The sequence below is a fragment of the Maritimibacter sp. genome (genome assembly GCF_016774595.1).
In the GTDB taxonomy this organism is placed as follows: Bacteria; Pseudomonadota; Alphaproteobacteria; order Rhodobacterales; family Rhodobacteraceae; genus Maritimibacter; species Maritimibacter alkaliphilus.
Genome location: NZ_JACBWT010000001.1, coordinates 555,749 through 1,010,124, shown reverse-complemented (window position 1 = coordinate 1,010,124; position 454,376 = coordinate 555,749). Strand labels below are relative to the sequence as shown.

General features: G+C 63.8%; 439 protein-coding genes, 4 tRNA genes, 8 pseudogenes and 1 riboswitch (2 of these 452 running past the window's edge). Of the genes and pseudogenes, 250 read left to right on the top strand and 201 right to left on the bottom strand.

Annotation, left to right across the window (positions count from 1 at the left end):
* Positions 1-468 carry the 3' portion of a formate/nitrite transporter family protein gene (locus HOY44_RS05050; RefSeq protein WP_287433433.1) on the top strand. 393 nt of this gene lie to the left of the window's left edge, so the window shows 468 of its 861 coding nt (coding positions 394-861); its start codon lies off the left edge, out of view; its stop codon occupies positions 466-468.
* Here the strand turns inward: HOY44_RS05050 and HOY44_RS05045 are convergent.
* The 3 genes from HOY44_RS05045 to HOY44_RS05035 all read right to left on the bottom strand — a co-directional run bounded on the left by HOY44_RS05045 (position 465) and on the right by HOY44_RS05035 (position 2,113).
* Positions 465-1,085 (bottom strand): hypothetical protein, encoded by a 621-nt coding sequence (locus HOY44_RS05045; protein WP_287433432.1) that lies wholly within the window; start codon positions 1,083-1,085, stop codon positions 465-467. The genes HOY44_RS05050 and HOY44_RS05045 overlap by 4 nt on opposite strands.
* A 60-nt stretch (positions 1,086-1,145) precedes the next feature.
* A complete protein-coding gene (locus tag HOY44_RS05040; protein ID WP_287433430.1) occupies positions 1,146-1,793 on the bottom strand; it encodes a glutathione S-transferase family protein in 648 nt (215 codons plus the stop codon).
* Positions 1,794-1,906: 113 nt separating this feature from the next.
* Positions 1,907-2,113: a SlyX family protein gene (locus HOY44_RS05035; protein ID WP_287433427.1), complete on the bottom strand. Its 207-nt coding sequence runs from the start codon at positions 2,111-2,113 to the stop codon at positions 1,907-1,909.
* Positions 2,114-2,192: 79 nt separating this feature from the next.
* Here HOY44_RS05035 and HOY44_RS05030 point away from each other — a divergent pair, with 79 nt between their 5' ends.
* The 10 genes from HOY44_RS05030 to HOY44_RS04985 all read left to right on the top strand — a co-directional run bounded on the left by HOY44_RS05030 (position 2,193) and on the right by HOY44_RS04985 (position 14,676).
* The gene (locus HOY44_RS05030; protein ID WP_138421632.1) at positions 2,193-2,510 is read left to right on the top strand and encodes a hypothetical protein; all 318 of its coding nucleotides are present in this window, start codon (positions 2,193-2,195) and stop codon (positions 2,508-2,510) included.
* Between the two features lie 63 nt (positions 2,511-2,573).
* The gene (hisS, locus tag HOY44_RS05025; protein ID WP_287433425.1) at positions 2,574-4,091 is read left to right on the top strand and encodes a histidine--tRNA ligase; all 1,518 of its coding nucleotides are present in this window, start codon (positions 2,574-2,576) and stop codon (positions 4,089-4,091) included.
* A complete protein-coding gene (locus tag HOY44_RS05020) occupies positions 4,084-5,178 on the top strand; it encodes an ATP phosphoribosyltransferase regulatory subunit (protein WP_287433424.1) in 1,095 nt (364 codons plus the stop codon). The genes hisS and HOY44_RS05020 overlap by 8 nt, the downstream gene beginning before the upstream one ends.
* Complete coding sequence (hisG, locus tag HOY44_RS05015; RefSeq protein ID WP_287433423.1) at positions 5,175-5,873, top strand: ATP phosphoribosyltransferase; 699 nt, start codon at positions 5,175-5,177, stop codon at positions 5,871-5,873. Before HOY44_RS05020 ends, hisG begins: the two co-directional genes overlap by 4 nt.
* A 59-nt stretch (positions 5,874-5,932) precedes the next feature.
* Positions 5,933-8,116, top strand: a complete 2,184-nt coding sequence (locus tag HOY44_RS05010) for a PBP1A family penicillin-binding protein (RefSeq protein WP_287433422.1) — start codon at positions 5,933-5,935, stop codon at positions 8,114-8,116.
* 99 nt (positions 8,117-8,215) lie between these two features.
* A complete protein-coding gene (locus tag HOY44_RS05005) occupies positions 8,216-9,631 on the top strand; it encodes a YcjX family GTP-binding protein (protein ID WP_287433421.1) in 1,416 nt (471 codons plus the stop codon).
* Positions 9,632-9,672: 41 nt separating this feature from the next.
* Entirely contained in the window at positions 9,673-10,068 is a 396-nt protein-coding gene (locus HOY44_RS05000; RefSeq protein ID WP_148912560.1) for a GNAT family N-acetyltransferase, read from the top strand.
* The gene (locus tag HOY44_RS04995; protein WP_287433419.1) at positions 10,065-11,066 is read left to right on the top strand and encodes a YcjF family protein; all 1,002 of its coding nucleotides are present in this window, start codon (positions 10,065-10,067) and stop codon (positions 11,064-11,066) included. The genes HOY44_RS05000 and HOY44_RS04995 overlap by 4 nt, the downstream gene beginning before the upstream one ends.
* A gap of 170 nt (positions 11,067-11,236) precedes the next feature.
* Positions 11,237-14,227, top strand: coding sequence for an isoleucine--tRNA ligase (gene ileS / locus HOY44_RS04990; protein ID WP_287433417.1), 2,991 nt, complete (start codon positions 11,237-11,239; stop codon positions 14,225-14,227).
* Positions 14,224-14,676 (top strand): methylated-DNA--[protein]-cysteine S-methyltransferase, encoded by a 453-nt coding sequence (locus HOY44_RS04985; RefSeq protein ID WP_287433416.1) that lies wholly within the window; start codon positions 14,224-14,226, stop codon positions 14,674-14,676. Before ileS ends, HOY44_RS04985 begins: the two co-directional genes overlap by 4 nt.
* Here the strand turns inward: HOY44_RS04985 and HOY44_RS04980 are convergent.
* The 5 genes from HOY44_RS04980 to fsa all read right to left on the bottom strand — a co-directional run bounded on the left by HOY44_RS04980 (position 14,673) and on the right by fsa (position 18,320).
* Complete coding sequence (locus HOY44_RS04980) at positions 14,673-15,380, bottom strand: CDP-alcohol phosphatidyltransferase family protein (RefSeq protein ID WP_287433415.1); 708 nt, start codon at positions 15,378-15,380, stop codon at positions 14,673-14,675. The two genes, HOY44_RS04985 and HOY44_RS04980, sit on opposite strands and share 4 nt — an antisense overlap.
* A 48-nt stretch (positions 15,381-15,428) precedes the next feature.
* Positions 15,429-15,758 (bottom strand): hypothetical protein, encoded by a 330-nt coding sequence (locus HOY44_RS04975; protein WP_040885225.1) that lies wholly within the window; start codon positions 15,756-15,758, stop codon positions 15,429-15,431.
* 52 nt (positions 15,759-15,810) lie between these two features.
* Entirely contained in the window at positions 15,811-16,752 is a 942-nt protein-coding gene (locus HOY44_RS04970; protein WP_287433414.1) for a tyrosine recombinase XerC, read from the bottom strand.
* 71 nt (positions 16,753-16,823) lie between these two features.
* Complete coding sequence (locus HOY44_RS04965) at positions 16,824-17,531, bottom strand: DUF484 family protein (RefSeq protein WP_287433413.1); 708 nt, start codon at positions 17,529-17,531, stop codon at positions 16,824-16,826.
* A 135-nt stretch (positions 17,532-17,666) separates the two neighbouring features.
* Positions 17,667-18,320 carry a fructose-6-phosphate aldolase gene (gene fsa / locus HOY44_RS04960; protein WP_008334499.1) on the bottom strand — a complete coding sequence of 218 codons (654 nt, stop codon included), beginning with the start codon at positions 18,318-18,320 and terminating at the stop codon, positions 17,667-17,669.
* A 113-nt stretch (positions 18,321-18,433) separates the two neighbouring features.
* On the opposite strand from fsa, the gene HOY44_RS04955 reads away from it, so the two are divergent.
* Positions 18,434-20,623: a primosomal protein N' gene (locus tag HOY44_RS04955; protein WP_287433411.1), complete on the top strand. Its 2,190-nt coding sequence runs from the start codon at positions 18,434-18,436 to the stop codon at positions 20,621-20,623.
* A gap of 126 nt (positions 20,624-20,749) precedes the next feature.
* On the opposite strand, the gene HOY44_RS04950 is transcribed toward HOY44_RS04955, so the two are convergent.
* Positions 20,750-21,814, bottom strand: coding sequence for a YeeE/YedE family protein (locus tag HOY44_RS04950; RefSeq protein WP_287433409.1), 1,065 nt, complete (start codon positions 21,812-21,814; stop codon positions 20,750-20,752).
* Positions 21,815-22,000: 186 nt separating this feature from the next.
* On the opposite strand from HOY44_RS04950, the gene HOY44_RS04945 reads away from it, so the two are divergent.
* Complete coding sequence (locus HOY44_RS04945) at positions 22,001-23,236, top strand: MFS transporter (protein WP_287433407.1); 1,236 nt, start codon at positions 22,001-22,003, stop codon at positions 23,234-23,236.
* Positions 23,237-23,270: 34 nt separating this feature from the next.
* The gene (gene msrA, locus HOY44_RS04940; RefSeq protein WP_008334522.1) at positions 23,271-23,918 is read left to right on the top strand and encodes a peptide-methionine (S)-S-oxide reductase MsrA; all 648 of its coding nucleotides are present in this window, start codon (positions 23,271-23,273) and stop codon (positions 23,916-23,918) included.
* A 79-nt stretch (positions 23,919-23,997) separates the two neighbouring features.
* On the opposite strand, the gene HOY44_RS04935 is transcribed toward msrA, so the two are convergent.
* The gene (locus HOY44_RS04935; RefSeq protein ID WP_008334524.1) at positions 23,998-24,435 is read right to left on the bottom strand and encodes a DUF1489 family protein; all 438 of its coding nucleotides are present in this window, start codon (positions 24,433-24,435) and stop codon (positions 23,998-24,000) included.
* 139 nt (positions 24,436-24,574) lie between these two features.
* Between HOY44_RS04935 and HOY44_RS04930 the strand changes: the two genes are divergently transcribed.
* From HOY44_RS04930 to HOY44_RS04895, 8 genes and pseudogenes are all read left to right on the top strand, one after another.
* The gene (locus HOY44_RS04930) at positions 24,575-26,854 is read left to right on the top strand and encodes an adenosylcobalamin-dependent ribonucleoside-diphosphate reductase (protein WP_287433403.1); all 2,280 of its coding nucleotides are present in this window, start codon (positions 24,575-24,577) and stop codon (positions 26,852-26,854) included.
* A gap of 85 nt (positions 26,855-26,939) precedes the next feature.
* Positions 26,940-28,274, top strand: a complete 1,335-nt coding sequence (gene proS, locus HOY44_RS04925; protein WP_287433402.1) for a proline--tRNA ligase — start codon at positions 26,940-26,942, stop codon at positions 28,272-28,274.
* Positions 28,271-28,759: an HXXEE domain-containing protein gene (locus tag HOY44_RS04920; protein WP_287433400.1), complete on the top strand. Its 489-nt coding sequence runs from the start codon at positions 28,271-28,273 to the stop codon at positions 28,757-28,759. The genes proS and HOY44_RS04920 overlap by 4 nt, the downstream gene beginning before the upstream one ends.
* Positions 28,760-28,814: 55 nt before the next feature.
* The gene (locus tag HOY44_RS04915) at positions 28,815-29,309 is read left to right on the top strand and encodes a DUF2937 family protein (protein ID WP_040885229.1); all 495 of its coding nucleotides are present in this window, start codon (positions 28,815-28,817) and stop codon (positions 29,307-29,309) included.
* Between the two features lie 11 nt (positions 29,310-29,320).
* On the top strand, positions 29,321-29,710 hold the full coding sequence (locus HOY44_RS04910; RefSeq protein ID WP_287433398.1) for a hypothetical protein: 390 nt from the start codon (positions 29,321-29,323) through the stop codon (positions 29,708-29,710).
* 72 nt (positions 29,711-29,782) lie between these two features.
* Complete coding sequence (locus HOY44_RS04905) at positions 29,783-31,030, top strand: lipoprotein-releasing ABC transporter permease subunit (RefSeq protein WP_287434725.1); 1,248 nt, start codon at positions 29,783-29,785, stop codon at positions 31,028-31,030.
* A pseudogene (locus HOY44_RS04900) lies at positions 31,023-31,553 on the top strand (ABC transporter ATP-binding protein); the annotation flags it as partial. The gene HOY44_RS04905 and the pseudogene HOY44_RS04900, both read left to right, overlap by 8 nt.
* Before the next feature lie 224 nt (positions 31,554-31,777).
* Positions 31,778-32,251 carry a L,D-transpeptidase gene (locus tag HOY44_RS04895; RefSeq protein ID WP_287433396.1) on the top strand — a complete coding sequence of 158 codons (474 nt, stop codon included), beginning with the start codon at positions 31,778-31,780 and terminating at the stop codon, positions 32,249-32,251.
* A gap of 155 nt (positions 32,252-32,406) precedes the next feature.
* Here HOY44_RS04895 and HOY44_RS04890 read toward each other — a convergent pair whose 3' ends face one another.
* From HOY44_RS04890 to HOY44_RS04865, 6 genes are all read right to left on the bottom strand, one after another.
* On the bottom strand, positions 32,407-32,850 hold the full coding sequence (locus HOY44_RS04890; protein WP_008334539.1) for a DMT family transporter: 444 nt from the start codon (positions 32,848-32,850) through the stop codon (positions 32,407-32,409).
* Positions 32,847-33,251: a PaaI family thioesterase gene (locus HOY44_RS04885; protein WP_287433391.1), complete on the bottom strand. Its 405-nt coding sequence runs from the start codon at positions 33,249-33,251 to the stop codon at positions 32,847-32,849. Before HOY44_RS04885 ends, HOY44_RS04890 begins: the two co-directional genes overlap by 4 nt.
* Before the next feature lie 39 nt (positions 33,252-33,290).
* On the bottom strand, positions 33,291-33,890 hold the full coding sequence (locus HOY44_RS04880) for a PAS domain-containing protein (protein WP_287433389.1): 600 nt from the start codon (positions 33,888-33,890) through the stop codon (positions 33,291-33,293).
* 75 nt (positions 33,891-33,965) lie between these two features.
* The gene (locus HOY44_RS04875) at positions 33,966-36,539 is read right to left on the bottom strand and encodes an HWE histidine kinase domain-containing protein (protein WP_287433387.1); all 2,574 of its coding nucleotides are present in this window, start codon (positions 36,537-36,539) and stop codon (positions 33,966-33,968) included.
* Complete coding sequence (locus HOY44_RS04870) at positions 36,536-37,114, bottom strand: heme oxygenase-like domain-containing protein (RefSeq protein WP_287433385.1); 579 nt, start codon at positions 37,112-37,114, stop codon at positions 36,536-36,538. The genes HOY44_RS04875 and HOY44_RS04870 overlap by 4 nt, the downstream gene beginning before the upstream one ends.
* Before the next feature lie 82 nt (positions 37,115-37,196).
* Entirely contained in the window at positions 37,197-37,805 is a 609-nt protein-coding gene (locus HOY44_RS04865; RefSeq protein WP_287433383.1) for an exopolysaccharide biosynthesis protein, read from the bottom strand.
* 105 nt (positions 37,806-37,910) lie between these two features.
* On the opposite strand from HOY44_RS04865, the gene HOY44_RS04860 reads away from it, so the two are divergent.
* Complete coding sequence (locus HOY44_RS04860) at positions 37,911-38,432, top strand: pyridoxamine 5'-phosphate oxidase family protein (protein WP_008334554.1); 522 nt, start codon at positions 37,911-37,913, stop codon at positions 38,430-38,432.
* 30 nt (positions 38,433-38,462) lie between these two features.
* On the opposite strand, the gene HOY44_RS04855 is transcribed toward HOY44_RS04860, so the two are convergent.
* The gene (locus tag HOY44_RS04855; protein WP_287433381.1) at positions 38,463-39,032 is read right to left on the bottom strand and encodes a hypothetical protein; all 570 of its coding nucleotides are present in this window, start codon (positions 39,030-39,032) and stop codon (positions 38,463-38,465) included.
* An 89-nt stretch (positions 39,033-39,121) separates the two neighbouring features.
* Positions 39,122-39,517, bottom strand: coding sequence for a hypothetical protein (locus HOY44_RS04850; RefSeq protein WP_287433379.1), 396 nt, complete (start codon positions 39,515-39,517; stop codon positions 39,122-39,124).
* 114 nt (positions 39,518-39,631) lie between these two features.
* Here HOY44_RS04850 and HOY44_RS04845 point away from each other — a divergent pair, with 114 nt between their 5' ends.
* Positions 39,632-40,027, top strand: a complete 396-nt coding sequence (locus tag HOY44_RS04845; RefSeq protein WP_287433378.1) for a c-type cytochrome — start codon at positions 39,632-39,634, stop codon at positions 40,025-40,027.
* A gap of 46 nt (positions 40,028-40,073) precedes the next feature.
* Here the strand turns inward: HOY44_RS04845 and HOY44_RS04840 are convergent, their stop codons facing one another.
* From HOY44_RS04840 to HOY44_RS04810, 7 genes are all read right to left on the bottom strand, one after another.
* Entirely contained in the window at positions 40,074-40,370 is a 297-nt protein-coding gene (locus tag HOY44_RS04840) for a hypothetical protein (RefSeq protein WP_287433377.1), read from the bottom strand.
* 347 nt (positions 40,371-40,717) lie between these two features.
* On the bottom strand, positions 40,718-41,404 hold the full coding sequence (locus HOY44_RS04835) for an HNH endonuclease (protein ID WP_287433375.1): 687 nt from the start codon (positions 41,402-41,404) through the stop codon (positions 40,718-40,720).
* A 12-nt stretch (positions 41,405-41,416) separates the two neighbouring features.
* On the bottom strand, positions 41,417-43,369 hold the full coding sequence (gene parE, locus HOY44_RS04830; protein WP_287433374.1) for a DNA topoisomerase IV subunit B: 1,953 nt from the start codon (positions 43,367-43,369) through the stop codon (positions 41,417-41,419).
* A 535-nt stretch (positions 43,370-43,904) separates the two neighbouring features.
* Entirely contained in the window at positions 43,905-44,678 is a 774-nt protein-coding gene (truA, locus tag HOY44_RS04825) for a tRNA pseudouridine(38-40) synthase TruA (RefSeq protein ID WP_287433373.1), read from the bottom strand.
* Positions 44,678-45,754, bottom strand: a complete 1,077-nt coding sequence (locus HOY44_RS04820) for a 5-(carboxyamino)imidazole ribonucleotide synthase (protein WP_287433372.1) — start codon at positions 45,752-45,754, stop codon at positions 44,678-44,680. The genes truA and HOY44_RS04820 overlap by 1 nt, the downstream gene beginning before the upstream one ends.
* Complete coding sequence (gene purE / locus HOY44_RS04815) at positions 45,747-46,235, bottom strand: 5-(carboxyamino)imidazole ribonucleotide mutase (protein WP_138421600.1); 489 nt, start codon at positions 46,233-46,235, stop codon at positions 45,747-45,749. Before purE ends, HOY44_RS04820 begins: the two co-directional genes overlap by 8 nt.
* 43 nt (positions 46,236-46,278) lie before the next feature.
* Positions 46,279-46,497, bottom strand: coding sequence for a YdcH family protein (locus HOY44_RS04810; protein WP_040885238.1), 219 nt, complete (start codon positions 46,495-46,497; stop codon positions 46,279-46,281).
* A gap of 189 nt (positions 46,498-46,686) precedes the next feature.
* Between HOY44_RS04810 and HOY44_RS04805 the strand changes: the two genes are divergently transcribed.
* The gene (locus HOY44_RS04805; RefSeq protein WP_008334565.1) at positions 46,687-47,100 is read left to right on the top strand and encodes an Hsp20 family protein; all 414 of its coding nucleotides are present in this window, start codon (positions 46,687-46,689) and stop codon (positions 47,098-47,100) included.
* A 62-nt stretch (positions 47,101-47,162) separates the two neighbouring features.
* Positions 47,163-47,390, top strand: coding sequence for a DUF1150 family protein (locus HOY44_RS04800; RefSeq protein WP_008334566.1), 228 nt, complete (start codon positions 47,163-47,165; stop codon positions 47,388-47,390).
* Between the two features lie 64 nt (positions 47,391-47,454).
* On the opposite strand, the gene HOY44_RS04795 is transcribed toward HOY44_RS04800, so the two are convergent.
* Positions 47,455-48,078 carry a hypothetical protein gene (locus HOY44_RS04795; RefSeq protein WP_287433370.1) on the bottom strand — a complete coding sequence of 208 codons (624 nt, stop codon included), beginning with the start codon at positions 48,076-48,078 and terminating at the stop codon, positions 47,455-47,457.
* Between the two features lie 124 nt (positions 48,079-48,202).
* Between HOY44_RS04795 and HOY44_RS04790 the strand changes: the two genes are divergently transcribed.
* Complete coding sequence (locus HOY44_RS04790) at positions 48,203-48,787, top strand: rhodanese-like domain-containing protein (RefSeq protein ID WP_287433369.1); 585 nt, start codon at positions 48,203-48,205, stop codon at positions 48,785-48,787.
* A gap of 125 nt (positions 48,788-48,912) precedes the next feature.
* On the opposite strand, the gene HOY44_RS04785 is transcribed toward HOY44_RS04790, so the two are convergent.
* Both HOY44_RS04785 and HOY44_RS04780 read right to left on the bottom strand, forming a co-directional pair.
* The gene (locus HOY44_RS04785) at positions 48,913-50,991 is read right to left on the bottom strand and encodes a bifunctional sulfate adenylyltransferase/adenylylsulfate kinase (RefSeq protein WP_008334577.1); all 2,079 of its coding nucleotides are present in this window, start codon (positions 50,989-50,991) and stop codon (positions 48,913-48,915) included.
* 124 nt (positions 50,992-51,115) lie between these two features.
* A complete protein-coding gene (locus HOY44_RS04780; protein ID WP_287433367.1) occupies positions 51,116-52,204 on the bottom strand; it encodes a 2OG-Fe(II) oxygenase in 1,089 nt (362 codons plus the stop codon).
* A gap of 184 nt (positions 52,205-52,388) precedes the next feature.
* Here HOY44_RS04780 and HOY44_RS04775 point away from each other — a divergent pair, with 184 nt between their 5' ends.
* Together HOY44_RS04775 and yidI are read left to right on the top strand one after the other, a co-directional pair.
* Positions 52,389-52,952, top strand: coding sequence for a fasciclin domain-containing protein (locus HOY44_RS04775; protein ID WP_008334579.1), 564 nt, complete (start codon positions 52,389-52,391; stop codon positions 52,950-52,952).
* A gap of 140 nt (positions 52,953-53,092) precedes the next feature.
* A complete protein-coding gene (gene yidI, locus HOY44_RS04770) occupies positions 53,093-53,581 on the top strand; it encodes an inner membrane protein YidI (protein ID WP_287433365.1) in 489 nt (162 codons plus the stop codon).
* 87 nt (positions 53,582-53,668) lie between these two features.
* On the opposite strand, the gene trxB is transcribed toward yidI, so the two are convergent.
* On the bottom strand, positions 53,669-54,655 hold the full coding sequence (gene trxB / locus HOY44_RS04765) for a thioredoxin-disulfide reductase (protein WP_138421593.1): 987 nt from the start codon (positions 54,653-54,655) through the stop codon (positions 53,669-53,671).
* 181 nt (positions 54,656-54,836) lie between these two features.
* Here trxB and HOY44_RS04760 point away from each other — a divergent pair, with 181 nt between their 5' ends.
* From HOY44_RS04760 to HOY44_RS04745, 4 genes are all read left to right on the top strand, one after another.
* Positions 54,837-55,337, top strand: a complete 501-nt coding sequence (locus HOY44_RS04760; RefSeq protein ID WP_008334582.1) for an Lrp/AsnC family transcriptional regulator — start codon at positions 54,837-54,839, stop codon at positions 55,335-55,337.
* 97 nt (positions 55,338-55,434) lie between these two features.
* A complete protein-coding gene (locus HOY44_RS04755; protein ID WP_287433363.1) occupies positions 55,435-55,998 on the top strand; it encodes a CAP domain-containing protein in 564 nt (187 codons plus the stop codon).
* 264 nt (positions 55,999-56,262) lie between these two features.
* Entirely contained in the window at positions 56,263-56,979 is a 717-nt protein-coding gene (locus HOY44_RS04750; RefSeq protein WP_008334588.1) for a L,D-transpeptidase, read from the top strand.
* A 96-nt stretch (positions 56,980-57,075) separates the two neighbouring features.
* On the top strand, positions 57,076-57,918 hold the full coding sequence (locus tag HOY44_RS04745) for a glycoside hydrolase family 25 protein (protein ID WP_040885242.1): 843 nt from the start codon (positions 57,076-57,078) through the stop codon (positions 57,916-57,918).
* Between the two features lie 458 nt (positions 57,919-58,376).
* Here HOY44_RS04745 and pgeF read toward each other — a convergent pair whose 3' ends face one another.
* From pgeF to lgt, 3 genes are read right to left on the bottom strand one after another with little or no spacing between them, the layout of a single operon-like run.
* Positions 58,377-59,135 (bottom strand): peptidoglycan editing factor PgeF, encoded by a 759-nt coding sequence (pgeF, locus tag HOY44_RS04740; RefSeq protein ID WP_287433361.1) that lies wholly within the window; start codon positions 59,133-59,135, stop codon positions 58,377-58,379.
* Positions 59,132-60,190: a class I SAM-dependent methyltransferase gene (locus HOY44_RS04735; RefSeq protein WP_287433360.1), complete on the bottom strand. Its 1,059-nt coding sequence runs from the start codon at positions 60,188-60,190 to the stop codon at positions 59,132-59,134. Before HOY44_RS04735 ends, pgeF begins: the two co-directional genes overlap by 4 nt.
* Complete coding sequence (lgt, locus tag HOY44_RS04730) at positions 60,187-61,077, bottom strand: prolipoprotein diacylglyceryl transferase (protein ID WP_287433359.1); 891 nt, start codon at positions 61,075-61,077, stop codon at positions 60,187-60,189. The genes HOY44_RS04735 and lgt overlap by 4 nt, the downstream gene beginning before the upstream one ends.
* Positions 61,078-61,214: 137 nt before the next feature.
* Between lgt and HOY44_RS04725 the strand changes: the two genes are divergently transcribed.
* Both HOY44_RS04725 and HOY44_RS04720 read left to right on the top strand, forming a co-directional pair.
* On the top strand, positions 61,215-61,481 hold the full coding sequence (locus HOY44_RS04725; protein WP_040885244.1) for an accessory factor UbiK family protein: 267 nt from the start codon (positions 61,215-61,217) through the stop codon (positions 61,479-61,481).
* A 125-nt stretch (positions 61,482-61,606) separates the two neighbouring features.
* On the top strand, positions 61,607-61,948 hold the full coding sequence (locus HOY44_RS04720) for a CAP domain-containing protein (protein ID WP_287433356.1): 342 nt from the start codon (positions 61,607-61,609) through the stop codon (positions 61,946-61,948).
* A gap of 83 nt (positions 61,949-62,031) precedes the next feature.
* On the opposite strand, the gene HOY44_RS04715 is transcribed toward HOY44_RS04720, so the two are convergent.
* Positions 62,032-62,838: an SseB family protein gene (locus HOY44_RS04715; RefSeq protein ID WP_287433353.1), complete on the bottom strand. Its 807-nt coding sequence runs from the start codon at positions 62,836-62,838 to the stop codon at positions 62,032-62,034.
* Positions 62,835-63,428 (bottom strand): uracil-DNA glycosylase family protein, encoded by a 594-nt coding sequence (locus HOY44_RS04710; RefSeq protein WP_287433352.1) that lies wholly within the window; start codon positions 63,426-63,428, stop codon positions 62,835-62,837. Before HOY44_RS04710 ends, HOY44_RS04715 begins: the two co-directional genes overlap by 4 nt.
* Positions 63,429-63,618: 190 nt before the next feature.
* Here HOY44_RS04710 and HOY44_RS04705 point away from each other — a divergent pair, with 190 nt between their 5' ends.
* The 6 genes from HOY44_RS04705 to HOY44_RS04680 all read left to right on the top strand — a co-directional run bounded on the left by HOY44_RS04705 (position 63,619) and on the right by HOY44_RS04680 (position 70,293).
* Positions 63,619-64,695 (top strand): Hint domain-containing protein, encoded by a 1,077-nt coding sequence (locus tag HOY44_RS04705; RefSeq protein WP_287433351.1) that lies wholly within the window; start codon positions 63,619-63,621, stop codon positions 64,693-64,695.
* A gap of 75 nt (positions 64,696-64,770) precedes the next feature.
* The gene (locus HOY44_RS04700; RefSeq protein ID WP_287433350.1) at positions 64,771-66,069 is read left to right on the top strand and encodes a Na+/H+ antiporter NhaA; all 1,299 of its coding nucleotides are present in this window, start codon (positions 64,771-64,773) and stop codon (positions 66,067-66,069) included.
* Positions 66,070-66,264: 195 nt separating this feature from the next.
* On the top strand, positions 66,265-66,924 hold the full coding sequence (locus HOY44_RS04695) for an ABC transporter ATP-binding protein (protein WP_008334614.1): 660 nt from the start codon (positions 66,265-66,267) through the stop codon (positions 66,922-66,924).
* Positions 66,902-68,701: a KpsE/RkpR family capsule polysaccharide export protein gene (locus HOY44_RS04690; protein ID WP_287433348.1), complete on the top strand. Its 1,800-nt coding sequence runs from the start codon at positions 66,902-66,904 to the stop codon at positions 68,699-68,701. Before HOY44_RS04695 ends, HOY44_RS04690 begins: the two co-directional genes overlap by 23 nt.
* Before the next feature lie 139 nt (positions 68,702-68,840).
* Entirely contained in the window at positions 68,841-70,154 is a 1,314-nt protein-coding gene (locus HOY44_RS04685) for a mechanosensitive ion channel domain-containing protein (RefSeq protein ID WP_287433346.1), read from the top strand.
* A gap of 64 nt (positions 70,155-70,218) precedes the next feature.
* Positions 70,219-70,293 (top strand) — tRNA-Gln (locus tag HOY44_RS04680).
* 389 nt (positions 70,294-70,682) lie between these two features.
* On the opposite strand, the gene HOY44_RS04675 is transcribed toward HOY44_RS04680, so the two are convergent.
* From HOY44_RS04675 to HOY44_RS04665, 3 genes are all read right to left on the bottom strand, one after another.
* Positions 70,683-71,030, bottom strand: coding sequence for a hypothetical protein (locus HOY44_RS04675; RefSeq protein WP_287433345.1), 348 nt, complete (start codon positions 71,028-71,030; stop codon positions 70,683-70,685).
* 179 nt (positions 71,031-71,209) lie between these two features.
* Positions 71,210-71,455, bottom strand: a complete 246-nt coding sequence (locus HOY44_RS04670; protein ID WP_287433343.1) for a hypothetical protein — start codon at positions 71,453-71,455, stop codon at positions 71,210-71,212.
* Positions 71,452-71,865 carry a helix-turn-helix domain-containing protein gene (locus HOY44_RS04665; RefSeq protein ID WP_287433341.1) on the bottom strand — a complete coding sequence of 138 codons (414 nt, stop codon included), beginning with the start codon at positions 71,863-71,865 and terminating at the stop codon, positions 71,452-71,454. Before HOY44_RS04665 ends, HOY44_RS04670 begins: the two co-directional genes overlap by 4 nt.
* 128 nt (positions 71,866-71,993) lie before the next feature.
* On the opposite strand from HOY44_RS04665, the gene HOY44_RS04660 reads away from it, so the two are divergent.
* The 4 genes from HOY44_RS04660 to HOY44_RS04645 all read left to right on the top strand — a co-directional run bounded on the left by HOY44_RS04660 (position 71,994) and on the right by HOY44_RS04645 (position 73,757).
* On the top strand, positions 71,994-72,281 hold the full coding sequence (locus HOY44_RS04660) for a ParB/Srx family N-terminal domain-containing protein (RefSeq protein ID WP_287433339.1): 288 nt from the start codon (positions 71,994-71,996) through the stop codon (positions 72,279-72,281).
* 46 nt (positions 72,282-72,327) lie between these two features.
* A complete protein-coding gene (locus HOY44_RS04655; RefSeq protein ID WP_287433336.1) occupies positions 72,328-72,819 on the top strand; it encodes a hypothetical protein in 492 nt (163 codons plus the stop codon).
* Entirely contained in the window at positions 72,774-73,130 is a 357-nt protein-coding gene (locus HOY44_RS04650; protein WP_287433334.1) for a DNA methyltransferase, read from the top strand. The genes HOY44_RS04655 and HOY44_RS04650 overlap by 46 nt, the downstream gene beginning before the upstream one ends.
* A gap of 216 nt (positions 73,131-73,346) precedes the next feature.
* Positions 73,347-73,757, top strand: a complete 411-nt coding sequence (locus HOY44_RS04645; RefSeq protein ID WP_287433333.1) for a hypothetical protein — start codon at positions 73,347-73,349, stop codon at positions 73,755-73,757.
* A gap of 243 nt (positions 73,758-74,000) precedes the next feature.
* On the opposite strand, the gene HOY44_RS04640 is transcribed toward HOY44_RS04645, so the two are convergent.
* The 6 genes from HOY44_RS04640 to HOY44_RS04615 all read right to left on the bottom strand — a co-directional run bounded on the left by HOY44_RS04640 (position 74,001) and on the right by HOY44_RS04615 (position 76,985).
* Positions 74,001-74,225, bottom strand: a complete 225-nt coding sequence (locus HOY44_RS04640; RefSeq protein WP_287433332.1) for a hypothetical protein — start codon at positions 74,223-74,225, stop codon at positions 74,001-74,003.
* 13 nt (positions 74,226-74,238) lie between these two features.
* Entirely contained in the window at positions 74,239-75,168 is a 930-nt protein-coding gene (locus HOY44_RS04635) for a recombinase family protein (RefSeq protein WP_287433329.1), read from the bottom strand.
* Positions 75,165-75,560 carry a recombinase family protein gene (locus HOY44_RS04630; RefSeq protein ID WP_287434724.1) on the bottom strand — a complete coding sequence of 132 codons (396 nt, stop codon included), beginning with the start codon at positions 75,558-75,560 and terminating at the stop codon, positions 75,165-75,167. The genes HOY44_RS04635 and HOY44_RS04630 overlap by 4 nt, the downstream gene beginning before the upstream one ends.
* 50 nt (positions 75,561-75,610) lie before the next feature.
* Positions 75,611-75,802 (bottom strand): DUF2924 domain-containing protein, encoded by a 192-nt coding sequence (locus HOY44_RS04625; RefSeq protein ID WP_287434723.1) that lies wholly within the window; start codon positions 75,800-75,802, stop codon positions 75,611-75,613.
* 266 nt (positions 75,803-76,068) lie between these two features.
* The gene (locus HOY44_RS04620; RefSeq protein WP_287433327.1) at positions 76,069-76,299 is read right to left on the bottom strand and encodes a DUF3489 domain-containing protein; all 231 of its coding nucleotides are present in this window, start codon (positions 76,297-76,299) and stop codon (positions 76,069-76,071) included.
* Between the two features lie 215 nt (positions 76,300-76,514).
* Positions 76,515-76,985 carry an Lrp/AsnC family transcriptional regulator gene (locus HOY44_RS04615; protein ID WP_287433326.1) on the bottom strand — a complete coding sequence of 157 codons (471 nt, stop codon included), beginning with the start codon at positions 76,983-76,985 and terminating at the stop codon, positions 76,515-76,517.
* Between the two features lie 140 nt (positions 76,986-77,125).
* On the opposite strand from HOY44_RS04615, the gene HOY44_RS04610 reads away from it, so the two are divergent.
* On the top strand, positions 77,126-78,160 hold the full coding sequence (locus HOY44_RS04610; protein ID WP_287433324.1) for a zinc-dependent alcohol dehydrogenase family protein: 1,035 nt from the start codon (positions 77,126-77,128) through the stop codon (positions 78,158-78,160).
* Between the two features lie 321 nt (positions 78,161-78,481).
* Here HOY44_RS04610 and HOY44_RS04605 read toward each other — a convergent pair whose 3' ends face one another.
* Positions 78,482-79,270 carry a 2-keto-4-pentenoate hydratase gene (locus tag HOY44_RS04605; protein ID WP_287433322.1) on the bottom strand — a complete coding sequence of 263 codons (789 nt, stop codon included), beginning with the start codon at positions 79,268-79,270 and terminating at the stop codon, positions 78,482-78,484.
* A 154-nt stretch (positions 79,271-79,424) separates the two neighbouring features.
* Between HOY44_RS04605 and HOY44_RS04600 the strand changes: the two genes are divergently transcribed.
* The 5 genes from HOY44_RS04600 to HOY44_RS04580 all read left to right on the top strand — a co-directional run bounded on the left by HOY44_RS04600 (position 79,425) and on the right by HOY44_RS04580 (position 85,905).
* Positions 79,425-80,291 (top strand): alpha/beta fold hydrolase, encoded by an 867-nt coding sequence (locus tag HOY44_RS04600; RefSeq protein ID WP_287433319.1) that lies wholly within the window; start codon positions 79,425-79,427, stop codon positions 80,289-80,291.
* Entirely contained in the window at positions 80,284-80,697 is a 414-nt protein-coding gene (locus HOY44_RS04595; protein WP_287433318.1) for a RidA family protein, read from the top strand. Before HOY44_RS04600 ends, HOY44_RS04595 begins: the two co-directional genes overlap by 8 nt.
* Before the next feature lie 106 nt (positions 80,698-80,803).
* Positions 80,804-82,891, top strand: coding sequence for a hydantoinase/oxoprolinase family protein (locus HOY44_RS04590; RefSeq protein ID WP_287433316.1), 2,088 nt, complete (start codon positions 80,804-80,806; stop codon positions 82,889-82,891).
* 15 nt (positions 82,892-82,906) lie between these two features.
* Entirely contained in the window at positions 82,907-85,114 is a 2,208-nt protein-coding gene (locus HOY44_RS04585; protein WP_287433315.1) for a hydantoinase B/oxoprolinase family protein, read from the top strand.
* Between the two features lie 11 nt (positions 85,115-85,125).
* Positions 85,126-85,905, top strand: a complete 780-nt coding sequence (locus HOY44_RS04580; protein WP_287433313.1) for a dienelactone hydrolase family protein — start codon at positions 85,126-85,128, stop codon at positions 85,903-85,905.
* Position 85,906: 1 nt separating this feature from the next.
* Here the strand turns inward: HOY44_RS04580 and HOY44_RS04575 are convergent, their stop codons facing one another.
* Together HOY44_RS04575 and HOY44_RS04570 are read right to left on the bottom strand one after the other, a co-directional pair.
* Positions 85,907-86,659: a GntR family transcriptional regulator gene (locus HOY44_RS04575; protein WP_287433311.1), complete on the bottom strand. Its 753-nt coding sequence runs from the start codon at positions 86,657-86,659 to the stop codon at positions 85,907-85,909.
* The gene (locus HOY44_RS04570; RefSeq protein WP_287433310.1) at positions 86,656-87,378 is read right to left on the bottom strand and encodes a GntR family transcriptional regulator; all 723 of its coding nucleotides are present in this window, start codon (positions 87,376-87,378) and stop codon (positions 86,656-86,658) included. Before HOY44_RS04570 ends, HOY44_RS04575 begins: the two co-directional genes overlap by 4 nt.
* Before the next feature lie 236 nt (positions 87,379-87,614).
* On the opposite strand from HOY44_RS04570, the gene HOY44_RS04565 reads away from it, so the two are divergent.
* The 3 genes from HOY44_RS04565 to HOY44_RS04555 all read left to right on the top strand — a co-directional run bounded on the left by HOY44_RS04565 (position 87,615) and on the right by HOY44_RS04555 (position 89,474).
* The gene (locus tag HOY44_RS04565) at positions 87,615-88,430 is read left to right on the top strand and encodes a DODA-type extradiol aromatic ring-opening family dioxygenase (RefSeq protein WP_287433309.1); all 816 of its coding nucleotides are present in this window, start codon (positions 87,615-87,617) and stop codon (positions 88,428-88,430) included.
* Entirely contained in the window at positions 88,427-88,690 is a 264-nt protein-coding gene (locus tag HOY44_RS04560; RefSeq protein WP_287433308.1) for a hypothetical protein, read from the top strand. The genes HOY44_RS04565 and HOY44_RS04560 overlap by 4 nt, the downstream gene beginning before the upstream one ends.
* Before the next feature lie 73 nt (positions 88,691-88,763).
* Positions 88,764-89,474 carry a class II aldolase/adducin family protein gene (locus tag HOY44_RS04555; RefSeq protein ID WP_287433307.1) on the top strand — a complete coding sequence of 237 codons (711 nt, stop codon included), beginning with the start codon at positions 88,764-88,766 and terminating at the stop codon, positions 89,472-89,474.
* Here HOY44_RS04555 and HOY44_RS04550 read toward each other — a convergent pair whose 3' ends face one another.
* The 3 genes from HOY44_RS04550 to dctP (HOY44_RS04540) are packed head-to-tail and all read right to left on the bottom strand — an operon-like array spanning position 89,475 to position 92,324.
* On the bottom strand, positions 89,475-90,773 hold the full coding sequence (locus HOY44_RS04550; RefSeq protein WP_287433306.1) for a TRAP transporter large permease: 1,299 nt from the start codon (positions 90,771-90,773) through the stop codon (positions 89,475-89,477).
* Between the two features lie 12 nt (positions 90,774-90,785).
* The gene (locus tag HOY44_RS04545; RefSeq protein ID WP_287433305.1) at positions 90,786-91,256 is read right to left on the bottom strand and encodes a TRAP transporter small permease; all 471 of its coding nucleotides are present in this window, start codon (positions 91,254-91,256) and stop codon (positions 90,786-90,788) included.
* A gap of 24 nt (positions 91,257-91,280) precedes the next feature.
* Positions 91,281-92,324: a TRAP transporter substrate-binding protein DctP gene (dctP, locus tag HOY44_RS04540; RefSeq protein WP_287433303.1), complete on the bottom strand. Its 1,044-nt coding sequence runs from the start codon at positions 92,322-92,324 to the stop codon at positions 91,281-91,283.
* 191 nt (positions 92,325-92,515) lie between these two features.
* Here dctP (HOY44_RS04540) and HOY44_RS04535 point away from each other — a divergent pair, with 191 nt between their 5' ends.
* Both HOY44_RS04535 and dmpG read left to right on the top strand, forming a co-directional pair.
* Positions 92,516-93,454, top strand: coding sequence for an acetaldehyde dehydrogenase (acetylating) (locus HOY44_RS04535; protein ID WP_287433302.1), 939 nt, complete (start codon positions 92,516-92,518; stop codon positions 93,452-93,454).
* Entirely contained in the window at positions 93,451-94,455 is a 1,005-nt protein-coding gene (gene dmpG, locus HOY44_RS04530; RefSeq protein WP_287433301.1) for a 4-hydroxy-2-oxovalerate aldolase, read from the top strand. Before HOY44_RS04535 ends, dmpG begins: the two co-directional genes overlap by 4 nt.
* Positions 94,456-94,660: 205 nt before the next feature.
* Here the strand turns inward: dmpG and HOY44_RS04525 are convergent, their stop codons facing one another.
* Together HOY44_RS04525 and HOY44_RS04520 are read right to left on the bottom strand one after the other, a co-directional pair.
* A complete protein-coding gene (locus HOY44_RS04525; protein ID WP_287433300.1) occupies positions 94,661-95,920 on the bottom strand; it encodes a glycerate kinase type-2 family protein in 1,260 nt (419 codons plus the stop codon).
* Positions 95,921-95,930: 10 nt separating this feature from the next.
* Positions 95,931-97,079, bottom strand: a complete 1,149-nt coding sequence (locus HOY44_RS04520; RefSeq protein WP_287433298.1) for a tartrate dehydrogenase — start codon at positions 97,077-97,079, stop codon at positions 95,931-95,933.
* A 118-nt stretch (positions 97,080-97,197) separates the two neighbouring features.
* Between HOY44_RS04520 and HOY44_RS04515 the strand changes: the two genes are divergently transcribed.
* The 3 genes from HOY44_RS04515 to HOY44_RS04505 all read left to right on the top strand — a co-directional run bounded on the left by HOY44_RS04515 (position 97,198) and on the right by HOY44_RS04505 (position 101,521).
* Positions 97,198-98,112 carry a LysR family transcriptional regulator gene (locus tag HOY44_RS04515; protein WP_287433296.1) on the top strand — a complete coding sequence of 305 codons (915 nt, stop codon included), beginning with the start codon at positions 97,198-97,200 and terminating at the stop codon, positions 98,110-98,112.
* Positions 98,113-98,276: 164 nt separating this feature from the next.
* Complete coding sequence (locus HOY44_RS04510; RefSeq protein WP_287433294.1) at positions 98,277-99,251, top strand: TAXI family TRAP transporter solute-binding subunit; 975 nt, start codon at positions 98,277-98,279, stop codon at positions 99,249-99,251.
* A gap of 77 nt (positions 99,252-99,328) precedes the next feature.
* Positions 99,329-101,521 carry a TRAP transporter permease gene (locus HOY44_RS04505; protein WP_287433293.1) on the top strand — a complete coding sequence of 731 codons (2,193 nt, stop codon included), beginning with the start codon at positions 99,329-99,331 and terminating at the stop codon, positions 101,519-101,521.
* A 45-nt stretch (positions 101,522-101,566) separates the two neighbouring features.
* Here HOY44_RS04505 and HOY44_RS04500 read toward each other — a convergent pair whose 3' ends face one another.
* A complete protein-coding gene (locus HOY44_RS04500) occupies positions 101,567-102,487 on the bottom strand; it encodes a LysR family transcriptional regulator (protein ID WP_287433291.1) in 921 nt (306 codons plus the stop codon).
* 237 nt (positions 102,488-102,724) lie between these two features.
* Between HOY44_RS04500 and HOY44_RS04495 the strand changes: the two genes are divergently transcribed.
* Complete coding sequence (locus HOY44_RS04495) at positions 102,725-103,486, top strand: alpha/beta fold hydrolase (RefSeq protein WP_287433289.1); 762 nt, start codon at positions 102,725-102,727, stop codon at positions 103,484-103,486.
* 66 nt (positions 103,487-103,552) lie between these two features.
* Here the strand turns inward: HOY44_RS04495 and HOY44_RS04490 are convergent, their stop codons facing one another.
* From HOY44_RS04490 to dctP (HOY44_RS04480), 3 genes are read right to left on the bottom strand one after another with little or no spacing between them, the layout of a single operon-like run.
* Positions 103,553-104,830: a TRAP transporter large permease gene (locus HOY44_RS04490; RefSeq protein ID WP_287433287.1), complete on the bottom strand. Its 1,278-nt coding sequence runs from the start codon at positions 104,828-104,830 to the stop codon at positions 103,553-103,555.
* 6 nt (positions 104,831-104,836) lie between these two features.
* Positions 104,837-105,343 (bottom strand): TRAP transporter small permease, encoded by a 507-nt coding sequence (locus HOY44_RS04485; RefSeq protein ID WP_287433285.1) that lies wholly within the window; start codon positions 105,341-105,343, stop codon positions 104,837-104,839.
* Positions 105,340-106,353, bottom strand: a complete 1,014-nt coding sequence (gene dctP / locus HOY44_RS04480; RefSeq protein ID WP_287433283.1) for a TRAP transporter substrate-binding protein DctP — start codon at positions 106,351-106,353, stop codon at positions 105,340-105,342. The genes HOY44_RS04485 and dctP (HOY44_RS04480) overlap by 4 nt, the downstream gene beginning before the upstream one ends.
* 133 nt (positions 106,354-106,486) lie before the next feature.
* Here dctP (HOY44_RS04480) and HOY44_RS04475 point away from each other — a divergent pair, with 133 nt between their 5' ends.
* Together HOY44_RS04475 and HOY44_RS04470 are read left to right on the top strand one after the other, a co-directional pair.
* Positions 106,487-106,990 carry a DUF3237 domain-containing protein gene (locus HOY44_RS04475; protein ID WP_287433281.1) on the top strand — a complete coding sequence of 168 codons (504 nt, stop codon included), beginning with the start codon at positions 106,487-106,489 and terminating at the stop codon, positions 106,988-106,990.
* Positions 106,991-107,144: 154 nt separating this feature from the next.
* Positions 107,145-107,845 (top strand): annotated as a pseudogene (locus HOY44_RS04470) (DDE-type integrase/transposase/recombinase).
* Between the two features lie 583 nt (positions 107,846-108,428).
* Here the strand turns inward: HOY44_RS04470 and HOY44_RS04465 are convergent.
* From HOY44_RS04465 to HOY44_RS04445, 5 genes are read right to left on the bottom strand one after another with little or no spacing between them, the layout of a single operon-like run.
* Complete coding sequence (locus HOY44_RS04465; protein WP_287433279.1) at positions 108,429-109,184, bottom strand: SDR family NAD(P)-dependent oxidoreductase; 756 nt, start codon at positions 109,182-109,184, stop codon at positions 108,429-108,431.
* Positions 109,181-110,044 (bottom strand): TIM barrel protein, encoded by an 864-nt coding sequence (locus HOY44_RS04460; protein ID WP_287433278.1) that lies wholly within the window; start codon positions 110,042-110,044, stop codon positions 109,181-109,183. Before HOY44_RS04460 ends, HOY44_RS04465 begins: the two co-directional genes overlap by 4 nt.
* Positions 110,041-111,192 (bottom strand): alpha-hydroxy acid oxidase, encoded by a 1,152-nt coding sequence (locus HOY44_RS04455; protein WP_287433277.1) that lies wholly within the window; start codon positions 111,190-111,192, stop codon positions 110,041-110,043. Before HOY44_RS04455 ends, HOY44_RS04460 begins: the two co-directional genes overlap by 4 nt.
* Positions 111,192-112,169 (bottom strand): 2-hydroxyacid dehydrogenase, encoded by a 978-nt coding sequence (locus HOY44_RS04450; RefSeq protein WP_287433275.1) that lies wholly within the window; start codon positions 112,167-112,169, stop codon positions 111,192-111,194. Before HOY44_RS04450 ends, HOY44_RS04455 begins: the two co-directional genes overlap by 1 nt.
* Positions 112,166-113,482, bottom strand: coding sequence for a Rieske 2Fe-2S domain-containing protein (locus HOY44_RS04445; protein WP_287433274.1), 1,317 nt, complete (start codon positions 113,480-113,482; stop codon positions 112,166-112,168). Before HOY44_RS04445 ends, HOY44_RS04450 begins: the two co-directional genes overlap by 4 nt.
* A gap of 206 nt (positions 113,483-113,688) precedes the next feature.
* On the opposite strand from HOY44_RS04445, the gene HOY44_RS04440 reads away from it, so the two are divergent.
* The 5 genes from HOY44_RS04440 (at position 113,689) to HOY44_RS04420 (ending at position 118,011) form a co-directional block, all read left to right on the top strand.
* Positions 113,689-114,978: a Rieske 2Fe-2S domain-containing protein gene (locus tag HOY44_RS04440; RefSeq protein ID WP_008334637.1), complete on the top strand. Its 1,290-nt coding sequence runs from the start codon at positions 113,689-113,691 to the stop codon at positions 114,976-114,978.
* Positions 114,979-115,041: 63 nt separating this feature from the next.
* A complete protein-coding gene (locus HOY44_RS04435) occupies positions 115,042-116,034 on the top strand; it encodes a PDR/VanB family oxidoreductase (RefSeq protein WP_287433272.1) in 993 nt (330 codons plus the stop codon).
* Between the two features lie 16 nt (positions 116,035-116,050).
* Entirely contained in the window at positions 116,051-116,848 is a 798-nt protein-coding gene (locus tag HOY44_RS04430; protein WP_287433271.1) for an SDR family NAD(P)-dependent oxidoreductase, read from the top strand.
* Positions 116,845-117,771, top strand: a complete 927-nt coding sequence (locus HOY44_RS04425; protein WP_287433270.1) for an alpha/beta hydrolase — start codon at positions 116,845-116,847, stop codon at positions 117,769-117,771. Before HOY44_RS04430 ends, HOY44_RS04425 begins: the two co-directional genes overlap by 4 nt.
* A gap of 15 nt (positions 117,772-117,786) precedes the next feature.
* Positions 117,787-118,011: a hypothetical protein gene (locus HOY44_RS04420; protein ID WP_008334642.1), complete on the top strand. Its 225-nt coding sequence runs from the start codon at positions 117,787-117,789 to the stop codon at positions 118,009-118,011.
* Positions 118,012-118,015: 4 nt separating this feature from the next.
* On the opposite strand, the gene HOY44_RS04415 is transcribed toward HOY44_RS04420, so the two are convergent.
* Entirely contained in the window at positions 118,016-118,771 is a 756-nt protein-coding gene (locus HOY44_RS04415) for a MarR family winged helix-turn-helix transcriptional regulator (RefSeq protein WP_287433267.1), read from the bottom strand.
* A 217-nt stretch (positions 118,772-118,988) separates the two neighbouring features.
* Here HOY44_RS04415 and HOY44_RS04410 point away from each other — a divergent pair, with 217 nt between their 5' ends.
* From HOY44_RS04410 to HOY44_RS04390, 5 genes are all read left to right on the top strand, one after another.
* Positions 118,989-120,086, top strand: coding sequence for an ABC transporter substrate-binding protein (locus HOY44_RS04410; RefSeq protein WP_287433266.1), 1,098 nt, complete (start codon positions 118,989-118,991; stop codon positions 120,084-120,086).
* A 90-nt stretch (positions 120,087-120,176) separates the two neighbouring features.
* Entirely contained in the window at positions 120,177-121,055 is an 879-nt protein-coding gene (locus tag HOY44_RS04405) for a branched-chain amino acid ABC transporter permease (protein ID WP_287433265.1), read from the top strand.
* Entirely contained in the window at positions 121,055-122,074 is a 1,020-nt protein-coding gene (locus tag HOY44_RS04400) for a branched-chain amino acid ABC transporter permease (protein ID WP_287433264.1), read from the top strand. Before HOY44_RS04405 ends, HOY44_RS04400 begins: the two co-directional genes overlap by 1 nt.
* Positions 122,071-122,835, top strand: a complete 765-nt coding sequence (locus tag HOY44_RS04395; protein ID WP_287433263.1) for an ABC transporter ATP-binding protein — start codon at positions 122,071-122,073, stop codon at positions 122,833-122,835. Before HOY44_RS04400 ends, HOY44_RS04395 begins: the two co-directional genes overlap by 4 nt.
* A complete protein-coding gene (locus HOY44_RS04390) occupies positions 122,828-123,523 on the top strand; it encodes an ABC transporter ATP-binding protein (RefSeq protein WP_008334651.1) in 696 nt (231 codons plus the stop codon). Before HOY44_RS04395 ends, HOY44_RS04390 begins: the two co-directional genes overlap by 8 nt.
* On the opposite strand, the gene HOY44_RS04385 is transcribed toward HOY44_RS04390, so the two are convergent.
* Positions 123,520-123,987 carry an Lrp/AsnC family transcriptional regulator gene (locus tag HOY44_RS04385; RefSeq protein WP_040885847.1) on the bottom strand — a complete coding sequence of 156 codons (468 nt, stop codon included), beginning with the start codon at positions 123,985-123,987 and terminating at the stop codon, positions 123,520-123,522. The two genes, HOY44_RS04390 and HOY44_RS04385, sit on opposite strands and share 4 nt — an antisense overlap.
* Positions 123,988-124,121: 134 nt before the next feature.
* Here HOY44_RS04385 and HOY44_RS04380 point away from each other — a divergent pair, with 134 nt between their 5' ends.
* The 5 genes from HOY44_RS04380 to lpdA are packed head-to-tail and all read left to right on the top strand — an operon-like array spanning position 124,122 to position 129,223.
* Positions 124,122-124,361 carry a hypothetical protein gene (locus HOY44_RS04380; RefSeq protein WP_287433260.1) on the top strand — a complete coding sequence of 80 codons (240 nt, stop codon included), beginning with the start codon at positions 124,122-124,124 and terminating at the stop codon, positions 124,359-124,361.
* Positions 124,358-125,584 carry a 3-methyl-2-oxobutanoate dehydrogenase (2-methylpropanoyl-transferring) subunit alpha gene (locus tag HOY44_RS04375; protein WP_287433258.1) on the top strand — a complete coding sequence of 409 codons (1,227 nt, stop codon included), beginning with the start codon at positions 124,358-124,360 and terminating at the stop codon, positions 125,582-125,584. The genes HOY44_RS04380 and HOY44_RS04375 overlap by 4 nt, the downstream gene beginning before the upstream one ends.
* A gap of 1 nt (position 125,585) precedes the next feature.
* Positions 125,586-126,599 (top strand): alpha-ketoacid dehydrogenase subunit beta, encoded by a 1,014-nt coding sequence (locus HOY44_RS04370; RefSeq protein WP_287433257.1) that lies wholly within the window; start codon positions 125,586-125,588, stop codon positions 126,597-126,599.
* Between the two features lies 1 nt (position 126,600).
* Positions 126,601-127,845: a dihydrolipoamide acetyltransferase family protein gene (locus tag HOY44_RS04365; RefSeq protein ID WP_287433256.1), complete on the top strand. Its 1,245-nt coding sequence runs from the start codon at positions 126,601-126,603 to the stop codon at positions 127,843-127,845.
* A 1-nt stretch (position 127,846) separates the two neighbouring features.
* The gene (gene lpdA / locus HOY44_RS04360; protein ID WP_287433255.1) at positions 127,847-129,223 is read left to right on the top strand and encodes a dihydrolipoyl dehydrogenase; all 1,377 of its coding nucleotides are present in this window, start codon (positions 127,847-127,849) and stop codon (positions 129,221-129,223) included.
* A 69-nt stretch (positions 129,224-129,292) separates the two neighbouring features.
* Here the strand turns inward: lpdA and HOY44_RS04355 are convergent, their stop codons facing one another.
* From HOY44_RS04355 to HOY44_RS04335, 5 genes are all read right to left on the bottom strand, one after another.
* Positions 129,293-130,627 carry a Rieske 2Fe-2S domain-containing protein gene (locus tag HOY44_RS04355; RefSeq protein WP_287433254.1) on the bottom strand — a complete coding sequence of 445 codons (1,335 nt, stop codon included), beginning with the start codon at positions 130,625-130,627 and terminating at the stop codon, positions 129,293-129,295.
* Positions 130,628-131,039: 412 nt separating this feature from the next.
* The gene (locus HOY44_RS04350; protein ID WP_287433252.1) at positions 131,040-131,585 is read right to left on the bottom strand and encodes a hypothetical protein; all 546 of its coding nucleotides are present in this window, start codon (positions 131,583-131,585) and stop codon (positions 131,040-131,042) included.
* A 41-nt stretch (positions 131,586-131,626) separates the two neighbouring features.
* Positions 131,627-133,612, bottom strand: coding sequence for a glycosyltransferase (locus tag HOY44_RS04345; RefSeq protein WP_287433250.1), 1,986 nt, complete (start codon positions 133,610-133,612; stop codon positions 131,627-131,629).
* A gap of 8 nt (positions 133,613-133,620) precedes the next feature.
* Positions 133,621-134,781, bottom strand: a complete 1,161-nt coding sequence (locus tag HOY44_RS04340) for an HlyD family secretion protein (RefSeq protein ID WP_287433249.1) — start codon at positions 134,779-134,781, stop codon at positions 133,621-133,623.
* Between the two features lie 103 nt (positions 134,782-134,884).
* Entirely contained in the window at positions 134,885-135,913 is a 1,029-nt protein-coding gene (locus HOY44_RS04335; protein ID WP_287433248.1) for a family 8 glycosyl hydrolase, read from the bottom strand.
* Positions 135,914-136,060: 147 nt separating this feature from the next.
* Between HOY44_RS04335 and HOY44_RS04330 the strand changes: the two genes are divergently transcribed.
* The 3 genes from HOY44_RS04330 to HOY44_RS04320 all read left to right on the top strand — a co-directional run bounded on the left by HOY44_RS04330 (position 136,061) and on the right by HOY44_RS04320 (position 139,339).
* Complete coding sequence (locus HOY44_RS04330; RefSeq protein WP_287433247.1) at positions 136,061-137,131, top strand: cache domain-containing protein; 1,071 nt, start codon at positions 136,061-136,063, stop codon at positions 137,129-137,131.
* 150 nt (positions 137,132-137,281) lie between these two features.
* Complete coding sequence (locus HOY44_RS04325; RefSeq protein ID WP_287433246.1) at positions 137,282-138,178, top strand: MBL fold metallo-hydrolase; 897 nt, start codon at positions 137,282-137,284, stop codon at positions 138,176-138,178.
* 138 nt (positions 138,179-138,316) lie between these two features.
* The gene (locus tag HOY44_RS04320) at positions 138,317-139,339 is read left to right on the top strand and encodes a TRAP transporter substrate-binding protein (RefSeq protein WP_287433244.1); all 1,023 of its coding nucleotides are present in this window, start codon (positions 138,317-138,319) and stop codon (positions 139,337-139,339) included.
* Between the two features lie 266 nt (positions 139,340-139,605).
* Here HOY44_RS04320 and HOY44_RS04315 read toward each other — a convergent pair whose 3' ends face one another.
* Entirely contained in the window at positions 139,606-141,534 is a 1,929-nt protein-coding gene (locus tag HOY44_RS04315; RefSeq protein WP_287433242.1) for a TRAP transporter large permease, read from the bottom strand.
* Positions 141,535-141,652: 118 nt separating this feature from the next.
* Positions 141,653-142,582 carry a VOC family protein gene (locus tag HOY44_RS04310; RefSeq protein WP_287433240.1) on the bottom strand — a complete coding sequence of 310 codons (930 nt, stop codon included), beginning with the start codon at positions 142,580-142,582 and terminating at the stop codon, positions 141,653-141,655.
* Between the two features lie 112 nt (positions 142,583-142,694).
* Here HOY44_RS04310 and HOY44_RS04305 point away from each other — a divergent pair, with 112 nt between their 5' ends.
* Both HOY44_RS04305 and HOY44_RS04300 read left to right on the top strand, forming a co-directional pair.
* On the top strand, positions 142,695-143,627 hold the full coding sequence (locus HOY44_RS04305) for a LysR family transcriptional regulator (RefSeq protein WP_138421574.1): 933 nt from the start codon (positions 142,695-142,697) through the stop codon (positions 143,625-143,627).
* Positions 143,628-143,693: 66 nt separating this feature from the next.
* The gene (locus tag HOY44_RS04300) at positions 143,694-144,821 is read left to right on the top strand and encodes an FAD-dependent oxidoreductase (RefSeq protein WP_287433237.1); all 1,128 of its coding nucleotides are present in this window, start codon (positions 143,694-143,696) and stop codon (positions 144,819-144,821) included.
* 45 nt (positions 144,822-144,866) lie between these two features.
* Here the strand turns inward: HOY44_RS04300 and HOY44_RS04295 are convergent, their stop codons facing one another.
* Genes HOY44_RS04295 through HOY44_RS04285 form a run of 3 tightly spaced genes read right to left on the bottom strand, consistent with a single transcriptional unit; the run spans position 144,867 to position 146,923 of the window.
* On the bottom strand, positions 144,867-145,331 hold the full coding sequence (locus HOY44_RS04295; protein WP_287433235.1) for a DUF3237 domain-containing protein: 465 nt from the start codon (positions 145,329-145,331) through the stop codon (positions 144,867-144,869).
* On the bottom strand, positions 145,328-146,260 hold the full coding sequence (locus HOY44_RS04290; RefSeq protein WP_287433233.1) for an alpha/beta hydrolase: 933 nt from the start codon (positions 146,258-146,260) through the stop codon (positions 145,328-145,330). The genes HOY44_RS04295 and HOY44_RS04290 overlap by 4 nt, the downstream gene beginning before the upstream one ends.
* Positions 146,261-146,263: 3 nt before the next feature.
* Positions 146,264-146,923 carry a TetR/AcrR family transcriptional regulator gene (locus HOY44_RS04285; protein ID WP_254655614.1) on the bottom strand — a complete coding sequence of 220 codons (660 nt, stop codon included), beginning with the start codon at positions 146,921-146,923 and terminating at the stop codon, positions 146,264-146,266.
* Positions 146,924-147,064: 141 nt separating this feature from the next.
* On the opposite strand from HOY44_RS04285, the gene HOY44_RS04280 reads away from it, so the two are divergent.
* The 5 genes from HOY44_RS04280 to HOY44_RS04260 all read left to right on the top strand — a co-directional run bounded on the left by HOY44_RS04280 (position 147,065) and on the right by HOY44_RS04260 (position 152,698).
* Positions 147,065-147,940: a shikimate dehydrogenase gene (locus HOY44_RS04280; protein WP_287433231.1), complete on the top strand. Its 876-nt coding sequence runs from the start codon at positions 147,065-147,067 to the stop codon at positions 147,938-147,940.
* Between the two features lie 21 nt (positions 147,941-147,961).
* Positions 147,962-148,936 carry a TRAP transporter substrate-binding protein DctP gene (dctP, locus tag HOY44_RS04275; protein ID WP_138421571.1) on the top strand — a complete coding sequence of 325 codons (975 nt, stop codon included), beginning with the start codon at positions 147,962-147,964 and terminating at the stop codon, positions 148,934-148,936.
* Between the two features lie 65 nt (positions 148,937-149,001).
* A complete protein-coding gene (locus HOY44_RS04270) occupies positions 149,002-149,523 on the top strand; it encodes a TRAP transporter small permease (RefSeq protein ID WP_008334700.1) in 522 nt (173 codons plus the stop codon).
* Positions 149,516-150,811 (top strand): TRAP transporter large permease, encoded by a 1,296-nt coding sequence (locus HOY44_RS04265; RefSeq protein WP_287433230.1) that lies wholly within the window; start codon positions 149,516-149,518, stop codon positions 150,809-150,811. Before HOY44_RS04270 ends, HOY44_RS04265 begins: the two co-directional genes overlap by 8 nt.
* Positions 150,812-150,814: 3 nt before the next feature.
* Positions 150,815-152,698, top strand: coding sequence for a bifunctional sugar phosphate isomerase/epimerase/4-hydroxyphenylpyruvate dioxygenase family protein (locus tag HOY44_RS04260; protein ID WP_287433229.1), 1,884 nt, complete (start codon positions 150,815-150,817; stop codon positions 152,696-152,698).
* Positions 152,699-152,701: 3 nt separating this feature from the next.
* Here HOY44_RS04260 and HOY44_RS04255 read toward each other — a convergent pair whose 3' ends face one another.
* Positions 152,702-153,124: a Fur family transcriptional regulator gene (locus HOY44_RS04255; RefSeq protein ID WP_287433227.1), complete on the bottom strand. Its 423-nt coding sequence runs from the start codon at positions 153,122-153,124 to the stop codon at positions 152,702-152,704.
* Positions 153,125-153,298: 174 nt separating this feature from the next.
* Here HOY44_RS04255 and HOY44_RS04250 point away from each other — a divergent pair, with 174 nt between their 5' ends.
* The 4 genes from HOY44_RS04250 to HOY44_RS04235 are packed head-to-tail and all read left to right on the top strand — an operon-like array spanning position 153,299 to position 156,793.
* Positions 153,299-154,204, top strand: coding sequence for a metal ABC transporter substrate-binding protein (locus HOY44_RS04250; protein WP_502710681.1), 906 nt, complete (start codon positions 153,299-153,301; stop codon positions 154,202-154,204).
* Positions 154,205-154,215: 11 nt separating this feature from the next.
* Entirely contained in the window at positions 154,216-155,109 is an 894-nt protein-coding gene (locus HOY44_RS04245) for a manganese/iron ABC transporter ATP-binding protein (protein WP_050771997.1), read from the top strand.
* Positions 155,106-155,966, top strand: a complete 861-nt coding sequence (locus tag HOY44_RS04240; RefSeq protein WP_287433226.1) for a metal ABC transporter permease — start codon at positions 155,106-155,108, stop codon at positions 155,964-155,966. Before HOY44_RS04245 ends, HOY44_RS04240 begins: the two co-directional genes overlap by 4 nt.
* The gene (locus tag HOY44_RS04235; protein ID WP_287433225.1) at positions 155,966-156,793 is read left to right on the top strand and encodes a metal ABC transporter permease; all 828 of its coding nucleotides are present in this window, start codon (positions 155,966-155,968) and stop codon (positions 156,791-156,793) included. Before HOY44_RS04240 ends, HOY44_RS04235 begins: the two co-directional genes overlap by 1 nt.
* Before the next feature lie 11 nt (positions 156,794-156,804).
* Here the strand turns inward: HOY44_RS04235 and HOY44_RS04230 are convergent, their stop codons facing one another.
* On the bottom strand, positions 156,805-158,556 hold the full coding sequence (locus tag HOY44_RS04230) for an alpha/beta hydrolase (RefSeq protein WP_287433224.1): 1,752 nt from the start codon (positions 158,554-158,556) through the stop codon (positions 156,805-156,807).
* Between the two features lie 164 nt (positions 158,557-158,720).
* On the opposite strand from HOY44_RS04230, the gene HOY44_RS04225 reads away from it, so the two are divergent.
* From HOY44_RS04225 to HOY44_RS04210, 4 genes are all read left to right on the top strand, one after another.
* A complete protein-coding gene (locus tag HOY44_RS04225) occupies positions 158,721-160,859 on the top strand; it encodes a caspase family protein (protein ID WP_287433222.1) in 2,139 nt (712 codons plus the stop codon).
* A 20-nt stretch (positions 160,860-160,879) separates the two neighbouring features.
* On the top strand, positions 160,880-161,902 hold the full coding sequence (locus HOY44_RS04220) for a S1 family serine peptidase (RefSeq protein WP_287433221.1): 1,023 nt from the start codon (positions 160,880-160,882) through the stop codon (positions 161,900-161,902).
* A complete protein-coding gene (locus tag HOY44_RS04215) occupies positions 161,889-165,299 on the top strand; it encodes a CHAT domain-containing tetratricopeptide repeat protein (protein ID WP_287433220.1) in 3,411 nt (1,136 codons plus the stop codon). Before HOY44_RS04220 ends, HOY44_RS04215 begins: the two co-directional genes overlap by 14 nt.
* Before the next feature lie 761 nt (positions 165,300-166,060).
* Positions 166,061-166,903, top strand: coding sequence for a ParB/RepB/Spo0J family partition protein (locus HOY44_RS04210; protein WP_287433219.1), 843 nt, complete (start codon positions 166,061-166,063; stop codon positions 166,901-166,903).
* 361 nt (positions 166,904-167,264) lie between these two features.
* Here HOY44_RS04210 and HOY44_RS04205 read toward each other — a convergent pair whose 3' ends face one another.
* Positions 167,265-168,227 carry a hypothetical protein gene (locus HOY44_RS04205; protein ID WP_287433218.1) on the bottom strand — a complete coding sequence of 321 codons (963 nt, stop codon included), beginning with the start codon at positions 168,225-168,227 and terminating at the stop codon, positions 167,265-167,267.
* A gap of 188 nt (positions 168,228-168,415) precedes the next feature.
* Here HOY44_RS04205 and HOY44_RS04200 point away from each other — a divergent pair, with 188 nt between their 5' ends.
* From HOY44_RS04200 to HOY44_RS04190, 3 genes are all read left to right on the top strand, one after another.
* Positions 168,416-168,961 (top strand): recombinase family protein, encoded by a 546-nt coding sequence (locus HOY44_RS04200; protein WP_287433216.1) that lies wholly within the window; start codon positions 168,416-168,418, stop codon positions 168,959-168,961.
* A 71-nt stretch (positions 168,962-169,032) separates the two neighbouring features.
* Positions 169,033-169,785 (top strand): hypothetical protein, encoded by a 753-nt coding sequence (locus HOY44_RS04195; RefSeq protein ID WP_287433215.1) that lies wholly within the window; start codon positions 169,033-169,035, stop codon positions 169,783-169,785.
* A complete protein-coding gene (locus HOY44_RS04190) occupies positions 169,782-170,555 on the top strand; it encodes a pentapeptide repeat-containing protein (RefSeq protein WP_287433214.1) in 774 nt (257 codons plus the stop codon). Before HOY44_RS04195 ends, HOY44_RS04190 begins: the two co-directional genes overlap by 4 nt.
* 124 nt (positions 170,556-170,679) lie before the next feature.
* Here the strand turns inward: HOY44_RS04190 and HOY44_RS04185 are convergent, their stop codons facing one another.
* Positions 170,680-172,134 (bottom strand): tyrosine-type recombinase/integrase, encoded by a 1,455-nt coding sequence (locus tag HOY44_RS04185; RefSeq protein ID WP_287433213.1) that lies wholly within the window; start codon positions 172,132-172,134, stop codon positions 170,680-170,682.
* Between the two features lie 290 nt (positions 172,135-172,424).
* On the opposite strand from HOY44_RS04185, the gene HOY44_RS04180 reads away from it, so the two are divergent.
* The 5 genes from HOY44_RS04180 (at position 172,425) to HOY44_RS04160 (ending at position 178,515) form a co-directional block, all read left to right on the top strand.
* Positions 172,425-172,997: a thermonuclease family protein gene (locus tag HOY44_RS04180; RefSeq protein ID WP_287433211.1), complete on the top strand. Its 573-nt coding sequence runs from the start codon at positions 172,425-172,427 to the stop codon at positions 172,995-172,997.
* A gap of 180 nt (positions 172,998-173,177) precedes the next feature.
* Positions 173,178-174,473: an antiviral reverse transcriptase Drt3a gene (gene drt3a / locus HOY44_RS04175; protein WP_287433210.1), complete on the top strand. Its 1,296-nt coding sequence runs from the start codon at positions 173,178-173,180 to the stop codon at positions 174,471-174,473.
* Positions 174,466-176,424 (top strand): antiviral reverse transcriptase Drt3b, encoded by a 1,959-nt coding sequence (drt3b, locus tag HOY44_RS04170; protein WP_287433209.1) that lies wholly within the window; start codon positions 174,466-174,468, stop codon positions 176,422-176,424. The genes drt3a and drt3b overlap by 8 nt, the downstream gene beginning before the upstream one ends.
* A 923-nt stretch (positions 176,425-177,347) precedes the next feature.
* Positions 177,348-177,518, top strand: a complete 171-nt coding sequence (locus HOY44_RS04165) for a hypothetical protein (protein WP_287433207.1) — start codon at positions 177,348-177,350, stop codon at positions 177,516-177,518.
* Positions 177,505-178,515 carry a tyrosine-type recombinase/integrase gene (locus HOY44_RS04160; protein WP_287433206.1) on the top strand — a complete coding sequence of 337 codons (1,011 nt, stop codon included), beginning with the start codon at positions 177,505-177,507 and terminating at the stop codon, positions 178,513-178,515. The genes HOY44_RS04165 and HOY44_RS04160 overlap by 14 nt, the downstream gene beginning before the upstream one ends.
* Positions 178,516-178,576: 61 nt before the next feature.
* Here HOY44_RS04160 and HOY44_RS04155 read toward each other — a convergent pair.
* Positions 178,577-178,650 (bottom strand) — tRNA-Cys (locus tag HOY44_RS04155).
* A gap of 156 nt (positions 178,651-178,806) precedes the next feature.
* Here HOY44_RS04155 and HOY44_RS04150 point away from each other — a divergent pair.
* The 3 genes from HOY44_RS04150 to HOY44_RS04140 all read left to right on the top strand — a co-directional run bounded on the left by HOY44_RS04150 (position 178,807) and on the right by HOY44_RS04140 (position 182,046).
* Complete coding sequence (locus HOY44_RS04150) at positions 178,807-179,460, top strand: protein-L-isoaspartate O-methyltransferase family protein (RefSeq protein ID WP_287433204.1); 654 nt, start codon at positions 178,807-178,809, stop codon at positions 179,458-179,460.
* Positions 179,461-179,490: 30 nt separating this feature from the next.
* The gene (locus HOY44_RS04145) at positions 179,491-180,951 is read left to right on the top strand and encodes a TolC family outer membrane protein (protein ID WP_008334719.1); all 1,461 of its coding nucleotides are present in this window, start codon (positions 179,491-179,493) and stop codon (positions 180,949-180,951) included.
* A 111-nt stretch (positions 180,952-181,062) separates the two neighbouring features.
* The gene (locus tag HOY44_RS04140; RefSeq protein WP_287433202.1) at positions 181,063-182,046 is read left to right on the top strand and encodes a hypothetical protein; all 984 of its coding nucleotides are present in this window, start codon (positions 181,063-181,065) and stop codon (positions 182,044-182,046) included.
* A gap of 26 nt (positions 182,047-182,072) precedes the next feature.
* On the opposite strand, the gene HOY44_RS04135 is transcribed toward HOY44_RS04140, so the two are convergent.
* Complete coding sequence (locus HOY44_RS04135) at positions 182,073-183,521, bottom strand: cobyric acid synthase (RefSeq protein WP_287433200.1); 1,449 nt, start codon at positions 183,519-183,521, stop codon at positions 182,073-182,075.
* An 83-nt stretch (positions 183,522-183,604) separates the two neighbouring features.
* Between HOY44_RS04135 and HOY44_RS04130 the strand changes: the two genes are divergently transcribed.
* Both HOY44_RS04130 and HOY44_RS04125 read left to right on the top strand, forming a co-directional pair.
* Positions 183,605-184,459 carry an arsenate reductase/protein-tyrosine-phosphatase family protein gene (locus tag HOY44_RS04130; RefSeq protein ID WP_287433198.1) on the top strand — a complete coding sequence of 285 codons (855 nt, stop codon included), beginning with the start codon at positions 183,605-183,607 and terminating at the stop codon, positions 184,457-184,459.
* Positions 184,456-185,133: an aquaporin gene (locus HOY44_RS04125; protein WP_287433197.1), complete on the top strand. Its 678-nt coding sequence runs from the start codon at positions 184,456-184,458 to the stop codon at positions 185,131-185,133. The genes HOY44_RS04130 and HOY44_RS04125 overlap by 4 nt, the downstream gene beginning before the upstream one ends.
* Positions 185,134-185,192: 59 nt before the next feature.
* On the opposite strand, the gene HOY44_RS04120 is transcribed toward HOY44_RS04125, so the two are convergent.
* Positions 185,193-185,513, bottom strand: a complete 321-nt coding sequence (locus HOY44_RS04120) for a DUF6280 family protein (protein ID WP_008334725.1) — start codon at positions 185,511-185,513, stop codon at positions 185,193-185,195.
* A 218-nt stretch (positions 185,514-185,731) separates the two neighbouring features.
* Between HOY44_RS04120 and efp the strand changes: the two genes are divergently transcribed.
* A complete protein-coding gene (gene efp / locus HOY44_RS04115; protein ID WP_008334727.1) occupies positions 185,732-186,295 on the top strand; it encodes an elongation factor P in 564 nt (187 codons plus the stop codon).
* A 56-nt stretch (positions 186,296-186,351) separates the two neighbouring features.
* On the opposite strand, the gene HOY44_RS04110 is transcribed toward efp, so the two are convergent.
* Together HOY44_RS04110 and ygfZ are read right to left on the bottom strand one after the other, a co-directional pair.
* Positions 186,352-187,158 (bottom strand): fructosamine kinase family protein, encoded by an 807-nt coding sequence (locus tag HOY44_RS04110; RefSeq protein WP_287433196.1) that lies wholly within the window; start codon positions 187,156-187,158, stop codon positions 186,352-186,354.
* Complete coding sequence (gene ygfZ / locus HOY44_RS04105) at positions 187,146-187,895, bottom strand: CAF17-like 4Fe-4S cluster assembly/insertion protein YgfZ (RefSeq protein ID WP_287433195.1); 750 nt, start codon at positions 187,893-187,895, stop codon at positions 187,146-187,148. Before ygfZ ends, HOY44_RS04110 begins: the two co-directional genes overlap by 13 nt.
* Positions 187,896-187,956: 61 nt before the next feature.
* On the opposite strand from ygfZ, the gene HOY44_RS04100 reads away from it, so the two are divergent.
* A complete protein-coding gene (locus HOY44_RS04100) occupies positions 187,957-188,631 on the top strand; it encodes a glycosyltransferase (protein WP_287433194.1) in 675 nt (224 codons plus the stop codon).
* Positions 188,632-188,683: 52 nt separating this feature from the next.
* A complete protein-coding gene (locus HOY44_RS04095) occupies positions 188,684-189,877 on the top strand; it encodes a pyridoxal-phosphate-dependent aminotransferase family protein (protein ID WP_287433193.1) in 1,194 nt (397 codons plus the stop codon).
* 2 nt (positions 189,878-189,879) lie between these two features.
* On the opposite strand, the gene HOY44_RS04090 is transcribed toward HOY44_RS04095, so the two are convergent.
* The gene (locus tag HOY44_RS04090) at positions 189,880-190,278 is read right to left on the bottom strand and encodes a hypothetical protein (RefSeq protein ID WP_008334740.1); all 399 of its coding nucleotides are present in this window, start codon (positions 190,276-190,278) and stop codon (positions 189,880-189,882) included.
* On the bottom strand, positions 190,275-191,306 hold the full coding sequence (locus HOY44_RS04085; RefSeq protein WP_287433190.1) for an alkane 1-monooxygenase: 1,032 nt from the start codon (positions 191,304-191,306) through the stop codon (positions 190,275-190,277). The genes HOY44_RS04090 and HOY44_RS04085 overlap by 4 nt, the downstream gene beginning before the upstream one ends.
* 116 nt (positions 191,307-191,422) lie before the next feature.
* Between HOY44_RS04085 and HOY44_RS04080 the strand changes: the two genes are divergently transcribed.
* Complete coding sequence (locus HOY44_RS04080) at positions 191,423-192,049, top strand: lysoplasmalogenase family protein (protein WP_171042846.1); 627 nt, start codon at positions 191,423-191,425, stop codon at positions 192,047-192,049.
* 53 nt (positions 192,050-192,102) lie between these two features.
* On the top strand, positions 192,103-193,464 hold the full coding sequence (gene ftsY, locus HOY44_RS04075; RefSeq protein WP_287433188.1) for a signal recognition particle-docking protein FtsY: 1,362 nt from the start codon (positions 192,103-192,105) through the stop codon (positions 193,462-193,464).
* A gap of 3 nt (positions 193,465-193,467) precedes the next feature.
* On the opposite strand, the gene HOY44_RS04070 is transcribed toward ftsY, so the two are convergent.
* Positions 193,468-193,986, bottom strand: a complete 519-nt coding sequence (locus HOY44_RS04070) for a hypothetical protein (RefSeq protein ID WP_287433187.1) — start codon at positions 193,984-193,986, stop codon at positions 193,468-193,470.
* A 286-nt stretch (positions 193,987-194,272) separates the two neighbouring features.
* Here HOY44_RS04070 and HOY44_RS04065 point away from each other — a divergent pair, with 286 nt between their 5' ends.
* From HOY44_RS04065 to HOY44_RS04055, 3 genes are read left to right on the top strand one after another with little or no spacing between them, the layout of a single operon-like run.
* Positions 194,273-194,815: a hypothetical protein gene (locus HOY44_RS04065; protein WP_287433186.1), complete on the top strand. Its 543-nt coding sequence runs from the start codon at positions 194,273-194,275 to the stop codon at positions 194,813-194,815.
* Between the two features lie 9 nt (positions 194,816-194,824).
* Complete coding sequence (locus HOY44_RS04060) at positions 194,825-195,727, top strand: EamA family transporter (protein WP_287433185.1); 903 nt, start codon at positions 194,825-194,827, stop codon at positions 195,725-195,727.
* 42 nt (positions 195,728-195,769) lie between these two features.
* Positions 195,770-196,411 carry an inner membrane-spanning protein YciB gene (locus HOY44_RS04055; protein WP_287433184.1) on the top strand — a complete coding sequence of 214 codons (642 nt, stop codon included), beginning with the start codon at positions 195,770-195,772 and terminating at the stop codon, positions 196,409-196,411.
* 17 nt (positions 196,412-196,428) lie between these two features.
* Here the strand turns inward: HOY44_RS04055 and HOY44_RS04050 are convergent, their stop codons facing one another.
* The 3 genes from HOY44_RS04050 to HOY44_RS04040 are packed head-to-tail and all read right to left on the bottom strand — an operon-like array spanning position 196,429 to position 199,129.
* Positions 196,429-197,556: a hypothetical protein gene (locus HOY44_RS04050; protein WP_287433183.1), complete on the bottom strand. Its 1,128-nt coding sequence runs from the start codon at positions 197,554-197,556 to the stop codon at positions 196,429-196,431.
* Positions 197,553-198,254 (bottom strand): glutathione S-transferase N-terminal domain-containing protein, encoded by a 702-nt coding sequence (locus tag HOY44_RS04045; protein ID WP_287433182.1) that lies wholly within the window; start codon positions 198,252-198,254, stop codon positions 197,553-197,555. Before HOY44_RS04045 ends, HOY44_RS04050 begins: the two co-directional genes overlap by 4 nt.
* A gap of 20 nt (positions 198,255-198,274) precedes the next feature.
* A complete protein-coding gene (locus HOY44_RS04040) occupies positions 198,275-199,129 on the bottom strand; it encodes an alpha/beta hydrolase (protein ID WP_287433181.1) in 855 nt (284 codons plus the stop codon).
* A gap of 123 nt (positions 199,130-199,252) precedes the next feature.
* Positions 199,253-199,331: riboswitch (SAM riboswitch) on the top strand.
* A 42-nt stretch (positions 199,332-199,373) separates the two neighbouring features.
* Between HOY44_RS04040 and HOY44_RS04035 the strand changes: the two genes are divergently transcribed.
* The 3 genes from HOY44_RS04035 (at position 199,374) to HOY44_RS04025 (ending at position 202,727) form a co-directional block, all read left to right on the top strand.
* Complete coding sequence (locus HOY44_RS04035) at positions 199,374-200,552, top strand: aminotransferase class I/II-fold pyridoxal phosphate-dependent enzyme (protein WP_287433179.1); 1,179 nt, start codon at positions 199,374-199,376, stop codon at positions 200,550-200,552.
* Between the two features lie 81 nt (positions 200,553-200,633).
* Positions 200,634-201,737, top strand: coding sequence for a GTP cyclohydrolase FolE2 (gene folE2, locus HOY44_RS04030; protein ID WP_008334763.1), 1,104 nt, complete (start codon positions 200,634-200,636; stop codon positions 201,735-201,737).
* A 24-nt stretch (positions 201,738-201,761) separates the two neighbouring features.
* The gene (locus HOY44_RS04025) at positions 201,762-202,727 is read left to right on the top strand and encodes an NAD(P)-dependent alcohol dehydrogenase (protein ID WP_287433177.1); all 966 of its coding nucleotides are present in this window, start codon (positions 201,762-201,764) and stop codon (positions 202,725-202,727) included.
* Positions 202,728-202,729: 2 nt separating this feature from the next.
* On the opposite strand, the gene HOY44_RS04020 is transcribed toward HOY44_RS04025, so the two are convergent.
* Entirely contained in the window at positions 202,730-204,331 is a 1,602-nt protein-coding gene (locus HOY44_RS04020; RefSeq protein WP_287433175.1) for an FMN-binding glutamate synthase family protein, read from the bottom strand.
* Positions 204,332-204,488: 157 nt separating this feature from the next.
* Here HOY44_RS04020 and HOY44_RS04015 point away from each other — a divergent pair, with 157 nt between their 5' ends.
* The gene (locus HOY44_RS04015) at positions 204,489-205,937 is read left to right on the top strand and encodes a TrkH family potassium uptake protein (RefSeq protein ID WP_008334767.1); all 1,449 of its coding nucleotides are present in this window, start codon (positions 204,489-204,491) and stop codon (positions 205,935-205,937) included.
* Positions 205,937-207,043, top strand: coding sequence for a cystathionine gamma-lyase (locus HOY44_RS04010; protein WP_287433173.1), 1,107 nt, complete (start codon positions 205,937-205,939; stop codon positions 207,041-207,043). Before HOY44_RS04015 ends, HOY44_RS04010 begins: the two co-directional genes overlap by 1 nt.
* Before the next feature lie 53 nt (positions 207,044-207,096).
* Here the strand turns inward: HOY44_RS04010 and HOY44_RS04005 are convergent, their stop codons facing one another.
* Positions 207,097-208,851: a trypsin-like peptidase domain-containing protein gene (locus HOY44_RS04005; RefSeq protein WP_287433172.1), complete on the bottom strand. Its 1,755-nt coding sequence runs from the start codon at positions 208,849-208,851 to the stop codon at positions 207,097-207,099.
* Positions 208,852-208,998: 147 nt separating this feature from the next.
* Between HOY44_RS04005 and HOY44_RS04000 the strand changes: the two genes are divergently transcribed.
* From HOY44_RS04000 to glmM, 10 genes are all read left to right on the top strand, one after another.
* Positions 208,999-209,937, top strand: a complete 939-nt coding sequence (locus HOY44_RS04000) for a glycine--tRNA ligase subunit alpha (RefSeq protein ID WP_008334770.1) — start codon at positions 208,999-209,001, stop codon at positions 209,935-209,937.
* Positions 209,934-210,425 carry a DUF6446 family protein gene (locus HOY44_RS03995; protein ID WP_138421537.1) on the top strand — a complete coding sequence of 164 codons (492 nt, stop codon included), beginning with the start codon at positions 209,934-209,936 and terminating at the stop codon, positions 210,423-210,425. The genes HOY44_RS04000 and HOY44_RS03995 overlap by 4 nt, the downstream gene beginning before the upstream one ends.
* Positions 210,426-210,482: 57 nt before the next feature.
* Entirely contained in the window at positions 210,483-211,358 is an 876-nt protein-coding gene (locus tag HOY44_RS03990; protein WP_287433170.1) for a DUF1206 domain-containing protein, read from the top strand.
* A 106-nt stretch (positions 211,359-211,464) separates the two neighbouring features.
* Positions 211,465-213,693: a glycine--tRNA ligase subunit beta gene (gene glyS / locus HOY44_RS03985; protein ID WP_287433169.1), complete on the top strand. Its 2,229-nt coding sequence runs from the start codon at positions 211,465-211,467 to the stop codon at positions 213,691-213,693.
* A gap of 84 nt (positions 213,694-213,777) precedes the next feature.
* Entirely contained in the window at positions 213,778-216,345 is a 2,568-nt protein-coding gene (ppdK, locus tag HOY44_RS03980; RefSeq protein ID WP_008334776.1) for a pyruvate, phosphate dikinase, read from the top strand.
* 178 nt (positions 216,346-216,523) lie between these two features.
* Positions 216,524-217,171 (top strand): cell wall hydrolase, encoded by a 648-nt coding sequence (locus HOY44_RS03975; RefSeq protein ID WP_138421534.1) that lies wholly within the window; start codon positions 216,524-216,526, stop codon positions 217,169-217,171.
* A 153-nt stretch (positions 217,172-217,324) separates the two neighbouring features.
* Positions 217,325-217,969: a cell wall hydrolase gene (locus tag HOY44_RS03970; protein ID WP_235888914.1), complete on the top strand. Its 645-nt coding sequence runs from the start codon at positions 217,325-217,327 to the stop codon at positions 217,967-217,969.
* A gap of 57 nt (positions 217,970-218,026) precedes the next feature.
* Positions 218,027-218,947: a dihydroneopterin aldolase gene (locus HOY44_RS03965; RefSeq protein ID WP_287433167.1), complete on the top strand. Its 921-nt coding sequence runs from the start codon at positions 218,027-218,029 to the stop codon at positions 218,945-218,947.
* Positions 218,944-219,909, top strand: coding sequence for a dihydropteroate synthase (gene folP, locus HOY44_RS03960; RefSeq protein WP_287433166.1), 966 nt, complete (start codon positions 218,944-218,946; stop codon positions 219,907-219,909). Before HOY44_RS03965 ends, folP begins: the two co-directional genes overlap by 4 nt.
* 2 nt (positions 219,910-219,911) lie before the next feature.
* Positions 219,912-221,258: a phosphoglucosamine mutase gene (glmM, locus tag HOY44_RS03955; protein ID WP_287433165.1), complete on the top strand. Its 1,347-nt coding sequence runs from the start codon at positions 219,912-219,914 to the stop codon at positions 221,256-221,258.
* Here glmM and HOY44_RS03950 read toward each other — a convergent pair.
* From HOY44_RS03950 to HOY44_RS03940, 3 genes are all read right to left on the bottom strand, one after another.
* Entirely contained in the window at positions 221,255-222,178 is a 924-nt protein-coding gene (locus tag HOY44_RS03950; protein ID WP_008334785.1) for a DMT family transporter, read from the bottom strand. The two genes, glmM and HOY44_RS03950, sit on opposite strands and share 4 nt — an antisense overlap.
* Before the next feature lie 95 nt (positions 222,179-222,273).
* Positions 222,274-223,296 (bottom strand): ketol-acid reductoisomerase, encoded by a 1,023-nt coding sequence (ilvC, locus tag HOY44_RS03945; protein WP_040885859.1) that lies wholly within the window; start codon positions 223,294-223,296, stop codon positions 222,274-222,276.
* A gap of 153 nt (positions 223,297-223,449) precedes the next feature.
* Positions 223,450-224,586: a Hint domain-containing protein gene (locus HOY44_RS03940; RefSeq protein WP_287433164.1), complete on the bottom strand. Its 1,137-nt coding sequence runs from the start codon at positions 224,584-224,586 to the stop codon at positions 223,450-223,452.
* Between the two features lie 187 nt (positions 224,587-224,773).
* Here HOY44_RS03940 and HOY44_RS03935 point away from each other — a divergent pair, with 187 nt between their 5' ends.
* Together HOY44_RS03935 and HOY44_RS03930 are read left to right on the top strand one after the other, a co-directional pair.
* Positions 224,774-225,232: an Lrp/AsnC family transcriptional regulator gene (locus tag HOY44_RS03935; RefSeq protein WP_040885260.1), complete on the top strand. Its 459-nt coding sequence runs from the start codon at positions 224,774-224,776 to the stop codon at positions 225,230-225,232.
* A complete protein-coding gene (locus HOY44_RS03930; RefSeq protein WP_008334793.1) occupies positions 225,229-225,684 on the top strand; it encodes an Lrp/AsnC family transcriptional regulator in 456 nt (151 codons plus the stop codon). The genes HOY44_RS03935 and HOY44_RS03930 overlap by 4 nt, the downstream gene beginning before the upstream one ends.
* Positions 225,685-225,691: 7 nt before the next feature.
* Here HOY44_RS03930 and HOY44_RS03925 read toward each other — a convergent pair whose 3' ends face one another.
* A complete protein-coding gene (locus HOY44_RS03925; RefSeq protein ID WP_287433161.1) occupies positions 225,692-226,708 on the bottom strand; it encodes a DUF2125 domain-containing protein in 1,017 nt (338 codons plus the stop codon).
* Between the two features lie 59 nt (positions 226,709-226,767).
* On the opposite strand from HOY44_RS03925, the gene HOY44_RS03920 reads away from it, so the two are divergent.
* The 3 genes from HOY44_RS03920 (at position 226,768) to HOY44_RS03910 (ending at position 230,403) form a co-directional block, all read left to right on the top strand.
* A complete protein-coding gene (locus HOY44_RS03920; RefSeq protein WP_138421528.1) occupies positions 226,768-227,301 on the top strand; it encodes a gamma-glutamylcyclotransferase in 534 nt (177 codons plus the stop codon).
* An 81-nt stretch (positions 227,302-227,382) separates the two neighbouring features.
* Entirely contained in the window at positions 227,383-228,549 is a 1,167-nt protein-coding gene (locus HOY44_RS03915) for a biopolymer transporter ExbB (protein WP_138421527.1), read from the top strand.
* Positions 228,550-230,403 (top strand): peptidoglycan -binding protein, encoded by a 1,854-nt coding sequence (locus tag HOY44_RS03910; protein WP_287433160.1) that lies wholly within the window; start codon positions 228,550-228,552, stop codon positions 230,401-230,403.
* Between the two features lie 3 nt (positions 230,404-230,406).
* Here the strand turns inward: HOY44_RS03910 and HOY44_RS03905 are convergent, their stop codons facing one another.
* The 4 genes from HOY44_RS03905 to gloB all read right to left on the bottom strand — a co-directional run bounded on the left by HOY44_RS03905 (position 230,407) and on the right by gloB (position 235,375).
* Entirely contained in the window at positions 230,407-231,387 is a 981-nt protein-coding gene (locus HOY44_RS03905) for a M23 family metallopeptidase (protein WP_287433158.1), read from the bottom strand.
* A gap of 30 nt (positions 231,388-231,417) precedes the next feature.
* A complete protein-coding gene (locus tag HOY44_RS03900; protein ID WP_287433157.1) occupies positions 231,418-232,011 on the bottom strand; it encodes a 2-hydroxychromene-2-carboxylate isomerase in 594 nt (197 codons plus the stop codon).
* 118 nt (positions 232,012-232,129) lie between these two features.
* Positions 232,130-234,454, bottom strand: coding sequence for an ATP-dependent Clp protease ATP-binding subunit ClpA (gene clpA, locus HOY44_RS03895; RefSeq protein WP_040885264.1), 2,325 nt, complete (start codon positions 234,452-234,454; stop codon positions 232,130-232,132).
* A gap of 153 nt (positions 234,455-234,607) precedes the next feature.
* Complete coding sequence (gene gloB / locus HOY44_RS03890; protein ID WP_287433155.1) at positions 234,608-235,375, bottom strand: hydroxyacylglutathione hydrolase; 768 nt, start codon at positions 235,373-235,375, stop codon at positions 234,608-234,610.
* A gap of 89 nt (positions 235,376-235,464) precedes the next feature.
* Here gloB and HOY44_RS03885 point away from each other — a divergent pair, with 89 nt between their 5' ends.
* The 6 genes from HOY44_RS03885 to HOY44_RS03860 all read left to right on the top strand — a co-directional run bounded on the left by HOY44_RS03885 (position 235,465) and on the right by HOY44_RS03860 (position 241,399).
* Positions 235,465-236,247, top strand: coding sequence for a class I SAM-dependent methyltransferase (locus tag HOY44_RS03885; RefSeq protein ID WP_008334808.1), 783 nt, complete (start codon positions 235,465-235,467; stop codon positions 236,245-236,247).
* Positions 236,248-236,478: 231 nt separating this feature from the next.
* Complete coding sequence (locus tag HOY44_RS03880; protein WP_287433152.1) at positions 236,479-237,039, top strand: F0F1 ATP synthase subunit delta; 561 nt, start codon at positions 236,479-236,481, stop codon at positions 237,037-237,039.
* A 4-nt stretch (positions 237,040-237,043) separates the two neighbouring features.
* Positions 237,044-238,585 carry a F0F1 ATP synthase subunit alpha gene (atpA, locus tag HOY44_RS03875; protein WP_008334813.1) on the top strand — a complete coding sequence of 514 codons (1,542 nt, stop codon included), beginning with the start codon at positions 237,044-237,046 and terminating at the stop codon, positions 238,583-238,585.
* Between the two features lie 28 nt (positions 238,586-238,613).
* Positions 238,614-239,492 (top strand): F0F1 ATP synthase subunit gamma, encoded by an 879-nt coding sequence (locus HOY44_RS03870; RefSeq protein WP_287433150.1) that lies wholly within the window; start codon positions 238,614-238,616, stop codon positions 239,490-239,492.
* Positions 239,493-239,512: 20 nt separating this feature from the next.
* Positions 239,513-240,937: a F0F1 ATP synthase subunit beta gene (atpD, locus tag HOY44_RS03865; RefSeq protein ID WP_008334816.1), complete on the top strand. Its 1,425-nt coding sequence runs from the start codon at positions 239,513-239,515 to the stop codon at positions 240,935-240,937.
* Between the two features lie 51 nt (positions 240,938-240,988).
* Complete coding sequence (locus tag HOY44_RS03860) at positions 240,989-241,399, top strand: F0F1 ATP synthase subunit epsilon (protein ID WP_138421521.1); 411 nt, start codon at positions 240,989-240,991, stop codon at positions 241,397-241,399.
* Positions 241,400-241,480: 81 nt separating this feature from the next.
* On the opposite strand, the gene HOY44_RS03855 is transcribed toward HOY44_RS03860, so the two are convergent.
* On the bottom strand, positions 241,481-242,029 hold the full coding sequence (locus HOY44_RS03855) for a hypothetical protein (RefSeq protein WP_287433149.1): 549 nt from the start codon (positions 242,027-242,029) through the stop codon (positions 241,481-241,483).
* Between the two features lie 78 nt (positions 242,030-242,107).
* The gene (locus tag HOY44_RS03850; RefSeq protein WP_287433147.1) at positions 242,108-242,815 is read right to left on the bottom strand and encodes a DUF1194 domain-containing protein; all 708 of its coding nucleotides are present in this window, start codon (positions 242,813-242,815) and stop codon (positions 242,108-242,110) included.
* Between the two features lie 126 nt (positions 242,816-242,941).
* On the opposite strand from HOY44_RS03850, the gene HOY44_RS03845 reads away from it, so the two are divergent.
* The 3 genes from HOY44_RS03845 (at position 242,942) to HOY44_RS03835 (ending at position 245,012) form a co-directional block, all read left to right on the top strand.
* Entirely contained in the window at positions 242,942-243,310 is a 369-nt protein-coding gene (locus tag HOY44_RS03845) for a hypothetical protein (protein WP_287433146.1), read from the top strand.
* 67 nt (positions 243,311-243,377) lie between these two features.
* Entirely contained in the window at positions 243,378-244,598 is a 1,221-nt protein-coding gene (locus tag HOY44_RS03840; protein WP_287433144.1) for an MFS transporter, read from the top strand.
* 63 nt (positions 244,599-244,661) lie between these two features.
* The gene (locus HOY44_RS03835; RefSeq protein WP_040885266.1) at positions 244,662-245,012 is read left to right on the top strand and encodes an H-type lectin domain-containing protein; all 351 of its coding nucleotides are present in this window, start codon (positions 244,662-244,664) and stop codon (positions 245,010-245,012) included.
* Positions 245,013-245,032: 20 nt separating this feature from the next.
* Here HOY44_RS03835 and HOY44_RS03830 read toward each other — a convergent pair whose 3' ends face one another.
* On the bottom strand, positions 245,033-246,046 hold the full coding sequence (locus tag HOY44_RS03830) for a ribose-phosphate pyrophosphokinase (protein ID WP_008334827.1): 1,014 nt from the start codon (positions 246,044-246,046) through the stop codon (positions 245,033-245,035).
* A gap of 107 nt (positions 246,047-246,153) precedes the next feature.
* On the opposite strand from HOY44_RS03830, the gene HOY44_RS03825 reads away from it, so the two are divergent.
* Both HOY44_RS03825 and HOY44_RS03820 read left to right on the top strand, forming a co-directional pair.
* On the top strand, positions 246,154-246,753 hold the full coding sequence (locus HOY44_RS03825) for a 2-hydroxychromene-2-carboxylate isomerase (RefSeq protein WP_287433143.1): 600 nt from the start codon (positions 246,154-246,156) through the stop codon (positions 246,751-246,753).
* Complete coding sequence (locus HOY44_RS03820; protein ID WP_287433142.1) at positions 246,753-247,571, top strand: alpha/beta fold hydrolase; 819 nt, start codon at positions 246,753-246,755, stop codon at positions 247,569-247,571. The genes HOY44_RS03825 and HOY44_RS03820 overlap by 1 nt, the downstream gene beginning before the upstream one ends.
* Here the strand turns inward: HOY44_RS03820 and HOY44_RS03815 are convergent.
* Positions 247,568-248,617: a threonine aldolase family protein gene (locus tag HOY44_RS03815; RefSeq protein WP_287433141.1), complete on the bottom strand. Its 1,050-nt coding sequence runs from the start codon at positions 248,615-248,617 to the stop codon at positions 247,568-247,570. The two genes, HOY44_RS03820 and HOY44_RS03815, sit on opposite strands and share 4 nt — an antisense overlap.
* Positions 248,617-249,069, bottom strand: a complete 453-nt coding sequence (locus tag HOY44_RS03810; protein ID WP_287433139.1) for a YcgN family cysteine cluster protein — start codon at positions 249,067-249,069, stop codon at positions 248,617-248,619. The genes HOY44_RS03815 and HOY44_RS03810 overlap by 1 nt, the downstream gene beginning before the upstream one ends.
* Before the next feature lie 142 nt (positions 249,070-249,211).
* On the opposite strand from HOY44_RS03810, the gene HOY44_RS03805 reads away from it, so the two are divergent.
* Positions 249,212-250,408 (top strand): EAL domain-containing protein, encoded by a 1,197-nt coding sequence (locus tag HOY44_RS03805; protein WP_287433137.1) that lies wholly within the window; start codon positions 249,212-249,214, stop codon positions 250,406-250,408.
* Between the two features lie 130 nt (positions 250,409-250,538).
* Here the strand turns inward: HOY44_RS03805 and HOY44_RS03800 are convergent, their stop codons facing one another.
* Together HOY44_RS03800 and hpaR are read right to left on the bottom strand one after the other, a co-directional pair.
* Positions 250,539-251,099, bottom strand: a complete 561-nt coding sequence (locus tag HOY44_RS03800; RefSeq protein WP_287434721.1) for a sugar transferase — start codon at positions 251,097-251,099, stop codon at positions 250,539-250,541.
* A 371-nt stretch (positions 251,100-251,470) separates the two neighbouring features.
* Positions 251,471-251,944, bottom strand: a complete 474-nt coding sequence (hpaR, locus tag HOY44_RS03795) for a homoprotocatechuate degradation operon regulator HpaR (protein ID WP_008334841.1) — start codon at positions 251,942-251,944, stop codon at positions 251,471-251,473.
* A 122-nt stretch (positions 251,945-252,066) separates the two neighbouring features.
* Between hpaR and HOY44_RS03790 the strand changes: the two genes are divergently transcribed.
* The 7 genes from HOY44_RS03790 to HOY44_RS03760 are packed head-to-tail and all read left to right on the top strand — an operon-like array spanning position 252,067 to position 258,294.
* Positions 252,067-252,453 (top strand): 5-carboxymethyl-2-hydroxymuconate Delta-isomerase, encoded by a 387-nt coding sequence (locus tag HOY44_RS03790; RefSeq protein WP_287433136.1) that lies wholly within the window; start codon positions 252,067-252,069, stop codon positions 252,451-252,453.
* An 11-nt stretch (positions 252,454-252,464) separates the two neighbouring features.
* Positions 252,465-253,976 carry a 5-carboxymethyl-2-hydroxymuconate semialdehyde dehydrogenase gene (gene hpaE / locus HOY44_RS03785; protein ID WP_287433135.1) on the top strand — a complete coding sequence of 504 codons (1,512 nt, stop codon included), beginning with the start codon at positions 252,465-252,467 and terminating at the stop codon, positions 253,974-253,976.
* Between the two features lie 35 nt (positions 253,977-254,011).
* Positions 254,012-254,866: a 3,4-dihydroxyphenylacetate 2,3-dioxygenase gene (hpaD, locus tag HOY44_RS03780; RefSeq protein WP_287433134.1), complete on the top strand. Its 855-nt coding sequence runs from the start codon at positions 254,012-254,014 to the stop codon at positions 254,864-254,866.
* A 9-nt stretch (positions 254,867-254,875) separates the two neighbouring features.
* Positions 254,876-255,856 carry a 3,4-dihydroxyphenylacetate 2,3-dioxygenase gene (hpaD, locus tag HOY44_RS03775; RefSeq protein WP_287433132.1) on the top strand — a complete coding sequence of 327 codons (981 nt, stop codon included), beginning with the start codon at positions 254,876-254,878 and terminating at the stop codon, positions 255,854-255,856.
* 10 nt (positions 255,857-255,866) lie between these two features.
* On the top strand, positions 255,867-256,724 hold the full coding sequence (locus HOY44_RS03770) for a fumarylacetoacetate hydrolase family protein (RefSeq protein WP_287433130.1): 858 nt from the start codon (positions 255,867-255,869) through the stop codon (positions 256,722-256,724).
* Positions 256,721-257,524: a 2-oxo-hept-4-ene-1,7-dioate hydratase gene (gene hpaH / locus HOY44_RS03765; RefSeq protein ID WP_287433128.1), complete on the top strand. Its 804-nt coding sequence runs from the start codon at positions 256,721-256,723 to the stop codon at positions 257,522-257,524. The genes HOY44_RS03770 and hpaH overlap by 4 nt, the downstream gene beginning before the upstream one ends.
* A gap of 11 nt (positions 257,525-257,535) precedes the next feature.
* Positions 257,536-258,294 (top strand): aldolase/citrate lyase family protein, encoded by a 759-nt coding sequence (locus tag HOY44_RS03760; RefSeq protein WP_287433126.1) that lies wholly within the window; start codon positions 257,536-257,538, stop codon positions 258,292-258,294.
* A 1-nt stretch (position 258,295) separates the two neighbouring features.
* Here HOY44_RS03760 and HOY44_RS03755 read toward each other — a convergent pair whose 3' ends face one another.
* Complete coding sequence (locus tag HOY44_RS03755) at positions 258,296-259,138, bottom strand: SMP-30/gluconolactonase/LRE family protein (protein ID WP_287433124.1); 843 nt, start codon at positions 259,136-259,138, stop codon at positions 258,296-258,298.
* A 104-nt stretch (positions 259,139-259,242) separates the two neighbouring features.
* Here HOY44_RS03755 and HOY44_RS03750 point away from each other — a divergent pair, with 104 nt between their 5' ends.
* On the top strand, positions 259,243-259,728 hold the full coding sequence (locus HOY44_RS03750; RefSeq protein ID WP_040885271.1) for an RrF2 family transcriptional regulator: 486 nt from the start codon (positions 259,243-259,245) through the stop codon (positions 259,726-259,728).
* 65 nt (positions 259,729-259,793) lie between these two features.
* Here HOY44_RS03750 and HOY44_RS03745 read toward each other — a convergent pair whose 3' ends face one another.
* The gene (locus tag HOY44_RS03745; protein WP_287433121.1) at positions 259,794-260,939 is read right to left on the bottom strand and encodes a S1C family serine protease; all 1,146 of its coding nucleotides are present in this window, start codon (positions 260,937-260,939) and stop codon (positions 259,794-259,796) included.
* A gap of 206 nt (positions 260,940-261,145) precedes the next feature.
* On the opposite strand from HOY44_RS03745, the gene HOY44_RS03740 reads away from it, so the two are divergent.
* On the top strand, positions 261,146-261,817 hold the full coding sequence (locus tag HOY44_RS03740; protein ID WP_008334857.1) for a winged helix-turn-helix domain-containing protein: 672 nt from the start codon (positions 261,146-261,148) through the stop codon (positions 261,815-261,817).
* Positions 261,807-263,150 (top strand): sensor histidine kinase, encoded by a 1,344-nt coding sequence (locus HOY44_RS03735; RefSeq protein WP_287433119.1) that lies wholly within the window; start codon positions 261,807-261,809, stop codon positions 263,148-263,150. Before HOY44_RS03740 ends, HOY44_RS03735 begins: the two co-directional genes overlap by 11 nt.
* Before the next feature lie 159 nt (positions 263,151-263,309).
* On the opposite strand, the gene HOY44_RS03730 is transcribed toward HOY44_RS03735, so the two are convergent.
* Genes HOY44_RS03730 through HOY44_RS03720 form a run of 3 tightly spaced genes read right to left on the bottom strand, consistent with a single transcriptional unit; the run spans position 263,310 to position 268,093 of the window.
* Positions 263,310-266,438, bottom strand: coding sequence for an efflux RND transporter permease subunit (locus HOY44_RS03730; RefSeq protein ID WP_008334862.1), 3,129 nt, complete (start codon positions 266,436-266,438; stop codon positions 263,310-263,312).
* A 6-nt stretch (positions 266,439-266,444) separates the two neighbouring features.
* On the bottom strand, positions 266,445-267,662 hold the full coding sequence (locus HOY44_RS03725) for an efflux RND transporter periplasmic adaptor subunit (RefSeq protein ID WP_287433117.1): 1,218 nt from the start codon (positions 267,660-267,662) through the stop codon (positions 266,445-266,447).
* A gap of 11 nt (positions 267,663-267,673) precedes the next feature.
* Entirely contained in the window at positions 267,674-268,093 is a 420-nt protein-coding gene (locus HOY44_RS03720; RefSeq protein ID WP_287433116.1) for a GbsR/MarR family transcriptional regulator, read from the bottom strand.
* 289 nt (positions 268,094-268,382) lie between these two features.
* Here HOY44_RS03720 and ilvD point away from each other — a divergent pair, with 289 nt between their 5' ends.
* The 3 genes from ilvD to HOY44_RS03705 all read left to right on the top strand — a co-directional run bounded on the left by ilvD (position 268,383) and on the right by HOY44_RS03705 (position 274,215).
* Entirely contained in the window at positions 268,383-270,224 is a 1,842-nt protein-coding gene (gene ilvD / locus HOY44_RS03715) for a dihydroxy-acid dehydratase (RefSeq protein ID WP_287433115.1), read from the top strand.
* Between the two features lie 200 nt (positions 270,225-270,424).
* On the top strand, positions 270,425-272,206 hold the full coding sequence (locus HOY44_RS03710; protein ID WP_287433114.1) for an ABC transporter transmembrane domain-containing protein: 1,782 nt from the start codon (positions 270,425-270,427) through the stop codon (positions 272,204-272,206).
* 110 nt (positions 272,207-272,316) lie between these two features.
* Complete coding sequence (locus HOY44_RS03705; RefSeq protein WP_287433112.1) at positions 272,317-274,215, top strand: acyl-CoA synthetase; 1,899 nt, start codon at positions 272,317-272,319, stop codon at positions 274,213-274,215.
* A gap of 61 nt (positions 274,216-274,276) precedes the next feature.
* On the opposite strand, the gene HOY44_RS03700 is transcribed toward HOY44_RS03705, so the two are convergent.
* The 3 genes from HOY44_RS03700 to HOY44_RS03690 form a co-directional block, all read right to left on the bottom strand.
* A complete protein-coding gene (locus tag HOY44_RS03700; RefSeq protein WP_287433111.1) occupies positions 274,277-274,927 on the bottom strand; it encodes a HupA family protein in 651 nt (216 codons plus the stop codon).
* Between the two features lie 255 nt (positions 274,928-275,182).
* Positions 275,183-275,770 carry an acyl-homoserine-lactone synthase gene (locus HOY44_RS03695; RefSeq protein WP_287433109.1) on the bottom strand — a complete coding sequence of 196 codons (588 nt, stop codon included), beginning with the start codon at positions 275,768-275,770 and terminating at the stop codon, positions 275,183-275,185.
* An 82-nt stretch (positions 275,771-275,852) separates the two neighbouring features.
* On the bottom strand, positions 275,853-276,464 hold the full coding sequence (locus HOY44_RS03690) for an autoinducer binding domain-containing protein (RefSeq protein ID WP_008334892.1): 612 nt from the start codon (positions 276,462-276,464) through the stop codon (positions 275,853-275,855).
* Between the two features lie 271 nt (positions 276,465-276,735).
* On the opposite strand from HOY44_RS03690, the gene HOY44_RS03685 reads away from it, so the two are divergent.
* Entirely contained in the window at positions 276,736-281,901 is a 5,166-nt protein-coding gene (locus tag HOY44_RS03685) for a hypothetical protein (protein ID WP_287433106.1), read from the top strand.
* Positions 281,902-281,949: 48 nt separating this feature from the next.
* Here the strand turns inward: HOY44_RS03685 and HOY44_RS03680 are convergent.
* Positions 281,950-282,024: transfer RNA gene (locus tag HOY44_RS03680), tRNA-Thr, on the bottom strand.
* Positions 282,025-282,110: 86 nt separating this feature from the next.
* Here HOY44_RS03680 and HOY44_RS03675 point away from each other — a divergent pair.
* The 15 genes from HOY44_RS03675 to HOY44_RS03605 all read left to right on the top strand — a co-directional run bounded on the left by HOY44_RS03675 (position 282,111) and on the right by HOY44_RS03605 (position 291,189).
* Entirely contained in the window at positions 282,111-282,260 is a 150-nt protein-coding gene (locus HOY44_RS03675) for a hypothetical protein (protein WP_008334894.1), read from the top strand.
* 9 nt (positions 282,261-282,269) lie between these two features.
* Positions 282,270-283,535 (top strand): UDP-N-acetylglucosamine 1-carboxyvinyltransferase, encoded by a 1,266-nt coding sequence (gene murA, locus HOY44_RS03670; protein ID WP_287433103.1) that lies wholly within the window; start codon positions 282,270-282,272, stop codon positions 283,533-283,535.
* Positions 283,532-284,011, top strand: coding sequence for a DUF2948 family protein (locus HOY44_RS03665; RefSeq protein WP_008334896.1), 480 nt, complete (start codon positions 283,532-283,534; stop codon positions 284,009-284,011). Before murA ends, HOY44_RS03665 begins: the two co-directional genes overlap by 4 nt.
* Positions 284,012-284,015: 4 nt before the next feature.
* Complete coding sequence (gene hisD / locus HOY44_RS03660; protein ID WP_287433100.1) at positions 284,016-285,320, top strand: histidinol dehydrogenase; 1,305 nt, start codon at positions 284,016-284,018, stop codon at positions 285,318-285,320.
* A gap of 72 nt (positions 285,321-285,392) precedes the next feature.
* Positions 285,393-285,869 carry a UPF0262 family protein gene (locus tag HOY44_RS03655; protein WP_040885274.1) on the top strand — a complete coding sequence of 159 codons (477 nt, stop codon included), beginning with the start codon at positions 285,393-285,395 and terminating at the stop codon, positions 285,867-285,869.
* A 6-nt stretch (positions 285,870-285,875) separates the two neighbouring features.
* Positions 285,876-286,334, top strand: a complete 459-nt coding sequence (locus tag HOY44_RS03650; protein WP_138421491.1) for an arsenate-mycothiol transferase ArsC — start codon at positions 285,876-285,878, stop codon at positions 286,332-286,334.
* 1 nt (position 286,335) lies between these two features.
* On the top strand, positions 286,336-286,779 hold the full coding sequence (locus HOY44_RS03645; RefSeq protein ID WP_287433097.1) for a nuclear transport factor 2 family protein: 444 nt from the start codon (positions 286,336-286,338) through the stop codon (positions 286,777-286,779).
* Positions 286,776-287,174: a nuclear transport factor 2 family protein gene (locus HOY44_RS03640; protein ID WP_008334905.1), complete on the top strand. Its 399-nt coding sequence runs from the start codon at positions 286,776-286,778 to the stop codon at positions 287,172-287,174. The genes HOY44_RS03645 and HOY44_RS03640 overlap by 4 nt, the downstream gene beginning before the upstream one ends.
* Positions 287,174-287,761 carry a GNAT family N-acetyltransferase gene (locus HOY44_RS03635; RefSeq protein WP_287433094.1) on the top strand — a complete coding sequence of 196 codons (588 nt, stop codon included), beginning with the start codon at positions 287,174-287,176 and terminating at the stop codon, positions 287,759-287,761. Before HOY44_RS03640 ends, HOY44_RS03635 begins: the two co-directional genes overlap by 1 nt.
* A gap of 24 nt (positions 287,762-287,785) precedes the next feature.
* Positions 287,786-288,664, top strand: coding sequence for a carbon-nitrogen hydrolase family protein (locus HOY44_RS03630; protein ID WP_353806595.1), 879 nt, complete (start codon positions 287,786-287,788; stop codon positions 288,662-288,664).
* Positions 288,665-288,742: 78 nt separating this feature from the next.
* Positions 288,743-288,961 carry a translation initiation factor IF-1 gene (gene infA, locus HOY44_RS03625; RefSeq protein WP_007205486.1) on the top strand — a complete coding sequence of 73 codons (219 nt, stop codon included), beginning with the start codon at positions 288,743-288,745 and terminating at the stop codon, positions 288,959-288,961.
* Positions 288,945-289,541: a Maf family protein gene (locus tag HOY44_RS03620; RefSeq protein WP_287434719.1), complete on the top strand. Its 597-nt coding sequence runs from the start codon at positions 288,945-288,947 to the stop codon at positions 289,539-289,541. The genes infA and HOY44_RS03620 overlap by 17 nt, the downstream gene beginning before the upstream one ends.
* The gene (locus tag HOY44_RS03615; RefSeq protein WP_008334913.1) at positions 289,538-290,563 is read left to right on the top strand and encodes a ribonuclease E/G; all 1,026 of its coding nucleotides are present in this window, start codon (positions 289,538-289,540) and stop codon (positions 290,561-290,563) included. Before HOY44_RS03620 ends, HOY44_RS03615 begins: the two co-directional genes overlap by 4 nt.
* Positions 290,564-290,646: 83 nt before the next feature.
* Positions 290,647-290,841, top strand: coding sequence for a DNA gyrase inhibitor YacG (locus HOY44_RS03610; protein WP_008334914.1), 195 nt, complete (start codon positions 290,647-290,649; stop codon positions 290,839-290,841).
* Between the two features lie 273 nt (positions 290,842-291,114).
* A tRNA-Phe gene (locus tag HOY44_RS03605) sits at positions 291,115-291,189 on the top strand.
* A gap of 298 nt (positions 291,190-291,487) precedes the next feature.
* On the opposite strand, the gene HOY44_RS03600 is transcribed toward HOY44_RS03605, so the two are convergent.
* From HOY44_RS03600 to HOY44_RS03590, 3 genes are all read right to left on the bottom strand, one after another.
* Positions 291,488-292,445 (bottom strand): IS5 family transposase gene (locus HOY44_RS03600; protein ID WP_287433090.1). Its coding sequence is split into 2 segments (ribosomal slippage): positions 291,488-292,105 and positions 292,107-292,445, totalling 957 coding nucleotides; the frame shifts between segments, so codons are not numbered across the junction.
* Positions 292,446-292,692: 247 nt separating this feature from the next.
* Positions 292,693-294,756, bottom strand: a complete 2,064-nt coding sequence (locus HOY44_RS03595) for a Hint domain-containing protein (RefSeq protein WP_287433089.1) — start codon at positions 294,754-294,756, stop codon at positions 292,693-292,695.
* 1,261 nt (positions 294,757-296,017) lie between these two features.
* Complete coding sequence (locus HOY44_RS03590; protein ID WP_138421485.1) at positions 296,018-296,377, bottom strand: hypothetical protein; 360 nt, start codon at positions 296,375-296,377, stop codon at positions 296,018-296,020.
* Between the two features lie 373 nt (positions 296,378-296,750).
* On the opposite strand from HOY44_RS03590, the gene HOY44_RS03585 reads away from it, so the two are divergent.
* From HOY44_RS03585 to HOY44_RS22610, 9 genes and pseudogenes are all read left to right on the top strand, one after another.
* On the top strand, positions 296,751-296,873 hold the full coding sequence (locus HOY44_RS03585; protein ID WP_268920894.1) for a hypothetical protein: 123 nt from the start codon (positions 296,751-296,753) through the stop codon (positions 296,871-296,873).
* Between the two features lie 1,429 nt (positions 296,874-298,302).
* Positions 298,303-298,977, top strand: a complete 675-nt coding sequence (locus tag HOY44_RS03580) for a phosphatidylserine decarboxylase (protein WP_287433086.1) — start codon at positions 298,303-298,305, stop codon at positions 298,975-298,977.
* Between the two features lie 10 nt (positions 298,978-298,987).
* Positions 298,988-299,723: pseudogene (gene pssA / locus HOY44_RS03575) on the top strand (CDP-diacylglycerol--serine O-phosphatidyltransferase).
* Positions 299,724-299,743: 20 nt separating this feature from the next.
* A pseudogene (locus HOY44_RS22710) lies at positions 299,744-300,357 on the top strand (class I SAM-dependent methyltransferase).
* Positions 300,358-300,755: 398 nt separating this feature from the next.
* Positions 300,756-302,301 (top strand): annotated as a pseudogene (gene istA / locus HOY44_RS03565) (IS21 family transposase); the annotation flags it as partial.
* Between the two features lie 6 nt (positions 302,302-302,307).
* Complete coding sequence (locus HOY44_RS22705) at positions 302,308-302,496, top strand: ATP-binding protein (protein WP_287434757.1); 189 nt, start codon at positions 302,308-302,310, stop codon at positions 302,494-302,496.
* A pseudogene (locus HOY44_RS22620) lies at positions 302,412-303,400 on the top strand (ATP-binding protein). Before HOY44_RS22705 ends, HOY44_RS22620 begins: the two are co-directional and overlap by 85 nt.
* A 142-nt stretch (positions 303,401-303,542) precedes the next feature.
* On the top strand, positions 303,543-303,746 hold the full coding sequence (locus HOY44_RS22615) for an AMP-binding enzyme (protein ID WP_353806592.1): 204 nt from the start codon (positions 303,543-303,545) through the stop codon (positions 303,744-303,746).
* 145 nt (positions 303,747-303,891) lie between these two features.
* The gene (locus tag HOY44_RS22610) at positions 303,892-304,293 is read left to right on the top strand and encodes a winged helix-turn-helix domain-containing protein (RefSeq protein WP_353806634.1); all 402 of its coding nucleotides are present in this window, start codon (positions 303,892-303,894) and stop codon (positions 304,291-304,293) included.
* Between the two features lie 57 nt (positions 304,294-304,350).
* Here HOY44_RS22610 and HOY44_RS03550 read toward each other — a convergent pair whose 3' ends face one another.
* The 6 genes and pseudogenes from HOY44_RS03550 to HOY44_RS03525 form a co-directional block, all read right to left on the bottom strand.
* Positions 304,351-304,644 (bottom strand): hypothetical protein, encoded by a 294-nt coding sequence (locus HOY44_RS03550; RefSeq protein WP_287433085.1) that lies wholly within the window; start codon positions 304,642-304,644, stop codon positions 304,351-304,353.
* A gap of 202 nt (positions 304,645-304,846) precedes the next feature.
* Positions 304,847-305,020 carry a hypothetical protein gene (locus tag HOY44_RS03545; protein WP_287433084.1) on the bottom strand — a complete coding sequence of 58 codons (174 nt, stop codon included), beginning with the start codon at positions 305,018-305,020 and terminating at the stop codon, positions 304,847-304,849.
* A complete protein-coding gene (locus HOY44_RS03540) occupies positions 304,992-306,209 on the bottom strand; it encodes a hypothetical protein (RefSeq protein ID WP_287433082.1) in 1,218 nt (405 codons plus the stop codon). The genes HOY44_RS03545 and HOY44_RS03540 overlap by 29 nt, the downstream gene beginning before the upstream one ends.
* Before the next feature lie 96 nt (positions 306,210-306,305).
* The gene (locus HOY44_RS03535; protein ID WP_287433081.1) at positions 306,306-306,509 is read right to left on the bottom strand and encodes a hypothetical protein; all 204 of its coding nucleotides are present in this window, start codon (positions 306,507-306,509) and stop codon (positions 306,306-306,308) included.
* A 209-nt stretch (positions 306,510-306,718) separates the two neighbouring features.
* Positions 306,719-307,715: pseudogene (locus tag HOY44_RS03530) on the bottom strand (IS110 family RNA-guided transposase); the annotation flags it as partial.
* A gap of 33 nt (positions 307,716-307,748) precedes the next feature.
* Complete coding sequence (locus HOY44_RS03525) at positions 307,749-307,955, bottom strand: hypothetical protein (protein WP_287434756.1); 207 nt, start codon at positions 307,953-307,955, stop codon at positions 307,749-307,751.
* Between HOY44_RS03525 and istA (HOY44_RS03520) the strand changes: the two are divergent.
* The 8 genes and pseudogenes from istA (HOY44_RS03520) (at position 307,894) to HOY44_RS03490 (ending at position 314,615) form a co-directional block, all read left to right on the top strand.
* A pseudogene (istA, locus tag HOY44_RS03520) lies at positions 307,894-309,444 on the top strand (IS21 family transposase). The gene HOY44_RS03525 and the pseudogene istA (HOY44_RS03520) sit on opposite strands and share 62 nt — an antisense overlap.
* Positions 309,404-309,790, top strand: a complete 387-nt coding sequence (locus HOY44_RS22700; protein ID WP_502710680.1) for an ATP-binding protein — start codon at positions 309,404-309,406, stop codon at positions 309,788-309,790. Before istA (HOY44_RS03520) ends, HOY44_RS22700 begins: the two are co-directional and overlap by 41 nt.
* Positions 309,791-309,956: 166 nt before the next feature.
* A complete protein-coding gene (locus HOY44_RS22695) occupies positions 309,957-310,232 on the top strand; it encodes an ATP-binding protein (RefSeq protein WP_502710691.1) in 276 nt (91 codons plus the stop codon).
* 5 nt (positions 310,233-310,237) lie between these two features.
* Positions 310,238-311,065, top strand: coding sequence for a M20/M25/M40 family metallo-hydrolase (locus tag HOY44_RS03510; RefSeq protein WP_287433080.1), 828 nt, complete (start codon positions 310,238-310,240; stop codon positions 311,063-311,065).
* 951 nt (positions 311,066-312,016) lie between these two features.
* Positions 312,017-312,994 (top strand): hypothetical protein, encoded by a 978-nt coding sequence (locus HOY44_RS03505; protein ID WP_287433079.1) that lies wholly within the window; start codon positions 312,017-312,019, stop codon positions 312,992-312,994.
* A gap of 152 nt (positions 312,995-313,146) precedes the next feature.
* Positions 313,147-313,485 (top strand): hypothetical protein, encoded by a 339-nt coding sequence (locus HOY44_RS03500; protein WP_287433078.1) that lies wholly within the window; start codon positions 313,147-313,149, stop codon positions 313,483-313,485.
* Positions 313,486-313,595: 110 nt separating this feature from the next.
* On the top strand, positions 313,596-314,063 hold the full coding sequence (locus tag HOY44_RS03495; protein WP_287433077.1) for a hypothetical protein: 468 nt from the start codon (positions 313,596-313,598) through the stop codon (positions 314,061-314,063).
* Between the two features lie 39 nt (positions 314,064-314,102).
* Positions 314,103-314,615, top strand: coding sequence for a hypothetical protein (locus HOY44_RS03490; protein ID WP_287433075.1), 513 nt, complete (start codon positions 314,103-314,105; stop codon positions 314,613-314,615).
* Between the two features lie 643 nt (positions 314,616-315,258).
* Here HOY44_RS03490 and HOY44_RS03485 read toward each other — a convergent pair.
* The gene (locus HOY44_RS03485) at positions 315,259-315,684 is read right to left on the bottom strand and encodes a hypothetical protein (protein WP_287433073.1); all 426 of its coding nucleotides are present in this window, start codon (positions 315,682-315,684) and stop codon (positions 315,259-315,261) included.
* 632 nt (positions 315,685-316,316) lie between these two features.
* Between HOY44_RS03485 and HOY44_RS03480 the strand changes: the two genes are divergently transcribed.
* Positions 316,317-316,583: a hypothetical protein gene (locus tag HOY44_RS03480; RefSeq protein WP_287433071.1), complete on the top strand. Its 267-nt coding sequence runs from the start codon at positions 316,317-316,319 to the stop codon at positions 316,581-316,583.
* Positions 316,584-316,856: 273 nt separating this feature from the next.
* Here the strand turns inward: HOY44_RS03480 and HOY44_RS03475 are convergent, their stop codons facing one another.
* On the bottom strand, positions 316,857-317,609 hold the full coding sequence (locus tag HOY44_RS03475) for a hypothetical protein (protein ID WP_287433070.1): 753 nt from the start codon (positions 317,607-317,609) through the stop codon (positions 316,857-316,859).
* A gap of 233 nt (positions 317,610-317,842) precedes the next feature.
* Here HOY44_RS03475 and HOY44_RS03470 point away from each other — a divergent pair, with 233 nt between their 5' ends.
* Positions 317,843-318,700 (top strand): tyrosine-type recombinase/integrase, encoded by an 858-nt coding sequence (locus HOY44_RS03470; RefSeq protein WP_287433069.1) that lies wholly within the window; start codon positions 317,843-317,845, stop codon positions 318,698-318,700.
* A 284-nt stretch (positions 318,701-318,984) separates the two neighbouring features.
* Here the strand turns inward: HOY44_RS03470 and HOY44_RS03465 are convergent, their stop codons facing one another.
* Together HOY44_RS03465 and HOY44_RS03460 are read right to left on the bottom strand one after the other, a co-directional pair.
* Positions 318,985-320,280: an NAD(P)/FAD-dependent oxidoreductase gene (locus HOY44_RS03465; RefSeq protein ID WP_287433068.1), complete on the bottom strand. Its 1,296-nt coding sequence runs from the start codon at positions 320,278-320,280 to the stop codon at positions 318,985-318,987.
* Between the two features lie 348 nt (positions 320,281-320,628).
* Positions 320,629-320,979, bottom strand: a complete 351-nt coding sequence (locus tag HOY44_RS03460) for a hypothetical protein (protein ID WP_287433067.1) — start codon at positions 320,977-320,979, stop codon at positions 320,629-320,631.
* A gap of 255 nt (positions 320,980-321,234) precedes the next feature.
* Between HOY44_RS03460 and HOY44_RS03455 the strand changes: the two genes are divergently transcribed.
* The 3 genes from HOY44_RS03455 (at position 321,235) to HOY44_RS03445 (ending at position 327,158) form a co-directional block, all read left to right on the top strand.
* Positions 321,235-323,781 carry a bifunctional glycosyltransferase/CDP-glycerol:glycerophosphate glycerophosphotransferase gene (locus tag HOY44_RS03455; protein WP_287433064.1) on the top strand — a complete coding sequence of 849 codons (2,547 nt, stop codon included), beginning with the start codon at positions 321,235-321,237 and terminating at the stop codon, positions 323,779-323,781.
* A gap of 93 nt (positions 323,782-323,874) precedes the next feature.
* On the top strand, positions 323,875-324,498 hold the full coding sequence (locus tag HOY44_RS03450; RefSeq protein ID WP_287433062.1) for a sulfotransferase family 2 domain-containing protein: 624 nt from the start codon (positions 323,875-323,877) through the stop codon (positions 324,496-324,498).
* 1,319 nt (positions 324,499-325,817) lie between these two features.
* Positions 325,818-327,158, top strand: coding sequence for a hypothetical protein (locus tag HOY44_RS03445; RefSeq protein ID WP_287433061.1), 1,341 nt, complete (start codon positions 325,818-325,820; stop codon positions 327,156-327,158).
* Positions 327,159-327,443: 285 nt separating this feature from the next.
* Here HOY44_RS03445 and HOY44_RS03440 read toward each other — a convergent pair whose 3' ends face one another.
* Entirely contained in the window at positions 327,444-327,869 is a 426-nt protein-coding gene (locus HOY44_RS03440; protein ID WP_287433060.1) for a hypothetical protein, read from the bottom strand.
* Between the two features lie 627 nt (positions 327,870-328,496).
* On the opposite strand from HOY44_RS03440, the gene HOY44_RS03435 reads away from it, so the two are divergent.
* Positions 328,497-328,763, top strand: a complete 267-nt coding sequence (locus HOY44_RS03435) for a hypothetical protein (protein ID WP_287433058.1) — start codon at positions 328,497-328,499, stop codon at positions 328,761-328,763.
* Between the two features lie 259 nt (positions 328,764-329,022).
* On the opposite strand, the gene HOY44_RS03430 is transcribed toward HOY44_RS03435, so the two are convergent.
* Positions 329,023-329,790: a hypothetical protein gene (locus HOY44_RS03430; RefSeq protein ID WP_287433057.1), complete on the bottom strand. Its 768-nt coding sequence runs from the start codon at positions 329,788-329,790 to the stop codon at positions 329,023-329,025.
* 233 nt (positions 329,791-330,023) lie between these two features.
* On the opposite strand from HOY44_RS03430, the gene HOY44_RS03425 reads away from it, so the two are divergent.
* The 9 genes from HOY44_RS03425 to metH all read left to right on the top strand — a co-directional run bounded on the left by HOY44_RS03425 (position 330,024) and on the right by metH (position 340,793).
* On the top strand, positions 330,024-330,881 hold the full coding sequence (locus tag HOY44_RS03425; protein WP_287433055.1) for a tyrosine-type recombinase/integrase: 858 nt from the start codon (positions 330,024-330,026) through the stop codon (positions 330,879-330,881).
* 353 nt (positions 330,882-331,234) lie between these two features.
* Complete coding sequence (locus HOY44_RS03420; RefSeq protein ID WP_171042934.1) at positions 331,235-331,519, top strand: acyl carrier protein; 285 nt, start codon at positions 331,235-331,237, stop codon at positions 331,517-331,519.
* 34 nt (positions 331,520-331,553) lie between these two features.
* Entirely contained in the window at positions 331,554-332,663 is a 1,110-nt protein-coding gene (locus tag HOY44_RS03415; RefSeq protein ID WP_287433052.1) for a beta-ketoacyl synthase N-terminal-like domain-containing protein, read from the top strand.
* Positions 332,660-333,916: a beta-ketoacyl synthase N-terminal-like domain-containing protein gene (locus HOY44_RS03410; protein ID WP_287433050.1), complete on the top strand. Its 1,257-nt coding sequence runs from the start codon at positions 332,660-332,662 to the stop codon at positions 333,914-333,916. Before HOY44_RS03415 ends, HOY44_RS03410 begins: the two co-directional genes overlap by 4 nt.
* A 70-nt stretch (positions 333,917-333,986) precedes the next feature.
* Positions 333,987-335,069: a type III polyketide synthase gene (locus HOY44_RS03405; protein WP_287433049.1), complete on the top strand. Its 1,083-nt coding sequence runs from the start codon at positions 333,987-333,989 to the stop codon at positions 335,067-335,069.
* The gene (locus HOY44_RS03400) at positions 335,066-335,797 is read left to right on the top strand and encodes a methyltransferase domain-containing protein (RefSeq protein ID WP_287433047.1); all 732 of its coding nucleotides are present in this window, start codon (positions 335,066-335,068) and stop codon (positions 335,795-335,797) included. The genes HOY44_RS03405 and HOY44_RS03400 overlap by 4 nt, the downstream gene beginning before the upstream one ends.
* A gap of 8 nt (positions 335,798-335,805) precedes the next feature.
* The gene (locus tag HOY44_RS03395) at positions 335,806-336,885 is read left to right on the top strand and encodes an NAD(P)/FAD-dependent oxidoreductase (protein ID WP_287433045.1); all 1,080 of its coding nucleotides are present in this window, start codon (positions 335,806-335,808) and stop codon (positions 336,883-336,885) included.
* A 148-nt stretch (positions 336,886-337,033) separates the two neighbouring features.
* Entirely contained in the window at positions 337,034-338,083 is a 1,050-nt protein-coding gene (locus HOY44_RS03390) for a homocysteine S-methyltransferase family protein (RefSeq protein WP_287433043.1), read from the top strand.
* The gene (metH, locus tag HOY44_RS03385) at positions 338,076-340,793 is read left to right on the top strand and encodes a methionine synthase (RefSeq protein ID WP_287433041.1); all 2,718 of its coding nucleotides are present in this window, start codon (positions 338,076-338,078) and stop codon (positions 340,791-340,793) included. The genes HOY44_RS03390 and metH overlap by 8 nt, the downstream gene beginning before the upstream one ends.
* A gap of 16 nt (positions 340,794-340,809) precedes the next feature.
* Here metH and HOY44_RS03380 read toward each other — a convergent pair whose 3' ends face one another.
* The 10 genes from HOY44_RS03380 to HOY44_RS03335 all read right to left on the bottom strand — a co-directional run bounded on the left by HOY44_RS03380 (position 340,810) and on the right by HOY44_RS03335 (position 355,140).
* Complete coding sequence (locus tag HOY44_RS03380; RefSeq protein WP_287433040.1) at positions 340,810-342,303, bottom strand: hypothetical protein; 1,494 nt, start codon at positions 342,301-342,303, stop codon at positions 340,810-340,812.
* A 102-nt stretch (positions 342,304-342,405) separates the two neighbouring features.
* A complete protein-coding gene (locus HOY44_RS03375; protein WP_287433038.1) occupies positions 342,406-343,470 on the bottom strand; it encodes a capsular polysaccharide export protein, LipB/KpsS family in 1,065 nt (354 codons plus the stop codon).
* Positions 343,471-343,478: 8 nt separating this feature from the next.
* The gene (locus HOY44_RS03370; protein ID WP_287433036.1) at positions 343,479-347,246 is read right to left on the bottom strand and encodes a capsular polysaccharide export protein, LipB/KpsS family; all 3,768 of its coding nucleotides are present in this window, start codon (positions 347,244-347,246) and stop codon (positions 343,479-343,481) included.
* 2 nt (positions 347,247-347,248) lie between these two features.
* A complete protein-coding gene (locus tag HOY44_RS03365; protein ID WP_287433034.1) occupies positions 347,249-348,469 on the bottom strand; it encodes a glycosyltransferase in 1,221 nt (406 codons plus the stop codon).
* Positions 348,470-348,514: 45 nt separating this feature from the next.
* A complete protein-coding gene (gene kdsA / locus HOY44_RS03360; RefSeq protein ID WP_287433033.1) occupies positions 348,515-349,345 on the bottom strand; it encodes a 3-deoxy-8-phosphooctulonate synthase in 831 nt (276 codons plus the stop codon).
* Complete coding sequence (locus HOY44_RS03355) at positions 349,342-350,142, bottom strand: 3-deoxy-manno-octulosonate cytidylyltransferase (RefSeq protein WP_287433031.1); 801 nt, start codon at positions 350,140-350,142, stop codon at positions 349,342-349,344. Before HOY44_RS03355 ends, kdsA begins: the two co-directional genes overlap by 4 nt.
* Complete coding sequence (locus HOY44_RS03350) at positions 350,139-351,092, bottom strand: KpsF/GutQ family sugar-phosphate isomerase (protein ID WP_287433029.1); 954 nt, start codon at positions 351,090-351,092, stop codon at positions 350,139-350,141. Before HOY44_RS03350 ends, HOY44_RS03355 begins: the two co-directional genes overlap by 4 nt.
* A gap of 111 nt (positions 351,093-351,203) precedes the next feature.
* Positions 351,204-353,402, bottom strand: a complete 2,199-nt coding sequence (locus HOY44_RS03345; RefSeq protein WP_287433027.1) for an ATP-binding protein — start codon at positions 353,400-353,402, stop codon at positions 351,204-351,206.
* Entirely contained in the window at positions 353,399-353,848 is a 450-nt protein-coding gene (locus tag HOY44_RS03340; protein ID WP_040885296.1) for a response regulator, read from the bottom strand. Before HOY44_RS03340 ends, HOY44_RS03345 begins: the two co-directional genes overlap by 4 nt.
* 131 nt (positions 353,849-353,979) lie before the next feature.
* A complete protein-coding gene (locus tag HOY44_RS03335) occupies positions 353,980-355,140 on the bottom strand; it encodes an alpha/beta hydrolase family protein (protein ID WP_287433025.1) in 1,161 nt (386 codons plus the stop codon).
* 174 nt (positions 355,141-355,314) lie between these two features.
* Here HOY44_RS03335 and HOY44_RS03330 point away from each other — a divergent pair, with 174 nt between their 5' ends.
* Genes HOY44_RS03330 through HOY44_RS03315 form a run of 4 tightly spaced genes read left to right on the top strand, consistent with a single transcriptional unit; the run spans position 355,315 to position 358,174 of the window.
* Positions 355,315-356,250 (top strand): VOC family protein, encoded by a 936-nt coding sequence (locus HOY44_RS03330; RefSeq protein WP_008334947.1) that lies wholly within the window; start codon positions 355,315-355,317, stop codon positions 356,248-356,250.
* Entirely contained in the window at positions 356,234-356,647 is a 414-nt protein-coding gene (locus HOY44_RS03325; protein WP_287433023.1) for a Rieske (2Fe-2S) protein, read from the top strand. The genes HOY44_RS03330 and HOY44_RS03325 overlap by 17 nt, the downstream gene beginning before the upstream one ends.
* 14 nt (positions 356,648-356,661) lie before the next feature.
* Positions 356,662-357,435 (top strand): cyclase family protein, encoded by a 774-nt coding sequence (locus HOY44_RS03320; protein WP_287433022.1) that lies wholly within the window; start codon positions 356,662-356,664, stop codon positions 357,433-357,435.
* Positions 357,428-358,174, top strand: coding sequence for an SDR family NAD(P)-dependent oxidoreductase (locus tag HOY44_RS03315; protein ID WP_287433021.1), 747 nt, complete (start codon positions 357,428-357,430; stop codon positions 358,172-358,174). Before HOY44_RS03320 ends, HOY44_RS03315 begins: the two co-directional genes overlap by 8 nt.
* Positions 358,175-358,219: 45 nt before the next feature.
* Here the strand turns inward: HOY44_RS03315 and HOY44_RS03310 are convergent, their stop codons facing one another.
* Positions 358,220-358,987, bottom strand: coding sequence for an SDR family NAD(P)-dependent oxidoreductase (locus HOY44_RS03310; protein ID WP_287433020.1), 768 nt, complete (start codon positions 358,985-358,987; stop codon positions 358,220-358,222).
* A 93-nt stretch (positions 358,988-359,080) separates the two neighbouring features.
* Between HOY44_RS03310 and HOY44_RS03305 the strand changes: the two genes are divergently transcribed.
* Entirely contained in the window at positions 359,081-360,013 is a 933-nt protein-coding gene (locus HOY44_RS03305; RefSeq protein ID WP_287433018.1) for a LysR family transcriptional regulator, read from the top strand.
* 71 nt (positions 360,014-360,084) lie between these two features.
* Positions 360,085-361,221 carry an FAD-dependent monooxygenase gene (locus tag HOY44_RS03300; RefSeq protein WP_287433016.1) on the top strand — a complete coding sequence of 379 codons (1,137 nt, stop codon included), beginning with the start codon at positions 360,085-360,087 and terminating at the stop codon, positions 361,219-361,221.
* Positions 361,222-361,271: 50 nt separating this feature from the next.
* Here the strand turns inward: HOY44_RS03300 and HOY44_RS03295 are convergent, their stop codons facing one another.
* From HOY44_RS03295 to HOY44_RS03280, 4 genes are all read right to left on the bottom strand, one after another.
* Positions 361,272-361,811, bottom strand: coding sequence for a TetR family transcriptional regulator (locus tag HOY44_RS03295; RefSeq protein WP_161600708.1), 540 nt, complete (start codon positions 361,809-361,811; stop codon positions 361,272-361,274).
* Positions 361,812-361,896: 85 nt separating this feature from the next.
* Entirely contained in the window at positions 361,897-363,576 is a 1,680-nt protein-coding gene (locus HOY44_RS03290) for an FAD-dependent oxidoreductase (protein WP_287433015.1), read from the bottom strand.
* 141 nt (positions 363,577-363,717) lie between these two features.
* Complete coding sequence (locus tag HOY44_RS03285) at positions 363,718-364,683, bottom strand: fumarylacetoacetate hydrolase family protein (RefSeq protein WP_008334967.1); 966 nt, start codon at positions 364,681-364,683, stop codon at positions 363,718-363,720.
* A 33-nt stretch (positions 364,684-364,716) separates the two neighbouring features.
* The gene (locus HOY44_RS03280; protein WP_287433014.1) at positions 364,717-365,631 is read right to left on the bottom strand and encodes an SDR family oxidoreductase; all 915 of its coding nucleotides are present in this window, start codon (positions 365,629-365,631) and stop codon (positions 364,717-364,719) included.
* 171 nt (positions 365,632-365,802) lie between these two features.
* Between HOY44_RS03280 and HOY44_RS03275 the strand changes: the two genes are divergently transcribed.
* Positions 365,803-366,819, top strand: a complete 1,017-nt coding sequence (locus HOY44_RS03275) for an SMP-30/gluconolactonase/LRE family protein (protein WP_287433013.1) — start codon at positions 365,803-365,805, stop codon at positions 366,817-366,819.
* 38 nt (positions 366,820-366,857) lie between these two features.
* Positions 366,858-367,724, top strand: a complete 867-nt coding sequence (locus HOY44_RS03270) for a DMT family transporter (RefSeq protein WP_287433012.1) — start codon at positions 366,858-366,860, stop codon at positions 367,722-367,724.
* Positions 367,725-367,799: 75 nt separating this feature from the next.
* On the opposite strand, the gene HOY44_RS03265 is transcribed toward HOY44_RS03270, so the two are convergent.
* From HOY44_RS03265 to HOY44_RS03245, 5 genes are read right to left on the bottom strand one after another with little or no spacing between them, the layout of a single operon-like run.
* The gene (locus HOY44_RS03265; protein WP_287433011.1) at positions 367,800-369,485 is read right to left on the bottom strand and encodes a sulfatase-like hydrolase/transferase; all 1,686 of its coding nucleotides are present in this window, start codon (positions 369,483-369,485) and stop codon (positions 367,800-367,802) included.
* A 30-nt stretch (positions 369,486-369,515) separates the two neighbouring features.
* Positions 369,516-370,292, bottom strand: a complete 777-nt coding sequence (locus HOY44_RS03260; protein ID WP_008334984.1) for an ABC transporter permease — start codon at positions 370,290-370,292, stop codon at positions 369,516-369,518.
* A complete protein-coding gene (locus HOY44_RS03255) occupies positions 370,292-371,062 on the bottom strand; it encodes an ABC transporter permease (protein WP_287433010.1) in 771 nt (256 codons plus the stop codon). The genes HOY44_RS03260 and HOY44_RS03255 overlap by 1 nt, the downstream gene beginning before the upstream one ends.
* 22 nt (positions 371,063-371,084) lie before the next feature.
* Positions 371,085-372,056 carry an ABC transporter substrate-binding protein gene (locus tag HOY44_RS03250; RefSeq protein WP_287433009.1) on the bottom strand — a complete coding sequence of 324 codons (972 nt, stop codon included), beginning with the start codon at positions 372,054-372,056 and terminating at the stop codon, positions 371,085-371,087.
* 52 nt (positions 372,057-372,108) lie between these two features.
* Positions 372,109-372,909 (bottom strand): ABC transporter ATP-binding protein, encoded by an 801-nt coding sequence (locus HOY44_RS03245; protein WP_287433007.1) that lies wholly within the window; start codon positions 372,907-372,909, stop codon positions 372,109-372,111.
* A gap of 149 nt (positions 372,910-373,058) precedes the next feature.
* Here HOY44_RS03245 and HOY44_RS03240 point away from each other — a divergent pair, with 149 nt between their 5' ends.
* Positions 373,059-373,712, top strand: coding sequence for a TetR/AcrR family transcriptional regulator (locus tag HOY44_RS03240; RefSeq protein WP_287433005.1), 654 nt, complete (start codon positions 373,059-373,061; stop codon positions 373,710-373,712).
* A 1-nt stretch (position 373,713) separates the two neighbouring features.
* Here HOY44_RS03240 and HOY44_RS03235 read toward each other — a convergent pair whose 3' ends face one another.
* The 4 genes from HOY44_RS03235 to HOY44_RS03220 are packed head-to-tail and all read right to left on the bottom strand — an operon-like array spanning position 373,714 to position 376,462.
* Positions 373,714-374,184, bottom strand: a complete 471-nt coding sequence (locus HOY44_RS03235; protein ID WP_008334989.1) for a winged helix-turn-helix transcriptional regulator — start codon at positions 374,182-374,184, stop codon at positions 373,714-373,716.
* A gap of 42 nt (positions 374,185-374,226) precedes the next feature.
* Entirely contained in the window at positions 374,227-374,652 is a 426-nt protein-coding gene (locus HOY44_RS03230; RefSeq protein ID WP_287433004.1) for a nuclear transport factor 2 family protein, read from the bottom strand.
* Positions 374,649-374,885, bottom strand: coding sequence for a hypothetical protein (locus HOY44_RS03225; RefSeq protein ID WP_287433003.1), 237 nt, complete (start codon positions 374,883-374,885; stop codon positions 374,649-374,651). Before HOY44_RS03225 ends, HOY44_RS03230 begins: the two co-directional genes overlap by 4 nt.
* On the bottom strand, positions 374,882-376,462 hold the full coding sequence (locus HOY44_RS03220) for a phytoene desaturase family protein (protein ID WP_287433002.1): 1,581 nt from the start codon (positions 376,460-376,462) through the stop codon (positions 374,882-374,884). The genes HOY44_RS03225 and HOY44_RS03220 overlap by 4 nt, the downstream gene beginning before the upstream one ends.
* 137 nt (positions 376,463-376,599) lie before the next feature.
* Here HOY44_RS03220 and HOY44_RS03215 point away from each other — a divergent pair, with 137 nt between their 5' ends.
* The 3 genes from HOY44_RS03215 (at position 376,600) to HOY44_RS03205 (ending at position 378,563) form a co-directional block, all read left to right on the top strand.
* Positions 376,600-377,211: a cupin domain-containing protein gene (locus tag HOY44_RS03215; protein ID WP_287433001.1), complete on the top strand. Its 612-nt coding sequence runs from the start codon at positions 376,600-376,602 to the stop codon at positions 377,209-377,211.
* Positions 377,204-377,692, top strand: a complete 489-nt coding sequence (locus HOY44_RS03210) for a VOC family protein (RefSeq protein ID WP_287433000.1) — start codon at positions 377,204-377,206, stop codon at positions 377,690-377,692. Before HOY44_RS03215 ends, HOY44_RS03210 begins: the two co-directional genes overlap by 8 nt.
* 70 nt (positions 377,693-377,762) lie before the next feature.
* A complete protein-coding gene (locus tag HOY44_RS03205; protein ID WP_287432998.1) occupies positions 377,763-378,563 on the top strand; it encodes an SDR family NAD(P)-dependent oxidoreductase in 801 nt (266 codons plus the stop codon).
* On the opposite strand, the gene HOY44_RS03200 is transcribed toward HOY44_RS03205, so the two are convergent.
* Entirely contained in the window at positions 378,564-379,001 is a 438-nt protein-coding gene (locus tag HOY44_RS03200) for a hypothetical protein (protein ID WP_287432997.1), read from the bottom strand.
* A 147-nt stretch (positions 379,002-379,148) separates the two neighbouring features.
* Between HOY44_RS03200 and selD the strand changes: the two genes are divergently transcribed.
* From selD to HOY44_RS03185, 3 genes are read left to right on the top strand one after another with little or no spacing between them, the layout of a single operon-like run.
* Positions 379,149-381,335, top strand: a complete 2,187-nt coding sequence (gene selD / locus HOY44_RS03195; RefSeq protein ID WP_287432994.1) for a selenide, water dikinase SelD — start codon at positions 379,149-379,151, stop codon at positions 381,333-381,335.
* Between the two features lie 56 nt (positions 381,336-381,391).
* Positions 381,392-382,207 (top strand): MBL fold metallo-hydrolase, encoded by an 816-nt coding sequence (locus HOY44_RS03190; protein WP_287432991.1) that lies wholly within the window; start codon positions 381,392-381,394, stop codon positions 382,205-382,207.
* A gap of 36 nt (positions 382,208-382,243) precedes the next feature.
* A complete protein-coding gene (locus HOY44_RS03185; RefSeq protein ID WP_287432988.1) occupies positions 382,244-383,665 on the top strand; it encodes an FAD-binding oxidoreductase in 1,422 nt (473 codons plus the stop codon).
* Positions 383,666-383,878: 213 nt separating this feature from the next.
* Here the strand turns inward: HOY44_RS03185 and HOY44_RS03180 are convergent, their stop codons facing one another.
* From HOY44_RS03180 to HOY44_RS03165, 4 genes are read right to left on the bottom strand one after another with little or no spacing between them, the layout of a single operon-like run.
* Positions 383,879-384,418 (bottom strand): adenine phosphoribosyltransferase, encoded by a 540-nt coding sequence (locus tag HOY44_RS03180; protein WP_171042938.1) that lies wholly within the window; start codon positions 384,416-384,418, stop codon positions 383,879-383,881.
* Complete coding sequence (locus HOY44_RS03175; RefSeq protein ID WP_287432986.1) at positions 384,415-384,744, bottom strand: 5'-methylthioadenosine phosphorylase; 330 nt, start codon at positions 384,742-384,744, stop codon at positions 384,415-384,417. The genes HOY44_RS03180 and HOY44_RS03175 overlap by 4 nt, the downstream gene beginning before the upstream one ends.
* A gap of 18 nt (positions 384,745-384,762) precedes the next feature.
* Complete coding sequence (locus tag HOY44_RS03170; protein WP_138422638.1) at positions 384,763-385,431, bottom strand: DUF2927 domain-containing protein; 669 nt, start codon at positions 385,429-385,431, stop codon at positions 384,763-384,765.
* Positions 385,428-386,297, bottom strand: a complete 870-nt coding sequence (locus tag HOY44_RS03165) for an S-methyl-5'-thioadenosine phosphorylase (protein ID WP_287432984.1) — start codon at positions 386,295-386,297, stop codon at positions 385,428-385,430. The genes HOY44_RS03170 and HOY44_RS03165 overlap by 4 nt, the downstream gene beginning before the upstream one ends.
* 102 nt (positions 386,298-386,399) lie before the next feature.
* On the opposite strand from HOY44_RS03165, the gene HOY44_RS03160 reads away from it, so the two are divergent.
* Both HOY44_RS03160 and HOY44_RS03155 read left to right on the top strand, forming a co-directional pair.
* Positions 386,400-387,002 (top strand): hypothetical protein, encoded by a 603-nt coding sequence (locus HOY44_RS03160; protein WP_287432980.1) that lies wholly within the window; start codon positions 386,400-386,402, stop codon positions 387,000-387,002.
* 92 nt (positions 387,003-387,094) lie between these two features.
* The gene (locus HOY44_RS03155) at positions 387,095-388,723 is read left to right on the top strand and encodes a SulP family inorganic anion transporter (protein ID WP_287432979.1); all 1,629 of its coding nucleotides are present in this window, start codon (positions 387,095-387,097) and stop codon (positions 388,721-388,723) included.
* 154 nt (positions 388,724-388,877) lie between these two features.
* On the opposite strand, the gene HOY44_RS03150 is transcribed toward HOY44_RS03155, so the two are convergent.
* Together HOY44_RS03150 and HOY44_RS03145 are read right to left on the bottom strand one after the other, a co-directional pair.
* Positions 388,878-389,249, bottom strand: a complete 372-nt coding sequence (locus HOY44_RS03150; protein ID WP_287432977.1) for a DUF4260 domain-containing protein — start codon at positions 389,247-389,249, stop codon at positions 388,878-388,880.
* A 91-nt stretch (positions 389,250-389,340) separates the two neighbouring features.
* A complete protein-coding gene (locus HOY44_RS03145) occupies positions 389,341-389,946 on the bottom strand; it encodes a flavin reductase family protein (protein WP_008335012.1) in 606 nt (201 codons plus the stop codon).
* A gap of 158 nt (positions 389,947-390,104) precedes the next feature.
* Here HOY44_RS03145 and HOY44_RS03140 point away from each other — a divergent pair, with 158 nt between their 5' ends.
* On the top strand, positions 390,105-390,596 hold the full coding sequence (locus HOY44_RS03140; RefSeq protein WP_287434718.1) for a GNAT family N-acetyltransferase: 492 nt from the start codon (positions 390,105-390,107) through the stop codon (positions 390,594-390,596).
* 73 nt (positions 390,597-390,669) lie between these two features.
* Here HOY44_RS03140 and ptsP read toward each other — a convergent pair whose 3' ends face one another.
* The 11 genes from ptsP to HOY44_RS03085 all read right to left on the bottom strand — a co-directional run bounded on the left by ptsP (position 390,670) and on the right by HOY44_RS03085 (position 404,397).
* Positions 390,670-392,931 carry a phosphoenolpyruvate--protein phosphotransferase gene (ptsP, locus tag HOY44_RS03135; RefSeq protein WP_138422644.1) on the bottom strand — a complete coding sequence of 754 codons (2,262 nt, stop codon included), beginning with the start codon at positions 392,929-392,931 and terminating at the stop codon, positions 390,670-390,672.
* Positions 392,932-393,246: 315 nt separating this feature from the next.
* Positions 393,247-394,482 (bottom strand): aspartate kinase, encoded by a 1,236-nt coding sequence (locus tag HOY44_RS03130; RefSeq protein WP_287432974.1) that lies wholly within the window; start codon positions 394,480-394,482, stop codon positions 393,247-393,249.
* Between the two features lie 69 nt (positions 394,483-394,551).
* Positions 394,552-397,527, bottom strand: coding sequence for a calcium-binding protein (locus HOY44_RS03125; RefSeq protein ID WP_287432971.1), 2,976 nt, complete (start codon positions 397,525-397,527; stop codon positions 394,552-394,554).
* Positions 397,528-397,748: 221 nt separating this feature from the next.
* Positions 397,749-398,570 carry a glycosyltransferase gene (locus tag HOY44_RS03120; protein ID WP_287432968.1) on the bottom strand — a complete coding sequence of 274 codons (822 nt, stop codon included), beginning with the start codon at positions 398,568-398,570 and terminating at the stop codon, positions 397,749-397,751.
* A 39-nt stretch (positions 398,571-398,609) separates the two neighbouring features.
* The gene (locus tag HOY44_RS03115; RefSeq protein ID WP_138422647.1) at positions 398,610-399,029 is read right to left on the bottom strand and encodes a DUF1178 family protein; all 420 of its coding nucleotides are present in this window, start codon (positions 399,027-399,029) and stop codon (positions 398,610-398,612) included.
* 64 nt (positions 399,030-399,093) lie between these two features.
* Positions 399,094-399,561: an NUDIX hydrolase gene (locus tag HOY44_RS03110; RefSeq protein WP_008335021.1), complete on the bottom strand. Its 468-nt coding sequence runs from the start codon at positions 399,559-399,561 to the stop codon at positions 399,094-399,096.
* A 69-nt stretch (positions 399,562-399,630) separates the two neighbouring features.
* Positions 399,631-401,349 carry a methionine--tRNA ligase gene (gene metG / locus HOY44_RS03105; RefSeq protein WP_287432965.1) on the bottom strand — a complete coding sequence of 573 codons (1,719 nt, stop codon included), beginning with the start codon at positions 401,347-401,349 and terminating at the stop codon, positions 399,631-399,633.
* Positions 401,350-401,409: 60 nt separating this feature from the next.
* The gene (locus HOY44_RS03100; RefSeq protein WP_287432964.1) at positions 401,410-402,306 is read right to left on the bottom strand and encodes an EamA family transporter; all 897 of its coding nucleotides are present in this window, start codon (positions 402,304-402,306) and stop codon (positions 401,410-401,412) included.
* Entirely contained in the window at positions 402,303-402,749 is a 447-nt protein-coding gene (locus HOY44_RS03095; RefSeq protein ID WP_287432961.1) for a lipocalin, read from the bottom strand. The genes HOY44_RS03100 and HOY44_RS03095 overlap by 4 nt, the downstream gene beginning before the upstream one ends.
* Positions 402,750-402,770: 21 nt before the next feature.
* Positions 402,771-403,307 (bottom strand): lipocalin family protein, encoded by a 537-nt coding sequence (locus tag HOY44_RS03090; RefSeq protein WP_287432960.1) that lies wholly within the window; start codon positions 403,305-403,307, stop codon positions 402,771-402,773.
* Positions 403,308-403,362: 55 nt separating this feature from the next.
* The gene (locus HOY44_RS03085; protein ID WP_287432958.1) at positions 403,363-404,397 is read right to left on the bottom strand and encodes an aldo/keto reductase; all 1,035 of its coding nucleotides are present in this window, start codon (positions 404,395-404,397) and stop codon (positions 403,363-403,365) included.
* A gap of 115 nt (positions 404,398-404,512) precedes the next feature.
* On the opposite strand from HOY44_RS03085, the gene HOY44_RS03080 reads away from it, so the two are divergent.
* Complete coding sequence (locus tag HOY44_RS03080) at positions 404,513-405,127, top strand: ImuA family protein (RefSeq protein WP_287432956.1); 615 nt, start codon at positions 404,513-404,515, stop codon at positions 405,125-405,127.
* 57 nt (positions 405,128-405,184) lie between these two features.
* On the top strand, positions 405,185-407,584 hold the full coding sequence (locus HOY44_RS03075) for a methyl-accepting chemotaxis protein (RefSeq protein ID WP_287432955.1): 2,400 nt from the start codon (positions 405,185-405,187) through the stop codon (positions 407,582-407,584).
* A 61-nt stretch (positions 407,585-407,645) separates the two neighbouring features.
* Here HOY44_RS03075 and HOY44_RS03070 read toward each other — a convergent pair whose 3' ends face one another.
* The 8 genes from HOY44_RS03070 to HOY44_RS03035 all read right to left on the bottom strand — a co-directional run bounded on the left by HOY44_RS03070 (position 407,646) and on the right by HOY44_RS03035 (position 415,331).
* A complete protein-coding gene (locus tag HOY44_RS03070; protein ID WP_287432952.1) occupies positions 407,646-409,832 on the bottom strand; it encodes a 3-hydroxyacyl-CoA dehydrogenase NAD-binding domain-containing protein in 2,187 nt (728 codons plus the stop codon).
* Positions 409,833-409,845: 13 nt separating this feature from the next.
* Complete coding sequence (locus tag HOY44_RS03065; RefSeq protein ID WP_138422656.1) at positions 409,846-411,057, bottom strand: acetyl-CoA C-acetyltransferase; 1,212 nt, start codon at positions 411,055-411,057, stop codon at positions 409,846-409,848.
* A gap of 25 nt (positions 411,058-411,082) precedes the next feature.
* Positions 411,083-411,718, bottom strand: coding sequence for a glutathione S-transferase family protein (locus HOY44_RS03060; protein WP_138422657.1), 636 nt, complete (start codon positions 411,716-411,718; stop codon positions 411,083-411,085).
* Positions 411,719-411,833: 115 nt separating this feature from the next.
* Positions 411,834-412,340 (bottom strand): hypothetical protein, encoded by a 507-nt coding sequence (locus HOY44_RS03055; RefSeq protein ID WP_138422658.1) that lies wholly within the window; start codon positions 412,338-412,340, stop codon positions 411,834-411,836.
* Positions 412,341-412,349: 9 nt separating this feature from the next.
* Positions 412,350-412,562 (bottom strand): hypothetical protein, encoded by a 213-nt coding sequence (locus HOY44_RS03050; protein ID WP_008335039.1) that lies wholly within the window; start codon positions 412,560-412,562, stop codon positions 412,350-412,352.
* A 25-nt stretch (positions 412,563-412,587) separates the two neighbouring features.
* Entirely contained in the window at positions 412,588-414,366 is a 1,779-nt protein-coding gene (locus tag HOY44_RS03045; protein ID WP_287432949.1) for an acyl-CoA dehydrogenase C-terminal domain-containing protein, read from the bottom strand.
* Positions 414,367-414,418: 52 nt separating this feature from the next.
* A complete protein-coding gene (locus HOY44_RS03040) occupies positions 414,419-414,817 on the bottom strand; it encodes a MerR family transcriptional regulator (RefSeq protein WP_040885885.1) in 399 nt (132 codons plus the stop codon).
* 121 nt (positions 414,818-414,938) lie between these two features.
* Positions 414,939-415,331, bottom strand: a complete 393-nt coding sequence (locus HOY44_RS03035; RefSeq protein ID WP_138422660.1) for a MerR family transcriptional regulator — start codon at positions 415,329-415,331, stop codon at positions 414,939-414,941.
* Between the two features lie 186 nt (positions 415,332-415,517).
* Between HOY44_RS03035 and HOY44_RS03030 the strand changes: the two genes are divergently transcribed.
* From HOY44_RS03030 to HOY44_RS03020, 3 genes are read left to right on the top strand one after another with little or no spacing between them, the layout of a single operon-like run.
* Entirely contained in the window at positions 415,518-415,976 is a 459-nt protein-coding gene (locus HOY44_RS03030) for a PaaI family thioesterase (RefSeq protein ID WP_008335046.1), read from the top strand.
* Positions 415,973-416,476 (top strand): PaaI family thioesterase, encoded by a 504-nt coding sequence (locus HOY44_RS03025; protein ID WP_008335048.1) that lies wholly within the window; start codon positions 415,973-415,975, stop codon positions 416,474-416,476. Before HOY44_RS03030 ends, HOY44_RS03025 begins: the two co-directional genes overlap by 4 nt.
* Positions 416,469-417,785 (top strand): MATE family efflux transporter, encoded by a 1,317-nt coding sequence (locus HOY44_RS03020; RefSeq protein WP_287432948.1) that lies wholly within the window; start codon positions 416,469-416,471, stop codon positions 417,783-417,785. The genes HOY44_RS03025 and HOY44_RS03020 overlap by 8 nt, the downstream gene beginning before the upstream one ends.
* Before the next feature lie 92 nt (positions 417,786-417,877).
* Here HOY44_RS03020 and arsC read toward each other — a convergent pair whose 3' ends face one another.
* Genes arsC through HOY44_RS03005 form a run of 3 tightly spaced genes read right to left on the bottom strand, consistent with a single transcriptional unit; the run spans position 417,878 to position 419,621 of the window.
* Positions 417,878-418,225: an arsenate reductase (glutaredoxin) gene (gene arsC / locus HOY44_RS03015; protein ID WP_287432947.1), complete on the bottom strand. Its 348-nt coding sequence runs from the start codon at positions 418,223-418,225 to the stop codon at positions 417,878-417,880.
* Entirely contained in the window at positions 418,222-419,286 is a 1,065-nt protein-coding gene (locus HOY44_RS03010) for a quinone-dependent dihydroorotate dehydrogenase (RefSeq protein ID WP_287432946.1), read from the bottom strand. The genes arsC and HOY44_RS03010 overlap by 4 nt, the downstream gene beginning before the upstream one ends.
* Positions 419,283-419,621, bottom strand: coding sequence for a DUF952 domain-containing protein (locus HOY44_RS03005; RefSeq protein WP_008335061.1), 339 nt, complete (start codon positions 419,619-419,621; stop codon positions 419,283-419,285). Before HOY44_RS03005 ends, HOY44_RS03010 begins: the two co-directional genes overlap by 4 nt.
* A 206-nt stretch (positions 419,622-419,827) precedes the next feature.
* Here HOY44_RS03005 and HOY44_RS03000 point away from each other — a divergent pair, with 206 nt between their 5' ends.
* From HOY44_RS03000 to HOY44_RS02990, 3 genes are all read left to right on the top strand, one after another.
* Positions 419,828-421,396: a bifunctional metallophosphatase/5'-nucleotidase gene (locus HOY44_RS03000; RefSeq protein ID WP_008335062.1), complete on the top strand. Its 1,569-nt coding sequence runs from the start codon at positions 419,828-419,830 to the stop codon at positions 421,394-421,396.
* Between the two features lie 95 nt (positions 421,397-421,491).
* On the top strand, positions 421,492-421,800 hold the full coding sequence (locus HOY44_RS02995; protein ID WP_008335063.1) for a DnaJ family domain-containing protein: 309 nt from the start codon (positions 421,492-421,494) through the stop codon (positions 421,798-421,800).
* 15 nt (positions 421,801-421,815) lie between these two features.
* On the top strand, positions 421,816-422,457 hold the full coding sequence (locus HOY44_RS02990) for an SOS response-associated peptidase (RefSeq protein ID WP_138422666.1): 642 nt from the start codon (positions 421,816-421,818) through the stop codon (positions 422,455-422,457).
* A gap of 152 nt (positions 422,458-422,609) precedes the next feature.
* Here the strand turns inward: HOY44_RS02990 and HOY44_RS02985 are convergent, their stop codons facing one another.
* The 6 genes from HOY44_RS02985 to HOY44_RS02960 form a co-directional block, all read right to left on the bottom strand.
* A complete protein-coding gene (locus HOY44_RS02985; protein ID WP_287432944.1) occupies positions 422,610-423,920 on the bottom strand; it encodes an NAD(P)/FAD-dependent oxidoreductase in 1,311 nt (436 codons plus the stop codon).
* Complete coding sequence (locus HOY44_RS02980; RefSeq protein ID WP_138422668.1) at positions 423,917-425,272, bottom strand: glutamine synthetase family protein; 1,356 nt, start codon at positions 425,270-425,272, stop codon at positions 423,917-423,919. The genes HOY44_RS02985 and HOY44_RS02980 overlap by 4 nt, the downstream gene beginning before the upstream one ends.
* Positions 425,272-426,081 (bottom strand): ABC transporter permease, encoded by an 810-nt coding sequence (locus tag HOY44_RS02975; RefSeq protein WP_008335070.1) that lies wholly within the window; start codon positions 426,079-426,081, stop codon positions 425,272-425,274. Before HOY44_RS02975 ends, HOY44_RS02980 begins: the two co-directional genes overlap by 1 nt.
* A complete protein-coding gene (locus HOY44_RS02970) occupies positions 426,078-426,968 on the bottom strand; it encodes an ABC transporter permease subunit (protein WP_287432943.1) in 891 nt (296 codons plus the stop codon). The genes HOY44_RS02975 and HOY44_RS02970 overlap by 4 nt, the downstream gene beginning before the upstream one ends.
* Positions 426,965-428,116, bottom strand: a complete 1,152-nt coding sequence (locus HOY44_RS02965; protein ID WP_287432942.1) for an ABC transporter ATP-binding protein — start codon at positions 428,114-428,116, stop codon at positions 426,965-426,967. Before HOY44_RS02965 ends, HOY44_RS02970 begins: the two co-directional genes overlap by 4 nt.
* Positions 428,117-428,179: 63 nt before the next feature.
* On the bottom strand, positions 428,180-429,265 hold the full coding sequence (locus tag HOY44_RS02960; RefSeq protein ID WP_287432940.1) for a polyamine ABC transporter substrate-binding protein: 1,086 nt from the start codon (positions 429,263-429,265) through the stop codon (positions 428,180-428,182).
* 165 nt (positions 429,266-429,430) lie between these two features.
* Here HOY44_RS02960 and HOY44_RS02955 point away from each other — a divergent pair, with 165 nt between their 5' ends.
* From HOY44_RS02955 to HOY44_RS02945, 3 genes are all read left to right on the top strand, one after another.
* Positions 429,431-430,087: a GntR family transcriptional regulator gene (locus tag HOY44_RS02955; RefSeq protein WP_138423286.1), complete on the top strand. Its 657-nt coding sequence runs from the start codon at positions 429,431-429,433 to the stop codon at positions 430,085-430,087.
* Positions 430,088-430,174: 87 nt separating this feature from the next.
* Complete coding sequence (locus tag HOY44_RS02950) at positions 430,175-431,572, top strand: aspartate aminotransferase family protein (protein WP_287432939.1); 1,398 nt, start codon at positions 430,175-430,177, stop codon at positions 431,570-431,572.
* A 109-nt stretch (positions 431,573-431,681) separates the two neighbouring features.
* Positions 431,682-432,989 carry an NAD(P)/FAD-dependent oxidoreductase gene (locus HOY44_RS02945; protein ID WP_287432938.1) on the top strand — a complete coding sequence of 436 codons (1,308 nt, stop codon included), beginning with the start codon at positions 431,682-431,684 and terminating at the stop codon, positions 432,987-432,989.
* 15 nt (positions 432,990-433,004) lie between these two features.
* On the opposite strand, the gene HOY44_RS02940 is transcribed toward HOY44_RS02945, so the two are convergent.
* Positions 433,005-433,853 (bottom strand): helix-turn-helix domain-containing protein, encoded by an 849-nt coding sequence (locus HOY44_RS02940; RefSeq protein ID WP_287432937.1) that lies wholly within the window; start codon positions 433,851-433,853, stop codon positions 433,005-433,007.
* Positions 433,854-433,942: 89 nt separating this feature from the next.
* Here HOY44_RS02940 and pobA point away from each other — a divergent pair, with 89 nt between their 5' ends.
* The 4 genes from pobA to HOY44_RS02920 all read left to right on the top strand — a co-directional run bounded on the left by pobA (position 433,943) and on the right by HOY44_RS02920 (position 436,500).
* Complete coding sequence (gene pobA / locus HOY44_RS02935) at positions 433,943-435,124, top strand: 4-hydroxybenzoate 3-monooxygenase (RefSeq protein ID WP_287432936.1); 1,182 nt, start codon at positions 433,943-433,945, stop codon at positions 435,122-435,124.
* 161 nt (positions 435,125-435,285) lie between these two features.
* Positions 435,286-435,693, top strand: a complete 408-nt coding sequence (locus HOY44_RS02930) for a universal stress protein (protein WP_008335089.1) — start codon at positions 435,286-435,288, stop codon at positions 435,691-435,693.
* Between the two features lie 92 nt (positions 435,694-435,785).
* On the top strand, positions 435,786-436,130 hold the full coding sequence (locus tag HOY44_RS02925; protein WP_287432933.1) for a TFIIB-type zinc ribbon-containing protein: 345 nt from the start codon (positions 435,786-435,788) through the stop codon (positions 436,128-436,130).
* Positions 436,131-436,182: 52 nt separating this feature from the next.
* Entirely contained in the window at positions 436,183-436,500 is a 318-nt protein-coding gene (locus HOY44_RS02920) for an antibiotic biosynthesis monooxygenase family protein (RefSeq protein WP_008335093.1), read from the top strand.
* Between the two features lie 16 nt (positions 436,501-436,516).
* Here HOY44_RS02920 and HOY44_RS02915 read toward each other — a convergent pair whose 3' ends face one another.
* Positions 436,517-437,287 carry a hypothetical protein gene (locus HOY44_RS02915; RefSeq protein WP_148912616.1) on the bottom strand — a complete coding sequence of 257 codons (771 nt, stop codon included), beginning with the start codon at positions 437,285-437,287 and terminating at the stop codon, positions 436,517-436,519.
* Between HOY44_RS02915 and HOY44_RS02910 the strand changes: the two genes are divergently transcribed.
* Positions 437,258-437,497, top strand: a complete 240-nt coding sequence (locus HOY44_RS02910; protein ID WP_287432929.1) for a hypothetical protein — start codon at positions 437,258-437,260, stop codon at positions 437,495-437,497. The two genes, HOY44_RS02915 and HOY44_RS02910, sit on opposite strands and share 30 nt — an antisense overlap.
* A gap of 102 nt (positions 437,498-437,599) precedes the next feature.
* Here HOY44_RS02910 and HOY44_RS02905 read toward each other — a convergent pair whose 3' ends face one another.
* The 4 genes from HOY44_RS02905 to HOY44_RS02890 form a co-directional block, all read right to left on the bottom strand.
* Complete coding sequence (locus HOY44_RS02905; protein ID WP_287432927.1) at positions 437,600-438,079, bottom strand: YdcF family protein; 480 nt, start codon at positions 438,077-438,079, stop codon at positions 437,600-437,602.
* Complete coding sequence (locus HOY44_RS02900) at positions 438,076-438,450, bottom strand: hypothetical protein (protein ID WP_138422677.1); 375 nt, start codon at positions 438,448-438,450, stop codon at positions 438,076-438,078. The genes HOY44_RS02905 and HOY44_RS02900 overlap by 4 nt, the downstream gene beginning before the upstream one ends.
* 8 nt (positions 438,451-438,458) lie before the next feature.
* Positions 438,459-438,956, bottom strand: coding sequence for a HugZ family pyridoxamine 5'-phosphate oxidase (locus tag HOY44_RS02895; protein ID WP_287432925.1), 498 nt, complete (start codon positions 438,954-438,956; stop codon positions 438,459-438,461).
* 116 nt (positions 438,957-439,072) lie between these two features.
* Entirely contained in the window at positions 439,073-439,405 is a 333-nt protein-coding gene (locus HOY44_RS02890) for a hypothetical protein (protein WP_040885329.1), read from the bottom strand.
* Between the two features lie 180 nt (positions 439,406-439,585).
* Between HOY44_RS02890 and HOY44_RS02885 the strand changes: the two genes are divergently transcribed.
* The gene (locus HOY44_RS02885) at positions 439,586-439,873 is read left to right on the top strand and encodes a hypothetical protein (RefSeq protein ID WP_008335107.1); all 288 of its coding nucleotides are present in this window, start codon (positions 439,586-439,588) and stop codon (positions 439,871-439,873) included.
* Between the two features lie 67 nt (positions 439,874-439,940).
* On the opposite strand, the gene HOY44_RS02880 is transcribed toward HOY44_RS02885, so the two are convergent.
* The 4 genes from HOY44_RS02880 to uvrB all read right to left on the bottom strand — a co-directional run bounded on the left by HOY44_RS02880 (position 439,941) and on the right by uvrB (position 444,127).
* Positions 439,941-440,282: a hypothetical protein gene (locus HOY44_RS02880; RefSeq protein WP_287432923.1), complete on the bottom strand. Its 342-nt coding sequence runs from the start codon at positions 440,280-440,282 to the stop codon at positions 439,941-439,943.
* A gap of 180 nt (positions 440,283-440,462) precedes the next feature.
* On the bottom strand, positions 440,463-440,810 hold the full coding sequence (copM, locus tag HOY44_RS02875) for a CopM family metallochaperone (RefSeq protein ID WP_287432921.1): 348 nt from the start codon (positions 440,808-440,810) through the stop codon (positions 440,463-440,465).
* Between the two features lie 435 nt (positions 440,811-441,245).
* On the bottom strand, positions 441,246-441,932 hold the full coding sequence (locus HOY44_RS02870) for a hypothetical protein (RefSeq protein ID WP_287432920.1): 687 nt from the start codon (positions 441,930-441,932) through the stop codon (positions 441,246-441,248).
* A gap of 26 nt (positions 441,933-441,958) precedes the next feature.
* Entirely contained in the window at positions 441,959-444,127 is a 2,169-nt protein-coding gene (gene uvrB, locus HOY44_RS02865; protein ID WP_287432918.1) for an excinuclease ABC subunit UvrB, read from the bottom strand.
* Positions 444,128-444,346: 219 nt separating this feature from the next.
* Between uvrB and HOY44_RS02860 the strand changes: the two genes are divergently transcribed.
* The 4 genes from HOY44_RS02860 (at position 444,347) to HOY44_RS02845 (ending at position 447,524) form a co-directional block, all read left to right on the top strand.
* A complete protein-coding gene (locus tag HOY44_RS02860) occupies positions 444,347-444,859 on the top strand; it encodes a toxin-activating lysine-acyltransferase (RefSeq protein WP_138422683.1) in 513 nt (170 codons plus the stop codon).
* Entirely contained in the window at positions 444,859-445,803 is a 945-nt protein-coding gene (locus HOY44_RS02855) for a Hint domain-containing protein (protein ID WP_287432916.1), read from the top strand. Before HOY44_RS02860 ends, HOY44_RS02855 begins: the two co-directional genes overlap by 1 nt.
* A gap of 418 nt (positions 445,804-446,221) precedes the next feature.
* Positions 446,222-446,533, top strand: a complete 312-nt coding sequence (locus HOY44_RS02850; RefSeq protein ID WP_008335118.1) for an ETC complex I subunit — start codon at positions 446,222-446,224, stop codon at positions 446,531-446,533.
* 67 nt (positions 446,534-446,600) lie between these two features.
* A complete protein-coding gene (locus HOY44_RS02845; protein ID WP_287432913.1) occupies positions 446,601-447,524 on the top strand; it encodes an MYG1 family protein in 924 nt (307 codons plus the stop codon).
* Here the strand turns inward: HOY44_RS02845 and HOY44_RS02840 are convergent.
* Entirely contained in the window at positions 447,521-448,279 is a 759-nt protein-coding gene (locus HOY44_RS02840; protein ID WP_287432911.1) for an alpha/beta fold hydrolase, read from the bottom strand. The two genes, HOY44_RS02845 and HOY44_RS02840, sit on opposite strands and share 4 nt — an antisense overlap.
* Before the next feature lie 70 nt (positions 448,280-448,349).
* Between HOY44_RS02840 and HOY44_RS02835 the strand changes: the two genes are divergently transcribed.
* Positions 448,350-448,712: a hypothetical protein gene (locus tag HOY44_RS02835; RefSeq protein ID WP_287432909.1), complete on the top strand. Its 363-nt coding sequence runs from the start codon at positions 448,350-448,352 to the stop codon at positions 448,710-448,712.
* 130 nt (positions 448,713-448,842) lie between these two features.
* Here HOY44_RS02835 and glyA read toward each other — a convergent pair whose 3' ends face one another.
* Positions 448,843-450,135, bottom strand: coding sequence for a serine hydroxymethyltransferase (gene glyA / locus HOY44_RS02830; RefSeq protein ID WP_287432908.1), 1,293 nt, complete (start codon positions 450,133-450,135; stop codon positions 448,843-448,845).
* Positions 450,136-450,315: 180 nt separating this feature from the next.
* Between glyA and HOY44_RS02825 the strand changes: the two genes are divergently transcribed.
* The gene (locus HOY44_RS02825) at positions 450,316-451,077 is read left to right on the top strand and encodes an NAD kinase (RefSeq protein WP_138422689.1); all 762 of its coding nucleotides are present in this window, start codon (positions 450,316-450,318) and stop codon (positions 451,075-451,077) included.
* Positions 451,078-451,080: 3 nt separating this feature from the next.
* Here HOY44_RS02825 and HOY44_RS02820 read toward each other — a convergent pair whose 3' ends face one another.
* Both HOY44_RS02820 and HOY44_RS02815 read right to left on the bottom strand, forming a co-directional pair.
* Positions 451,081-452,472, bottom strand: a complete 1,392-nt coding sequence (locus HOY44_RS02820) for a sigma-54-dependent transcriptional regulator (RefSeq protein ID WP_287432906.1) — start codon at positions 452,470-452,472, stop codon at positions 451,081-451,083.
* A gap of 194 nt (positions 452,473-452,666) precedes the next feature.
* Positions 452,667-454,376, bottom strand: the 3' portion of a protein-coding gene (locus HOY44_RS02815; protein WP_287432904.1) for a propionyl-CoA synthetase. The gene runs 183 nt beyond the window's last position; 1,710 of the gene's 1,893 nt are visible here — the last part of the coding sequence; its start codon lies beyond the right edge, outside the window; it ends in the stop codon at positions 452,667-452,669.

Genomic DNA, 454,376 nt, shown 5'->3' with positions numbered 1-454,376 from the left:
CGCACGGCGGCGCTTTGGGCGATCGTCCTGATCGCCAACGTGATCGGCGCCTTCGTCGTGGCGTTGTTTTATGCCTACGGCGGCGCGCTGGGCGACGACCTTATGGCCGCCATGTTCGAACTGTCGCTGCACGCCGTCGGTTTCGAGCCGGGCGAGGCCTTTGCACGCGGCATTCCCGCCGGTGTCCTGATCGCCGCGATCGTCTGGATGCTGCCGCAGGTCAAGGATGCGGCGGTCGCGATCATCGTGATCTTCACCTGGCTCATCGCGGCAGGCGATTTCACGCATATCGTCGCCGGATCGGTCGAAATGGCGCTGCTGATGGTGGTGGGCGACCTCAGCCTTACGGACGGCGTGTTCGACTTTTTCCTGCCGGTGCTCGCGGGCAACGTGATCGGCGGCACGGCGATTTTCACCATGTTGATCTACGGTCAGACCCGGCGGGACCGGGAACGGCGTCTGGGTTAACGGCGCAGTTCCACGATGCGGCGCGCCACGCCTTCGCCGCCGTTCAGGGTGCCGACGGTGATGCCGTAGATCAGACGCTGGGACAGGACGACGAAGTAGAGGTCGAAGTCCACCTCGCCCTCGGGCCCGGTGTAGCTGCCGCCGCCCTGAAGCTGGGGCAGGGTGCCGATGTCGCACCCGGCTTCGGCGGAGATCTGGTCGTTTTGGGCCACATCCTCGGGGTCGAGCGGGCTGCCCTCGGGGAGATCGAAGTTGAGGCCGTCGCGCCAGGCCCGCAGTTCGACCTCGCCCTCGAACACCGGGCCGCCGCTGATGAAGAGTGCGTCGTTCACCATCGACAGGGTCGTCGGTTCCGCCGCGCCCTGATCGGGCAAAGGCACGGTGCGGCCCGACATGGTGGCCACGCCCACGCCCATGAAGGTCTGGTAGGTGCCGAGAATTTCGGGGGCGTCGCCCGCCAGGATTGCGTCGGCGGTGAGCGTGCAGCCGATGCTGGGCGAGGCGTCCGGCGCGGGCAAATCCGTGGCCTCGACCCCGTCCGAGGTGTCCTGTGCCAGCGCCATGGACGCGGCGAGACAGAATGCGGTGGCGGCGGGGGCGAGTGCGTATCGGGACATGAAATCTCCTGTCTGAATTACAAGAAACCTAGACGCCCCGCGCCCCCAGGTGAAGCCGCGTCAGGCCGCGAGCCCGCTTTTCTCGGGCGTGGCGAGCCCGTCGGCGCGAAGTGCGCGCTGCACGGCAGGGCGGGCGATCATGCGCTGGTGGTGGTCGCGGATGTTGTTCGGCATCTCGATCCCGTGTTGGTGACACCAGCGGGTCATGTAGAAAAGCGCTCCCTCGGCCACGGTGAAATCGCCCAGAAGCCAGTCCTTGTCGCCCAGCGTCTCGGACAGGTTGTCGAGGCCGATCTTAACCTGATCGCGGCCATGCGCCCGAAGCGCCTCCTGCGCGGACGGGTCGTGGGGGTGGAACTTCATCGGCGCGAAAATGAAGGTGAAGCCGCGCATGTGGATCGACGACACCATGTAATCCATGATCTCGATGACACGAAGCTGGCCCTCGAAATCGGCGGGCAGCATCCGGGCCTCGGGATAGGTGTGGCCGATCCAGAGCGCGATGGCCGGAAACTCGGTCACGAGCGAGCCGTCTTCGCGCAGGATCGCGGGGACTTTGCCCTTGGGGTTCGCCGCGCGGTAGTCGGGCGAGAACTGTTCGCGGTTGGCAAGGTCGATGATCCGGTTCTCGAAGTCAGCCCCCGCCTCTTCGAGCAGGACATGGATGCCGATGGAACAGGCGCCGATGCCGTTGAAGAACGTAATCATGGTATCCTCCCTGAGACTGGCGCGAGCCTAGGGCAGGATACCTGTGTGTGACAGTCGGATTTTCGCGTCCTTGCGCTTTGCGCCACGATGGTCGGCGCTGGGTCGAGCCCGTCCTACCAGTGCGGGGGTTTCTGGTCGGCCAGCGGGACGCTTCCGCCCGCCTCGAGCTCCTGCTCCGCCGCGCGTTCCATCAGCATGTGCAGACGGCGGGTGAGCGTGTCGAGCAGCTTGTCCTGCCGTGCGATCACCTCGGACAGATCGTCCACGGTGCGGGTGAGGTAGGCCACCTGTTCTTCGAGATCGGTAATGCGGTCGGTCATGTCCGTCTCCTTTTGATCGGTGTCATAGCGGGGGTGCCCGCCAAGCGCGACACTTACCTTCGTGAAATGGGAGGTAAGAATGAAACGCATCTTCGCAACCTTGGCCGCCCTGCTGATCGCCAGCGCGGCGCAGGCCTATGACGGCGAGCTTTACGTGACCTGTCACCTCGACCCGGCAGGCGACAACTGGGTCGCGTTAAAGGCCGCGCCGAACATCAATTCGCAGAGGCTGATGAAGCTGGGGCCCGAGACGTTCCTCGTCACCACCGATCCCTATCCGCAGGGCAAGTGGCGGCAGGTGATCGTGCAGCGGTCGATGCAAAGCTGGGATTATTCCGGCCCCGTCGGCTGGGTCTATACCGATTACATCTGTTACGTGGACCTGAGCGGGGGCTGAGCGCCGCTTGCCCCGTGGCCGGAACCGGGATATTCCGCCCGCGAACGATGGACGGGACCGATCATGGCCAAGCAAAAGAAACAGCCCCGGCCCAAGGCGGAAACGCCGAAGGGCTTTCGCGATTATTTCGGCGCGGACGTGGAAGAGCGTCGGCATATGCTGGACGCGATTGCGGGCGTGTATCATCGCTATGGCTTCGATGCGCTGGAGTCCTCGGGCGTCGAGACGGTCGAGGCGCTGGGCAAGTTCCTGCCCGACGTGGATCGCCCGAACGAGGGCGTGTTCGCCTGGCAGGACGAGGACGAGACGTGGATGGCGCTGCGTTACGACCTGACCGCGCCGTTGGCCCGCGTCTATGCCCAGCACCGCAACGACCTGCCGACCCCCTATCGCCGCTATGCGATGGGGCCGGTCTGGCGCAACGAGAAGCCGGGACCGGGGCGGTATCGGCAGTTTTATCAGTGCGATGCGGACACGGTCGGCACGGCCAGCATGGCGGCGGATGCGGAAATCTGCGCGATGCTGTCGGACGCGCTGGAGGAGGTCGGTATTCCGCGTGGCGATTACGTGGTGCGGATCAACAACCGGAAGGTGCTGAACGGGGTCCTTCAAATTGCGCTCGGCTATGACGAAAACGACGTAGATGCTCAACTTGGCGCAGCATACGATGCGGCGAACAAGCGTGACGCAGTCCTCCGCACCATCGACAAGTTCGACAAGGTCGGCGAGGCCGGGGTGCGCGAGTTACTCGGTAAAGGGCGACTGGATGCATCGGGCGCTTACATCGACGGTGTCGGGCTGACAAAAGAGCAGGCCGAGCCGGTGATCCGGTTCCTGACCTCAAAAGGGGCCGATAACGCCACGACGCTCGCCAACTTAGCGGATGCGGTGGGAGACACCATCATCGGTCAGGCAGGCGTTGCCGAGCTTCGCGAAATCGCTGACCTGCTCGCCGCCCAAGGCTACGGTTCGGACCGCATTATCATCGACCCCTCGGTCGTGCGCGGTCTTGGCTACTACACCGGCCCGGTGTTCGAGGCGGAGCTGACGTTCGAGATCCTCGACGACAAGGGCCGCCCGCGTCAGTTCGGGTCGGTCGCAGGTGGGGGCCGCTACGACGACCTCGTGGCGCGGTTCACCGGGCAGACCGTGCCCGCCGTTGGCGTCTCCATCGGGGTCGACCGTCTGCTGGCCGCCCTGCGGGAAAAGGGTCGGGTGGGCGGCACCGCGCAAGGGCCGGTGGTTGTCACTGTGATGGATCGCGACCGTATGGCCGACTATCAGACGATGGTCGCGGACCTGCGCAACGCAGGCATCCGGGCCGAGGTCTATCTGGGCAACCCCAAGAATTTCGGCAACCAGATGAAATACGCCGACAAGCGCAACTCACCCATCGCCATCATCGAAGGCGGGGACGAGAAAGAGCGGGGCGTCGTTCAGCTCAAGGACCTGATCCTCGGCGCGAAGATCGCTGAAAACGCGACGTTGGAAGAGTGGAAGGAACGCCCGTCCCAGATCGAAGTTTCGCGGGCCGATCTGGTGGTGGAAGTTCGAAAAATGCTGGACAGCCAGAATGCCTGACACGCTCGCAAAGGCGCAGGTCCGGGCCGAGGCCGCGCGGCTTCTGGCCCTGTTCGAGGGGCAGGGCGCGCAGGTCGTGGAGACGCCGATCCTGCAACCTGCCGAGACGCTGCTCGACCTGTATGGCGAGGATATTCGTGCGCGCGCCTATGTCACCTCGGACCCGATGATGGGCGAGGCGATGCTGCGCCCCGACTTCACCGTGCCCGTGGTTCAGATGCACATGGCCGAAGGGGCCGAGCCTGCGCGCTATACCTATGCCGGGGAAGTGTTCCGCAAGCAGGAGGACGATCCGCACCGCGCGCCGGAATACATGCAGGTCGGCTACGAGGTGTTCGACCGGGCCAATCCTGCGGCGTCCGACGCCGAGGTGTTCAGCGTGTTTTCCGACATCCTCGCGCCGCAGGGTCTGCGGGCGGCAACGGGCGATCTGGGTATCCTGCTGGCGGCGGTGCGCGGCCTGACGACCACCGAGCGGCGGCGCAACGCGCTGCTCAGGCACCTGTGGCGACCGCGCCGGTTCCGTGCGCTGCTCGACCGGTTTTCGGGGCGCGCGCAGAACCCCGAGGGGCGCAAGGCGCTGGCCGCTGGCGATCCGTTCGAGGGGATGGACGCGCCTGTCATCGGCCTGCGGTCGCGCGACGAGATCGAGGAACGCATCACGGCCTTGCGGGAGGATATGACGACCCCGCCGATCCCCGAGTCCGAGGTCGCGCTGCTCAACGACCTGCTGTCGATGCGCGAGACGATGACGAACGTGTGCGAGAACCTGCGCGATCTGGCGGTGGACATGCCGTCGATCATGGGCGCGGTCGAACGGTTCAGCGCGCGGTGCAAGGCGCTGGAGGCACGCGGTGTCGATGTCGAAAACCTCGACTTCGAGGGGTCGTTCGGGCGCACCACGCTGGAATATTACGACGGCTTCGTCTTCGGTTTCTACGCCGCCAGCCGCCCGGACCTGCCGCCCGTCGCCACGGGCGGGCGTTACGATGCGTTGACGCGGGTGCTGGGGCGCGGGTCCGAGATTCCGGCGGTCGGCGGCGTGATCCGCCCCGAACTGCTGCTGGCGGCGGGAGGTGCGGCATGACCATCAAGCTTGGCGTGCCGTCCAAGGGCCGGCTCATGGAAAAGACCTTCGACTGGTTCGCGGATCGCGGCGTGACGCTGGCGCGCACCGGGTCGGAACGGGAATATGCGGGCGCGGTCATGGGGATCGATGGGATCGAACTGGTCCTGCTCTCAGCCGGGGAAATCCCGCGCGAACTGGCGGCGGGCCGTATCCACCTCGGCGTCACCGGGTCGGACCTCGTGCGCGAAAAGCTGGGGCTGTGGGAAGAAAAGGTGGGCGAGCTTGCGCCGATGGGGTTCGGTCACGCCGACCTTATCATCGCCGTGCCGAAGGCTTGGGTCGACGTGACCACGCTTGACGATCTCGACGCGGTGGCGGCGGCGTTCCGGCGTCGTCACGGTTTCCGCCTGCGCATCGCGACCAAGTATCACCGCCTCATCCGCGACTATCTGCGCGACAACGGGGTGGCCGATTACCAGTTGGTCGACAGTCAGGGCGCGACCGAGGGCACGGTGAAGAACGAGACCGCCGAGGCGATTGCCGACATCACCTCGACCGGGGAAACCCTGCGCGCGAACCATCTCAAGGTACTCTCCGGCGGCCCGGTGCACCGCTCGCAGGCGACGCTGTTCAAAAGCCGCATGGCCGAGTGGTCCAAGGACGACCGCCGCATCCTGACCGACCTCAAGGACCGTCTCGGGCTCGAAGACTGACGCAGGCGCCGGAACCGACGGACTGAGCCTGCGTTCTTCCCTTGAACGAGGGAGAGCGCATGTCCGATCACCATAACACCGCTGCGAACTGGGCCCGTGAACTTGGCCGGCGAACGGGGCGCGTCTTTCGCGGCGGACCCGGCCCCGCGACCGACGACGGCGACGAAAGGCGCGAACGGCCGGGGCGTCGCCCGTCGCGCAGGAAACGCATCGCAATCGGGGCGGGGACGCTTGCGCTTTGCGCGCTGCTGGTCGGAGGCGCTTTCGTTTTCACGCTTTCCGATCTCGACCGCTACGAGGTGAACACCGAGACCGTCCTTCAATTCGAGGATTCCAAAGGCGGCCCGCTCATGCTGCGCGGCGAAGTTCCGTCGGCCTATGTCACGCTGGACGAGATGCCCGTGCATCTCGCCGAAGCCGTGGTCGCGATCGAGGATCGCCGGTTCTTTTCCCACGGTGGTATCGACCCCCGGTCGGTCGGGCGGGCGGTCATGGCCAATGCCTCGGCCGGTGAAATCGTCGAAGGGGGCAGCACGATTTCGCAACAGCTTATCAAGATCAGCTATCTCGAACCCGAGCGGACGTGGCGGCGCAAGTTTCACGAGGCGCTGCTCACGCTGTCGCTGGAACGCCGCTATTCCAAGGAAGACATCCTCGAACGCTACATGAACGCGGTGTACTTGGGCAGCGGTGCGCGCGGGATGGGGGGCGCGTCGAAGGTCTATTTCGGCAAGCCCGTCTCCGAGCTGTCCCTCGCCGAAAGCGCGGCCCTCGCCGCGACGATCCAGCTGCCCTCCGCCGTGAACCTTTATTCCGATCCCGAGGCGCTCAAATCCCGCGCGGTCCAGACCATCCGCAACATGCGCGCGGACGGCAAGATCGACGCGACCGAGGCGAATGCGGCGGTTGCGGAATTGACGGTCATGCAACCGACGCAAGCGAAAGGCAGCTACGGCGGGTGGTTCGCCGATGTCGTGGCGGCCCAGACCGAAACGCTGGCCGACAGGTTCGACCAGCCGGGCAGCGTGCGCACGACATTGGACCCGGACATGCAGGCGCAGGCCGAGGCCGCGGTGAACAAGGTGCTTGCCGGCACGCCGCATCAGGCCGCGCTCGTCGCGCTGGACCCGGAGGGGCGCGTGGTCGCGATGGTCGGCGGGCGCGACTATGCCGACAGCCAGTTCAACCGGGCGACGCAGGCGCAGCGTCAGCCGGGATCGACCTTCAAGACCTTCGTTTACATGACGGCGCTGGCTGAGGGCATGTCGCCCGACGACGTGATCGAAGATGCGCCCGTCGAGATCGATGGCTACACGCCCGACAATTTCGATGGCCGCTATCATGGCCGCGTCACGCTCACGACCGCTTTCGCGAATTCCTTCAACGCGGCGGCCGTGAACCTTGGTCAGGCCGTGGGGCTCGACAACGTCGCCGCGACGGCGCGCGCGCTGGGACTGGACGCCGAGGTCTCCGCCACGCCGTCGCTCGCGCTTGGGGCGTCCGAAGTCACCTTGCTCGACCTCACCGAAGCCTATGCCGGGATCGCCACCGGGCGGATGCCGTTCAAGTCGCATTTCGTCGAGGGCATCACCGCCGGGCAGACGGGCGAGTATTTTCCGTTCGACTGGCAAGATCCGGCGCCGAGCGCGATGAGCGAAAAGCTGGACCCGGTGCGCGAACAGATCGCGGGCATGTTGCGCGCGACCGTGACGGACGGGACGGGTAAGGCCGTCGCGGGTGTGCCGGGGGCGGTGGGCAAGACCGGCACCAGCCAGAATTTCCGCGATGCGTGGTTCGTGGGCTGGGGCAACGGTCATGTGGTCGGCGTCTGGGTCGGCAATGACGACAACAGCCCGATGGAGGGCGTGACGGGCGGCAGCCTTCCGGCACAGATCTGGGCCGCGTTCCTCGAGGGTGCCGGGGGCGACGCGCAGACGGGGCCGGTGGCCCAAGACCCGGCCCCCGAAGTCGTCGCGCGCGAGGGCCAGCCGCAAGACGTGGCCCCGGCGGCGAATACCGATGCCCTGCGCGACGTCATCGCCGGGATCACGCGGACGGGCGAGATCGACGGGCAGGCGCTGGAACGCGCGGTGCGGGGCCTGTTGAATCAGGGCGGCGCGGCGACGGCGCAGGCCGGATCGTGCAACGTCGCCTCGTGCGACCGCGCCTATCGGTCTTTCCGCGCCTCGGACTGCACCTATCAGCCCTATGGTGGCGGGCCGCGCAAGCTTTGCACCCGGTAAGCAGCGCTCGGGCGGCGCTTCGGGCGGGCGGGTTGTCCGATGCCACTGGCGAGCCCGCTGTCCAGCCCCTATGTTCTTGGAAACGAAAGGGGTTCGGCGTTGATTTTCAACGATATCGCGGATGGCATCGTCCGGCAGGTCGAGGCGGTGGGAAACGGCGTGAACGAGGCGCTGTTCGAACCCGTGATCCGGCTGGGCGTCACCGGGTTGTCGCGTGCGGGCAAAACCGTGTTCATCACCTCGCTCGTCGCGAACTTGATGAACCGCGAGAGGATGCCGGGCTTTCTGCCGGCCGCCGAGGGGCGCGTCCTGACCGCCTTTCTCCAGCCGCAGCCGCATGACGACGTGCCGCGCTTCGACTATGAAAGCCACCTGTCGGCCATGACCGGGCCGGACCCGCACTGGCCGCAATCGACGCGGGCGGTGAGCGAGTTGCGCTTGTCCTTCCGCGTCAAACCCGGCGGGCTTCTGTCCGGGCTGCGATCGCCCCGCACCGTGCATCTGGATATCGTGGATTACCCCGGTGAATGGCTGCTCGATCTGGCGCTTCTCGACATGGACTATGCCACGTGGTCCGAGGACGCGCTGAAACGGGCCGAGCCGCGCAAGATGGGGGGCGATTTCCTTGCCTCTGCCCACGCCGCCGATCCGGCGGGCGAATATGACGAGGCGACGGCCAAGACCTTGTCGTCGGATTTCGCCGCCTACCTGCGCGACGCGCGCGAGGCCGGGTTTTCTGACTGCACGCCGGGGCGGTTCCTGCTGCCCGGCGAGATGGCGGGGTCGCCCGCGCTAACGTTCGCGCCGCTCCCGACGCCCACGCGCGCGCCGCGGGGGTCGCTCCACCGCGAGTTCGAGCGTCGGTTCGAGGCTTATAAATCCAAGGTGGTGAAGCCCTTCTTCCGCGATCATTTTTCCCGCATCGACCGCCAGATCGTGCTGGTCGACGTGCTGGGCGCGATCCACGCGGGGCCTGCGGCGCTGGAAGACCTGCGACGGGCGATGGCGGAAATTCTGTCGGCCTTCCGGCCTGGTCGCAACGCGTGGCTCACCTCGCTTTTGACAGGGCGGCGGGTCGAGAAGATCCTGTTCGCGGCGACCAAGGCCGACCATTTGCACCACACGCAGCACCCGCGCCTGACCGCCGTGATGTCGGCGCTGATGCGCGAGGCCAAGGATCGCGCGGATTTCGCCGGGGCAAGCACGGCGGCCATGTCCATCGCGGCGCTGCGGACGACGACCGAAGAGACGCTGGACCATCAGGGTCGCAAGCTCGACTGCGTGCGCGGCACGCTTCTGGACACCGGAAAACGCGCGGCGTTCTATCCCGGCGATCTGCCCGAAGATCCGGCACGGCTGCTCAAGCCCGCGCGCGACGGGGCCAAGGCGTGGCTCGACGAGGATTACGGGATCATGCGGTTCGCGCCCGCCGAAATCACGTTGAAACCGGGCGAGGGTCCGCCGCATATCCGGCTCGACCGCGCCGCCGAATTCCTGCTGGGGGATCGGCTGTGAGAGCGGTGCGCATAACCCGCGCCCGGCCATGGGAGACGCCCGTGCTGGCGCGCATCCTGTGGGATTTCGGGGGCGAGGCCGCGTGGCTGCCCCGTGTGCGCACCCGGACCGAAGAGGCGCGGCTCATTCGCCGGATGGTGCGCCGCGGATGGGTCCATGTCGCCCGCCGTGGCGCGCGCGTCGTCGGGTTCATCGCCGCGGGCGAGGGCGAGATTCACGCGCTCTACCTGCTGCCCGAAGCACGGGGGCAGGGGATCGGACAGGCGCTGATCGCCCATGCGCAGGCGCGTTCGCCCCGTCTGGGCCTTTGGGCCCATGCCGCCAACCATCCCGCGCGCCGCTTTTACGCCGCCGCCGGGTTCCGGCCTGTGTCGGTGGGCGCATCGAATGACGAGCGGCTCACGGAAATCCGATTTGAGTGGGAGGGTGCGGCATGAGCAAAGGCCCGGTTCTGATCGACCTCGAAGAAGGCGCGCCCGCCAAGGAAACGCCCGCCACCGCACCACCCGTGCCCGACCCGGAGCCGGACCTGCCACAGCCCCGCGCAATGGAAATGGCGGCCCGGATCGCCGCGCGCAGACCCTCGCGGCTGTCGCGCTGGTTCTGGTCGCTGGCCCTGTCGCTTGTGGCGTTCGCCGCATCCGTCGCGGCTTGGGAATTCGTGACGACGCTGCTCGAACGCAACCCGGTGCTGGGTCTGATCGCCACGGTGCTGACGGTCGCCTTCGTCGTGGTCCTGCTTATCATCGCGTTGCGGGAGCTGGCGGCCTTTGCCCGCCTGCGGCGCGTCGACGACATCCACGCGGCGGCGGATGCGGCGCTGACCCATGCCGATCTGGCCGAGGCGAAGGGCGTCATCGAACGGCTGCGTCGTCTCTTCCGTGGGCGCGAGGATCTGCGCTGGGGTCTGGATCGTCTGGCCGAACGTGAGGGCGACGTCTTCGATGCGGACGGGCTGATCCATCTGGCCGAGGCCGAGTTGCTCGGGCCATTGGACGAATTGGCCAAACGCGAGGTCGAGGCAGCGGCGCGGCAAGTCGCCACGGTGACGGCCATCGTCCCGCTCGCTCTGGCGGATGTTGTCACGGCGTTGACCTCGAACATCCGAATGATCCGGCGGATCGCGGAGATTTACGGGGGCCGCGCGGGTGCACTTGGTGCGTGGCGGCTGACGCGGGCGGTGATGACACATCTGGTTGCCACAGGGGCCGTCGCGGTGGGCGATGACCTGATCCAATCGGTCGTGGGCGGCACGGCGCTCTCGCGCATTTCGCGCCGCTTCGGCGAGGGCGTCGTGAACGGCGCGCTGACCGCGCGTGTGGGCGTGGCCGCGATGGAGGTGTGCAGGCCCCTCCCGTTTTCGCGTGAGAAGAAGCCCTCGGTCACCCGGTTGGTGCAACGGGCGCTGACGGGGCTGTTCGGCTCGAAAAGCTGACAGTTGCGGACCGTCGCCAAGGGGCGCTATACCCCCGCCCATGATGCACATGGCGATCATCATTCGAATTAGCGGCCCGGCTCTCACCTGAGACGCCGGGACAAGGCGTATGGACCCCGCGCCGCCCTTCCCCTACACACACCGCGACCAGAATTCGAAGGACACACCCGATGTGCGCCGACACGCCTGACTACAAAGATACCCTGAATCTGCCCGAGACGGATTTTCCGATGCGTGCGGGCCTGCCGAACCGCGAACCCGGCTGGCTGGACCGCTGGGAAAAGATCGGCGTTTACGACCGCCTGCGCGAGAAACAGGGGCGCCCGCCTTTCACGCTGCACGATGGGCCGCCCTATGCCAACGGTCACCTGCACATCGGTCACGCGCTGAATAAGATCCTCAAGGACATGATCGTGCGCAGCCAGCAGATGCTGGGCCATGACGCGCGGTACGTGCCGGGCTGGGATTGTCACGGCCTTCCGATCGAATGGAAGATCGAAGAGCAGTACCGCAAGAAGGGCAAGAACAAGGACGAAGTGCCGGTCATCGACTTCCGTCAGGAATGCCGCCGATTTGCCGAAGGCTGGATCGACATCCAGCGTGAGGAGTTCAAGCGTCTCGGCGTGACCGGCAACTGGGCCGATCCGTACTTGACGATGGATTACCACGCCGAGGCCGTGATCGCGGAAGAGTTCATGAAGTTTCTCATGAACGGTACGCTCTATCAGGGCTCGAAGCCCGTGATGTGGAGCCCGGTGGAAAAGACCGCGCTGGCCGAGGCCGAGGTCGAATACCACGACAAGGAAAGCTTCACGATCTGGGTGAAATTCAAGGTCACCGACTTCAATGTGAAGGACGAGGATCGCATGTCCGAGGAAGAGACCTCGGAGATGCGCGAGGCCGTGGCGCAGACGCTGGCCGAAACGCGCGAGAAATTCCTCGGCGCAAACGTTGTGATCTGGACGACGACGCCTTGGACCATCCCGTCGAACAAGGCGGTCGTGTTCGGGGCCGACTATCAATATGGCCTCTACGAAGTCACCGACACGCCCGAAGAATGCTGGGCGAGCGTGGGCGAACGCTTTATCCTTGCCGACAAGCTGGCAGCGCAGACCTTTGCGCGCGCCCGTCTGGAGGAAGGACAGTGGAAGCGCGTCTCCGATGTGACCGCGCATCAACTGGCCGCCATGACACTGGCCCACCCGCTTGCCGGGGCCGAAGGGTCGAACGGCGAATGGGACCAGCCGCGCGATTTCCGGGCCGCCGATTTCGTGACGGACGAGGAAGGCACCGGGTTCGTCCATTGTGCGCCCTCGCACGGGATGGAGGAATACGAGCTTTATCGTGACCTCGGGATGCTCGATCAGGTCATCACCTACAACGTGATGGACGACGGCGGCTTCCGCGCCGATCTGCCGTTCTTCGGCGGCAAATACATCCTGAACCGCAAGGGCGGGGAGGGCGATGCCAACAAGACCGTCATCGACAAGCTGGTCGAGGTCGGCGGGCTCTTGGCACGTGGCAAGATCAAGCACAGCTATCCGCACAGCTGGCGCTCGAAGGCTCCGGTGATCTATCGCAACACCTCGCAGTGGTTCGCCGCCGTCGATGCCAAGCTTGACGACGGGATGGGGCAGTATGGCGACACGATCCGTTCGCGCGCGCTAACCTCGATCGACGAGCTCGTGAAGTGGACGCCGCAGACCGGGCGCAACCGGCTCTATTCGATGATCGAAAGCCGCCCCGACTGGGTGCTGTCGCGCCAACGCGCCTGGGGTGTGCCGCTGACCTGCTTCACCAAGAAGGGTGCGCTGCCGACCGATCCCGACTTCCTGCTGCGCGATGAAACCGTGAACGCGCGGGTCGTGGCCGAGTTCGAGGCGAAGGGCGCGGACGTCTGGTATGAGGACGGGTTCAAGGAGCGCGTGCTCGGCAATGTCGTGAACCCGGACGACTACGAACAGGTGTTCGACGTGCTCGACGTGTGGTTCGACTCTGGTTCGACCCATGCCTTCGTGCTGCGCGACCGCCCGGACGGGTCCGAGGACGGGATCGCGGATCTGTATCTCGAAGGCACGGACCAGCACCGTGGCTGGTTCCATTCGTCGCTGCTTCAGGCCTGCGGGACCAAGGGCCGCGCACCCTATCGCGGGGTGCTGACGCATGGCTTCACGCTCGACGAGAAGGGCATGAAGATGTCCAAGTCGCTGGGCAACACCATCGCGCCCGAGGATGTGACCAAACAGTATGGCGCGGACATCCTGCGACTGTGGGTGGCGCAGTCGGATTACACCGCCGACCTGCGGATCGGGCAGGAGATTCTGAAAGGGACCGCCGACAGCTATCGCCGCCTGCGCAACACGATGCGTTTCATCCTCGGCAACCTCGCGGGCTTCTCGGACGACGAGAAGGTCGATGTGGCGGACATGCCGGAGCTGGAACGCTGGGTGTTGCACCGGATCGCGGAACTTGACGAAATCGTACGTCAGGGGTTTGCCGACTACGATTTCCAGGGGCTTTTCCAGCAGGTTTTCAACTTCGCGACCGTGGACCTGTCGTCGGTGTATTTCGACATCCGCAAGGATGCGCTCTACTGCGACGCGGACGATAGCACGCGCCGCCGCGCCGCGCGCACCGTGCTCGACATCCTGTTCCATCGTCTGACCACGTGGCTCGCGCCGATCCTGGTCTTCACGATGGAAGAGGTCTGGCTGGAGCGGTTCCCGGGCGACGAAAGCTCGGTCCACCTCGTCGATATTCCCGAGACGCCAGCGGCGTGGAGGGACGAGGCGCTCGCGGCCAAGTGGGCCGGTATCCGCAAGGTGCGCCGGGTCGTGACCGCCGCGCTCGAAGTGCAGCGCCGGGACAAGGTGATCGGGGCGTCACTCGAAGCGGCACCCGTTGTGCATGTCGAGGACGCCGAGGTCGCCAAGGCGCTGGGCACCGTGCATTTCGCCGACATCTGCATCACCTCGGGCGTGTCGGTGACGACTGACCCCGCGCCTGCCGAAGCCTTCCGCCTGCCGGATGCGCCGGGCGTGGCTGTGGTGTTCGAGACGGCGGATGGCGAGAAATGCCAACGCTGCTGGAAGATCCTGCCGGACGTGGGCACCCATTCGCATGACGGCGTCTGTGGGCGCTGCGACGAGGCGCTGGGGTGACCATCCGCGTCGAGAGCCCGGTCGGCCCGCTTTACGTGAGCGAGGGCGACGGGGCGATCACGCAGGTATCCTGGCGCACGGCGGAACTGGGGGAAGAAACCCCGGTTCTAGCCGAGGCGCGGGTGCAGTTAGGCGAATACTTCGATGGAAAGCGGCAGGCGTTCGACCTGCCGCTTTTCGTTTCAGGCTCGGACTTTCAGCTTCAGGTCTGCGCGGCGATGTCCGCGATTCCGTTCGGGGAAACCCGCACCTATGGCGACATCGCCCGCGACCTTGGGGTGCCCGCGCAGGCGGTGGGGCAGGCCTGCGGCGGCAATCCGATCCCGGTCATCATCCCGTGCCACAGGGTTCTTGGCGCCAATTCGCTTGGCGGTTTTTCCGGGGAAGGCGGGGTCGAAACCAAGGTCGCGCTTTTGCGGCATGAGGGTGCCGCGGGGCTGCTGATCTAGGCGGTTCCCGCGGCGCTGCGCTGCGGGATGATCTGCTGCGCGATACCGGCGAACAGCAGGTAGACGCTGGTGATAACGATGCCCCAATGCGCCCATAGGCCGGGGGCGAAATCGAACCAAGCCGCCCAGCCTGCGAAGCCGGTCCACGCGATCGCGATGGGAAGCGACAGCTTGCGCCAGCGCACGGTGCGGGCCGGGTGGATGAATTTGAGCGGCGTGAACATCGCGATGGCGAGCGCCACGACCAGAACCAGCGTGATCCAGAAATTCGGCTCGGTCGCGAACAGCACCACGACCACCATGTTCCAGCAGCCCGGGAAGCCCGCGAAGGAGTTGTCCTTGGTCTTCATCCGGCTGTCGGCGAAGTAGAGCGCCGAGGCGTAGGTGATGAGGATGATCGCGATCCACCCCGTCCAGCCGGGGAGGATGCCGGACTTGAACAGCGCGTAGGCCGGGATGAACACGTATGTCAGATAGTCGATGATAAGGTCCATCAAGACCCCGTCGATCTGCTTGGCGTATCGCTTCACGTCATAGCGCCGCGCCAGCGGGCCGTCGATTCCGTCGACGATGAAGGCGACGACGAGCCAGACATACATCAGGCCCCATTCCTCTTCGACGGCGGCAAGCATGGCCAGCATCGCGCAGATGGCGCCGATTGCGGTGAAGAGGTGGACGGCAATCGCCTTTAACTCGCGGGTCATGCCCGACTTGATGGACGATCAACGAAGGCAGGACAAGCCCCGACTGGGTCAGCGCAGTTCACGCATGGTCGCATAAAGCTGATGGATGCCATCGACGGTCGGAGGGATCGGCTGTTGGCTGACCGCAGGGGGCGGGGGTAGCGGTGCGCCGTTCAGCGGCTGAAGCTCGGCCGTCCCTGCGCGGCCTTGCACCGATGCGCCCGGTCCGGAGGCGCTGGTGACCGGACCGCCCGCGTCGGGCGCGGCCCCGCGTGCCGTTTTTTCCATCGCATCAGTGAAATTGCCCGCCTTGCCCTCGGCGGCGATGGTGGTGATGGCGTTCAGGGCCTTGCCGGCCAACATGAGGGGCACGGCGGCCCCGGCTGCTGCTGCAAACATGGCTCGTCCTTTCTGGTCAAGCGAATCTGCCGACCAGCATGGCGCCAAGCTTTCAAGATTTTCCTAACGCGCGCGGATGGGCGCGGTCATAGACCTCCATCAGCCGTTGGGTGTCGACCGCCGTATAGGCCTGCGTGGTGGACAGTGAGGCATGGCCGAGCAGCTCCTGTATCGCCCTGAGGTCGCCGCCCGCGTTCAGAAGATGCGTCGCGAAGCTGTGGCGCATCGCGTGCGGCGTGGCGGTCGCGGGCAGGCCCAGTTGCAGGCGCGCGCTTTCCATCGCCTTCTGCACCGTGCGCGGACCCAGCGCCTTGCCGCGTGCGCCATAGAACAGGGGCGTGCCGTCGGTCACCGGGTAGGGGCAGAGGCGGACGTAACTTGCGACCGCATCGCGCGCGGCGGGCAGGACTGGAACCAGCCGCTCTTTCCCGCCCTTGCCGACGATGCGCAGAACGTCGGGCAGGGGGTGGGCGCGTCCCGTCAGGCCCAATGCCTCGGAGATCCGCAATCCGCACCCGTAGAGCAGCGTGACGACGGCGGCGTCGCGGGCCCCGATCCAGCCGTCGCGGGCCTGAATGGCCGTGGTCGCGATGACCTCTTCCGCGGCCTCCTGCGACACGGGGCGGGGCAGTTTGGCGGTAAACTTGGGCGCGCGGGTCGACAGGACGGTCGAGGCATCGAACCCGTCACGGTCCGACAGCCAGCGGTAAAAGCCCTTGACCGCCGACAGGGCGCGGGCGAGCGACCGGGCCGACAGGCCGCCGGCGCGTTCCGATGCCATCCAGGCGCGCATGTCGGAGATCGTGACGCTGGCGAGCGCGGTTCGCCCGTGCGAGGTGCCGTGGTGGGCCGACAGGAACGCAAGGAAACTGACCACATCCTTGCGATAGGCTTCGATCGTATTGGCCGCCGCCCCGTCGAGCGCGCGCAGATGGTCGAGCCAACCGGACAGCGCATCGCGTGCGCCATCGGATATGACGATCCCGTCAGGCATTCAGTTTTGCGATCTCTTCACGCGTGAAATCGGCAGGTTCCACGCGATGCTTGGCCAATTCAAACCTCGGCTCACGCCAGCCAGCGGCGCATCGTGCGTTCGAACACGCCGCCGAAATAGGTCAGAAGGTCGGTACCCTGACCCGGCTTGAACTGGTGCGGGTCTTCTGCGCCCATGACCAGCATACCGGGCAGACGGCCTTCGCCGATGTCGAGCCGGATCAGCGCCTCGGACCGAATCCAGTAGCCGGAGTCGCCGAACAGCTTCTTGTCCTGCTCCTGCACCTGTCGCAGCGTGACCGACGGTCCGCCGTGTTCACGCGGGCGCCCGATGTAGTCGTCCGAGAAGCCGCGCGGGGCGGTGACGAGCACGTCGCCCACCTTCTTCAGCGCAGGGTCCGCTTCGGTCATTTCGGTTTCAAGAACCAGCCGCAGGCAATCGACGCGCAGAACATCCGCGATATCCGTGCCAAGCTCGTGCAGGAGCGTTTCGAAGTCGTCCTGTTCGAGAATGCGCAGGGTCGCCCGGTGGATGATGTTCATCCCCGCGAGGTTTTCATAGGCCGCCGCGATCACCGAGCGGTGCGTGTCCTCAAGGCGGTCGAGGCGGCTTTCCAGCCGTTCCATCGCGATCCCGCGCAGATCGACGATATTCGCGCCCATGGCACGTTCGTTCGCCGCGATCAGGGCGCGCATCATGTCGTGATCTTCGAGGATGACCTCTGGCTGGGTCAGAAGCTGCTCGCGCACGTCTTCGGTAATGGGAGCGTTGCTCGTCATTCGCCTGTCCTAACTGCCGTTTTTTCGTTTCTTGACAGTGAGTCTAGCAGGTCGCGAATCGGATTTCTGCAACTTTTTTACGAAAAACGGGACCATGAGGCCCCGTTTCATCAGTTTTGTGACATTCGACCCGGTTCAGAGGATCTTGATGCCCGCCGCCTTGATGTCGGCGAGGAAGGCGTCGAGCCCCTTGTCGGTCAGCGGATGGTTCGCCATCGCCTTGATGACGCCCGGCGGTGCGGTCATCACGTCGGCACCGATCAACGCGGCGTCCTTCACGTGGTTGACGGTGCGGATCGAGGCGGCGAGGATTTGCGTCTCGTAGCCGTAGTTGTCATAGATCGTGCGGATTTCGGAGATCAGTTCCATGCCGTCCATGTTGATGTCGTCCAGCCGCCCGATGAAGGGCGAGATGAAGGTCGCGCCCGCCTTGGCGGCCAGAAGCGCCTGGTTGGCCGAGAAGCACAGCGTGACGTTCACCATGTGGCCGTCGTCGGTCAGCGCCTTGCAGGCTTTGAGCCCGTCGAGCGTGAGCGGCACCTTGACCGCGATGTTGCCCGCGATCTCGACAAGCTTGCGGCCCTCGGCGATCATCTGGTTCGCATCGGTCGCGGTCACCTCGGCCGAGACGGGGCCATCCACGATCTCGCAGATTTCTTTCGTCACCTCGAGGATGTCGCGCCCCGACTTCTTGATGAGCGAGGGGTTGGTGGTCACCCCGTCGAGCAGGCCGAGATCGTTGAGTTCCCGGATGGCATCGACGTCGGCGGTATCGGCAAAGAATTTCATGGCAGCGTCCCTGGGTCGGATGGTCGAAAATGTTAGCGGTGTCATACAGGAGGTGATCCGCCGCAGAAAGCCCCCCTTTGCCGATTTGCGAGGGTTCGCCGGGATCGTCCGACATGGCTGAGTTTTTCGACGAAGGGGGCCGGGTTTCGGTCCTGACCACTCAGGGCATCGACCGGCTGCTCACCTACCGCGCGCCCGAAGGCGGCTGCTGGGAGGGCGCCTTCGTCGAAGTGCCCCTTGGTCCGCGCATGGTCATGGGCGTGGTCTGGGGTCCGGGCGAGCAGGGGTTCGACGCCTCGAAACTGCGCGCCGTCATCCGGGTGCTCGACGTGCCGCCGATGCGTGCGGAGATGGCCGAGTTCCTCACCCGTGTCGGGGATTACACGCTCACGCCGATGAATTTCATGCTGCGGCTGGCGACCCGCGCGCCCGGCCTCACCAATCCGCCGTCGATGCGCAAGATCTATCGCTTGGGCCACAATGAACCGGACCGCAAGACCGAGGCGCGCGAGCGTGTGCTGGAGGTGTTGGAATCGCAGGCGCATTCGGCCTTCACGCTCAAGGAACTGGCAGAAGAGGCGGGCGTCACCTCTTCCGTCGTCAAGGGGCTGGTGAAACTCGGCGCGGTCGAGGAAGAGGAAAGCCCACGCGATCTGCCGTTCCCCCATCTCGACTACACCGCGCCGGGCAAGGCGCTGACCGGGGATCAGGCGGCGGCTGCCGGTGCGCTGCGCGACGGCGTGCGATCCGGCACATTCGGCGCGACGCTTCTGCGCGGCGTCACCGGATCGGGCAAGACCGAGGTCTATCTGGAAGCGGTGGCCGAATGTCTGGCGCAGGGCCGTCAGGCGCTCGTCCTCCTGCCGGAGATCGCCCTGACCTCGGAATTCCTGAAACGGGTCGAGGAACGCTTCGGCGCGAAACCCGCCGAATGGCATTCCGGCGTGACCATGACCGAACGGCGCCGCGTCTGGCGCATGGTGGCCGAAGGCGGCGCGCAGATGGTGATCGGCGCGCGCTCGGCCCTGTTCCTGCCGTTTCGCGACATCGGCCTGATCGTCGTGGATGAGGAGCACGACAATTCCTACAAGCAGGAGGATGGCGTGCTCTATTCGGCGCGCGATATGTCGGTGCTGCGCGGGTCCATCAACGGCGCACAGGTGGTGCTGGCCTCGGCCACCCCATCGCTCGAGACATGGGCCAACGCGCAGGCCGGGAAATACAATCGCCTCGATCTGACCAGCCGGTTCGGCCCCGCCGTTCTGCCGGAAATGCGCACCATCGACATGCGGCAGGAGGATCTTCCGGGCAATCGCTGGATCTCGCCCACGCTCGCAACCGCCGTGCGTGGCCGGATCGACGAGGGCGAGCAGGCGCTGATCTTCCTCAATCGCCGTGGCTATGCGCCGGTCACGGTCTGCCGCGCCTGCGGCCACCAGATCGGCTGCGACCACTGCGACGCGCGCATGGTCGAACACCGCTTCCTCAAGCGTCTCGTCTGTCACCAATGCGGCGAGACGAAACCGATGCCGGAGGCCTGCCCGTCCTGCGAGGCCGAGGGCAAACTCGCCCCCGTCGGGCCGGGGGTGGAGCGGATGGCCGAAGAAGTGGCCGAGACCTTCCCGGATGCGCGGGTCGCCGTGCTGTCCTCGGACCTCTTCGCCAGCGCCCGCGCGCTCAAGGCGCAGATCGAGCTGATCGCGGCGGGCGGGGCCGACATCATCATCGGCACGCAGATCGTGGCCAAGGGGCACAACTTCCCCAAGCTCACACTCGTCGGCGTGATCGACGCGGACCTCGGCCTGCAAGGCTCGGATCTGCGCGCCGCCGAGCGCACGTTTCAATTGATCCGGCAGGTCGCGGGCCGGGCCGGGCGCGGCGATGTCTCCGGCCTCGCGCTGCTTCAGACGTTCCAGCCCGAACACCCGGTGATCCGCGCGATCCTGTCGGGCGATGAGGAAGGGTTCTGGAAAGCCGAAGCCTCGGAACGACAGGCGGCGGGCGTGCCCCCGTATGGGCGTCTGGCGGGCATCGTCATTTCCGCCCCAGACCTCGACGCGGCCATGAACCTGGGCACCGCGCTCGCCCGGGCCGACGGTCCCATCGTCCAGATCGGCGCGCAGGTCTTCGGGCCGGCCCCCGCACCCATCGCCCGCATCCGGGGCCGCCATCGCGTTCGCCTGCTCGTAAAGGCGCCCAAGACCGCCCCCCTGCAAACGGCATTGCGAAAGTGGCTGGCAAGCGTCGACCTCAGGGGCGACATCCGCCTCTCCGTCGATATCGACCCGCAAAGCTTCTACTGAACCGCGTTCCTCTTCTCTGTTTCCGGAAACCTCGGGGGTGTGGGGGCAGCGCCCCCACTTGAAGCAGGGGTTTGGGGGCAGCGCCCCCACGCGGGTCGACTTGCGCCCTGCGCAAGTCGAAACCTCTCACGCGGGCTGGCCCACCGGCCCGCGTTGATCGACGAGGAAATCCGTCGCCATCGCCCCGATCCACATGGAAAAGAGCGCGAGCCATGCGGTGCCGACGAAGATCGACCCGCCGGACACGCCCGCCCCGATCGCGCAGCCGCCCGCCAGCATCCCGCCGAAGCCCATCAGCGCGGCGCCCGCGAAGGCGCGGCGCATGTTCTGTTCGTTCTCGAACCCTTGAAACCGGAACTCGCGCTTGATCCAGCTTGCCACGAACGCGCCGATCACCACACCGGGGACAAGGCCGATGTCGAATTCCAGCGCCGGGTTCGGCTCAAGAAAGAACATGAGCGTATTGGCCGAAGGGCCGGTGAACGTGGCCGAGGTGACCGTGACCGGATCGAACGCCACCTGACTGAGCGAAAAGGTCAGCACCCATCCCAAAGCGACGGCGAAGCCGACGCCGGAGGCGAAGACGAGGCGCGCAGCGCCGATCTGGTTGCGCCGTGCCACGACCAGCGCGAGCACCGCGAGCGCGAGGCCAAGGGCGACGCCCGACCAGTCCGGCAGGCGGAGCGCGTGCAGCAGGTTCACGTTGGTCCCGCCTTCGGTCATCCAGACACGCGCAAGGCGGTCGCGCAGCGGGGCGAGCCAGCCGTGCAGCGACATCTGCGCCACCACGGCGAAGATCAGGCCGGACACGACCGAGCGCAGGTTGCCCGTGGCCGCCAGCACCAGAAGCCGCCCCGAACAACCACGGGCCAGCACCATGCCGACCCCGAACATCAGACCGCCGATGATCGCACCGGACCATGACCCGGTGACGGCCATCATCCGGGCGTCCTCGACCCGCATCCATCCCAGAAGCGACGCGCCCTGAACCCAGGCCAGCGCGGTCGAAAAGGTCAAGAGCCACACCGCGACCGACGGCCCCATCCGGCGCCGCGCGAATTCGACCGTCGCGGCGCGCAGGCAAAAACGCGAGCGTTGGGCCGCCACGCCGAAGACGATCCCGGTGACGAAGCCGAACAGCGCCCCGGTCTGGGTCTCTCCAATCCAGTCTATGAGCGGAACGATATCCATCGCGCGTCCTCCTGTTCGCGCTGTCTTGTGTCACGATCCCGCCCGGCGAGCCTTGATTTGGATCAGACGCATTCGCGGCACTGCATACGTCTCCTGTGCGCGGATGGCTCGGATCAGCGTCGCACTGTGCGGGTCCGAACAGGGATCGGGTCTCGCCAGAGCCTATGTGCGGCCCTATTGAGGGACATGCGATTTCACAAAGTCACTCTCGAAGAAGCCAGGAGCCTGCCGATCTGGCGCCAGCCCATCGCGCTTCTGGTGGTGACGGCGGCGGCGATGCCGATCGCCTTCGCGACGTGGAACGCGCTTCTCAACAACTTCGTCATCGAGGTCGCGGGCTTCACCGGGGTCGAGATCGGCTGGCTGCATTCGGTCCGCGAAATCCCCGGCTTCCTCGCCATCGGGGTCATCGCGCTCATCATGTTCGTTCGGGAGCAGGTTCTGGGCCTCATCGCGCTGTTGCTGCTGGGCGCGGCGACGGCGGTGACCGCATGGTTCCCGTCCTTGGGCGGCATCCTCACCATCACGATGCTCTCGTCGATCGGGTTCCACTACTACGAAACCGTGAATCAGTCGCTTCAACTGCAATGGATTCCGCGCGAGCGCGCGCCGCAGGTGCTGGGCTGGCTGGTGGCCGTGGCCTCTGCCGCGTCGCTCGCTTCCTACGGGTTGCTGGTGCTGACGTGGAAGGCGTTCGATCTGAGTTACAACTTCGTCTATCTCGCGGCGGGCGGGATCGCGACGCTCATGGCGATCGGTGCGCTCATCGTCTTTCCGCAATTCGAAAGCCCCGAGCCGCAGCTCAAGACCTTCGTGCTGCGCCGGCGCTACTGGCTTTACTACGCCCTACAGGCCATGTCGGGTGGGCGCCGCCAGATCTTCGTCGTGTTCGCGGCCTTCATGATGGTCGAGCGGTTCGGCTTCGAGGTGCACGAAGTCACGGCGCTGTTCATCATCAACTTCGTCGCCAACATGCTCTTCGCGCCGCTCATGGGTCGGGCCGTGGCGCGGTGGGGCGAGCGGCGGGCGCTCATGTTCGAATACGGGGGGCTGATCCTCGTCTTTCTCGCCTATGGCGGCATCTATTACTTCGGCTGGGGCGTGATGCTGGCGGGTGCGCTTTACGTCATCGACCATTTGTTCTTCTCACTGGCTTTCGCGATGAAGACCTATTTCCAGAAGATCGCGGATGTGCCCGATATCGCGCCGACGGCTGCCGTGGCGTTCACCATCAACCATATCGCGGCGGTGTTCCTTCCGGCGCTTCTGGGGTATCTCTGGGTGCAGTCGCCGGGTGCGGTGTTCGGGCTGGCGGCGGGCATGGCGGCGGCCTCGCTGATGCTGGCGATGCTGATCCCGCGACACCCGGAAAAGGGTCACGAGACCGTGTTGACCGGCACCGCGATCTCGCCCGCCGAGTGATCCGGGCCTATATTGCCGGGCAAAGGAGGACGCGATGTTTGGATTTTTCAAAGACCCCGAGATGGTGACGGCGGCGGATGCACTGCCGGGCCGCGACCATGCGATCCCCACGGCGGACGAGCACGCGGTGTTCGGTCGGCCTCTGACGATGGACGTGCCCGAGGGCATGGAGGTCGCGATTTTCGCGATGGGTTGCTACTGGGGCGTCGAGCGCAAGTTCTGGCAGGTGCCGGGCGTCTGGCTGACCATGGTCGGCAATGCGGGCGGCCACACGCCGAACCCGACCTATGAAGAGGTCTGCACGGGCCGCACTGGGCACGCCGAAGCGGTGCGCGTGGTCTATGACCCCAAACAGGTCAGCTACGAGGAGCTGCTTCAGGTGTTTTGGGAGGGTCACGACCCGACCCAGGGGATGCGTCAGGGCAACGACCGGGGCACGCAGTATCGTTCGGCGATCTACGCCGTGAACGACGCGCAACTCGCCGCGGCCAAGGCCAGCCGCGAACGGTTCCAGCCGCGCCTGTCCAAGGCGGGCTACGGCAAGATCACCACGGATATCGAGATGGCCGGACCGTTCTACTGGGCCGAGGACTATCACCAGCAATACTTGCACAAGCACCCGAACGGCTACTGCGGGCTGGGCGGCACCGGGGTCACCTGTCCGGTGGGCACCGACGCCTGAGCCGGGGCTGATACCTGAAACGACAAAGGCCGCGCGGGTTCTGGCGCGGCCTTTTTCATTCGTTCGCGGCGTGCCGGACTTACAGAATCCCGATCTCGGCCAGCGCGGTTTCCAGCTCTCGCGGCAGTTCGCTTTCACCTTGGCGACCTTTCGGCAGATCGCGCGGCGCGTCCTCGGGCTTGAGGTAACGCCAGCCCTGAAACGGACGCCGGGGCGCGGCGTGGGTGCGCACGACCTCACGGTCCAGCACCAGACCGCAGCGGCGGATGCCGTCCTCGCGCACGACCTCGTCCAGCCGCACGACCCGCTGGCGGGCGAGAATCACGCCCTTGAAGACCCAGTAAAGCGAGCCGCCGTTCAGCAGTTCCTCCTCGCGTTTCGGCCACATGCGGGTGACATGGCGCGGCTCGTAATCCGGGTCGCCCCCGGCGCGCATCTTTTGCCACGCGGTCAAATCTTCGACAGCTTCCGCGCCGACGCAGAGTTTCACCAGATTGATATGGCTCACCGTGTTCACCTCTTGTTCATCCCCCAAAATCTAGTGGTTGGGGATGACTCGCACCCATCATTAGCGTAATACTAGGTCTCCCCCGCTGACTGATTCAACCGGGGGCCGCCGCCCAATCGACCAAACCGACGTTCAAAAGGACGTGCTCATGACCCGTTTTGCCGCCCCAATCGCCGAACAGATCTGGGATATGAAATACCGTCTGAAGCAGGCGGACGGCACGCCGATCGACGAAACGATCGAAGGGACGTGGCACCGGATCGCGGATGCGCTGGCGGTGGGTGAGCCTGAGCAGGCGGATGAGTTCTATGCGGCGCTTGAGGATTTCAAATTCCTGCCCGCTGGCCGGATCACCGCGGGCGCAGGCACCGCGCGCAACGTGACGCTGTTCAACTGCTTCGTTATGGGCACCATCCCCGACAGCATGGGCGGCATCTTCGACATGCTGAAAGAGGCCGCGCTGACGATGCAGCAGGGCGGCGGGATCGGCTACGATTTCTCGACGATCCGGCCCAAGGGGGCAGGGGTCAAAGGCGTGGCCGCCGATGCCTCGGGCCCGCTCAGCTTCATGGACGTGTGGGACGCGATGTGCCGCACGATCATGTCCGCCGGCAGCCGCCGGGGCGCGATGATGGCGACGATGCGCTGCGACCACCCGGATATCGAGGATTTCATCGCCGCCAAATCCGACGCGGCCCGCCTGCGCATGTTCAATATGTCCGTGCTCGTGACCGACCCGTTCATGGAAGCGGTCAAATCCGGCGGCGCGTGGGATCTGACCTTCGACGGCACGACCTATCGCACCGTCGAGGCGCGCGATCTGTGGAACAAGATCATGCAGGCGACCTATGACTATGCCGAGCCGGGCGTGATCTTCATCGACCGCATCAACCAGATGAACAACCTGGCCTATTGCGAAACGATCGCGGCCACCAACCCCTGCGGCGAGCAGCCCCTGCCGCCCTACGGTGCCTGTCTGCTCGGGTCGATCAACCTTGCCCGACTGGTGGAGCACCCGTTCGAGGAGGCCGCGACGCTCGACTACGATGCGTTGAGCGACCTCGTTACCACCGCCGTTCGGATGATGGACAACGTGGTGGATGCCTCCCGCTTCCCGCTGGAGCAGCAGGCGCGTGAGGCCGAGGCCAAGCGCCGGATCGGGCTGGGCGTCACCGGGCTGGCCGATGCGCTGCTGATGCTCGGGCTGCGCTATGGCTCGGACGAGGCTGCCGAGCAGACCGAAGTCTGGATGAAAGCCATCGCCCGTGCCGCTTACCTCGCCAGTGTCGAGCTTGCGAAAGAGAAGGGGCCGTTCCCGCTGTTCGATGCCGAGGCCTATCTGGCCTCCGGCTCGCTTAAGCACATGGATGACGACGTGCGTGAGGCGATCCGCGAACACGGCATCCGCAACGCGCTGCTCACGTCGATCGCGCCGACCGGGACGATCAGCCTTTACGCGGGCAACGTGTCGTCGGGGATCGAGCCGGTGTTCGCCTATGCCTACACGCGAAAGGTGCTCCAGAAAGACGGGAGCCGGACCGAAGAAGAGGTCGTGGATTACGCCGTGCAGATGTGGCGCGACAAGTTCGGCGACGCTGACCTGCCGGATTACTTCGTGAACGCCCAGACGCTGGCCCCGATGGATCACGTCAAAATGCAGGCGGCGGCGCAGAAATGGGTCGATTCGTCGATCTCGAAGACGATCAACTGCCCCGAGGACATCAGCTTTGAGGGGTTCAAGGACGTCTACATGGAAGCGTGGGAGACGGGTTGCAAAGGCTGCACCACCTACCGCCCGAACAATGTGACGGGGTCGGTTCTGTCGGTGAGCGAAGAAACGTCGACCGCCCCCGAAATCGTCGCCACCACCGACGCCAAGCCGCGCCAGCCGCATGGTGACGTGGTCTATATTTCCGAGCCGCTGGACCGGCCGCAGGAACTGGACGGCTCGACCTACAAGCTCAAGTGGCCGGACAGCGAACACGCGATCTACATCACGATCAACGATCTGATCGTGGGCGGGCATCGGCGCCCGTTCGAGGTGTTCATCAACTCCAAGAACATGGAGCATTTCGCCTGGACCGTGGCGCTCACCCGCATGATCTCGGCGGTGTTCCGGCGCGGGGGCGACGTGACCTTTGTGGTCGAGGAACTGAAAGCGGTGTTCGACCCGCGCGGCGGCGCGTGGATGCAGGGCAAGTATATCCCCTCGATCCTCGCGGCCATCGGCGGCGTGATCGAGAAGCACATGATCGCCACCGGTTTCCTTGCCGGCGAAGGCATGGGGCTGAAGTCCGACCCGCAGGCCGACGTGGTCAACATCGGTCATCGCCCCGGCCCGGCCTGCCCGTCCTGCGGCCAGTACACCATGCAGATGATCGAGGGCTGCATGACCTGTTCGTCCTGCGGTCATTCCAAGTGCGGCTAAGCGCGGCGCGTTCAACGTAACGACCGCACTTGTCGCCTTGGGGGCGGCGCGATAGGGATGCGCCACGATATCACGTGAGGTTTCCATGCGCCTGTCCCGCTACTTCCTGCCCGTTCTCAAGGAGACGCCGTCCGAGGCGCAGATCGCCAGTCACCGCCTGATGTTGCGGGCCGGGATGATCAAGCAGCAGGCGGCGGGGATCTATTCGTGGCTTCCGCTGGGCTACAAGGTGCTCAAAAACATCGAGCGGATCGTGCATGAAGAGCAGCAGCGCGCGGGTCACATCCCGATCCTGATGCCGACGCTGCAATCGGCTGATCTGTGGCGCGAATCCGGGCGCTACGACGATTACGGGCAGGAGATGCTGCGCATCACCGACCGCCACGGGCGCGACATGCTCTATGGTCCGACGAACGAAGAGATGGTGACGGATATCTTCCGCGCCCATGTCGGCAGCTACAAGGATCTGCCGCTCACGCTTTACCACATCCAGTGGAAATTCCGGGACGAGATCCGCCCGCGGTTCGGCGTGATGCGGGGCCGCGAGTTCTTCATGAAGGACGGCTACACCTTCGACCTGACCCGCGAAGATGCGCTGCATGCCTATAACCGCCACCTCGTTAGCTACCTGCGCACCTATGAGCGCATGGGGCTTCAGGCGATCCCGATGCGGGCCGATGGCGGGCCGATCGGCGGCGACTACACCCACGAATTCCTCGTGCTGGCCGAAACCGGCGAATCCGAGGTGTTCTATGACAGCGAGATCACCGATCTGAAATTCGGCGACCGCGAAATCGACTATGACAGCGTCGAGGCCTGTCAGGCTGTGCTGGAAGAGTTCACCTCGCGCTACGCCCGCACGGACGAAACCCATGACGAGGCGCTGTTCAACGAAATCCCCGAAGAGCGCCGCCGCGTGGCGCGCGGGATCGAGGTCGGCCAGATCTTCTACTTCGGCACCAAGTATTCCGAGGCCATGGGGGCCACGGTGCAGGACAGCGACGGCAACAAGGTTCCGGTCGAGATGGGGTCGCACGGGATCGGCGTCAGCCGCCTTGTCGGGGCCCTGATCGAAGCGAACCACGACGACAAGGGCATCATCTGGCCCGAGGGCGTGACGCCGTTCCACTGCGGGATCGTCAACCTCAAGCAGGGCGATGACGAGGCCGACGCGGCCTGTGAGGCGCTTTACAAGGCGCTGACCGCCGCCGGGCTCGAGCCGCTTTACGACGACCGCAACGAACGCGCAGGCGGCAAGTTCGCGACGATGGACCTGATCGGTCTGCCGTGGCGCATCACGGTTGGGCCGCGCGGGCTCAAGAACGGTGTGGTCGAGCTGACGTCGCGCCGCACGGGCGAGAGCGAGGAACTGGCGCCGGAGGCCGCCGTCGCCAAGGTGCGCGAGATCTACGGGGTGTGATTTCGCGGCGCGAGGTCACCGAGCCGCAAGGGCTGTTTCATCCCTGCCGGGCTTACAGCTACGCGGCCATCGCGTTCATGCTCCATTCGATCGAAGAGCTGGAAGGGCTGGCGGCGTGGGTGGCGGCGCGGAACCTGCCGGTGGTCATCACCGCACCGCAACTGTCGCAGGCGATCACGTGGCTCGCCATCGCGGTTTTGGGTATCCTGATCGTCGGGCGGACGGTGACGAACCGCCCGGTCCAGATCATCGTCGCGGGCGTCGTCGGCGCGCTTCTGGCGAACGTGGTCAGCCACGTGGGCCTCAGCCTCGCGACCTGGACCTATATGCCGGGAACGGCCACCGCGCTGGCGCTGGTTCTGCCCTCTTGTCTTTGGCTTTACCGGCACATGGCCTTGGCTGACCCGGCGCGGCTGGTGGCCGCGGGCATCGGGGTGCTTGCCATGGCGCCGGTCACGTGGGTCGCGCTGGCGCTTGCCGCGTGACTTGACCGACGCCGCGCCAACGCCCAGACTCGCGCCCAAAAAAGGAGTGGAGCAGATGCGTATTCTGGCCCTTGCAGGCGGCATTGTCGGCGCGCTTGGCCTGTCGCAGTTTCCCGAGTTCTCGCAGCAGTATGTCCAGCGCCTGTCGGGCGCCGTGGATGAGTTGCGCGCGGTGACCGTCGTGTTCGACGGGGCGGCCAGTGCGGCCGGCCTGACACGTGAAGAGGCGTTGCGCGAAATGCAGTCGGGCAATTCCGGCCTCGTCGCCAGTGTGGGGTCGGGGATCGGCGAGCGGATCGCGCGGTATGAGCGGCTCAACGCCGATTACGAGGCGCTGGCACCCGCCACGCCGGTCGCGCGGCTGGCGAACGTCTGGCGTTTCCGTGATGAGGAACTTGTGGAGCGGACGTGGGAGCATTATCAACCCGCCGTGCCGGTCACCGTGGATGGCGCCATCACGGCGGGGATCGGGTTCGTCGCCGGATGGGCGGTGGTCGGCGGTCTGATCGCGCTTCTGCTCAGACCCTTCCGCCGCCGCCGCTACGCCTGAAAGGAATTGCCATGCCCATGCAGATGCGCTTCGCGCTGATTTCCGCGGGACTTTTGTTCGTCATGCCGCTGCTCGCGGGCATCCTGAAAGCCAGCGTGTTCTGGTGCCTCGCGATCTACGCGGTCTTCATCCTGAACGCGGCCATCGGGGCCAAGCGGGTCGGGCGCGAAGGCGGGCTGAAATCGATGCAGACGATTCTCATCACGCAGGGCGTGATGATCCTGATCTTCTATCTCATTGGCCGGTTCATCAACCTGATCGCCATGTCGGGCGACCGGGTGGACCTGACGCCGCTGCATTACGGGATCTTCGCCGTGATCGCGCTGGCGGCCATCGGGGCCGGCATGATCGCGTCGAAAAAGCCCGCGACTCCCGCCGAAACGGACACCAGCGACGCCTGAGGGCGCGCCGGTTACAGATCAGAAAGCCCGACCGTGGCCAACCGCACAGCCCCGTTTTCCCGTTTCGAATGGATGATCGCCTGGCGCTACCTGCGCGCGCGCCGGGCCGAAGGGGGCGTGTCCACGATGACGTGGATATCGCTGATCGGCATCACGCTCGCCGTGGCCGCGCTTATCATCACCCTGGCCGTGCGCACCGGGTTCCGGGCCGAATTCGTCGACACGATCCTCGGCGCGAACGCCCATGTCACGGTCTATACGGCGGGCGAGGTCACTGCGCAGGGCAACCTCGACCGGACGCTCAAGGATTATGACGCATGGGCCGACCGGATTGCCGGGGTCGAAGGCGTCACCCGGGCCGCGCCTCTGGTCAAGGGTCAGGTCATGGCCAACAACCAGGACCGTAACATCGGGGTTCAGATCTTCGGCATCCGCGCCGATGACCTGAAGACCATCCCCGGTATCGTGAACAACGAGACCTCGACCGGGAATATCGACGATTTTCAGGACGGGGTCGCCATCGGCCTTGGCGTCGCGCGGGAACTTGGGCTGGGGCTGGGCGACAAGATCCGCCTGATTTCCCCCAACGGGGTCAAGACGGCGTTCGGCACCAGCCCGCGCGTCAATGTCTACGACGTGAAGTATATCTTTTCCGCCGGCCGCTACGACATCGACGCCACCCGCGTCTACCTGCCCTTCCAAGAGGCGCAGTCCTATTTCAACAAGGAAGGATCGGCGGACGAGATCGAGGTCATGGTCGAGGACCCGGAAGAGATCAACCGCTATGTCGGTGCGGTGCTGGCGGCGGCTGGCGACGGTTCGCTCGTCTGGACGTGGGAGGACAGCGCGGGGTCGTTCCTGCGCGCGCTCGAGATCGAGGACAACGTGATGTTCATCATCCTGTCGGTGCTCGTGCTGATCGCGTCGATGAACATCGTCTCGGGCCTCATCATGCTGGTCAAGAACAAGGGGCGTGACATCGGCATCCTGCGGACTATCGGGTTGACCGAAGGGTCGGTCCTGCGCGTCTTTTTCCTGTGCGGGTCGGTCACGGGCATCGCGGGAACCGTGTTCGGCGTCATCCTCGGCTGCCTGTTCGCGATCTATATCGACCCGATCTTCGCCTTCGTGAACTACCTGTCGGGCGGCGGGGTCTGGGATCCGTCGATCCGGGGCATCTATGCGCTGCCCGCCAAGCTGCAACTGGGCGACGTGCTGTCGGCCGTGGGCATGTCGCTGGGCCTGAGCTTCATCGTCACGATCTTTCCGGCCCGCCGCGCCGCCCGGATGAACCCGGTGGAGGCGCTGCGCTATGAGTGATGTGCTGACGCTGGAAAGGATCGAAAAGGTCTACAACGCGGGCGAACCGGGCGAGGTCTCGGTGCTGAAAGGTGCGGATATTGCAATCGCACCCGGTGAGGTCGTGGCCCTCGTCGCGCCCTCGGGCGCCGGGAAATCCACGCTCCTGCACATCGCCGGTCTGCTCGACACGCCATCGGCGGGCCGCGTCGCCATCGGGGGCGAGGACGTGACCGATCTGGGCGACCGCCGCCGCACCGCGCTGCGCCGCTCGAAGATCGGGTTCATCTACCAGTTCCATCACCTGCTGCCGGAGTTCACGGCGGCCGAGAACATCATCCTGCCGCAGCTTGCGAACGGGGCCGCGCAGGGCACCGCGAAGGCGCGGGCGGCGATGCTGCTCGACCGTGTGGGCGTCGCGCACCGTGCCAGCCATCGCCCCGCCGAACTGTCGGGCGGCGAGCAACAGCGCGTGGCGTTCTGCCGGGCGCTGGCGAATGCGCCGGAGCTTCTGCTGGCCGACGAGCCGACCGGGAACCTCGACCCCGAAACCTCGGACCGGGTGTTCGGGGCGCTCATGGATCTAGTCCGTGAAACCGGGCTGTCGGCCCTGATCGCGACGCACAATCACGACCTCGCCGCGCGGATGGACCGGATCGTGCACCTTGATGGTGGGATGGTCACACCCAAGACGTGATACGACACATACCTCTTGCCGAATCGAGGTGACCCCCCAATCATTGAGTCGTATTTAGGGGGATACACCATATGTTGCGTAAACGACTTTCCATGCTCGCGCCGATCCTGGCCGCGACGATATTTTCCACGACCACGGCGCCTGCCAGCGCGGAAGAGGTCTTTTCATCATCCAACCGAGCGAACCAGCGGATCGTGGTGCGCGTCGACGTGTCGGAGCAGCGGATGACCGTGATTCAGGGCGGTCAAAGGCTTTACGACTGGGATGTGTCGACGGCGCGCGTGGGGAAATACACGCCGCGCGGCACGTTCCAGCCGCAGTTCTTTTCGCCCAATCACCGCTCGTCGAAATACGGCGGCGCGCCGATGCCGTGGTCGGTGTTCTACGACGGCGACTATGCGATCCACGGCACCGATGCGATCAGCCGGCTCGGCGCACCGGCCTCGGCCGGGTGCGTGCGACTGCATCCGGACAATGCCAAGCTCCTCTACGCGATGATCTTCGAGGCCGGGAAGGCAGAGACCTTCATCGTCGTTCAGGACTAGGTCCGGTTCGAAAACTGTGCGGGCTTGCGCCCGCGCAGGTCTTGCGCCGTCCCGCCTTCGGCGGGTCGTCGCGATGGGGGGAGGCCAGCCTCCCCCGTCTCGCCCTTTGGGGCGAGACTCCCCCTCCGAGGTATTTGAAGACCGAAGAAGCCGGATCAGGCTTTCTGAGTGAGCCAGACCCCGACCGCCATGAGGGCGATGCCCGCCGCCCGGGTCAGGCTGATCGGCGAAATGCGCGCGCCGAAGAGGCCGAACTGGTCGATCAGGGCGGCCGAGACGAGTTGCCCCAGCAGAACGAAGAACACCGCGTTGCCGACGCCGAAGCGGGGCGCGACGAAGGTGATCGAGAGCACGTAGAAGGCCACGAAGAACCCGCCGGTGAGCAGCACTTTCGGCGCATCCCCGAGCCGCGCGATGGCCGAGGGGCCGGTGAGGAGCGCGGCGATCAGGCCGATGGTGAAGGCGAGGCCGAAGGTCACGATGCCGGTGGCGAAGGGATTGCCGATCTTCTGACCCAGCTGCGAATTGATCGCGGCGAAGACGGGGATGCCGATCCCGGCGATCAGCATGGTCAGGGCGTAGCCGGTCGTGCCGTTCATGGGACCATGTAGGTTGCGGTGGCCGTGGCCACGGGTTTGTCGGAGGGTTCCGCGATCATCGTCGCATCGGCGAAGAGCACGGCCTTTCCGGCCCGCACCACGCGGGCGTGGCAGGCGACCCGCTCGCCCGCGCCGGGCCGGAGGAACACCGTGTCGAGGTTGGTGGTCGCCACAGGTTTGAATTCGCCGTAGTGGCCGATGGCGGCGAAGACCATCGCGGTGTCGGCCAGCGTCGCCAGTGCCTGACCCGAAACGATCCCGCCGACGCGGGCGATGTGGTCCGTTACGGGGATGGACAGGGTCGCGCCGTCCGGCCCGATCGCGTCGATGCGCATGTCGAGCGCGCTGACCCAGGGGGCGAACATGTCTGCGAGGATTTTTTGGGCGGTTTCAGGCGTCATGGCGGCCACAATGTCCGTAACACTCGCGCCGATCAAGCCTCAACCTGCGTGGGGTTCGCTGTCACGGTCCATGAGGCCGCGCAGATCGTCGATCGCCGCGCTCGCGCGGTCCGCCGCGCCCCCGAGGTCTTCGGCGATCTGGGCGGTCATGTCCTTATCCAGCCCGCGTTTCATGAGTCGGGCGGAGGAGGCCGAGACGTTGGCGAGGTTGGCGAAGGCGTGCAGCGCGCTGGGCAGGGCCATCACGATGTCACGGTCGCGTGCGCCCGCGTCGGAGGTGAGGGCGAGGACGGTTCTGACGCCGCTGCCCTCGGCCATCAGGGGCAGGGTGCGCACGGCGCGCGGTTCGTCCTCTCCGGCCAACTGCCCGGTGAAGGTCGCGACGGCCCCGTCGAGCGCCTGTTCCAGCGCGGCGCGCGCCTCGGGCGCCGTGTTCTGCGCCCAAAGGGCCGACCAGGATGCGCCGCAGATGTCTTCGGCCTGCTTTCCGATCAGGGCGGCGCCCCGGCGGTTCACGGCGACCACTTCGCCCGCCTCGTCGACGAGTTTGGCGCAGATGCCGGCCGCGTCTGCAAGAAGGTCAATCAGCGCGTGAAGCACCGATGCGTCGATCGCATTGGATTTGAAGACGAGATCCAACTTGTCCTCCTTGGGCAATAAGTCGGAGCCTCAGTATCGTTTGAGGTGACTAATGACAAGCTTGACGCGAAGATATCAGCGCGACATCGCCTTGGCAAAAGCACTGCGCAGGCTTTCGTTCGAGAAGGGTTTCTGAACGACGGGGCAGGGTGGATAGCTTTCGATCAGTTCCGGGGTCTCGCCATAGCCCGTGGACAGCACGAAGGGCACGCCGAGTTCGGCCAGCCGTTTGGCCACCGGCACGGATTGTTCGTCACCGAGATTCACGTCGAGCAGCGCGAAGTCGAGCTTGTGGCTTTCGACGATATCGAGCGCCTCTTTCACCGAGGCGGCGATCTTGACGGTCTTCGCCCCGAATTCTTCGAGGATGCCCTGCGCGTCCATCGCGATGATGAGCGTGTCTTCGACGATCAGGCCGACCCCCTGAAGCGTGAGTTTCTGCGCGGCCTTCGACGGGGGCGGCGGCGCGACGGGCGCGTGGTCTTCTTCCTGCACCCCGGCTATGTGGCCCTTGGGAATGTGGAAATGCGCTTCGACGCCGGAAATCTTGTAGTCGATCCGCGCTTCGCCCTTAAGCTCGTGCGGGATGGACAGCTCGATGATGGTGGAGCCGAAGCCCCGGCGGCTCGGCGCCTTGACCGGGGGGCCGCCCGCCTCGCGCCAGTCGATCGAGATTCCGCCCTTGGCATCTTCGGTGATCTGGATCGTGACCGTGCCGGACTGATCGCAGAGCGCGCCGTATTTCATGGAATTCGTCGCCATCTCGTGAACCACCAGCGCGACGTTCGTGAAGGCGGTGGGCGACAGGAGCGCATCGGGGCCGTTCACGATCACGCGTTGCGACTTGGCCTCGGCATAGGCCTCGAATTCGCAGCGGATCAGTTCCTTCAGCGGCGCCGGCTCCCACCGGTCGCGGGTGAGCTGGTCGTGGGCGCGGGCGAGGGATTGGATGCGGCCGTCGAGGCGGCTGGTGAAATCCGCGACGCTGCCGGTGTCGGACTTGGTCTGAGACACCAGCCCCTGCATCAGGTTGAGGATGTTGCGCACGCGGTGATTGAGTTCGGAAATCAGAAGCTGCTGTTGCTCCTGAGCGCGCTTGCGTTCCTCGGCGGTGGCGTCCGTCACCTTTAGGAAAATCTCGAGCAGCACGACGCGAAGCTGGTCGGCGGCATGTTCGGCGTGATCGGTCCAGGCTTCGGACTTGCCTTCGACATCCTGTTGCCAGGTCTCGAAGCTCTTGCGCGGGGTCAGACGGGTGCCGTTGGGGCCGACCTCGACCGCCTTGGTCGGGTCGCCGGCCCAGTTCACCTTTTCCGTCACCGGCCGGCGGCACAGGACGAGGTAGTCGCGGGGAAAGCGCGATACGGGAATGGCGAGGATGCCCGCAGCCCGGTCGACGAAGGAAGCAGCGGCGGGCAGGATACGCGACAGGTCTTCGGTGGAGAAGATGCCGGGGGTCGGCGCATCGTCCAGCAACTTGGCGATATGCTCGAATTCCTCGGCGGTGGGGGTCGTCCCCGTCGCACTGAATTTGCCGTCGTGATAGAGCACCATGCCGTCGTGCGGGATCACGCGCTGGATGTCGGGCGAGAGCGAGAACAGGCTTTCGTCAAGCGCCAGACCATCGGCCATATGCGCCATGATCCGGGTCTGAAGCCGCGCGGTATCGTCCTGCGCGCGCGACCGGATGCGGGCCTGATATTGACCCAGCTCGAACGAAAAGAGATGCGCGAACAGTTCGACCGCCGTGCGCCGTTCATAGTCGATGTAGCGCGGCGAATTGTGGTGGCAGGCGAACAGCCCCCAAAGCTCGCCGTCCTTCATGATCGACACCGACATCGAGGCTTCGATGCCCATGTTGTGCAGGTATTCGATATGGATGGGCGATACCGCACGGGTCACGGCGAGGGACAGGTCGATCGGCTTGCCTTCGGCATCCACACCGGGACGGATGACCGATCCGGGGTCTTCGACATCCGCGATCAGGCGCAGGAGCGCGCGTTTGTATAGCGCACGGGCCTGAACGGGGATGTCCGAGGCCGGGAAATTGAGACCCAGATAGCGTGTTTCGCCATCGGACCGGCACTCGCCGATCACACGGCCCGAGTGGTCCGGCTGGAATTCGTAGACCATGACGCTGTCGAACCCGGCGATCTCGGCAAGGCCACGGGCGGCGTCGTCGGCCAGTTGCGCGAGATCCTTGGTCGTGTCGATGTTCTGGATGAGGGGATAGACCTCGCTCATCACGTCGCTGCCGCGTTCGGCGGCCTTGGGTTCGAATTCGAGGATCAGATACTGGTCGCTCTGGTGCAGCGACAGGTCGAACAGTCGTCCGTTGTTCTTGAGTTCGACGCCGAAAAGGCGGACCGCCGTCTGGGTGATGTCGCCCCGCGTCATGGCGGTGCGGAGGCGGGCGATGGCGCTGGCGTCGACGATCTCGTCGATGTTCTGGCCGATCACCTCGCCGTCGTCGTGGTCGAGGATCGTGCCAAGGTTTTCCGAGGCGTGCTGGATGACCCAATCAGGCGACAGTGCCACGAGCGCGCCGTAGGACTGGACGCGACCGAGCAGGTGGATCGGCTCACGGTCGCAGTTGGTCAGGTCGACGGGCGTGCCGGGATCGATGTGGCGGATGGTGGGTTCGTTCACGTTGCCGCCTTTGCGAAGGTAAGCCTGCCCGCTTGCGCATAAAGCGCATAGCCTGCCCGGGTGTCGTCGATCAAGCGTCTTGCGGCGTCGCTGACAGGGTCCACATCGCCCAGCTTGGCGCAGACTGCCACCCATTGGCTCCGCCGGTCGGTCGGCTGGAAGAACCGGGGGAGAGGCGCGATACCGGCCCGCGTCGCGCGCACGCGCATCGCATCCACGCCCATCTGCGAGCCGAGCACGAGATAGGCACCGGCCAGTCCCGACAGCGGGCGCGTCGGCTGCACCACGGGGGCGCGCTGGTTCAGATCCGCACAGTCTTGGGCGAGGCGGTCGATCAGGTCGGGCAGGATCACGGCGATCTCGGGCGCGTCGGATCGCGCGGTGGCGTCGCGGATGGCCGACAGGGCGGCATGCTGGGCCGCAAGGAACGGCGCCATGTAGGCCGCCGGATCGTCCATGAACGGGGCGAAGAGCCGCTCGGAAGCGTCATGGTCCTCGCGCGTCATCTCGCGCAGGGTCACCCGGAACGAGCGACGGGACGGTGCCTCGGCCGCTACCTTAGTAAGACTGTTCATATCAGGTAGATGTATCCCAAATCCACGACTTCCCCAAGACCAAGCCGCAAGAAATGTTATTGTTCCATCCCAAAATCAAAAATTAGGCGAGCAGGTATTGGCCGAGTGCGAAAGCGCCCACGATCGTCGACAGTCCGAGCAACACCAAAAGCCCGTCCCGCGTCACCATCGCGACCGCCATGACGGCCACCGCGAAGCCGAGAAGGGACGATGTGAAGGGCACAAGCTCCAGCACCGGCATCATGGCTCCGGCCAGCAGGCAGATGATCTGCGGCACGATCAGCAGAGGTGGCTCGACCAACATGCAAACCCGTTGCCGGGTCACCCGGTCGAGAAACAGCGCGGGCGGGCACAGCCAGTCGAGCGCCTTGCGGATACGCTCACGTGGCGCGTGGCGCCGCATGATCCAGTCGGGCAGCCAGACGTGATCGCGCCGGGCGATCATCTGGAACGCGATCAGCGCGATCGAAATGCCGCAGATCGAGGACAGGCCGGGGATACCGCTCGCCGGACTCGCCACGATCATCGCGGGCAGCATCAGAAGCGGTGCGAAGGACGCGCGCCCCATCGCTTCGACCACATCGCGCACCGACACCTCGTCCCCGTCCAGCGAAAAGCGCGCCCGGTTGAGGATTCCGGCGACGCTTTCGGGCCGGGTTGTGGGGGTCATGTTCGTGTCTGCGGTCGTCATAGATGCCTGCCTTGTCCGGGGAGTTAACGCCGCCCGCCCGGAACGGTTCCCCCTTGCGGAACCGGAACGACGGCGCGGCGTTGGGACATCGAAAGGAGACATTCGATGTCAGAACTCAAGAAAGCCAAGACCGATCCGACCGACGTTTTCTGGGGCACCGCCGAGGACACGCGCTTTGGAATGCTGGGTCTCAAGGGCAAGGATCAGCACCTTCAGCCCATGACGCATTTCGTGGATCGCGACACCAATTCGCTGTGGTTCATGACCAGCCGCGACACCGACCTCGCAAAGGCCGCGGGCGAAGGCTGGCAGACCAAGATGAGCGGTGACGGCACCGAAGCGTGGTTCATCCTCGTGTCCAAGGGGCAGGACGTGCAGATCTGCTGCAAGGGGCGGCTGCACTATTCCGACGAGATGGAGAAGCACAAGGAACTGTGGAACCCGGTCGCGGGCGCATGGTTCGATGGGCCCGAAGATCCGAAGCTCGCCGTATATCGGCTGGAACTGGAAGAGGCCGCGATCTGGGCCTCGACCGATTCTAGCTTCGTCTTCGCTTGGGAAATCGCCAAGGCGCACGCCAAGGACGAAGACCCGGACGTGGGCACACATACCGTCATCAACTTCTGAAGACGCGCCCGCGCGCGCAGGGCCGATCCGTTATTGAAACGGGTCGGCCTTTTTCGAGTTTCCACCGCCCTCGAAGGGGTCGGACCGCGATCCGACCGCATCGAGGTAGCTTTCGGTGCAGGACATGACCTCGTTCATCGCCATATTCGTGCCGCGCAGGGAAAAGTCGCCCAGCTCGGTGCCGCGATAGGTCCAGACCATGTGGTTCGACCGTTGGAACTCCCGCACGAAATTCCCGGCGCTGTCCGAGGTGGCGGGGAACAGGTTGTAAAGCCCGCGCCGTCCGTCGACATCGGTGCCGTACATGGTGATGTCCCAGGGCGGGCGGCGGTCGAAGCGGACGACTAGCTTATAGGCTTCGTCCACCGCTATGGAATCCCAATGATGGTTCAAGATCGCGACGCGCAGGCCAAGGTCGCTGGTCGAGGTGTCGAGACCGAAGAAAACGAAACTGTCGTTGTCGTATTCCGCGATGGCCGCGCAGGCGCCGTAAGCCTCGTAAAAGTTGACGTCCCACCAGCCGATCGTTTTCCACGTGATGACGTCTTGGGCGGCGGCCGGCGTGGCGACGACGGCAAAGGCGAGGGCAATGGCGCGCATCTGTAGCTCCCGATGGACAAGCGTTTCCATCAGGTTAGCAAGAGTTCGCCGAATCGCCAAACCCGCTGAACGCGGGTCTGGCCGGTGCGTCAGTTGAGCAGGTTCGACACGATGCCGATCGCCTCGACTACAGTCTGCGTGTCGCGGATGATGCTGTAGATCTGGTCGCCCTGACGAACGTAGATCTGGTTCGAGGGAAGCGCGGGCAGGCCATAGGTCGTGGGCTGTTCGATGATCGTATAGTTCCGGATCACCGTCACGTTTTCCTCGCGGATGATCGTGATGTCATCGTCGTCATGGCGCTCGCGCTCATAGACGACATCGCCGCCGTTGCGGCAGCTTTCGATCTTCTTGCAGTGACCCGGCGGGATCTTCCCGACGCCCCATCCGGTGCCGTTGTTGTGGTTGTTCGGTTTCGCCGCGAGCGGGGCGGCCATCGCGACGGCGCAGACGGCGGCGAGTGCGGATTTGGTGAGTGTGGACATGCTGTCCTCCTTTTCCTTTTCGTCTGTTTAACGCAAGGTGGGGCCGAAGGGTTCAGCGGGTGTCCGCGTATGGCGAGGGACCGCCGATGAACCGGGACGGACGGGAGAAGCGACATGAAACCAATGCTTTGGCTGGTCCCCGTGGCGATGTTCGTCGCGGGGTGCGAGATGGATGGGACGGCGGATGGAGCGAAATCCGGCGCCCAGCTTTACGGCGAATACTGTGCGGCCTGTCACGGCCCGTCGGGCTCCGGGGGGGTGGACGTGGGCGGCAAGACGACGCCCGACCTGACCATGCTCGCCAAGAACAACGGCGGCACCTTCCCGATGACCTACGTGATGTCGACCATCGACGGCTATGCCCGCGACGACACGCACGGGCCGATGCCGCGCTTCGGTGACCTGATCGACAGCCCGGTGGTCAACTGGGTCGATGAAGAGGGCACACCGACCCCCACGCCGCAGGCGCTGATCCGGCTGGCGGAATACGTCGAAGGGCTGCAAGACTGAGCCGATCTCGGGCGCGCGCTGTGCGGCGTGAGTTGTCGTTGTCTCGTCACTGGGTGACGACGGTCCCCTTGGGCGTCAGGACCGAGGCATTGGCCCGCGCCATGCGGTAGATGTGATCGTTGAACTGCACATACATCTCATGCGCCGAAAGCGGCGGCAGACCATGCGCGGCGGGGTTCGCGATGATGCGGTAATCCTGCTGCGCGACACCCAGCGCCACCTCGGTCGGCTCAGTGGGCCGGTCGGTCGTGTCCTGCGCGGTGGCGGGGATGCCCACGAGAAAGCCCGCACCGGACAGGGCGAGGCTGAGGGCAATGGCGGAGACGGCGATTGTATTGGTCATAGCTGTTGTCCTGTTGGCAGCGTTTGATGTGCCAACGTCTCGAGGACGGTGAGCGGTTCCATGCCGAGGGGGAAACAATCGGGTGTTGGGTTTGGGCAACGGTGGGGGCGACGTGCACGACGTGACAGCCTTCAGTGGCGCCAGTGGTGACGCTTCGCCCTTGCCACCCCGTCACTTGTCGGCATGCCGACAAGTGAGCGCCCGAACCTCCTCAAAGAGGCGGGCGCAGAGAACTTGCCGTACTCTGTGGAAATTTCTAGCGTGATAGTTGCTGTGGCAGTTCACACAGTTGAAATCAAAGTAGCCGACATGAACATTCGGTTTGTGGGCGCCAGCGCTTCCCCTAGTTATACTAGCTTGAACGCTCTCCAGCGTTCCTTAAAATCTCTTAGGGCTGGTCCAGACTTAGGCAAGCGAACTATCGCCTCCATTCGGTCGTCTTCACTAACCTCCTCAGAGAAGTGCACCTTTCCGGTGGATGGACAAATTGCCATCATGTCAGCATCGAAAAGGCGATGAAGATCTGCCCGTAAGAGAAGGGAGTTAGCTATTAGATTGGACCCGTGCATTGAAACAGGCACAACGTGCGCGGCTTCAAGTGAGCGCATAGTCGTGCAAGAAGATACTGCGCACTCGCCACCGTAGAGTTTCAGGACTTTTCTGCGAAATTCAGCTTGATCCCGCCTCGAAATTCTTTCGATCCGTTCGATGCGTTGCTGTTCAATCTCCGTGTCGCGTTTGATTTTTTCCGGTGTCACGATATTTCTAGAGGGCTTGATGTATACGACATCGATCCCTTTTTTCGATCTTCCGGTAATGTATGCCGCGACATTCACTGATTGAAAGTCGTCAATAGGACCGCGCTGAAAATCTGTCTCAATCGCCCGTCTGGCGGCGTCCTTCATTGGAAAAAGCTTTCCCTCAAACGATAGCCAATAAGAAGTATTGTAGGCTTTCCGAAGTTCAATCTCGCCCAAGGAGGCTTTCTTCAGTATTTTTCTCAACGTCTTTGATCGAAATGCATCTTTCTGCACAGAATTACCCTCCTAAACATCCAACTCCTCCACAAACCTAGCGTTCTCCTGAATATACTGGAACCGTAGCTCCGGCTTCTTGCCCATCAGGCGTTCCACCAGATCGCCGGTTTCGCCGGGTTCGTCCTCGTCGATGGTCACGCGGATGAGTTTCCGGGTGTTCGGGTCCATCGTCGTCTCTTTCAGATCCTTCGCGTCCATCTCGCCCAGACCCTTGAACCGCTGGACGTCGATCTTGCCCTTGCCGCCCAGACCCTTGGCCATCCATTCGTCCTTCTCGGCGTCGTCGGCCACGTAAAGCCGCTTGGCGCCTTGCGTGAGACGGTAAAGCGGCGGGCAGGCGAGATACAGGTGGCCGTGGTCGATCAGCGGGCGCATCTGGCTGAAGAAGAACGTCATCAGCAGCGCCGCGATATGCGCGCCGTCCACGTCGGCGTCGGTCATGATGATGACCTTGTCATAGCGCAGGTCGTCGACGCGGAACTTGGTGCCCATCCCGACGCCGAGCGCCTGACACAGGTCGTTAATCTCCTGGTTCTGGCCCAGCTTGCTCGACGCCGCGCCGAGCACGTTCAGGATCTTGCCCCGAAGCGGCAGGAGGGCCTGTGTCTTGCGGTCCCGGCCCATCTTGGCCGAGCCGCCCGCGCTGTCGCCCTCGACAAGGAAAATCTCGGTGCCTTCGCGGTTGGTGGCCGAACAATCGACCAGCTTGCCGGGCAGGCGCAGTTTCTTGGTGGCCGATTTGCGCTGCGTCTCTTTTTCCTGCCGCCGCCGCAGCCGTTCCTCGGCCCGAAGCACGAGAAAGTCGAGGATCGCGCCCGCAGATTTCGTGTCGGCGGCAAGCCAGTTGTCGAAGTGGTCGCGCACCGCGCCCTCGACCATCTTGGCGGCAGCCTCGGTGGACAGCCGGTCCTTGGTCTGACCGACGAAGGCCGGGTCGGCGATGAAGGTCGAAACCAGCGCGCAGCCGCCCGTGAGCAGGTCGTCGCGGTTGATCTGGGCGGCCTTCTTGTTGCCGACCAGTTCGCCGTAGGCCTTGATCCCCTTGAGGATCGCGGCCCAGAACCCCGCGACGTGGGTGCCGCCCTCGGGCGTCGGCACGGTGTTACAGTAGGACTGGATGAAGCCGTCGCGCGCGGGCGTCCAGTTGATCGCCCATTCGACATAGCCCGGTTCGCCGAACTTCTCGCGGAATTCGACCTTGCCCGCGAACCCGGTGTCGGAATAGGTCGAGGCGGTTCCCAACACCTCTTTCAGATAGTCCTTGAGACCGCCGGGGAAGTGGAACGTCGCCTCGGTCGGCGTCTCGCCGTCGTCGATGGCCGATTTCCAGCGAATCTCGACGCCGGAATAGAGATAGGCTTTGGAGCGGGCGAGGGTGAAGAGCCGCTTGGGCTTGAACCGATGCGAGCCGAAGATCTGGTCGTCGGCATGGAAGGTGACCGAGGTGCCGCGCCGGTTGGGCGCCGCGCCGACCTTTTCCACGGGGCCAAGGGGCAGCCCGCGCGAAAAGCGTTGCTCGAACAGCTCCTTGTTCTTGGCGACCTGCACCACGAGGCTGTCGGACAGCGCGTTCACCACCGACGAGCCGACGCCGTGCAGACCGCCGGAGGTCTGGTAGGCCTTGCCGGAGAATTTGCCGCCCGCGTGGAGCGTGCAGAGGATGACCTCGAGCGCGGATTTGTCGGGGAACTTGGGGTGCGGGTCGATCGGGATGCCGCGCCCGTTGTCGGTGACGGTGACGGAATAGTCCCCATGCAGCTCCACCTCGATCCGGGTGGCGTGGCCCGCCACGGCCTCGTCCATAGAGTTGTCGAGGATTTCCGCGACCATATGGTGCAGCGCCCGTTCGTCCGTGCCGCCGATATACATGCCGGGGCGCTGACGGACGGGTTCGAGCCCTTCGAGCACCTCGATGGATGAGGCGTCGTAGTCGTCGGACGGATTGGTGAGGAGATCGCTCATGTGCCGCTGCTCTTTTTGTCGGTTTGTTGCCGGGCATTATGGCAGGGGTGCGGGCCGGAAAAAAGCGGGAAGCGTGATTCGGGTTTGGGTGCCGAATGGTCCGGTTTTCCGTAGTAAGGTTAGCCATACCTGAACACTCCATTTCGGCAGGCGTGGATTGTCGCCGGTTCGCGGATAACGGCGATGCAAATAAGGATAATTTGGGGCAAACTTGCGCGTTTTCGTTGACCGGAGGGGGGCGAAAATGGCACAACACAGGTGTCGCGACGGCTGGCTTGGGGGCTGGCTCGGCCCGAAGCGAACGCAGCCTGGTCAGGGGTGCGTGCACATGGTCAGCGACGTTTCCGCGTCAAACGATCCGATCCAGCGTCCCCAGGACGCAAGCCGGCCTTTGGTCAGGAACCGGCACCGGAAAAGGTCGTGCGGAATGACAAGTCTGGTGATTTGGGCAATTTGGCGGTCAGGGGTGTCCGCCGGGGGAGCCCAAGGGGGGAAAGACCGGGGTAGGGGTACCCCGGTCTTTCTTTTTGTAAAATCAGGTATTTGAGAAGGGGTCGACCGGGTATCCGACCCGCGCGAGGTACAGCCCGTCCGGCGGGCAGACCGGGCCGCAGGCGGCGCGGTCGCGTGCCTCGAGCGCAGCGGTCACGTCATCCGGCGACCACGATCCGGCACCGACCCGTTCCAGCGTCCCCACGAAGCTGCGGACCTGATTGTGCAGGAAGCTGCGGGCGCGGACGTGGAAGCGGTATTCGGTTCCGCCCGGGTAGGGCAGGGTTTCCACCCGCAATTCGTCCAATGTCTTCACCGGGCTGTCGGCTTGACACATGGTCGAGCGAAACGTGGTGAAATCATGGCGGCCGATCAGGCGGTCGGCCCCCGCCTGCATCGCGTCCGCGTCAAGCGCCTGCACCACGCGCCACGCGTTGCCCCGGTCGTGAACCAAAGGTGCACGGCGCGAAATCAGGCGGAACAGATACTGCCGTTCGATGGCCGAAAACCGGGCGTGAAACCCGTCATCCACGAGCGCGCAATCGACGATGGCGACGGGGTCGGGTTTCAGGTGGTAATTCAACGCCTCGGTCAGGCGAAACGGTGTCCAGTCCTTTTGCAGGTCGCAGGTCGCGACCTGTCCCAGCGCATGAACCCCGGCATCGGTGCGGCCCGCGGCGGCGATGGAGGGCACGTCGGCCTCCAGCTTGCCAAGCGCGGCCTCGACCGCTCCTTGGACGGACGGTTGATCCTTTTGCCGCTGCCAGCCGGAAAAGGGCCGCCCGTCGTATTCGATCTTGAGCGCGTAGCGCGGCATCAGCCTGCGGGACCGGTGACCCGGTTCACGTGGCCCATCTTGCGGCCCGCCTTGACCTCGGACTTGCCGTAGAGGTGGATCGCATTGGCGCTGTCCTGCGCAAGGTCCGGCACCCTGGACACGTCGTCACCGATCAGGTTCGTCATGACCACGTTCGTATGATGCGTCCCATCGCCCAGCGGCCAGCCCGCCACGGCGCGGATGTGCTGTTCGAACTGGTCGATGGCGCAGCCGTTCTGGGTCCAGTGCCCCGAGTTGTGGACGCGCGGGGCGATCTCGTTCACGACGAGGCCCTGCTTGGTCACGAAGAGCTCCACCCCCATGACACCCACGTAGTCGAGTTTTTCGAGGATGCGGGCGGCCATGCCTTGCGCCTCGTGCATCGCCTGCACGGACAGGCGCGAGGGCACGGTGGTCGTGTCGAGGATACCGTCCTTGTGCACGTTCTCACCCGGCGTGAAGCTGGCGAAATCGCCGTTCAGCCCGCGCGCGCCGATCACCGAAACCTCGTAGTCGAATTTCACGAAACCTTCTAGGATCGCGGGCGCGCCGTTCATGTCGGCGAAGGCCTGTGCGATGTCTTCCGGCCCCTTGAGCCGCGCCTGTCCCCTGCCGTCATAGCCGAAGCGACGGGTCTTGAGGATCGCGGGCGTGCCGATCTCGGCCACCGCCTCGGTCAGGTCGATCTCGTCATCGACGGCCGCATAGGGCGCGACGGCGAGGCCGAGGTCCGCAAGGAAAGCCTTTTCCGTAAGGCGGTCCTGCGACACGCGCAGCGCGGTGCGCCCCGGACGGACCGGCGTGATCGCTTCGACGATGTCGAGCGCCGAGGTCGGGATGTTCTCGAATTCGTAGGTGATGACGTCGGCGGCTTGCGCGAACGCTTTCAGCGCGGCTTCATCGTCATAGTCGGCTTTGTGGTGGTAATTGGCCACATGACTGGCCGGACAATCGCCACCCGGTTCGAAAATGACGGTCTTGAAGCCAAGGCGCGACGCGGCGACGGACAGCATACGGCCAAGCTGGCCACCACCGAGAATACCGATGGTCGCGCCGGGGGCGAGGGGATCACTCATCTTGCGGCTCGTCGGGGATGGAAGCGGACAGGGCCGCGCGCCATGCGTCGAGGCGCTGGCCGAGCGCGGCATCGGAGGTGGCGAGGATTCCGGCGGCCATCAGCCCTGCATTGGCGGCTCCCGCCGCGCCGATGGCCATGGTCGCGACCGGGTAGCCCTTGGGCATCTGCACGATGGAATAAAGGCTGTCGACACCGGACAACGCCTTGGTCTGGACCGGAACGCCGATCACCGGAACGCGGGTCTTCGACGCCATCATGCCGGGCAGGTGGGCTGCACCGCCTGCGCCCGCGATGATGACGGACAGGCCCCGTTCGACGGCGGACTTTCCATAGTCCCAAAGGCGGTCGGGGGTGCGGTGCGCCGAGACGATCTTTTTTTCATAGGCGATGCCCAGTTCGTCCAGAATGTCGGCGGCGAGTTTCATGGTGGGCCAGTCCGACTGGCTGCCCATGATGATTCCCACTTTCACGTCGGTCATACGGCTCTCCCTCAGGAATGGCCGTTATAGACCCTTCAGGGCCTCATGCAATGATGTCGGGGAGGAGGACGTCTTCGATCCGGGCGATCTTGTCCTTCAGCAGCAGTTTCTGCTTCTTGAGACGCCGGATGGTGAGCACGTCGGCCCGCCCCTCGGCCTCCAGCGCCGTGATCGCCTCGTCCAGATCGCGATGTTCGCGGCGCATGACCTCAAGCTCGACACGAAGCACGTCCTCATGCTTCATCTCGTAGGAATTGCTCATGGGTTTCGAGTCGTCCTTCATCGCGCGACCAATTTAACCCCTCGGTGGGTTTTCTCAAAGCTTTTCGCGCGGCTTCGCCTTTGGGCGCCAAGGTCTTGCGCCGATATGCCCCGCCACCCATATTGGAAGCGTGGGTTGCCGCTTCGGGGCCCACGACGTGCACATCGCTTTCAAGGCAAAGGACGTGTGATGACGAAGATGACGCTGGGGGCCCACCCGTATTTTCTGGGCTTCGATCAGCTCGAACGCATGATCGAACAGGCCGCCAAGAGCGGCACGGAAGGCTACCCTCCTTTCAACATCGAACAGGTGAGCGAATTCGCTTACCGCATCACACTCGCCGTGGCGGGGTTCTCGGAGGACGATCTGGCGATCACCATCGAGGACCGCAAGCTGGTCGTGCGGGGGCGTCAGCCGAAACCGGACGACAGCCGCGTGTTCCTGCACCGGGGCATTGCCGGGCGACAGTTCATGAAAAGCTTCGTGCTGGCCGATGGTGTGGATGTGGTCGGTGCGCGGACCGAGAACGGGCTGCTGCATGTCGATCTCGAGCGGTCGGAGCCCGATCCGGTGGTGCAGACCATCCAGATCACGAAAGGCTGAGGGATCATTTCCCTGCCGCGACGCGTTGGGGACGAAACGCCCCCACAGGAAAGGAGTGCGTCATGGATACGAAATTCGAGCAACTGAGCGAGACGCCCGAGACCATCGTCTACGTGCGGGAGGTGCTGGTGGCCGACCTGCCGTCCGATATTCAGGACCAGGTGGAAGGGGCCGAGAAGCTTTATGCCGTGCACTCGTCCGAGGGCGAACGCCTTGCCTTGGTGGGGGACCGCAATCTGGCCTTTACGCTGGCGCGGCAAAACGACCTCTCGCCGGTAGCGGTGCACTGAACCAAGCGCAGGGGCCGATCGGGGCCTCTGTCCTCTGGCCGAGGGCTTCGGCCGTTTCCCAACATCACAGGTCGGGCCAAGTCCCTGCGAGCCGCGCCGCCGCGCGGTTTGCGCCGTCACGGTCCGGGCGTGATTGAAGCGCACCGGGATCGGCGAGGGGAGCCATCTTGCGTCGCGCGGCAGGGACGGCTGTGATTGTCGGAAGATGCGCCGAAATCCACACATCATCCGCAACCCAAGCGTCCGGCGTTGGGTCCGGGACGGCGCGCGCCAACGTTGACGGGATCAGCGCGCCCGCGAACCCTTGCAGGACCGTTCCACGATAGCCGATGCGACGGGCATCCCACGTCGAGGCGGCGAGAGCGCCGAAAGTGGTGGCGCGGGTGGCGAGGAACGTCGCGGCCCAGTCGGGCGCATAAAGCCAGTCGTCGTCGCAGATCAGGATATCCCCGTTAAACTGCTTCGCTGCGGGAAGCAGCTTGCCGATCGGGCCCATGTCCGTCTCGGTCTCGATCAGTGTGACGCCGAAAGGGATGGCGGGCAGGGGTGCAGGGTCGAACCGCGCCCAGTGTCTGGGAATCGTCAGGAAAACCGTGGCCGGGGCCGCCGTCTGGCCGACCAGCGCGGCGAGCACGCGGGGGAGCGTGGCAAAGCGCGGCGGAATGGTCGTCAGCGAGATCGCGTACATGGGGCGAACAGACCCGAAATCACGCGCCGCCGCAACGCGCCGCTCCCGTCGCGCGATTTATATTCCATTTCATGAATATTGCGTGCTAGCGTGGCTCTGAACGGTTTTGGAACGGGAGGGTATCATGCGGGTTCTGACAGTGGCATTTCTGGTGGCGGCATCGACGGCGGGGGCGGACCCGGTGGGGATCACGCCCGACATGATGAGCGTCACGGTGGATACGGCATCCGGCCCCGTCGAGATCATGCGCGAACAGGACAACGACGCGGTGATCGAAGGCGACTTCGCCCGCATCGCGCGCCCCTGCCCGAACTTCTGCATTCAACCCATGGTTCCCGCGCCCGGCGTGACGCCGGTCGGGGAGTTGGAAATGCTCGGGTTCCTGACCGACCCGAACGTGGTGGTGATCGACGGCCGCGTGCGCCCCGACTTCGAGACCGGCGCGATCCCCGGCGCGGTCAATGTCCCCTACACCGAAGCCGCCGACCGTCTGGGCGAGTTGGGCTGCGAGCCGGATTTCGACGGCTGGATCTGCGACGGCGAGGGGGTGAAGTCGGCCGCTTTGTACTGCAACGGCCCGTGGTGCGGCCAATCCCCGACGGCGGCGCGGCGCATGATCGAAGCGGGATTCCCGGCGGAAAAACTGTTCTACTATCGCGGCGGGATGCAGATGTGGCGGATGCTGGGGCTGACGGTGACGGGGGAGTGAGGAGGATAACGCCCTGAGCGGACATCCAATCCAAGTGCGGGGAACGTCCGCCCTCAGCCAATCCCGAACAAAAAACCGGGACCCTTCGGCCCCGGTTTCCATTCTTCCCTAACTCACCGCAGAGCTTACTGCCCCGCGATCAGACCCATGCTTTCGAGCTTCAGGATCACCTGATGCGCGCAGTTGTCGACGTCGACGTTCTCGGTCTCGACGCTAAGCTCGGGGTTCTGCGGTACGTCGTAGGGGTCGGAGATGCCGGTGAACTCCTTGATCTTGCCTTCACGCGCAAGCTTGTAGAGGCCTTTGCGGTCGCGGCGTTCGCATTCCTCGATGCTGGTGGCCACGTGGACTTCGACGAAGGCGCCGTATTGCTCGATCTCTTCGCGGACGTGGCGGCGGGTGGCTGCGTAGGGCGCGATGGGGGCGCAGATGGCGATGCCGCCGTTCTTGGTGATCTCGCTCGCCACGTAGCCGATGCGCTTGATGTTCAGGTCGCGGTGCTCTTTCGAGAAACCAAGCTCCGACGACAGGTTCTTGCGCACGATGTCACCGTCGAGCAGCGTCACGGGGCGGCCGCCCATCTCCATCAACTTGACCATGAGCGCGTTGGCGATGGTCGATTTGCCGGAGCCGGAGAAGCCCGTGAAGAACACGGTGAAACCCTGCTGCGAGCGCGGCGGTTTGGTACGGCGCAGTTCGCGGACCACTTCGGGGAACGAGAACCACTCGGGGATTTCCAGACCCTCTTGCAGGCGGCGGCGCAGTTCGGTGCCGGAGATGTTGAGGATGGTGACGTTGTCCTTGTCCTCGATCTCGTCGTTCGGCTCGTACTGGGCGCGTTCCTGCACGTAGACCATGTGTTTGAAGTCGACCATCTCGATGCCGATTTCGTCCTGGTATTCGCGGAACAGGTCCTGCGCGTCGTAGGGGCCGTAGAAATCTTCGCCGGCCGAGTTCTTGCCGGGGCCGGCGTGGTCGCGGCCGACGATGAAGTGGGTGCAGCCGTGGTTGGCGCGGATCAGGCCGTGCCAGACGGCTTCACGCGGGCCGGCCATGCGCATGGCGAGGTTCAGAAGCGACATGGTGGTCGTCGACTGCGGGTATTTGTCGAGCACGGCCTCATAGCAGCGCACGCGGGTGAAGTGGTCGACGTCGCCCGGTTTGGTCATGCCCACGACCGGGTGGATCAGCAGGTTGGCCTGCGCTTCCTTGGCGGCGCGGAAGGTCAGTTCCTGGTGCGCACGGTGGAGCGGGTTGCGGGTCTGGAACGCGACGACCCGGCGCCAGCCCATCTTGCGGAAGAAGGCGCGCATTTCATTGGGCGTGTCGCGGCGGGCGCGGAAGTCGTAGTGGACGGGCTGCTGGATGCCGGTGACGGGGCCACCGAGATAGACTTTGCCGGCCTTGTTGTGCAGGTAGTTGACCGCCGGGTGCGCGTCGTCATCGGCGCCGAACACCTTTTCGGCCTCGCGCGATTTGTTCGGCACCCAGTTGTCGGTGACGGTCATGGTGGCGAGGATCACGCCTTCCTGATCGCGCAGCGCGATGTCCTGCCCTTCGGTGAGGTTGGCGGCGAAGTCCTCGGACACGTCGAGCGTGATCGGGATCGGCCAGAGCGTGCCGTCGGCGGTGCGCATGTTTTCGACGACGCCGTTGTAATCCTCTTCGGACAGGAAGCCCTTGAGCGGGTTGAAGCCCCCGTTCATCAGAAGTTCGAGGTCGCAGATCTGGCGCGGCGTCAAGTCCCAGGACACGAGGTCGGCGGCTTCGACCTTCAGCTTCTGGGCACTTTCGTAGGATACGTAGAGTTCCGGGATCGGGGCGAGGTTATTCAGCATCAGAGTACTCCTGTATTTAATGGGGGTCGGGCCGGCGGGCGTGCCGGTGAGTTCGGCGTGAAGTGCGGCGTATTCGGTGTATTTGCGCGCGAGAAACGGGTCGATGAGGCGGGCTTTGGTGGCCGCGCCACGGGTGGTGAGGGCATAGACGAAACGCTGGCGCCGATCCGGCCCCTTGCGATCGGTGATCTTCACCAGCCCCGCCTCGGTCGCCGCGCGAAGCTGGGCGTTGAGCGAGCCGAGCGAAATGCCGAGCGCCGCCGCCGTCTCACGCTGCGAGGCTTCCGGTGCCGCGTCGAGTTGACGGAGCAGCAGGAAAAGCTGGTCGTCCTCGGGCAGGTCGGGAAGGGCAGGGGCGGCGGTCATGGCGTGTCGGGTTCAAAGTGTGTTCACGCGTGAACGCATAGGAGATTTTGCAGGTGCAGAAAAGAGGAAATGCGGCGCTAACGTCCCGAATTTCGGGTGTGGCGTGGGACGTTGTTTTGGTCTGTCAACCCTGCGCCTCGCCCACGAGACCAGCGTTCTGGTTCCGTATCGCCCCCGCGGCGTCGTCGTAGAGGAACGGAAGGAACGCATAGCGGCTGCCGCGCGTCACCGTGGAGACGGCGTGAAGGAGCGAACATGAAAACACCACCGCACCGCCCGGCGGGGCCTTGAAGCTTTGCGGGCCGTATTCGGGAAAGCTCACTTCGCCGCCCTCGAAGTCGTCGTTCAGGTTGATCGAGACGGCGAACCGGCGATGCGCCGTGCCGGAGGTGGTGTTGTCGCGGTGCGGGTTGAAATGCCCGCCTTCCTCGGCGCCGTAGCAGGAGACGATGTAACGCTCCATCCGCGTGACGTGGAACTGATGCACCTTGGCGATCTCGGGCGCGACGCGGTTGACGATGCGGTTCTGGATCGTGCCGATCAAAGCCTCGTCCGTCAGGGTGATGTCGCGCCGGACTTTGTGGCTGGCGTCCTGTTTATAGACGGTGCGCCCGTTTTCCTGCGTCATGAAGCCCGAGCTTTCGCCGCCGGTTTCGTCGAACAACTCGATCAGCCGCGTGCACAACTCCGGCTCGAACACGCGGGGCAGGTAAAGGACGGGGGCCTGCAAGGGGATGCCCGCGAAGCGGTCGGGCGGAGGTTGCTGGGCGAGCAGGTCGAGCGCGGCCTCGTGTCCCGCGCCGTCCGGTCCGAACCGAAGCGAGGCGATCACGCGCAGGGTCGGGTCGATCAAGACCCAGAGGCCGCGTTTGTCGCCGTTGTCGTTGGCGGCGCCGTAAAGGCGGCTGATCGCGAGGTCGAAGTCCCAGAACTGCCGATAGCCCGGAAAGCGGTGGGATACGCGGCCCTCCGCCTCGTCCGCCGGGGAGGTGCTGACGCCAAAGAAGCTGGCGAAGCGGTCGTCGAACAGGTCGGGGCGATCATGGGCGGCCGCCAGCGCGGCGCGGGCGACCGGGTGTGCCGCGTCGTGAAAGAAACACAGCACCAGATAGCGGCCTGCGGAGGTATCGAAGGTGAAGCGCGGGTTGCGGGTCGAGCGGGCTTTGAAGAACGGGGCGGGGTGCCCCGGCCCCGGCGACATGAATTCGGTCACTCAAATGTCCTCGCACTGCCTGCGGATGATCTTGGCGCAACGCGCGGGTCTGTCAATTGCGATGCGCGGGGCCGGACTGCGGCAGGGTCGCTCACGACAGCGTGATGAAACCGCCGCAACTCTTCGCCGTCGGATGCGTGGCTACAGGCATCGAAACCGAAACAGACCAACTGGAGGAAAACAGATGTTCAAGACAACCGTTGCCGCCGCCGCGCTCGCCGCCATGACCGTTCCGGCGCTTGCCGCAAGCCACGAAGAAGGCGGAAACCCGATGGTGGGTGGCGCTGAAATGTTCGCCGACAAGAACATCGTCGAGAACGCGATGAACTCGGCCGACCACACCACGCTCGTCGCTGCCGTGCAGGCCGCCGGACTGGTGGAGACGCTTCAGGGCGAAGGCCCGTTCACCGTGTTCGCACCGACCAACGCCGCGTTCGAAGCGCTGCCGGAAGGCACGGTCGAAGACCTGCTGAAGCCGGAAAACAAGGAGCAGCTTACGAAAGTGCTGACCTGTCATGTCGTCGCGGCCGACGCGATGTCGGACGCCATCAAGGGCATGATCGACGACGACGGTGGCGAGCACCCGGTGCCGACCGTGGGCGGTTGCACGCTGCAAGCCACCTATGACGGCGACGAAATCATGATCGAAGACGAGAACGGCAACGTCGCCAACGTCACGATCGCGGATGTCGACCAGTCGAACGGCGTGATCCACGTGATCGACAAGGTGCTTCTGCCCGCCATGTAAGCCGCGCAGCCCACACTCACGGCTTAACGGAAGGTCGCCCGGATTATTCGGTCCGGGCGGCCTTTTTCGTTGGTGACGCCGTAACGGCGCCGGGCCGAGGGGGCCAAATTTTCGCCACGCTTTGTGACTATGCGTTCACCATGACACAGGTTTCGCATCTTCCCGACGCCTTCGGCCCCGCTCCGCTGAGGACCTGGGGGTTCTGGGCGATCGTCACCGGCGCGCTTGCCGTCATGGTCGTGTGTTTCTACATCTACGGCCCGACGCTGGAACCGCAGCCCTCCGCAGCACAGCAGATCGGCGAAATCGCGGGAGAGATGAAGCGGGCCGCGTGGCGCGCCTTCCTCGGGATGGAGGCGGAAGCGGCTGCACCTGCGCCGGAGCCTTCGCTTTTCATGCGCTACCTGCCGTTCGCCGGCCCTGCGCTTGGGCTTGTCGCGGTCGTGCTCTCGGCGGTCTCTCTTATCCGGCGGGAGGACCGCAAACTTGCCGGATATGGTGTCGCGCTGGGGGGCGGGGCCGTGCTGTTTCAGGTGTTCTGGTGGTTCGCCGCGCTGATCGTCTGCGCGATCCTGTTCGTGAAAATCATCGAGAATCTCGACGGCTTCTTCAGCCTGCCGTGGGAGTGACGGGGGCCTGACCGCCGCCGCCCGTGACGAAAAACGCCCCCGCAGAGGATGCGAGGGCGTTCGTGATGTCGTGTCTTTCGCTGGGCGTCAGACCGGAGCTTTTTCCGCTTCGACCGCAGCGGCGGGTTCGGCCTCTTCATGCTCGGCGAGGAATTTCTCGGCGTCGAGCGCGGCCATGCAGCCCATGCCCGCGCTGGTCACGGCCTGCCGGTAGATGTGATCTGTCAGGTCGCCCGCGGCGAACACGCCGGGGATCGAGGTGCGGGTGGTTCCCGGCTCGACCTTTACGTAGCCGCCGTTGTGCAGCTCGAGCTGGTCTTTCACCAGCTCGGAGGCAGGCGCGTGGCCGATGGCGATGAACACCCCCTTGGCGTCCAGTTCGGTCACCGCGTCGGTCTTGACGTTGCGGACCTTCACGCCTTCGACGCCCAGCGGCATGTCGGTGCCCGTGACCTCTTCGAGCACGTGGTCCCACATCACCTCGATCTTCGGGTTCTTTTCCAGACGGTCGATCAGGATCTTCTCGGCCCGGAATTCGCCACGGCGATGGATGACGGTGACCTTGGAGGCGAAGTTCGTCAGGAACAGCGCCTCTTCCACGGCGGTATTGCCGCCGCCGACCACGATAATCTCCTGCCCGCGGTAGAAGAATCCGTCGCAGGTGGCGCAGGCGGAGACGCCGAAGCCCTTGAACTTCTCTTCCGTTTCGAGCCCCAGCCATTTCGCGCGTGCGCCGGTGGCGAGGATCACCGCCTCGGCCTCGTAGGTCGCACCGCTGTCGGCCTTGGCCACGAAGGGCCGCTTGGACAGGTCGAGGTCGGTGATGATGTCGGTGATGACCTCGGTCCCCATCGCCTTGGCGTGGGCTTCCATGTTGACCATGAGCTCGGGGCCCTGAATCTCGGTGAAGCCCGGATAGTTCTCGACCTCGGTCGTGGTGGTCAGCTGGCCGCCCGGCTCCATCCCCTGCACGAGGATCGGTTTCAGCATGGCGCGTGCGGCGTAGATTGCGGCGGTGTAGCCCGCCGGGCCCGATCCGATGATAAGGACGCGGGTGTGATGAGTGCCGGACATGACGAATCCCTTCGAATTTCTCGTTTCCCAGCATATAGGGGGAGGGGCATGGTGCCGAAACCCCTTGCGACACCTTGCCGGATCGGCGCGCGGGCCCGACAGGATATTGCGCAAGTGCGAAATATTATTGCGTAGCCGGGGCCGTAGCGGTAAGGTTCGCGAAACCGCAGGGGAACGGCACATGGCGCATTCAAAACTCGACCCGATCGACCGGATGATCCTGGCCGAGTTGCAGGCCGACGGACGCATGACCAACGTCGAACTGGCCAAACGCGTCGGGATCTCGGCGCCGCCCTGCCTGCGCCGTGTGCGCACGCTGGAGGAGGCGGGCTACATCAAGGGCTATCACGCCGACGTCGACAGCCGCGCGCTGGGCTTCGAGGTGCAGGTGTTCGCGATGGTCGGACTTGTCAGTCAGGCCGAAGCGGACCTGTCCCGGTTCGAGCAACGCTGCCGCGACTGGCCGCTTGTGCGCGAATGCCACATGCTGAACGGCGAGGTGGATTTCATCCTGAAATGCGTGGCACCGGACCTGTCGACCTTCCAGAGCTTCCTGACCGAGCAACTGACGGCGGCCGAGAACGTGGCGAGCGTAAAGACCTCGCTGGTGATCCGCGACGCCAAGGACGAACCGGGCGTGCCCTTCGACGTGCTGGAAGCGCGGATGACGGCGCAGGCGTAAAAGCCACAGGCGGCGATTTGTCCGCAGCTTGCGGCTTGTGAGATTGAACGGTCCGGTTAAGGTCATCTGCGGGACGAAGCGCAGAGGGGAACCTGCCTTGAAGAAACTTGTTCGCAATCTGGCCTGCGTCGGTGCCGTCGCGGCGCTTTCGGGGTGTCTGGGCACGACGCCGGGCATCGTCACGACGGTCGGGCAGACGACGACCAATCCGAATGCACCGGACTGGACTCTCAACAGTTACCTGCCCGATCCGGCGGCGAACACGACGACGCAATCGAACCCGATCGCGGACGGGTCGTTTCAGACGCTGTTCAACGGGGTGCGCACCTCCGCCGGCGTGCAAACGCTGGCTTGGAACAACCTGCTCGACAACGCCGCGCAGTCCTATGCGGGCTATCTGAACGCGACCGATCAATTGAGCCATACGGCGGGGAACTCGACGCTTGCGTCGCGGGTGAATGCGACGGGTTACGCGTGGCGCGAACTGGGTGAAAATCTGGGTGAGGGCTACACGAGCGAAGGCGCGGTGATGACGGCGTGGCAAAACTCACCGGGACACAATGCGAACCTCATCAACCCGAATTTCGAAGAGTTCGCACTGGGTGTCTCCGGCACCGGGGGCGACACGGTCTGGGTGCTGGTCCTCGCCGATCCGCTGTAACGCGGGCCGCGCGTCAGTAGGCTGATCCAAGGGCGATGAGGATGGACGGGTCGGGTTCACGGCTGGCCCATCCCGCCCGCGCGCTCCCTCAGATGTGATCGCGGCGCGTTGCCTCACGAACACGGATTCGGGCGTCGAGGCGAGATTCTTTGGCCATTGCCATTGAATTTCTTAGGCTATTCCCCGTTAACTGGCACGCGGAGAACAGTTTTTTTTCGCGCGAGTCGCTCTGTCAGGCGGCGGGCTTATCCGGGGGATGTTGAATTGATTGGCAAGCGTATCGTGAAACTTGTGGCCGGGCTTGCGCTGGCCGGGGTCCTCGCGGCCTGTGAAACCGTGCCCACGGAAACCGCCGTCACCTCGAACGGCGAGGTGCTTCCGTTCGTGTCGCCGCGCACGCTGTCGATGTATCGCGAATTCGACGACGGCCAGTTCGTCGTGCCCGCCGTGCCGCGCCAATACCTGTCGGAAGAGGTCGCGCGGCAATACGTGCCGTATTACTCGCCTTATGCCGAGGGCACGATCGTGGTTGATCCGTATGCCTTCAAGCTTTACCTGATTTCGGGCCCGAACGAGGCGATGCGCTATAGCGTGGGTGTCGGCAAGGCGGGCTTCGGGCTGACCGGCGAGGCGCGGGTCAACCACCAGAAGGATTGGCCCTACTGGACGCCGACCGCCAACATGCTGCGGCGCGAGCCCGAAAAATACGGTCCTGTGCGCGGCGGTATGGAGGGCGGCCTCGACAACCCGCTGGGCGCACGGGCGCTTTACCTCTATCGCGGCGGGCGCGACACGCTTTATCGCATTCACGGCACGCCCTACCCGTGGACCGTGGGCGGACAGGAATCGGGTGGGTGCATCCGCATGTTCCATCAGGATGCCATTCACCTTGCCGCCAATGTCGAGAACGGCACGCGGGTCGTCATCCTGAGCCAGAGCCAGACCGGCATGTACACGGTGGCCGAGGACGTGGCCTCCTGACAGCGGATCGCCGCCGGACCCCACGCGAACGTGCGTGCGTGATGGTGGGACTCTGTGTATGATCTGCCGCAAAACATAATGCGAGCAGGCAACCCTATGACACGACCCATCCGGCGGCGCGCCGCCGTCACCCTTTCCCTGTGCGCCGTTCTCGTCCTGGCGGCCTGCGGGTCATCCTCGACACGCGGGCGCATGGCGAACCCGAGGCCGCTTTTACCCGAAAACTATCAGGCTGCGGGCATCCCGTCGCAATTCGGCGACACCGACCCGATCGACTGGACCGAGCACGACATCCGGCCCTCGGCCTATCCGGTGCACGGGATCGACGCCTCGCGGTATCAGGGCGACATCGATTTCGCGACGGCACGGGCGAACGGGGTGAACTTCGCCTGGCTGAAGGTGACGGAGGGGGGCGATCACCTCGACCCCGGATACGAGATCAACGCGCCGCGCGCGCGGGCGGCGGGCGTGCCTGTGGGCGGGTATCACTTCTACTACTTCTGCCGGACCCCGGCAGAGCAGGCCCGGTGGTTCATCAAGAACGTCCCGCGTGTGGCGGGTGACCTCCCCCCGATGCTGGACATGGAGTGGAACCACCAGTCGCGGACCTGCAACCGTCGCCCGGACGCCGAGACCGTGCGCGACGAGATCCGTCAATACGCGGCCATCGTGACGAGCCATTACGGCACGCCCCCTGTGATCTACGTGACGCCCGATTTCTATGCCGAGAACGAGTTGGGCAAGCTTGCCGGATACGAGTTCTGGCTACGCTCGGTCGCGGCGCATCCGTCGGAGCGGTATCCCGACGAACGCTGGACGTTCTGGCAATACTCCGGGACCGGGGTCGCCAAGGGCGTGAAGGGGAACGTGGACCTCAATGCCTTTGCGGGCAGCGTGGAAAGCTGGGTCGGCTGGCTGACGGGGCGGCGTCAGCAGTAGGCGCGTGGCGGGGTTTGATGGTGCGATTCAAGATACTAGAATCCTAGTATTCTAGTATCTTTGCCGGGGCATATTCGGATTTTAAATCAGCGAGTTGCAGCGAATTTCCGCCCGTTTGCCCGGCAAGAAACGAAAAAAGCCGCCCCATGCTGGGGCGGCTCTTTCATCGATATCGACCGCGTCAGGCCGCTTTGGCCCGCAGGCGCACCTGCTTGCGGTTGCCGCGATGGAACGGGAGATCGATCTTCTCCGTCTTGGCGGTTTCGACAATCGACTTAATCCAGCGTTGCTTCGACATATTCGGCCTCTCGTCTCTCGCGGGGTCGGCGCCCCGGCGTGTTTCGTTTCGTTGAGACCATGAAGCGCCTGAAATTGGGCGAGTCTGGGGCAGGTTCGGGGAAAGATACGGCCCGTTTGGGGGCCATTTTGGAAACAATCGCGCCAGATTGTTTCGACTGTCAGAGACGGATCGCGGAAATCAGGCGGCCGTAGTCGGCCTCGTTCCGGTGAACCGACCGGCGGTAGGAATAGAACCGGGCCGGGTCGGCATAGGTGCAATGCCGGGTCCATTCGGCGTGGCCCACGCCGGCTTCGCGCAAGCGGTGGAGGCCGAAGGCGGGCAGGTCGAACTGCACGCGGTCGCCCGCGCCGCCCGCGAAGAAGCGGCCGTTTTCCGGGTCTTCGTCCATGAAACGCTCCATGAACTCCGGCCCGACCTCGTAATTCGGCTGGCTGATGGTGGGGCCGATGACGGCATGGATGTTCTCGCGTCTGGCCCCTAGCGCGACCATCGCATCGACGGTCGCCTCCAGCACGCCTTCGATCGCGCCGCGCCATCCGGCATGGGCGGCCCCCACGACGCCAGCCTCGCGATCCGCGAACAGCACCGGCTCGCAATCGGCGGTGAGCACCGTCAGCACGATGCCGGGGGTGTTCGTCACCAGCCCGTCCGCCTTGGGCCTGTCGCCGGTCTGCGGTTCCGTCACGGTCACGACGTCGGGGGAGTGGACCTGATGAACGCCCGCGATGTCCACGGGCTCCGCCCCCATGGCCGCCGCCATGCGCGCGCGGTTCATCGCCACGGCGTCGGCCTGATCGTCGGACCCGCCGCCGCAGTTCAGCCCGGCATAGACGCCCGACGACGCGCCGCCCTTGCGGGTGAAGAACCCGTGGCGGATACCGTCCAATGCGCTTGCGGTGATGATTTCGAGGTTCATGTCTCGAGCCCCGGCAACATGGCTGCCCCTTCCGGCACGAATGCGAGTGTCTTGAACAGGGTTCCCATTTCATCGGGGTGCGTCAAGCGGCGATGCGCGGCGACGTGGCGGGTGAGCGGTTCTCGCTCCAGCCGGGCGGCAAGGGCTTGGGCGCGCGCCGTGATGCCGAGCCGTTCCAGAAAGACCCCCTGTAGGGTGAGGCGGGAATGGGTGAGGCGGGGGGCGGCCAGCGCCAGTGCCTCGAAATCCACATGCGCGGTCAGGTCCGCCGCGCCGGGATTGGCGAGCGGATCGGCGGCCTCGTGCTTGGCGACGGCCTGAAGCGTGTCGCCGAGCGAATGCCAGTCGCCGTAGTCGATGACGAGGGCGGCACCGCCTTTCGCGGCGATACGCCGGTCGATTTCCGCCATGACGGCATCGGCTGCGGGGCGCAGTTCGACGAGGTCGCCCGGTTGTGCGTCGGTCCACCGGTCGAGTGGTGCATGGGCGGTCGGACCGCCGAGGCCGAAGGTGAGGGCACCGTCTTTCAGCCCCACCTGCCGCTCGCGCCAGTCGTCCGCGTCGCGCTGGAACTGGCGCACGGGCAGGGCGTCGAAGAATTCGTTGGCGACGACGAAAAGGGGGCCGTCCGGGACGTCCTCCACTCTGTCCGCCCAAGCGAGGCCATAGCCCGTGAGCGTCGCCTGCTGGCGTTCGCGCAGACGGGGCGAGGCTTCGACCAGCACGATCCGCGCGGCGTCGTGAAACCCCGGCACGCCCCGCGTGGCGCGCAGGATGTCGGCCATGAGGGTGCCGCGACCGGGGCCAAGCTCGGCCAGAACGAAGGGGGTGGGCGATCCCTGATCCATCCAGCCTTGTGCCAGACACAGCCCGACCAGCTCCCCGAACATCTGCGAAATCTCGGGCGCCGTGGTGAAATCGCCCGCGGTGCCGAAAGGGTCGCGCGTCGTGTAATAGCCGTGGTCGGGATCGAGCAAGCATTCGGCCATGAAATCGGCCACGCTCATCGGCCCGGTGCCTTCGATCCGGGCGCGGAGTTTGTCGGCGAGGCTCACGTCCGGCTGCGGCGAGCCGCCCAGATCAGGGTGGCGATGCCGACGAGGATCATGGGGGTGGACAGAAGCTGGCCCATCGTGATGCCGAAGGACGGCGAACCGATGACGTAACCCATCGGATTGTCCAGCGTGATGAACTGTGCATCCGCCTGCCGGAAGAATTCGACGATGAACCGGGCAAGGCCGTAGCCCAGAAAGAACAGACCTGCGAGCATGGCGGGGCGTTTCAGCCAGCCGCGTTTGAAGGCTAGGTACAAAAGAACCGTGCCAAGGATCACGCCTTCGAGAAGCGCCTCGTAAAGCTGCGAGGGATGGCGGGCGCAGACCTCGCCCGCCGTGGCGCAGGCCTGTGCGGCGGGGCCGGGGAAGACCACGCCCCAAGGCGCATCGGTCGGGCGGCCCCAAAGCTCGCCGTTGACGAAATTCGCGATCCGCACGAGGGCGAGGGCCGGAGGCGTGGCGATCGCCAGAAGATCGGCGACGGAGGCGGTGACCAGACCATGCTTGCGCGAAAACAGGATCACGCCGACGACCACACCAAGAAACCCGCCGTGGAACGCCATGCCGCCCTGCCAGATCTTGAAGATGTCGAGCGGGTTCTGGAGGTAGTATCCGGGTTGGTAGAACAGCACGAACCCAAGCCGTCCGCCAAGGATGATGCCCGCCACCATCCACGTCACGAGCTCTTCGAGCTGGGCGCGCGTCATGGCGGGGTTTTCGTCACGCCACAGCGGCGGGCGCGAGATCGCCATGCGGATGATCCACCACCCGATCCCGATGCCGACGATATAGCCCAGCGCATACCAGCGAATCGCGAAATGCAGTCCGAACAGGTCGAATGCGAACGCCTCTGGCGACAGGTTCGGAAATTGGATTGCAGCCCACATGGCCGTTTGGTGCGCTGGTCGCGCGGCAGTGTCAACCTGTCACGCTCTGTTGAGAATCGCGGCCATCTTGCCCATATAGTGAACAAGCACCGGCCCAAGGGCGTTCATTCATGAGGGCCGGGCAACAGGAGATCGAAATGCAGACGCGAAACAAGGTGCTGGACGACCTGTCTCAGCTCATGACCAATGCAATGGGCGTGGCGCAGGGGGCGCGGACCGAAGCCGAGACGGCGATGAAAAGCTGGATGGACCGCTGGCTCGCCGACCGCGATTTCGTGACGCGCGAAGAATTCGACGCGGTGCGCGCGATGGCGCAGAAGGCCCGCGAGGAGAACGAAGCCCTCAAGGCCCGCATCGAAGCGATGGAAGCGGGGGCTGCAAAAAAGCCCGCGGCGAAAGAGTGATGCCTTACGTCACGGCCCTGGTTGCGGCCGTGGCGATCAGTCTTTCGGCAACGGTCGCTTCTGCCTGTAACCTTCCCCCCAATGCGGCAAGCCTTATGGCCGACGCCGGGTCGCAGATGAATTCTGTGCGATCCGCTAACGGGCGCGCGACCCTGAGACGGGATGCGCGGCTGGACCGCGCGGCCCAGCGCCACGCCTGCTGGATGTCCACGAACGGCACGTTTTCGCATCAGGGCGGCGGCAACTCGAGCCCGAGCGACCGGATCGCCGCGACCGGGTATCCCGCGCGCATGACCTCCGAGAATATCGCGCAGGGCCAGTCGTCCGGGTCCGAACTCATGTCGGACTGGATGATGTCGCAGGGCCACCGCGAGAACATCTTGCGCCGCGCCGCACAGGATTACGGCGTCGGTGTCGCGCTTCTGAGCGGGCGCGTGGTCTGGGTCATGCTTTACGCCGCGCAATAGCCGGAGTTTCACGAAACCCGCTTTCCTGAGGCATACCCCTTGGCTTTGAATGCCGTGGCTTGGCTTTTTTCGATCCCGAGCGTCTATTTCAGGATCGGGGGCTTCGACGGGTCGGACCCCGGAGCTTTGCGCTCCACGGGTTCGGGCGCTTCGGGTTCCGGCATGTCGAAGCGCAGGCCGACGCGGGCCAGCCGTTCCGCGACGGGATCGCTTGCATCGAAGAACGCGACGTCCAGCCGCTGATCGGCCCCGGAAAACGTCATCGCCTCCTGCGCGGCGCGGGCCAGCGGTTCATGTGCATCCGGGTCGGCGTCGATGAACGCGAGAACCAGCCCCTGACTGTCATCGTCATACACCGCGCGGGCGAGCGTCGCGTGGTCGCAGAACCGGCCCGCCGTCGCAAGCTTGCCCTGTAGCCCGGTGATGAGCCGGTCGGTCAGACCCGTGGGCGGTTCGAGCGCGCGGACCTGGCTTTCCACCTCTTCCGGCGCGGGGCCAAGCGTCTGGGCGAGCCAGTCGACGGCGGCGGCCGGGATCAGGATGGAGGAGGGGGCGGCGCCGAGGTTGACGCCCAGACCGATGCCAGACCCCGCGATCATCGCCGCGACGACGCGGCCGGGCAGGGCGGCATAGGGCGCCGGTCCTTCCGAGAACGTGGACAGCCGATCTTCCCGGTCGAACACCAGCACGTAGCGGTCGGGCGGCTCGCCCTCGGCCGCTTCCAGTTCGAAAATCTCCGGGTTCACCGAGTCGCCCCGCGATTCTTCCTTGAGCAGCAGGAACAGTTCGTCATCCGCCAGACGCTCGTAAAACCCGAGCCGGGCGGCATCGTCATCGAGGTCGGCCTGCATCGCCGCATGCGCGATATCGAGCGGTGTCTCTTCGGTCATGGGTTCAACGCCTCCGCCACACGGGTTCTGAGGACCGGCAGAAGATCGGCCTCGAACCACGGGTTTTTCCTGAGCCACCCGGTATTGCGCCAAGACGGATGAGGCAAGGGCAGTATGTCCGGCAGATGGTCGCGCCAGCCGCGCACCGTGTCGGTCAGGCTGGCGCGCGTGCCAAGATAGCGGCGCTGGGCGTAGGCCCCGACAAGCAGCGTCAGGGTCGGTACGAGCGTGGCGTCGACCGCGTCGTGCCATGTTTCGGCGCAGACCCTGGGTGGTGGAAGGTCCGACCCGCGCGCGTCGTAGCCGGGAAAGCAGAATGCCATCGGCGTGATCGCGATGCGTGCGCGGTCATAGAAGGTGTCGCGGTCCACGCCCATCCAGTCGCGCAGCCGGTCGCCGGACGGGTCATTGAACGGAATCCCGCTTTCGTGAACCCGCAGTCCCGGCGCCTGTCCGATCACGCGCAGGCGCGCGGACGGGTCGAACCACGCCACGGGGCGCGGTTCGTGCCCGGTCGCCGTCGCGCGAAATGCGGCGGCGCAAATGCGGCATTTCCTGATCTGATCCGCGAGGGGGTCGGTGCCTTGCATAACAGGAGGTTAAGCGTGACGGGCCGCGTCAACAATACGCCAGACACGCACAGAACTTTTCACGAATTGTCCACCGTCGTGCCCCAATTCGGTCCCTAAGGGCAGGTTATCCATAGTGCGTGCCGTCCCGACGGGGTCGGAATTCGTACGAGTCTTTGGGATCGGTTTACCCCCAGGATTTGAGGGCAAAATGGCAACGAGCAGGCTGAGCGCCTATTACATCGGCACCTATGCCGATCTGGACCTCGCAGAGGGCGACACGGTTGCAAAGACCGCCGGTCGGCTCGTGGGGTTTCGGCTCGGCGATGCCCAGCACCCGGCGCATTCCCGCGAAAACACGTTGATCCTGACCGATTGCGGCGAGGATCGCGCGGACACCCTGACCTGGGGTGGACGCAGCGCCGACATGCTGGCTTCGCTCCACGTCTCGGTGAAGCTGACCTATACGGATCGCAAGACCGATACGACATGGATGATCGTGTTGCAGGACGATGCGGGGCGCGTGTTCCTGACACCGTTCGCGGACGGGTCCGAGTTCTCCGAAGCCTTCGTCGAGAAGCCGATCCAGACCATCGAGATCGAGACGATCACGGGCGAACATTACCGCGCGGCGGTCAAGAAGCTGGCCGATCAGGGTTACGTCTGTTTCGGCTCGGACACGCGGATCGAAACGCCTGACGGACTGCGCAAGGTCGTGCGCCTGAAGCCCGGCGATCTCGTGAACACGGTCGACCACGGCCCGCAGCCGATCCGCTGGGTCGCGATGCGCCGTTTGGGGCTGCTTGAACTGCGCGCCAATCCGGCGATCCGCCCGATCCGGGTCAAGAAGGGCGCGCTGGGCCACGGCTTGCCGGAGCGCGACGTGCTGCTTTCGCCGCAACACCGGGTTCTGGTGCGCTCGCGCCTTGCCATGCGGATGTTCGGGACGACCGAGGTGCTGGTGGCGGTGAAATCGCTTCTGGGCCTGCCCGGTTTCGAGGTGGCCGAGGATGTGGGCGGCGTCATCTACGTCCACCTGCTGTTCGACGATCACGAGGTCATCATGGCCGATGGGGCACCGATGGAGAGCCTGTTTCTGGGGACCGGCGCACGGGAAGCGGTCGGGCAGGAGGCGCTGGAGGAAATCCGCGCGATCATGCCCGAACTGGTCGATATGATGGTCGCCGGGAACGGCAGCCCGGCCCGCCCGCTGACCGACAGCGACCGGGCCGCCGAGATGGGGCAGATCCACCGGCAAAGCGACGTCGCGCTGATCGCGGGGTTCTGAGGCGACACCGGGCGGCATTGAGCCTGACCTGACGTTTCGCTACACGGGCTGAAACCCTGTGGAGACGTCGCGCGCATGTATCGGGTCTGGAACTTCATCGCCAATTACTCGGTCCTGCTCGTCGGCGGCGCGTTGATCGCGCTCGTCTGGGCGAACCTCGACACCGAAAGTTACCGCCATTTCATCCACTATCCGCTGTGGTTCAACGGCTGGATCGGTCTCGACCTGCATGCATGGGACGCGGCCTTCGGGCCCGAAGCGGGTCGGTTCGAAACCGGCGATGTCGAGAGCGTGCTGACCGTTCAGACGCTCGTGAACGATTTGCTCATGGCGTTTTTCTTCGCTTTCGCGGGCAAGGAGGTGTGGGAGGCGCTGATCCTGAAACGCGGTGCCCTGCGGGGGCGCAAGGCCGCCACGCCTCTGATCGCGACCCTTGGCGGGATGCTTGGACCGATCGTCGTCTTTCTCTCGCTCGCCACGCTCATGGGGTCCGACATCTATGACGCGGTGGCCCGTGGCTGGGCGGTTCCGACCGCTTCGGACATCGCGTTTTCCTATGTCGTCGGGCGGGTCGTGTTCGGGGCCGGGCACCCGGCGCTCAGGTTCCTGCTGCTTCTGGCCATCGCCGACGATGCGGGCGGGCTCGTCATCCTCGCGCTGTTCTACCCGCCGGGCGATTTCGCGCCGGAATGGCTTGCCGTGTCGCTGTTCGCTTCGGTCTTCGTCTATCTGGCCTTCAACCTCATCCCGCGCCGGATGGATCGGGGCGACCAGACGCGGGCGCGGTCGACATGGGTGCGCCTGAACCTCAAATGGTATCCCTACGCCATTGCCGGGATCGTCAGTCTGCTCGCCTTCACGCAGTCGGGTCTTCACCCCGCGCTCGGGCTGCTGCCCGTCATTCCGGCCATTCCCCATGCCGACCGGGCCTTCGGTATCTTCGCCGAGGCCGAGACGCATCTGCACGACATCCTGAACCAGATCGAACATGCGCTACAGATCCCGGTCGAGTTGATCCTGTTCCTGTTTGGGCTGGTGAACGCCGGGGTGGCGTTTGCGGCTTTGGCCGAGCCGACATGGCTGGTTCTGGGCGGGCTGGTCATCGGCAAGCCCGTCGGCATCTTCCTGTTCGGGCTTGTCGCGGCGCGGCTCTTGCGGCTCGGCTTGCCCGAAGGGATGCGCGTGGCCGATCTTTTCATCGTCGGTATCGTCGCCGCGATGGGGTTCACGGTGGCGCTGTTCTTCGCGGCCGCCGCCTTCGACCCCGGTCCCGTGCAGGACGCGGCCAAGATCGGCGCCTTCTTCAGTCTGGGGGCCGCGATCCTTGCCATTGCACTGGGTAAATTGTTGCGGGTCCAGAAACGCCGGGCCTGAATCGGGCGCGTCGTGTACGATCCGGACCAAAGATCACCGGGTATTGTGCCGTTTTCCGGCCCAATTCCGAGACAAAGCGTTGTATTGAAGGCGTTTGATCCGACATAATGACGCCAGATTGGCCTAATATAGCGTATCCTTAACGCGGCCCGGACTACACCGGGCCCTGGGGCAGCAGCAGTCACCGGGGTTCGAATGATCGAATTCGACAATGTATCCAAGTCCTTCTGGACCGGAAAACAGCGCAAGGTCATCCTCGACCATGCGTCGTTCCGGGTGGAGCTTGGCAACTCGCTGGGGATTCTCGCGCCCAACGGCACCGGGAAGACGACGATCATTCAGATGATGGCGGGGCTGGAGAAGCCGGACGAGGGCGAAGTGCGCCGCACCAGCCGGGTGTCGTTCCCGCTCGGGTTCATGGGCGGCGTTGTGCCCAAGCTGTCGGCCAAGGAGAACGCACGCTACATCGCGCGGCTCTATGGGCTGGACCCCGACTATATCGAGGCGTTCACGCGCTGGCTGTGCGGGCTTGAGGAATATTACGACTTTCCGCTCGGCACTTATTCGTCGGGCATGAAGGCCCGGTTCACGTTTTCGCTGCTTCTGGCGCTCGAGTTCGACATCTACCTGATCGACGAGGGGATGCCGCAGACGACGGATGCCGAGTTCAACCGCAAGGCGGGGGACGTGCTCAGGCAACGCCTGGAGAATTCGACCGTCGTGGTGGTGAGCCATCAGGCGCAGACACTTGAGAAATTCTGCCGCTCGGCAGCGGTGCTGCACAATGGGCAGCTTTTTATGTTCGATACCTTGGAAGAGGCGAAGCAACTGTATGACTACTCCACCCAAGGCTAAGAAATTCCGCATCCGCCGCCCCGGATCGGACGCCCCGCGTGAGGCGTCCCCCGAAGCCCAGCCGACCGCGCAGGGCGCGCAGCAAGCGCCGCGCGCACAGGCGCAGACGCTTCGCCCCGCCGGCCAGCAACCGCAGCGCCCGGCCACGCCGCAGGGTCAGCGCCCGCCGCAGGGCGGACAGCCGCAGCCGCGCCAACCGCGCCAGTTGAACGCGATGGAAGAGGCCGCGCTGTCACCGCAGGAGGATGGCTTCGGCGGCGCGCCCTTCCCAGGTTCCGCCGCAGCCGACCGGGGTGGACAGGCCGCGCCGACGCCATCGCGGCGCGAACCGCCCGAGGTCGAAATCGGACGCATCAAGCAAGAGGGCCTGACGGGCCGGCAACTGCGCATGGCGCGCCGCGTCGCCCAGAAACACGGGCTTCCGGCGACGTCGGACTATGACGCCGTGCGCCTGTTGCGCAAAGCCGGGATCGACCCGTTCCAGACCGCGAACATGCTGCAACTCGTCTCGTCGGAAGAGGGCGGGGCCAAGCCGCAGCCGCCCGAGGGCGGGGCGCGGGTGCAGCTTCCGCAGACGATCCAGCCGCAGCAGCAGCAATTGCCCTCGACGCAGGTGATGGATGCCGCCGATCGTGCGAAATCCATTCAGGAAATGCAGAACCAGATCGTGCGGCGGCGGCGCAAGAAACTCCTGCTGCTGGCCACGCGACTGGCCGCGCTGGTGCTTTTGCCGACGCTCATCGCGGGCTGGTATTTCTATGTCGTGGCGACGCCCATGTATGCCACCAAATCGGAATTCGTGATCCAGAAGGCCGAAAGCGGCGGCACGGCGATGTCGAGCCTGTTCGCAGGCTCCGGTCTGGCGACGTCGCAGGATTCGATCACGGTCCAGAGCTACCTGTCGTCGCGCGACGCTATGCTGCGGCTGGACGAGGAACTGGGATTCAAGGCTCATTTCTCGAACCCCGAGATCGACCCGATCCAGCGGCTCGACGCGGATGCCTCGAACGAGGAAGCCTACAAGACCTATACGCGCAACGTGAAGATCGGCTTCGATCCGACCGAGGGCATCGTGAAGATGGAAGTGATCGCGGCCGATCCGGCGTTCTCGCGCCAGATGTCCGAGGCGCTGATCCGCTATGCCGAACAACGGGTCGACAACCTGACGAGCCGTCTGCGCGACGACCAGATGGCGGGCGCGCGCGAAAGCTATGAAGAGGCCGAACAGGCGATGCTCGACGCGCAGGCCGAGGTTCTGCGACTTCAGGAAAGTATGGGCATTTTCGATGCCACCTCCGACGCGACCTCGATCATGGGTCAGGTGAACACCTTCGAGACGCAGTTGCAGCAGAAGCGGCTTCAGCTTCAGCAGCTTCTGGACAACCCGCGCCCCAACCAGGCACGGGTCGAAGGCGTTCGGGGCGATATCGCGCGGCTGGAACAACTCGTCGCCGACCTGCGGGCGCGGCTGACGGAAGACGGTCAGCAGGGCGGCGACAGCCTTGCCTCGGTGTCCGGTCAGTTGACCATCGCGCAAACGAACCTTCAGACGCGGACCGCGCTGATGCAACAGGCGCTGCAACAGCTCGAAACCGCCCGGATCGAAGCGAACAAACAGACGCGCTATTTGGAAATGGGCGTGCATCCCGTGGCCCCGGACCGCGCGACCTATCCGCGTGCGTTCGAGAACACGTTGCTTGCCTTCCTCGTCTTCGCGGGCATCTACCTGATGATCTCGATCACCGCGGCAATCCTGCGCGAACAGGTCACGAGCTGACCTGACAGGTAGACCGGGTATGGAACGGGCGCCACCGGGCGCCCGCTTTCCGTTCCGGGTGGGGGCAAAGCCCCGGTTTCGGGGGTTCCCAAAAGTCGATGCCGCCGGATACTCTGGGAAAAAATTCCCGGGGACGGACATGATATTTCTAAGACTTCTGGCGCTTATCCTGTGCCTCGCCACGCCCGTGCTCGCACAAGAGGGCACGATCACCTCGGGCAACGGCACGAACGCCGAACAGGGTCAGGCCGACGCGGCCATGGCCACGCGCATCCGGGACATCCTGCACGAACTCGACGGCTACGAGGACGTCACAGTGACCGTCAAATCCGGCATCGTCACGCTCCGCGGCACGACGCTCGACCTCGCCCAGTCCGAGGCGCTCGTCGGGCTCATCGGTCGGGTCGAAGGGGTCGTGGCGATCGAGAACGAGGTGACGATCTCGACCGACGTCAGGCGGCGGCTGATGCCGATGGTCGAACGTTTTCAGCTGAGGTTCTGGCAGGGCATCGCGTTCCTGCCGCTCGTCGGGATCGCGCTCTTCGCTTTCGGGATCGTGGTCTGGATCGGGTTCTTCATTGCGCGGCGCAAACAGCCGTGGGACCGGATCGCCCCGAATGCCTTCATCGCCGACATCCTGCGCGCCGTCATACGGATCGCCGCGATCATCGCCGCGATCGTGGTGGCGCTGGACATTCTGGGGGCCACCGCGCTCCTGTCCACGATCCTCGGCGCGGCAGGGATCATCGGTCTGGCCATCGGTTTCGCGGTCCGTGACACGGTCGAGAACTTCATCGCCTCGGTGCTTCTGTCCGTGCGCCAGCCTTTCGCGCCCAACGATGCGGTGAAGATCGACGGGCATGAGGGCAAGGTGATCCGACTGACCTCCCGCGCCACGATCATCCTGTCGTTCGACGGCAACCACATCCGCATCCCGAACGCGACGGTCTTCAAGTCGACGGTCATCAACTACACCCGCAATCCCGAACGCCGCTTCGACTTCGACATCGGGGTGGGCTACGGCACCGATCTCGCGGAGGCAAAGCTGCTGGCCGAAGAGACGGTGAAGGGTTTGCCCTTCGTTCTGACCACGCCGTCGGTCTCGTCCTGGACGACCGAACTCGGCGGATCGGACGTGGGCATGAAGGTGACAGGCTGGATCGATCAGCGCGAAACCGGGCTTCTCGCGGCGCGGTCCGAGGCGATCCGTCAGGTTCTGATCGCCTTCGAGGAAGCGGGAATCGAGATGCCGGAACCGACCTATCGCCTGCTGATGAACGAGGCCGGCACTGAGGAAGTGGCCCCCGCGCCAGCCAAGCCGAATGTCGCCGAAGTCAGCCACGACGTGATGAACGTCGAGGCCACGACGGAACACGAACTCGAGGATATCGTTGACGCCGAGCGCGATACCGAGCGGCAGGATCTCCTTCGTCAGGACGCAACCAAGGAATGAACCGACAGCCCGGATTTTTTGGCTTGCAGCCCACCAGCCGTTTGAGTAGGAACACGCGCACCGTTGGGGTGTAGCCAAGTGGTAAGGCAGCGGTTTTTGGTACCGTGTATCGTAGGTTCGAATCCTACCACCCCAGCCACGCTACTCAGTCTCATTCCCCCAGTGACGCCTTGCGCCGATTTCCCGCGATATTTCGGGTGTTTGGCTGCGCGCTGCCCTATCTGAGACGCACCTGTCCGACCATTCCCGTCCCAATTCCCGCCGGTGTCTCTGTTCGTCCTTTTCGCGGGTTCGGTTTTGGCTGGATTTGGCTGTTAACAGGGAATTAACAGGGAATTCTCCGTTTCTGGCCCTGATTTCGGGCGATTCCGCGGGTTCTCGGCTTGGATTGGCGCGTGTTTTCAGGGTCTTGCGGGCAGTTCCTGTTCTTTCACGAACAGGGAATTCCAATCCGGCGATCAGGAATGCGCTTGGTGGAAACAGGGAACGATGCTGGGTAAACAGGGAACCGGGTGCTCGTCCACCGGTTCAGCGGAAGCCAGGCGCACCCAGCTCGGGCAAACCGCCATCGTCCTCTTCGTCGGCATCGGGGAGGTCCGCCCAAAGCAGGGTCACCGCATGACCGTCCCGACCGACGCGGGTCTGTTCGAACATCTCGATCTCCGGGCGACGCGTCCAGGCTGCCGCGTGGGTCTCCCGGAACGTCGTAATGCCCCGGTCCCCTTTCGAGACCACTTTGAACGCCTGGCTGATCTTTGGCAGGGGATCGTTCTTATTGAGCGCGAGGTACGGGAACGCGTCTCCTCGAATGGAATAGCGCACCCGGCCCTCGTGGGACCAGATCGCGGCAAGGGGTTCGTCCCGGCGCTCGACCATGCGACGGATGCAGGCCTCGCGGCTGAGGTCGAGGCGCGGCGCAAGTGCTGAGCGTCTTGCAGGTCCGGGTCGCGAGAGGTGCCGGTCGAACATGGCGGGCGGGGCCAGGGCTCGATCGCGAACCGGTTGGCCTCGGCCTCCTGACGCAGCTCCTGCGACCTTCGCGGGTCTCGCGCATGTCACGGGCGTGCAGCGAAAGCCGGTCTCGCTTGAGACCTCGTGGCGCTCGAGCAAGAAATGCCCGAGTTCATGAGCGATCGTGAAACGGGCGCGTTGGTGTCCATAGCGGCAGTTTGCAGGATCACGCCGTCGCTGCGGACCCGGTCCGTCGGGAGCATGCCCTCGAACCCGTCGAAACTGTCGATCCGGACATCGGAGATGTCGAGACCGAGCGCGATCTCGACGATCGGAACTGCCGTGGTCACCGGGCCCAGCTGCGCGTGCAGACGTGCCGCCAATCGCTCAGGCGCGTGGATTTCCGCGAGGTCGATCCGGTCGAGCGCCAAGGCTCAGAACCTTCGAGGACCTGGCCTTCATCGACGCGATCAGTTCTTCGACGATCGCCCGGTCCCGCTGAGAGGCTCTCCAGGTCGCGGTGCATCCGGCCGACCTTGATGTCTTCGGGCGCGGGCTCCGGCGCCGTGCCGGTCAGGACGTCGATGCTCACGCCATAATGGCTAGCCAGTTTGCGCACGAGCTCGAAGGACGGATTGCGGCTGCGGCCTTTCTCCAGCTCCCAGACATGGGCTTTGGAGACGCCGACGGCGTCCGCGACCTGCTGCAATGACTGGTTCGAGGACTGACGCAGTCTCATGAGACGTTCCCCGATCTCCATGGCTCCTCCGTTCACCGTGTCTGACGGTGGTATACGCCAGATTGACCGTAGTGCAAATGTAAGATATATCGAACGATACGGGCAGGCAGAGCCGATTCTGTCGAATGAGCAGTCAACGGAGGTCAAGAATGACCCGAGACAAGATCGAATACGTCGCCCTGGGCGATCTCACGCCATGGGCGCGCAATGCGCGCACCCATTCAAGGAAGCAGGTGCGCCAGATCGCGGCCTCCATCGAGACCTTCGGGTTCACCAACCCGGTTCTGATCGACGAGCGACGCACGATCCTTGCAGGCCATGGCCGGGTCGCGGCCGCACAGCTTCTCGGGCTGGGCGAAGTGCCGTGCCTACGGCTGGATCACATGGTGAGGCGGAAAAGCGCGCCTATGTACTGGCGGATAACAAGCTGGCGCTGAATGCGGGCTGGGACGAGGATCTTCTGGCGGCGGAGCTGGGGGCCTGATGGAGGTGGAGCTCGACTTCGACATGGATGTGACGGGGTTCTCGATCCCGGAGATCGATGGGATCCTGGAGGCCGTGGCACCACAGGAGCCGGACGATCCGGTGGACGAGGTGATCCCGGAGGAAGCGTCGCGGCAGGTGCATCCCGGCGATGTCTGGCAGCTTGGGCGCCATCGCCTGATGTGCGGCGATGCGCTGGACCCGGTGGTGGTCGGGGACCTGATGGCGGGTGAGGTCGCGCGGATGGTGTTCTCGGACCCGCCCTACAACGTGCCGATCGACGGGCACGTGGGCAACTCCGGCAAGGTGCAGCATCGGGAGTTCGCGATGGCGTCGGGCGAGATGAGTTCAGAGGCCTTCACCGGATTCCTGACGACCGCGCTTGGCAACATGGCGGACCACGCGGTGGAGGGTCGATCCACTTCCTGTGCATGGACTGGCGCCACATGGGCGAGATGCTGGCCGCGGGAGAGGCGATCTATGACGAGCTGAAGAACCTTATCGTCTGGGCCAAGGACAACGGGGGCATGGGGACGTTCTACCGCTCACGTCACGAGCTGATCTTCGCGTTCAAGAAAGGCACGGCGCCCCACGTGAACACGTTCGAGCTGGGACAGCACGGGCGGTACCGTACAAATGTCTGGCAATACCGCGGCGTGAACACTTTGCGCGCCGGCCGGATGGAAGAGCTGGCCCTGCATCCGACCGTGAAGCCCGTCCAGATGATCGCGGACGCGATCCGCGATGTCTCCGGGCGGGGCGAGATCGTGCTCGACCTGTTCGGCGGATCGGGCTCCACCTGATCGCGGCGCAAAGACCGGGCGGCAGGGCTACCTGTGCGAAGCTCGACCCGATCTATTGCGACCGGATCGTGCCCGTTGGGAAGCCTATGCCAAGGATGAAGCAGAGCAGGTGGTCTGCGGTTGGTCTGCGCCTGCGGCACGGCTGGAGGCCGCGGAATGATCAGGGCAAGCAGAAACTTCCGGCGGTTCGGCCGGGCGCGTCATACGAGGTGGGTTATGGCAAGCCGCCGGTGGCCTCGCGTTTTGCGAAGGGACAGTCCGGCAGCAGAAGGGCCGACCCGCAGGGCGAAGTCGAAGCGGCCGGCCCTGAACGAGGAGCGTCTCAAGGACATCATTCTGGATGAGGCTTACCGCGACATCACCGTCCGCGACGGGGCCGCAGTTAACAGTTCCGATGGCGCAGGCGATCGTGCGTGCGATGGCGGTCAACGCGGCAAAGGGCAGCACTGGGCCCAACGCCTGTTCGCCGAGATGCTTGCGGCAACAGAACGGCAGAACAAAGCCCTGGCGGATGAATGGCTCGAGACGGCCATCACCTACAAGGTCGAATGGGACCAGGAACTGGCCCGCCGTGAGCAGCTCGGGATCACGGATTTACCGCGCCCTTGCCGCATCCGGATCAGGTGAAGATCGACATGGAGACGGGCGCGCCTGGATCGACGGGCCCGCCACGAAGGAACAGGTGGCGCAACTGGAGGTCTTGTGGGCGCGACGTGAGGATTGGCTGCGGGAGGTGGAGGGTCTCGAGCGGTTGCTTGAAACAGAGGGTGACGAAGCCGTGCGAGCTGCCATCGAGAAGGACCTCAGACGAACGCAGAAGACTCTTGCGATCATGGATCGGTTGCTGGGCTGAGACGCGCGCGAATCGCATCAGACCCCAAGGGCGCGTTCCTGCGCCTGCCAGTCGAGCAGGAGCGGCAGGCGCACCAGTTTGGTGAGGGTACAGTCCGGGGGCTGTGTGCCGTCGAGAATGGCGGTCTGGATCTTCGGAGAGAGGAAGGCAAGCTTGGCACGTGTGCGCAGGAAGGCCTCCGAGCATCCCTCGGCCCTCGCGATCTCCGCGAGGGACGTGCCAACGGCAACGCGCGCGTCCATCCGTGGGCGCGGATCAACATGGCCTGCAAATGCCGATCTGGGTCCGATTGCGCCTCGCCCACCACGATCTTCGTCTCAACACCGCGCCGTCGGATCTGAAGCGGCGCGGACAGAGTACCCAACGCCGGATCGAGATCATCGGCGGTAATGCCAGCCTCGCTGACAGCGCCGTGAGGTCGAGGGTGATCCGGATCTCGCTGCGCGTCAGATAGCCGTGGTCGTCCAGGGCCGCCGCAACCTGACCACGGGTGCCTTCGAGACCCTGCTGCAAGCTGGCGATGGCTCTCCCGATCTCGTCGGCCATGGCGGAATCAGGCCGGGCAAGCAGCCGATGCTCCTGCGTGCCCGTTCCAGGTGCGCGATCAGCAGGGCCAGGACGCGCGCCTCGAGCGCGGCGGCCGGCAGGCGCCAGCCGGTCGGGTCCGCGCCCCGAGACCAGGCGGTTGGAGACATAGTAGCGCAGACGACGACCGGCCTTGGTCGTGTGGGTCGGCGTAAGCCGGTCGCCGGTCTCGTCGCGCAGCTTGCCCGTGAGCCAGGCCGGCGACGGGGACGTGGTCTCATTGGTGTCCGAATGACCGCCTCGCGTGCGGGAGCGGCCGGAGCGTGTCTGCAATAGGGTTTGAACGCGCTCCCAGAGCGCGTCGTCGATGAGGGCGTCGTGCTGCCCGGGCCAGACCTTGTCCTTGTGCCGGATCCGGCCGCAGTAAAGCGGATTGCGCAAGATGTGATAGATCTGCCCGCGCGAAAGCGGCCTTGCCGCCTGTGACCACGTCTTTGGTGCTCTTGCGTTCCTTGGACCGAAGACCTTCACGCCTCGCGGCGTCTTCGACCCGGCGCAGGCAACCGTGGTCGGAATAGAGTTCAAAGAGACGGCGGACCGTTCGGGATTCCTCGGGATTGACCCTGAGTACGCGCGTGGCACCGTCAGGAGGTCGATCATACCCAAGAGGCACGTTGCCCCCATCCAGAGCCCCTTCTTTTCGAGGCTGCTATCTTGTCGCGGATGCGCATCTCGGCCGTGACCTCGCGTTCGAACTGGGCAAAGGACAGGAGCACATTGAGGGTCAGCCGTCCCATCGACGACGATGTGTTGAAGGCCTGCGTCACGGACACGAAGGAGCAGCCGGCGGCCTCGAGCCGGTCGACCAGCCTCGCGAAATCTGCCAGCGACCGGGTCAGGCGGTCGATCTTGTAGACGACCACCATGTCGATCGGCCGGCGTCGATCTCGCCCAAGAGCCGCTGCAGGGCAGGGCGCTCGAGTGTGCCCCGGAGATCCCGCCGTCGTCGTAGCGGGCAGCCTCTTCCAGCCCTCGTGCCGCTGGCTGGCGATATAGGCCGCGCAGGCCTCGTGCTGGGCATCGAGCGAGTTGAAGTCCTGATCTAGCCCTCGTCCGAGGACTTCCGGGTGTAGATGGCACAGCGGATCGTAGTCCTGGTCATGACCGGCCTTTCCCGTGAGGCCGAAGAACCTCGGCCCGGACCAGTGTGCCCGGTGATCTCCCGCGCGATGACCGAGAGCGACCGCCAGGTTTTGCCGTTCCAGAAAAAGCCCTCCTCGGTTACATCGACCACATGGGTGACGCCGTTCCATTCCGCAAGAGCCGCCCACCGGGTTTGAGGCCGGGCGTGGTTGCCTTGCGCTTAGCCTCTCCCGAACGTGCGTTCAACCTGACCAGTACATGTTTTGGCAGGCCACCCATCTGTCGCGCCTGAACTTCGAAGGCGAGAAACGGCGGAGGAAGTTCTGGCTCATCCCTTGGGGACAGGGGATTGGAAAACCTCCGACCAGACCGCGACAAGCGCGGCCCGGTCCATGGTCTCCAGTTCCTCTACGCGGATCATTCGGTTGCCGCGGGCGACGCCGTGATCCGGTAGCGCGCGCGCCCCTTGCCGTCGCTCGGGGTGGAGCGTTCAACGGTGTGGCCCGCCTTGCGAAAGCGGCTCAGCGCCGCCCGCGCCGAATGCGCCTGCCACCCGGTCGCCTTGCAGATCGCGTCCAGCGTCGCACCGTCCGCCCGCTCCAGCATCGCGCGGACCTTGTCCTTCTTCGTCTGTTTGGGTTTTGCCATGGTGTTCTCCTCTGGTTGCCGGGCCGGTCCAATGCCGCCCCCGGTACCGAGGCGCGCCCGGGGAGCGGCCGGGCGTGGGGGCAGTGACGCTCTGTTCGCGTGGGTAGTCCAGTGGGAAACAGAGGGGGATTAGCTAAGAGCCGAAGCGGGCGGAGGGCAGCCGTTCGCTGCGGTCTGGGCGAGCGACAGTTTCGGCCGCCGGGAGTTGCTCGACGTCACCCGTCACGCACAGGCAGTTTGCTTGAAGCCTTCATCTCTTTGAGCGACAGGTTGGAGCGAATACTTGTCACGCCAGGCAAGCGTCGCAGCGTGCTGTCAACGAAGGCGCTGTAGTCGTCCAGATCGCGGGCGACCACGATCAACAGGAAATCGTCCGCGCCAGTAGTGTTGTGGCAGGCGAGGATGTTGGGGGTCACCTCGATAATGCGTTGGAACTCGGCTGTGGCCGTCTGATCGTGCTCCGAGCAGCTCAGTTGAACGAATGCCATGACCCCGAGCCCCAGCTTTCGCCGATTGAGCTGGGCTTGGTAGCCCTCGATGATGCCTGCCTCTTCCAGCTTCTTGAGCCGCCGCCAACATGGCGTTTCACTCATGTTCAGGTGCTCAGCCAGCTTGGCGTTGGTCATGCGCCCGTCGCTTTGAAGCAGTTCGAGAATCTGAGCGTTGACCGTGTCGATGCTTGACATTGGAAGAGTCCTCTCATCATCTTTTGCAACGTAGGGGTTTCTGCCCCAAGTAATCGCCAAGAGGGGCAGAATAGCAAGGTAATTTCCTCTCCATTTGGTAGCTTGGTCTCGAACAGATCTCACAATCGAAAGATCCTGCCATGAAAGCTGTCCTCTTCGAGAAATTCCAAGAAGTCCCGAAAGTCGTGACTGTCGCGGACCCAACACCCGAGCCGCATGGTGTGGTGCTCAAGGTCGAGGCCACCGGCGTCTGCCGCAGCGATTGGCACGGCTGGATGGGGCACGACAGCGACATCGACCTGCCGCACATCCCCGGCCATGAACTGGCCGGCGTCGTCGAGGCCGTCGGCAAGGATGTGAAGAACTTGAAGGTCGGCGATAGGGTCACCGTGCCGTTCATTTGCGGCTGCGGATCATGCAGCGAATGCCATGCCGGTCATCAACAAGTGTGCCCGCATCAGGAACAACCCGGTTTCACCCATTGGGGCAGCTTTGCAGAATATGTGCCGATCCATCAGGCAGACCTGAACGTCGTTGCCTTGCCCGAGACCATGGATTTTGCCACAGCCGCAAGTCTGGGATGTCGGTTCGCCACGTCGTTTCGCGCGGTGATCGACCAAGGCAAGGTGGGCGCGGGTCAATGGGTTGCCGTGCATGGCTGTGGCGGCGTCGGCCTGTCGGCGGTGATGATCGCCAGTGCGGCAGGGGCGAATGTGATCGGGGTAGACCTTGATCCTGGAAAACTGGCGCTGGCCAAAGACCTTGGCGCGGTCGCGGCCATTGATGGCAAGGGCGATGTGGTCGAAGCGATCAAGGAGATCACCAAAGGCGGTGCGCATGTCTCGCTCGACGCGCTTGGGCATCCGGCGACGATGACCAACTCGATTCTTTGCCTGCGGCCAAGGGGCAAGCATATTCAGGTCGGCCTCATGCTCGGCGATCACGCGACCCCTGCGGTGCCGATGGCCAAGATTGTCGGCCAAGAGATCGAGCTGCTCGGCTCTCATGGTATGCAGGCGCATCGGTATGATGCGATGCTGGATATGGTCAAGAACGGCAAGGTCGACCCCGCGCGGCTGGTCGGCGACAAGATCAGCCTGGAGCAAGCGCCTGAGGCCCTGATGAACATGGACAAGTTCCAGTCCATCGGCGCAATCGTGATCACGAGCTTCTGAGCCATTGACAGGATGGCATTCATCGGCGGCGGCAACCGCGCCGCCGGGTTGGGGCAAGGCTGATCCTGTTGTGCAGACTGCTATCGAACCTCAAAGCTGCCATTCGTCGTGAGGGTGAGCAATGGCAGCTTTGGGCCGAAACTGACCTGCAACTGAACTCCAGAACGCTCGGCAATACAGTGCTTGGGAAATCGCTCGTGGTGTTTGGCCGCAAGGTTGTTTGATTTCGGAGAGTTGGTTACTTGGCCTTTTGCGGATCAGTGCAACTGTAGCCGACCGTGCAACGCCGGGGGCTCTCCGATCAATGGAAGAACGATCCTATCAACGGAATTGGCAGGATACTTCACCCAAACCCTCGATCCTTGCGATGATTTGTTGTTGCTCCTTGACAGGTACCATCGAGCCAAGAGCACCTGTGAGAACGATTTGTCCAGCACGGATGGGCATGCCAAGATCATAAAGCGTTGCCGCCAGCCACGCGGCAGCGATGATTGGACTCCCCATACAATCGCTTCCCGTTCCGGACGAAACCACAGCACCATTCAGATCCATTTCCATGGAAAGTGCGGAGAAATCGACATGCTTTGCGTTACGCAAACGTGGCCCTATCACGTGGCCGCCATAAGACGCGTTGTCGGCGATGGTATCGGCAAGCGAAATATCCCAATTTGCAATTCGGCTGTCAACAATCTCCAAGGCTGGTGCAGCCCAATCGAGTGCATCGAGGATGTCGTCCACACTGGGGTTCGCGTGGTCCATATCGCGCGAGAGCGCCAAGGCGACCTCCGCTTCGATCCTAGGTTGCAGAAATTGCTCTACAGGGATCTCGCTCCCGTTTGAAAACCCGGTGTCTGCAAAGAGGGTGCCATAATCCGGTTGGTCGACACCGAGTTGCGCTTGTACTGCAAGAGAGGTGAGGCCGATTTTGCGGCCGACAACGACACGTCCGCTCTCGGCGGCTGCTGCCTCGGTCCTTTGCTGAACCGCGTAGGCCGCGTCCGTGTCATCGCGTCCGATTAGCTCCCGCACCGGCGCGCAGGGGGCCTTGTCTCTGCCAGCCGCGGCCAGTCTTCGCGTGGCTTCGGCAATACGATCTGTCGGTTCGCTCATGTCCCACTCTCCTGTCGTGAACTCCCGCAGGTGTAGCAAAAAGATAAAAAGTATGAAAGTATGTATTTAATGTTGATAAGCCCGATTGTTGTGGCTATCGAAAAAAGGGCGGGCCGGATTCGGCGCGCCGCAAACAGGACCTGAGGGAGGACAAATGGCGACGCAGGACATCAGATCGCGCTGGGTATCCATCGACGGAGCGCTCACGCACTACACGGAAACGGGGTCGGCTGGACCCAACATCCTCGCCATTCACGGCGGCGGTCATGGTTCGTCGGGCCATGCGGGTATGGGCGCGCTGATGCGCGAACTGAGCTCGGATTTTCAGGTCTACGCACCCGACAGCATCGGCGGCTATGGCCTGACTGATCCCAACGTCCCGACGCCGCGAGGACTCTTGGATCGTGGCCCTCATGCGCTGGCCTTCGCGGACGCGATCGGGCTTGAGAAATTCACAGTCGTCGGCAACTCGCAAGGCGCCTTCGCGGGCGTGAAGTTGGCGCTGGAGCACCCGGGCCGGGTCGAGGGGATCGTGATGATCGGTTCGCTAACCATCGCGCAGTCGATGGGTGTGGATCAGGCACCGACCCCACCCTTGAAGGCGCTCATGGCCTATGACGGGACCGAACAGGCGATGCGGGCGATGCTCGAGGGTCTTGTGAAGAAGAAGGAAAAGATCACCGACGAACTGATCGCGGGCCGTCAGGAAAGCGCGACCCGCCCCGGCGGGATGGAGGCGATGGACAAGTTCCTCGCAGCGACCGGTGCGCTCAAGAAAGACCCGATCCTGTCGCTTCAGATGGACCTGCGAGAGTCGCTCCCGGTCCTGACCAAGCACATCCCGTCAATCTTCATCTGGGGCGCCGAAGACCCATTCTCGCTGCCCGAAACGGGCCGCGCAATCGAGCCACTGCTGCCGGATGTGCCGTTCCACTGGATCGAGGATGCGGGCCATCAGGTTCAGACCGACCAGCCGGAAGAAGTCGCCCGCGTGATCCGGGCGTTCGTGCTGAATGGCTGAGGCAGGCGCACTCGACCGCGCGTCCATGCCGCTGGGTGAGGGCGCGCCGGAGCGGATGAAGGGGATGGTTTCCGGTGTCCGCGCCGGGGGCTTTCTGTTTCTCTCGGCGATTCGTGGGCGGCGCGCCGAGGGCGGCATGTCCGACGATCCGCTCGAACAGGCGCGCCAGTGTTTCGCCAACCTCGAAGCCGTGCTCGGTGCCTCGGGCGCGACGCTTGCCCATGTGGTGAAGGTGACGCTCTACCTGCACGACCTCGAAAAGCGGGGTGCGTTCCATGAGGCGTGGATGGAGGTCTATCCGACCGATCCGCCCGCCCGGATCGCGGTCTGCGTGGCCGATGCCAACGCGGCCCCCGGCGGCCGCGCGCATTTCGCACTCGACGTGGTGGCGCTGGCGCCAAACTGAACGAACTCGAACGCCCCCGAAAGGGGCCGATGACAGATCAACCTGAATGCCCGGCGTTGCCGGGTCCCACCGGTGGCGCGCGCCACCGATCAAGAGAGTTGTACCCATGACCTATTACGTCGGCACGGATATCGGCGGGACTTTCACCGACTTCGTGCTTCTCGATGACACCGGAAAGGTGACGACGATTAAAGTGCCCACCACTCCGGACGACCGGACGCGAGGAGTGCTGGATGCCTTCAACGTCGCCGCCGAGCAGCTTGGCATCACCCGCGAGGCGCTGATTTCGGATCTCGCCCATTTCGCCCACGGCACAACGGCGGCGACGAATGCTTTCATCGAACGCAAGGGCGCGCGTACTGCGATCCTTACCACGGCAGGTTTCGCGGATACGCTTCGGGTGCAGCGCTGCATGGCAAGCTGGACCGGTCTGATGGACCACGAGATTGCGCATTACTCGATGCGCTCGCTGCCCGACCCCATCGTGTCGCGGGTCGATACCTACGAGATCGACGAGCGGATCGACTTTCAGGGAAAGGTCATTGTCGAACTCGACGAAAGCGCGGCCCGCGCGACGATCCAGCAGATGATCGACGACGGGGTGGAGGCCGTGGCGATCGCGCTCCTCTGGTCGTTCCGCAACCCGGCGCACGAAGCGCGTCTGGCTGAGATGATCGCCGAGATGGCGCCGGGCATCTTCGTCACGAAATCCTCGGCCCTCGTGCCGATCCTCGGGGAATACGAGCGCAGCTCGACGACCGCGATCAACTCCTACCTCGGGCCTGTGATCCACCGCTATATCGGGTCGCTCGACGCCTCGGTCCGCTCGATGGGCTTCGAGGGGTCGACCGCGATAATGGAATCCGGGGGCGGCGTGCTCCCCGCCGAAGAGGCCGCCGTGCAGGCGTCGAAACTCCTGACCTCGGGTCCGGCGGGTGGTGTGCTCGCCAGCCAGAAGCTGGGTGAACAGCTGGGCATCGACAACCTCATCACCGCCGACATGGGCGGGACGAGCTTTGACGTGGGGCTGGTGGTCAAGGGCCAGCCGGTGCTCGAAAACCTGCGCGAGGTGGGCCGCTTCCACGTCGCACTCCCCGCCATCAAGGTTACGGCCATCGGCGCAGGCGGCGGGTCCATCGCGCGCATCCATGCCGGGCAACTGACGGTCGGCCCCGAAAGTGCGGGCGCGGTGCCGGGGCCTGCCTGCTACATGCGTGGCGGCGTCGAGCCGACGATCACCGATGCCGACGTTGTGCTGGGGATCGTTGACCCGGAATTCTTTCTGGGTGGCACGATGGCGCTCGACGTCGACCTCGCCCGCAAGGCGGTGCAGGACTATATCGCGACCCCGCTCGGGCTTGGGCTGGAAGAGGCCGCCGCCGGGATTAAGGAGGTCGCCAACAACCAGATGGCCGACCTCTTGCGTAGCGTGACCACCCGCGTGGGCTATGACCCCCGTGATTTCACGCTGGTCGCTTACGGCGGTGCGGGTCCGACCCATGCGCACCAGTATGCCGAGGCCGCCGGGATCGGTCGCATCGTCATCCCGCGCACGGCGTCGGTGCATTCGGCTTTCGGCACCGTCAGCGCCGATCCGCGCCGGTCCTTTTCGCTCGCTTTCGGTCAGCATGCGCCAGCTCGCTTCAAGAAGGCGTCGGATCACGTGTCGGCCGAGGCGTTGTCCAACGTCTTCGCGGGCCTCGACAAACAGTGTCAGGACGCGCTCGGCGCCGATGTGCAGATCAAGCGCATGGTCGGGATGCGCTTCCGCCAGCAGGTCCACCAGATCGAGGTCGAGATGCCAGTGCGCGAGCTTACGCCCGAGGACATCGACGCCGCCGTGGATCGGTTCGAGACGCAGTACGAGAACATCTATGGTCGCGGCACGGCACTGCGCAATTCGGGTGTCGAATTCATCTCGGTCCGGGTCGAGGGCATCCGCCCGCTGTCGATCCCGGCGATGACAGCGGACGCGGGCGGGCAGGGCGAAGCCGCTCCGGTCGCCACCCGTCGCGTCTATTTCTACCGCGAGGGCTTTCACAACCTGCCGGTCTATCGCTGGACCGACCTTTCCGTCGGCAGCCGGATCGAGGGCCCGGCCATCGTCGAACGTCCTGACACCACCATCGTCATCGGTCTCACCCAACGCGCCGAGATCGAGCCTTTCGGCAACATGATCATCGAGCGGGTCTGAGGCAGGAGAGAACACATGAACATGGAACTGAAAATGTCGACCGTTTATGAATACGACCGCATCGACGTGGACCCCGTCACGTTTCAGGTGATCCACCATCGTCTGAACTCAATCATCGACGAACAGGGCGCGACGCTCTCGGCGATCTCGGGCTCGCCGTTGGTGAACGAGGCGACCGACTACAACACCGGCATCTTCCGCGCGAACGGTGAACTGGTGGCGATGGGCAAGACCGTGCTGCTTCACGCGGCCTCGGTCGCCACGATGGTCAAGCACATCATCGCAGATTGCGAGGACGAGCCAGGCATCGCGCCGGGCGATATGTTTCTGGTCAACAACCCCTACAAAGGGTCGCTCCACGCCCCCGACATGGGCTTGGTCGCGCCGGTGTTCCACGGGGAGCAAAGGATCGGCTGGGTCGGCGTATGCTGTCACCAGCTCGACGTGGGTGGCATGGCGCCGGGCGGTTCGTTCCCCGAAGCGGTGGACGTGCGCCAGGAAGGCGTGCTGATCCCGCCGCTCAAGGTGGTCGAGAACGGGGCGTTCCGCCACGACATCATCGAAATGATTACCGGCATGTCGCGCCTGCCAGCGAACATGAATCTCGATTTCCGGGGGATGCTGGCGGCCAACACCGTGGCACTGCGTCGGATTGAGGAAACCGTCGCGCAATACGGCGTCGACACGGTTCTGTCGGTCATGGACGACAGCATCGACAAGACCGAGGCCGAGGTGCGCAAGCGTCTGCGTGAGATGCCGGATGGCGTGTTCCGCTCCCAGACCTTCCTCGACCATGACGGGGCGTCCAACCGGCTCTACCGGATCAAGGTTGAGATGACCAAAAAGGGCGACACGCTCACGTTCGACTTCACCGGCTCCGACGATCAATCCCCGCGCTTCATCAATTGCACCGAGGGTGGATTGTCGGCGGGCGTGCGTGCTTCGGTGCTGCCGATCCTTGCGCACGACCTGCCGTGGAACGAGGGCGTGTTCCGGCCCGTGGAGATCGAAAGCCGCGAAGGCTCGGTCGTCTCGGCCCGGTTCCCGGCACCTGTCAGCCAAGGCCCGCTCGGCGCGATGTGGCTGGTGGAAACCGTGGCGACCAACGCGCTGTCCAAACTCGTGTCCACCACCGAGGGATATATGGCCGAAGCGCAGGCTTCGCCCAACGGCGGGCCGGATCACTTGGGTCTGCATGGTCTGAACCAGCATGGCGAGTTCTTCCACTCGTCGATCCTCGACATGATCTATGTCGGCGGCGGTGCTTATGCCCATCGCGACGGTTTGAGCCCGCAGGGCCACCGACACATGCCCGCCGTCCGACTTCAGAACGTGGAGTCGAACGAACAGGTAGCGCCGATCCTCTACCTCTATCGCCAAATGGTGCCCGATACCGGCGGCGCGGGCCGCAATCGCGGGGGCACCAGCCTCGGCACCGGATACGTGCTGCACGGGGTCGATCACATGGAGCTTCGCATGGCCTGCCACGGCTACGAGTCTCCGACCGCGTTCGGCATTTTCGGGGGCTTCCCCGGTGCCTGCAATATGCGCAGCTTCCGCCGTGGGGCGAGCGCGGATGGCATCATCGGAAACGGTGTGATCCCAAGAGAGACGGCCGATCTGGACGGCGAAGTCCTCACGCTTCCCGCCAAGATGACTAAGCCAGAGGAGTTCACCTCGGCCGACATCTACGAGATGAGCCCGAGCGCCGGGGCCGGATGGGGCGATCCGCTCGACCGGGATGCGGCGTTGGTGGCGGCGGATGTGCGCGACGGCGAAGTGTCGATCGGCGCGGCCAAGACGATCTACGGGGTCGAACTCAAAGATGGTGTCCTCGACGAGGCAGCGACGGAAAAGGCCCGCGCGGCGATCCGGGAAACGCGGAGCTCTTGGCCGCTCGCAAAGGCTTTGACCGACGCGCCCGACCCGGATGGTAGCTGGGATCTCCTCGCCCCGGTGGGTGACATGGCGAGCATCTCGCGCACGGGCGGCAAGGCCTATTTCCGCTGCGGTTGCGGCTCGGCCATCGCGCCGGCGTCCGAGAACTGGAAGGATTACGCCAAGCGCGGGTCCGCCGACTCAGGGGATCTGGGGCCGCGCATCAAGCTGCATGCCGACCTCGACGCGGCGCTTTATGCCTGCCCGTCCTGCGGCCGCATCCATGCGGTGGAGTTCGGGATGAAAGGCGAAGCGCCGCTCTGGGATATCGAGCTGGCAATCTGAGGAGGACGATCATGGCAAACCTTCCGCTTCCGCCGCTCTGGCGCAAGACGATCACCGCCGGATGGGTGGAGTTCCCGTCCGGCAGCGACACCATCCGTGGCTACCTTGCCGCGCCGCGCGCGCCGGGCAAGCATCCGGCGATCGTGATGGTCCACGAAAACCTCGGCGTCACCGCGCACCGGCAGGAGATGACTGAACGGCTCGCCGAACGCGGCTATGTGGTGCTGACGGTGGATCTGTTTTCCCGCGAGGGCGGGCAGCCGCCGCAGGATTTCAAAGACCCCGAAGAGCGTCGGTCCAAAGCGTTCATCGCGGCGCGCGACGAGCAGTCGATCCCGGATTGTGACGCCGGGCTCGACTACCTTCTCACCCGCAACGACGTGGACCCGGATCGTCTGGGAACGGTCGGCTACTGCATGGGCGGCGGCACGATGCTGGCGTGGGTCTTTGGGCGCACGGAGCGGCTCAAGGTCGCTGTCGGATATTACCCGAACATCATCGTGTTCCCGGAATACCGCCCCGATGACAAACCGCTCAACCGTATCCCCGACGCACACAAACTGACTTGTCCGCTACAGGTCCAGTTCGGCGAACAGGACACCGCGGTCCCGCAGGATGATCAGGCGGCGCTTAAGGCCGAGGCCGAGGCGTGGGGGCTGGACATCGACTTCGTCAGTCACCCGGATGCGGGCCACGCGTTTCAGGACCCGGCGATCCCGTCATACATCAAGACGGCGGCGGATCGGAGTTGGGAGATGGGGATCGATTTCCTCGACGCTCACCTGAAATAACTCAGGCGAGGTCGCGCTCGACCCGGACGAAATCGCCACGTAGAATGCCCTCGCCCTGATAGACGATCTCGCCTTGGGCATTCAACCCGGCGCGGCGCACGACTACGGTGGGGGCATTCAGCGGAATGTCGATGAGATAGGCGGTTTCGGCGTCGGCGGCGTCGATCCGCACCGACTGGTCGATGTGCGCGAGGTAAGGATCGAGGATGTCAAACAGGGGTTGTTTGGCAAAGGCCTCGGCCCCGACAGCCTCGGCGATCCGCTGATCGATATAGGATGTGCCGACGAGGTAAGGCACGCCGTTCTGGCTCAGCACCCTCCGCAGGACATGGTAAGCGTCGACCAGTTTGCCATCGGTGAAGTCGGACAGGTCCGGTTCCCACAGCGGCTTTTCGATCTCGGCCCACTCGGCCTCGACCTGCTCCGACTGGAGAACCATGTCGGGCCAGTTGTCGGCCACGGGAAGCCAGAGCCGTCCCTTGGGTTTGGCGAGCACCATCGTGCCGCGCCCGCGCACGCCCTGAATGATGCCTTCCTCTTCGAGAAACGACATTGCCTGACGCACCGTGGCGCGTGAGACGCCCAGATCGTCTGCCAGCGTCTGAAGCGGTGGGATGTTCTCTCCCACCGGCCAGATGCCGCTTTCGATGTTGCCGCGAAACAGCATCACGAGCTTCACGTAGATCGGCGTGGCGTCCGCGAAGGCGAATGCCGAGGTCATATCGTTCGTGCCGGAGGTGTCGGTCTTGCTCATCCCGTCACTCTCGTCGTGTCGAAGCTTTCGACGAAGTTCACGACATCGCCGCGCATCAGCCAGCCCGCGTCCAGTACAACCGCGCCGTCCGGGTCCGTCAGGCTGTGCGCCACGAGCGCGACTGCGGCGTTCACGGGGATGCCGAGGGTTTGCGAGCTGCGGGTGTCGGCGGTGCCGATAGTCGTCGTCTGGCGTAGCACATGCGCGCCAAGATCGGGCCGGGACAGCTGCGCCATGGGCGAGGGGGCGCTGGCGAATACCGCCGGGTCGAAGCGCAGCGTTTCGACCATCACCGGGGTTTCGCCGCGCAGATAAACGCTGCTTGTCGCCGTCAGCCCGTCCGGGTCCGCGTCGGGCAGGGGGCCGCTATCGGCGGGGTCGAGCGGCGCGGCCGTCATGCCGTCCAGAAACCCGGCAAGGTCGGCGCGGGTCCGCGGCATCGTCATCGGGTCCAGCGTTTCGGGACGTTTCAGGACGATCGTTCCCAGTCGCCGCTTGCGCTGCACCAGACCTTCGCGTTCCAGAAACGCCAGCGCCTGTCGCACGGTGCCAGTGGCCACGCCAAAGTGCTGTGCCAGCGTGTCGATGCTGTCCAGCCGCTCGCCCACGGGCCAGTACCCTTGCGAAATCTGACGCCGGAACAGGGTCACGAGCTGGAGGTAGATGGGCGAGTCGCTCTGGTCGAAATCGACGATGGGCGTTCGGACGATCTTCTCCATACAGTTCGGTGACTCGCGTTGGGTCCGTGGCCGGTTCCGAAGGCTCTCGCACAGGTCGAAACCGGGGTTTTTGCTGCTCTCAGCGTTTCACAGGCCGATACCTGCCGCAAGCACGATGCGCAAGGAATCATTAAAAAGGCTAAAAGTATGAATGAATGATTGTAATGCCCGGATGGGCGGCTTAGACTTGGCCGAAACAAGGCATGGCCCGCAGCAGCCGGGCAGAGGAGGACCGCATGAGCGAGATCGTCTGGAGCGCCGCCATGGCCCACACGGCGGCCATGATGCGATTGCCCGAGGACACCGACCCGTCACAGGCCGAGCGGGTGTTCGGCGCGTTCGACAGGCTCAGCCGGACGCTTAAGTCATCGGGCGCAGAGGTGCTGGTGATGGTCGGCACCGACCACATGATGACCTTCTCCTACGAAACCGTCCCCGCCTTTGCCATCGGCACCGGCGAGGCGTTTCCGTCATGGGGCGAGGCTGGGACGGAGAAGACGAGTTACGAGGCGGTCGAGGGCTTGGGCGAAGACGTGGTCGCGCGGCTGCTGGAGCGTGATTTCGACGTGGCGGGCGTGGCCGAGATGCGGCTGGATCACGCGTTCAACTGCCCGCTCAACTTTCTGTTCAAACACGTGCGCCTGCCCGTGCTGCCGGTCTATGTGAACTGCACGATCCCGCCCTTGCCGCGACATCAGCGGTGCCTTGCGTTCGGCGAGGCGCTGGGGGCCGTGCTGCGTGAGCAGGGGCTGGCGGGCAAGGTCGGCGTGGTCGGCACCGGGGGCCTCAGCCACTGGATCGGCCTGCCGCAAACCGGGCTGATCAACGAGGAGTTCGACCGCGATTTCCTTGCCGGGCTGGAGGCGGGGGATTTCGCCGGGCTGGCCGCGCTCGACAGCGACACGGTGATCGAGAGCGCGGGCAACGGCGCGGGTGAGATCCGCAACTGGCTCGTCGCGGCGGCCGCCAGCGGCAAATCGCGGTCGCACACGCTGACCTATGAGCCGGTGTCGGCTTGGAAGACGGGGATCGGCGCGGTGGAGTTCACATGAGCAAGAGACGCAGGGGACTTGAGCGCTTTCTCTACCAGTTCGACAAGGACGAGGGGCTGCGCCAACGCTATGCCGACGACCCGGACGCGGTCGGGGCCGAGATGAACATGGCGGCGGAAGAGATCGAGGCGCTGAAGGCCGACGACCTCGCCACCGTTTACGAATGGGGTCTGCACCCGCTTCTGATCCGGAACTACTCCGGCTTTCGGCGGCTGGACTACTACGGGATGTTGCGTGAGCGCGGGCACAAGCCTGCGTGAGGATGCCGCCGTTTGGCATCGGGCAGGGGGTCGGCGCATGTCGGCCCCCTGCATTTGTCTGGGAGGATAGAATATGACACTCGACGAGCTGATCGCGGACCTCGTGACCGCAAACCACATTCTGGCGCATGAGGGCGTGCTGGACGCCTTTGGGCATGTGAGCATTCGCCACCCTGACGACCCCGCGCTTTTTCTTCTGTCGCAGTCACGCAGCCCCGAGCTCGTGTCGCGCGACGACATCATGACCTTCACGCACGATGGCGGCGTGGTGGGCGAGGACGACCGAAAACCCTATCTCGAACGTTTCATCCACGGCTCGATCTATGCTGAGCGGCCCGACGTCCTTGCCGTGGTCCACAGCCATGCCCGCGAGATCCTGCCTTTTGCCGTGACCCGCGAACCTCTGCGCCCCGTGACCCATCTGGGGGCCATCGTGGGGGCCGAGGTGCCGGTCTGGGATATCCGCGATGCCTTTGGTCCCGCCACGAACATGCTGGTCTCGAATGGCGATCAGGGTGACAACCTCGCCCGCGCGCTGGGCTTGCGGGACGGGATCCTGATGCGCGGTCACGGCTCGGTCGTCGTTGGCCGCGACGTGCGCGAGGCGACGCTCAAGGCGATCTATCTGGGGGTCAACGCGCAAGTGCTGGCCGAAGCGCGGCGCATCGGCGAGCCGGTGTTCCTGAGCGAGGAAGAGCAGCGCCTGTCGAAGGACGTGAACCTTGCGCCGAACCCGATGACCCGTGCGTGGCAATACTACGCCGACCGGGCCGGGCGCGCCTGATCAGTTCAGAACACCCGGCAGGTAGAGCGCGAGCCCCGGTACGAGGATCATCAGAACGATCCGCGCGATGTCGGCGACATAGTAGGGTGCGACCCCGATGAAGATGCGGGTGATCGGAATGTCCGGGTTCATCGACTTCATGATGTAAAGGTTCAGCCCCACGGGCGGCGTGATGAGGCTGAACTCCACCACCATCACGAGCAGGATGCCCCACCAGATCGGATCGAAGCCGAGCGCCACGATCACCGGCGTGAACACCGGCACGGTCAGAAAGATCATCGCGAAGCCGTCGATGAACATGCCGAGCACCACGTAGATCGCCAGAATGCAGAGCAGCGCCTCGACCGGCGAGAGGTTGAGCGACGTGACGAACTCGACCGCCATGCGGGGCAGGCCCGAAAAGTTGACGAACTGGTTCAGGGTCAGCGCGCCCGCGATCATGATGAAGATCATAGCCGACAGTTTGGCGGCCTCGACCAGCGCGTCGAAAAAGATGCGGGTGGTCATCCGGCGGCGCAGGAGCGCGATGAGGAAAGCGCAGAAGGCTCCGATGCCCGCGGCCTCGGTCGTGGTGAAAAGGCCGATGAAGATGCCGCCGATGATGAACAGGAAGAGCGCGCCGACGGCCCAGACCTTGGACAGCGAGACGAGCTTTTCTTGCATGGAGAAGCGTTCGCCGCGCGGCCCCCAATCGGGCCGCAGCGTAGCGACCACAAAAGCCACCGCGATATATGCCAGCGCGGACAGGATGCCGGGGATTAGACCGGCCATGAAAAGGTCCGCGATGCTGGTCTCGGTCAGCAGTCCATAGACGATCAGCGCGCCGGAGGGCGGGATCAAGATGCCCAGCGTGCCGCCCGCTGCAATTGTGCCGGCTGCGAAGCCCATGTCATATTTGAACCGTCTGAGTGCGGGCATCGCGACCTTGGACATTGTGGCGGCCGAGGCAGCGGTCGATCCCGACATGGCTGCAAAGCCCGCGCAGGCCGCGACCGCGCCGATGGCCACACCGCCGCGCAGATGGCCCAGCCATTTGTAGCAGGCGTCGAACAGGTCGTCGGCGAGCCCCGCGCGGGCGACAAAGACACCCATCAGGATAAAGAGCGGCAGGACCGACAGCTGAAAGTCGGTGACGACCTCGAGCAACTGCTGCTCGGCGATCAGGAGCCCCGCGTCGAAGCCGCGCGGATGGATCATCGCGATCCCTACGATTCCGGCCGCCATCAAGATGAAGCCGAGCGGGATACGCGTCAGAATGGCTGCGGCAAGAAGGCCGACAGCGACCAGTGCAATCATCATCTGTTCGTGGTCCTAGTGGTCGGTGTCCGAGGCCGGTTCGGGCCGGAATACGGTGCGAAGCGCGAAAAGGATCGCGGCGGCGGAGAGGATCGTCAGGCCGAGGATGATCCAGCCAAGCGGAACAGGGACAGTCTCGCCCATCTGGCCGCGCGCAAGGTGGCTGCTGGCCTGTTTCCAGAGCAGCCATGTGATGAGAACCGTGCCGCCCAGCGTGAAAAGCGCGGTGACGTGCCGCTCCACTTTGGCGATCCGGGGGAAGATTTCTGGCAGGATACCGACGGCGATATGCGTCCGGTCACGGGTGACGAGGCCGTAGCCTGCGAGGATCAAGAGGGCGAGAAGATATGAAATACCCTCCATCGCCGCGTGGATTGGGGCGGACATCGCATAGCGTGCGACGACATCGGCAGTCGTCAGAAGGGTGAGGGACACCAAGGCGACGGCGGAAATCACGGCGATGATCCGGTAAAGCGTCGTCAACATGGTGCCCCCCTTTGCAAGCTGCGATCAGTTGGTCGCAGCGTCAGCTGCAAGTTCCATCTGTTCGCGGTAGTAGTCCAGAACCTCCTGCGGGTTCTCGATACCGGCGCCCTTAGCGGTCTCGATCCAGCCCGCCTCGAAGCCTGCAAGGCGTTCTTCGATCGCCGCGACCAGTTCGGGCGAAGCGTCCAGTGTTTCGACACCGATCATGCCGAGCGCGCTTTCTTCGTCCCCGTCCTGCACCTTGCCGTATTTTGACGGAAGGTCGTCGGCGAGGGTCTGAATCGCTTCCTGATGCTCGGGCGACAGGCGGTCCCAGCTGTCCTGGTTCATGACCATGGCAAAGCTGATCGACCCAAGACCGCCGGGGATGTGGGTGTAGTACTGTACATAGTCCCCGGTCTGCGACGAGCGCGCGGTCGAGGGCGTGTACATCATGCCGTCCACGGTGCCTTTCGACGCGAACTCAAACAGCTTGGGGAACGGCGCGGGGACGGCGGTGGCACCGAGCGCATCGGCAGCGGCGGCAAGCGGGCCGGGCGTGGTCCAAATCTTCAGACCTGCGTAATCCTCTATCGTCTCGATCGGGCGCACGTTGTTCATGATCTGGCGACCGGCGAAGACGGTGAATGCCAAGACTTTGACCCCATCGTATTCGCCCGACTCGGCGAAATACTTGTCATATGTGCGGTTAAGCGCGACCGAAGCAGCCTCGGCCGAGAGCGTATTGAATGGCAATTCGGCCAGCCTCTGTAGCTTGAACTGCTGCGGCATAACGTAAGCCGCCTGATTCACCACATCGACGATGCCGTTCGTGACCAACTCCCAGTTGCCGTTCACCGGCGCCATCGAGGTGGCAGGGATCGTGACCGTCACTTCGCCGTTCGTGGCTGCTTCGATATCGGCCGCGAATTGTTCGAACAGCACTTTCGTGACTGGCGAGGGCGGCGGGGCGTAGTTGTTGAAAATCAGCTCGGCGGCGGTGGCCGTCTGGGCCGCGAATCCTGCTGCAACGGCGAATGCGGTGGCCGTCGCGGCCCCCCGAAAACCTTTCGCAAGTCTTGTGAACATTGGAACTCCTCCTGTCTTGCGATGCTGCATGTCCTCCCTGCATCGCGCAATCAGGTAACGGCGCAAATGGATAAATGTCAATAAGTATGAAAATATGTATTTAATCTTGCGAGGCAGCCGGCGCCGCGCATAGTGTGGCGCCACACAGGGGTGGTTCGCGACCGTTCGCGACGCACATCACGGAGGACGATATGGCCAAACGAAAATGCGCGATCATCGGGTCGGGCAACATCGGCACGGACCTGATGATCAAGATCATGCGCAACGCCGCATACCTCGACATCGTCGCGATGGTGGGTATCGATCCCGCGTCGGACGGGCTGGCGCGGGCCAATCGGCTGGGGGTTGCGGCCATCGATACCGGGATCGACGGGTTGCGGGCGTTCGAGGGCTACGACAAGATCGACGTGGTGTTCGACGCGACATCGGCCCCGGCCCATGCGGCCCATGCTAAGGCGCTCGCGGCGGACGGGAAAAAGGTCATCGACATGACCCCTGCCGCCGTCGGCCCCTTCACCATCCCCGTCATCAACGGCGCCGAGACGATGGATGCGCTGAACGTCAACATGGTCACCTGCGGCGGTCAGGCGACGATTCCCATAGTTCATGCGGTGCGGCAGGCCACGGACGAGGTCATGTGGGCCGAAATCGTCGCATCGATCGCGTCCAAGTCGGCAGGGCCGGGGACGCGGGCCAATATCGACGAATTCACCGAGACGACCTCGCAAGCGATCCGGGATTTGGGCGGGGCCACACGCGGGAAGGCGATCATCATTCTGAACCCCGCCGAGCCGCCGGTCATGATGCGCGACACGGTCATCTGCCTGTCGCGTGGCGGCACGCCAGAAGCCATCGAAGCGTCGGTCGAGGCGATGGTGGCGCGGGTGCAAAGCTATGTGCCGGGTTACCGCCTGAAGCAAAAGGTCCAGTTCGAGGTGATTGGTGACAACCATCCGGTCAACGTGCCGGGGCAGGGGGCGACCAGCGGGCTGAAGACCACGGTGATGCTCGAGGTCGAAGGGGCGGCGCATTACCTGCCTGCTTACGCGGGCAATCTCGACATTATGACATCGGCGGCGCTCGCCACGGCAGAAGATTGGGCGGCCCGGCAGGAGGAGGTTCACGCATGAGCGATCTTTACATTCAGGACGTCACCCTGCGCGACGGGATGCACGCGATCCGGCATCGGTATTCGCTGGATCAGACCCGCGACATCGCCCGCGCCTTGGACCGGGCGGGAGTGAACGCCATCGAGATCACGCATGGCGATGGGCTGTCGGGCGCGTCCTTCAACTACGGCTTCGGCGCGCAAGACGATATGGAGTGGATCGCGGCGGTGGCCGAGGTCTGCGACCGAGCCGTGGTTACGGTCCTGCTCTTGCCCGGCATCGGGACGGTCGAGGATCTGCGCCGGGCCTTTGAGGCCGGGGCGCGCTCGGTCCGTGTCGCGACCCATTGTTCGGAAGCCGACGTGTCACGCCAGCATATCGCGGCGGCACGTGAAATGGGCATGGACGTCGCCGGTTTCCTGATGATGGCGCATATGCTGCCCATAAACGAACTAGTCGCGCAGGCGAAGCTTATGGAAAGCTATGGCGCCGCCTGCGTCTATGTCACCGATTCCGCAGGCGCGCTGCTGCCCGAGGACTATGCCGAACGCGCAGGTGCGCTGCGGCAGGCGTTGCGGCCCGAGACCGAAGTGGGCGTGCATACCCACCACAACCTAACCTTCGGCGTGGCCAATGCAATTGCCGGGATCAAGGCAGGAGCGCGACGTGTCGATGCCTCGCTCGCGGGCATGGGCGCGGGCGCGGGCAACGCGCCGCTCGAGGCGCTCATCGCGGTGCTGGACAAGATGGGATACGACCACGGCTGCGATCTGTTCGCGCTGATGGATGCCGCAGACGACCTCGTGCGCCCGTTGCAGGACAGGCCAGTGCGGGTTGACCGCGAAAGCCTGTCGCTGGGCTACGCCGGGGTCTATTCCAGTTTCTTGCGACATGCCGAGGTGGCGTCGAAAATCCACGGTGTCGATGCGCGTGAGATTCTCGTTGAGGTGGGTAAGCGCGGGATTATCGGCGGTCAGGAGGACATGATTGTCGACGTCGCGCTTGATCTAGCGCGTCGCTAAGTGGCCTCGACGGTGCAGTTGAAAGAACTGGTTTGCAAGAAGCTCAGCGCAAATCTCGCGTCGTCGGATTCCAATGTCGAAACCTGTCAGGTTTTTGGGGTCGCCCGAACTCGCCAAGTTGTTCACATTAAGCCATCTTCTTTTGTGAGCGCGTCTGAGGCGTCGCGGGACACCACTATTCCACGGGTTGCTGTTGCTCCATCCGCTAATCGGTAATGAGGATCACGCGAAAATCGTTTACATTGGTAAGCGTCGGGCCGGTTTTGATCAGCGCTCCGATCGCATCGAACGCTGAATAGCTGTCGTGCGCCGCGAGTGCAGCAGTTGGGTCTATGCCAGCTCGTCGCATGTCCCTAAGTGTATCCGGGCTGATGATGGCCCCTGCGGCATCCTCACTCCCATCAATTCCATCGGTGTCGCCTGCGATTGCGTAGATGCCCTTCGCACCGTCCAGTTCAAGCGCCAAGGACAACAGGAATTCGGTGTTGCGGCCCCCGCGCCCCGGTGTCCCGGCCCCTATGGTCACCGTCGTTTCGCCGCCGGAGATGAGCGCCGCAGGCGGGCGGCTGGGCACGCCGTGCGCGGCGACGGATCGCGCCACGCCCGCCATCACGCGGCCAAGCTCCCGCGCCTCGCCTTCAAGGGCGTCGCCCAGAAGGACCGGATGCACGTTCGACAGGTCCGCCGTTGCGGCCGCTGCGTCCAAGGCCATTTGCGGCGTTGCGATCAGGCGGACATCCGCGGGGCCTGTGTCACGTTCAACGTCCGGCGCAGCGAGTAGGCTTAGAAAACCCTCCGGCAGGCCGTCGCCCAGAGCGGCGGCAAGAGTGGACAGATCCTCGGACGCAGACGGATCAGGTATTGTGGGACCCGATGCGATTGCGGCGGGATCGTCGCCCGGCACGTCCGAGATTGCCAAGGTCACGACCCGCGCGGGCGCTGCTGCGCGGGCCAGCCCGCCGCCCTTGATGACTGACATCCGGCGGCGGATCTTGTTCATGTCGTCGATGGCCAGACCGGACCGCAACAGGCGCCGGTTGATGGCGACTTCGTCCTCGAAGGTCAGCGGCGGCTGCGGACAGGGCAGCAATGCCGACCCCCCGCCTGAGATCAGCGCAAGGACGAGGTCGCCTTGCCTAGCCCCCGACGCAAGCTCCATCAGGGTGTTGGCAGTGGCCAGACCCGCACGATCCGGTACGGGATGCGCGGCCTCCAGCACGGATATGCGGCTGGTCGGCGCGCCGTGGCCGTAGGGCACCACGACCGCGCCCGTCATGTCCACGTCCGGCCAGGCCGCTTCGACCGCCCGCGCCATGGCCGCCGACGCTTTGCCCGCACCCACGACGATGATGCGCCCTTCTGGTTTCTCGGGCAGATAAGGGGTGAGGACGTCCCGTGGATCGGCGGCCGAGATGGCAGCCCGGAACATCGTCAGGAGCAGGTCCTGAGCGTTCGCGCGTGTCATGATGGGCGGCTTAGATGTTGTCGCCGCGGATCGCTTCGCATACGGCGTCGGTCACCTCTTGCGTCGTGGCGCTTCCGCCCACGTCCGGTGTCAGAACCCCGTCAGCGCAGACCTTTTCGACCGCGCGCATCAGGCGCGTCGCCGCGTCCGCTTCGCCCAGATGCTCCAGCATCTGGCTGGCGGTCCAGAAGGTCGCGACCGGGTTGGCGATCCCTTTGCCGGTGATGTCGAAGGCCGAGCCGTGGATCGGCTCGAACATCGAGGGAAAGCGCCGTTCGGGGTCGATATTGCCTGTCGGTGCCACCCCCAGCGAACCCGCCAGCGCCCCGGCAAGGTCCGACAGGATGTCGGCGTGCAGATTGGTGGCGACGATAGTGTCCAGCGACTTCGGGTCCTTGACCATGCGCACGGTCATGGCGTCGACCAGCATCTTGTCCCATGTGACATCAGGGAAATCCTGCGACACTTCGGCTGCGATTTCGTCCCACATGACCATGCCGTGCCGCTGCGCGTTGGACTTGGTCACGACGGTCAGGAACTTGCGCGGACGCGACTGCGCGAGCGCGAAGGCGTAGCGCATGATCCGCTCGACGCCGGTCCGCGTGAAGATGGACACCTCGGTCGCCACCTCTTCGGGCATCCCACGGTGCGCCCGCCCCCCGACGCCCGAATATTCGCCTTCGGAATTCTCACGCACGATGACCCAGTCCAGATCGCCGGGTCCGACGCCCGCGAGGGGCGAGGAAATGCCGGGAAGGATCTTGGTCGGGCGCACGTTGGCGTATTGGTCGAACCCCTGACAGATCGGCAGACGCAAGCCCCAGAGCGTGACGTGATCCGGCACGTCCGGCGCGCCGACGGCCCCGAAGAAGATCGCGTCGAAATCTTTCAACTGGTCGCGTCCGTCTTCGGGCATCAGGGCGCCCAGCTTTTTGTAGCGTTCCGACGACCAGTCAAACTCGGTCACGTCGATGGTGAAACCGCCATCGCGCCGCGCAAGGGCTTCGAGAGCCTGCAAACCAGCTGCGATCACCTCGGGCCCGATCCCGTCTGCGGGAATGGCTGCAATCTTGTAGGTCTTGTTGGCCGAGGTATCGCGCGTCGCCTCGCCCGCCTGCCCGGATGTGCCATCGGCCGGCGCTCTGTAGACCTTCGACATGTTCGTCCTCCCGACGGTTATTTTACGTTCGCTTTGCCCAAAGGTCTAAAGAAGGATCAGGGCACTTCTCAATTCGCAGCCGATTATATACAAAACTCGTATAATTCTGAGGTGCGACATGGATACCGACCAACTCAAGTGCTTTCTGGCGGCGGCCGACACGCTGCATTTCGGCCGTGCCGCGCGCGCGCTCGACATGCTCCCGGCCTCATTGGGTCGGCAGATCAAGACCCTTGAGGCGCGGCTGGATACGCCCCTTTTCCATCGCACGACGCGGGCCGTGTCCCTGACCGAAGCAGGCCAGACGATACTCGAGGACGCCCGCCACCTTGTCGCCCTGTCGGACGCGTTCGAGGAAAAGGCGCGCGCGGTTCGGCTGACCGCCGGGCATCCCTTGCGCGTCGGCGTCATCGACAGCGCCGCCGCCGGTCTGATGCCCCAGCTTCTGGCCCATCTCAGGGCCGAAGCGCCCGAGATCGAGGTGCAGCTGATCGAGCAGAAAACGATGCACCTGCTGCCCAAGCTTCTGAGCGGTAGCCTCGACCTTGCGATTTGCCGCCCGCCCGATGTGCGCGACCCGAAGATCGTCTTTCGCACCCTGTTTTTCGAAACGGCGGTCGTGGCCCTGCCGGAAACCCACCCCTTGGCCGCGCGGTCCGAGATTCGCATCGAAGACCTTGACGATCAGGACCTGATCGTGCCGGACCGCCGCTCGCGCCCCCATTCGCATGACCTGACCATCAAGCTGTTCATGGATGCCGGGCTGACGGCGCGTATTGCCCAAATGGCCGAGGAAAAGCACACGATCGTCAACCTTGTCGCCTCGGGCGCCGGGCTGGCAATTGTTCCGCGCTGGACCGAGCGGCTGCGTGTGGCTGGTGTCGTCTTCGTGCCGCTGCTCACGCGCGAGGGCGTCACCCGTTCGAAACTGGTCCTGGCTGCGGCCTGGCCGCAGGGGGCGCGGGACCCACGGCGCGATCAGGTGCTCGACGTGCTGGAGCGGCACCTAGACGAGATCGAAGCCTCGGCCTGAGGGAGCCTGGTCAGGCGCCTCCGGCGGCGCGGATTAAATTATATCAATCTTGAATATAATCGCACGCGCATTGAGCGAAACCCGCTGCGCTGCTCAAGTTTGAACGTCACTTTCCTGCTGGCTTGGAGAGGCCCGCAGGAAGGCTAACGGAGGAGGAAAGCCCGATGAAAATGAATGTAATTCTCGCCGCCGGTGCGCTTGCCGTCAGCGCTGTTGCCGCCACGGCTCAGGACCGTGACAGCTGGCCATCGTCGATCACCATCGGCACCGGGTCGCAGGGCGGCACGTACTTTGGCTATGGTTCGGGCTTCGGCGCGATGATCACCGAAGCGCTCGGTGTGAATGCAGGTGCCGAAATCACTGGCGGCCCTGTCCAGAACGTGACGCTTGTCGAAACCGGCGAGCACCAGCTTGGTTTCGTCACGCTCGGACCGGCGGACGAAGCGCGCAAGGGCGAAAGCCCCCTCATGCCGGGCGTACCGCATGAAAACGTGCGCGCCCTATTCCCGATGTACCAGACCCCACTGCAAGCCGCCGTGCTGGCCAGCTCCGATATCGAAAGCTTTCAGGACATGGCCGGCAAACGCGTGGGCGTCGGCCCGGCGGGCGGCACCTCGGCCACCTACTGGACCCGCTTTTTCGAGAACGCCGAAGGCTATGACGGCGTGAAAATCTCGAACGCCGGTGGGTCGGACACCGCCGGGCAGCTGAAAGACGGCCTGATCGACGCCTTCGTCTATGCCGCCGGTCTGCCGACGGGCGCCTATGCCCAGCTTGCGGTCGAAAACGACGTGCGTTTCATCTCGATGGATCAGGACACGCTCGACGCGATGATGGAGATTGTGCCTGCCATGGCGCCGTTCACCATCCCGGCCAACACCTATGAGGATCAGCCGGACGACCTGCAGACCGTGTCGCTGTGGAACTTCGCCATCGCGCATCAGGACATGCCGGACAGCCTTGCCTATGAAATCACCGCGCTGGCCATGGAAAACCATGACCGTATGGTGACCAACCACGCGGCGGCCAAGGAAACGCTGGCCGAAAACGTACTGAAAAATCAGGTGATCCCGTTCCATCCGGGTGCCGTGAAGTGGTTCGAGGAAAACGGGCATCAGATTCCCGACAACCTTAAGTAACTCACCCACTTCTGCGGCACGGCTGGCCCTTGCGCTGGCCGTGCCTGCACCTGAACTCTCTTGAGAAGTAGGTTTCCATGACCCAGCAGCCCAGCAACGCCGCGTCGGGCGCGACCGATCTGTCCGAGATCGAAAGGGAAACGGCCCGCGCGAATGTCGATACCGATCCGATTTCGGCAAACCAACGCGACTTCGCGGGTCTTCGCGGCCACGTCATCGCGTGGCTCGCCGTCGGATATTCGGTCTTTCACCTGATGGTGATGAACGTCTATCCGCTGGAAACCTGGAGCTATCGGCTCAGCCATGTCGGCGGCGGCCTGATCCTTGGGTTCCTCCTGTTCTCGGCGCACAGCTATCATGGGGATCGCCATGGCGGGCGGCCGCTGTGGGCCAAAGGTGCGGTCGCTGTCGGCGGCGCGGGCATCCTTTACGGCCTGCTTTGTGTGGTCGCCATCTGGATCAACGGACGCGTGTTTGGCGAGGCTTTGCCCCCCGCCTGGGCCATGAGCACCTTCGGCATCCCGCTTGCGGGCGGCTCCGCGCTGGTGATCGCCGCCGCCTGGTTCGCGCCCGGGCCCAAACGGCAGGTCTATGACCTGGGCGACACGCTGCTGGCGCTGGCCGCACTGGCCGCGACCGCCTATCTCATCTTCTTCGCCCGCCAGCTTCAGCTGCGCGCGGGGATGCCCATGGCCCTGCCGGGCGATATGTGGGCCGCCGTCACGGGCGTTCTTCTGATCATCGAACTGACACGGCGTCTTGCGGGCCTTGCCCTCGTGATCATTGCGGGCGTCTTCGTGGCTTACGCCTTTCTCGGGCCGTGGCTGCCGGGGATATTCGAACATCGCGGCTATGATCCGAAACGCTTTTTTTCGTACATCTTCACGGACAACGGCGTGTTGTCCGCGCCCACCGCGATCTCATCCACCTACATCATCCTCTTCGTCATCTTCGCGGCGTTCCTGCAAACCACGCGGGTCGGAGAGTATTTCGTCAATCTCGCCTTCGCGGCCGCGGGCCACCGGCGCGGCGGCCCTGCGAAAGTGGCGATCTTCGCCTCGGGCCTCATGGGCATGATCAACGGCACCTCGGCGGGCAATGTCGTGGCGACCGGGTCGCTCACCATACCGATGATGAAGAAGGTGGGGTACAAGCCGCAGACCTCGGCCTCGGTCGAAGCGGCCGCCTCGACCGGCGGGCAGATCATGCCGCCGATCATGGGGGCCGGCGCCTTCATCATGGCCGAGATCACGGGCATCGCCTACATGGACATCGTCTATGCCGCGATCATCCCCGCGATCATCTACTTCGTGTCGGTCTATTTCATGGTCGACATGGCGGCCCAGAAGGCCAACATAAAAGGGCTCCCGCGCGAGCTGTTGCCCAAACTCGACGTTCTCATCAAGCAGATCTACCTGTTCAGCCCGATCGTGGTGCTGATCGGGGCGCTGTTCATGGGGTATTCGGTGATCCGCTGCGGCACGCTGGCCATGGCGACGGCGGCGGTCGTGTCCTGGCTCACGCCGCACGCGATGGGGCCGAAACAGCTTTTCAATGCGCTCGACAGTGGCGCCCGGATGGTGCTGCAACTGGTCGCGGTCTGCGCGACGGCGGGGATCATCGTGGGGGTCATCGCGCTGACCGGGATCGGGTCGCGGTTTTCGACGGTGCTGCTGACGCTTGCCGATCAGAGCCAGATCCTCGCCCTGTTCTTCGCGATGGTGGTGTCGATCATTCTGGGCATGGGGATGCCGACGACGGCGGCCTATGCGGTGGCCGCCAGCGTGATCGCGCCGGGGGTCATCAACCTTGGGGTCGAGCCGCTGACCGCGCACCTGTTCATCTTCTACTTCGCGGTGATGTCTGCGATCACGCCGCCCGTCGCGCTTGCCGCCTATGCCGGGTCCGCGCTCGCCGGGTCCGATCCGATCCGTACCAGCGTCGAAAGCTTCAAGATCGGTTTGGCCGCCTTCGTCGTGCCGTACATGTTCTTCTTCTCGCCCGCGATGCTTCTGAACGGAAGCTGGCTTGCCATCGCCCATGTGGCCGTGACCGCCGTGCTCGGAGTGTATCTGCTATCGGCCGCCGTGCAAGGATGGTTCTTCGGTCACGCCGGCTGGGCCGCGCGCCTCGCGCTGCTGGTGGCGGGCCTTGCCATGATCTTCGCCGGATGGACGACCGACTTTATTGGCCTCGCAATCGCCGCCGCGCTTGTTGTGGTGCAGAAAAAGGTAGGTTCCACTGCCGAAGTCGTGCAGGACGCGGATTGAGCGGTGCGCCGGGGGTCCCGACCTTCCGAGGATCCCCGGCTGCGCTCATAGCTTTCCAGCAGAAAACGCGCGGATATGTGCAGCGAATGTCTCAGCGGCCGGACCCGCGCGGTTTGGCTGATAAAGATAACCTAACGGTTCCAGTTCGCTCGAGATATCGACTTTCAGTTCCAAGACACGCCCATGATCAAACCAAGGCATCGCGACGCTTCGCGGTAGGATTGCGAGATATTTTCCGGTCTCAAGCATTCCCAGTGTCAAACGGGGCACGTGCGCGATGATCTGGCATCTGGTCTCATTGGGCCAGCCATTTTCTTGGGCCAAGCCTTCGAATGTGCGTCGCGCAATCGACCCTACCCGGTTCATGAGCCATTTCTGCTGACCGAGTTCATCCCAGCTTATCTGCGAGGCCTTCGCCAATGGGTGTTGCGCCCCGCAAGCAACAATCAGGGCATCATCAATGCATTTCTGGAAGGCCCACCCTTTCGGAGCGATGTTCGGCTCGCGCGTGCAAATCAGATCAGTCGCTGCCTCAATGATACCCGCTAAAGGCGCTGACGCCCCCGCTTCCGTAATCATGACCTCAATATCCGGATACCGCGTCGCAAAACTGTCGAGGGCACCATGGATCATGCCTCCCATCGCCGCTGCACTCGCCGAAACGCGCACGATGCCAGCCTGATGTTGCAATCGGTTGGATACAGCCGATGAACCGTCGGCCACCGCGTCGATAATACGCTGTGCGATCGGCAGCAGGTCTTTGGTCGCCTCGGTCGGCTCGACCCCGCGTGCGTGGCGGAAAAACAGGTCAATCTCCAGCAAACGTTCAAGCTCGGCCACCATCTGAGACACGGCGGGCTGAGTCATATGGAGCGCATCTGCGGCCCGACGCATACTCCCGATTTCTGCCAGCGTGACCAAGACTTGCATGTGCCTGACCTTGGCCTTCATTAGCAGACGGGACATGAGCGTGTCCGCACTAGGCAGGGGCATGGTATACGATCCTCTTATCGCCTTATGCGTAGCGTTATTATCTGGCTATTGCAAAGCTGGATAAAGTCGGAGCGAACATCACCGGGCGACTGGGTTTCGGTTGCCCCGAGAGAAGGTTTCGTTTTGGCGATTGAACTACAGCAACCGGCTTCCGTGAGACTCGAGTCTGGTGTGACCTTGACCTACATCCGAGCGGGCAGGGGAAACGTTGTGCTCTTCATCCACGGCGCGATGGGGGACTATCGCTCTTGGGCGCCGCAGTGGGAGGCTTTCACTGCGAAGTTCGATTGTATCGTCTACAGCCGACGCTACAGCTTTCCCAACCCGAACATACTGAAAACGCGGGATCACAATGCTCTGGTCGATGCCGAAGATGTCGAGCAACTCATGGACGCGCTTGGGGTGCAGAAGGCCGTGCTGGTCGGCAGTTCTTACGGTGGCTTCACGGCACTCGCCGCGGCGCTTCGGATGCCGGAGCGGGTTCAGGCCGTCGTTTCGGTCGAAGCGCCCATGATGCGATATGCCCTAAGTTCGGACAGCGGACGCGAGATCGCTCGCGCCTTTCTCGACCGATCTGCCCGTCCGGCGCGGGAAGCGTTCGAGCAAGGTGACGACGAGCAAGGCTTGCGCATTCTGACCGGTGGGATCGTCGGCAAAGCGCCGAAAGATGTGCCTGACGAAGTTATGGAGCGACGGATGCAAAACCTGCAAGCGGCGCGGTCGCTTGCTCTTTCTGATGACGAGTTCCCGTTGTTGGCACCGGACGCGCTTGCCGCGCTGAAGATGCCTGTTCTTTTGATGTCAGGGGCGGAGACCGCGCCTGTCCACGCGGCGATTTTTGCCGAGGTAAACAAGGCGATGCCGCAGGCCCGGGTGCGTCTTGTCGAAGGAAGCGGTCACTCGGTTTCGCAACAAAACCCCAAAGTCTTCAACCAGGTGGTCGAACAGTTCTTGCTCGACCACGGTCTCTGACTCGGCCGCCTTCCACATAGTGGGCCAAGCTATGACTTCGGGGCGGTGAAGATTCACCGCCCCTTTTTATCCAAGCACCATATTGGGCAGCCATGTCGAGATTGCCGGGATAAACGTCACCAACATCAGAAGCACCAGCATTATCAGGAAGAACGGGATTGTTCCGCGTAGGACCTCACCCACCGGCCGCCCCGTCACATTGGACATGACGAACATGTTTAGGCCAATCGGCGGCGACAATAGCGCGAGTTCGATGTTGATAACCATCACCACCGCAAAATGCGTCATGTCGATCCCCATTTCGCGCACGACCACCGAGACAACGGGCAACACGATCAGGATGATTGCGACCCCTTCGAGGAACATTCCAAGGATCAGCAGGCAGACGTTCATGATGAGCAGGAACTGCCACGGCTTCAGATCGCTTTCCACGATGTTGCGAGCCAATTCCTGAGGTACGCCCGATTTGATGATCCACGCCGAAACAAGCGTCGCACCCATGATAATCAGAATGATCACCGAAGTTCGGTCAATCGCTTCGGTCAGCATCGCGGGAATCTCACGCAGCTTCGCGGTGCGGTAGAAAAAGAGCACCCCGATCAGCGCAATAAGGGCACCCAGTACGGCCGCTTCGGTCAGGGTCACGAAACCTCCATAGATTCCGCCCAGAACAACGACAGGGATCATAAAGGCAGGAATGGCGCGCAGGTTCGTGCGCAGCATGGACTGCCCTTCTTCGAGGCGTTCGGACCCGCCGCCCACGCGCTTGGCGATCACTAGGATGTAAAGCGCGAAAAGGCTTGCCTGCATCAAGCCGGGTATGACGCCGCCAAGGAAAAGGCGCGGAATGCTCTCTTCCGCGATCAGGCCAATCAAGATCATCGGCAGCGACGGCGGGATCAAGATGCCCAAGGTCCCAGCGGCTGCGGTCAAGCCCATGGCGAACGTGGGTTTGTAGCCCCGTTCGATCATCAGTGGCACCAAGAGTGTACCCATAGCCATCGTCGTAGCCGCGGACGATCCGGTAATTGCAGCAAAGATGGCTGTTGCGACGACGCCGGAGATCGCAAGACCGCCCGGCAACCAACCGATCCATGACAACGAAGCATCGAAGAGCACCTTTGCCAACCCGCCACCGCGCATCAGGACGGCGGCGAGGATGAAGAACGGAACCGAAATCAGAACCGGCGAATTCAGGTGGTCCAGCACATGCTGTCCCAGCCCCGCCAGCGTCCGCCCTTCGGACAATAGCAGGACCGAACTCACGCCCATTAGGACGATGTAGATCGGAATGCCGATAGCGAGCAGCGCCAGAACGATGCCGAGACCCAGAATGATTGTCATGTCGTCTTAGTCCGATAACCCGTGGGGATGCGGCGCGGCCTGGCCCTGTAGAACAAGCGCGATGCGGCTCACGATGAAAATAAAGTGGATCGCGAAACTCGCGGGCAAGGCGAGGTAGAATATCCAGAACGGCAGGCGCAAGGCGCTTTCGGTGCGTTCATCCCACATCATGCCATCCTGCACGACGATCACACCGGAATATACGAAGAGACCAGAGACCCCGAGAGCCGCCAGAAGCGCCGCGATCTGCGCCGCCCGTCTTCCACGCGGCCCAAGCCACATCAACAGGAAATCGACGCGAATGTGCTCGCCTCGTTTTTCGATCCGGGCGACCCCCAGAAGGATCGCCCAGACCAGGAGGAATACGGAAACCTCGAAAACCCATTGGGGTTGTAATGTGGGGGCCGCATATCGCGCAAAGACGCTGAACGTCAGAAGCGCAAAGCAAGTAGCCAGCGCTGCCGCCGCGATCCATCCGATCAATCGGTCGAGAGCCCCCACAAAGCGGATCACTTGGCGGCCTCTTCAGCCAGGGACATGACCTCGTCCGAGATCTCGAGCTTATCGACCAGACCCGCCTGAATGGGCATCATGGCGTCGCGTGCGGTCGCCGAGGCCTCGTCAGAAGCGTCCGAGATCGTCACACCCCATTCGGTAAGCTTCGCGCGATACTCGCCATCTTGTTCAATCGCCATCTCGCGCTGTTTTGCGACCGTCGCATTCCAGACCTCACTGAAGGTCGCTTGCTGGTCTTTGTCCAGACTATCCCAATAGGACCGGCTCACGATGGGGATCAGATAACCAACGATACCCTGATCCCAGAACCCGTGGGTTACGCCCACGTCCGTCAGCTTCTGCTGAACGACGGATTCAATCGAAGCCATGGTCGCGTCGACCGTGCCCTGTTGCAGAGCCAAAGGCATATCGGACCCCGGCATCACCACCGGCACGCCACCCATAGCCTCGACGCGCGCAGCGGCTGCCGCACCACCGGGAATGCGCACCTGCATACCTTTGAACTCTTCGTGGTTTGTAAGCGGCTTAGCCGTCGACCAATACATAACCCGCCCCAGAAGTGGCCAATTGCCCGGCACGACAACCCCCATTTTGTCGGAAAGAAGCTCGTTCAGTTTGTCCCCTAGCGGGCCGTCGAGCATGTCGTTTCGCGTGGTCTCGGACAGCCCGTTGAGCATTGGCAGATCGAGCACGTTGATGTTGGCCTCGATCCGGCTCAGGTAGGGCGATGGCACGATGGCCATCCCAACATCACCACGCGCAACAGCCTTGCCCACATCGCGAGCGTTGTAGAGCTGGCTCGAGTCAAAGATCTTGGCCGTCAACTCTCCGCCGGTCGCCTCGGCGAGAGCTTCGGCGAACCAGACCATCGTCATGGTTTGCGCATGTTGCGGCGGCGTTGCCGTCGAAATCACCAGTTCATCCGCAGCCTGTGATGTCGTAGCCATCATCGACATGGCAAGCGCCGCGATGCCGCCTTTCAGAGCGGTCCGCACAGTCATAGACATTTTAATCCTCCCATACGCGGGTCCTATCCCGCTTGACCAAACGCTACGCCCCCGATCTATAATCGAAAAATAAAACACCCCGCTGAACGATAAGAAATCCGTATCAGTTGCGCATGGGCTTCGAGAGGAATGAATGACAGATCAGGACCTAATGTCGACGTTTCCCCCGATGCCCCCGCAGGCCGGTTTGGTCTGGACCGCTATCGTCGATGTTGGCGATCCCGTAGACCTTGGCCCGGCGCGGGGCGGTCAGCGTTTCATGGTCCCGATCAGTGGCGGGCGATTTTACGAGGGACTCGAGGGGGAGGGACTATCCGGAACTGTGCTGGCCGGCGGCGCAGATCGCCAGTTTCTTCGCGCGGACGGGGTCAAAGAACTCGAAGCGATTTATGAAATGAAGACGTATGACGGTACGTTCATCACCATTGAGAACCGCGTGGTTGTCGATACCATGCGCGAGCCCGATCATTATGCGATGTCGACCATTACCGCAAAAGTCAGAGACGGTCCATTCGGATGGCTCAACCGTCGCGTACTCGTCGGAACCCTGCAAACAGCGCGCCCGGATCGAAACGCCGTGATCATACGAGCTTGGATTATGAAAGACGTTTTCGAAGGTTTGACCCAAGCAGACTAGTGTTGAATACGACGTTCCTAATCTCACCATTCACTGTCTATCCGGACGGGTGGGTTTCTCGGGGTAGTCACGTTGGCTGTCTTGCAGTCAATACGGTCTTGTCAGAGCAACTTGGCTTGAGGCGAGGGAAGTACACTAGCTCAAGTCCGAACATATCCAAGTCGAGCCCACCCGTTACTATAATACGTCGGCCGAGATCATCCGTTTTGGCGGTGATGCTGTATGTTCGTTTCCCGCTCAAGCTGCGCAAAGTTGAAGACCTGCTCCTCGAGCGCGGGATCGACATGAGCCACGAGACGGCCAGATACTTGTGGCATCCGTTCAGACCAATAGTCGCGGCCGAACTTCGTAGGTGCCTGAATGAGGAAATGCGCTCCAGTTTCTGCCTTAGGCACCTCAACGAGATGTTCGTGAAGAAAAACGGTGAGCGGCACTACCTCTAACGCGCCGTGGATACGAGGGAGAGGGCCTGGAGGGTTTTTTACCACGACCTGCGACCGGAAGGCGGACTTTAGGTTTCAAAAGTAAACGATGCTCAAGCATGGCGCCTCGGAGACAATTTCGACCGAAAAGCTCCAGTCATACGATGCCATTCTGAAAATAATCCGAGCTGATGCGCGGCAGGAAACAGGTCGCTGGGTGGGCAAACGCGCAGCGAATTCGCACCTGCCGTTCCGAAGGCGAGAACGTGCCATGCTCCGGTTCCGTCGCATGCGAAGTCTCCAGAAGTTCGCCTCCGTTCATGCTTCTGTCTCAAACCACTTCAACGAGGAACGCAGCCTCTCAAGCCGCCCGGTTTTCAAGGCCAACCGCGCCGCCGCTCTGGCCGAGTGGCGCGTTCTCTGCGCGGAATAAGGGACAGCGCATCTGGCCTGGCTGAGACTGGTTTGAATTAGTCTGCCAGCACAGCCACGCTTTCCTGCATTGCGAGCCTCTACGCGCTATCTCTGGTATTCCTATGATTTCGCTCTGTGGGACTGCCGGTGAGACGGACTGTCTTTCCGATCAAGGCTACCCAATCACCAATGGCGCCGACCGAGGAATTTGCCTCTAGGCAAATCGAGAGTTTGGCGAGCGGTCATCGAACGCCCAAATCAGTCCCTGCCGGTGCCTTCTGACATCGCAAGAGATCTTCCGGCTCGTGCAAATTCTTGATGTCGTTTGCCCGCTTTCGCACCGAGACGTCGGTGACTTGCGATGAAAGTGGAAGTGTGGAGCGATCAAAATGACTGGGAAGACTTGGCGCCTCGTCGAAGTGTTGGCGACGTTGGACCGAGAAAGTAGTAAGAGCTAAATCCTCCGACTGCGCCGTGGCGGTCTGTCAAGCGTCCAAGACGGACAAATCGTACATGTGGCGACGAACAATGCGCCTGAAATTTTCTCTCAAGTTTTTCCCGAAGTCAGCGCACATCTTGATGCGAGACCGCTGGCGATGCGCCTAGTGGTAAACCGATCCCCCGTCTGCCGCGATCACCTGCCCGGTGACAAACGAAGCGTCGTCACTGGCGAGAAACAAGCCCACGCGAGACACGTCTTCCGGTTGGGCGTCGCGTTTAAGAGCGCGGGTGTCGCGGGCGATGCCTCGATAAACACCGTCGAAAGCGGTGTTTTCGAGGTTGCTCTGCGTCAACGTGTAGCCCGGTGATACCGCGTTCACGGTGATGTCGTCGGCGCCGAATTCGTTCGCGAGGGATCGGGTCATAGTGATCACCGCGCCTTTTGACGCGGTATAAGCGCAGAGGTTTGGCGCGCCTTTGAAAGCGGTCCCCGAGACGACGTTGACGATCCGGCCATAACGCCGCGCCCGCATGTGCGGTGAAACTGCCTGACAGCACAAAAGAACGCTCAGCGTGTTCACGTCGATCATGCGGCGGAATTCCTCGGCCGAGACCTCTTCGAAAGGCTTCAGCACCATGCCCCGCGAAATCGCGGCGTTGTTGATCAGGATATCGACCTGACCAAAGGTTTCGATCGTGCGGGCGACCATGGCATCGACTGCGGCCTTGTCCGAGACGTCGGTCGTGGTGGCGATGGCGTTCGCGCCAACGGCACGGGCCGCCTCGGCCCCGGCGTCCGCATCCAGAATGTCGGCGGAGACGATGTTCGCACCGCACGCTGCCAAACGGGTCGCCATGTCGAGGCCCAGCCCGGTGCCTGCGCCGGTCACGATGGCGGTTTTTCCTTCGAAGCTCATGATCCTGTCCTTTTGGCTTGCGTCAGTTCGGCGTCGATGGCGTGGAGCCAGTCGATGCCGGCTCGTTCGCTTTGGGCGGACGCGTCCGCCCAGAGGTGTTCGAGTTCCACGAGACCCGCGAACCGCTGCGAGGCGAGCGCGTCCAGGACCGGGCGGATGCGGGGATCCGCCCCCGGCTCGCACCGCCCCGGCTGCCCGGCGATCTGGACTGGGCCGATGATGTCCGCGTCGCGGGTGAGCGGGGTCATGAGGTCGCCATCCGTCGCGATCAGGTGTCCGGTGTCGTAGATCAGGCGCACGGCGGGGTGGCCGATCCGGCGAACCACGCGGGCGGCCTGCGCAAAGCTTGTGAACAGCTGACCGGGGATCGCTGCCGGGTCCACAACCTCGACATTCAGCGTCAGACCAGCGGCCGCCGCGCGATCTGCGAGGGTCGAAAGGCGTGCGGCGAATGCGCCCTCCGCCGCGTCCTGACCAAGCGCGGTCGTCCCGGCGGGCACGATGGCAAGGTCACGCGCCCCGATCCGGGCCGCGTCGGCGAAGGCCTGATCGCAGGCGGCCTGCAAGGCGCGTTCACCGGACGTGTCGCCCGGAAACCAAAGCGGCCGGCGCAGGTCAGATAACCCGCCAATGCCAAGCGTTCCTGCGGCAAGGTCGGATGCGGTCAGTGCCTCGGCAATACGCGCCTTGTCCACCTCGGGCCGGGACGAAAACCAAGGGTCTTGAATTCCCGCGAACCCTTCGGCAGCGGCAAAGGCGATCTGGTCGACCGGGTCGCGCGACGGTGCGGCGTGGGCAAAAAGCGGCGTGTCAAAGCCCCGAAACCCAAGGTGCGGGGCATAGCGCAGGGCAAAACTCATCGTGTCGTACCCGTCAGGTGGCTGGGGGTGAGCGCGGCAATGTCGCGTTCGCCCAGCAGCATCATCGCATTCGTCATTTCGTCCCGCAGAAGTTCGATCGCTTTGTCCACGCCCGCCTCGCCCGCAGCGGCAAGGCCATAGGCCCAAGCCCGGCCGATCAGCACGCTGGATGCGCCAAGCGCACGCGCTTTGAGGATATCGGTGCCGCGCCGAACTCCGCTGTCGAGCATCACCTCAATGTCGCTACCCGCCGCCGCGACCATGTCGGGCAATGTAGCGACGGCGGAAAGCGATCCGTCCAACTGTCTACCGCCGTGGTTCGAGACTGAGATGCCCTGCACTCCGATCCGGCGCGCGGCCTCGACATCATCGGGGTGCAACAGCCCTTTGACGATCATCGGCCCGTCCCATGCTGCCCGCACACGCGCCACGTCCTCCCACGTTGCTGAGGGATCGAAGAGCGACGAGACGTGTTTGGCGATGCTCACGAACCCGTCCGCGTGAGGGTTGCCCTCGAAATTGCCGAATCGGAACCGGGTGCGGGTCGACCGGGCGAGGAACGGCAGGCGCAGGGCGGTGTCGGCGAGCGTTGTCAGACGCGGGCGTATGGGAACGGTGAAGGCGTTGCGCACATCGCGTTCGCGCCGCCCCGCCACGGGTAGGTCGAGCGTCAGTACCAGCACCCGGTAGCCCGCATCCTGTGCGCGGCGCACAAGCCCCATCATCCAGTCACGATCCTTGAGGAAATAGAGCTGGAACCAGTTCTCACCCTCGGGCACGGCGCGCGCGACATCTTCGATGGACGCGATGGAGTTGGTGGACAGGCAAGCCGGAATGCCCGCCCGCGCGGCAGCACGGGCCGCCAGAACCTCGCCCTCTGGCCAGCACAGCCCGGCAAAGCCGATGGGGCTAAGCGCAATGGGAAGTGCGGCGGGCCGGCCCGCCATCGTTGCCGACAGGTCGATCGTGGACACGTCACGACCAACACGCGGGCGAAACCCATAACGGTCGAAATCCGCGCGGTTGTGACGGGCGGTCGTCTCGTCGCCCGCCGCACCGTCGACGAAGTCGAACAGCGCGCGGGGCAGGGCGCACCGGGCGCGGCTGCGCAGGTCGTCGATGTTCGACACGGTGGACAGATCGGGCATCAGGCTGGCTCCGGCACAAGGTTTGGCGGCGTCTCGCCGCGCGCGAGGGCCCTGAACCCGTCACGCAGGATCGCGCCCATCCGCACCCGCGCCTCGACGGTCGAGCTTCCGATATGCGGCAGGAGAAACGCGTTTGGCAAATCCAGATAGCGCGCATCGTAGTTCGGCTCGCCCGCCATCACGTCCAGCCCGGCCCCTGCGATCTGCCCGCTGGACAGCGCCGCAATCAGCGCCGCATCGTTCACCACGGTCCCCCGCGCGACGTTCACGATATAGCTGCCGGGGCGCATGGCGGCGAGGATCCGCGCGTTCACCGCGCCCCCGGTCGCGGCATTGGCCGGACAGGCGATGACCAGCACGTCGCAAGTCTCCGCAAGTCCCTGAAGCGTCGGGTGATAGACCGCGCCGCATTCTTCCTCCGGCTTCAGCCGCGACCGGTTGTGATAGGCGATACTCATGCCCATGCCCGACAGGCGCGCGGCGATCTCTTGCCCGATCCGGCCCATGCCGAAGATCCCCGCCTTGCGACCCGCAAGCTCGTGGCCCAGAAGCTGACCGGGCGTCCACCCGGTCCATGCGCCCGACCGCACGAGTGAGATGCTCTCCGTCGCCCGCCGCATCGCGCCAAGCGTAAGGAAGACCGCGATTTCAGCGACCGAGGCCGACAGCACGTCAGGCGTCGACAAAAGCGCGAACCCGCGCTCGGCAAGGGCGGCGCGGTCGATGTGGTCGGTCCCGACCGAATAGGTGCCGACCGCCGCCAGTCCCGACGGGAGCCGGGCGACAGCCGCGCCGTCCAAAGGCGTCTCGACCGACAGGATCAGCCCATCCGCCGCGTCTTTGGCCGTCACCTCGGGCAGCGGCTTGGCGGTCAGTTCCAGCCCTTCGGCCAGCGCCGCCACCACCGGGTCCGGCAGCGTGCAGCACATAAGGACGCGCGGGCGATCCAGCCCGCGCGCCGGTTCGCTTCTGGTCATTCCGCAGGCACGCCCGGCTTGCGGTTCGGCTGCGCTTTCTTGTGACCGGGAACAAGGCTCTGCCACGGCTCGCCTGCGTCCACCACGCCCGATGTGCCGACGATTCCGCCGTAATCCACGGACGATCCCAGCCCCGTCGGTTCGCGCCCTTCGTCCACCTGTTTCGCGATGGTCAGAAGCGTGCGGTAGAGCCGCTGGATACCGATGTCCGCTGACGACAACCGCTCGCCCGAACGGTCCCGTATGGGGCCGCTCGATACGACGACCGCGACATCCTCTTCGATCAGACCCGGCAGGCCCGAAAACGTCTTGCCCGCCCGCATCGCTGCGCGGTCCTGCCCGAAACGGTTGTGATGCCCTGCCGTCGCAGGGGTGCCGAAGGTGCGGCGCGAAATGCCGTAACTGTCCAGATGGTGATCGGTCAGCCCCACGAATTCGAGCTGCTGAGAGCGCAGCGGTTCCTCGCCAATCGCCTTTTCGGTGTCCCAGAACACATGAATGAACAGCGACGTCGTGTCGTTGACCGGGACCATCAGCGTCGCAATATCGCCGTTCGGATTCAGCACGGTAAAGGGCGCTACGAAGGACGTGATCCGCACGTTGTGGCTGCCGCCTTCGTCGCCTTTGCGCAGGGCCGCATAATGAAACCCGAACTCGGTGTCCTCGGCGGCGAGCTCCGGCGCCAGATCGTCGGCCATCTTGCCGACCTTGGCGGCGTAGTCGATCTGCACATCGCCCGCACGCGACAACCCGTCAGAGTGCAGGAACCCAAGGTGGGTGGTGTCGAGAAGCCCTTCGGTCACCTGCACATAATTGCAATCCTCGAAGTGGATCGTGGTCAGGAGGTGCGAGGCAGGCAGGTCCATCCACGGATACCGCTTGAACGCAGGCTTGTCCTCGGGCGCGCCCATATAGATCCAGACGATCCCGCCCGCTGCGACCGCAGGATAAGACTTGATCTTAAACCGCGTCTTGAACTCGGGGTCTTTCACGTTGGGGGTGTCGAGCACCGTGCCGTCATGCGCGAACTTCCAGCCGTGGTAGATGCAGCGCAGACCGCAGTCTTCGTTCCGGCCCAAGGACAGCGACGCGCCCCGGTGGCAGCAGAACTCGTTCAGAATACCGATGTTGCCGTCCGTGTCGCGAAAGGCCACCAGCTTTTCGCCCATGATCTCGATTCGCACCGGGTCTCCGTCACACTCGCTCACCTCTGATTCGAGCAGCGCGGGCACCCAATAGCGCCGCAGCGCCCGGCCCATCGGCGTGTCGGCCCCGGTCAAACACATCCGCATATTGTCGTCGTGTGAAAGCATGATTTCCTCCCGTTTGCTCATTATCTTCCATGGAAGATAATAGGGATGTCAAGCGCGCAGAACGCGCGGATCGCTTTGGCTAGCATCCCGACACAGCGACGGCAGGGGGAGTTGACGAGGCTTCCCGATGGTGTTTATCTTCCATGGAAGATGAAAAGCCGCGGCGACCGGAAACGGGCGACTGTGGACCAGGAGGAGGAACTGGAATGCTGTCCCACGAGGAAAACGAAGCCCTTTGCCGTGTCGGTCGCGGCACGCCTATGGGCAAGGTCATGCGCCGTTACTGGCACCCCATCGCGTTGTCCGAGGAACTGCCGGAACCGGATTGCAAACCGATCCGTGCGGAGCTTTTGGGCGAAAAGCTCGTCGTGTTCCGGGACAGTGAAGGCAAGGTCGGCGTGCTTCAGGAAAGCTGTATGCACCGGGGAGCCTCTCTGGCGCTTGGCCGTGTCGAGGATGGCGGCGTGCGTTGCCTCTATCACGGCTGGAAATTCGCGGTGGATGGCACGATCCTCGACACCCCGAACAACCCCGACCCGCGTGTGAAGCAGCGGCTCAAGCAGCCCTGTTTCCCGGTGCGCGAAGAGGGCGGGCTGATCTGGACCGTGGTGGGCGCGAAGAAGGGCGAAGAGCCGCCGTTCCGCCGCTATTCCTTCATGGACGCGCCGGCGGAGCATCGTCTGGCCCTGCGCATCAACGTGAAATGCAACTACCTGCAACTGTGGGAAGGCGGGGCCGATAGTTCCCACGTCGGGATTCTGCACGCCGAAAGTGCTTCGCCGGGTTGGCTGAATGACGAGCCGACGCGCGACAGCCGGGCGTCGAACCCCGCGAACCTTGCCGTGGTCGACAATGCGCCGACGTTCGAGATCGAGAACACCGACTACGGGTTTCACTACGCCGCCATGCGCCGCGCGCCGAATGCGCAGGGCGAGCCGGAGGTGGTGAACGTTCGTGTCGTGCCGCTTATCATGCCCACGGGCCGGATCATCCCCGCGCCGAACTCGTTCCTGACGGTGTTCGAGACGCCCGACAACGATGGCCAGACCTCGACCTTCATCGTGCAGCACGGCTATTCCAAGCCGGACCGCGAAGAGATGCTGGAGCTGCTCGGCATGGACGATCCGGCGGTCTACGATCCCGAGACCCATAACCTTACCGTCGACTGGGGTATGGGGCTTGGGCAAAAGCGCGATCAGATGGACGAACACTGGAGCGGCATGAAGGGCGTCGAACACGAAGACGCCGCGATGGCCCTGTCCATGGGTCAGATCTTCGACCGCACGCAGGAACATCTTGTGGCAGCCGACGGGGCCGTCGTGCGCCTGCGCCGCTGCCTTCTGGATAGCATCAAGGCGGTCGAAGAGGGCGAAGAACCCTTGGGCGCGACGATGGAGGATCTCACGCAGGTGAGCGTGACGTCCGACGCGCCGCTCGACCGGCCATGGCAGGCCGTGGGCCATCATTACGAAATTCCGCCGCAAGCCGCCGAATAAGGCCGCGCCCGGCTGCAAGCGTGGCCGGGCGTTCGACCTATCTTTCTTCAAAAGGAGCCTGCGATGATGATGCAGCCCTCGCTCCCCGGTCAGGACATGACCCTGCCGGTCGTTGTCCGTTCGATGACCCTTCTGGCACGTGACACGCTCGCGGTCGAATTCACGCCGCAGGATGGTGTGACGCTCCCGCCGTTCGACGCAGGCGCGCATGTCGATCTTTTCTTGCCCAACGGCATCCGCCGGTCCTATTCGCTGTGCAATGCGCCGGGTGACACCGGGCGATATGTCGTCGGCGTGAAAAAGGCGGACCCGAGCCGCGGTGCCTCGTCCTATATCCACGACACGCTGCGCGTGGGGCAGGTGATGAAAGTCTCGGCCCCCAAGAACAACTTCCCGCTCGACGAGTCGGCGGCGAAGTCCGTGCTGATCGCGGGCGGGATCGGGATCACCCCGATGATGTCGATGATCGACCGGATGGAGGCGACGGGCGCCGACTGGACGCTCTACTATTCCTGCCGCACCCGCGCGGATGCGGCGTTCCTTGACCGGCTCGACCTGTTGGACAAGGCGCGCTGCGTGAACCTGAATTTCGACGGCGAGCCGGGCGGCGCAATGCTGAATCTGGCCGAGATCATCGGGGCGGAACAGGGCGACGGCGCTCATTTCTATGCCTGCGGTCCCGCGCCGATGCTGGATGCGTTCGAAGCCGCTACTGCGGGCTTGCCAGAGGGTCACGCGCACCTCGAACGTTTCGGGGGCGAGCCGCTTCCCGTTTCGGACGATGCGCTTGAGACGTTCGAGGTGGAATGCGTGCAAAGCGGGCTGAACCTCACGATCACGCCCGAGACGACCATTTTGGACGCGCTTCTCGACAACGGGATCGACATTCCGTTCTCCTGCATGGACGGTGTCTGCGGATCGTGCCGCGTCGGCGTGGTCGAGGGCACGCCGGACCACCGCGACATGGTGCTGTCGGATGGGGAACTGGCCGCAAACAAGGTGATGATGGTCTGCTGTTCGGGCAGCCGCAGCCCGAAACTGGTGCTGGATATCTGAGGGAGGAGCAGGCGCAATGACGCTTGAGAACGTGCCGGGCATCTCCGGCAAAGCATTCGTGGTGCTGGGCGCCGGGCAGGGGATTGGCCGCGCAACGGTGGAGGCCCTGTCGGCAGCCGGTGCGCGCGTCGCCTGCGTGGACCGCGACGAAGGACTGGCTCAGGCTGTCGCGGGTGCGGTCGGCGGCCTTGCCCTGTCGGGCGACGTGACCCGGCGCGGCGACATGGAGCGGATGTTTCAGGACGCCGCCGACTGGGCGGATGGGTGCCTTGGCGGGGTCGTGGACATCGTGGGGATCGCAGACGTTCGGGCGATTGCCGACATGGATGACGAGGGCTGGAACGAGCAGTTCGACCTCACGCTCCGCCATGCCTTCCTGACCGTCCAGATCGCCCCCCGCTTCATGCCGGAGGGCGGCGCGCTCGCCTTTGTGAGTTCGATGTCCAGCACGCGGGCGGTCGAGAACCAGACCGTCTACGGCGCGTCCAAAGCCGCGCTCAACCAGTTCGTCGCGGGGGCGGCTTGCGAGCTGGGGCCCAAGGGCATCCGCGTGAACGCCGTGTCGCCCGGTTTCGTGCGCACCCCGCGTCTCGTCGCAGCACTTGGCGATGACTTCTGGGCCGAGCTCAATTGCTATATCCCCGTGGGCCGCCCGTGCGAGCCTGCCGACATCGCCGGGCCGCTCATGTTCCTGTGCTCGGACCTTGCCGCCTGCATCTCGGGGCAGACGCTGACCGTGGACGGCGGCACCAGCACGCAGGCCCACATGCCCAAGATCCCGCTAAAGCGAAAAGCCACGGGGGCGACGGCATGAGCGCGCCGACCGATCCCGCCTTCGCGCCGATCCTCGGCCATAGCCGGGGTAAATCCGTGCTCGCCGACGGGGCGCTTCCCGATGTGCGCCAGATGATGGAAGACCGCGCCAAATCCCGGCCCGGCCCGGAAATTGCGACCGTGCGCGATGCGGTCGTGCCCGGCCCGGCGGGCGACATTCCGGTGCGGCTTTACGTGCCCGAGCAGGCGCGCGGCGTCGTTCTTGCCTATCACGGTGGCGGCTGGATCACGGGCAGCCGCGACAGCTTTGACCCGGTCTGCCGCTTCATGGCGGCGGAATCCGGCGCGGCGGTCGTGTCGGTCGACTACCGGCTCGCGCCCGAGCATGTGTTCCCCGCAGCGGTCGACGACGCCTTCGCTGCGCTCGTCGCTGTGGATCGGGACCGCGCGGGCCTTGGCCTGCCGGACGGCCCCATCGTGGTGATGGGCGAATCCGCAGGTGCCAACCTTGCCCTCGTCGTGTCGCTGATGGCGCGGGATGCACGCGGCCCCGAGATTGCCAAGCAGGTGCTGGCCTATCCGGCGGTGGACGCGAGCGTCGAGCGCCCCTCGATGGACCTGTTCGCCGAGAACCACCTTCAGACCCGCCGCGACGTGAACCACGCGCTGGGCACCTATGCGCTGAACCACGGTGTTGATCCGTCCGACTGGCGTCTGTCGCCGCTCAAGGCCGAGACGTTCACGGGCCTGCCGCCGGTCTTTCTGGTCTCGGCGGAATGCGACGCGATCCGCGACGATTCCGAAGCGTTGACCCATCGCCTCATGGCCGAAGGTGTCGGCGTGGTCCACGCGCGATACGCCGGCATGATCCACACCTTCGTCCAGATGCGCCCGGCGGTCGAAGCGGCCATCGTCGCGCAGCGCCAGATGGCCGACGAAGTGCGCCGCGCCGTGCAAGCGTAACGAGAAGGGTATCCCGTGATCAGTTTCAACGACATCATCGACAAGGCCTGCCCGGCAGCGGTGCAGGCCGAACGCCAAGGGAACCTGCCGACGCGGATGTTTGTTCATCCCGTGATATTCGACGGCATTTCGGAAATCCGGCGCGACGAAATCGCGAACGGGTTTCCTCTGATCCTGCTCGGCATGTTTCTGGAGGTCGACCCGGACCTTCCCCGTGATGGCTTCCGCTTCGAACGCTAGGCGATCAGTCCGCTGCGTTCTCTACCGGGGGGAGGCCTTCGACGTTCTCGAAATAGGCGAGAAGCTTGTAAAGGAAATCCATCCCGTGAGCGAGCTCGTCCGCGCTCATGCTGTCAACAACCCGTCCGAACGCGGTGTCCGGCGAACAGATCAGCTCGATCGCCTCGTCCGCGACACGCCGCCCCTCGTCAGTAAGGTAAATGATCCGGCCGCGTTTATAGGCGGGGTCGATCTTGCGTGAGACAAGTTTGCTGCGGATCAGACGATCGACCTGCTTGGTCACGGCGCCCGATGTTATGAACAACGACTGGAACAGATCCGTCGGGCGCATTGCGCCGTCCGGGCCATTGCGACGAAGCGCCAGAAGGATGCGCAGGTCGCTTGGCCCGATCGAATACCCGGCCTGGCTGAGATCGCGAAACGCTGCCTCCATCGACGTGTCGATCTGTTTGATCGCCGCCGCCACGATGAACGGGTCGAGGTTAAGGTCAGGGCGCTCCCGGCGCCACGCTTGGGTCATGTCATTCAATGTTCGTGCCAATCCCGCTTTATCCCCTCCGCGACTGCATTCGTGCAGTCCTCCCCTTGATTTCACGGGATCATAGTGTCCCGCGGACGCCCGAACAACGCCTCTCCCTGCTCGAGCGGTTCCTCCGCCAATCACCTTCGTTCCGCTTGCCGGGACAACGGCGCTGCTTTGCGGATGCAGCATCATCATCCATGGAAGATATTCAAGAATCTTCTTGACGTGAAAGCGCAATCGTTTCACCTTCCATGGAAGGTCAGATGAGTTGGTTATTGGTCGGACACCGTTAAGACCGATCCGGGAGTGAGGAAAAACTGGCCTGACGACGATGCGTGACCGTGCTCCAGAGAGCCACGGCAAAAGCGCGAACAGGGAGGAAATCATGGTAACTCAACGAAATCGTCTTGGGACGATAACGGTCGTGGCTGGCCTTATGGTCAGTACAACAGCGATGGCTGATACGCTGAAGGTCGGGGTCGTCGGGCCAATGACCGGGCCTCTTGCGGTGATGGGCGAACAGTGGCGCCAAGGTATCGAGACGTTCATGGAACTGAACGGCGACAAAGCTGGCGACACCACCATCGAGGTGGTCTACCGCGACACGACGGGCAACCCGGCGAACGCCAAACAGATGGCGCAGGAGCTGATCGTGCGCGAACGCGTGCAGGCTTTGGTTGGCTTCGGCATCTCGCCCTCTGCCGCGGCGGCGGCTCCGGTAATCAACGAAGTGCAGATCCCGACGTTCCTGCCGCACGTCGCATCGCCCGCGCTGATGGATGCTTCGCCCTATTTCGTGCGTCTCGGTCAGAACATCGCCACCAACGCCGAAGTCGCCGCCAAATGGGCGCGCGAGAACGGGATGGAAAGCGCCTATGTCGCCGTGGCCGATTACGCCCCCGGTCATGACGTTGCCAACGCGTTCAAACCGGCGTTCGAGGGCGCGGGCGGCACCGTCACCGGGTCCGACAATATCCCGCTGTCCACCGTCGATTTCTCGCCCTTTGCCGAACGGATCGCCGAGGCGCAGCCGGACATGGTTCAGCTGTTTATCCCGCCCGGGGCGCAGGCCGTCTCGATGGTCAAGGCGATGGCCGCGCGCGGTCTTATGGAAGACACGCTCATCATGGGGCAGGGCGAGGCCGAGGATAGCGACATCCACCTCTTCGATGGCACCATCAAGAACTTCCATTCCGCGATTTACTACTCGGAATCGCTCGACAACCCCGAGAACGAGGCCTTCGTCGGCGGGCTTCAGGCCAAGTTCGGCGAAGACGTGCTGCCCAGCACCTTCACGCTCGGCGCTTATGACTCCATGGCGCTAATCTATGCGCTGGCCACGGAAATGGGTGCCGACTTCAACGGCGACGCGGTGATGGCGAAACTCGCCGGGTATTCGTGGGCCAGCCCGCGTGGCAAGATCACGCTCGACGCCGAAAGCCGCGAGCCGATCCAGGATTTCGTGATCCGCCGGGTCGAAGACGTGGACGGCCAGCTGCGCAACGTCGTGGTCGATACGATTCCGCAGGTTCACCCGATCTCGGGAAGCTGAACGCCCTCGTCATAACTTCGTCCGCGGGGCATCATCGGATGTGCCGCGGACCTTCGCTTTGACGGTCCGCACGAAACGGGGAGCACCTTAATGGCCAGCGCCGCCTCATCACTCACATTCATCTTGCTCTATGGCGTGTCCTACGGACTTGTCCTGTTCATCATCTCCATCGGCCTCGTCATCACGATGGGCCTGATGCGGGTCATGAACCTCGCCCACGGCGCCTTCGCGGCCATCGGCGGCTATATCGCGGTGGGGGTGATGACCAACTTCGGGATACCCTTTCCGCTCGCCGTAGTGGCCGCCGTCGCCGGTGTCGTCGCCCTGTCGGTGGTGCTGGAGCGTCTGGTCTTCGTGAACCTTTACGGCGCGCCAGAGCTCGATCAGGTGCTGATGACCATCGGGATCAACTTCATCGTCATCGGCGGTCTGACCATCTTTTTCGGGCCGAACGTCTACCCGATCAGCCTGCCGGACTACCTGACCGGCAACGTCGACCTCGGCATCCGCAACTTCGAGATCTACCGGCTGTTCGTCATCGCAATGGGGCTGATCGTCGTCGTCGGCCTTTGGATCATGTTCGAAAAAACTTCGTTCGGGGCCAAGCTGCGCGCCGCCGTGGACAACCCGTCGATGACCCGCGTGATTGGGATCAACGTGAACCGCGTGTTCATCATCGCCTTCGGGATCGGGAGCGGTTTGGCCGCCCTCGGCGGGGCCATCGGCGCGGGGATGCTGCCGCTCGAACCCTATTACCCAATGAAATACCTCGTCCTCGTGCTGGTCGTCGTGGCGCTGTCGGGCTTTGGCAACATGCGCGCCTCGCTTGCCGTCGCGGTGCTGGTCGGGATCGTCGACACCGCAGGCCGCTTCCTCGTGCCCAGCTTCGGTGGGTTCATCATCTACATCGTCCTCGTCGTGCTCATGGTGTTGCGCCCCGAGGGTCTGTTCACGAAGAGGGCCGCCTGATGGACATGCCGAACGCACGCTTCCTCAATCGTCACCGCTTCTCGCTGTGGGAACTAGTGCCGCTGATCGTGGCCATAGGGTGCTACTACCTCTTTCCCGGCTACCTCACGCTCGGCGCAGCGGTGCTGGTGATGGCGATCTTCGCGGTCTCGCTCGACCTCGTGATCGGATACGCGGGCATCGTCACGCTCGGCCATTCCGTGTTCTTCGGGGTGGGGGCGTATGGGGCCGCGAAACTGTCCATCGCCGGGATCGATACGCCGATTACGGCCGCCCTGATCGCCGGGGGCATGGCAGCGGTGCTCGCCGTCCTGACCGGGCCGTTCGTCCTGCGCCTCAAACACCTGCCGCTCATCATGGTCACGGTCGCCATCGCCGCCATTGTGCATGAGGCCGCGAACAAGATGTCGTGGCTGACGGGCGGCCATGACGGCCTGCCGAACCTGACGTTCGAGCCGGTGCTGGGCCTGTTCAAATGGTCGATCTGGGGCACCACAAGCTATCTCTACGTCCTCGCCTGGCTGGTCCTTCTCGTGATCATCTCGCGCATCGTCGTCTCGTCGTCCTTCGGCATGGCGTTGCAGGGTATCCGCCAGAACGAACTGAGGATGCGGGTCATGGGCGCGCCCGTGCTGAAGCAACAGGTGATCATCTACACCTACAGCGCCTTTCTGGCCGGGATCGCTGGTGCGCTTTATGCCCAGACCAACAATTTCGTCTCGCTTGAGACGCTGACGGTGGACCTTGGCGTCTTTGCGCTGGCGATGATCGTGCTCGGCGGCCTCGGGCGCATCTACGGCGCAATTATCGGGGCGGCGGTCTACATGATCGTGCAATACCTCGCCCAGCAATGGGATCCGTATTTCTGGATGCTGGCCATCGGGGTGCTTCTGGTGCTCGTCGTCCGCTTCGGCAAAGGCGGCCTCTTGGGCATCGCCGAGAAGGCATGGCTGCGGGTGCGCCCCGCACGCCCGGCCTTCACCCCCGCCAAACGCGAAAAACTGGAGCCGGGCGAATGACCTACATGCTCGAAGCACGCGACCTGCACAAATACTTCGGCGCGCTTCACGTCACCAACGGCGTGAACCTGAAACTGGCCCCCGGCGCGCGTCACGCGCTGATCGGCCCGAACGGCGCGGGCAAGACGACACTCGTCGGGCAGTTGTCCGGCGTGATCGCACCCACGTCCGGTCAGGTGTTCATCGGGGGGGAGGACGTCACGCGCCTTGCGCCCGCCAAACGCACCCGTATGGGTCTGGTGCGCACCTTTCAGATCTCGAACCTATTCACTGACATGACGGTGCTCGAGAACGTCTACCTAGCCGTCAGCCAGAACCGGCGCATGGGGGTGAACCCGTTCCGCGCGGCAGGCCGCGACAAGGACAGCATCGACCGCGCCATGGACCTGATCCGCAAGGTCCGGCTGGAGCCGCACGCGGATCGGCTGGTTTCGGAACTCGCCTACGGCCAACAGCGCCTGATCGAGATCGCCATCGCGCTTGCCCTCGATCCGAAAATCCTGCTGCTGGACGAACCGGCGGCGGGTATTCCGACCGGCGAACTCGACCTGCTCCTTCGGGTGATCGAAGAGCTCGACCCGTCCCTCGCCCTTCTCATCATCGAACACGATATGGAGCTTGTGCGCCGGGTCGCGACCGATGTGACTGTCCTTGTCCACGGCACAGTCCTGATCGACGGCCCATTGCGTGAGGTCATGTCCTCGGACGAGGTCAAACGCGTCTATCTTGGCGGCGGCGAAGTGGAGGCTCAGAATGCTTGAAGTGCGCAACCTGACCGGGGGTTGGGGTCCGACCGTCGTGGTCCAGGATCTGTCCCTCGACCTCGCCAAGGGTGAAACGCTCGCCATAATCGGGCGCAACGGGGTCGGCAAATCGACCCTGCTCGAACTTCTCAGCGGCCGCGCGCGGCGGCTCAGCGGATCGGTCCGTCTGGGCGACACCGACCTTGCCGCAGCCAAACTGCACCGCCGCGTGGCTCACGGGATCGGACATGTGCCGCAAGAACGGGAAGTGTTCAAAAGCCTGACGGTGGACGAGCACCTGCTGATTTCGCGGCGCCCCGGCGTCTGGACCCGCGACAAGGTGCTCGACCTCTTTCCCGGCCTCGCCGCGCGGATCGGAAGCCTTGGCGGGCAACTCTCCGGCGGTGAACAGCAGATGCTTGCCATCGCACGGGCGCTGGTCGGCAACCCGCAAGTGCTGCTCATGGACGAGCCGTCCGAGGGGCTTGCCCCCGTCGTCATCGAACAACTCGTGGGAGCCATGCGCGCGCTGACGGTGGACAAGTCGCTGGGCATTCTGCTGGTCGAACAACGAATCGACATCGCCCGCGATCTGGCCGACCGTTTCGTCGTCATGGACCGGGGCGCGATCGTGCACCGGGGCCAGATCGAGGAACTCGACCGCACCGAAAATCTCGCCGAACTCGTGGGTCTGACCGACGCCTAGTCCGGCACGAAGGCCTGCTGGCTTTTCAGACGGCGGAGCACAAAGCTCGACCGGGAATGGCGTATGCCTTTGACCTTGTAGAGCTTCGAGCGCAGGAACTCCTCATACCCCCGCGTGCCGTCCACCGCGACCTTGATCATGTAATCGTAGTCGCCCGTGGTCAGGTATACCTCGAGCACCTCGGGAATGTCCGCCAGCGCCTGCCCGAAGTCCTCGAGCGTTTCATCGTCGTGACGGTCAAGCGTGACCTCGACGATGGCCAGTTCGCGCAGGCCGAGCAGCTCCATATCGACCCGTGCGCCGTAGCCGTCGATGAACCCGTCCGCCTCCAGCCGCCGCACTCGCTGCCAGCACGGGCTTGCCGACAATCCGACCCGGTCGGCCAGTTCCGCCGTGGTCAGGCGCCCGTTCTCAAGCAGGTGGCGCAGGATTGCGCGGTCTTTGGTGTCTAGCTCGCGAGGCATCAGTTTCATCCGTGGAAGATATGATTCTGTCGGAATGGGTCATGACAGAAAAATCATTTTCATATGGCCATAAATAGCAGAAGATCAAAAGCCTTTTTTGTTCTTCTGAGGATAACGTTGCCGTAGGAGGAGTCATGCGCAGACACATCTATTTCACGACGACCGAAGGTTACGCCGGCCTGATCCGCCCACTCGACCACGCACGGCGCATGGGGTTCGACCTGATCTCCGTCGCGGCCCACCAACACGGCGAAGGCCTGGACGTGACCCTGACACTCGCGGGCCTGACCGATGGGGCGGTGGCGACGCTCGCCGCCCGGATCGACGGCGGCCTTGGCTGCGCGATCACCGCGCCGTCCGAGGTGGCCGCATGACCCATCCGCTCCGCCTCCACGTCCCCGAGCCGACCTTGCGCCCCGGCGACAGTCCCGACTTTTCCGGCGTGCCGATCCCCAAGGCAGGCAGCGTGCGCCGCCCTCCGGTCGATGCCGACCCCGAGGATATCCGCGACCTCGCCTTCACCATCATCCGCGTCATGGACCGCAAGGGGCAGGCGGTCGGTGACTGGGCCCCTGACATCGACGACGACGAACTGCGCACGGGCCTGCGCCACATGATGCTGCTGCGGGAATACGACGCCCGCATGCTCATGGCGCAGCGGCAGGGCAAGACCAGTTTCTACATGCAGCACTTGGGCGAAGAGGCGATTTCCTGTGGCTTCCGGCGCGAGCTTCAGCCGGGCGACATGAACTTTCCGACGTACCGTCAGGCGGGCCTCCTGATCGCGGACGACTACCCCATGTTGCTCATGATGAATCAGGTCTACTCGAACGAGGGCGACACGGTGCACGGGCGGCAATTGCCGGTGTTCTATTCGTCCAAGGATCACGGGTTCTTCTCGATCTCGGGCAACCTCGCCACGCAGTATCCGCAGGCCGTGGGCTGGGCGATGGCCTCGGCTATCAAGGGCGCGACGAACATAGCGGCGGCATGGATCGGGGACGGCTCGACCGCTGAGAACGACTTTCACGCCGGGCTTGTCTTTGCTTCGACCTACCAGGCGCCCGTGGTTCTGAACATCGTAAACAACCAGTGGGCCATCTCGACCTTCCAAGGCATCGCGCGGGGCGGCTCCGGCACCTTTGCCGCGCGGGGCCACGGGTTCGGCATCCCGGCGCTTCGCGTCGATGGAAACGACTACCTCGCCGTGCGCGCAGTGGCCCGATGGGCGGCGGAACGCGCACGGGCGAACCTTGGCCCTACCCTGATCGAATACGTCACCTACCGCGTTGCCGGGCATTCGACCTCGGACGATCCCTCCGCCTACCGCCCCAAGGAAGAAGGCAGCGCATGGCCGCTGGGCGACCCGATCCTGCGCCTGCGCGACCACCTGATCGCACGTGGCGCATGGAACGAAGAGCGCCACACCCAGGCCGCGGCTGAGATAAGGGCCGAAGTCATTGCGACCCAGAAAGAGGCCGAGGCCATCGGCACGCTCACCTCGGGCCGCCTGCCGTCGCCCGCGCATATGTTCGAGGACGTGTTCGAGACGCCGACATCACACCTTGTCCGCCAGCGTCACGAGATGGGGGTCTGACATGGCGCACATGACCATGATCGAGGCGATCCGCGACGCCCACGACATCGCCATGGGCCGCGACGAGCGCGTCGTCGTCTTTGGCGAGGACGTCGGGTTCTTCGGCGGCGTCTTTCGCTGCACGGCAGGGCTGCAAAAGAAATACGGTGCCACCCGGTGCTTCGACACGCCGATCAGCGAGCTTGGCATCGTCGGCACCGCCATCGGCATGGCGGCGAACGACATCCGGCCCGTGGTCGAGATACAGTTCGCGGACTACATGTATCCGGCTTACGACCAACTCGTGTCGGAAGCGGCGCGTCTGCGCTACCGCTCGGCGGGCGAGTTCACGTGTCCCATCGTCGTGCGTATGCCCACGGGCGGTGGCATCTTCGGCGCGCAGACCCATAGCCAAAGCCCCGAGGCGCTGTTCACTCATGTCGCGGGCCTGAAAACCGTGGTGCCGTCCACGCCTGCGGATGCAAAGGGCCTGCTCCTCGCCGCCATCGAAGACCCGGACCCGGTGATCTTTCTTGAGCCGAAACGCATCTACAACGGCCCTTTCGACGGCCACCACGACCGCCCTCTGGTCGGCTGGAAAAAGCACGAACTTGGCGACGTGCCGGAGGGTCATGCGCCCGTGCCATTGAGTAAGGCCGCGCTCCGGGCCGAGGGCGATGACCTGACGATCGTGACCTACGGCACCATGGTCCACGTCGCCTTGGGCGTCGTGACTGACGCGGGGCTTTCGGCGGATGTCATCGACCTGCGCACGCTCGTCCCGCTCGACATCGACGCCGTTGTCGCTTCGGTTAAACGCACGGGCCGCTGCCTTGTGCTGCACGAGGCGACGCTCACCAGCGGGTTCGGCGCAGAGCTCGCCGCGCAGGTGCAGGAGGCGTGCTTTTACCATCTGGAAGCGCCGGTCAAACGCGTCGCGGGCTGGGACACCCCCTATCCGCACGCCGGTGAATGGGACTACTTCCCCGGCCCCGAGCGACTACTGCGCAACATCGAAGCTCTGCTGGAGGCCTGAGATGGGAGAACACATCGTCAAACTGCCGGACATCGGCGAAGGCGTGACCGAGGCGGAACTGACGGAATGGTCCGTGGCCGTGGGCGACATGGTGCAGGAGGACGACGTGCTCGCCGTCGTCATGACCGACAAAGCCGCCGTCGAAATCCCCGCGCCGGTGTCTGGAACCGTCGCACGGCTTGGTTGCGAAGTCGGGGACACGCTTGCGGTGGGGTCGGCTCTGGTTGCATTGACGACGGATGGCGGCGCGGTTGCCGAACAAAAGTCCGAACCTGAGGGCGAACGTAAGTCCGAACAAAGGTCCGCTTCCGTGCCTGAAACCGGTAAGGCGGAGCCGCCGACGAAACCGGCGAACGCCGAACAAAAGTCCGCGCCGAAACCAAAGCCGCGCAGTTCCGGCACACGGCCCGCCGCCGCGCCGTGGGTCCGGCAACGCGCCCGCGACATGGGGATTGCGCTGGGCGATGTCACGGGCACTGGTCCGGGGGGCCGCATCCTCTACGACGATCTCGAAGACCACCTTGCCGCGCCCCATCCCAAGACCCGGCGAAAGACCGGGACGACCGACCTCAAGGTCACGGGGCTGCGCCGCGTCATCGCAGTCCGGATGCAGACCGCCAAGTCCGAGGCGCCGCATTTCTCGATCATCGAAGAGGTCGACGTCACCGAGCTTGAAGCCACCCGAAAGGCGCTGAATGACACTGGGCGCGGCAAGCTGACCGTCATTCCCTTCGTGGCTCTCGCCATCGTCAAAGCGGTGGGCGAACAGCCTGGCCTCAACGCGCACTTCCTGCCTGCCGAGGGGATCATCCGCCAGCATGAGGCGGTGCACATAGGTGTCGCGACCCAAACGGACCGTGGCCTCATGGTCCCCGTCCTGCATCATGCCGAGGCGATGACGCCGTGGGACATAGCCGACCGTTTGCGCGACGTGAGCGGGGCCGCGCGGGACGGCACCATTGCCAAGAGCGATCTGGAAGGATCGACCATCACCATCTCGTCGCTCGGGTCCCTCGGCGCGATTGCGACGACGCCGATCCTGAACCTGCCCGAGGTCACGGTGATCGGCGTGAACAAGATGGCCGTGCGCCCGATCTGGGACGGGCGGGATTTCCGCCCGCGCACGATAATGAACCTGTCCGGCTCATTCGATCATAGGGTAGTCGACGGCTGGGATGCTGCGGTGTTCATCGCCCGGCTCAAGCAACTTCTCGAAACCCCCGCGCTTTTGTTCATCGGAGACTGACATGGCCGATAAGACTTGCGATTTCCTCGTGATCGGCGGCGGGCCGGGTGGCTACGTCGCCGCGATCCGCGCCGGGCAGCTGGGCCTCAAGACCGTGCTTGTCGAGAAAGAGGCGGTCGGCGGCACCTGTCTGAACGTCGGCTGCATCCCGTCCAAGGCGCTGATCCACGCGGCCGAGAAATTTCACGACGCGGTGTCTTTTGCAGGCGAAAACGCGCTCGGGATCCGGGCCGCAGCGCCCAGCATCGACTACGCCCGGACGGTGGGTTGGAAAGACGGCGTCGTCGCCACCCTGACGGGCGGTGTGCGGGGCCTGCTCAAACGCGCGAAGGTCGAGGTGGTGAGCGGCGCCGCGCAGTTCATCGACGGCAAGACGGTTCAGGTCGGCGCGGGCGACCGGATCACGGCCAAGATCATCGTCATCGCCACCGGATCGACGCCCGTGGAGCTTACGACCTTGCCCTTCGGCGGCGATGTGCTGTCCTCCACCGGGGCGCTTGCGCTGACGCATGTGCCGCCCACACTCGCCGTGGTCGGCGGCGGATACATCGGGCTGGAGATCGGAACCGCCTTCGCCAAACTCGGCGCGCGTGTCACGGTGGTCGAGGCGGGGCCATCCCTCCTCCCCCAATACGATGCCGAATTGGTGAAACCTGTTGCCAAACGGCTCGAAGCGCTGGGGGTGACGGTCCACCTGAACGCCCGCGCCACGGGTCATGAAGCCGGCTGCCTGTGGATCGAGGGGCCGGACGGCCCGGCGCAGATCGACGCGGACAAGGTGCTCGTAGCCGTTGGCCGCAAGCCCTACACGGCCGGTCTTAGGCTGGAGCGGCTATTGCTGCCCACCCAACGCGGGTTCATCCCTGTCAACGACCGCTGCGAGACGCCGATGCGCGGCGTCTTTGCCATCGGTGACGTGACCCCCGGCCCGATGCTCGCCCACCGCGCCATGGCCGAGGGTGAGATGGTCGCTGAGATCGCCGCTGGCCACGCCCGCGTCTGGGACAAACAAGCGATGCCCGCCACCTGCTTCACCGACCCGGAGATCGTGACGGTCGGCCTGTCACCGCAAGAGGCGAAAGACCAGTTCGGCGCGGCAAAGATCGGTCGCTTTCCGTTCACGGCCAACGGGCGCGCGTTGGCCACCGAAGGAACCGAAGGGATGGTCCGCGTTGTGGCTCGTGCTCAGGACAACCGCATTGTGGGCATTCAGGCCGTGGGACAGGGGATATCGGAACTTTCCTCGGCCTTTTCCATTGCGCTGGACATGGGCGCAAGGCTTGAGGACGTGGCCGCCATCGTCCAGTCGCACCCGACCCGGTCCGAAGGCTTCACCGAGGCCGCGATGCAGGCCTTGGGTCGCGCGGTTCATATCTGACACGCGCATCCCTGATGCAAAAAAAGGCCGGCGAACCTGTCGCTGGCCTTTCCGTTTTTTTGACCGTCACTAGTGAACCTGTTCCGGCGTCCCGCGTCCCAGCTTTACCGAGCGATACCGCCGCGTGATCGTGTGCGACGGGACAAGCTGCCGCCAATCTTCGTCCTCCGGGACCGTACCATTGCGCCCGATGATCTTGGTCTGGTCAGCATGAACCCCCTGCGGCTCCTGATCGTTCTCGACCGCCTGCGCCGCCGAAATGAGCGAGCGATACAGCCGTGAGACCGCCATATCGACGGGGGCGAGGATTTCCTTGGACCGATCCTTGATCGCGCCGGGCGAGATGTTCACCGCGCTGTCTTCCTGCGTGAAGCTGTGGAAACCCGAAAAAGATCCCGCCTGAATGCGCGAACGGTCCTGCTTGTAGCGGTTTCGCAGCGACGGGCGGTCGTCGTCGTTGAACGTCTCGTAGGTCATGTTGTAGTTCGCCAGCGCCTCGGGATCGAGCCCGACGTGCTTGAGCATGTTGGACTTCAGCGGGTCTTTCCCCATTTCGCGCTCGGCATGCCACCAGACGTGGAAGTGGATGCACTGCTCGTCGTTGATCGGGACCACGCACATAAAGAGGTCTTCGTTCGGGTTGGCGATAAAGCAGGGCAGCGAGAAGGCGGTGACCCGCACGTGTACCTCGCCCTTGCCCGACACGTTTTCGCCCCGGCGAAGCGCCGCGTAATGGAAGCCGAAATCGGTGTCGTCCACTTCGATGGTGGGGGCCGCGTCGAACGTCATTTCGGCAGCGGCGGAGAAGTTCAGGTTCTCAAGCTGGCCGGAGGCGACAAGGCCATCGGCGTGCAGGATGTTCAGGTGTGAGCTGTCCACCAGCGCCTCAAGCGCCTGCACGTAGTTGCAGTGGTTCAGTGCATAGGCGTTGTTGCGGTGGTCGTCGTCCGCATCGAACCACGGGAAATGCGGGAATTCGGGTTGAAGGAGCTTCGGCCCGAGGTAAGACCACACAAGCCCGCCTGCTTCGCGCACCGGAAACGCCTCGGCCTTGAACCGGTTCTTGAAGTCGGGGTCGTTCACGTTCGGAGTTTCCAGAACGGTGCCGTCGGGCGCGAATTTCCAGCCATGATACAGGCAGCGAATGCCGTCACCCTCGCAGCGACCGATAGCAAGTGAGGACCGGCGGTGCGGGCAGAACTGGTCGAGCACGCCAAGCTGGCCGTCGGCATTTCGCCAGACCACGAGTTTCTGGCCGAGGATTTCAAGCGGGAAAGGCGGGCTGTCCGGGGTCGGGATGTCGGACGTCTGGCAGATCGGTATCCAGTAGCGCCGGAATGCCTCGCCCATAGGGGTGCCGGGACCGACCCGGCACATCATTTCATTCTGTTCATGTGAAAGCATTGGTGATCCTCCCTTATCTTCCATGGAAGATAAAGTTGATGCCGATGTGCGTCAACATAGGATGTAGGCCTTGACTGTGGGCTTGTTCAAAAGGGGGAAGTGTCTTGGCGAGCGTGCAGGCAAGCTCAAGCCAAGTATCCAACCGATGCTTCCAGATACGCGGAGGAGGTATCTGCTTTGCGCGAACCCGCCCTGGCGCAGACGCGTTTGATTTCGTCTACCACCCCAGCCACGCTTTCCGTCGAGTTTCGAAAGATGTGTGTCCCCTGCCAGTCGTCAGGCCGGTCCTGCACCCGCGTCAGGCCTTCTTTGTCACCTGGGTTGTCGCGTTGCGTCCGGTCCTTCACAGTGGCCCCGCGCATGCAGGCCGCCAGAAATGGTCGTCGTCGCCGCCCGTGTTCACGCCGCCGCGCTAGAACGTGTTGAGCGAGACCCCGGCGAACACTTCGCGTGATTGAAACCGGTAGCCGAGGCGCAGCCGGGTCGCGTTGTTGGGCAGGCCGTAGGTCGCAGCGATGGATTGGTCGAAATACCCGTCGTCGTCGCCCTGGACCGTGAACTCGAAATCGATGTCGGGCTCGTTGAACCCCACGGTCAGCAAGCCGAAGTATCCCGTGTCGATGGACGTGAACTCACCCAAAAGAAAGACGTGTCCGAACGTCGTGGGGCGGTAGTGTTCGGCGATGACGCGAACGCCGAATTTCGGGGTCGCGAGTCCTTCGTATTGAAAGGCGGGACCGATCCGAAACGTGACGGGGGCCGCTTCGCCAAGGACGAATTTGTAGGTGAGCGAGGCGTTCAGATCCGCCCCACCCGTGTATCCACTGAGACTCATCGCATAGGACAGGTTTCCGCGCTCGACGGACAGCACACCCGTCGTCGTGCTCCGCGACGCGTCGAGTTGCGCGAACAGGCCATCCGACAAAGCGGCAGAGGGCAACAGGGCGAACGCTGACATCAGGGACACGCGAAGGACTGCGCGGAGAGGGGCGCGGTTCATCAACCCCGTCCTTTCGTATTCGAACTGAAGGTAAAGCGCCGGGCGACGTCGCGCAGCATGGCGCTCATCCTGACGTTGGAGATCCCGGGCGTGTTGTCCTCGGTGTAGAAGCGCAGGAGGAGCGCGGCGCGCTGGGTGTCGTCAGGCAGAAGTTGCAGGCGCACGCCGTCGCGCGACTTGGCGCTGACGTAGGTGGCGACCGCCCCGACGTTTTCCAGTTCGATCGTGCCGCGCGTGCCGATCTCGAACTGGCGCCCGCGCAGCCGGGCATGGTCGAGCGTCAGGTTCGTCATCCAGAGGTCCATCTGTTCGCCCCCGAACGAAACGCGGACCTGTTCCGGCGCATCGGCGACATGGCGTTCACGGCGCGGCAGTTCCACACAGGCGACCAGCGTCACGGAGAGGACCACCAAGTTGTAGAGCGTCCAGAAAAGGATGACCCATTTGCCGTCGCCCGCATCGAAAAAGGCGAACCGGTCGAACAGCACGCCCAGCACGAGGCCGCCCAAGGTGATGGCCAGCAACAGGGCGAAGGGCACCATCATACGCCACTGAACGACGATCTTGCTGCGATCCCCGCCCTTGGCCGTGACGCTGAACGGATGTCCGTAGGGCTTGATAAGACCCGTAATGGCCGAGCGCGCGATGGGATAGGCGCCGATCAACTGGCTCACGTCGTTCAGAACCGGGACGACATGCCCGCGCGACAGAAGGTTCAGGGTCAGCAGAATCCACAGGTAATACGCCCCGAAATAGGACACCACGTCGGCAAGCTGGGCATTCACAACGGTGATGTTTCCATACCAGTAGAGCAGGGGAAACACGAGCGCGGCGAGGCGGAAGGTGAATGTCGTGAGCCAGTAGAACACCGAGTCGAGGACGCTCCAGCGATCGCGAAGGCGCAGGTTGTTCGTCGCGAAGGGGCCGAGCGACCCGCGCGCGATCTGCATGAGGCCCAGACACCAGCGGGCGCGCTGCGTGACGTATTCCTTCAGACCTTCGGGGGCCAGCCCTTCGGTCAGCGCCTCGTTGAGATAGACCGTTTTCCAGCCCCCATTCTGAAGCGCGAGGGTCAGCATGAAATCTTCGGTGATGCTCTCGGTCGGGAAGCCTCCGATGTCCTGCAAGGCCGGGAAGCGGATCACGGACGAGGTGCCGCAGCAAAAGGCGATCCCCCATGCGTCGCGCGACGGCTGCATGTGGTCGAAGAAGAACCGCTGCTCGTCCGGGTAGGACCGGCTGACGCCGAGGTTGTGCTGGATCGGGTCGGCGTTGAAAAAGTGCTGGGGTGTCTGGACGAGGCCGACATCGGGGTCGTGGAACAGGGCGAGCGAGCGGCGCAGGAACCCGCGATGCGGCACGAAATCGGCATCCAGAACGGCGACGAAATCAGGGGGCGTGTCCCGTTCGGCCAGTCGCGCGAGGGCATGGTTGATGTTGCCGGCCTTGGAATCCTTGTTGTCGGGTCGGCGCAGGTATCCGACCTCGGCGCTGGCGCAATAGTCGCGCAGCCAGTCGCGGCGCCCGTCGTCCAGCACGATCACTTCCTTGTTCGGGTGCTTGAGCGCCTTGGCCCCGATGATCGACCGTTCGAGGACGTCGAGTTCCTCGTTGTAGGTCGCGATCAGGAGCACGACGGACGGGTCCGGGCGTGGCGCCCACCAGTTCGCGTTTTCCGTCGCCTCGTCGGAGCGGGACTTGACCCGCATCATGATGACGAAGGCGCTGAGTGACCCGATCAGGGCGAGCAGCTCCAGCAACAGGAGCGCCCAGCTTGCCGCCCAGTCGAGCGTGAAGCCAAAGGGCGCAACGGTTTCGGTCGCCCGCCAATAGATGTAGCGCAGCGCAAGAACCATCGCGATCGAAAGCATCACGACGCGATGGCTGGTCTTCGATTTGTCGAAGACGAAAGGGATCACCACCGCGATCCCCAGAATGAGGGCCAGTTGGTTGAAGCTCGACCCGAGTTCGCTGGGATAGATCATCGACGGGCCTAGTTCAGCAGCCGGCGCAGCGGGTCCAGGGGCCGGTCCTGAAAGAACACGCGGCCGGTCCGCCCGATGGCGCAGCCGCCCGACATGTCGGCACCGCGCAGATCGGGCACGATGAGCGTCACGTCGTAGCGTTCCAGATGTTCCTTGCTGGGTTTGACGGCCATGTCGTCGTAGACGGTCGCGGCCCCGGCCCCGGCGAGCCGCGAGATCGTGCCCTCCAGCGCCGTATCCGCGCCGGAGAACCGGAAAATGGCCGGGTCGCCCGTGCGCAGGCGGTTGTAGACGATCTCGGACACGCTGAGCGACACCACCGCCGCCGAACAATCGGCGACTTTCATGATCGTGTCGCCGCGCTGCACGTTGATTCCGTCACCCACCATTCGTTCCCAGATGATCCCGTCGACCGGCGAGGCGATGTCGCCGCCCGTCAGCCGGATCATGCGCACACGCTCGCGGGCGATGCGGTCGTCGATGGAGGTCGCGATGGCTTGCGCCTCCGCCAGTTCCGCCTCGATCCGTGCGAGTTGATGGTGCGCCGTGCCGGACCAGTAGGCGTAATTCCAGGCCGCTCCCGCCGTGTCGTCGAGAAACAGATCCGTGCGGGCGGTGTCGAGTTGAAGCGCCTCGAGCGACGAGAACGCTTCGGAGGCTTGTGCCGAATCGTCCCCGGCGTTGTCGTCCACATTGCTCGCGTTGCGGGCGGTGTTTTCCAGATCCAGATCCTCGAGCTTTTCGGGATCGGTCAGATCGGGAAGCGGGTCGACCGGGTCTTCGGTCTGGTATGCAAGCTCGCGCGTTCTGGCCGCCGCATAGGCATCACGCATTTCGGCAAGCCAGACGCTGTGATCTTCCAGCACGGCCTTTTCCGCCTTGAGGCGTTCGACATGGGACAGCGCCAGATCGTGTTCGAGGATGAGGTCGTCAAGCCGGACACCATCGGCGCGCACGTCGCTGATGCTGAACAAGACCGTGTCGGTCGAGACCTGCATCCCGACGGTCCGCGACGGCATTTCGATGTCCCCGGCGACGGGTGCGCGCACCGTGACGATCGGTGCGTTGACGAAGGCGTTGGAACTGGCACCGGTGACGTGTTCAGCGACGAGGACGTAGAGCGCCCCGATGATGACGATGGACCCGATGACGAGGCGAAGATACCGCACGATGTGCCTCCTGCAAGCGCCCACAGCTTCCGAGCTGTGAAGTTGTTTTTTCCATTAACCTTAACACATCAAGACATTGTCGAAAGTATGGAAACACATGCGCTCAACAAAGGCCGCTCTCGCGGCGTGCCACGTGGGCCATAAGGCCGAGCGTGGCGGGATAGTACGGCTCGCCCGCATCTTCGGCGGGGTCGTTCGGGCCGCATCGGATCAGGTCCGCGACGGCGCGGTAGCCCGGATAGGTGCTGCGTTCGAGAACCTCGCCCTGCGGCGTCAACACGACAGGCACGCGCGCCTCGTCCGTCCATATCTCTTGCTTTTGGGTCCGGGCGGGGTGTGCCGCATTGCCGGACCAGTGAAGATAAAGGGCCACCCGGATCGCATCGTAGCCGTGGTTCGCGCCGTAGCCCTCGGCAGGTCTGAACCCATCCGGCGTGACCAGAACCCAATCCGGGACGAGCCCCGTTGCGGCGAGTTCGGCAAGGATCGTCTCGCCGTGATCGGCGGCACGGATCAGGGCCTCGCGTTCCGTGTAGAGGCCCAGTTCCCGCAAGGCGCGCGGCATGATGTAGGACGGGTTGAACAGGACGCGGTCGGGTTCGCTCATGGCCTCCGCACCGGGGGTCAGGATTGGCTCGTCCGGCGCGCGCGGGTCAGGTTCGAGGCAAAGCGCGGCAAGGGCGTTGGAGATGGCTTCGACCGTGCCGCGTCTGTCCCCCCAGCCTGAAAACACCTCGGCCCGCATCAGCGCCCATGCGCGGAACAGGTCGCCGTCGGTCGCGGTATGCCAGTCTTTCCCGGCCAGTTCGTCATCACGATTTCCCTTGGGCGACCAGCGCCACGCCATCAGGGCATCGTCGCGGATCAGCAGGTGCTCGCGGGTCCAGCTTTCGATGGCGTCGAACGCCTCGCGGTCCCCGAAGGCCTGTGCGAGCAGCAGCCCATAGCCCTGACCCTCGGAATGGCTCACCCCGTTCTGAAGGTGGTCGATCACCCGCCCGTTCCCGGCCAGAAACCGGGACTTCCACACGTCCCAGGCGGCGCGTTCATCGGCGCGAACGGGCGTGAGGAAGGCCATGGGCAACGCACAGCCGGTCAGCGTGGCGATGAGCCTTCGGCGGGTCAGTTTCATGGGCAAGGGTGGCTCCGGGCAAGAGGGGCCTGAGCCGGGAACCGACCGTCAGATACGCGACCCCTGCGAGGCGAGAGTCCAAGTCTTGCCTTATTCCTGCCAAAGGTATCTGGCAGATCATGGTTAATATTCCTGCGAGTAACGACCATGTCCCACACCGATCACGATTCGAACCATCCCCGCATCATAAGCACCCTGTTCGCAAGCGCTGGGATCGCATTTCTTCTCGCCATCGTCGTCTTCATCTTGCCGTTCCAGCGGAAGGTCGAGGATGTGGCGATCCGCGCGCAGGGCGATGTGGCACGACATTCGGCACAATCCATCCAGCTCGCGGTCTCGGCGCTGGTGGAACGGGAATGGGACAGTCTCGTCGGTTTCAGCGCCTATGTCGATCTCGATGACCATGACGGAATGCGCGTGCTTACGGACGCGGCGGCCATGGCATCGGAGGGCATCACATGGGCCGCTGTCGTGGGGCTGGACGGCACCGTCATGGCCTCGACGCTGGGCAAGGATCAGGGCGCGGATGTTTCGACCGCACCGTGGTTCAATCAGGGGCTTCGCGGTGACACCGTGCAGACGGCCTCCTCCGGCGAAGGCAGCCGGATTTTCCTGTCCCGGCCGGTTCGGGACGATTACGGACAGGCGATCGGTCTGGCGGTCTACCAGCTTCAGGGTGCGTGGCTCGACCGGGTGGTTCAGAGCGCAGCCGCGCGTCTGGAAGTGGACGTGATGGTGCTCGACACCAATTCAGAGCCGCTGTTCGCCTATGGCGACTGGACCAAAGCGGGGCCGTCCGCGTTGATCCGGTCGCGCGCCGAACTGGGAACCGAGTTTGAAGTCATCGTTTCTTCCCATGACGACGCACCGACCGTGTCCGGGGTGTTCCCCAACGTGATCGAGGGCAGCATGCCGCCGTTCGGATGGTCGCTGGTGGTTCAGGTTCCGGTAACGACGGGCGCGACCGCCATGGGGTCCGCGATGTCCTCGCTGATCTGGACGCTGGCCGGGCTGTTCGCCGCAATCGGTGTTCTGGCCATCGTGTTCGCCTATCGCTACCTGCAACCGCTGGCAAATCTCGCGCGGGAGGCCGCGCAGATTGCGAATGGTGAATCGATTTTCCCCTCGGAAGCGACCCGCACCTATGAGGCCGAGCAGCTGTCAAACGCTCTGGCGCGGTTTCAGGCGCGGATGCACCGCGAGCAGGGGGCCGGGTGACCGGCCCCTTCAACGGCTGAGGTCCACGCGGCCACCCGATATCCCGATCAAGGCATTCGCGCGATGAATGCGTGCGATTGTTCATCGGAATTTTCCGAATGCGTCACCCCCTGATACCGTCGCGCGACGACGCGCAGACGGAGGCACGCTTTGGATCACTCGACCACATTCGTCACCTTGGGCACCGCCGGAGGGCCGATCCTGCAACCCGGCCGGTCGCAGCCTGCGCACCTGTTGAAGGCCGGGGATCAGGCGATCCTCATCGACTGCGGCGAGGGTGCGCTGGGCCAGTTGACGCGGGCCGAGGTGCCGTTTCGCGACATCCACACCGTCGTGCTGTCGCATCACCATTTCGATCACATCGGCAGCCTGTTCGCTTTGCTCGGTCTGAACATGATGACCCAGCGCAACCAGCCGCTCCGCATCTTCGGCCCGACCGGAACCGCAAGGATCGTGGCCGGGCTGACCGATGCCTGCGACGTGCCCAACGAGATCGGATTTGGCGTTCCGGGGCAGACGCTCCCTCATGCGCGCGATTTCGTCGAGGTGCGGGAGATCAATCCGGGCGACACCGTCGAGATCGGCGAGGTGACGCTGACCTGCTGTGAGAACACGCATTATCGCGGTGAGGCGGACCATGGCAGCGGGTGGTATCTGTCGCTGTCGCTTCGGTTCGACACGCCCGACCGCTCGGTCGTGTTCACCGGTGACACCGGGCCGTGCAAGGCGGTGGAAGGACTCGCGCAGGGCGTCGACCTGCTGGTGGGCGAACTCATGGATGTGGACCTGACGATGACGCGCGTGCGCGAGGCGAACCCCCAGATGCCCGAGGCGCGTATCCAGATGATCGGCGCGCACCTCGCAGACCACCATCTGAGCCCCGAACAATTGGGCGACATGGCCCGCCGCGCGGGCGCGAAAGAGCTTGTCGCCGTGCATTTTTCGCCGGGGATGATGACGCCGGCGCGCGCGCCGGAATACCTTGCGCGGATCGAGGCGGTCTTCGACGGCCCCGTGCATTTGAGCGAAGATCTGGGACGGTATTGAAAGCCGCGAGATCACCCGGTGCATTCAGCGGATCAATTGATGTCATTCATCCAATTCAATTTTCAAACCCATGGGGCGGTGCCTACACTCACGTAAGCCCGCGACGTCTCCGGGTTTGATATCCATAGGGAGGATACCATGGGAAAACGACTTCTGGCCGGCGCGCTTGCCGCCGCCACGGCGCTGACGCCGCTTGCGAGCTTTGCCGAAACGCTGGTCTTCGGGACCGGCAACGTACCGATGCACCCGATCAACAAACTTATCATGGAGCCTTGGGCGGCCGCGGTGAACGCCGACGGGGGCGACGCCGTTCAGGTCGATCCGCGACATGGCCCGGCGCTGGTCAGCCCGAACAACTATGTCGACCGGGTCATGGACGACGTGGTGCAGATGGCCTGGGGGATGCTCGCCTTCGATCCGGGTCGCTTCCCGCGTTCGCTCGTCGCCACCACGCCGTTCATCGACGGCTCGGCGGAAGCCATCGCGATGGGGTTCTGCGAACTTTACGAAGCGGGCACGATCGGTGACGAGCTGGCCGATTACCACCCGCTGTTCTTCGTGCCGTTTCCGCAGACCAAGGTGCACCTGAACGGTTCGCCCGCGACCTCGTTCAAGGATCTGGCGGGCAAGAAGATCGCGACAGGTTCGCCCGTGGCGGCCGCCATCGTGTCGGCCAATGGCGGCACACCGCTGTCGATCATCCTGCCTGAGCAGTATCAGGCGCTTCAGCGCGGCAACGCGGATGGCACTTTCATGAGCTACACGGCATTTCCGGGCTTCAAGTTGAACGAGGTGACGACCGACCACCTCGACGCGCCGCTGGGCGGGGCGATCGGGATGGTGTTCATGCTCCAGTCGAAATACGACGCGTTGTCCGACGAGGCGAAAGCCGTGCTCGATGCGCATTCCGGCTGCGACGTGACGCGCGAGATGGGCAAGATCGTGGATCAGTGGGAAGCGGATTCGAAGGGCTTCGTGCAGGCTCAGGGCGACCACACGTTCAATACGCTTCCCGATGCCGAGTTCGAGGCGATCAAGACCAACCTGTTTCCGGTCATCGTCAAGGGCTTCGCCGAGCGTGTGCCGGGCGGCGAAGAGCTGGTCGACGAATGGAAAGCCGCCGTGATCGAGGCGCAGGAACAGATCGACAGCGGGTCGTAATACGCCTGAACGAATTGGAAGGCGAAACGCCGGTCGGGGGTGCCCCGGCCGGCGTTTTTGCTGTTATGATGGGATCGGGGCTATGGTTTTTGTGTTTTTATTTCAGTAGCTTAGCGCCAAAGTCCCTCTCCAGTATCCTAGTATCCTAGTATCCTAGTATCCTAGTATCCTAGTATCCTAGTATCCTAGTATTCTAGTATCCTAGAATTCTGGAGGACGCGTTCTCCGGCCCGCCACAGCCTGGAACCCGCGCCTAACACCACACGCTAGTTCATCGTCGAAGGCAGCCAGAGCGACAGGGCCGGGAAAGCGATGATGAGGATGATCTTGACGATGTCCGCGATGATGAAGGGAAAGACGCCTTTCATCACCGTGGTCAGGCTGATCCTGGGGTCGATGTTCTTGATGATGAACAGGTTCATTCCGAACGGCGGCGTAATCATCCCGATCTCGACCACCACCAGCATGAGCACGCCCCAGAACAGCATGTCGTATCCGAGGTGCAGGATGATCGGCGTCACCACCGGAAGGGTGATGATCATCACGCCGAAGCTGTCCATCACCGAGCCGAGCGCAAGATAGATCAGCACGAGGATCGCGAGGACGATCACCGGCTTCGCGTCGATCCCCGAGACCCAGGCGGCGACGAGGTCGGGCGCCTGGCTGAGATTGACGAAGAAGGCGAACATCAGACCGCCGAAGATCAGCGCATAGATCATGGCGACGGTCGTCGTCGTTTCCGAAAACACGCGCAGAAGGGTGGTCCGGTTCAGCCGTCCGCGCAGGATCGCGAGCGCAAAGGCGCAGACCGCCCCGACAGCGGCGCTTTCCGTCACGGTGAATAGGCCCGAGTAAAGCCCGCCGATCACGATGGCGAACATGCCGACCACAGGGCCAGCACCGACAAAGGCGGCACGGATTTCCGAGAATGGCACGCGGGCGGCGGCGGGCGCCGTGTCTTTCGAGAACGTGACGGTCGCGAAGACCGCGCAGAAATAAAGCACGATGGCCAGCGCCGCGGGGATCATCGCCGCGACGAACAGCGCGCCGATGCTTTCCTCGGTCAGAAGGGCGAACAGGATGATGACTCCCGACGGCGGCACCAGCGCCCCGAGCGTGCCGCCTGCCGCGACCGTGGCGGTGGCAAGCGTGGGCGCGTATTTCAGCTTCTGCATTTCCGGGAGCGCCATGCGCCCGAAGGTGGCCGAAGTCACGACCGAATTGCCGGACACGGCACCAAACCCGGCACAGGCCGCGATGGTGGCATAGGCAAGGCCGCCTCTGAGCGGGCCGAGGATCGCGTTCCCCAGCCGAAACAGGTCGTGCGACACCCCGGCGGCGACCGAGAAGGCCCCCATGATGAGAAAGAGGGGCAGGGTCGCCACCTGATCGTTGCGCAGGAAATCGGCGGAATCGCCGCCGAAGGTGTTCACCGCCGCGTTGGGGCCAAGCACCGCCAGCGCGCCCACGACGCCGATCACGGCGGTGACCGAGGCGAGAGGGATCTGAAGAAACACCCCCAGCCACAACAGCGCGAAGGCGGCGAGCACGGCAAGGCCCGGACTGGCGTACATGAAGTTCGTGACGCCATCCATGTCGGTCACCATCCAGTAGAGGATGCCCAGACAGATCACCGCGAACAGGGCGGCGAGCACCACGACGATCCCGCTCGATCCCGCGTCCTTGGGTGTCGCCACGGCGGCCCGCGTGTCGTTGACGACGTGAAGCAGTTGCACGGCGGACGACGCCCACATCGAAAGCGAGATGACGAAGTAAGCGGGGGCGAGCGGCACTTCGAGCAGCGCGGTGGCGCGGGCCTGCGTGTGATAGCGCAGACCAAGGCCCCAGATGCTCCACGCCAGCATGACGAAAAAGGCCAGCAGCACGACGGACCCGACGACGTTCAGCCATGCCGTCATCCGGGCGCCGGTCAGCGGGGCGAGCAGGTCGATCTTGAGGTTCACCCGGTTCGCGGCGCCCGCCGGAAATGTCGCGGCGACGGCGACGGCGAAGACCAGCGACATCACTTCGTTCAACGCGAAGACCGAATGGCCGAACAACCATTTGCCCAGCACGTCGGCGACGACGACGCCCGCCCCCAGCAGGATGCCGGCGATGGCGACGACGGCGATCCCGCCCGTGATGTTCCGCATCCAGCGGTCCGCCGCGCGCGGGGTGTCCAAGATGTCCTGCATGTCCTCTCCTCCCATGTCCGGCCCTAGACGCGGAGCGGTTCCCGAGGGGGGGCCGCATACCGGTGCCGGACACCTGATCGACCGGCCCCGTCACGATGCGCGCGACGGGCCTTCGCGCTTACGACTTGCCCGGCGGGGGGCCACCCGGCGACCACTTTTCGACGTTCTCGAACAAGAACATCTGCGAGGCCTCCGCGCTCATCGGCGTTTCACGCATGACCCAATCGCCATCGTGCAGGTCCATGTCCGCATCGTATTCGATGTTCACGCGCAGCGGTGAGCTGAAATACCAGAACCAGTTGGAGCCGAATTTGTGGCGCCCCGGTCCCCAGAAGGACTCGTAGCCCTTCTTGATCATGCGCGACCCGGCCAGCATCAGATCGGTCGGCCCGGACATATGGAAGGCGAGATGTTCGATGCCCTGCATGTATTCGGGCGTCTGGACCATGAACAGCACATGGTGATCGAGGTTCGCCTGCGGGCGCAGGAACGGCCCGGTGTTCGTGAACTTGTCGGTGATGACGAAGCCCAGCCGGTCGATGTAGAAATTCGCCATCCTGTCCATGTCGGGAACGAAGTAGACGATATGGCTCAGGGTGCGGGGGGCGGCCGTGGCCGCTTCGTCGGCGCCGACATGGTTCGGGGCGCGCCCGGGTTTGGCGCCGGGGGCGTTTATCATCTCGGCGGGCATGTCCAGCGTGACGCGGCGCGTGATGCGGAAGGCGATCTGAAACCCTGCGTCGTCCTTGCAGGACAGCGTGCCATCGGCGGCCTTTGCGACGTCGCGATCTTTCGACAGCTCGGTCTCGATCGCGTCGAGCGTGGCCTGATCCTCGACCCCCCAGATCGTCTGGCGCAGCCAGGAATTGGTGGGCAGGGGGGCAGGCAGGTCGGGGTCGTCGGTGGCGCACAGGCGGATCGCCGTCTTGTCGAGCGCCTCAAAGCGGCCGTCTCCGGCCGCGGTCAGCCCGAAGTCCGTCAGAAAGGCTTCGCAGGCGTCACGGTTGTCGACGCCAAAGACCAGTTCGTCCGGCCCGATGATGCGCATGTCGGTGTCCTCCTTGCAGCTTCAGGGACCGTATGGGACTTCCAATCATTCGGAAAATGGATATTTTTCATGTTATCCATTGATTCTGAAAATGCACCGAAGAGGGTTCTGCATGCGGTTCAAGAAGCTCGATCTCAACCTGCTGGTGGCGCTGGATCACATGCTGGAGCACCGCTCGGTCACCGAGGCGGCGGGGCGGATGTTCATGTCGCAATCCGCGATGTCCAACGCGCTGACCCGGCTTCGCACCTATTTCGACGATCCGCTGCTGGTTCAGGTGGGCCGCCGGATGGAGCTGACCCCGCGCGCCGAAGCCTTGCGGCCCGCGATCCGCGACGTTCTCGTGCGCGTAGAGGCCGCGATCGACCGGGGTCCGCAGTTCGAGCCGGACCAATCGGACCGCACCTTCAACCTGCTGTTGTCCGACTACAGCCTGAGAGTGCTGATGCCGACCATGTTCCGGCTCGCCGATGACCAGAATGCGACCGTGCGGTTCAATCTTCGGGCGCAGGAAATAGCGCCCTACAACCAGATCGAACGGGGTGAGGTCGATCTCTTGATCGCGCCGGAGCCTTTCGTGTCGCCCGACCATCCCTCGACGCTTCTGTATGAGGATCGTTATGTCGTGGTCGCATGGGCCAAGGGTAAATACGGCACCGGCCCGATGGACAGCCGCGCCTATGAGGCCGCGGGGCATGTGGTGATGGTGCCGCCGCAGCAGGCCCAGACCGTCGATGGGCGTCTGATTGCGGGGGGCGGGCTTACACGACGCGTCGAGGCTACGACCTTTTCGTTCGCCTCGCTGCCTTACCTCATCACCGGAACCAATCGGATCGCGACGGTCCACGGACGGCTCGCGGCCCTGATGAAGAATGAGGCCGACCTCGTGTCCTACCCGCTGCCGGTCGAAGCGCCGCCGCTGCGCCAGATGATCCAATGGCACATGCTGCGCGATGGCGACCCCGGCCTGTCATGGCTGCGCGATCTGGCGCTGGCCTCGGCCGCGACCCTCGACGGCATTGATGCGATGGATGCATTGAATTAAACCTGTCAATTTTCTAAATACCTCAACCCTGCCTACGGTTCACCCCGAACAGGGAGGAAACGGGTCATGAAGGTAGACAAGGCACTCGTCGTCGGCGGCGGGATCGGCGGGCTGTGCACCGGCATCGCGCTGCGGCAGAAAGGCATCGAGGTCGAGATCATCGAGCGCGACCCGGAATGGACGGTCTATGGCGTCGGGATCATTCAGCAGATGAATTCGATCCGCGCCATGCACCAGCTTCAGGTGCTCGACGACTACCTCTCGCGCGCCTGGGGGTTCGACCGGACGACCCTGTTCGTCGGGCCGCAGGGGCACAAGGAAGCCGAGTTCGACGCGCCGCGTCTGGCGGGGCCCGACTATCCGTCGAACGCCGGAATCCTGCGCCGTGACCTGCAAAAGGTGCTGGCCGACAAGGTGGCCGAGGTCGGTGCGACCGTGCGCCTTGGGATCACGGTGGCCGCGATGGCGGATGACGGCGACGGGGTCGACGTGACCTTTTCCGACGGCGGCACGGCGCGATACGACATCGTCGTCGGGGCCGACGGCGTGTTCTCGTCCACCCGCCGCATGATCCTGCCGGACGCGCCGCAGCCGCGCTACACGGGGCAATGGGTCTGGCGTTACAACCTGCGCCGCCCGCCCGAGGTCGAGGGCATCCACGTCTTCGCCGGTCCCTGCAACGCCGGGCTGACCCCGTTGAACGAAGACCTGATGTATATGTTTCTTCTGTCGGAGGAGCCTGAGGGGTTCAAACTTCCCGTCAAAGGCTCCGCCGCCGCGATGCGCGACCGGGCCTTGCGCAGCATGGCCCCGCCCCAGATCGCCGCATACCTCGACCAGATCACCGAGGACGCCGAGGTGGTGGCCCGGCCGCTCGAGGTCATCTTGCTGGAGGACGATTGGCACAAGGGCCGCGTCGTCCTCATTGGCGATGCCGTTCACGCGGCGACACCGCATCTGGCGCAGGGTGCGGGCATGGCGATCGAGGATGCTTTGGTACTGGCCGACGAACTGGGCAAGCACGACACCCCGGACGAGGTGTTCACGGCCTTCCGCACGCGCCGGATGCCGCGTGTGGCCCATGTCGCCAAGACATCGATCCTGATCGGCGACGCCCAGATGGGCAAGGTGCCGCCCGTCGATGTGGGGGCGCTGAACGGTCAGACGATGGGTATGATGGCCCAGCCGATCTGACCGCTCACCCGGCCTATGGGGCCAAGCGCGAAAGGATCGGCGCACTCAGGTGACGATGTAGACGTCGATCCGGATGGTGCGGCCCATCGGGGCGAGTGAGCAGATGAAAAGCCGTTCGGTCAGCCAGCGGTGCGGGCCGGATGGCGCGTCGAACACCGGGGCGGCCCGCATGTAGAACTCCGACGGATCGACGGCCTCGCCCGACCGGAGCCGTGTGCGCACGTCGTCGGATGAGACGCGCAGCCCCTTGTTCACCACGTAGATCGGCGTTCCGTCCTCGGCTTCGATCGTATACCGCGCCTCGATCCGGCTGGTGCCGTCCGGCGCGATCACCGGCCAATCCGACCCGCCCGGCAGGACGCGCCCGGTGAGCCGGGGGCCAAAGACTCGGCCTCCGGTGATCGGGATGTGGAGCCGCTCGCCATCGGGCGACGTTCCTGCCGAAAGCGGCGCGTCGATCTCGGCCTCGATGGTGAAGGCGAGGTCGAGACCAGGCGTTACGGGTTTCATCGGGCGGCGAGCCAGTCGGTCATCTTGCGCAGCTTGGCCTGCGCGTCGTCGCAATATTCCATCGACCGCAGGTAGCCGTGAATCAATCCGTCGCCCTTGTCGAGCACGACGGGAACCCCGGCGGCCTTGAGCTTTTCGGCGTAGATCACGCCACTGTCGTAAAGCGGATCGTTCTCGGCCACGGCGACGAAGGCGGGGGCGCAGCCGGAATGATCGTCGGCCACGTAGGGCGCGCAACGCGGATCGTCGCGCAGCATGTGCTCGTTCTCTTCGCCCCCCACGAACATCCGGTTGTTCGCTGCCATCCCCTTGGTCTGAAGCAGCGGCGCATTGGCGTTGGCGATCATCGACGGGCGTTCGAGGTCGAACTCGGTGACGGGATAGATCAAGAGTTGGGCGATGAACGGAAACTCGTCCTTCATGGCGAGCGCCGTGGCCGCGGCCAGATTTCCCCCCGCGCTATCGCCGCCGACGGCGATGCGATCCGGGTCGATCCCCAGCAGGTCGGCGTTCGCGCGGCACCACCGCGCCACGTCGCACATCTGGAGGAACGCGGTCGGGAACGGGTGGTCGGGCAGAAGGTAGTAATCCACCGATACGACCGTCTGCTTGTTCCACGACGCGATCCGCGAGGTGATGTCGGCATGGGTTTCGGGCGAGCCCTGAACGAACCCGCCGCCATGGGCGTAGATCAGGCAATCCTGCGTGCCGCCCGAGGTGTGACGATAGACACGCACGCGCACAGGGCCCGCCGCGCTTTCGATATGATGCTCGGTCGCATCATCCACGTCCTCGGGTTTGGGCAATGCCATGTTCGCGGCCACGCCTTCGAAATGCGCCTTGCGTTCGGGCAGGGTCGCGCCGGGCTTGAGCGAGGCCCATTCGGACGTCCATTTCGCCATGAAGGCGTCGATTTGGGGATTAAGCATGTTTCACCTTTTCAGAACGTCGCCAAGAACCATCGACACGGCACGCTCGCGCAACCTGTCCTGTCCTTCGCGGGTGTAGAGGGATTTGCCGAACAGCGACGAAAACGTCGGCTTGTTCGACACGTTGAAAACGGAGAGCGCCGAGATCTGCCAGTGCAGTTCGGTCGCATCGAGTCCTTCGCGGAAATCGCCGGACGCCTCGCCACGGGCGATGAGCGTTTCCAGCCGCGCGATGGCTTTCTTGTTCAGCCCGCGGATCACGGTCGAGGCGTTCAGGTAATCCGCGTGGTGGACGTTCTCGATCATCACCATACGGATGAAATCGGTGTTCTTGCGGTGATGGTCGAAGGTGAACGACACGAGCCGTTCAAGCGCCTCGACCGGGGGCAGAACGTCCAGATCCAGCTTTTCCTCGCCCTGTCGGACCTTGGAATAGGCTGCTTCGAGGGCGCGCATGTAAAGCGTCTCTTTGTCCTCGAAGTAGTAGTAGATCATCCGCTTCGAGGTGCTCGTGCGGGCCGAGATATCGTCGATCTTGGCGCCGGAAAGACCGTTCTGCGCGAACTCGGCCATCGCCGCTTCGATGATGTCACGCTTGACCCGCTCCGGGTCCTGCTTCCAGCCAGACTTTGGTTTCGTATTTTTTTCCAATGACTTGGCCAATTTTCTCCTCCCCGTTTCAGACAGGGTTAGCACGTCAATAATTAAACCCCAAGTTAAAAGTGATTGACAGATTTAAACCGCGATTCCATTTTGGCGCCATACCCGGACGACTCGTTCGCCGGGCGAGGGAGGATGACTGGAATGAAGCTTGGCTCGGCCGAGACAGCGCAAGACGCGCCGGATGCGACTGCACGCAAGGTGCAGGTCGGTCTGATCGGTCGCGGTATCCAGCTATCGCGCACACCGGCCATGCACGTCGCTGAAGGCAAGGCGCTGGGCCTCGACTACGCCTACGACCTGATCGACCCGGACGCGATGGAAAGCGCGCCCGACCTGAGCGCCTTGATCGACCGCGCCGAGGCGGACGGATTCGCCGGTCTGAACGTGACCTTTCCCTATAAGCGCGAAGTGATGGCGCTGCTTGACGAGCTGTCACCCGCCGCGACCAAGGTGGGGGCCGTGAACACCGTCGTGTTCCGGGACGGCAAGCGGCGCGGTCACAACACCGATTTCTGGGGCTTTGCCGAAAGCCTGCGCCGGGGTCTGCCGGATGCGCCGAAGGAGGCGGTTCTGCTTCTGGGCGCGGGCGGTGCCGGCGGCGCGGTGGCCCATGCCCTGCGCGATGTGGGTGTCGGAACCCTGTTCATCTACGACGCGAACACCGAGGCCGCCGCCGCGCTTGCGGATGCGGTCGAGGGCCGCGCGATCACCGATCTCGCCGCTGCGGCGGCCGGGTCCGACGGCATCGTGAACGCCACCCCGATGGGCATGGCGAAACTGCCCGGCATGGCGATCCCGGCCGATCTGATCGAGCCGCGCCACTGGGTCGCCGATATCGTTTATTTCCCGCGTGAGACCGAGCTTCTGGCCACGGCGCGCGCGCGGGGGTGCCGGGTGCTCGACGGCTCCGGCATGGCCGTGTTTCAGGCCGTGCGCGCCTTTGAACTGTTTTCGGGGCTGGTCCCCGATCCCAACCGGATGCGGGCCACGTTCGAGGCCTTCACCGACCCAAACTGAACGCGAAAGGGAGGATTACCAATGCGTTTCACTACCACCATCTCGGCTCTGGCCATCTGTGCGGCCGGTGCTGCGTCCGCGCAGGACGTTGTCGAACTCACCTATTCGGATACCGTGCCGGAAACCGATCCGCGCTCGGCCATCCTGAAGGCCGAGTTCGGCGATTGCCTTGGCGACGGCTTCAACTTCCAGCCCTACCACGGCGCGACCCTGTTCCAGCAGGGCACCGAGCTGACCGCCATGCAGCGCGGCAACCTCGACATGGGCAACCTCGCCATTTTCGACTTCTACAACCAGGTCCCCTCGACCAGCGTTCTGGGCACCCCGTTCCTGTTCCGTGACTACGAGCACATGCGCGCCGTCTACGACAGCGACGTTCTGGCCGATCTGGAAGCCGAAATCGAGGAAAAGGCCGGGGTCAAGATCCTCGCCTATCCCTACATCGGCGCCCGTCATCTGGGCTACAAAGGCGACAAGGAATACATGACGCCCGCCGATCTCGAAGGCATGAAGCTGCGGATGCCGGGCGGCGAAGGCTGGCAGTTCGTCGGTCAGGCCATGGGCGCGACCCCGGTCCCCGTCGCCTTCACCGAGGTCTACACCGCGCTTCAGTCCGGTGCGATCGACGGTCAGGACAACGGCTTCCCGGCGACCGCGTCGATGAAGTTCCACGAGGTCATCAACTACATCGGCACCACGTCGCACCTGATCGCGGCGAACGAGTTCACCATCTCGCTCGACAAGTGGAATTCGATGAACGAAGAGCAGCAGGCGAAGGTGCAGGAATGCGCCGACAACTTCGAAGCCGCGCTCGACGCCTCGACGCTGGAGCTTGAAGAAAGCAAGCGCGCCGAGATCGAAGCCGCCGGCGTGACCGTCTACGCCCCCGACAACGCCGCCTTCCAAGAGCACGTGCTGGGCGTCTATGCCGACAGCAAGTACTCGGCCGATTGGCCCGAAGGGCTGGTCGAGGCCATTCAGGCCGTCGGTCAGTAAGCACGCCAAGCGCGATACGGGCAGGCGGGGGAAACCTCGCCTGCCTTCACGAGCCGGAGGGGCATATGGAACAGGCGAAGACCATCTGGAACTGGCTGGGCAGGCGGGCCGAGAACATTCTCGCGCTGCTCCTGTTTTCCATGTTCGTCACCTTCATCCTACAGATCGTATTTCGGTACTTCCTGAGCCTTCCGGTGGGCTGGACCGTGGAATGGGTGACGATCGCGTGGCTCTGGGGCATCCTCTTCGGTTTCGCCTTCGTGGTCCGCGAGACCGATATCATCCGGCTCGACATCGTCTATTCCGTCATGCCGCGCGGCATCCGCCGGGGCATGGACGTGGTGGTGGGTCTGACCATCGCCGCGATCTTTCTCTACACGCTGCCCGCGTCGTGGGATTACATCGACTTCATGATGCGCGAGCGCACGGCCTATATCCGCGTGCCGTTCTTCTGGGTCTTCATCATCTACATTCCCTTCGCGATTTCGGTCGCCGTGCGCGGCCTGATGACCGCGTGGGCGGGCATTCGCGGCACCGGGCCGACCTTCGACACCGAAACGAGCGCGGAGACGCACGACTATGATTGATCCCTTCACGCTCGCGCTGATCCTGATCGTGGGGCTGACGCTCATGGGGGCGTCGGTCGGACTTGCCATGATCGCGGGCAGCTTCGTCTACCTGATCTTCAAGGGCTTCGATCCGTCGATCGCGTCCGAAACGCTGCTTCAGGGCCTGTTCAACAACTACACGCTGCTGGCGATCCCGCTCTTTATCCTTGCCGCCGACATCATGAACATCGGCTCGCTGGCCGACCGTCTGCTCAGGTTCGCGCAGGCGCTGGTGGGCCGGTTCCGGGGCGGGCTGGGGCACGTCAACGTGGTTTCGTCGCTGATCTTCTCCGGCATGTCCGGGTCCGCTGTCGCGGATGCGGTCGGCATGGGCAAGATCATCATCAATCTGATGACCCGCGACGGGAAATACTCGAAAAGCTATGCCGCCGCGATCACCGCGGCCACCGCGACCGTCGGCCCGATCATTCCGCCGTCGATCCCGATGGTGCTCTATGCCATCGTGTCGGACCAATCGGTCGGCTTCCTGTTCGCCGCCGGAATGCTGCCCGGTCTGCTCATGGCCCTGATGATGGGCGTGATGAACTACATCATGGCCCGCCGCCACGATTTCCCGGTGGACGAAGTGGTGCCGATGCGCGACCTGCCCGGCATCACGTGGAAGGCGCTTCCGTCCCTGATGCTGCCCGTGATCCTTCTGGGCGGCATCTACGGCGGCATCATGACGCCCACCGAAGCCGCCGCCGTGGCCGCGTTCTACGCGCTGCTCGTCTCGGCGCTGTTCTACCGCTCGGTGTCGTTCAAAGACTTCTATCAAGCGCTTCTGGGGTCGGCCCGGTCGACCGCGAGCGTCGGGGTGCTGGTCGCCGGTGCGATCACGTTCAACTACGTCATCACGCGCGAAAACCTTCCCGTTTCGATCAGCGAATTCCTGGGCCAGTACGAACTCAGCCGCTTTTGGTTCCTGATCGTCATCAACCTGCTGTTCCTCGCCCTCGGCATGGTGCTGGAAGGGGGCGCGATCCTGCTGATCATCGTCCCGATCCTGATCCCGTCCGTGCGGGCCATGGGCATCGACCTTGTCCACTTCGGCGTGATCGTCGTGGTGAACGCGATGATCGGGCTGATTACGCCACCTTACGGATTGTTGCTGTTCATCACCGCGAACATCACGCAGCAGCCGGTGGGGCGGATCATCCGTGACGTCTGGCCGTTCATCATCGCGCTGCTCGTGGCGCTGATGGTCATCACCTTCGTGCCGGACTTCGTGCTCTTCCTGCCGCGGCTTCTGGGATACCAAGGGTAAGCCATGAAAACCTCCATCGCGACCGTCTCGATCTCTGGCTCATTGACGGACAAGCTGGAGGCCATCGCGGCGGCGGGCTACGACGGGATCGAAATCTTCGAACAGGATTTCATCGCCTTCGACGGTTCGCCCCGCGACGTGGGCCGGATGGTGCGCGACCACGGGCTTGAGATCACACTGTTTCAGCCGTTCCGCGACTTTGAGGGCCTGCCGGAACCCTACCGCTCCAAAGCCTTCGACCGGGCCGAGCGCAAGTTCGACCTAATGGGCGAGCTTGGCACAGATCTGGTGCTCTATTGCTCCTCCTGCCATCCCAAGGCGCTGGGCGGGATCGACCGGGCGGCGGACGATTTCGCTGAATTGGGCGAACGGGCGGCCAAGCGCGGGATGCGGGTCGGGTATGAGGCGCTGGCTTGGGGCAAGCATGTCAGCGACCATCGCGACGCATGGGAAATCGTGCGCCGGGCGGATCACCCGAACATCGGCCTGATCCTCGACAGCTTTCACACGCTGGGTCGGGGGATCGACCCCGAGACGATCCGGCGTATCCCCGGTGACAAGATCTTCTTCATTCAACTGGCCGATGCGCCCAAGATCGACATGGACCTGCTTTATTGGTCGCGCCACTTCCGCAACATGCCGGGCGAAGGCGATCTGCCGGTCAAAGCGTTCATGCAGGCGGTCATGGCGGCCGGATATGACGGGCCGATCAGTCTGGAGATTTTCAACGATCAGTTCCGGGGAAGCTCCACGCGGCAGGTGGCGCAGGACGGATACCGCTCGCTCGTCGCGTTGATGGATGACGTGCGCCGGGCCGAGCCGTCGCTGGACGTCGACCTGCCTCGCATTCCGGCCCGTGTGCCCAGCCATGGTGTCAGCTTCATCGAATTCGCGACGCGCGGGGACGAGGCCGACAAGCTCGAGGCGCTTCTGGCGACATTGGGTTTCGCTCCGTCCGGCACCCACCGCAACAAGGCGGTCAGCCTGTGGAGCCAAGGCGGCGTGCGCATCGTGCTGAACAAGGAGACCGAGGGGCACGCCGCGACCGCGTTCAACGCGCGCGGCACGACCGTCTGCGATATCGGGTTGCGCGTGGCCGATGCCCAAGCCGTCGTCGACCGGGCCGGGGCGCTTGGGATCGCGCCGTTTTCGCAACCCATCGGGCCGGGCGAGATGGACATTCCGGCCATTCGCGGCCTGTCCGGTTCGGTGCTGCATTTCATCGACGAAGGCACCGGGCTTGAACACGTCTGGCAGGTCGAATTCGGGCAGAGCGAGACACCGGCGGGCGCGGGGATCACGGGCATCGACCACATCGCGCAGACCATGAGTTACGAGGACATGCTGTCGTGGACGCTGTTCTATACCTCGGTCTTCGACATGCGGAAATCGGCCATGGTCGACGTGTTCGACCCGGACGGGCTGGTGCGCAGTCAGGTGGTCGAAAGCCCGGACGGGGCGCTCAAGATCACGCTCAACGGGGCCGACAGTCACCGCACGCTGGCGGGGCGCTTCCTGTCCGAAACCTTCGGGGCCTCGGTTCAGCACGTGGCGCTCGCGACCGACGACATCTTCTCGACGCTCACCGACATGACGGCGCGGGGGTTCGAGCCGTTACCGATGCCGCAGAACTATTATGACGACCTCGCGGCCCGCTTCGATATCGCGCCGGACCTCTTGGCGCGGATGCAGGCGTTGAACGTCCTTTACGATCACGACGAAAAAGGCGCGTTCTTCCAGTGCTATTCCAAGGCTTTCGCAGGCGGATTGTTCTTCGAGATCCTGCAACGCGATCCGGGTTACACCGGCTTCGGCGCGCCCAATGCCCCGTTCCGCATCGCCGCCCAGAAACGGCAGGTGCGGGGGCGCGGGATGCCTGCCCGTTAGCGGCTAGTCCTTGATCCGGCGGACATAGAGTTCAAGCTTGTGGCTCACGATTTCGAACCCGTGCTTGCGCGCGATGTCTTCCTGTAGCCGTTCGATCTCGTCCGAGACGAATTCGATCACGTCGCCGGTGTCCACGTCGATGAAATGGTCGTGGTGATCGGTGGGAGCAGGTTCGAACCGGGTGCGCCCATCCTCGAACGTATGGCGTTCGATCAGGCCGTGCTCGGCCAGCGTGTTCATGGTGCGATAGACGGTGGCGATGTTCACGCCCGGCTCGATCGCGCTGACCTTGCGATGCAGTTCCTCGACATCCGGGTGATCGGTCGCGCCTTCGAGCACTTCCAGAATCACACGGCGTTGCCCGGTGATCCTGAGGCCGCTTCTTCGTGAGCGTTCTAGGAGTGTGTCGTCCTGCGAACCGGTCATGTCTCGGTCATATACGTCTGGGGCGGGGCCGCCCATGGCAAAATGATCTCGGGTCACCTTGTTGCAAATGATTTGCACTTGCAAGACGCTTGAGAATCTGTATCCCTAGTTGCAATTCATTCGCAACTGGTGGCGCGCTGGCCGCGCACAGGACAGCGACGGAAAGGATAGAGGATGAGAACGCGGATAATCGCTTTGGTGGCGGGTGTCGCGGCAGGCGCCCTGATGGGCTCGGTCGCCACGGCTGACGAACACCGGATGAAGGTGGTGACCACCTTCACCGTGCTGGCCGACATGGCCGAGAACGTGGCGGGGGAGGCGGCCGAGGTGGTGTCTGTCACCAAGCCCGGCGCCGAGATTCACGGGTATGAGCCGACCCCCCGCGACCTTGTCGGCGCGCAGGACGCCGATCTGATCCTGTGGAACGGGATGAATCTGGAGCTCTGGTTCGAGCAGTTCCTGCGCAATCTGGGCGATGTGCCATCGGTGACGCTGACGGACGGGATCGAGCCGATCCCGATTGCGGAGGGCGCATATGAGGGCAAGCCGAACCCCCATGCCTGGATGGGGCTCGACAATGCGATCGTCTATATCGACAACATCGCCGCCGCCTTCGCGCAACATGATCCGGACAACGCCGCGACATATGAGGCCAATGCGGCCGCCTACAAGGACGAACTCCGCGCCACACTCGAACCACTGCGCGAAACGGTCGCCGAGATTCCCGAAGACCAACGCTGGCTCGTCACCTGCGAAGGGGCGTTCAGCTACCTCGCCCGCGATTTCGGTCTGCGTGAGCTGTATCTCTGGCCGATGAACGCCGACCAGAACGGCACGCCCCAGCAGGTGCGCAAGGTGATCGACGGGGTGCGCGACAATGACATTCCGGTGGTCTTCTGCGAAAGCACGGTGAACACGTCGCCCGCCGAACAGGTCGCGCGCGAAACCGGCGCGGCCTATGGCGGCGTGCTGTACGTGGACAGCCTGTCCGAGCCGGACGGCCCGGTGCCGACCTACCTCGACCTTCTGCGCGTCACCGCCGAAACGGTCGTCAAAGGCCTTGCATCCAACGGGGGCTGAGGCGCGTATTCATGCAGGCAGACAAGGCAGCGGGAGTGATGAACGTGGAAGCGCAGACCGCAGGCATAACCGCGCGTGACGTCACCGTGACCTACCGCAACGGTCACACCGCGTTGCGCCATGCGAGTTTCGCGATTCCGCGCGGCACGGTGACGGCGCTCGTCGGTGTGAACGGTGCGGGCAAGTCCACGCTTTTCAAGGCGATCATGGGGTTCGTGCCGGTCGCGGGCGGCGAGATCGAGCTTCTGGGCATGTCAGTCCGCGAGGCCCTGAAGCGGAACCTCGTGGCCTATGTGCCCCAGTCGGAAGAGGTCGATTGGTCCTTTCCCGTGCTGGTCGAGGATGTGGTGATGATGGGTCGCTATGGCCACATGGGGTTTCTGCGCCGCCCATCGAAAGCAGACCACGCCGCCGTCGCCGCCGCGCTCGACCGGGTGAACATGGGCGACTTTCGGCACCGCCAGATCGGGGAGCTGTCCGGCGGGCAAAAAAAGCGCGTCTTCCTGGCCCGCGCGCTGGCGCAGGACGGGCAAGTGATCCTGCTCGACGAACCATTCACGGGCGTGGATGTGAAAACCGAGGAACAGATCATCGCCCTGTTGCGGGAGTTGCGCGACGAGGGCCGGGTGATGCTGGTCTCGACCCACAACCTCGGCACCGTGCCGGAGTTCTGTGATCGCACGGTTCTGGTCAAGGGCACGGTCCTGAACCACGGCCTGACCGAGACGACCTTCACGCGCGCGAACCTCGAAGCCGCGTTCGGCGGCGTGCTTCGCCATTTCACGCTGGGCGGCACCGACCTGCATGACGACGAGGATGCGCGCCATATCTCGATCCTGACCGACGATGAGCGCCCCTTCGTCCAATACGGCGACGAGACGCGGGTGACGGAGCGCAAGGAATGAGCGTGCTCTTCGAGCCTTTCACCTACGGCTACATGACCAACGCGATGTGGGTCTCGGCGCTCGTCGGTGCGGTCTGTGCGTTTCTGTCGTCCTACCTGATGCTCAAAGGCTGGTCCCTGATCGGCGACGCGCTGTCGCATTCTGTCGTGCCGGGAGTTGCGGGGGCCTATCTGCTCGGCCTGCCGTTCGCGCTGGGGGCGTTTCTGTCGGGCGGGTTGGCGGCGGCGGCGATGCTGTTTCTGTCGGATCGTTCCGGGCTGAAGGTCGATGTCATCATCGGGATCATCTTCACCTCGTTCTTCGGGCTGGGGCTTTTCATGGCTTCGGTGAACCCGATGGCCGTGTCGCTTCAGACGATCACCATGGGCAACATCCTCGCCATCTCGCCGGACGACACGCTGCAACTGGCGATCATCGGCTTCGTCTCGCTCGCCGTTCTGATCGCCAAGTGGAAAGACCTGATGGTGGTGTTCTTCGATGAAAGCCACGCGCGGTCGATCGGGCTGCGCCCCGGTCTGCTCAAGGCCGTGTTCTTCATGCTCCTCTCGGCCAGCGTGGTGGCCGCGATGCAGACGGTCGGCGCGTTCCTCGTCATCGCGATGGTGGTGACGCCGGGGGCGACCGCGTATCTGCTCTGCGACCGGTTCCCACGGCTCATCCTGACCTCGGTGGCCATCGGCGCGGTGACGAGTTTCGTCGGTGCCTATGCGAGTTATTTCCTCGACGGCGCGACGGGCGGCATCATCGTCGTGCTGCAAACCGTGATTTTCCTCGTCACCTTCCTCGTCGCACCGAAACATGGGCTTCTCGCGGCCAGACGCAAGGCGCGGGCGGCACTGGACGGGGAGGCGGCCTGATGGACATGCTGCTCATGCCGTTTCAGTTCCCGTTCATGCAGAACGCGTTTCTGATTTCCGCGATCGTCGCCGTGCCGACCGCGCTTCTGTCCTGCTTCCTCGTGCTCAAGGGCTGGGCGCTGATGGGCGATGCGATCAGCCATGCGGTCCTGCCGGGGATCGTGCTCGCCTATGTGCTGGGCCTGCCCCTGATCCTCGGCGCCTTCGCGGCCGGCATGGTGACGGCGGCGGCGACCGGGTATCTGTCCGAGAACAGCCGGGTGAAGCAGGATACCGTGATGGGTGTCGTCTTTTCCGGCATGTTCGGGCTGGGGCTGGTGATCTACGTATCGCTCAACACCAACGTCCACCTCGACCACATCCTGTTCGGCAACATGCTGGGCGTCGGTGCCGAGGATCTCTGGACGGCAGGAGGGATCGCGGCGGTCGTGGTCGTGGCACTGCTGATGAAATGGCGTGACCTCATGCTTCATGCTTTCGATCCGGCACAAGCGCAGGCCTCGGGTCTGCCGGTGGGGCTGCTTCATTACGGTCTGCTCACGATCCTGTCGCTGACCATCGTCGCGACCCTGTCGGCCACCGGGCTGATCCTTGCCGTGGGTCTGCTGATCGCACCGGGGGCGACGGCGTTTCTGCTGGTACGCAGGTTGGGCGCGATGCTCTGGGTGGCCGTGGTCGTCTGCCTGATCTCAACGCTGGGCGGCACCTACGCGAGTTTCTTTCTCGACAGTGCACCCGCGCCGACGATCATCCTGATCCTCACCGCTTTCTTCGTCGCGGCCTTCGTGCGCCGAACCATTCTGGTGCGCCGGGCCACGCTGGCCTGACACCGCGCCGCCTAGTGCGCCATCAGGCGTTCCAGCACGGGGGTCAGGCTGTCGAGCAGCAGCGGGTCGCGCACGGTCTGGGTCAGGATCTTCTCGGCGGCGTCCAGACTGGTGACGCGGGCCTTTTGCAGATGCGTCATGATCTCGACCAGCGTGGTGTCGTCGCAGGCGCCCGCCTGATAATGCCAAAGCGTGAGCGTCCCGGCCTGTGCGGCACGCGGGGCCAGCCCGCAGCGTTGCGACGGGTCCGCGTTGCGCCAGAACAGCGTGACCAGATCGGCCAGCGCGGAACTGTCGCTTGCGAAATAGGTATGGGCCAGCATGTCGTCGCCAAGGTCCGACATATCCACGCTGTCTAGGTTCGGGTCGGCAAGCAGCAGGTCTCCGGCCTGACCCGCACGCGGTGCGCTGCCATGCAGGCGGCGGGACGTGGCGAGGGCGAAGTCCCGGTCCGAGGCATAGAGCGTCAGCCGTTCGGCCACCGGGCGGATCGTCGGCAACATGCCCGAAAACAGACCGGCATCCACGTCGGGCGCGGCGAAGACCACTTGAGAAAAGACCGGATCGTCGCCCTGTTCGATGTCGTTGCGCAACGCCATCAACTCCAGCGCATCGGTCAGCGCCCGGTTGCCCATGCTGTGCGCGACGATGTGGATCGTGCCTGCGCCGGACCGGGCGACGAGCTCGTCGAGGAAGTGGGTCAACCGCCGGGCCGACACCCGAACAGACGCCTCGTCCGCGGCATAGGCGAAGGCGCTGCCGCGCGAGGGCCATGAGTAAAGCACCGGGACACCCGGAAAGTTCATGTCATGGGCCATCTGCGCGGTGCGGCGGGCGGCCTTGGCGAACGGCACGTTGAAGCCGTGCACGAATACGAACAGGTCGTCGGCGGCCCGATCCTCAAGCCGCGTTCGCATCGTGTCGTAGAAGTCGCCGGGTTCGACCGGCACGACGCTGTGAAGCACGACATGCTTCGCCGGGTTCGGCCCGAACTCCAGCCGCCAGATGCTCGGCGCTTCGACGAGCGCGGGGGTGTGGTCCGGCGGAATGCTCACCATGGCGATGCCGAGTTCCAGCGCGTCCCCCCGCATGCCGGAATAGAAGGTCGAAGGCTGGCTTTCGTCCCCGCGCGCGCGGTCCGTCGCGTAGAAGACTTCGACCTCGTGAAAGCCGCCGTCACCTTCGCTACGGGTGGACCCGAAGCCAGAGGCCGGGGCTGAGGCGGCGAAGTCTGCGGAGGCCGCATAGCTTTCGGTGGCTGCCTCGTCGCCCGCCAGCCGGGCCAGATCGGCCAGACGCGCGAAGGTGGCGGACAGGATATCGCCCGACCGCCCGGAATCGCGCTGTTCGTCAAGGATGCCTTGAACCATCTCAAGCGCGGCGGCGGGATTGCCCGCCTGCACGAACAGCGTCGCCGCGGTGTCGTAAAGCGCGACCGGGTCTTCCTCCAGCACCTGACGTTCGCGCGCGGCAAGGGCGCCGAGCTGGGCAAAGAACCGCGCGGCTTCTTCGATCCGTCCGGCTTCGACGAGCAGTTCGGCCTTGAGCATTCCGAGGTCGAAGGTGATGCGCGGATCGGCCAGACCCGCCCCGGCAAGCGCCGCATCCACGCGGGCGAGCGCCTCGTCGATCGGCAGCGTCGAAAGGTCGGCGAGTTCGAGTTGCAGCCGCGCAAACGCACGCTCGGTCTGGGCGTTTGCCGGTCGCGGTGCGCTGGTCATCAGGATCGCGACAATCAGAAACGAAAAGCGCAGAAACGACATGATGAATCCCGGTTGCCGAACGTCGGGACATGCTATCGGCTGGTCCGTTTCTGTAAAGCCGTCGAATTGGGTCGTTTGGGAAATGGGCGAAATGGGCGTAGGCTCGGTTCGATAATTTCTCGAATCACAATTGCGCCAAAGTTTCTTTCGGTGGGGGAAGACCCGTGAAAACCGTCGCGCTCGTCATTGCGATCCTGATCGCGGCCCTGTGGCCGAGGTCGAGCCGTGCCGAGGTATCCGCCATTCTGGTGGGGGTTGCCGACTACACCATCGAATCCGGGATCAGAGATCTGAAGGGTCCGCCGAACGACGTGCGGCTTCTGGCGGATGCGCTGACCGGGCGCGGTGTCACCGACATCACGCTCCTCGCCGATCATCTGGAGGGCGGGACGCGACCGACCCGGACCGCGATCCTGTCGGCATTGGCAGAAAAGGCCGCGACCGTCGGCGCAGGCGATTTCGTCTTCATCCATCTCAGCGGCCACGGCACGCGGCAGACCGACCGGGACGGCGACGAAACCGATGGGTTGGACGAGGTATTTCTGCCTGCCGATGCGGGCCGGGCTGCCGAGGGCACGGGACTGATCGAGAATGCCATTCTGGATGACGAGATCGGGGCCGCCGTCGATGCGATCCGGGCCACCGGCGCGAATGTCTGGCTTGTCATGGATAGCTGCAATTCGGGCACCGGCCTGCGGGGTGTCGGCTCGAACGTCGCCACCCGATTTGTCGATCCCGCTTCGCTCGGCGCCTCGACCGAACGCGGCGCCCGGCGCGAAGATCGCGACGATGCGGGCAGCGCCGACCTGCCCGGTGGGATCATCGCGTTCTATGCCGCGCAAAGCTCCGAGCCCGCGCGCGAAGTCGATATGGGCGGCGAAGATCGGGGGGAGGACTGGTTCGGCGTCTTTACCTCACGCCTCGCCGCGCATCTGGTGGGCGAGGCGACCTACACCTTCCGACAGCTGTTCCAGGCGGTTCTGTCCGACATGAACGACCAGAGCGTGCCAGGCGCGGCCCGCCTGCAAACCCCGCTTTGGGAGGGCGATCTGATCGACGCGACCCTGTTCGGCGATGCGACCACGATCGGGGTGCGGCGCTTCCCCGTCGACGGCGAGTTGATCGGGGCCGGGCTGGTGCACGGGATGACGGATGGCACGCTCGTCGGATTGGTCGACGCGGCCAATGCCTCGTCCGGGGATTTCACGGGCCTCGCCCAGCTTGAAGCCGTGGGGGCGACCGACGCGCTCCTTCGACCCGTCGCACCGGATTGCGTGCCGATGGAGGCGGAGTTGTGCGACCTTGCCGGGGAATTGCCGGAAACCGCCCGCTTTGCCGAGATTCTGGCGCGCCCGGTGGACCTTCGTGTCGGCTTCGCGCCGCCGGTCGATCTGGCTTCGGGCGAGTCGCTTGCACCCGACCACCCTGTCGTCCTGGCCCTGAGTGATGCGATGGGCGATCCGGCCTTTGCCCTCAGCCTGTCGAGCGAAGCCTATGAGGTCGAGACCGTGTGGGACGGCACGGCGCTGTGGTTCGGTCCGCGCGCCACCGTCGGCGGCTTTCCGATCGGCCTGCGCTGGGCACCGGATGACGGGCCGCTCGGCCCGATCGTCACGCGCATCGCCAAGGCCGAAACCGCCGCACGGCTGTTCGGATCGCTTGCCGGGGCGGCGTCGATCCTGAACCCGAGCCCGGTCGAGGTGAAGACCGAGGTTCTCGCGGTCAACGCCGCCGATCTGCAACCGGCGGATGCCGGTGTGTCACCGCAGACGGAATGCCGGGCCGCCATCGGGCGCGCCAATGCCACGCCCGTGCCGCTCGCGCCTCACGCCGAACTCAAGCAATGCGACGGGCTGACGGTCTCGGCGCGTGGCGTCGTCGGCGGGGCGCGGGACGTGAACCGCATCCACATCGATTCACACTATTGCATCAACGCCCGCTATGCCCGGATCGAGGATGCGACGGCGGCGCAAAGGGTGGGCGAGGGGATGTTCCTGTGCTCGGACTGCCCGGGCGGCTACGGCGCCGGGGAGGAGCGCATGTTCGTCATTGTGTCCGAAGCGATGGCGAATGCGGAACCCCTGAACCTCGAAGGCCTGATCGAAAACTGCGGGTCTGCCGATGCCGCGACGCGCGGCGGTCCGCAAGTGACGGCGGTGAACGACTTTCTTTCGGGCCTGTCGTCGGGCCGCGTCACCCGTGGCGCCATGTCGGCGGCAGGCGTGGCGGACGTCTGGGTCGAAAGCTGGCGCTGGACGGTCGTGCCCAAACCGGTGGCTTTTCTGGAACTGGAATCGAATTGACCCTTTAGGAGGACGGACCCTTGAAACGACTTCTGATCCTTGCACTCGGCGCCGCGACGCTGGGTGCCCCGGCCCTGTCGCAGGGCCTTGACGGGGGCGAGCGCGCCCGGAGCGTCGACAGTATGCGCGACTATATCCTCGCCCGGCGGGCCGAAGCGGGCGAACCCGGCGATACGCGCATCGTCGGCGGACGCCCGGCGGACGAGGGCGAATGGCCCGCCGCCGTGTCGCTGCACGACACCGCCACGCTCGACGAAACCGGCGGCGACTTCTTCCTGTCCGAACTCTGCGGCGGCACGATCATCACGCAGGACTGGATTCTGACGGCGGCGCATTGCCTCGTGGACGAGGACGGTCAGGTGAAACCGGCGGATGCGCTCGTGGTCCGCTCGGCCTCGAACTCGATCTACGACGGCAACGTGAACCTCGCCGCCGAATTCGTCGTGCACGAGGACTACGATCCCTGGACGCTGGACAACGACATCGCGCTCATCCGGCTCGCACAGCCGATCTATGGCGGGGCCGGAACGGATACGATTCCGCTCATCCCGCAGGGGGCCGTGATCCCGAACGCGCCCGCGATGGTCGTGGGCTGGGGGATGCTCGACGACGGCACCTTTCCCCCGGTCCTGATGGAGACAGACATCAACGTGGTTCCGAACGCCACCTGCGATACCGGCATGGCCGAAGAGGCCCGCAAGCAGGTGGGCGGGGTGCTGCTCGACCTCGGCGACATCAACAACATCCCGATGGATGCGCTGGAACAGGCGTTCCAGATCCTCGCCAACAACATCGGGCCGGCCTTGTCGCAGAACATGATCTGCGCGGGCATTCCATCCGGTGCACGCAGTTCATGCAGCGGCGACAGTGGCGGCCCGCTGATGATGCAGGCGACCGATGGAACATGGGTGCAGGTCGGCATCGTCAGCTGGGGGCGCGAGGCGCTGGATGCCGAACATCGGTGCGCCCATCCGAACCTCTATGCCGTCTACACCCGCCTGTCGAACTACTTCGATTGGATCGCGGGGCATGTCGAAGGCTAGGTCGGCACTGGCCGTCGCGCTCGCGCTTCTTCTCGCGCTTCCCGCGGCGGCTCAGGACCTCGACGCCTTGAACGCGCAGGCCATCGCGGCCTATGGCGCGGGCGATGCCGAAACGGCCCTGTCCGTGACCGAGGACGCCGTGGCGGCGCCACCGGACGTGGCCGAGGCCAATCCCACGGCCTATCTTCTCGCGCTCAACAACCTGACCTTTCTGGTCATGGGGCAGGGCGACGCCCCAAGGGCCGATGACCTGAGCGCGCGGGCCGTGGCCTTCGGCGAGGCGCATGAGATCGACGACCCGGGGGTGCTGGGCACCGCTTTTCTTCAACGCGCACAAGTGCTGGGCCGGAGCGACGGCGCCGGACCCGCGACCGAGATGCTGCGCCGGATGATGCAGGTCACGCGTGACACGCCCGCGCATGGTTTCGCGGCCAGCGCGGCCGGCGATCTTGCCTTCGACCTTGGACGGTATGTCGAGATGCTCGGCTACTACCGCGAGATGGTGGCGGTGACCGGGGTCTGGACCAGCGCGCATGGCATCGACGTGTTCTACGACCGGCAGTTGGCGCTGGAAGCCGAGGGCGACATCGCGGCGGTCGCCGCGCTGATCGACACGCGCATCCTGCTCGTCGAAACCGCACAACCCCAACTTGCCGAGGAGTTCGCCCACAGTGCCCTCTGGACCAAGTTCTACATGCACTACGAGGCCGAGAATTTCGGCGAAGCGGCGGATGCCCTGACTTTCTGGGCGGGCGTCGGCACGATGACCGAGGACGAGCGCGAAAGCCTGACCGAGATCGCTGCGAATATTCTTGAGCGCACGCGACGCGGTGAACATGCGGAACGCAGCGCGGTTCAGCTTGGCTATGCCGAACTCGCGGTCGCGCTGGCGCGCATCGTCCATCCCGCGAACGATCCCCGCATCGGTGTCGCGCTTCGGGAACGGGCGGATGCCGAAAGCCGCCTTGGCCTTTATGCCCGTGCGGCGGCGACCTTGCAGGAGGCTTTGGCTTATCCCGAAGGCGGACGCGCCGCGATGGGTGAGCGGACCTTGTTGCTGGAAGACCTCGCCAACAACGCCTGGCAGATCGGGGCCTATGACCAATCGCGCGCGCTCTATGAACAGGCCGAAGTGTCCTACAACGCGGACCTTGCCGCCGGGATGGCGCCGTTCGCGCCCTTCGACCGTTCGGTGCTGGCCACCAACCGGGCGAAACTTGCGCTCGAAACCGGAGACATCGAGGCGGCCGCGGCGCTGAGGGGGGAGGCGGACGCGCTGCTGGGTGAGGCCCGTGCGGCGGGTCTTGGCGACGCGCAAGACCTGCGGCAACAGGTCGAGATCGCCGAGATCGACGCCTATCTCGCCGCCGCGACCGGGCGGGATGGCGTCGCGGCGACCCTGCGCTGGGTCGAGTTGGTGCGCCGCGGCTACCCCGATGTCCATGCAGATCGGGCGCAGAAACTTCACAACGCCGCCGATCAACTGATGGTTCTGGGGCGTTCCGACATCGCGCTCGACCTTCTGGCCGAGGCTCAGGTCATCGCCGCTCAGGCGCTGCCGCCGACCGCACCGTTGGCTGCCGAAATCGCCTTCCGGCAGGCGGTCGATGCCGTCATGCGGGGGGATCGTGACGCGGCCCGGACGTTCGCTGCCCGCACCGTCGCCGCCTACCGCGCGCCGGAGAACCGCGACGAGTTGGGGGCGAACCGCTGGACCTTCGACATCTACGCCTGGCTTCTGCTCGATCGAGATGCCCCGCCCCCTGAAGACATCGACGCGGCATTGGCGGCCGTTCAATGGACGCAGGTCAACCGCGCCGCCGAAGCCGTGGACCAGATGAACGCGCGCATGATGATCGACGACCCGGCACAGGCCGTTACGATCCGGGCGCGGCAGGATGTGGTCGAGGCTCTGACCCGCTCACGCTCGGCCCTGACGACCGCCTATGCGCGCGGTGAAGACCCGGCCACGCATCTCGAACGGCAGGCCGCGCTGTCGGACGCGCTATCGCGGACCGAGGCCGCGCTGGCCGATGCCGGGCTGGCCCTCACCGGGCAGGCCCCGATCACGCCGCTGACGGTCGCTGATATTCAGGCTTTGCTGACACCCGGCGAAGTCCTCGTCACCTTCCTGCTTCCGGGCCTGAAACCCGACGCGGTGCCGGGGCTTGGCCCAAGCTCGAACAAGGTGATCGCGATCGCGCGGGACGAGGTGCGGATCGCCCCCGTCGCCGAAGCGGGGCGCGGCAGCCTTGTCGCGCGAATCGCCGCCTTTCGATGCGAAATGGCGGTCAGCGACGGCGCATGTGGCGTAACGACAGGCAGCGCCACGATGCGCGGCGCCATGCTGTCGCTGGACGAAAATGCAGAGCCGGCGACCCCCGCCTTCGATTGGAACGTCGCTTACGGACTTTACGCCGATCTCTTCGGTGGGGTCCAAGACGTCCTGAACGCGGCCGATCACCTTATCATCGCGCCGCCCGGCGACCTGCTGAACCTGCCCTTCTCCGCGCTGGTCCGCGCGCCGGGGCCGCATGACCTCGCCTCCGCGCCATGGCTTGTTCGCGAGCATGCGATCTCGGTCCTGCCGTCGATTCCCGCCCTTTCGACGCTTCGGGCGCCGCATGAGGATCAGACCGAGGGCTTTCTGGGAATCGGTGACCCCATCGTCGGCGCGGATACGAGCATTGACTGCGCCGAAGTCGGTCTGGGGCTGCTGCGCGGCGGACAATCGTCGAATAGGGCGGTTCTGGGGTTCGACGCAGGCGGTCTGCGCCTTGCGGACCCGCAAGCCCTGCGCGCCTATGCCCGCCTGCCGGACACGCGCTGCGAGCTTGAGGCGATGCAGGATGCTTTCGGCAAGGGCGACCTGATCCTCGGACCCGCCGCCACCGAGACGAAGCTGAAGCGCCTCGACCGTGAAGGCGCGCTCGCCCGCTACGGCGTGGTCGCCTTCGCGACCCACGGCCTGATCTCCGGTGAGGCCGGAACGATTGCACCCGGCCTCCTTCTGACCCCGCCCGATGCACCGGGCGTGACGGACGACGGCCTTCTCACATCCGCGGAAATCGCGACGCTCGACCTGAACGCGCGTCTCGTGATCCTGTCGGCCTGCAACACGGCCGCGGGCGAAAACCCGGGGCAGGAGGGCCTGTCGGGCCTCGCCGGCAGTTTCTTCCACGCCGGCGCCCGCGCGCTGATGGTGACCCACTGGTCCGTCTTCAGCGACGCCTCCGCCCGCGTCGGATCCGGCATCGCCACCCGGATCGCAGCCAAGCCCGACCTGTCCAACGCCGAAGCCCTGCGCGAAACCGTGCTCGACATGTTGGACGGCGCGCAAACGGATTTCGAACGCCACCCCGCGTATTGGGCGCCGTTCGCGATCATCGGCGGGTAAGGGGGTCGTCGCGAGCGCCGCATCTGGGGGCAGGGCGCAGACGATCATGCGTCGCGCTTCGCTTGCGGGGATTGTGAGGACTGGCCACTCAAGGCGGTCTGGAGCGGGGGACCGGGCAGTTTGTGGGGAGGTATTGGAGGCGAGTACCGGATACGACGCCGGTTAACCTAAGTACCTGACTTTGAGTGATTTTACGCGCTGGTGTTGTCCATTCAATGTGTCGTCCTCAGTGGACCACAGGGTAACCCCAAGGTGGCAGCCGGAGCAAGATCGCAGAGAACCGGGGTGGGGCGGGTCTTCAGCTATGGCATTACCCGCCACCATTAGAAGAAAGCCGTCGCCTATCTCTCCGAAGTGTCAAACCCAGTCGCTGATGTCCCACAGGAGAAGCATCACCATGCGAAGTTGGTCTCCTGCGTCGTGTAGCAGCGCCATAGGCCTGCCGTACTGGCAACGGCCCTGCCTTGACCCTTAGGACACCTGATGCGACGACCACGGGTCCAACTGGGCTGACAATTTCCATCATCGTGGTGGTGCGAAGTTGTAGGGAAAACGGAAAGGAGCGAACCAGTGGAAGCCGAACTATAGAAGCGCACTGTCCGCTGACCCATGTGAGCATTGGAACTCAGGCCGCCGATGTGAAACCCTTGGGCCAACCGGATAGAGGGCAGCAAGGGTATACCACATCAGGGTGGTCCATTGGCATAGGCCCTCACACTACTACCAACGACCTTCAAGACGCTTAGGGGGCAAAGAAAAGCATGAAAAATCAATCCGATATGAGCGTCGTGAGGAGGAGTGTTTCGCTTAATTCTATTGAACAAAACACAGACGTTTTTCAGTTTCGACACTTCGACCTTGATGAACACCATGTAGACATGCTGATCGGCGCTCTCAGGCGGGGACAAGAGCTCGACGCATTGGTCCTATGGAAAGGCGGGGAGCGAGGCAACTTAACCGTCGTTGACGGCCACCACCGGCTTGAAGCCTACAGGCGGTACGGCAAGCATCGGAAGGTCCGGGCGCGTATTCACAGTTGTTCGCTGAACAGAGCTCGTCTGCTGGCGCTTAAGGACAACAATAAGACGCGCTTGGCAATGACCACTGCGGAACGGATGGATGCGGCTTGGCAACTCGTTTGCGTCGGCGAGACAGCTTACAGCAAAAGCGAGATTGTCGAGGCGACTGGCGTGGGTGACGGTTCGGTTGGCAGGATGCGACGGGACCGGAAACAACTTCTGAGACTAGACCCAGAGGCAGCACTTCCCAAGCACAGGTGGCAAGTCAAAGACCTCCTCGCGGGAAAGGAGAGGCGCGACTACACCGACGACGAGATCGACGAAATGATCGCCGCAAAGACAGCCAAACTCGACGAAGAGATCGGGAAGGCGCTGGGCTTTATGGCCGAGAACCAGATTGAGGCGGCGGCGGCCGTGGTGGCTAAGCGGCTGGGGAGGCAGGGCCTTAGCTTTCTCATCGAAGAACATGCCGACATCGCCGAAAACATCCTTGATCCGTATGGGGTCGAGCGCGACAGGTTCGAGAACGGCGACGAATGGAACCAAGAAGAAACCGACGTTGACGATGACTTCCTGTCGCGCTGACTTGCGACACCGATAAAGCGCCTGAGAGCCTCTTACAGGACCGACAAAGCGCAAGATCACCCACCGTGTCGCAACAGTGGGCGGAGGGCTCTCACAGGGCAGCACAGAGCCACACGGCCCCCATCAGCCGAACCTCGCTACTGTCCTCCCGTGAGGGCCGGGCAGCCACACCATCCGGCCTATTTTCGCCGCAGATTTCTCAGCGGGCGTACGTACTATTGCTTGGCGGCTTCGTTCCCCCATGGGGCTGCAACTGCATGTCCACGGAGATGTCATCATCCGAGGGGGGCAATTGGCTTTTTGGCTTACACCGTACGCTCAAGACTAAATATGGCGGTGAGAAGCAGGCGGACCATTTTGGCTATTGGCCGAGCATCCACCGGAACAACCTCATACTCTTGAAGGTTTGCTGGTGCTCAGCTGCAGCCCTATGTGCTTCGTTCTCGTCTTGGTTTGGGGTGTGTGCTCGCACCTGCTCAATCAGTCGGTGTAGTCGGGCTTTGCTCTTGGCTATTCCCACAACGTCGTTGGGTATCGCGGCTACGGCAGACGGTCTTTCCGAGGCGGTCAGTGCCTCCAACCGGTTACATATAACGGTTGCGGAACGGTCTGAGTTCTCAGCGAAGGACCGCTCGATCTCATGCACGATAGTTGCGTCGCGGGTGGGATTGCCCGTCAATTCGAACATCCTGTCGAGTAGCCTGAGATCAGCAAGGGCTGTTGCACTGGAATGTCCCGAATGGGCAAGAGGGACCAACATTGCCTCTGTCCACCTTTGGATGAGTTGGGCATGTTTCAAGTCGTCGGTGAAGGCGTCGTCGAATATAATGTAAACGGGACATCGTGGGACGACTTCGGAAATCTGAGTGTCGTAATGCGATATGTTCTGTGCACAGTCTTGCCACCTTCTTTCGAATGGCACCAAGCTTTGCCGGATGCAGTATTGCGGCGAGACAGCCACCACTGCATCTACGGCCAAGCGCTCGGCCAAGCGGATGGCGGCATGCGCACCCATACTTCCGCCCAGCGCGGTGACTTGATCATAACGCCTGCTGATCGCATTGGCAGCTTCGAGTGCCTCAGGAAGCTCAACTGAGTTGAACCAGTGGTTCTTCTTTGAGATGAAGAAGAGACCGGACAAGCCCAAGCGGTCAACTGTTCCGGACCATCCATCAACTTTGGCGCCGCCGTCCCTTTCGAAACTCGTAAAGGTGATGGCAAGACGTTGGCCGCCTTCGTGAAAATCCAATGCGATGTCGTTGCCATCGAATACTCGCAACACCAACCTGCTTGCTCCCTTTGGATCAGTGATTTGATACTCCAACGATCTACTGAGATGCAAACTATCCGAAGTAGCGTGCCGGGTCGAATGGTGATCGGAGGTTCCTTTTGGGTATACCCTTAGGGAGCATTTCCACGGTACAGAAATAGTGTTCCATTAGGGTTGTATTCGGAATTATGGGGCGATAGGTGGGGAGGGTCTAAGACCCAAAAGGAACACAGGAGCAACCCATGTCCACCTACGGCTACGCCCGCGTTTCCACGAGCGACCAAGACCTGACCGCCCAGCGCGAAGCGTTGTTGGCTGCGGGCTGCGACAAGGTCCGAGAGGAGAAGGTGAGTGGGACAAGCCGGAAGGGGCGGATCGAACTGCGGACATTGCTCGACTTCGTCCAAGAGGGAGACACCCTTGTAGTGACCCGGCTGGACCGTCTGGCGCGTTCGATGGATGACCTGTCCGCGATTGCGCGAGAGCTGCAAGAACGCGGCGTCGCGCTGAGAGCGACGGAGCAACCCGTGGACACTGGATCCGCTGCGGGCAAGGCCTTCTTCCAGATGCTCGGTGTCTTCGCGGAGTTTGAGACGAACCTACGACGCGAGCGTCAGATGGAAGGGATCGCCAAGGCGAAAGAGAACGGCGTCTACAAGGGCCGCAAGCCTACCATCGACGTGGATGAGGTTAGGCGGCTACACGCTGAAGAGGGCAAAGGTGCGACCGAAATAGCGAGGACGCTCGGCATCGCACGGACTTCAGTGTACCGGATCTTGGCCAGCTAGTGCATGCCACCCACAGTTGATCATTGGCCCAAGGTCCGACACTCTCAGCTGGGTTGGTAGGAGGCCGTCTCTTGGAACCGAAATTTTTGCATGCCCCTTTGAACCCACTGCCCGAATTGACGGAACTGCAGCTGCGGATTTCAAGTGCGGGCGAGACATACGAGCTGATGTGCCAGCTTGTGTTCGCGGACACGACCATTGGATTGGGTGGAAGCGAGTATCGAGTGGGCTTCTCGCAAGCGCGACTTCAGTTGGACTTGGAAGGTTGTGAACGGGTCTTGGGTTCCGACTACGGCAGTGAACGACTACCACAGCTCGACGAAACTGGCTCCGGTAGTAGCCAGCAATCCATCGGCTTCGAAGGTGGGATCGGGGCGTCGCCGGAAGCAGTTACGGCGAATGTCACTGCTAGGGCGGGGCGGAGTGGAAAACAGGAACACTCGAAGGAGCTGAAGCGAACCCACTTGCCAGTCGTGGCCCTGCCCAATGGATCATGGAGGATAAGGGCGTTGTCTGCCGGATGTGCCCGTAATGACTTGCTGTCCGGGACTGCGATCGCGGGAGAGCGCCTTTGTTCCTTGGAGCGGTCACAGGGCGGGAACCGCATCGCTGTCATTGGCGAGCTCCAAGTGGCTGGCCGCCACGTGGTGGTGCAGCCCGTAGGAGGAGAGCGGATCGGAAAAAAGCTGAAGCTGTGGGGCAACAAAGAAGCGGTGATCGCGAAGGTCCTCGAGAAGGCTATGCGGCGGGAAGCTTCGCAATCCGGTGAGGGCCACAGCATGAGCACCGTGGTGGTTTCGAAGTGCGAGGTGTCAGAGCAATGACGCGGCTACTAGAAGACATCCTGACGGACCAAGAACGGGAAGCGATCGAAGCCCTTCAAGCGGCCCAAGTTGTCCGGTTCGACCTTCTTGTTGCTATGTCCGGTCTCGACCCAGCTAAAGACTTCCGTCACACTAACTTGCGTGGTCTCAATTTCTGCGGTGCGGACCTGCGGGGCTATGACTTCACCGGCGCGGACTTGCGCGATACCGCTGTCAGCCTAAGCACCCTAATCGACGAAACGACGATCCTCCAAGATGCCGACATCCGCTGGGTCAGGGAGGAAGACCTCCAGATCGTCACTCTGATGCAGTCAGTGCAATCGGCGCGAACGAGCGCGGAACGTCGACATCAACTCGTGCGCATTGAGGAAAACTTCGGCCGCAGCGAACATGTGCTCCAATTCGTGGTGAATGCAGCGAATGACCAAAAGGACATTGATGCCTTCATCGACTATGTCGCGTTCCTCCCGGAAAACGCTCCTCAGCGTATCGTTGGACAGATGGCCGATCTCGGCGCGAGACTACTGCGTCGAGAAGGGAATAGGGCAAGAGCCCGGACAAGGCGGTCTTCAACCCAAGGCTTCACTGTGGCTCGCGTTGTGGAGCGCCTAGAAGAGACGCCTCGGACCGACACCCTTGCCAATGCTTGGCTGCGTGAGCTAGCGCTCCTCAACGATGCGAGTGACACGGGACGTGAGCTTAGAGGGTTTGCCGTCGGCCTCGACCTCGGAGACCTTGCAAATGCGCTAGACCAGCTCGTACGTCGCTAGCTGTGTCCTACCAAGCTTTTGCTTGGAAACTCGGCACTTGGGCGCTTCGACCGGAAGCGGTCTCGGCCCTCTGGACGACAAGCCTTAGCCTGACAATTTGCAGGCGCACCAGTGAGAATGATAGCTAGAAGCCGATCAGATAGTCTGAACGCTCTAGCTCCTGCCAGATTTGTTCCTGAGCCTCCTCAAGCTGCTCCTTCAGCAAGCCATGGTCGTACACGGAGTTCGAGGTCTTGGGACCCGCCCAGCCTCCTAAGTCGTTGACGTCGGGCTCGGCCACTCCAGCGCGGCGAGCTGCGGTTCTCCATGTGTGCCGGGTGGAGTGCAGTGTTACTCGGCCCTCACTCTCTTCGCCCAAGATCTTCCGCCTGAAGTCAATGAACCAGCGCGTGACAGCGCCACAGGTGCCTGTGGAGGGCTTGATGGGCCATTCGGGGAATACCCTACCCGTTTGGCCATGAGCACTCAGGCGAGCGCCCATAAGGGCTCTGGCGTCGCCAACAAGGGGCACGAAGCGGGCCGCGTTCGACGACTTGCCTTCGCGGATGTAGAGCCCTGATGCGTCAGGTTCGACGTCGGCCACCTCAAGCAACACCAGTTCGTTGATCCGAGCTCCGGTTGCGAGTGCGAGGCGGAATGCGTCCCCTTCACGGGTACCTCGCGGCTTAGGTGCCAGCAGCGCTTGTACCTCTGACGCCGTGAATGCTTCGCGCACGCCTTCATCCCGTTTCCTGTCGCGAGGGATGGAGCAACCGAAGTCCCACGGGTTCGACCTGTACTTGGCGGACGTGAGTTCACGGTCAGAGATGGCCCAGTCCCATAGCTTCCGGAGCATGGTGACGTACTTCTCGGCGGTGCGAGCTGCCATCGGCTCCTTGGTCTTCTTGGAAGTGATTGAGGGCAAGTAGTCCTGACGAAACGACCGTGCGAGCTTCGGGGTCACATCCTCTAGGCAAGCCGCATCTTCTGTGTCCACGAGGAAGTCGCGCAGGTGACTGACCGCGATCTCGACTTCCTTCACGGTCGCACGTTTCAGTGGCTTGAAGCCGAAGGGGTTATCGGGGCTCCGCTCCCGGATGTACTGCGGCACCGCTTCTGACAAGGGGAAGCCGCTGCCCTGTGCCACCCTCGCGAAGCGGCGGAGGGTCTTGGTGGGCGGCGCGTCCCGTCCTTCCTCTTCCTTCTCAAGGCGTCCTGAAAGGGTCAGGGCAAGGATCTCGGCCTCATGGCCGGTAGGGTCGGCTTCTCTCGCTGCGGCGATTTCTTCGCGCCATGCGAGGGCGGACTGCATGGTGAAGCCGTCTGCCGCTTCGGCACCCATCTCAAGCGCCCGTATCTCCCCAAGGATGACATCACGGCGCTGTCGCGCTGTGGGGCGGTGGCGGGTGTTCAGCCCCTTCTTGATCTCGTTTCCGAATGGCTTGCCGGTCCAAGGGTTTTCCCTGCCCCTCAGTTTTTCCGGGGTCACCATGCGGAAGACATAGCCGCTTCCGTCCCCTCTCGCTTGCTTGAGGTAGCGCATTTCACCCGTGTCCTTCCCTTCGATGTGGTCCAAGTTGGACAACTTCTTAGTGGACAACAGGCGGTTTTCCTCAATGTTTTCAGGGTGATAGGGGTATTGGAGGCGAGTACCGGAATCGAACCGGTGTACACGGATTTGCAAGAGTAGGCTTGTCTTTGAATTCATTAGATTTCGTGTTTAGAGAACTGCCGAATAAAGCATGAACGTAGCGTGAATGTTTAGACGGATACCTGCGTGAATGTCACAATTCGAACCACACCTTTTGGGTGTGGGCTGAACCATCCTTTACAGGCTCCCGTTGAGTCGTCATCGTTTGGAATCATGAAAGAAATTTTGAGACCAAACGCATGTTGACCCGTGTTCTTCGACTCCTGTTTTCATCAAGCTCGGAGAGCAAAACCACAAAGCAGTACCACAGGACCGAAGAGTTCGTTCGATTTGACCCCAATCGAAGCACTCGTCCTGCCCGGCCTAGGCCAGTGCCGCGCACTACAACTCCGGCCAAGCATCCGCCAGTGGTTGATCGCAATCTCGAGACGACTATCACTGGCAAATGTTACGTGATCGATGGTGATACGATCCAAATCGGCAAAGTCAGATTGCGCCTCGCGGGCATTGATGCACCGGAACTGGATCACCCTTGGGGTCAGAAGGCAAAATGGGAATTGGTCCGCCTCTGCAAGGGAGCAGTGATAACCGCTGAGCTTGAGCAAGACATTTCCTACGACCGACTGGTCGCAACCTGCTACTTGCCTGACGGCCGGGATCTAAGCGCGGAAATGGTAAGGTTGGGCTTTGCGCTCGATTGGCCAAAATTCTCAAAAGGCAAGTACTCACACCTAGAGCCAGAAGGAGCGAGGAAGAAGCATTGGAAAGCAGCTGCCCGTCAGCGAGGACATATGCACGTATTCCACAAATAGTGACAGACACCTTACTAAAGCCGACGTCAAGGAGGCAAATCGGATGCAGCGTTGAAGCAAGTCAAAGCGTACACCTAAAAAGATCGATTGATAGCCAGCACTTTTGGAGGCGTAAATCTGATTGTAGCTTTCGCAGTCAAGAGTTGCTAACCATGAATCAGCCCTTGCGGATTAATTTCAATGTATTCACATCCATTCTCTAAGAACTCGTTAAAGAACGCCACAAGAGCAGGCGACTCCCAACGCTACGACGTTGACTTAGAGACCGATTTTGATACCATCATAGAAGAAGCGGCGCAGAAAATAGTCGATGACTCTCTAGATTTTGGGCATAAGCGAATTTCTGTTCAAGGGGGACGCCAACTTTTTTTACTGGACGACTATATTACCGTTCTGTCGCTTCGAGCGGCCGCCGCGGCTGTTGCAAAATTAAATCGAATTCGGCCGACAAGCAGAGATAGCATTGTTCAAGGTACGCTGGAGGCGCTATTTGATGCCACACCATCCCATGTAATCAGATGTGACTTTTCTTCCTTTTATGAGAATATCGACGTAGGTCAGGTAATAGAAGATATCTATGCGGACACGCGAACCCATCCATACCTTAGGCGAATCTTAGACGGCCTTGAGAAAAACAATATTCTTGAATCTGCAACTCCCGGAATCCCGCGTGGCCTTGGCTTAAGCGCGACGCTCTCCGAGCTCCGTCTAAAGGAATTCGATGAATCCATTCGCAAACTACCGAACGTATATAGATACTTCAGATTTGCTGATGATTTTGTTGTTTTCACAATCGGCGATCCAGATAGTACTATTAAGCATATACAGGGTTTGTGTGGTGAAGATTTGAAGCTAAACAAGCAAAAAACAAGAGTTCATCCGATTCCGACATTGAAGGATACTGACAAAAGCCCTTGTGCGGAACTACCTACAAAAATCGATTTCTTGGGTTACAAGTTTCTCGTGTCGCAGGGCATTCGTGGTCAAAACTCACGTGCAGTGCGTGTTACAATTTCGGACAGCAAGATCAAAAAGCGCAAAACTCGGACGATCCTTGCGTTAAAAGACTTTGTAAAGTCGGGAGACGGCGAGCTGCTGCTTATGCGACTGCGCTTACTAAGCAGTAATATGTCGATCCGTCGCTCAGGGCAGACTAGTGGCTCTCGAAAGTCTCGGGTCCAGACGGGCATTTTTTACAATTATCGCGCGTGTGGAAACTACGGCTGTTTGCGGGGGCGCCCAATCCTGCATTCGGACCAAGCAGTACCTGAATTGAATCAGTTGGATGGTTTTCTTCACTCCCTTTTGTGGCGACCAAATAGTGAATTCTTTCACGATATTCAGACGAAGCTAACCGCAGGACAAAAAGACCGGCTTCGGAAGTTATCCTTCAAACAGGGTTTCCACAAGAAAATGACGATACGATTGTCGCGCCGTGAGGCCTCCATGGCGAGAAAGGTTTGGCGACATGCTTAACTTTGAAAAGCTAAAAAGGCGTGCTGTTCTCACAGAAACCCTTCCGTACGAGGTCCCCACGGTGTTCTCTAATGAGTTCATGTTTGCGTCGGAACTGGTGGTCAATACGCTCCCGGACGAACTAAGGCGCTTGCTGACGGACTCAGACTACCGGAGACCTTTGAGAATAGACGCCTACACTATTCCTTTCAACTTCACCGCCCGCAAAGGATCGAACTCCCAAAACACCCTGAGCATTGTCCATCCATTGAAGCAATGTGATTTCGCGGATTTTGTGTACGAGTATTCGGCCACACTGCTTGAACAATGTAACAAGAGCCCTGCATCGCTAAGGGCACCCGCTGAGGTAGTGCCTTTCCTTTCTGAGAGGGAAGCTGAACTTTTGTCAAAGTCGCAGGACGATTTCATTAGTCAGGCCCCGCAGGACGGCATGTCGGGCGTCGATTATGCTGCATCGTTTTTCTCTTTGAGGAAGTACACCTTGCTTGATGGATTCTATAAGTCTAATGAGATAATGCGGCTGGAAACAAAGTTCCCCTATCTACGTACCATCGACGTTTCCAAGTGTTTTTTTAATATATACTCCCATTCCGTGACGTGGGCCGTTAAAGAGAAAGCTTTCTCCAAGAGTCACTCGTCGAAGTACTCATTTGAAGGGCGCTTCGACCAGATCATGCAGAAAGCCAACTATAACGAAACGAATGGAATCCCAGTTGGGCCCGAGTTCTCACGGGTTTTTGCGGAAGTGATCTTTCAGCGGATTGATTTAAACATAATCGAAAAGATGAAACCGCTTGTCTTTGGGAAAGACTTCACAATCCGGCGGTACGTTGACGACTTCTTCCTGTTTGCGTTGAACCCCGAGACGATAGATAGCCTCACAAAGTGCGTTGAGGCCTGCCTTGAAGAATACAAGCTTTATCCCAACACGCGGAAACAATCTGACTTTTTCAGGCCATTCGTGACCAACATTACTCGAGCCAAGAAGGGTGTGGAAAACAGTTGCGGAGCTCTGATTGAAATCAGCGCACGCAGCCTGACTAGAAACCGCGATACCCTTGATGATAGCAGGGAGGCGGACGTCGCAAGAAAGACTATCAAAGAGACTTCAAAGGCATATCGTGCAACCCTCGAAGAAATTAGGCATGTGATTGCCGAGACAAAATCTACTTTTAGTGAAGTTAGCAGCCCAATTTATAGCAAGATTATTGAAAGTTTGCTAATCCTCTCAAAGATGACGCCGAGTGAGGCGCAAGGGTACTCGGAAGATATTTCAACTCGCCTAAGAGGGCTTCTTCGCATACTTTTCTATAGTCTCGCGTCGGATTTTCGTGTTGCTCCAATATTCCGTTGTCAGAAGGCGGTAGGCTTGGCCCGGCAAGTTGCCGGGCGCATAGGTGAGGAAGGCTCGCAGGTGCTTGACGCTTTGATCATCTTTGAGTTATCAGAGCTGTTTACCAACTACGCTTCTAACGAAGAAGCTGGATGCGTGCCGATTGAAGTCTGCAACATCGTGGTATTGGCTTCACTCGTTGATGCGAACCTTTTTGCAAAGCAGCCGCCGGTTCAGGAATTTTTGAGAAGTGCCGCACAAAAGACGGAGTTTTCATATTTTTCCTTTTTGTGCATTCTTTTTTTGGTTGGTAAAGCGGAGGGTGACTTTTCAGCTATCAAGGGTCATATTGCAAAGAGTGTGCGCAAGCGTCTGTTGGCGGAAAAAAATGAACTGCGCCGTTCATCGGAAGTCTATCTATTATTTTCTGATTTTGTTAGCTGCCCCCACCTAGACGAGGCTCTCAGAGCACAGGTGATCAACGAGATGTTGGGGGTCGCGGTGGCACCTGTAGAGGTGGCCACAATAGCTCCGCATTTTGCCTTTGTGGATTGGACCGGGAACAAAGCACCGTACATCCTGCACCGTAAGCGCTTGCAGCCAGTCTACTCGTTCTGATACGGTCCATTCGGGCGGTTGCTCGAGAGCGCGATCTGCTGGCGGGTAGTTTCTTCGAGGCCTCCGTTTCAGATTTGCTTACACTTTCGTCTCTCCAAGGCCTTCGTGCGAATGGAGATTCGTTTGCTGGTCCACACACAACCGAGCGCGCCCAACTTTTCCTCTCTACAAAAGCCGAGCCTTTGGTGTCTGCCCTGCCATCGTGAGTCCCTGTATGTGACTATTGTAGCGACCTTCCGTTGTCGCCCTATCGTGTTTTTAAGCGCGATCAACATACAGGACTCGGGTGCGTTGTTCGCGTTGTCGGCAATCGACCGCCCGTAATCAGATAGCTAGAACCAACGGAGAGCCGTTTAGACGGCGCCCTAGAGGCCCGTCAGCGGCTCCGAGGTGGGGCTAGTGCCGCTGCGGATGAGAAGGCCGTTTAACGGCGCGTTCTGCGCGTCCTGAGATTGGCAGTTGCCAACGGCTTTCGAAAGCGACTCTCAGAACTCTGCTCGTCACAGCTCCGGCCCTCCGTAGATTCCATCTATCGGAGGAGGGCCGGTGCGTCCTCCCCCCTTGTTCCTCTATGCATTTAGTGACACAGCGGCGAAGTCATCCGGGACAGCTGTCGGGCGAAAATCGCGTCAAGGATTTTGTGCGATCAGTGCGCACTTTACGGAAATTGGTGTTGCGTTGGGGCAACTGCAGGTTTGCCGAAAGTTCCTATATATTTACTCTATGCATTTAGTGACACAGCGCCAAGCGTTCAGCGACAGCGCGCGGGGTGCAATTCTGGCAATTCGTTTTGGAGTTCTTGCCGCAGATTCAGCCCCCTTCTAGATTCTCCCCCAGACGATGTTTGCATGAACATTCTCGTTCATTCGCCACTAGGCGCGCGAACTACGGCAAGGGAAAGGATCTGGAGGCTGATACGGCAAATGGCAACGACAATCGCACAGAAAGCACTTGGCTTGCTGGCCGCGTTTGAGCGGGCCGGACGGGAAGTTAGCCAAGTCACCTTCGACGGCAAACGCATTGAGCTTGTGCTCTCGAAACGCGCGGAGCAGGACGAATTTGAGAGGATAGACATGCGTCATGACAAAACGTGAGCTTCCGAAGCACATCTACCGCCAGCGGAACGGATTGTACTTCCAGCGTCGGGGTTGGAAGACGCGAAAGATCAAGTCCGAATTTGGGACGCCTGAGTTCTGGACCGAGTACGCCAGCCTCATCGCTGGAATGACTGGAGCGCCAAAGGCGTCACATAGGTCCTTCACCGCTCTGGTGAAGGACTACCACAAATCCCCCAGGTACAAACGTCTCAAGCCGCGCACGGCGTTGGACTATGACAAGTACCTGAACTTCTTCCTTTCGATCATGGCAGATGCCAACCCCGCCAATATGCAACGCAAAGACGTCATTCGGATGCGCGATGCCAACGCAGACAAACCGTACTTCGCGAACTATTCGCTTCGAGTTCTGCGTGTGCTCATGGAGCACTGTGTCGATCTGGGCTGGCGTGAGACGAACCCTGCCAAGGGGGTGCCAGAGATCAAAACCGAGAGGGCAGGGCGTGAGCCGTGGCCCCGTGAGCTACTCGACGCTTTCCGCGAGGCGTGTCCGCTTGGGACGCGCGAACGGCTCGTGATGGAGCTTTGCGTCTGCACGGGCCAGCGGATCGGCGATGTGCTCGAAATGCGCTGGTCTGACATTCAGGACGGCGCGTTCGTCGTGAAGCAGAACAAAACCGGTAAGGAACTCTGGGTTCCGATCCTGCCCGAACTGCAAACTGCGCTGGATGCGGCCAGCCGTCATTCGGTGTTCATCCTCACGAATGACCGGGGCACAAACCGCTGGTCCTATCGCGGCGCGTCCCACGCCGTGATGACCGTTCGTAAGCAAATCGGCGCGACCGAGTACGACATTCATAGCTGGCGCTACAACGCGGCCTGCGAGCTTCTTGAGGCTGGATGTGAGGACGATCTGATCGCCTCCGTGACGGGCCAAAGCCCGGCGATGGTGCTGCACTACACCAAGAAGGTGCGGCAGCGCGTTAGGGCGCTCCAAGCGCAGAAGATGCGAACAGAACAAAAACAGAATGTTTAGACAAATGTTTAGACGGGCTTCCCCGCTTTCGCGGGAAATCGTCTAAGTCATTGAAAAGAAATGGAGGCGAGTACCGGAATCGAACCGGTGTACACGGATTTGCAATCCGCTGCGTCACCACTCCGCCAACTCGCCGAAGGGTGCGGGGGAGATAGCCCAAGGGGCGGCGTGGTGCAAGGGGGTAACGGGAGGGGAACGCGCGGGCTGCCGAAGGGTCGCGCACCGTTGCGGCCCCCGGGGTTCTGTGGCAAGACCTTGGCCAAGCCAAAGCGCCACACAGGACGGGATCCCATGAGCGATTTTCAGACCCGCCGGACGATGATGGTGGATACGCAAGTCCGCCCCTCCGACGTCACCAAATATCCGATCATCGACGCCATGCTGACCGTCCCCCGCGAGGACTTCGTGCCGGACGACCAGCGCGAGGCGGCCTATACCGAAACCCAGATCGAACTGGCGCCCGGGCGTGTGATGCTCGAGCCGCGCAGTTTCGCGAAAATCCTCGATGCCCTGTCGATCCAGCCCACCGAGCTCGTCCTGACGGTCGGGTCCGGGCTGGGCTACGGTGCCGCGGTTCTGGCGCGGCTTGCCGATTTCGTCGTCGCGGTCGAAGAGGATGACGGGCTGGCGGGCGAGGCGGAGGGCCGTCTGGCCTCGGACGGTGTCGACAATGTCGCCGTCATTAAGGCGCCTCTGGTCGATGGCGCGGCCAAACACGGTCCCTACGACGTCATTCTGATCGAAGGTGCGGTGGAAACACTTCCCGCGACGTTAACCGATCAACTGCGTGAAAATGGTCGCATCGCCGCACTTTTTACCGAGGGCAACCTTGGAATCGTGAAGGTGGGGTACAAGATTGACGGAGCCGTGAACTGGCGGTTCGCCTTCAACGCCTCCGCGCCGGTCCTGCCGGGGTTCACCAAAACCAAGGATTTCGCGCTCTGACGCGATGACCAGAACAGGGACGGGCACCGGATGACACAGAAGCTGACGCTGAAGCAACGGGTGGCGGGGTCGCTCGCGGCCATGACGGTTGCCTTGTCGCCGCTGGCCGCAGGGGCCGAAACGCTGTCGGACGCGATGGTTTCGGCCTACAAGACCTCGGGCCTGCTGACACAGCAGCGTGCGCTTCTGCGCGCCGAGGACGAAAACGTCGCGGTCGCCGTGTCCGCGTTGCGCCCGGTCATCTCCTATTCCGCCCAGACCAACCTCGGGTATAGCGATCCCGATCTGCGGCGCACGTCGCCCACCGGCCTCCCGTCCGAGACGTGGAGCGGCACGCTGGCCCTGTCGGCGCAGCTTCTGCTGTTCGATTTCGGCGCGACCGACAAGCGGATCGAGATCGCGCGTGAAAACGTCATGATGGCGCGCGAGGCGCTTGTCGGGGTCGAGCAGAACGTACTGCTGAACGCCGTGACCGCGTATCTCAACGTGCTGTCCGCCAACGAATCCGTGGCGCTTCAGGCCAACTCGGTGCGTCTCATCACGCAGGAATTGCGCGCGGCGCGGGACCGGTTCGAAGTTGGTGAGATCACCCAGACCGACGTTTCGCTGGCCGAAGCCCGCCTTGCGGCCGCGCGGGCGGCGGAGGCCTCGGCGCAAGGCAACCTGATGGTCGCGCGTGAGGCTTACAAGGCCGCGACGGGGCATTACCCCGGTCGCCTGTCGCCCCCGCCGGCACCGCCCAGCATCCCGTCGACGGTCGAGGCCGCCAAGGCGCAGGCGCGCGGGCGTCATCCGGATATCCTCGCCTCGCAGCGGGCGGTGAGCATTTCGGACATGTCGGTGGAACTTTCCAAACTCAGCACGATGCCGACGCTTACCGCGAACGTGACGGCGCAGACCGGCGTCAGCACGACGACGACCTATGCCCCCGCACCTGTGGGAACGACGACATCGAACCGCAATTCGGCTGGTGTGTCCGGCGGCCTCACGCTGTCCGGCCCGATCTATTCCGGGGGTCGCCTGTCCGCCCTCTATCGGCAGGCGCTGGCACAGGCCGAAGCATCGCGGGCCGCCTTGCTCGTGACCGTGCAGGGCATCGAACAGACGGTCGGCAACGCCTGGGCGCAACTGTCGATCGCGAGCGCGAGCCTTCAGGCCACCGACCGTCAGATCCGGGCGAGCCGGGTGGCCCTACGGGGCGCGCGGGAAGAGGCGACGCTGGGCGCGCGCACGACGCTCGACGTGCTGAACGCCGAGCAAGAATTGCTCGACGCGCTTGCGAGCCAGATTCAGGCCCGCTCCGACCAGTATGCCGCAATCTACAACCTGCTTGCTGCCATGGGCCTCCTGACTGCCGAGCATCTGCGGCTGGGGATCGCCACCTATGACCCGTCGGCTTACTACAACGCCGTGCAGGACGCGCCATTGCGCGTGGTCAGCCCGCAGGGCGAAAAACTCGAGCACATTCTGGAAGCTCTGGGAAAACGCTGAGTTTTTAAGGGTTTCCTAACTGAAGCATGGGTTAATGCCGTCCAGCGGATTGCCCGAAGGGCGTCGGGTGGGTATTCTTGGGGCCGAGGCTGATCGAGGCAGAACGAATCCATGTCGGAACCGGTAACCAACGCTGAAATCGAAGACGTGCTGTCCGCAGTGCGCCGACTCGTGTCGGAAAGCGGTGCGCCGCGGCGTGAGGAACGTCGCCGTGAACCGGTCGGAAAACTCGTGCTTACACCGGCTTTCCGCGTCGATACGGTGGCCGATCCCGTCGTGACGAACAAGGCGGACCCGGCGGCTATGACCGACGCACAAGGGCACGATACCGCCGAGGCCGACACGTCGCAGCCTGCGGAAAAACCGATGGCTTCGGTCGAATCGCTCGTCCAGCGTGCCGTGTCCGCCGCACCCGAGCCGGTGGACCAGGACACGGATGAGGACTGGGACGAGCCGGAAGTGGCTTTGTCGTCCGATGAAAGCGAGTCGGTCGAGGACGATGTGCCCGAGGCCGGCTTCGTCGAGGTGAACGATGAGGACGAACTCGTCTCGTCGCTCGAAGACCGGATCGCGGAACTGGAATCCGTGGTGACCGACAGCACGACGCAGGATTGGGAACCCGATGGCTCGGAAGAGCAGGACGGACCTGCGACCGTGATCTTCCGTCACGCAGGGGCCGCCGCAGGACCGCGTTTCGACGAACCGGACCAGGCTGAGCCTGTGGACGAGAAGCCGGTGGTCGATCTGCCGGACCCCGACCCGATGGGCGTTGCCGAGGCCGCCGAGATCGACGTGCAGGAGTGGGAGGATGTCGTCGACACGCCCACGGCCTATGCGGTGCCCGATATCGACGAGGACGAAGACGATTACGATGCGCCCTATGCGGCGGAACCAGAGCAGGTCATGGGCGACTATGAGATCGGCGAAAACACCGCCGACGACATGGTGATCGACGAGGACATGCTGCGCGAAATCGTCGGACGGCTGGTTCGCGAGGAACTGCAAGGCACGATGGGCGAGCGCATCACGCGCAATCTGCGCCGCATGGTCCGCCGTGAAATCGCACGCGCCATTGCGCTCAAGGATTTCGACTGAACGACGTCAGTCTTTCGAAGTAAGGATCAACGTGCCAGCGCGAAAAGGGCGCTGACGTCGAGATGCGTTTCGAGGTGATCGGCCAGCGCATCCAACGTCGCGTCCACCGCTGCGCCGTAGGACATATCCGATGTCGGCGCCCCGAGCCTCGCCAGAAAAACCCGGCGAAACGCGTCTGAATCGAACATTCCATGCAGGTATGACCCGCGAACCCGGCCCGTCGCATCGGCGGCGCCCTCGGCTTTTCCAGACACGGTCAGCCAGCCGCGCGACGTGTCGGGCCCCTCGGTCTTGCCCAGATGGATTTCGTAGCCCGTCAGACCGATCCCGCTTTCGCGGTCGACCGCCTCGGTGAGCGCAAGGCGTTTTTCCGGCTCCAGTGTCGTGACCACGTCGAGGTGCCCCAGCCCCTCGACCTCCCCCGGCGGACCTTCGAGCCCGTCTGTGTCCACGATCCGCCGCCCAAGCATCTGATACCCGCCGCAGAGGCCCAGAACGTGACCGCCGCGCCGGATGTGGGCGGCAAGGTCGATGTCCCACCCCTGCGCCCGGAAATGGGCAAGGTCCGCGATCGTGGATTTCGAGCCGGGGATCAGGACGAGGTCGGCATCACCGGGCAGCGGCGTTCCCGCCGCTATGATCTCGACCGAGACTCCCGGTTCGGCCGCCAACGGGTCCAGATCGTCGAAATTCGCTATGCGGTTCAGGCGCGGCACAACGACCTTGAAGGTGCCGCCGGGGCGGGGGGAGGCGAGGTCCATGATATCCTCGGCAGGCAGACGCCACGCCTCGGCGAACCACGGCACGACGCCCAGCGACGGCCATGCCGTGTGCCGCGTGATCTCGACCAGCCCATCGTCGAACAGCGTCGGGTCACCGCGGAACTTGTTGATGAGGAACGCGACGATCCGGTCGCGGTCGGACGCGGGCAGGACGACATGGGTGCCGACCAGTTGCGCGATCACGCCGCCCCGGTCGATGTCGCCCGCCAGCACGACGGGCACGTTGGCGGCTTCGGCAAAGCCCATGTTGGCGATGTCGCCCGCCCGCAGGTTCACCTCCGCCGGGCTGCCCGCCCCCTCGACCAGAACGAGATCCACATCGGCGCGCAGACGCTGAAAGCTGTCCAGCACGCGGGGCATCAGGTCGCCCTTCATCCGCCCGTAATCGCGCGCCTTGATGGTGGCAAGACGCTGTCCCTGCACGATCACCTGCGCCCCGGTGTCGGTCTCGGGCTTGAGGAGCACGGGGTTCATGTCGACCACCGGATCGCGGCGCGCGGCCCTTGCCTGCAAGGCCTGCGCCCGCCCGATCTCCCCCCCGTCGACGGTGACGGCGGCGTTGTTCGACATGTTCTGCGGCTTGAAGGGCGCGACCGACATGCCGCGCCGGACCGCGGCGCGTGCCAGACCCGCGACGAGCATCGACTTGCCCACGTTCGAACCCGCGCCCTGTATCATGATCGCCTTTGCCATACCCCCGGTTAGCGCGTCCTCAGCGCAAGGGAAAGCGTGTAGAATCGCTTGACAGGAATCAAAATATCGGGAAATCCAGAAATATGGATACAAACCGCGCCACAACCGCCTTTGCCGCCCTGTCGCAGCCGCTTCGCCTCGACGCGTTCCGCCTTATCGTCGCGGCAGGTCCACAAGGCCTGCTTGCCGGTGAGATCGCCGAAGCGATGGGGTCCAAGCAGAACACCATGTCCACCAACCTCGCCCAGTTGCGCGAGGCGGGGCTGTTGGTGTCGCGCCGCGAGGGGCGGGGGGTGCGCTATGCCGCCGACCTCGTGGCGGTTCGGGGGCTCGCCGGGTTCCTGCTGGATGAGTGCTGCGGGGGGCAGCCGGAGCTGTGTGCGCCGGGCCGACCGGGCGAGCTGGGTCGAATGGAGGGCTATGCCATGACCGACAAGAAGAACGTGCTGTTTTTGTGCCACGGCAATTCGGCGCGCTCGCTGATCGCCGAGACGATCCTGAACGCCGAGGCGGGGGACCGGTTCCGCGCCTTTTCCGCCGGGGCCGAGCCGAAATCCGGCCCCCATCCCTACACCATCGACCTGCTCAAGACGCTTGGTCACGACGTGTCCGGCCTGCGCTCGAAAAGCTGGGACGAGTTCGGGTTGGCCGAGGCGCCGGAAATGGATTTCGTGTTCACCGTCTGCGACAAGGCGGCGGGGGCCACCTGCCCGGTGTGGCCCGGCCAGCCGATGAGCGCGCATTGGGGTGTGCCGGACCCGGTCGGGGCACAGGGCAACGAAGCCGAAAAGCGCTTGGCCTTCTCCGACGCATACCGGATGCTGCGCAACCGCATTCTGGCCTTCACCGCCCTGCCGCTCGCCGCACTGGACAGCCTGTCGCTCAAGCGCGAACTCGACGATATCGGAGGCATGGGCGCCGAGGAGCGCGCCACGTGACGCCCGATGTGCCACGCAAGCTTGTGGCCGAGGCGTTAGGAACCGCGCTTCTGGTCGCGACCGTGGTCGGCTCGGGGATTATGGCTGACGCGTTGAGCCCGGATGACGCGGTCGCGCTGATCGGGAACACGCTGGCGACCGGCGCGATCCTCGTCGTGCTCATCACCGTCCTCGGCCCTGTGTCCGGCGCGCATTTCAACCCGGCGGTCACGCTGGCCTTTCTGGTGCGCGGCGGGATCGAACCAAAGCTTGCCGGGGCCTATGTCGCGGTCCAGATCGCGGGCGGGATCGTCGGGACGCTTCTGGCCCATGCGATGTTCGATCTGGACCTCGTACAGGTGGCGACACAGGTGCGCGCAGGCCCGCCGCAATGGCTGGCCGAGGTCGTGGCGACCTTCGGGCTTCTCATGGCGATCCTCGGCGGGCTCAGGGCCCGGCCCGATGCCGTCCCCGCGCTGGTCGGACTTTACATATCGGCGGGCTACTGGTTCACGGCGTCGACATCTTTCGCCAACCCCGCCGTCGCGATTGCACGCAGTCTGACCGATACCTTCGCGGGTATCCGCCCGGTCGATCTGCCGGGTTTCGTGGTGGCCCAATGCGCGGGCAGCCTGATCGCGGTGGTCCTTGTCGGATGGCTCTTGGCGGACCGGCCCCGCGCGAACGCCGTGTGACAAACAGAAAAGCGCGCCCCCCAGGGACGCGCTTTTCTCGTAGCCGGTGATCGTTCGGATCAGGCGGCTTCGGCAGCTTCCGCAGCGTGGCGACGCTCACTCTCTTCACGCGAGAGGGCGACCGAGGTGCGCACACCTTTACCCACGAATTCCATCAGTCCCGAGACGACGCGTTCGTTCGGGTCGATGCCGGCGCAGGACAACACTTCGCGCCCATCGCGCGAGCGGGCCCAGCGGGCGATCTGCTCAGGACCATTGCCGTATTTCTTGTCATCCGCGATCGCGTCATCGAGCGCGGCAAGAACCACCGCCGCAAACAGTTTGCGGGCCCGGTTCCCTTGTTCATGATTGAAGGCAGTACCGTCGACGTTGTCGAGCATTCCCAGTCCTTTTGTTGTTCTTGTCTTGCACTTGCTGGCGTGCTGGCCAATATGCGGTTTTGTATCCGATTCGATATGGACCTCAGCGCATGGCTGCCATGCGTATAGCGCATACCTTGCCATGAGGACACACTAATTCTAGTCGGCTTGCAGGCAGCCAGTCCCCCGGATATAGGTGCCGCCAAATCTTCGTCAACCTTTTGCCACGGTTTCGCCACATGCCCAAAATCAACGGAAACGAAATTCGTCCCGGTAACGTGCTGGAGCACAACGACGGTCTCTGGGCCGCCGTGAAAGTCGATCATGTGAAGCCCGGCAAGGGCGGCGCCTTCGCTCAGGTCGAACTTCGCAACCTTCGTAACGGGTCAAAGCTTAACGAACGGTTCCGCTCCGCCGACAAGGTCGAGCGCGTGCGTCTCGAGCAGAAAGACATGCAATTCCTGTATGAATCCGACGGGATGCTGACCTTCATGGACACCGAGACCTTCGATCAGGTCGAGCTTCCGGCCGAGATCCTCGGCGACCGTCGCCCCTTCCTTCAGGACGGCATGACCATCGTGGTCGAGTTCCACGATACCGAGGCGTTGAACGCGACCCTGCCGCAGAAAGTGACCTGCACCATCGAAGAGACCGAGCCGGTCGTCAAAGGTCAGACCGCCGCCAACAGCTTCAAGCCCGCGCTGCTCGACAATGGCGTGCGCATCACCGTGCCGCCCTTCGTCGGTCAGGGTGAAGCGATCATCGTGAACACTGAAACCATGGAATATTCCGAGCGCGCCTGACGCGACGGAATGCGCGGAATTGAGCGGCCCCGGCGCTCTCCGGGGCCGTTTTGCGTTCAGACGCCCAGTTCTTTCAGCAGCCTGTCGACCATGCCGCGATAACTGGCGCCGAACAGTCTGAGGTGCACGAGAGCCGGCCAGAGCGTGTAGACCGCGCGCCGCGTTTCCCATCCCGGTTCGAGCGGTCCATAGGCCTCGTCGAAGCCGCGACCGGGGCTTCCGAACAGGTGAAGCATGGCAAGGTCGACCTCGCGGTCGCCGTAATAGCACGCCGGGTCGATGAAATGGACGCCGCCCTCGGGTCCGCAAAGCAGGTTGCCGGTCCACAGGTCGCCATGCAGCAGGGCAGGGCGCGGCGCGGCTGGCAGAAGGTGCGGAAGACGTTCGGCCAGATTTGCCAATCGTGGCGCGACCCCGCCGGGCAGATAGGGCGCATGGGCAAGCAAGCGGCGCGAGGCCCAGAAATCGGGCCAGTCCGTCGTTTCGGCGTTCGAAATTTCGACGTTCCCGAAAGCGTAGTCCTCATTCCAGCCATAGTTCGTGCCGGTCGCGCCATGCATAATGGCAAGCGCCTCGCCCGCCTTCGCCCAGGCGGTCGGCTGGGGTGCGCCTTCGTCCAGTGCTTCGATCAACAGAATGTTTCGCGCGACCCCGACCACATCGGGCACGGGCGCGCCGGTTTCGGCCATCGCGGTGAGCATCCGCGCCTCGCGATCCACCAGCGGGCCGGACTTGGCGACGACGCGTCCGCCGCCCTGTAGCGTGACGAGGGTGACCGCCGACAGATCGCCGCCATGAAGGGGGCGGCGGGCCGCAATGCGGTCGCCGGTCAGGTCGAGGATCGCGTGGTCTAGCGCGTCCATGTGACGGTCGCGTCACCGGCGGTCATCGGCTTCTCGGCCCGGTCGAACCGCAGATAGGCGATGGCACGGTCGCCCGCGCAGGTGTGGAGCACACCCGCCGGCTTCCCGTCGTCGGTCGTGATCTCGGTCCCCGGTTCGGCCTCGCCGTCGACCGCCACGGTCACGAACCCTTTGCGCAGTTCCGTCTTGTGCTTCATGCGCGCTGTGACTTCCTGCCCGACGAAACAGCCTTTCTTGAAATCCACGCCGTTCAGCCGGTCGAAACCGGCTTCCAGAATGAAGGTGTCCGGCGTCAGCTCCGTGCCGGAGGCGGGCACGTTCAACTCGACCCGCAACGCCTCCCAGTCCATTGTGGGGGCGTCGCCGGGCGTGTCGGAATAAAGCCGCCAGCCAAGCGCCGCGTGGCGCGGATCGGGAAAGGCACCCTCGGGCATATCCTTGCGCCCGCGCAGCGCGAAAAGCTCGGTCGGCTCGATCTGCACATCGGCGCGCAGCTTGTACATTGTCAGCCGCTGGCCCAGCGTTTGGGCAAGGTCGCTGTCCACGTCGATGAGCAGCGCGTCGCCCACATCGACCATGAAGAAGTCGGCGATATACTTGCCCTGCGGCGTCTGAAGCGCGGCATAGGCAATGCCGCCGGGTTTGACGTTGTTGGTGACGAGATTGTCCAGAAATTTCACGCGGTCGGCGCCGGTGATCCTGAAAATCGTCCGGTTTTCATGGGTTTCCCCGGTCATCGCTTTCCCCTGTCGGTGTTGCGGTTAATATAGGCGCTCCACCGTCAGGCGAAAGGCCCCGATGCGCGCGCGACTTTCCATCGTGATCCCGACCTTGAACGCGGAAGCCACGCTGCCCGCCGTTCTGATCGCGCTCATGGAGGGGGTCGAGGCGAGTCTCGTGCGCGAGTTGATCGTGACCGATGGCGGGTCGCAGGATGCGACACGCGCGATCGCCGAGGAGGTCGGGGCGATCTGGATCGCGGGGGATGCGGGGCGCGGCGGGCAACTCGAACGCGGTTGCGCCAAGGCGGGCGGCGACTGGATGCTGGTGCTGCACGCCGACAGCGTTCCGGGGCCGGGCTGGGTCGAAGCGGTCGAGCGCGGCATGCTGCGCGGCGGGCCCGGGTATTTCCGCCTGCGCTTCGCCGCACGGGGCCTCGCCCCACGCCTGACCGCCGGTTGGGCCAACCTGCGCTCCGCCCTTTTCGGGCTTTCCTTCGGGGATCAGGGATTGCTCGTCTCCCGGGCCGCCTACATGGAGGCGGGCGGCTATCCCGATGTCCCGCTGATGGAGGACATGGCGCTTGTGCGCGCTCTGCCACGCCCACGCCCGCTGGATGCATGGGTCGAAACGAGTTGGACGCGCTACCGGGGCCGCTGGCTGGCCCAAGGCAGCCGAAACCTGATCCGTCAGGCGCGTTTCCTCGCAGGGGCCGATCCGGCCAAACTCGCCCGCGGCTACCGGACCGATTGACCTTGCCCGATGCCGGGGCTACCGATTTGGCCTCGGAAAACCGGAGCCTCCCATGAACCTGTCATTCGGCCGCGATTACCTTGCCATCCCCGGCCCCTCGGTGTCCCCCGAGCGGGTGCTGAACGCGATGCACACCTCGGCCCCCAATATCTACGAGGGCGCCTTGGTCGACATGGTGGCCGACATGGTGCCGGACCTGAAGGCGGTCGCGCGGACCCAAGGCCATGTCGCGATCTATATCGCGAACGGGCACGGCGCATGGGAAGCGGCCGCGATGAACCTTCTCGCCCCCGGCGACATGGCGCTGGTGCTCGACACCGGGCGGTTCGCGGGCATCTGGGGCACGGTCTGCGAGAGGCTGGGCGTCAAAACGCAACTCATCGACTTCGGCAAGAAATCCGCCGTCATCCCGGAGCGGGTCGAGGCCGCGCTTCGCGCCGATACCGAACACAGGATCAAGGCCGTGCTGACGGTGCAGACCGATACCGCCACCGGCGTGCGCAACGATATCCCCCTCCTGCGCGAAGCGATCGACGCGGCCGAGCATCCCGCGCTTCTCATGGTTGATTGCATCGCCTCGCTCGCCTGCGACGTCTACGAGATGGATGCCTGGGGCGTCGATGTGACGGTGGCCGCCAGCCAGAAAGGGCTGATGACGCCCCCCGGTCTGGGTTTCGTGTTTCTGAACGACAAGGCGCGGGCGGCGCAGAACCCGAATGTCAGTTATTATTGGGACTGGGCCCCGCGGATCGAGCCGGAGCGGTTTTACCAGTTCTTCGGGGGCACCGCGCCCACGCATCACCTGCTGGGCCTGCGCGCCGCGCTCGACCTGATCGCGGAAGAGGGCGGGATCGAAGCGGTCTGGAAACGCCACGCCGTGCTCGCCCGCACGGCATGGGCCGCGTTCGAGGCTTGGGGACAAGGCGGACCGATGGAGATCAACGTGGCCGACCCCGCCATGCGCTCCCACGCGGTGACGGCGTTGAGCCTTGGCGCCCATGACGGCAGCCGCCTGCGCCGTTGGGTGCAGGACAACGGCGGCGTGACGCTGGGCATCGGGCTTGGCATGTCGGCGCCGGGCGATCCGAACGGCGACGGGTTTTTCCGGCTCGGCCACATGGGCCACATCAACGCTCACATGATGCTGGGCGCGCTGGGCGTGATCGAATCCGGGCTCAAGGCGCTTTCCATCCCGCATGGCGAAGGCGCCTTGTCCGCCGCCGCGCAGGTGATCGCCGGGGCCTGAGGTCAGACGCCGACTTCGGGGCCGAGGCACAGAAGCGGTTCTTCGCTTTCCCCGGTTTCGTAAAGCTCCTCGTATTCCGGGTTGTTCTCGAACCGGGCGACCAGTGTCGAGCCACGCAGGAAGAACGACCAGCACTGCGGCTCGGGGTTGTCCTCGTAGATGAAGCAGATGTTGCCGTCGTCGGGATACCAGTGCCCCGACTTGCAGCGCCCGTCGAGGAAGGACCAGCGCACGGTTCGGCCCGGCAGGTAATCTTCGCCGCCGTAGTTCTGCCCGTCGAAGCCGTACATCAGCGTCTTGCCGGTCACATATTCCTCGAACTGCTGCGGGGTGAGGCGTTCGCTTTCCGCGGCGACGGCTGTCAGCGGCAGGCAGAAGGCGAGCAGGGCGGCGCGGATCATGCGGGGCGTCCTTTGTATCGGGCGAGCACCGGGTTCATCACCCGACGCCAGAGTTTCGGAAACAGCGCGAGCGCGGCCATCGCGGGCAACGTCGACGGCAGGGTGGGCGCATCGTCATGGGCGGCCAGTGCCGGGTAGGGCCGCGACGGGTGCGCATGGTGGTCGGAGTGGCGCGGCGCGTTCAGCATCAGGTGGCGCGAGAACCAGTGCCCGGCGTTCCAGCTGTGCTGCGGGCCGACTGGCTCCAACTTGCCGTTTTCGCGGTTGGTGCGCGTCAACCCGTAGTGCTGGACGTAGTCGGACAGAAGAAGCTGGGTGGTCGCATACCACGACAGGAGGAGATGCGCGCCCAGCCCGGCCCAGCCCCAGACGATCGCCGAGGCCGCGACGAAGGCCAAGGCCCCGGCGCAATAGGTGACATAGGGGTTGAACCCGCCCGTGCCCCGTCGCGCGAGGTCGGCCTTTTCCGCGCGATACCCTTCGATGAAACTCCCCAGCCACGCGCGGCGCGAAAACGAATAGAACCCCTCGTTCTCGCGCGCCGAGTTCGGGTCTTGCCGTGACGCGGCATACCGATGGTGCACCTTGGTATGCGCCGAGGTGTGGTGCCCGAACAAAAGCGAGATATAGACCCATTTCCCAAGCTCGAAGAGCGGGCGCCGGGTCCGGTGGATCAACTCATGCGCGTTCGAATTGGACACCTGCCCGAAGAACAGCCCTGCGGCCGCGAATAGCGCGAACCAATTCGCCGGATGCAGCCCACCGGTCGCCAAAGCCCGGATGACCAGTGCCAGCAGCACGAAATGCAGAATGGCGAGCATAGCCGACAGCCCGTCGGCGGCGGGCAATTCGCGGGTCGGGTCGGCGGGCGGGTCCATCGCCCGGATCAACTGATCCATGCCGAAGGTGAAAAGCGTCATGTAAAGGAACGCGGCCCAGACCCATGCCCCGCCCGCGACCGCGCCGACCGCGATCAGCACGACCGGGGTCAGGGTGGCGAAGGCATAGGCACGGACCGGATGGTTCATGCCCAAATGATACCGCCCGTGCCGCGCTGCGGAAAGAGCCTGTTGGGACTGCGGCAAATGAAACCTTGACCTGTGGCGGCCTCTCGCCATTCTGCCGCGCGGGGGAAGGAGACGTCATGATCGCACCTCTGCTCGTCTGGACCGGCATCCTCGCAGCACTGGTCTATCTGCCGATGACCGAGGACGAGCCGAATTGGCCACGCACCGTGGTCAAGGCTCTGCCGCTCATATTCTTCGCCTATGCGGCGTGGCAGGCCGGGAACACCGCCTTCCTCGTCGCGGGGCTGTTCCTGTCGGCGCTGGGCGACATGGCGCTGTCGCGGACCGGGCGTCAGACGTTCCTGTTCGGTCTCGCCGCTTTCGCATTGGCGCACCTGCTTTACGTGTTTCACTTTCTGGTGCTGTCGCAGTCGCCGCTGTGGGAGGCCTTCGTGCTGAACACGCCGATGGCGGTGTTTCTCGTGGCCTACGCTCTAGCGGCAGAGGTGTGGCTCATCCCCTACACGATGGAACTCAGGTGGCCGGTGCGCGCCTATGTCGTGCTCATCACGCTCATGGGCCTTGCCGCGCTGACCATGCCGATGGGGACCGCCTTTCTGGGGGCCGCGTTCTTCATCGCCTCCGACACGCTGCTGGCCTTCCAACTCTTCCGGCTGGACGAGGACAATCCGCTGACGGGCCGGATCGGTTGGGCGATCTGGATCGCCTACATCGCGGGGCAGGCGATGATCCTGTCGGCCTGAGGCTTCCATATCGGGGAAATCGCGATTAGGTGAAAACGAACTGCGGAGGCGTCATGTCGTTTTTTTCTAAACTCAAGGACCGGTTGACCAAATCCTCGTCCAAGCTGGAACAGGGGCTGGAGGCGATCGTCGAGGATGGCGGGGTCGAGGAAGAGGCCGTTTCGGCCCAGCCCGAACCGACGCCGACACCCGGTCCGACACCAGCGCCCGGGCCGGGGCCGGATGCGGAACCGGAGCCTGCGCCCGAGCCGACCCCGGAACCGGAAAACGTGCCCCAGCCCGATCCGGTGACCCAGCCGACCGAGCCGACGCCGGATACGCCGCCCACCGAGATTCCCACCCCGAACAGCGACCCGGTGCCCGACGCGCCGACCACACCGCCGCCGGGGCCGTCCGAGATCCCGCAAACGCCCGACGTAATGCCGGACCCGACGCCGATGGAAACGCCGCAACCGGCGGACCCGAAGCCGGACCTCACGCCGATGGAAATTCCCACGCAAAGCCCGGACACGGGCGAGACGCGGGGCGAAAAGCCGGGGTTCTTCGGACGCCTCATGGGGCGCGGCGCGGCCAAGACGACCGTGGTGCGCCGGGTGCTGGACGACGACATGCTCGAAAGCCTCGAGGAACTCATGATCGCCTCGGACATGGGCGTGGACACGGCCTTGCGCGTATCGGCCAACATCGCGGAGGGGCGTCTGGGCCGGAAGGTTTCCGTCGAGGAGATCAAGGAAATCCTCGCCAGCGAAATCGCGCGGGTGATGGAGCCTGTGGCCAAGCCGCTGCCGCTTTATCCGAACCGCCCGCAGGTCGTGCTGGTCGTCGGCGTCAACGGTGCGGGCAAGACCACGACCATCGGCAAGCTCGCCTCGCAGTTCCGCGCGGCGGGCAAGTCGGTGGTGATCGCGGCGGGCGACACGTTCCGCGCCGCTGCCGTCGAGCAGCTTCAGGTCTGGGGAGAACGCGCGGGCGTGCCGGTGCTGACCGCGCCCGAAGGGTCCGATCCCGCCTCGCTCGCCTTCGACGCGCTGACCAAGGCGCGGGCCGATGGTGCCGACCTGTTGATGATCGACACGGCGGGGCGGCTTCAGAACCGCGAAGACCTGATGGCGGAACTGGCCAAGATCGTCCGGGTCATCAAGAAGATCGACGACAGTGCGCCGCACAACACGCTTCTCGTGCTGGATGCCACCACCGGGCAGAACGCCCTGAGCCAGGTGCAGACCTTCCAGAAACTCGCCGATGTCTCCGGGCTGGTCATGACCAAACTCGACGGGACGGCGAAGGGCGGCGTGCTGGTGGCGCTGGCCGACAAGTTCGGCCTGCCGATCCATGCGATCGGCGTGGGCGAGCAGATCGACGATCTGGCACCCTTCGACCCCGACGATTTCGCCAAGGCGCTGACCGGGCTCTGACCCTTACGCGTTTTGGGCCGCGAGGTCATGCACCTCCTGCCGCAGGGCCCGCCTGGTTTCCGGGTCGAGCTTCATTTTGCGGGCGAGCCAGTCGACCGCCTTGTCCCTGTTCACAGTGCCATAGAACTCACGCTCGTCCTTCAACCCGTTGAGCTGTGAATAGATGACGAACAGACGGTGCAGCATCAGCATGGCGAGGTTCGGCACCACCACGGCGACAAGCCCCTCTTTCGGAACGTCCTCAAAGCTGCGCCGCTCCATCGCGACCCGCGCGGCATCGCTGGTGCCGGCCTTCACGAACCGCAGGTTTCCCCCGTCGATGATAGCGGGAAGGCCCACGTCCATGTCCGGCTCTTCGCCGTTCAGAATGCGTTTCCAAGGGTCGAGCATGTCACGATTGGAATAGGGGTCCGTGACGAGGATATGGATGACCTTGGCGGATTTGAGCAGCCTGAGTTTGTGTATCGTTCGGCTCCTGACGGAAATGACGGGGCGGACGGTCGAACCGGCACGCCGTGACAATAATACTCCCAGTATACATGGGCGCCCGATCACGCTGAATGTTTATCTTGCGTAAGTCTTTTGAATCCGAAGGGCCGAATCGCCGCGCGTTTCCCGGCGTGACCATAGGACCGAGCGGGCGTCGGCGGCGTGGATCGGCGCGGGATTTCCCTTGTTAACCGCTTTTCCCGGCGACGCAAAAAAAACCGGGACTTCTGCCCAATTGTTTTCAAATTCGACGGCTATGTGCGATATTGTCATCATCACAAGTCAGGTTTTCCTGACCACAACGAGCAGATTTCAGGGCATGGCCCGACGCAGAGCAACAGAACCCACGCTCCTTCTGAAAGGAACCCGCACCGCGATGTCCTTCGTCGCCGAGGCGCGGCGGCTTGCGATTTCCGATCCCTATCCCGAGGACGGGCAGGCGGGGTATTCGGTCATGGCCGACGTGCTGGCGCGGGCCGTGCTGTTTGCGAACTGGGAGGTGGTGGGCGCGGCCGCGCTGATCCGGGCGGGCGATACCGTGCGCGTGGCCGAGGCGGGGCTGATCGGGGCGTTTCGCACCGACGAATACATGCGCCGGCTGACCTGGCGGATGCTGGCGGACGCCGCTCACGAACTCGCCGATACGGTCGAGATACAGGATGCCTGGCGCGAGGCGCTGGATATCGCGCCCTTCATCAACCGCCGCCGCGTGAACCGGGCCGAGGACAAGGCGGCGCGCCCCATGCCGATCGGGCGGCTGACCATTCCCATGGATGCCGCGATGGCCGCACGTCTGGCCGACAGCGAGCGGCAGGGCAGGGGCCGCGGAATCCCTCGTGCACCTCGGGGAATGTCGCTGTAATCAGCGCGGATGAGCGAATGGATTCGCGGTCTCGAAGGCACCGAGGCCGGACATACGGCGGCCCTCGCGCTCGCGATACTCGCGGCCCTGCTTCACGCCCTTTTCGGTGCGCTCCAGAAGGGGCGGCATGATCCGTGGCTGTCGCGTGGGGCGATAGATGCCTCCTACGGCCTGATGGCCGCGCCGTTCGCGCTTTTCGTCGTGCCGTGGCCCGATCCCTCGCTGATCCCGCTTTTCGCGCTGATCATGGTGATCCACATCCTCTACAAGATCGCGCAGGGCGTGACCTATACGCTGGGAAGCTACACCGTGGTCTATCCGGTCGTGCGTGGCACCGGCCCGCTGTTCACCGTGATCGGGGCGGGTATCCTGTTCGGCGAGCATTTCACGGCAATTCAGTGGTTGGGCGTCGCGCTCCTCGTCTCAGCGATCTACGGCCTCGCGCTATACAACCTGAAGCACTGGCAGGTGGGGCGCGACAAGCTCAAGCCCGCGCTGGCCATGGCGGTGGTCACCGGGTTGTTCGTGGCGCTTTACACGACCGTCGATGCCTATGGCATCCGCGCCACCCCCGATCCGTTCACCTTTCTGGCGTGGTTCTTCATGCTCGACGGCATCACCTTCGCCATCGTCGCCGCGATCCGCTATGCGCGCATGTCCGACCGCCCCGCGCCCGGCCCTCTCGCGCTGCGGGGGCTGACCGGCGGGGTGGTCGCCTATTTCTCGTTCGGGTCCATCATGCTCGCCACCCGGCTCGACGATGTGGGCGAGGCGGCGGTGCTGCGCGAAACATCGACCGTATTCGCGGCCCTGATCGGCTGGCTGGTCTTGAAAGAGAGCACGGGGCCACGACGGGTCACACTCATGGGTTTGATCGCGCTGGGGGCTGTAATCGTCGAAATGGGGGGTTAAATAGGCGGTGATCCATCCGAGGCACGAGGGCGCGAACCAACCATGGCCGACACGACCGACACCAACACCCAGGACACGGCTGAGAAAAAGGTGAACCCCTGGCTCAGGGCCGCGCTCGAATACGGGCCGATCATCGCGTTCTTCGTGGGCTACATGCTCGTGCGCGACATGAGCTTCACCGTGGGCGGGCGCGAATATCAGGGCTTCCTTGCCGTCACCGCCGGGTTCATCCCGTTACAGGCGATCTGCACCTTCCTGCTGTGGCGTGTGACCGGCAAGATCTCGGCCATCCAGATCGCGACCGTGGTGCTGGTCGCGGTGATGGGCGGTATCTCGATCTGGCTCAACGACGAGCGGTTCATCAAGATGAAGCCGACGATCCTGTATGTCTTCTTCTTCCTCATCTTGATGTTCGGCATCCTGCGCGGGCAGGGCTACATCAAGATGATAATGGATCACACGGTCCCGATGAGCGACGAGGGCTGGATGATCATCACCAAGCGCCTCGCCATGTTCTTCGCGGTGCTTGCGGTGTTGAACGAGGTGGTGTGGCGCACGATGTCGACCGATATGTGGGTCAACTTCAAGACCTTCGGCCTGCCGCTCGCGATCTTCGTCTTCTTCATGACCCAGTCCGGCGTGTTCCAGAAATACGGCACGGACGAGGATAAGGCGGACGCCTGACCGGGCGCTGAAGCGGGCTAACCGCCAGACGTTTCTTTCGAGCGCCAAAGCGCCTTGATGCGTGCAGCGAAACTGCGCTCCGTGCGTGCGCGTTCTTGCGGCTCCGGCGCCAGTTGAGCGAGGTAGAGCGCGGCCAGTTTGCGGCCCGGACCTGCCCCTTGTGGCAGGGTCAGACCGGCTTTGGCGACCAATCCGTCCAATCGCACAACCGTTTCAGGGGCAAGCTCTCGCATGATTGGGTCGAGGGGCGCGGCGGTCATGTCGGGCCGGAACGGCGCAACGTCGGGTCGATAGTCGATACCCGTGTTGGTCGCGAGCCAGTCGAGTTCCGCGTCCAGCCTGTCCGGGTCGATGCAGGCCACGGGCGTCGCGAAACGCGGGCCGTCGATGGTCTGTCTCAACAGGCGCAGGAACCCTTTGCGCGCCTCGGCAAGGCGCGGACGGCCGGTCGAGACGGGCATGGCATCGTTGAAGATCCACAAAAGCCGTGTCACCTCGGCATTGAGGCTTTCGTTGCGCCGTTTTTCTTTGAAAGCATCGGGCGCGATGCGGCACTGCGCGGCGAAGTCCTGCACGGGAGAGCCGCCCGCCAGCGCCTCGGGTCGAAAGTCGCGCAAGGTGATCCGCTCGCGCGGCAGGCGGTCGAGCCATGGCTCCAGCCGTTTTCGATACTGGAACGGGTCGAAGTCGCGGGGCAGGCGGTCGAAGAGTTTCAACCGTTGTTGCAGCGCCGATCCGTAAAGCCCGATGGGTTCACGCACATAGGCAAAGACCTCCAGGCTGCGCCCCGACGCCTCGATCCGGTCCGCGAGCGCGTGGAGTTTGTCGGGCAGCGCGTTCGATATGACCTCGGCGGAGAGAACCAGCGTGGGCGTGCGCCGTCCGAGTTCCGTGTCGAATGCCGCATCCCAACGGGCGCGCCGTGCCTCGACCTGCATCGGCGAATGCCCCCGGTTCAGGTGCTGGCGCATCCGGGCGGGGTCGTCGGACAGGAGCGTCGCGAGCGGCAGGTTGTGAAACAGGTTCTCACCGAACCGCATCACCCGCACCTCGCCCGTGTCCACGCCCGACAGCGACGCCTGTATCGACGACGAGCCGGTCTTGGGCAGGCCGATGTGCAGGATGACGCGTTTCGGGGGCGTCACCGCTTGAACAACACCTTCTGCGCGTCCTTGTCGTCTTGAAGTTTCGACCGTTTCTCGGCGCCCACGACCATCCCTGCCTTGACCGCCTCACGCGCCCCCACCGTGTCCAGCCAGCGGGCGAGGTTGGGTTTGTCGTCCAGCGTCTGCTCCTGACGCTCCCACAGAGACGCCCAGCCATAACAGGCCATGTCGGCGATGGAGTAGAAGTCGCCGCCCAGATACTCGGCTTCGGCCAACCGCCGGTCCATCACGCCATAGAGCCGCCCGGTTTCGGCCCGGTAGCGATCCTTGGCGTAGGGCAGGTCGTTGGGCGGGTCCATCGCGGGGGCATAGGTCAGGAAATGGTGCGCCTGTCCCGCCATCGGGCCAAGGCCGCCCATCTGCCACATGAGCCACTGGTCCACGGCGATGCGGTCGCGCTCGGTCGGGCCGCAGAATTGCCCGGTCTTGCGGGCGAGGTATTGTAGGATCGCGCCGCTTTCGAAAATCGAAACGGGCGCGCCGTCCGGCCCGTCCGGGTCCACGATGGCGGGCATCCGATTGTTGGGCGCGATCTTCAGAAAGTCCGGCTCGAACTGCTCGCCCTTGCCGATGTTCACGTAGTGCACGTCGTAGCGCAGGCCCATTTCTTCGAGCGCAATGGTGATCTTCCAGCCGTTCGGGGTGGGCCAGTAGTGGAGTTCGATGGGTTTGGTCATGTGAGCCTCCTTGTCGGGGGTCAGGATGACGTATTCCAAGCGAAGGGCAAGAGGTGGGCGCGGGAGTGGGTCGGTTCGCCGAGCCACGCAAACGGCAGGTCGCCGCGGATCACGGCGGCGTAGAGCGGGAACAGGCCGGGGCGCAGGTAAAGGCTCCAATGGCAGATTTTTCGTGAGGGCGCGCCGATGCGGTAGCCAAAACGGGCCAGCCGCGCGCGCGTCGCAGGGGTGTCCACGGGCAGGTCGGTCCAGCCTGCGAGACCGGGAAGCCCCGCACCCAGAGCGCGACCGCGAAAGCCCATGACGGCCTCCAGCATCAGGTCGAAGACCGCGTTCTCGCCGCTCGTGACGTTCAGCACATCCGCCAGCCGCCCTGCGGGCGAAGCCATTGCGGCCCGCGCGCGCGACCGCAGCTCGGCCCCCGCGATCAGCACCAGCCGACCGATCCGACCGGCCGGGGCATGGGCGGTGGCCGACAGCGCGACGCGGGCGCCGAGCGAATGGCCGAGCATGTGAACGGGGCGGTCGAGCGTGGCGATCAGCCCTGCGAGCGCGCGCCCCGCGTCTCCCGCGCTGCGATAGGCCTGCCAGATCGACCCGATGGCGTTCCAGCCGAACGCGATGACCAGCCCTTCGGCCCGGCCTCCGATGCCCAGATGCCGGGGCCACGAAATGACCTTCCAGTTCCGGCGCGGGGCCCGTTCGGCAAGGATCGTCCGATGCGGGCAATGCCCCCCTGTGCCGGGGGCGTATTTGTAGCCGTGGATCAGGATCACGATGGGGGCGTTCGGTGGCAGATCGGCCAGCGCCCGGGACAGCGCGGCGTGGTCGTACTCCAGCCCGTTCTGTCCGGCGTTGACGATGACCTGCACCATGGACCCATGCCCGGTTGCCTCATTCCGCCCCAGAATGCTGCACCTGCGTATAGGCCCCATGACCCGCGCGTAACGGTGCTGTAAAACATCGGCCACCTTGACCTGACGCGGGTCTGGGGCTATCGCGATTGCCGTGGCGATTTGTCTTCCGGATTGCGGGCCACGTTAATCACTCCGCTAAAGAGGTCTGGGACGATGAACGCCCCCGGCTTTCCGGTTGGGCGTTTTTTGTTGGAGAGGCGACATGGACAAGTATTCGAAACGCACCCGCGCCGTGCACGGCGGCATCCGGCGCAGCCAGTATGGCGAGTTGTCCGAGGCCATGTTCATGACGCAGGCCTTTTCCTACCCCTCCGCCGAAGCCGCCGAAGCGCGGTTCGTCGAGGCCGGAGATGACGAGTTCATCTACGCCCGCTACGGCAACCCGACCAACCGCATGTTCGAAGACCGCCTCGCCCAGATGGAAGGGACCGAGGATGCCTTCGCCTGCACCTCGGGCATGGCGGCGGTGAACGGCGCGCTGATGGCGCTGACCAAGGCGGGCGACCATGTGGTGTCGAGCCGCGCCTTGTTCGGGTCGTGCCTATACGTGATCGAAGAGGTGCTGGGGCGGTTCGGGGTGGAAATCACGCTGGTCGACGGCACCGACAACGCGGCGTGGGAAGCGGCGATCCGCCCGGACACGCGGCTGGTGTTCCTTGAATCGATCTCGAACCCGACGTTGGAGGTCATCGACCTGAAACACGTCATCGACGTGGCGCACAGGAACGACGCGCTCGTCATCGTGGACAACGCGATGATTACGCCGGTCTTTTCCTATGCGGCGGATCTGGGCGCTGACCTGATCGTCTATTCCACGACCAAGCACGTGGACGGGCAGGGCCGGATGCTCGGCGGTGCGATCTGCGGCTCGAAAGAGCTGATCCGTGGCCCGATCGAAACGTACATGAAGCACACCGGGGGGGCGATCAATCCGTTCGCGGCGTGGACGCACCTCAAGGCGCTCGAAACCATCGACCTGCGCGTGCGCGCACAGTCCGACACGGCTTTGTTCATCGCGAACGCTCTGGCCGACCATCCGAAAATCAGCCGGATGAGCTATCCGTTGCACCCGTCGCATCCGCAATACGACATCGCCAAGGCACAGGCGCCGTCGGGTGGCACGGTGCTGGCGTTCGAGGTGAAAGGGGGCAAGGACGGGGCGTTCAGGTTCCAGAACGCCTTGGAATTCATCATCATTTCCAACAACTTCGCGGATGCCAAGTCGATCGCCACGCACCCGGCGACGACCACGCACCAGCGGCTGCCGCAGGACCAGAAGGATGCGCTGGGCATCACCGACGGGCTGATCCGGTTTTCCTGCGGGCTGGAAGACCCCAAGGACATCCTGTCGGATATCGAACAAGCCCTGTCGGTGATCTGACGCGACACGGCAGACGTAAACTGGTAAATCCCTGAAGCGGACCCCACATATGGGGCCGCGGACAGTCCGGGAGGGCCTGCCATGAACCATATTCCGTCCAAGGTGCTTGCCGCGCCGGAACTCGACGATGCCAAGGCTGCGCTGGAGACGTTGCGCGACTGGGCGCGCGGGGCGACACCGGAAGAGGTGGCCGCACTGGACCCCGCAATTTCTCGGCTTCTGCCCGGTGGCGAGGTGTCGAACTACCCGGCGCTGTCGCGCACCTACGATCCAGACTTCGAGGCGGATGCGGATTACAAGGCGACGCTCCCCGATCTTCAGAACGGTCCTGCCTCGCTCATCCAAGGCGAGCGTCAGGACATTCAGCATGTCGGGATTTCGAACTTCCGCCTGCCGCTGCGCTACCGCACCCGCGACAACGGCGATCTTCAGCTCGAAACCTCGGTCACCGGCACGGTGAGCCTCGAAGCCGAAAAGAAGGGCATCAATATGAGCCGCATCATGCGCTCGTTCTATGCTCATGCTGAAAAGACGTTCTCGTTCGAGGTGATCGAAGCCGCTCTGGACGACTACAAGACCGATCTGGAAAGCCTCGACGCGCGGATCGAAATGTCGTTTTCCTTCCCGATGAAGGTGAAAAGCCTGCGGTCGGGGCTTGAAGGCTATCAATATTACAACATCGCGCTTGAACTGGTCGAGACCAAGGGCGTGCGCCGCCACTTCATGCACCTCGACTATGTCTATTCGTCGACCTGCCCCTGCTCGCTGGAACTGAGCGAGCACGCGCGCCAGACGCGCGGCCAGCTTGCCACGCCGCATTCACAGCGGTCGGTCGCGCGGGTCTCGGTCGAGGTCGCGCCGGGCCAGTGCTGCCTGTGGTTCGAAGACCTGATCGAGCTGTGCCGTGCTGCCGTGCCGACCGAAACGCAGGTGATGGTGAAACGCGAAGACGAACAGGCGTTCGCGGAACTGAACGCCGCGAACCCGATCTTCGTGGAAGACGCCGCGCGGCTTTTCACCGAACAGCTCAAGGCTGACGACCGGATCGGGGACTTCCGCGTGGTCGCGAGCCATCAGGAAAGCCTGCATAGCCATGATGCCGTGTCGATCCTGACCGAGGGCGAGACGTTCCGCGCCCAATCGCTCGACCCGCGCCTCTTCTCAACCCTGATCCATCAGGGCTAAGGTCTGTCCCGGGGGAACCGGGACATGAAAGCAGCATTCGCGCCGAAATACGGACCATCGGACGTGGTGGAGATCCGGGACATGCCACGCCCTGTCGCGGGGGCGGGCGAAGTTCTGGTGGAAATCCACGCGACAACTGTGACGCGGACCGACCGCGAAACCCTTCGCGGCCACCCGTGGTTCGCGCGCCTCGTCACCGGGCTGACCGGCCCGAAACACCCGGTGCTGGGCATAGACTTCGCGGGCGTCGTCGTCGAGGTCGGCCCCGGCACCTGCCGTTTCGCCATCGGCGATCGCGTCTTCGGCCTCTCGCCATCGCGGTATGGATGCCACGCCGAATGGGTGGCCGTGCCCGAAGACGGCGCGATTGGCCACATCCCCGACAAGCTCGCGTTTCACGAGGCGGTGGTGGGCGAGGGCGCGTGGTACGCGCACAGCAACCTCGAAGCCTTCGGGCTGACCCCCGGGCAGGACGTGATGATCTACGGCGCGTCAGGGGCCATCGGCACGGCAGCGGTCCAACTCGCCAAGGCGCGCGGTGCGCATGTGACGGCGGTGGTCGGCACGCGCCACACGGACCTTGCGGCTGCGCTCGGGGCCGATCTGGTCGTGAACTACATGACCGAAGATTTCACGGCCCGGCCCGAACGCTACGACCTTGTCTTCGACGCCGTGGGCAAGACGACCTATCCGGCCTGTCGCAAGCTGCTGAAGCCCCATGGCGCATATTACGCCTCGGACCTCGGCCCCTGGGGGCAGACGGTCTGGCTGTCGCTGTGGTCGGCCATCACTCGCTCGCGCCGCGTGGTCATCGGGATGCCGCGCGACCCGCGCGAGGTCATCGGGTTTCTGGGCGACATGCTGGCGGACGGGCGGTATCGCGCGGTCATCGACAGCCACTATGACCTCGACGACATTTCGGCGGCCTACGCCCATGTCGCCACCGAGCAAAAGACCGGGATCGTGGTCATAGACGTGAAGCCGCGCTGACCTCAGACGGCGGCGGCGAAACTGTCGGCGCGGGCCATGTCCCAGAATTTGGCGAAGGCGGGATGGGTCACGTTGTGGTCGAGCAATTCCCCCGGCTCGACCCAGTCGTATTGCGAGCGGGCCGAGCGCACCTCGCGCGCGTTGATGCGGATCATCAGGTGGTCGGGCTTCAGGTCTTTGGGATGCGTCAGGCCCGAGGCCCCGATCGTCTCGGCCAGCGCCTTCAGCGTGTTTTCGTGGAACTGATAGACGCGCGCGGCCTTGTCGTTCACGTCCAGCGCCCGGTAGCGGCCCGGATCCTGCGACGTGACGCCTGTGGGGCATTTCCCGGTGTGACAGGTCTGGGCCTGAATGCAGCCCAATGAGAACATATAGCCGCGCCCCATGTTGCAGGTGTCGGCCCCGAGGGCGAAGACCCGCGCCATGTCGAAGGCCGAGATGAGTTTGGCGGAACAGACCAGCCGGATCTTGTCGCGCAGGCCGAGGCCGACGAGCACGTTCTGCACCAACATCAACCCCTCGCGCAGCGGCGCGCCGATGTGATCGGCGAACTCGGCGGGTGCGGCTCCGGTCCCGCCTTCCGAACCGTCGATTGTGATGAAATCCGGGTGCTCGCCGGTTTCGACCATCGCCTTGCAGATCGCGAACACTTCCCACGGGTGGCCGACGCACATCTTGATACCCACGGGCTTGCCGCCGGACAGGTCGCGCAGCTTCGCGATGAATCCCATCATCTCGACCGGGGTGGAAAAGGCCGAGTGCGCGGGCGGGCTCAGGCAATCGACCCCGATGGGAATGCCGCGCGCCTCGGCGATGTCGGCGGTGACCTTGGCGCCCGGAAGGATGCCGCCGTGACCCGGTTTGGCCCCCTGCGACAGCTTGATTTCGATCATCTTCACCTGATCGGCGGTGGCACGGGCCGCGAAGGCATCGGGCGAGAAACGCCCAGCTTCGTCCCGGCATCCGAAATAGCCCGACCCGATCTGCCAGACGAGGTCGCCGCCATGTTTGGTATGGAACCGGCTGATCGAGCCTTCGCCGGTGGTCTGGGCGAATTTCCCGCGTTTGGCGCCGATGTTCAGCGCCTCGACTGCATTGGGCGACAGCGCCCCGAACGACATGCCGGAAATGTTCAGTACGCTCGCGGAATAGGGTTTGTCGCACTGCCCCTCGCCGAAGGTCACGCGAAAGTCGTGGTCGGTGAGATGCCGCGCCATGAGCGAATGGTTGATCCACTCGTGCCCGACCTGATGCTGGTCGCGCAGCGATCCGAACGGGCGCAGCCCTTCGAGCCCCTTGGACCGCCGATAGACGAGCGCGCGCTGTTCGCGCGAAAACGGCACCTCTTCGTGATCGCTTTCCAGAAAATACTGCCGGATTTCGGGCCGGATCGATTCCAGCAGGAACCGGATGCGTGCCAAGACCGGATAGTTCTTGAGCACCGCGCGCTTGCGCTGGACAAGGTCGTAGGTGCCGACCGCCGCCCCCACGGCGCCGAGCGCGGCGATGACGCCGCCCCAGAACGGCATGGCGAAGGCCAGCGCGATACCCGACGGGATGGCGAGGACGAGAAGCGCGTAGGGCAGATAGCGGATGTTGGACATGACAGGCCTCCATTGCCTCGTCCCCCAGCCCGGACGCGACACGTTCCTCCCCTGTCCGAGATGAGCGTCGCAGGGGGTGCGACAACTTGTCAAGCATCCCGCGCACGGGGGTTCGCTCTCGCTTGACAGTCCCCGCGGGCAAGGCCAGTGCTTTCATATGTTCGATCTGCGCCCCGTGGTCTACGTCATTGGTTTGGTCGTCGCCGTGCTCGGGGTGACGATGCTGCTGCCGATGATGGTCGATCTGTTCTTCGGTCGCCCGGATTGGACGGTGTTCCTGCAATCCGCGATCATCACGGTGACGTTCGGCGCGGCCATGTCCATCGCGACGGCGAACGGTGTGGGCGGGGGGCTGTCCGTTCAACAGACCTTCCTGCTGACCACGCTGATCTGGGTGGCGCTCCCGCTGTTCGGTGCGCTCCCCTTCATCTTCGGCGAGATTCAGGCGCGCCCGGTCGACGCGATATTCGAGGCGATGTCGGGCCTCACCACCACCGGATCGACGGTGTTTTCGGGGCTCGACGCGATGCCCGAGGGGCTGCTCGTCTGGCGCTCGATGCTGCAATGGTTCGGCGGCATCGGGATCATCGTCGTCGCGATGGTGTTCCTGCCGGAACTGCGCGTGGGCGGGATGCAGATCTTCCGTTCGGAGGCCTTCGACACGATGGGCAAGGTGCTGCCGCGTGCGGCCGAAATCGCGGGGCGGATCACGTGGATCTACCTTGCCCTGACGATCCTGAACGTGCTCGCCTACCTGCTTGTCGGTATGACGCCCTTCGACGCGATCAACCACGCCTTCACCACCATGTCGACCGGAGGGTTCTCGACCCATGACGCCAGTTTCGGCGTCTATCAGGGCGCGCCGGAATACGTCGCGGCCGTCTTCATGATCCTCGCCTCGCTGCCGTTCGTGCGCTACATCCAGCTTGTCGCGGGCACGGCCCAGCCGCTGTTTCGCGACAGCCAGATCCGCGCTTATCTGGGCACGATCCTTGTCATCACGCTGGTCATGACGATCTACCGGCTCGTGGCCAATGGCGACCATTTCGAACATGGCTTTCGCGAGGGCGTGTTCAACGTGACTTCGATCATGTCCGGCACCGGCTATGCCAGCGTCGACTACCAGCTCTGGGGCACGTTCCCCATCGTCGCTTTTTTCTTTCTGGGCCTGATCGGGGGCTGCGCGGGGTCGACCGCCTGTTCGGTCAAGATCTTCCGCTACCAGATCCTGATCGCGGCGATCCGCGCCCGGATCATGCAGATCCTCGCGCCCCACGGTGTGTTCACACCCCGGTTCGAGGGCCGGCCGATCTCCGAGGCGGTGCTGTCGTCGGTCATGGCGTTCTTCGTCATGTTCGTCGTCTCGCTCGGCATTCTCGCGGTGCTTCTCAGCATGACCGGGTTGGACATGGTGACCTCGCTCTCCGGGGCCGCGACGGCAATCGCGAACATCGGGCCGGGTCTGGGCGATACCATCGGGCCGTCCGGCAATTTCGCGACACTGAACGACACGGCCAAGTGGCTCCTGACCGCCGCGATGCTGGTCGGGCGGCTTGAGCTTCTGTCGGTCTACGTTCTGTTCACCATGCGTTTCTGGAGGGGCTGATGTCCGACGAAAAGCGCGCCGCGCGCTTGCAACACCTGCGTGCCGAAGGGCTGGCCAAGGGCGATCCGCTCGCCCTGCCGCTCACGATGGCGTCCATGTTCAACCTGCCGGGAAACCCCGAGCCGGGGGTGGCGGGCTATGGCCGGATGGACAACCCGGTCTGGGACGCGGTGGAAGAGGCATTGGCATTGATCGAAGACGCGCCGGTCCGCGTGTTCCCCTCGGGCATGGCGGCGATCTCGGCGGCGCTGTTCGCGGTCTTGAAGGCGGGCGACCGGATACTGGTGCCGTCAGACGGCTATTACACGACGCGGCTTCTGGCCGACCGTTACCTTGCCAAGCTGGGAGTCGAGGTCGTCGAACGCCCGACCGTCGCCTTTTCCGAAGGCGGTTATGACGGCTTCGCCCTCGTGTTCCTCGAAACCCCCTCCAACCCCGGTCTGGACGTGATCGACCTTGCCGGGGCCTGTGCGGCCATTCGTGCGGCGGGCGGGGTGAGCGTGGTCGACAACACGACCATGACCCCGTTCGGACAGCGCCCGCTGGACCTTGGCGCCGACGTGGTCGTCGCCTCCGACACCAAGGCGCCCGGCGGGCATTCCGATGTGCTCATGGGGCATGTGGCGACCCGCGATGCGGCGCTGCTCGACGAGGTGACGCAGTGGCGCAAGCTGTCGGGCGCGATCCCCGGCCCGTTCGAGGCATGGCTTCTGCATCGGTCGCTGGAGACCCTGGAAGTCCGGTTCGACAGGATGTGCGCGAACGCTCAGGTGATCGCCGAACGGCTGGCGGATCATCCGGCGGTCGGGCAGGTGCGGTTTCCGGGCCTTGCAGGTGATCCGCCCCATGCCGTCGCGGCGAAACAGATGACGCGGTTCGGGTTTCTGATCGGTCTGACGCTCAAGGACGAGGCGGCGGCGGAAGCCTTTATCAACGGCTGTGCGATGCTCGCGCCGACCACGTCGTTCGGGGGCACCCATTCGACGGCCGAACGGCGCGCGCGCTGGGGGGATGACGTGGCACCGGGGTTCGTGCGCCTGTCGGTCGGGATCGAACCCGTGGACCCGCTCTGGCAGGCCCTCGACACCGCGCTTACGGCGCTCTGATACGAAAAACGCGCCCCCGAGGGCGCGTTTTCCTGTTCAAACGGCGGCGCGCCTCACTCCCAGCAGCTGACCAGCACCGACATATCGGCGGCCTTCACCGCAAGCGCGTGGGGCGACAGGGACGACGCCGGGATCACAGGTTCCGTGACCACGCCGTTCGCCTCGAGGAACGCGGCCAGCGCCGGGGCCTTGGTGGCGAAGGACACTTCGTCGGGGAACTGGCGGCTTCCGTCGCTGTCGGATTTCAGCATACCCAGCACCATCCCGGCATTGTCCACGATCGGACCGCCCGCATCGCCATCCTGCGCTTCGAGGTCGAGCCGATAGACATTGTCTTCGCCGTCCAGCCCCTTGATGTCCGCCAACTGGCCGAAGGTGAGCGTGGCCGAGGACAGCCGCCCGCCGAACGAATAGCCCGCGACCGCGAGGTCCGACTTGATGCGCGGCTCGCCCGAGGACAGGGAAGCGACCGCAAGCGGGGCAAGCGCCTGTTCCGGCTTCACGATGGCCGCGCCGAGCGCCTCGTCCGTGGCGACGACGCTGGCCGGGTAGCTTTCGTCCAGCGTAATCTGGGAACATCCGGCGACCGCTTCGGTGGTGGTCAGCACGGTGCCGTCGCCCGCCACGTAGAACCCGGTGCGCGCCCGGTCGGCCCGGCGGATTTCCAGACCGGACACAAGGTCCACGCTCTGCATGGCCTCGTCCAGCCCGGCGTTGTCGTCGAGCACGGTCGGCCCGGTGGACGCGAACCCGTCCTTCATCGCCGACAGCGCGATGTTGCGGCGCTTTTCGTCGCCTGTGGGCCAGATCAGCATGTAGCCCTTGACCGCCCCATCCACGACCTCGGCATAGGTGTAGCTGACGATGTCGCGGTTCGATCCCGTGATCTCGAAGCTGTTCTCGCCGCGCGAGCGTTCGCCCTGCGTCGGCACGACTTCGAGCGATTGGAGGATGTCGTAAAGCCCGTAAAGCGTCGACTGTCCGCCGGATTGCGAAATCAGCACGACGCGCACGCCCTGGTCGCCCTCGTAATGGGCGAAGGGGGCCTCGTAACGGTCGAAGTCGACCATGGCCGTCGGCATGATAAGTTCGATGCCCGCGTCCTGATCCATGACCGAGGCGAGCGCGAGGCTGTCGAACACGGCGTTGTAGTCGCCGATCAGCTCGTCGCGCTGTCGGGTCGTCAGGATGCCGGTCGCCTCGTATCCCTTGGCCTCCTGCCAGGCCGCCATCGCGCCGCGCGTGCCGGGGCCGAATGCGCCGTCGATGCCGGAGGTGTAGAAGCCCTCGAACTGAAGGGCGATCTGAAGCGCCTCGCGCGCTTCGCGGTCAAGCTGGGCTTCCGACTGGCGCGCTTCCTGCGGGGTTTCCTCGGGGACGATCGGCTCCGGTTCAGGCTCCGGCTCGGCCACGATCACCGGCGCTTCCGCCTGCGTTTCCGTGACCGCGGGCGTATCGTTTGCCTCGGTCCGGCTGTTCGCGCCGACGGGCCAGAACTGCTGACCGAAGGCCGCGCCGTCCGACACATAGGCATCGCCCGGCACCGCGCCGCTGCGGATCAGATCGACCAGCACAGCGGCAGCCTCGGTCTCGGAATAGGGACCGAGCGCGGTGGCATACCAACCGGAGGCACCGAGGCGGAAACCCACCACGTCGTCGAGCTCCGCATCATAAAGCCGCGTGGCATTCTGCGCTTCGGTGAGGGTCGTGTTCGCCTCGACCTGAACCCAGAAGGTATCCTGAGCGAAAGCAGACGTGCTTCCCATGAGTCCCGCAAATAGTGTGATCGCCCCGGTGAGCCGCTTCATATGTCCTCTTTGCCCCTTCGGGGCCCCTGCAAATTTCATTCGGATCAGTAACACATGACCCATCCGGCGAGGTCAATATCGGCCCGGTCGATTGACCCTGACCTGTGGCAGTCCTATTGAGACGCGGACATCGCGCGAGGTGACGAAATGGCCGAATTCACGAAACCGAAGAGCTTTCAGGAAATCATCCTGCGGCTTCAGACCTATTGGGCGTCCAAGGGCTGCGCGATCCTGCAACCTTACGACATGGAGGTCGGCGCGGGCACGTTCCACCCGGCCACGACGCTGCGCGCGCTGGGGTCGAACGCATGGGCCGCGGCCTATGTCCAGCCGTCGCGCCGCCCGACCGACGGGCGCTATGGCGAGAACCCGAACCGGCTTCAGCATTACTATCAATATCAGGTGCTTATCAAACCGTCGCCGCCCGATTTGCAGGCGCTTTACCTCGGCTCGCTCGAAGCCATCGGGATCGACATGGCGCTCCATGACATCCGCTTCGTCGAGGACGACTGGGAAAGCCCGACGCTGGGCGCCTGGGGTCTGGGGTGGGAGGTCTGGTGCGACGGCATGGAAGTCAGCCAGTTCACCTATTTCCAGCAGGTCGGCGGGCACGACTGCCGCCCGGTCTCGGGCGAGCTGACCTATGGCCTCGAACGCCTCGCCATGTACGTGCTCGGCATCGATCACGTTATGGAGATGCCGTTCAACGACCCGCAGTCGCCCATCCCCCTGAGCTACGGCGACGTGTTCCGGCAGACGGAGGAGGAATACTCCCGCCACAACTTCGACGCGGCGGATACCGAAAAACTGCTGCGCCATTTCGAGGATGCGGAACGCGAGTGCCAGTCGATCCTGTCGCACGAAGCCGAAGACCCCAAGACCGGCAAGCGCATCGTCATGGCGCATCCGGCCTATGACCAGTGCATCAAGGCCTCCCACATCTTCAACCTGCTCGACGCGCGGGGCGTGATCTCGGTCACGGAACGGCAGGCCTATATCGGCCGCGTCCGCGCGCTCGCCAAACTCTGTGCCGACGCCTTCGTGCAGACCGAGGCGGGCGGGTTCAGCGCGGAGAGCGCGGCGTGAGCGGAAAACTTGTTGCGGGGTTCATCGTCGTGGTCACACTCATCTTCGGGATCGTCCTCTACTACACGCAGGTCTATGCCTATTACGACCGGGTGAACGCGGAAGAGGTGAGCTTCACGATGGTCAACATCTCGACCGGTCTGGCCGAGCCGATCATCGCGGATGACATCGAGGCCATCGACGGCTCGTCCAGCCCGATCCGGTTCCGCGCCTGTTTCACCGCCGGCATGTCCAGCCCGACGATGCAGGAGACCTACGTGGCCTATCCCGAGCCGACGCCGCTCAACGCGCCCGGCTGGTTCGATTGCTTCGACGCGCAGGAAATCGGCACCGATCTGGAGGACGGTCAGGCGGTGGCGTTTCTCAGCGAAAAGAACATCCACGACGGCGTGGATCGCGTGATCGCGGTCTACCCCGACGGGCGCGCTTTCGCGTGGCATCAGCTCAACGAGAAATTCAACGACGAGGGCAGCGAGCCGATCCAGTGATCGGAACTTAACGCCGGGGCAGGGGATTGGGGTAGCATCCTCAATCGGAGCTGCCCCATGTCCACCACCCTCGATCTCGACCAACCGCCCGGCTGGGTCGTGCCGCTGATGCGGTTCGGTTATGCCGCGCGCGGCGTCACCTATGTCATCCTCGGTGTCCTCACCTTCCTCGCAGCCTGGACGGGTGGCGAAGCCGAAGGCACCTCGTCCGCTCTCGCGAGCCTGCGCGACCAGCCGTGGGGCGTGCCGCTCCTCTGGGTCGTGGCGGCGGGTCTGCTGGGCTATGCCATTTGGCGCTTCGTCGCCGCGTGGTGGGATCTCGAACTTCACGGCACCGGGGCCAAGGGCCTGATCGCGCGTGCGGGTCTGTGCATCACCGGCGCGATTCACGCGGGCCTCGCCGTGTCGGCGGCCCGTCAGGCCATCGGGTCGAGCGGCGGGGAAAGCGACAGCGTGAAAACCCTCGCCTCGTGGGTGCTGCAACAGGAGCCGTGGGGCAAATGGGTGCTCATCGCCATCGGCGCGGCCACGGTCGGGGCCGGGATCTACTACGGCTACAAGGGGTTCAAGGAGAAATACAAACGCCACATGCGCCAGTCGCCGCGCTCGCAGGCATTGGACCCGGCGATCAAGTTCGGACTTGTGGCGCACGGCGTCGTCATCGCGATCATCGGCTTTTTCCTGATCGGCGCGGGCTGGACGGCGGACCCGTCGCAGGCCGGCGGGCTAGGTCAGGCGTTCGAAGCCGTGCGCGCGCAGCCTTTCGGGCGCATCCTGCTGGGCGCGCTGGCCATCGGCCTTGTCGGTTTCGCGATCTACTGCTTTGCCGAGGCCCGCTACCGGATCGTGCCGCGCTGCGCGAGCCCGGACACCAAGACGCTCGCCGGCCGCTTCGACACCACGTTCGAACGCGCCATCGCGCGGGTAAGCTGACCCAAGGGGACGTCCCGGGGCCCGCTGCCTCTGGACGTCCCATCCCCCCTTCGGTAACACGGCCCGGACCCCGCCTGATGGCGCCAACAGACCGTGGAAGACCGAAATGGCCGATCTCCTGATCGAACTCTTTTCCGAGGAAATTCCAGCACGGATGCAAGGCCGCGCTGCCGAGGATCTCAAGAAACTCGTGACCGACGGTGTGGTCGAGGCGGGTCTGACCTATGGCGGGGCGGCGGCATTTGCCACGCCGCGCCGTCTGTGCCTGACGCTCACCGACCTGCCCGCCATGTCGCCCGACACGCAGGAAGAGCGCAAAGGGCCGCGCACCGACGCGCCCGAAAAGGCGCTGGAGGGGTTTTTGCGTTCGACAGGCCTGACCAAGGATCAGCTTGAAGCGCGCGACGAGAAGAAGGGGCAGGTCTGGTACGCCGTGATCGCGAAACAGGGCCGCCCGGCAGCCGACATCGTGGCCGAGGTTCTGGAAAAGACCATCCGCAACTTCCCGTGGCCCAAGTCGATGCGCTGGGGGGCGGGGAGCCTGAAATGGGTGCGTCCGCTGCATTCGATCCTGTGCATCCTGTCGGACGAGGGCGGGGCCGAGGTCGTGCCGCTTGACATCGACGGGATCGCGGCGGGCGACACCACGCAGGGCCACCGCTTCATGGCGCCGGGGCCGTTCAAGGTGTCGTCCTTCGACGACTATCAGGCCAAGCTGAAAAAGGCCTGCGTCGTGCTCGACCCGGCCGAGCGGGCCGAGACGATCTGGCATGACGCCGAACAGGCCGCGTTCGCGGCGGGGTTCGAGCTGGTCGAGGACAAGGGGCTGTTGGCGGAAGTGGCCGGACTGGTCGAATGGCCCGTGGTCCTCATGGGGGACATCGGCGCTGACTTCATCGACCTGCCGCCCGAGGTGCTCCAGACCTCGATGAAAGAGCACCAGAAATTCTTCTCGGTGAAGAACCCCAAGACGGGCCGGATCGAGAAATTCGTGACCGTCGCCAACCGTGAAACCGCCGATGATGGCGCGACGATCCTTGCGGGCAACCAAAAGGTGCTGGCCGCGCGTCTGTCGGACGCCAAGTTCTTTTGGGAAAACGACCTGCGCACGGTGGCCCAACACGGCATGACCTCGATGTCCGAAAGCCTGACCAACGTGACCTTCCACCGCGAGTTGGGAAGCCAGTCCGAGCGGATCGACCGGATCGCCGCTTTGGCCCGGCGGATCGCGCCGATGGTGGGCGCGGAACCGGACGAGGCGGTGCTGGCGGCGAAGGTGGCGAAAGCCGACCTCGCATCGGAAATGGTCTACGAATTCCCCGAATTGCAGGGGATCATGGGGCGGTATTACGCGAAACGTGCGGGCCTGTCCGATGCCGTGGCCGACGCCTGCCGCGACCACTACTCGCCCCTCGGCCCGTCAGACGACGTGCCGACCGCGCCGGTTTCGGTCGCCGTGGCGCTGGCAGACAAACTGGACACGCTCACGGGCTTCTGGGCCATCGACGAAAAGCCCACCGGGTCGAAAGACCCCTATGCGCTGCGGCGGGCCGCGCTAGGCGTGATCCGGCTTGTGCTGGCGAACGACCTGCGCCTGAATCTGGACCCCGTCTTCGACATGCAGCTTCTGCGCCTCAAGGGCGCGCGCGAAGCGGCCCTGCCGAACGATGGCGTCGCTATGATGATCGACGAGATCGCCGACCATGGCGTATTCGCCGCCGCGCTGGAAACCGTACTGGACGCGTTCAAGGATCGCGACGGGGCCGAGGCACTGGCCGGGCTCAAGACGGCCGTGCCGGACCTGTCCGACGACCTTCTGGCTTTCTTCCACGACCGGCTCAAGGTCCACTTGCGCGACGAAGGTATCCGCCACGACGTGATCGACGCCTGCCTGAACATGCCGGGCAACGATGACCTGACGCTGCTGGTCAAACGCGCCCGCGCGCTCGCCGCCTTCCTTGCGACCGAGGATGGGGCGAACCTGACACAGGGCTTCAAACGTGCTAACAACATCCTCACGCAGGCCGAGGAAAAGGACGGGGTGGAGTATTCGTTCGGGGCCGATGTGAAATTCGCGGAAGCGGCCGAGGAAAAGGCGCTGTTCGCCGCGCTCGACTCAGCCGCCGGACCGCTCAAGACGGCGATGGAGGCCGAGGATTTCGCAGGTGCAATGTCGGTCATGGCGGACCTGCGCGCCCCGATCGACGCATTTTTCGAAGCCGTTCAGATCAACACGGAAAATCAGATCGTTCGGCGCAACCGTTTGAATTTGCTGGCACGCATTCGCGATATATGCATGAGTGTTGCAGATTTGACGCGGATCGAGGGTACGTAAAAACCCGTAGGTCATTAGGACGATATTGTAAGTGGACGTGCTAGGACTATGTTGGAGCCATCAGGAGATGCTGCAGTGCAGAATATGGTGCTCAACAAGGGCTTTGTCGAAATCACGCCGACCGCTTCGATCGACGTGAACCGGCATGGCGGCCGTGCCAAATGCCTGCAACGCCTGATCCGTCTTGAAATGCCGGTGCCGACGACCGTCGCGCTGGATTTCGCCACCGTCCACGACATATCGCAGGGCACGCTGCCCGACATCGGCATGATGCTCGCCTCGTTCGGCGACGCACCGCTTCTGTCCGTGCGCCCCTCGTCGGAAGACCCGGATTGGGGCGGACCGTCCGCGATCCTGAACATCGGGATGAACGACGCGACCTACGAGCGGCTGATCGGCACGCATGGAGAGGTTGCGGCGACCGCGCTTTATCTGCGCTTCATCCGTTCCTACGCCATCCACGTCGCCCGGCTCGACCCGGACGAGTTCGAGATCAAGGCCCCGATGGACCCCGCCGCGATCAAGCGCGCGCAGGCGATCTACGAAGAAGAAACCGACGAACCGTTTCCGCAGGACACGGCGACACAGCTTTCCAACGTCCTGCGCTCGATGGCGCGGGCGTGGGAGGGGACGACGGCCCGCCTGTTGCGTGAGGCGCGCGGCGCGCCGGCGGATGCGGGGCTCGGTCTGGTGGTGCAGGCCATGGCCATCGGCTTTGGCCGCAATATGTCCGGCTCCGGCGTGATCCAGTTCGTCAACGGCCAGACCGGCGAGCGGCAGTTGCGCGGGCGCTATCTGTGCCAGAGCCAAGGTCGTGACGCGCTGGGCGACCCGGATGCGCGGGCGATCATGTATCTGGCCCGCGACGACCGGGGGCGGTCGATCGAGGACGAGCTGCCGCAGGTGTTCGAAGACCTCAAGCGGTATGGCGACCTGTGCCGCAACCGCCTGCGCGAAGAAATGCAGATCGAGTTCACGCTGGAGAACGAGCGTCTCTATATCCTCGACGCGGTCCGCGTGCAGCGCACGTCGCGCGCCAACCTGCACATCGCCGTGCAACTCGCACAAGACGCGATCATCTCGGAGAACGAGGCGGTGATGCGCGTGCCCCCGCGTTCGCTGACCGAGCTTCTGCACAGCCAAGTCGACCCGGACGGTCCGCGTGACGCCTTTGCCTCCGGGATCGCGGCCAGTCCGGGTGCCGCCACCGGCAAGGTGGTGTTCTCGTCGCGGGCCGCGCAGGCCAGCGCGGCGCAGGACGAACCCTGTATCCTCGTTCGGCGCGAAACCACGCCGGAGGACATTCGCGGGATGCACGCTGCCGAGGCGGTGCTGACCGAACGGGGCGGCATCACCTCCCACGCGGCCGTGATCGCCCGTGGTCTCGGCTTACCTTGCGTCGTGGGCGCATCGAACATGAAGCTCGATGCCAAGAAGCGTGAGATCGTGGCCGCCGATGGCCGGGTGATCCGCGAAGGCGACATCATCACCATCGACGGCTCGGCGGGCGAGGCGCTTATCGGCACCGCCCGGATGCTCGAACCCGAACTGGGTGAAGCGTTCCAGACCCTTCTCGCCTGGGCCGACAACGCGCGCGACATCGGTGTGCGCGCCAATGCCGACACGCCGGCGGATGCCGCCAAGGCGCGGATGTTCGAGGCCGAGGGGATCGGGCTTGCCCGGACCGAACATATGTTCTTCGATCACGACCGCCTGCTCGCCATGCGCGAAATGATCTTTGCCGACACGGCCGAGGATCGGCGCACCGCGCTGGAACGGATCGAGCCGATGCAGCGCGCCGATTTCCGCGAGTTGTTCAAGATCATGTCCGGCCTTCCGGTCACCATCCGGCTGTTCGACCCGCCGCTGCACGAATTCCTGCCGCAGGGCCGCGAGGGCATGCGCGAACTGGCCGATGCGTTGGACATTCCGGTGTCCGACGTGACGCGCCGGGTCGAAGCGTTGAGCGAGTTCAACCCGATGCTCGGGATGCGGGGCGTGCGCCTTGGCATCACCGTGCCGGAAATCTACGACATGCAGGCCCGCGCGATCTTCGAGGCCACGATCGAGGCCACCGACGAAGGCGGCGCACCCGTGGTGCCGGAAATCATGATCCCGCTGGTCTCTGCCAAGCGCGAAGTGGAACTGGTCAAGGCCCGCGTCGATGCCGTGGCCGCCGCCGTGCGTATCGAGCGGGGGGTGGATTTCACCTATCGTCTCGGCGTCATGGTGGAAACGCCGCGCGCCGCCCTCAGGGCGAGTGAGATTGCCCAGCACGCCGCGTTCCTGTCCTTCGGCACCAACGACCTGACACAGATGACCTATGGCCTGTCGCGCGACGATGCGGGCCGGTTCATGGGCCGCTACGTGCAGCAACAGGTCTATCCCGAAGACCCGTTCCACATGCTCGACGTGGAAGGGGTGGGGGAGTTGCTTCAGATGGGGGCCGAGCGTGGCCGGTCGGCCAACCCCGATGTGACGCTCGCGATCTGCGGCGAACATGGCGGCAACCCGGAATCCATCGCGTTCTGCCGCAAGGCGGGGTTCGATTACGTCTCGTGTTCGCCCTTCCGGGTGCCCGTCGCGCGACTGGCTGCCGCGCATCTCGCCATCCTCGACCGTGGGGTGGGGCGCGCGCGCGTGACCCGCTGATTTCACTTGGCAATCCCGAACTTGTCCACACCTTGTGGATAATTCCCGCGCAATGCCAATATGTTGCGTGACAAAGCGAATGTTTCCAAAAACTGGACCGACGGCGGAATTTGGCGTATGACCACCCCCGATAATGAGCGGAAACAAACTCCGCCGAATGGGGGAAGGGGGACGTCTGATGTTACGCAATCTGATCTTCGCCATGTGCGCCGCACTGGCCTGTGCACCGACCGCGCGGGCCGAGGCCGTGTTCAACCCGGCCGAAGCCCTGAACGCTCTGGTCGGTCAGGAACGTGCGAGTTTCGAAACCCTCTCGCCCTCCCGCATCGAGGAAATCACGCGCCTAGCGCCGCAGCGGTCGCTGTTTCCGCGCCGCAAGCCCGCCGCACCCGCCGCGCAGCCCGATGAGGTCTGGCTTTCCAAACAGCCCGTCGCGACCGGCGGCGAACAATGGCGCTGCTTCACCGAGGCGCTCTATTTCGAAGCGCGCGGCGAAACGCACAAAGGGCTTTTCGCCGTGGCCGAGGTCATCCTCAATCGTGTCGACAGCGCGGCCTTTCCCAACGACCTGTGTGGGGTCATCTCGCAGGGAACCGGGCGCAAGCACGCCTGCCAGTTCTCGTTCACCTGTGACGGCTACCCCGAAACGATCACTAACCGCGCCGCGTGGGACCGGGTCGGCAAGGTCGCGCGGGTGATGATGGACGGCGCGCCGCGCACGCTGACCAACGGGGCCACCTATTACCACACAATCCGCGTGTCGCCCGGATGGGCCCGGCGGCTTGCGCACACGGCGCAGATCGGCGTGCACAAGTTCTACCGCTAGGCGAAAAAGCCGATCCGCGCGGTGCCCGATCGGCGGAGATATGACGCTTCCGGCCTGAACTTTCCCTCAAAGTGGACTCGCGGCCGCTTCTTTTTTACGGCGTCCCGGATTTGACAACCCGCCGATTCGGCAGGGACAACCTGGGACTGACACATGAGGACTATCATCTGCGCCGCCTTCGCGGTGTTCTGTGCTGCGTCTTCGGCCAACGCCGGGATGGACATGCAATCGCTTTCGCCGCTTATGCAAACCGAACGCACCGGGGGCCTGTCGCGGGTCGCGTTGGAACCCGGCGAGCCTGCCGACCACTCTCTGCTCGCGCCCTCCCGGTCGATCCGCCCCAAGGACCGGCCCAAGGCGCTCAAGCAACTTGATGTGATCTTTTCGTCCAAAGGCGGCGCGCCGGAGGAGGAAGACCCCGAGTGGTATTGCCTGACCGAGGCGATCTACTTCGAGGCCCGCGGCGAGTCCTTTCAGGGTCAGGTCGCCGTGGCCGAGGTCATCCTGAACCGTGTCGACAATGATCGCTGGCCGGATACGATCTGCGGCGTGGTCAATCAGGGCACCGGCGAACGCTATCGGTGCCAGTTCTCCTATACCTGTGACGGCCTGCCCGACACGGTGACCGATCAGCGGGCTTGGGATCGGGCAGGGCATTATGCGGCGGCGATGATGAAGGACGGGCCGCGCATCCTGACCAACGGCGCGACCTTTTATCACGCGACCTACGTCGACCCCTACTGGGCGCAGGAATTCGCCATCACGGCGAACATCGGGACGCATCGGTTCTACCGCTGAGTTTCGGCTTTCCATTCGGACCCCCTTGGGGCATTTTCCGCCGCCAAGGAGACGTGCATGAGTTCTGAAACCCGTCTTGCCTTCGAGCACCCCGAGGCCCGCTCCGAAGCGCACGGTCAACCGGCCGCGCCGCCGGACCGGATTTCTCTGCGCGATCACGTGGTCGAGGCCGAAATCGGTGCGTTTCAGCAGGAACGGGGCACGACCCAACGCCTGCGCTTCAACATCGTGGTCGAGGTCGCGGCGCCCGAAGGGCCGGTGGCGGACGATGTGGACAAGATCCTGTCCTACGACACGATCACGGAATCCATCGCCTTCGAACTGGCCGCCGAACGCCTGAACCTGCTGGAAACGCTCGCCGAACGCGTGGCGGACCGCATCCTTGCGGCCCCACAGGCGCAGCGCACCTTCGTGAGGATCGAGAAGCTCGACCGTGGCCCCGGCGCCCTTGGGGTCGAGATCGTCAGGACGCGCGGGCAAAGCGCGCCGGTCGCCATGTCCGGCGCCGAGATGCCGCATCCCGTCGTGGTTCACCTGTCCAACACGGCCATCGCCGCCCCCGAACTGATCGGTCTGCTCGACACGCTCGAAGCGTGGAAGGCTCCGGCGATCCTGACCGTGGGCTATGCGGACCAGCCCGTGCCGGTTGCCAATCGCGACCTGCCGCAACGGCGGATCGACCTTCTGTCGCTCGAAATCAACGCGTGGCTCCTTGCCGCGCGCGACCGCCGCTGTGTCGTCGTGGGCACGCGCACCGAACTGGACTGGGCGATGAAACACGGCCAGATCTGCGTCTGGGCGCCGTCCAAGATCGTGCTGGATGCGGTCGATGGACACGATGCCGACGTGACCGACCCGCTGGCCCTGACCGCGTGGTTCGCACATCAGATGCAGGCCCAGGAAATCCTTTCGGTCGGGGGCGCTTTGCCCGAGACCGACATTCCCGCCCGCGCGCTCGGCATCGGTGAGGCGCCTTGAGCCGTTCGGAGCCCATCGCGCGCCGGGGTTCGCGCCCCGACACCGCGCTTCCCCTCGCCGGGCTTCGGGGGGCTTGGTTCGATGAGGTTCTGGGGCCTGACGATGCCGACGTTCGTGCCCGGCTGTCGGCGCCGCGCCCCGATCTTTGCGGCCTGACCCTCGACCGGCCCCGCGTCATGGGCATTCTGAACGTCACCCCCGACAGCTTCTCGGACGGCGGCGACCATGCCGGATTCGACGCGGCGGTCAAACGCGGGATCGCGATGGCGGACGAGGCCGACATCATCGACATCGGTGGAGAATCCACGCGCCCCGGCGCGGAAGAGGTGGCGGTGGACGAAGAGATCCGCCGCACGGCCCCGGTGATCGAAGCCCTGCGCGCGGCGGGGGTGACCACGCCCATCTCGATCGACACGCGCAAGGCGCGGGTGGCCGAAGCCGCGCTGGACGCAGGCGCGAACATCGTCAACGACGTGTCGGCCTTCGAATTCGATCCCGAACTCGCCGATCTGACCGCCGAACGCGACGTGCCGGTCTGCCTCATGCATGCCAAGGGCCTGCCCGACACGATGCAGGACAACCCGAGCTACGAGGATGTCGTGGGCGAGGTGATGGATCACCTCGAACGGCGCATCGGCTTTGCGGTGGACCGGGGTGTGAAGCGCGACCGGATCATCACCGATCCCGGCATCGGCTTTGGCAAGACGCTCGAGCACAACCTCGAACTTCTGCGTCACCTGACGCTTCTGCACGACTTCGGCCTGCCGGTGCTGCTGGGCGTGTCGCGCAAGCGGTTCATCGGCACCATCGGCCATGCGCCCGAGGCGAAGGATCGGCTGGGCGGCTCGCTTGCCATCGCGCTTCACGGTGCGGCGCAGGGGATGCATATCATCCGGGTGCATGACACGCGGGAAACGACACAGGCGCTGGCCCTCATGGCCGCGCTGGATGGAGAAGTCTGAGCATGGCGGAAAAACTCTTCGGCACCGACGGGGTGCGGGGGCTGGCCAACAGCCACCCCATGACCGCCGAAATGGCGCTGAAACTCGGCGCTGCGGCGGGGCGGTTCTTTCGCTCGGACGGCAAGAACGACCACCGGGTCGTGATCGGGAAGGACACGCGCCTGTCGGGTTACATGCTGGAGAACGCGCTGACCGCGGGTCTGACCTCGACGGGGATGAACGTGCTCCTCCTCGGGCCGGTGCCGACCCCCGCCGTGGGGCACCTGACCCATTCCATGCGCGCCGATCTGGGCATCATGATCTCGGCCAGCCATAACCATTTCACCGATAACGGGATCAAGTTCTTCGGCCCGGACGGCTTCAAACTGTCGGACGAGGCCGAAGCCGATATCGAACGGATGGTCGACGAAGGTGTGGAACTGGCGCATCCCGAAAACATCGGCCGTGCCCGGCGGATCGACGAAGGTCGGCATCGCTACGTCGAATTTATCAAGACGACCTTTCCGTCGGATCACCGTCTGGACGGGCTGAAGGTGGTGATCGACTGCGCCAACGGGGCCGCCTACCGCGCCGCGCCCGAGGCGTTGTGGGAGCTTGGGGCCGAGGTGATCGAGGTCGGGGTGAAGCCGAACGGCACCAACATCAACCTCGAATGCGGCTCGACCGACACCCGCACCGCCGTAAAGGCCGTGCTGGATCATGGCGCGGACGTGGGCATCTGCCTCGACGGGGATGCGGACCGCGTGATGATTATTGACGAGACCGGGCGCGTGGCCGACGGCGATCAGATCATGGCGCTGATGGCGGGGCGGTTTGCGGAAAAAGGTGCCCTGCGGGGTGGGGCGCTTGTCGCGACCGTGATGTCGAACCTCGGACTTGAGCGGTATCTTGGCGGCAAGGGCCTGCGGCTCGAGCGCACCAAGGTCGGCGACCGCTACGTGGTCGAGCGGATGCGCGAAGGGGGCTTCAATCTGGGCGGTGAGCAGTCGGGTCATATCGTGATGACCGACTACGCGACGACGGGCGACGGCCTGCTGGCCGGGCTTCAGTTTCTTGCCGCTATGGTCGAGACGGGGCAGCGCGCCTCGGACCTCACGCAGGTCTTTGACACCGTGCCGCAATTGTTGAAAAACGTGCGGTATCAGGCGGGTCAGACGCCGCTGGACGATGAAAATGTTCGCAAAGTGATTGCCGCGAGTGAGCAGGATCTGACTGGCAAGGGCCGCCTGCTGATCCGCAAATCGGGAACCGAGCCCCTGATCCGCGTCATGGCGGAATGCGAGGATGAGACGTTCCTCACACAGGTCGTGGACCGGATCGTGGCCGAGGTCGAACGCGCGACCGCCTAGGCCCGCAGGCGCTGGGCCACGCGCACCAACCCCTCCCACTGGCTGATCGCCATGCCGCTGAGGATTGCGACGAGGGCGAGCAGCATGGTGGGCGGGAGCGCCTCGTTCAACAGCGCCGCCCCGAGCGCGACCGAGACGAGCGGGACGATGTAGTTCACCAAGCTGAGGAACGTCGGGCCAGCCGACCGGATCAACACCGTGCGTAGAAAGTTCGCCGCCGCCGTCGGGATCAGACCCAGCACCGCCAGCGCGATGAAGGTGGTCCGGTCCGGCATCGGTGGTGGCCCGTCCAAGGCGAAGGCGACCGGCACCGTGCCCACCGCACCGACGATCATAATCATCGCGGACAGGCCCAGCGGGTCGATCGGCGGCAGACGCCGCATATAGATCGAGCCGACGCCGTAACACACCGCCGTTCCGAACACCGCAAGACCGCCCCAGAGCGCCATGGGGTCGCTTTGCGCGGTCAGTGTCTCGCCCCCGATCAGGATGACTACCCCGGCGAACCCGATCAGGAACCCGATGGTCGAGCGCAGCCGCATCCGCTCGCCGGGGACCATGAAATGCGCCATCGGCAGCACGATGAAGATCATCGACGCCATGGTGACGCCCGCGAAGGCCGATGTGACGTATTGCTGGCCCCATGGCAGAAGCAGGAACGGAAAGGTCGCGGACAACAGGCAGACAAAGATCAGCAGGCCCCAGTCACCGCGCGTTGGTTTGCTTTCGAACAGGCGAAAGCCGTTTGCGGCCCAGACCGCGAGCATCAGGATCGCGGCGAAGACGACGCGCGCGGCCGAGACCCAGCCGGGGCCGACGCCCCGAAGCGCGATCTCGACGATCAGGAAGGTCGATCCCCAGACGACCGCAAGCGTGGTGAACATGGCCCAGCTGGCCGGTGTGATGCGCGGTGTCGTCATGCGGTCCTCCGAAAGACGAAAAGACCCCGGCGCAGGGCCGGGGTCAATCAATCCATCGCATTGGCAATACGGCGAAATTCGCCGTTGCCGCCGGATCAGTTTTTCTCTTTGTCGACCATCTTGCCGGCCGAAATCCACGGCATCATGCCGCGCAGCTTGGCGCCGGTTTCTTCGATCTGGTGCTCGTCGTTCAGACGACGGGTGCCTTTGAAGAACGGCTGGCCGACGGCGTTTTCCTGCATGAAGTCACGCACGAACTTGCCGGTCTGAATGTCGGTCAGGATCTCTTTCATCGCCTTCTTGGTCTGCTCGTAGGGCAGAACGCGCGGGCCGGAGACATACTCGCCGTATTCGGCGGTGTTCGAGATCGAGTAGTTCATGTTGGCGATGCCGCCTTCGTAGATCAGGTCCACGATCAGCTTCACTTCGTGCAGACACTCGAAATAGGCCATCTCGGGCGCGTAACCGGCTTCGGTCAGGGTTTCGAAGCCCATGCGGATCAGTTCGACGAGACCGCCGCAGAGCACGGCCTGTTCACCGAAGAGGTCGGTTTCGCACTCTTCACGGAAGTTGGTTTCGATGATGCCCGAGCGGCCGCCACCGATGGCCGAGCAATAGGACAGGCCGATTTCCAGCGCCTTGCCGGTCGCGTCTTGGTGGACCGCGACGAGGCAGGGCACGCCGCCGCCCTTGACGTATTCACCGCGCACCGTGTGGCCCGGACCCTTGGGGGCCATCATGATGACGTCGACGCCCGGCTTCGGCTCGATCAGGCCGAAGTGCACGTTCAGACCGTGCGCAAAGGCGATGGCAGCGCCTTCTTTCAGGTTGTCGTGGACGTATTTCTTGTAGGTCTCGGCCTGAAGTTCGTCGGGCATGGTGAACATGATGACGTCGCACCAGGCGGCGGCTTCGGCGATGCCCATGACCTTGAGCCCTTCGCCTTCGGCTTTCTTGGCGGACGGCGAGCCTTCGCGCAGGGCGACGACCACGTTCTTGGCGCCGCTGTCGCGCAGGTTCAGCGCATGGGCGTGACCTTGCGAGCCGTAGCCGAGGATCGCGACCTTCTTGTCTTTGATGATGTTCACGTCGCAGTCGCGATCGTAGTAAACGCGCAGGCTCATGGCATGCTCCTTCAGTTATCGTTCGGCGGGCATACTAGAAGGAGATGCGTGTTTGTTCGTGCGAAATCGCGACATTTGAAGTCAAATGTCGATAGATCATTCGCATTTCAGCGATGATGTGAAAGATCAATGCGTCGGGTCCGCGCCTCAGGCCGCGGCGCTCTGGGTGCGACTCGCCGTTTGGCCGTTGCGCGCCAGATGCAGCAGTGCCCGCGCTTCCGAGACCGACAGGGCGGGGCGGTTGAGGCGCATTCGGGCCAGTTCCGTCTCGTTGACCAGCCCGCGAAGTTCCGCGCGCGCCTCGTCGCCAAGGGCCTCCAGCGCCATGGTTCCGGTGAACAGGCTCTCGCTGGCCAGCCCTTCCGAGAACACCATTTCATGCCGGGCAAACAGCAGGTGAACGTAATGCGCCGTGCGGGTCGGGGCCAGAACGATGGAGCGGTCGTCGACCAGCGACTTCGCGGGCACCAGCACGTCGGTATGGCCGTAGTAGAACTCCGCCACGGCGGCGCGGATCAGGATGCGGTGGTTCGGTGACACGCAAAGCGCGCGCCGATTGCCCAACGCCCCGGCCTTCAGCCGGACGGGTGCAAGCGGCCCGTCGCCGGGCACGGTGCTGTGCCCGACCCAACGCAAGGGTTGAAGCCCGTGGTCGAGCGTATGGACGAGATCGCCGGGGCGCAGCCGTTCCACCGGCTTCGTGCCCGAGGCGACGTCGATCCGGGTGCCTGCCAGAAAGCAGGGCACGGCGATGTCGAGAATTTCGACCGGATCGACCCCGCCCGATGCGTCGAACGTCGACTCGCCCCGCACATAGGAAAGCGTCGTTCCGGCGGGCGGCGGGCTTCCCACGAACGCCACGCCGACCACGGTGGTGGTGTAGCCAACGGTGATCGACACGCCGATCATGTTGTAGGCGTTGCCCTGATCGTCAAAAAGCGAGACCTGAAACTCGTTCTCGACAAAGGTCGCGCCCTGCCAGCGGACATCGGTCGCCGAAGGCGTAAAGGTCGTGCCCCCGATGGTGACGGGCTGGGTCAGCAACTGGTCCGTCACGGTGTTGCCGGAATAGGGATTGTCTTCGATGATACCGTCGGAATCCTCGAACGTCACCGCGACCGGGCTGCCCGAGAACGTGAACGCCAGATCGTTCGGGTTTTCCCAACTGAAGGAATTGCCGTGTTGCGCGGAATTCAGAAGGTCTGAATTCCGGGTCGGACTTCCATCGGCGTGCGTGATGGACACGTCCGCCGTCGCATAGACGTAAATCGTCTGCTCTGCCATGCTCTGCCTGCAATGTTCGCGGTCTGCGCCGCTTCTGCTCAACTAACCAGAACGTTAACAGGTTTTCGGGCGCACGGCTAGCATGGAGCGGCTCTCAGTTTCCGCCTTTGGACCGCCATACACGTTGACCCGATTTGCTTAGAATGCGATGGGGTCATGCGCGAAATCTGCACTTTGCGAGGAATTCATGCGTATCGACGATACGGACCGCCGCCTGCTGCGCCGCCTGCTGGCCGATCCCGAGCTGAGTTCGGGTGCGCTGGCCGATCTTGCCGGCGTCACCCCGGCGACCGCATCCCGGCGGATCGACAAGATGACGCGCGAGGGTGTGATCCGTGGGCAGTTCGCCGTGATCGACTGGTCGGCGCTTGGCTATGACGTGCAGGTCTCGCTCCGCTTCACCATCGACAAGACAAATCCGCGCGCCTTCGACGAGTTTCTGGCGGCGGCGCGCGAGGTGCCGGAGGTGACCGAGATCCAGACCTTCCTCGGCAAGGTCGACGTGCGCCTGCACGTCATCGCGCGCGACATGGGGCATTATCAGCAAATTTACCGGGACCGCATCCTGACGCTCCCACATATCGCCGAGATCGAGGCGCTGATGCAGGTGGCCTCGATCGCCGAACGCGGGGCATTGCCGCTATGACCGAGATCGACGACACCGACCGCGCCTTTCTGCGTGCGCTCAGCGCCGACGCGACTCTGTCGGCGGGCGAGTTGGGGCGGCGGTTCGGGCTGTCGCAACCTGCGGCGTGGCGGCGGGTCAAGCGGCTTTCCGACGCGGGCATTCTGGCCGGGCGCCGCGTCGAGATCGACCACGAGGCGCTGGGGTTCGGCGTGACGGTCTTTCTGGGCGTGAAACTCGCCGCGAAAGGCCGGGTGAGCCTTGAAGATTTCGAGCGCGCGGTGGCCGCGATCCCCGAGGTGCAACTCGTCCATCACGTCCTTGGGCTATACGACTATCGCTTGCGGATCGTGGCCCGCGACCTGTCGGATTTCGAGCGTATCCTGCGCCGCCGCATCATGACGCTGCCGGGCGTGGGCGAGGTCGAGGCGAACGTGCTTTTGTCCGAAGAACGCCGCCCGGGTCCGATCTGACGCCAGATCAGGGCAGTCGGATCACCGGGGCCGCGCCGATGGGGATCGGCCCGAGAAACGCGCGGCCGTTCTCGAACTTGAGGGTGGCGTCCAGCGTTTCCGGGTCGCTCGACATCCGCGCCAGCATTTCGCCCGCGCGGGTCAGCGCGCCCACCAGCATGTCCGGGATCGCGCCTGCCGACTGGGCGATGGTGACCATGTCGCGCCAGTTCTCGGCTTTCACGTCCACCTCGCCATCCGCCACGCCGTTAGCCCCGACGACCAGAACCCCGGTGGCGTCCAGCGTCAGCGCGCCCCAATCCACGGTGACCCGCGTCAGTTCGATCTCGCGCGGCTGGGGGCGGGCGCGTTCGATGGCGAAACGGTCCCATGCGTTGTCGAACCGGATGGTCGCCCGCAGATGCGCCCGTTCGATCGTGTCCGACACCGCGCCGGAATCGCGGGCCGCTGCGATCAGCGACGGGTCCAGCCGGATGCCCGAGGCGGTGACATCGACATCGTAGACATGGCCCTGCCGCCCCGGCGTTTCCCGCATCGAAAGCTGCGCCGCGTCGATTTCCGTCGTCCCGCGCTGCGCCGACACGATATCCGCCGCAGCCAGTTCCAGAATGCTTTCGGTGATCGGCAGCTCGACCGAAGGGGTCAGGCTGGCCGAGGCGCGGAACGTCTCGGCGGTGATGCTGATGCGGTCGTCGCGCGTCGCGAACACCTGCTCGCCGGGGAAAACCGCGATCACGCGGGTCGGGGCATAGCTCAGCGACAGCGATTGGAACATCGGCGCCGACCACGCGATGCCCGTCTCGGGATCGGCAAGATTCAGGTCGGTGATCGTCGTGTCGAAGCGGCTGGGAAACCCGGCGGTGTCGAGCGAGGCATAATCGGCCGTCCACCCCTCGGCCCGGCGATCCTCGAACCAGCCTGCCAACACGCGCTCCGTGGCGCGTGAGCCGATGACCCAATAACCGCCCCATCCCACGAAGACGAGCACGATCAGGCTGATGATGATCTGGGGTGCCTTGCGCATGACGACCTCTCTGATACCGTCCCCCCTTCTAGCCAGCGCATGTGACAAGGGGAAGCGGGATGGAGGACGACCTGTGGGTCTTCGGCTACGGATCGCTGTTGTGGAATCAGGGTTTTGTGCATGTGGAGCAGGTGCTTGCGACGCTGTCGGGCTACCACCGGTCGTTCTGCATGCGCTCGATCCACCATCGCGGCACGGATGAGAACCCGGGGCTGGTGCTGGCGCTCGACGCGCAGGAGGGGGCAAGCTGCCGGGGCGTCGCCTACCGTGTCGATCCCGACCACCACGAACCCACCATGGCCTATCTGCGCGAGCGCGAGTTGATCTCGTCGGCTTATCTTGAGCGTGTCCTGCCGCTCGACCTTGCCGACGGGCGGCGGGTTCAGGCGGTCGCCTACATCATCGACCCGGAGCATGTGCAGTATTGCCATCTCGACCTCGACGAACAGGCCCGGATCATCGCGCAGGCGGTCGGGGGCAGGGGGCCGAACACGGAATACCTGTACAACACCGCAGGCCATCTGACCGAAGTGGGGATCGAAGACCCGGACCTGACGTGGCTCGCCCGCGAAGTGCGCCGGATCACGGCCTGACCCCCCATTCGTTCCTTGGCATGACGCCCAGCAAAGACTAACCTTTCCGCAAAACAACACATCCGGAAGGAGCTTGTCCGCATGGACCAGCCGGATCACGGGGCCGAGCCGAAGTTTACCCGCCCGTTGCGTCAGATCCTGACGATGCTCATCGTTCTGGGCCTCGTCGGCGTCGGCGTGTTTTTCGCCCTGCCGCAGGTGCTGCCGGTCTTTCTGGCGAACCTTTACCTGAACGCCTTCATCGGGCTGGTGTTCGTGATCGGTCTCGTCGCCTGTTTCTGGCAGGTGGTTCAGATCGCCAATTCGGTCGGCTGGATCAAACGCTTCGCGTCGGGCGAGCAGGACGGCAAGGGTGCGCCCCGGCTGCTCGCGCCGCTGGCGGCCCTGCTGCGCACACGGCGCGACCGGATGCAGATTGGCGCCTCGTCGGCGCGCTCGATCCTCGACAGTGTCGCGACCCGGATCGACGAAGAACGCGACATCACGCGCTACATCACCAACCTCCTGATCTTCCTCGGCCTGTTGGGGACGTTCTTCGGCCTCGCCACCACGGTTCCCGCGGTCGTCGAAACCATCCGTTCGCTCGCACCCGCCGATGGCGAAGCCGGGGTCGAGGTGTTCGACCGGCTCATGACCGGGCTCGAGGCGCAGCTTGGCGGCATGGGCACCGCGTTCTCGTCCTCGCTTCTGGGGCTCGCCGGTTCGCTGGTCGTCGGCCTGCTGGAACTCTTCGCGAGCCATGGTCAGAACCGCTTTTACCGCGAGCTCGAAGAATGGATGTCCTCGATCACCAAGGTCGGGTTCAGCCCCGGTGACGACGGGCAGGGCGAGGCGGGGATGGCCGCATACCTCACCTATATGGCCGAGCAGATCGAAGCCTTGCGTCAGGCCGTCGCCACCGCCGAGGACGGGCGCGCCACCACGGATGCGCGGTTGTGGCAACTGGTCGACGGGGTCGATCGGCTTGCCCGCAACATGGGCGAACAGCCCGATCTCGTGCCCTATTTCGAAAGCATCGCCGATGGTCAGGCCCGGATGGTGGACGCGATCGAAACGCAGAGCATGGCTTCGCCCACGCAAGCCGCCGAGACCGAGGATGCCGAGGCCCGGATGCGTCTGCGCTCCATCGACGTGCAGCTTCTGCGCATCCTCGAAGAGATGTCGGCCGGACGGCAGGAGACGATGGCCGAACTGCGGTCCGACATCAACGCTCTCACCAAGGCGATCCGCGCGTTAGGGGGGCAGTAAATGGCCCTCGCCCGACGCTCTGTCCGCAACGTCTCAGGCACCATCTGGCCGGGGTTCGTCGATGCGATGACGGCGCTTTTGCTGGTGCTCATGTTCGTGCTGACGATCTTCATGGTCGTGCAATACGTACTGCGCGAGCAGATTTCCGGGCAGGCGACGGAACTGGACGAATTGTCGATGCAGGTCGCGGGGCTGGCCGACGCGCTGGGGCTGGAGCGTCAGCGGACCGCGCAACTGGGCGAAGAGGTGGGCAGCCTGACCGCCACGCTGGGCGACATGCGCACGCAGAGCGCGGCGCAGCAGGCGATGATCTCGGAACTGACGGAAGAGACCGAGGCACAGGCGGAACGCATCGCTGGATACCAGAGCCAGATCGCCAGCTTTGAGGAACAGGTGGCGAGCCTGTTGTCGCAACGCGATGCCATCATCCTCGAACGCGATACGGCGCAGGCCGACCTCGCCGAGACCGAAGGCGAACTGGACGAGGCGCAGTCGCAGGCCGTTCAACTGCGCGCCAGTATCGACGAACTGGAAGATGCCCAGTCGCGCCTGATCTCCGAGAAAGAGGCATTGCAGATCGCCCTCGCTCAGGCGCGGGACGAGGTCGATGCCGAGGCCGAAGCGGCCCGCCTCGCCGCCGCGCGTCGCGAAGCGGTCGAAGCGTTGTTGGCCGATCTCAGGGCGTCGGCGGCTGAAACCGATGCGGCGCTTGCCACGGCACAGGCGACCATCGATGAGCGCACCGCCGCGCTGGACGAGGCGCAATCCACGATCGAAAGCCAGCAGGCCGACCTCGACGCAGCGCAAGCCGCCGCGCAACAGGCACGCGAGGAGCTGTCGGACGAGGAGGCCGCCCGTCTGGCCGATGCCGCCGCCCTTCAGGCCCTGCGTGAGCGTCTGGCGAATGCGGATGACGAGATCACCGCGATGACCCTTGCGCTGGAAGAACAGCGCCGGAAGGCCGAGGAAACACTGACCCTGCTGGCCGCCGCCCGCGCCTCGCAGGACGATCTCGAAGCCGCGCGCGATCAGGCCCTCAGCGAAGCCGACCGTCAGGCCGCCCTGCTGGCCACGGCGCAGTCCGCGCTGGAAACCGAAGAGGCGGCGAGCGCCGAGGCGCAACGCCGCGTCGCGCTGCTTAACGAACAGATGGCCGCCTTGCGTGAGCAGTTGGGCAACCTCGAAAACGTGCTGGACGAGGCAGAGGCGCGCGAGGAAGAGGCGCAGGTTCAGGTCGAGGCGCTGGGATCGCGGCTCAACTCCGCGCTGGCGCAGGTCGCCGCCGAACAGCGGGCGCTCGCCGAAAGTCAGGCGGCCCTGGCCGAAGAGGAACGCGCGCGGGCCGAACTGGAACGGGCCGAGGCCGAACGTCTGCGCGCCGAAGCCGCCGATCTGGAGAACTATCGCTCGGAATTCTTCGGCCGTCTGCGTCAGGTTCTGGGCGACCGGGATGGTATCCGGATCGAGGGCGACCGGTTCGTATTCTCCTCGGAAGTGCTCTTCCCGGTGGGCGGGGCCGACCTGTCCGCCGCCGGGCGTCAGCAGATTGCGCGCGTCGCCGGCACGCTGCGCGATGTCGCCTCGGAAATCCCGCCCGAGATCAACTGGATCCTGCGCGTCGACGGCCATACCGACAGCCAGCCGTTCCGGGGCAACGCGGAATATGCCGACAACTGGGAACTCAGTCAGGCCCGCGCTTTGTCGGTTGTGCGCTACATGCAGGATCAGCTCGGCTTCCCGCCTGACCGGCTTGTCGCGGCGGGCTTTGGCGAATGGCAGCCCATTGCCGAGGGCGACAGCGACGAGGCGCTGGCGGCGAACCGGCGCATCGAGTTGAAACTGACCGAGAAATAGGGGCTAGCGACCGACCCAGACTTCGGTCTCGATCCGGTCGAGCACCTCGCCGCCGCGTTCCAGCGTCACCTCGACCGCGTATACCCCGTCCGGCCAGCCAGCCTCTGGCAGCCGTTTCCCGGCGGCTCGGAAGTACAGCACCTGTTTCTTGTCGATCAGGGCGCGGGACCGGACCAGTTCGCTGCCGTCAGGCCGCATGATCGAGATTTCCATGACATCGGCCTGCTGCCCGCCATATGCAAAGCCCCAGGCCACCAGCGCGGGGGCCTCCGCCGAAAACTGCTTGCCGCCCACGCCCCCGCGTTTCACGTCCTCGTACTCCGGCACCTCGGTTCCGACCCCGACCGAGATCAGGCCGCCGCCGGTATAGGCCGGGCTCTCGGCCCAGAGGTCGTCTTCGTCGCCGTCATCCTCGCCGCAGGCCGTGATCTCGTCGGTGTTGAACGGGTCCACGACGCGCCCGTCCTGCCGGATGCTGACGTGAACATGCGGGTATTGCGTCCGGCCGGAGTAACCGACCTGTCCCAGCACGGTCCCCATGCCGACGCGCTGGCCGTTCGTCACCGCGACCGACCCCTGCTTCATGTGGCACATCTGGGTCTCCCAGCCGCCGCCGTGGTCGATCAAGACACCATTGCCGCAATCCTTGCCCTCGAGGATCTCCGGCGGCGTGTCGTCGAACCCGGTGTCGGGCATGCCGTCGCGCACGCCGCGCACCACGCCGGGGGCGGGGGCGAGGACGTCCACGCCCGCCTCCATCGCATCGAAAGTGTAGAGCGCGAAATCGGTGCCGCGATGCCCGTCATAGGCCATGGGACCGCAGGTGTAATCGGCGGCACCCGGACCGGGATCGGCGTCGGTGTATTGCAGGATGAAACAGTCCTCGCCCAAGGTGCAGTCGATGGGCAGGTTCAGGATCGGGTCGCGGGCAAGGGCGGGCGTGGCGATCAGGACGGCGGAAATGCTCAACTTCAGGGCGTGCATGATGCGAGATTACGCGACCTGCCGGTGTGTTCAAGCGGTTCGCCGCGCCCAGTCGATCGCGTCGTCGAGCCTGTCGTCACCCCAGAAGATTTCATCCCCCACGGCGAAGGTGGGCGAGCCGAAAATGCCCAGACGCATGGCGTTCTCGGTCTCTCGTTGCAGCCTGTCCTCGATCCGTGGCCCACGCGCCTCGCTCAGAACCCGCGCGGGGTCGGCCCCGGCGTGGGTGATGGCGAGCGTGAGGTTCGGTTCCTGTCCTGCGGGTTCGTCCATTTCGAACCAGAGGCGATAGGCCTCGCGCGTATAGGCTTCGCACCATCCTTCCTCCACGCCCAGCGTTGCCACCTGATTGGCGAGCACGAGGCCGGGCAGGGGATAGGGCGCGGGCAGGCGGGGTGTCAGGCCGAAGCGTTCGGCGCGGCGCGCGATGTCGCGCCACATATAGGCGGTCTTCACCGGCTTGTCCTTGAACGGGATGTTGTTCTGCAAGGTCATGATATGGCGCACGTTGAACGGGCGCCAGTTGAACGTGGCCTTGGTGCGTTTCGCGACATCGGCAAGACGCATCACCGTCAGGTAGCTGTAGGTCGATCCGATGGAATACCAGAAGTCGATCGGTGCCATGCAAGCCTCCCTCTCATCTTGGGAAAGGGTACCATCGGCATGCCGGCGAGTCATTTGGCTTGAGGCCAAAGAAAAGGGCCGACCAAAAGGCCGGCCCGATCCGTTGTGGTTCAGGGGCTCAGTCCGCCGTCAGAAGCGGGGGCTTCTTGCGAGAAGTGATGCGCGGCGACCCCGGCTCTTCGATGCGAAGGTCGATCTCGCCGTCCTTGACGCCGACCTGCACCAATCCGCCTTTGGCGAGCTTGCCGAAGAGCAGTTCCTCCGCGAGCGGCTTCTTGATGTGCTCCTGAATGACGCGGCCCAGCGGGCGGGCGCCCATCTTGTCGTCATACCCCTTGTCGGCGAGCCATTCCGCCGCCGCCGGGGTCAGTTCGATGGACACGTTACGATCCATCAGCTGCGCTTCCAGTTGCAGCACGAACTTTTCGACCACCTGCGTGATGACGTCCTTGCTGAGCGGCGCAAAGCTGATGACGGCGTCCAGACGGTTGCGGAATTCCGGCGTGAACGTGCGTTCGATGGCCGCCGTATCCTCGCCCTCGCGCCGCGCGCGGCCGAAGCCGATCGCCTCTTTCGCCTGTTCGGTGGCGCCCGCGTTCGAGGTCATGATGAGCACCACGTTGCGGAAGTTCACCGTGCGACCGTTGTGGTCGGTCAGCTGCCCGTGGTCCATCACTTGAAGCAGGATGTTGTAGACGTCCGGGTGCGCCTTTTCCATTTCGTCGAGCAGCAGAACGCAATGCGGGTGCTGATCCACGCCATCGGTCAGGAGCCCGCCCTGATCGAAGCCGACATAGCCCGGAGGCGCACCGATCAGGCGGCTGACCGCGTGCTTCTCCATATACTCCGACATATCGAAGCGCAGGAGCTCGACGCCAAGCTGGCTGGCAAGCTGGCGCGCCACCTCGGTTTTGCCGACGCCCGTGGGCCCGGCGAACAGGTAGTTGCCGATGGGCTTTTCGGGGTCGCGCAGACCGGCGCGGGACAGTTTGATCGCCGACGACAGCGCCGTGATCGCATCGTCCTGACCGAAGACCACGCGCTTGAGCGAGCCTTCCAGATCGCGCAGCACCTCTTGGTCGTCCTTCGAGACGGACTTCGGGGGGATGCGGGCGATCTTGGCGATGATCGCCTCGATCTCTTTCGTGCCGATGGACTTGCGCCGTTTCGAGGCGGCGACGAGGTGCTGGGCCGCGCCCGCCTCGTCGATCACGTCGATGGCCTTGTCGGGCAGCTTGCGGTCGTTGATGTAACGGTCCGAAAGCTCGACGGCGGTCTTGATCGCGTCGTTTGTGTATTTGATCGCGTGATGCTCCTCGAAGTAGGGCTTGAGGCCCTTGAGGATTTTCACGGTATCGTCGACCGTCGGCTCGTTCACGTCGATCTTCTGGAACCGGCGCGACAGCGCGCGGTCCTTTTCGAAGTGCTGGCGGAATTCCTTGTAGGTCGTCGAGCCCATGCAGCGCAGCTTGCCGCCCTGAAGCGCGGGCTTCAGCAGGTTCGAGGCGTCCATCGCCCCGCCCGAGGTGGCCCCGGCACCGATCACGGTGTGGATTTCGTCGATGAAAAGCACCGCGTCCGGGTGGTTTTCAAGTTCCGACACGACCGCCTTCAGACGTTCTTCGAAGTCGCCGCGATAGCGCGTGCCCGCAAGCAGCGCGCCCATGTCGAGCGAGAAGATCGTGGTTTCCGAAAGCACTTCCGGCGTCTCGCCCGCTTCGATCTTCTTGGCGAGGCCTTCGGCGATGGCGGTCTTGCCCACGCCGGGATCGCCCACCAGAAGCGGGTTGTTCTTGCGGCGGCGGCAAAGCACCTGAATGCAACGCTCGACCTCTTGATCGCGGCCGATCAGCGGGTCGATGTCGCCTTTGCGCGCCTTGGCGTTCAGATCGACACAGTATTTCCCGAGCGCGGAATCCTTGGCCTCTTCTTCCGGGGCCTCGTTGGTCGCTTCCTCGAAATCCGGGGTGCCGGAAACGGGGCGGGTTTCGCCGTAGGACGGGTCTTTGGCCACACCATGCGCGATGTAGTTCACCGCGTCGTAGCGCGTCATGTCCTGTTCTTGCAGGAAATAGGCCGCGTTGCTTTCGCGTTCCGCGAAGATCGCGACCAGCACGTTGGCCCCGGTCACTTCGGTCCGGCCCGAGGACTGGACGTGGATCGCGGCCCGCTGGATCACGCGCTGGAATGCGGCGGTCGGAACGGCTTCCGACCCTTCGATGTTCGTCTCGAAGGCCGACAATTCCTCGTCGATGTATTTCAGCAGCGTCCCCCGAAGGTCTTCCAGATCCACGCTACAGGCTTTCATCACACGGGCCGCGTCGGGCTCGTCGATGAGTGCCAGGAGCAGGTGTTCCAGCGTGGCCAGCTCATGCTGTCGTTCATTGGCATGAGCGAGTGCGGCATGGATGGCCTGTTCAAGCGTGTTGGAAAAGGATGGCAAGTGGTTCACTCCTCGTTTCCGGGGTCGCTGGACGGAGTGTGGCCCGTCCATTCGACCGTGGCCTCATAGTATTAAGGATCGGTTTTCCCAGCGGTTCTTCAAGTGTTTTCTGGCAGGAAAACGCTCACAGCCGGGTGATCGTTGCACGAAGGCCTAGAAATTATCCTTGGCCCGGCGAATTGCGGCGAAAACCTCGGCATCGCCGTCATGTTCCATATCCACGGCCTTCTTCATCTCCGGCAGCCCGGCGCGAAGGAACGGATTGGTCGCTTTTTCGAGCGACAGCAGCGACGGAACGGTGAATTCGCCGTTCTCGCGCAGTTTCGTCGTCTGTTCGGCGCGGTGGATCAGGTCGGCATTCTGCGGCTCGACCGACAGCGCGAAGCGGGCGTTGGCCGCCGTGTATTCGTGGCCCGAACAGATCAGCGTGTCGTCAGGCAACGCCATCAGCCGCGACAGGGTGCCCCACATCTGCTCCGGCGTGCCCTCGAACAGCCGGCCGCAGCCAAGCGCCATCAGGCTGTCGCCGGTGAAGGCGGCTTTCGAGTCGGGCATGTAGAACGCGATGTGGCCGATGGTGTGACCGTCCGCGGCGAACACCTGAACCTCGTGACCTGCGAAACTCAGCGCGTCGCCGGGTTCGACCGCCTTGTCGAGCGCGGGCAGGCGCCCCGCATCGTGTTTGCCGCCGACCACCCGGCAGCCGTAGGCCGCGCGCAGATCGTCCACGCCTTCGATGTGGTCGCCGTGATGGTGCGTGATGAACAGATCGGTCAGGGTCCAGCCCCGCGCGTCGAGTTCGGCCTTGATCGGCGCGGTTTCGGGCGCGTCGAATAGCACCGTCTCGCCCGTCGCCGCGTCATGGACGAGGAAGGCGTAGTTGTCGGAGCGGCAGGGGATGGTGATGAGTTCGAGCGTCATGTCGAGATGAATATGGGGGCCGGGGGGCGCTGGCTCAAGAGGGGATTTGCCCCCTGTTCACGGGGCGAGGATCGTCTAACCTGCGCCATATGCATCTGGACGCACAGGATCTTCGCGCTTTCTACTACCGTTCGGCCCTTGGCCGCGTGGCGCAGAAGAACATCCGTGACGAGGTTTGCCGGCTCTGGTCCGGTTCCGCCAAGGGGCAGACCGTGCTCGGCTATGGCTTCGCGGCACCGCTGTTGCGCCCGTTTCTGGCCGATGCCCGCCGCGTGATCGCGCTGATGCCCGCGCCGCAGGGGGTCATGGCGTGGCCTGCCGGAATGCCCAACGTGTCGGTTCTGTGCGAAGAGGTGCTTTGGCCCATCGACACCGGCGTGGCCGACAAGCTCATCATGCTTCATGGGCTCGAGACCTCGACGAACGCGCCGACCCTGTTGGACGAGGCCTACCGTGTGCTCGGACCCGGTGGGCGCGCGCTGTTCATCGTGCCGAACCGCGCCGGGCTGTGGTCGCGGTCGGACAACACGCCCTTCGGCTATGGTCGCCCCTATTCGACCGGGCAGCTCGAACATCAGCTTCGCGACCACGGCTTCGCGATCGAGCGGCATTCTGCCGCACTCTATCAGCCGCCCACCCATCGCCGTTTCTGGCTCAAGACCGGACCGATGTGGGAAAAGGTCGGGGCAGGGGCCCCGCGCATGGCGGGGGGCGTTCTGCTGGTCGAGGCCTCGAAACAGGTGAAGGCACAGCACCGACCGGGGCTGCCGGAGGCGGTAAAGCGCCCACTCAGCGTGTTGGAGGGGCTTGGCGCGCCCGAGCCGGGGCGGCAAGCTGGCCGGACGGCCAAGGGATTCGGTCCCTGTCCGTGAACATCCGGTCCGAAGGCCTGACAATCACAAGCCGGACGCCCTATTTCGCACGCACCCACGCCTACTTTCTATATGTTGGCGCAAAACCCCGTCATGCGTATTGCGGGCTTGGGATTGCTCTGCTAGACCCCCGCTGAATTTCAGATCGCTCGCAAAAATGCGGCATCGAGAGGCCGCCCCTGACTGCGCTCGCAGCCAAAGGATGGGGCTAAAGACATCGGAAGGGTGGACGTGTCCGAACCAGCTTCGATCACTTCTGGGATTGCCCAGCGTTACGCGACGGCCGTTTTTGAACTGGCCAAGGAAGAGAACTCCCTCAAGGCGGTGGAAGGCGACCTCGACCAGCTCGACGGCGCCCTCGCCGACAGCGCCGACTTCGCGCGCCTGATCCACTCGCCGGTCTATGGCCGCGACGCTCAGGCCGCGGCGATCAAGGCGCTCGCCTACAAAATGGGGCTTTCCAAGCAGATGACCGGCGTGCTCGCCGTCATGGCGCAGAAACGCCGCCTGTTTATCCTGCCGCAACTCATCGCCAAGCTTCGCGAGATGATCTCGGAAGACAAAGGCGAAGTCGTGGCCGACGTGACCGCCGCCAAGGCGCTCACCAAAGCCCAGCAGGACAAACTTGCCAAGGCGCTCAAGGCGTCGGTCGGCAAGGACGTGAAAATCAACATGGCCGTGGATGAAAGCCTCATCGGCGGCCTTATCGTGAAAGTCGGGTCCAAGATGATCGATAGCTCGATCGCTTCGCGCCTGAACGCACTCCAGAATTCCATGAAAGAGGTCGGATAAGAGAATGGGTATCCAAGCTTCCGAGATTTCTGCGATCCTCAAGGACCAGATCAAGAACTTTGGCCAGGAGGCCGAGGTGGCCGAAGTCGGTCACGTGCTCTCCGTCGGTGACGGTATCGCCCGTGTCTATGGCCTCGACAACGTGCAGGCCGGTGAAATGGTCGAATTCCCCGGTGGCATCCGGGGCATGGCGCTGAACCTCGAAGCCGACAACGTCGGTGTCGTTATCTTCGGTTCGGACCGTGACATTAAAGAAGGCGACACCGTCAAGCGCACGAACTCGATCGTGGACGTGCCGGTCGGTGACGCGCTGCTCGGCCGCGTGGTCGACGGTCTCGGCAACCCGATCGACGGCAAAGGCCCGATCGAAGCGAAAGAGCGTGCCGTGGCCGACGTGAAGGCCCCGGGCATCATCCCGCGTAAGTCGGTGCACGAGCCGATGGCGACCGGCCTCAAGTCGGTGGACGCGATGATCCCGATTGGCCGTGGCCAGCGTGAACTTATCATCGGCGACCGTCAGACCGGCAAGACCGCCGTGGCGCTCGACACGATCCTGAACCAGAAGTCGTACAACGACGCCGCCGGCGACGACGAGTCGAAGAAGCTCTACTGCGTCTACGTCGCCGTCGGTCAGAAACGTTCGACCGTCGCCCAGCTCGTCAAGAAGCTGGAAGAGACCGGCGCCATCGAATACTCGATCATCGTCGCCGCGACCGCGTCGGACCCCGCGCCGATGCAGTACCTCGCCCCCTACACCGCGACCGCGATGGGCGAATACTTCCGCGACAACGGCCGTCACGCGCTGATGATCTACGACGATCTGTCGAAACAGGCCGTCGCCTACCGTCAGATGTCGCTGCTTCTGCGTCGTCCGCCGGGGCGTGAAGCCTATCCGGGTGACGTGTTCTACCTTCACTCCCGCCTGCTGGAGCGTTCGGCGAAGCTGAACGAAGACTTCGGTGCCGGTTCGCTGACGGCTCTGCCGATCATTGAAACGCAGGGCGGCGACGTTTCGGCGTTCATTCCGACCAACGTGATCTCGATCACCGACGGCCAGATCTTCCTGGAAACCGAACTGTTCTATCAGGGTATCCGCCCGGCCGTGAACACCGGTCTGTCGGTGTCGCGCGTGGGTTCGTCGGCTCAGACGAAAGCCATGTCCTCGGTCGCCGGTCCGGTGAAACTGTCGCTCGCCCAGTACCGCGAGATGGCCGCGTTCGCCCAGTTCGGTTCCGACCTCGACGCCGCCACCCAGCAGCTGCTGGCCCGTGGCGCGCGCCTCACCGAGCTCATGAAGCAGCCGCAGTATTCGCCGCTGACCAACGCCGAAATCGTCTGCGTCATCTACGCCGGCACCAACGGCTTCCTCGACAAGCTGCCGGTCTCGGCCGTGGCGAAGTTCGAAAGCGGTCTTCTGAACCACCTGCGGTCCAAGCATGCTGACCTGCTGAAGGACATCACCGAGAACGACCGCAAGGTGAAAGACGATCTGGCGGACAAGATCAAAGCCGCCATCGAAGAATTCGCAGCGGGCTTCACGGCCTGATCCCGGTTAACTTCCTGAGGAGGCAGTCATGCCAAGTCTTAAGGACCTGAAAAACCGGATCGACACCGTCAAGTCGACGCGGAAGATCACCAAGGCCATGCAGATGGTCGCGGCGGCCAAGCTCCGCCGCGCCCAGGAAGCGGCCGAGGCGTCGCGCCCGTACACGGAACGGTTCAACGCCGTTCTGGGCGGGCTCGCCAAGGCGTCGGCGGGGTCCGACGCCGCGCCGATCCTTCTGCGGGGCACGGGATCCGATCAGGTGCAGCTTCTCGTCGTCATGACCGCCGAGCGCGGTCTGTGCGGCGGCTTCAACTCGTCGATCGTGAAACTTGCCAAGCAGCGGGCCGAAAAGCTCACGGGCGAAGGCAAGACGGTCAAGATCCTGACGGTCGGCAAGAAAGGCCGCGAACAGCTCAAGCGTGATTACGGCGATCTGCTGATCGGTCACGTCGATCTGTCCGAGGTCAAGAACATCGGCTACGCGAACGCGCAGGAGATCGCGAACGATCTGCTCGCACGTTTCGATGCGGGTGACTTCGACGTCGCGACGATCTTCTACAACCGTTTCGAAAACGTGGTGTCGCAGATTCCGACCGCCGTTCAGGTGATCCCGGCCAAGTTCGACACCCCGTCGGAGAGCGACGAGACCGGCTACGTCTACGATTACGAGCCGTCCGAGGAAGAGGTGCTCGCCACGCTGCTGCCCAAGGGCGTGGCAACGGCGATCTTCTCGGCGCTGCTCGAGAATGGCGCGTCCGAACAGGGCGCACGCATGTCGGCGATGGACAACGCCACGCGCAACGCGGGCGAGATGATCGACAAGCTGACGATCGAGTACAACCGCTCGCGTCAGGCCGTCATCACCAACGAGCTGATTGAAATCATTTCGGGCGCCGAGGCGCTCTAAGGGAACCGGAGAAACACAAGATGGCAAACGCAAAAGGCAAAGTGACTCAGGTCATCGGCGCCGTCGTCGACGTGCAGTTCGAGGATCACCTTCCGGCGATCCTTAACGCGCTTGAAACTGATAACAACGGCAACCGTCTCGTCCTCGAAGTGGCGCAGCACCTTGGTGAGAACACCGTGCGCACCATCGCGATGGACGCGACCGAAGGTCTCGTGCGCGGTCACGAAGTGGCCGACACCGGCAAGCCGATCTCGGTTCCGGTTGGCACCGCCACGCTGGGCCGCATCCTGAACGTCACCGGCGACCCGGTGGACGAAAAGGGCCCGATCGAAGCCGACGAATACCGCCCGATCCACGCGGACGCGCCCGACTTCGACGAACAGGCGACCGAGGCCGAAATCCTCGTCACCGGCATCAAGGTCATCGACCTGCTGGCCCCCTACTCGAAGGGCGGCAAGATCGGCCTCTTCGGCGGCGCCGGCGTGGGCAAGACCGTTCTCATTCAGGAACTCATCAACAACATCGCCAAGGTGCACTCGGGTCTGTCCGTGTTCGCCGGTGTGGGTGAGCGGACCCGTGAGGGCAACGACCTCTACCACGAGATGATCGAATCCGGCGTTCTGACCCCGGACAACCTGCCGGACTCGAAGATCGCTCTGGTCTACGGCCAGATGAACGAGCCGCCGGGTGCCCGTGCCCGTATCGCGCTGACCGGCCTGACGCTGGCCGAGCAGTTCCGCGACGCGACCGGGACCGACGTTCTGTTCTTCGTCGACAACATCTTCCGCTTCACGCAGGCGGGTTCGGAAATGTCGGCGCTTCTGGGTCGTATTCCGTCCGCCGTGGGTTACCAGCCGACGCTGGCCACCGACATGGGCGCGATGCAGGAACGCATCACCTCGACCAAGAATGGCTCGATCACCTCGATCCAGGCCGTGTACGTGCCCGCGGACGACCTTACCGACCCGGCACCGGCCACGACCTTCGCCCACCTCGACGCGACGACCGTGCTTAACCGCGCGATCTCGGAACTCGGCATCTACCCCGCCGTGGACCCGCTCGACTCCACCTCGCGTCTCATGGACCCGCTGGTGATCGGTGACGAGCACTACAAGGTCGCCCGTGACGTTCAGGGAATCCTCCAGCGCTACAAGTCGCTTCAGGACATCATCGCCATTCTCGGCATGGACGAACTGTCGGAAGAAGACAAACTCACCGTGGCCCGCGCCCGTAAGATCCAGCGTTTTCTCTCGCAGCCCTTCGATGTTGCGAAAGTGTTCACCGGTTCGGACGGCGTTCAGGTTCCGCTCGAGGACACGATCAAATCGTTCCGCGCGGTTGTGGACGGCGAATACGACCACCTGCCCGAGGGCGCCTTCTACATGGTCGGCGGCATCGACGAGGTGATCGCCAAAGCCGAGAAGATGGCCGCGGACGCTGCGTAATCAGTCCTCCCCCGGCCCGCGCCGGGGGGCGGCTCCTATCAGGAGACATACATGGCTGACATGATGCAATTCGACCTGGTGTCGCCGGAACGCCGCCTGACCTCGACCGAGGCCAGCGCCGTGCAAATCCCCGGCGCCGATGGCGACTTCACGGCGATGGCGCAACACGCGCCGACCATCGCGACCCTGCGTCCGGGCATCGTCACGGTGCAGGGTGCTGGTGGTGAAGAGAAATACGTCGTGACCGGCGGCTTCGCCGAGGTTACGCCGGACGGCACCACGGTTCTGGCCGAGCGTGCCATGCCCGCGGGCGAAGTGACGCAGGACATCATCGACGACTTCGTCGCCACCGCCGTTGCCGCGCGCGACAACGCGACGCCCGAGATGCTGGACCAGCTGTCCAAGCAGGTGGGCGACATCGCCCTCGTCGCGTCCGAGCTGGGCCTGCAAAGCAAAGCATAAGAAGAACCCGAACGACCGGGGGACAGTAAAGGCCCTGCATCTGCGGATGCGGGGCCTTTTCTTTGCGCCACCGGCGCCCGGTTAGTGCGGCTGTCCCATCATCCGCTCATGCACCGCCATCATGCCCCGCTCGGCCATGTCCGAGACTTCGGCGGCATGGGTGTGGAGCGCGGCCACCAGTTCGGGATCGTCCGAGGTCTGCACGACGACGATCCCCTCGTCGGTCACCTCGATTTCGGTCTCCAGCGCCTCGGCCCGCTCGAAGAAGATGTCGAGCGTCGGGCTCTGGATGATGATGCGCGGATCGTCCTTGGCATCGACCCGGCCGATCATCCCGACCACATGGCTGACCAACACTTCCATCACTTCGGGGTCTGACGACCGCGTGACGCTGCGGATGCCGTTCGGCAGGTTCTCAACCTCTCGCGTGATCGTCTGGAAGTTCCGAAACATGACCGCAAGCTCGGCGCTTTCCTCGGGCGTCGCGTTTTCGCCGAACAGGCCCGGCATGTTCACTTCGTCATGCCCGGTCCCGTCGGCACCGTGCATGTGGGACATGCCGCCCATATGCCCCTGCTGGGCCAGCGCGGGCGAGGACAGGCAAAGGGCTAGGGCTAGGGCAGTGGACATTCGGAACATGGTGATCTCTCCCAAGACTGGTTGAAAGAGTTATATGCAAGAAAACGAATGCAGGAAATGACGTTTGCGCTACCCGCCCTGCGGACCCGTGGGGAGGCCAACGTAGCTGAACGCCCCCAATTCGCGCAGCAGCTTCCGGCGCATCGCCTCTTCGTAGTCGTTGTAGCTGTTCGTCGGTTGCACGAAGGCACCGGGGCCTTGGATTACCGATTGCAGATAGTATCGGACCACGGTCGGATCGCCGTCGGTGATGACCAGACCGTTCACCGTGACCAATGACATATCGTGGGCGACATAGGCGCTGGCCGGGGGGAAGCCGTCGTTGTTCACACCGTCGCCGGATACGTCGATGACCTGGCGATCGCAGGTCTCCGGCGCGGCCTTCAACAGGTTCAGCGCATGTCCCAGCGCATAGCCGAGCGACGTTGGGAACTCCGCCACCTGCCGTGGCGTGGCCCGCAGCTCCCCCGCGACGGCGGCAAGCGCCGCGCCACCGGCGACGAATGTCCACGGGAGTTGTTCATACTGATGGCGTGCACCGCTCCACTCGAAAATCGACAGCCAGATGCCGCCCTGCGCCTCGACCGCCCGCACGACCTCGGGGTCGGTGAGGGCCCGCGCCAGACCTTCCTGCTGCAAGTCGTATTCCCGCGCATCGACCGAGGCCGACACATCGAGCGCGAGGACCAGCGATAATTTGCAAGCCGCCGCAGGGGCGGCGACCAAGGCCAGCCCGGCCGTCAGGGCCATGCGGCGCAGGAAAGGTCGCGGTGTCATGGCGCGATAGTAGCACGACCTGCGAAGCGCACCAAAAATTTGCCGATGGGCGTCGTGCGCGGGTCACGAAATGGCCCGTTTCGGATGGCAGGATCTGGCGTGTTAAATGGTTTTCGGAGACTCGCCATGACGGTCAAGGCCTTCACGTTCTTCGCACTTTTCGCGATTCCCCTGCCGGTTCAGGCGCAACCCTATTCGACCTCGATGGCCCAATGCGCCGGGCTTTACGACGCGCTGACCCGCCTGATGACCAGCGTCGACAAGCAGGAATCGCTCGCCGTGGCGGCGTCCAGATACCTCGGTTCCGCGCGCGCTCAGGCGATGCGCGAAGGGCGAAATGATCCGGAAAAGGCGGTCGAGGCGACGTATTCCTCGACCCGCGACGAATGGATCGCCAAGGGCGCCCGCATCGTCTTTTCGCAGGAGTCTCATGACTGGGCCGCCTATTGCCGGTCCTTCGCGCAGGATCAAGGCATCGACCTTGGGTTGTCCTGAGCGGCAAAGTCGCGGCGGCACGCCCCAAAATCGTTGATCCGGCACGGGCATGGCCCTAGCAAAAGCCATGTCGAACGACCGCGCCCTCTGGTTCATCCTCGCCACCATCCTGATCGACGCGATCGGGGTGGGGCTGATCTTTCCACTGATGCCGGACCTGATGGACCGCGTGGGCGCCGGGGGCGCGTCGAACGGCGCCGTGCTGGGCGGTATCCTGATGGCGGCCTATGCGGCGACGCAGTTCCTGTGCGCGCCCGCCGTGGGGGGATTGTCCGATGCCGTCGGTCGCAAGCCCGTGCTGCTCGTCGCCCTCGCCACGCTGGCCATCGACTATGTCATCATGGCGCTCGCGACGAGCTTTTGGCTCCTGCTCGTGGGCCGGCTCCTCGCCGGTGTCGCGGGTGCGACCTACATCACGGCGACCGCCTATCTCGCCGATATCTCGACGCCTGAAAAGCGGGCCGCGAATTTCGGGTTGATCGGCGCGACCTTCGGCATCGGTTTCGTCCTTGGCCCCGCACTCGGCGGTCTACTTGCGGGTATCGACGTGACCGCGCCGTTCTGGGTCGCCGCCGCGCTGTCGGCTGCGAATGTCGCCTTCGGCCTCGCCGTCCTGCCCGAAAGCCTCGCCCCCGCCAAACGCCGGGCCTTCCGCGCCAGCGACCTCAATCCGTTCGGCGCGATCCGCGATGCGTTCCGGATGCCCGCGCTCGCGCTGCCGCTTGCCTGTATGTTCGTCTTCGAATTCGCCAACATGGTCTACCCGACCCTTTGGGCTTTCTGGGGGCGCGAGGCGTTCGACTGGTCCGCGACCCTGATCGGCGGCACGCTTGCGGCCTACGGGGTCGGGGTCGCGCTCACGCAGGGTCTTGTCCTGCCCGCCCTCCTGAAACGGATGAGCGAGCACGGCGTCCTCACCTTCGCGCTGTTGACCGGCACCGTCGCCGCCTTCGCCTTCGGTTTCACGACCGCGCCCTGGCTGGTCGCCGTGATCCTTCCCATCGCCTGCCTCTCCGACATGGCCCCACCGACGCTGACCGCGATCATGGCAAACGCCACGGACGAGGATCGGCAGGGCGTGCTGCAAGGTGTCATCGCCTCGCTGGGCTCGCTCGCCGCGATCTTCGCGCCGCTTCTGATGACCCCGCTCTTTCGCCACTACGCCGGCCCCGACACGCCGTTCCACATGCCGGGTGCCCCCTTCCTGTTCGCGGGCTTCCTGATGCTTCTCATCTTCCCCGTTGTGAACCGGATACGCCTGCGCACGGAAACCGCCTCAGGGGCTTGAACGATTTGCACTTTTCGGGGCACCCTGCCCCCGGGCGGGCGAAAAAAGAAGCAGGTTTCGCACATGTGGCGTATCAGAACCCATCGTATGGGCATCGACAGCGGATCGAAGGTGTTGTTCTCGGACTTCGTGACCGATGGCGCCATGTGGACGGGCGAGGGGGATCGAGAAATCCGGATGCTCATCCCGTTCTCGGAAAAATTCGTGACCGCGCCTGCGGTGATGGTCGGCATGTCGATGTGGGACATCGACGCCGAAACCAACTCCCGCATCGACATTTCGTCGGACAACGTGACGCCCGAGAATTTCGAGATCGTGTTTCATACGTGGGGCGACACCAAGGTCGCCCGCATCCGCGCCGACTGGATCGCCTTCGGCGAAGTCGGTGACGAAGACGACTGGGACGTGCCCTAGGTCGTCTCCGACCTTGAAACTCAGCTATAGAGCGTTTCGTACAGCGGCTGGAGCGTTTCGTGTTCGAACAGCGACGACACCGACGTGCCGCCCCAGATGTTCAGGATCGCCTGCGCGAAGATCGGGGCCAGCGGCACGATACGGATGTTCGGCGCCGCGGCCACTTCCGGCGTCGCGGCGATCGAGTCGGTCAGCACGAGGCTTTTCAGCTTCGACGCCGTCACCCGTTCGACCGCCGGGCCGGACATGACGCCGTGGGTGATATAGGCGTGCACCTCGGCCGCGCCGCTGTCCATCAGCACGTCGGCGGCCTTGCACAGCGTTCCGGCGGTGTCGCAGATGTCGTCGACGATGATGCAGCGTTTGCCGGTCACGTCGCCGATCACGTTCATCTCGGCCACTTCACCCGCCTTCTCGCGGCGCTTGTCCACGATGGCCAGCGGCGCTTCGATACGCTTGGCGAGTTCACGGGCACGGGCCACGCCGCCGACGTCGGGCGAGATCACCATGACGTCGTCGAGGCAGTCCTTGAAGTGGTGGCGCACGTCCAGCGCGAAGACCGGGCTGGCGTAAAGGTTGTCCACCGGAATGTCGAAGAACCCCTGAATCTGCGTCGCGTGCAGGTCCATGGTCAGAACCCGCTCGATCCCGGCCTGCGTGATCATGTTGGCGACCAGCTTGGCGCTGATCGGCGTGCGCGCCTTGGTCCGGCGATCCTGACGGGCATAGCCGAAATACGGAATGACCGCCGTGATCCGGCCCGCCGACGAGCGGCGCAGGGTGTCCGAGATGATGAGCAGTTCCATCAGGTTGTCGTTCGCAGGGCGCGAGGTCGACTGGATGATGAACATATCCTCGCCGCGCACGTTCTCGTGCACCTCGACGAAAACTTCGGCGTCGTTGAACCGTTCGACGCGGGCATCGACCAGCTTGACGGCCGATCCGCGATGGATCGACATCCGCCGCGCGACCGCCTCGGCCAGTTTCAGGTTGGCATTGCCCGAAATGAGCTTGGGTTCGGTGAGTGCTGGCATGGAGGTATCCCCGGCTGTCCATGTAACAGAATCGCGACCGCTCGCGTTGACTTCGCTTAACACCGGGCTAGGGTCATGGCCACAGGCGGCACGGGCGAGGGGGCGATATGCCGAAAATAGACTACTATTTCAGCACGATTTCACCCTACACCTACCTGGCTGGCCCCCGGTTTCGCGCGATTTGCGAGGCGCACGGGGCCGACGTCATGCTTAAACCCTTCGACATCGTGGGTCTGTTTCCGCGTACGGGCGGCAAGCCGCTGGCCGAACGGCACCCGTCGCGGCAGGCCTACCGCCTCGTCGATCTGGAGCGACAGGGCAAGAAGGCGGGTCTTCCGATCCACGTGCAGCCCGCGCATTTCCCGACCAATGCCGCGCCCAGTTCCTACGCGATCATCGCGGCGGCGAAGGCCGGGGGCGGCGACATCCTGTCGCTGGTGCAAGGCATCCTCGCCGCCTGCTGGGCCGAGGAAAAGAACATCGCCGAAGACGACGTCATCAAGGCCTGCCTGGCCGACGCGGGCTTCGACCCGTCGCTTGCCGACACCGGGCTTTTCACCGGGGCCGAGGTCTATGGCCGCAACCTCGAGGACGCGATCAATGCCGGGGTCTTCGGCGCGCCTTTCTTCATCGTGGACGACACCGAGAAATTCTGGGGACAGGACCGATTGGAGGATCTGGACCTGTTCCTCAAAGGTGACTTGTGATGGAGGGCGGGCCACCGCTCACCACCGTCGCGGGGCATCCGACCCACGTCGTGCGCGTGGGGTCCGGGGTGCGGCGCGCGCTGTTCATCCATTGCTCGCTCGCCCATTCCGGTGCCTGGACCGGGGTCGAGGCCGCGCTTCTGGACAAACTTCAGATGACCGCGTTCGACCGGCCCGGACATGGCCGCTCGGCCCCGTGGGTAGGGGGCGAGGACGGGGCGGCGCTCCATACCCTCGTCACAAATATCGCCGGGAAGCTGATCGACAAGCGGGCCGATGTCATCGGCCACAGCTACGGCGCGACGGTCGCGCTGCGGCTCGCGATGGAATGGCCCGAGCATGTGCGCAGCCTCGTCATGATCGAACCGGTGTTCTTCGCCGCGATCCGTGGCACGCCGGACTATGACGCGGCCAAGGGGATGATCGACACCCTGCGCGGCCTGATCGCCAAGGGCGACCGGATGCAGGCGGCGCAGATCTTTCACGACGCGACCAACCCGGATCTTCCGTTCACAAGACTGTCCGACGACCGTCAGAAGCGCCTCGCCTCGCGCATCGACATCGTGGTCGAGGAAAGCCCCGCCACCTTCGACGACACCGCCGGGATGCTCGATCCGGGGCGGCTGGAGAAAATCAAACAGCCCGTTCTGCTTCTGGAAAGCGCGAACCCGCCCGTCGGTGTGCGCGCGGTGCACGAAGCGCTCTGCGCCCGCATCCCGCAGACGCAGCGGGTCATCATCGCGGGCGCCGGTCACATGGCGCCCCTGACCCACCCCGAAAACGTGGCGGGCGAGATCACGGCCTTTTTGAAAATCTAGCCGCGCAGAACGGTCAGGAACTGGTCGAGCGCCGCATCGCTCATCGACCAGTCGCAGACGAGCCGCGCGGTCAGCCTGTCTTCCTCCGCCGCACCGTCGAGGTCGCCGTCCCACATATAGTAGTAGGCGCCGGCATCGAAGAGCCGCCGATGGTCCGCCACCCGCATCGTCGGAAACATCATGTTGCCCGACGGCGCATAGGCGAATGTGATGTCGTTCATCCCCTCCATCGCGTCCTGCAACCGCTGGCGCGATGCGTTGGCGGCCCGTGCGAGGTCAAGCCAGCGCCCGCCTTCGAGATAGGGCAGGAACTGCGCCGCGAGATAGCGTTGCTTGGAAAACAGGTGTCCGCCTCGCTTGCGCCGAAGCTCGAATTCCCATGCCTTCTCGGGGTCGAAAAAGACCACGGCCTCTGCCCCCATCAGCCCGTTCTTGGTGCCGCCGAAGCTGACGACATCCACGCCCGCCTTCCACGTCATCTCTGCCGGGCTGCATCCCAGCTCGACAAGCGCATTGGCGAAACGGGCCCCGTCCAGATGCACGGGAAGGTCGTATTCCTTCGCCACGGCACAAAGGCCGCGCAGATCGTCGAGGGCGTAGATGGTTCCACGCTCGGTGATCTGGGTGATCGACACAGGCCCGCGCTGCGGCCCATGAACGCCGCGCGTTTCCTCGCCCGCGATCACCCGGCGCAGATCCTCCGCCGTCATGCGCCCGTCGGTGGTCGGCACCAGCGTCAGCTTGGCCCCGCCCGTGTAGAATTCCGGCGCGTTGCATTCGTCCTCATGGATATGGGCGGTATCCGTGCAGAAAACGGTGTGGAACGGTTGCGCATAGGTGGCGAGCGCAAGCGCGTTGGCCGCCGTCCCCGTCGCGACGAAATAGACGGCGGCCTCGGGGGCTTCGAACACCTCCCGCACAGCCGCCACGGCCCGCGCGGTCACGTCGTCGGCACCATATCCGCCGGTATAACCTTCGTTGGCTTCCGTCAGGGCCTCGATCACGCTCGGATGCACCGGGCCACCGTTGTCGGACGCGAAAAACATCACAGCTCCTCTTCGATCACGTAGTCTTCCCAGTCCTCTTCCGGGACTTCGAATTCGGGCACGGTCCAGCCGCGCACCGATTGGCCGGCCTCGTGCGTGCTGTCCGGGGTGCCGGTCAGCAGCGGGTGCCAGTCGGGCAGGGGCTTGCCTTCGTGCCGCAGGCGATAAGCGCAGGTGCGGGGCATGAAGTAGCCGACCTTGTCCATGTTGTCGGGCCGCAGCACGATGCATTCGGGCACGAACTGCAACCGGATGTCGTATTGCGCGCAGCGGCAGGTCTGGTTGTCCAGAAGGCGACAGGCCACGCTGGTGAACACGACCTCGCCCGTCTCGTCGTCTTCCAGCTTGTTCAGGCAGCACTTGCCGCAGCCATCGCACAGCGCCTCCCACTCTGTCGGGGTGAGGCTGTCGAGCGGCAGGGTCCAGAAGTTCTTGCGCAGGCGAGTCGTCATCCGGCGACAGTCGCGCAGCGGTGCGAGAATGGAAAGGGGCGGAACCGCCTGCGGCGGGCGACCGCCTTGTTAGGGGCCTCGCAAGATTTCGGAAGAACAACTTAAGGTAGAGTTTTGCCTTGCGCCCTACCGGGAGTTGAATATGCTTTCTGGCACACAAGGGAGGCGCGAATTGATCCTGAGCCACATGCGAAACGCGCAGGTTGCTGAAGGGGTCCGCGCCCAGATCGACCTGCATCTCGACCGTGTGCGGCGCAGGCTTGGCTTCGACGTGGTTTTCGTGGCCCGCGTGGCCGGTGGCGAACGGCGGATCGAGGCGATGTCGGCGGCTCCGGGGTTCCCCACGGACCACAGGGTCGGAGAGGTGCGTGCGCTGCGCGATTGCCCGGTGGTTCTGGCGGCAGCACTCCGCGACCCGGCGGCTTTCGCGGGCCAGATCTCGGAGGCGGATGCGGGGCCGGACGCGCCAGACACGGTGGTGGGTGTGGCGCTTCATGCCTCCAACGGCAGCCTCTTCGGCGCGCTCGGGGGGATCGTTTCGGCACCCGTGGACATGGCCGCCATCACAACGGCAGCCGCCGCGATGGCGGTCAGCCTCGACCTGTTGCATGACCACGCCGTCGCCGCGCAACGCGTTCGCGGCTTGCTGCACGAGGTCATTCGCGAGCAGCGGTTCTACCCAGTGTTCCAGCCGATCATCGATGTCGCGACCGGAGACGTGATCTACCGCGAGGGCCTGACGCGGCTCGACACCACCGACGACACGAGCGTGCCGCAACTGCTTGCCGCCGCGCATTCCGTCGGCATGGGGCCGGCGCTGGAGCTTGCCTTCGCGCGCGCCATCATCGACGCGGACGAGGGCTGGGGGGACAATGCCGGGATCGCCGTCAACCTGTCCGAGACGACCTTGCACTCCGCCGAATTCGACAGGTTCCTGACCCAGGTCGAACCGGGCCTGACTGTCGAACTGACCGAGTATGAGCCTGTCAGGGACTATCGCGCACTTGCCGGTGTGGTCGCGCGGATGCGGGCGGCGGGCCTCAGCCTCGCCATCGACGATGCGGGGGCCGGCTATACCTCGCTGCGCCATATCCTCGACCTCAAACCCGACGTGCTCAAGATGGACGCGCAGCTCTCCACGCGGGTCGACACGGACCCCGAAGCGATCGCGCTGTTCCGCGCGCTTCAGACCTACTGCGACGAAACCGGCACCGTTCTGGTGATTGAAGGCGTCGAGCGGCACGAACAACTGGTCGCGTTGCAATCGGTCGGGGTGCGCTATGTGCAGGGATTTCACTTGGGCGAACCCGAGCCGCGCCTTGGCGCCCAGAGGGGCTAGGCAACGCATGTCGGGTGGTCTGAACCTTGGGAAACACAGTGGCGTTCCGAACGGCCGGAGCGCCTTGAAAATAGGCGATCCGACCGCGGAAAAACTGCGTAATTTTTGGGCTTTAGGTCCGGTTCGGACCTTACATGCCGTGGCGACCGAAGATGGTGCGGAAGGTCATGGCGATGATCCGCAATTCCATCCCGAAGCCCGCGTTGCGGATGTAGTTCAGGTCGCGCAACGTCTTGGCCCGCGTGGCGTCGATGCCGACCGCGTATCCCAGCGTGACCTGAGCCAGACCGCTGATCCCCGGACGCACCGAGTGACGTTCGGAATAGCGCGGGATTTCAGCCGCGAATTCGCAGGCGTGGTCGAAGGTGTCCGGGCGCGGCCCGATGACGCTCATTTCGCCCATCAGCACGTTCAGGGCCTGCGGAAGCTCGTCGGTCCGGGTCTTGCGAAGGATCTTGCCGAGCTTCGTGATCCGGTTGACTTCCAGAGGGTCCTTGGCGCTGCGCGTCGGGGCAGCCGCCTTGGTCATCGTCCTGAATTTCAACACTTTAAACGGCTTGCAGTCCTGGCCCATACGCTCCTGCCGGAAGAACAGGGGGCCGGGGTTCAGGAAAGGATTAACGATGAGCAACAGAAGCGCGACAACCGCGCCGATGCTCAACAGAACAAGACTAAACAAAATGTCGAAAATCCGTTTTGCCGCCCAGAATACGGGCGATCCACCGCGAAACCCTTCGCGCTTTAATTGCGCAGGTCTCGACTCATGAAAAGGCTCAAAACGAAACCCGACGTTCGGATCCGCTGACATGGTTACCCCCAGTGCTCAATCCGCCGCAATCAATCAATTTTTGGGATTTTGGCAGCCCACGTCGTCAATTTACTGCGCTGCGGCAATTTGTATAGGGTCTATTAAGCTATTTCTCCAAAACCGCTTTGGGTCGGCAAGAAATGGCGAGTCGGCGCTTAGAAATTGGGCGTTGGTGGGGGGAATCCGTGCGCAAAATCCAAGCTTATGGTTAACGCTATCGGAATTCGGGTGCAGGAATCGGCGTGCGGAGAGACTTAGTCGGCCGTGTCCGGGCCGGATTCGCCAAGCACTTCGGTCAGGGCGTCGAGTTCGCGCAACAGCGCCTGCGTGCGTTCCGTTCCGAATTCCGCGTGGATCGCCGCGAACACCGCCGCACTGTCGTCGGCCGCCGATGCGATCAGCGTCGCACCTGCCGGGGTGAGCGAGGCGAGGCTCCGCCGCCGGTCGTCCCGGTCGCGGCGCACGTCGATGTAACCGACTTCGCGAAGGGTCTTGAGGATGCGCGTCAGGGACGGGCCGAGGATCGCGGCGCGTTCGGCCAGGGTCGAGACGTCGAGCTCGCCCGACTCCTCCAGCACGCGTAGCACGCGCCATTGCTGCTCCGTCACACCGATCTGCCGCAACATCGGCCTGATCCGGAACATCACCGCTTCCCGTGCGCGCAAGAGCATGATGGGCAGCGACTTCCGCGTCGGGCTGAATGTCTGGCGGTCGGCGTCTTCTGACATCCACAAAGCTCCTAATCCGGTCCGAAACACATTAGGCGAGAGTGTCAGCCTGTAAAAGACGATCCCTTGCGCCTATAAATTTAACGTGTTAAATAAATAGGCAGGAGAGGAGAATCGCACCCATGCCGCACCTGATCGTCGAGTATTCGCCGGGTCTGGAAGACATCGTCGACATGCCCGCCGTTCTGGCGTCGCTGCATGACACGCTCCTGTCGCTCGACCCGTTCCCGACCGCTGGCATCCGCGTGCGCGCCTACCGCGCCGATCACGCCATCGTGGCGGACGGGCACCCCGACAACCACTTCTGCGCGCTGACGATGAACGTCGGCCACGGGCGCGAGACCGAAGTGCTCAAGGCGGCGGGCGACACCGTGTTCGCCACCGCGCAGGCCGCGTTCGCCGGCCCCCTCGGTCAGCCGCACTTCGCCCTATCCCTCGAAATCCGGGTCATCGACCCCGTCCTCACATGGAAAGACACGCCGATCCACGGCCGTCTCTCCAAGACCTGACAGGAGCCGACATGAGCGTTCTCGACGACAATATCGCCAAGGCACAGGGGTTCATGGCGCGGTTCCGCAAGGACGGCGTGATGAACCATATTGACGGGCAGAACGTCCCCGCCATGTCCGGTGAGACCTTCACCACGATCTCGCCGGTCGATCTGAGCGAGCTTGCCCCGGTCGCCCGTGGCGGCGCCGCCGACATCGACAACGCGGTCGCGGCGGCCAAGGCGGCGTTCCCCGCATGGTCGAAGACTCCGGGGGCCGAGCGGCGCAAGATCCTCATCAAGGTCGCCGAAGCCATCGAGGCGCGGGCCGAGGAAATCGCTTTCACCGAATGCATGGACACCGGGCAGGCGCTCAGGTTCATGTCCAAGGCCGCCATTCGCGGCGCCGCCAACTTCCGGTTCTTCGCCGATCAGGCCCCGACCGCCGAAGACGGGCAGGCGCTGCGCAATCCGACCCAGATGAACGTGACCTCGCGCCGCGCCATCGGCCCGGTCGGCGTCATCACCCCGTGGAACACGCCCTTCATGCTTTCGACGTGGAAGATCGCCCCGGCGCTGGCCGCCGGATGCACGGTCGTCCACAAGCCCGCCGAGTTTTCGCCGATGACCGCCAAGCTTCTGGTCGAGATCGCCGAAGAGGCGGGGCTGCCCAAGGGCGTGCTGAACGTGGTGAACGGGTTCGGTGAGGATGCGGGCAAGCGCCTGACCGAGCACCCCGACATCAAAGCCATCGCCTTCGTCGGCGAAAGCCGCACCGGGTCGATGATTATGGCGCAGGGTGCGGCGACGCTGAAGCGCGTGCATTTCGAGCTCGGAGGAAAGAACCCGGTCATCATCTTCGACGATGCCGATATCGACCGCGCCGTGGATGCGGCGGTCTTCATGATCTACTCGCTCAACGGCGAACGCTGCACCTCGTCCTCGCGGCTTCTGGTGCAGGACACGATCTATGACGAGGTGACGCGCCGCGTGGCCGAGGCTGCGGGGCGCATCAAGGTGGGCCACCCTCTCGACCCCGACACCGTGGTCGGCCCGGTCATCCACCCGGAGCACGAAGAAAAGGTCATGTCCTACTTCGCCAAGGCGCAGGAAGAGGGCGCGACCATCGCCGTGGGCGGGGCCAAGGTGGGCGAGCAGGGGTGCTACATCGCGCCCACGTTGTTCACGCGGGCCACGAACGACATGGCCATCGCGCAGGAAGAGATTTTCGGCCCGGTCCTGACGGCCATTCCGTTCAAAGACGACGCGGAAGCGCTCGAAATCGCGAACGGCGTGCAATACGGCCTCGCGGCCTATCTGTGGACCCGTAACCTCGACCGGGCGATGCGCATGACCGACGCGCTCGACGCGGGTATGATGTGGGTGAATTCGGAAAACATCCGTCACCTGCCATCGCCCTTCGGCGGCACCAAAGCCTCTGGCATCGGGCGGGACGGCGGCGATTGGTCCTTTGACTTCTACATGGAGACGGTGAACGTATCGTTCCCGCGCGCGGACCATAAAATCCCGAAACTCGGCGGGTGAGGCGCCATTTCGCATGACCGGAGGAGAGATGCGTCATGGGTGAAATCGTTCTGGCGGCCAAGATGACCCACGTTCCGACGATGCAGATGTCGGAGCAGGACGGGCCGATCAAGGGCAAGCGGCAGGCCGCGATCGACGGCCACTATGAAATCGCGCGCCGGGCCAAGGCGTTGGGCGCGGACACCGTCGTGATCTGCGACACGCACTGGCTGGTGAACGCGGGGTTTCATATCAATGCCAACGACAGGTTCGAGGGGCTTCTGACCTCGTCCGAGTTTCCGCAATTCATCCGCGACATGCCCTATAGCCACGCGGGCAACCCGGCGCTCGGCGATGCGATTGCCGAGGCGGCGTGCGAGATGGGCGTCTACACGCTCGCCCATCATCTCGACAGTCTCGACCTCGAATACGGCTCGCTGGTCCCGCTGTCGTTCATGAGCCGCGAACATGAGATGAAGGTGGTCTCCATCGCCGCCTTCTGCACTGTCCACAACCATGACGAGAGCCGTGTGCTGGGGGAGGCGATCCGCAAGGCGGTCGACGCCTCGGACGACAAGGTGTTGCTCGTCGCCTCCGGCAGCCTCAGCCACAAGATCTGGTCGAACAAGGACTACGCTCCGAACAACGGCACCTTCACGATCAGTTCCGAGTTCAATCGGCAGGTCGATCTCATGGTGCTCGAGATGTGGAAGCGCGGCGATCACGCGACCTTCCTCAAGATGCTCGGCGACTATGCCCTGCATTGCTCGGGCGAGGGCTCGATGCACGACACCGCCATGCTTTATGGTGCCCTCGGCTGGGATGCCTACACTGGCGAATGCGAGGTCGTCACCGACTATTTCCCATCCTCTGGCACAGGCCAGGTCAATGTCATCTTCCCGGTGCAGTAAGGAGCCCAGATGCCCATTCCCGCCCCGAACCTTTACCCGCCGTTCAACATCATCCGGCTGTCCCATGTCGATTTCGGCGTGCGCGATCTGGCGGCGTCCAAGGCGTTCTACGTCGATACGCTGGGCCTTCAGATCACGGACGAGGACGAGAGCACCGTCTATCTGCGCGCGATGGAGGAGCGGGGGCATCACTGCATGGTGCTTCACAAATCCACCGAGCCGCACGTCAAGGCGCTGTCGTTCAAGGTCTTCGACGAGGGCGAATTGGACAAGGCGCACGACTGGTTCAAGTCGCAGGGTCACGGGGTCGAGTGGGTCGAGCGCCCCTATCAGGGACGCACGCTCGCGACGCACGATCACCTCGGTATGCCCATCGAATTCTACTTCAAGATGGAGCGGCTGGAGCCGATCCACCAGAAATACGCGCTCTACAAGGGTGTGAAGCCGCTGCGCATCGACCACTTCAACTGCTTCGTGCCGAACGTGGACGAGGCGGTGGGCTTTTACAACGAGATCGGTTTCCGGGTGACCGAATACACCGAGGATGAGGAAAGCAAGCGGCTTTGGGCGGCCTGGACCCACCGCAAGGGAGGGGTCCATGACATCGCCTTCACCAACGGGACCGGCCCGCGCCTGCACCACACGGCGTTCTGGGTGCCGACACCTCTCAACATCATCGACCTGCTCGACCTGATGTCCACCACCGGCTATGTATCGAATATCGAACGCGGACCGGGGCGCCACGGCATTTCCAACGCGTTCTTCCTGTACATTCTCGACCCCGACGGGCACCGGATCGAGATTTACTGTTCGGACTATCAGACCGTGGACCCGGACCTCGAAGCGATCCGGTGGGATCTGAAAGACCCGCAACGTCAAACGCTCTGGGGCGCGCCTGCGCCGAAGTCGTGGTTCGAACATGGCTCGGTCTTCGAAGGGCTCGACGTCAGCGACTCCAACCTCGGCGCATCGCCGATCATCGCACCGTGAGGAGGGCGTCATGAGCAATCGCATCGCGGCCTTCCGGGCCGATGGCACCACCCGCTACGGCGTCGTCACCGACGAGGGCCTCATCGACCTGACCGATTTGGCGGGCTACGCGGACCTTCAGGCGGTCGTCGTGGACGGCGCTCTGGAAAAGGTGATCGCGCTGGCCGAGGGGCGCGCGCCCACTTTCGCGGCGGATGAGGCCGAGTTCCTGATCCCCATCGCTCGGCCTGAGAAAATCCTCTGCGTCGGCGTGAACTTCCCCGACCGCAACGCGGAATACAAAGACGGCTCGGCCCAGCCCAAGCACATGTCGCTGTTTCCCCGCTTTCCGCGCAGTTTCACGGGCCACGGCCAACCGCTCATCCGTCCGCCGGAAAACCACACGCTCGACTACGAGGGCGAGGTGGTCATCGTAATCGGCAAGGGCGGTCGCCGGATCGCGGCAGCGGACGCCTATGACCACATCGCCGCGCTCACCATCGCGAATGAAGGCACGATCCGCGACTGGGTGCGTCATGCGAAATTCAACGTCACGCAAGGCAAGAACTGGGACAACTCAGGGGCCATCGGCCCGTGGCTCGTCCCCTTCACCGATCCGGCGCAACTCGACGATGCCCGCATCGTGACGCGCGTGAACGGCGAGGTGCGGCAGGACGACGTGCTGGCCAACATGATGTTCCCCATCCGCGAAGAGATCGCCTATATCTCGACCTTCACCACGCTCATGCCCGGCGATGTAATCATCACCGGCACGCCGACCGGCGCGGGCGCGCGGTTCGATCCGCCGAAATACCTCGTCCCCGGCGACGTGGTCGAGGTCGAGGTGAACGGCATCGGCACCCTGACCAACACCGTGGCCGACGAATGACCCTGACGGACACCCAAGTCGAACAGGCGGCTGCCGACCTTTTGGCCGCAGAAGAGAGCCGCAGTCAGATCCGCCTCCTGTCGCTCCGCCACCCCGGCATGACGCTGGACGACGCCTACCGGATCCAGTCGGCCCAGATGGCGCAGAAACTGGCGGCGGGGCGGCGGATCGTCGGGTGGAAAATCGGCCTGACCTCCAAGGTCATGCAGGAGGCGCTGAAGATCGACACGCCGGACAGCGGCGTGCTTTTCGACGACATGATCTTTCCGAACGGCGGGACGGTGCCGGCAGGCCGGTTCATCCAGCCGCGGATCGAGGCAGAGATCGCGTTCGTGATGAAAGCGCCCCTGTCGGGTGAGGTCAGCCGCGACGACGTGATCGCGGCGACGGATTACGTCACCCCCTCGCTCGAAATCCTCGACACCCGCATCCTGCGCGCCGATCCCGACACGGGGACGCCCCGGATCATCACCGACACCGTTTCCGACAACGCGGCCAACGCGGGCATCGTGACCGGGGCGGAACGCAACCCGCCCGAGGCGTTCGACCTGCGCTGGACCGGCGCGATCCTCACCAAGAACGACGAAGTGGTCGCGACCGGCCTTGGCGCCGCCGTTCTGAACGACCCGGTGACGGGCATCGTCTGGCTCGCGCGGCGCATGGGGCAATACGGGCAGCGGATCGAGGCGGGGCAGGTGGTCTTGTCCGGCTCGTTCATCGCGCCTATCGAATGCCCATCCGGCACCCGCATCGCCGCCGACTTCGGCGCGTTCGGGTCCGTGGCGATCAACTTCGACTAGGGGAGGGGCCGATGCCCGCACCGACCAACCACTTCAAGGCGCGGCTCAAGTCCGGCGAAACGCAGATCGGCCTCTGGGTCTCGATGGGCGATGCGTCGGTGGCCGAACTCTGTGCACAAGCGGGTTTCGACTGGCTGGTGATCGATGGCGAACACGGCCCGAACGACCTTCTGTCGATCCGCGATCAGCTGCGCGCGGTCGGCACGACGACCTCCGCCGTGGTGCGCGCCCGCGACGACGACCGCGCTTTCATCAAGCAGCTTCTCGACGTCGGCGCGCAGACCATCCTCATTCCGATGATCGAAAGCGGCGCGCAGGCGCGCGAGGCGGTGCGCTCGATGCTCTACCCACCGCATGGCGTGCGCGGCATCGGGGCGGCCCTGGCGCGTGCGTCCGCCTATAACGCGATCCCCGATTACCTGCACACCGCGAATGACGAGGTCTGCCTGCTGCTTCAGGTCGAGAACCGGGCAGGCGTTGCGGCGCTGGACGATATCCTCGCGGTCGAGGGCGTCGATGGCGTCTTCGTCGGCCCCGCCGATCTGGCCGCCGACATGGGCTTCATCGGCAATCCCGGCGCGCCCGAGGTTCAGGCGGTTGTGGTCGACGTGCTCACCCGTATCCGGGCGGCGGGCAAGGCGGCAGGCATCCTGACCTCGGACCGGGCGCTCGCGCAGAGCTATGCCGACATGGGTGTCGAATTCCTCGCCGTCGGCACGGATGTCGGCACGCTGGTCGGCGGGCTCAAGACCCTGCGCGGCGCGTTCTGACTTACAGGACCACGCGGTATTCCGGCAGACCCGGCACCTCGACCTCCTGCGCGAAGACCACACCGTCATCGGGTGACGGGTCGTCCAGACCCATCCGCGCCGTTCCGACGAACAGGGTTTTCAGATCCGGCCCGCCCAGAGCCGGACAAGTCGCCCGCCGCGCCGGAACCTCGACGGCATAATCGAACCGCCCGTCCGGCAGATACCGAGCCACGCGGCCCATGTTCCACTGGGCGTTCCAGATCGCACCTTCGCCGTCCACGATTGACCCGTCGGGCAGGGGGCGTTCGCCGCTCAGATCGATATGAATGTGTGCCGTGCCTGTGGGCCAGCCGTCGGCGTCCAGCGGCAGCGCCATGATCTGCCGGGTGGGCGTGTCGGTGTAGTAAGCCGTGCGTCCGTCCGGCGCGAAGCAGATGGAATTGGATACAGTCACCCCGTCGACGATCCTGCGCAATTCGCCACGGTAATAACGGAAAATCGCGGCCACGCCCGGCTCGAATTTCTTGCCCATCGTGCCGATCCAGAACCCGCCGTGCGGATCGGCGCGCCCGTCGTTCGAGCGGGTCGCGGGGTTATCGGCATCCAGTTGGACGACGGTGTTCACCTCCGCCGTCTCGACATCGAAGGTGAAAAGCTGTGTCTCGGACGCTACAAATAGCAGATTTCGCGACACCCAGCCCGCAGCCGAGACCGCCTCGTCGAACGACCACTCGCGCGGGCCGTCCGGGCCCCGCGTCATCAGCTTCCGGCCCAAAATATCGAACCAGTACAATTGTTTGGACAGCGGGTGCCACAGCAGGCCCTCGCCAAGCGCACAGGCCCGAGTATCGAATTGGTACATTTCGCGGCGTTCCTCCCCGCTAGACGAAAAACATTTATCTGATCTATGTCAAATCGCCGTGTGAACCGGGTGGTTACATTACGAAAACGCTAGGGGAGAGCAGAATGCGTCTGACACTGAGAACGAACCTTGCCGCACGGGTCCTCATGTTCTGCGGTGTGAACACGGATCAGACCGTTCGCTCGTCTGAGATCGCCGAGGCGACCAACGCCTCGGGCAATCACCTGAGCCAGGTGATCCACAAGCTTCAGCAATTCGGATATGTCGAAACCCGGCGCGGGCGCGGCGGTGGCCTCATGCTCGCGCGCAAGCCCGAAGCCATTTCGATCGGTGCGCTGTTTCGCGATTTCGAGGCGGAGGTGCCGTTCACCGAGTGCTTCGACGCCGCCAACAACAACTGCCCGCTGATCGAGACCTGCCGCCTCAACACCTATATCAAGAAGGCGCTCGACGCGTTCTATTCCGAACTGGATGAGGTGACGCTGGCCGATCTGGTCAAGGACAACTGCGGCTTGATCGAGCTTCTCGACCTGAACCCCGCCAACGGGGTGTCCTGCGACCGCAGCCGTCAGGCCTCGGCCGCCGAGTAGACACGAAAAGGCCGCCGGGAGGGGACAGTCCCGACGGCCTCCTCAGAAGCGAAGTGCCAGGGAGATCAAGCCGGCTCGTCTTCGCTCCGTTCGCCAAGGGTCACGTTGAACGTCTGTTCCTGCCCTTTGCGCAGCACCTTCAGTTCGACATCCGACCCCGGCATGTCACCGGCAATGGCACGGGTCAGGTCGCGGGGGCCATCGATGGCCTTGCCGTTCACCTCGGTGACGATATCGCCCGCTTGCAACCCGGCCTCTTCGGCAGGCGTGCCCGACATGACGCTTTGCACCATCGTGCCGTTCGCCTTTTCCAGACCGAGCGCGGCGACCACGTCTTCGCTCACCGGCGCGATCTGAACGCCCAGCCAGCCGCGACTGACTTCGCCGTCGTCCGACAGGTCCGCCACGATCTCTTTCACCATGTCCGCAGGCACGGCGAAGCCGAGGCCGATCGATCCGCCGGTGGGCGAGATGATCGCGGTGTTCATCCCGATCACCTGACCGTTGGGGTTCAGCAGCGGACCGCCCGAGTTGCCCCGGTTGATCGCGGCATCGGTCTGGATGAAGTTGTCGAACGGACCCGCGCGCAGGTCGCGACCGATGGCCGAGACGATACCCGTGGTCACGGTGTTGCCGAGGCCGAACGGATTGCCCATCGCGATCACGTTCTCACCGACCTGAAGATCGGCCGAGGTGCCGAATTCAAGCGCAGGAAGGCCGGTCGCATCGACCTTGAGAACGGCGATGTCCGTGGCCGCATCGATGCCGACGACCTCGGCGGTCATCTCGCGCCCGTCCTCGAGCGTCACCTTGACCTCATCCGCGCCTCGCACGACGTGGGCATTGGTCACGATCTGACCGTCCTCGGACACGATGAACCCGGTGCCCGCGCCGCGCATCTGGCGGTCCGGCATCTCGCCGCGCGGGTTGCCCTCGGGCATCGGCATGCCGAAGCGCTTGGAAAACTCCTCGAACGGCGTGCCTTCGAACGGGTCGCCCTGTGCGGGCTGGGCCGATGCGTTGCGCGAGGTTTCGATGGTCACGACGGCGGGCGCCACCTGTTTGACCAGATCGACATAGCCACCCTCTACCGGGGCGGCGGCGAAAGCGGGTTGGGTGGTGTTGGTGATCGCGGCGACACCGCCACCGGCGAGCAGCGCGCTGACCGCCAATGCGGGGGCCACGCGGTTCATGATGGTGTTCTTGGGCATGAAGCATCCTCTTTTGACTGCGAGGGGCTTGGTCGCCCCCTTCGGATGACACGAAGATGGACGTGGCGAATTGCAGCGCCACATCGGCAGGATTGCATCTGCGTAATCTTCGTCACGGCGGCGTGAAAAGGGGTGTTTCGACCGGTTGAAACCTGCAAAACAAGGGGCAACCGCCTATGTTGTAGGCGAGTAACCGGTAGCGACCCATGAAAATTCTTGTCGTAGAAGACGACCCGACCACAGCAGATTTCATCGCCCGCGGCTTTTCCGAAGAGGGGCATTCCGTCGACCGTCTGGCCGATGGGCGCTCGGCGCTCGGGCAGGCGATGCAGGGCAGTTACGACGTGCTTGTCGTCGACCGTATGCTGCCGGAACTCGACGGCCTGTCGCTGGTCAAGGCGTTGCGGGCGGCCCGTGTCGCGACGCCCGCGATCTTCCTGACCTCGGTCGGCGGGGTCGAGGATCGGATCGCGGGGCTGGAAGCCGGGGGCGACGATTACCTCGTCAAACCCTTCGCCTTCGGCGAACTCTCCGCGCGCGTCGCCGCGCTGACCCGCCGCCCGCCCTTGCAGGCCGAGGAAACGACGCTGAAGGCGGGAGATCTGGAAATGGACCTCGTGCGGCGTGAGGTGCGCCGGGCCGGGCGGCCCATTGACCTTCTGCCGCGCGAATTCGCGCTGCTCGAACACCTGTTGCGGCGCAAAGGCCGGGTGCAGACCCGGACCATGCTTTTGGAAAACGTGTGGGACATCCATTTCGACCCCGGCACCAACGTGGTCGAAACCCATATCAGCCGCCTGCGGGCCAAGGTGGACAAGCCCTTCGACCACGAGTTGATCCGCACCGTGCGCGGCGCGGGGTATCGCATTGACGACTAGGGCCCGCCGCTCGACCCGGATCATGCGCTCGACGCCGGTGCGTCAGGCGGTGTTGCTGGTGGCGGTCGTGGCTCTGGTCAATCTGGCCTCGCTGGGCGTGGCATGGCTGACCCAGCGCGCCAACACGCTTCAGGACCTGCGCGCCGATCTGGACCGCGAGATGGCGAGTTTCGAGATTTCGGCAAGCCCGTCGGCCCTGCGCACGCTGGTCGAGGCGCGCGCCAGGGTGACCGATCCGCGCGACACGGTGTTCGTGTTTCTGGGGGACGACCGCCGCAGCACCGGGAATGCACGCGCCGTGCTGAACGGCGTCGATGTGGGCTTCACCGCGCTGGAGGACACGCGGCCCCTGTCGGACGAAGGCTATATCGACGATGTGCGGCGGCTGTCGGGCGGGGTGCTGATCGTGGCCAAAAGCCTCGAACCGCTGGCGCGTCTGGGCGAGACCTTTCTCGTGTTGCTGCTGGTGTCGACGCTGCCCACGGTTCTGATCGCGCTGGGCACCGGCGCGGTGATCGCCCGCGCCTCGGCCCGCCGCGTGGAGCGGATCGAAGGCGTGCTCGACCGGATCGCCTCCGGCGACCTCGCGGCCCGGTCGCATGAGACCGGCGCCGGCGACGACCTGTCGCGCATCGGGGCGCGGGTGAACCGGATGGCCGTGAAGCAGGAGGCCGCGACCGAGGCGCTGAGGCAGGTCACCACCGATATCGCCCATGACCTGCGCACGCCCTTGCAGCGGATCGGCGTCACGCTTCAGGACCTCGAAGACCGTCTGCCGGAGGGCGCGGCGCGCGACCTCGCCCAAGCGGCAGGGGAGGAGGCCGAACGCGCGGTGGCGGTCTTTCGCGCCCTGCTCCAGATCGCGCAGATCGAAGGGGGAAGCGCCAAGGACCGGTTCCGTGCCGTCGATCTGGGCGCGGTGGCGCTGCGGATCGCGGAGCTTTACGAGCCCTCGGCGGAAGACCGCGAGGACCGGTTCACCGTGGACGTGCCCGACACGCCCGTGATGGTGCGCGGCGATGCCGACCTGATCGGTCAGGCGCTCGCCAACCTCATCGAGAACGCCCTGCGCCACACGCCGCCCGGCGGCGAGGTGCGGGTGCGGGTCGGACCGGACGGCACCCTGAGCGTGGCCGACAGCGGCCCCGGCATCCCCGAGACCGAGCGTGACAAGGTCCTGCGCCGTCTCTACCGTCTCGAACGCTCGCGCACCACGCCGGGCAACGGCTTGGGCCTCGCCCTCGTCGCGGCCATCGCGGAGAGCCACGGGGCGGCACTGAACCTTGGCGACGCCGACCCGGGCCTGATCGTCACGTTGCGCTTTCAGGGGTAGGGTTTCCAAGCGGCGCGCGGGCAAGCCCGCGCACAGGGTTTGCGCCGTCCCGCCTGCGGCGGGCCGTCGCGGTGGGGGGAGGCCAGCCTCCCCCCGGATTTGCGGGCAAATCCGTCCCCCTCCGAGGTTTTTCGAAACAGAGAAGGGGGACGGGTGTGGTTACTCCGCCGGGGCGTGCACGTCGTCGGGGGCCTTGGGCGTGAAGCGCGAGGCGAAGCGGCCGATGGCGTCGGTGTAGGTGAGGATCACCGGCACGACGACCAGCGTCAGCAGCGAGGACGAGATCAGGCCGCCGATCACGGCATGGGCCATCGACGCGTTCTGCCCGGTGCCGCCATGGATGTTGAGCGCTAGCGGCAGCATGCCGAAGATCATCGCGAGCGTCGTCATCACGATGGGCCGGAACCGGGTGCGCCCGGCGATGACCAGCGCATCGTAGAGGTTCAGCCCCTCGTCACGGACATGCTGGTTGGCGTTGTCCACCAGCAGGATCGCGTTCTTGGTGACCAGACCCATGAGCATGATGAACCCGATGATCGACATGACGTTCAGCGTCGAGTCGAACACCAGAAGACCGCCCAGCACGCCGATCAGGGCCAAGGGCAGGGACGACATGATCGCCAGAGGTTGCAGGAACGAGCCGAACTGCGAGGCGAGCACGAGGTAGATGAAGATGATCGCCAGGGCCAGCGCGGCGGCCGCGGCGAACCCCAGATCCTGCATGTCCTCGACTTCGCCCCCGGTGCCCTGACTGTAGCCCAGCGGGTAGTCGAGCGCGGCGGCGGCCTCCTGCACCGCGGCGGTCACGTCACCGGGGCGCACGCCGCTTTCGAGGTTCGCGGTGACACGGACCGAGCGTTCCCGGTCTTCGCGGTTGATCTCGCCCGGTCCTTCGGACTGGGTGATCGTCGCAACCTGATCGAGCCGGATGACATCCGTCGACCCGGTCGCGCCCGATTGCGCGATGGGGAGTGCGCCGAGATAGGCCGCGTCGTTTCGCGCGCTGTCGGGCAGGCGCACCACCACGTCGAGGCTTTCACCGCGCGGGCTTGTCCATTCCGACACGGTCTGGCCTTCGAGCATCGAAGACAGGGTGTCGCCGACGGAGGCGAGCGAGACGCCGAGGTCGAAGGCCGCATCGCGGTCGACTTCGATCCCGATGGTGGGCTGGGGATCGTCGAGCGTGGTGTTGATGTCGACCAGCCCTTCGATCCCGGCCATGTCGTCGGCCAGTTCGCGGGCCAGCTTTTCCAAGACCCGCAGGTCGGGGCCGAAGATCTTGATCTCGATCGGCGGTTCCACCGGGCCCATGCCGCCCGAGGCGCCCACCGAGAATTCGGCGCCGGGGATGGCCTTCAGCGCGTCGCGCACGGGGCTCGTCAGATCCTGCGGGGACCGGCTGCGTTGATCCGAGGGCACGAGGATGCCGATGATCGTGGCGTTGTTGTCGCCCGACGAGGTGCCGGAGTTCACCGTCGCATAGGTGCTTTCGATTTCCGGGAACCGGTCGTGCAGGAGCGCGTCCACCTGCGCGATCTTGTCGGCCGTCCGGTCGAGCGAGGTGCCCACCGGCGCCTTGAGGTCGACCTGAATTTCCCCTGTGTCGGACGGCGGAATGAACTCGCCCCCGATCAGGGGGAACAGGGCGAAGGCGCCGACGAAGGCGGCGAAGGCCACGCTCAGCGTCGTCTTGCGGAACTTGAGCGCCTTTTTCAGGAGCTTGCCGTATTGCTCGCCGATCCAGTCGAACAGGCGGTCGAACTGGCCCACGGCGCGGCCCACGATCCCGCGTTTGCGGTTCGGGTCGGCGGCCGGGTCGTACCACACCGACGACATCATCGGGTCGAGCGTGAAGGACACGAAGAGCGAGATCAGTACGGCGACCGATACGGTGATCCCGAACTGGAAGAAGAAGCGCCCGATGATCCCTTCCATGAACGCCACCGGCAGGAACACCGAGACGATGGAAAGCGTGGTGGCGAGCACGGCGAGGCCGATTTCCTTGGTCCCGTCCAGCGCGGCCTGAATGTGGGATTTGCCCATGTGCAGGTGTCGCACGATGTTTTCGCGCACGACGATGGCGTCGTCGATCAGGATGCCGACCGACAGCGACAGCGCCATGAGCGTCATCATGTTGAGCGTAAAGCCCATCGCGTAGATCGCCGTCATCGTCGCGATGATCGAGATCGGCAGGGTCAGGCCGGTGATGACCGTCGAGCGCCACGAATTGAGGAACAGGAACACGATGATGGTGGCGAGGATCGCGCCCTCGACGATCATCGACTGGACCGAGTGGAAACTTTCGATCACGGGTTCCGAGTTGTCGCGCAGCACCGAGATTTCGATGCCCTCGAACTGCGGGTCCTCGTTCATCTTGTGCACTTCTTCGACGACGCGTTCGGCCACGTCCACGGTGTTCGCGCCCTGCGTCTTGAGCACGTCGATGGCCAGTGCATCCTGCCCGTTCAGCATGGCGAGGCTGTCGCGCTCGGCCAGACCCGTGGTCACATTCGCCACGTCGCCCAGACGGATCGGCTGACCGCCGCGACGGGCCACGATGATGTCCTCGAAGGCGCGCAGGGTTTCGATGCGGCCTTCGACCTGCACCGACTGGCTTTGTCCGCCGGATGTGACGGCGCCTGCCGGCACATCCTGGTTTTCCTGTGCGACGGCGTTCGACACCTCGGCGATGCCCACGTTCAGGGCGGTCTGCCGGTCCGGGTCGATCTCGATCAGCACTTCGCGCGGGCGTCCGCCCACCACGTCGGCATTGCCGACGCCGCGCAGGTTCGAGATGCGCTTGGCGATGTAATCCTCGGTCACCTGCGTCAGCGTGCCGATGTCGAGCTCGTCCGAGCTGACCCCGATCGACAGGATCGGCAGGTCGGACGGGTCGAAGCGCAGGATGCGCGGATCGTCGGCATTGTCGGGCAGAAGCGGTCCGATCTGGCTCACCCGGTCGCGCACGTCCTGCACGGCGGTGGCGCTGTCCACTTCCAGATCGAACTGGATGATGACCAGCGACGAGCCGGTCAGGGCGGTCGACTGGATGTTGTCGATGCCGGCGAGGGTCGAGACGCTGTCCTCGATCGGCTCGATGATGTCGCTTTCCACCGCTTCCGGCGTCGCGCCGGGGTAGGAGGTGACGACGGCGACGACCGGGAAATCCACGTCCGGGAACTGTTCGACCGGAAGGCGGGAGTAGGAGAACGCGCCCACGACCATGAGCGCGATCATCACCATCGTGGCAAAGACCGGCTGGCCAACGCTGATGCGGGTCAGGAACATCTGGGCTTACTCCGTGATCGCGAATTTCTGACCGGCGCGAAGTTCGGGCAGGGGGGCCGACACGACGGTGTCGCCGGGCTCCAGACCCGAAGCGATTTCGACCTTGGCCCCGTTGTCCCAGTCGCGCGCGACCTCGACCGCGCGCCGTTCCAGCGCCTCGCCGTTCGCGGTCAGGACGAATGTGCCCTGAGCATCCTCGCGGATGGCTTCGACGGGCACCCAGAGCGCACCGGATTTCTCTTCCAGCGTGATGCGGCCCGTGGCGAACATGCCGCCGCGCAGGGCGCCGTTGGTGTTTTCAAGCGCGATATAGACCGGAAGCATCCGCGAGCCGGAGATGGCCATGGGGTTCAGACGCTCGACCTCGCCGGTGAAGGTCTGGTCCCCGAAGCCTTCGACGCGCAGGGTGACGATCTGGCCTTCGGTGATCTGGTTCGAGATCGACACGGGCGCGGTCGCCTCGACTTCCAGCGAGGTCAGATCGACGATGGTGAACAGCGGCGACCCGGTGGCGACGAACGCGCCCGGATCGACCTGACGCTCGGCGATGACGCCATCGAAGGGCGCGGTCACGCGGGCCTTTTCCAGCGCGGTTTGCGCGTTCTGGACCGAGGTTTCCTGAGCGGCGACCTGAGCGCGAAGCTGATCCAGCCCCGACTGCGCGTTCTCGAGCGCCGTGGGCGCGGCGAGGTCACGCTCCACAAGCGTCTGGGTGCGCTCGAAATCGCTCTGGGCCTGCGCGAACTGAACGCGCGTCGCTTCGGCGTTGGATTGCGCCTGAGCGAGCTGGTTTTCCAGCGATACGACGTCGAACTGGGCCAGAAGCGCGCCTTCCTTGACCGAGTCGCCTTCGCGCACGGTCACGTCGAGCAGCCGGGCCGATACTTCGGCCGACAGATGCACCTGACGCGACGGGGTGAGAGAGCCTGTCACGCGCAGGGTTTCGGACAGATCGCCAGGCGCCACTTCGGTGACTTCGAACGGGGCGAGGCGCACGATCAGTTCGGCGGGGGCTCCCGGCTCGACCGGGGCGGCCTGCTCCGGCGGCTCCGGGATCAGGCCGTTCTGGTCGGCATAGTAATATCCGCCGCCAGCGGCCACGACGAGAACCAGAAGAACCAGCCACGGCCATTTGCGCCGCTTCGGTTTTTCGCCCTTAGCGATGGCCTCGGCGCGCGCTTTCTCGCGCTTGTTCATCGCCCAGTCGGGCTTGGGGTTATGCATATTCACGTCTCTCACTCCGTGTCTGCCATCTGGCGTTGGGCGCGTTCGGTCCATTCGTCGAGGAAGTCGGCGGAGGTCCGGAAGAACTGTGCGAAGGTTGTGACCCGTGCGCGGGCTTCGGCACGGCTGTCAGGGAAACTGGCGGCGGCTTCTTCGATGCTGCGGGCGCGGGTGCGAAAGCGCGCGGCCATGCCGGCGAGCATGTCTTCGGCCGGGTTGGTCACGGCCACATAGCTGTCGGCGCGCGACCCACGCGTCGCCACGCGGGTCAGGATGCCCTTGTCGGCAAGCTGGCGGCAATTGGTCGAGGCCGAGGCTTTCGAAATCGAAAGCGCCTCGGTGATCTCGGCCAGCGTGCGCGGCTCGCCTTCGACCAGAAGGTAGCCGAGGACTTGCCCGGCAATGCGCGGCAGGCCGTCTTCCTGGGTCATGAAACCCATCTGTTCGATGAAATGGTCAATCGGGTCACGGTTCATGGGTGGCCATATAGGTCTGTCCGGTTCATCGTTCAATTCAAATTGAACGTATTGAACGCAATAATTCCGCACTGCGGCGAGATTTGGGCGCGCAGGGCAAGAATTCGGGGCGGCAGGGCCGGAGTGTGCACAGACGCGTGCATGGGGCGTGGGGGTGCAATGCATGGCCGGTCACGCGCCTTTGTCATTGCCCATCCGGCCTTTGGGGCTTAGGTAACGCACGTCCCGCGCGAAGGAGAGAGACATGGCATTTTACCGTTCCCGCCGCTCCACCCATGGCCGCAACATGGCCGGTGCCCGTGGCCTCTGGCGTGCCACCGGCATGACCGATGAGGATTTCGGCAAGCCGATCATCGCCGTGGTGAATAGCTTCACGCAGTTCGTGCCGGGCCACGTCCACCTCAAGGATCTGGGCCAGCTCGTCGCGGGCGAGATCGAAAAGGCGGGCGGTGTCGCCAAGGAATTCAACACCATCGCCGTGGACGACGGCATCGCGATGGGCCATGACGGGATGCTCTATTCGCTGCCCTCGCGTGAAATCATCGCGGATTCGGTCGAATACATGGTGAACGCGCACTGCGCCGACGCCATGGTCTGTATCTCGAACTGCGACAAGATCACCCCCGGCATGATGATGGCCGCGATGCGCCTGAACATCCCGGTGATCTTCGTCTCCGGCGGTCCGATGGAGGCCGGCAAGGTCAAGGTCGGCGATCTGGAAAAGGCGGTCGATCTGGTCGACGCCATGGTCGCCGCCGCCGACGATCAATACACGGACGAACAGGTTCAGGCCTTCGAGGAAAACGCCTGTCCGACCTGCGGGTCGTGCTCGGGCATGTTCACTGCGAACTCGATGAACTGTCTGGCCGAGGCGCTGGGCCTCGCGCTGCCCGGCAACGGCTCGGTCCTCGCCACACACGCCGACCGCGAGCGTCTGTTCCGCGAAGCTGGCCGCCGGATCGTCGAGATCACAAAGCTGCATTACGAGGTCGAGGACGAGGGCTATCTGCCCCGCGAAATCGCCACCTTCGAGGCGTTCGAGAACGCCATGTCGCTCGACATCGCGATGGGTGGCTCGACCAACACGGTCCTGCACCTTCTGGCCATCGCCTATGAGGGCAAGGTCGACTTTACCATGGACGACATCGACCGACTGTCCCGCAAGGTGCCGGTCCTGTGCAAGGTCGCGCCCGCCAAGGACGACGTGCATATGGAAGACGTGCACCGCGCGGGCGGCATCATGGGTATTCTGGGCGAAATGCTGCGCGGCGGGCTGATCCATGGCGACGTGCGCACCGTTCATTCGCAGAGCATGGCCGAAGCCATCTCGAAATGGGACGTCATGGTCGCCAACGACCCGGACACCGAGGCGTTCTACCGTGCGGCCCCGGGCGGCGTGCGCACGACGCAGGCGTTTTCGACCGAGAACCGCTACAAGGAACTCGACCGCGACCGCGAAGGTGGCGTGATCCGGACCGTCGAACACGCGTTCTCACAGGACGGGGGCCTTGCGGTCCTGTTCGGCAACATCGCCGAGAACGGCTGCATTGTGAAAACCGCGGGCGTGGACGACTCGATCCTGAAATTCACCGGCACCGCGCGGGTTTACGAAAGCCAGGACGCCGCCGTGAACGGCATCCTCAAAGGCGAAGTGACCGCGGGCGAGGTCGTGGTGATCCGCTACGAAGGGCCGCAGGGCGGGCCGGGGATGCAGGAAATGCTGTATCCGACGAGCTACCTGAAATCCAAGGGTCTGGGCAAAGCCTGCGCGCTGCTCACCGACGGGCGCTTCTCCGGCGGCACCAGCGGTTTGTCCATCGGCCACGTCAGCCCCGAAGCCGCCGAGGGCGGTCTGATCGGGCTGGTCGAGACCGGCGATACGATCGAGATCGACATTCCGGGCCGCACCATTAACCTCGCCGTGCCGGACAACGAACTGGCCGCACGACGCGAAACCAAGGGCGCGCTGCCGTGGAAACCGGCCGAGCACCGGACCCGCGCGGTGTCGACCGCGCTCAAGGCCTATGCGCTGCTCGCCTCCTCGGCCAACCGGGGCGGCGTGCGGATCCTGCCGGGCGAAGAGTAAGCGGAGCGGGCTGAGCCCGCGCTTTGGGAGCCGTGAAATCCGGTCCCCGGATTGCACGGCGGCGGGGGGCCAGCCCCCCGTGGACCCATTCGCGGGCGAATGTGTCCGGCCCCCCGGAGGTTTCCCGGAAACGAAGAAGAGACAGGTTGCCCGGAGGTCGCGAGGGGCTTATCTGACCTGCGGGACGAAGGGGAGCCGACATGGCGGACAACTCGGAAGACAGGGCCAAGTCGAAACAGGTCGGTGCGTTGCGCGGTCTGTGGCCGTTCATGCTGCCCTACAAGGGGCTGCTGATCGCCGCACTGCTGGCGCTGGTCTTTACCGCCGGAATTTCGCTCGTCATGCCGCTTGCGGTGCGACGGGTCATCGACGGGTTTTCGAGTTCGGCCGATGCGCTTCTGGACAAGTATTTCCTTGCCGCGATGGGTGTCGCGGTGCTGCTCGCCCTTGGCACGGGCCTGCGCTATTTCCTCGTCACCCGGCTGGGCGAACGGGTGGTGGCCGATATCCGCGAAGCGGTGTTCGACCGCGTGATCGGCATGAGCCCGGCGTTTTACGAAAAGATCATGACGGGCGAGGTGTTGAGCCGCATCACCACCGACACGACGCTGATCCTGTCGGTCATCGGGTCGTCGGTCTCGGTCGCCCTGCGCAACGCGCTGATCCTGATCGGCGGCACGATCATGCTTTTGTTCACATCGGCCAAGCTGACCGGCCTCGTGCTGCTCATCGTGCCGGTCGTGATGATCCCGATCATCGTGCTGGGCCGAAGGATGCGGGTTCTGAGCCGCGAGAATCAGGACTGGATCGCCAAATCCTCCGGCAAGGCGTCGGAGGCGCTGCTGTCGGTCCAGACCGTGCAGGCGTTTACCCATGAAGACCCGTCGCGCGAGACGTTCCGCGAGGTGACCGAGGAAAGCTTCCGGTCGGCCCAGAAGCGGATCACCACCCGTGCGCTCATGACGATGATCGTCATCACGCTGATCTTCTCGGGGGTCGTCGGCGTGCTCTGGATCGGGGCGCGCGACGTGCGTGCCGACGAAATGTCGATCGGCGCATTGGTGCAGTTCGTGATCTACGCGATCATGACGGCGGGCGCGGTGGGCGCTTTGTCCGAAATCTGGTCCGAGCTTCAGCGCGCCGCCGGGGCGACCGAACGGCTGGTGGAGCTTTTGCGTGCCGAGGATGCGGTGAACGACCCCGAGGCGCCGAAACCGCTGGCCAAGCCGGTGCGCGGCGCGATCCGTTTCGATGACGTGACCTTCCGTTATCCGGCCCGGCCCGAACATATCGCGCTGGATGGCGTGACGCTCGACGTGCAGCCCGGTGAAACGGTGGCGCTGGTCGGCCCGTCGGGGGCGGGCAAATCGACGATCATCCAGCTTCTCCAGCGGTTTTACGATCCGAATGCGGGATCGGTGAGCATCGACGGCATGGACTTGCGTGACCTCGCGCGGGACGATTTCCGGCGTCACGTCGCCCTTGTCCCGCAGGACGCGGTGATCTTTGCCGACACGGCGCGCGAGAACATCCGTTTTGGTCGGCTCGATGCCACCGATGCCGAGGTCGAGGCGGCGGCCAAGGCCGCGGCGGCGCATGAGTTTCTGACGAAACTGCCCGAAGGGTACGACAGCTATGTCGGCGAGCGCGGCGTCATGTTGTCGGGCGGGCAGAAGCAGCGCATCGCCATCGCGCGGGCCATTCTGCGCGACGCGCCGATCCTGCTCTTGGACGAGGCGACGAGTGCGCTGGACGCGGAAAGCGAGCGGGCGGTGCAATCGGCGGTCGATACCATGGCGCACGGGCGCACGACCATCATCATCGCGCACCGGCTTTCGACGGTGAAAAAGGCCGACCGCATCGTGGTCTTCGAGGATGGTCGGATCGTGGCCCAGGGCACCCATGACGAACTGGTGGCCGAGGGTGGGCTTTACGCGCGTCTCGCCCGGCTTCAGTTTACCGACGGGATCGCGGCGGAGTAACGCTGCGACGCGCTTTTTGGTTGACCCCCACGTCAATCTTGCGACCTGCCGGGAAAACCCCCATTTTTGATGGAAACTTCGCCGGGAATCCGGCTCTCAGGGGAGGAACCATGGGACGCTACGAATTCAGCTCGCTTGCTGCACGCAACGACATCGAGGCCGAAAAGCCGTGGAGCGAGCGGCGCGTGCCAACGACGCTTTACGAGTTGCTCTCGGATACCGTCAGCAAGTTCGCCACGCGCGATGCGCTGTCGTTCCAGATCGAAAGCGGGCCGACCGACAAGAAGGAAACGCTGACCTGGCAGGAGTTGCACGACAAGAGCGTGCAGACCGCGAACCTGTTTCGCTCGCTGGGCGTGGGGCAGGGGGACGTGGTCGCCTATGTCCTGCCGAACTCCAACGAGACCGTGATGACGCTGCTGGGCGGTGCGATCAACGGGATCGTGGCGCCGATCAACCCGCTGCTAGAACCCGAGCAGATCGCCTCGATCCTGCGCGAAACCGGGGCCAAGGTGGTGGTGACGCTTCAGGGCTTCCCCAAAACGGACGTGGCCCAGAAGGTGCACACCGCGCTGGAAGATGCGCCCGACGTGAAGCATGTGCTCGAAATCGACCTCAACCGCTATCTCACGCCGCCGAAGAAGTGGATCGTGCCGCTGATCCGGCCCAAGGTGCAGCCCAAGCATTCGGCCAAGGTGCAGAACTTCAACAAGGCCATCGCGAGCCAGCCCAAGACACTGACCTTCGAGGACGAGAAGATCGACCGGGTGGCCGCCTATTTCCACACCGGCGGCACCACGGGGATGCCCAAGGTGGCGCAGCACAAATACTCCGGCATTATCTACAACGGCTGGCTCGGCGCGAACCTTCTGTTCGACGAGACCGACGTTCTGATCTGCCCCCTGCCGCTGTTCCACGTCTTTGCGGTTCATGTGGTGTTCATGGCCGTCATGACCTCGGGCGCGCATGTGGTGTTCCCGACCCCTGCGGGCTATCGCGGCGACGGGGTGTTCGACAATTTCTGGAAGCTGATCGAACGCTACGGCGTGACCTTCGTCATCACTGTGCCCACCGCCATTTCGGCGCTGATGCAGCGCAAGGTGGATGCGGATGTCTCGACGCTGAAAGTGGCCTTCTCCGGCTCGTCGCCGCTGCCGCGTGAGCTGTTCAATCGGTTTGAAAAGGCCACGGACGTCAAAATCGTCGAAGGCTACGGTCTGACCGAAGCGACCTGCCTTGTCTCCTGCAACCCCACGGACGGGGTGAAGAAGATCGGGTCGGTCGGCATCCCGTTCCCCTACACCGACGTCAAGATCTACGACTGCGGCGCGGACGGCACGATCAACAAGGAATGTGGTGTCGACGAGGTGGGCGAGATCTGCGTGTCGAACCCCGGTGTCTATGTCGGCAAGACCTATACCGAAGACGCCAAGAACAAGGGGCTCGTCGCGGGGGACAAGTACTTGCGCACGGGCGATCTGGGCCGGATCGACGAAGACGGGTATCTGTGGATCACGGGGCGCGCCAAGGACATCATCATCCGGGGCGGCCACAACATCGACCCGGCTGAGATCGAAGAGGTTTTGGCGGGCCATGATGCGGTCGCCTTCGTCGGTGCGATCGGCCAGCCGGATGCGGTCGCGGGCGAGTTGCCTTGCGTCTTCGTCGAACTGGTCGCCGGGGCGAGCGTGACCGAGGACGAGTTGATGGCCTATGCCAAGGAGCGGATCACGGAACGTGCGGCGGTCCCGAAATACATCGAGATCGTCGATGAACTGCCGAAGACCGCCGTGGGCAAGGTGTTCAAACCCGACCTGCGAAAAAGCTCGATCATCCGGGTGTACAACGCAGCCCTTTCGGAGGCCGGCCACAAGGCCGAAGTCGTCGAAGTGGTCGAGGACAAGAAACGCGGTCTCGTGGCCAAGATCGAGGCCAAGGGCGATGTGGATCGCGCCGCCGTCGAAAAGACGCTGGGCGAGTTCACCCGGCCGTTCGACTGGATCAACTGATCGGCGACCTGCCTGAGCGAAGAAAAAAAGGGCCGCCCGCTGCGATGCGGGCGGCCTTTTTTCAGTCGGTCACCTGCACGGCGCCGTCGAGGGTGGCGGATGCGGTGGCGCCATTCAGCGTCACCACCATGGCGTCGAACGCCCGTGCGGTATCCCCTTGCAGCCGGACCGCTTCCGCATCCGGGCCTTTGAACGTGCCTGTGATCGACCCTTCGGTGCGGATCGTGTCGCCGCTGCTGGTGACCGTGCCTGCGATGTCGGCGACAAGATCGCTGCCGACGAAGAACCCTCCGGTAATGTCGATATCACCCGTCGCGTCGCTGAATGTGTCCAGCACGGCCTGATACTGGGCCGGGCTGCCGATGCCGGGGTGGTTCAATGTCATCCAGTCGGATCCGGATGCGTCCCGCTTGCCCTGAATTTCGCTGATCTGCCCGGTCAGGGAACCTGCCGCGAAATCGGCGTCCAGCGTCGTGCGGCCGACGAGCATGTGGTCGGGGTCGTCCGGCCTTCCGACGGTCACGATCGATCCGCCTTCGTAACTCGCGGTTCCTGTCGTGGGCATGGTCGCCGTATCGGCCAATGGCCCGACCTCATCGAAGGACTGATAGACCAGTTCGCCCAGCGTCAGGCCGGGGGTCGTGCCCAGACACCCACTGAGCGCCGATGCACCGATGAGTGCCGCAACTGTCTGAATTGCATGATGTTTCATACTGGTCTCCTCGTCTTCAGGTTGTATGGAATCGTCGCATGGGCGGTAAGTGAGGCATATATGACTTAATGCCGCACGAAATGGGACGCGGCGGATCATTCCGATGGAACGTGGGTCCGTCGTGGCGGTCTGATTTCGAGTTTTCAGGAAGGTCTTCGCATCCGCAGCGCGTGCGAATGTGGTGGCAAATGGTCCCCGCTCCCCGTGACGCCTTGGCGTCGCGACACCCCCAGTGTCAGGCGGGACCTGTGCCGGTCAGTGCAGCTTGGTCGTCAGGTCGATCGAGACGACCTGGTTGTCGATCCCGTCGATCTCCATCACCCGCCCCGCCGCGTCGATGGACAGGCCGCAGCGTCTGGCCCACCGGGGCCAGTTGGCGGGGATCAGGCCCAGCACATGCGCCGCGCCGAGGTCGCGCGCGGTCTTGGTCATCTCGGTGATGAGATGGGCATGAACCAGACGGCGAATGCGCTGCGGCGTGTCGTGCGCCACGAAGACCCGGCTGCTTTCCCAGATGTGCTCGTCCACCGGAGCGGTGCCATACAACAGATCCTGCGGGATCGAGGCGAGCAGCCCGCGCTGGGCGTCGCGGATCATGTAGGAGTAGACCCCGCAGCGTGCCGTCGTGGGTGTCAGCCTGATCCCGGCGAGAATCCGACCAAGCTGGTGGACGGCGACCCAGCGGCTCGCCGGGGTGTCGTACTGGTCGTATTCCATGCCCATCGCTTCGGGCAGATCCCACTTGTTCTGCACGATGAACGACTGCCGTCTAGCGCGAAAAAGGTTCGCCATTAACTCGCCATGGTTGTGCATGTTGGCGAAAGAGAGTGTGGTGGTCTGCATAAGGAGCCTCCTTGTCAGGTGTTGATTGCAGATATCCGCCAGCCCAGGGCGGGCCCCGTTCTCGACGCAGCGATGTGGCCCTTCAGATCAGCCGGTAATCCTTGGCACGCTGAAGGGCTTCTGCCGTGGTTCTGGCGAATAGCTTGCGCCGCGCCGCCGAGAGGCGCGCCTTGAAGGCGCTCTCGGATATGCCGAGCCGTGCGGCCCCGGCGGCGTAGCGATCCCCGGAGGCAATGACCAGAAGCGCCTGTTTCTCGGCCTTCGTCAGGTGGTCTGGGGGTTGGGTTTCGTGGTGCAATCGCAGGACACAGCCCGTGACCGCCGACATTTCTTCTTCGTTGAATTCCCGATCGCCCCGCGCGACCCCTGCGACGGTGCGCGATGTCATCGGCCCGCAGGACACACAGACCCCGTAGACAAGGCCGAAGCTCGCGGCCTCGGCCATGATCCCGAACGGGTCGGGCAGGTCGATGTCGCTCCACCGCGTCGCGCCGCTGCGCGAGATGCCCCAGGCCACCATCGGGTCGCGCAGGGCATAGGCGTTGCGGGTGTAATGATCGGTCCAGGCCGGGTTGTAGGTCTGGAACATCATGAGGGGCGCGGCGAACCGAATGTGCAGCGCCAGAAAGTACCCGGCGGGCGCCACGCCCCCCAGTTCGCTCAACAAATCGTCTATGATCTGATTCCGCCCCATGACTGAAATTAGAAACGAGTGAGCGGGACGCACAACTCATAATTGATCTTGCTAGACAGTTTTGGCGAATTGACCGGGCGTGGACACGCCTAGCGGGAAAAGCATCCCGGCCTTGTGCGAAATGCGAAGATTTGAACCTGTCTCGGCCCGCGGGTGAGTGAAGACTCCCATCGAATCGGCAGACGCCGTTATGATTGACGTAACGAAAGGACGTCGATCGTGGGATGATCGTAGGACATAGGCGCAGCCCCAAGCGCACGCGGGGCGAGGCATGATCCGGGCTGTCGGGAAACTGGTCGTCGTCTTCGCGTTGTGGCTTTTCGTCGTCGCCTTGTCGCCCGCGACCGCGCAAACCGACGCCGGGCTGGCCGGCGCTCCGATCCGCGCCGATACGTTCCGCACCATCGACAAATACGGGACCATCTGCCCCAAGTGCAGAGCCGAACAGACCGCGTTCCATGCCGCCGTCGACAGATACGACGCGCAGCGCGCGGAATACGACCGGCTGGCGGAAGAGGTGCGGCAGGCCGCCGACCGGTTCGTCCGGCAAAGGGATGAGGTGAAGCGGCTGGAACAGGCGCTGGCCGATGCCGATGCCTTTTGGGACGAGATGCGGGCGGAGGACGCCTATCTGCGTGACGACTACGTCCCGACCGAAGAAGCGGCGCGGCGCGCCATCGCGGCCATCGACCCTTACTACGATGCCAAAGACGCGCTGCCCGGCGTGCGGGCCGAGCTTCAGGCCGCCTTCGACGCGCTGGAGGCCCAACGCCTCGTCACCGTCGAAGCGATGGGCGCGGCATTGGCCGCCGAGCGGGCCATGTTCCGGTGCGAGACCCAGTGCGAGATTTCCGAACTCGATCTGGACGAGCGTGATCCGCCACCGCCGCCGCCCGAAGACCCGGCCCTGATCGACGCGAGCCAGGTGCCGCAGCCCGAGAATTTCGTGGGCATCGTCGCGGCCTGTGCCGAATGCCTGCCGCTGTCCGAGCGCGTGAACCAGATCCGTTCGCACCGGCGTAGCTTCGCGGTCGATGCCTCGACCACCTATGACAGCATGGTCAACAACCAGCGCACGCTGGAGCGCGTGACACGGGAACTTGCGGCGCTGGATGCGCAGGAGCGCACGCTCTATCGCAACATGGCCGAATGGTTCAAAGGGGCGGAGCCGTCCGAGGGCTCGGACCCCATCGACTTCATCCTCGACGAAGTGGATCAGCGCGAAACGGCTGACATGCTGCGACAGATCGCGGCGCGGCGGGCCCAGTTGCAAGGTGACATGGCAGGGCTGGCCCAGACGATCCAGACCCAGTTTCGCGGTCTTCTGGAGGCCATCGCGAATTACCACGCGCATACGGCGCTGCTCGAAGCGGCGCAGAAGGCGTTGGAGGACTGCGAAAAGAACTGCCCGCCGCCGCCGCCCGACCCGGCGGATGACCCGTTCACCGACCCGAATTACCCGATGCAGGACAATATCGACCCGCTCGTCGCGAAATGCTGGGAGTGTCAGCCGCTTGCGGATGCGCTGATAAAGTCGCTGGTGGAGCGGCGAAGCGTGGCCGGGGATATTCAGTCGGTGGTCTGGCTCATCAAGTCCCGCCGCGCCGAGATCGAACGCAAGGACGCGCGGCTGGATGAGCTTCGGGCCGAAGAGCGCCAGATGGGCGAGGCGCTCAGGATCGGGTTGGACGCGAATGCGGATGTCTCACGCGTGTTGTCCGAGCTTTGGGATATCGAGAACGAGCAGACGCAGCTTCTGCAAGACGTGCTCGCCGCCGAGCAGGAAATACCGCAGTACGAAGCCGACCTCGCGGTGCTCATGGCCCGGCACGAGGCGCTTTCGCGGCTGATCGAGGAACAGCAGGCCGCGCTCGACATCTGCGAATACAACAAGTGTCAGCCTGAGAACGGCGAGCCGCGCATCAGCCTGACACCGCCCCTGACCGACCCGGCCTATCCGATCCCGCAGCCCTTCACCTATGTGGCGACCGACTGCCTGTCCTGTCAGCCCATCGTCGACCAGATCAACGCCAAGCTTCTGGACCGTTACGTACTGGCGGGGCGCATACAGGCGACGGCGGCGGAACTGACCCGCCTTGGCGAAACCCTGACCGCGAAGCAGGCCGAACTGGAGGCCGCGGGCCGTGAGCTTGGCGAACGCGGCATGGAATATCACGGCGCCGAGGGCGACGCGGCACGGGCCGCCGCGCTCGTCGCTCTGGATGCGGTCATCGACCGGGAACGGGCGCTTCAGGACGAAATCACGGGGCTCGAAGACCTGATCCGGGGCAAGCGGCAGGTGCTTGCCCGTATGCAGACGCGCTACAGCCAGATCGAGGGTGAAATCCTGACCCTGTCCAATCGTCTGGCCGAATGCGAACGCAACTGCGCCGACCCGGACGAACCGGAAGAGGATATTTTCCTTGCGGGTCAGGATCCCTTCGTCACCACCGATTGCGAGCCCTGCCTCGTCCTCGCCTCGCGCGTCAACGATGCGGTCGGTTCGCTGATCGGGGCGCAGCGCGACCTCGCGGCGGCGAAAAAGGCCGAGGCCGATCTGGTCGAGCAGGCCAAGACGCGGCGCGATAGGCTGGCCGAAATCGACGAGGCTCTGAACGGCCTGTCCGAGATATGGCTCACCACCTATGAAAAGCCGGGGCGCGAGGCGGAGTTCCGCGAGGCCGACGATGCGATGACCGAGCTCGACCGCGAGAAATCGGACCTCGAAACCGAACAGGGGGGCGAGGACGAGGCGGCGCAGGCGGCGCGTGACGCGGTGGATGCGGCGCAAAGGCGCGTAGACGATCTGCATGTGCTCATCACGAACCTCAAGGCCGAACTGGCCGAATGCGAAAAGCAGTGCCAGCCCCCGGACGAAGACATCGCCTTGGACGAGTCGCCCTTCGTGGCGACCGACTGCCCGCCGTGTCAGACCCTTGCCAGTATGCTCAACGACGTGATCGGCAGCCAGATCTCGCTCAAGCGGCAGGTGGCCGAGGGCGAGGCGGAGCTTGAACGGCTCAGGGGGCAGACGGCCACGCTGGAAAGCGCCGTGGGCGACGCGCGTGAGGCGCTCGACGCGATCAACGACGCTCTGATCGACCCGGCCAATGCGGATCAGGCCCGCGATCTTGCCTTCGACAGTCTCGACGCGGAAGGCGATGTCATGGATGCACGCAATGCGGTGCGCGACAACGCCTTCGCCATCGAGGCGCTGGTCCAGAAGATCGCGGGGCTGAAGGCGCAGATCGCGATGTACGAAGCGCAGGAACCGGGGCTTCGCGCGCAACTGGCCGAGTGTGAGCAACAGTGCCAGCCGCCCGAAGAGGGGACCGAGACGGCCTTGCCCGAGACACCGTTCGTCAACACGGACTGCGAGAAGTGCCTTGTCCTCGCCTCGATGGTGAACGACGCGGTCGGGTCGCGCATCGGGGCCGAGCGGCGGCTGGAGGACGCGCGCGCGGCGCGCGCGGCGGAAGCTGCGGCGTCGGAGGAGCGTCAGGCCAAGATCGCCGAGCTTCGCGCCAAGCTGCACGACAACCGTCAGGCACGCCTGAACGCGTCCGACATGGAGGAATACGAACCGCTCTTCGACGAGGGCGAGGCGCTGGGCGACGAACTCCTCCCGCTGTTGTTCGAGGAAGAGGACACGCCCGGCAAGTTGGAACAGATGGACGCCGACATCGCCGCGCTCGAGGCCGAGATCGCCCGGCTCGTTCAGCAGGAGGCCGACCTCAAGGCGCAATTGGCGGAATGTGAGCGGACCTGCAACGACCCTGACGAAACGGCCATGGGGGATGAAGCGCCCAATCCCTTCGTCACCACCGACTGCGAGCGGTGCCTGACGCTGGCCTCGATGGTGAACGATGCCGTCGGGACGCATATCGGGGCCGAGCGCGCGGCGCAGGAAATCCGCGATCGCATGGCCGGGATCCGCGACGAGATCGCCGAGAAGGAAGCGGTGCGCGACGGGGATGGCGACGAAGCGGACAAGCTTTTCATCGACGACGAAATCTCGATCCTCGAAACCGATCTGGAATTCGCCGGCTTCGATCTGGAGAAGGCCGAAGACCGCGTCGCCGATCTGGCGCGGCAGGTCGCGGCGCTGAAGGCGCAACTGGCGGAATGTGAGCAAAATTGCGATCCGGGCGCGACCCCGGAGGAAACCGCGACTGCGCCTGAACCCGAGCCGCGGTTCGCGCGCACCGACTGCGAGCCCTGTGCACAGATCGTGGCGACCTTGAACGACGTGATCGGGTCGCGCATCGGGGCAGAAGAACGTCTGGAGCGCGCGCAATCGGAATACGACCGGATCAAGGCCGCCGACGACCGCGTTCAGGCGGCCATCGACGCGGCGGAGGAGGCGTTCACGCAAGCCGCCGTCGAAAAGGCGCGGCTCGAAAGGTCGGGTCAGGATGCCTCGGCCCAGCAGGCGGCGCTGGATGCGAACCTTGACCGGGCGGCGGACCTGTCGTTCGAGGCGGATGACCTGTTCATGGCGTTGCAGGAGGCCGAGGATGCGTTGAACGAGGCCAAGGCCGCGCTCGAACGCCTTCAGGCCGACGAAGCCCGTCTGCGCGCGGCACTGGCCGAATGCGAACGTCAGTGTGGCGGCAGCGAAACCGCTGGCATGGTGCCCGATGTGCTGCTCGACAAATTGCAGGATGCCGGATGCCGCGCCGGAGGGGCTTGCACCTTTACGCTCGGCGTCACCAACCAGTCGGACGGCCCCCATCGCGGGCCCCTGTTCCTGTCTGAAACCGGGCGTGTCGATGCGGGCGCCAACGGGGCCCTGTTCGACGGCTGGCATTGTTCGCCTGCGGCCGGGGCCAATTCCATCTGCCTGCGCGAGGGCGAAATCGGCGCGGGCGAAAAGGTCGGTCTGTCGATCCCGGTGCGCTTGCCCGGTTACGTGGCACCGGGGTCCGAAAACTGCATCCGGGTCGAATTCGCCGTCGATCCCCGCAAACTTCTGCAACTCATTCAGGTCGGCCTCGCCGCCCGTGGGCTGAACCCCGGTGTCGCCGACGGCCTGATGGGCCCACGCACCCGCGCCGCGATTGTCGCGCTGGGCGAGGCGTCGGGGCAGGAGGTCGATCCCGGCGATCTGGAGGCGGTCTATCGCCTGATGTTCGGCACGAACCCATCCCCGGCGAGCGCGTCGGATCAGTCCGCCTGCATCGAGATGGAGGTCGAGAACCCGCCGCGCACGGCCACGCCGCGCCCGCCTGCCCAGAACGTCACCTCATCGACCCCCGGCCAGTCGACGCCGCAGGGCACGCCACAGGGCACGCCGCGACCGCAGGTCCAGATCGGGATCGGGCTGGGCTTCGAACAGCCGCGCGCGCCCACCGAACAGGAGCTCGAGACGGGCGGGGCCCGCCCCGGCGGGCTGTCCATCGGCGGTATCGGTCTGGGCTTGTCCTTCGGAGACTAGTCCATACGGCCACCCGAAGGTTTCCCGAAAATCACGCTGTCGGAGAGATGGTGCCGCAGGGGAGGATTGAACTCCCGACCTCACCCTTACCAAGGGTGCGCTCTACCACTGAGCTACTGCGGCGAACCGTGGCGGGTGATTAGACGCAATTCGCCATTGGTGCAAGCGCAATCTGGACGGTTTTTTCCGGCTGCGTTAAGGAGGGCGGCATGAGCAGGAAACCCGACCTTTCGCCCAAGGAGAAGGCCGCGCAGGAGCGCGAAGATCGCCTCAAGGCCGCGCTCAAGGCGAACATGGCGCGGCGCAAGGCACAGGCCCGCGCGCGCGACGCCGGGTCAGATGAAAACACGGACGAATAGAGGACAGGCATGGACAGCATCGTAGTTACGGGCGGCGGGCCGCTCTCGGGTGAAATCCCGATCGCCGGGGCCAAGAACGCCTGCCTCGCGCTGATGCCGGCGACACTTCTGTCCGAAGACCCGCTGACGCTGACCAATGCGCCGCGGCTGTCGGACATCAAGACGATGACCACGCTCCTGCAATCGCTGGGGGCCGAGGCGACCGGGCTTCAGGATGGTCAGGTGCTGGCGATGTCGTCGCACAACCTGACCTCGACCCGCGCAGATTACGACATCGTGCGCAAGATGCGGGCCTCGAACCTCGTGCTCGGGCCGCTTATCGCGCGGTTCGGTCATGCCGAAGTGTCGCTGCCCGGCGGCTGCGCCATCGGGGCGCGGCCCATGGACCTGCATACCTTCGGGCTGGAAAAGCTGGGGGCCGAGATCGACCTGCGTGACGGATACCTTTACGCAAAGGCCCCGAACGGGCTGAAAGGCGCCGAGATCCCGCTGAAATTCGCAAGCGTCGGCGCGACCGAGAACATCGTCATGGCCGCGACGCTGGCCAAGGGCACCACGGTTCTGACCAATGCCGCGCGCGAGCCCGAGATCGTGGACCTCGTGAAATGTCTGCGTGCCATGGGGGCGCAGATCGAGGGCGAGGGGACGAGCCGGATCGAGATACAGGGTGTCGATCGCCTGCACGGCGCGACGCATCAGGTGGTCGCGGACCGGATCGAACTGGGCACCTACATGCTCGCCCCGGCGATTGCGGGCGGCGAGGTGGAATGCCTCGGCGGCAAACTGGACCTCGTCGCGGCATTCGTCGAGAAGCTGGACGAAGCAGGCGTGGCCGTCGAGGAAACCGAACGCGGGCTCAAGGTCAGCCGCAAGAACGGGCGGCTCAAGGCGGTCGATGTGACGACCGAACCGTTCCCCGGTTTCCCGACCGACCTTCAGGCGCAGTTCATGGCGATGCTGTGCACGGCAGACGGCACGAGCGAATTGAACGAAACGATTTTCGAGAACCGCTTCATGCACGCGCCGGAGCTGACGCGCATGGGGGCCGAGATCGAGGTGCACGGGGGCCGCGCCCGCGTGACGGGCGTGGACAAGCTGCGCGGCGCGCCGGTGATGGCGACCGACCTGCGCGCGAGCGTGTCCTTGATCCTCGCGGGTCTCGCCGCCGAGGGGGAAACGGTGGTGAGCCGCGTCTATCACCTCGACCGGGGCTATGAGCATGTGGTGCGCAAGCTGCGCGGCGTGGGCGCACAGATAGAGCGGGTGAAGGCATGAGCGAAGACGCACGGTTCGAGGACGGGGGCGAAAAGCCGCTTCGCTTGATGGCGCTGGACGCGGACGATCTTCAGATCGTCTCGGCGCTGACGCAGGACGCGGTCTTCCCCGCCAACGAAATGGCGTGGCGGGTGCGGGCGCGGGAATTCGCGCTGCTCCTCAACCGGTTCCGCTGGGAAGATGCCGAAGCCGCGGCCAAACGCGGGCGGGCGGTCGAGCGGGTTCAATCGGTGCTTGTCTTCGGCGATGTTCTGAAAGTGCAATCTCAGGGCGTGGAAAAGGGCGATCCGGATACGGTAATGTCGCTTTTGTCCATCTCGTTCGAGCCGGGCGAGGATGGCACGGGGCGCATCGTCCTGACCCTTGCGGGCGACGGGGCCATCGCGCTCGACGTCGAGACCATCGACGCGAAGCTTCAGGATGTGACCCGTCCCTACGTCGCCCCCAGTCGCAAGACGCCTGACCACCCGGAGTGACCCGATGCCGGTTTTCCTGAACACCTCCGACGCGGATTTCGAGACCGCTTTCACCGCGCTGCTCTCGGCCAAGCGCGAGGATAGCCCGGATGTCGACGACACGGTGGCAGGCATCATCGCCGACGTGCGCGCGCGCGGCGATGCGGCGGTGCTGGACCTCACCTCGAAATTCGACCGTCTCGACCTGACCGCTACGACCATGCGTGTCTCCGAGGACGAGATCGAGGCGGAATGCGCCAAGGTGTCCGAGGCCGAGAGGCAGGCGCTGGAAACCGCCGCCGAACGCATCCGCGCCTACCACGCGCGGCAGGTGCCCGAGGATGCGCAGTGGACCGACCCGGAGGGCGCCACGCTGGGCTGGCGCTGGACCGCCGTGTCCGCCGCCGGTCTTTACGTGCCCGGTGGCCTCGCCTCCTATCCGTCGAGCGTTCTGATGAACGCCGTGCCCGCCAAGGTGGCCGGGGTTGGGCGGCTCGTCGTCACGGTGCCGACGCCGGACGGGGTCATCAATCCGCTGGTCATGATGGCCTGCAAGGTCGCGGGCGTGGACGAGGTCTATCGCATCGGCGGGGCGCAGGCGATTGCCGCGCTGGCTTACGGGACCGAGACGATCGCGCCGGTCGACAAGATCACCGGGCCGGGCAACGCCTTCGTCGCCGCCGCCAAACGCCGGGTCTTCGGCAAGGTGGGCATCGACATGATCGCGGGGCCGTCGGAAATTCTCGTGATCGCCGACAAAGACAACGACCCCGACTTCCTCGCCCTCGACCTGATGAGCCAGGCCGAACACGACGAAAGCGCGCAGTCGATCCTCATCACCGACGACGCCGGTTTCGGTCGGGCCGTGGCGGAGGCCGTTGACAAGCGGCTCGAAACGCTCGAACGCCGCGCCATCGCAGGTGCAAGCTGGCGCGACTTCGGCGCGGTCATCACCGTGCGCGACATGGACGAGGCGGCGAGACTGAGCGACCGGATCGCGCCCGAGCACCTCGAACTTTGCGTGGCCGACCCCGAGGCGCTGTCGGACAAGATCACCCACGCGGGCGCGATCTTCCTTGGCCAGTACACGCCCGAGGCCATCGGGGATTATGTCGGCGGTCCGAACCACGTTCTGCCGACCGCACGTTCCGCACGGTTTTCGTCCGGTCTGTCGGTGCTCGATTTCATGAAGCGCACGACCCTGTCCAGAATGACGCCCGCCGCGCTCAAATCCATCGGCCCGGCGGCCGAGACGCTGGCGAAATCGGAAAGCCTCGAGGCACATGGGCTGTCGGTGCGGGCGCGGCTCGACCGGCTGAACCAAGGCTAGACTCCCCGTCCCATCGCGATTGTGCGGTCCACCCGGTTCCGCTATCCCTGACCCAAAGACGGGATGGGACGGATGAACCGCATCAGCAAGATCGACATCGACGACACCGGGTTGGCCGCGCCGACCCCGGCAATCGAACAGGAACGCAAGGTCGCGGTGTTCGACCTGTTGGAAGACAACAGCTTCACCCCGCTGGGGCGCGAGGGGCAGACGGTGCCCGAAGGCCCGTATGAACTTGGCCTTGCGATCAAGGAAAAGCGCCTCGTGGTGTCGGTCGCGACCGAGGGCGGGGAAGAGGCGGGTGAGATCCACCTGTCCCTCGGCCCGTTCCGGCAAGTGGTGAAGGATTACTTCCAGATCTGCGAAAGCTATTTCGATGCGGTCAAGAAGCTGCCCCCCGGACAGATCGAGGCCATCGACATGGCGCGGCGCGGCATCCACAACGAAGGTGCGCGGGTGTTGATGGAACGGCTGGAGGGTAAGGCCGAACTCGACATCGACACCGCGCGCCGGCTTTTCACCCTCATCTGCGTCCTGCACTGGGGCTGAGGGACCGTGCCGGCCAGCCTGCCCCAATCCGTGCTTTTCTGCTGCGACCACAACGCGGTCCGCTCCCCGATGGCCGAGGGGATGATGAAGAAATACTACGGTGACCACGTCTATGTGCAGTCCGCCGGGGTGAAGAGCGAACTGGATGTCGACGGGTTTTCCGTCGCCGTCTGCGAAGAGATCGGGGTGCCGTTATCGAACCACCGGTCGCGGAGTTTCGACGAGATGCAGGAGTGGGGCGACGACCTGTCGTCCTATGACCTCATCATCGCGCTTAGTCCGGCGAGCCAGCGCAAGGTGCTGGACCTGACCCGGTTCCACCATCTCGACGTCGAATACTGGCCGGTGATGGACCCCACGGGATTAGGAACGATGCGAGACGAAAAACTGGTTGCCTACCGGCAGGCGCGCGACCAGATTCGGGATCGTATGATTTCGCGGTTCGGCCCGCCGCAGGAAGGTTGAGATGGACCCGCAAGCAGCACGAGACGTTATCGCGAAGGCCTGGCATGCGATCGACGTGGCCGACTGGGACACGCTGCGCGCGCTCGGGCACATGGACTCCGCGATCCGGTCCGGCGCGACCGAGTGGCACTACGGCCCCGACGGGATCGCGGCGCTGTTCGCCCATTACCGCGAGAACTATGACCTCGACATGCGCGACTATCGCACCATCGTCATGGGCGACAAAGCGGCGGTCGAGACGCGCCTGAAACTGACCTATCGCACGACCAAGGCGGGCTTTCCCGAAGCGCGCGGCCAAAGCACGATCGTGCCGGTCGGTTCGTTCATCACGTTTCGCGACGGGCTGTTCTTTCGCACCCAGATGATCCTGTCTATCGACGATTGGATGCGGGTGTTCACGGCCGATCCCGACCCGGATTTCGCAGGGCAGGAGGGCGCGGGATGACCGAAGACGACATCCTCGCCATCGACGACATCATGTTCACCGCGGTCAACTACCGCGACTGGGAGAACGTGCTGCGATATATCGGCCACGACACGCTGATCCAGATCGGCCCGTTGGGCGAATTGCGCGGCAAGACCGGGGCCGATGCGGTCATCGCCTATTTCGACAAGCACTATGACTACAGGTTCCTGAGCTGGCAGCACGTCGTCGAAGGCAACGAAAGCTCGACGCTCGCCGTGGCGCGGCTGACCTATCTCGAAACCATCCACGGGCTTCCCGAAGCCACTGGACAGGTGGCCGAGGTTCCCGTCGCCGTGTTCGGGACATGGGACAACGGGAAACTGACCCGGCTTCGCTTCATCATCTCCTTCGTCGATTTCATGAGCGCGGTCTGATGCCCCTGCGGTTCGCGCCGCTGACCGGGCCGGATCTGATCGCGCAGCTCGACGATGTGGCGCGGCTCAGGATCGATGTATTTCGGGAGTGGCCTTACCTTTACGACGGCGATCTGGAATATGAGCGGGGCTACCTCGCAGCCTATCGCGACAGCGCCGAGGCGATTGTCGTTGGGGCCTTCGACAGCGACCTGTTGGTCGGTGCCGCGACGGGGTCGCCCCTGTCCGACCATGCCGAGGAATTCGCGGACGCGTTTCAAGGTCACGGCATCGACATCGACGAGGTATTCTATTGCGCCGAGTCGGTTCTGCGACCGGCGTATCGCGGGCAGGGGGCCGGGCACGCGTTCTTCGACCTGCGCGAGGCACATGCACGCGCCCTGGGTGCGCGTTACTGTGCGTTCTGCGCGGTGGTGCGACCGGACGATCACCCGGCCCGCCCGGCGGGCTACCGACCGCTCGACGGTTTCTGGCGAAAGCGGGGATACGACAAGCTGGAGGGGGCTTTTGCCCGATTTTCGTGGCGTGATGTTGGAAAAGGAGAAGTGGATGAGAAGCCGCTTCAGGTCTGGCTCCGTGAACTCTGAGCCGGGACAGGCGAGGGCGCGGGCATGGTGAGGGTGGCCGCCGCGACCTATCCCGCAGGCGCGCCCGAAAGTTGGTCCGCGTGGGAGGATGCGGTCGAAAGCTGGGTCGCCGATGCGCAGGCCGATCTGCTCGTCTTTCCCGAATACGGCTCGATGGAGCTTGCCCATCTGACGCGGGCCGAAGGGCTTTCGGACCAGATGGCGGCGGTGTCGGATGCGCTGCCGCGAGCCTGGGACCACTGGGCCCACCTTGCCGCGACATACGGCGCCCATATCCTCGCCCCGTCCGGTCCGGTGCATGAGCCGCAGGGCTACGTCAACCGCGCGATGTTATTCGCTCCGAACGGCAAACGGCAGGCCCATGACAAGCAGGTCATGACGCCGTGGGAACGCGACCCGATGGACATGCGGCCGGGGGCCGCGCCGGTGTTGATGGAGACGTCTCTGGGCTGGATCGGCGTCCAGATCTGCTATGACGCCGAATTTCCCTTTGCCACCCGCGCAATGGCCGAAACCGGGCTCGATCTGCTTCTGGTGCCGTCGCAAACCGAAACGCTGGCCGGGTTCCACCGCGTGCGCATCGGCGCGCAGGCCCGTGCGCTCGAGGCGCAGTGCGTTGCCGTGCAATCGCCGACCCAAGGCGTGTCGGACTGGTCCGTCGTTCTCGACGAAAACGCAGGCACCGCAGGGGTTTACGCGCCGCCCGACCTTGGCTTTCCCGATAACGGCGTGGTCGCGCAGGGCGTGATGAACCAGCCCGGCTGGACCCGCGCGACGCTCGATCTTGCGCATCTGAGGCGTATCCGCGAAGGTGGCGGGGTTCAGGGCCGTGCACATTGGCCGGAACAGTTCGGCGGCGACAGCGTTGCCCTACCGCGCATATCCGTTGTGGATATGCGCTGAATCGCTCTTGATAATTTGGGCGTTTGGGACCATTTAAGGGCACCCGCGACATGGTGGGTGACCAAATACGGAGTGAACATGGCCAAGGAAGAACTGCTCGAATTTCCCGGTGTCGTGAAGGAGCTCCTGCCGAATGCGACGTTTCGGGTCGAGCTGGAGAACGGCCATGAGATCATCGCGCACACGGCAGGCAAGATGCGCAAGAACCGCATCCGCGTCCTCGCAGGCGACAAGGTTCAGGTCGAGATGACCCCCTATGATCTGACAAAGGGTCGGATCAATTACCGCTTCAAGTAAGCCCCGCCTCATCCTCGGGTCCGGATCGCCACGGCGTGCTGAACTGATCGGCACGCTGGGCATCGAAGCGGACGAGGTGAGGCCCCCCGACATCGACGAAACGCCCCTGAAGGGCGAGGAACCGCGCGCCTACTGCCGCCGCGTCACGCGGGCAAAGGCCGAGGCGATGGTCGTGGCCGAGGGCGAGATCGCGCTTTGCGCCGACACCACCGTCGCGCTGGGCCGCCGCATCATGGGCAAGCCGGAAGATGCGGGGGAGGCGGCGCAATTCCTGCACCTGCTGTCCGGGCGTCGTCATACCGTCATCACCTGCGTCGCAGTGCGCACGCCCGCGCGCGTGCTGGAGCGCGAGGTGGTCACGGTCGTCAAGATGAAACGGCTATCGAACGAAGAGGTGAACGCCTACCTCGCGTCGGGCGACTGGCAGGGCAAGGCGGGAGCCTATGCCATCCAAGGCCCGGCCGGCGCTTTCGTGCCGTGGATTCAGGGCAGTTATACGGGTGTCATGGGCCTCCCGGTCGCTGAAACCGCCGCGCTTCTCAATGCCGCGGGCTATCCCGTCTATGGAGGCTGGGCATGAAGGGATCGGTGATCGCGCTGGACGAGATCGGCGGGCGCAAGGCCGCCGCGCATGTGGTCGACGGCGTGCTCGAAGATTTTCTGATCGACCCGGCGGAAGACACCGGCCCCGCGCCGGGTGCGATCTATCGTGGCATCTGCGAACGGCCCATGAAGGGGCAGGGGGGCATGTTCCTCGACCTCGGTGGTGCGCGCGGGTTCCTGAGGCAGGCCAAGGGCCTGGCGCCCGGAACGCCGCTTCTCGTGCAGGTCTCCGGCTGGGCCGAAGCGGGCAAGGCGCCCCCGGTCGCCACCAAGGTTCTGTTCAAGTCACGCTATGCCATCGTCACGCCGGATGCGCCCGGTCTCAACCTGTCGCGGCAGGTCCGCGACGAGGATGAGCGCGTTCGCCTGCTCGACATCGCCGACGCGGTGATGGAGGGCTCGCCCCATGGCCTGATCGTGCGCTCCAGCGCCGAAGGGGCCGATGACGGCGCGGTGGCCGAGGATATCGCGGAGATGCGCACGCTGGCCGAGGCGGTGCTTGGCGATGCGCAGGGCAAACAACCCGAACTGCTTGTCGACGGCCCCGACGCGCATCTGACCGCCTGGCGCGACTGGCCGGAGCCCGACGTTTTCGCCGAGGCGCCCGGAGCGTTCGAAGAACACGGGATCCACGATCTGCTCGACCGGGCGCTCGCCGCCCGTCAGCCCCTGTCCGGCGGCGCCTATGCGTTCATCGAACCGACCCGCGCCCTCGTCGCCGTGGACGTAAACACGGGCGGCGACACGTCGCTTGCCGCCGGGCTCAAGGCCAACATCGCGCTCGCCCGCGACCTGCCGCGCCTGTTGCGGGTGCGCGGTCTTGGCGGCCAGATCACCCTCGACCTCGCCCCGATGCCGAAAAAGGATCGCGCGGCCTTCGAACAGGTCCTGCGCGCGGCCTTCAAACGTGACGGGACCGAGACGGTTCTGGCCGGGTGGACGCCGCTTGGGCATTTCGAGCTGCAACGCAAACGGGATCGCCTGCCGGTCACGATCTGAGGATCGGGTGGCGGGCACCTTGCGACGGGCGCCCGCGTTCTGCATGTTTGGTTCCGACCTCGACCCAACCCCATGGAGACCTGATGTCCTGCCCGATCTGCGCAAAAGACACCGACCCAGCCTACCGCCCGTTCTGTTCCAAACGCTGCGCCGATGTCGATCTGGGGAAATGGCTGAACGGATCGTACCGCATCCCTTCCGAAGACCCCGAGGATCTGGACGAACTCGTGGACGAGATCGAAAGGGAAATCTCGGACCGCCCGGATCGTCCGCATTGAGCGCGGGCGGAAGCGTGCGGAAGCTTTCGGGGTGACACAGGCGGCGGTCGTGTGGTGGCCCCCCGTTTGGCTCGGACGTCAGGCTGCTTGACCCGGCGTGGTGTGAAGACGCCAAACGCGACGAGGAAACCGTGCGAAGAGCGCCCGACAGACGCCGACAGCACATGCAGGATGCCCTGCGAAAAAACCCCGAAAATTTTGCCCCAAACCCTCTGGACACGCCGCCGGACCGCGACTAGAACACGCCGACCTGAACGCAAGACGTTCACCCGTGCCCGGGTAGCTCAGGGGTAGAGCAGTGGATTGAAAATCCTCGTGTCGGCAGTTCGATTCTGTCCCCGGGCACCACTTCACGATCATTTGCGATTATGGCGAACACCGCCGGTCACTCGCCCATTTCTTTTAAACGCCTCTTTCGGCGTTTTAATCTGACTTGCCGATCGCCTTCTGACCATTATCTTGAGGCAGCCGGATAATTAAAAGCAGGTGAGATCAAGTTATTGAGGAAAGTCTGAACAACGTTTTGGATAAGGTCGCGTAAGCGGAGTGAGCGAGTAGAGCGACGCTTTGGCCGGCTGATCGTGGTTTTCGCCGTTCTTTTCTTTCGGTTCCCTGGCGTCTCGACCTGCTTCGGACAGACTCGTTCTCAGGCCATCAGACGTCTTCGCACCTGGAAGAGGTTGCCGAGCGCGAACAGCGTGAACAACTGGGCGCGGTTCTTGGCGAGCCCGCGATAGCGGGTCCGGGTGTAGCCGAACTGGCGTTTGATGACGCGGAACGGATGCTTGACCTTGGCCCTAACCTTGGCGATCAGCCGATTGATCTGCTCGTCGACGGGATGCAACCGGCCACCCGCGGGCGCCTTGCGCATCACGCCCCAGAACTTGCCGGGTCCCTCGAAGGCGGCCCGCCGTGCAGTATTGACGTAGCCCTTATCGGCCCAAACGGTATCCTCATCGCCGTGTAGTAATTCGTCCCACACTTGGCTGTCATGCAGCTTGGCAGTCGAGGTTTCCAGGCTGTGGGTGATGCCGCTGTCGGCATCGGCGCCAACATGTGCCTTCATGCCAAAATACCAGTCGTTTCCCTTCTTCGTGCTCGTCATCTCCGGGTCACGCTTGCCGGCCTGGTTCGTGGTAGAGGATGGCGCGTCGATGATCGGCGCATCCACCAAGGTGCTGGAGCGCAGCGTGATGCCTTTGCCGGCAAGGTGGCCATTGACCTCGGCGAAGATGGCCTCGGTCAGCCCATGCTGATCGAGCAGCATGGCGGAAGTTCAGGATGGTGGTCTCATCGGAGATGCGATCATCGCACAGTTCGATCCCGGTTAACCGGCGCATCGCGTCGCTATCATAAAGCGTCTCCTCCGCCATTGGATTGCGCAACGCATACCAATTCTGGAGGAAATAGACCCGCAGCATCGTTTCCAGCGGCATCGGCGGGCGCCCGCCCTTCGGCCCAGCCTTCGGATAATGCGGTTCGATCAGCGCCAACAATCGGCTCCAAGGAACCACCGCTTCCATCTCTGCCAGGAACTGCTCGCGACGCGTCACCTTCTTCTTCATCGCATCGCGCAGACCGGGAAAAGCGAGTTGCTTTGGCATCGGCAGCGCTCCTAATCGCGTTGCCGACACCCTATCACATCAGGCCGAAACGGGCAGGTTTTTCAGACGTTCCTTGAGAAGCGGGACAATCGCATAATACTCCTTTTGAAGACGGAGGAGCCCGGGTCAAGATCCAAGGCCATGGCGCGCCAATAGGGTATGAACGAGCCAGCGAATTGAAAAATCTCTCGTCCAGCCTTCGATCTGTTGTTCGCGCCCCTATGTGTGGCAAGAAAGAACCTTGATCTTAGTGCGACGTTGCCGCGTGTAATCCCGGGATTTCCCTTTGGGTCGCCATCGGACGGCATCGAGGCCCGAACCATTTCTCTATGTCCTTTTCGCATTCCACCTTCTTCAGGTCTGGGAATGAACGCAGGAGTTGGTCATGGCACTTTGGTTCGAGCATCCGCATTGCTTGTATGCCCGGATAAAAGCTTTCGCTGGGAACTCCATTAGAAAATATTACTTCATGCTTAGATAGCATGATGTGGAAATAAACAGCTTTTCGTTTTCCGTGTGCAACTCTTACGCCTCGAACGTGCTTGGAAACGTGACCGGCGCTGGCTAGAAAATCCTGGTGAATCAACAATGCGTGGTGTCGTGATACGAAGAGTTTTCTCGTCGCACCAAACACACCTTCACTTATCAAGACAGGACGAAGTTCATCTTGTGCGGCCATTTCTTCCTTTGATACCTCCCTCGACCCGATCCAGGCAATTGGCTGCATCCCGTTGTCGAGTGTTGAAACTAAATCACCTACCCGTAGTCTCTCGACTGGTGTTTCACCTTTCGGCGTGGAAATCATCGTGCCTTTCAAAAAGCATATGATGCCAGTGTTGTCATAAGAGAAACTGTTTCTATCGGTGTTTTCCATCCTCAGACTAGAGGTGCCGAAAGATTTGTTGTCGCTATAATCGGTAGCGCGCCCCTCATCATCAAAGGCGTTGGACTGGTTAAGTAATCCATCGTCGGCGATGTCTCCCCGAAGTTCACCGAGGCTGTCATAGTGCTTTGAAAGGTCTATGAAATCGTTGTTCTCCCTGATTCCATCTCCAATAGTCCCAGAATTTCCGTTCCCAAAATCTGTGATCCTGTCAATTCCCTCGGATACTTCAAATACATCGTTTCCGAGCCCCCCGGTAAGAACGTCGTTGCCTTCTCCTCCTGTTAGTCTATCGTTTCCCGCACCTCCATAAATTATGTCATCTCCGCGACCACCATCGAGATGGTCGTTTCCACTGAAACCATTAATCGTATCGTGACCGACTGAACCAATTATCTTGTCTGTGTTTTCCGTCCCGATGATTTCATCTACGCCGATGAGTGTGACGTCGGTGAAATCAAAGTCCGCACGGTCGTCTCGTGTTCCCAATTGTTCACCACGAGCGTTCCGTCCGTCAATGATTTCGAAACCGCTCGATGCGGAGAAGTCACCTTGCACGCGGTATGTGCCTGTCCCTCCGTCAAGTATAATTCTGTCCGTTTCTGTGGCATTTGTCCCTGAATCAATCAAGGTGTTGCTACGTGCGTCATCCTCGTGATGGAGATATACGTAGTCACTGCCTTGCCCTCCATCCACTTGATCTGCCCCAGGGCCGGTGTGAATGTGGTCGTCACCAGCTCCACCCAGAATTGTATCGTCGCCTGTCCCACCGTAGATTACGTCTGAACCATCTCCTCCCAGAAGGTAATCGTCACCGGACCCACCATGGATCAGATCACTGCCTGTTCCTCCGTCGATCTTGTCGTCACCAGCCCCTGAATCAATCGTGTCGGCTCCCGAGCCGGTATTGATGCTATCAGACCCAGATCCGGTAGTGATAGAATCGCTTCCTGCTCCACCTGAGACAGTTTCGGCGGTTGTGCGTGTCGAGGAATACTGATCATCCCCTGCAATCAGTTCGTATGGGATGCGATCTGCATTTGCATCATCGTGAGAGACGACCGTCAGCTCGGTATCTGGGGGAGGAGGCGGACTGGCAAACGCGTAGTAGTCCCTGTCTGTGCCTTCGAGCTCAATCTCGTAAAGAGTGTATTTGTTTCCAGATGCGTCTTCGACCACGTTAATCGCGTCGACGTAAATATTGCCCTCAAACTCGAGCTGACCATCTTTGAATATCTTTCCTATCTGCGTATGGTCGTCGGCAGTGGAGGGCGAGATTGTATCCCCTTCTAGGTTTGCATCGTCGTCAACAACCTGAAAAGCCCGCGTTACATCGCCATCAGGCACGCGTATTTGGTCGCCTGCATTGATTGCGGTTTTGGTGGTAAGATCGCTTTCGATGTATCCCGAAAAAAGGTGGATCGTCATTTTGGCCTCCCTTTCTCTAATAGAAAACACAGAAACAGTGTCTTTTTTATGTATTGATTGGTGCGATATTGGGGCCAATCACCCTCTTCGCTGACGTAGTCCGTCTCGGAACCGCGGCAAAGGTGGGTCAAAATGGCTATGTTTCGGACCTCGGCCTGGTGGTCGACGGTGCGCTATTGGGATCCGCGAACGGAATCATCGAGCATTTCCGGCAAGTGATTGCGGTTCGAAATGGCGTGTCTCCGAGCATCGATGGCGAGGCTGCGCTTCAGCCGATCGCTTGTTGTTATCAGATAACCCCTCGCGAGTAGTGGTCGAGCACTATCGCGAGGTAGAGCCAGCCCTGCGCCGTCCAGATGTTGATGATGTTGGCGCCCCATTTCCGGTCCGGCTGGTCGGTCTCAAAGCTCTAGGAGAACAGGGTGGGTGCGACGGACCAAGCGTGTTCGCTGTCCGTGGTCCGCTTGAACAGACGCTTTTGTCGCGCCACGAGGCCATTCTCCCGTATCAACGGGGCCGCGCAGAGCCAACCAATCCCATGGCTGTCGCCCACGAGATCGCGGTGCATCAGCGGGTTTTCGTAGGTGCCGTTCGAAAAAGCGGAGGCCGTAAGGATATGCCCAAGGTAGTCCATAACCTGCCACCAACGCTGGCAGGCCGGTCGGCCGCGTCCGACGAAGTAGCCGCTCTAGCTATTTCCCAGAGCACGGCACATTCGAAGAATCTGGAAGCTCGCCTTCTCCGCTTCGATGAAGGCTCAGATCATCGACTTGGGTCTTTCGCGAAGAAGGCGCTCGTCCATTGTCCTCGGACCAATGGCGGATAATAAGCTCGCCTATTTTTTTGGGATGTCGCGCTCATGTTTCAGGACCTCGTCCTCCCGACGCGGTCGCTTTAGTTCGTTCCACAGTTCGGGCTGTTCCTCAAAAGCCATTTCGGCATCACGATCCTGGCTCAACCACCGCGTCAACGTTGAAAGACCAACCCCGGGATTCTCTACAATTTCACGACTAATGCGCCCGTTCGTCATCGCCAGTCGCCCCTCTTCACGCCGAAATGCCGGCGCCGGTAGTTTCCCTTTCGATATAGAACACCTCCTGATTTCTCGGTTGGTGCTCTCCAAATTTCCAAGGCGAATCCAGTCTATGGTAGAAACCACACCGTGCCTTGGACACTCGTGCAACGAGTCAAAGGCCAATCGTGCAGCTACTTGCAATAGGGACCGCTCGGGTCACGCTAACCAAAGTCCATTCTGTCGCACTCAATGCGTGTCACGCCTGTCACATCCCACTAGTGCCATCGCCGCGAAGCTTGTAACGACCAGTGCAACATCAAGAAACGAAAGGTCGAAGCTGCTCGACAAGAGCAGAGATATGCCAGCGATGGACGCGATCATCGCGACAGACAAACCCGCGTCTGAAAGAATTGCTCTTGAAATATAACTTTCGGTCCACCTCCGCTCCGTGGCCGGGATATTGAAGGACTGGTGCGCATCTTCTATGTCCTCCTTCCAGGCCGGGTCTTCAAGTGCAAGGAGCACGTCGTCAGACGCATCTGTCCGTCGCATTTCTTTCGCAGGAGTAGAGGCGGCTCCTGCCGAAAATACTTTATCCTTGGTCATTCAGTTGCCTCGCAATTGTGAACGATGTGTTGCTTGATAACCTAGCAGCACCAACTGGATTTATCTTGCCCTCCATGAGGAATCATTGGGGCAAGAATTGTCAAGGCGACTGGACTAAGGCAATCGCGCCATTTTTTGTCGCCAGAAGAATGCGGTGCAATAGGATACTGAACGTAAAGCAAGGGCACCTGTGAAACTTATTATGTGCCGATTTTAGGGGATTGTAGAGTGCAGGTTGCCGATTTTTGGGAGTGGCGGCCATTGTTTCCAAGGACTCCAAACTTGACTTACCGAAATGTGTCAGTGCGACGGCGTGAATGGCGCCGTTTACCGTGGACGCCTTCTGTGCTGGTTTTGAGGCAAGGCGGCCTTGATGAGCGGTAAGTTCAGCGATGATTTCAAGCGGAACGCAATTGCGCAGATCACCGAGCGGGGTTGTAAGATTACTGCAAGCTATATGTTGAACTTCTGGAGCAAGGTGAAAGCATCAGCCTGAACCTTGTTGCCCGGCTGACCGGCCTGGCCGGCGTCAACGCGAAGATCGGCTACAAACGTAGAGCAAGAAAGAGTGGCAGGATGTTTTCGGGGGTTGCCGACAACGCGCTCGATGGTAGTTCGAGTTGGCAACGCCAGATTCTGCCTGGGTTTTGCGTTTTCCTGAGCGGTGGGTCGTGCCACAAAGCAAGGAGTGGGGAGAAAACTTTTGCCATCGCAAATGCCGGTATGATTTGGCCTAAGATGCTTGAACCGCTTGGGGTGCGAAGCCCACCTTGGGTCACTCCCTGCAGAAGACTCCGTCACCCACTGTTAAGGGGAGAAAGGCTGGCGCTCCTCCGCTAAATTGGGTTCGCCTTGGCGTTGCTTGCTCCGGCGCGCAGGCGTTCACGTGCTTCGCGTGGGTAGCCAAGGAGGGGTGCGAACAGGTCCAAATCAGTGCTTTGCATGTCGGTGTCAGGAAGCCGAGGAACGATGAAGGCGGTCATAAGGTCTGCGGCCCTGAACCCGCCGCCACAGATCATAGATCGGCCATCCAAGGATCCGACGTCAGCCGGGGATTTCTATCGGAAGCCCCCTGTACGGTGCAATCAGATGTTCTAGGACTTCGTGCAACCTTAGCAATGCGGGTCGCTTTGAGCGGCGCGGGTCTAGCCTTTCCTGATTTACGGTTTGATCTGCGGGGGGAATGTGCCGAGCTCAGATGCCGCTCAGAGCCACGGAGCGGGCGGCTAAAGGGCCTTGGGGTCGTCTCCGGTGTCCCTCTTTGAGCCAAGATCACGAAATGGCGTTCTACGGGCCGTTCTGCGGAATTTCCGGGTGAGGCCAACGGGCAAGATGGAGATGGTTGCGGGGTCGCTTTGTCGAACGCGAAAGCTGGCTCGCACCCGGGCCATAAATCGTTCGAAGAGTTGGTAAACGTGCGTCCTGAGGTGGACATGTTCACGATCTGCGGCGAGCGATTTTCGTGTCGCCAAACGCCGCCTTCAAAAATCATTTCTTATACACACAGAACGATTGATGGCCAATGCGCAGGCGCACGATCACCTCCAGGACTGGGTAACCTCTCTCAGTGATCCGCGCGATGGCAATTCATTTGCGATCGTTGCTCCATTTGGCGCATTTCGTCCTAGCGTCCACCGCTCAAGACACGCCAAAATGGACTGCCACGGAACAAGGGGTATTCCAGTTCCTAAGTATTCGCCCCCTGTCTGTTGCACGGGAGGCCCACGAGGACTGCGCAAGCTTTCGCGGCATGGCAGGCTGGTCTGGTTCTGGCTGGCTACGGGCTAGCGCTTGAACGACCGACGTGCTTGCGAGCCCTTCCATTTGATGTGAATAGAAGCCATCGGCCTTTCCTAGTTTGATTCATTTGGTGCGTCCGATAGCTCTATCAACTTGCGCGGTATCGACCCGGAGGAGCCTCGCCGATGCGCATGCGCGACACATTCATCAAGCCGATGCATCCCGAGGGTCGGAGGTTCGTGGCGATCTTCGCGATCGTTACGGTGGGTCTGTTCCTGATCTCGGGGTTTCTTGGCTGGATCGGCGTCGGGCTGACCGTCTGGTGCTATTACTTCTTCCGCGACCCGGAGCGGGTCACGCCGCCGAGGCCGGGCGTCGTGGTCAGTCCGGCGGATGGAATCGTCTCACTGATCGAACCGGCCGTCCCGCCCGCCGAGTTGGGTATGCCGGACGTGGCGCTGACGCGTGTGAGCGTGTTCATGAGCGTGTTCAACTGTCACGTGAACCGGGTCCCGGTTACAGGTGAGATTGCTGACATCGCCTACCGCCCCGGCAAGTTCTTCAACGCCTCGCTCGACAAGGCCAGTGTGGACAACGAGCGCAACAGCCTGCGCATCCGTATGACGGATGGGTGCGATCTGGCGGTTGTTCAGATCGCTGGATTGGTGGCGCGGCGCATCGTTTGTTTCGTGAAGGAGGGCGACAGCCTGGCCACCGGCGAACGGTTTGGACTGATCCGTTTCGGGTCGCGACTGGACGTATACCTGCCAGACGGGGTCGAGCCGATCGTTGCGCTGGGACAGACGATGATCGCAGGCGAATCCGTGATCGCAGAGCTGACGCAACCAACAGAAGGGTAGGGGACAGCACATGCCTGACACCCCGAACAAAGCGCCGACCGAGTTCGCGCTGATCCAGCTTCTTCCAAACATGCTGACCATCGTCGCGATTTGTGCGGGCCTGTCGGCGCATCCGGGAGGGTTTCGGGGCGACTACGCGACGGCGGTGCTTCTTATCCTTGCCGCCGCCGTGCTCGACGGCACCTCGACGGTCGTATCGCGCGGCTCTTGGGCAGCGACAGCGCGATTGGGGCCGAGTTGGATTCGCTTGCGGATTTCCTGAACTTCGGTGTGGCCCCTGCACTGGTTCTTTACTTCTGGGTCTTGCAGGACCTGCCAAGCGTCACGTGGCTTGCCGTGCTCGCCTATGCGGTCTGCTGCGTGATGCGCCTAGCGCGGTTCAATGTCAGCGACAAAGCCAAAGAGCCGACTGCGGACCGCGCGTATTTTGTCGGTGTGCCAGCCCCGGCCGGTGCGTTCCTGTCATGCTGCCGATGTTCGTATCCTTCGCGTTCGCGGACGTCCCTCTGGTGCCCGGCTACGTGATCGCGGTCTACATGATCGGAGTTGGGCTCCTGATGATCAGCCGCATCCCGACCTGGTCCTTTAAGAAACCAGGTGTCGCGCCACAATGTGAGTTCTTTCTCGTGGGGTTCGCCGTGCTCTCGGCTGCGCTCCTGATCGAGCCGTGGGTTTCGTTGGTCGTGATTTGCCTTGCCTACATCGGCATGGTCATCTGGGCCTTGCTGGATCGCAGGACACGCTGAAACAGACCGGGAGCAGGGCATTGGACATCAAGGCCGTCAAGACATCCTACGCCCGTTGGGCGCCGGTCTATGATCGGACGTTCGGAGCCATCACCAACACCGGGCGGCGCCGGGCGGTGGCGTTCGTGAACGGCCTTTCGGGGCGGGTCCTTGAGGTCGGCGTCGGAACAGGGCTTGCATTGCCGCACTATCGTCCCGACCTCAGAAGTGACCGGCATCGACTTCAGTGACGAGATGCTGGCCAAGGCCCGTGCGAAGGTGCGGGACATGGACCTGAACCACGTGTTGGACCTGCGCCAGATGGACGCCCGGGCGCTGGATTTTTCCGATGCAAGTTTCGATACGGTGGTCGCGATGCGTGCTTTCGGTGGTGCCGGACCCCGAGAAGGTCATGTCGAGATCGCGCGTGTGCAAACCCGGTGGGCACGTCGTCATCACCAACCACTTCAAAGCGCGACGACGGCCTGCTGGCGATGGTCGAACGGGTCGCCGCACCGCTGTCAATGTCCTCGGCTGGCACTCGGATTTTGAGATCGAGACTGTTTTGCAGAAAGATGATCTCGCCATCGAGGAGAAGTGGCCGTTGCCGCCCATGGGCATGATGACCTTCCTCGTGCTCCGTAAATCAGACTGAACAGGAAACCCGGGCGGTTCAGCCGCTAGAGCGGCTTCGCGGACTTCCAGCGCCGGGTCCGTGGGCGGTGGACATGGCAAGCTCCGGGCCTTCGTGGACTGGGGTCACTCAGCCACAGCGTAGGCGTTCAGTCGGAGGCCCTCTTTTGCGTGCCGTTAGCCGAAAAGCGAGGGCTTGCAGGTTCGTCTGCAAACGTGCGAGCGCACTCGACAATACGGCGGCCTCGTATGACGTGTCTGACTCTATTGGATAGGCAGAGTCACCTTTGCTATGGCATCGGCAGTTTCGATTGTGAACCGGCATGCAAGATTGACCCTGTATTGGGGTAATCGGCGTCAAAGTGACCCCTGATATTTCTGTTCAGAAGCTTCCTCAAAGGATTGAGGAGCGATTTAGGGATGTTGGTTGTGGAGACGATTGCGAAGATCAGGCGGGCGCATTTCATCCAGGGGAAGTCGATCAAGCAGATCTGCCGGGGCTGCGGGTATCACGGAACACGGTGCGGAAGGTGGTGCGGTCAGGGGCAACCGAGTTCAGCTATGACCGGTCCACGCAGCCCGCCCAAGATCGACCCGTGGCGGTCCGATCTGGATGAGATGCTGGCTGAGAATGACCGGCAACCCAAACGCCAGCGGCTGACACTGGTTCGGATTTACGAAGAGCTGCGCAACCGGGAGTTATGACGGCAGCTATGATGCGGTGCGGCGCTATGCGGCGAGAGTTGGTCGAAGGCGACCCGGGAAGCTTCCGCCGCTGCCTACGTGCCGCTGAGCTTCGACCCGGGCAGAAGCCTATCAGTTCGACTGGAGCCATGAGGTTGTCTGATTGACGGCGTGACCACGACGGTGAAGGTTGCGCATGTGCGCCTGAGCCACAGCCGGATGCCGTTTGTGCGGGCCTATCCCAAGAGACACAGGAGATGGTGTTCGACGCCCACGACAAGGCGTTTGCCTTCTTCGGTGGGGCCTGTGCGCGGGGCATCTACGACAATATGAAGACCGCCGTTGACGCGATCTTCATTGGCAGAATCGGGCCTATAACCGGCGGTTCCAGCAGATGTGCGGCCATTACCTGGTCGACCCGGTGGCCTGTACCCCGGCCTCGGGCTGGGAGAAAGGCCAAGTCGAGAACCAGGTCGGCGTGATCCGCCGGCGCTTCTTCGTGCCGCGTCGAAGTTCAAATCCTATGCCGAGTTGAACGCCTGGCTGGAGGATCGCTGCCTGGCCTATGCCAAGGCGAACAAACATCAGAGTTGCGCGACAAGACGATCTGGGAGGTGTTCGAGGACGAGCGCCCGAGCGTACTTACGTCGGCCCTTTCGATGGATTCCATGCAGTTCCCGCATCGGTGTCAAGACCTGCCTCGTGCGGTTCGACAAGAACCGCTACTCGGTCGATGCCCGGGCGGTCGGGCGGCCAGTGGAGATCAGGGCCTATGCCGCCCGGCTGGAATGCTGGCAGGATGGGCAAATCGTTGGCCAGCATGAGCGGGCCTTCGGGCAGGACAAAACCATCTTCGATCCCCTGCATTACATCCCGTTCTGGCCCGCAAACCCGGCGCCCTTCGCAGCAGGGCGCCCTTCAGGGAATGGGAGCTGCCGGTGCCAATCCGCCGCGTGTGGCGCAAGCTGGAACGCCAGCCGGGCGGTGACCGGCGCAGATGGTCGACATCCTGAGCGCCGTGCTGACCGACGGGATTGATGCGGTCAGGCGGCCTGCGCCGAAGCCCTGTCGCACAATGTCCATTCCGCAGGCGTCGTGCTGAACATCCTGGCCCGGCACCGCGAGCCGCCACCACCCTGACAATCACCACCCGGATGCGCTGAAGCTGGCCTGCGAGCCCATTGCCGACTGCAACCGATATGACAGCCTGAGGAGAACACAGAATGGAAAGATCCGAGGTAATCGACGCGATGGGAAAGCTGAGGCTCTACGGAATGAGGGGCCGCCTATGACGAGGTCTGATACCGCCGTCAAACGCCAGCACGAGCCGCAACAGATCATTGGTGACCTGCTGACCGCCGAGATCAGGGAGAAGCAGGCCCGGTCGATCAAATACCAAATGACCATCGCCAAGTTGCCGCTCGCCAAGGAACTGGAGGAGTTCGACTTCAGGCCGCCGAGGTTAACGAGACCCTGATCCGCGACCTGGCCAACGGCGACTTCCTCGACCATCAGCGCAACCTCGTCCTGATCGGCGGCACAGGCACCGGCAAAACCCATCTTGCCGTCAGCATCGCCCGGACCTGTATCCGGGCAGGGCGCAGGGCCAGTGTTCTTCAACGTGGTCGACCTGGTGAACAAGCTCGATGCCGAAGCCCGCGCCGAGCGTCAGGGCCGGACCGCCGACCTGATCTCCGCCTCGACTTCCTGATCCTGGACGAGCTCGGCTATCTGCCCTTCGCCCAGACCGGCGGCCAATTCTGTTCCACCTGATCAGCAAACTCTACGAACGCATCCATCATCGTCACCACCAACCTGGCCTTCGGCGAATGGCCCAGCGTCTTCGGCGATGCCAGATGACCACCGCACTGCTCGACCGGCTCACCCACCATTGCGAAATCGTCGAAACCGGTAACGAAAGCTGGCGCTTCAAGAACCGCGCATGGCGCCAACCGAAACCCCGCAGGCCCGCCGCCGCTGCGCTATGTGAGGGGCTACGCAGCGCCGGGCCTGCTCTCACCACCAAGGGGTCAATATTGGATGCCGATAGGGGTCAAACTTCAATGCCGATTGACACCGCGATGTACAATCTGTGCCTGCTCGACCCCGATTTCCGTTCCTTTGATCTGGACTGCTGGAGGGTGGCCGGTTTCGGCGGCGCTATGCCGCAATCCACAATTGCGGCGCTGGCAAAGGGACCTGCCGAACATGGTGCTGCACAATGTCTACGGGTCGACCGAAACCACATCGCCGGTCACCATCATGCCGGGCGGCCAGATCGCAGAACATGCCGATACTGTGGGACAGGTGCTGCCTTGCTGACATCATCGTGGTCGACGACGCTGGTCGTGAAGTGGCCCCGGCGAAAGCGGAGCTTCTGATCGGAGGACCGATGGTGGTGCCAGGATACTGGGAGAACCCGGAAGGCAATGCCAAAGGGTTCACCGGCGGATACTGGGTGTCGGGCGACATCGGTTCAAAGACGAGAATGGCTTCGTCCGCGTCTTCGACCGCAAGAAGGACATGATCAACCGCGCGGGCTTCAAGGTCTACTGTATCGAGGTCGAGGACGTGCTGGCGTCGCATTCCTTGGTCGTTGAAGCGGCAGTGGTGGGCGTCCCTGACGACGTGTTGGGCGAGCGGGTGCACGCCTACATTTCCTGGATGGAAATCAGGTGGACGCGGACGAGATCAAAATTATTGTTCTGCCCGACTATCCGACTATAAGGTTCCCGACCTCGTGACCTTTCTGGATGGGCCATTGCCGCGCAATGCGAACGGCAAGGTCTTGAAGAACGTGCTGCGGGACATCAAGACGGCCTGACACCTTGCGGTGATCAAGGTCGGCGCGGTGCAGAACTATGGGAGCACAATGGTTCAAGACCTAAAATCGAGGCGTTGTCGGCGCCGCCGGCTTATCAGGTCGTGTCGCGAGATCCGCAAACTCATCCTGTCGGGCAGTCTCCAACCGGGTGAGCCCTTTCCGTCGGAGCTCAGTCTTTGCCGAAAACTTGGGGTCAACAGGTCCACCGTGCGCGAGGGGATCCGTCAGCTCGAAGCCGACGGGCTGGTCCGGCGTTCGGGACGCCGGCGACTTTTCGTGTCGATCCCGGACACGTCGCAGATCGCGCCGCGCGCCACCGATACCATGGTCCTGTCACGATTACGTTCCTCGAACTCTGGGAGGTGTGTCGTGAGGTCGAACCGCTTTCGGCGAGACTGGCGGCAATCCACCGGACAGAAGATCAATTGGTTCCGCTGCGGGCAAACCTGATCGAATTCCGGGATGCGATGGAAACAGGACGGGCGGATTACAGATCGACCTCGCGTTTCACGCATTGATTGCGGAGGCGAGCAACAATGTCGCGCTTCTACTGCCCGTTTCCCGATCGGGCAGTTGCTTTCCAGCCTCGCGGCACCTCAAACCGGTGCTCGAGCAGGCCCAGCCGCGCGAGATAGCAGCGCATGAAAGATCTTCGACGCCGTCGAGCGGCAGGATCCGGACGAGGCCGAGCTTTGGATGGCGCGGCACGTCGCGGACCTCAAACGTGGTTGGGACCTCGTCGGCTTGCCCTACGATTTCGAGATCAATCCCTTCGTCTCCACATAATGACACGATAGGCATTCCAAGCGTGCCCTAGATTACGAAAAGCCGGCGCGGGAGGTCTCGCGCCGGTCGTCATCCGATGTGTCTGTCGGTCGCCTGAATTCCTACTGGCGATGCTGATCCGGTAGTCTGTCTTGCTGACGCGCAACGTCGAGCTCCTGTCAGCTAGGGGCGGGGTCCACCCAGGTGGGCAGACCCGCGACGGGTTACTGGCTCGGCGTCAGGGGCGGTTGTACGCCCCGCGCCAATCGCCAAATTCGACGAAGCGGGCGTCGGATCCCGTCTCCAGCGCGGCGGCTGCCGTGTTCAGTGCCTCAGGCGTGACCTCTGGCCAGGTGCCGGTCTCGATCCGTTCGGCCAGAATTTCAACGATCACGCTGCTTTCTGCGGCCATGAAGTCGCAGTGCCCGGTCCCCTGAACGAGGGCCTGCCGATAGAGGTCGGTGGTGCCGGTTTGTTCGACCAGCGCCTCGTACCCCTGCATCAGCGAATAGGGGATGGCCCAGTCTCCCAGCATGTGGATCCGTATGGCGGGCACTTCGGCGCTCTCCGGTCGTGGTGCGTCCGTCCCCGGCCCAGAAGTCGAGCGCATAGTCCGACGCCGCGATCCAGGGTTCGGCGTCAATCGTCGCAAGGTCGGCCTGAAGGTCCAGCCCGGCTTCGGCATAAAGCGCCTCGACCAGCTGTTTCATCGCCGGTGCGGCGTTGGCGTAGAACGCGGCGTAGTCGACGCCTTCGTTTCCGGACAACTGCTGACCCAATGCCGCATTTTCGAAGGCCAGCCGATAGGTGCCGCCGACATGGCCAGTAATACGCATCGCCGATTTTACCACCATGTCAGCCATCGCGGCGGTATCGGACGTGTCGGGCAGGTCAGTTCCCTCGACCATCCAGGGCGACCACTGACCAATGGCAAGGCGAGAGCGCCAGACGGGCGCGACCTTCGGGCGTCTTGCCCGCGTTTTCGATCGCGCGCTCTTCCACGACGCCGGATGGCGTCGAGTTCTGATCGCCGCCGCGCCTGCGTTCGGCAGACCGGCCACCGTCAGATCCGAGGCCTGGCCCGGGCCCTGTACCACGAAATCTTCCGCCAGCAGCGCCCGCATCGCGAACCAGCCGTCCAGAAAACTGTTCATGATCCAGACCGGTGTATGGGCCGCAAGCACCACCGAGCCATCGATCTTGTCAGGGTAATCTTCGGCCGAGGCGAGGCTGTCCAGACCGCCGCCAGAGCATCCGTATTGCATCACCATGTCGGGCTCGCTTTCGAGCTGGGTGAAGGTGTCCTGAACGGTCTGGAGTTCAAGATCTCGCGCTGCGGGTCGTATTGCCAGAAATTCACGGGATGGCGCGCCGTACCGGCAAATACAGCCGCGCGCCAGCAGATCATCATAACGGGGCGCGAAGCCCGGGACATGGATCCAGCTGGCGAAATCGAGATCACGCAGCAGGCGGCCGTTCCAGTTCTCGGGGACGCGGATGAGCCAGGAAGTGCCGTCGGGCAGAACGCCACTGTGCTCGCGGTATGGGGTTTTGTCCTGTGCCGAGACAGGAACAGCAAGGCTGGCCGCAACGCTAGGCAAAGCATCTTCTGCCCCGCCCGATATGAAAATCGAAACATGGTTCTCCTCCAGGTTGTGTTTTGGATGGCGCAGAGCTCCTCTCGTCCCGCCATCCTGTCAATAAACGTAGATGGCTAAATTTATGAGTGTCAAGTTCATATTTGCGTAAAGGTCAAAGCGTTTTTTCGAAATTGCGCCAATGCACAACTGCTGATCGGCTCCGGACGTCAGACACAAGTGTGAACCGGCATGCATGTTTGGATGCCCCTTCGATGCAAGGATTTTCTCTGACTTTTTGAGCGCGTGATCGAGTGCGGTCATGTTTCAGGCCTCTCAGGTGCAGCCAAGACATGCCGCGGGCCGGTATGGTGATGCGCGGATTGGGGACCAGATCAAAATTGCGAGCTCGCAGCTCGTTGCACGCCACTGGTTTTCCCAACCCGGATCTGTTCGATCATTTGCCCATACGGGTCGTCGCTTTCCTCACATCGCCGACCTCCGCGCGCCGCGGTCAGCCAGACCGCGCCGGTCGGATCTCGGTAATCCTCTTCGCGCACGAGCATGGCCCAGACCATGCGTGCCATCTTGTTAGCCAGCGCGATAGCCACGCAACATGCGCGGCTTTCGGGCCAGCATACGCGCGAGCCATGATCCTGGCCGCCCGCCGTCGCGACCTCGCCAATGGACGATCGACATCGCCCCCACGATCAGCAGGCGTCGGATGTCGCGCTGCCCCATCTTCGAGTCCGGCCCAGCTTCTGCTTGCCGCCGCTCGAATGCTGTCGTAGCACAAGTCCCAGCCAGGCCGCGAAGTCGCGCCCCCTACGGAACTCACGCATGTCCGGCGCGAAGGCCGTAATCGCCATCGCGCAGACCGGGCCGATCCCAGGCATGGTCTGCAGCCTTCAGGCCTCCCGTTTTGCTTCGCGGCCGCGACGATGCGCTTGTCGAGTTTTCGATCTCAGCCCCCAGTTGCGCGATCTGATCGAGATAGATCACTTCAGGTGCCGGACCAAGTCCGGCGGGTCATCGTCTTCAGACGAAGGGCAGAGACGTTCGACGTTGGCGATGCCCTGCAGAACGATGCCGTGTTCGGCGAGATGGCCACGCAGTGCGTTGACCAACTGGGTGCGTTGACCAACGAGCAGATCGCGGAGTCGGAAGAAAGCATCGCGCGGGCTTGCTGTGCGGAGCTCTTCACCGCCACCGTCCGCATGTTCGGTCGCTGGACCGCCTCGGCAATCGCTTCCGCATCCGCGGCGTCGTTCTTTGCCGCTTCACGAAGGGTTTGACTAGACGGGCGGGATGAGCCGGATCTCATGGCCGAGCCGGGCGAGTTCCCGGCCCGAGTAGTGCGCTGTCCCACAAGCCTCCATGGCCACGATGCATGGCGGCAGTGCCGCCATGAACTTCAGCGAACTGTGGCCGCGACGGCTTCTTGCGGAAAACCGCGCGCCCGTCGCCGTAGCGCCATGAATCTGGAAAACCTGCTGCCAGGTCGGCGCCGACGATGCTAATCTCATCCATGGATGCCTCCTCTCCCCTATGGTGACTTCAACATCACCATCTTGGCACATCGCGATGCCGTCGGGTGGGGGCATCCACACCATCAAGATTGACCCCTGTATTGGGGTAATCGGCGTCAAAAGTGACCCCCTGATATTTCTGTTCAGAAGCTTCCTCAAAGTTGAGGGAGCGATTTGAGATGTTGGTTGTGGAGACGATTGCGAAGATCAGGCGGGCGCATTTCATCAGGAAGTCGATCAAGCAGATCTGCCGGGAGCTGCGGGTATCACGGAACACGGTGCGGAAGGTGGTGCGGTCAGGGGCAACTGAGTTCAGCTATGACCGGTCCACGCAGCCCGCCCAAGATCGACCCGTGGCGGTCCGATCTGGATGAGATGCTGGCTGAAATGACCGGCAACCCAAACGCCAGCGGCTGACACTGGTTCGGATTTACGAAGAGCTGCGCAACCGGGGTTATGACGGCAGCTATGATGCGGTGCGGCGCTATGCGGCGAGTTGGTCGAAGGCGACCCGGGAAGCTTCCGCCGCTGCCTACGTGCCGCTGAGCTTCGACCCGGGCGAAGCCTATCAGTTCGACTGGAGCCATGAGGTTGTCCTGATTGACGGCGTGACCACGACGGTGAAGGTTGCGCATGTGCGCCTGAGCCACAGCCGGATGCACCGTTTGTGCGGGCCTATCCCAAGAGACACAGGAGATGGTGTTCGACGCCCACGACAAGGCGTTTGCCTTCTTCGGTGGGAGCCTGTGCGCAGGGCATCTACGACAATATGAAGACCGCCGTTGACGCGATCTTCATTGGCAAGGATCGGCCTATAACCGGCGGTTCCAGCAGATGTGCGGCCATTACCTGGTCGACCGGTGGCCTGTACCCCGGCCTCGGGCTGGGAGAAAGGCCAAGTCGAGAACCAGGTCGGCGTGATCCGCCGGCGCTTCTTCGTGCCGCGTCCGAAGTTCAAATCCTATGCCGAGTTGAACGCCTGGCTGGAGGATCGCTGCCTGGCCTATGCAAGGCGAACAAACATCCAGAGTTGCGCGACAAGACGATCTGGGAGGTGTTCGAGACGAGCGCCCGAGCCTTGTGCCTTACGTCGGCCTTTCGATGGATTCCATGCAGTTCCCGCATCGGTGTCCAAGACCTGCCTCGTGCGGTTCGACAAGAACCGCTACTCGGTCGATGCCCGGGCGGTCGGGCGGCCGGTGGAGATCAGGGCCTATGCCGCCCGGCTGGAATGCTGGCAGGATGGGCAAATCGTTGGCCAGCATGAGCGGGCCTTCGGGCGGGACAAAACCATCTTCGATCCCCTGCATTACATCCCCGTTCTGGCCGCAAACCCGGCGCCCTTCGCAGCAGGGGCGCCCTTCGAGAATGGGAGCTGCCGGTGCCAATCCGCCGCGTGGCGCAAGCTGGAACGCCAGCCGGGCGGTGACCGGCAGATGGTCGACATCCTGAGGCGCCGTGCTGACCGACGGGATTGATGCGGTCGAGGCGGCCTGCGCCGAAGCCCTGTCGCACAATGTCCATTCCGCAGGCGTCGTGCTGAACATCCTGGCCGGCACCGCGAGCCGCCACCCTGACAATCACCACCCCGGATGCGCTGAAGCGCTGGCCTGCGAGCCCATTGCCGACTGCAACCGATATGACAGCCTGAGGAGAACACAGAATGGAAAGATCGAGGTAATCGACGCGATGGGAAAGCTGAGGCTCTACGGAATGAGGCGCGCCTATGACGAGGTCCTGACCACCGCCGTCAAACGCCAGCACGAGCCGCAACAGATCATTGGTGACCTGCTGACCGCCGAGATCAGGGAGAAGCAGGCCCGGTCAGTCAAATACCAAATGACCATCGCCAGAGTTGCCGCTCGCCAAGGAACTGGAGGAGTTCGACTTCGAGGCCGCCGAGTTAACGAGACCCTGATCCGCGACCTGGCCAACGGCGACTTCCTCGACCATCAGCGCAACCTCGTCCTGATCGGCGGCACAGGCACCGGCAAAACCCATCTTGCCGTCAGCATCGCCGGACCTGTATCCGGGCAGGGCGCCGGAGCCAGTTCTTCAACGTGGTCGACCTGGTGAACAAGCTCGATGCCGAAGCCCGCGCCGAGCGCCAGGGCCGGACCGCCGACCTGATCTCCCGCCTCGACTTCCTGATCCTGGACGAGGCTCGGCTATCTGCCCTTCGCCCAGACCGGCGGCCAATTGCTGTTCCACCTGATCAGCAAACTCTACGGAACGCACATCCATCATCGTCACCACCAACCTGGCCTTCGGCGAATGGCCCAGCGTCTTCGGCGATGCCAAGATGACCACCGCACTGCTCGACCGGCTCACCCACCATTGCGAAATCGTCGAAACCGGTAACGAAGCTGGCGCTTCAAGAACCGCGCATAGCGCCAACCCGAAACCCGCAGGCCCGCCGCCGCTGCGCTATGTGAGGGCTACGCAGCGCCAGGCCTGCTCACCACCAAAGGGGTCAATATTGGATGCCGATAGGGGGTCAAACTTCAATGCCGATTGACAGTCATGGGCCTAGCTCGATTGGTGGGGCGGAACCGGCCCCGACGTGGGCGAGTCATTGCTCTATTCCAGCCCGCAGAGGAAGACGGATCAGGTGCTGCGAAGGTCATTGAAGACCCCCGCTTTTCGGGCATCCGTCCAGATTTTGCGTTTGCCCTGCACAACTTCCCCGGGCTTCCGCTAGGACATGCTGCCGTCGCGCCTGGGCTTGTCAATTGCGCGTCCCGCGGAATGCGAGTGCGCCTGACAGGCAAGACATCGCATGCGTCGCAGCCCGAAAACGGCACATCCCCCACGCTCGCCCTTTCGTCACTGATCGCAGCACTGTCCGCGCTGTCGACGGAAAGGAACATTCCTACCGATGATTTTCGGCTTGTTACCGTGACGCATGCTCGACTCGGAGAACCCGCGTTTGGCATCGCACCGGGATACGCCGAGATATGGGCCACACTACGGACATCGACCGACCTCCAGATGGAAGAACTGGTGGACATTGCCGAGCGAGAAGTGACCTCCGCAGCCTCGGCCGCTGGCCTTGTGCAAGCAATCGAGTATCACGACCAGTTCCGCCACTGCGAAAACGATCCAGAAGCTACCGAGTTGATCGTCGCCGCACTTAGGGAACAGGGCGTGTTGTCGGGCGACGTGTCCTTTCCCATGCGTGGTTCGGAAGACTTCGGTCGTTTCGGCGACGGGGCGAAGTCGGCGATGTTCCTCCTGGGCTCGGGCATCGACAGTCCGAAGCTCCACAATCCCGATTTCGACTTTCCCGACGATTTAATCGAGATCGGCGCTCGATGTTTCGCTTCGATCCTGCGCGGGCTGAACTACTGAGAAACGTTGCGAACTATGCGCAAGTAGTAATTGTCGCGTTCTAGCTACGGTACCGTGCAGCGTCTCGGGGACCGTTTCCCCCGTTTGTTCGGCCATCCAAGGTTCCTGCCGCAGCCGCGGTTTTCTATTGGGATCATCCTGTAAGAGGCAACCGGAGCTTCTAGGACTTCCTGCAACCAGCGCTAGCCTGATTCAGCGAAGTTGTTTGAATTGGTAGGCGCGTAGGGGGAGGTCTAGCCTTTCCCGATTCTCGGTGCCATCCAAGGCAGGGGCTGCGGCGCTCTTGATGTCGCTCAAGGCCCCGGAGCGGGCCGCCAGAGGGCCTTGAGCTTGTTCCCGGTATCCCCTGTGCCAAGAATACGATGCAGCATTCTACGGCCCGCTCCGTGAGATTTTCGGGTGAGGTATCGGGGCGGGATGGAGATGGTTTCCGGGTCACGGTTTCCGTAGCCGAACGTCTCTTGGAGGCGTTCATTGTAGTCGACGATGACGCGATGCTCCGACACGAGAATCCCGATTGGCGCGTATTGGAACGCCAGGCTCGTCGGGCAGTCTTTTTCATTCGCATCTCCCTCGCGTCGCGCCCCCGTTCAATGAACGCGTCTGTGGGTCCTGATCAAGTCGCCGGTGCAAGGGCGCTTCTCCTTCGGGACTATTCGCGGCCATCCAAGGATCGGCCATCCAAGGTTCCGCGGTATTCCCGCGATCCTCCTCGACACCCCCCTGTTAGAGGCCCATGGGCCATCTAGGACTTCCTGCAAGCGCGCGGTGACCCGGCGCATCTCCATGGAACGACACCCTCAGGTAGGTAAATGTGCAGCCTTTCCCAAAAATCGGCGACTGGAACAGAAATGGTAGGCGGTAGAAGAAAAATACGAAAATAATTCGAGATAGAGCTTGCGGGGACTAAGTAGACAACATATACCTATTCCCAGAACAAAGGAGAAAGCGATGCAAACCGAATCCTACACACTGGCGGACCAAGCCGAAGACCGCCTTTCCGAGTTCCGCGAGGACTTCGGTGGGGACGGACAGTTCGAAGTGGGCATCGTGAAGGGCGTGCATGCGATCTCGGATGTGTGCAGCATCTTCTTCGGTCCTGAGGCCACGGATGACGGGCTCGACACGATGCTGCGCCATCGTCTTGGCGACGTTGTCGACCACTACGGCTGGCGCGGCGCGCTCGAGGAAGAGGTGAACGGTCTTTACAGCGCGTTGCCGATCGGCGGGCTGTTTCACGACCTGCAAGCTTATGCGGATTACGGCGTCTATGCGGGTGTCGCGACCGACACCGAGGCGCGCCGTGGCCGGATCTCCGAGATGATCGAGCAGGCATCAGAGTTCCTGCGCCTCATTCCCGTGGACGGGTGGGGGCTCGAGGACACCCAGACGGTCGACATCGCCCGCAAGGCCATCGCACGCTGGCGCCTCGAGCAGGGGAAGCCGATCACGGGTCCCGACCTTGTGCTCCTGAGTGGCAAGGCCGAACAGACCGTGCGCAATGAGCTGAGCAAGAAGAAGGACGGGCTTGCTGGAAACTGGAAAGAAGTGCTGGCCAATGCCGCTCTTGCGTGGCTCGAGACCAAGAACTTCCTTGCCTCGATCTGGCAGCACCAGGACGACACCGAGGTCCTCGAGCAAGTGAACGAACCGCTGACGGACGTGCTCTTCGTGCCGATCGCAATGGACGGTTCGATGTTCCACCCAGGTCTCAAGAAGGATGGGGTCTACCTCCTCGGCGGAGAGGGGCGGGAGCGCGCTGTCGAAGACTTTGACGAAGCGCTCTCCATCCTCGCAACGATGGACATCCCCACATGGCGGCGCCCGACGTCCGGGGGCATCTGGACCCGCGTGCGGGGCAACACGAAAGAGTTCCGACGGATCGAGCGGAAGGACCTCGAAGCGATGGCCAAGGCCGACACCAGCTAAGGGTCTTGCCGAGCCCAATCCGGCATTGGCGATCTGACCTCCTGACGGAGGCTTCACCTCGGAGAAGAAGACATCACACTGAGCGGTCGCCGCTCAGTGAACAGCGGACCTGTTTCCGCAGCACGCCATCTGCACAATGAAAGGAGCAGATCATGAAGAAGACAATCACGCTGAAAGCGAAAAGCGCTTTTGCCATAGGCCACCGTTCCATCGACAGTGATCGCAAGATCCGTCTTATCCGCAATGACACTGCCAATCGCCGGAGCCCGCTATTGTATGATTTCGGGGCGGGCTACGGCACGTTTGAAGTGTTTCCGCATCAGGCATATCGCCACGCGCAGCGGCTTCGGGCTGCAATGCGTGGCGGTCTGGGATGCAAACCGCTTGAGCTTGTTAACGGTAATCCCCTTAGAAGAAGGGGAGCTGAGATCGATGCGGTCTTCAAGCAAGCGAGCAGGCGAGGACGCGATTTCGAAGCCGTGCCTCTCTAAGCAATTCCACGCATTGAAGATTCCACCCGACGGCGCATTCCCAATTGTCGCCGCAAGAAGTGAGACTGCTTGCCCTTTGTATCAAGCGCCAATGGCCCAAGGAGATGGCTATGACCACGAACACAACCGAAATCGTCGGAAAAATCTATCATAAGGAATACGGAGCGAACTGGCCTAGCCCGCACCTAATCATGGTTAATGAAATCCAGCAAGGACTGCGCATCTCCAACATGTCGATCGACCTAGGAGCCGCTTATGGTGTGATCGGAGTCAACGAATATACCTGCGCGTCCATGGCGAAGCGATTTGAGATCGCGTCGCGTTGCGGTGACAAGCCGCAGGCATTCGATAGTGGCGCCGGGCGCCTGCTGATCTGGGGGCAGAACGTGGTTCAGCCTGACGGTAGCCAGACTTTTGAGGTCTCACTCACGACAGCGCTCGCCGTTGAACTGCCACGTATTTTCATTTCGCGCAGAGACGCGGGCGAAATCGCAAAGATCCTCAAGCGCTATGTAACACAGGAAGACGACGTTATGAACCGCGCGGCTCGGCTTGTGCGGGGCTTCGCAGTGCAATGAGTGGTGCGTTCCCGGCGTAACCGAGCCGGCGGCTAACCAATGGCACACACAGTGTGCAACCTCCAGAATCCCTTCATCAGTAAAAGCGAGAAAACAATGCCTCATGTGCAAGATACTTGGATAGCTTATTGCATTCCCGACCCGGCTCATCAGAATGAAACCCAAGCGGCAATCATTCGCGTTCTTTCGGATTCAAGCTACCCTGGGGAGTTATTGACCCTTCGCTTTCTGATCCGCGATGGGAACGAGATTCGCTTTCCAATGTTGCCTCTCGAAGCGCTCTCGCTTGTCGATGAGATGAAAGAGGTTGGCGATTCCTTTTCAAGAAGCATGTCGTTTTCTACCTCTGCTGGAGGTATGCTCAGTTTCGACAGAATTGTCAGAAGCGAGGGCCACCACCAGAGTTTGCAATACGCCTTCAACGGATCCGTCCATATCGGCCCTTACAAGTATTACTTCTCCATATCTCAGGAAGAGTTCCTTTACATGCTAAGTGGAATCGCCCAGAAGTTCGAAGCAAGGGAATTTGAAGTCTTCCCGCTCACTTCGTGATCTCGGATGTCATCAACGCGATCTGTTTTATCTTTCTGGTCTAACCTGTCAAATCGCTGAGACTTTGTATTAACGAAGAGGACGAAATTAAGATCTATCCCTCCTCCTCGTGCTACTCGGAGATAGTCTTATCCCCCGCCACCTTCTGTAGACCTCGACTAAGAGATCAAATCGACAACGGATAAAAGTCGACCCAGAAGATGGCGGGGGATGTTCTTCTGCCACTCGTATGACAGTGGAATACACAAGAGCCGAGCATCTAGGATCAATGAATGCAGTGGGCGGCGTGCGCGTTCCCACATTAGCTCCGACATCCAGACCGATTAAGGTCTCACGCGGTTATAGCTTTCGCTAAGCCATGCCAGCTGCAGTGTCCCGACAGTCTGACAAGCGGAGGTTGCGCTTCCGCAGAGCCTCCGTCCTTTCGGGCGTTCGCGCCGTAGCGCCAGTGCCCATGCTGTCGGCTTCGACGGCCTCATAGCGCCGGTCATGTTCCCGGAATCACCGTTGGTCTTTAGGGTCGATATGCAAGCGTTGCTGATCCGCAACGTGATTGGTGCAATTATAGCACGAAGCCGACGCTCTCACAATCGGCTGTTTCGCGTCAGGTGACAGCGTCGGCGGCCAGGCGGCGTGGATGGTTTCAGCCGTTCGCCGCCGCTTCGAACTGCACGAGCCAGATTAGGCGAAAGATCTTCGCGATGAGCTCGCTCACGTCCTGGGTCATGGGGAGCGTCGATCCGGCGAAGGCGGTGCGAAAGATCGTGACCAGCATGAGTTCGTCGTCGGATAGCCCAAGCTCGCCATCGGTGAGCACATCGTAAATCTCGGGGTGGTATTCCCGCAGTGCCAGGTCGAGAAACTCATCCGCGTCGGCTCCGAGGGCTTCCGCCAGCGCCGGGATACGGTCGATCGGCACCTTGGTGGCGCCGAGCTTCATCATCGAGATCACATTGGGCTTGGGGAAGCCCGCATCCTCGGCGATATGCTTCTGCTTGCGACCTGAGGCAGAGATTGCGTGATCGAGGAAGATGGCGGTCGGCGACGGGGTCTTACGGGGTTTGGTCATCAAGGGCTCCAGTGCATGTCTATGTTTCGCATTCGCGATATGTGTTGATAGACACGCGACTGAGAGCCTCGCGCTTGGGTCGGACGCGCTACCAGAGTCGGTGAAAAAGCCCCAGCCCGCAGAGAGACCCGGCCGCGATGCCATCTGAGAACTGGTAGGGCGGAGGGAGATCGAGCTCGGCGGATGCCCCAATACCTCACCATCTGGCCTAGATGGTGCGCCAGAGCCATTCTGCGGGCCGTAGAGTGCCCATCTCGCGTTTTCAGCTGCCAACCACAGACCAAGGCGAAGAGCGCTTCAAAGGCGCATTCTGGCGCGATCTAGAGGGGTGGCAGCAGGCACCGATAGGCTGTCAGTTTTGACCTGTTCTGCTCCAATGTGGAGGTAGGTCTTGGACCAACTAGCCTATTTCAATGTCACTAGTAGGTTCAGTGCCCTTGATCTCTTGCCGAGCGCCGATCTGACCATCAAATGAACGAAACCGCGACCATGATCGGTGGGGGCTTTTCATGAGTTATAGGTGGAGCACTATTGGTGCTGCCAATCTGCGGAACACTGTTTCGCAATACTTGAAGCGGCCCCGTCTGATTCTCGAATTATGCGGTTCACCACCCTCCAAAAAGGCTATAATTATGACGAACGACGACCCTGCAGTGATCAGATCTTCAAAGAGCCAGCGGGTATTGGTCGACGGCTTCCCATTTCAGATTGAGATCCTTCGCCTTGATCAGGACGCCGACTGGACGCTCGAGGTTGTTGATCCGGATGGAACCAGCCACGTCTGGGACGACACGTTCAAGACAGACAAGTCCGCCCGGGATGAGGCCATTCGTGCGCTTCAAGTTGGCGCCACAGCATTCATGGCAGACTTCGGAGATAGGTCGGTTTCCCTGCAATAGGCAACTCGTCCAGAGGTAATGAGGATCCGGGTCTTTCTAACCATGCTGGATCGGCAGGGCCGCCGCGTATGTGTTCCCCCGTTCCCAAGACGCCATGACCGAATAGTGATCATCTGAACGTTCCAATAGGCCGCGAACAGTCCCTCCATCAAGCGTATCCTGGTGCGGTTAGGTGCGCTCCGTCGTTGGCGCAGCGGGAGAGTTGCGGCGCGACGCCAAGACGTTCAGGTGACGCACTCAGCCAGCTTAAGGGTTCTTCCGTGTAGCGGGGTCTCAGTCGTCTTCCTCAGACGATGCGGTTTCTACTTCGATCTGATCAAAGGTGTCGAGCGCCCGCTTGACACTCGAAGCAGTCCAAAGCATGTGCCGCGTGGTTCGAAAACCCCTTTCATTGGCCGTCGTGGCAATCGAATCGAGTGTTGGCTTGCCGCCCCCGCTCACAATTTCGTCGCGAACTTCTGCAAGCATGATCGCTTTTTCTTCCGCTTTTTTCTTGCGCACAATCAAGCTTGCTTGGGCGGCGATCTTTACGGAGTCGTGCCGTTTGTCTGCATCAAGCACCTTACGCTTCATCCCAGCGATGTTGAACTCACTCCGGCCAGCGCCCAAGACCAATTCAATAACTTGACCGTCTGAAAGCTCATCAAGGCGTTTGCCTTGCCGAATGCCGAAGATGTGCCGACGATAGGACGAGATTTCCCGAAAGAAAGGTTCTCGATCTTGAATGGGGGAGTTGCGAAGGAGCCTACCAAGGTCGTCCACCAAAACGAGGCCATTTCCGATGCGTTCCGCCCTTTCAAGCAGACCTCGCAAGATGGGAAGATCATTAAGAGATCTAGGTTTGCGTCGATACTCATATGCGCAGGGTAGTTTCTCGAAACCCGAACCATCCCGCCAAGCAGCGAGATTTGCGTTTTGCATGCGCGCTCCGGGGAGTGTTCCGATTGATCGGCCGTTTTTTGCACCATGGGAAACGAGAACATAGCCAATCAAGCCGCCGATCGACATTGTGTTTTGCGTAGTCATACGTAAATGCCAAATCTCCCTGAACCCAGCTTTCACAATCGCTGTTTCTCCACGGGGATAGCTAGGGGCTGTGAGGGGTATCAGCTAGGTGTGAAACGCAACAAATGAACGTTTGAGTAGTTAGAAGGCGGAAAAATATAAGAAATTTCAGTGGCATACTGGGATTCACCCCGACGGCGAACATCTTGAATGCTATAATATGTTCATCGTCGAAAATCGAAGGAAATCCCCGTATGACTGGGTCCCCAAAAACCGTCTATGTCGCGTGTGAAACGTGGCTCAAATCCTGTGAACGCAACCAACTCGAACGGTCGACCTTGAAGGCATATCGTAGCCATGCCCGGGTCCACATTGAACCGAAGATAGGGCATCTTCTGCTCACTGAGCTCAAACGCAGCGACGTCCGCGACTTCAAGGACAGCCTGATCGACAGAGGTGTCTCTCAGGCGCAAGTAAAGAAGATCATGGTTAGCCTACGGGCAGTCATTTCAGAAGCGGTTGAACGCGAATGGGTAGACCGCAATGTCGCTTCTGAGGTGAAGTTCAAACGATCAACACGCCGCGATAACAAGCGAGTCGAAGTCCCGACGAAAGACGAGATCCGCACGATCATTGAGAAGGCGCCGGACTCCCATCGCGCGATGTTCGTCACTGCGATCTTCACTGGCATGCGGATCTCCGAACTTCGGGGACTGAGTTGGGCCGGTGTCGATTTTGACCGGGGCACAATCAAGGTCTTCCAGCGCGCAGACGAATACTGCGTGATTGGAGATCCTAAGAGCCGGGCAGGGGTGCGTGAAATCCCGATGTCGCCGACAGTGCTGAAGACGCTCCGTGAGTGGCAGCTTTCATCGAAACCGAACGAACTCAATCTCGTGTTTCCGAACGGCGTTGGAAAGGTTCAGAACTACTCCAACATCTACAATCGCGTGTTCAAGCCGATGCTCGTTTCGAATGGTATTGTCAATGAAGCTGGCGAGGCGAAATTCGGCATCCACGCGCTTCGCCACGCGGCGGCATCGCTGTTCATCGAACAGGGTGGAATCCGAAGAAGATCCAGACGCTCCTGGGGCACGCGTCAATCACTATGACGATGGATACCTACGGACACCTGTTTGAGAACGCGGAGGAAGACGTTGCTATGTTCGAAAAGCTGGAGCGTGACCTCCTTGCCGCTTGAGCGCCTTTGACAAAGCAGGCGAGCTACGGCGCGGAAAGAAACTGTGCCCTCGGATCGGGAGCCTCGGCGTTGCATGCGCCGAGGCTTCGTCCTTCCCACCAGACATTCCCTAACCCCTTAGGATGGATTGAAAATCCTCGTGTCGGTGGTTCGATTCCGCCCCCGGGCACCACTTCTTCCCAGAAATTTCGGGCTTTACAGTTTCGCCAGTGCGCTCCAGTCGTAGGTGCGCAGGCGCTCGAGGATCGGGGCGACCGATTTGCCCGACTGGATCGCCAGCGCCACGTCCTTGACCGTGCCCGGCGGTCCGACGAAGACGGCCCCGACGATCTTGCCGTTCTCGATGAAAAGCCGTCGGTGTATGTTCTCGGGCTCGTTCGGGTCACAGATCTCCTCGATGCCGTCTCCGGCTTCCTTCGTGCCGAAGCCCTTCACGTCGATGCCTTCCATTTTCAGGCTGACGAGGGGTGGGGGCGGGGTCGCTTCTCGCTCGATCTCGAAGACGGCGGCCGAGGCGATTTCCGCCTGCGACGTGCCGACGGTCCACAGCCCGCCGATCTGACCCGGGCGCTCGGCCACGTCCCCGACCGCGAAAATATCGGGGTCCGAGGTGCGCATCGACTCGTCGACCAAAACGCCGCGATCCACCTCGAGCCCCGCCTCACGTGCGAGATCGGTGTTGGGCCGCACCCCGGCGCAGGCGATGAAGAGATCGCAGGGCTGTGTGGTGCCGTCGGTCAGGCGCACTTCGCGCACGCGATCCTCGCCGAGAAGCTCCTCGGCGGAGGCACCGGTGACGACCTCGATCCCGATCCGGGTGAGGAAGGTCTGAAGGATGCGGCTGCCTTTTTCGTCAAGCTCCCGGTCCATGAGCCGCCCCGACCGCTGCACGACCGTCGTCCTGAGCCGCAGTTTGCGCAGCGCGTCCGCCGCTTCGACGCCGAGCACGCCGCCGCCCAGAACCATCGCGGTGTCACAGCTTTCGCTTTGCCGCCAGGCCCGGATCGCCTGCGCGTCCGAGGCTTCGCGCAGGACGAAGGCCCCGGGTTTGTCCATGCCGGGGATCGGGGGCGCGAAGGCGCGGGCGCCGTTGGCAAGGAACAGGCGGTCGTAGGCCAGGGTTTCGCCGGTGCCCAGCACGACCATCTTGCGGTCGCGGTCGACGGCGCGGGCGAGGGTGTTCAGGCGGACGTTGATGTTCTTTTTCGACATCGCGTCCTGCGTGACGAAATACAGGTCCTCGATACCCTGCGTTTCATAAAGCAGCCGGCCGATGGCCATGCGGTTGTAGAACGGATGCGTCTCCTGCGCGACGAGGTCGATCGAGGCGCTGGGTCCGAGCCGGCGCAGTTCGTTGGCGACGGTGCTGCCGGCGGCGCCGTTGCCGATGACGACGATCCTTTCGATGCCCGCCTTGGCCGCATGATCCACCGCGTCGGCGGCCGGTTCGGGTTCGGGCAGGGTGGCCGGATCGGTGTCGAGGTCGATCACCACCGGACCGGACGCCGCGCGACACACGCAGGCGAGCCGCGCCCGACCCTCGAGCCCGAGGCGGCGCAGCGTGGCAAGCTCGGCGTCGCTGGGCGGGTCGAGATGTAAGTCATCAGCCCGGCGGCGAGTGAGCTATGGGAGTTAATGTTCATGGCCAACGCGACGCGCACGGTTCAGTTGGATAAACGCATTAGCTTTACCCGAGCGCGATAGGAAAGTCCCGATGGACAAAGCCCATGAAGCACCAACTCGCACATCGGGTCATGCGATACCGGCACAATGATTTCTATTTCATGCCCCGCTGATCAAGCGAACAGTAGACGGTCAACAAAGAAAGCAAATGAAAAATCAAGACTTGGAACAAGACGTTCGATCAACAGCGTATTCTGAGATCCAATCCGCGGCATCCTCCGGTGAAACAAACCGATGGATGGAAGGCAACTTACGCGTCGCCAAAATTTGATCTTCTACACTCGGGGTATGCCAGAACTTCAAAGGCAGAGACAACACACAATGCCCGCCCACACATGGCGCAATATTGACAACGGCATAGGGCATATCCCGATAAAGGACAATTGCACCATTAACGTCATGATAATCCGTTGCGAGCTCTGACTTCGAGAAAATCTTCATATCAGAAGACGCGTCATCAGGATGCAGACCAGAAACACGCGAACAGCGTTCCATTTCAAGCAGCACCCTTTTGGCTGCTGAACGACCCTGACATGGGTCAAAATGGACATCCGGGGCCTCGAAACAACAAACTGATGGCCCGCCACCTCCTCTCATTAATTGCATCCACCTCATGCAGTCAACGATCAGCCATCATGGTGCCAACTTGCTCCAAAAATCATAAAAAATTACACCATCGTTGTTGACAAATACCGTATGTAACAGATTCATGACGGCGCCACAACGGTATCCAAAAGGCAGTAAGGAACGGTGCGACGAGCGATGCTTAAGAAAAATAGTGATCCTTTTATAACTTTTGTGGTGCCTGCGTTCAACGTATCGAAATATTTGAATGAATTCTTCGAAAGTATAGTCAAGCAGTCCTCTGGCGTTGAAAACTTAGAATTGATAGTCGTGAACGACGGTTCGACCGACGACACAATCTACATTCTGAAGCAATGGCAAGCACAATACCACGGCGTAATGAAAGTGATAGATCAGAAAAATGAAGGCGTTTGCGCTGCTCGAAATACAGGTCTAAAGCATGCCAATGGTGAATGGGTTAGCTTTCCAGATCCAGATGATTTTTTTGATGAGAAATACCTTGAAAAAATACTTCCCGAACTAAAAAAGAGAAAAAATCTCATAGTTCATGCCAACTACATAGTTTACAATGAAGCATCCAAGACGGCAATCGATCGTCACCCGATGCGTTATCGTTTCAACAAAGGTATTGTTACAAGAAATACGAAGGACCCTGAAACCTATTTTCCGTCAAGCGCTAACTGCGTATTCATGCGGCGACACGCCATAAAAAAACATCGACTGCAGTTCGATGCGAGGGTCAAACCATCATTCGAAGACAGACTGTTCGTCAATCAGCTCGTCCTTCGTGAGCCGCGGAAGCAAATAACATTTGTCCCGGAGGCGAAATATTTTTACCGGAAGCGAGAAGATGCGTCCTCGGCGCTTGATGGTCAAAAGACTAAGGTCGGTTGGTATATTGACGAGCTAAAGTATGGATTCCTTCCATTCATCGAGGAGGCTAAACGGCGGCGGCGAAAACTGCCAGAATTTGTTAGGGCCATATGCATGTATGATATGATGTGGCGTGTCCGTCATCTTGAGAACCAGGAGCAGAGGTTGGCGATCCTCACACCTCAAGAACGTGCAGAATTTGAGGGACTCTTTAAAAGGATATGGAGTGAGATTGGGCCTGACATTATCAAACGGCGTCAATTGGCCGGATGCAATCAGCAGCATAAAGTCGGTCTGCTATCTAAGTATTTCGAGGAATCTCCGATCCACAATGAAATTGAAGTAGTGCGGTGGGACGCTCGTTCTGATCAACTGGCCCTACGATGGGTCACTCCACCGACTGAAAATGATGGAGTTAGAATTTTTGTCGATGGCGAGCAAGTGACCGAGGTTGATGAACAGAGTCAATGTGTTGAGCTTCTTGGAGAGCCGTATTACATAAAACACAAGTGCTGGATACAAGCAAAGGTCGGCTCGGTCATCACTGCTCGGTTCAACGATGTGCTGTGCGAGCTTCGTGTCGGTGGAAAAATGTTGGGGTCAGACCCCACCGTCCTAGAGGTTTTAGATGCCCTTAATCCACGCAGGGCCATGCGTGAGACCTTGGATGCACGAACCAATCATCTGCGCGTAAAATCACTCACTCGGCCAGTTCGGGAAAAATTCGCCGGTTGCTGGCTCCTCACTGATCACGATCAAAGAGCCGACGACAATGCCGAGCATCTGTACCGCTATCTAATGGGTACCGCGCATAGGGAGAAAATTTTTTTCGTTATATCAAGAAGCTCACCGGATTGGGAGCGTTTAGCGGCCGAAGGGTTTCGCTTGATTGACGCATTTTCTGATGAACATTTTTTCGCGGTCGTCAACTCCAGCTACATCATATCGTCTCATGCTGACGAGTTTATCAGGCACCCCTTTGGCCGGGAAGCTACCTCTGACCTGTCAACCAATGAATTTGTTTTTCTTCAACATGGTGTTACTAAGGATGACCTTTCTGCGTGGATTAACGGCAAGGACTTTCGTTTCATGACAACGGCGTCGGAAGCGGAGCATCGTTCGATAGTAAGTCCTTCGAGCCCATATCTGTATGGATCGAAAGAAGTTGTTCTCACGGGGTTTGCGCGACATGATGCACTTGCTTCCAAGACTTGCACTGATGAATTTATCCTTGTTGCACCAACTTGGCGCCGCTATCTGACGAATTTCGAGCAGCAAGTCGGCAGTATGAAGAAGTATCCAGTTCAGGACTTCCTGGCGACGGAATATGCGAGGAAATGGGGTAGCTTCATTCGAGACGAGGGCTTGCATAGAGTGGCTGATAAATTCGGAAAAACGATTGTTTTTGCTCCGCATCCTAACATGCAGATGTATCTAGATTGCATGGAGGTTCCTGAACATGTGTCGATTTTTTATGTAAATGGTGATTTAAAGTATCAGGACTTGATTGCTAGATCAGCTTGCTGTGTCACCGATTACTCGTCCGTTGCTTTTGAGGTGGCATATTTAAATAGGCCGGTAGTCTACTATCATTTCGACTTTGAATCCGCGCTAATTGAGGGAAATCATGTATATCGACCGGGATATTTTGAATATCCAAAGGATGGATTTGGTCCGGTCTGCAATTCTAATGATAGCATTTTGGAATATCTTGAGGACGTCTTTTCGGGAGATGAGCACCCGATGTTTTCTCAACGTCGCTTGAGTGCTTTTCCTTTCAGGGATGGTAAGTGTTGTGAGCGGATCTATTCGACTTTAATTTTAGGGGAAGTTGATCATGGCGCTGCATAGTTTGATGCACTGGAATAGATCTATCTTCCTTCTTGTCCGCGTAGGCAATCGCCATTGTTTTTGGCTCGATGTTCATGGTGAGGGTTGGGTGTAGTGCCGTTATATAAAAATGGAGCGCGGTGTCTCCTTTACATCCATATCCCCAAGACTGCTGGTTCATCTATCCATAAGTTTGTGGCTCAGTCCTCCGCCAGGATTGCCTTACACTCTAGAACGCGAGTTGGGACGCATTCTGTCACGCCTCAGCATATACATTGGGATGTTTTGTCGCGGTGGATTCCGCGCGACTTTTACGACTCATCTTTTACTGTAGTTAGAAATCCTTACTCGAGGTTGGCCAGCGAGTATTTTTGGCAGCTTCGATTGGGGACGGCTAAACGCGAAGTTTTTAAGGAATGGGTGAAGTTTTATTTTGGTTTATACGAAAAGCATGCAATTGCTGCAGACAATCATATTCGCCCCCAGGTTGATTTTATCGGACCGGAAACGGCGGTTTTCAAGCTCGAAGATGGTGTGAACGTAGTGCTGGATCATATCGCAGCGAATCTCGGGTTAAAGCCAATTGATGTTGCTCCACCCAGAGAAAACAGCAGTGAGATTCAGATGATCGACGTTGACAGGAATACGCTGGATGCGATTTATGACTTTTATCGGCGAGATTTTGATGATTTTGATTATAGTAGGAAAGACGTTCCCGAAAATTTCAACGTAATTTGAGGTTTGTCGGTCGCTTTGGGTGTTGGCGTATCGTGGCTTAGATTTTTTGATTCTTTGGTGAAAAATATCGGATTGGCGTGACGCCAGCCGTTTCTTTTTTCGAAGTGTTCCATTGGGTGACGTCATTCAATGCCGTCTGCCATTACTCCGTTTGTTTGGTCGCGAACGCTCACTCGACCGATTATGAGGTTAATGGCTCTAGATTCTGGTCGACTGAGCAGCACTCGGCCATCCAAGGATCCGAGGACAAGTAGGGATTTGTATTTGAAGCACCTTCTATCGAGCGACCTTACATCCTAGGACTTCATGCAGCCGGTGCTAGCCGTCCGCTTTGAATTGGTCTCATCTGGTAGGCGCGGGTGAAGCCTTTCCCGGTTCCCTGCAGGACGCAAGGGAGGGGATGTGCAGTGCTCCGATGCCCTTCAGAGCGCTGGAGCGGGCCGCTAGGGGGCCTTGAGGTCATGGCGGGTGTGATACAGTCAAAACGGAGGAATGACGCTCTACGGGCCGCTCCGTGAGATTTCCGGGCGAAGCTTCGGCGAAGACTGAATGGGGCCGTTCAGGGGCGGGCTGACGACCGAAATTGGCGGGCCGGTCCCGGATATGACCTCCGATGGCGAGACAGCTCTTGCGCGCTGAGTAGGTGGTGTTGCTCGTGTCGGGAATGAATTGTCCCCGTGACACGGCAGCGGGTCGAGAGAGGGCGTTCCTCGCCCCGCTGCCGCGCTTCTGTCAAAGTCACGCGGGCCGACCGTGGCACCTAAGTTTACGTTGGGTAAACTCGTTGTGGTGATCCGCCCCCGCGAGGGATCTCAAGCTTGGTGACGGGGCGTGCGGAGCGTGAGGGCGCGCAAGCCCGACGCCGAAAGGGACGTCGTCATTCGAGCCTGCACGCTGATCCACGATCACGCTGGATGAGAGTAGACCGTCCAAGACGTTTCCACAAACATGAACGGCGATGCTTCGAAAATGCCTTCACACTGACCAGCGAAATATTTGTTTCCTCGGTGATCTTGAATGCGCTCCGACGAGACACAGATCAGTCAGACCTGCGGGGAGAAATGTGGCGACCGGACACCGTTATGCGGACCGGACGCAAGGGCAGGATCATGACATTACAAGACGACTGGCTGCGGCTTGAGATATGCGCGCTCAGATGGCCCGTAGAGCGGCAGTTCGTTCGCGGTGGCGCAAGGCATGCCGAAGAGCGTTACATGCGCCCAGTGGCCCGCTCCGTGGCTCTACGGGGCCAATGGGATCAGGAGTTCAAACGCAACGCAAAGGCGCGCCGGTCCGCGCCTGAATGAGAGACATGAACCATGACCCCGACGAAGATCCGCTCGTTTCCGATCCGATCGACTGACATTGCGAGCACGGCACCCGGCATCGATCCAGATGAACTGAGCCTCGACTACGAAATATCCGAGCAGACGAACACCAGGGGTGAGCGGACAGGGCGGTTCGAATTGCGACCAATGCTGGGTCTGCGGGACTACAAATTCCGCCCAGAAATTGACTGGGTCGAGTTCGAGGTTCGAACAATTGAGACCACCCAGTCGCGCCACGTCCACGATCTTCTCCAGAAGGCTCTGGTCGCAAAAGGCTTCTCGCCGAAGACCTGGGTCGGTGGTTCGGTGCGGTCGAGAAAGTCTGGCGCAGCGAAGGGGAACACGACAGGCCGGATCTTCTGGGTGCGGCTACAGGATCCGACGCCGAAACTCGTCGACGCTGCAATCGCGGCGTTGATGTCGACTGGGAATATTGAGGTCGACACAGAGACGCCCTGCGTGACCTTCCCCGTGACTGGGATCGAAGTGGCCGTGGATGTCTATCCGAACAATGCCGGAGAAATCACGGACCGTGAGCGGACGCTGATGCGTCTGAAGATGTCGGAGCATCTGCGCAAGCACTTTGCGCCGAGTGATTTGTTCAATGATCACTATGCAGATCGACCGCGATGGGTGGGCAGGGACAAGAAGGCGAAACACCTTATCTACGAGCCGAAGCAACGAGACGGAGAAGCGCGGTTCAAGCGGCTGATGTCGAAGCATGATGTTAATGGCTTCCTGCGATCAGCATCTATCGCCAACAACCACCATTCTGCGCCGATCGAAGCGACGGTTTATGTCGGGCAGAACCAGGGTCCGGTGATGTGGCGGCTGCAGGACAAGACGCATGATGAACGACGCGGTGAGACGGCGAAGATGTTGCCCCACGAGAAGAGACGAAGCCGGATTGAATTGACGATGCTGAAGACCGACGGTGACTGGGAAGGAGATGATCATGACGTTCCGGGCGCAATCGGTCTTGAGAGTCTGGGGGACTTGAGCGGGTTCACGTTCGAGAGGCTGAGGACGGCGGGCTTCAACTTCCACATCCCGACGGTGGCCTGTTCGAAGGAGAACTCCTTGTTGCCGGATGAGACGGAGATCGAGATCTTTGCACGGTCGGGTGTCTGTGGGCTGCGACAGTATCAGCACGCAAAGCAGATTGAAGAGAAAGGCAATGCGAAGAGACCGCATGGCAAGGCGAACTTCGATCTGAACGGGAAGGGCCACATGACGGTCGATGCCGAGACGACGGCTCGTGTGACGGATGCGTTGAAGCGTCTGACAGGGAGGTGGAGGCGGAAGGGGGAGAAGGCGGGGAAGGCAGTGTGAAGCGCCTGCATGACCCGGAATGGTGAGAGGCTCGATGTTGGGGCGGGCGCCCGATCGCTTTTCCATCTTCGTGTCTGTTGTCTGCTGATCTATTCGCCGTGAAAGGTGGTGTCCCTCCAGCTCCGTGGCTGTCTTAAGAAGTAAATAGAGCCCCGGCCGATCAGGTGCAGGTCGCCCAATATGCTGCCACGCCACACGGATCGCGAAACAAGGGGCGCGGACAACTCAGTGGTGACGGGTGGTCGTCCGGCTGTCGGCCGAAAAACCACCCAAAAAAGTTGACACTCAGCCGTTTACCGACGCTTCGAACTGCACCAGCCAGATGAGCCGGAAGATCTTGGCGATGAGGTCACTCACGTCCTGTGTCATGGGAAGCGTCGACCCGGCGAAGGCCGTGCGGTAGATCGTGATCAACATGAGTTCGTCGTCGGACAGGCCCAGCTCGCCATCCGTGAGCACTTCGTAGATCTCGGGATGATACTCGCGCAGCGCCAGATCGAGGAACTCATCCGCGTCCGCCACGAGGGCTTCTGCCAGCGCCGGGATCCGGTCGATTGGAACCTTGGTGGCACCGAGTTTCATCATCGAGAGCACATTCGGCTTCGGGAAACCTGCATCCTCGGCGATCTCCTTCTGGGTGCGACCCGAGGCAGAGATCGCGTGATCGAGGAAGATGGCGGTGGGGGACGGGGTCTTACGGGGTTTGGTCATCAGGTGCTCCATTGCGTGTCGACGTTTCGTTTGCGCGATACGTGTTGATAGTCACGCGATTGAGCGCCTCGCGCTTGGGTTGGTCGCCCTACCAGAGTTCGTGAACATGCCACGGCCTGCAGAGCGAACCGGCCGCGACGGCACGTGGAAACTGGTAGGGCCGGGGGATCAATCGCGGAGGATGTGCCAACGCCTCACCATCCAGCATAGATAGCGCGCCAGAGCCATTCTCCGGGCCGTAGAGTGCCCGGCTCGCTTTTTCCGCTGTCGACCACTGGCCGAAGCGGAGGACGCTTCTACGGCCCATTCTGGGGCGATCCGGAAGGATGCAGCAAGCGGCGTAAGTTGCCATTCATGACCTGTTCTGGTCCAGCGAGAAGGGAGATTGACGACGCACAAACTTACTCCATTCACACCTGTAGATTCATTGGACTTGAACTCTTGCCGAGCGCCGATGTGACCATCAAATGAACGAAACCGCGTCCATGATCAGCGACGGTTTTTCATACCTTATAGTCGCCACACCAACGATGGCACAAATCTGCGGAACACTGTTTCGCAAAAGTCGAAGCGGGTGAATATGTTTCGCGAACTATGCGGTTCGCCACCGTCTAGGAGGGAATTACGATGACGAACGATGACCCAACCCTGATCCGATCCTCGAAAAGCCAACGGATTTTGGTCGACGGCCTCCCGTTTGCGATTGAAATCTTTCGCCTTGAACATGACGTCGATTGGTCACTCGAGGTTATTGATCCCGAAGGAACCAGTCACGTCTGGGATGACTCGTTCAGGTCGGACAAGTCCGCCCGGGATGAGGCCATTCGTGCGCTTCAAGTTGGCGCCACAGCATTCATGTCAGACTTAGGAGTTGGGCAGGTTTCCCTGGAATAGGCAGCTCGTCCAGCAGGACACGAGGTTACGGGTCATTTCGAAATATGCTGGATCGGCAGGGCCGCCGAGTATGAGATCCCTCGATCCCAAAACGCCAAGACCGAATAATGATCTTCAGGACGTTTCAACAGGCCGTGAATAGTCTCTCCACCAAGCGTATCCTGGTGTGGATAGGTGCGCTCCGTCGTTGGCGAAGCGGGAGAGTGCGGTGAAAAGGAAAGGTGCTCAGGTGACGCACTCAGCCAGCCGAAGGGTTCTTCTATGTTTCGGGGTCTAGGCCGTCTTCCTCAAAAGAGGCTGTTGCTACTTCGGTTTGATCAAAGGTGTCTAGCGCCCGTTTGACACTCGATGCGCTCCAAAGCTTGTGCCGTGTTGTTCGAAGCCCCTTTTCATTGGCCGTCATAGCAATCGAAGCGAGTGTTGCCTTGCCGTCCCTGCTCTCAATTTCGTCGCGAATTTCTGCAAGCATGATCGCTTTTCTTGCCGCGTTTTTCTTGCGCGCGATCAAACTTGCTTGGGCGGCGATCCTTACAGAGTCGTCCCGTCCTTCTGCATCAAACACCCGACGTTTGACGCCGGCAATGTTGAACTCACTTCGGCCCGCGACCGCGACCAATATTTTAGCATGATCTTCTGACAGTTCACCAAGGCGTTTGCGTTGCCGAATGCCGAAGATGTGCCGGCGATAGGCCGAGATTTCCCGAAAGAAGGGTTCTCGATACGGCAAAGGACAATTGCGAAAGAGCCTACTAAGGTCGTCCATCAGAACGAGGCCATTTCCGATGCGTTCCGCCCTTTCGAGCAGAACTCGCAAGATGGGAAGATCATCAAGAGATCTAGGTTTCCGTCGATACTCATATGCGCAGGGTAGTTTCTCGGGACTCGAAAGTTCCCACCATGTCGCGATATTTGCTATTTGCATACGCGCTCCGGGTAGCTTTCCGATAAATCGTCCGTTTATCGCGCCATGCGAAACAAGAACATAGCCTATCGAGCCGGCGCTGGATATTTTCGTTTGCGTAGTCATGCGTAAATGCAAATCCCTCATGAGCCCAGCATTTGAACTAGCTGTTTCTCCACGGGGATAGCTAGGGGTTATGAGGGGGTTCAGCTAGGTCTGGAACGCAAAAACGAGCGTGTTGAGCGGCTATTTTGTGGGAAACTATCAGAAATTTCAGTGGCATACTGGGATTCATCCCGACGGCGAACATCTTGAATGCTATAATATGTTCATCGTCGAAAATTGAAGGAAATCCCCCTATGACTGCGCCCTCAAAGACCGTCTATGTCGCGTGTGAAGCGTGGCTGAAATCCTGTGAACGCAACCAACTCGAACGGTCGACCATGAAAGCATACCGTAGCCATGCCCGGGTCCACATTGAACCGAAGATAGGTCATCTTCTGCTCACTGAGCTCAAACGCAGCGACGTCCGCGACTTCAAGGACAGCCTGATCGATAGAGGTGTCTCTCAGGCGCAAGTCAAAAAGATCATGGTTAGTGATAACAAGCGAGTCGAAGTCCCGACGAAAGACGAGATCCGCACGATCATTGAGAAGGCGCCGGACTCCCATCGCGCGATGTTCGTCACTGCGATCTTCACTGGCATGCGGATCTCCGAACTTCGGGGACTGAGTTGGGCCGGTGTCGATTTTGACCGGGGCACAATCAAGGTCTTCCAGCGCGCAGACGAATACTGCGTGATTGGAGATCCTAAGAGCCGGGCAGGGGTGCGTGAAATCCCGATGTCGCCGACAGTGCTGAAGACGCTCCGTGAGTGGCAGCTTTCATCGAAACCGAACGAACTCAATCTCGTGTTTCCGAACGGCGTTGGAAAGGTTCAGAACTACTCCAACATCTACAATCGCGTGTTCAAGCCGATGCTCGTTTCGAATGGTATTGTCAATGAAGCTGGCGAGGCGAAATTCGGCATCCACGCGCTTCGCCACGCGGCGGCATCGCTGTTCATCGAACAGGGGTGGAATCCGAAGAAGATTCAGACGCTCCTGGGGCACGCGTCAATTACTATGACGATGGATACCTACGGACACCTGTTTGAGAACGCGGAGGAAGACGTTGCTATGTTCGAAAAGCTGGAGCGTGACCTCCTTGCCGCTTGAGCGCCTTTGACAAAGCAGGCGAGCTACGGCGCGGAAAGAAACTGTGCCCTCGGATCGGGAGCCTCGGCGTTGCATGCGCCGAGGCTTCGTCCTTTCCCACCAGACATTCCCTAACCCCTTAGGATGGATTGAAAATCCTCGTGTCGGTGGTTCGATTCCGCCCCCGGGCACCACTTCACCAGAACGCCTCGCACCTGAACCGACGCCTCCGCCGCTCTGGCCGTCACAGGCGGACCCCCGACGAAACCCGTTGGCCACAACCGCCGCGCGTCGCCCATCATCCGGCCTGAACGATTGACAAGCCCGCCGGCTTCCCCTTCCGTGGAGGGGGGACGCAAATCGGGGGGAGCGCGGTGACGACGACATTTGACAGGGTGGCCGGGATCATTGCCGAGTGGTCAGATGTCGAAAGAGACGAAATCCGGGAGGACAGTCACCTCGTCGAGGATCTCAAGCTCGACTCGGTCGACCTGTTCGACGTCGTCTTCGCGCTGGAGCGGGAATTCGACATCGAACTGCCCATCGAGGACTTCGGGGAAGAGCGCGACGGGCAGGAGGCCATACAGGCGCCCGAACTGCTCATGAACGCCTTCTGCGCACGGATCGACAGGCTGGTCGCCCAGAAAGCCGAAGCCTAGTGGTGCATCACGGATCAACGACCGGGCGCGTGCGGTGACGGGGCGCGCGACCGAAGTCGTGATTTCGGGTGTCGGTGTGATTTCGGCCTGTGGTGCGACGGGCGCGGCGCATCTTGCGGCCCTCGACGGCACGCGTCCAAAGCCCGACAGGGCGGCCTTCAACCCGTATTCCGTCTACCGCGCCGCGCCCTTCGACGTCGCAGAGGCGATCCCTAGCAAGAGCGACCGACGGCAAATGGAACCGTGGCAGCATCTTGGGGTGGCGGCGGCGCGACAGGCGCTGGGCGATGCCGGTCTGTTGGGCACGGCGGCGCTCGACAGCCTTTATCTCAACATCTGTGCCAACGGCGGTGCGCGCGAAGTCGAGGTGGATTTCGAGGTGCTCGCCGATCTGCGTGCCTCGCCCGAGCCCGACGCGGATCTCGTGGCGGCGCAGGCGCGAAAACTGCGGCCCTCTTTTCTGCTGGGTCAGTTGTCCAACATGCTCGCCGGAAACCTCGCGATCATTCTCGGGGTCGGGGGTGGCGCGCGGACGTTCATGGGGGACGACATGGCCGGGGTCGATGCGATGGCGGATGCGATTGCGCGGGTGGCCGCGGGCCAATGCGACAGGATCATAGTCGGCGGGGTTCTGGATGCTGAACGTCCCGACCTGATGCTTGCACTGGCTCTGGGCGACAGACTTGCGTCGGATGCGGTGCCCTCGGTTCTCGATCCGGCGCGTCGGGGCGTGGTGCCGGGCAGCGTGGCGGCCTTCCTCGTATTGGAGAGCGCGCGGGCCGCGCAGGATCGCGGGGCGGGGCCGCTTGCCGGGGTGTCGCCTGTCAGCGTTGCGGCGGAGGGCCCGGCGTTCGAAGACATCCTCGGTCAGGTGGCGTCCGGCCCGTCCATCGACGCGATCTACACCAGCGTGTCCGGGGCGCAGCCTGTGACCGCCGATGCGGTGAAGGGCCTCAGGTCGGCCCATCCCGACACGCCGGTGACCGCCACTGCCGATCTCGTCGGACATGCGGTCGAAGCCGCGTTTCCTTTCGCGGTCGCGCTTTCGGCGCTTTCGGTGCGGTCCGGCCGTGCAGGGCGCGTTCTGGCGACCACGGCCTGCGAGAGCGGGGCGGCGGCCCTTGTGGTCGAGGCGATGGCATGAGCGGGACCGGGTCCGTCGCCGTCATCGGGATCGGCATCGTGACCGCGCTCGGTCAAGGCGCTGCGGCGAACTGGGCGGCGATGCGCGCGGGGCAATCGGGGGCGGCGCCAGTGCAGCGTTTCCCGACCGAAGGCCTTGCCACGCGGTTCGCCGCAACGGTCGATGCGTTCTGCGACCCCGCGCTCAGACCGACCGAACGCACCGCCGAGCTGGCCCTCATGGCCGCGAACGAGGCGCTGGCGCAGGCCGGGCAGGAGCCGGGGACGGCGTTTCCCGGCAAGCTCGTCGTTGGCATCCCGCCGATCCAGATGGAATGGTCCGACCGGATCGCGCTGGACCGGGCGACCGGGGGCCGGGCCACTGGCTATGGCGACCTGATCCGTATGGTCGGCGCGGCCAAGAACAGCGGTCTTTTCGATGTCTTGCGGTTCGACGGCACGACCCGGCGGCTGGCGGCCCGCGTGAAGCCTGTCGGGCGGCCCGTGACCATCACCACGGCCTGCTCGTCCGGTGCGACGGCGATCCAGATCGGGGTCGAAGCGATCCGGCGGGGCGAGGTCGACCGGGTGCTCGCCGTCGGGGCCGATGCTTCGGTCAGCCCGGAAATGCTTCTGCGCTTCGGCCTGCTGTCGGCGCTGTCGCGCCGGAACGACAGCCCCGAAACCGCGTCGCGCCCCTTCGACAAGACGCGGGACGGGTTCGTGCCGGGCGAGGGGGCCGGGGCGCTTGTCCTCGAACGGGCCGAGGCCGCCCATGCCCGTGGGGCGAACATCTTGGGGTATGTGCGCGGCGTGGGCGAACGGCTCGACGCCTATCACCGCATCCGCCAGCGCCCGGACGCAGGCCCGGTGGGGGCGGCGATGGCCGCTGCGATCGCCGATGCGGGCCTTGCGCCGCAGGACATCGGATACGTCAACGCGCACGGCACATCGACGGGCGAAAACGACCGGGTCGAAAGCGTCGGCATAGGGCTCGTCTTCGGTCCGCGCACCCCGGACCTTCCGGTGTCGTCGCTCAAATCCATGACCGGACACATGCTCAGCGCGGCGGCGGCGGTCGAGGCGGCGGCGTCGCTGCTGATGATCGCCGAGCAGACGCTGCTTCCGACCATCAACCATGAAACGCCCGACCCGGAGATCCCGCTCGACGTCGTGCCGAACGTGGCGCGACCCGCCGATGTCACGCATGTTCTGAGCAATTCCTTCGGCTTCGGCGGGCAGAACGTCTGCCTCGTGCTTTCGGCCGAGCCGTGAGGCGGTCCGAGACAAATGCCCGCACGCGCCATGTGACGTGCTAGACATAACAAAACCGATCGGGAGCGACATGCCTGCATATCTGAACGCAATCGGAACGGCGGTGCCGGCCCATGATGTCCATGCGCCGTATCTCGAAATCGCGCCCTACTTCCTGACCTCCGAGACGGATCGCAAGAGCTTCGCCAAGATGGCGCGGCGTGCAGGCATCAACCATCGCTATTCGACGCTGGAGCCTGCGGACCCGTCGCGATGGACCGACCGCTACGACGCCGAGGGGTTCTACCGCCCCGGCGCGTTCCCTTCGACGGGCGCGCGCATGAAGCGGTATTCGCGCGAAGCCCCGGCCCTTGTCGACGGCGCCATCGCCGATCTGGCGGGGCAGGCCGGTCCCGACTGGGCCGAGGGGCTGACGCATCTGGTCATCTGCACCTGCACCGGGTTCTCGGCGCCGGGGATCGATCACCACATGGTCAACGCGCATGGCGTGCCCTCGACGGTCGAGCGCACGCTGATCGGCTTCATGGGCTGCAACGCCGCGATCAACGGCTACAAGACCGCGCGCCACATCGTGACGGCGGACCCGACCGCCAAGGTTCTTGTCCTCAACATCGAGCTTTGCGGGCTGCACTTTCAGGAAAACGCCCCGCTCCAGACCGCGCTCATGTTCATGCTCTTCGCCGACGGGGCCGCCGCCGCGCTGGTCAGCGCGGAGCCCACGGGGTTCAAACTCGAAGCGTTCCGCTCCGACATGCTGCCTGACAGCGAAGGCCACATCACATGGGACATCGGCGACAACGGGTTCGATATGTGGCTGTCCGGCCGGGTGCCGCGCACGATTTTCAAGAACCTGCCGGGTCACTTCGAAACGCTCGCGGCGGACGCGGGCGGGCGCGACATCGACCTGTGGGCGATCCATCCCGGCGGGCGCACGATCATCGACGCGGTCGAGGCGGCGCTGGACCTGTCCGCCGATGACGTCGCTTATTCGCGCGGCGTGCTGAATGACTTCGGCAACATGTCCTCGGCGACGCTTCCTTTCGTTCTCAGCCGGATGCTGGCCGAGCCGCGCTCGGGCCGCACAGGGGTCGCCATCGGCTTTGGCCCCGGCGTCAGCGTCGAAAGCATGGTGTTCTCGGAGGCCGAGGGATGACGGACGCAGGCTTCGTGCTGCCCGGACGCATCCACGAAGAGGAGTTGATGGATACCGAGGCGGTGCCGCAGACGGACCTCGCCCGCTGCCTGCGTGACCTGTCCCGCGTCAATGCCCTGAGTATGGGCTATCGTCCGACCCTGCACTGGCTGGACCGCGCCGTTGCCGGGCGGGATCGCGTCACCATCGTCGACATCGGCTGCGGGTATGGCGACATGCTTCGGCAGGTCGAACGCTGGGCCGCGCGGCGCGGGGTCGAAGTTGATCTGCTGGGCATCGACTTGAACCCGACGACCATCCGGATCGCCTCCGAGGCCACGCCCGACACGTCGAATATCCGGTGGGAAGTGATGAACCTTTTCGACATGCCAAAGGACCGGCGCCCGGACATCGTCATCAGCTCTCTCTTCGCGCACCATCTGGGCGATGCCGAACTTCTCGATTTCGTGCGCTGGCTGGATCGGAACTGCCGGGTCGGCTGGTTCATCAACGATTTGCACCGTCACTGGATTTCCGCATGGGGTCTGACGCTCATCTTCGCGGTCTGGCCGGTTCACCGCTTCGTGCGCAACGACGGCCCGGTTTCGGTGCGTCGTGCGTTCGTCCGTGACGATCTCAACCGCGTGGCCGAGGCTGCGGGGCTGCCGTCCGACGGTCTCACGCTCCGGTGGTGGTTCCCGTTCCGCTTCGGCTTCGGCCGCCAGACGGGAGGGGCTGGGCCATCGTAGAGTTCGTGGTGATCGGCGGCGGCCTTGCCGGTGCGGCGACCGCGACCCACCTCGCACGTGCAGGCCGCGAGGTCATCCTGCTGGAACGCGACCGAACGCCCAGCCACAAGGTCTGCGGCGAGTTTCTGGGGCAGTTGGCCTGCGGCGAGCTGGAACGCTTCGGCGTCGATCTCGCCGCGCTCGGGGCCGTGCCGATCGCTCGAACACGGCTTTTTGCGGGTCGGGCCAAGGCCGAGGCGCCGTTGCCCTTTCGGGCGGCGGGCCTGTCGCGCGCAACGCTCGACCCCCATCTGCGCACCCTTGCCGCCGGGGCGGGGGTGGACCTTCGCACCGGCGTTCGCGCTACGGGTGTCACCCCGGGGGCGGTCGAGATCGAAGGCGGCGCATCCATCGCCGCCGACCATGTGATCGTCGCCACAGGCAAGCATGAGGTGCGCGGTGTCCTGCGCCGAACCGTGGCCAAGGCGAAGGATTCCAAGATCGGGATCAAGGAGCATCTGCGGCTGACCGGCGAGCAAAGCGATGCCCTCGGCCCAGCGGTCGAACTCCACTTCATCCCCGGCGGTTATGCCGGGCTGATGCCCGTCGGGGCCGGGGCCGCGAACCTGAGCATCGCCATGGAAACCGGGGTCTGGCGTGAACACGGGCTGACCCCTGCAAGCTATCTCGATTGGCTCCGGTCCGTGTCGCCGTCCCTTGCGCTGCGGCTCGACGGGGCCACACGCCTTTTCGAACGGCCCCTGATGGTCAGCGGCGTGCCCTATGGTTTTCGCCTGTGGAGGGCCAAACCGGACCTGCCGGGGATCTGGCGTGTGGGCGATCAGGCGATGGTGACACCCTCTCTGACAGGCGAGGGCATGTCGCTTGCCCTCGGAACCGCCAAATGCCTTGCCGATTGTCTGCTGAACGGCGCCTCGACCAGCGACTATCGCGCGGAGCTGAAACGGAGGTTCGGCAGGCAGATCGCGGTGGCTCGCGCCTTCGATGTCGTCCTGCAACGCGAGGCGCTGCATCCGCCGATCGTGGGCGGGCTGGCGCAGTGGCCCACGTTGCTGAGTGCCGGGGCCAAGTGGTCGCGTGGCGGCTGACAAACCCGCTTTCATGGGCGCGTGCTTATTCAAGAGCACCTACGACGCGGCCAAAGATTATGAGCCAGTCTCATAATTCTGTGTAGATTTATGAATTTGAATGCGCGTGGCCGGTCGCGTACACCGCCCACAAGAAAGCAGGACACCTATGCGCGCATTCAACATTCCGCCCACGGACACCGAGGCGGCCCTGAAACGGGCGGCCCGCGAACGTATTCTCGTTCTCGACGGTGCGATGGGCACGCAGATACAATCGCTCGGCCTCGATGAAGACGCCTTTCTGGGGCATGGCGGGCATAGCTGCGCCTATCACTCGGACCATCCGCAGAAGGGCAACAACGACCTTCTGATCCTGACCCAACCGGACGAGATCGAGCGGATTCACTACGATTTCGCCATGGCCGGTGCCGATATCGTCGAGACGAACACGTTTTCGTCCACGACCATCGCGCAGGCCGATTACGCGATGGAAGAGGCGGTTCACGACCTGAACGCCCAAGGTGCGCGGATCGCACGCCGTGCGATGGATCGTGCAACCGCTGAGGACGGCAAGCCGCGCTGGGTGGCGGGGGCGGTGGGGCCGACGAACCGCACCGCGTCGATCAGCCCGGACGTGAACGACCCCGGCTACCGCGCCGTGACCTTCGACGATCTGCGCCGCGCTTATGGCCAGCAGATCCGGGGGCTGATCGCGGGCGGGGCCGACCTGATCCTGATCGAAACCATCTTCGACACGCTCAACGCAAAGGCGGCGATCTTCGCCTGTTTCGAGGCCTTTGCCGAGCATGGCAAACGCCTGCCCGTGATGATCTCGGGCACGATCACCGACGCTTCGGGGCGCACCCTGTCGGGCCAGACGCCCACCGCCTTCTGGCATTCCGTGCGCCACGCGCGGCCCTTCACCGTGGGCCTCAACTGCGCGCTCGGCGCCAACGCGATGCGCCCGCACCTCAAGGAATTGTCCGACGTGGCCGACGCGCTCATCTGTGCCTATCCCAACGCCGGGCTGCCCAATGCCTTCGGCGAGTATGACGAGGGGCCGGACGACACCGCGCCGCAGGTCGAGGAATTCGCCCGCGAGGGCCTCGTGAACGTCGTCGGTGGCTGTTGCGGCACCACCCCGGACCACATCCGCGCCATTGCCGAAGCCGTCGCCAAGTACGAACCGCGCAAATTGCCGAGCTACACCGATGCCTGAACCGCTTCTCCGCCTCTCCGGTCTCGAACCCTTCGTCCTGACGAAAGACATTCCTTTCGTGAACGTGGGCGAACGCACGAACGTCACCGGGTCGGCCAAGTTCCGTAAGCTCATCACCAACCGTGATTACGCGACCGCCCTCGACGTCGCGCGCGATCAGGTCGAGAACGGCGCGCAGATCATCGACGTGAACATGGACGAGGGGCTGATCGACTCGAAACAGGCGATGATCGAGTTTCTGAACCTGATCGCCGCCGAGCCCGACATCGCCCGGGTGCCGATCATGATCGACAGTTCCAAGTGGGAAGTGATCGAGGCCGGGCTGCAATGCGTGCAGGGCAAGCCGGTGGTGAATTCCATCTCGCTCAAAGAGGGCGAGGAGGCGTTCATCGAACAGGCGAGCCTGTGTCTGGCCTATGGGGCCGCCGTGGTCGTCATGGCCTTCGACGAGGACGGGCAGGCCGACACCTTCGCGCGCAAGACCGAGATTTGCGCGCGCGCCTACAAGGTGCTGACCGAAATCGTGGGCTTCCCGCCCGAAGACATCATCTTCGACCCCAACATCTTCGCCGTGGCGACGGGGATCGAAGAGCACGACAACTACGGCGTCGACTTCATCGAGGCCGCGCGCTGGATCAGGCAGAACCTGCCGCATTGCCATGTGTCCGGCGGCGTCTCGAACCTTTCGTTCAGCTTCCGCGGGAACGAGCCGGTGCGCGAAGCGATGCACGCCGTGTTCCTCTACCACGCGATCCATGCGGGGATGGACATGGGGATCGTCAACGCGGGTCAGCTTGCCGTTTACGACCAGATCGACCCCGACCTGCGCGAGGCCTGCGAGGACGTGGTCCTTAACCGCACACCCGCAAACGGCGGCAGCCCGACCGAGAACTTGCTGGACCTCGCAGAACGCTTCAAGGGCGCGGGGCGCGAAGAGAAAAAGCGCGACCTGAAATGGCGCGAGTGGCCGGTGGAAAAGCGGCTGGAACATGCGCTCGTCAACGGCATCACCGAATTCGTGGACGAAGACACCGAGGCCGCGCGCCTTGCCGCCGAAAAGCCGCTCGACGTGATCGAAGGGCCGCTCATGGCGGGGATGAACGTGGTCGGCGACCTGTTCGGCGCGGGCAAGATGTTCCTGCCGCAGGTGGTGAAATCCGCGCGCGTGATGAAACAGGCGGTCGCGGTGCTGCTTCCCTATATGGAAGCCGAGAAAGAGGGCGGGCGCGACACGGCGGGCACCATCCTCATGGCCACCGTCAAGGGCGACGTCCATGACATCGGCAAGAACATCGTCGGCGTCGTTCTGGCCTGCAACAACTACGAAATCATCGACCTGGGCGTGATGGTCCCGCCGCAGAAGATCCTTGAGGTCGCGCGCGAGCGGAAGGTCGACATCATCGGCCTGTCCGGTCTTATCACCCCGTCGCTCGACGAGATGGTTCATCTGGCCTCCGAGCTGGAGCGCGAGGGCTTCGATCTGCCGCTTCTCATCGGCGGGGCCACGACCTCCAAGGTTCATACGGCGGTGAAGATTTCGCCCCGCTATGCCCGCAGTCAGGCGATTTACGTCACCGACGCCAGCCGCGCGGTCGGCGTCGTCTCGTCGCTTCTGAGCAAGAGCCAGAAACAGCCCTATATCGACGACATCCGCAGCGAATATGCCGAGGTCGCGGAACGCCACGAGCGCAGCGAACGGGCCAAGGAACGCCTGCCGCTGGCCAAGGCGCGGGCGAATGCGAAAAAGATCGACTGGTCGGACTACAAGGTCGAAACCCCTTCGTTCTTCGGGCCGAAAGTGATCGAGAACTGGGATCTGGCCGAGATCGCGCGCTATATCGACTGGACCCCGTTCTTCCGCACGTGGGAGCTCAAGGGCGTCTATCCCCGCATTCTCGAAGACGAGAAGTATGGCGAAGCGGCGCGCGGCCTGTTTGCTGACGCGCAGGCGATGCTGCAACGGATCATCGGCGAGGACTGGTTCGCGCCGCGCGCCGTGGTCGGGTTCTGGCCCGCGAACGCGGTGGGCGACGACATCCGGCTCTTCAAGGACGAGGGGCGCAAAGACGCGCTCGCCACGCTCCATACGCTTCGCCAGCAGCATTCCAAGCGCAAGGACAGCCCGAACGTGGCGCTGTCGGATTTCGTCGCGCCTGAGGGCACGCCCGATTACGTGGGCGGTTTCGTCGTGACCGCCGGGCCGGAGGAGATCGAGATCGCGGAACGGTTCGAACAGGCGGGCGACGACTATGGTTCGATCATGGTCAAGGCGCTGGCCGACCGCTACGCCGAAGCGATGGCCGAGATGCTGCATGAACGCGTGCGCAAGGATCATTGGGGCTACGGTCGTGACGAAGGGTTCGTCCCCGAAGAGCTGATCGCCGAACCCTACCGCGGCATTCGTCCCGCGCCGGGGTATCCGGCCCAGCCCGATCACACGGAAAAGCGCACCCTGTTCGCGCTGCTCGATGCCGAAGCCAATACCGGGGTCACGCTCACCGAAAGCATGGCGATGTGGCCCGGGTCGTCGGTGTCCGGCCTCTATATCGGCCACCCCGAAGCCTATTACTTCGGCGTGTCGAACATCGAACGGGATCAGGCGGCGGACTATGCCGAACGTAAGGGCATGACCCTTGCGGACGTCGAGCGTTGGCTTGCCCCGATCCTCAACTACAACCCGAACGAGGCGTCCAGCATCGCGGCGGAGTGACCCGCGCCACGGCGGTTCAGCGCGACACGAGGCCGAGCGCCACGGGGTGCACGGCCATGATACCGGACCCGCCCTGATCCAGAACCCAGAACCCGGCACCGCGCAGGGCCTTGCGGACGGCGCGACGGCTGCGTTGCGGGATCTTGCGGCCTTCGACCTGTATGTATTTCGGGGTCGGCATGTCACCCGCGTCGATCGCCGCAAGGCACGCCTCGACCGCTTCGGGATCGCGCCCGGCTGTCGCCAGCGCCACGACCTGCGGATCGTCGATCCCCGCCAGTGTCATAAGCTCGGGCCAGACCCGCGCCGGGCGGCGGGTGCGCACCCAGTCGGGCCTGCGACTTGGGAATAGGCGTTGTAACAGCCCCTCGATCCCGGTGGCAGGGTCGATCACCTCACCTAATGGCACATCGTCCGCGCGGCGCACGACCTCCAGATCGCCGTTCTCGACCGCGAAGGCCGCCTCGACGATGCGGGCGGACGGGCTTGTGATCCCGGTCTCCAGCCGCTCGATCCAGCTTTGATCGGTGACGCAGATCGCGGCTTCCGCGCTCGCCCGGTTGATGAGGTCGAGGATCGGCGCGACCGGATTGCCGATCTGAAGCACCTTCAACCCGGCGTCCGCGGACAGGATGTCGAACACCTCGTTGCGCAGGTTCCGGCCCTCGCGCGCCCGGTCCCACATATGGCTGGCGCGCAGCGCGGCGGCCAGTCGGGCGTCCGACAGGCTGCGGGCGACCTGCGGCATCGCGGCGACCGTGGGCATCTTGGTGAACTGCACCGCGATATCGTCCTCGTCGCGCAGGAAGGTGGCGAAACGGTCGTCCGACAGCTTGCGGATCAGATCGTCGGTGCGCTCCCGGTCCATTTCGTTCACGGCGTGGGAATGGATGACTTTCACCCCCATGTTCGCGCCTTTGGACTGGTTCGAAAACTCCGCCCGGAAATTGTATTCCGGCGGCAGGACGAGGAACCGGACCCGCGACCGGTAGAGCAGGCGGTTGAACGACGGCTGGTCCTGCCGCGTCACCTCCGAGGTGTCGCGGTAAGCGGCTTCCCAGGCCGCGACGAAGGCGGCGGTGTCCGGGTCGGTCAGGTTCAGGCCCAGAACGCCGCCGTTCAACCCGGTGAAGCATTCCGGCAAGGACGCATCCCAGGCCCCGACGGGCGAGCGCCGGATGGGCGCGTGGCTTGCGGCAAGGCCGAAGTCGTCGAGCGCGGCAAAGATCGAACCGACATCGCCCGCGAAGATCGTATCGGTGTCGACATAGATCACCTTGTCGTATGGCGCCGTCGCGATGGCCCTGATCTTGCCGATCCGGGTGTGGTCGTCCGGGGCGACCTCAAGCTGCCGGATGGCGTCGAAGCCATCGACCTCCACATCCGCAAGCGTGGTGGCGAGGGTCACGTGAACCTTCGGCATGACGCGTCGGAGCGAAGCGACCGACCGCTCGGCCTGCGCGAAATAGCGCGGCGCGTCCGCGTAATAGAGTATGCCTTCAGATGCCACCACCCGTCCCCCGTTGCGCCTGTTCAGGATGGCAGAACGGGCGAGGGGATCAATCCTTCGCCCCGCCGCGCCCGCCGAACCGGAGCCTGCGGACGTCACGCCCTATTGCGGATGCAGGATTTCCTCGCGTCGCGCCCGCTCGATCTGCGCGAAGTGTTCGAAGACCTGAAGCTGATCTTCATTGAACCCGTGGGAATCGATGTCGAGCGCGTTCAGCGCCTCGGCGATCCTGCCGCGCAGGGCGAGCGTGTCGGCGGCGTGAACGCAATGGAGTTTCAGAAACCACGTCAGAAAGCGGTCGCGGAATTCCGGGTCGAGCCGTTCGGCATCGGCCAGTGCTTCGCCCAGCTCGCCCAGCCGGTTGAACGACCGCGTCGCGATCTCGAAATCCGACTTGCCGAAGTTCACGACCGGCTTGCCGTGGATCAGCGCCTCGAACAGCACGCCCGAGTTGCAGCCGACGACCGCCTTCGACTGCCCGATCAACTGGTGCACCGACGCAGTCGATAGCCTCAGGTTCGCGAAATCGCGGTTCAGGTCTTCAAGCCGGTTCTCCACCGCCTGCGATTTGCACAGCGGGTGACGTTTGACGACGACTGCGGCGCCGGTGTCCGCCGCGACCTTTGCAAGCTGGGCGGCCACGTCGAGCTGGTCGAGATAGGCGAATTGCGCGACCGGGTCTTCGACCGTCTGAAGCGGAAGGAAGTAGAAGTCGCGCGGCAACTTCGCATCGCGCTCGGCCGGCTGTTCGTATTTCGACACGTTCCGGTCCAGGGCTGCCTGCCGGATGTCCGAGACGAACTTTCGCGCCTGACGTCTGGGGATCTTGCGCACCTCGTCCGCGACCGCATCCGGGTTTCGCGCGAGTGTCGAGAACCCGGAGAACCCGCGCGGGTCGGCCGTGTAATAGGGCGGCCAATAGGATTCCTTCAGCCGAAGCACGTTCCCCTCGGCGCCCTGCGAATGAAAGCTGATGACAAGCTGCCCCCGCTTCGTCGCACGCGGCGCGGCATCGGCGGCATAGGGCAGGCGGATCGGGCGAACCGTGACACACAGGTCGGCAAGCGCCACGAGGATCGAGGCATAAAGACGCTGGTGCCGCAGGCAATCCAGCGGGTTATCGAACCACGCCGCCGGAACCTCGAGCACGACATCCGCGTCTTTCATGCCCAGCCCTACCGGATTTCGCCGCGCGGAAAGACGATCCGCGACAGGATGCGGCCCGGCTTCGACGGGCTGGCGCGCATGAAGGCGATGGGATCACGTTCGAGCGCCGGGATCATCCCGGTGTTCCCGGTCAGTTTGAGCGCGGTGCGGATGATCGGCACCCAGACCTTGAAACCGCCAAGCGCGGGCGTGTTCGGATAGAGCAGCCCGATGCGGAAGGGCGTGTATTGCGCCCAGTTCTCGCGCGCGAAATCGGCAGGTTCGCGGCGGAAGGCCGGAAGGACTTCGGGCATCGCGCGTTTGACGTAAAGGGTCTCGAAGATCGGGGTAAGAAGCCAGAGCCGCCAGCCGAAATGGCCATAGTTCACCACGCGCGGCCCGGTCGCCCGTTGGGTCAGCCGATCCGGCACACCGGTGTCGACCACGTCCTCCGGCTTGGCCGCGTCATAGGCGGCCGCGACAAGGGCGAACTCCCCGGCATGCAGCGCATCGTCCTGTGCGGGCGGGCGCTGGGCCTCGCCGTCGAACAGAACCCCGTCCTCCCGCCCGAAATAGGTCCGGGCGATGGCCGCGTTCGTGTCGCGGGCGTTGCGCATAAGGGTCTCGGCAAGCTCCTCGGTCAGGAACCGCGGGCGCCCCATCTGCAACCCGCGATCCGCGCGGAATTTCTGAAACCCGGTCGTCACCGTTTCTATGAAGGTGAAATAGGCATCGCGATTGCGGAATTCCCGCGCGTTGTACATGCGCACAAGCTCGACATGGGCGGTCGACAGGCGCGCGGAGTTGGCCTGTAGCGCATCCGGCTGCGGCAGGTCGAGCAGCACGGGAAGGTCGGTCACCTTGGCGAAATCCGCAAGCAGATCGCCGCCCTCGAACGCCCGCTTGTCGAACAGGCGCACTTTGACCTTGTTCTTGCCGATCACCTCGGCCCAGCGTTCGATGTTCGCGGCATAGTCCAGTCGCGCGATCGTCTCGGGCGTGGTCAGCCATTCGGCAAAGCTTCCGTCGACGCGGCCGACCGCGCCGCCCGCAACGAACTCGGCATATTGCGCATTGGCCCATTCGTCCTGCCGCCGCAGATAGACGACCATTTCGACGTCGTAATCCGCGAAATAGTTGGCGATCTGGTAAGCGTTCTCCTGAAGAAAGAACGCCTCGCTCGACAAGACGATGGTGTGGATGCGCTCGCCCATGAGCGCGAGGCCATGTTCGATATGGGCGCGCAGGCCGGGTTCGTTGCGCACCGCGTTGCGGGTGAATTCCGAATGTCCCGCCTGTTTGTGGGGACGGACCCTTTGCCAGAACAGGCCCACCTCGGGATACCAGACGCCATCGCGCATCAGGGCGGGGCGGTTCGTCTCCATCAGGTGCTGGAGGAAGGTCGAGCCGGTCTTGGTCGCCCCGATGTGAACCACGATCCGGGGGCGCTTGCCCGGTTTCGGCGCGCGCCCGGCCTGTGTCTTGACCAGCCCGTTGCGGGCGTAGTGGTTCAGCGCGGCCTGAAGGTCGCTGTCGTCTGGCGTCTCGGGCGCCTGTCGATAGACCTCGTAAAGCTCATCCTGCGGGATCGGGCGCAGGTTGACCGCCGCGTCGAGCAGGTCGGGACGGCCCGCGCGCAGCGCCGCGATGGCAAGCTGGAAGGCCCCCGCACGATTGTGCTGCACACGCCGCTCGGTCGAGGTCGCGTCGTAATCGCCCGCCCGGAAATCGTATGACTCGAGCGTCCCGCGCACCCGGTCCAGAAAGGTCTGGAACGCGTCGCCGCCCATTTCCTGATAATAGGCATAGGGCTCGGTCAGGATCATATGGTCGATATACTGCGACATATGAAAGGCGAGGTGCGGGCGCAGGGGCGATGTCCGGTCGCGCGCGCCGTGATCGCCGAGCGCCTGAAGCGTCGTCTCGAAATTCATGAACATCCGGTCGAAGTCCTTCGGCCCCCGCTTGCGGCGCGCGGTCGAGGCAGGCCGGATGCGATAGGTCGTGGTCGGACAGGTCGTCAGGCTCAGAACACGCGCATTGGTCAGCGCCCGGACCAGAAACGCCCGCTCCTCCCACTGGGTCGTGACGAACCGCCCCTCGATCTCGTTCAGCCAGTCGCGACGGTAAAGCCACGTCCAGAAATGCCGGTTGCGTAGAATGCGCGGCGTCTCGGCATAGGTGGTGCGGTCGATCTGCTGGTCGAAATTGGCTTCCGATGCGTCAGGCCGGTCGTAGATGTATTCACCGTTCTTGGCGAAGACCGCTTCGGCCGCCTTCTTGCCCCGCACCATGTCGGAGCCGTTGGCTTCGGCCACGGCGACCAGCGTTTCCAGCGCCTCGGGGTTCGGCATCCAGTCGTCGCCGTCGATGAACCAGATGAAGTCGCCCTTGGCCTGATCGATGGCGATGTTGCGCGCAAAGCCCTGGCCCACGTTTTCGTCGAGCACGATGGGCTTGATCCGGGGATCGGCCTTGGCCAGACGGTCGATGATCGCCTGCGCGTTGTCCGGGGTCACGTCGTTGACCGGCAGGATTTCGATCTCGCGCAGCGTCTGGGCCTGCACCGAAGCGATGCAATCCTCGATATAGGCCTCGACCCCGTGGACGGGGATGATGACCGAGACCTTGGGGGGCGTGTCGAGTTCCGCCTGCGTCGGCGGAAGCGGGAACGGTCGGTGCGTTTCGATATAGTCCAGCGCATCCTCGACCTGCGAGGGCACCGCACAGCCCGGCACATGATAGATCGTGTACCAGATGTAGAAGGCGTGGAAGATGTCTTCGAGCGTCCGGGAGCGATGGCGATGCGGGATCGCCTGCCGATCATCGGTCAGACCCCAGCCGCCGTAAAAGGGCGCGCCGAAGGTCACGACCTTTTTGCCCGCGAACAGCGCCTCTAGCCCCATCTGGCTCGTGCCGACATAGACCGTGTCGACCATGTCGAAGATCGTGTAGGGGTTCACCGGATCGCGCAGGACGACGATCCGCCCGGTCGTTTCCAGATGCGTGTAGTAGCCGGACCGCTTGCCCTTTTCCCAGCTCGAATCCGGGTGCGTCTTGACGATCACCTGCGCATCCGGGTTCTCGGTCAGGGCGGCGATCAGCATCCGCTCGAAATCGCTCTCGGTCAGCTTGCCGTAAACGGTGGACGCATCTGCAAACGCCTGATCGCAGACCAGAACGGCGCGGTCGTAGCCCTCGGGAAGCGTCGGCGCCTCCATCGGCTGGGCGTTGTATTTCGAGATGCGGCGCTCGACGAGCCGGTCGATCAGGCCGCGCGCGCGCGCCCGTTCCGCGTCGCTCAGTTCGCGGTCGCTGTTCAGGCGATGGATCAGGCGGTTCGGATAATCCGCCATGAAGTAATAGGCGATATCGTCGTAGACATAGCCGAGGCAGGCGTATGAGGCGTTGCCTTCCTTGAAGGAATGCGCCCAGCTGTGCGAGGTCGCGACGAAGCCCGCCTCGAAAAAGATCGGGTCCGTGCCTTCGGGCATCGCGTCCAGCGCGCGCACACCGCCTTTGTGGGAATGTTCCGGGTCGCGGTAGATCGACCCGGAAATCAGGAAATCCCGGCTCTTGGCGAAGGCGCTGTCATCGACGCCGACCGCCGCCGGGAAAAGCCGGCGCAGGTTCGCGCCGAAAAACCGCGTCAGGTTGTCGTTGATATAGCCCACGCCGATCTTGTGCGTGCGCCGGGCGAGGACGTGTTCACGGATGTCGATGGTCGGGTCGTGGCGGACCTGTCGCTGATCCAGAAGCTCCACGAAACGGCGAAAGGCGCGGTCGTTCTGCTTCATCTTCAAAAGGCCTTCTTGACCGGCGTGTCGACCTCGGCGGTGCCCCAGACCATTTCCCAAAGCTTCAGCCGGACGATCTCGTCCCGGCTCGGTGCGGGCGCGACGGGACCGATGTCGAAGGCTTCGTAAAACATGTCCTCCCACATCGCGAAGACGACCTCGTTCGAATAGTTCCCGGCATAGCGTTCTTGTCCGGCTTCGCCCATGCGCTTGCGCAGATCGCCGTCCTCCATCAGCGGACGCAGCGCCCCGGCCAGCGAGGCGACGGGATCGACCCCATCGGCAAGCATCCCCGTCTCGCCATGCACGACCTGGGTGTTCACGCCATTGCAGGTTTCGAACCCGACCACGGGCAGGCCATGCGCCATCGCCTCACACACCGTCATCGGGAACCCTTCCAGAAAGGACGGGATCGCGAAGATGTCGGCAGCGGCGAAGAACGGGTAGGGGTCGCTCGTCTCGCCATGCAGCACGACACGGCTTCCCAGACCGAGCGAGCGGATCTGTTTCTTCAACGCGCCGGTCATCGAGCCGCCCCCGACGATGTCGAGCGTCCAGTCGGGAAAGGCGCGCGCCAGCGTCGCGAAGGCCCGGATCAGGGTATCGACGTTCTTGCGCGGGACGAGCCGCGATACGGCGAGGATCGACTTGCGGCTCCGGTCCGCGCCGGGGGTCGCCATCGTCGCGGGCGGCGCGATGGTGTTCGGAACGATCCTGATCCGGTCGTGCAGGCTTTCGTGCAGCGAGGCGCGGAACGGCTCCACCAGCAGGTGAATAAGCGTCGCGCCCGCGAACGAGATTTCGCGTTCGGCAGGGTCGAACACGTCGAGCCACTTGGGAAAGCGCGGGTCGATATGTTCGGACAGGACGATGGGCACGCCCACCTTCTGCGCGCAGCGCACGTAGCGGCAGAAGGTCCGGTTCATGTGCAGGCCGACGAGCAGGTCCAGAGACTTGGCGGCGACCGCGAGCACCATTTTGTCGTCGGCCTGTTTGTCGTCCGCTTCCGGCAGGTGCACGAGGTCGATGCCGTCGTCGAGCGGCCAGCAGGACGGTCCCTTGGCGTCGTCGAAGGTGAAGATCGTGACGTCATGTCCGCGCTGCCGCATGGCGTTCGCCATCATGTGACCGACGTTCTCGGTGCCGCCCCGGCCCTTGGTGATCCACGGAACGAAGAAGCCGATGCGCAGGCGGCGTCTGTCTTGCGTTCCGGTCTTGGCCATATGGTCCTCGTCGTCTGATGCCGCGGCGCAATAAGGATCAGTGGTCTACTGAATGAGTTCCCGCGTCAACGCGTCGTAGCGCACGAGCGCGCTGAGAACGCCGGCAAGCTCGTCGACCGGGATCATGTTCGGGCCATCCGAAGGTGCGTTGTCCGGGTCTTCGTGGGTTTCGAGGAACACGGCGGACACGCCCACCGCACAGGCCGCACGCGCGAGGATCGGCGCGAATTCGCGCTGCCCGCCCGAGGTCGTGCCTTGCCCGCCCGGCTGCTGCACCGAATGGGTCGCGTCGAACACCACCGGGTATCCGGTCTGGGCCATGATCGGCAGGCCCCGGAAATCGGTGACGAGCGTGTTGTAGCCGAACGAGGTGCCCCGGTCGCAGAGCATGATCTTTTCATTGCCGGTCGAGGCGATCTTGTCGGCCACGTTCCCCATGTCCCAAGGTGCCAAGAACTGACCCTTCTTGACGTTGATCGCCTTGCCCGTCTCGCCCGCGGCCAGAAGCAGGTCGGTCTGGCGGCACAAGAACGCAGGGATTTGCAGCACGTCGACGGCTTCGCCGACCGGGGCGCACTGGTGCGCGTCATGCACATCGGTCAGAACCGGCACGCCGAACTCGTCGCGGATTCTCGACAGGATCGTCAGACCCTCGTCCATCCCAAGGCCGCGCTTGGTCGAGATCGACGAGCGGTTCGCCTTGTCGTAGCTCGACTTGAAGATGAACTTGGCACCTGCGCTCTCGCAGGCCGCCGCGATCTTTTCGGCCATCATCCGCGCATGGTCGAGGCTTTCAAGCTGGCAGGGGCCGAGGATGAAGGCGACGGGGTTCTCGCCGCCCACGGTCAGGTCGAGGATGTCGACGGTCTTGGTCATTGTGCGATGGCCTCCAGTGCCTGTTCGATCCGGGCGGTGTCATGCGGGTTGTTGAGTTCCCAGAACACCCGCCCGCGCCCGTCCACTTCGACGCAGCGCACCGACGCGCCGTTGGCGAGGAAACGAAGCTGCTCCAACCCTTCGAGTTGCTCCAACTCGCACTCGCCCCACGCGGCATATTCCAGCAGGGTCTGGCGACGGTACGCATACACACCGACATGGTGAAACACCGGGATCGGGTCCATGTCCGCGACCTTTTTCGGGTCGAGCCACGGGATCACCTCTTTCGAGAAATACAGCGCATTGCCCGCATTGTCGCGCACGGCGGTCGTGCCGCCGACCATGCCGTTCTTGCGGTCCTCGACGAAATTCCCATAGGTTTCGCGGTCGCAGCGGATGATCGGGGTGGCCATCACCGCGTCCGGGTCGCGCTTCATCTCGTCGATCAGCGCCTCCACGAACCACGGCGGGGTGAGCGGCGCATCGCCTTGCAGGTTCACGATGAGGTCCGCATCCAGCCCGCCGTTCGTCACCGCATCCGCACAGCGCGCCGTGCCGTTCTCGCAGTCGCGCGAGGTCATGATGACGTCGGCCCCGAACCGCTTGGCCGCATCCTCGATCCGGGCGTCATCGGTGGCGACATAGACCGCATCCACACCGGGCACCGAACAGGCGGCTTCCCACGACATCTGGATCAGCGACTTGTGGCTGCCGTCCGGCTGGCGCACCGTGACCAGCGGCTTGCCGGGATAACGGGTCGACGCATAACGGGCAGGGATCAGAATGACGGTCTTCATTGGACACCCAAGCGCAAAAGGTCGTGGAGGTGGACGATCCCGATGGGCTTGCCATCCGCATCCACCACGAACAGGGCCGACACCGCGTGTTCTTCGATCTTCGACAGGGCCTGACTGACCGGCACGTCGGTCTTGGTCGTGATCGGCGTCTTGGTCATGATGTCGCGCGCGGTCTTGTCGAACAGCCCGTCGATGTTGCGGCGCACGTCGCCGTCGGTGATGATGCCAACCAGCTTGTCGCCCTCCATGATTCCGGCGGTGCCGAAGCCCTTTTCCGAAATCGTCAGCACGGCTTCCTTCATCGGCGTGTCCGGCGTCAGGATCGGCAGGCGGTCGCCGTCATGCATCACCTGACCCACTCGCATCAACTGCACGCCCAGCTTGCCACCGGGGTGGAACACGCCGAAATCGGTGGGGCTGAAGCCGCGTTTCTGCATCAGGCTCGCCGCCAGCGCATCGCCCAAGGCAAGCGTCATGGTGGTCGAGGTCATGGGGGCCAGCCGGATCGGGCAGGCCTCCGGCACTTTCGGCAGAAGAAGCTGGCATTGCGAGGCGAGCATCAGGGTCGAGCCGGGCACGGAGGAAATCCCGATGATCGGAATGTCGAACCGCTGGCAGAATTCGATCATCACCAGAAGTTCGCTGGTCTCGCCCGAGTTCGAAATTAGAAGCGCCGTGTCATGTTCTTCGATCATCCCAAGGTCGCCATGCGCGGCCTCGGTCGGATGGATGAAGAACGCGGGCGACCCGGTGGACGACAGGGTGGCCGCGATCTTGCGCCCGATATGGCCCGACTTGCCCACCCCGCCGACCACGACCTTGCCGTTCCGGTCGAGGATCAGCTGCGCGGCGGCTTCGAAATCTGCGGGCAGGCTGTCTGCAAGCGTGGTGAGCGCCGCGGCCTCGGACAAGAGAACATCGCGGGCGGTATCGATCACGGTCGTCGGCATGTTTTCCACAGTGTTTTCAGGCCGCCCCCGCGGTGGCCCGGTCGCGCGGACTCCTGTCACAATCGCCCCGTCGCGTCAACTTGGCCGCTCCCCCTGAACGGGGGTGCCGGGTCAGGCTGCGTGATGCCCGTCCAGCCCCGCGCGGATCAGCGCCGACAGCTCACCGGGGGGTGACGGCTTCTGCACGACGGGCGCGACCACGTCGCCCATCTGCTCGTCCGAAATTCCGGTATAGCCGGACATGTAGATCACCGGCACCTTCGGGGCCATCGCGCGCACGGCGGCGGCGATTTCGAAGCCGCTCATCCCCGGCATGACCACATCCGTGAGAAGCAGATCGCAAGGCCCCGCACTCCCCAACCGTTCGAGGGCTTCGGCACCCGACCGGGCGGTGGTCACGCGGTAGCCGAACCCCTCGAGCATGTCGCGCGTGATGGCGAGCAGATCGGGCTGATCGTCGACGACGAGGATGTGTTCGCCCGCACCGGGCGTGACCGGCTGATCGGTGGAGCGGCGCGGCGCGGCGCCTTCGGCACTCCCGCGCGGCAGGATCAGACGCACGGTGGTGCCGCGCCCGACCTCGGAATAGATTTTCAGAACGCCGCCGGATTGCTCGACGAAGCCATAGACCACCGACAGGCCCAGCCCGGTGCCGTCCTGCTGGCCCTTCGTGGTGAAGAACGGGTCGGTCGCGCGGCGGCGCACCTCGGCACTCATGCCCGGCCCGTCGTCGCTGACCGAAAACTCCACGAAATCGCGTGCGCCCCCGTCCGGCCCCGGACGCCCCAATTGTCGCGACGACATGCCGTCGAGCGCGCGCGCCCGGACGGTGATCGTGCTGCCATGTCCACTGGCCCGGATCGCGTCGCGGCTGTTCAGCACGAGGTTCAGGACCGCGTTTTCGAACTGCCCGTCGTCGCACTGGACCCAAAGCGGCGTTTCCGGCTCGACGATCTCGAGCCGGATCGAGGCGTCGAGCGCCGGACGAGACAGCTCCGCGACATTCGCCATCAGGGCCGCCACGTCGTGCGACCGTGGCGCGCCCGGCTGGCGGCGCGCGAAGGTCAACATCCGCCGGGTCAGATCGGCGCCGCGCCGGACCGCGTTGCGCGCCGTGTCGAGATAGCGGTTCCCGGTCTCCGACACGTCGTCGCGGGCAAGCTCGACGGCGTATTCGATGGTGCCCAGCAGGTTGTTGAAGTCATGCGCGATCCCGCCGGTCAGTTGCCCAAGTGCGTCCAGCCGCGCCGCGCGCTCGGCCTGTTGCCTGTTGCGCTCGAGCTCGCTCACATCGTCCAGCAGCACGACCGCCTGCACATCCTCGGAGGGCCGCGTGGCGATCGGCGCGCTGGACACCTTGAGATAGCGCGGCATCTCGCCATCCCCGATGATGACGAGCGCGTCGCGGATCGTCTCGCCCCGTGCAGCGCGGACGAAGGGGTTCGCGGTCCCCGTCAGGGGTTCCATGTCGTCCACGCCGCGTGTCGGGATCAGGTCGGGCCAGTCGGCACCGGCCCCGAACACCTCCGGCGGAAGGATCGCCCGCGCCCCTGCGTTGTCGGCAACGATGGAGCCGCCCTTGTCCAATCCCAGAATACCGCTCTGCGCCGTTTCCAGAATCGCGTTCAGACGCGCGTTCAGCGCCGCGATCCGACTGGTGTCGCGCGCCTTGGCCCGTTGCGACGACACGAGGGTCAGGGCGATCAGAAGGTTGCCAAGGAAGAAGGCACCGATCAGGGACACGACGAGCGCCGTGATGCGCAGACGATTGCGGTCGAGTTCCGCGCTCAGGGCGGCGTCGAATTGCAACTGGATGTCGACCAGATTGGCCACCGCGTCCTCATCCGGCAGGCGCACCGCCGCGTCGATCTCGCTCGGCGAGGCCCCGCTGGCGTGAAGCCTGTCGATCTCGTCCAGCATGGCGTGATACTCGGCCAGTGTCGCCCTCAGATCTTCGCTCTGGATCGGGACTCCGACCTCTGCGCCCAATTCGTCCAGGGCGTCGAGCAACTCCATTGCCGTCTCATAGTCGGCCCGTGCCGCTTCGCCGTAGCGCCCGACATCCGCACGCAGAACGTGGTTCTTGAAATTGTGGATGAAGCCGCCGTAACCGATGGCCCGCTCCAACCCGCCGACGATCCGCGGCACCTCGCCGGTGACCAGTTCCATGTCGGCTTCGGAGTCGAGAACGGTGCGGTAAAGCGCGATGGACCCGACCGCGAGGATCAAGACGATCAGAACCGCGACCGCGCCGGTCCAGATCTTGCGTCCGGTCGACAGCATCGTGCTGGCCGCACGCCCCCGTGTCACTGATCGTTCCCCGCCTGACGGCGCGCGAGCAGGTCGCCGATGATCCGGTTCAGCTGCTCCGGGTGGAAGGGTTTCGTCAACACCTCGTCCGCGCCAAGGCTTCCGGCGATCCTGAGCAGATGTTCCTGACCCGTGTGGCCGGTGGCACCCGACACCGCGATGATCGGAAGATCCGGCGGGGCCATGATCTCGGACTCGGGCCCCGGTCGCCGCACCCGGTTGATGAGAAGCAGGCCCCCGTCGGCCACGGGTCGCCCAAGGTCTCTCACGTAGATGTCGGTGATGAGCAGGTCGACCGCTTCGCGCGAGAGGATTTCCAGCGCCGCCGCCCCCCGTGCGACGACCGTGACCCGGTATCCGATCTTGCGCAGGCTCACCTCGAGCAGGAAGCCGAAGTCGGGGTCGTCATCCATAATCAGGATGTGAGGTTGGAAAGGGTCGACCATGTCCGGGTCTCGCGCGCCTTATTCAACCGGGGCGAGGCCCGGCCATTCATCACGCAACCCTCGCATGAAGCCCCGGGCGTGAAAAGGGGCACCGAACGCGTCGATGCCCCTGAAAAATCGTGAGTTTTAGATTACTTGGTGTGCCCGCCAAGCGTTTCGGCGAACCAGTCCGCGATCAGCGAGCGGCCGTAGGACATATTGTCGGCCCCGACATGCTCGACCCCGCCTTCGTAGGGGGTGAAGATCTTCATCTCGCGGCGCGGGCTGTTGACCAGCTGGTCGTAGCTCTGGTGCGCGTATTCCAGCCCGATCTGGCGGTCGTTCTCGCCGTGGGTAATCAGGAACGGCACCTTGATCTTCTCCATCTGGCCAGTCAGGTTCATGCCCTTGGCCTTTTCCATGAAGTCGTCCTGATCGGTCGCGTCGAACACCCACCAGACGTGGTGCCAGTAGTGCGGCACAGGGTTCTCGCCCTCGCGGCGCATCCGCTTTTCCTGCACTTCGGCCCAGTTGTGGTTGGCGCCCCAGACCGCACCCGAGGCATAGCGCGGCTCGTTCGCGACGACGCGCGGGACGTAGTAACCGCCCAGCGAAATGCCCGAGCAGCCGACGCGGGCGGCATCCACATCCGGGCGGCTTGCGGCGTATTCATAGACCGGCGTGCCCCAGCGTTCGCTGTCATAGGTGGCGTGAAGACCCTGAAGCCGGATCGATTCACCGGTGCCGGGCTGATCGACACACAAGGTCGAGATACCGCGCCGCGCCAGTTCGTGCGGCAGCCAGGTCCAGTAAAGCAGCTCCTTGTTGGAATCGAGCCCGTTCAGGAACACGACGCAGGGGCCTTCGCCTTCGATGCCCTCGCCCTTGGTGAAAAAGGCGGGGATCACCTTGTCGCCATAGGGGATCTCGACCCGCTCGCAGTTCTCGTTTCGATAGCGCGCGTATTTGGCGAAGCATTCCAGTGCCTTGGCGAAGGTTTCCTTGCGCCCCGGATGACCGTGACCCTGCATCCGTTCGGCGGTCAGCAGGTAAAGACTGGCCCGGCGCAGCTTGTCACCGGCCGAGAACAGCCGATCCTTGCCCTCGTCCTCTTCCGCCTGCGCGATCAGGTCGTTGGCTTTCTTCATCCATTCCTTCAGGAACTCCGCCGTCCCCGCGTCCTCGCCCGCTTCCGCCTTTTCAAGCAGGGGCTTCGACATATCCATGATCTCGCCAAGCTCGGCGCCGGATGCCATCGCGATCGACAGCGACAGGTTCCACACGTAGTTCGGAAAATACTCGAAAAGTGCCATGCACGTCCCTCCTCAGATGTTGGGCGGACGCTAATTAGACGAGCGACCAATGTGAAATTGAATCGGTGCACCCAAGGTATCTGTTTCGTGGATAGCGTGGATGGGAACAAACAATTTCTCCAATACCAAGCGGGATCATAGGTTGGCCGCTGACGACGAATTGGGAGGACAACCATGCGTATCATCGGACCCGATGAGATTGTGTTCGGGGTCGACGACCTCGACGCCTGCCGCGCGTTCCTGACGGACTACGGTCTTGACGAAACCGCTTGGACCGAGGGCAAGGGCGGCACGTTTTCCGCGCTCGACGCGACCTGCGTATCGGTCTGGAAACGCGACGACGCCGACCTGCCCGCCGCGCTGCCTTCGGGCAACACGCTGCGCCAGACGGTCTATGGCGTCGAAAGCGCGAATGTCATCGACGAGATCGAGGCGGAGCTGTCGACCGACCGCGAGGTGACGCGCCACCCCGACGGGTCGATCACCTGCGAGGACGACTGTGGTTTCGCCCTGAAGTTTCAGGTGACGAAGCGGATCAAGACCGATCTGGAGCCGGAACGGGTGAACAGCCCCGGCGCGGAACCCGCGCGTCTGGAAAACCAGCTTGGCACCACGCAGGACGCCGCCTGCAAGCCGCGCACCCTGTCGCACATCGTTTACTTCTCGCCGGACATCAAAAAGCACGAAGCGTTCTACATGGAACGGCTCAAGTTCGTTTTGACCGACCGCTTCACAAATGTCGGCCCGTTCCTGCGCCCGCAGGCCTGCCGCGATCACCATACGATGTTCCTGCTCGACACGCCGCCGCACATGGCGGGGCTGGAACACATCGCGTTCCATATGCAGGGGCCGACCGAATTGATGCTGGCGGGCAGCCGGATGATCCAGAAGGGCTGGGAATCCTTTTGGGGGCCGGGGCGGCATGTGTTCGGCTCGAACTGGTTCTGGTATTTCAACTGCCCGCTCATGACGCATTTCGAATTCGACGCGGACATGGACCTGCACGACGACGACTGGGAGCCGCGCTTTGTCGAAGCTGGACCGCAGACCGCGCAGGTCTTCCTCTTCGAGAACACCGAGAAGTGGTTCCCCGGTGCCCCTGGCGATTGACGACAGACCACCCGTCACCGTGACCCGCGCCCTGTGCCGGGTCGAGGATCTGCGCGATGGACATTCGCGGGGCTTCGATCCGCTGGGCGAGGGGCGGGACACCATGTTCATCGTGCGGCAGGGCGACAGGCTGGTCGCATGGCGCAACAATTGCCCGCATTACGACAATGCGCGGATGGCATGGAAGAAGGACGAATTCCTGAACGCCGACCGCGACAGGATCGTCTGCGGGGCGCATGGCGCGCTGTTCGAGATCGACAGCGGGGTGTGCGTTCAGGGGCCCTGTCTTGGCGACAGGCTGATCCCCGTCGCGCTCGACATCCGCGATGGCGAGGTCTTCCTCGCCGCACCTTACAAACACGGGATGCGCCCAAGACCGGGCCGCCCCCATAATTGACCGAGGAGGCCCAGATGGCCCGTCGCATCGTCGACCTGTCCGTTCCGCTGAAAGCGGGGATCGCCAGCGATCCGCCACCGCTCTTGCCCAAGATCACCTATCGCGACCACGCCTTCGGTGCGGCGGAATTCGCCCCGATGGCGGGGCTTGAGGCATCGGATATGCTGGGCGGGGCGGGGCCTGCGTCGGAGGATCTTCAGATCACCACCCATGTCGGCACGCATATGGATGCGCCGTGGCATTACCATCCGACCATGAACAACGGCGAACGCGCGATCACCATCGACGAGGTGCCGCTGGAGTGGTGCATGGGGCCGGGTGTGAAGCTCGATTTCCGCGGGTTGCCCGACGGCCATGTCGTCACGGCGGCCGAGGTCGAGGCGGAACTGGCCCGGATCGGCCATGACCTGCAACCGGGCGATATCGTTCTGGTGAACACCGCCGCCGGGGTGCGGTATGGCGAGGACGACTACCTCACCCGAGGCATCGGCATGGGGCGCGAGGCAACGCTTTATTTGACCTCGAAAGGCATGAAGGTCTGCGGCATCGACGCTTGGGGCTGGGACGCGCCGCTTGACTACCAGAAACAGGCGATCGCCGAGACGGGGGACAAATCGCTGTTGTGGGAGGGGCACAAGGCCGGGTCCGAGACGGTCTATTGCCACATGGAAAAACTCCACAATCTCGAAAGCTTGCCGCCCACCGGCTACACCGTCGCGGCCTTCCCGGTGAAGGTCGAAGGCGGCTCCGCTGGCTGGACCCGCTGTGTGGCGATCTTCGATGACTGAGCGGCTGGCAGGGAAACGCGCCGTCGTCACAGGGGCCGGGCGCGGCATCGGGCGACAGATCGCGGTGATGTTCGCGGGGCAGGGGGCAAAGGTGCTCGCCTGCGATATCGACGCGGATGCGCTGGGCCGGTTGGCGGGCGAACACCCCTCGATCCTGACCCATGTGGCGGACCTCACGACCGAAGACGGGGCCGGAGGGCTGGGCGAGGCGGCGGCGGAGGCCTTCGACGCTGTCGACGTTCTGGTGAATGCGGCGGCCATCGTCCGCTTCGCACCGATCCCGGACATGACACTCGCGGATTTTCACACGACGACGAAGGGCGAGATCGACACCGTTTTCCTTGTCACGCGGGCGCTTTGGCCGCAGATGCAGGCGTCAGCCGCCGCGTCGATCATCAACTTCGCCTCCGCCAACACGCACACCGCGCTCAAGGGCCTGCCCGCCATCGCGCATACCGCGGGCAAAGGTGCGGCCTATGCCATGACGCGGCAGATGGCGATGGAGGGCGGGCCGTTCGGCATCCGCGCCAATTCCATCGCGCCGGGGTTCACCGTGACCGAGGAAACCGAGCAGCATCTGGATGGCCCGCTCATGGACAACGTGCGCGCCAAACTCATGGTCGGGCGGCTGGGCACGACCACCGACATCGGTCATCTCGCGGTCTACCTCGCCTCGGACGAAAGCGGTTTTGTGACGGGCGCGGATTTTCGGATCGACGGCGGCGCGACTGCGTGGTGAGGCCAACTTGGGCTGCGTGTGACACGAAAAGGGAGCGGGGCGGGCCTAGCTTCCGTCGTGGATCAGGGTGCCACCATCCACCACGATGGTCTGCCCGGTGGTAAAAGCCCCGCCGGGCGAGGCAAGCCAGAGCGCGGTGGCCGCGATTTCCGACGGCTGACCGACACGGCGAAGCGGCGTGGCCTGCATCCGGCGCGCCATGAACTCGGCGTTCGACATAAGGCCGCGTGAGAACGGCGTTTCGATCAACCCCGGCGCGATGGCATTGGCGCGGATGTTGTCCGGTCCGTGGGCGACCGCGATGTTGCGCGCAAGCTGGGCGAGGGCGGCTTTGGTCATCGAATAGGTCGCGATCGCTTTGTTTCCCCGCACCGCCGACAGCGAAGCCATGAGGATGATCGCACCGCCGCCCGCCGCCGCCATGTCGGGAATGAGCGCGGCGGAAAGCCAGGTGGCGGCGTGAAGGTTCACGTCGAAGGCCCCCATATAGCCCGCCTCGTCGAGGTCGGAGAGGCCGGTGACCGGCCCCTCGACGCCCGCGTTCGAGACGAGGATGTCGATGGGGCCACCAAGCGCGGCCTTCGCATCACGGGCAAGCGCCTCGGCTGCGCTCCGGGTTCCAAGCACCGCGTGAATCCCGGTCGCGCCGATCCGGCCCGCCACGTCAGACACCTCCTCCGACCGGTCCCCGGCGATGACGACCCGCGCGCCCGCGGCCACGAAGGCTTCGGCAATGGCGCGCCCGATGCCTGTTGCGCCGCCGGTGACCAAAGCGCGTTTGCCGGTCAGCCCGAAAATGTCCGAGATGTTCATCGCGATCCTCCCGCAGCCCTTGTGCCAGCCGCGCAACTATTTACAAAACCGCTAATTCGGATAACTTCAATCCGTTTTCCAGATAGGATGGACATGCGCTTCAAAGGGCTCGATCTCAACCTGCTCGTCGCGCTCGACGTGCTGCTTCGGGAGAAGAACGTCAGCCGGGCGGCCGAGAAACTGTTTCTCAGCCAATCGGCCACCTCCGGCGCGCTCGCGCGGCTCAGGGAGTATTTCAACGACGATCTGCTTGTGCAGGTCGGGCGGCAGATGGTGCTGACCCCGCGTGCCACGGCGCTGTCCGGCAAGGTGCGCTCGGCTCTCGTCCAGATCGACGGCACCATCATCCAGTCGCCGGAATTCGACCCCTCGACCGCGGTGCGCACCCTGCGCATCATCTCGTCCGACTTCATCACGATTTCCGTTCTGCGCGAGGCGGTGCGCGAGATCGGGAAATCCGCGCCGGGTCTGACCATCGACATTCAGCAACCCGCCAACAAACCGCACGAAAAGATCGAGCGGGGCGAGGTCGACCTTCTGCTCATGCCCGAGCTTTACATCTCGCCCGATCACCCGTCCGAGCAGTTCTTCACCGACGATTACGTGGTGATCGCATGGTCCGGCAATACGCAGTTCGGCGATACGATCACCGAGGATCAGTTCTTCGCGGCCCGCCATGCGACCGTGATGTTCGAAAGCCACACGCCGTCCTACGAAGCGTGGTTCATCCAGAACAAGGACGGGCGCGAGCGTGACATCGCCATCGTCGTCGGCAGCTTCTCGGCGCTGCCCTTCATGATCGAAGGCACCGATTACCTTGCGCTCATGCACCGCTCGATGGCCGATATCTTCGCCCGGCAGATGCCGCTCAGGCTTCTCCCCTGTCCGATCGACATTCCACCGCTGGTCGAGAGCATCCAGTGGCACACCTATTCCGACGGCGACGAATGCCTCGCCTGGGTGCGCGAAAAGATCCACGAACAGGCGCGCGGTCTGGCTATCGGCGCGGTGGATACGACGCATTAAATCAATCTATTTCACCGCTAGCTCAGGGCCCGCTACTGTCGCGCGGTGAGGAATTTCCGTGGGAGGACACGATGAGCGGTAACCTGTCGAAACACGTCAAGACGGCGTTGATCGTCGGCGGCGGTGTGGGGGGACCTGCGGCTGCTATCCGCTTGGCCGAAAACGGCGTGACCGTCGATCTGGTCGATATCGAAGAGAACTGGGGTGCGGCGGGGACGGGCGTGACCCTGTCGTCGCTGACCTGCCGGGCGCTCTGCGACTTGGGTTTTGCCGACGACCTGATCGAGAAGGGGCACCTGCACGACGGTCTGACCATGTGCGACCCGGTCGGCAACGTCATCAACGATATCGAGGCCCCGCGCCTTTATTCGCCGGACGTGCCGGGCGAGGGCGGCGTGATGCGCCCGGTTCTTCACGACATGATGGTGAACCGGATGCGCGATCTTGGCGTGACCATCCGCACCGGCACCACCGTCACGGCGCTGGAGCAGGACGGGCTTGCCGTCACGGCCCGTTTCACCGACGGAACGACGGGCACCTATGACCTCGTCATCGGGGCGGACGGGCTGTTTTCCAAGGTGCGCGAGATGGTGATGCCGGACGCGCCCAAGCCGCAATACACCGGACAGGTCTGCTGGCGCGCGCAGATGACGCTGCCGCAGCATTGGGAAAAGGCCAAGATGTTCATGGGGCCGGTCAAGGTCGGCTTCACGCCTTACGCCAAGGACCGGATGTATCTGTTCCTGCTGGAGAACGTGAAAGAAAAGCCGTTCTACAAGGAAGAAGAGCTTCTGCCGAAGCTCCGCCAGCTTCTCATGCCGTTCGGGGGCGAGCTTGCGGGCATCCGCGACGAGATGGACGAGGACACGCCGATCCTTGCCCGCCCTCTGGAATCGATCCTGATCGACGGGCCGTGGAACGTGGGCCGGGTGCTGCTCATCGGGGATGCGGCCCATGCCACGACGCCGCATCTGGCCTCGGGGGCCGGGATGGCCGTCGAAGATGCGATCGTGCTGGTCGAGGAACTGGACAAGGCCGACACGTTCGAAGGCGGGATCGAGGCGTTCATGGCCCGCCGCCTGCCGCGCGGAAAGCTGGTCGTCGGCAATTCGCTGAAACTGGGCGAGTTGGAGCAGGAGGGGGCCGGGATGGACAAGATCGGCCCGCTCATGGGGCAATCGCTGGCCGCGATCGCGCAGCCCTACTGACGACATGCGAATGGGTGGAGGAGGGCGGCCACGACGGCCGCCTTTTTCGGTCAGCGGCTGGAAATCCCGGTGCTGAACAATTCGACCATGCGCGCGACCTGAACCGCGCGACGCGCACGATCCCCCGGTTGCAGGCCGAGGCCGAGGGTATCGACCAGAAGGGCGATGTCGTCGCGGTGGAAATCCGGCCGCAACTCGCCCGCTTCGATCCCCGACCGCCGGAACCGGTCGAGCACTTCGACCACCCGATCGCGCAAGTCGCTGAGGTCGCTTTCGGCCTCTGTCAGGGCAAGCGCCTGACCCAGTGCGGCATGGGCGGCGATGTCTTCGGCCAAGGCGTCGAGCATGAACCGGAACCCCTGCGGCGTGGCCGACACCTTTTCCGCCAATTGTTCGAAACGTGCTACGTTTTGCTCGAATACCGCCATGGCGAGGACGGAACGGTTCGAAAAGTTACGGTAGAGCGTGGCGCGCCCGACGCCGGCCTCGACCGCGATCCGGTCCAGCGCGATCACGAAACCGTCCCGCGCGAACACGTCGGCTGCCGCCTTCAGAATCGCTTCGCGGTTCCGAAGACCGTCAGCGCGCATCTTTTTCTGTCCCATACCTTTGATTATCCGGGCCTTCTTCGTTGAGCAAGTCAGTGCTGTCGCGGGGGGCGCGCCCGCCCCGGTCTTATACGTTCGGCACGGGCACCGTCTCGCCCGCCATGTGGCTGGCGGCGACGAAGCCGAAGGTCAGCGCGGGGCCAAGCGTCGCGCCGGGGCCGGGATAGGTGCGACCCATGACGCTCGCCGTGTTGTTGCCGGTCGCATAGAGCCCTTCGATCACCTTGCCGTCCGAAGTCAGCACGCGGGCGAATTCGTCCGTCACCAGACCGCCCTTGGTGCCCAGATCGCCGGGGTAGATCTTGGTCGCCCAGAACGGTGCCTGTTCGATCCGTCCGAGGTTCGGGTTCGGCTTCACGCGCGGATCGCCGTAGTAATTGTCGTAGGCCGTGCGCCCGCGCTGAAAATCCTCGTCCACGCCGCTGTCCGCGAACCCGTTGAACCGTGCGATGGTGGCTTTCAGCCCGTCCACGTCCACCCCGGTCTTCGCGGCCAGATCGTCGATGCTGTCGGCCTTTATCAAGAACCCGCTCTCCAGCCAGTCCTGCGGCGTGCGTCCGCCCGGCGCGGTGCCGAACATGTACCGCTTGCGATGCCGGGCATCCATGATGAGCCACGCGGGGATCGCCGCGACCTTTTCGTTCCGGTCAAGCTGGGCCCGTCCCGCATCCACGTAGCTTTCGCTTTCGTTGCAGAACCGCGCCCCGGTCTGATCCACCATGATCGAATGCGGCAGCGACCGCTCCCACACCGGGAACCCCGTGGTGCCGTCTGGGTAGAGCGTCGAGGGCCCCCACCACGCTTCGTCCATCAAGGCGAGGCCCACGTCCATCTCGTTCATCGTCAGCCGGATACCGTCGCCTGTGTCCTTGGGGCTCGCTGACGACCATGTGCCGTCCACGGGCTGATGCGCCGCTCGGAATTCGGGATTGTGGGCGAATCCGCCCGCCGACAACAAGACACCCGTCTTGGCCTCGATCCGTTTGGTCGTGCCGTTCTCATCGACGACAAGGCCCGTGACACGGCCCTCCGACTGCACGAAGCCCGCAAGCGCCGTGTTGAGCCGGATTTCGGCATTGGTCTTCGTCGTGAAGATGTGCATGAGCTGCCCGGTCAGGGTCTGCCCGATGGTCTGGGGCATCCGCCCGGTGATCCGCCATGCCGCCGTCGTCAGCAGAATTTTTGCCAGCCGGAGCGCGGCTTTCAGCGTCCGGGTCGCAAGCGGCAGCAGGTAGACGTCATCGGTGGCAAAGGCCATCGCGGGGGCGTCCTGTTCGCCCTTGCGCTGACTGTCCTTCCACGCGCCCAGCTTGTTCGCGTCGAAGGTCTGGCCTTCGATGATCCGCCCGATCTTGCCGCCGGGCCGGTCGGGATAATAGTCGGGATAGTTCGGCGCGCGCTGCCAGCGAAACCCCATCTTCTCGGCGTATTTCGCCATGCGCGGGGCGTTGGCGATGTAGGACAGCTTGCGCTGGCGGGACGAGCAGGGGCCGACCTCCTCGATCACGTCCTCCATATAGGTCAGCGCCTCCTGCGGGGAATCCGCAGCGCCATCGGCTTTCATCAGGTGGTTGTTCGGCACCCAGACCCCGCCGCCCGACAGGGCCGATGTGCCACCCCACTTGTCGGTCTTTTCGATGAGCAGGACGGATTTCCCCGCATCCGCCGCTTTGATCGAGGCCAGCAGCCCCGCGGCACCCGACCCGACCACGATCACATCGACGCTTTCATCCCAGTTTTCGGCCATTTCGCACCCTCCCGTTCGCGTTGTGGACATGAGTGTCCACTTGTCGCGCGTTCCGGTCAATACTGTCCACTTCCGGGCCGCACAAAAAAGGCGGCCCGCAAAGGGCCGCCAGTCCATTGCCCGAGGGCAACTGGGAGAAAATCAGGCTGCGACGACTTTCTGGTCGATTGCGCCGAAAACCGATTGTCCGTCCGCGTCGAAGACTTCCATCTTCACCGTGTCGCCGAAGCGCATGAACGCGGTCCTGGCTTCGCCCTCGTCGATCATTTCGATGCCCCGACGCTCGGCGATGCAGGACGACCCGACTTCGCGGTAGGTTTCGTTCGACACGGTGCCCGAGCCGATGACCGTTCCGGCCACGAGGTCGCGGGAATAGGCGGCGTGCGCGACCAACTGGTCGAACCCGACGGACATGGCATAGCCGTTCGCCGCGCCGAATTTCTCGCCGTTCCACCAAACGTTCAGCGGCAGGTCCACGCGCGCGTCGCGCCACGCGTCGCCCAACTCGTCCGGCGTCACGGCGATGGGCGCCATGGCGCAGGGCGGCTTGGCCATGACCCAGCCGAAGCCCGATTTCATCTCGAGCGGCGCGATCCGGCGCAGGGACCAGTCGTTGATCTGCACGATCAGCCGGATGTGCTTGCGCGCATCCGTGGCCGAAGTCCCCAGCGGCACCTCGTCGGTGATGATGCCGAACTCGCCCTCGAAGTCGATGAAATCGTCTTCGGTGGGGAATTTCACATCCTGCGTCGGCCCGTAGAACTTCGACGAAACCCCCTGATACATATAGGGAAACGGAGGTTTGAACTTGTCCTCCATGCCAAAGACCTTGTCCATCAGGTCGCCGTGGCTGTCAAAGGCCGACCCGTCCAGCCATTGCCATGCGCGCGGCAGGGGGGCGAGTGCGGCGGCAGGTTCGAACCCGCCGCCAAGCCCGTTGTTGACCGCTTCGTATTCCATCTCGAGCTGGATCTCGACCTCGTCCCAGCGTTCCATCAACTCCTGCATCGTGTGGGCGCCCTTGGCCGGTTCGATCCGGGTCAGGTCGCGACTGACGATGAAAAGCCGCCCGTCCTTGGTGCCATCGGGCATGGTTGCGAATTTCATTCTGTCCTCCCAGTGGGTTGTTCTTGTTCGGTGTCAGATCATCGCGGCGGCGACAAGGGCGGCCGCATCCGCATCGCGGGTAAAGCCCAGCCGGTCCGCCGTCGCGGTTTCCAAACGCGGGTACGATCCGAACAGCGCGACGACCTCGGGGTCCGGTGCGAAGGTGACGGTCGAAGGGCTGTCCGGGAACCGGGATTTGAGCGCCGCCACCAGTTCCCCGAAGGTGAGCGAAAGCGCGGGCAGGGTGAATGCCCTGTCCGTCCCGATGTCCGTGAGCTTCGCACCGTGGACGAAGTTGGCGGCCACGTTGTCGACCGAGGTGAGCCATGTGCGGCTGTCCTCTGCCACCGGGAGCGTGATGTCCTCGCCGCGTTTCACGCACCAGAACAGCCGCGACATGAAGGCTGTCTTCAGCCCCGCGTCGGCCCCGTCCCGCGCCATAACGCCGGAGGGGCGCAGAGACACACCGTCAAGCCAGCCGCGCGCGGCGAAGTTCGACAAGGCGACCTCCATCATCAGTTTCTGCGCGCCGTAGATCATCGTGGGGGCAAAGGGCGTCGCATCCGTCACCGGGTCGGGCAGGGGTTTGGCATAGACCGCGATGGTCGAGGCAAAGACCATCCGCGTGTCGGGCCGCGTGTCACGCAGATGCTCGAACAGCCCGAGGGTCGCATCCACGTTCACGGCCCGCGCCAGCGCATAGTCCGCTTCCGCCGCACCGCCGAGGATCGCCGCGAGCAGGATCACCGCATCGGCCCCGTCCAGCGCCGCATCCCGAACGGCAGGGTCCGCGAAGTCGCCGACATGGGTCGTGACGGGTTTGCCGTCCGGGGCGGGCATGTCGACCCGGTCGACCATCGCGATGCGCTCGATATCGGGATCACTGGCCAGCCGACGGGCGATCCGTTGTCCGACGAACCCACCCGCGCCAATCACCGCAATCTTCATTCTGGACGTCCCGTCTTGCAAATTGAACAGTTGACCAAGTAATAAGTCCCGGACCGTGCAGAGACAAGGAATCCCGGCCGTCCGGCGCATTTCTTTTTTCGCGGTAAGGTATTGGCCCGATCCATAGATGCGGATGGTTTGGCGGGTCCGGTGAGGCGAAAGGATACAGGCATGACGAACCCCCTGATCGGATTTCAGATCGACCCGGCGGAGCTGTCCTATATCGGGCACGACCTCGAACGCCCGGAGTGTATTCTGGCCGAACAGGACGGAACACTCTGGAGCGCGGATGGCCGGGGCGGCGTCATGCGCATCGACCCGGACGGGACGCAGGCGTTAATCCTCCAGAAGGGGACCGAGGCGAACACCGCGTCCTCGTTCGAGGATCGCCTCGTCAACACGACCGGCAGCCTGCCCAACGGCCTGACCTTCGATGCGAACGGCGACTTCCTGATCGCGAATTTCGGCACCGACCGGGTGGAGCGGATGACGCGCGACGGCGAGACGAGCGTGGTGATCGACAACGTCGACGGGCGGCCCTTCGGCAAGGCTAATTTCATCACCCGCGACACGAAAGGGCGACTTTGGCTGACCGTGACGACCACGATGAACCCCTGGACCGACCACGTGAAAACGAATTCCCGCGACGGCTACATCGCCCTCATCGACGAGCGCGGCGCGCGGATCGTGGCCGACGATCTGTGCGGCACCAACGAGTTGCGCTTCGACGCGAACGAGGACTGGCTTTACGTCGCCGAAACCACCAGCCGGAACATCACCCGGTTCCGGGTCGACGGCGATACGTTGAAGGATCGCGAAATCTACGGTCCGACCGTGTTGCCGGGCTTCTGCGACGGCATCGCGCTCGACACCTACGGCAATCTCTGGACGACGCTCATCATGGCCGACCAACTGGTCGCGATCACGCCCGAAGGTGACGTGCTCACCATCCTCGACGCGGGCGGGGACCCGGCGGCTCTGGCCCGGCTGGACGAGGCGTGGCGCAAAGGGCAGGTGACGCCGGAGATCATGCAGGCCTGCGGTGGTCCGCAGTGCCGCTGGATGGCGTCGCTCACCTTCGGGGGGCCGGACCTGAAAACGGTCTATCTGGGCAGCCTTCAGGGCACGACGATCCCGTATTTCCGGTCGCCGGTCGCGGGCTTGCCGCTCATCTACTGGAACGGCTGAGGCTGGCGCCGGGTCGGTCCGCTCGTTAGATGGTTAACATGGAAACGATTCTGCCCGCCGCCCTGTCGCTTGCCGCTGCCGCTCTCTGGGGCCTATGTAACCATATTCAGCGCCACGCGCTCGACGACACCGACACGATGACGGGCGCGTTTCTGTCGGTGGCGGTGGTCGCCGTGTGCTGTTGGCTGGCGGCACCGTTCTTCGTCGATCCAAGTTGGTGGAGCTCGCGCGGCACGCTCATCTTCGTCATCGTGGGCGTGTTCTTTCCGGCTCTCGGTCAACGGTTTCAGATCGCGGGCGTCTCGCTCGTCGGTCCGGCGCTGACCGCTTCCATCGCCGCCTTTACCCCGGTCATCGCGATCGGCCTCGGCGTCCTGTTTCTTGGCGAGTCCCTTGGCCTTCAATCCGCGATCGGGCTGATCCTGACCATCGCCGGGCTGCTTCTGGCCACGTGGTCGCCGCGCGGGATCAAGCGGGGGTGGCCGCTCTGGGCCATTCTCGTGCCGCTCGGCGCTTCGCTCGTGCGCGGGATCAGCCAGCCCGGTCTGAAGTTCGGGATGCAGGATGTGCCCAGCCCGCTCTTCGCGCTGCTCGTCACTACGACCGTCTCGTCGCTCGTCCTAGGCGTCATGCTGATCCTCCACCATCGGCAGGGCCGCACGCGTTTCGGGTCCGGCGTCGGATGGTTCGCCTTGAACGGCCTCGTCAACGGGGCCGGGATTCTGGCGCTGAACGCGGCCCTCACGATGGGCACCCTCACGCTCGTGTCGCCGCTCTCCGGCACGGTTCCGCTCTGGGCGCTGCTGCTGGGTCTGTTCGTGTTCAAGCGCGAGACGCTGAAGTGGAAACACCTCGCCATCGCGCTCCTCATCGTCGTGGGCGGTGCGCTGATCGTGACGCGGTAGGCGTTGCAAGACGCCCGAGACCCGCCCCTTGGCCGTGCAGGCCGGCCCCAAGGGTGACGCGCAAATGCCCCGCGCTCAGGTCGCCGGGCGTTTGTCCTGCGCGGTGCGGTTCACATAGTGATCGACCGATCCCGGCGGCACGTCTTCGGGTGCCCAGACCCCGATCATGATGCCCGATCCCGGCCCCATGTTCTTGCGCCGCGACAGGATCTGTTTCGTCGGCACGGTGACCCGCTGCGAGTTGCGCAGTGCCCAGTGATGCAGATGCTCATACATCTCGGAAATCGTGTCCGCATGGTCCGGGGACTTGCCCAGATCGACCAGTTCGTTCGGGTCGTTCCTGAGGTCGAACAGCACGGGACGGAAGCCACCCTCGAAATGGATGAGTTTCCAGTCATGGGTCGCGACCATGAACATGCGGCTGTCGTCGGGGGCGAGCCCCATGTGCTCGGCCTGCGGGGTATGGCCGAAGTCGTATTCGCAGAAGCTGACGTCGCGCTTGGTGCGCTTTGCCGTCCCGTGCAGGATCGGGAGCAGGCTTTCGCCCTCAAGGATATGGTCCACATCAGTCGCGTCGCCGCCCGCCACCTCGTAGAAGGTCGGGGCAAGGTCGATCATCTCGACCAGCGCGTCGCAGGTGGTGCCGCGTGTCGCGTCCGCCTCGGGCGAGGGGTCGTAGATGATGAGCGGCACTTTCACCGAAGTGTCGTGGAAGAACATCTTCTCGCCCATCCAGTGATCCCCGATGTAATCGCCATGGTCGGAGTTGATGACGATCATCGTGTCCTCCATCCGGCCCGACTCTTCGAGATATGCCCACAGCACGCCCATCTGGTCGTCGATCTGCTTGATGAGACCCATGTAGGCGGTCAGCACCGTCTCGCGCACATGGTCCTGCGAAAAGCTCTTGCCGACCGGCGCTTCGATCATGCCGCGCACGACCGGGTGGTCGGTGTCCTTCTCGGCCTCGGCCCGAACGGGCGCGATGAAATGCTCCGGCCCGTACATGTCGTGATAGGGCGCGGGCACGATATAGGGCCAGTGCGGTTTTATCAGCGACAGGTGGCAGCACCACGGGCGATCCCCGGCCTGCTCGATGAAGTCTATCCCGCGCCGGGTCATATAGGGCGTCTCGCTGTCCTCTTCCGCGATGTTCGCGGGCTCGGTCGAGTTCTTCAGGAACCAGCCGGAGAGCACGTTGCCCGCGTCGTCGAGGCCCGAATTGGCGTAGTCGTGCCATGGGTTCTCACCCTCGTAGCCCTTGCCCCGCAGATAGGCGTTATACTTGTCCGCCGAATGGGTTTCGAGGAACGGCCCGCCCTTGATCTTGCCCTCGAAGGCAAGCCCGTCGTCGCGTTCGAAGGCATCGAAGCCACATTCCGACACCCGCGCGCCGATCAGGCTGTCAGGCTCCAGCCCCAGCCGCCGCATCCCTTCGGCGTCGGCCTGCATGTGGGTCTTGCCGACCAGAACCGCGTCCATCCCCATGTTGCGCAGGTGGTCGCCCATGGTCATCTCGCCCACGTTCAGCGGATATCCGTTCCACGCGGCCCCGTGGCTGTGCACGTAGCGCCCAGTGTAGGTCGACATCCGGCTAGGCCCGCACAGCGGCGACTGGATGCGCGCGTTGGTGAAACGCACACCCATCTTGGCGATCCGGTCGATGTTCGGCGTGTCGAGGTGCGGGTGGCCGTAGCAGCTCAGATAATCCCAGCGCAGCTGGTCGAACATGATGAACAGGATGTTCTTGGCTTTGGCCATGGTGGCACCTCGTTTGTGCGGGTGATGGATTTATTGCCGACCGGCAAGCGCCGAGCGGCGGTAGTGCCAGTCGAGCAACCGGCGGTTGGCCCAGTTCGTCGCGCCGTTCACGATGACCGAGACAATGGCGATCACGATCAGCGCGGTCATCACGCGGGTCATCGAGAAATCGGATTGGGCGATGCGCAGGTAATCGCCCAGCCCGTTGGTGGACACGATGATCTCGGACACGACGGTCAGCAGCAGGGCGACGGTGATCCCAAGTTTGATGCCCGCGAAGATGCGGGGCAGGGCGGCGGGCAGGTCGATCATCGTCATCCGCTCCCACGTCGTCAGGCGCAGCGAACGGGCGAGGCGGGCCTGCATCGGGTCCTGCACCTTCACCGCGTCGATGGTGTTGATGACGATGGGAAAGGACGCGCCCCAGACCACGACGACCAGCTTGGCCGCGTCCCCGATGCCCAGAAGCATGATGGCGAGTGGCACCACCGCGATGGGGGGGAGGGGGCGGAAGAACTCCAACACCGGCTCTACGATCTCGCCCAGCACGCGGACGCGGCCAAGGACGATGCCCAGCGGCAGCATGGTGACCAGCGCGATGGCAAAGCCGATAGCAGCGCGGCGCAGGGTGTCGAGCGTGGCGGCCCAGAGGTTCCCCCAATCCTCGACAATCGTCAGCGCGACGGCGCTGGCGCGCGGGAAATAGAAACTGTCCGCGATCATCGCCCAGACTTCCCAGACGACCAGGATCAGCAGGATGAAGATGATACCGGGCCAGTTGATGCGGCCGTTGATGAACCTGTCCATTACGCGGCGGCTCCCATAGCGGAATAGCGGCTCTGCCAGCCGGCCAGTGGATAGCGCACGGCGGCGACGAGGAAGTTCATGGCGATGCCCAACAGGCCGATGATGAACATGAGCGCGTACATCTGATCCCACAGCAGGCTGAAGCCCGCGTTATAGATCATCGCGCCCAGACCCTGACCGCCCAGCAGCATCTCGGTCGCTGTGGTCGCGAGGAGCGAGACCGAGGCGGACAGTCGGATGCCGGTGAAGATCTCGGGCATCGCGGCGGGCAGACGGATCTGCCACAGGATCTGCCAGTCTGTCAGGCCATAGATCTTGGCGGTGTTCACCTGCACAGGCTCGACCGTCGACAACGCGTTCGAGGCCGAGATGTAGGTGGCCCACATGCAGCCGAAGATGATGACGAAGTAGAACAGCGCGGGCGTGATTCCGAGCACGAAGATCAGAAGCGGCACCAGCGCCGGGGGCGGCAGCGAACGCAGGATGTCGGTGATCGGCTCCAGAGCGCGGCGCAGAAGCGCGAAACGCGCGGCGACCAGCGCGACGGCGATGGCGAGGACCACCGCGACCGACAAACCGATCAGCATTCGCTGGACGGTGGCGAAGAAGTTCAACCAGAAATCGCCGCTGGTCACGAAAGCCCAGATCGCGGCCCCGATCGAGGCCAGCCGGGGCATGTAGTCGGGCGACACGAGGCCGGTCGCGGTCACGATTTCCCAGATCACGAGGAAAATCAGAAGACCGAAGGTCCGTCTTGCGAGCAAAAGCATCGTGTCGCCCCTTGGCCTTGGCTTACTTGTAATCGACGGCGCGCACGGCGTCGTTCAGGTCAAGCTTGCCGTCTTCGATCATGCCGGTCAGCACCATCTGCTCCAGCAGCGGCTCGTACTGGTCGATCGTGGTGGTGAAGCTTTTCGCCTTGAGCGGCAGCGGGGTCGCGTTGGCGGCTCCTTCGGGCATCCCGAATTCCGCCATCAGGATCGCGTTGACCTTGGACCGGTCCTCGACCAACTCGCGGTAGGACTGCTCCATCGCCGCGAGAAAGCGTTTGGCGATGTCCTCGTTCTCGGCCAGCCACTTGTCCTGCGCGAACCATGCGCCGAGCGCGTATTCCGTGCCTTCGTCGGAATGGATCAGGCCATTGGCAAGCTCGACCGCGTTGATTTTGTCCGACGACATGATCATGCCGTGGAACGGCTCACCGACATGCACGGCGTCCACGTTGCCGACCTCGAGCGCCGAGGGAAGCTGCGGGAAGGGCAGGGCGACGAATTCGACCGTGCTCGGGTCAGCGCCAGCGGCGACCATGTGGCTCATGAAAGCCAATGTGGCGGGCGAGTTCTTGGCGACCACACCGATGGTCTTCCCTTCGAGCGACTTGAGGTCGGTGGTCCCGGCCTCTTCCGTGCCGATCAGCCAGTTGTGGTTGTAATCCGGCTGACGCTCGGTGTCGCCGGTGCCGAAGACGGCGATGGGCAGACCCTTGGAGCGGGCCAGAAGCGCGATCCCGGCGGCGGTCTGGCCGATGTCGGCCGACCCCGAGGCAAGCGCGGTCATTAGCTCCGGCCCGCCGTTCACCACGGTCAGTTCGATGTTGAGGTCATGCGCCTCCATGATCCCGCTGTCGATGGCGTATTTGACCGACACCAGCGGCGGGATTTTCATGTAGGCGACCTTGACCGTGTCCATCGCAAGGGCTGCGACGGGCGCGGCGACGGTCAGCGCGGCCAGCGCCACACCTTTCAGAAAGTTACGTTTTTTCATGGTTTCCTCCCTCGGAATGATACCCGCGGCTGGCGGGACTTGACCTGTCAGGTCAGGATCGCTTGAACGACCGGATGCGCTCGATCACCTCGTGACGGATGCGCAGGAATTCCGGGTCCTCGCGGGTTGTGAGGTGGTCGCGGGGCTTGGCCAGCGGCACCTCGATCTCTTCGACGACGTGGGTCGGGCGGTTCGACAGAACGACGATCCGGTCTGCCATGTAGACGGCTTCCTCGACATCGTGGGTGACGAGGATGCAGGTCTTGTTGAATTGCTTGGCAAGCCGGAGCAGCAGATCCTGCATGTCCGCGCGGGTCTGCGCGTCCACGGCGGCGAGCGGTTCATCCAACAAGAGCAGCTTGGACCGCGTGGCCAGCGCCCGCGCAATCGCCACACGCTGTTGCATCCCACCCGACAGCTCCCATGGATAGCGATCCTCGAACCCCTTGAGGCCGACCGCTTCCAGCATTTCCATCGCGATGGCGCGCTTTTCGTCTTTCGTGGCTTTCAGACGCCGCATCGCGAAGAGCACGTTCGCGATGTTGCGCTTCCACGGCAAAAGCGAGCGGGAGTAATCCTGAAACACGACCGACAGCCCTTCGGGTGGCCCATCGACCGCCTTGCCCTGAAACAGCACCTGACCTTCGTCGGGCACATAAAGCCCGGCCAGCGACATCAGAAGCGTGGTCTTGCCGCAGCCCGAAGGGCCGACGATGGTCAGGAATTCTCCGGGCTTGGCCGCGAACTCGATCCCGCCTAGGATCTTCAGACGTTCCGAACGCGATCCGAGCGATTTCTGAAGCCCGGTGACGGACAGGATGTCGACAGCCGATGCGGCTCCGTCGTCAAACATGCATTCCTCCCCACGCGACTCGCGTCACGCTTCCTTTGCATTTCGCTGAAGCTTATTTATACAATCAACCAAATAGTGGAAAATCGCATATCCCAAGGTGATGTATCGGTCTGGTCGATAGGTCGCAGGGACAGTCAGGGGAAGGTCCAATGGCAGCGGCGGCACGCAAGCAAAAGGTCACACGCCAGAACGGCGATCAGACCCGCGAAAAAATCCTCGATGCGGCCGAGGCATCGTTCGGGGAACAGGGTTTCGCGGCCGTTTCCTTGCGCGAGATCACGACGCGGGCCGAGGTGACTCTGGCGCTCGCCTCCTACCATTTCGGAACCAAGGACAACCTGTTCGAAGAGGTGGTCGCGCGTCGCGCCACGATCTTGTGCGCCGAGCGTCAGGCGCGGCTCGAAGCCTTGGAGAACTCCGACGTGCGTGCGATTCTGGGCGCTTTCTTCGGTCCGCTCTTCGATATGGCCAAATCCGGCGACCCGGGCTGGCCCGCTTATTTCCGCGTGCTCGCCCGTCTGGGCGAGGGCGACGAATGGATGCATCTTCTGAGCCGATATTTCGACGAAACCGCGCAGGCCTTCGTCGCCGCGCTTCAGAAGGCGATGCCGGGCGTCGATCCTGACGGGCTCAACCGCGGCTTCGTGATGGCCCTGCACGCCATGCTCGCCACCGTGTCGCAACATGCGCGTGTGACGACCCTGACCGGGGGCAAAGTGTCGGCCCACAACCTCGAGGCCGCGCAGGAGGCGCTGTTGACCTTCGCCACCGCAGGTATCGAAAGCTTCGATAGCAGGCGCTGACTTATTCCCCGAAGCGGGCGCGCGCGGCCTCGACCTCGGCGCTGTTCGCTTCGATCCAGCGAATGACGCGGTCCAGTTCCCCGGCCAGCCCCCGGCCCAGATCGGTCAGCGCATAGTCCACCCGGGGCGGCACGGTGTCATGTTCGCGCCGTGCCACGAACCCGTCGCGTTCCAGCGCGCGCAGGCGCAGGGTGAGCATGCGTTGGGATATGTCCCGCTCTGCCGACAGCGCGGCGATCACCCGTTTCAGAGTCGCGTGGCGGTAGGTTCCGGTCGCCAGAACCTTCAGGATCAGCGCCGACCAGTTGTCGCCCATCCGCGCCAGAACCTCGCGCACGGGCGCGTCCTTGTCCGGCGGCACGTCGCCCATCTGCCGCGCCAGATCGGACAGGCCAGCCAAACGCGGGTCGTCGCCCGTGCGCGACGGTTCGCCAATGGTCAGAAGGGTGCGCAACTCGGTTTCGGTGGGCATGGCCCATAGCTATGCCAAAACCCGCCCCCGCCGTCCATCGACCTAGTGCGGCAGACCCATCTCGATCTCGGTGCCGTCGAGCTTGATATTGGTGAAGCGGTTGTAGGCCACCTGGATTTTAGTGAACCGACCGTCGCGCAGATCATACATGATGAGCCCGTGATAGACGAACATCTCGCCCTTTCGGACCGCGCCGAACAGCGTGTCCGGGTTGTCGGCGAGCGCCTCGAACTCCGTCCGCATCTCGATCGCGACATGGTCGTCGTTCCCGATGAAGCGCAGCGGGTTCAGCCGTTCGTCGAAGTCCGGCCAGATCTTGTTCTGGTAATGATCCTTCATCCCCGCGACCCCGGTGAGCCGCAGCGCGCCGTTCAGCATCTCCATATCGTCCGCGATGTACTCCTCGAAGGCCGAGGGGTCGCGAGCGTTGAACCGGGCGATGTAGTCGTCGAACGTCGCGCGGTTCACTTGGTGCCCTTCTTTTTCGGCGGTTTGGCGCTGCGGAACCAGATCGTCAGCAGGAACCAGATCGTGCGCGCGTTGAGCAGCTTCAGCGCCGCGCGCGCCTCCTCCGGCGACAGCTTCGCGGTCATCGGCATCGCCCCGAAAATCTTCCCCCGCACCACGAGGTAGTTGCGCTCATCCGCCTCGATCTTCGAGACGGTCATGAGTTCCTTGCCGGTGTTGTCGAGCAGTTTCATGCGATCACCTGTTCAAAGTCGATACCAAGGTCGTCGAACATGCGCAGCGCCGTCGCGCGCCCCGCGCCGAACACGCCGCCACCCGGATGCTGGAACGGCCCCACAAGATACAGCCCCTCGACCCCCGGCACGGTGTATTGGCCGAGGTCCGGGTTCGGGCGGTGCCCCATCGACTGATAGAGGAACGGCGCGCAGCCATGCATATCGCCACCGACGAAAGAGTTCGGGCTTGAGCGTTCCATGTCGAGCGGCGACCAGTGCGACGCCGCGATGATGTTGTCAGCCCCGAGGTTCGAGATGAACGGATCGTATTGGCGCAGCGTTTCGGCCGCGTAGTCCTCCTTAATCTCGTCCCATTTCTTCGGCCCCTTGCCGTCGATGTTGTAGGGCACCATCGTGATCGAGTGGAAAATCCCGGCACCCGCCGGCGCGCGCGACGGGTCGCCATGCGTCTCGTCCCCGCCGCCCAGAAGCCTGCGGGCCGGGATGCGTTTGCGCCGGATGTCGTCGAAGTCGTTCAGCATCGGCTCCAGCGTATTGTAGGGGAAGTATTCCAGCATGACGGCGGCGGTCACGTCCTCGCCATAGCGATACTTGGTCTGCTCGCGCAGGTCGTAGTGACTGACGAACAGCGACTGGGTCGAGAGCGTCACGTTCTTCGCGCGGGTCTTCACGCCCTCGTCCAGACCATCGACGAATTTCGACAGGACATGCGGGTGGATCGCGCCGATCACCGCGTCCTTGGCCATGAAGGTCTCGCCCGTGGTCAGGCGTAGCCCCTTCGCCTCGCCGGATTCCACGATCACCTTGTCGACCTCGGCACCCAGCCTGATCTCGCCGCCCTGATCCTCCAGACAGCGCACCAGCGCGTCGGTCAGCCCGCCCGAGCCGCCGACCGGCTGGCTCACCCCGTATCGGTGGATGATGCCGGGCATGATGAAGATGCCCATGCCGGTGCCCAGTTCGTCGGGCAGTTGCAGGTTCTCGGTCACCAGCTTGATGAGGTGCAGCTTGACCCGGTCGTCCTCGAAAGCGTTGTCGATGATGTCGAGCGACGAACGGTTCATCGCGTCCAGCACCTCGCGCCCCTCGGCTTCCATGTCCATCATCGCCATGAACGGCCCCCACGGCAGCGGCGGCGCGTAGGACCCCGACATGATCATCGGCAGCATCCGCATCGCGCGCTCGGCGAACCGGCGATAAGTCACCGCGTCGTTCTTGTTGAACTCGGCGATATTGGCGCAGGCCTGATCGAGGTCTTTGGGGGTGATGAGCACTTCGCCATCGGGAAACAGCGAGGCATAGGGGACATCCGGGTAGCGATACTCCAGCCCGTATTTCCCGATGAGGTCCAGTTCGTCCTCGGTAATCATCGGATTGCCCTGGATCATGATGTGCACCGACGAATGCAGATCGTGCCGATAGCCCGGCGTATTGATCTCGCGCGTGACGACCCCGCCACCCGGCCATTCCTGCCTTTCGAGGATCAGCACCTTCTTGCCCGCGCGGGCAAGGTAACAGGCGGCCACCAGACCGTTGTGACCGGCCCCCATCACCACGACGTCATAGTTCGACATGAAGTCCTCCCAACTGAATGGCACATCCTTATCCGGCCCCCGCAGGAGCGCGAAAGAAGGCACATTTCTGTACCCACCTTGAACGACCGACCAATTTACTGCAAGAATTGGTCGATCGACCAAATAGGGAGGCTTCGATGGTCAGCCAGAACGTGCGCCGTGTGGTTACGGGCCATGACGACAGGGGCAAGGCGGTGGTCCTGTCGGACGGCGCGCCGCCCAACGTGATTCGCCCCGAGCATCAGCCGGGTCTGGCGTTTCACGAGCTGTGGCACACCGATGCCTCGCCCGCGCCGGTCACCGCGACCGAAGCCGAGCCGACCGACCGCTACACCGAAACCGCCCCGCCGCCCCACGGCACGATCATCCGCATGGTCGACATCCCGCCGGAAGGGGAGGACGGGCCGGATTTCGACAAGGAAACCGCCCGCGCGCTGTTCGAAAAGGTCGGCCTGGCCGAAAACGCCGAACATACGATTCCGGGCCGCCACCCGCTCATGCACAGGACCGAATCCATCGACTACGGCATCGTCCTCGAAGGTCAGATCGTCCTCCTGCTGGACGACAGCGAAGTGGTGCTCGAACAGGGCGACATGGTCGTTCAACGCGGCACGATCCACGCCTGGACGAACCGCACCGACCGGATCACGCGGATGCTCTTCGTGCTCACCGACGGCGCCTTCGACCCGGATCTCGCGCGCAAAACCGCAGAACACGACAAACGGATCAAGGAGTTGGCGGGTGTCTGACGGCGCGTTCCCCGATCTCAGGTTCCATCACGTCGGCTTTTCCGTCGCGGATATCGAAACCGCCATTTCCTTTTACGGCGAGGTATTCGGCATGGAGGTCGAGGAGCGCCGCTACCTCGAACCCATCGACACGCACCTCGCTTTCCTGCGGCGCGACGATTTCCGGTTCGAGTTTTTCCAGAAGGGCGGCTCGCGGCCCGTGCCGGAGCATCGGCTGAAACCCAACACCGACCTTGGCGAGCAGGGCACCAAGCATCCCTGTTTCTCGGTCGAAGACCCGCAGGTCGCGCTCGAACTCCTGCATGCCCGGCCCGATTGCGAAATCGTCGGCCTGATGCGCGAACTCGGCAAACCAATGCTGCACGAGGCCGACCCGGTCCTGACCGAGGGCGACCCGCGCCCGCGCGCGGTGGCCTTCTTCTTCCGCGACCCGAACGACCTCATCGTCGAAATCCTCCGGGCCGCGAACTTCCCGGACTGATCTTCTCTGTTTCAAGAAACCTCGGGGTCCGGGGCAGCGCCCCGGTCCGACCCCGCCGAAAGGACCGCACATGGCCTATTCTCTCGATGGCAAAGTCACAATCGTCACCGGCGGGGCCGGGGGCATCGGCTCCTCGGTCTGCCGGATTATGGCCGCGCACGGCGCCCGGATCGTCGTGGCCGATATCGACCTCGACCGGGCGCAGGCTCTGGCCGATGAGCTTGGCGAAGAGGCCGTTGCGACCCACCTCGACCTCGCCTCCGAGGACAGCATCGGGGCGATGTTCGCCACCACGATGGATCGGTTCGGGCGCCTCGACGTGATCGACAACAACGCGGCACTCCTCAGTGCCGAAATGGCGCAGCGCGACGGCGACATCGAACACATGGCGACCGCGGATTGGGATGCGACCTATACCGTCAACACGCGCGGTACGATGATCGCCTGCCGAGAGGCGCTGAAGATCATGTCGCCGCAGGGGTCGGGGTCGATCATCAACACCGCCTCCAACCTGGCACTTCAGGGCAACCTCATCCAAGCGGCCTATTCATCGTCCAAGGCCGCCGTGATCCAGATGACCCGCTCCATCGCCACCTCGCACGGCAAGCGCGGCATCCGGGCCAACGCGGTGCTCCCGGGGCTGACCGGCACGCCCGCCGCGCTCGCCCATCTGCCGCAGGAGTTGCGCGAAACGGTCGAGGAAGAGACGCTGACCCCCTATCTGGGCGGGCCGGACGACATCGCGCATCTGGTGGCGTTTCTCGCCTCGGACGAGGCACGTTATATCACCGGGCAGGCCTTCGCGGCGGATGGCGGCACCTCGGTCCACATTCCCGGTTTCGCGCGCCTCAGCCGGTTCTTTCAGGGCTGATCAGCCCGCGAAATCCACCACGGCCACATAGCTGCCGTTGTAGGCGCGGTAGAACACGACCGTCCCGACGGGCGTGGAATTGACCAGCGCGTTGCGGGCGGCGGCCGGGTTCAGGTGGCAGTAGCTCGTCACCGTCGCCCGCGACAGGAGCGAGCGGCGTTCGACCGTGGTGAAGAACCCGTCATAGCTGTCGCTGACCGTCGATTTCCCGAATTTGTGGACATTCGCCCGGTCCTGCTGAAGCACCTGACCGGCGGTGGTCAGCCGATTGCCGGACGAGTTGAAGTGATCGAAATTCGACCATTCCGCCGAATAGGTGACGATGACCTGACCGGGGATCGAACTGATCCCGTCATTGCCGTAGGGAATGCAGGACTGGGCCCAGACAGGCGCTGCGGTCAATACGAGCGCGGCGGCGAGCGTGGCGATTTTGCGCATGGTGATCTCCTTTGTGCTCCGATGATAACATGGCGCGCCGCCTCGCGTCCTGACCCCGATCAAATCGGCGCTCTTCCCCCGTCCCGGTCGTCGCGCCGCATGGGCAAGGGCCGCACCCTGCGCTAAACGGGGACGGAAGGAGAGCCCATGCAGCCCCAGATCCCTCTGACCCGAGACCTCGTCCTCATCGGTGGCGGCCACGCCCATGCGCTCGCCGCCCGGATGTGGGGGATGAAGCCGGTGCCGGGGGTGCGCCTGACGCTCATCAACCCCGGCCCGACCGCGCCTTACTCCGGGATGCTGCCGGGCCATATCGCGGGGCATTACACCCGCGACGATCTGGACATCGACCTCGTGAAACTCGCGCGGTTCGCGGGCGCGCGGCTGATCCTCGGCGCGGCGGAGCATATCGATCCCGTCGGCAAGAACATCCGCCTGAACGGCGGGCGCAGGGTGGCCTATGACGTGGCCTCGATCGACGTGGGCATCCATGCGGAAATGCCGGGGATCGAGGGGTTCGCGGATCACGGGCTGGGGGCCAAGCCGCTGGATCGCTACGCCTCGGGCTGGGCCGACTTCGTGGAACGCGCCAAGGCGGGCGAGGTCGCGCCGGAGGTGGCCGTGATCGGTGGCGGCGTGGCGGGGTGCGAACTCGCCATGGCGATGTCGCACCGCCTGCGCGCCGCCGGTCTCACGCCAGCCGTTACGCTGATCGAGGCCGGCCCGGACCTGAGCGGTTTCACCCCCAAGGCGCTGGGCCATGTCCGCCGTGGGCTGGCGCAGAACGGCGTCACGGTCCTGACCGGCGCAGCGGTCGAGGCCGTCACCGACACGGCGGTCCGTCTGTCCGAGGGGCGCAGGGTGCCCACCGCCCTGACCGTGGGGGCGGCGGGGGCTTTCGCCCACGGCTGGCTGTCGTCCAGCCCCCTGCCGCTCACCGAAGACGGCTTCCTGCGCACCCGCCCGACATTGCAGGTCGAGGGCCATGACGATCTGTTCGCCGTGGGCGACTGCGCCCACCTGATCGAAACGCCGCGCCCCAAAGCCGGGGTCTACGCGGTGCGCGCCGCGCCGGTGCTGGCGGCGAACCTGCGGGCCGCCGTGGCGGGCGGCGCCCTGCAATCCTTCCGCCCGCAGTCCGACTTTCTCAAACTCGTCTCGATGGGCGGCAAATCCGCCCTCGCGACCAAATGGTCCGCCGCCGTATCCGGCCCGATGCTATGGCGCTGGAAAAACCGGATCGACCAGAAATTCATGGATCGGTTCCGGCATCTGCCCAAGATGCCCGCAGAGCCGCTCCCCGATCAGGTAGCACAAGGCGTGCCGCAGGAGCTTGGGTCCGAGGCGCAGATGCTGTGTGCCGGATGCGGGTCCAAGGTCGGGCCGGGGGTGCTCTCGACCGCGCTCGACCGCCTCGGGTCCGGCGCGCGGCGCGACGACGTGCTGACCGGCCCCGGCGACGATGCGGCGGTGCTCGCCATCGGCGGCGCGCGGCAGGTGCTGACCACTGATCACCTGCGCGCCTTCACCGAAGACCCCGCGCTCTTTTCCCGTATCGCGGCCATTCACGCGCTGGGCGACATCTGGGCGATGGGCGCCGATCCGCAGGCCGCGCTCGTCTCGCTCACCCTCCCGCGCCAGTCCGAGGCGCTTCAGGCCCGCGTGATCGAGGAGATGATGGGCGCGGCGCAGGAGGTGTTCACGCAGGCCGGGGCCGAGATCGTGGGCGGGCACAGCACGATGGGGGCCGAGACGGTGCTGGGCTTCACGCTCACCGGCCTTCTCGACCGCGACCCGATCACCGTCGCGGGCGCGCGCCCCGGCGACGCGCTGATCCTGACCCGGCCAATCGGCACCGGCACGATCCTCGCGGGCGAAATGCAGGGCGTGGCCGAGGGCCGCGACGTGGCCGCCATGCTGAACCGCATGGCCCGGGCGCAGGGCGACACGGCCAGCGCGCTTGCCCCGGCCCATGCCATGACCGACGTGACGGGCTTCGGCCTTGCCGGTCACCTAGCGGCGATCTGCCGGACTTCGGGCGTGGGGGCCGAGATCGACCTTGCCGCCGTGCCCACCTATCCCGGTGCCCGCGCGCTGGCGGCGCGGGGCGTCCGCTCGACGATCCACGCCGCCAACATGGCCGCCGCCCCGGTCGCGGGGTTCGGGGACGGCGACCTCATGGCGCTTCTTCACGACCCCCAGACCGCAGGCGGCTTCCTCGCCGCCGTCGCGCCCGAAGACGTGGACGATTGCCTGGCCCGGATCGACGCGACCGGCGAAACCGGCGTTGTCATCGGGCGGATCGTCGAGGGGCAGGGCATCCGACTGGCCTGATCCCGCTCACACGGAGTTGAGGCGACGCGAACGTGATCCGTGTCAGGATGCCTGCCATGTCGATGATCCGGTTTGCCGCTGCCCTCACCCTTGTCGCCACACCTGCGCTCGCGCAGGAGCGGATCGAGTCGCACTGTCACGCGCTCGCGCAGGACATGGGCGTGCCGTTTCTGCACAAGGCCAACTATGTCGATGCGGTTCCGACGGACAACGTGCGCATTTCCTACGTCGGACACGCTTCCTTTCTGATCCAGACGCCCGGCGGGCTGAATTTCATCACCGACTACACCGGCGATCAGGGCGGCGCGCGGCTCATCCCCGATGTGGTCACGATGAACAACGCTCATATCAGCCACTTCACCATGTCGCCGGACCCGGACATCGCGAACGTGTTGCAGGGCTGGGCCGATGCCGATGGTCCCAAGGCGCACGAACTCGATCTGGGCGAGGCGCTCATCCGCAACGTGCATACCGACATCCGGTCCTTCGACGGTCGGGTCGAGGACGGAAACTCGATCTTCGTCTTCGAAATGGCCGGTCTTTGCATCGGCCACCTCGGGCACCTGCATCATGTGCCGGACGCGGGCCAGTATGCCGAGGTCGGGCGTCTCGACGTGGTCATGGCCGCTGTGGACGGCGGCGTTTCGCTGGACACGCAAAGCATGATCGAGGTGATGGAGCGGTTTCGCGCCCGCGTGGTCATCCCGATGCACTGGTTCGGGCGCTACACGCTCGACAGGTTCATCGGCGGGATGCGGGCCGGTGGGTTCGACGTGGTGGATGCGGGCATCGGGTCGATCACCCTGTCGATGGACACGCTCCCACGCACCCCCACCGTCATGGTCCTGCAACCGGGTCTGTTGACCGAGTGACTTGCCCTGCGCCCTGCGCGGTGCCATCCATCTGACATGACGGACCTGACCCCTGCCGACGATGCATTCGCCGACCGCCTGCGCACGCGCCTGCCCGACGCCGCCTTTCGCGACCTGACGCCCGGATACCTCGAAGAGCCGCGCGGGCTGTTTCAGGGCGGCGAGGGGCTGCTGGTCGCCCCCGTCTCGACCGACGAGGTGGCCGAGGTGGTGCGCGCCTGTGCCGAGGCGCGGGTGGGGATCGTGCCCTATGGTGGCGGCACCGGGCTGGTCGGCGGGCAGATCATGGAAAACGGCCCGCGCCCGGTGATCCTGTCGCTTGAACGGCTCACCCGTGTGCGCGGCGTCTACCCGGCGGAAAACGTGGCCATCGTCGAGGCGGGCGTGATCCTTGCCGACCTACAAGCCGCCGCGCTGGCCGAGGATCGGCTGTTCCCCCTGTCGCTCGCCTCCGAAGGCTCGGCGCGGGTCGGCGGCGTGCTGTCGACCAACGCGGGCGGCGTGAACGTCCTGCGCTACGGCAACACGCGCGAGCTGTGTCTGGGGCTTGAGGCGGTGCTGCCCGACGGGTCGGTCTGGCACGGGCTGAAACGGCTGCGCAAGGACAACACCGGCTATGATCTGCGCGGCCTCATGATCGGGGCCGAAGGCACGCTGGGCATCATCACGGCGGCCACCATGCGGCTTTTCCCGCGTCCCGCCCGCACCGGCACCGCGCTTTTCGCCGTCGAAAGCCCGGCTGCCGCGCTCGACCTGCTCGCACTCGCGGGCGCGCGGATCGGGCAGGGGATCAGCGCGTTCGAACTCATGTCGGGCGAGGGGCCGCGCTTCCTTATCGAAACGGATTGCCCCGCCCGCTGCCCGATGGACCCGATCCCGGAGTGGTCGGTGCTGATCGACCTTGGCCTCGGCGCCGGCGACGACCCGGACGAGGCGCTTACAGGCCTGTTCGAGGCGGCGCTGGAAGCGGGGCTGGTCTCGGACGGCGTCATCGCGCAGTCCGAGGCGCAGCGCAGCGCGTTGTGGCAGATGCGCGAGGAGATCCCCGAGGCGAACCGGCGCATCGGCTCGGTCTCGTCGCATGACATCTCTCTCCCGCTCTCGTCGATCCCGGATTTCCTCGACCGGGCGCGGCAAGCGGTGGCGAAGGTCGGGGAATTTCGCATCAACGCGTTCGGGCATCTGGGCGACGGCAACCTGCATTACAACATCTTCCCGGCGGCAGGCGTGGCGCGGGCCGAGGTGATGGACCGACGCGCCGACGTGGCGGAAGCGGTTTATGAGCTGGTGGCCGGGATGGAGGGATCGTTCTCGGCCGAGCATGGTGTGGGGCGGCTCAAGGTCGGCGATCTGGAGCGGTATGGCGACCCCGCCAAACTGGCCGCGATGCGCGCGATCAAGACGGCGCTCGATCCGAAAGGGATCATGAATCCGGGTGTCATGTTGCGCGACAGGTAAAGCGCGGCGCGTTAACGGAAGTCGCGGTATTTACCTGTTTTAAAAGGAAAACCTTTTCCGCGGCAAAGGTTTCAGGGCCGGAATGCCCATGATAACGAAGAGCGCCCCGCCGGGGGGACGAGCGGGGCGCTGCACGGGGGGACGTGCGTATGCAAGCAGCGGTTTGCTCCTACAAACCACGCCCTGAATACGGCACAAGTGTTAACGAAACCTCTACAGGCCCTCGAATTCGCACAGGATGTGCACGTCCATGCCCATCGCTTCGAGTTTCGCGCGCCCGCCCAGTTCCGGCAGGTCGACGATGAAGGCGCAGCCGACGATCTCGCCCCCCAGTTTCTCGATCAGCTGGATGCCCGCTTGCGCGGTTCCGCCGGTCGCCAGCAGGTCGTCGACCAGCAGAACCTTTTCGCCGGGCTGGATCGCGTCGTCATGGATTTCCATGACCGCCTCGCCGTATTCAAGCTGATAGGCCTGCGACAGCGTCGCCCCCGGCAGCTTGCCCTTCTTGCGGATGGGCGTGAACCCCACCGACAACTGGTGCGCGATGGCGCCCCCGATGATGAACCCGCGTGCTTCCAGCCCCGCGACCTTGTCGATGCGCGTGCCGGCATAGGGGTTCAGCATCTGGTCGATGCACATCCGAAACCCGCGCGGGTCGGAAAAAAGCGTGGTCACATCGCGGAACATGATCCCCTCGTGCGGGAAATCGACGATGGTGCGGATGTAGTCCTTGACGGTCTTCATATGTCTCACTTCGTGTTTTCGATCATCGAACGGCTCACGATATAAAGCTGCGTGTCGCCGGGTGCACGCTGACATTCGCCCATCGTGGCGTCGAAAATGCCGCGCCCGCCGACATCTTCGACGATGTCGATGAATCGGGTTTCGCGCTCGAACGTGGCGTGCGACCAGAACCCCATGAGCCAGCCCGCGAGTTGCTCGAACTCGCTCCCCTCGGCCTGCGCGGCGATGGTCAGCACCTGTTCACAGGTCCATCGGCCCGCGCCCATGACAAACCCGTCGGCGGTGGCGGTGCCGGTGGTCAGCGCGGCGGCAAGGGCGAAGATCAGGCGTTTCATGGCGGTCCTCCCGAAGTGTCAGGGGCGCGCGTAATGGCGCTTCAGGGCCATGATGTCCTGTTCTCCCAGTTCCGTCGAGGCATTCGTATCCTGCGAAAACACCGAGGTTTCGTCGTAGTAGGGATTTCGGATGTCCGTCATCAGCCCCATGGCCTGCGTCAGTTCTTCCAGCATCACGCTTTCATAGGCCCGGATCTGAAGCGTCGTGGAAAAGATGATCGCGACCTGACGGATGCGCCCCGTCTCGCGCTCGAACAGCACGCGGGTCGACGCACCGCCAAGCGGCGAGCCGTCGACCCCTTCGATGCCGGTGCCTGCGATGGGGTCGCCGCGTTCGAGGTCGAAGAAAAAGACTTCGATTTCGGCATCCGCCCCGGCGTCGACCTCGACCACCCGGAACCCCGCATCGGCCCCGTTGAGCGCCTGAATGGCCCGTTCCAGCGCGGCGGCGGCCCGCAGTTTCTTGCCGCCGAGATAGGCATCGTCGATCTGGCGAACGGCAATGCGGATCGGCCCGAGCCGATCCCATTTCACCAGCGGTTTGCGGCATTCGCCGCCCGGATCGGCACCACAGGAGACGGCGTTGTAGAAGTCGTCGTCGCTCATCGGCCCGTTCGCTTCCACGAATTCCTGTGCGAGCGCGAGACCCGGAAGGCAGGCCGCGAGCAGGGCGGCGGCAATCCTCACAACACGCGGCCGGCGACGGTCGAGAGCTTGGCGACCAGATCGGGGTCGCGTTTTTCGGGGGCCGTCATGATCGCGAAGTCCAGCGCCGTGTCGCATCCGTGCGGGCAGGTGTCCCGTGTCGCGCCCAGGAGCTTGGGCAGCTTTGCGATCAGGTTGCGGGCGTTCTCGGAATTCGCGCCGAGTGTGGCGATGATTTCGGAGATGTCGACCTCGCCATGGTGCGGGTGCCAGCTGTCGTAGTCGGTAATCATCGCGACCGAGGCATAGTCGATCTCGGCCTCGCGGGCGAGTTTGGCTTCGGGCATGTTGGTCATGCCGATGACGTCGCAACCCCAGACCTCGCGGTAGAGTTTCGATTCGGCGAGTGTCGAGAACTGCGGCCCTTCCATGCAGAGATAGGTGCCGCCCTTGTGGACCGTCACGCCCGCCTCCTGTGCCGCGGTCAGGCAGGCCCCGGCCAGCCGTTCGCAGATCGGATGGGCGAGGCTCACATGGGCCACGCATCCGGTGCCGAAAAAGCTTTTCTCGCGCGCCACGGTCCGGTCGATGAACTGGTCGAGGATCACGAAGTCGCCCGGTGCCATGTCCTCGCGGAACGACCCGCAGGCCGAGACCGAGACGATGTCGGTGACGCCCAGCGACTTCAGCGCGTGGATGTTGGCGCGATAGGGCACCGTGGTGGGGGAGTGGACGTGGCCGCGCCCATGCCGGGGCAGGAAGGCCATTTTCACACCGTCCAGAACGCCCGTCATGATCTGGTCCGACGGATCGCCCCAAGGCGTCTCGATCGTGACCCAGTCCGCGCCTTCCAGCCCGTCGATTTCGTACAGGCCCGATCCGCCGATCACGCCGATCATCGTGTCCATGACTGCCTCCTCATGTCACCGGCGAGTGAACCAGCCCGCCGGATCATAGACAAGCCGCAATCGGGGCAAGTTGCTGACCGAATCCGGGAATAGGCGCATCTCATGTTTAACTTCAGCACTTTACAATCCATCAATCCACCGCCCCCTCGTGACCTCGCACCCGCGCTCGTCACGCTCGGCACGTGGTCTTTCTTCGCAAATCTCGATCCCGCGCTGCTTGGGCGCGGGGTCCTTCCGATCTGGATCGCCATGGCGGCCGGATCGACCGTCTGGATCGCCGGGCGCGTGCCCGATTACTACAAACGCGCCCACGACCGGGCGCATCGGGCGACCATCCTCGGCCTCACGTCTCTGGTCCTTGCGATTATCGTCGTCGCGGGATTGTCGGCTGAGGCCTGGATCGTCCAGTCGGTCTGGATCGCCGGGTCGATCCTGTATGGCGTCATGTTTTCCTGCGCCGTCCTCATGGGGGAGCCGGACGATCACGCCATGCTCTGCCCGCGGTGGGCGGCGGCGCCCGAATTCATCGTCTCTGCCCTGTGGGTCATCGCCCTGCGCAACGCGATCTTCGCACTGGCGGCCACCGTGCTGATGTCGCGGCTCACACTGACCGAATGGGTGGTGTTCGTGACCTTGGGCAAGATCGGTGCCTACTACATCGGGGAATGGGTCACAGTGCGGCTTTTCTTCACCACGAAGGCCTGACCTGAACCGTTCGGGACAGTCGGGGGTGGCTTTTTCTGCGTCGCGGCGATAAAGCGACCCCCGCGAACACGATCCCCCGAACGAGGTGACCCTTGGCCCGAGCTCTTCTGGCACGCTTTGCCAATCGTATCGAGACGCCCGATCTGCGCCTCGCCCCGACAGAACCCCTGAGCATCTCGCGGCTGAGGATCGAGCTTCTGTCCGGTCTGACCGTCGCACTGGCGCTGGTGCCCGAAGCTGTGGCCTTCGCCTTCGTCGCCGGGGTTCACCCGCTGGTGGGTCTTTACGCCGCCTTCCTCGTCGGTCTCATCACCGCGATCCTCGGCGGGCGGCCCGGCATGATTTCGGGCGCGACCGGCGCTTTGGCCGTGGTCATGGTGGCCTTGGTGGCCGATCACGGGGTCGAATACCTGTTCGCCGCCGTCGTGCTGATGGGGATCATTCAGGTTTTCGTCGGGCTGATGCGATGGGGTAAATTCATCCGGTTGGTGCCGCATCCGGTGATGCTGGGCTTCGTCAACGGCCTCGCCATCGTTATTTTCCTTGCGCAACTGACGCAATTCAAGGTGCCCGGCACGGTCGAGGCGGCGGGGCATGGCGCTGCGGGCGGGGAATGGCTGACCGGTCTGCCGCTTGTCGTGATGCTCGCGCTCGTCGGTCTGACCATGGCCGTGATCTGGCTTATGCCGAAGATCACCAAGGTGGTGCCCGCCCCGCTGGCTGGGATCGCGGTGGTGGCCGCGGTCGTCATTCTCTTCGGCATCGACGTGCCCCGCGTGGGCGATATGGCCAACATCAAGGGCGGTTTCCCGCCGTTCCACGTTCCGGCCGTGCCGCTCACCTGGGAGGCGTTCCAGATCGTCGCGCCTTATGCGGTGATCCTTGCGGCCATCGGTCTGATCGAAAGCCTGCTGACCCTGAACCTCGTCGGTGAGATGACCGGCCAGCGCGGTGGAGCGAGCCAGGAATGCGTGGCGCAGGGCGCGGCCAACGTGGTCACCGGGTTCTTCGGCGGCATGGGCGGCTGCGCCATGATCGGCCAGTCGATGATTAACGTGAAATCGGGCGGGCGCACGCGGATCGCCGGCATCGCCGCGGCGCTGTTCCTGTTGTCCTTCATCCTTTTCGCCTCACCCTTGATCGAGCAAATCCCGCTCGCGGCCTTGGTGGGGGTCATGTTCATGGTCGTGATCGGCACCTTCGCGTGGAATTCGGTCCGCATCCTGACCCGCGTGCCGCGCATCGACGCTTTCGTCATCCTGCTCGTGACCGCCGTGACGGTCTGGCAAGACCTTGCCGTGGCCGTGGTCGTGGGCGTGATCGTTTCGGCGCTGGCCTATGCCTGGGGCAACGCGACGCGCATCCGGGCCAAGACCTATGTGACCCCTGAGGGGGCCAAGGTCTATCAGGTCAACGGCCCGCTTTTCTTCGGCTCGTCGGACGGGTTCGTGGAGCTTTTCGACATCGACAAAGACCCGTCGAAGGTCGTCGTGGACTTTGCCGACAGTCGGGTCGCCGACCAGTCGGCATTGCAGGCGATCGAGGCGGTGGCGGCGAAATACGAGGCGGCGGGCAAGCAGATCCAGCTTCGCCACCTGTCGCGCGACTGTCACAGGCTGCTCACCCGCGCCGGGCACCTGATGGTAGATAGCGACGACGACCCGGATTACGAGGTCGCGGTCGATTACTCGGTGCGCACGGGGATTCTGGGCGGTCACTGAGGGTGCGGCTCTGGTGAAAAGTCCGACTGGCGTGTTGGGTTGAGCGTGATTTTGTATCGCGCTGCCAATAGGTTGCGCTGATTTCGTGCCAACCAGAATACTAGGATTCTAGTATTCCCGATCACGCTCTGCCCACGTCGCCCCAAGCGGCCCCTCAGAACGACAGATGTGTGCCTCCGAACGCTGTCCGGTGCTTCAACCCGTAGCCGAGCACACGGTCGATTCCGATGTGGCACAGCCAGATCGAACCGAAAGCGAGGGCCGGGGGCGTGCCGGTGGCCCAGCCGACCCCGATCATGGCGGCAGGCAGCGTATAGGTGTGGGCGAGGTTGTAGCACAACGCGCCGATCCGGGGTCCAGTGAGATACCCGAGGGCCGAGAGATCGGGGGCAAGAAGGAGGATGGCGAAGAGCCACCAACTCACCCCGGTCGAGGCGAACTGGGCGACGCCGAAGGCGAACAACGCCACACCTTCGAGGCGCAGCATGGCGATTTGCGGGGTTTCGAGGGCGCGGCGGCGGGTCATTCTGGTCTCCTATCACTGGAGACACTCTGACCTATTCACCCGTGGGGTGAAATCCGCGAAAACCGACGATGAGATATTCAGAAATGAATGCTCAATCGTCCGGGCGGGTCAGCTCGAACGCCTCGCGAATGACCGCGTAGTCGCGATACCCAAGCCGGGTGACCATGCCGAACCGCGTGATGTCGAACTTGCCGTCGACAAGGCAGTCGTCGCGGATATGCACGCCCACGACGCGCCCAATCACCATGTAATTGTCTTCGCCCTCCAGCGGCACAAGCTGGCTCAACCGACATTCGAGCGAGGCCGGAGCGAGCGCCACACGCGAACAGTCGATTTCGTTGCAGGCCGCCTTGGTGACCTTTGCGTGCGGAAACTCGTCCTCGCCCGCCGCAAGACTCGCGGAGGAGGCGTTCATTTCGTTGATCGCCTCGTATTCCACCACGTTCACGCAGAACACGCCGGTCTGGTCGATATTGCCGAGCGTGTCCTTGCCCCGCGCGCGGTCGGCCTTGCCGCTGGTCGAGGCGAACATGACCTGCGGCGGGGTATAGGCGACCGCGTTGAAGAAGGAATAGGGGGCGAGGTTGTCGTAGCTGCGCGTCGAGCGCGTCGATATCCATCCGATCGGGCGGGGCGCGACAATCGCGTTGAAGGGATTGTGCGGCAGGCCGTGGCCGTCTTCGGGGCGGTAGAACATTGGAAAACCTCGCGAACGCTTGGCCCATTGCTACCGCGTGCCCGGATGGAATGGAATGCGCCGATCCGGTTTTCGCGCATGATTTCCGGCGCCCGAGGGCTTCCAACTCCGCCCCGGATTGGGCTAAGGCGGGTGGAAGCCGGAGAAAGGAAAGCGCGCTGTTCACGCTGGCCCGAGAAACGCCCGCCGACTGGTGGGAGGTCGAAGCCCTTTACGACCTGTGTTTCGCACCGGGGCGCGAGGCGCTGTCATCCTACCGCCTGCGCGACGACGTGTCACCCGTCGATGGCCTGTCGCTGACCGCCCGCGACCCGGAGGGCATTCTGGGCGGCGCGATCCGATTCTGGCCGGTTCATGTGGGGCGGCACGATGCGCTGCTTCTCGGCCCGGTCGCGGTCCACCCGACGCGACAGGGCGAAGGGCTGGGCGGGTTGCTCATTCAGCACAGCCTCGAACTCGCGCGCGATCAGGGCTGGTCGCGGGTCATGCTGGTGGGCGATGCGCCGTATTACAGCCGGTTCGGTTTCGAGAAGCTCGAAGGGGTCGAGATGCCGCCGCCGACGAACCCGGAACGCGTGCTCGGGTATGACCTCGTCCCCGACGCGTGGGAGGGGATCACGGGCCAAGTCACGCGCTGGTCCAAAGGCTGATTGTTCGAAAAAGCCGATTTTTCCGGCTTCATGCGACCCGCACCCGGCCCGAATGTCGGAAAAAGCCTAGCGTTCAGTCTTCGCGACGGAACAGGTACTGCATCACCGGCTCGCGCACGGACTGTAATCCAGACCGCCGCGCGGTGTCCATCACTTCGCGCAATTCGCCCAGATCGGTGCGCCGGATCAGGTGCTTCACCGGGCCCACGGAGGCGGGCCGCATCGACAGGGTGCGCATCCCCAGCGCCGCGAAACAGACCGCTTCGACCGGCCGCCCGGCATCCTCGCCGCAGAAGGACAGGGGCGTTTCGGCCTCTTCACACCGCTGCACGATCATGTCGACAAGGTTCAGGAACGACGTGTTGAGCGTGTCGTAACGCCGACGCACACGTTCGTTTTCGCGGTCGGCGGCGAAGAAGAACTGCTTCAGGTCGTTGCCGCCGATCGAGATGAAATCGGCCTCTTCGAAGAACTGCCGGGGTGCGAAGGCAAGCGACGGAGTTTCAAGCATCGCGCCGACCTCGACGGTTTTCGGCATGACGTGGCCCAGCTTTTCCTCGCGTTCGAGCTGGGAATAGAACAAAGCGCGGGCTTCCGAAAACTCGTCGAACTGCGCGATGAACGGGAACATGACGGACAGGTTGCGCCCCGCCGCCGCCCGGATCAGCGCCTGCAACTGCATCCGCATCACGCCGGGGCGGTCCAGCCCCACGCGGATCGCGCGCCAGCCCAGGGCCGGGTTCGGCTCGTCCTGGGGCTTCATGTAGGGCAGCACCTTGTCCGACCCGATGTCGAGCGTGCGGAACACCACCCGTTTGCCACCCGCGGCGTCCATCACGCGGGAATAAAGCGCCGCCAGTTCCTCGCGTTTCGGGACGTTCGTGCGGATCAGGAACTGCAACTCGGTGCGAAACAGCCCCACGCCCTCGGCCCCGGAACTTTCGAGCGAGGGCAGGTCGGCCATGAGGCCCGCGTTCATCACCAGCGACACCGTCTTGCCGTCGTCACTGGTCGCGGGCATGTCGCGCAGGCCGACATAGCGTTTCTGCTGTTCCGCCTGCATCGCGACCTTGTCGCGGAACGCGGCCCTCACGCTGTCTTCGGGGCGCAGATGGACGACGCCCTGATCGCCGTCGACGATGATCGCGTCCCCGTTCAGCGCCTCGGTCGTGATCCGTTCGGCGTTGACGATCAGCGGAATGGCAAGCGCGCGCGCGACGACGGCGGCGTGGCTCGCCACCGACCCGCCCTCGAGCACGATGCCCTTCAGGCTCCGCCCGTATTCCAGAAGCTCGCCGGGGCCGATGTTCTGGGCCACGAGGATCGGATCTTCGGGCATCTCGGCCCCGGTGTCGCCGCCTTGCCCGGTCAGGATACGCAGCAGGCGGTTCGACAGGTCGTCCAGATCGTGCAGACGTTCGCGCAGATAGGCGTCGGGCACCTGTGCCATCCGGGCGCGGGCCGAGCTTTGCTCTTTCTCCACGGCGGCTTCGGCGGACAGGCCGCGGTAGATGTCTTCCTCCATCCGCCGCATCCAGCCCTTCGAATTGGCGAACATGCGATAGGCTTCCAGCACCTGAATCTGGTCCTTGTCGGCGGTCTGGGCCGTCGCCAACAATTCGTCGACGGAGACCCGCAGGTCGTCCACGGCGGCACGCAGACGTCGCGCTTCTTCATGCGGGTCGTCCGCGATCGGGTTCGTGACCACGACGCGCGGCTCGTGCAGCCAGACATGGCCTTCGGCGATGCCTTCTTGCCCCGAGCCACCCCGGAACATGGCAGGCCGCTGGTGCAGGGCGGCCAGCGCCGCGCCTTCCCCGACGAAGGCGCCGAGCTCGGTCATCTCGGCCAGCACCATGGCCACGACTTCCATGCCGTAGACCTCGTCCTCGGTGAACTTGCGCGCTTCCTTGGACTGGACGACGAGCACGCCGAGGGTTTCGCCAAGACGTTGCACCGGGACGCCGAGGAAGGACGAAAAGATCTCTTCCCCCGTCTCGGGCATGTAGCGAAAGCCCCGTTCCGAAGGCGCATCGGGGCTGTTGATGATCCGCTTGGTGCGCGCGACCCGGCCGACAAGGCCTTCGCCCATCCGCATCCGGGTCTTGTGCACCGATTCCGGTTTCAGGCCTTCGGTCGCGCAAAGTTCGAGCGTGTCGGCATCGCGAAACAGGTAGATCGAGCAGACCTCGACGCCCATCGAGGTCGCGATGATCTCGGTGACATGGTCAAGCCTCTCCTGTCCCGCGCCGTCGGCCGCGAGCGCCTCCCGGAGCCTGCCGAGCAGCTTGCGCGACTCGGTCGGCTCTTCGGTCGCAGAGGTTTCCTTGTTCAACCGTATCCCCTGAAGCAATCGAGTGAGTTAAACCACACCGCCGCCCCTTCCGAAAAGCGTTTTCCTGACGTCATTAGTATGTGGTCGGGTTTGCCGTAAGGGCAGGCGCGTCTTGGCGCCGCTGCCGAAAGGCGCGGCATCGCCGTCATGGAAGCGCGGATTTTCGCTTCTCTGTTTCCCGAAAACCTCGGGGGTGGGGCTCATTTGCCATGCAAATGAGGCCAAGGGGGCTGGCCCCCTGATCGCCGTGCGCCGGACAACGTCCGGGGCGCGGCTTAGGAAAGCGCGGGCGCGCGGCGCGCCCGCTCCGTTCGGTCAGACCTTGTCGAGTTCGAAGGCGTCGTGGAGCGACTGGACCGCCAGCTCCATATACTTGCGGTCAATCAGGACCGAAATCTTGATCTCGGAGGTCGTGATGACCTTGATGTTGATCGAATCCCGCGCCAGCACCGAGAACATCTTGGCGGCGATACCCGCGTGGCTGCGCATCCCGATCCCCACGACCGAAACCTTGGCCACGTCGGTGTCGGCCACCAGTTCGCGGAAGTTGATCGCGCCTGCCTCCTTCGCCTTGGCCAGCGCGTCCTCGGCCCGCTTCACCTGATTGGTGGGGCAGGAGAAGGTCATGTCCGTGCGACCCTCTTCCGAGATGTTCTGAACGATCATGTCGACGTTCACGCCCGCCTCGGACAGCGGCGTGAAGATCGCGCTTGCGATGCCGGGGCGGTCGGCCACCGAGATCAGGGTCATTTTGGCTTCATCGCGGCTATAGGCCACACCGGAGACGGCATTCTGTTCCACGATTTCCTCCTCGTCGCAGACCAGCGTGCCTGCATTGGGGTCATATTCTTCGAAAGACGACAAGACGCGCAGTTTCACCTTGTAGCGCATGGCAAGCTCGACCGACCGTGTCTGGAGCACCTTGGCGCCGAGCGAAGCGAGTTCGAGCATTTCCTCGAAGGCGATCTTGTCGAGTTTGCGGGCCTTGTCCTCGATCCGGGGGTCGGTGGTGTAGACGCCGTCCACATCGGTATAGATATCGCAACGCTCGGCCCCGAAGGCCGCGGCAAAGGCGACGGCGGTCGTGTCCGATCCGCCCCGGCCCAGCGTGGTCACGCGGCCTTCGGGGCTGATGCCCTGAAAGCCCGCGACGACGGCGACCTTGAAGCCTTCGCCGAATTTCTGGTTGATCGCGTCGGTGCCGATGTCCTCGATCCGTGCCGCCGAGTGCGCGGAGGTGGTTTTGACCGGAACCTGCCAGCCCTGCCAAGACCGCGCGGGGATGTCCATTTCCTGCAAACGCAGTGCCATGAGGCCCGCTGTCACGATCTCGCCCGATGCCACGACCGCATCGTATTCGCGTGCGTCGTAGAGCGGCGAGGTCTCTTCGACCCAGCCGACGAGTTCGTTGGTCTTGCCGGACATGGCCGAGACAACGACGATCACGTCGTAGCCGTTCGCGACTTCGCGCGCGACCCGCTTGGAGGCGCGCGCGATCCGGTCGAGGGTGGCGACGGAGGTGCCGCCGAATTTCATCACCAGAAGCGGCATTTGCGCCTGTCCCCGTGGTCCTTTTCAATCCCGCGCCTGATAAGCTCAGGCGCGGGATTGCGCAAGAGGTCAGGGGACCGCGATGGGCTCTTCCTGAATGGTGACGTTCGGGATGTCGGCCACCGTCAGGCCCTGGAGCGTCAGCGCGACCGAGGCCGCAACACCGCCACCTACGCTGCTGGTGGTCCAGAGCAGATAGAGGCCGTCGGTGCCGCCATCGACGATGGAGTAGTTGCCCAGTTCCCCGGCCGGGACCATCACCACGTCGTCGGCGGTGTTGAAGTCGGTGACCACGCGGTCGTTCGTGCCGTCGGTGCCGATCTCGTTTCGCACGAAGATCGTGTCGTCCCCGTCGCCCAGCGTGATCTCGCCCACGCCCTCGACCGCGACGAAGTCGTTGCCGCTGCCGGCGTTGACCGTGTCGTTGCCGGTGCCGGTCTCGATCGTGTCGTCGCCGCTGCCGCCGCTTATGTCGTCATCGCCAGCGCCGCCGTCCAGGGTATCGCCCATCGCTTCGCCGTTGATGATGTCGTCGCCGTCGCCACCGCGAATGATGTCGCCGCCGTCGTAGCCCAGCAGGGTGTCGTTGCCTGCGCCACCATCGATCACGTCGGAGCCGCTCCAGCCGTCGACGTAATCGTTGCCATCGCCCGCGTCGATCGTGTCGCCGCCGGTATCGCCGAAGATGGTGTCGTTCCCGGCGCCGCCGGTCACGGTGTCGTCGCCTGCACCGGCATCGATGTCGTCTTCGCCGTCACCGCCGTCGATGGTGTCGTTGCCGCCGTTCCCTTCGATGATGTCGTCACCCGCTCCACCACGCAGAATGTCGTCGTTGGTGCCGCCGAACATGGTGTCGTTGCCGTCGCCGCCATCGGCCTCGTCCGCGCCGCCCATGCCGTCGATGGTGTCGTCGCCGCCACCGCCGTCGATCATGTCGTCACCCGGATTGCCGAGGATGTCGTCGTCGCCGTCGCCACCGAAGATGGTGTCGTTGCCGTTACCGCCCTGAAGGCTGGTACCGCCATCGCCCCCGGTGATGACGTCGTCGCCGTCCCCGCCTTCGATCAGGTCGGTCAGGATGCCGCCTGCGATGGTGTCGTCGCCATCGCGGGCGATGATGGTGTTCGCGGTCGAATTGGCCGACAGGTCGTCGTCGTCATTGGTGCCGAAGATGTCCGGCCCCACGATGCTGTCCGCATCCGCATCGCTCAGACCCTTGAGCAGGATACGGGCATAGACCACGTCCGACCCCGAGGAGCTGTCGGTGATCGTCAGCAGAAGCCCGGCGTCCAGCCCGGTGGTGTTCACCGCGAGCGGTCCGTCGAGGCCCAAGTCGTTGGCGTTCAGCCCCTCGATCTGAAGGATGTCCTGCGTGACGTCGAAATCCTCGATCACCGCCACATTGGGCGTGGTGCCGTCCGCGAGGTAGTAATCCGGGTCGGAGTTGTCGACGATGAAGGTGTCCGCCCCCGCGCCGCCGCTGCCCGTGTCGCCGATATCCAGATAGATCGTGTCGTCACCGGCCCCACCGTCGAGCGTGTCGATGCCCGCGCCACCGTCCAGAACGTCGTCGCCGTTCTCGCCGAGCAGCGTGTCGTCGCCATCGCCACCGCGCAGATCGTCGTCGCCGTCGTAGCCCAGAAGCAGGTCGTCCCCGTCGCCGCCGTCGAGCAGATCGTTGCCGGTCCAGCCGTCGACCTCGTCGTCGCCGTCTCCGGCATAGACGGTGTCGTCGCCCGCGCCGGCGTCCACGGTGTCGTTGCCGACGTCCGTGTTGATCGTGTCGTTGCCCGTGCCGGACACGACGTCGTCATCGCCGGCGCCCGTCCAGATCGCGTTGTCGCCGTCGCCGCCGTCGATGGTATCGTCGCCGTCGCCGCCACGGATCTGGTCGTCGCCGTCGCCCGCGGTGATCGTGTCGTCGCCCGTGCCGCCGCGCAGGTCGTTGTCGCCGGACAGGTCGGTGATCGTGTCGTTGCCCGCGTCGCCCTGAACATAGTCGTTCCCGGCTTCGCCGTTCAGCGTGTCGTTGCCGTTGCCGCCGGAGATATCGTCGTCGCCGTCACCGCCGAGCGCCACGTCATCGCCGTCGAAGCCGACGATCGTGTCCTGACCGGCGCCACCGTTCAGCGTGTCGTTGCCGATCCCGCCGTTCAGCGTGTCGTCGCCGTCGCCACCGTCGAGGTCGTCGTTCTCGGACCCGCCATAAAGCATGTCGTTCCCGGCATCGCCCGCAAGCGTGTCGGCCCCGCCGTTGCCGCGCAGAATGTCGTCGTCCGCGCCGCCCGAGATGTCGTCCGCGCCGGAGCCTCCGGTGATGTCGTCCTCGCCCGCGCCGCCCGTCAGGGTGTCGTCACCGAAGCCCCCGAAAAGCGCATCGTCGCCCGCGTCGCCCGAGACCTGATCGTTGCCGTTGCCGCCCTGGATCGTGTCGTCGCCCAGGCCGCCTTCGATCGTGTCGACCCCGATGCCGCCGTCGATCGTGTCGTTGCCCGCGCCGCCGTCGATGGTGTCGTCCCCGGCGTCGCCCTGAAGCGTGTCGGTGCCGTCTTCGCCGAAGATATCGTCGTTGCCGCCGCCGCCGCTGACGAAGTCGTTGCCGCCGTTGCCGTGAAGTTCGTCGTCGTCGAAGCTGCCGTAGAGGGAGTCGTTGCCCGCGTTGCCTTCGATATAATCCTGACCGAAGCCGCCGTAGAGCTCGTCATTGCCTTCTTCGCCGAAGATCGTGTCGTCGCCCAATTGGCCGCTGACCGTGTCGTCACCCTGAAGCGCGTGGATTTCCTGAGCGCCGGCCCCGGCGTAGTAGAGGTCGATCTGGTCGGTGAGGTAGATCGCGCCGGTGTTGTCGACGGTCACGTTCGGGTCGTCCGGCCCGCCGTTCACGCCACCGCCGGTGCCCGTGCCGTTGCCGCCCGGATCGATGGTGCCACCGCCGCCCTGATTGTCGTCACCATCGGAGCCGTCCATGCCGTCGTCGGGACCGCCGAAATCGAAGAAGAATGCGAAACCCAGCAGCAGCGGGATCAACAGAAGCAGAAAGAACATGGCACGCCCCCCGACGTAAAAAATGCACGGGGCCCGAAAAAAGCGGCAGCCATCGGTCACCCCCAGTGCTGCGATACTAACTGAGGGTTTGGCGAGGTGGATACAAAATTCCGCAATTTCGCCGCGAAAAAGCCATTATTCCCAGCGCGTTAAGGTTAAATTGTTTCCCCTGAATGCGATTGTAGACGGAATGTCGGGCACAGTTTCCGCAGGTGAAACAGTTACTGCGCGGCGATTCCGGTGTCGCCGCCGGTCGCGGCGATTCCGGGGAAATGACGGGCCAGCCACGGGAAATAGGGGAACACGCCCGCAATGGATTTGTCGTCCAGAACGTCGTCGGATTTGTGGGCGCGACTGTCGTTCAACCCATGCACGGCGCGCAGATAATAGGGGCGCATGTGCGTGACCATGTAGGACGGATGGCGCAGGCCGATGCGTTTGTGACTGGTCAGGAACGGGTTGCGCTTGGTGGTGCCCGGCGCGATCAGGGCGAGGCCGAGGTTCGTGTAGGGCACGTAGCGCGGCGACAACCAGTCGATCTTGCCGTCCTCGATCCCCAGCGTGTAGCCGCGCGGGAAGGACAGGAAGGTATAGGGCCTCGGGTTCATCGGGTCGCGCAGGGCGAAGCTGCCGTAGTATTTCACGGCCGCCACGAAATCGGCCGAGACCGCATCGTCGTCGTCCAGCACCACCTGCGCCACGCGGTCGTCGCCATAGGCGCGCGCGACGGTGTTCTTGATGATGTGCCCCGCCGAGCCTTCGGGGCGGAACAGGATGCGGCATCTGTCCTTGCCGAGCGTGTCGAAACACAACTCGCGCAGCCGGGTCTGCCAGTCTTCGGGCATCAGGGTCGACGACAGGATCAGGTGTTCGAAGCCGCCGTCGGTCTGCCCGGCCAGTGAGGCGAGCGTGACCTCTTCGAAGTATTTCAGCCGGTGTTCCAGCCTGTCCGGGGCGAACAGAAGCGCGGGATCGGCGGCATGGTCGGACTTCCAGCCCGACTGGCCGAAGAACGAGAAGCGGGTTTCGAAAACGACCTTCATGCCCCTGATTCTAACAGGTTCGCGGCACTTGGCTACAGGCTAGTTCGCCTTGCGCGTCGGAAGGAACGGGAGCGGCGCGATAGGTATACCTTCCTCGAGCAACGAGACGGCATCCTTCGGGTTCGCCTCGCCGTAGATCATCCGGTTGGGCGTTTCGCCCTCGTGCATCTTGCGCGCCTCGGTCACGAAGGATTGGCCGACATAATCGCCCTCGGCCTCGACCTTGGCCTTGAGTTCGGCGATCTTGCGGTCCCGCTCGGCCTCGGGCGAGGTCTCGGCCGATTTCGCGGCCTCGGAGGTGGTCACGCGCGGCGCCATGAGCGATTTCTCGACCGTTGAGGTGCCGCAGTCCGGGCAGGTCACGTGCCCCTTGGCCGCGAGCGTGTCGAACGCGGCTGCATTCTGGAACCAGCTTTCGAAGACGTGCCCATCGGCACATTTCACGGCGTAGCGGATCATCGCATCAACCTGTCACAAACGGTCAGCGATTATGTAACCCTTTGCCGGAGCCGTGCAAGACGGGTCATAGCAATGTCGGGTCGAAGTTACGGATGATCTGGGCCAGTTCCGGTTCCTGCACCAGCTTGGCGGCCTTCTTGCGGCCCATCCACTTGCGCTGGCGTTGGGTGCGCTCGGGCCAGTTGCTCAGTTCTTTCTTCACTTCGACCGGAAAGACCGCGACCACGACCGGCATCCGGCGGCCGTTCTGGATCTTGGCGTAGGTGTAGAACCCGATGACCGCGTTGTGCGGGCGCGTTTTGACCCCGGCTTCCTCGAACGCCTCGATCCCGGCGGCTTCGGCGGGCGTGCACTGGTGCATCGGCCAGCCCTTCGGGATGATCCAGCGCCCGGTCCCGCGCGAGGTGATGAGCAGGACCTTCACCTTGCCGTTCACGATCCGATAGGGCAACGCGCCGAACTGCGAGCGAACGTCACGTTTGCCCGTGTTTCTAAGATGAAACGGCAATTGCTGTATCATCATTGCGGCCATCCTGCCCGGCACCTCCTGTTGTCAGGATGGTAACGCCGGGCAATGAAACGGCAATGACAATTCCGGGTGTCAGGCCCGCTGACCGGCGAATTTCTCCTGCCAGCCTTCGCGGTCTTCGTCGGTGATCTTGGTGAAAAGCACCTCCGGCACCGTGAAGGCATGACCCGCGGGCAGAACGGCAAGCGCGGCTTCGACGTCGTCGGGCCATTCGGTGTCGAGCGTATTCATCCCCGACAGCATCTTGGCGGCGGCGTCCGGCACGAAGGGGGCCGAGATCACGGCGTAGACGCGGATCAGGTTCAGCATGAGCCGGATGATTGCGCCCGCCTGATCGGGATCGGTCTTGAACACGGTCCAGGGAGCCGCGGTTTGCAGGTATTCGTTGCCCACGGCCCAGATCGCGCGAAGCTCCTGCGCGGCCTTGCGCACCTCCATCGCCTCCATCTGCTTTTCGTAGGACCGGATACGGGCGGTCAGATCGGCGATGAGCGCGCGTTCGGCTTCGCCCAGTTCGCCGCCCTCGGGGACGGCTTCTCCGAATTTCGAGGCGCAGAATTTCGTGACGCGGCTGACGAAGTTGCCCAGCACGTTGGCAAGGTCGGTGTTGATCGAGGACTGGAAGTTTTCCCACGTGAACTCAGCGTCGGAGTTTTCGGGCGCGTGGGACAGAAGCCACCAGCGCCAATAGTCGGCGGGCAGGATTTCGAGCGCCTGATCCATGAACACGCCACGGCCCTGCGAGGTCGAGAACTGGCCGCCGTCGTAGTTCAGGTAGTTGAACGACTTGATGTAGTCGACCAGCTTCCACGGCTCGCGCGACCCCATGATCGTCGCGGGGAAACCAAGGGTGTGGAAGGGCACGTTGTCCTTGCCCATGAATTGCACATAGCGAACATCGTCGGCACCTTTATCGGTGCGCCACCAGCGTTCCCATTCACTTTCCGAACGTCCGGTCGCATCGGCCCATTCCGCGGTCGCGGCGATGTATTCGATGGGGGCGTCGAACCAGACGTAAAAGACTTTGCCTTCCATCCCCGGCCAGTCCTCGGTGCCCTTCTTGACCGGGATGCCCCAGTCGAGGTCACGGGTGATGCCGCGATCCTGTAGCCCGTCGCCGTCGTGAAGCCATTTCTTCGCGATCGAGGTGGTCAGCACAGGCCAGTCGGTTTTCTGGTCGATCCAGGCGTCGATCTCGTCCTTCATGGCGGATTGCTTGAGGAACAGGTGCTTGGTCTGGCGCACTTCCAGATCGGTGGAGCCGGAGATGGCCGAGCGCGGTTCGATCAGGTCGACGGGGTCGAGTTGTTTGGTGCAGTTCTCGCACTGGTCGCCGCGTGCCTTGTCGTAGCCGCAGTTCGGGCAGGTGCCCTCGATATAGCGGTCGGGGAGGAAGCGGCCGTCGGCGTTGGAATAGACCTGCTCTTCGCTGACCTCTTCGATATAGCCGTTTTCCGCCAGTTTCCCGGCGAGGTGCTGGGTCAGCGCGTGGTTGCGCTGCGAGGACGAGCGACCGTAGTGGTCGAAGGACAGGCGGAACCCCTTGGCGAGTTCGGCCTGCACGTCATGCATCCGGGCGCAGTAATCCGCGACCGCTTCGCCGGTCTTGGCGGCCGCAAGCTCGGCAGGGGTGCCGTGTTCGTCGGTCGCGCAGATGAACATGACCTCGTGACCGCGCGCGCGCATGTAGCGGGCATAAAGATCCGCCGGAAGCTGGGAGCCGACGAGGTTCCCGAGGTGCTTGATGCCGTTGATATACGGCAGGGCCGAGGTGATTAGGACGCGCGCCATGTCATATCCTTGCGTGAGTTCGCGCAGGGTGTAACGCAAGCCGCGCGGGCGTGCCAGTGGTCAGGTGACGAGGACCAGAACCACGATGGACACGAGGAGCAGCACCATGCCCACGACTTCGCGGCGGGTCGAGCGGTCCTTGAACAGAAACCACGACACCATGAGCGAAAAGACCAGTTCGATCTGGCCGAGCGCGCGGACATAGGCCGCGTTCTGAAGCGCGAAGGCCACGAACCAGCCCAATGACCCGAGCATCCCGGTCACGCCGACGAGCGAGGTGACACGCCAGCGTTTGGCCACGCGCGTCATCTCGCCGGGCTGGGCCATGCGGAGATAGGCGGCCATGGCGAGCGACTGGAACGTGGTCACGGCGGCGAGCGTGACCACCGCGCGGAAAAAGGCGCTGTCGTTCGCGATTTCCAGCGTGGCCCCGCGATACCCGATGGCGGCGAGACCGAAGAGCGCGCCCGCGACAAGGCCCAGCCCGGAGGCGCGGTTTAACAGGGCGAGCCGCCCGCCGCCCGTTTTCCAGCTCAACAGCATCACGCCCGCCACCCCGATCAGGATCGCGCCAAGACCTGCGGGCGCGACGGGTTCCCCCAGCAGGACAAGCGAAAACAGGACGACGAGGATGGTTTCGGTTTTGGTGAAGGCGACCCCCACGGCGAAGTTGCGTTCGGCGAAAAGCTGAACGGTCGCCATGGTCGCGACGATCTGGCTGAGGCCGCCGATCACCACGAAGGTCCAGAAGCGGAGCGAGGTCGCAGGCAGGGGCTCGCCCCGCAAGGCAAGCCAGACCGCCGTGACGGCCAGCGCGATGGGGGCGGCGAAGATGAACCGGGAAAACGTCGCGCCGCCGGAACTCAGCCCGGTGCCACACAAGGACTTTTGCAGGGCGAAGCGGACGGTCTGAACGGCGGCGGCGGCCAGCGCCACCAGCACCCACGGCTCGATCACCTGAGCGATCCGAGGTCGTAGCCGTTCCACTCCATCACGTCGCGCGCGGCCTTGAGCCGGTCGGGCGAGATGTCGGCACCCTTGTTCAGGATCGCGCCGAAGCTGTGATCGGGGCGGCCCAGCACGACGGTGCGGTCATCCGCGTCGGCCCAGAGGACAAAGAGCGTGCCGGTCGCGCCCGCGAACTCCAACCGACCGTTGCCCCGGTCGGTGAACGTCACGACGTTTTCGGCGCCGGGCAGGGCGGCGAAGAAGGTGGCCCCTTCGCGGTCATGGATCGACCATGTGCCACCGGGCGCCCGCCCGACGGCGGCCACTTCGACCCATTGGCCCATGAAGCGCGTCGCGTCGTAGCCCACGACCGACGTCATGCGCGGGCCTTCGGGCGCGGGCGTGCCGCAGGCGGAAAGGGCAAGAAGGGCTGCAAGAAAGAACGCTCTCATGCAGCCCTTGTAGGGGGCGGGTTACTGGGCGACCAGTTGAATTTTCGACGTGTCGTAGCCGTTCTTGCGCAGCACGTCATAGGCGGTGTCGAGCTGGCTTTGCCGGATCTGCGGCGTGCGCGACAGAACCCAGCCCGTGCTCCCGCTCGGCTCACCCACCACGGCTAGCGAGTAGTCGGGCGCGACGTAGAGCACCCAGTAGTCGCCGACCCCGATGCCGGGGATCATCTGGACGAAATCGACCTTCACCTTGCCGGGGCCAACCGGGGTCGCCTCGGCCTTGCGCGAGCGGGCCGGGCCGTCGGGCGTGCCCTGACGGCAGGTGTTGAGCACCTCGAACGTGTCGCCCTGAAGCGTGTATTCGGCGGTGACGCCCGCGCAATTGTTCTCGAACCAGTTGGGGAAGCGGGCGATTTCGTACCACTTTCCCATGTAGCGGTCGATATTCACGTTGACCGTCTGCATGGGCACGCTGGTGTCACGGTATTTCGCAGCCGTTGCGGGGGCGGCGAAGGCGACCGTGGTCGCCAGCGCCATGAGTGCTGTTGTGAAACGCATCTGTCTGTCTCCATTTGCTGCACATCTTACGACGCACAGGCGGAAACGGATGACTTCAGTAGGGCATGGGATGCGCTTTATGCGCGGTTTCGATCTCGGCCAGAACTTCGTCCGACAGGGTCATGTCGGCTGCCCCCAAGGCGCGTTCCAAATGGTCCGGCTTGGTCGCGCCGAAAATCGCCGTGCCCATGAAGGGGCGCGAGGTGACGAAGGCCAGCGCCATCTGAACCGGGTCCAGCCCGTGTTTCTCGGCGATGCCCAGATAGGCGTCGATTGCGGGCCAGACCCGGTCCGTCGTGCGCCCGCCAAGGTTCGCGACATGGGACATGCGCGACCCTTCCGGCACGGTGGTTCCGCCCTCGTACTTGCCGGTGAGCAGCCCGGCGGCCAGCGGCGAATAGGCGATGCAACGCACGCCTTCATGCATGCACAACTCGGCAAGGTCGGTGTCGAACAGCCGGCACAGGAGCGAATATTCGTTCTGGATCGTGACCACTTCCGGCCCGCCCATCTCACGCGCGATCTGGAGCCACTTGGCCGTGCCCCAGGCCGTGTCGTTGGAGACGCCGAAATGGCGGATCTTGCCCGCGTCACGCAGGTCGGTGAGCGTCTCCATCACGTCGCGCATCAGGTCGTCGGTTTCGACCGGGTCCTGTTCCCACGGCGCGTATTTCCAGTTCTGGCGAAAATGGTACGACCCGCGCTGCGGCCAATGCGTCTGGTAGATGTCGATGTAATCGGTCTGAAGGCGGCGCAGGCTGTCCTCGACCGTCTGGCGGATGATCTCGCCGTCATAACCCTCTTCCCGGACGGTGGCCGAGGGGCCGGTGACCTTGGTGGCGAGCACCACGTCGTCGCGCCGCCCGGTGCGCGCGAACCAGTTGCCGATGATCCGCTCGGTGGTGCCGTAGTGATCCTTGGACAGCGGGTTGGTCGGATACATCTCGGCGGTGTCGATGAAGTTGATGCCGTGGTCCAGCGCCATGTCGATCTGCGCGTGGCCTTCGGCCTCGGTGTTCTGCGTGCCCCAGGTCATCGAGCCAAGGCAGAGTTCGCTGACGGTCAGCGCGCTGCCTGCGATGGTGTTCATTCTCACGGGATATGTCTCCTGTCCGGTTTGGCGCGAGTGTGCCGCGATGCAGCGGGAATGCAACCCGGAAGCGGAAAAGGCTTGAGAACATAAGGGGAACATTTATCATGGGATCATGCATCACAACGTCCTGCTCGACCGTCGCCCGCACCGTGCCACCCCCGGCCAGCCCTTTCTCGGGCGGCTGGAGCTGGCGCAGGCGCGGGTGCATGAAATCTGCGGCCCGGCCCGTCACACGCTCGCGCTCCTGATCGCTGCGGGGATGCAGGGGCCGGTGATCTGGGTGCGACCGGGGTGGGAGGGGGCGCGGTTGCACGGCCCCGGCATGGCGCAGCTGATGGACCCGGGGCGGGTCGTTTTCGTCGATGGCGCGCGCCCCGTCGATCTGCTCTGGACGCTGGAGGAGGCGCTGCGCTCCGGTGCCGTGCCGCTGGTGGTGGGCGAACTGCCCGATCCGCCGGGGCTGACGCCGATGCGCCGGATGCAACTGGCCTGCGAGGCGGGGGCGGGGCAGGGAACGCGGCCGCTCGGGCTGATCCTCACCCCCGAAGGGGTGGCGCCGGGGGCCGAAAGCCGCTGGCGCATGGCCCCGGCCCACGGGGCGGACGAGGGCTGGCGGCTGACCCGCGAGCGCGACCGGCAGGAGCCGCCGCGAAGCTGGCAAGTCGGCGTAAAGGCAGGGGAATTCGTTCTGGGGGCCATGCCGGACCCCGAGCCGCGCCTGCATTAGGGGAATCGTAGGGCTCTGATTCTATGGTGCCGCGATCCGCAATGATTGGAGCGCGCCGTGATCGCCAGTATTCCGTCCCGATTTCGCGACATGAACCTCGTCGTCAAATTGCCGGCCTTCATGGTCGGCCTCGTCGCCGTGGCGATCATCGTCACTTCGGTCGCGGCCTATTTCATGGCCCGAAACGCCATGATGCGCGAGGTCGAGGGGCGTCTGACCGCCGTGTCACAGGCGCCGGCGGCCCGAATGTCGGACCTGCTCGCGACCATCGACGCCGATCTGAACGCGCTTACCCAGGACAAGACCGTGATCGAAGCGATGCGCGCATTCAGCGGTGCGTTCGCCCGCATGGACGCGCCCGATGCCGAGCTTCAGCGCAACTACATCGAAGACAACCCCAACCCCACGGGCGAAAAACACCTGCTGGACAGCGCCGCCACGGGGTCGAGCTACGACGTGAAGCACGGGACGTATCATCCGGGCTTCCGCGCGCGCCTTGTCGCGATGGATTACTACGACATCTTCCTGATCGATCCGCACGGCAACATCGTCTACACAGTGTTCAAGGAACTGGACTACGCCACCAACCTTGTCACGGGGCCGTGGAAGGACAGCGACCTGGGCCGGGCGTTCCGCGACGCCCGCGGGCTGGCGCCGGGCGCGGAACCCATCTTCTACGATTTCGCGCCCTATGCGCCGTCGCACGGAGCGGCAGCCGCCTTTATCGCCACACCGGTCTTTGACGATCTGGGCACTTCGTTGGGTGTGCTGGCGATCCAGATGCCCGTCAGCCGCATCAATGCGGCGATGAACGCGGCGGTCAGCGCAAAGGGCTCCGTCGCGACCTATCTTGTGGGGCGCGACGGTCTGTTGCGGTCGGACCGGGTCGATACGCCCGAAAACGATATTCTCGCAACGCAGGCGGACAACCCGGCGGTGGCGGCTGCCCTTACCGGGCAGAAGGGGCTCGAGGTGTACCGCGATGCGTCGGGCCGCACCGTCGAAGCCGCGTTCACCCCGCTGACCTTTCACGGAACGACCTGGGGCGTGGTGACCGAGCAGCCGCGATCGGACCTTGTGGGGCCGATCAACCGCATGGGTCTTGCCTTCGTCGTCATCGGCATCGTCGCGCTCGGCGCAGCGACCCTGATCGCGCTCGGCCTGTCGCGGTCCATCGCGGCCCCGATCCGTCTTGTCACGAATGCGCTGTCCAGCATTGCGCAACGGGATTATCGGGCCGAGATTCCACGCCTCGACCGTGGCGACGAAATCGGACGAATGGCCGACGGGCTGATCGTCATGCGCGACGCGCTCGAAGCGGCCGAGATCGAAGCGCGAGAAGCCGAGGAAGCGCGGCTCGCCAGTGCCGAACGCGACCGCCAGCGCGATCTGGAGGAAGCCGAACGCAAGCGCGTCATGGCCGCCGAAGAACACGCGCAACAGATGCAGTTCCAGAAAGAACGGGAAGAGGACGCGAAACGCCAGCAGGCCGAGCGCGAGCGCCAGGCCGAAGAGCTTGCCGAGGTCGTGAAGAACCTTGCCCGTTCGCTCAAGGATATGTCCGACGGCGATCTGAACGTGTCCATCGATCAGTTCTTCGCCGAGGAATACAAACCGCTTCGCCTCGACTTCAACGATGCGGTCCGGGGGTTGAAGGAAATCGTGTCGGCGATCTCACTCAGCACCGAGACCATCAATGCCCATGTCGCCGAAATTTCGAACGCGTCGCGCGACCTCGCAAGACGCACCGAAAGCTCCGCCGCCTCCATCGCCGAAACGTCGGAAACGATGCGGCAGATGCGCGGTCAGGTCGACGAGTCGACCCGTGAGATCGGCACGGTGCGCGATGAGGCGGTCGAGGCCGCGGAACAGACCCGCTCGTCGATGAAGGCCGTCGAACATGCCGAAGCGGCGATGCTGGAAATGGAAAGCTCGTCGGACGAGATCGTGAAGATCATCGCGGTCATCGACGACATCGCGTTCCAGACCAATCTGCTCGCCCTCAATGCGGGTGTCGAAGCCGCGCGGGCGGGCGAGGCCGGGCGGGGCTTCGCCGTCGTCGCCTCGGAAGTGCGGGCGCTGGCCCAGCGGGCGACGGATTCCGCCGGCGAAATCAACCGCTTGATCTCGACCACCCGGGAACAGGTCAAGACCGGCGTCGGCCTCGTCCGGCAGAACGGCACCGAAATCGCGCAGATCGCGGACCGGGTCGACACCATCGCCCAGAAGATCGACGTCGTCGCGGAACGCGCCCGGGATCAGAAGAACGGGATCGACGAGGTCAATATCGCGATGGATCAACTCGACGGCGTGACGCAACAGAATGCCGCGATGTTCGAGGAAACGACCGCGGCGACGCAGGCGCTCGAGCGGTCGGTGGGCGAGCTTTGGCATCTCGTCGGACGCTTCCGGGGCTGGGACGGCGAAGGCAAGAGCGAAGCGCGCGACGTGGCGTGACGAAAGAAAAACGCCCGGCCAGAGGGCCGGGCGTTTGGTCTTCAAGTCGTGAGCGGAACGATCAGGCGGCCTTCGCGGCCTGCGGTCCGAAGCGACCGTAGAAGGTTTCGCCCTTCTCGGCCATCTCACGCAGGATCTTGGGCGTCGCGAACCGCTCGCCATAGGCCCCGGTCAGGTGATCGCAGATCTCGACCGCCTTCGCTGCGCCGAGCATGTCGAGCCACGAGAACGGGCCGCCGGACCACGGCGCGAAGCCCCAGCCGAGGATGGCGCCCACATCGCCTTCGCGAATGTCTTCGAGCACGCCCTCTTCCAGCGCGCGCACGGCTTCAAGGACCTGGCTCATCATCAGGCGATGCTGCACTTCGGTCAGGTCCGGCTGGTCGCTCGATGCGGGGAAGCGGTCCTTGACCACGTCCGAGAACCCGGCGCGCTTGCCCTTTTCGTCGTAGTCGTAAAAGCCCGCGTTGGATTTCCGGCCCAGACGCCCTTCGTCATACATCCAGAACATGATCTCGTCGGTCGCATCGTCATAGGCATCGCCCATCGCGGCCTTGGTCGCCTTGGCGATCTTGACGCCGAGGTCGATCGACGTCTCGTCCACCAGTTGCAGCGGCCCCACCGGGAAGCCGAGCAGACGTGCGGCGTTGTCGATGAGCGGCATCTCGACGCCCTCCGCCACCATCCGCACACCTTCGTTGATGTAGGGGATGATGCAGCGGTTGGCGTAGAAGAACCGCGCGTCGTTTACAACGATCGGCGTTTTGCGGATCTGGCGCACATAGTCGAGCGCCTTGGCCACCGCCCGGTCACCCGTCTCGGCGCCCTTGATGATCTCGACCAGCAGCATCTTCTCGACCGGCGAGAAGAAGTGGATGCCAATGAACTGGTCGGGGCGCGACGACGCCTTGGCCAGATCGGTGATCGGCAGGGTCGAGGTGTTGGTGGCGAAAATGCAGTCATCGGGAATGACGGCTTCCACGTTCTTGGTCACCTCGGCCTTGATGCCCGGATCTTCGAACACCGCTTCGATGATGAGATCGGCGTCCGACAGCGCGGCGTAGTCGGTCGTCGCGGTGATGCGACCCAGCACCTCGTCCTTCTTTTCGGGCGTGGTCTTTTTCTTTTTCACGCCCGCATCGAGGTAGGATTCGGTGTAAGCCTTGCCCTTGTCGGCGGCCTCCTGCTTCTGGTCGATGAGCACGACGTCGATGCCGGCCTGCGCCGAGACGAGCGCGATGCCCGCGCCCATCATGCCGGCGCCCAGCACGCCGACCTTGCGGACACGCTGGTCCGGCACGCCTTCGGGCCGCACGGCACCCTTTTCAAGGGCCTCTTTCGACAGGAAGAGCGAGCGGATCATGGCCCCCGACGAGGGGTTCATGATGACGTTGGTGAACCAGCGCGCCTCGATCTTCAGCGCGGTGTCGAAGGGCACCATGAGCCCCTCGTAGACCGCCGACAGCATCGCCTTGGGCGCCGGGAAAGCGCCCCAGGTGTTGCCCATGATCATGGCGTTGGCGCCCACGAAGGTCTGGAAGCCCGCCGGGTGATAGGGCGCGCCGCCGGGCACTTTGTAACCCTTGGCGTCCCACGGCTTGACCAGATCGGCGTCCGTGGCGGAGAGCACCCATTCCTTCGCGGCGGCCACCGGATCGTCCGCCACCTCGTCGATGATGCCGGCCTTCACCGCGGCCTCGGGCGAGGACATCTTGGCCTGTAACAGGAACGGCGACGCCGCCATCACGCCCAGCTTGCGCGCGAGCCGCGTGGTGCCGCCCATGCCGGGGAAGATACCGACCTGAATCTCGGGCAGACCGATCTTGGCCTTGGGGTTGTTCGCCGCGAAAATGCGGTGCGTCGCCAAGGGCAGTTCCAGCCCGATGCCGAGCGCGGTGCCGGGAAGCGCCGCTGCCACCGGCTTGCCGCCCTTCTTGGTCTTGGGGTCCATGCCCGCAAGCTCCAGCGTGCGCAGCATCTTGTGCCCGCGCATGGTGCCCTCGAACACGCCTTCGGCGCCGTTTTCCTTGAATTGGGCGAGGATGTTCAAATCCATGCCGCCCGCGAAGGTGTCCTTGCCGGAGGTGATGACGATGCCTTTGACGGAGTCGTCCGCCAGCGCGTCCTTCGTCAGCCCCTCAAGCTCTTCGATGCCCTGAAGCGTAAGCACGTTCATCGACTTGCCCGGCAGATCCCAGGTAATCACTGCGACGCCATCGGCGCCTTTTTCCATCGTGAATTCAGCCATTTGTCAGATCTCCTTACACGCGCTCGATGATCGTCGCGGCACCCATGCCGGAGGCGACGCAGAGAGTGGCGAGGCCGGTGCCCTTGCCGGTGCGCTCAAGCTCGTCGAGCAGAGTGCCGATGATGATCGCGCCGGATGCGCCAAGCGGGTGGCCCATCGCGATCGCGCCGCCGTTCACGTTGACCTTGGAATGATCGACGTCGAAGGCCTGCATGAAGCGCAGCACGACCGCCGAGAAGGCTTCGTTCACCTCGAACAGGTCGATGTCGGAAATCGACATGCCGCTGTCGGCAAGGATCTTTTCGGTCGCGGGCACGGGGCCAGTGAGCATGATGGTCGGATCGGTGCCGATCTTGGCGGTCGCCTTGATCCGGGCGCGGGGTTTCAGCCCGTGCCGCTCGCCGAAGGCCTTGTTGCCGATCAGGATCGCGGCGGAACCGTCGACGATGCCCGACGAGTTGCCCGCGTGGTGCACGTGGTTGATCTTTTCCAGATGCGGGTACTTGAGCCTTGCGACCTTGTCGAAGCCCGGCATCACCTCGCCCAGATCCTTGAACGCGGGCTTGAGGCCCCCAAGGGCCTGCATGTCGGTGCCGCGGCGGATGTATTCGTCGTGGTCGAGGATCGGCAGGCCGTTCACGTCGCGAATGGTGACGAGCGTTTTGGCGAACCGGCCATCGTCCACGGCTTCGGCCGCGCGTTTCTGGCTTTCGACGGCGAGCATGTCGACGTCGTCGCGCGAGAACCCGTATTCGGTCGCGATGATGTCGGCCGAGATGCCCTGCGGGACGAAGTAGCTGTCCATCGCCACCGTCGGATCGACCGCAACGGCGGCCCCGTCGGAGCCCATCGAAACGCGGCTCATCATCTCGATCCCGCCCGCGATATAGGCATCGCCACCGCCGCCGCGCACCTGATTGGCGGCGAGGTTGACGGCTTCCATACCGCTGGCGCAGAAGCGGTTGATCGACAGGCCCGGAATGCGCTCGTCGAGATCGGAGGCGAGCACGGTGGTCCGCGCAAGGCAGCCGCCCTGCTCGAACGCCTGCGTGGCGTTGCCCCAGATCACGTCTTCGACCGCGTGGCCGTCGAGGTTCGAGCGTTCCTTGATCGCGTTCAGCATCTGCTTGCCGAGCGACACGGCGGTCACTTCGTGCAGGCTGCCGTCGGCACGCCCCTTGCCGCGCGGCGAACGCACGCTGTCGTAAATATAGGCTTCAGACATAGGTCTCCCTTTCGTCCTTTCGGTCTCAGGCCCGGTCGGCTGGCGAGCCGGGCATCAGGTCGTAGGGGTGTTTCCACCCCGGCGTTTCGGAAATGCGGTCGAGCCAGGCCGAGATCGCGGGGTAGTCCGCACGCTCGAACCCGAAGGGCTCGGGGTAGTAGAGGTAGGCGCAGCAGCTTATGTCGGCCATGGTGAGGCGGTCGCCCACCAGCCAGTCGCGGGTGGCGAGTTCCGCTTCGAGCACGCCGAGCGCGGCCTTGCAGCGGCCCTGCATGAAGGCGATGACATCCGCGTTGCGGTGTTTTTCCGGCAGGAAGTTCATCAGGAAGCGGGTGACGCCGAACTGGCTCGACCCCTTGTGGTTGTCCCAGAACTGCCAGCGCAGGATTTCGCGCCGCTCGGCGGGGTCGTCCGACCAGAACTTGCCGGTCTTTTCGACGATCCAGTCCTGAATGGCGCCCGACTGCGACAGCTTCATGTCGCCGTCGACCAGCACCGGCGCCTCGCCCATCGGGTTGATGTCCTTGTAGGCGTCCGAGCGGGCCTCGCCGTTGAAGAAATCGACGAAGACCGGTTCCCAGTCGATGCCTGCGAGTTCCATCGCCAGCGCGGCCTTGTAGGAATTGCCGCTTTCTCCGAAGCAGTAGAGCTTCACCGTCATGTCCGTTGTCCTCCCGTTCGTTCTTTTTCGCAGGGTCGGACCGGGGGGCCAGCCCCCCGGACCCCCCGAGGTTTTCTGAAACAGAGAAGGGGCGGGCCCTTCCGCAGTGCGCGGCCTAGTTTGGCAGGCGCACGTTCGAGAAGGCGGGGTAGACCGCCTTCACGATGTTGAGCTGCTGTTCCTGTTCAATGCGGATCAGATACCATTTGCCCTCTTCCTGAAGGGCGAGCGTGTAGCTGTTCATCGTCTGGCGGCCTTCCGGACCCTTCACGGTCGTGCGCGTCGGGATGAAGGCATAGTCCATGCCGCCCGAGGTGGTGCCGGTGGTCATGCGGTTCGTGTTCATGTTGAACCGCTCGACCGTCACGTCGCCCATGAACACCGACATCTGGCGCGCCATGGTGGCGGGCAGTTCGGCGGCCGGAATGCCGATCTGCTGGGCCATGTAGTTCAGCATCTTCGGCGGCATGGCGTTCAGCACGCCTTCGAAGTTCTTGCCACGGAAATCTGCGTCGAAGCTTGCGATCGCGCTTTCGACGGCGGCTTTGTCGGAAGTGTCGAAGGCGACGGCCGACAAGGGTAGGGCGGTCGCGATGGCGGCGGCGGCGAGTATGCGTTTCATGGGTCCTCCTCAGCGTTTTCGGTCGTCCAGCTCGGCATTGAACAGCCTGAGCCGGTGGGCCAGCGCGTCGCTATCGGTCACGCTGTCGAAATGTTCGAACAGGAAGGACAGCGCCTCGCCCTCGTCGAGCCCCGCGTCGCGCGCGAAGCTCTTGAGTTTCCGATACCCGTCCTCAGTCATGGCGACCGGGAAGCGGCGGGTCAGTCGGAAGCGTTTGGGCATGTGGCTCTGTCCTCCCCAGGTTCGATCAGAACGCCTCGGCTGCCAGTTCCATGACCGGCTCGGCGCCGCTTTCGATGCGCGCGAGGTGCATCTTGGTCGCCGGCAGCTGGCGCTTCATGTAGTAACGGCCCGTGGCGAGCTTCGTTTCATAGAACGCCGCGTCATCGGTGCCCGCGTCAAGCGCCTCGTGCGAGGCTTTGGCCATCGTGGCCCACATGAAGCCCAGAACGACATGGCCGAACATGGTCATGAAGTCGTAGGAGCCGGCGAGCGCGTGGTTCGGGTTCTTCATGCCGTTCTGCATGAAGAACATGGCCGCGCCCTGAAGGTCTTTCGAGGCGTCCTTGAGCGGGTCGAGGAAGTCGGCCTTGAACGCCTCATTGCCTTCGTTCTCCTTGATGAACGACTTGATCATCTCGAAAAAGCCCATGACGTGCTTGCCGCCGTCCTGCGCGAGCTTGCGGCCCACGAGGTCGAGCGCCTGAATGCCGTTGGCGCCTTCGTAGATCATGGCGATGCGGCTGTCGCGGACGAACTGGGACATGCCCCATTCCTCGATATAGCCGTGGCCGCCGAAGACCTGCTGGGCCTGAACCGCGCTTTCCAGACCCTTGTCGGTCAGGAAGCCCTTGAGCACCGGGATGATGAGCGAGACGAGGCCCTCGGCCTCTTCGTCGCCGTTGCGCTGCGAGCGGTCGATGAGTTCGGCGGACCACAGGACGAACGCGCGGGCGCCTTCGATGAACGACTTCTGATCCAGAAGCGCGCGGCGGATGTCCGGGTGGACGATGATCGGGTCGGCGGGTTTGTCGGGCGCTTCGACGCCGGTCACCGCGCGGCCCTGAAGCCGGTCACGGGCGTATTCCAGCGCGTTCTGGTAGGCGGCGGTCGCCTGACCCAGACCCTGCACGCCGACGCCTAGACGGGCCTCGTTCATCATGGTGAACATGGCGCGCATCCCCTTGTGCTCGGTGCCGAGCAGGTAACCGGTCGCCTCGTCGTAGTTCATGACGCAGGTGGCATTGCCGTGAATGCCCATCTTCTCTTCCAGAGCGCCGACCGACACGCCGTTGCGTTCCCCGAGCGAGCCGTCTTCCTTTACGAGGAACTTGGGCACGATGAAGAGCGACACGCCCTTGATGCCGTCGGGGCCGCCGGGAATTTTCGCCAGCACGAGGTGGATGACGTTCTCGGACATATCGTGATCGCCGGCGGAGATGAAAATCTTCTGCCCGCTGATCTTGTAGGTCCCGTCTTCCTGCGGTTCGGCCTTGGTGCGCATGAGACCCAGATCGGTGCCGGAATGCGGCTCGGTCAGGTTCATGGTCCCGGTCCACTGGCAGGTCACCATGTTGGGGAGGTAGGTCTGCTTCTGCTCGTCCGTGCCGTGGGCATGGATCGCGGAATAGGCGCCGTGGGTCAGGCCTTGATACATGTTGAACGCCATGTTCGACGCGGTGAGGAATTCACCGACCGCCGAGCCGATCACGTGGGGCAGGCCCTGACCGCCGTACTCCGGGTCGCAGTCGAGACCGGTCCAGCCACCGTCACGCACCTGGTCGAAGGCGTCCTTGAAGCCGGTGGGCGTGCGCACGACGCCGTTCTCGAGCTTGCAGCCTTCGAGATCGCCGACGCGGTTCAGCGGCGCCAGCACTTCGGACGAGATCTTGGCGGCCTCTTCCAGAATGGCCGAGGTGAAGCTCGGGTCCAGTTCGTCGTAGCCGGGAACGTCCTTGGTTTCGACCTTCATCACGTCGTGCAGAAGAAAGGCCATATCGCGGGTGTCGGGGGTGTAGCTGGGCATGTTCTCTCCCTTTATCGTCCTGTAAACGATGCCGTTTTTCGTGGAAGGGCGGTTATTCCGCCGCTTCGTCCTGTTCCATCGAGGCAAGCATGTTGCGGCCCCATTCCAGCTGGTCGGCCAGTTCGCGAATGGCCTCGTCCAGCTCCGCGCGCTGGGCCTTGAGCTCGTTCAGATGCGTCTCGGCCAGCGTGATGGTGCGGGTGTATTGCGTCAGTTGCTGATCGCCCACGTCGTAGAGGTCGAGAAGCTGACGGATTTCTTCGAGCGGAAAGCCGAAACGCTTGCCACGAAGGATCAGCTTCAGCCGTGCACGGTCGCGGCGGGTGAACAGGCGTTTCTGACCTTCGCGGATCGGCGACAGCAGTTCCTTCTGCTCGTAAAACCGGAGCGTCCGGGCCGTCACGCCGAAATGGTCACACATCTCGCGAATGGTCATGAGATCGTCGGTCATGCCAAACTCCAAAAGTTGTTCGTGGACGTCACATAGGACGCCGCACATCGGAATTCAGCAAAAGATTACGTTTACGTCAACGTAACGTGGCGTAACAACGTGGTGAGGTCCGCCGGACCGCTTATTTCATGGCTCGCGCGACCTGATCGCGCATGTCCTGAAGCTCTTCGCGCGCGGTCTGAAGCTCGCGAATCTGCTCGTCCAGCACGCCGAGCTGGCGGTCGGCCATCTCGACCCAGACCTTGTTCTGCGCCTCGGTGCCCTCTTCATCGTAGATCAAAAGGAACTGGCGGCATTCTTCCAGCGAGAAGCCCCAACGGCGGCCGCGGATGATAAGCGTCATGCGCGCGACCTCACGCGGGCTGTACCAGCGCGTGCGCCCTTCTTTCTCGGGTTCGAGCAGTTCGATATATTCGTAATAGCGCAGCGTGCGCGGCGTCACGTCGAACTTCTCGCACATCTCCTTGAACGACAGGAGGTCGCCTTTCGCCTCGGGCGTGTCTTTCATCTTCATGGCCGTCGCTGGATTGTCCTCACTCTGACGCAGGGTAACGCCGGATTCGGGGAACGTCCAGTCATTTCGCTTTGCGGAATTGTATTTCATTAATGGCACATCCGTCCGAACCGATGCACGAAATTCCCCGCTCGGCCCTTGTAAGTGCGACCGCCTGCGCGAATAAACGAAAAAAACGGAGACACGATGGACCGCAAGAAAAAAGCCCAGCTTGTCCGCCATTTCACCGAGGCGATTCCCTATTCCAAGGCGTTGTCGATGTATCTTGAGGAACTGGGCGAGGGGGATGCCGTCATTTCGATGCCCTATGACGCGCGGTTCGTCGGTGATCCGACCACGGGCGTCATCCACGGCGGCGCGGTGTCGGCGCTTATGGATACGACGGGCGGGGCGGCGGTCATGAGCCACCCGGACGCCCCTCTCGTCACCGCGACACTCGACCTGAGGATCGACTACATGCGCGCGGCCACGCCGGGCCAGCGGATCGTGTGCCGGGCCGAATGCTATCACGTGACGCGCTCGGTCGCCTTCATGCGCGCCGTGGCGCATGACGACGATGCCGACAACCCGATCGCGACCGCCACGGGCGCCTTCACGGCGGACGGCGGCAAGCCATCGGTCGCGACGCCGGGAGCGCCGACATGAAGCGCCCCGAACCGGTTCAAGTCGTCAAGGAACGGCGCGATGCGGCCCTGTCCGCGCTGGTGGAGCAGGTGCCCTATATCGGGTTTCTGGGGATACACTTCGACCGGCGCGGCGACGAACTGACCGCCGTGCTGCCCTATACCGAAACCCTGATCGGCAATCCCGCCCTTCCGGCGATCCACGGCGGCGTCACGGCATCCTTTCTGGAGGTGACCTCGATCATAGAGCTGGGCTGGGCGCTCATGTGGGAAGAGATCGAGAGCGGCGAACGCACCATCGAAGACCTCACGCCCAGTTCCATGCCCCGTCTGCCCAAGACCATCGACTTCACCGTCGACTACCTTCGGTCGGGCCTGCCGCGCGACGCCTATGCCCGCGCGCGCATCAACCGCTCGGGGCGTCGCTACGCCAGCGTCCATGTCGAGGCATGGCAGGACAATCGCTCGCGCCTGTTCGCGCAGGCGACCGGGCACTTCCTGATGCCCGCACGGGATGGTTGAGACCGCTCAGGCGATCACGCATCGGCGGGTTCTGAAAATCGCAGTGCCCGTGGTGGCGGCGAACGTCACGGTGCCGATCCTCGGCGCCGTCGACACGGGGGTCGTCGGGCAATTGGGCGAGGCCGCGCCGATCGGGGCCGTCGGGATCGGGGCGATCATCCTGACCGCGATCTACTGGGTCTTCGGTTTCCTCAGGATGGGGACGGCGGGGCTGGCAAGTCAGGCACTGGGGGCCGGCGACCGGGGAGAGCTCGCCGCGATCCTGACCCGCGTGCTGATGATCGGCTTCGCGGGCGGTGCAGCCGTCATCCTGTTGCAGATCCCGCTGTTCTGGGCGTCGTTCCAGATCGCGCCCGCCTCGGATCAGGTCGAGGCGCTCGCCCGCGATTACATGGGCATCCGCGTCTGGTCGGCCCCTGCCATGATCGCGCTGTATGGCGTCATGGGCTGGCTCATCGCACAGGAGCGGACGGCGTCGGTGCTGGTGGTGCAACTGACCATGAACGGCATCAACATCGTGTTCGACCTGCTGTTCGTCCTCGGCTTCGACTGGGGCGTGCAGGGGGTGGCGGTGGCGACCCTGATCTCGGAATGGTCGGGTCTGGCGCTGGGGCTATGGCTGTGCCGGGCCGCCTTTCGGGTGCCGGACTGGCGCGACTGGGCGCGGGTGCTGGACCGGGCGCGGCTCATCCGTATGGCACGGGTCAACACCGACATCCTGATCCGGTCCCTGCTGCTCGAAGTGATGATCGTGAGTTTCATGTTCATGGGCGCGCGGTTCGGTGACGTGGCCCTGGCGGCGAACCAGGTGCTGCTTCAGTTCCTGCACGTGACGGCCTATGCGATGGATGGTTTCGCCTTCGGGGCCGAGGCGCTGGTCGGGCAGGCGCTGGGCGCGCGCAATCGCGCGGCACTCAGGCGGGCGGCCGTGGTGTCGTCGATCTGGGGGGCGGTGATTGTCGTGCTGCTGGCGGGGGTCTTCCTCGTGGCCGGAGGCGTCGTCATCGACATCATGGCGACGGACGAAGGCGTGCGGCAGGCGGCACGCGATTACCTGCCGTGGATGGTGCTGGCGCCGATCATCGGCTGGCTGCCGTGGATGATGGACGGCATTTTCATCGGCGCCACGCGCACGGCGGACATGCGCAACATGATGGTGGTGTCGCTGGCCGTCTACGGGCTCGCCGCGGTGCTGCTGGTCCCGGCCTTCGGCAACCATGGCCTGTGGGCCGCCTACATCATCTCATATGCCGCGCGCGGCGTGACGCTGGCGGCGCGCTATCCGGCGTTGGAAAGAAGTGCGGGCTGACGCCCGCGCAGGGTTTGCGCCGACCTGCCTGCGGCCGGTCGCCGCGATGCGGGGCCAGCCCCGCACCCCGAGGTTTCCTGAAACAGAGAAGATCAGAGGATGTCGAGCACCTGTTCCGGCGGGCGGCCGAGCCGCGCTTTGCCGTTCGCGAAGACGATGGGGCGTTCGATGAGTTTCGGCGTGGCGGCCATGGCGACGATCAGGCTGGCCTCGTCGCTGCCTTTCGACAGGCCTTGCGCCTTGAATTCCGGCTCCTTGGTGCGCATCGCCTGAAGCGCGGTGAGGCCGAGGGCGGCGAGGGCCGCGCGGATCTCGTCCTCGGTCGGGGCGTCTTCGAGGTATTTGCGCACGGTGGGCGTGATCCCGCGTTCTTCGATCAGGGCCAGCGTTTCGCGCGACTTCGTGCAGCGCGGGTTGTGCCAGATGGTGACGTCGCTCATAGCCAGTTCTCCGTTTCCGTGCCGATGGCGGTCGAGATGTGGTCGTGTCCGTCGGCGGCGAGCATCCGGTCGAGCCCGCGCGCGATGTCGTCCACGAGGCTCAGGCCCTGATAGGCCAGCGCCGTGTAGAGTTGGACGGCGTGGGCGCCCGCCTTGATCTTGGTATAGGCGTCTTCGGGCGACGAGATGCCGCCGACGCCGACAAGCGGAAGGTGGCCGCCGGTCAGCTTGGCGAGGCGGGCCAGCGTGCGCGTGGACTTTTCGAACAATGGGGCGCCGGAAAGGCCGCCTTTTTCGTCCCGGCTTGCACTTTTCAGACCTTCGCGGTCGAGCGTGGTGTTGGTGGCGATGATCGCATCGAGCTTCACCTCCTGCGCCACCTGCGCGATTTCCGCGATCTCGGCTTCGGTCAGATCGGGCGCGATCTTGAGGAAGACCGGGATGATCTTGTCCATCCCCTGCCGGGCGTCCATCACGCCCGACAGAAGCGCGCGGAGCGCCTCGGCCCCTTGCAGGTCGCGCAGCTTCTCGGTGTTGGGCGACGAGACGTTGACGGTCACGAAATCCACCACCGGGCCGCAGCGTTTCAGCACCTCGACGTAGTCGCGTGCCCGATCCGCGCTGTCCTTGTTGGCGCCGAGGTTCAGGCCCACCGGGACGCGCGTCTTACGGTTTCGCTTGGTCAGACGTGCGAAGGCCGCGTCCATCCCGTCGTTGTTGAAGCCGAAGCGATTGATGACTGCCCGATCTTCGGACAGGCGGAACATGCGCGGTTTCGGGTTTCCGGGCTGGGGGCGCGGCGTAATCGCGCCGACCTCGACGAACCCGAACCCGGCCTGCGTCAGGGCATCGACCACCTCGGCGTTCTTGTCGTAGCCCGCCGCGAGCCCCACGGGGTTGGCAAGGTCCAGCCCCGCGACGTGGCAGGCGATGCGGGGCGAGGTGAAGGTGCCGGGCAGGGGCACAACCCCCGCTTTCATCGCCGTCAGCGCCAGCCGATGCGCGCGCTCGGGGTCGACCCGGTGCAGGGCGAACAACCCGACCCGTTCGACGAGGTTCATCGCACGTCCGCCGGAAGCTCGTGGCCGGTCTCGCCGAGCGGATAGGGTTTGGCCCAGACCACGTCGGTCGCGTCCAGCTTGCGGTAAAGATGCGGGAACAGGGCCCCGCCGCGCGACGGCTCCCACCTGAGCGTATCGCCGAGCGCCTCGGTGTCGAAGGCGACGATCATTAGCCCGTCCTCGTTCGCGAAATGCTTCGCCGCCGTCTCGGCCACCTGATCGGCGGTCGAGAAATGGATGTAGCCGTCGGTGACGTCGATCGGCGCACCGTCGGTTTCGCCGGCGTCCTGATAGGACTGCCATTCATCTGCGCGGAATATCTTGTAGATCAGCATGACCGTCCCTTGCCGCGCGGGCGAGGTCTGGTCAAGGGGGGGCGACGCGCGGGGGCTGGCCGATGCCTGCGACGAGGGCAGATGCGCCTTTTACACGGGCGTCATGCAGATTTGGCAAGTGAGACGGGCGCTTGCCTTTGACAGGGGGCGCGACTCGTCACAATCTGACCGGATAGTCAAAACATAACGATACAGGGAGACACCCCATGAAACGCGTCCTCGGCTCTGCCGCCGTGCTCGCTCTGTCCTCCGGCATGGCCTGGGCGGATTTCAACCTCACCATTCTGCACACCAACGACTTCCACGCCCGGTTCGAGCCGGTCAGCAAGTACGACTCTGGCTGTTCGGCGGAAGACAACGACGCGGGCGAATGCTTCGGCGGCTCCGCGCGGCTCGTCACGGCCATCGAAGAGGCCAAGGGCCGGGCCGAGAACTGGCTGCTCGTCGATGGTGGCGACCAATTCCAGGGCACGCTGTTTTACACCTATTACAAGGGTGCGCTGGCGGCCGAGATGATGAACAAGATGGGCTATGACGGGATGACCGTCGGCAACCACGAGTTCGACGATGGTCCCGAAGTGCTGGCCGGGTTCATGGATGCGGTGAATTTCCCCGTGCTCATGTCCAACGCGGATGTGTCGGGCGAAGAATTGCTGGCCGACAAGCTGATGAAATCGACGGTGATCGAGAAAGGCGGCGAAAAGATCGGCCTGATCGGCCTCACGCCTATCGACACCGACGAGCTGTCGTCGCCGGGCAAGAACATCATCTTCACCGATCCGTCGGACGCGGTGCAGGGCGAAGTGGACCGGCTGAGCGAAGAGGGCGTGAACAAGATCATCGTCCTCAGCCACTCGGGCTACGGCGTCGATCAGACGGTGGCCGAGAACACCACCGGCGTCGACGTGATCGTGGGCGGCCACACCAACACGCTGCTGGGCGACATGGACGGGGCGGCTGGCCCCTATCCGACCGTGGTGAACGGGGTTCAGATCGTATCCGCCTATGCCTATGGCAAGTTTCTGGGCGAGCTCAACGTGACCTTCGATGACGAGGGCAACGTGACGGCGGCGTCCGGTGCTCCGCTGGTCATGGACGCGGCCGTGACCGAGGACGAGGCGACCAAGAGCCGGATCGCCGAAGCCGCCGCGCCGCTGGACGAGATCCGCAACAAGGTCGTGGCCGAAGCCTCGGCCGCCATCGACGGGTCGCGCGACACCTGCCGGGCGGGCGAATGCCAGATGGGCAACCTCGTCGCCGAGGCGATGCTCGACCGGGTCGCCGATCAGGGCGTGACCATCGCGATCACCAACGGCGGGGGACTGCGCGCGTCCATCGACGCGGGCGAGGTGACGATGGGCGAGGTTCTGACGGTGCTGCCGTTCCAGAACACGTTGTCGACCTTCGAGACGACGGGGGCGAACATCGTCGCCGCGCTCGAGAACGGTGTGAGCCAGGTCGAAGAGGGCGCGGGCCGTTTCCCGCAGGTCGCGGGCCTTCAGTTCACCTGGGATCCCGAGGCCGAGCCGGGCAGCCGGATCGTCGACGTCTATGTCGCCTCCGGCATGGACTGGGAGCCGATCGACCCCGAGGAGACATATCTCGCCGTGACGAACAACTACGTGCGCAACGGCGGGGACGGCTATTCGGTGTTCGAAGGCGCGGCCAATGCCTATGACTTCGGGCCCGATCTGGCCGATGTGACGGCGGAATACCTCGCCGCGATGGGGCCCTATGAGCCCTTCACCGACGGACGGATCAAGACCGCCGAGTAAGTTGTGTGACGTGACGGGAGCCCCCGCCGGGAGACCGGCGGGGGCTTTCTTTTTGCGCGCCTGCGCCTATCTTTGTCAGCGAAAGGATCACGCGCATGGATCATCCCCTCATGGACCTCATCTCGGCCAAGATCGCCGAGGCCGAGAAGAACGGCGAGTTCGACAACCTGCCGGGCGCGGGCAAGCCGCTGCCGCCCGAGGACGACCCGGAGAACGCGCTCCTGCGCCGTGTGATGCAGGAAAACAACGCGGTGCCGCCCTTCATCGCGCTGGGCCGTGAGTTGGAAAAGCTGCGTGAGGAGTTGCGCCAGACCACGGATGCCGTGTCGCGCAAGGACATCATGAAAGAGATGTCGATGATGGAGGCGCGGATCGCCATCGCCCGCAAGGGCTGGACAGGCTGATCCATGTGCGGGCGCATGGCCAACACCTTGCCGCATGACGCGGTGGCCAAGCTTTTCGACGCCGTGCCGGCGAATGCGCTGCCCCAACTTCCCGATTACAACATCTGCCCGACGCAGGACGTGGCCGTGGTCACGCAGGAGGAGGGCCGGCGCTATCGCCCGATGCGCTGGGGCTTCGTGCCGGTCTGGTACAAGAAGCTGAACGACGGGCCGTTGCTCATCAACGCGCGGTCCGAGACGGTGGCGGAGAAACCCGCGTTCCGAAAGGCGGTGCGGGAACGGCGCTGTCTCGTGCCGGTTTCGGGGTTCTACGAATGGTTGCGCGAGGGCGACGAGAAGCTGCCGCATTACTTTCACCGCGCCGATGGCGAACCGTTGGTCATGGCCGGGATCTGGCAGGAGTGGGGGGAGGACGGTCTGCCCACGCTCGCCGTGCTCACCACCGAGGCGAACGCGCTGATGGCGCCGATCCACAACCGGATTCCGGTGGTGATCGAGCAGGACGACTGGGGCAAGTGGCTGGGCGAAGAAGGGCATGGGGCCGCGACGCTCATGCAGGCGCCGGGCGAAGACGTGCTGACCTATCACCGGGTGGACAAGGCCGTGAATTCGAACCGCGCCTCGGGGCCTGCGCTGATCGAACCTCTGGCCGCGTGACCTGACGGAGCGGGCTTGCGCCCGCGCTCTCAGATATGAGGGGTGAACCCCTCAAACACCCCGTTTATCGTTGAGGGGTAAACCCCTCAAACACCCCGTGCGAGAGGGCCAGCCCTCTCGCGCTCTCCCGAGGTTTCCTGAAACAGAGAAGATCAGAGCGCGTCGCGGAGCGCGGCGAGCGGGTAGCCCAGGCGCAGGATGTTGCGGCGCAGGGGGGAGAGCGGGAAGGGGCTGAGCGGCGTGCGCATCGGTGCCGGGCGGATGTCGTCGCCCAGCATGAGGCGCGCGGCGGCGTGGCCGGACCATGTGCCCATCGCGACGCCGTTGCCGTGGTAGGCCATCGCGGCAAGGGCGCTGGGATCGCCGCCGATTTCGGTGACGTGGGGCAGAAGATCGCGGGAATAGGCGAGGAGGCCCGACCACGTGTGGGGAATGTCGACGTGGCACCATGCGGGGAACATGGCGTGGAAATGGGCGAGCAGGCGGCGGGTGGTGCGGGCCTCGGCGCGGGCTGTGGCGCGGATGCCGCCGCGCATTCCGAACAGAAAACGCCCGTCCGGCATCAGCCGGAAATAGTGGAGCAGACGGCGCGCGTCATAGGCCATGAGGTCCGAGGTCCAGCCCTGCGCCGCCAGTTCGGCTTGGGTGAGGGCGCGCGTGACGAGCACGTTGGACTGGATCGGCAGGACGGGGGCGCGCAGCGGGCCGAGCCGTTCCGGCGTATAGCCGTTGGTGGCGACGAGGATGCGATTGGCGGTGAGGGTGCCGGCGGGCGTGCTCAGACGCCAGCGGTCCCCGGACTTGTCGAGGCTCTGGACCGGGCTTTGGCCGTAAATCCGTGCCCCCGCCGCGCGGGCGGCGTGGGCGAGGCCGGTGACATAGGCCCCGGCGTTGAGGCCGAAGCCCCTGCGCAGGTGAAGGCCCGCGTGAAAGCCGGGGCCGCCGAGACCGCGCGCGTCGAGGTCCGCTTTCGAAAGCACGGTGGCGGGCAGGCCCTGCGCCTCGCAGGCGCGGGCTTCCTCCGTGAATGCCTTGCTCGCGCGGGCGGAATGGGCCAGCAGCACCTCGCCGTCCGAATGACGCTGGACGTCGAGGGCGTGCCGTTCGATCAGGGCCGAAACGTGGTCGATGGCCGCGCGTTGCGTGTCGAGGAACGCCCGGGCGCCATCGGTCCCGAACCGTTTCGTCAGCATCGCATCGGGCAGGGCCGTGCCGCCGATGCAGCAGAACCCGCCGTTGCGCCCCGACGCGCCCCAACCGGGCACCTGTGCCTCGAGGACCGTGACGCAAACGCCCGCCTCGGCCAGCGTGAGGGCGGCCGACAGGCCCGTGAAGCCCGCGCCGATGATCGCCACATCCACCGCGCCCTCGCCCGAGAAACCCGGCCAGTCGCGGTCGATCCCCCATGCGCACTTCGCGCGGGGCGCTTCGGTATAGGCCCGCGCTTCGTAAAGGTGGCTCACAGCCGCCCGAGATAGGTGCGGTATTCGATCTGGCTGATCGCGGTGGTGAGCTGCGAAATCTCGTCCCGGCGCACGGCGGCATAGATGTCGCGGTAGCCCGGCAGAAACATCTCGTCCGCCACGTCGCTTTCCGCGAAACACTCGACGGCGGTGTACCAGTCCGAGGTCAGCGGGTCCGAGAACTGGCCGTTCTGTTCGTCGAGGGGGGCGGGGAGCGGCAGGTCCGGGTGGTCGAGACCATAGAGCATCCCGCCGAGCACACCCGCGACGACGAGGTAAGGATTGGCATCCGCGCCCGCGATCCGGTGTTCGAGCCGCGCGCCGGGGCCTTCGACCTCGGGCAGGCGGACGGCGGCGGCGCGGTTGTCCATGCCCCAGTCGGGCGTGTGCGGCGCGAAGCTGCCCGGCTGGAAGCGCCGGTAGCTGTTCATATGCGGGGCGAAGATCGCCTGAAGATCGTCCATCGTGTCGAGCACGCCGGCGACGGCCTGTTTCAAAAGCGGCGAGGGGTCTTCGGTGCCCGCGTCGAAGATGTTCTTGCCCTCCGCGTCCACGACCGAGACGTGCACGTGCATCCCGTTGCCGGGGTAGTCGGCATAGGGTTTCGCCATGAAGGTGGCCGACATGCCGTGCTTTCGGGCCACCCCGCGCACGAGGCGGCGGAAATAGAGCGCGTCGTCGGCTGCGGCCATGACGTTGTCGGTGTGGTGGAAATTCACCTCGAACTGGCCGGGGCCGTATTCCGCGATGAGCGTGTCCGGGGTCATCCCCTGATCCCACGCCGCGTCGAGAATGTCGTCGAGGATCGCCTGCGTGCGGTCGAGCACGTCGAGGTCGAAGTTCTGCGCGGTGGGCGAACGGTCCGGCGGGATCGGCGCGTCGTTCATGTCTTCGCGCGGCTTGTAGAGGTAGAACTCAAGCTCGGTCGCGACCACGGGCGTCAGGCCGCGCGCGGCGTAGCGTTCCAGCACGTTTTCAAGCTGACGGCGCGGGGAATAGGGCGCGACCTCATCGTTCTCGTCATGCATTTCGCACAGCACCTGCGCCACGCTGCCGCCCGAGGCCGAGGCCCACGGGACCGGGCGCAGCGACCCGGGGACGGGAAAGAGGTGCCCGTCGGGGTCGCCGATGGCGATGCCGAGGCCGGTATCCTCGACCTCTTCGCCCAGAATGTTGGGCGCATAGGTCGACAGCGGCATCCGCACGCCGCCCTTGGCCAGCTTTTCCTCGTCGTCGCCGGGCAGCCATTTGCCACGCAGGATCGCGTTGATGTCGCACATCATCAGTTCGACGCGTTCAGGGCGCCCGTGCTCGGCGCAGAAGGCCGCGTATTCGTCGAGGAAGTCTTTCATCACATCACTGCGTTTTCTTCGCGCTTGCGGCGGACCACCGCGCGTTTGGTCGAGATCGAGAAGGTGATCACGCCGATTGTTACGAACCCGATCAGGATCGAGGAGAGCGCGTTGATCTCCGGGCTGACGCCCAGCCGCACGGCCGAGAAAATCTTGATCGGAAGGGTCGTGGAGGACGGACCCGAGGTGAACGAGGCGATCACGAGGTCGTCCAGAGACAGGGTGAAGCCAAGCAGCCAACCGGATACCACCGCCGGTGCGATGATCGGAAGCGTTACGCTGCGGAAGGCGTCCCATGGCGTACAGCCGAGGTCCAGCGCGGCCTCCTCCAGCGAGCGGTCGAAGCTGACGAGGCGAGACGACACGACGACGGCTACGTAACACATGGCGAAGGTCGTGTGGGCGAGGATGATGGTCAGCATCCCCCGGTCGAGGCCGACGGCGATGAAGAGGAGCAGGAGCGACAGGCCCAAGATCACGTCGGGCATGACGAGCGGGGCATAGATCATGCCGGAGAACAGCGTCTTGCCGAAGAACTTGCCGCCGCGCACCAGCACGTAGGCCGCCGCCGTGCCGAGGATCGTGGCCAACGTCGAGGAAAACACCGCGACGCGCAGGGTCACCCATGCCGCGTCGAGGAACGCCTCGTTTCGGAACAACTCGCCGTACCATTTGGTCGAGAAGCCCGCCCAGACCGTCACCAGTTTGGATTCGTTGAACGAATAGACCACGAGGATGATCATGGGCATGTAGAGGAACGCGAAGCCGATGGTCAGGGAGGTCGCGTTGAACCAGCTCAGACGTCTCATCCCTCGGCCTCCCGCTGTTTCTCCTCGTTGCGCTGGAACAGCACGATGGGGATCACGAGGATGGCGAGCAGGATCACCGCCACCGCCGAGGCCACGGGCCAGTCGCGGTTCGAGAAGAACTCCTCCCACAGCACCTTGCCGATCATCAGGGTCTGCGAGCCGCCAAGCAGCGCGGGGATCACGAATTCGCCCATGACCGGGATGAAGACGAGGAAACAGCCCGCGATGATCCCGTTGCGCGACAGCGGGAAGGTGACGAGCCAGAAGGCCTGAAACCGGGTGCAGCCAAGGTCTTCGGCCGCTTCCAGAAGCGAGCCGTCGAGCTTTTCCAGCGCCGAATACAGCGGGAGCACCATGAAGGGCAGGTAGGTATAGACGATGCCGATATAGACCGCGGTGGGCGTGTTCAGGATCGTGAGCGGTTCGTCGATCACCCGGATCAGCATCAGGAACTGATTCAGCAACCCCTCGTTGGCGAGAATCGCTTTCCACGAATAGACGCGGATCAGGAAAGACGACCAGAACGGCAGGATGACCAGCATCATCAGCGTCGGGCGCCATTCGTCGGGCGCGCGGGCCATGCCGTAGGCCAGCGGGTAGGCGACACAGAGCGTGAGGAAGGTCGACAGGAGCGCGATGCGCAAGGACGACAGGTAGGCCTTCCAGTAAAGGTCGTCGGTCGTCAGGAACTTGAAATTGTCGAGGTCGAGTTGCGACAGGAAATCCTTGATCCCCGCCCATCCCTGACTGAAGTCGAGGTTGGGGGTATAGGGCGGGATCGCGAGGGCGATATCGGACAGGCTGATCTTGATGACGATTAGGAACGGCACCAGAAACAGCGCGATCAGCCACGAATAGGGCAGGAGGATGAGCGCGGCGCGTCTCATTCCGACAGCACCACGCCCGCCGACGACCGAAAGCCCAGCCAGACGTTATCTTCCCACGTGTAGTCGCGGCGCGATATGCGGCTGGCGTTGGTCATGGTCGCCTTGACCATCTGACCCCCCGGCAATTCCACGTGATAGGTCGACAGGTTGCCCAGATAGCCGATGTCGATGATCTTGCCCTGCATCGCGTTGGCGCGGTCTTCGGGCGGGTCTTGTGTCACGACGATCTTTTCGGGGCGGATCGCGAAGGTGACCTTGGCCCCCTCGGCGATCTCATGTTCGCATTCCGTCACTTTGATCGGGTCCACGCCCTCGGCATAGGTGATTTCGTAAGCATGCTCACCTGTTTTGGCGGCCGTGCCTTCGATCAGGTTCACGTCACCGATGAAGTCGGCGACATAGACCGAATTCGGGGTTTCATAGATCGCGGGCGGCGTGTCCACCTGCTTGATGACGCCCGCGTCCATCACCGCCACGCGGGAGGCGACCGTCATCGCCTCTTCCTGATCGTGGGTCACGATGACGAAGGTGGTGCCGGTCTTTTCCTGAATATCCATGAGCTCGAACTGCGTCTCTTCCCGCAGCTTCTTGTCGAGCGCGCCCAATGGTTCGTCGAGGAGCAGAAGCTTCGGCGCCTTGGCGAGCGAACGGGCCAGCGCCACGCGCTGCCGCTGACCGCCGGAAATCTGGTGCGGCTTGCGTTTGGCGAAGCGTTCGAGCCGGGTGAGGCGCAGCATCTCGTTCACGCGGTCCGGGATCTGCTCTTTCGGCATGTCCGAGCGTTTCAGGCCGAAAGCGATATTGTCGTAAACGGACAAGTGCGGGAACAGCGCGTAACTTTGGAACATCATGTTCACGGCGCGCAGGTTCGGGGGGACGTTCGCCATGTCCTGACCACCGATCTCGATCCTGCCTTCGGTCGGGTTTTCGAAGCCCGCGAGCATCCGCATCATCGTGGTCTTGCCGCAGCCCGAGGGACCGAGCAGCGCGAAAAACTCGCGCTCGTAGATGTCGAGTGTCAGGTCGTCGATCGCGGTGAAGTCGCCGAACCGTTTGGTGACGTTCCTGAACCGGATCAGCGGCACGGCGTCCGGGTCGGTCCACGGCGCGAACACGGTCGTGTTCGGCTTGCTGTTAGGTTCGGCCATCTGTCCCCCGAGGCAGAAAGGAAACCCCCCCGCGCTCTTGGTGGCGCGGGGGGCAGGTCAGGCTCAGGTGCCCGACTTGATCTTGGTCCAGAGGCGCGTCACGACCCGCTGCACGTCCGCCGGATAGGGCGTCGTGGTGAACAGGTTGTCCAGCGTCTCTTCGCTCGGGTAGATCGCCGGATCGCCGATCACGTCTTCGAGCAGGAACTCCTGCGACGCCTTGTTGCCGTTGGCGTAGTAGACGTAGTTCGACGCGGCGGCCATGTTCTGCGCGTCCATGATGAAGTTCAGGAACTTGTGCGCGCCTTCCGGGTTCGGGGCGTCGACCGGAATGGCCATCTGGTCGAACCACATCTGGGCGCCTTCCTTCGGCACGACGTATTCGATCACGTTGCCATTGTCGGCTTCGGCGGCGCGGTCGCGGGCCTGAAGGATATCGCCCGACCAGCCGACGGCCACGCAGATGTCACCGTTGGCCAGCGCCTCGATGTACTCGGACGAATGGAACTTCTGGATGTAGGGCGCGATGCCCGAATAGACCTCTTCGACCTTGGCGATCACGTCGGGGTCGTGGCTGTCGGGGTCTTCGCCGATGTAGTTCAGGGCCGCCGGGATCATTTCAGCGGGCGCGTCGAGGAAGTGGACGCCGCATTCGGCGAGCTTTTCCATGTTCGCGGGGTCGAAGACGAGCGCCCAGCTGTCGGTCGGGGCGTTGTCGCCCAGAACCTCGGCCACCTTGCCGGTGTTGATGCCGATGCCGGTGGTGCCCCACATGTAGTTGATCGCGTATTCGCCGCCGGGGTCGTACTTGTCGGTCCGGGTCGAAACCACGTCCCACATGTTCTCGATGTTGGGCAGTTGTGCCTTGTCGAGCTTCTGGAAGGCGCCGGCGCTGATCTGGCGCTGAAGGAAGGTGCCGGTCGGCACCACCACGTCATAGCCGGATCCGCCCGCGAGCATCTTGGTCTCGAGCACTTCGTTCGAGTCGAACACGTCGTAGATCAGGTCGATGCCCGTCTCTTCCTCGAACTTGGTCAGAAGCTCTTCGTCGATATAGTCCGACCAGTTGTAGACCCGCACCTCTTCGGCCATCGCGCTCCCTGCGATCAGCGCGAAGCTGGCGGTCATGGTCACCCATGTGGTTTTCATTTTCGTCTCCCTTGTTGGACTCTGGTCCGATTTTCGCGTTATTTGATCAAAAGTGACTGTTGTCGGCAAGCCGGTCAAGCGCAAGCCCTTCCGGTGATCGGGGTTGAGACTATCGGCCAAGCCGCCAAACGCAATGGCCAGATGCCTGGCGCCAGAGGAATTGATGTGAACGCTTCGACCGAGAAATTGCCCGACCACGAACGCGCTTACCGGGCGCTGCGCGACATGATCCTTCATGGCGAACTGGCGCCGGGGCAGGCGGTCACGATTCAGGGGCTGGTCGAAACGCTTGGTCTGGGCATGACCCCGGTGCGCGAGGCGATCCGGCGGCTTACGTCGCGGGGTGCGCTGGAGTTCAAGGGCAACCGCCGCGTTTCGGTGCCGGAGATGGACGCGGCCACCTATGACGAGCTTGCCTTCGTGCGCCTGTCGGTGGAGCCGGAACTGGCGCGCCGCGCCGTTGAAAATCTGGACGACACCGCGATCCGCGAGCTCGAGGCGCTGGATGCGCGGGTCGATGACGCCATCGAACGCGGCGACGTGCGCGATTACCTCGAGGCCAATCGTTTGTTCCACACGCGGCTGTATCAAGCGTCGGGGGCGGACGTTCTGCTCCAGATATCCGAGATGCTCTGGCTGCGCTCCGGTCCGTCCTTGCGCGTCATGCTGGGGCGCGCGGGCACAGCCAACCTCCCCGATAAGCACCGCGAGGCGCTGGCGGCGATGCGGGCGGGCGATGCCGATGCCTGCGCCGAGGCGATCCGGGGCGACATCTTGCAGGGGATCAAGCAGGTGACCTCGACCCTCAGCGATGCCGGATGATGACGCGGCCTTCGCGTTGACAGTCCAAAATTTGATCATATTGTGAACGCGACTTTTCCGACCCCCGTTCGCGAACCGGAGCACCCCATGAACAAAATCACGAATCACATGCCCACCGCCGAGCTTCAGGCGATCGACGCGGCGCACCACATGCACCCGTTTACGGCCAACGACGAACTGGCCGCCAAGGGCGCGCGCGTGATCACCCGCGCTTCGGGCGTCACGCTGACCGACAGCGAGGGCGAGCAGATCCTCGACGCCATGGCGGGGCTGTGGTGCGTGAACATCGGCTATGGGCGCGACGAACTGGCCGAAGTGGCGGCCCGGCAGATGAAGGAACTGCCCTATTACAACACCTTCTTCATGTCGACGCATGTGCCCGCCATCGCGCTGGCGCAGAAGCTGGCCGAGCTTGCGCCGGGAGATCTGAACCACGTCTTCTTCGCCTCGGGCGGGTCGGAAGCGAACGACACCAACATCCGCATGGTGCGCCGCTACTGGGACCAGATGGGTAAGCCGAACAAACACGTCATCATCAGCCGCAAGAACGCCTATCACGGCACCTCGGTCGGCTCCGGCAGCCTTGGCGGCATGGCCGGGATGCACGCGCAGGGCGGGATGCCGATCCCCGATATCGTGCATATCGGCCAGCCCTACTGGTATCTCGAAGGCGGCGACATGAGCCCGGAAGACTTCGGCCTGATGCGCGCCCGCGAGTTGGAAGCGAAGATCGAGGAACTGGGCGAGGATCGCGTCGCGGCCTTCATCGCCGAACCGATCCAGGGTGCGGGCGGCGTCATCATCCCGCCCGATAGTTATTGGCCCGAGATCAAGCGCATTTGCTCGAAGTACGACATCCTGCTGATCGCGGATGAGGTCATCACCGGCTTCGGGCGCACCGGCGAATGGTTCGGCTCGCAGTATTACGACATTCAGCCCGACATCATGACCGTCGCCAAGGGCCTGTCGTCAGGCTACGCGCCCATCGGTGCCTCGTTGGTGTCCGACAAGGTGGCCGAGGTCATCGATTCGGGCGAATTCGCGCACGGATACACCTATTCCGGCCACCCGGTCGCGGCCGCCGTGGCGCTCGAAAACCTCAGGATCATGGAAGAAGAGAAGATCGTCGACCATGTTCAGAACGAAGCCGCGCCCTATCTCGCCGAGAAATGGCATTCGTTGGCCGATCACCCCTTCGTGGGCGAGACGACCATCGTGGGCATGATGGCTTCGCTCGCCCTGACCGCCGACAAATCCGTGCGCAAACCGTTCAAGGCGCCCGCCGGCACGGTCGGCTACAAGACCCGCGAACGGTGTTTCGCCAACAACCTCATCATGCGCCATGTCGGTGACCGGATGATCGTGGCCCCGCCGCTGGTCATGCAGAAGTCCGACATCGACACGCTTTACGAGCGGGCGGTGAAATCGCTCGACGAGGCTTATAAAAACGTCAAGGACGCGGGCCTGATGGAAACCGCCGACTGATTTGAGCCAGACGGATCGCCGCTTGGGGCGATCCGGATCGCGCCCGACCCGCCCCCAGGGCGGGCGCGAACGCCCACCCTCGGGCCGGGCGCAATCCGGAGGGCGTTTCTTGACCCGTCTCGACATTCTCACCGCCAATGACCGGCCGGGCGAATACCCGGCGTCTTACTACGCGGCCAGCACCCCGGCGCTGGACCCGATGCCGCCCGCCGAGGGCGACATTCGCGCGGACGTCTGCATCATCGGCGGCGGGTTCACGGGCCTCTCTTCGGCGCTCCACATGGCCCAAGCGGGGCTTCGGGTCGTGGTGCTGGAGGCGCAGCGCGTGGGCTTCGGCGCCTCGGGCCGGAACGGCGGGCAAGTGAACACCGGGCAGCGGCAGGATCAGGACGTGCTGGAGGAGATGGTCGGCCTTGAGCGCGCCCGTGCGCTGTGGGATCTGGCCTGCGAGGCGGTGGAGCTGACCAAGAACTATGCGGCGGCTCACGCCCCGGACGCGGGCTTCGCGCCGGGGGTTATCCACGCCGACCACCGGGCGCGCTATGTGGCCGAGAGCCATGCCTATGTGCGCAAGCTGAACGAGGATTACGGCTACGACAGCATCCGCGCGCTCGACCGGGACGAGCTGCGCGCGCTGTGTGCCTCGGAGGCCTATCACGGCGGCTCCATCGACATGAACGCGGGCCATTTGCACCCGCTCGCTTACGCGCTGGGCCTTGCCCGTGCGGCGCGGGATGCAGGCGCGGTGCTCTATGAGCGAAGCCGCGTGATCCGGGTGCGCGAGGGCGACCCGGCGGTGGTCGAGACCGGGGCGGCGCGTGTGACCGCCGACCATGTGCTCTGGGCGACCAACGGTTACATGGGCCGGGCCGAGCCGCGTGTGGCGGACAAGGTCATGCCGATCAACAATTTCATCGTCGCGACCGAGCCGCTGGGCGATCTGGCGGACGACTTCCTGCCGGGGAACCACGCGGTCGCGGACAGTAAGTTCGTCATCAACTATTTCCGGCTGTCTCAGGACAAACGGATGCTGTTCGGCGGCGGCGAAAGCTACGGCTACCGCTTCCCCGATGACATTGCGGCCAAGGCAGGCAAACCGATGCGTGAGATTTTTCCGCAACTCGCTGACGCACGGATCGACTATGCCTGGGGCGGGACGCTGGGGATCACGATGAACCGGATGCCGCATTTCGCGCGGCTCGCGCCCAACATCTATTCCGCGACGGGCTATTCCGGGCAGGGGGTCGCCATCGCGACGCTGGCGGGCAAGCTGGTGGCCGAGATGGTCGCGGGTCAGGCGGGGCGGTTCGACCTGATGGCCGAGGTGCCGACGCAGCGCTTTCCGGGTGGGGCGGCGTTGCGAACGCCTCTGCTCGTGGCTGCGATGCTCTGGTTTTCGCTCCGCGACAGGCTATAGCGGCGGATTTTCCGATCATCCCCGCGCCTCGATCTGCTGACGGAACGCGCGTGGCGACAGGCCCGTGGCGCGGGAAAAGACGCGGCTGAAATGCGACGGGTCTTGGTATCCCAACGCATAGGCCACTTCGGACACCGACAGGTTGGAATAGGCGAGGTTGCGGCGCGCCTCGCGGATGATTCGATCCGTGACCACGCCGGAAGCCGGGCGGCCCGTGGCCTGCCGCATCACCCGGCTCAGATGCGTGGGCGTGACGGCGAGACGGTCGGCATAGTCGGACACCGCCAGATGCTCGGTGAAATGGGCTTCCACCAGCGCCTCGAACCGGCGCTGGAGCGTTGTGTCCGACGACAGCGCAGCGGGCGCGTTTGCCGCGATGGCCCGTGCGACCAGACCGGCGAGCAAAGCGATCCGCGCGCGCAACACGTGGGCGCGCCCGAAATCCCGCGTCTCGTATTCGTCGAAGATCGCACAGATCGTGTCGCGGATGTCCAAGTTTCCCGGCACCTGCGCGGGGTTCGAAAGGACAGGGCGCAGGCCCTCACCTTCGGCCAGCCATTCGTCCAGAACCTCGCTCGCCACCGTGACGACCCAGCCCTCGGTCCCCGGTTCGAAGCTGTAGGAATGCACGCAGCCGGTGGGCACGTTCACCACCGTATTGTCAGATAGGTCCACTTCGGCATCATCGAAACGGCCCCGCGCGGCGCCGCGATGCAGCATGAGGAACTGGTGGAGCCGCCCGTGCCGATGCGGCGTCAATTCCCAATCATGCAAGGCCGAACGCACCTCGATCGTCTCGCAATGGACGACATCGGGAAGGTCCGAAAGCTCTCCGAACAGGTTGAAGTTGTCAATGCGGCTCATGTTCGATCCGTACCTGTTTCGGACGGGTCGGTCCATTCAAAACGCCGCGGCGCGCGGGCATCTATCGCACAGATACGAGGAGGAAACGCATGACCACCATCAAAACGAAAGTCGGCATCATCGGCGGCGGCCCGTCCGGGCTGCTCCTGAGCCAGCTTCTGGACCTCAAGGGCATCGACAGCGTCGTGCTGGAACGCAAGTCGCGCGAGTATGTTTTGAGCCGCATCCGCGCCGGTGTGCTCGAGCAGGGGTTCACCGATCTCATGCGCGAAGCGGGCGTGGGCGAGCGGATGGACCGCGAGGGCGAGTTTCACGATGGTGTCGTGATTTCGGACAACGGGGTCGAACATCGCATCGACCTCAAGGGTCTGACCGGCGGCGATACGGTGATGGTCTACGGCCAGACCGAGGTGACGCGCGATCTGTATGATGCGCGCGAAGCTCGCGGCGGCAAAGTCATCCACGACGCGGACAACGTGCAGCCGCACGACCTGACCACCGACGCGCCTTATCTGACCTATGAGAAGGACGGGGAAACGCACCGGGTGGACTGCGATTTCATCGTGGGCGCCGACGGCTTCCACGGCGTCAGCCGCAAGTCGATCCCGGCCGATCAGATCCGCGAATACGAAAAGGTCTATCCCTTCGGCTGGCTCGGCATCCTGTCGGAAACCAAGCCGGTGAACGACGAGCTGATCTATGCGCGATCCGACCGGGGCTTTGCGCTCTGTTCGCTGCGCAGTCAGGTTCTCAGCCGCTACTACGTGCAGGTGCCGCTGGACGACAAGGTCGAGGATTGGTCGGACGAGCGGTTCTGGGACGAGCTCAAGGCCCGACTGCCCGAGGATGTGGCGGCGCGGCTGGAGACCGGCCCGTCGATCGAGAAATCCATCGCGCCGCTCCGGTCCTTCGTGTGTGAGCCGATGCGCTATGGCAACCTGTTCCTCGCAGGTGACGCGGCGCATATCGTGCCGCCGACCGGGGCCAAGGGGCTGAACTCGGCCGCAAGCGACATCTACTACCTCTATCACGCCATGATCGCCTATTACGACGAAGGCGACGCTTCGGGGCTGGACAGCTATTCCGAAACCGCGCTGCGCCGGGTGTGGAAGGCCCAGCGGTTCAGCTGGTGGATGACCTCGATGCTGCACCAGTTCCCGGATCACCCGGAGTTCGAGCAGAAGATGCAGGAAACCGAGCTGGACTATTTCCTCGGCTCGGAAGCGGCCCGGATCACGCTGGCCGAAAACTACGTCGGCCTGCCGTTCTAACGCGCCGCGCCACGCACGCAGATCAGCGCCCCCGGCATCGTCCGGGGGCGTTTTCGTTTGGGGGACAGGGGACCATGCGCTAGCGTTTTACTTGACCTATGTCATGGCGACGCACGCCTGAGCGCAGGTATCAGAAGATAACCGCAACAGGAGCTTAAGCCATGTACAAGAACATCCTTGTGCCCATCACCTTCGACGAAACGCGCGACAGCAAGACCGCGCTCGAAATCGCCCACGCGATCTCGGAAGACGGCGCCAAGATCACCGCGCTGCATGTGGTCGAGGAAATCCCGTCCTATGTCGCGCAGTATCTGCCCGAGGGTCAGATGGCCCATAACGTGCAGGACATCGAAGCCACGCTGGCCGAGAAGATCAAGGACGAGGTCGGGGTCGACGTGGTGGTGATCGAGGGTCACGCAGGCCACACGATCGTCGACTATGCCGCCAAGAACGGCGTGGATTGCATCGTCGTGGCCTCACACCGGCCGGGCTTTCAGGATTATTTCCTGGGCAGCACCGCTGCGCGCGTCGTACGCCACGCGCCATGCTCGGTCCACGTGGTGCGCTGAGGGGGCTCTGAGCACCATGGGAGGAGAGGCGGGTCGCTTGCGGCCCGCCTTTTTCGTCCCCACATGCAGCACTCCAGCGAAGGAGGAGCCGCATGATCTGCCCGAACTGTGCCCGCGAGATGGAGCATGTGAACCGTCACGGCGTGACGCTCGACAGATGCGAGGTCTGCGGGGGCATCTGGCTCGATCGCGGCGAGTTGGAGACGTTGATCGAAGCGGTCCGCCCGCCCGTGGTCCTGCCCGACCCGGACCCGCGGCCCGAGCCGCGCCCGGTCAAGACCAAGGCCCCCAAGCCCACACGCCAGCCGCAGGCATCGACGCGCGACCAGCGCCGCCCGGAGAAGCCCGAACGGAAGAAGTCAAAGGGCAAGCGATACCGGAAAAAGTATTCGACCACCGACAAGGTGAAATACTTGCTCAAGGAAATCCTCGACTGAGTTTGACGGGTGTCCGGTCGGTGCTAGGCTTGCCTCAGCCAAGGAGGATTTCATGCCCACCATCGCCATGTCGCAGGATCGCCAGACCGTCCTGACCACGTTCGAAACGACGCCCGGCACGTGTCAGGATCTCGTCGACCTGCTGACCGACGCCTACGAGTCGTTCATCTCGAAACAGCCGGGGTTCATCGCGGCGGGCTTGCATGTGAACGACGCGCAGACCCGGATCGCGAATTATTCGCAGTGGGAAAAGCGCGAGGATTTTCAGGCGATGCTGCGCACGGACGAGATGCGCAAGCGCAACCGCGTCATCAACGACCTGTGCCGCAGCTTCGAGCCGGTGATGTACGACGTGGCGGCGGTGTTCTGACCCGAAAGACCCGGACCTAGCCCGCGCGGCGTTTCGGGGCGGTGCGCCGACCCGTTCGCAGGGCCGGGCGGTCGACGACGCGACGGTGCCGGTCCATCGTGGTCTGAACCGACGTGCGAAGCGGCTGCCCCTGTGCGGTCTGTGGCGGCGTTCCGCGCGGTGCCGTGAGGCGGCGGATCGACCGGAAGGCCCGCGTCATCCATGTGTCGAGCGTGCCGGAGCCGGGACGGGGTCCGGGGCGACCGGGCCGCGCGCGCAGGCCGAAGAAAGCTCCGAGACGGTGAAGCCTCATGTGGCCCTGTCTCGTCTCGCGGCGACGCTCCAGCACGGCCTTCAGAATCCACGAGATCGAGAAGGCCCAGACCCCAAGGCTTTCGTCCCAGTAGACGATGTTGTTGTTCTGGATGAACTGGGCGAGCCAGCCGTCACCGCCGTTCTTGATGTTGGACAGGATCATGACGCCCCAACCCGTGCACCAGATGATCGCGCCGGAGACGAGGTAGAACCGCTTCTCCCACCGCTCGCCCGCGTCGGGCGCGTAGACGAAGAAACAGGTGAACGACATCATCAGGTAAAGCAAGACCGCCGACAGGTAGTGAAAGGCGGGCGATACATCCAGCCCGAGCGCGTGCTGGGTGAAGGTGGTGACCGTGTCGCTTTCGTTCGGGAAGAAGGCGACGCCGATTGCGGCCAGTCCCGCGACGATGGCGATCAGGTCGGGCGAAATCCAACGCCCCCGGTACCGCTTGATCCCGCGATGCACGGCAAGGAAGGTACCGATAGCCACCAGACCCCCGACCAAAAGGTCACGTTGAGTCGTGTGGAAAAAGTCGGATATTGTCGGCTGAACGCGACCGTCAGCGATCAAACCGGCTGCGGCGAGCAGCAGGGGCAGCAGGACACCGAGAAGCCCGAACGCGATCCGAAGTCGGAAAAAGGCGCGGGCGTCGTCCTGAACGTGTATTCGAGGCCATATGTTGGTCATGTCGGTCAATGAGTGGCAGCACTGCCAGTGTATCCTGACCCTGTGTCCGATCAAGGCTTGCAGGCGAAGGACCGGGTAAGGATTCCCTTACCGGTTGTAGTGTTTTCGACAGGTTCAGGACAAAATGTCGCCCGGAATTGGCCGTATTCCGTACCAGATCAGCGCCGGCACCTCACGTAAAGCAGCCCGGATGATTCGCCAAGGATTTGCGCCGCTTAGCGATGTCGACTCGCCGGATGCGGCTAGTCCGAGCCGGCGAGCCGTCAGGACGGATCGTGGCAAATGGAAGGCATCCGAGACGACGACAACCGTTTCGCCGGCTTGCAACATGCGGCGGGCCTCGACGAGGTTCTCGAAGGTGGTGGTCGACCGCGTATCGCGCAGGACGAGGTCTGCCGGCACCTCCATCTCGGCGAGGATACCTGCCGCTACGTCAGCCTCGGCCGGAGGGATGTCACCGACACCGCCCGTGACGATGATCTGCTGCACCTGACCGTCGAGAAGCAGACGCCCCGCGCGTTCCGTGCGCCGTCTCAGCGCGGGCGAGGCCACGCCGCCGGGCCAGACCGCCGCCCCCATGACGATCGCCGTCACTCGGGGTAGAGCTGGGCGCACTGAGACCGGGCGAGGTTGGCTTTTTCCTGAAGCGCGGGAAGCTGGGACCGCAACGCCGCGAGTTGCGCGCGCTGGTCCGCGATGTCGATGGACACGGGTTTCTCGACCGTGCGGAAATCCGTCTTGGTGCATTCATAGGGCTTGCCGTCCTTGTCGCGACATACCCCGGTATAGGTATAGGGCTCGGTCGTGCGATGGATGGCGTAGCCCCGCGCGACGTTGCCTTCGAGTTCCTGAATGCGGCTTTCCGCGGCGCGCAGATCCTGCGTGTTGCGGTAGATGCACATATCCTGCTCGGTGCAGGCGGACAGCACGACAAGGGCGGCGAGAGCGGCGAGAACTGGTTTCATGGGGCCGATCATGCGCCCGGTGCGGGGGGCTGTCCAGTGGGGGCGAGGTCGGCGGGCGTCAGGCGAAACGCTTTGCCGAAACCGCCGTTCAGATGGCCGGCCTCCACCTCGAACCCGACGAAGTTGAAGTCCGCGAAATCGATGTAGAGTTTCGCCTTGGGGTGGGTGGCCAGATAATGCGCGCGCAGGGCGTCGTCCTTTGCCAGAAACCGCGCGGTGCAGTCGAGTGTCAGGCGGGGATGGGTCAGCGGATCGCCCTTGTCGCCCGGCTCTCCGACCAGGAGCGAGGCCTGCGGTGCAGCACGCAGCGCCCGCGTGTGTGCCGAGAGGTCGGAGACGAGGGTCAGGGGCGCGCCGTCCGGGGTCGTGCCAAGGGCTACGCGGGTCACGAAGGGACGTGCGTTCACAAGAACGGCGAGGGCCGCGAAACGGGCGCTGTCGATCAGATCGCGCGCCAGCCTGCGGGCCTCGTCATCGGTCGGGCGGATGGGGTCGGTCTTGGTCATCAGGTCCTCGCGCGTTGATGCACGCGGGCGGGCGCGTCAGATCGACGTGCACTGGCTGGCGCACCAATGGTGTAGCGCGCAAGCCCCTGAATGGAAAGCCGAAGGGTTGGTGGTGCTTATTGGCAGGACGAGATGGCGTCTTCGTGCTTTTCGCCCACGCTCGCCATGTCGAGCAGCAGATCTTCGGTGGTCATGTTGTTCTGCGCGGCGACGGTCGAGAACGCGGTTTCCCAGGCCTCCGACACGTCGGACCCGCCGGATTTGGCGGACAGGAACGTGTCGCCCACCGAGTCGTAGAGCGCGCGTTCTTCCAGCGTGATGTTGCTGTTGAGCGTTGTGGTGGCACAAGAGCATTTGGACGAGCTTGCGCCCATGTCCATGCAGAGTTCCGTCGATCCGGCCTGCGCGGCGGCGGGCAGAAGAGCGATCAGGGCGATAGCGTATTTCATGGCAGCGAGACCTGTTTTCTGAGTGTCGGCGACAAGATTTGCACGGGAATCGGGTTTTTTTGTGGCGCGGGCCAGTGTGGGCACGGCGGGGCTTATGCCGAAGTTGGAACCTTTCAGCGGGGGATTTGGTTTGTGGGGCAGAACCATAGCAATGGAACAGAGACTGGAAGGATACGAACAATGGGTAAAGCAGGTGGAGTCATCCTGGGCCTCGTGGCCCTGGTCGCCATCGCATTCGCGGTGTTCATGGTGGATTTCGACGTGACCGAAGACGGCGCTCTGCCGGATGTCGACGTTTCGGTCGACGGCGGTGAATTGCCGGAAGTCGACGCCGAAGTGGGCGAGGTCGAAGTCGGCACCGCCACGGAAGAGGTCGAAGTGCCGGATGTCGACGTGGACGTCGACACGGAAAGCGCCGAGGTCGAAGTGCCGACCATCGACGTCAATCCGCCGGAAGACGACTCGTAAGACCGATTACGACGATTTCAGAGGCGAACCCCCGTGCCGGTCGGTGCGGGGGTTTTCCGTTGTCGCGCTATTTGCAGCTGTCGCCAAGCGCGCGGTGCAGATCGCCGATCCTGTCGAGCTGGCGTTTGAACGCGGTGAGCTCGATCCCGTTCTGCGCCGCGACCGACTTGACCGATGCGCGCCAGGCCGCAAGCCACGCCTGACCCGTCGAGCGGTTCCTGAGATACCCCGTCGCGACCGCATCGTAGAGCGCGAAGTCCGAGGCCGAGGCCTGTGCCCTGAGCTTCTCGGTCGCGCAGGCGCATTGATTGGCGTTGGTGCCGGGCAGCACCCGGCAGAACGCCGTGATGTCGGCGCGGGCGGTGAACGGAGCGAAGGCGATGAGGGCGGCGAGCAGAAGTCGGGTCATTCCGATACGCTAGAAAAAGCGCGCCCGCGACACCAGTCACATTCGGTAGATCGCGCGCCCCGCACAGGTGGACAACGGGCGGGTTTTCGCCGGGTCACATGGCTTGGAGCGCGCGGACACGTTCGCCCTTGCGCGCCGGGTTCCTGTGGGTCGAAGAGGTCAGGGGCGGGGGCGTGCGCCTCAACCACCGTTGGCGGCGAGCCAGTCGCGCATCCATTGGATTTCCGCTTCCTGCGCGGCGATGACGGCTTCGGCCAGTTTGCGGACCTCGGGATCGGTGCCGTGGGCGAGCACGGCCTGCGCCATCGCCACCGCACCCTGATGATGCGGGATCATGCCCCGGATGAAATCGACATCGGCGTTGCCGGTGAATTCGATGGCCATGTCCCGGTGCATGGCGTCGTTCGCGGCCATATAGGCCGCCGTGGCAGGGTCGTCGGACCCGTGGGACATATGCGCGGAATGGTCCTGAGCGAAGGCCGGGACAGCGGCGAGGACGAAGGCGAGGGGGGCGATCCGTGAGATCATCTGGCGGCTCGTTGCATGGGTTGAAACTGCGCCATTGGTGGTCGCGGCTGGGCGGCTGGCAAATCACGAATGCGTTTCGGGGGAGGTGAGGCGTGCGCGGCGTTTGTCCGTCGCACCGGAGGAGCGCGTCAAGAGTGTGTGGCGCTTTTGTCGGTTGAGCGGGGCGCTTTATGGGGCCGTGTCACTGCCGGGGTCGGCATGGGCGCTGGTGGAAAAGCGCTAGCCTGCCGGGACGGGCAGGCGCTCGCACGGCGGCCTGCGGCCTTGATTCCGTGCGGTTGTTTGCCTTGGGCGTTGCCCGATTGCCAAACTTGAGTGTTGGTTCCCGTAAATCGGATTGGACTTCGCCTCGCCTTAAGGGAGTCGCGCGGGCAATACATCCAAGTCCACCTTTAGCAAGCCATATGCAAAAATTTTATATCCTGCGCTTGTTTATCATTCTTCAAATCTGATGTTAGTTTCAAGATCTCGATAACAGATTTGCACCAGATCATGGAGATATTCAGCCGTTGAGTTATAGTCGATGCAATAAAGTTCAATTCCTCCCATCAGCGCGGCGACAGCTTGTGATGAAAGCTTTGATTTGTCCCTGGGGTAAGCGCCAAGCTCCACGCCATATTCTCCCTTCGGCTTGGAGAAGGCGAGCGCGACACCAGAGTAATTCGGGTGGGCGAATTCAGACAGGCCATCATAAACACCGCGAAAGCCTGGCAATATTTTTTCTACTCGATCAAGGAACCCAATCACGTTCTTGGCTTGGTAGGCGTGGCCTTCCCATCGCGCGCCCAATAAGAGCTTCATCGCATCTTCATCCAAGAAATCACAGTTGTCGTCTTTGACAGCTTTTTGAATTCGTTTCGATAGGTAGTGGTTGGCTGCAACGTTCTCTTGCAAAGCGCGCGCCAAAAGAAGCGCAGATGTGAATCGGTTTGCTTCCAACTCGCAGATCGCTGCTTCTAGAAATTCTAGAGTTCTCCAGTACAAAGCCTCGCGAAAAACGAGAAGCTTGAACACCACCTTTGGTGTTATCGGGCGTGTCGCGGCGGTTACATGGCTAACGCTAGTTTGCCTCAGTTCTGCGAGTAATTCTCGCAGCACTTCTATATCACTAGCATTGGCCACCTGACCGATTGCTCCTACCGAAGAGTTTATCTTCCTCGTCCTTTCCGACCAGCCCGCTGCCCCGGCTTCCCGGCCGTCGACCGCCCTTTGACCGCCTTGTCGCCAGCGGCCTCCACCGCTGCCTGACGCGCCATCGGGTCGTCGGCGACGGCGAGGTCTACCGCTTCCAGACGTTTCACCTCGTCGCGCAGCCGTGCCGCCTCCTCGAACTCGAGGTTCTCCGCCGCCTTGCGCATGTCTTCCTTCAGGCCCTCCAGATGCGCCTGAAGGTTCTGGCCGATGCCGACCTTGTCGACCGTGGCCGTGACCCGGTTCATGTCGGTGTCGCCCGCGTAAAGCCCGGCGAGCACGTCTTCGACGTTCTTGCGGACCGTGGCGGGGGTGATGCCGTGTTCCTCGTTATAGGCGATCTGGCGGGCGCGGCGGCGATCCGTTTCGGCCAGCGCGCGTTCCATCGAGCCGGTGATGCGGTCGGCGTACATGATGACGCGGCCATCGGCGTTGCGTGCGGCGCGGCCGATGGTCTGGATGAGGGAGGTTTCCGAGCGCAGGAAACCCTCCTTATCCGCGTCGAGAATGGCGACGAGGCCGCATTCGGGGATGTCCAGACCTTCGCGCAAGAGGTTGATGCCGATCAGCACGTCGAAGGCGCCCAGCCGCAGGTCGCGCAGGATTTCGATCCGTTCGATCGTGTCGATGTCCGAGTGCATGTAGCGCACGCGGATGCCCTGTTCGTGCATGTATTCGGTCAGATCCTCGGCCATGCGCTTGGTCAGGGTCGTGACCAGCGTGCGGTAACCGGCCTGCGCCACCTTGCGCACTTCGTCCAATAGGTCGTCGACCTGCATCTCGACGGGCCGGATTTCGACCTGCGGGTCCAGAAGCCCGGTGGGGCGGATGACCTGTTCGGTGAAGACGCCGCCGGTGCGTTCCAACTCCCAGTTCCCCGGCGTGGCCGAGACGAAGACGGATTGCGGGCGCATCGCGTCCCATTCCTCGAATTTCAGCGGGCGGTTGTCCATGCAGGACGGCAGGCGGAACCCGTGCTCGGCCAGCGTGAACTTGCGCCGATAGTCGCCCCGGTACATGCCGCCGATCTGGGGGACCGAGACGTGGCTTTCATCCGCAAAGACGATGGCGTTGTCGGGGATGTATTCGAACAGGGTAGGGGGCGGCTCACCCGGCGCGCGGCCCGTGAGGTAGCGGGAGTAGTTTTCGATCCCGTTGCAGAACCCGGACGCTTCGAGCATTTCAAGGTCGAAGCGGGTGCGCTGTTCAAGCCGCTGCGCCTCAAGCAGCTTCCCGTCCTTCTCGAATTCGGCGAGGCGGAGGGTGAGCTCCTTCTTGATGCCTTCGATGGCCTGACGGAGCGTGGGCGTCGGGGTCACATAGTGGGAATTGGCATAGACCCGGACCTTTTCGAGGCTGTCGGTCTTGGCCCCGGTCAGGGTGTCGAATTCGGTGATCGATTCCAGTTCCTCACCGAAGAACGACAGCCGCCATCCGCGATCCTCGAGGTGCGAGGGCCAGATTTCGAGGCTGTCGCCGCGCACGCGGAAGCTGCCCCGGTCGAAGGCGTTGTCGTTGCGGCGATATTGCTGGGCAACCAGGTCTTTCATCATGGCGCGCTGGTCGTATTCCTCGCCCACCGTGATGTCCTGCGTCATGGCGGTGTAGGTCTCGGGGCTACCGATGCCGTAGATGCAGGAGACCGAGGCGATGATGATGACGTCGTCGCGTTCGAGGAGCGAGCGGGTGGCCGAGTGGCGCATCCGGTCGATCTGTTCGTTGATCTGGCTTTCCTTCTCGATGAAGGTGTCCGACCGGGGCACGTAGGCCTCAGGCTGGTAGTAGTCGTAGTAAGAGACGAAATATTCGACCGCGTTGTCGGGGAAGAAGCCTTTGAACTCGCCATAAAGCTGCGCCGCGAGCGTCTTGTTCGGGGCGAGGATGATGGCGGGGCGCTGCGTCTCTTCGATGATCTTGGCCATCGTATAGGTCTTGCCGGTGCCGGTCGCCCCCAGAAGCACCTGATCCTGCTCGCCGTTCTTGATGCCGTCCGATAGCTCCGCGATGGCCGTGGGCTGGTCGCCCGCCGGCTTGAACTCGGTGTTCATGCGGAACCGGATGCCACCTTCGAGCTTGGGTCGGGCGGTCGGGGCGACGGTGGGCGAGGTGAGGGGGCTGTCGGGCATGGGAGACTCCTTCGGCCCACACAGTTGTTCTCTTTTTGCCCTCATTCAAGGGCCAAGGGGGCACCGATCTGCGCCCTGCTGACGGGTTTTGTCGGGAGCGGCGTGCGCGAAAGTCACAAATCGAACAATCGGGCCGAGCAAATGAGACTGAACGGAACGGTCCGTTGACACAATACAGCCTTTGGGCGAGTCTGGGCCAAACAAAAGAGGCATCAGAAGATGTCGAGCAGACAGGCACATCCCGCGACGGCGGCCCGAACGGGTCCGCCGCCGCCCAGCAATGAACAGATGCTCACCTTGGGCAAGCTGTCTTTCCTTGCGTCCTACTGCCCGCTGCATCGGACCTATCCCGGCCATGTGCTTGCGTCGATCTTCATTCCGGCGGTCAACAACGGCTGCGTGCGGTTGTTCGAGAACGAAGACGGCGCGACGGCGGCGGCGCTGATCTGGGCCCGTCTGAGCGACGAAGTTTCGGCGCGGATGCTGCGGGACGGCATCGCACCCACGACCGCCGAATGGGCGGCGGGCGATACGCTTTGGTTCATCGATCTGCTCGCGCCGTTCGGGCATGGCCGCGTCATCGCGCGCGAGATTGCGCGCCATCCGCCCGACGTGCCGTTCTATTTCGCGCGGCTCGACCGGCAGGGCCGGGTGAAGAAGGTGGTCGAAGGCGACCGAAACCGGGGCAAACGCGGGCTCGTGCGCGCGCATTTCATGGATGAGGCCGCCTGATGGGTTTCCCGCGCCCTTCGACCGGATCGGTGACCGAGGATACCGGCGTCGTCGGCGGCAACCTCGTTGCGAACGGGGACATCAATTTCCTTGCGGGCAGCGATGCGGGGGCGTGGACGCCCGGCACCCTGACCGGCAGCTACGGCACGCTCGTCATCAATTCGGACGGTGTCTGGACCTACACCGCCGACAATTCGCAGCCCGCCATTCAGGCCCTCGATACCGGCGACACGCTGACCGAGGTGTTCAACGTCACCTCCACCGGCGGCAATTCGACCGTCACGATCACGATCAACGGTCTGGACGAGCCGCCATGTTTCACGCGCGGCACCCTGATCGACACGCCCCACGGGCCGCGCCCCGTCGAGGATTTGCGGGCAGGGGACGAGGTTCTGACGGTCGACATGGGGGTGCAGCGCATCCTCTGGGCCGGGTCCAAGCGGATCGACCTGAGCGGGGTCGCCTCCGACGCAGGGTTGCGCCCGATCCGTGTGACCGCCGGGTCCATCGCGCCGGGTGTGCCCAAACGCGACCTGCTGGTGTCGCCGATGCACCGCATCCTGATCGACGGGCCGGAGGCGCAGCTTTTCTTCGGCCAGCCCGAGGTTCTGGCGGCGGCCAAGCATCTTGTGAACGGCGATACGATCTATGTCGATCCGCAGGCCGAGGTCGAATACATTCATCTGTTGTTCGCGCGGCACCAGATTCTGACCTCGGAGGGGCTGGTGAGCGAAAGCTTCTATCCCGGCGGTGTCGGATTGTCGGCCTTCGACATCGAGGCGCGCGAAGAGGTGTTGTCGCTGTTTCCCGAGTTGCGGACCCTTTCGGGCAGCTACGGAAAGACCGCGCGCGACGTGCTCAAGCGACATGAGGCCGATCTTCTGGGGCGCTGTCTGGTGCCGCAGCCGATCCTGCATCCCGTCCTCAGCCCGCGCGCGGCCTGAAACCGAATCATCTCCCCCGATCTGGCGAGTGGTCCGACCCCCGAAAGTCCCGTATTTTTCACATGACCCGATTGAAATGTGCCCCGTTCGCCCCGTCTGACGAACGGCCCGAGAGCGGTCGTTTTCCCAACTCCAGAAGTTAAGGAACTCTTACCACCTTAGGGAGAGTTTAATGAGAATTTTGTCGCTTAGGTTGTAGATTTTCGTTGCGTCCCTCTCCTCCGGGTTGTTACCTTGGTCTTGCAAGCAGCAGACCGGCTGTCGGCCTCGACGAACACCCACCCCACCCCTCGCTCCCTCGTCGGGGCCGGCAGTCAACTTTCAGTTTCCCTCCCAAGGCGGGTGCCTTTGCCCTTGCGAAGGCCCCGCCTTTTGTTCGATAAAACAGGCGTTCCGATAGCCAATCCGTGAGGCAGACATGCGCGCCCGCATCTACAAACCCGCCCGCAACGCGATGACATCCGGTCAGGCCCGCACGAAGCAGTGGGTTCTGGATTTCGCACAGGACGAGGCGCGCGAGATCGACCCGCTGATGGGCTGGACGAGTTCGTCGGACACGCAAAGCCAGGTGCGCATCCGCTTCGCCACGAAAGAGGCGGCGGTGGAGTATGCCAAGGAAAAGGGCATCGACGCCGTGGTGATGGAGCCGCACAAGCGAAAGGCCAACATCCGCCCCGGCGGCTATGGCGACAACTTCGCCACCAATCGTCGGCAGGTCTGGACGCACTGAGCGCGGACAGCTCCGGGCAAGGCAGGGCGGCCGGTTCGGTCGCCCGTTTCATTTTCGGGATCAGCACATGACCATCACGCACCTCGTCACCCATTCGGGCGGCTTCCATGCCGATGAACTTCTGGCTTCCGTCGTGCTGACACGCCTGTTTCCCGAGGCGGCACTGGTGCGTTCGCGCGATGCGCCTTGGATCACGCCGGGGGCGGAGCGGATCATCTACGACGTCGGGCGCGCTTATGATGCCGAGGCGGGGATTTTCGACCACCACCAGCGCCCGGCGCCCCTGCGCCCGGACGGTCGGCCCTATTCCTCGTTCGGGCTGATCTGGGCGCGGTTCGGGGCCGACTATCTTGCCGCGCTCGGGGTGCCTGAGGCGGACTGCGCGGGTGTTTTCGCAGGCATGGACGAGGGTTTCGTCCTGCCCGTCGATCTCTTGGACAACGGTGCCATCGCGCCCTCGGTCGCCGGGCCGTTGGCCGGCCTGACGCTTCCGGTCCTGCTCGAAAGCCTGAAACCCGCCTTCGACGACCGCTCGCCCGAGGCCGACGATGCGGCGTTCCATGCCGCGCTTCCCGTCGCGCGGGCCTTCGTCGAGGCCGAGGTCCGGCGGCTGTCCGCCAAGGCGCGGGCCGAGGGCATTGTGCTTGCCGCCATCGCCAAGGCGGGGGCGTCACGGGTGCTGGACCTGCCGATGGGGATGCCGTTCCGCTCGGCCGTGGAAAAGGCGGGCGCGGATCACATGCTGTTCGTCATCCATCCGCGCGACGGCGATTGGGCCCTGAACACGATCCGGGTGGGGGCGGACACGTTCGAAAGCCGCGCCGATCTGCCGGAAAGCTGGGCCGGGCTGACCGATGCGGCACTCGAGGCGGCCTGTGGCGTGCCGGGCGCGAAATTCTGCCACAACGCACGCTTCATAGCGGTGGCCGAGACACGCGAAGCGGTGCTGGCGATGGCCGCGATCGCGGTGGCCGAAGCGACGCGGGCCTAGATTTCGAAGAACGCGCGCACCGCGGCTTCGAACTCGCGCGGCTTTTCAGCATGGAGCCAATGACCCGCACCGGGGATCTTGGCCTGCCTGGCTTCGGGAAACAGCGCCTTGATCCGTGCGCGATGCTCAGAACGCACGTAATCGCTGTCGGCCCCCGCAAGGAACAGCACCGGGCCGTCATAGGTGCCCGAGACCTCGGGAAACCCGGTGATCTTCTTCATCTCGCGTTCCAGCACGTCGAGATTGAGCTTCCACGCCTTGCCCCGCACGTCGAGCGACTGAAGCAGAAAGGCGCGCACGGATTTCTCTTCGACCGCTTCGGCCAGTGCCGCATCGGCATCCGACCGGGTGTCGAGCGCGGCAAGGTCGAGCGCCTGCATCGCCTCGATCAGGTGCGACTGGGTGTGCGCATAGGCGACCGGCGCGATGTCGGCCACGATCATCCGCGCGACCTTGTCCGGGTGGGCGAGGGCCAGCACCATCGACGCCTTGCCGCCCATCGAGTGACCGATCACCTGCGCCGTGCCGCCGATCTCGTCGATCACGCGGGCCAGATCATCGGCCATCGCGGGGTAATCCTGCGTCTCTTCGCGCGGGCTGTCGCCGTGGTTGCGCATGTCGACCGTCACCACGCGCCGGTCTTTGGCCAGACGCTTTGCGATCACGCCCCAGTTGCGGCCCGATCCGAACAGGCCGTGGACGATCAGGATCGGCGGGTGGGAGCTGTCCTCCCCGAATGTTTCCATCGCGAGCATGCCTTCCCTTACCGCGCGGGCGTTGTGGCCGAAAGACCCTTCGCATAGTGTCGCGCGGAAAGGCGGGGACATGGACCTACACGAACGCGCAGAGCGGCTGGCAAAGCTGATGGAGGAGCGGCTCGACATCCGGGGCGACGGGCTTGCGACCAAGACCCGCCGGGCCGGGCGGCGAATCCCGCGCTGGGTGCGCCGGGAACTCGACGTGCTGGTCGAGGCACTGGAGCGCGTCGATCACCCAAAGCTCGCCCAGCAGGTCGATTACGCTCGGATCGAGACCGGGACCAGGCGCGCCGAGGGCTGGCTGGAAAATGTCGATGCTTGGGATCGGCGCAAGAGCGTTCTGATCCACTGGCTCGCGGGCAACGCCATGAACATCCTGATCGTCATCGCCATCGCGCTCGCCCTCATGGGATGGCGCGGCCTGATCTGACGGTCCGTCTTCTCTGTTTTCCAAATACTTCGGGGTGCTCGAGGGGCTGGCCCCTCGATCCGCCGCGACCCGCCAGTGGCGGGGCGTGGCTGACAATGCGCGGGCGGCCTTGGCCGCCCGCACCGCCTGATTACAGGTTCGGATAGATCGGGAAGGCGTCGCAGAGGGCGGCGACCTTGGCCTTCACCGTCGCTTCGACCTCGCCGTTCCCGTCCTCGCCATTGGCGGCGAGCCCGTCGACCACTTCCACGATCAGATCCGCGATCTGGCGGAACTCGTCTTCGCCGAAGCCACGGGTGGTGCCCGCCGGGGTGCCGAGACGGACGCCCGAGGTCACCATCGGTTTTTCGGGGTCGAACGGAATGCCGTTCTTGTTACAGGTGATATGCGCGCGGCCCAGTGCCTTTTCGGTCGCGTTGCCTTTGACGCCCTTAGGGCGCAGGTCGACGAGCATGACGTGGGTGTCGGTGCCGCCCGTCACGATGTCCAGACCGCCCTTCATCAGTTGATCGGCCAGCGCCACGGCGTTGGCGCGCACGGCTTTCTGGTAGGTCTTGAACTCCGGCTGAAGCGCCTCGCCGAACGCCACGGCCTTGGCGGCGATCACGTGCATCAGGGGGCCGCCCTGAATGCCGGGGAAAATGGCCGAGTTCACCTTCTTGGCGATCTCTTCGTTGTTGGTCAGGATCATCCCGCCGCGCGGCCCACGCAGGGTCTTGTGCGTCGTGGTGGTCGCGACATCGGCATAGGGGAAGGGCGAAGGGTGCTCGCCCGCTGCCACGAGACCGGCGAAGTGGGCCATGTCGACCATGAGGTAGGCGCCGACCATATCGGCGATCTCGCGGAACTTGGCGAAGTCGATCTGACGCGGAATGGCCGAACCGCCCGCGATGATGAGCTTGGGCTGGTGCTCTTTCGCCAGCGCCTCGATCTCGTCGTAGTCGATCAGGTTGTCCTGCTTGCGCACGCCGTACTGGATCGCGTTGAACCACTTGCCCGACTGGTTCGGCGGGGCGCCGTGGGTCAGGTGACCACCGGAGGCGAGGTTCATGCCGAGGATCGTATCGCCCGGTTTGATGAGCGCGTTGAACGCGCCCTGGTTCGCCTGAGAGCCGGAATTCGGCTGGACGTTCGCGAAATCGCAGCCGAACAGTTCGCAGGCCCGCTTGATCGCCAGGTCTTCGGCCACATCGACGTATTGGCAGCCGCCGTAATACCGTTTGCCGGGGTAGCCCTCGGCATATTTGTTGGTCATCACGCTGCCCTGCGCTTCCATCACGGCGGCGGACACGATGTTCTCGGATGCGATCAGTTCGATCTCGTCGCGCTGGCGACCAAGCTCGCCTGTGATCGAGGCCCAGATCTCGGGGTCGCGGGAGGAAAGCGGCTCGGAAAAGAAGCCGGGGGAGCGGATGTCCTTCATGGCATGTCTCCTTGGGACTGTCATCTGCCGGTCACATACGTCGATTCCGGGCATGCGGAAAGGTCTCGGGCGACATGAACGGTCAAATTCGCGGCAAATCTGGCGCTGACCGGAAACTTGTGTTTCTTTCGGAAGCAAAGCGGCACCCGAGGAAACGGGCCGGGACAGGAAGGGCAGGAGATGGGACCGAAACTCGCCTTTACGGCATCGGACGGGCCGAGTGCGCAAAAGGCGCTCGCCGATCTGTCCGCGCGCTACGGCAATGCCGCGCCTGCCGAGGCCGATGTGATCGTCGCGCTGGGTGGTGACGGGTTCATGCTCCACACCTTGCATACGACGCAGGAACTGGACGTGCCGGTCTATGGCATGAACCGGGGAACGGTCGGCTTCCTGATGAACGAATTCGCGCTCGAAGGGCTGGAAGAGCGGCTGGGGGATGCCGAGCTCGAGGTCATAAACCCCCTCAGGATGCGCGCGACCACGACGGCGGGTGAGGTGGTCGAGAAACTCGCCATCAACGAGGTGTCGATGCTGCGCGCCGGACCGCAGGCGGCGAAGATCGCGATCTCGGTCGATGGGCGGCAGCGGCTGGCCGAACTGGTCTGCGACGGGTGCCTGATCGCGACGCCCGCCGGGTCGACCGCTTACAATTACTCCGCGCACGGCCCGATCCTGCCGATCGGGGCGGACGTTCTGGCGCTGACCGCCATCGCGGCGTTCCGGCCCCGACGCTGGCGCGGGGCGCTTTTGCCCAAGGACGCGGCGGTGCGCTTCGACGTGCTCGACCCCGAGAAGCGCCCGGTCATGGCGGATGCCGATAGCCGGACCGCCGGGGTGGTCACCTCGGTCGAGGTGACGAGCGCCTCGGACATCCGTCACAAGGTGCTGTTCGATCCCGGTCACGGTCTTGAAGAACGGCTGATCCGCGAACAGTTCGTCTGAGGCTCAGGTCGGGTTCGTCCAGCTTTCGCGCTTGCGGTAGATCGTCGAGGGCGACACGTCGAGCACCTTGGCCGCGCGGGGGACCGAACCGCCCTCGGCCGCGATCGTCGCCTCGATCACCGCGCGTTCCACGTCCGCCAGCCGCTTGCCGACGAGCGAGCCCAGACCGTTGATCGCGGGCACGTCGCTGGCGCGGCCCGGCACACGGCGGGTGTTGCCGACATGGTGCCAGATCAGTTCCTGCGGCAGGTCGCGCCGCCCGATCACATCGCCCGCCGTCAGCAGAACGCCGCGCAGGGTCGAGACCAGTTCGCTCAGGTTGCCGGGCCAGGGATAGGTCGACAGGACCGCCATCGCCTCGCCATCCACGCGGGGGGGCGTGCGGCCGAGTTCGCCGGAAATCTCGTCGATTTTGGCCATGAGGACGCGCCCCAGATCGCCCTCGCGTTGCCGCAGCGGGGGGAGTGGGAAGGTGATGACGTTGAGGCTGTAGAGCAGATCCTCGCGCAGCCGGTTCTCGGCCAGCGCCTGTGTCGGTGATCGGGTGAGCGTGACGATGACGCGCACGTCATGGGTGGGTTCGTCGGCGTCGCGCGACACGATGGGAAGGAGTCGTCCCTGAAGGCCGCGGTCGAGTTCGTCCAGCCGGTCGACGATCAGCGTGCCGCCCTTGGCCCGGTTGAGCGCGCCGGTGCTGCCGCGCGCGAACATCGCCTCGACGAACTGGCCGCCGTCGAGCGCGGAGCAGTTGACCGTGATGCAAGGGCCCTCGGCGCGATGGGAGCCGGCGTGGATCGCCTGTGCGAAACGGGTCTTTCCCGTGCCCACCTCGCCGTGGATCAGGACCGGATCGCAGGCCTTGGCGACCGCTTCGATCTTGCGAAACAGACGGCGCATATCGGGGCTGTTTCCGATCAGCCCGTGCGGCGGGGTCACCGTCGCCTGAGCCTCGGGCGGGGCGGCGACCGTCGCTGGGGCCGTCGCTGGAACCGGGTCCGGCATCATGTCTTCGGTCACGTCGAAGACGCGGTCGGACAGGCGCGGGTTCAGGGCCGCGCGCACCGTGCGGGTGAGCCGGGCCGAGGAAAACGGGTGGAACAGGCAGTCGTCCGCCCCGGCGCGCATGGCTTCCGCGGCATCGTTGATCTCTTCGTTTTCCGCGATCACCACGATCCCCGGCGCGTGTTGCGCCTTGCATTGGCCGAGATAGGGGATCAGCGATTGGTTCGACAGGCGAAGCGGAAGAACGACGAGTTCCGGCTTGTGTTCGAGGCATTTGGACTGCGCCTCGTCCAGCGAATGCGCGCGCACCACCCGGCATCCGGCACGTGCGAAAGCCTCTTCGCCAAAGAACATCGCGGATTCCGGTGTGCTCAGAACGAGGGCCAGAGCCAACGGCACCCGCCCCATTGCCGACCGCGAAGGGTCGAGCGCATTATCTGCACTTTCTTCCAAAATCGCCCTCAAATCCGCGCGCTAAATATGCGAAATGCGTCGCGCCATATGCAATCTGGCAAGAATCCGCAGCGGAATCCACCCTAACTAAGGCGTTAGGATGGTTAATATCGCACTGTTTTTCTGTGCTTGGGTTATACTTTCGCGTATCCCAGCGTCTCCAGCGCCTCGCGGATTTCATCGAGGATGGCAGGATCGTCGATGGTGGCGGGCATCTTGAATTCCTTGTTGTCCGCGATGGACACCATGGTCGCGCGCAGGATCTTGCCCGAACGGGTCTTGGGCAGGCGATCCACGACCACCGCCGATTTGAACGCCGCCACGGGCCCGATCTTGTCGCGCACCAGCTTGACGCATTCGGCCACCACCTCTTTCGGGTCGCGGTTGCAGCCCGCGTTGAGGCAGAGGAACCCGAGCGGCAACTGGCCCTTCAGTTCGTCCGTCACCCCGATGACCGCGCATTCGGCCACGTCGGGGTGAGAGGCCAGAACCTCCTCCATCCCGCCGGTCGAAAGCCGGTGGCCCGCGACGTTGATGACGTCATCGGTGCGCGCCATGATGTAGAGGTATCCGTCCTCGTCCATGTAGCCCGCATCGCCCGTCTCGTAATAGCCCGGGTAGGTGTTGAGATAGCTTTTGCGGAACCGCTCTTCGGCGTTCCACAGCGTCGGCAGTGTGCCCGGCGGCAGCGGCAGTTTCGCGACGATGGCGCCAAGCTGGCCGGGGGGCAATTCGTTGCCGCCTTCGTCCAGGATCTTCATGTCGTAGCCCGGCATCGGCACGGCGGGAGAGCCGAGTTTGGTTTCAAGGAGTTCGATGCCCACGGGGTTCGCGACGGCCGGGTAGCCAAGTTCGGTCTGCCACCAATGGTCGATCACCGGAACGCCAAGCTGATCCTGCGTCCAGACGATGGTGTCGGGGTCCGCACGCTCGCCCGCCAGATAGACGGTCTTGAGGCAGGACAGGTCGTATTTCTTGACGTATTCGCCCTTGGGGTCTTCGCGTTTCACGGCGCGGAAGGCGGTCGGCGCGGTGAAGAAGGACTTCACGTTGTGCTCGGAGATCACGCGCCAGAAGGTGCCTGCGTCGGGGGTGCCGACCGGCTTGCCCTCGAACACGATGGTGGTGTTGCCGTGGATGAGCGGCGCGTAACAGATGTAGCTGTGACCCACGACCCAGCCCACGTCGGAGGCGGCCCAGAACACGTCGCCGGGGTCGACGTTGTAGACGTTCTTCATCGTCCAGTTCAGCGCGACAAGGTGCCCGCCGGTGTGGCGGATGACGCCCTTGGGCTGGCCGGTGGTGCCGGAGGTATAAAGCACGTAAGCCGGGTGGTTGCCCTCGACCGGGACACAATCGACCGGATCGGCGGCGCAGATGTCGTTCCAGTCGAAGTCGTAGCCGTCCTTCATCTCGGCGGCGAGCGCATCGCGCTGGAGGATCACGGTGAAGTCCGGCTTGTGGGTCGAAAGCTCGATGGCCCCATCGAGGAGCGGTTTGTAAGGCACGGTGCGGTTCGGCTCGAGCCCGCAGGACCCCGCGATGATCGCCTTGGGCTGCGCGTCGTTGATCCGTGTGGCGAGTTCGTTGGAGGCGAAACCGCCGAAGACGACCGAATGGACCGCGCCGATGCGCACAGTGGCGAGCATGGCGACAAGTGCCTCGGGCACCATCGGCATGTAGATGATGACCCGGTCGCCCTTGGTCACGCCCTTGGCGGCGAGGCCCCCGGCGAGTCGCGCGACCTTGTCCTGCAATTCGGCGAAGGTGATCTTGTCCTTCGCCCCGGTGATCGGGCTGTCGTAGATGATGGCGACCTGATCGCCTTTGCCCGCTTCGACGTG

Coding starts and splice junctions, on each gene's coding strand:
- HOY44_RS03770 (WP_287433130.1), top strand. CDS start 255,867: ATGAGCAATCGCATCGCGGCCTTCCGGGCCGATGGCACCACCCGCTAC.
- HOY44_RS04700 (WP_287433350.1), top strand. CDS start 64,771: ATGTATCGGGTCTGGAACTTCATCGCCAATTACTCGGTCCTGCTCGTC.
- HOY44_RS03045 (WP_287432949.1), bottom strand. CDS start 414,366: ATGCCCAGCTACACCCCCGACACCCGCGATATGGCCTTTCTTCTGCAC.
- HOY44_RS04725 (WP_040885244.1), top strand. CDS start 61,215: ATGCAGACGCGAAACAAGGTGCTGGACGACCTGTCTCAGCTCATGACC.
- HOY44_RS04310 (WP_287433240.1), bottom strand. CDS start 142,582: ATGCGCATCATCGGGCCGGACGAACTGGTCTTTGGCGTCGACAACCGT.
- HOY44_RS03655 (WP_040885274.1), top strand. CDS start 285,393: ATGAACCGCATCAGCAAGATCGACATCGACGACACCGGGTTGGCCGCG.
- HOY44_RS03085 (WP_287432958.1), bottom strand. CDS start 404,397: ATGAACACCATCGCAGGCAGCGCGCTGACCGTCAGCGAACTCTGCCTT.
- HOY44_RS03720 (WP_287433116.1), bottom strand. CDS start 268,093: ATGACCCAGGAAGACGGCCTGCCGCGCATTGCCGGGCAAGTCCTCGGC.
- HOY44_RS04425 (WP_287433270.1), top strand. CDS start 116,845: ATGAGCGCGCCGACCGATCCCGCCTTCGCGCCGATCCTCGGCCATAGC.
- HOY44_RS03190 (WP_287432991.1), top strand. CDS start 381,392: ATGTCGATGATCCGGTTTGCCGCTGCCCTCACCCTTGTCGCCACACCT.
- HOY44_RS04080 (WP_171042846.1), top strand. CDS start 191,423: ATGATCGCACCTCTGCTCGTCTGGACCGGCATCCTCGCAGCACTGGTC.
- HOY44_RS03885 (WP_008334808.1), top strand. CDS start 235,465: ATGCATCTGGACGCACAGGATCTTCGCGCTTTCTACTACCGTTCGGCC.
- hpaR (WP_008334841.1), bottom strand. CDS start 251,944: ATGTCAGAAGACGCCGACCGCCAGACATTCAGCCCGACGCGGAAGTCG.
- HOY44_RS03025 (WP_008335048.1), top strand. CDS start 415,973: ATGAAGCGCCCCGAACCGGTTCAAGTCGTCAAGGAACGGCGCGATGCG.
- HOY44_RS03005 (WP_008335061.1), bottom strand. CDS start 419,621: ATGCTGATCTACAAGATATTCCGCGCAGATGAATGGCAGTCCTATCAG.
- HOY44_RS03745 (WP_287433121.1), bottom strand. CDS start 260,939: ATGCCCAAGAACACCATCATGAACCGCGTGGCCCCCGCATTGGCGGTC.
- HOY44_RS04450 (WP_287433275.1), bottom strand. CDS start 112,169: ATGACCAGAAGCGAACCGGCGCGCGGGCTGGATCGCCCGCGCGTCCTT.
- HOY44_RS03665 (WP_008334896.1), top strand. CDS start 283,532: ATGAGCGAAGACGCACGGTTCGAGGACGGGGGCGAAAAGCCGCTTCGC.
- folE2 (WP_008334763.1), top strand. CDS start 200,634: ATGAACCATATTCCGTCCAAGGTGCTTGCCGCGCCGGAACTCGACGAT.
- HOY44_RS04015 (WP_008334767.1), top strand. CDS start 204,489: ATGTTCGATCTGCGCCCCGTGGTCTACGTCATTGGTTTGGTCGTCGCC.
- HOY44_RS03175 (WP_287432986.1), bottom strand. CDS start 384,744: ATGAAACGCCTGATCTTCGCCCTTGCCGCCGCGCTGACCACCGGCACC.
- HOY44_RS03095 (WP_287432961.1), bottom strand. CDS start 402,749: ATGAGAGCGTTCTTTCTTGCAGCCCTTCTTGCCCTTTCCGCCTGCGGC.
- HOY44_RS04055 (WP_287433184.1), top strand. CDS start 195,770: ATGGCCGACACGACCGACACCAACACCCAGGACACGGCTGAGAAAAAG.
- drt3a (WP_287433210.1), top strand. CDS start 173,178: ATGTATTCACATCCATTCTCTAAGAACTCGTTAAAGAACGCCACAAGA.
- HOY44_RS04555 (WP_287433307.1), top strand. CDS start 88,764: ATGACACTCGACGAGCTGATCGCGGACCTCGTGACCGCAAACCACATT.
- HOY44_RS04110 (WP_287433196.1), bottom strand. CDS start 187,158: ATGGACGCGCTAGACCACGCGATCCTCGACCTGACCGGCGACCGCATT.
- HOY44_RS02860 (WP_138422683.1), top strand. CDS start 444,347: ATGTCGAGCAGACAGGCACATCCCGCGACGGCGGCCCGAACGGGTCCG.
- HOY44_RS05045 (WP_287433432.1), bottom strand. CDS start 1,085: ATGTCCCGATACGCACTCGCCCCCGCCGCCACCGCATTCTGTCTCGCC.
- truA (WP_287433373.1), bottom strand. CDS start 44,678: ATGCCGCGCTACGCGCTCAAGATCGAATACGACGGGCGGCCCTTTTCC.
- HOY44_RS03710 (WP_287433114.1), top strand. CDS start 270,425: ATGGCGGACAACTCGGAAGACAGGGCCAAGTCGAAACAGGTCGGTGCG.
- HOY44_RS04715 (WP_287433353.1), bottom strand. CDS start 62,838: ATGACCGAAGAGACACCGCTCGATATCGCGCATGCGGCGATGCAGGCC.
- HOY44_RS04805 (WP_008334565.1), top strand. CDS start 46,687: ATGACGAAGATGACGCTGGGGGCCCACCCGTATTTTCTGGGCTTCGAT.
- HOY44_RS03285 (WP_008334967.1), bottom strand. CDS start 364,683: ATGAAATTCGCAACCATGCCCGATGGCACCAAGGACGGGCGGCTTTTC.
- HOY44_RS04245 (WP_050771997.1), top strand. CDS start 154,216: ATGCAGGCAGACAAGGCAGCGGGAGTGATGAACGTGGAAGCGCAGACC.
- HOY44_RS03925 (WP_287433161.1), bottom strand. CDS start 226,708: ATGCGCAAGGCACCCCAGATCATCATCAGCCTGATCGTGCTCGTCTTC.
- HOY44_RS03480 (WP_287433071.1), top strand. CDS start 316,317: ATGACGAACGACGACCCTGCAGTGATCAGATCTTCAAAGAGCCAGCGG.
- HOY44_RS04385 (WP_040885847.1), bottom strand. CDS start 123,987: ATGCCTCGCGAGCTAGACACCAAAGACCGCGCAATCCTGCGCCACCTG.
- HOY44_RS03730 (WP_008334862.1), bottom strand. CDS start 266,438: ATGTTCCTGACCCGCATCAGCGTTGGCCAGCCGGTCTTTGCCACGATG.
- HOY44_RS03685 (WP_287433106.1), top strand. CDS start 276,736: ATGATCCGGGCTGTCGGGAAACTGGTCGTCGTCTTCGCGTTGTGGCTT.
- HOY44_RS03145 (WP_008335012.1), bottom strand. CDS start 389,946: ATGTTCTACCGCCCCGAAGACGGCCACGGCCTGCCGCACAATCCCTTC.
- HOY44_RS04165 (WP_287433207.1), top strand. CDS start 177,348: ATGGCAACGACAATCGCACAGAAAGCACTTGGCTTGCTGGCCGCGTTT.
- HOY44_RS04320 (WP_287433244.1), top strand. CDS start 138,317: ATGGGAAAACGACTTCTGGCCGGCGCGCTTGCCGCCGCCACGGCGCTG.
- HOY44_RS04355 (WP_287433254.1), bottom strand. CDS start 130,627: ATGCTTTCACATGAACAGAATGAAATGATGTGCCGGGTCGGTCCCGGC.
- HOY44_RS03225 (WP_287433003.1), bottom strand. CDS start 374,885: ATGAAACTGCTCGACAACACCGGCAAGGAACTCATGACCGTCTCGAAG.
- HOY44_RS02990 (WP_138422666.1), top strand. CDS start 421,816: ATGGCCAACACCTTGCCGCATGACGCGGTGGCCAAGCTTTTCGACGCC.
- dmpG (WP_287433301.1), top strand. CDS start 93,451: ATGAGCGATCTTTACATTCAGGACGTCACCCTGCGCGACGGGATGCAC.
- HOY44_RS03905 (WP_287433158.1), bottom strand. CDS start 231,387: ATGCACGCCCTGAAGTTGAGCATTTCCGCCGTCCTGATCGCCACGCCC.
- arsC (WP_287432947.1), bottom strand. CDS start 418,225: ATGAGCGACGTCACCATCTGGCACAACCCGCGCTGCACGAAGTCGCGC.
- HOY44_RS03830 (WP_008334827.1), bottom strand. CDS start 246,046: ATGCCAGCACTCACCGAACCCAAGCTCATTTCGGGCAATGCCAACCTG.
- HOY44_RS04515 (WP_287433296.1), top strand. CDS start 97,198: ATGGATACCGACCAACTCAAGTGCTTTCTGGCGGCGGCCGACACGCTG.
- HOY44_RS03545 (WP_287433084.1), bottom strand. CDS start 305,020: ATGGCCGCAGAAAGCAGCGTGATCGTTGAAATTCTGGCCGAACGGATC.
- metH (WP_287433041.1), top strand. CDS start 338,076: ATGCCTGAACCGCTTCTCCGCCTCTCCGGTCTCGAACCCTTCGTCCTG.
- HOY44_RS04595 (WP_287433318.1), top strand. CDS start 80,284: ATGGCTGAGGCAGGCGCACTCGACCGCGCGTCCATGCCGCTGGGTGAG.
- HOY44_RS04335 (WP_287433248.1), bottom strand. CDS start 135,913: ATGAAACTGACCCGCCGAAGGCTCATCGCCACGCTGACCGGCTGTGCG.
- HOY44_RS03295 (WP_161600708.1), bottom strand. CDS start 361,811: ATGCGCGCTGACGGTCTTCGGAACCGCGAAGCGATTCTGAAGGCGGCA.
- HOY44_RS03915 (WP_138421527.1), top strand. CDS start 227,383: ATGGACCAGCCGGATCACGGGGCCGAGCCGAAGTTTACCCGCCCGTTG.
- HOY44_RS04890 (WP_008334539.1), bottom strand. CDS start 32,850: ATGAACGGCACGACCGGCTACGCCCTGACCATGCTGATCGCCGGGATC.
- HOY44_RS04845 (WP_287433378.1), top strand. CDS start 39,632: ATGAAACCAATGCTTTGGCTGGTCCCCGTGGCGATGTTCGTCGCGGGG.
- HOY44_RS03030 (WP_008335046.1), top strand. CDS start 415,518: ATGGACCGCAAGAAAAAAGCCCAGCTTGTCCGCCATTTCACCGAGGCG.
- HOY44_RS04955 (WP_287433411.1), top strand. CDS start 18,434: ATGGCTGAGTTTTTCGACGAAGGGGGCCGGGTTTCGGTCCTGACCACT.
- HOY44_RS04545 (WP_287433305.1), bottom strand. CDS start 91,256: ATGTTGACGACGCTTTACCGGATCATCGCCGTGATTTCCGCCGTCGCC.
- HOY44_RS03130 (WP_287432974.1), bottom strand. CDS start 394,482: ATGCCGCTTCTGGTGATGAAATTCGGCGGCACCTCCGTCGCCACCCTC.
- HOY44_RS03060 (WP_138422657.1), bottom strand. CDS start 411,718: ATGACGGTGAAGCTCTACTGCTTCGGAGAAAGCGGCAATTCCTACAAG.
- HOY44_RS04300 (WP_287433237.1), top strand. CDS start 143,694: ATGAAGGTAGACAAGGCACTCGTCGTCGGCGGCGGGATCGGCGGGCTG.
- HOY44_RS02895 (WP_287432925.1), bottom strand. CDS start 438,956: ATGACCAAGACCGACCCCATCCGCCCGACCGATGACGAGGCCCGCAGG.
- HOY44_RS04120 (WP_008334725.1), bottom strand. CDS start 185,513: ATGCTCGACAACGTCGACGGTACTGCCTTCAATCATGAACAAGGGAAC.
- HOY44_RS03125 (WP_287432971.1), bottom strand. CDS start 397,527: ATGTTCTTTCTGCTTCTGTTGATCCCGCTGCTGCTGGGTTTCGCATTC.
- HOY44_RS03535 (WP_287433081.1), bottom strand. CDS start 306,509: ATGACCGCACTCGATCACGCGCTCAAAAAGTCAGAGAAAATCCTTGCA.
- HOY44_RS03850 (WP_287433147.1), bottom strand. CDS start 242,815: ATGACACCGCGACCTTTCCTGCGCCGCATGGCCCTGACGGCCGGGCTG.
- HOY44_RS04575 (WP_287433311.1), bottom strand. CDS start 86,659: ATGAGCAAGACCGACACCTCCGGCACGAACGATATGACCTCGGCATTC.
- HOY44_RS02835 (WP_287432909.1), top strand. CDS start 448,350: ATGGACCTACACGAACGCGCAGAGCGGCTGGCAAAGCTGATGGAGGAG.
- HOY44_RS02855 (WP_287432916.1), top strand. CDS start 444,859: ATGGGTTTCCCGCGCCCTTCGACCGGATCGGTGACCGAGGATACCGGC.
- HOY44_RS04620 (WP_287433327.1), bottom strand. CDS start 76,299: ATGGCAAAACCCAAACAGACGAAGAAGGACAAGGTCCGCGCGATGCTG.
- HOY44_RS04255 (WP_287433227.1), bottom strand. CDS start 153,124: ATGACCGGTTCGCAGGACGACACACTCCTAGAACGCTCACGAAGAAGC.
- HOY44_RS04895 (WP_287433396.1), top strand. CDS start 31,778: ATGTTGCGTAAACGACTTTCCATGCTCGCGCCGATCCTGGCCGCGACG.
- ileS (WP_287433417.1), top strand. CDS start 11,237: ATGTGCGCCGACACGCCTGACTACAAAGATACCCTGAATCTGCCCGAG.
- HOY44_RS22610 (WP_353806634.1), top strand. CDS start 303,892: ATGGTTCAAGACCTAAAATCGAGGCGTTGTCGGCGCCGCCGGCTTATC.
- glmM (WP_287433165.1), top strand. CDS start 219,912: ATGGCGGAAAAACTCTTCGGCACCGACGGGGTGCGGGGGCTGGCCAAC.
- HOY44_RS04040 (WP_287433181.1), bottom strand. CDS start 199,129: ATGGTGCAGGTCATCGTCAACGCCGGACAGAACGGGCTGGAGTACGAC.
- HOY44_RS03300 (WP_287433016.1), top strand. CDS start 360,085: ATGAGCGGTAACCTGTCGAAACACGTCAAGACGGCGTTGATCGTCGGC.
- HOY44_RS03705 (WP_287433112.1), top strand. CDS start 272,317: ATGGGACGCTACGAATTCAGCTCGCTTGCTGCACGCAACGACATCGAG.
- HOY44_RS04180 (WP_287433211.1), top strand. CDS start 172,425: ATGTTGACCCGTGTTCTTCGACTCCTGTTTTCATCAAGCTCGGAGAGC.
- HOY44_RS02940 (WP_287432937.1), bottom strand. CDS start 433,853: ATGAGCCGCATTGACAACTTCAACCTGTTCGGAGAGCTTTCGGACCTT.
- drt3b (WP_287433209.1), top strand. CDS start 174,466: ATGCTTAACTTTGAAAAGCTAAAAAGGCGTGCTGTTCTCACAGAAACC.
- HOY44_RS03470 (WP_287433069.1), top strand. CDS start 317,843: ATGACTGGGTCCCCAAAAACCGTCTATGTCGCGTGTGAAACGTGGCTC.
- HOY44_RS03900 (WP_287433157.1), bottom strand. CDS start 232,011: ATGGCACCGATCGACTTCTGGTATTCCATCGGATCGACCTACAGCTAC.
- HOY44_RS03920 (WP_138421528.1), top strand. CDS start 226,768: ATGGAGGACGACCTGTGGGTCTTCGGCTACGGATCGCTGTTGTGGAAT.
- HOY44_RS04760 (WP_008334582.1), top strand. CDS start 54,837: ATGGCGCATTCAAAACTCGACCCGATCGACCGGATGATCCTGGCCGAG.
- HOY44_RS03590 (WP_138421485.1), bottom strand. CDS start 296,377: ATGACCAAGGATAAAGTATTTTCGGCAGGAGCCGCCTCTACTCCTGCG.
- HOY44_RS03375 (WP_287433038.1), bottom strand. CDS start 343,470: ATGAAAGACGCGGATGTCGTGCTCGAGGTTCCGGCGGCGTGGTTCGAT.
- HOY44_RS02880 (WP_287432923.1), bottom strand. CDS start 440,282: ATGACCCGACTTCTGCTCGCCGCCCTCATCGCCTTCGCTCCGTTCACC.
- murA (WP_287433103.1), top strand. CDS start 282,270: ATGGACAGCATCGTAGTTACGGGCGGCGGGCCGCTCTCGGGTGAAATC.
- HOY44_RS03330 (WP_008334947.1), top strand. CDS start 355,315: ATGCGTATCATCGGACCCGATGAGATTGTGTTCGGGGTCGACGACCTC.
- HOY44_RS04130 (WP_287433198.1), top strand. CDS start 183,605: ATGGATACAAACCGCGCCACAACCGCCTTTGCCGCCCTGTCGCAGCCG.
- HOY44_RS03350 (WP_287433029.1), bottom strand. CDS start 351,092: ATGCCGACGACCGTGATCGATACCGCCCGCGATGTTCTCTTGTCCGAG.
- HOY44_RS03840 (WP_287433144.1), top strand. CDS start 243,378: ATGTCGAACGACCGCGCCCTCTGGTTCATCCTCGCCACCATCCTGATC.
- HOY44_RS03810 (WP_287433139.1), bottom strand. CDS start 249,069: ATGACGACTCGCCTGCGCAAGAACTTCTGGACCCTGCCGCTCGACAGC.
- uvrB (WP_287432918.1), bottom strand. CDS start 444,127: ATGCCCGACAGCCCCCTCACCTCGCCCACCGTCGCCCCGACCGCCCGA.
- HOY44_RS03040 (WP_040885885.1), bottom strand. CDS start 414,817: ATGACCGACGATCTCATGACCATTCGCGAGATGTGTGACCATTTCGGC.
- HOY44_RS04445 (WP_287433274.1), bottom strand. CDS start 113,482: ATGCTTTCACACGACGACAATATGCGGATGTGTTTGACCGGGGCCGAC.
- HOY44_RS03115 (WP_138422647.1), bottom strand. CDS start 399,029: ATGATCCGCTACGCCGTGAAATGTGCCGATGGGCACGTCTTCGAAAGC.
- HOY44_RS03400 (WP_287433047.1), top strand. CDS start 335,066: ATGACGGACGCAGGCTTCGTGCTGCCCGGACGCATCCACGAAGAGGAG.
- hpaD (WP_287433134.1), top strand. CDS start 254,012: ATGGGTGAAATCGTTCTGGCGGCCAAGATGACCCACGTTCCGACGATG.
- HOY44_RS04660 (WP_287433339.1), top strand. CDS start 71,994: ATGACCCGAGACAAGATCGAATACGTCGCCCTGGGCGATCTCACGCCA.
- HOY44_RS04950 (WP_287433409.1), bottom strand. CDS start 21,814: ATGGATATCGTTCCGCTCATAGACTGGATTGGAGAGACCCAGACCGGG.
- HOY44_RS04810 (WP_040885238.1), bottom strand. CDS start 46,497: ATGAGCAATTCCTACGAGATGAAGCATGAGGACGTGCTTCGTGTCGAG.
- HOY44_RS04020 (WP_287433175.1), bottom strand. CDS start 204,331: ATGTCCAACATCCGCTATCTGCCCTACGCGCTTCTCGTCCTCGCCATC.
- HOY44_RS04710 (WP_287433352.1), bottom strand. CDS start 63,428: ATGCAAGGCACCGACCCCCTCGCGGATCAGATCAGGAAATGCCGCATT.
- HOY44_RS04025 (WP_287433177.1), top strand. CDS start 201,762: ATGAAAGCAGCATTCGCGCCGAAATACGGACCATCGGACGTGGTGGAG.
- HOY44_RS04775 (WP_008334579.1), top strand. CDS start 52,389: ATGTTCAAGACAACCGTTGCCGCCGCCGCGCTCGCCGCCATGACCGTT.
- HOY44_RS04145 (WP_008334719.1), top strand. CDS start 179,491: ATGACACAGAAGCTGACGCTGAAGCAACGGGTGGCGGGGTCGCTCGCG.
- HOY44_RS03020 (WP_287432948.1), top strand. CDS start 416,469: ATGGTTGAGACCGCTCAGGCGATCACGCATCGGCGGGTTCTGAAAATC.
- HOY44_RS04240 (WP_287433226.1), top strand. CDS start 155,106: ATGAGCGTGCTCTTCGAGCCTTTCACCTACGGCTACATGACCAACGCG.
- HOY44_RS02910 (WP_287432929.1), top strand. CDS start 437,258: ATGCACGGCAAGGAAGGTACCGATAGCCACCAGACCCCCGACCAAAAG.
- HOY44_RS04665 (WP_287433341.1), bottom strand. CDS start 71,865: ATGGAGATCGGGGAACGTCTCATGAGACTGCGTCAGTCCTCGAACCAG.
- HOY44_RS03645 (WP_287433097.1), top strand. CDS start 286,336: ATGGACCCGCAAGCAGCACGAGACGTTATCGCGAAGGCCTGGCATGCG.
- HOY44_RS03835 (WP_040885266.1), top strand. CDS start 244,662: ATGTGGCGTATCAGAACCCATCGTATGGGCATCGACAGCGGATCGAAG.
- HOY44_RS04850 (WP_287433379.1), bottom strand. CDS start 39,517: ATGTCCACACTCACCAAATCCGCACTCGCCGCCGTCTGCGCCGTCGCG.
- HOY44_RS03065 (WP_138422656.1), bottom strand. CDS start 411,057: ATGTCTGAAGCCTATATTTACGACAGCGTGCGTTCGCCGCGCGGCAAG.
- fsa (WP_008334499.1), bottom strand. CDS start 18,320: ATGAAATTCTTTGCCGATACCGCCGACGTCGATGCCATCCGGGAACTC.
- HOY44_RS04580 (WP_287433313.1), top strand. CDS start 85,126: ATGGCAAACCTTCCGCTTCCGCCGCTCTGGCGCAAGACGATCACCGCC.
- HOY44_RS04400 (WP_287433264.1), top strand. CDS start 121,055: ATGGACATGCCGAACGCACGCTTCCTCAATCGTCACCGCTTCTCGCTG.
- HOY44_RS03270 (WP_287433012.1), top strand. CDS start 366,858: ATGGAAACGATTCTGCCCGCCGCCCTGTCGCTTGCCGCTGCCGCTCTC.
- hpaE (WP_287433135.1), top strand. CDS start 252,465: ATGAGCGTTCTCGACGACAATATCGCCAAGGCACAGGGGTTCATGGCG.
- HOY44_RS04315 (WP_287433242.1), bottom strand. CDS start 141,534: ATGCAGGACATCTTGGACACCCCGCGCGCGGCGGACCGCTGGATGCGG.
- HOY44_RS04460 (WP_287433278.1), bottom strand. CDS start 110,044: ATGAGTTTTGCCCTGCGCTATGCCCCGCACCTTGGGTTTCGGGGCTTT.
- HOY44_RS04230 (WP_287433224.1), bottom strand. CDS start 158,556: ATGTCGTTTCTGCGCTTTTCGTTTCTGATTGTCGCGATCCTGATGACC.
- HOY44_RS04505 (WP_287433293.1), top strand. CDS start 99,329: ATGACCCAGCAGCCCAGCAACGCCGCGTCGGGCGCGACCGATCTGTCC.
- HOY44_RS03870 (WP_287433150.1), top strand. CDS start 238,614: ATGCCAAGTCTTAAGGACCTGAAAAACCGGATCGACACCGTCAAGTCG.
- HOY44_RS03965 (WP_287433167.1), top strand. CDS start 218,027: ATGAGTTCTGAAACCCGTCTTGCCTTCGAGCACCCCGAGGCCCGCTCC.
- HOY44_RS04000 (WP_008334770.1), top strand. CDS start 208,999: ATGGCCGAATTCACGAAACCGAAGAGCTTTCAGGAAATCATCCTGCGG.
- HOY44_RS04010 (WP_287433173.1), top strand. CDS start 205,937: ATGTCCGACGAAAAGCGCGCCGCGCGCTTGCAACACCTGCGTGCCGAA.
- HOY44_RS05010 (WP_287433422.1), top strand. CDS start 5,933: ATGTCCGATCACCATAACACCGCTGCGAACTGGGCCCGTGAACTTGGC.
- HOY44_RS04800 (WP_008334566.1), top strand. CDS start 47,163: ATGGATACGAAATTCGAGCAACTGAGCGAGACGCCCGAGACCATCGTC.
- HOY44_RS04645 (WP_287433333.1), top strand. CDS start 73,347: ATGGCAAGCCGCCGGTGGCCTCGCGTTTTGCGAAGGGACAGTCCGGCA.
- HOY44_RS03120 (WP_287432968.1), bottom strand. CDS start 398,570: ATGAAGGTCGTTTTCGAAACCCGCTTCTCGTTCTTCGGCCAGTCGGGC.
- HOY44_RS04995 (WP_287433419.1), top strand. CDS start 10,065: ATGAGCAAAGGCCCGGTTCTGATCGACCTCGAAGAAGGCGCGCCCGCC.
- ftsY (WP_287433188.1), top strand. CDS start 192,103: ATGTCGTTTTTTTCTAAACTCAAGGACCGGTTGACCAAATCCTCGTCC.
- HOY44_RS04235 (WP_287433225.1), top strand. CDS start 155,966: ATGGACATGCTGCTCATGCCGTTTCAGTTCCCGTTCATGCAGAACGCG.
- HOY44_RS03750 (WP_040885271.1), top strand. CDS start 259,243: ATGCGTCTGACACTGAGAACGAACCTTGCCGCACGGGTCCTCATGTTC.
- HOY44_RS04390 (WP_008334651.1), top strand. CDS start 122,828: ATGCTTGAAGTGCGCAACCTGACCGGGGGTTGGGGTCCGACCGTCGTG.
- HOY44_RS03475 (WP_287433070.1), bottom strand. CDS start 317,609: ATGACTACGCAAAACACAATGTCGATCGGCGGCTTGATTGGCTATGTT.
- metG (WP_287432965.1), bottom strand. CDS start 401,349: ATGGCGCGCGTCCTAATCACCTCGGCCCTGCCGTATATCAACGGCATC.
- HOY44_RS03355 (WP_287433031.1), bottom strand. CDS start 350,142: ATGAAGACCGTCATTCTGATCCCTGCCCGTTATGCGTCGACCCGTTAT.
- HOY44_RS03340 (WP_040885296.1), bottom strand. CDS start 353,848: ATGGTCGACCCTTTCCAACCTCACATCCTGATTATGGATGACGACCCC.
- HOY44_RS03280 (WP_287433014.1), bottom strand. CDS start 365,631: ATGAAGATTGCGGTGATTGGCGCGGGTGGGTTCGTCGGACAACGGATC.
- HOY44_RS04215 (WP_287433220.1), top strand. CDS start 161,889: ATGTCGAAGGCTAGGTCGGCACTGGCCGTCGCGCTCGCGCTTCTTCTC.
- HOY44_RS03815 (WP_287433141.1), bottom strand. CDS start 248,617: ATGTTTTTCGCGTCCGACAACGGTGGCCCGGTGCATCCGAGCGTGATC.
- HOY44_RS03430 (WP_287433057.1), bottom strand. CDS start 329,790: ATGACTACGCAAACGAAAATATCCAGCGCCGGCTCGATAGGCTATGTT.
- HOY44_RS03000 (WP_008335062.1), top strand. CDS start 419,828: ATGAAACGCGTCCTCGGCTCTGCCGCCGTGCTCGCTCTGTCCTCCGGC.
- HOY44_RS04330 (WP_287433247.1), top strand. CDS start 136,061: ATGTCCCACACCGATCACGATTCGAACCATCCCCGCATCATAAGCACC.
- HOY44_RS04980 (WP_287433415.1), bottom strand. CDS start 15,380: ATGACCCGCGAGTTAAAGGCGATTGCCGTCCACCTCTTCACCGCAATC.
- HOY44_RS03505 (WP_287433079.1), top strand. CDS start 312,017: ATGCAAACCGAATCCTACACACTGGCGGACCAAGCCGAAGACCGCCTT.
- HOY44_RS04095 (WP_287433193.1), top strand. CDS start 188,684: ATGAACCTGTCATTCGGCCGCGATTACCTTGCCATCCCCGGCCCCTCG.
- HOY44_RS02980 (WP_138422668.1), bottom strand. CDS start 425,272: ATGAAAGACTTCCTCGACGAATACGCGGCCTTCTGCGCCGAGCACGGG.
- HOY44_RS03700 (WP_287433111.1), bottom strand. CDS start 274,927: ATGAAACATCATGCAATTCAGACAGTTGCGGCACTCATCGGTGCATCG.
- HOY44_RS03510 (WP_287433080.1), top strand. CDS start 310,238: ATGGGCCTAGCTCGATTGGTGGGGCGGAACCGGCCCCGACGTGGGCGA.
- HOY44_RS03425 (WP_287433055.1), top strand. CDS start 330,024: ATGACTGCGCCCTCAAAGACCGTCTATGTCGCGTGTGAAGCGTGGCTG.
- glyS (WP_287433169.1), top strand. CDS start 211,465: ATGGCCGATCTCCTGATCGAACTCTTTTCCGAGGAAATTCCAGCACGG.
- HOY44_RS03755 (WP_287433124.1), bottom strand. CDS start 259,138: ATGTACCAATTCGATACTCGGGCCTGTGCGCTTGGCGAGGGCCTGCTG.
- HOY44_RS04455 (WP_287433277.1), bottom strand. CDS start 111,192: ATGCCCGATCTGTCCACCGTGTCGAACATCGACGACCTGCGCAGCCGC.
- HOY44_RS02920 (WP_008335093.1), top strand. CDS start 436,183: ATGCCCACCATCGCCATGTCGCAGGATCGCCAGACCGTCCTGACCACG.
- efp (WP_008334727.1), top strand. CDS start 185,732: ATGCCCAAAATCAACGGAAACGAAATTCGTCCCGGTAACGTGCTGGAG.
- HOY44_RS04160 (WP_287433206.1), top strand. CDS start 177,505: ATGACAAAACGTGAGCTTCCGAAGCACATCTACCGCCAGCGGAACGGA.
- HOY44_RS03690 (WP_008334892.1), bottom strand. CDS start 276,464: ATGGGGCGGAATCAGATCATAGACGATTTGTTGAGCGAACTGGGGGGC.
- HOY44_RS03205 (WP_287432998.1), top strand. CDS start 377,763: ATGGCCTATTCTCTCGATGGCAAAGTCACAATCGTCACCGGCGGGGCC.
- HOY44_RS03370 (WP_287433036.1), bottom strand. CDS start 347,246: ATGAAGCAGAACGACCGCGCCTTTCGCCGTTTCGTGGAGCTTCTGGAT.
- HOY44_RS03855 (WP_287433149.1), bottom strand. CDS start 242,029: ATGTCCACTGCCCTAGCCCTAGCCCTTTGCCTGTCCTCGCCCGCGCTG.
- HOY44_RS04405 (WP_287433265.1), top strand. CDS start 120,177: ATGGCCAGCGCCGCCTCATCACTCACATTCATCTTGCTCTATGGCGTG.
- HOY44_RS04430 (WP_287433271.1), top strand. CDS start 116,051: ATGACGCTTGAGAACGTGCCGGGCATCTCCGGCAAAGCATTCGTGGTG.
- HOY44_RS04045 (WP_287433182.1), bottom strand. CDS start 198,254: ATGACCAAACCCATCGAACTCCACTACTGGCCCACCCCGAACGGCTGG.
- HOY44_RS03265 (WP_287433011.1), bottom strand. CDS start 369,485: ATGGCCAAAGCCAAGAACATCCTGTTCATCATGTTCGACCAGCTGCGC.
- msrA (WP_008334522.1), top strand. CDS start 23,271: ATGTTTGGATTTTTCAAAGACCCCGAGATGGTGACGGCGGCGGATGCA.
- HOY44_RS03220 (WP_287433002.1), bottom strand. CDS start 376,462: ATGTCGAACTATGACGTCGTGGTGATGGGGGCCGGTCACAACGGTCTG.
- HOY44_RS03845 (WP_287433146.1), top strand. CDS start 242,942: ATGACGGTCAAGGCCTTCACGTTCTTCGCACTTTTCGCGATTCCCCTG.
- HOY44_RS02995 (WP_008335063.1), top strand. CDS start 421,492: ATGGATCATCCCCTCATGGACCTCATCTCGGCCAAGATCGCCGAGGCC.
- HOY44_RS03805 (WP_287433137.1), top strand. CDS start 249,212: ATGCTTTCTGGCACACAAGGGAGGCGCGAATTGATCCTGAGCCACATG.
- HOY44_RS03455 (WP_287433064.1), top strand. CDS start 321,235: ATGCTTAAGAAAAATAGTGATCCTTTTATAACTTTTGTGGTGCCTGCG.
- purE (WP_138421600.1), bottom strand. CDS start 46,235: ATGACCGACGTGAAAGTGGGAATCATCATGGGCAGCCAGTCGGACTGG.
- HOY44_RS04585 (WP_287433315.1), top strand. CDS start 82,907: ATGAACATGGAACTGAAAATGTCGACCGTTTATGAATACGACCGCATC.
- HOY44_RS02825 (WP_138422689.1), top strand. CDS start 450,316: ATGGGACCGAAACTCGCCTTTACGGCATCGGACGGGCCGAGTGCGCAA.
- HOY44_RS03640 (WP_008334905.1), top strand. CDS start 286,776: ATGACCGAAGACGACATCCTCGCCATCGACGACATCATGTTCACCGCG.
- HOY44_RS04085 (WP_287433190.1), bottom strand. CDS start 191,306: ATGAACCATCCGGTCCGTGCCTATGCCTTCGCCACCCTGACCCCGGTC.
- HOY44_RS02965 (WP_287432942.1), bottom strand. CDS start 428,116: ATGGCCGAACCTAACAGCAAGCCGAACACGACCGTGTTCGCGCCGTGG.
- HOY44_RS02930 (WP_008335089.1), top strand. CDS start 435,286: ATGTACAAGAACATCCTTGTGCCCATCACCTTCGACGAAACGCGCGAC.
- HOY44_RS04870 (WP_287433385.1), bottom strand. CDS start 37,114: ATGAACAGTCTTACTAAGGTAGCGGCCGAGGCACCGTCCCGTCGCTCG.
- pobA (WP_287432936.1), top strand. CDS start 433,943: ATGACCACCATCAAAACGAAAGTCGGCATCATCGGCGGCGGCCCGTCC.
- dctP (WP_138421571.1), top strand. CDS start 147,962: ATGCGTTTCACTACCACCATCTCGGCTCTGGCCATCTGTGCGGCCGGT.
- HOY44_RS04525 (WP_287433300.1), bottom strand. CDS start 95,920: ATGACACGCGCGAACGCTCAGGACCTGCTCCTGACGATGTTCCGGGCT.
- HOY44_RS03245 (WP_287433007.1), bottom strand. CDS start 372,909: ATGTTTGACGACGGAGCCGCATCGGCTGTCGACATCCTGTCCGTCACC.
- HOY44_RS03010 (WP_287432946.1), bottom strand. CDS start 419,286: ATGAACCTCGTCGAACGGGTCGGGTTGTTCGCCCTGCACCGGGTCGAC.
- HOY44_RS04305 (WP_138421574.1), top strand. CDS start 142,695: ATGCGGTTCAAGAAGCTCGATCTCAACCTGCTGGTGGCGCTGGATCAC.
- HOY44_RS03090 (WP_287432960.1), bottom strand. CDS start 403,307: ATGCGTTTCACAACAGCACTCATGGCGCTGGCGACCACGGTCGCCTTC.
- HOY44_RS03365 (WP_287433034.1), bottom strand. CDS start 348,469: ATGGCCAAGACCGGAACGCAAGACAGACGCCGCCTGCGCATCGGCTTC.
- HOY44_RS04610 (WP_287433324.1), top strand. CDS start 77,126: ATGAAAGCTGTCCTCTTCGAGAAATTCCAAGAAGTCCCGAAAGTCGTG.
- HOY44_RS04865 (WP_287433383.1), bottom strand. CDS start 37,805: ATGACGACCGCAGACACGAACATGACCCCCACAACCCGGCCCGAAAGC.
- hpaH (WP_287433128.1), top strand. CDS start 256,721: ATGACCCTGACGGACACCCAAGTCGAACAGGCGGCTGCCGACCTTTTG.
- HOY44_RS04635 (WP_287433329.1), bottom strand. CDS start 75,168: ATGATCGACCTCCTGACGGTGCCACGCGCGTACTCAGGGTCAATCCCG.
- HOY44_RS04365 (WP_287433256.1), top strand. CDS start 126,601: ATGGGAGAACACATCGTCAAACTGCCGGACATCGGCGAAGGCGTGACC.
- hisS (WP_287433425.1), top strand. CDS start 2,574: ATGGCCAAGCAAAAGAAACAGCCCCGGCCCAAGGCGGAAACGCCGAAG.
- HOY44_RS04295 (WP_287433235.1), bottom strand. CDS start 145,331: ATGAAACCCGTAACGCCTGGTCTCGACCTCGCCTTCACCATCGAGGCC.
- HOY44_RS03975 (WP_138421534.1), top strand. CDS start 216,524: ATGTTACGCAATCTGATCTTCGCCATGTGCGCCGCACTGGCCTGTGCA.
- HOY44_RS03185 (WP_287432988.1), top strand. CDS start 382,244: ATGACGGACCTGACCCCTGCCGACGATGCATTCGCCGACCGCCTGCGC.
- HOY44_RS03500 (WP_287433078.1), top strand. CDS start 313,147: ATGAAGAAGACAATCACGCTGAAAGCGAAAAGCGCTTTTGCCATAGGC.
- HOY44_RS04250 (WP_502710681.1), top strand. CDS start 153,299: ATGAGAACGCGGATAATCGCTTTGGTGGCGGGTGTCGCGGCAGGCGCC.
- HOY44_RS02885 (WP_008335107.1), top strand. CDS start 439,586: ATGGGTAAAGCAGGTGGAGTCATCCTGGGCCTCGTGGCCCTGGTCGCC.
- atpA (WP_008334813.1), top strand. CDS start 237,044: ATGGGTATCCAAGCTTCCGAGATTTCTGCGATCCTCAAGGACCAGATC.
- HOY44_RS04440 (WP_008334637.1), top strand. CDS start 113,689: ATGCTGTCCCACGAGGAAAACGAAGCCCTTTGCCGTGTCGGTCGCGGC.
- HOY44_RS04475 (WP_287433281.1), top strand. CDS start 106,487: ATGACAGATCAGGACCTAATGTCGACGTTTCCCCCGATGCCCCCGCAG.
- HOY44_RS03760 (WP_287433126.1), top strand. CDS start 257,536: ATGCCCGCACCGACCAACCACTTCAAGGCGCGGCTCAAGTCCGGCGAA.
- HOY44_RS04975 (WP_040885225.1), bottom strand. CDS start 15,758: ATGTTTGCAGCAGCAGCCGGGGCCGCCGTGCCCCTCATGTTGGCCGGC.
- HOY44_RS02900 (WP_138422677.1), bottom strand. CDS start 438,450: ATGAAACCAGTTCTCGCCGCTCTCGCCGCCCTTGTCGTGCTGTCCGCC.
- HOY44_RS04435 (WP_287433272.1), top strand. CDS start 115,042: ATGATGATGCAGCCCTCGCTCCCCGGTCAGGACATGACCCTGCCGGTC.
- HOY44_RS04745 (WP_040885242.1), top strand. CDS start 57,076: ATGACACGACCCATCCGGCGGCGCGCCGCCGTCACCCTTTCCCTGTGC.
- lpdA (WP_287433255.1), top strand. CDS start 127,847: ATGGCCGATAAGACTTGCGATTTCCTCGTGATCGGCGGCGGGCCGGGT.
- HOY44_RS04465 (WP_287433279.1), bottom strand. CDS start 109,184: ATGAGCTTCGAAGGAAAAACCGCCATCGTGACCGGCGCAGGCACCGGG.
- copM (WP_287432921.1), bottom strand. CDS start 440,810: ATGATCTCACGGATCGCCCCCCTCGCCTTCGTCCTCGCCGCTGTCCCG.
- HOY44_RS04535 (WP_287433302.1), top strand. CDS start 92,516: ATGGCCAAACGAAAATGCGCGATCATCGGGTCGGGCAACATCGGCACG.
- HOY44_RS04905 (WP_287434725.1), top strand. CDS start 29,783: ATGATCGCCTGGCGCTACCTGCGCGCGCGCCGGGCCGAAGGGGGCGTG.
- HOY44_RS04265 (WP_287433230.1), top strand. CDS start 149,516: ATGATTGATCCCTTCACGCTCGCGCTGATCCTGATCGTGGGGCTGACG.
- HOY44_RS04060 (WP_287433185.1), top strand. CDS start 194,825: ATGAGCGAATGGATTCGCGGTCTCGAAGGCACCGAGGCCGGACATACG.
- HOY44_RS04380 (WP_287433260.1), top strand. CDS start 124,122: ATGCGCAGACACATCTATTTCACGACGACCGAAGGTTACGCCGGCCTG.
- ppdK (WP_008334776.1), top strand. CDS start 213,778: ATGGTGCTCAACAAGGGCTTTGTCGAAATCACGCCGACCGCTTCGATC.
- HOY44_RS03440 (WP_287433060.1), bottom strand. CDS start 327,869: ATGACCAAACCCCGTAAGACCCCGTCCCCCACCGCCATCTTCCTCGAT.
- HOY44_RS03150 (WP_287432977.1), bottom strand. CDS start 389,249: ATGACCCGCCGCCGCGCCCTCGAAACCCCGCAAATCGCCATGCTGCGC.
- glyA (WP_287432908.1), bottom strand. CDS start 450,135: ATGAAGGACATCCGCTCCCCCGGCTTCTTTTCCGAGCCGCTTTCCTCC.
- HOY44_RS04690 (WP_287433348.1), top strand. CDS start 66,902: ATGACTACTCCACCCAAGGCTAAGAAATTCCGCATCCGCCGCCCCGGA.
- HOY44_RS04395 (WP_287433263.1), top strand. CDS start 122,071: ATGACCTACATGCTCGAAGCACGCGACCTGCACAAATACTTCGGCGCG.
- HOY44_RS04855 (WP_287433381.1), bottom strand. CDS start 39,032: ATGCGCGCCATTGCCCTCGCCTTTGCCGTCGTCGCCACGCCGGCCGCC.
- HOY44_RS04035 (WP_287433179.1), top strand. CDS start 199,374: ATGGACAAGTATTCGAAACGCACCCGCGCCGTGCACGGCGGCATCCGG.
- HOY44_RS05030 (WP_138421632.1), top strand. CDS start 2,193: ATGAAACGCATCTTCGCAACCTTGGCCGCCCTGCTGATCGCCAGCGCG.
- HOY44_RS22705 (WP_287434757.1), top strand. CDS start 302,308: ATGACGAGGTCTGATACCGCCGTCAAACGCCAGCACGAGCCGCAACAG.
- HOY44_RS04280 (WP_287433231.1), top strand. CDS start 147,065: ATGAAGCTTGGCTCGGCCGAGACAGCGCAAGACGCGCCGGATGCGACT.
- HOY44_RS04945 (WP_287433407.1), top strand. CDS start 22,001: ATGCGATTTCACAAAGTCACTCTCGAAGAAGCCAGGAGCCTGCCGATC.
- HOY44_RS03165 (WP_287432984.1), bottom strand. CDS start 386,297: ATGGACACGATGATCGGCGTGATCGGCGGATCGGGCCTGTACGAAATC.
- HOY44_RS04500 (WP_287433291.1), bottom strand. CDS start 102,487: ATGTCCCGTCTGCTAATGAAGGCCAAGGTCAGGCACATGCAAGTCTTG.
- HOY44_RS02970 (WP_287432943.1), bottom strand. CDS start 426,968: ATGAGACGCGCCGCGCTCATCCTCCTGCCCTATTCGTGGCTGATCGCG.
- HOY44_RS02890 (WP_040885329.1), bottom strand. CDS start 439,405: ATGAAATACGCTATCGCCCTGATCGCTCTTCTGCCCGCCGCCGCGCAG.
- HOY44_RS04570 (WP_287433310.1), bottom strand. CDS start 87,378: ATGGAGAAGATCGTCCGAACGCCCATCGTCGATTTCGACCAGAGCGAC.
- proS (WP_287433402.1), top strand. CDS start 26,940: ATGCGCCTGTCCCGCTACTTCCTGCCCGTTCTCAAGGAGACGCCGTCC.
- HOY44_RS22615 (WP_353806592.1), top strand. CDS start 303,543: ATGATCAACCGCGCGGGCTTCAAGGTCTACTGTATCGAGGTCGAGGAC.
- HOY44_RS04685 (WP_287433346.1), top strand. CDS start 68,841: ATGATATTTCTAAGACTTCTGGCGCTTATCCTGTGCCTCGCCACGCCC.
- HOY44_RS03935 (WP_040885260.1), top strand. CDS start 224,774: ATGCGTATCGACGATACGGACCGCCGCCTGCTGCGCCGCCTGCTGGCC.
- HOY44_RS03635 (WP_287433094.1), top strand. CDS start 287,174: ATGCCCCTGCGGTTCGCGCCGCTGACCGGGCCGGATCTGATCGCGCAG.
- HOY44_RS04375 (WP_287433258.1), top strand. CDS start 124,358: ATGACCCATCCGCTCCGCCTCCACGTCCCCGAGCCGACCTTGCGCCCC.
- HOY44_RS03610 (WP_008334914.1), top strand. CDS start 290,647: ATGTCCTGCCCGATCTGCGCAAAAGACACCGACCCAGCCTACCGCCCG.
- HOY44_RS03910 (WP_287433160.1), top strand. CDS start 228,550: ATGGCCCTCGCCCGACGCTCTGTCCGCAACGTCTCAGGCACCATCTGG.
- HOY44_RS03950 (WP_008334785.1), bottom strand. CDS start 222,178: ATGACGACACCGCGCATCACACCGGCCAGCTGGGCCATGTTCACCACG.
- HOY44_RS03215 (WP_287433001.1), top strand. CDS start 376,600: ATGGTCAGCCAGAACGTGCGCCGTGTGGTTACGGGCCATGACGACAGG.
- HOY44_RS04345 (WP_287433250.1), bottom strand. CDS start 133,612: ATGATCTATCCCAGCGAACTCGGGTCGAGCTTCAACCAACTGGCCCTC.
- HOY44_RS02845 (WP_287432913.1), top strand. CDS start 446,601: ATGACCATCACGCACCTCGTCACCCATTCGGGCGGCTTCCATGCCGAT.
- lgt (WP_287433359.1), bottom strand. CDS start 61,077: ATGTGGGCTGCAATCCAATTTCCGAACCTGTCGCCAGAGGCGTTCGCA.
- HOY44_RS04970 (WP_287433414.1), bottom strand. CDS start 16,752: ATGCCTGACGGGATCGTCATATCCGATGGCGCACGCGATGCGCTGTCC.
- HOY44_RS03820 (WP_287433142.1), top strand. CDS start 246,753: ATGGAGGGCGGGCCACCGCTCACCACCGTCGCGGGGCATCCGACCCAC.
- HOY44_RS03250 (WP_287433009.1), bottom strand. CDS start 372,056: ATGAAAAAACGTAACTTTCTGAAAGGTGTGGCGCTGGCCGCGCTGACC.
- HOY44_RS04290 (WP_287433233.1), bottom strand. CDS start 146,260: ATGCTTAATCCCCAAATCGACGCCTTCATGGCGAAATGGACGTCCGAA.
- HOY44_RS04560 (WP_287433308.1), top strand. CDS start 88,427: ATGAGCAAGAGACGCAGGGGACTTGAGCGCTTTCTCTACCAGTTCGAC.
- HOY44_RS03630 (WP_353806595.1), top strand. CDS start 287,786: ATGGTGAGGGTGGCCGCCGCGACCTATCCCGCAGGCGCGCCCGAAAGT.
- HOY44_RS03990 (WP_287433170.1), top strand. CDS start 210,483: ATGTCCACCACCCTCGATCTCGACCAACCGCCCGGCTGGGTCGTGCCG.
- HOY44_RS04675 (WP_287433345.1), bottom strand. CDS start 71,030: ATGGTCGAGCGCCGGGACGAACCCCTTGCCGCGATCTGGTCCCACGAG.
- hisD (WP_287433100.1), top strand. CDS start 284,016: ATGCCGGTTTTCCTGAACACCTCCGACGCGGATTTCGAGACCGCTTTC.
- HOY44_RS04065 (WP_287433186.1), top strand. CDS start 194,273: ATGGCCCGACGCAGAGCAACAGAACCCACGCTCCTTCTGAAAGGAACC.
- HOY44_RS02975 (WP_008335070.1), bottom strand. CDS start 426,081: ATGAGACGTCTGAGCTGGTTCAACGCGACCTCCCTGACCATCGGCTTC.
- HOY44_RS03695 (WP_287433109.1), bottom strand. CDS start 275,770: ATGCAGACCACCACACTCTCTTTCGCCAACATGCACAACCATGGCGAG.
- HOY44_RS02960 (WP_287432940.1), bottom strand. CDS start 429,265: ATGAAAACCACATGGGTGACCATGACCGCCAGCTTCGCGCTGATCGCA.
- HOY44_RS04785 (WP_008334577.1), bottom strand. CDS start 50,991: ATGACCGCCGCCCCTGCCCTTCCCGACCTGCCCGAGGACGACCAGCTT.
- HOY44_RS03240 (WP_287433005.1), top strand. CDS start 373,059: ATGGCAGCGGCGGCACGCAAGCAAAAGGTCACACGCCAGAACGGCGAT.
- HOY44_RS03390 (WP_287433043.1), top strand. CDS start 337,034: ATGCGCGCATTCAACATTCCGCCCACGGACACCGAGGCGGCCCTGAAA.
- HOY44_RS04005 (WP_287433172.1), bottom strand. CDS start 208,851: ATGAAGCGGCTCACCGGGGCGATCACACTATTTGCGGGACTCATGGGA.
- HOY44_RS04640 (WP_287433332.1), bottom strand. CDS start 74,225: ATGGACGCGCGCGTTGCCGTTGGCACGTCCCTCGCGGAGATCGCGAGG.
- dctP (WP_287433303.1), bottom strand. CDS start 92,324: ATGTTCACAAGACTTGCGAAAGGTTTTCGGGGGGCCGCGACGGCCACC.
- HOY44_RS04270 (WP_008334700.1), top strand. CDS start 149,002: ATGGAACAGGCGAAGACCATCTGGAACTGGCTGGGCAGGCGGGCCGAG.
- HOY44_RS03160 (WP_287432980.1), top strand. CDS start 386,400: ATGTTTAACTTCAGCACTTTACAATCCATCAATCCACCGCCCCCTCGT.
- HOY44_RS03860 (WP_138421521.1), top strand. CDS start 240,989: ATGGCTGACATGATGCAATTCGACCTGGTGTCGCCGGAACGCCGCCTG.
- kdsA (WP_287433033.1), bottom strand. CDS start 349,345: ATGACCAAGACCGTCGACATCCTCGACCTGACCGTGGGCGGCGAGAAC.
- HOY44_RS03595 (WP_287433089.1), bottom strand. CDS start 294,756: ATGACGATCCACCTTTTTTCGGGATACATCGAAAGCGATCTTACCACC.
- HOY44_RS04965 (WP_287433413.1), bottom strand. CDS start 17,531: ATGACGAGCAACGCTCCCATTACCGAAGACGTGCGCGAGCAGCTTCTG.
- HOY44_RS04930 (WP_287433403.1), top strand. CDS start 24,575: ATGACCCGTTTTGCCGCCCCAATCGCCGAACAGATCTGGGATATGAAA.
- HOY44_RS04795 (WP_287433370.1), bottom strand. CDS start 48,078: ATGTACGCGATCTCGCTGACGACCATTCCGCCGCGCTTTGCCACGCTC.
- HOY44_RS03110 (WP_008335021.1), bottom strand. CDS start 399,561: ATGGCCGCAATGATGATACAGCAATTGCCGTTTCATCTTAGAAACACG.
- HOY44_RS04615 (WP_287433326.1), bottom strand. CDS start 76,985: ATGTCAAGCATCGACACGGTCAACGCTCAGATTCTCGAACTGCTTCAA.
- hisG (WP_287433423.1), top strand. CDS start 5,175: ATGACCATCAAGCTTGGCGTGCCGTCCAAGGGCCGGCTCATGGAAAAG.
- HOY44_RS04190 (WP_287433214.1), top strand. CDS start 169,782: ATGACGCGGCTACTAGAAGACATCCTGACGGACCAAGAACGGGAAGCG.
- HOY44_RS04605 (WP_287433322.1), bottom strand. CDS start 79,270: ATGAGCGAACCGACAGATCGTATTGCCGAAGCCACGCGAAGACTGGCC.
- HOY44_RS03825 (WP_287433143.1), top strand. CDS start 246,154: ATGCCGAAAATAGACTACTATTTCAGCACGATTTCACCCTACACCTAC.
- atpD (WP_008334816.1), top strand. CDS start 239,513: ATGGCAAACGCAAAAGGCAAAGTGACTCAGGTCATCGGCGCCGTCGTC.
- HOY44_RS04790 (WP_287433369.1), top strand. CDS start 48,203: ATGCGGGTTCTGACAGTGGCATTTCTGGTGGCGGCATCGACGGCGGGG.
- HOY44_RS03790 (WP_287433136.1), top strand. CDS start 252,067: ATGCCGCACCTGATCGTCGAGTATTCGCCGGGTCTGGAAGACATCGTC.
- HOY44_RS04410 (WP_287433266.1), top strand. CDS start 118,989: ATGGCTGATACGCTGAAGGTCGGGGTCGTCGGGCCAATGACCGGGCCT.
- HOY44_RS05035 (WP_287433427.1), bottom strand. CDS start 2,113: ATGACCGACCGCATTACCGATCTCGAAGAACAGGTGGCCTACCTCACC.
- HOY44_RS04135 (WP_287433200.1), bottom strand. CDS start 183,521: ATGGCAAAGGCGATCATGATACAGGGCGCGGGTTCGAACGTGGGCAAG.
- HOY44_RS03495 (WP_287433077.1), top strand. CDS start 313,596: ATGACCACGAACACAACCGAAATCGTCGGAAAAATCTATCATAAGGAA.
- selD (WP_287432994.1), top strand. CDS start 379,149: ATGCAGCCCCAGATCCCTCTGACCCGAGACCTCGTCCTCATCGGTGGC.
- HOY44_RS03970 (WP_235888914.1), top strand. CDS start 217,325: ATGAGGACTATCATCTGCGCCGCCTTCGCGGTGTTCTGTGCTGCGTCT.
- HOY44_RS03305 (WP_287433018.1), top strand. CDS start 359,081: ATGCGCTTCAAAGGGCTCGATCTCAACCTGCTCGTCGCGCTCGACGTG.
- HOY44_RS04100 (WP_287433194.1), top strand. CDS start 187,957: ATGCGCGCGCGACTTTCCATCGTGATCCCGACCTTGAACGCGGAAGCC.
- HOY44_RS04350 (WP_287433252.1), bottom strand. CDS start 131,585: ATGTCAGCGTTCGCCCTGTTGCCCTCTGCCGCTTTGTCGGATGGCCTG.
- HOY44_RS03315 (WP_287433021.1), top strand. CDS start 357,428: ATGACTGAGCGGCTGGCAGGGAAACGCGCCGTCGTCACAGGGGCCGGG.
- HOY44_RS03260 (WP_008334984.1), bottom strand. CDS start 370,292: ATGGACAGGTTCATCAACGGCCGCATCAACTGGCCCGGTATCATCTTC.
- HOY44_RS03485 (WP_287433073.1), bottom strand. CDS start 315,684: ATGACCAAACCCCGTAAGACCCCGTCGCCGACCGCCATCTTCCTCGAT.
- HOY44_RS03200 (WP_287432997.1), bottom strand. CDS start 379,001: ATGCGCAAAATCGCCACGCTCGCCGCCGCGCTCGTATTGACCGCAGCG.
- HOY44_RS03290 (WP_287433015.1), bottom strand. CDS start 363,576: ATGGCCGAAAACTGGGATGAAAGCGTCGATGTGATCGTGGTCGGGTCG.
- HOY44_RS03580 (WP_287433086.1), top strand. CDS start 298,303: ATGCGCATGCGCGACACATTCATCAAGCCGATGCATCCCGAGGGTCGG.
- gloB (WP_287433155.1), bottom strand. CDS start 235,375: ATGACGCTCGAACTCATCACCATCCCCTGCCGCTCCGACAACTACGCC.
- HOY44_RS03070 (WP_287432952.1), bottom strand. CDS start 409,832: ATGGCTGAATTCACGATGGAAAAAGGCGCCGATGGCGTCGCAGTGATT.
- HOY44_RS03410 (WP_287433050.1), top strand. CDS start 332,660: ATGAGCGGGACCGGGTCCGTCGCCGTCATCGGGATCGGCATCGTGACC.
- HOY44_RS04520 (WP_287433298.1), bottom strand. CDS start 97,079: ATGTCGAAGGTCTACAGAGCGCCGGCCGATGGCACATCCGGGCAGGCG.
- HOY44_RS04150 (WP_287433204.1), top strand. CDS start 178,807: ATGAGCGATTTTCAGACCCGCCGGACGATGATGGTGGATACGCAAGTC.
- HOY44_RS04820 (WP_287433372.1), bottom strand. CDS start 45,754: ATGAGTGATCCCCTCGCCCCCGGCGCGACCATCGGTATTCTCGGTGGT.
- HOY44_RS03550 (WP_287433085.1), bottom strand. CDS start 304,644: ATGCCTATCGTGTCATTATGTGGAGACGAAGGGATTGATCTCGAAATC.
- parE (WP_287433374.1), bottom strand. CDS start 43,369: ATGAGCGATCTCCTCACCAATCCGTCCGACGACTACGACGCCTCATCC.
- pgeF (WP_287433361.1), bottom strand. CDS start 59,135: ATGAACCTCGAAATCATCACCGCAAGCGCATTGGACGGTATCCGCCAC.
- HOY44_RS03930 (WP_008334793.1), top strand. CDS start 225,229: ATGACCGAGATCGACGACACCGACCGCGCCTTTCTGCGTGCGCTCAGC.
- HOY44_RS04510 (WP_287433294.1), top strand. CDS start 98,277: ATGAAAATGAATGTAATTCTCGCCGCCGGTGCGCTTGCCGTCAGCGCT.
- ilvD (WP_287433115.1), top strand. CDS start 268,383: ATGGCATTTTACCGTTCCCGCCGCTCCACCCATGGCCGCAACATGGCC.
- HOY44_RS03740 (WP_008334857.1), top strand. CDS start 261,146: ATGAAAATTCTTGTCGTAGAAGACGACCCGACCACAGCAGATTTCATC.
- HOY44_RS04550 (WP_287433306.1), bottom strand. CDS start 90,773: ATGATGATTGCACTGGTCGCTGTCGGCCTTCTTGCCGCAGCCATTCTG.
- HOY44_RS03275 (WP_287433013.1), top strand. CDS start 365,803: ATGACGAACCCCCTGATCGGATTTCAGATCGACCCGGCGGAGCTGTCC.
- HOY44_RS04885 (WP_287433391.1), bottom strand. CDS start 33,251: ATGACGCCTGAAACCGCCCAAAAAATCCTCGCAGACATGTTCGCCCCC.
- HOY44_RS04915 (WP_040885229.1), top strand. CDS start 28,815: ATGCGTATTCTGGCCCTTGCAGGCGGCATTGTCGGCGCGCTTGGCCTG.
- trxB (WP_138421593.1), bottom strand. CDS start 54,655: ATGTCCGGCACTCATCACACCCGCGTCCTTATCATCGGATCGGGCCCG.
- infA (WP_007205486.1), top strand. CDS start 288,743: ATGGCCAAGGAAGAACTGCTCGAATTTCCCGGTGTCGTGAAGGAGCTC.
- HOY44_RS05040 (WP_287433430.1), bottom strand. CDS start 1,793: ATGATTACGTTCTTCAACGGCATCGGCGCCTGTTCCATCGGCATCCAT.
- HOY44_RS03055 (WP_138422658.1), bottom strand. CDS start 412,340: ATGAAACGCATACTCGCCGCCGCCGCCATCGCGACCGCCCTACCCTTG.
- dctP (WP_287433283.1), bottom strand. CDS start 106,353: ATGTCTATGACTGTGCGGACCGCTCTGAAAGGCGGCATCGCGGCGCTT.
- HOY44_RS04860 (WP_008334554.1), top strand. CDS start 37,911: ATGTCAGAACTCAAGAAAGCCAAGACCGATCCGACCGACGTTTTCTGG.
- HOY44_RS04210 (WP_287433219.1), top strand. CDS start 166,061: ATGAAAAATCAATCCGATATGAGCGTCGTGAGGAGGAGTGTTTCGCTT.
- HOY44_RS04695 (WP_008334614.1), top strand. CDS start 66,265: ATGATCGAATTCGACAATGTATCCAAGTCCTTCTGGACCGGAAAACAG.
- yidI (WP_287433365.1), top strand. CDS start 53,093: ATGACACAGGTTTCGCATCTTCCCGACGCCTTCGGCCCCGCTCCGCTG.
- HOY44_RS04260 (WP_287433229.1), top strand. CDS start 150,815: ATGAAAACCTCCATCGCGACCGTCTCGATCTCTGGCTCATTGACGGAC.
- HOY44_RS04705 (WP_287433351.1), top strand. CDS start 63,619: ATGGCAACGAGCAGGCTGAGCGCCTATTACATCGGCACCTATGCCGAT.
- HOY44_RS04370 (WP_287433257.1), top strand. CDS start 125,586: ATGGCGCACATGACCATGATCGAGGCGATCCGCGACGCCCACGACATC.
- HOY44_RS03405 (WP_287433049.1), top strand. CDS start 333,987: ATGCCTGCATATCTGAACGCAATCGGAACGGCGGTGCCGGCCCATGAT.
- hpaD (WP_287433132.1), top strand. CDS start 254,876: ATGCCCATTCCCGCCCCGAACCTTTACCCGCCGTTCAACATCATCCGG.
- HOY44_RS03310 (WP_287433020.1), bottom strand. CDS start 358,987: ATGAACATCTCGGACATTTTCGGGCTGACCGGCAAACGCGCTTTGGTC.
- HOY44_RS03940 (WP_287433164.1), bottom strand. CDS start 224,586: ATGGCAGAGCAGACGATTTACGTCTATGCGACGGCGGACGTGTCCATC.
- HOY44_RS04590 (WP_287433316.1), top strand. CDS start 80,804: ATGACCTATTACGTCGGCACGGATATCGGCGGGACTTTCACCGACTTC.
- HOY44_RS03050 (WP_008335039.1), bottom strand. CDS start 412,562: ATGCCCAAACGCTTCCGACTGACCCGCCGCTTCCCGGTCGCCATGACT.
- HOY44_RS04140 (WP_287433202.1), top strand. CDS start 181,063: ATGTCGGAACCGGTAACCAACGCTGAAATCGAAGACGTGCTGTCCGCA.
- HOY44_RS04650 (WP_287433334.1), top strand. CDS start 72,774: ATGGGCGAGATGCTGGCCGCGGGAGAGGCGATCTATGACGAGCTGAAG.
- HOY44_RS02850 (WP_008335118.1), top strand. CDS start 446,222: ATGCGCGCCCGCATCTACAAACCCGCCCGCAACGCGATGACATCCGGT.
- HOY44_RS04490 (WP_287433287.1), bottom strand. CDS start 104,830: ATGACAATCATTCTGGGTCTCGGCATCGTTCTGGCGCTGCTCGCTATC.
- HOY44_RS04090 (WP_008334740.1), bottom strand. CDS start 190,278: ATGATCCGCGCCGCCCTGCTCGCCTTCTGCCTGCCGCTGACAGCCGTC.
- HOY44_RS03490 (WP_287433075.1), top strand. CDS start 314,103: ATGGCACACACAGTGTGCAACCTCCAGAATCCCTTCATCAGTAAAAGC.
- HOY44_RS03035 (WP_138422660.1), bottom strand. CDS start 415,331: ATGAAGATGAAAGACACGCCCGAGGCGAAAGGCGACCTCCTGTCGTTC.
- HOY44_RS03255 (WP_287433010.1), bottom strand. CDS start 371,062: ATGCTTTTGCTCGCAAGACGGACCTTCGGTCTTCTGATTTTCCTCGTG.
- HOY44_RS04840 (WP_287433377.1), bottom strand. CDS start 40,370: ATGACCAATACAATCGCCGTCTCCGCCATTGCCCTCAGCCTCGCCCTG.
- HOY44_RS03445 (WP_287433061.1), top strand. CDS start 325,818: ATGACCCCGACGAAGATCCGCTCGTTTCCGATCCGATCGACTGACATT.
- HOY44_RS03320 (WP_287433022.1), top strand. CDS start 356,662: ATGGCCCGTCGCATCGTCGACCTGTCCGTTCCGCTGAAAGCGGGGATC.
- HOY44_RS04200 (WP_287433216.1), top strand. CDS start 168,416: ATGTCCACCTACGGCTACGCCCGCGTTTCCACGAGCGACCAAGACCTG.
- HOY44_RS02950 (WP_287432939.1), top strand. CDS start 430,175: ATGAACAAAATCACGAATCACATGCCCACCGCCGAGCTTCAGGCGATC.
- HOY44_RS04600 (WP_287433319.1), top strand. CDS start 79,425: ATGGCGACGCAGGACATCAGATCGCGCTGGGTATCCATCGACGGAGCG.
- HOY44_RS22700 (WP_502710680.1), top strand. CDS start 309,404: ATGGGAAAGCTGAGGCTCTACGGAATGAGGCGCGCCTATGACGAGGTC.
- HOY44_RS05020 (WP_287433424.1), top strand. CDS start 4,084: ATGCCTGACACGCTCGCAAAGGCGCAGGTCCGGGCCGAGGCCGCGCGG.
- HOY44_RS04655 (WP_287433336.1), top strand. CDS start 72,328: ATGGAGGTGGAGCTCGACTTCGACATGGATGTGACGGGGTTCTCGATC.
- HOY44_RS03080 (WP_287432956.1), top strand. CDS start 404,513: ATGCATCACAACGTCCTGCTCGACCGTCGCCCGCACCGTGCCACCCCC.
- HOY44_RS03675 (WP_008334894.1), top strand. CDS start 282,111: ATGAGCAGGAAACCCGACCTTTCGCCCAAGGAGAAGGCCGCGCAGGAG.
- HOY44_RS03435 (WP_287433058.1), top strand. CDS start 328,497: ATGACGAACGATGACCCAACCCTGATCCGATCCTCGAAAAGCCAACGG.
- HOY44_RS04910 (WP_287433398.1), top strand. CDS start 29,321: ATGCCCATGCAGATGCGCTTCGCGCTGATTTCCGCGGGACTTTTGTTC.
- HOY44_RS03335 (WP_287433025.1), bottom strand. CDS start 355,140: ATGGCACTTTTCGAGTATTTTCCGAACTACGTGTGGAACCTGTCGCTG.
- HOY44_RS03615 (WP_008334913.1), top strand. CDS start 289,538: ATGAAGGGATCGGTGATCGCGCTGGACGAGATCGGCGGGCGCAAGGCC.
- HOY44_RS03725 (WP_287433117.1), bottom strand. CDS start 267,662: ATGCATAACCCCAAGCCCGACTGGGCGATGAACAAGCGCGAGAAAGCG.
- HOY44_RS03235 (WP_008334989.1), bottom strand. CDS start 374,184: ATGCCCACCGAAACCGAGTTGCGCACCCTTCTGACCATTGGCGAACCG.
- ygfZ (WP_287433195.1), bottom strand. CDS start 187,895: ATGACCGGGGAAACCCATGAAAACCGGACGATTTTCAGGATCACCGGC.
- HOY44_RS04565 (WP_287433309.1), top strand. CDS start 87,615: ATGAGCGAGATCGTCTGGAGCGCCGCCATGGCCCACACGGCGGCCATG.
- HOY44_RS02925 (WP_287432933.1), top strand. CDS start 435,786: ATGATCTGCCCGAACTGTGCCCGCGAGATGGAGCATGTGAACCGTCAC.
- HOY44_RS02840 (WP_287432911.1), bottom strand. CDS start 448,279: ATGCTCGCGATGGAAACATTCGGGGAGGACAGCTCCCACCCGCCGATC.
- HOY44_RS03585 (WP_268920894.1), top strand. CDS start 296,751: ATGAGCGGTAAGTTCAGCGATGATTTCAAGCGGAACGCAATTGCGCAG.